401 protein-coding genes and 8 tRNA genes (2 of these 409 only partly in view) are annotated in these 461,373 nt (G+C 48.2%); 239 read left to right on the forward strand and 170 right to left on the reverse strand.

Annotated elements, in window-relative coordinates:
* The 4 genes in view from E2I14_RS04925 to E2I14_RS04940 are tightly spaced (at most 59 nt apart) and all read left to right on the forward strand, a layout consistent with a single transcriptional unit that may run on beyond the window.
* Nucleotides 1-80, forward strand: partial view of an ABC transporter permease gene (locus tag E2I14_RS04925; RefSeq protein ID WP_206105582.1) — the end only. The gene continues 1,057 nt to the left of window position 1, outside the view; 80 of the gene's 1,137 nt are visible here — the last part of the coding sequence; the start codon falls outside the window, past its left edge; it ends in the stop codon at nucleotides 78-80.
* 1 nt (nucleotide 81) lies between these two features.
* Nucleotides 82-891, forward strand: coding sequence for an ABC transporter ATP-binding protein (locus E2I14_RS04930; protein ID WP_206105583.1), 810 nt, complete (start codon nucleotides 82-84; stop codon nucleotides 889-891).
* A 59-nt stretch (nucleotides 892-950) separates the two neighbouring features.
* Nucleotides 951-1,895, forward strand: coding sequence for an MlaD family protein (locus tag E2I14_RS04935; RefSeq protein WP_206105584.1), 945 nt, complete (start codon nucleotides 951-953; stop codon nucleotides 1,893-1,895).
* Nucleotides 1,892-2,554, forward strand: coding sequence for an ABC-type transport auxiliary lipoprotein family protein (locus E2I14_RS04940; protein WP_133326041.1), 663 nt, complete (start codon nucleotides 1,892-1,894; stop codon nucleotides 2,552-2,554). Before E2I14_RS04935 ends, E2I14_RS04940 begins: the two co-directional genes overlap by 4 nt.
* A 26-nt stretch (nucleotides 2,555-2,580) precedes the next feature.
* On the opposite strand, the gene E2I14_RS04945 is transcribed toward E2I14_RS04940, so the two are convergent.
* Together E2I14_RS04945 and E2I14_RS04950 are read right to left on the reverse strand one after the other, a co-directional pair.
* Nucleotides 2,581-3,192, reverse strand: a complete 612-nt coding sequence (locus E2I14_RS04945) for a 3'-5' exonuclease (protein ID WP_133326043.1) — start codon at nucleotides 3,190-3,192, stop codon at nucleotides 2,581-2,583.
* Nucleotides 3,192-5,003, reverse strand: coding sequence for a DUF294 nucleotidyltransferase-like domain-containing protein (locus E2I14_RS04950; RefSeq protein ID WP_133326045.1), 1,812 nt, complete (start codon nucleotides 5,001-5,003; stop codon nucleotides 3,192-3,194). Before E2I14_RS04950 ends, E2I14_RS04945 begins: the two co-directional genes overlap by 1 nt.
* Before the next feature lie 325 nt (nucleotides 5,004-5,328).
* On the opposite strand from E2I14_RS04950, the gene E2I14_RS04955 reads away from it, so the two are divergent.
* Both E2I14_RS04955 and E2I14_RS04960 read left to right on the forward strand, forming a co-directional pair.
* Complete coding sequence (locus tag E2I14_RS04955) at nucleotides 5,329-5,892, forward strand: lipid-binding SYLF domain-containing protein (protein WP_133326047.1); 564 nt, start codon at nucleotides 5,329-5,331, stop codon at nucleotides 5,890-5,892.
* A gap of 129 nt (nucleotides 5,893-6,021) precedes the next feature.
* A complete protein-coding gene (locus E2I14_RS04960; RefSeq protein ID WP_133326049.1) occupies nucleotides 6,022-6,813 on the forward strand; it encodes a PRC-barrel domain-containing protein in 792 nt (263 codons plus the stop codon).
* A gap of 59 nt (nucleotides 6,814-6,872) precedes the next feature.
* Here E2I14_RS04960 and E2I14_RS04965 read toward each other — a convergent pair whose 3' ends face one another.
* Nucleotides 6,873-7,589, reverse strand: a complete 717-nt coding sequence (locus tag E2I14_RS04965; RefSeq protein ID WP_227544598.1) for an HAD family hydrolase — start codon at nucleotides 7,587-7,589, stop codon at nucleotides 6,873-6,875.
* Nucleotides 7,573-8,622, reverse strand: coding sequence for a phosphogluconate dehydrogenase (NAD(+)-dependent, decarboxylating) (gnd, locus tag E2I14_RS04970; protein WP_133326051.1), 1,050 nt, complete (start codon nucleotides 8,620-8,622; stop codon nucleotides 7,573-7,575). Before gnd ends, E2I14_RS04965 begins: the two co-directional genes overlap by 17 nt.
* 212 nt (nucleotides 8,623-8,834) lie before the next feature.
* On the opposite strand from gnd, the gene tal reads away from it, so the two are divergent.
* The 3 genes from tal to E2I14_RS04985 are packed head-to-tail and all read left to right on the forward strand — an operon-like array spanning nucleotide 8,835 to nucleotide 13,232.
* Nucleotides 8,835-9,929: a transaldolase gene (gene tal, locus E2I14_RS04975; protein WP_133326053.1), complete on the forward strand. Its 1,095-nt coding sequence runs from the start codon at nucleotides 8,835-8,837 to the stop codon at nucleotides 9,927-9,929.
* The gene (gene pgi / locus E2I14_RS04980) at nucleotides 9,926-11,596 is read left to right on the forward strand and encodes a glucose-6-phosphate isomerase (RefSeq protein WP_227544599.1); all 1,671 of its coding nucleotides are present in this window, start codon (nucleotides 9,926-9,928) and stop codon (nucleotides 11,594-11,596) included. Before tal ends, pgi begins: the two co-directional genes overlap by 4 nt.
* Nucleotides 11,586-13,232, forward strand: coding sequence for a phosphohexomutase domain-containing protein (locus E2I14_RS04985; protein ID WP_133326055.1), 1,647 nt, complete (start codon nucleotides 11,586-11,588; stop codon nucleotides 13,230-13,232). Before pgi ends, E2I14_RS04985 begins: the two co-directional genes overlap by 11 nt.
* 45 nt (nucleotides 13,233-13,277) lie before the next feature.
* Here E2I14_RS04985 and E2I14_RS04990 read toward each other — a convergent pair whose 3' ends face one another.
* The 3 genes from E2I14_RS04990 to E2I14_RS05000 are packed head-to-tail and all read right to left on the reverse strand — an operon-like array spanning nucleotide 13,278 to nucleotide 17,229.
* Nucleotides 13,278-13,835 carry an acyloxyacyl hydrolase gene (locus E2I14_RS04990; protein ID WP_133326057.1) on the reverse strand — a complete coding sequence of 186 codons (558 nt, stop codon included), beginning with the start codon at nucleotides 13,833-13,835 and terminating at the stop codon, nucleotides 13,278-13,280.
* Nucleotides 13,832-14,863 carry a class I fructose-bisphosphate aldolase gene (locus E2I14_RS04995; RefSeq protein WP_133326059.1) on the reverse strand — a complete coding sequence of 344 codons (1,032 nt, stop codon included), beginning with the start codon at nucleotides 14,861-14,863 and terminating at the stop codon, nucleotides 13,832-13,834. Before E2I14_RS04995 ends, E2I14_RS04990 begins: the two co-directional genes overlap by 4 nt.
* Nucleotides 14,860-17,229 carry a phosphoketolase family protein gene (locus E2I14_RS05000; RefSeq protein ID WP_133326061.1) on the reverse strand — a complete coding sequence of 790 codons (2,370 nt, stop codon included), beginning with the start codon at nucleotides 17,227-17,229 and terminating at the stop codon, nucleotides 14,860-14,862. The genes E2I14_RS04995 and E2I14_RS05000 overlap by 4 nt, the downstream gene beginning before the upstream one ends.
* 228 nt (nucleotides 17,230-17,457) lie before the next feature.
* Between E2I14_RS05000 and E2I14_RS19265 the strand changes: the two genes are divergently transcribed.
* On the forward strand, nucleotides 17,458-17,625 hold the full coding sequence (locus tag E2I14_RS19265; protein ID WP_165967756.1) for a hypothetical protein: 168 nt from the start codon (nucleotides 17,458-17,460) through the stop codon (nucleotides 17,623-17,625).
* 176 nt (nucleotides 17,626-17,801) lie between these two features.
* Here the strand turns inward: E2I14_RS19265 and E2I14_RS05005 are convergent, their stop codons facing one another.
* From E2I14_RS05005 to E2I14_RS05015, 3 genes are read right to left on the reverse strand one after another with little or no spacing between them, the layout of a single operon-like run.
* Nucleotides 17,802-18,209: a hypothetical protein gene (locus E2I14_RS05005; protein ID WP_133326063.1), complete on the reverse strand. Its 408-nt coding sequence runs from the start codon at nucleotides 18,207-18,209 to the stop codon at nucleotides 17,802-17,804.
* Nucleotides 18,206-18,772 (reverse strand): lysozyme family protein, encoded by a 567-nt coding sequence (locus tag E2I14_RS05010; protein WP_133326065.1) that lies wholly within the window; start codon nucleotides 18,770-18,772, stop codon nucleotides 18,206-18,208. The genes E2I14_RS05005 and E2I14_RS05010 overlap by 4 nt, the downstream gene beginning before the upstream one ends.
* Nucleotides 18,773-18,775: 3 nt before the next feature.
* On the reverse strand, nucleotides 18,776-19,330 hold the full coding sequence (locus E2I14_RS05015) for a PAAR domain-containing protein (RefSeq protein WP_133326067.1): 555 nt from the start codon (nucleotides 19,328-19,330) through the stop codon (nucleotides 18,776-18,778).
* 457 nt (nucleotides 19,331-19,787) lie between these two features.
* Here E2I14_RS05015 and E2I14_RS19870 point away from each other — a divergent pair, with 457 nt between their 5' ends.
* Together E2I14_RS19870 and E2I14_RS05020 are read left to right on the forward strand one after the other, a co-directional pair.
* Nucleotides 19,788-19,937 (forward strand): heme-binding protein, encoded by a 150-nt coding sequence (locus E2I14_RS19870; protein WP_206105585.1) that lies wholly within the window; start codon nucleotides 19,788-19,790, stop codon nucleotides 19,935-19,937.
* Between the two features lie 9 nt (nucleotides 19,938-19,946).
* Nucleotides 19,947-20,357, forward strand: coding sequence for an SOUL family heme-binding protein (locus E2I14_RS05020; protein ID WP_319945922.1), 411 nt, complete (start codon nucleotides 19,947-19,949; stop codon nucleotides 20,355-20,357).
* A gap of 76 nt (nucleotides 20,358-20,433) precedes the next feature.
* Here E2I14_RS05020 and E2I14_RS05025 read toward each other — a convergent pair whose 3' ends face one another.
* The 3 genes from E2I14_RS05025 to E2I14_RS05035 form a co-directional block, all read right to left on the reverse strand.
* Nucleotides 20,434-21,009, reverse strand: a complete 576-nt coding sequence (locus tag E2I14_RS05025; protein WP_133326069.1) for an elongation factor P — start codon at nucleotides 21,007-21,009, stop codon at nucleotides 20,434-20,436.
* Nucleotides 21,010-21,145: 136 nt separating this feature from the next.
* Nucleotides 21,146-22,315 carry an elongation factor P maturation arginine rhamnosyltransferase EarP gene (gene earP / locus E2I14_RS05030; RefSeq protein WP_133327103.1) on the reverse strand — a complete coding sequence of 390 codons (1,170 nt, stop codon included), beginning with the start codon at nucleotides 22,313-22,315 and terminating at the stop codon, nucleotides 21,146-21,148.
* 7 nt (nucleotides 22,316-22,322) lie between these two features.
* Nucleotides 22,323-23,228 (reverse strand): 5'-nucleotidase, encoded by a 906-nt coding sequence (locus E2I14_RS05035; protein WP_133326071.1) that lies wholly within the window; start codon nucleotides 23,226-23,228, stop codon nucleotides 22,323-22,325.
* A gap of 282 nt (nucleotides 23,229-23,510) precedes the next feature.
* Between E2I14_RS05035 and E2I14_RS05040 the strand changes: the two genes are divergently transcribed.
* Nucleotides 23,511-23,861 carry a DUF3147 family protein gene (locus tag E2I14_RS05040; protein ID WP_133326073.1) on the forward strand — a complete coding sequence of 117 codons (351 nt, stop codon included), beginning with the start codon at nucleotides 23,511-23,513 and terminating at the stop codon, nucleotides 23,859-23,861.
* A gap of 32 nt (nucleotides 23,862-23,893) precedes the next feature.
* Here the strand turns inward: E2I14_RS05040 and E2I14_RS05045 are convergent, their stop codons facing one another.
* The gene (locus tag E2I14_RS05045) at nucleotides 23,894-25,165 is read right to left on the reverse strand and encodes an HD-GYP domain-containing protein (protein ID WP_165967757.1); all 1,272 of its coding nucleotides are present in this window, start codon (nucleotides 25,163-25,165) and stop codon (nucleotides 23,894-23,896) included.
* A gap of 445 nt (nucleotides 25,166-25,610) precedes the next feature.
* Between E2I14_RS05045 and E2I14_RS05050 the strand changes: the two genes are divergently transcribed.
* Complete coding sequence (locus E2I14_RS05050; protein ID WP_133326077.1) at nucleotides 25,611-25,811, forward strand: hypothetical protein; 201 nt, start codon at nucleotides 25,611-25,613, stop codon at nucleotides 25,809-25,811.
* A 195-nt stretch (nucleotides 25,812-26,006) separates the two neighbouring features.
* On the opposite strand, the gene E2I14_RS05055 is transcribed toward E2I14_RS05050, so the two are convergent.
* The 5 genes from E2I14_RS05055 to E2I14_RS05075 all read right to left on the reverse strand — a co-directional run bounded on the left by E2I14_RS05055 (nucleotide 26,007) and on the right by E2I14_RS05075 (nucleotide 30,619).
* Nucleotides 26,007-26,846 (reverse strand): PhzF family phenazine biosynthesis protein, encoded by an 840-nt coding sequence (locus E2I14_RS05055; RefSeq protein ID WP_133326079.1) that lies wholly within the window; start codon nucleotides 26,844-26,846, stop codon nucleotides 26,007-26,009.
* A 251-nt stretch (nucleotides 26,847-27,097) separates the two neighbouring features.
* Nucleotides 27,098-27,469: a nuclear transport factor 2 family protein gene (locus tag E2I14_RS05060; protein WP_133326081.1), complete on the reverse strand. Its 372-nt coding sequence runs from the start codon at nucleotides 27,467-27,469 to the stop codon at nucleotides 27,098-27,100.
* A 72-nt stretch (nucleotides 27,470-27,541) separates the two neighbouring features.
* The gene (locus E2I14_RS05065) at nucleotides 27,542-28,267 is read right to left on the reverse strand and encodes a hypothetical protein (protein ID WP_133326083.1); all 726 of its coding nucleotides are present in this window, start codon (nucleotides 28,265-28,267) and stop codon (nucleotides 27,542-27,544) included.
* A gap of 238 nt (nucleotides 28,268-28,505) precedes the next feature.
* A complete protein-coding gene (locus E2I14_RS05070; protein ID WP_133326085.1) occupies nucleotides 28,506-28,982 on the reverse strand; it encodes a DUF695 domain-containing protein in 477 nt (158 codons plus the stop codon).
* A gap of 338 nt (nucleotides 28,983-29,320) precedes the next feature.
* Nucleotides 29,321-30,619 carry an acetyl-CoA hydrolase/transferase family protein gene (locus E2I14_RS05075; protein ID WP_133326087.1) on the reverse strand — a complete coding sequence of 433 codons (1,299 nt, stop codon included), beginning with the start codon at nucleotides 30,617-30,619 and terminating at the stop codon, nucleotides 29,321-29,323.
* A 393-nt stretch (nucleotides 30,620-31,012) separates the two neighbouring features.
* Here E2I14_RS05075 and wecB point away from each other — a divergent pair, with 393 nt between their 5' ends.
* The 6 genes from wecB to E2I14_RS19875 all read left to right on the forward strand — a co-directional run bounded on the left by wecB (nucleotide 31,013) and on the right by E2I14_RS19875 (nucleotide 40,354).
* Nucleotides 31,013-32,209 (forward strand): non-hydrolyzing UDP-N-acetylglucosamine 2-epimerase, encoded by a 1,197-nt coding sequence (gene wecB / locus E2I14_RS05080; protein WP_165967758.1) that lies wholly within the window; start codon nucleotides 31,013-31,015, stop codon nucleotides 32,207-32,209.
* Nucleotides 32,206-33,663, forward strand: a complete 1,458-nt coding sequence (locus E2I14_RS05085) for a glycosyl transferase family protein (protein WP_133326089.1) — start codon at nucleotides 32,206-32,208, stop codon at nucleotides 33,661-33,663. Before wecB ends, E2I14_RS05085 begins: the two co-directional genes overlap by 4 nt.
* Entirely contained in the window at nucleotides 33,664-36,159 is a 2,496-nt protein-coding gene (locus tag E2I14_RS05090) for an NfrA family protein (RefSeq protein WP_133326091.1), read from the forward strand.
* 11 nt (nucleotides 36,160-36,170) lie between these two features.
* Complete coding sequence (locus E2I14_RS05095) at nucleotides 36,171-37,157, forward strand: DUF4434 domain-containing protein (RefSeq protein ID WP_165967759.1); 987 nt, start codon at nucleotides 36,171-36,173, stop codon at nucleotides 37,155-37,157.
* Between the two features lie 208 nt (nucleotides 37,158-37,365).
* Nucleotides 37,366-38,358: a beta-propeller fold lactonase family protein gene (locus E2I14_RS05100; protein ID WP_133326095.1), complete on the forward strand. Its 993-nt coding sequence runs from the start codon at nucleotides 37,366-37,368 to the stop codon at nucleotides 38,356-38,358.
* A 352-nt stretch (nucleotides 38,359-38,710) separates the two neighbouring features.
* Complete coding sequence (locus E2I14_RS19875; protein ID WP_133326097.1) at nucleotides 38,711-40,354, forward strand: methyl-accepting chemotaxis protein; 1,644 nt, start codon at nucleotides 38,711-38,713, stop codon at nucleotides 40,352-40,354.
* A 1-nt stretch (nucleotide 40,355) separates the two neighbouring features.
* On the opposite strand, the gene E2I14_RS05110 is transcribed toward E2I14_RS19875, so the two are convergent.
* The gene (locus tag E2I14_RS05110; RefSeq protein ID WP_133326099.1) at nucleotides 40,356-41,453 is read right to left on the reverse strand and encodes a threonine aldolase family protein; all 1,098 of its coding nucleotides are present in this window, start codon (nucleotides 41,451-41,453) and stop codon (nucleotides 40,356-40,358) included.
* Between the two features lie 173 nt (nucleotides 41,454-41,626).
* On the opposite strand from E2I14_RS05110, the gene E2I14_RS05115 reads away from it, so the two are divergent.
* Entirely contained in the window at nucleotides 41,627-42,925 is a 1,299-nt protein-coding gene (locus E2I14_RS05115) for an MFS transporter (RefSeq protein ID WP_133326101.1), read from the forward strand.
* A 16-nt stretch (nucleotides 42,926-42,941) separates the two neighbouring features.
* On the opposite strand, the gene E2I14_RS05120 is transcribed toward E2I14_RS05115, so the two are convergent.
* The 7 genes from E2I14_RS05120 to E2I14_RS19815 all read right to left on the reverse strand — a co-directional run bounded on the left by E2I14_RS05120 (nucleotide 42,942) and on the right by E2I14_RS19815 (nucleotide 53,898).
* Nucleotides 42,942-44,156 (reverse strand): sensor histidine kinase, encoded by a 1,215-nt coding sequence (locus E2I14_RS05120; protein ID WP_133326103.1) that lies wholly within the window; start codon nucleotides 44,154-44,156, stop codon nucleotides 42,942-42,944.
* Nucleotides 44,149-45,852 (reverse strand): chemotaxis protein CheB, encoded by a 1,704-nt coding sequence (locus tag E2I14_RS05125; RefSeq protein WP_133326105.1) that lies wholly within the window; start codon nucleotides 45,850-45,852, stop codon nucleotides 44,149-44,151. The genes E2I14_RS05120 and E2I14_RS05125 overlap by 8 nt, the downstream gene beginning before the upstream one ends.
* 3 nt (nucleotides 45,853-45,855) lie before the next feature.
* Nucleotides 45,856-49,605: a response regulator gene (locus E2I14_RS05130; RefSeq protein ID WP_133326107.1), complete on the reverse strand. Its 3,750-nt coding sequence runs from the start codon at nucleotides 49,603-49,605 to the stop codon at nucleotides 45,856-45,858.
* Nucleotides 49,606-49,922: 317 nt separating this feature from the next.
* The gene (locus E2I14_RS05135) at nucleotides 49,923-51,230 is read right to left on the reverse strand and encodes a Xaa-Pro dipeptidase (protein ID WP_133326109.1); all 1,308 of its coding nucleotides are present in this window, start codon (nucleotides 51,228-51,230) and stop codon (nucleotides 49,923-49,925) included.
* A gap of 93 nt (nucleotides 51,231-51,323) precedes the next feature.
* Entirely contained in the window at nucleotides 51,324-53,186 is a 1,863-nt protein-coding gene (locus E2I14_RS05140; RefSeq protein ID WP_133326111.1) for a DUF885 domain-containing protein, read from the reverse strand.
* A gap of 146 nt (nucleotides 53,187-53,332) precedes the next feature.
* On the reverse strand, nucleotides 53,333-53,746 hold the full coding sequence (locus tag E2I14_RS05145; protein ID WP_165967760.1) for a GFA family protein: 414 nt from the start codon (nucleotides 53,744-53,746) through the stop codon (nucleotides 53,333-53,335).
* Nucleotides 53,747-53,763: 17 nt separating this feature from the next.
* On the reverse strand, nucleotides 53,764-53,898 hold the full coding sequence (locus tag E2I14_RS19815) for a hypothetical protein (protein ID WP_264757053.1): 135 nt from the start codon (nucleotides 53,896-53,898) through the stop codon (nucleotides 53,764-53,766).
* Nucleotides 53,899-54,334: 436 nt separating this feature from the next.
* Between E2I14_RS19815 and E2I14_RS05150 the strand changes: the two genes are divergently transcribed.
* Complete coding sequence (locus E2I14_RS05150) at nucleotides 54,335-54,724, forward strand: CidA/LrgA family protein (RefSeq protein WP_133326116.1); 390 nt, start codon at nucleotides 54,335-54,337, stop codon at nucleotides 54,722-54,724.
* Nucleotides 54,721-55,461 (forward strand): LrgB family protein, encoded by a 741-nt coding sequence (locus tag E2I14_RS05155; protein WP_133326118.1) that lies wholly within the window; start codon nucleotides 54,721-54,723, stop codon nucleotides 55,459-55,461. The genes E2I14_RS05150 and E2I14_RS05155 overlap by 4 nt, the downstream gene beginning before the upstream one ends.
* Nucleotides 55,462-55,525: 64 nt before the next feature.
* Here the strand turns inward: E2I14_RS05155 and E2I14_RS05160 are convergent, their stop codons facing one another.
* The 6 genes from E2I14_RS05160 to E2I14_RS05185 all read right to left on the reverse strand — a co-directional run bounded on the left by E2I14_RS05160 (nucleotide 55,526) and on the right by E2I14_RS05185 (nucleotide 63,578).
* Nucleotides 55,526-56,035 carry a GNAT family N-acetyltransferase gene (locus E2I14_RS05160; RefSeq protein WP_133326120.1) on the reverse strand — a complete coding sequence of 170 codons (510 nt, stop codon included), beginning with the start codon at nucleotides 56,033-56,035 and terminating at the stop codon, nucleotides 55,526-55,528.
* 8 nt (nucleotides 56,036-56,043) lie between these two features.
* Entirely contained in the window at nucleotides 56,044-58,089 is a 2,046-nt protein-coding gene (locus tag E2I14_RS05165; protein WP_133326122.1) for an NADPH-dependent 2,4-dienoyl-CoA reductase, read from the reverse strand.
* Nucleotides 58,090-58,929: 840 nt separating this feature from the next.
* On the reverse strand, nucleotides 58,930-59,772 hold the full coding sequence (locus E2I14_RS05170) for a symmetrical bis(5'-nucleosyl)-tetraphosphatase (protein ID WP_133326124.1): 843 nt from the start codon (nucleotides 59,770-59,772) through the stop codon (nucleotides 58,930-58,932).
* 6 nt (nucleotides 59,773-59,778) lie between these two features.
* Nucleotides 59,779-60,876, reverse strand: coding sequence for a ferrochelatase (gene hemH / locus E2I14_RS05175; protein WP_133326126.1), 1,098 nt, complete (start codon nucleotides 60,874-60,876; stop codon nucleotides 59,779-59,781).
* Nucleotides 60,877-60,886: 10 nt separating this feature from the next.
* Nucleotides 60,887-62,533 carry a DNA repair protein RecN gene (recN, locus tag E2I14_RS05180; protein ID WP_133326128.1) on the reverse strand — a complete coding sequence of 549 codons (1,647 nt, stop codon included), beginning with the start codon at nucleotides 62,531-62,533 and terminating at the stop codon, nucleotides 60,887-60,889.
* A 142-nt stretch (nucleotides 62,534-62,675) separates the two neighbouring features.
* Nucleotides 62,676-63,578, reverse strand: coding sequence for an NAD kinase (locus tag E2I14_RS05185; protein WP_133326130.1), 903 nt, complete (start codon nucleotides 63,576-63,578; stop codon nucleotides 62,676-62,678).
* A 177-nt stretch (nucleotides 63,579-63,755) separates the two neighbouring features.
* Between E2I14_RS05185 and E2I14_RS05190 the strand changes: the two genes are divergently transcribed.
* The 4 genes from E2I14_RS05190 to sbcB all read left to right on the forward strand — a co-directional run bounded on the left by E2I14_RS05190 (nucleotide 63,756) and on the right by sbcB (nucleotide 67,977).
* Nucleotides 63,756-64,481, forward strand: a complete 726-nt coding sequence (locus tag E2I14_RS05190) for an HAD family hydrolase (protein WP_227544600.1) — start codon at nucleotides 63,756-63,758, stop codon at nucleotides 64,479-64,481.
* A 194-nt stretch (nucleotides 64,482-64,675) separates the two neighbouring features.
* Nucleotides 64,676-65,431 (forward strand): lysoplasmalogenase family protein, encoded by a 756-nt coding sequence (locus tag E2I14_RS05195; protein WP_133326132.1) that lies wholly within the window; start codon nucleotides 64,676-64,678, stop codon nucleotides 65,429-65,431.
* A gap of 34 nt (nucleotides 65,432-65,465) precedes the next feature.
* On the forward strand, nucleotides 65,466-66,485 hold the full coding sequence (hrcA, locus tag E2I14_RS05200; RefSeq protein ID WP_133326134.1) for a heat-inducible transcriptional repressor HrcA: 1,020 nt from the start codon (nucleotides 65,466-65,468) through the stop codon (nucleotides 66,483-66,485).
* Nucleotides 66,486-66,546: 61 nt separating this feature from the next.
* Nucleotides 66,547-67,977, forward strand: coding sequence for an exodeoxyribonuclease I (sbcB, locus tag E2I14_RS05205; protein ID WP_133326136.1), 1,431 nt, complete (start codon nucleotides 66,547-66,549; stop codon nucleotides 67,975-67,977).
* A gap of 79 nt (nucleotides 67,978-68,056) precedes the next feature.
* Here the strand turns inward: sbcB and fur are convergent, their stop codons facing one another.
* On the reverse strand, nucleotides 68,057-68,482 hold the full coding sequence (fur, locus tag E2I14_RS05210) for a ferric iron uptake transcriptional regulator (protein WP_133326138.1): 426 nt from the start codon (nucleotides 68,480-68,482) through the stop codon (nucleotides 68,057-68,059).
* An 82-nt stretch (nucleotides 68,483-68,564) separates the two neighbouring features.
* Here fur and E2I14_RS05215 point away from each other — a divergent pair, with 82 nt between their 5' ends.
* The 13 genes from E2I14_RS05215 (at nucleotide 68,565) to E2I14_RS05275 (ending at nucleotide 83,679) form a co-directional block, all read left to right on the forward strand.
* Nucleotides 68,565-69,176 carry an outer membrane protein assembly factor BamE gene (locus tag E2I14_RS05215; protein WP_133326140.1) on the forward strand — a complete coding sequence of 204 codons (612 nt, stop codon included), beginning with the start codon at nucleotides 68,565-68,567 and terminating at the stop codon, nucleotides 69,174-69,176.
* On the forward strand, nucleotides 69,169-69,996 hold the full coding sequence (gene dapB / locus E2I14_RS05220) for a 4-hydroxy-tetrahydrodipicolinate reductase (protein WP_133326141.1): 828 nt from the start codon (nucleotides 69,169-69,171) through the stop codon (nucleotides 69,994-69,996). The genes E2I14_RS05215 and dapB overlap by 8 nt, the downstream gene beginning before the upstream one ends.
* A 111-nt stretch (nucleotides 69,997-70,107) precedes the next feature.
* A complete protein-coding gene (gene leuS, locus E2I14_RS05225; RefSeq protein WP_133326143.1) occupies nucleotides 70,108-72,744 on the forward strand; it encodes a leucine--tRNA ligase in 2,637 nt (878 codons plus the stop codon).
* Between the two features lie 47 nt (nucleotides 72,745-72,791).
* A complete protein-coding gene (locus E2I14_RS05230) occupies nucleotides 72,792-73,310 on the forward strand; it encodes an LPS-assembly lipoprotein LptE (RefSeq protein ID WP_227544601.1) in 519 nt (172 codons plus the stop codon).
* A 2-nt stretch (nucleotides 73,311-73,312) separates the two neighbouring features.
* On the forward strand, nucleotides 73,313-74,347 hold the full coding sequence (holA, locus tag E2I14_RS05235; RefSeq protein ID WP_133326145.1) for a DNA polymerase III subunit delta: 1,035 nt from the start codon (nucleotides 73,313-73,315) through the stop codon (nucleotides 74,345-74,347).
* A gap of 48 nt (nucleotides 74,348-74,395) precedes the next feature.
* On the forward strand, nucleotides 74,396-75,661 hold the full coding sequence (locus E2I14_RS05240; RefSeq protein ID WP_133326147.1) for a glutamate-5-semialdehyde dehydrogenase: 1,266 nt from the start codon (nucleotides 74,396-74,398) through the stop codon (nucleotides 75,659-75,661).
* Nucleotides 75,662-75,717: 56 nt separating this feature from the next.
* On the forward strand, nucleotides 75,718-76,140 hold the full coding sequence (locus tag E2I14_RS05245) for a CopD family protein (RefSeq protein WP_133326149.1): 423 nt from the start codon (nucleotides 75,718-75,720) through the stop codon (nucleotides 76,138-76,140).
* 8 nt (nucleotides 76,141-76,148) lie between these two features.
* Nucleotides 76,149-76,778, forward strand: a complete 630-nt coding sequence (locus E2I14_RS05250) for a 2-hydroxychromene-2-carboxylate isomerase (protein ID WP_133326151.1) — start codon at nucleotides 76,149-76,151, stop codon at nucleotides 76,776-76,778.
* 109 nt (nucleotides 76,779-76,887) lie between these two features.
* A complete protein-coding gene (locus E2I14_RS05255; RefSeq protein ID WP_133326153.1) occupies nucleotides 76,888-78,105 on the forward strand; it encodes a THUMP domain-containing class I SAM-dependent RNA methyltransferase in 1,218 nt (405 codons plus the stop codon).
* 163 nt (nucleotides 78,106-78,268) lie between these two features.
* Nucleotides 78,269-79,741: an NAD-dependent succinate-semialdehyde dehydrogenase gene (locus tag E2I14_RS05260; RefSeq protein ID WP_133326155.1), complete on the forward strand. Its 1,473-nt coding sequence runs from the start codon at nucleotides 78,269-78,271 to the stop codon at nucleotides 79,739-79,741.
* A gap of 98 nt (nucleotides 79,742-79,839) precedes the next feature.
* The gene (locus E2I14_RS05265) at nucleotides 79,840-81,042 is read left to right on the forward strand and encodes a multidrug effflux MFS transporter (RefSeq protein WP_133326157.1); all 1,203 of its coding nucleotides are present in this window, start codon (nucleotides 79,840-79,842) and stop codon (nucleotides 81,040-81,042) included.
* A gap of 212 nt (nucleotides 81,043-81,254) precedes the next feature.
* Nucleotides 81,255-82,310: a porin gene (locus E2I14_RS05270; RefSeq protein WP_133326159.1), complete on the forward strand. Its 1,056-nt coding sequence runs from the start codon at nucleotides 81,255-81,257 to the stop codon at nucleotides 82,308-82,310.
* A gap of 352 nt (nucleotides 82,311-82,662) precedes the next feature.
* On the forward strand, nucleotides 82,663-83,679 hold the full coding sequence (locus E2I14_RS05275) for a porin (RefSeq protein ID WP_133326161.1): 1,017 nt from the start codon (nucleotides 82,663-82,665) through the stop codon (nucleotides 83,677-83,679).
* A gap of 163 nt (nucleotides 83,680-83,842) precedes the next feature.
* On the opposite strand, the gene E2I14_RS05280 is transcribed toward E2I14_RS05275, so the two are convergent.
* From E2I14_RS05280 to thiD, 6 genes are all read right to left on the reverse strand, one after another.
* Nucleotides 83,843-84,451, reverse strand: a complete 609-nt coding sequence (locus tag E2I14_RS05280) for a flavin reductase family protein (protein ID WP_133326163.1) — start codon at nucleotides 84,449-84,451, stop codon at nucleotides 83,843-83,845.
* A gap of 163 nt (nucleotides 84,452-84,614) precedes the next feature.
* On the reverse strand, nucleotides 84,615-85,988 hold the full coding sequence (locus E2I14_RS05285; RefSeq protein ID WP_133326165.1) for a kelch repeat-containing protein: 1,374 nt from the start codon (nucleotides 85,986-85,988) through the stop codon (nucleotides 84,615-84,617).
* A 313-nt stretch (nucleotides 85,989-86,301) separates the two neighbouring features.
* Nucleotides 86,302-89,055, reverse strand: coding sequence for a magnesium-translocating P-type ATPase (mgtA, locus tag E2I14_RS05290; RefSeq protein WP_133326167.1), 2,754 nt, complete (start codon nucleotides 89,053-89,055; stop codon nucleotides 86,302-86,304).
* 362 nt (nucleotides 89,056-89,417) lie between these two features.
* Nucleotides 89,418-90,119: an MgtC/SapB family protein gene (locus tag E2I14_RS05295; RefSeq protein ID WP_206105597.1), complete on the reverse strand. Its 702-nt coding sequence runs from the start codon at nucleotides 90,117-90,119 to the stop codon at nucleotides 89,418-89,420.
* A 476-nt stretch (nucleotides 90,120-90,595) separates the two neighbouring features.
* Nucleotides 90,596-91,873 carry a glutamate-1-semialdehyde 2,1-aminomutase gene (gene hemL, locus E2I14_RS05300; protein WP_133326171.1) on the reverse strand — a complete coding sequence of 426 codons (1,278 nt, stop codon included), beginning with the start codon at nucleotides 91,871-91,873 and terminating at the stop codon, nucleotides 90,596-90,598.
* A gap of 60 nt (nucleotides 91,874-91,933) precedes the next feature.
* Nucleotides 91,934-92,773: a bifunctional hydroxymethylpyrimidine kinase/phosphomethylpyrimidine kinase gene (gene thiD / locus E2I14_RS05305; protein ID WP_133326173.1), complete on the reverse strand. Its 840-nt coding sequence runs from the start codon at nucleotides 92,771-92,773 to the stop codon at nucleotides 91,934-91,936.
* A gap of 122 nt (nucleotides 92,774-92,895) precedes the next feature.
* Between thiD and E2I14_RS05310 the strand changes: the two genes are divergently transcribed.
* The 7 genes from E2I14_RS05310 to E2I14_RS05340 all read left to right on the forward strand — a co-directional run bounded on the left by E2I14_RS05310 (nucleotide 92,896) and on the right by E2I14_RS05340 (nucleotide 105,043).
* Nucleotides 92,896-93,048 carry a rubredoxin gene (locus E2I14_RS05310; protein ID WP_227544644.1) on the forward strand — a complete coding sequence of 51 codons (153 nt, stop codon included), beginning with the start codon at nucleotides 92,896-92,898 and terminating at the stop codon, nucleotides 93,046-93,048.
* 187 nt (nucleotides 93,049-93,235) lie between these two features.
* Nucleotides 93,236-93,622, forward strand: a complete 387-nt coding sequence (locus tag E2I14_RS05315; RefSeq protein WP_133326177.1) for a response regulator — start codon at nucleotides 93,236-93,238, stop codon at nucleotides 93,620-93,622.
* A gap of 106 nt (nucleotides 93,623-93,728) precedes the next feature.
* Entirely contained in the window at nucleotides 93,729-94,094 is a 366-nt protein-coding gene (locus E2I14_RS05320) for a response regulator transcription factor (RefSeq protein ID WP_105529971.1), read from the forward strand.
* Between the two features lie 49 nt (nucleotides 94,095-94,143).
* Nucleotides 94,144-94,710: a chemotaxis protein CheW gene (locus E2I14_RS05325; protein WP_227544602.1), complete on the forward strand. Its 567-nt coding sequence runs from the start codon at nucleotides 94,144-94,146 to the stop codon at nucleotides 94,708-94,710.
* Between the two features lie 138 nt (nucleotides 94,711-94,848).
* Nucleotides 94,849-97,161, forward strand: a complete 2,313-nt coding sequence (locus tag E2I14_RS05330; RefSeq protein WP_133326179.1) for a methyl-accepting chemotaxis protein — start codon at nucleotides 94,849-94,851, stop codon at nucleotides 97,159-97,161.
* Between the two features lie 113 nt (nucleotides 97,162-97,274).
* Nucleotides 97,275-103,655: an Hpt domain-containing protein gene (locus E2I14_RS19595; RefSeq protein WP_227544603.1), complete on the forward strand. Its 6,381-nt coding sequence runs from the start codon at nucleotides 97,275-97,277 to the stop codon at nucleotides 103,653-103,655.
* Nucleotides 103,656-103,849: 194 nt separating this feature from the next.
* A complete protein-coding gene (locus E2I14_RS05340) occupies nucleotides 103,850-105,043 on the forward strand; it encodes an amino acid aminotransferase (protein WP_133326183.1) in 1,194 nt (397 codons plus the stop codon).
* A 79-nt stretch (nucleotides 105,044-105,122) separates the two neighbouring features.
* Here the strand turns inward: E2I14_RS05340 and E2I14_RS05345 are convergent, their stop codons facing one another.
* The 5 genes from E2I14_RS05345 to E2I14_RS05365 form a co-directional block, all read right to left on the reverse strand.
* Nucleotides 105,123-105,674: a hypothetical protein gene (locus E2I14_RS05345; RefSeq protein WP_133326185.1), complete on the reverse strand. Its 552-nt coding sequence runs from the start codon at nucleotides 105,672-105,674 to the stop codon at nucleotides 105,123-105,125.
* A 260-nt stretch (nucleotides 105,675-105,934) separates the two neighbouring features.
* A complete protein-coding gene (locus E2I14_RS05350) occupies nucleotides 105,935-106,687 on the reverse strand; it encodes a LytR/AlgR family response regulator transcription factor (protein WP_133326187.1) in 753 nt (250 codons plus the stop codon).
* Complete coding sequence (locus tag E2I14_RS05355; RefSeq protein WP_165967761.1) at nucleotides 106,684-107,676, reverse strand: sensor histidine kinase; 993 nt, start codon at nucleotides 107,674-107,676, stop codon at nucleotides 106,684-106,686. Before E2I14_RS05355 ends, E2I14_RS05350 begins: the two co-directional genes overlap by 4 nt.
* A gap of 128 nt (nucleotides 107,677-107,804) precedes the next feature.
* A complete protein-coding gene (locus tag E2I14_RS05360) occupies nucleotides 107,805-108,554 on the reverse strand; it encodes a LiaI-LiaF-like domain-containing protein (protein WP_133326191.1) in 750 nt (249 codons plus the stop codon).
* The gene (locus tag E2I14_RS05365; protein ID WP_133326193.1) at nucleotides 108,551-108,955 is read right to left on the reverse strand and encodes a LiaI-LiaF-like domain-containing protein; all 405 of its coding nucleotides are present in this window, start codon (nucleotides 108,953-108,955) and stop codon (nucleotides 108,551-108,553) included. The genes E2I14_RS05360 and E2I14_RS05365 overlap by 4 nt, the downstream gene beginning before the upstream one ends.
* A gap of 229 nt (nucleotides 108,956-109,184) precedes the next feature.
* Here E2I14_RS05365 and E2I14_RS05370 point away from each other — a divergent pair, with 229 nt between their 5' ends.
* Both E2I14_RS05370 and E2I14_RS05375 read left to right on the forward strand, forming a co-directional pair.
* Nucleotides 109,185-111,254, forward strand: coding sequence for an energy transducer TonB (locus E2I14_RS05370; protein ID WP_133326202.1), 2,070 nt, complete (start codon nucleotides 109,185-109,187; stop codon nucleotides 111,252-111,254).
* Between the two features lie 183 nt (nucleotides 111,255-111,437).
* Nucleotides 111,438-113,090, forward strand: coding sequence for a S41 family peptidase (locus tag E2I14_RS05375; RefSeq protein WP_133326204.1), 1,653 nt, complete (start codon nucleotides 111,438-111,440; stop codon nucleotides 113,088-113,090).
* Nucleotides 113,091-113,183: 93 nt separating this feature from the next.
* On the opposite strand, the gene E2I14_RS05380 is transcribed toward E2I14_RS05375, so the two are convergent.
* Nucleotides 113,184-113,810 carry a glutathione S-transferase family protein gene (locus E2I14_RS05380; RefSeq protein ID WP_133326206.1) on the reverse strand — a complete coding sequence of 209 codons (627 nt, stop codon included), beginning with the start codon at nucleotides 113,808-113,810 and terminating at the stop codon, nucleotides 113,184-113,186.
* Between the two features lie 134 nt (nucleotides 113,811-113,944).
* Nucleotides 113,945-114,988, reverse strand: coding sequence for a M29 family metallopeptidase (locus tag E2I14_RS05385; RefSeq protein WP_133326208.1), 1,044 nt, complete (start codon nucleotides 114,986-114,988; stop codon nucleotides 113,945-113,947).
* 257 nt (nucleotides 114,989-115,245) lie between these two features.
* Between E2I14_RS05385 and E2I14_RS05390 the strand changes: the two genes are divergently transcribed.
* On the forward strand, nucleotides 115,246-115,581 hold the full coding sequence (locus E2I14_RS05390) for a hypothetical protein (RefSeq protein WP_133326210.1): 336 nt from the start codon (nucleotides 115,246-115,248) through the stop codon (nucleotides 115,579-115,581).
* A 148-nt stretch (nucleotides 115,582-115,729) separates the two neighbouring features.
* On the opposite strand, the gene E2I14_RS05395 is transcribed toward E2I14_RS05390, so the two are convergent.
* Together E2I14_RS05395 and E2I14_RS05400 are read right to left on the reverse strand one after the other, a co-directional pair.
* On the reverse strand, nucleotides 115,730-117,463 hold the full coding sequence (locus E2I14_RS05395) for a glutamine--tRNA ligase/YqeY domain fusion protein (RefSeq protein WP_133326212.1): 1,734 nt from the start codon (nucleotides 117,461-117,463) through the stop codon (nucleotides 115,730-115,732).
* A gap of 135 nt (nucleotides 117,464-117,598) precedes the next feature.
* On the reverse strand, nucleotides 117,599-118,507 hold the full coding sequence (locus tag E2I14_RS05400; protein WP_133326214.1) for a LysR family transcriptional regulator: 909 nt from the start codon (nucleotides 118,505-118,507) through the stop codon (nucleotides 117,599-117,601).
* 95 nt (nucleotides 118,508-118,602) lie between these two features.
* On the opposite strand from E2I14_RS05400, the gene E2I14_RS05405 reads away from it, so the two are divergent.
* The 5 genes from E2I14_RS05405 (at nucleotide 118,603) to E2I14_RS05425 (ending at nucleotide 122,951) form a co-directional block, all read left to right on the forward strand.
* A complete protein-coding gene (locus tag E2I14_RS05405; RefSeq protein ID WP_133326216.1) occupies nucleotides 118,603-119,838 on the forward strand; it encodes an acyl-CoA dehydrogenase family protein in 1,236 nt (411 codons plus the stop codon).
* Between the two features lie 74 nt (nucleotides 119,839-119,912).
* Nucleotides 119,913-120,986, forward strand: coding sequence for a phosphotransferase family protein (locus tag E2I14_RS05410; protein WP_133326218.1), 1,074 nt, complete (start codon nucleotides 119,913-119,915; stop codon nucleotides 120,984-120,986).
* 1 nt (nucleotide 120,987) lies between these two features.
* Complete coding sequence (locus E2I14_RS05415; RefSeq protein WP_133326220.1) at nucleotides 120,988-121,353, forward strand: DUF1304 domain-containing protein; 366 nt, start codon at nucleotides 120,988-120,990, stop codon at nucleotides 121,351-121,353.
* Entirely contained in the window at nucleotides 121,353-122,072 is a 720-nt protein-coding gene (locus E2I14_RS05420; RefSeq protein ID WP_133326222.1) for a histidine phosphatase family protein, read from the forward strand. The genes E2I14_RS05415 and E2I14_RS05420 overlap by 1 nt, the downstream gene beginning before the upstream one ends.
* Nucleotides 122,073-122,108: 36 nt before the next feature.
* A complete protein-coding gene (locus E2I14_RS05425) occupies nucleotides 122,109-122,951 on the forward strand; it encodes an SDR family NAD(P)-dependent oxidoreductase (protein WP_133326224.1) in 843 nt (280 codons plus the stop codon).
* A gap of 48 nt (nucleotides 122,952-122,999) precedes the next feature.
* On the opposite strand, the gene E2I14_RS05430 is transcribed toward E2I14_RS05425, so the two are convergent.
* The 3 genes from E2I14_RS05430 to E2I14_RS05440 all read right to left on the reverse strand — a co-directional run bounded on the left by E2I14_RS05430 (nucleotide 123,000) and on the right by E2I14_RS05440 (nucleotide 124,234).
* Nucleotides 123,000-123,302, reverse strand: a complete 303-nt coding sequence (locus E2I14_RS05430) for a hypothetical protein (RefSeq protein ID WP_133326226.1) — start codon at nucleotides 123,300-123,302, stop codon at nucleotides 123,000-123,002.
* A complete protein-coding gene (locus E2I14_RS05435) occupies nucleotides 123,302-123,622 on the reverse strand; it encodes a YbjQ family protein (RefSeq protein ID WP_133326228.1) in 321 nt (106 codons plus the stop codon). The genes E2I14_RS05430 and E2I14_RS05435 overlap by 1 nt, the downstream gene beginning before the upstream one ends.
* A gap of 84 nt (nucleotides 123,623-123,706) precedes the next feature.
* Nucleotides 123,707-124,234 carry a hypothetical protein gene (locus tag E2I14_RS05440; protein ID WP_133326230.1) on the reverse strand — a complete coding sequence of 176 codons (528 nt, stop codon included), beginning with the start codon at nucleotides 124,232-124,234 and terminating at the stop codon, nucleotides 123,707-123,709.
* Between the two features lie 369 nt (nucleotides 124,235-124,603).
* On the opposite strand from E2I14_RS05440, the gene E2I14_RS05445 reads away from it, so the two are divergent.
* Entirely contained in the window at nucleotides 124,604-126,421 is a 1,818-nt protein-coding gene (locus E2I14_RS05445) for a M2 family metallopeptidase (protein WP_133326232.1), read from the forward strand.
* Between the two features lie 91 nt (nucleotides 126,422-126,512).
* Here E2I14_RS05445 and E2I14_RS05450 read toward each other — a convergent pair whose 3' ends face one another.
* Both E2I14_RS05450 and E2I14_RS05455 read right to left on the reverse strand, forming a co-directional pair.
* Nucleotides 126,513-127,568, reverse strand: coding sequence for a zinc ribbon domain-containing protein (locus tag E2I14_RS05450; protein ID WP_133326234.1), 1,056 nt, complete (start codon nucleotides 127,566-127,568; stop codon nucleotides 126,513-126,515).
* Between the two features lie 66 nt (nucleotides 127,569-127,634).
* Entirely contained in the window at nucleotides 127,635-128,873 is a 1,239-nt protein-coding gene (locus tag E2I14_RS05455; RefSeq protein WP_133326236.1) for a CaiB/BaiF CoA transferase family protein, read from the reverse strand.
* A gap of 319 nt (nucleotides 128,874-129,192) precedes the next feature.
* On the opposite strand from E2I14_RS05455, the gene ugpQ reads away from it, so the two are divergent.
* The 6 genes from ugpQ (at nucleotide 129,193) to E2I14_RS05485 (ending at nucleotide 137,089) form a co-directional block, all read left to right on the forward strand.
* Entirely contained in the window at nucleotides 129,193-129,930 is a 738-nt protein-coding gene (ugpQ, locus tag E2I14_RS05460) for a glycerophosphodiester phosphodiesterase (protein WP_133326238.1), read from the forward strand.
* Nucleotides 129,931-130,086: 156 nt separating this feature from the next.
* On the forward strand, nucleotides 130,087-132,696 hold the full coding sequence (alaS, locus tag E2I14_RS05465) for an alanine--tRNA ligase (RefSeq protein WP_133326240.1): 2,610 nt from the start codon (nucleotides 130,087-130,089) through the stop codon (nucleotides 132,694-132,696).
* Nucleotides 132,697-133,032: 336 nt separating this feature from the next.
* Entirely contained in the window at nucleotides 133,033-133,260 is a 228-nt protein-coding gene (locus E2I14_RS05470) for a sulfurtransferase TusA family protein (protein WP_133326242.1), read from the forward strand.
* A gap of 263 nt (nucleotides 133,261-133,523) precedes the next feature.
* Nucleotides 133,524-134,273, forward strand: coding sequence for an electron transfer flavoprotein subunit beta/FixA family protein (locus E2I14_RS05475; RefSeq protein WP_133326244.1), 750 nt, complete (start codon nucleotides 133,524-133,526; stop codon nucleotides 134,271-134,273).
* The gene (locus tag E2I14_RS05480) at nucleotides 134,274-135,203 is read left to right on the forward strand and encodes an electron transfer flavoprotein subunit alpha/FixB family protein (RefSeq protein WP_133326246.1); all 930 of its coding nucleotides are present in this window, start codon (nucleotides 134,274-134,276) and stop codon (nucleotides 135,201-135,203) included.
* Between the two features lie 95 nt (nucleotides 135,204-135,298).
* Nucleotides 135,299-137,089: an acyl-CoA dehydrogenase gene (locus tag E2I14_RS05485; RefSeq protein ID WP_133326248.1), complete on the forward strand. Its 1,791-nt coding sequence runs from the start codon at nucleotides 135,299-135,301 to the stop codon at nucleotides 137,087-137,089.
* Nucleotides 137,090-137,192: 103 nt separating this feature from the next.
* Here E2I14_RS05485 and E2I14_RS05490 read toward each other — a convergent pair whose 3' ends face one another.
* Entirely contained in the window at nucleotides 137,193-137,621 is a 429-nt protein-coding gene (locus E2I14_RS05490) for a TM2 domain-containing protein (RefSeq protein WP_133326250.1), read from the reverse strand.
* Nucleotides 137,622-137,716: 95 nt separating this feature from the next.
* Nucleotides 137,717-138,460, reverse strand: coding sequence for an LssY C-terminal domain-containing protein (locus E2I14_RS05495; RefSeq protein ID WP_206105586.1), 744 nt, complete (start codon nucleotides 138,458-138,460; stop codon nucleotides 137,717-137,719).
* Nucleotides 138,461-138,869: 409 nt separating this feature from the next.
* Between E2I14_RS05495 and E2I14_RS05500 the strand changes: the two genes are divergently transcribed.
* From E2I14_RS05500 to E2I14_RS05520, 5 genes are all read left to right on the forward strand, one after another.
* Nucleotides 138,870-140,186: an ABC transporter substrate-binding protein gene (locus E2I14_RS05500; protein WP_227544604.1), complete on the forward strand. Its 1,317-nt coding sequence runs from the start codon at nucleotides 138,870-138,872 to the stop codon at nucleotides 140,184-140,186.
* A 30-nt stretch (nucleotides 140,187-140,216) separates the two neighbouring features.
* Nucleotides 140,217-140,933 carry a response regulator gene (locus E2I14_RS05505; protein WP_133326254.1) on the forward strand — a complete coding sequence of 239 codons (717 nt, stop codon included), beginning with the start codon at nucleotides 140,217-140,219 and terminating at the stop codon, nucleotides 140,931-140,933.
* Nucleotides 140,934-140,991: 58 nt separating this feature from the next.
* Nucleotides 140,992-142,380 (forward strand): ATP-binding protein, encoded by a 1,389-nt coding sequence (locus tag E2I14_RS05510; RefSeq protein WP_133327115.1) that lies wholly within the window; start codon nucleotides 140,992-140,994, stop codon nucleotides 142,378-142,380.
* Nucleotides 142,381-143,147: 767 nt separating this feature from the next.
* On the forward strand, nucleotides 143,148-145,835 hold the full coding sequence (locus E2I14_RS05515) for a TonB-dependent receptor (protein ID WP_133326256.1): 2,688 nt from the start codon (nucleotides 143,148-143,150) through the stop codon (nucleotides 145,833-145,835).
* A gap of 138 nt (nucleotides 145,836-145,973) precedes the next feature.
* Nucleotides 145,974-147,299 carry a sugar MFS transporter gene (locus E2I14_RS05520; protein ID WP_133326258.1) on the forward strand — a complete coding sequence of 442 codons (1,326 nt, stop codon included), beginning with the start codon at nucleotides 145,974-145,976 and terminating at the stop codon, nucleotides 147,297-147,299.
* Nucleotides 147,300-147,450: 151 nt separating this feature from the next.
* Here E2I14_RS05520 and E2I14_RS05525 read toward each other — a convergent pair whose 3' ends face one another.
* Together E2I14_RS05525 and E2I14_RS05530 are read right to left on the reverse strand one after the other, a co-directional pair.
* A complete protein-coding gene (locus E2I14_RS05525; RefSeq protein WP_133326260.1) occupies nucleotides 147,451-148,140 on the reverse strand; it encodes a gluzincin family metallopeptidase in 690 nt (229 codons plus the stop codon).
* A 259-nt stretch (nucleotides 148,141-148,399) separates the two neighbouring features.
* On the reverse strand, nucleotides 148,400-148,747 hold the full coding sequence (locus tag E2I14_RS05530) for a DUF1294 domain-containing protein (RefSeq protein ID WP_227544608.1): 348 nt from the start codon (nucleotides 148,745-148,747) through the stop codon (nucleotides 148,400-148,402).
* Between the two features lie 384 nt (nucleotides 148,748-149,131).
* Between E2I14_RS05530 and E2I14_RS05535 the strand changes: the two genes are divergently transcribed.
* On the forward strand, nucleotides 149,132-149,896 hold the full coding sequence (locus E2I14_RS05535) for an energy transducer TonB (RefSeq protein ID WP_133326264.1): 765 nt from the start codon (nucleotides 149,132-149,134) through the stop codon (nucleotides 149,894-149,896).
* Nucleotides 149,897-149,937: 41 nt separating this feature from the next.
* On the opposite strand, the gene E2I14_RS05540 is transcribed toward E2I14_RS05535, so the two are convergent.
* The 4 genes from E2I14_RS05540 to E2I14_RS05555 all read right to left on the reverse strand — a co-directional run bounded on the left by E2I14_RS05540 (nucleotide 149,938) and on the right by E2I14_RS05555 (nucleotide 153,384).
* Nucleotides 149,938-150,612, reverse strand: a complete 675-nt coding sequence (locus E2I14_RS05540; protein WP_133326266.1) for a sensor domain-containing diguanylate cyclase — start codon at nucleotides 150,610-150,612, stop codon at nucleotides 149,938-149,940.
* Between the two features lie 6 nt (nucleotides 150,613-150,618).
* Nucleotides 150,619-151,989 (reverse strand): GAF domain-containing protein, encoded by a 1,371-nt coding sequence (locus tag E2I14_RS05545; RefSeq protein WP_133326268.1) that lies wholly within the window; start codon nucleotides 151,987-151,989, stop codon nucleotides 150,619-150,621.
* A gap of 20 nt (nucleotides 151,990-152,009) precedes the next feature.
* Complete coding sequence (locus tag E2I14_RS05550) at nucleotides 152,010-152,645, reverse strand: biliverdin-producing heme oxygenase (RefSeq protein WP_133326270.1); 636 nt, start codon at nucleotides 152,643-152,645, stop codon at nucleotides 152,010-152,012.
* Between the two features lie 400 nt (nucleotides 152,646-153,045).
* Complete coding sequence (locus tag E2I14_RS05555; protein WP_133326272.1) at nucleotides 153,046-153,384, reverse strand: zinc ribbon domain-containing protein YjdM; 339 nt, start codon at nucleotides 153,382-153,384, stop codon at nucleotides 153,046-153,048.
* 363 nt (nucleotides 153,385-153,747) lie between these two features.
* Between E2I14_RS05555 and E2I14_RS05560 the strand changes: the two genes are divergently transcribed.
* The 3 genes from E2I14_RS05560 to E2I14_RS05570 all read left to right on the forward strand — a co-directional run bounded on the left by E2I14_RS05560 (nucleotide 153,748) and on the right by E2I14_RS05570 (nucleotide 156,599).
* Nucleotides 153,748-154,653, forward strand: a complete 906-nt coding sequence (locus tag E2I14_RS05560; protein ID WP_133326274.1) for a methylglyoxal synthase — start codon at nucleotides 153,748-153,750, stop codon at nucleotides 154,651-154,653.
* A 243-nt stretch (nucleotides 154,654-154,896) separates the two neighbouring features.
* On the forward strand, nucleotides 154,897-155,685 hold the full coding sequence (locus E2I14_RS05565; RefSeq protein WP_133326276.1) for a substrate-binding periplasmic protein: 789 nt from the start codon (nucleotides 154,897-154,899) through the stop codon (nucleotides 155,683-155,685).
* 245 nt (nucleotides 155,686-155,930) lie between these two features.
* Nucleotides 155,931-156,599, forward strand: a complete 669-nt coding sequence (locus tag E2I14_RS05570) for a substrate-binding periplasmic protein (protein WP_227544648.1) — start codon at nucleotides 155,931-155,933, stop codon at nucleotides 156,597-156,599.
* A gap of 15 nt (nucleotides 156,600-156,614) precedes the next feature.
* Here E2I14_RS05570 and E2I14_RS05575 read toward each other — a convergent pair whose 3' ends face one another.
* Nucleotides 156,615-157,397, reverse strand: a complete 783-nt coding sequence (locus E2I14_RS05575) for a hypothetical protein (RefSeq protein ID WP_133326280.1) — start codon at nucleotides 157,395-157,397, stop codon at nucleotides 156,615-156,617.
* 102 nt (nucleotides 157,398-157,499) lie between these two features.
* Nucleotides 157,500-160,205: a M1 family metallopeptidase gene (locus E2I14_RS05580; protein WP_133326282.1), complete on the reverse strand. Its 2,706-nt coding sequence runs from the start codon at nucleotides 160,203-160,205 to the stop codon at nucleotides 157,500-157,502.
* Nucleotides 160,206-160,521: 316 nt separating this feature from the next.
* Here E2I14_RS05580 and E2I14_RS05585 point away from each other — a divergent pair, with 316 nt between their 5' ends.
* Entirely contained in the window at nucleotides 160,522-161,910 is a 1,389-nt protein-coding gene (locus E2I14_RS05585; RefSeq protein ID WP_133327117.1) for an HD-GYP domain-containing protein, read from the forward strand.
* A gap of 76 nt (nucleotides 161,911-161,986) precedes the next feature.
* On the opposite strand, the gene E2I14_RS05590 is transcribed toward E2I14_RS05585, so the two are convergent.
* Nucleotides 161,987-165,190: an efflux RND transporter permease subunit gene (locus E2I14_RS05590; RefSeq protein WP_133326284.1), complete on the reverse strand. Its 3,204-nt coding sequence runs from the start codon at nucleotides 165,188-165,190 to the stop codon at nucleotides 161,987-161,989.
* A 5-nt stretch (nucleotides 165,191-165,195) separates the two neighbouring features.
* Entirely contained in the window at nucleotides 165,196-166,368 is a 1,173-nt protein-coding gene (locus E2I14_RS05595) for an efflux RND transporter periplasmic adaptor subunit (RefSeq protein ID WP_133326286.1), read from the reverse strand.
* 403 nt (nucleotides 166,369-166,771) lie between these two features.
* Between E2I14_RS05595 and E2I14_RS05600 the strand changes: the two genes are divergently transcribed.
* From E2I14_RS05600 to E2I14_RS05660, 13 genes are all read left to right on the forward strand, one after another.
* A complete protein-coding gene (locus E2I14_RS05600) occupies nucleotides 166,772-167,311 on the forward strand; it encodes a DUF3016 domain-containing protein (protein ID WP_133326288.1) in 540 nt (179 codons plus the stop codon).
* Nucleotides 167,312-167,533: 222 nt separating this feature from the next.
* Entirely contained in the window at nucleotides 167,534-168,139 is a 606-nt protein-coding gene (locus tag E2I14_RS05605; RefSeq protein WP_133326290.1) for a lysophospholipid acyltransferase family protein, read from the forward strand.
* Between the two features lie 252 nt (nucleotides 168,140-168,391).
* Nucleotides 168,392-170,284 (forward strand): putative bifunctional diguanylate cyclase/phosphodiesterase, encoded by a 1,893-nt coding sequence (locus E2I14_RS05610; RefSeq protein ID WP_133326292.1) that lies wholly within the window; start codon nucleotides 168,392-168,394, stop codon nucleotides 170,282-170,284.
* Nucleotides 170,285-170,433: 149 nt separating this feature from the next.
* Nucleotides 170,434-171,507, forward strand: coding sequence for a CDF family Co(II)/Ni(II) efflux transporter DmeF (gene dmeF / locus E2I14_RS05615; RefSeq protein ID WP_133326294.1), 1,074 nt, complete (start codon nucleotides 170,434-170,436; stop codon nucleotides 171,505-171,507).
* A gap of 516 nt (nucleotides 171,508-172,023) precedes the next feature.
* The gene (locus E2I14_RS05620) at nucleotides 172,024-174,765 is read left to right on the forward strand and encodes a TonB-dependent receptor (protein ID WP_133326296.1); all 2,742 of its coding nucleotides are present in this window, start codon (nucleotides 172,024-172,026) and stop codon (nucleotides 174,763-174,765) included.
* Nucleotides 174,766-174,905: 140 nt separating this feature from the next.
* Nucleotides 174,906-175,748, forward strand: coding sequence for an ROK family protein (locus E2I14_RS05625; RefSeq protein WP_165967763.1), 843 nt, complete (start codon nucleotides 174,906-174,908; stop codon nucleotides 175,746-175,748).
* 67 nt (nucleotides 175,749-175,815) lie between these two features.
* Complete coding sequence (locus E2I14_RS05630; RefSeq protein WP_133326300.1) at nucleotides 175,816-178,116, forward strand: PAS domain-containing sensor histidine kinase; 2,301 nt, start codon at nucleotides 175,816-175,818, stop codon at nucleotides 178,114-178,116.
* A gap of 30 nt (nucleotides 178,117-178,146) precedes the next feature.
* The gene (locus E2I14_RS05635; protein WP_206105587.1) at nucleotides 178,147-178,824 is read left to right on the forward strand and encodes a response regulator transcription factor; all 678 of its coding nucleotides are present in this window, start codon (nucleotides 178,147-178,149) and stop codon (nucleotides 178,822-178,824) included.
* A gap of 178 nt (nucleotides 178,825-179,002) precedes the next feature.
* Entirely contained in the window at nucleotides 179,003-180,334 is a 1,332-nt protein-coding gene (locus E2I14_RS05640) for a sugar ABC transporter substrate-binding protein (RefSeq protein ID WP_133326302.1), read from the forward strand.
* 68 nt (nucleotides 180,335-180,402) lie between these two features.
* Nucleotides 180,403-181,326: a carbohydrate ABC transporter permease gene (locus tag E2I14_RS05645; protein WP_206105588.1), complete on the forward strand. Its 924-nt coding sequence runs from the start codon at nucleotides 180,403-180,405 to the stop codon at nucleotides 181,324-181,326.
* Nucleotides 181,319-182,167, forward strand: coding sequence for a carbohydrate ABC transporter permease (locus E2I14_RS05650; protein ID WP_133326304.1), 849 nt, complete (start codon nucleotides 181,319-181,321; stop codon nucleotides 182,165-182,167). Before E2I14_RS05645 ends, E2I14_RS05650 begins: the two co-directional genes overlap by 8 nt.
* 96 nt (nucleotides 182,168-182,263) lie before the next feature.
* Nucleotides 182,264-183,382, forward strand: coding sequence for an ABC transporter ATP-binding protein (locus tag E2I14_RS05655; RefSeq protein ID WP_133326306.1), 1,119 nt, complete (start codon nucleotides 182,264-182,266; stop codon nucleotides 183,380-183,382).
* Between the two features lie 6 nt (nucleotides 183,383-183,388).
* The gene (locus E2I14_RS05660; protein ID WP_133326308.1) at nucleotides 183,389-185,110 is read left to right on the forward strand and encodes a glycoside hydrolase family 9 protein; all 1,722 of its coding nucleotides are present in this window, start codon (nucleotides 183,389-183,391) and stop codon (nucleotides 185,108-185,110) included.
* An 82-nt stretch (nucleotides 185,111-185,192) separates the two neighbouring features.
* Here E2I14_RS05660 and E2I14_RS05665 read toward each other — a convergent pair whose 3' ends face one another.
* Nucleotides 185,193-186,605 (reverse strand): DUF945 family protein, encoded by a 1,413-nt coding sequence (locus E2I14_RS05665; protein ID WP_133326310.1) that lies wholly within the window; start codon nucleotides 186,603-186,605, stop codon nucleotides 185,193-185,195.
* 414 nt (nucleotides 186,606-187,019) lie between these two features.
* Between E2I14_RS05665 and E2I14_RS05670 the strand changes: the two genes are divergently transcribed.
* Nucleotides 187,020-188,051: a Glu/Leu/Phe/Val family dehydrogenase gene (locus tag E2I14_RS05670; protein ID WP_133326312.1), complete on the forward strand. Its 1,032-nt coding sequence runs from the start codon at nucleotides 187,020-187,022 to the stop codon at nucleotides 188,049-188,051.
* A 152-nt stretch (nucleotides 188,052-188,203) separates the two neighbouring features.
* Here E2I14_RS05670 and E2I14_RS05675 read toward each other — a convergent pair whose 3' ends face one another.
* Nucleotides 188,204-188,470, reverse strand: a complete 267-nt coding sequence (locus tag E2I14_RS05675; RefSeq protein WP_133326314.1) for a hypothetical protein — start codon at nucleotides 188,468-188,470, stop codon at nucleotides 188,204-188,206.
* A gap of 442 nt (nucleotides 188,471-188,912) precedes the next feature.
* On the opposite strand from E2I14_RS05675, the gene E2I14_RS05680 reads away from it, so the two are divergent.
* Nucleotides 188,913-189,845 carry a hypothetical protein gene (locus E2I14_RS05680; protein WP_165967764.1) on the forward strand — a complete coding sequence of 311 codons (933 nt, stop codon included), beginning with the start codon at nucleotides 188,913-188,915 and terminating at the stop codon, nucleotides 189,843-189,845.
* 24 nt (nucleotides 189,846-189,869) lie between these two features.
* Nucleotides 189,870-190,322 carry a DUF4440 domain-containing protein gene (locus E2I14_RS05685; protein WP_133326318.1) on the forward strand — a complete coding sequence of 151 codons (453 nt, stop codon included), beginning with the start codon at nucleotides 189,870-189,872 and terminating at the stop codon, nucleotides 190,320-190,322.
* A gap of 136 nt (nucleotides 190,323-190,458) precedes the next feature.
* On the opposite strand, the gene efeB is transcribed toward E2I14_RS05685, so the two are convergent.
* The 4 genes from efeB to E2I14_RS05705 form a co-directional block, all read right to left on the reverse strand.
* Nucleotides 190,459-191,745: an iron uptake transporter deferrochelatase/peroxidase subunit gene (efeB, locus tag E2I14_RS05690; RefSeq protein WP_133326320.1), complete on the reverse strand. Its 1,287-nt coding sequence runs from the start codon at nucleotides 191,743-191,745 to the stop codon at nucleotides 190,459-190,461.
* Nucleotides 191,742-192,896 (reverse strand): YncE family protein, encoded by a 1,155-nt coding sequence (locus E2I14_RS05695; protein WP_227544610.1) that lies wholly within the window; start codon nucleotides 192,894-192,896, stop codon nucleotides 191,742-191,744. Before E2I14_RS05695 ends, efeB begins: the two co-directional genes overlap by 4 nt.
* 17 nt (nucleotides 192,897-192,913) lie before the next feature.
* Entirely contained in the window at nucleotides 192,914-194,395 is a 1,482-nt protein-coding gene (locus E2I14_RS05700; protein WP_133326324.1) for a carbohydrate porin, read from the reverse strand.
* A gap of 317 nt (nucleotides 194,396-194,712) precedes the next feature.
* A complete protein-coding gene (locus tag E2I14_RS05705) occupies nucleotides 194,713-195,972 on the reverse strand; it encodes an MFS transporter (RefSeq protein WP_133326326.1) in 1,260 nt (419 codons plus the stop codon).
* Nucleotides 195,973-196,333: 361 nt separating this feature from the next.
* On the opposite strand from E2I14_RS05705, the gene E2I14_RS05710 reads away from it, so the two are divergent.
* On the forward strand, nucleotides 196,334-197,350 hold the full coding sequence (locus tag E2I14_RS05710) for an aromatic ring-hydroxylating oxygenase subunit alpha (protein WP_165967765.1): 1,017 nt from the start codon (nucleotides 196,334-196,336) through the stop codon (nucleotides 197,348-197,350).
* A 9-nt stretch (nucleotides 197,351-197,359) separates the two neighbouring features.
* Here E2I14_RS05710 and waaC read toward each other — a convergent pair whose 3' ends face one another.
* Together waaC and E2I14_RS05720 are read right to left on the reverse strand one after the other, a co-directional pair.
* Complete coding sequence (waaC, locus tag E2I14_RS05715) at nucleotides 197,360-198,346, reverse strand: lipopolysaccharide heptosyltransferase I (RefSeq protein WP_133326330.1); 987 nt, start codon at nucleotides 198,344-198,346, stop codon at nucleotides 197,360-197,362.
* Nucleotides 198,347-198,361: 15 nt separating this feature from the next.
* Nucleotides 198,362-199,756, reverse strand: coding sequence for a phosphomannomutase/phosphoglucomutase (locus E2I14_RS05720; RefSeq protein ID WP_133326332.1), 1,395 nt, complete (start codon nucleotides 199,754-199,756; stop codon nucleotides 198,362-198,364).
* A gap of 393 nt (nucleotides 199,757-200,149) precedes the next feature.
* Between E2I14_RS05720 and grpE the strand changes: the two genes are divergently transcribed.
* The 4 genes from grpE to E2I14_RS05740 all read left to right on the forward strand — a co-directional run bounded on the left by grpE (nucleotide 200,150) and on the right by E2I14_RS05740 (nucleotide 204,764).
* A complete protein-coding gene (gene grpE / locus E2I14_RS05725) occupies nucleotides 200,150-200,704 on the forward strand; it encodes a nucleotide exchange factor GrpE (RefSeq protein ID WP_133326334.1) in 555 nt (184 codons plus the stop codon).
* 127 nt (nucleotides 200,705-200,831) lie between these two features.
* Nucleotides 200,832-202,763, forward strand: a complete 1,932-nt coding sequence (gene dnaK, locus E2I14_RS05730) for a molecular chaperone DnaK (RefSeq protein WP_133326336.1) — start codon at nucleotides 200,832-200,834, stop codon at nucleotides 202,761-202,763.
* Between the two features lie 182 nt (nucleotides 202,764-202,945).
* Nucleotides 202,946-204,073 (forward strand): molecular chaperone DnaJ, encoded by a 1,128-nt coding sequence (gene dnaJ, locus E2I14_RS05735; RefSeq protein WP_133326338.1) that lies wholly within the window; start codon nucleotides 202,946-202,948, stop codon nucleotides 204,071-204,073.
* Between the two features lie 112 nt (nucleotides 204,074-204,185).
* Nucleotides 204,186-204,764, forward strand: a complete 579-nt coding sequence (locus E2I14_RS05740; RefSeq protein WP_133326340.1) for a chalcone isomerase family protein — start codon at nucleotides 204,186-204,188, stop codon at nucleotides 204,762-204,764.
* Nucleotides 204,765-204,896: 132 nt separating this feature from the next.
* On the opposite strand, the gene sodB is transcribed toward E2I14_RS05740, so the two are convergent.
* Together sodB and xseA are read right to left on the reverse strand one after the other, a co-directional pair.
* On the reverse strand, nucleotides 204,897-205,475 hold the full coding sequence (gene sodB / locus E2I14_RS05745; protein WP_133326342.1) for a superoxide dismutase [Fe]: 579 nt from the start codon (nucleotides 205,473-205,475) through the stop codon (nucleotides 204,897-204,899).
* 205 nt (nucleotides 205,476-205,680) lie between these two features.
* Nucleotides 205,681-207,030: an exodeoxyribonuclease VII large subunit gene (xseA, locus tag E2I14_RS05750; RefSeq protein ID WP_133326344.1), complete on the reverse strand. Its 1,350-nt coding sequence runs from the start codon at nucleotides 207,028-207,030 to the stop codon at nucleotides 205,681-205,683.
* A 769-nt stretch (nucleotides 207,031-207,799) separates the two neighbouring features.
* Between xseA and E2I14_RS05755 the strand changes: the two genes are divergently transcribed.
* From E2I14_RS05755 to E2I14_RS05785, 7 genes are all read left to right on the forward strand, one after another.
* Nucleotides 207,800-208,405 (forward strand): MotA/TolQ/ExbB proton channel family protein, encoded by a 606-nt coding sequence (locus E2I14_RS05755; RefSeq protein WP_133326346.1) that lies wholly within the window; start codon nucleotides 207,800-207,802, stop codon nucleotides 208,403-208,405.
* A gap of 46 nt (nucleotides 208,406-208,451) precedes the next feature.
* A complete protein-coding gene (locus E2I14_RS05760; RefSeq protein ID WP_133326348.1) occupies nucleotides 208,452-208,898 on the forward strand; it encodes an ExbD/TolR family protein in 447 nt (148 codons plus the stop codon).
* Between the two features lie 70 nt (nucleotides 208,899-208,968).
* Nucleotides 208,969-209,991 (forward strand): tetraacyldisaccharide 4'-kinase, encoded by a 1,023-nt coding sequence (gene lpxK, locus E2I14_RS05765; protein ID WP_133326350.1) that lies wholly within the window; start codon nucleotides 208,969-208,971, stop codon nucleotides 209,989-209,991.
* Between the two features lie 12 nt (nucleotides 209,992-210,003).
* Complete coding sequence (locus E2I14_RS05770) at nucleotides 210,004-210,207, forward strand: Trm112 family protein (RefSeq protein ID WP_133326352.1); 204 nt, start codon at nucleotides 210,004-210,006, stop codon at nucleotides 210,205-210,207.
* Between the two features lie 11 nt (nucleotides 210,208-210,218).
* Entirely contained in the window at nucleotides 210,219-211,019 is an 801-nt protein-coding gene (gene kdsB / locus E2I14_RS05775) for a 3-deoxy-manno-octulosonate cytidylyltransferase (RefSeq protein ID WP_133326354.1), read from the forward strand.
* A 220-nt stretch (nucleotides 211,020-211,239) separates the two neighbouring features.
* The gene (gene adk / locus E2I14_RS05780; protein WP_133326356.1) at nucleotides 211,240-211,896 is read left to right on the forward strand and encodes an adenylate kinase; all 657 of its coding nucleotides are present in this window, start codon (nucleotides 211,240-211,242) and stop codon (nucleotides 211,894-211,896) included.
* Nucleotides 211,897-212,100: 204 nt separating this feature from the next.
* Nucleotides 212,101-214,332: a sodium-translocating pyrophosphatase gene (locus E2I14_RS05785; RefSeq protein WP_133326358.1), complete on the forward strand. Its 2,232-nt coding sequence runs from the start codon at nucleotides 212,101-212,103 to the stop codon at nucleotides 214,330-214,332.
* A 56-nt stretch (nucleotides 214,333-214,388) separates the two neighbouring features.
* On the opposite strand, the gene E2I14_RS05790 is transcribed toward E2I14_RS05785, so the two are convergent.
* Nucleotides 214,389-215,261, reverse strand: coding sequence for a mechanosensitive ion channel family protein (locus tag E2I14_RS05790; protein WP_133326360.1), 873 nt, complete (start codon nucleotides 215,259-215,261; stop codon nucleotides 214,389-214,391).
* A 258-nt stretch (nucleotides 215,262-215,519) separates the two neighbouring features.
* Here E2I14_RS05790 and E2I14_RS05795 point away from each other — a divergent pair.
* Nucleotides 215,520-215,594, forward strand: a tRNA-Arg gene (locus tag E2I14_RS05795).
* Between the two features lie 177 nt (nucleotides 215,595-215,771).
* Entirely contained in the window at nucleotides 215,772-217,676 is a 1,905-nt protein-coding gene (locus tag E2I14_RS05800) for an ATP-binding cassette domain-containing protein (protein ID WP_133326362.1), read from the forward strand.
* 9 nt (nucleotides 217,677-217,685) lie between these two features.
* Here the strand turns inward: E2I14_RS05800 and E2I14_RS05805 are convergent, their stop codons facing one another.
* Both E2I14_RS05805 and E2I14_RS19880 read right to left on the reverse strand, forming a co-directional pair.
* A complete protein-coding gene (locus E2I14_RS05805; protein ID WP_133326364.1) occupies nucleotides 217,686-218,444 on the reverse strand; it encodes a substrate-binding periplasmic protein in 759 nt (252 codons plus the stop codon).
* Nucleotides 218,445-218,653: 209 nt separating this feature from the next.
* Nucleotides 218,654-220,627 (reverse strand): methyl-accepting chemotaxis protein, encoded by a 1,974-nt coding sequence (locus E2I14_RS19880; protein ID WP_133326366.1) that lies wholly within the window; start codon nucleotides 220,625-220,627, stop codon nucleotides 218,654-218,656.
* A gap of 144 nt (nucleotides 220,628-220,771) precedes the next feature.
* Between E2I14_RS19880 and E2I14_RS05815 the strand changes: the two genes are divergently transcribed.
* Both E2I14_RS05815 and E2I14_RS05820 read left to right on the forward strand, forming a co-directional pair.
* Entirely contained in the window at nucleotides 220,772-221,269 is a 498-nt protein-coding gene (locus tag E2I14_RS05815; RefSeq protein ID WP_133326368.1) for a GNAT family N-acetyltransferase, read from the forward strand.
* A gap of 236 nt (nucleotides 221,270-221,505) precedes the next feature.
* Nucleotides 221,506-222,903, forward strand: coding sequence for an amino acid permease (locus tag E2I14_RS05820; RefSeq protein WP_133326370.1), 1,398 nt, complete (start codon nucleotides 221,506-221,508; stop codon nucleotides 222,901-222,903).
* A gap of 29 nt (nucleotides 222,904-222,932) precedes the next feature.
* Here the strand turns inward: E2I14_RS05820 and E2I14_RS05825 are convergent, their stop codons facing one another.
* Both E2I14_RS05825 and murJ read right to left on the reverse strand, forming a co-directional pair.
* Nucleotides 222,933-223,565 (reverse strand): LysE family translocator, encoded by a 633-nt coding sequence (locus E2I14_RS05825; RefSeq protein ID WP_133326373.1) that lies wholly within the window; start codon nucleotides 223,563-223,565, stop codon nucleotides 222,933-222,935.
* Nucleotides 223,566-223,594: 29 nt separating this feature from the next.
* Entirely contained in the window at nucleotides 223,595-225,145 is a 1,551-nt protein-coding gene (gene murJ / locus E2I14_RS05830) for a murein biosynthesis integral membrane protein MurJ (RefSeq protein WP_133326375.1), read from the reverse strand.
* 183 nt (nucleotides 225,146-225,328) lie between these two features.
* On the opposite strand from murJ, the gene rpsT reads away from it, so the two are divergent.
* Nucleotides 225,329-225,592 (forward strand): 30S ribosomal protein S20, encoded by a 264-nt coding sequence (rpsT, locus tag E2I14_RS05835; RefSeq protein WP_133326377.1) that lies wholly within the window; start codon nucleotides 225,329-225,331, stop codon nucleotides 225,590-225,592.
* Between the two features lie 234 nt (nucleotides 225,593-225,826).
* Here rpsT and E2I14_RS05840 read toward each other — a convergent pair whose 3' ends face one another.
* Nucleotides 225,827-226,372, reverse strand: a complete 546-nt coding sequence (locus E2I14_RS05840; RefSeq protein ID WP_133326379.1) for a pseudouridine synthase — start codon at nucleotides 226,370-226,372, stop codon at nucleotides 225,827-225,829.
* Nucleotides 226,373-226,584: 212 nt separating this feature from the next.
* Here E2I14_RS05840 and icd point away from each other — a divergent pair, with 212 nt between their 5' ends.
* On the forward strand, nucleotides 226,585-227,838 hold the full coding sequence (gene icd, locus E2I14_RS05845) for an NADP-dependent isocitrate dehydrogenase (RefSeq protein ID WP_133326381.1): 1,254 nt from the start codon (nucleotides 226,585-226,587) through the stop codon (nucleotides 227,836-227,838).
* Nucleotides 227,839-227,965: 127 nt separating this feature from the next.
* Here the strand turns inward: icd and cspE are convergent, their stop codons facing one another.
* Entirely contained in the window at nucleotides 227,966-228,169 is a 204-nt protein-coding gene (gene cspE, locus E2I14_RS05850) for a transcription antiterminator/RNA stability regulator CspE (RefSeq protein ID WP_009665919.1), read from the reverse strand.
* Between the two features lie 420 nt (nucleotides 228,170-228,589).
* On the opposite strand from cspE, the gene clpS reads away from it, so the two are divergent.
* Nucleotides 228,590-228,898: an ATP-dependent Clp protease adapter ClpS gene (gene clpS, locus E2I14_RS05855; RefSeq protein WP_133326383.1), complete on the forward strand. Its 309-nt coding sequence runs from the start codon at nucleotides 228,590-228,592 to the stop codon at nucleotides 228,896-228,898.
* Nucleotides 228,895-231,192: an ATP-dependent Clp protease ATP-binding subunit ClpA gene (clpA, locus tag E2I14_RS05860; protein WP_133326385.1), complete on the forward strand. Its 2,298-nt coding sequence runs from the start codon at nucleotides 228,895-228,897 to the stop codon at nucleotides 231,190-231,192. Before clpS ends, clpA begins: the two co-directional genes overlap by 4 nt.
* 162 nt (nucleotides 231,193-231,354) lie before the next feature.
* Here clpA and E2I14_RS05865 read toward each other — a convergent pair whose 3' ends face one another.
* Genes E2I14_RS05865 through E2I14_RS05875 form a run of 3 tightly spaced genes read right to left on the reverse strand, consistent with a single transcriptional unit; the run spans nucleotide 231,355 to nucleotide 234,576 of the window.
* Nucleotides 231,355-232,935: a methyl-accepting chemotaxis protein gene (locus E2I14_RS05865; RefSeq protein WP_133326387.1), complete on the reverse strand. Its 1,581-nt coding sequence runs from the start codon at nucleotides 232,933-232,935 to the stop codon at nucleotides 231,355-231,357.
* A 34-nt stretch (nucleotides 232,936-232,969) separates the two neighbouring features.
* A complete protein-coding gene (locus E2I14_RS05870) occupies nucleotides 232,970-233,401 on the reverse strand; it encodes a phosphate ABC transporter substrate-binding protein (RefSeq protein ID WP_133326389.1) in 432 nt (143 codons plus the stop codon).
* An 8-nt stretch (nucleotides 233,402-233,409) separates the two neighbouring features.
* Complete coding sequence (locus E2I14_RS05875) at nucleotides 233,410-234,576, reverse strand: porin family protein (protein WP_133326391.1); 1,167 nt, start codon at nucleotides 234,574-234,576, stop codon at nucleotides 233,410-233,412.
* 621 nt (nucleotides 234,577-235,197) lie between these two features.
* On the opposite strand from E2I14_RS05875, the gene E2I14_RS05880 reads away from it, so the two are divergent.
* Both E2I14_RS05880 and E2I14_RS05885 read left to right on the forward strand, forming a co-directional pair.
* Nucleotides 235,198-235,704, forward strand: a complete 507-nt coding sequence (locus E2I14_RS05880) for a DNA-deoxyinosine glycosylase (protein ID WP_133326393.1) — start codon at nucleotides 235,198-235,200, stop codon at nucleotides 235,702-235,704.
* A 155-nt stretch (nucleotides 235,705-235,859) separates the two neighbouring features.
* On the forward strand, nucleotides 235,860-236,111 hold the full coding sequence (locus tag E2I14_RS05885; RefSeq protein ID WP_133326395.1) for a hypothetical protein: 252 nt from the start codon (nucleotides 235,860-235,862) through the stop codon (nucleotides 236,109-236,111).
* 89 nt (nucleotides 236,112-236,200) lie between these two features.
* Here the strand turns inward: E2I14_RS05885 and dut are convergent, their stop codons facing one another.
* The 11 genes from dut to kynB all read right to left on the reverse strand — a co-directional run bounded on the left by dut (nucleotide 236,201) and on the right by kynB (nucleotide 249,859).
* Nucleotides 236,201-236,650, reverse strand: a complete 450-nt coding sequence (gene dut / locus E2I14_RS05890) for a dUTP diphosphatase (protein WP_133326397.1) — start codon at nucleotides 236,648-236,650, stop codon at nucleotides 236,201-236,203.
* Between the two features lie 22 nt (nucleotides 236,651-236,672).
* A complete protein-coding gene (gene coaBC, locus E2I14_RS05895) occupies nucleotides 236,673-237,881 on the reverse strand; it encodes a bifunctional phosphopantothenoylcysteine decarboxylase/phosphopantothenate--cysteine ligase CoaBC (protein WP_133326399.1) in 1,209 nt (402 codons plus the stop codon).
* Between the two features lie 37 nt (nucleotides 237,882-237,918).
* Nucleotides 237,919-238,431 (reverse strand): signal peptidase II, encoded by a 513-nt coding sequence (lspA, locus tag E2I14_RS05900; protein ID WP_133326401.1) that lies wholly within the window; start codon nucleotides 238,429-238,431, stop codon nucleotides 237,919-237,921.
* A 75-nt stretch (nucleotides 238,432-238,506) separates the two neighbouring features.
* A complete protein-coding gene (gene ileS, locus E2I14_RS05905) occupies nucleotides 238,507-241,371 on the reverse strand; it encodes an isoleucine--tRNA ligase (protein WP_133326403.1) in 2,865 nt (954 codons plus the stop codon).
* Nucleotides 241,372-241,458: 87 nt separating this feature from the next.
* Nucleotides 241,459-242,451, reverse strand: coding sequence for a bifunctional riboflavin kinase/FAD synthetase (locus E2I14_RS05910; RefSeq protein WP_133326405.1), 993 nt, complete (start codon nucleotides 242,449-242,451; stop codon nucleotides 241,459-241,461).
* 267 nt (nucleotides 242,452-242,718) lie between these two features.
* On the reverse strand, nucleotides 242,719-243,150 hold the full coding sequence (locus E2I14_RS05915) for a YidB family protein (protein WP_133326407.1): 432 nt from the start codon (nucleotides 243,148-243,150) through the stop codon (nucleotides 242,719-242,721).
* Nucleotides 243,151-243,283: 133 nt separating this feature from the next.
* On the reverse strand, nucleotides 243,284-244,006 hold the full coding sequence (locus E2I14_RS05920; RefSeq protein ID WP_133326409.1) for a 16S rRNA (uracil(1498)-N(3))-methyltransferase: 723 nt from the start codon (nucleotides 244,004-244,006) through the stop codon (nucleotides 243,284-243,286).
* Between the two features lie 299 nt (nucleotides 244,007-244,305).
* Nucleotides 244,306-246,366, reverse strand: coding sequence for a M13 family metallopeptidase (locus tag E2I14_RS05925; protein ID WP_133326411.1), 2,061 nt, complete (start codon nucleotides 246,364-246,366; stop codon nucleotides 244,306-244,308).
* A 723-nt stretch (nucleotides 246,367-247,089) separates the two neighbouring features.
* Nucleotides 247,090-247,929 carry a tryptophan 2,3-dioxygenase gene (kynA, locus tag E2I14_RS05930; protein WP_133326413.1) on the reverse strand — a complete coding sequence of 280 codons (840 nt, stop codon included), beginning with the start codon at nucleotides 247,927-247,929 and terminating at the stop codon, nucleotides 247,090-247,092.
* A 28-nt stretch (nucleotides 247,930-247,957) separates the two neighbouring features.
* Nucleotides 247,958-249,202, reverse strand: coding sequence for a kynureninase (kynU, locus tag E2I14_RS05935; protein ID WP_133326415.1), 1,245 nt, complete (start codon nucleotides 249,200-249,202; stop codon nucleotides 247,958-247,960).
* Between the two features lie 30 nt (nucleotides 249,203-249,232).
* Nucleotides 249,233-249,859: an arylformamidase gene (gene kynB, locus E2I14_RS05940; protein WP_133326417.1), complete on the reverse strand. Its 627-nt coding sequence runs from the start codon at nucleotides 249,857-249,859 to the stop codon at nucleotides 249,233-249,235.
* Nucleotides 249,860-250,020: 161 nt separating this feature from the next.
* Between kynB and E2I14_RS05945 the strand changes: the two genes are divergently transcribed.
* On the forward strand, nucleotides 250,021-250,500 hold the full coding sequence (locus tag E2I14_RS05945; protein WP_133326419.1) for an Lrp/AsnC family transcriptional regulator: 480 nt from the start codon (nucleotides 250,021-250,023) through the stop codon (nucleotides 250,498-250,500).
* A gap of 118 nt (nucleotides 250,501-250,618) precedes the next feature.
* Here the strand turns inward: E2I14_RS05945 and E2I14_RS05950 are convergent, their stop codons facing one another.
* Entirely contained in the window at nucleotides 250,619-252,499 is a 1,881-nt protein-coding gene (locus tag E2I14_RS05950; protein WP_133326421.1) for a S53 family peptidase, read from the reverse strand.
* Between the two features lie 235 nt (nucleotides 252,500-252,734).
* A complete protein-coding gene (locus E2I14_RS05955) occupies nucleotides 252,735-253,460 on the reverse strand; it encodes an RNA pseudouridine synthase (protein WP_133326423.1) in 726 nt (241 codons plus the stop codon).
* Between the two features lie 152 nt (nucleotides 253,461-253,612).
* On the opposite strand from E2I14_RS05955, the gene E2I14_RS05960 reads away from it, so the two are divergent.
* The 6 genes from E2I14_RS05960 to hutI all read left to right on the forward strand — a co-directional run bounded on the left by E2I14_RS05960 (nucleotide 253,613) and on the right by hutI (nucleotide 261,912).
* Nucleotides 253,613-255,046, forward strand: coding sequence for a metallophosphoesterase family protein (locus E2I14_RS05960; RefSeq protein ID WP_133326425.1), 1,434 nt, complete (start codon nucleotides 253,613-253,615; stop codon nucleotides 255,044-255,046).
* 159 nt (nucleotides 255,047-255,205) lie between these two features.
* Nucleotides 255,206-255,625: a GNAT family N-acetyltransferase gene (locus E2I14_RS05965; protein WP_133326427.1), complete on the forward strand. Its 420-nt coding sequence runs from the start codon at nucleotides 255,206-255,208 to the stop codon at nucleotides 255,623-255,625.
* A gap of 995 nt (nucleotides 255,626-256,620) precedes the next feature.
* Complete coding sequence (gene hutU / locus E2I14_RS05970; RefSeq protein ID WP_133326429.1) at nucleotides 256,621-258,321, forward strand: urocanate hydratase; 1,701 nt, start codon at nucleotides 256,621-256,623, stop codon at nucleotides 258,319-258,321.
* Nucleotides 258,322-258,538: 217 nt separating this feature from the next.
* On the forward strand, nucleotides 258,539-260,077 hold the full coding sequence (gene hutH, locus E2I14_RS05975) for a histidine ammonia-lyase (RefSeq protein WP_133326431.1): 1,539 nt from the start codon (nucleotides 258,539-258,541) through the stop codon (nucleotides 260,075-260,077).
* A gap of 12 nt (nucleotides 260,078-260,089) precedes the next feature.
* On the forward strand, nucleotides 260,090-260,671 hold the full coding sequence (locus tag E2I14_RS05980) for a HutD/Ves family protein (RefSeq protein WP_133326433.1): 582 nt from the start codon (nucleotides 260,090-260,092) through the stop codon (nucleotides 260,669-260,671).
* Between the two features lie 2 nt (nucleotides 260,672-260,673).
* A complete protein-coding gene (gene hutI, locus E2I14_RS05985) occupies nucleotides 260,674-261,912 on the forward strand; it encodes an imidazolonepropionase (RefSeq protein WP_133326435.1) in 1,239 nt (412 codons plus the stop codon).
* 111 nt (nucleotides 261,913-262,023) lie between these two features.
* On the opposite strand, the gene parC is transcribed toward hutI, so the two are convergent.
* Both parC and E2I14_RS05995 read right to left on the reverse strand, forming a co-directional pair.
* Nucleotides 262,024-264,381 carry a DNA topoisomerase IV subunit A gene (gene parC / locus E2I14_RS05990; RefSeq protein ID WP_133326437.1) on the reverse strand — a complete coding sequence of 786 codons (2,358 nt, stop codon included), beginning with the start codon at nucleotides 264,379-264,381 and terminating at the stop codon, nucleotides 262,024-262,026.
* Between the two features lie 68 nt (nucleotides 264,382-264,449).
* A complete protein-coding gene (locus E2I14_RS05995) occupies nucleotides 264,450-266,420 on the reverse strand; it encodes a DNA topoisomerase IV subunit B (RefSeq protein ID WP_133326439.1) in 1,971 nt (656 codons plus the stop codon).
* A 494-nt stretch (nucleotides 266,421-266,914) separates the two neighbouring features.
* Between E2I14_RS05995 and E2I14_RS06000 the strand changes: the two genes are divergently transcribed.
* From E2I14_RS06000 to E2I14_RS06015, 4 genes are all read left to right on the forward strand, one after another.
* Complete coding sequence (locus tag E2I14_RS06000; RefSeq protein ID WP_133326441.1) at nucleotides 266,915-268,336, forward strand: glycoside-pentoside-hexuronide (GPH):cation symporter; 1,422 nt, start codon at nucleotides 266,915-266,917, stop codon at nucleotides 268,334-268,336.
* Nucleotides 268,337-268,410: 74 nt separating this feature from the next.
* On the forward strand, nucleotides 268,411-270,048 hold the full coding sequence (locus E2I14_RS06005) for a glycoside hydrolase family 3 protein (RefSeq protein ID WP_133326443.1): 1,638 nt from the start codon (nucleotides 268,411-268,413) through the stop codon (nucleotides 270,046-270,048).
* Between the two features lie 56 nt (nucleotides 270,049-270,104).
* The gene (locus E2I14_RS06010; RefSeq protein ID WP_133326445.1) at nucleotides 270,105-271,442 is read left to right on the forward strand and encodes a carbohydrate porin; all 1,338 of its coding nucleotides are present in this window, start codon (nucleotides 270,105-270,107) and stop codon (nucleotides 271,440-271,442) included.
* A gap of 220 nt (nucleotides 271,443-271,662) precedes the next feature.
* The gene (locus E2I14_RS06015) at nucleotides 271,663-273,015 is read left to right on the forward strand and encodes a carbohydrate porin (protein WP_133326447.1); all 1,353 of its coding nucleotides are present in this window, start codon (nucleotides 271,663-271,665) and stop codon (nucleotides 273,013-273,015) included.
* A gap of 82 nt (nucleotides 273,016-273,097) precedes the next feature.
* Here the strand turns inward: E2I14_RS06015 and E2I14_RS06020 are convergent, their stop codons facing one another.
* Together E2I14_RS06020 and E2I14_RS06025 are read right to left on the reverse strand one after the other, a co-directional pair.
* Entirely contained in the window at nucleotides 273,098-274,219 is a 1,122-nt protein-coding gene (locus E2I14_RS06020) for a beta-ketoacyl-ACP synthase III (protein ID WP_133326449.1), read from the reverse strand.
* Nucleotides 274,220-274,428: 209 nt separating this feature from the next.
* Entirely contained in the window at nucleotides 274,429-275,718 is a 1,290-nt protein-coding gene (locus E2I14_RS06025; protein WP_133326451.1) for an MFS transporter, read from the reverse strand.
* Between the two features lie 239 nt (nucleotides 275,719-275,957).
* On the opposite strand from E2I14_RS06025, the gene E2I14_RS06030 reads away from it, so the two are divergent.
* Both E2I14_RS06030 and E2I14_RS06035 read left to right on the forward strand, forming a co-directional pair.
* Nucleotides 275,958-277,241 (forward strand): sensor histidine kinase, encoded by a 1,284-nt coding sequence (locus tag E2I14_RS06030; protein ID WP_133326453.1) that lies wholly within the window; start codon nucleotides 275,958-275,960, stop codon nucleotides 277,239-277,241.
* Between the two features lie 11 nt (nucleotides 277,242-277,252).
* On the forward strand, nucleotides 277,253-278,011 hold the full coding sequence (locus tag E2I14_RS06035) for a LytR/AlgR family response regulator transcription factor (RefSeq protein ID WP_133326455.1): 759 nt from the start codon (nucleotides 277,253-277,255) through the stop codon (nucleotides 278,009-278,011).
* 77 nt (nucleotides 278,012-278,088) lie between these two features.
* Here the strand turns inward: E2I14_RS06035 and E2I14_RS06040 are convergent, their stop codons facing one another.
* The 5 genes from E2I14_RS06040 to E2I14_RS06060 form a co-directional block, all read right to left on the reverse strand.
* A complete protein-coding gene (locus E2I14_RS06040; protein WP_406675699.1) occupies nucleotides 278,089-279,498 on the reverse strand; it encodes a purine-cytosine permease family protein in 1,410 nt (469 codons plus the stop codon).
* Between the two features lie 187 nt (nucleotides 279,499-279,685).
* Complete coding sequence (locus tag E2I14_RS06045; protein WP_133326459.1) at nucleotides 279,686-280,174, reverse strand: flagellar basal body-associated FliL family protein; 489 nt, start codon at nucleotides 280,172-280,174, stop codon at nucleotides 279,686-279,688.
* Between the two features lie 299 nt (nucleotides 280,175-280,473).
* Nucleotides 280,474-281,643: a vWA domain-containing protein gene (locus tag E2I14_RS06050; RefSeq protein ID WP_133326461.1), complete on the reverse strand. Its 1,170-nt coding sequence runs from the start codon at nucleotides 281,641-281,643 to the stop codon at nucleotides 280,474-280,476.
* Complete coding sequence (locus E2I14_RS06055; protein ID WP_133326463.1) at nucleotides 281,643-282,230, reverse strand: GNAT family N-acetyltransferase; 588 nt, start codon at nucleotides 282,228-282,230, stop codon at nucleotides 281,643-281,645. The genes E2I14_RS06050 and E2I14_RS06055 overlap by 1 nt, the downstream gene beginning before the upstream one ends.
* 26 nt (nucleotides 282,231-282,256) lie before the next feature.
* Nucleotides 282,257-283,114 carry an AAA family ATPase gene (locus E2I14_RS06060; RefSeq protein WP_133326465.1) on the reverse strand — a complete coding sequence of 286 codons (858 nt, stop codon included), beginning with the start codon at nucleotides 283,112-283,114 and terminating at the stop codon, nucleotides 282,257-282,259.
* Nucleotides 283,115-283,529: 415 nt separating this feature from the next.
* On the opposite strand from E2I14_RS06060, the gene E2I14_RS06065 reads away from it, so the two are divergent.
* Nucleotides 283,530-283,859, forward strand: a complete 330-nt coding sequence (locus tag E2I14_RS06065; RefSeq protein WP_133326467.1) for a c-type cytochrome — start codon at nucleotides 283,530-283,532, stop codon at nucleotides 283,857-283,859.
* Nucleotides 283,860-283,877: 18 nt separating this feature from the next.
* Nucleotides 283,878-284,231: a c-type cytochrome gene (locus tag E2I14_RS06070; protein WP_133326469.1), complete on the forward strand. Its 354-nt coding sequence runs from the start codon at nucleotides 283,878-283,880 to the stop codon at nucleotides 284,229-284,231.
* Between the two features lie 99 nt (nucleotides 284,232-284,330).
* Here E2I14_RS06070 and E2I14_RS06075 read toward each other — a convergent pair whose 3' ends face one another.
* Nucleotides 284,331-284,759 carry a DUF1841 family protein gene (locus tag E2I14_RS06075; protein ID WP_133326471.1) on the reverse strand — a complete coding sequence of 143 codons (429 nt, stop codon included), beginning with the start codon at nucleotides 284,757-284,759 and terminating at the stop codon, nucleotides 284,331-284,333.
* 145 nt (nucleotides 284,760-284,904) lie between these two features.
* Here E2I14_RS06075 and E2I14_RS06080 point away from each other — a divergent pair, with 145 nt between their 5' ends.
* Nucleotides 284,905-285,486, forward strand: coding sequence for a malonic semialdehyde reductase (locus E2I14_RS06080; protein WP_133326473.1), 582 nt, complete (start codon nucleotides 284,905-284,907; stop codon nucleotides 285,484-285,486).
* A gap of 32 nt (nucleotides 285,487-285,518) precedes the next feature.
* On the opposite strand, the gene nth is transcribed toward E2I14_RS06080, so the two are convergent.
* From nth to fdxA, 5 genes are all read right to left on the reverse strand, one after another.
* On the reverse strand, nucleotides 285,519-286,169 hold the full coding sequence (gene nth / locus E2I14_RS06085; protein ID WP_133326475.1) for an endonuclease III: 651 nt from the start codon (nucleotides 286,167-286,169) through the stop codon (nucleotides 285,519-285,521).
* The gene (gene rsxB / locus E2I14_RS06090) at nucleotides 286,166-286,858 is read right to left on the reverse strand and encodes an electron transport complex subunit RsxB (protein WP_133326477.1); all 693 of its coding nucleotides are present in this window, start codon (nucleotides 286,856-286,858) and stop codon (nucleotides 286,166-286,168) included. The genes nth and rsxB overlap by 4 nt, the downstream gene beginning before the upstream one ends.
* Before the next feature lie 104 nt (nucleotides 286,859-286,962).
* On the reverse strand, nucleotides 286,963-288,198 hold the full coding sequence (locus tag E2I14_RS06095; protein ID WP_133326479.1) for a polyhydroxyalkanoate depolymerase: 1,236 nt from the start codon (nucleotides 288,196-288,198) through the stop codon (nucleotides 286,963-286,965).
* 452 nt (nucleotides 288,199-288,650) lie between these two features.
* Entirely contained in the window at nucleotides 288,651-289,721 is a 1,071-nt protein-coding gene (locus E2I14_RS06100; RefSeq protein ID WP_133326481.1) for an NAD(P)/FAD-dependent oxidoreductase, read from the reverse strand.
* An 88-nt stretch (nucleotides 289,722-289,809) separates the two neighbouring features.
* Entirely contained in the window at nucleotides 289,810-290,133 is a 324-nt protein-coding gene (gene fdxA / locus E2I14_RS06105) for a ferredoxin FdxA (protein ID WP_133326483.1), read from the reverse strand.
* 316 nt (nucleotides 290,134-290,449) lie between these two features.
* Between fdxA and E2I14_RS06110 the strand changes: the two genes are divergently transcribed.
* Together E2I14_RS06110 and E2I14_RS06115 are read left to right on the forward strand one after the other, a co-directional pair.
* Nucleotides 290,450-291,433 (forward strand): 2-hydroxyacid dehydrogenase, encoded by a 984-nt coding sequence (locus tag E2I14_RS06110; RefSeq protein ID WP_133326485.1) that lies wholly within the window; start codon nucleotides 290,450-290,452, stop codon nucleotides 291,431-291,433.
* A gap of 105 nt (nucleotides 291,434-291,538) precedes the next feature.
* Complete coding sequence (locus E2I14_RS06115) at nucleotides 291,539-292,111, forward strand: phasin family protein (RefSeq protein ID WP_133326487.1); 573 nt, start codon at nucleotides 291,539-291,541, stop codon at nucleotides 292,109-292,111.
* A gap of 82 nt (nucleotides 292,112-292,193) precedes the next feature.
* Here the strand turns inward: E2I14_RS06115 and E2I14_RS06120 are convergent, their stop codons facing one another.
* On the reverse strand, nucleotides 292,194-292,445 hold the full coding sequence (locus E2I14_RS06120) for an acyl-CoA-binding protein (RefSeq protein WP_133326489.1): 252 nt from the start codon (nucleotides 292,443-292,445) through the stop codon (nucleotides 292,194-292,196).
* A gap of 243 nt (nucleotides 292,446-292,688) precedes the next feature.
* Between E2I14_RS06120 and E2I14_RS06125 the strand changes: the two genes are divergently transcribed.
* Nucleotides 292,689-293,117, forward strand: coding sequence for a nucleoside triphosphate pyrophosphohydrolase family protein (locus tag E2I14_RS06125; protein ID WP_133326490.1), 429 nt, complete (start codon nucleotides 292,689-292,691; stop codon nucleotides 293,115-293,117).
* 90 nt (nucleotides 293,118-293,207) lie between these two features.
* Here E2I14_RS06125 and E2I14_RS06130 read toward each other — a convergent pair whose 3' ends face one another.
* Nucleotides 293,208-293,564, reverse strand: coding sequence for an FKBP-type peptidyl-prolyl cis-trans isomerase (locus tag E2I14_RS06130; protein WP_133326492.1), 357 nt, complete (start codon nucleotides 293,562-293,564; stop codon nucleotides 293,208-293,210).
* A gap of 249 nt (nucleotides 293,565-293,813) precedes the next feature.
* Here E2I14_RS06130 and E2I14_RS06135 point away from each other — a divergent pair, with 249 nt between their 5' ends.
* On the forward strand, nucleotides 293,814-294,647 hold the full coding sequence (locus tag E2I14_RS06135; RefSeq protein ID WP_133326494.1) for an EI24 domain-containing protein: 834 nt from the start codon (nucleotides 293,814-293,816) through the stop codon (nucleotides 294,645-294,647).
* Between the two features lie 23 nt (nucleotides 294,648-294,670).
* Nucleotides 294,671-295,456: a competence/damage-inducible protein A gene (locus tag E2I14_RS06140; RefSeq protein ID WP_133326496.1), complete on the forward strand. Its 786-nt coding sequence runs from the start codon at nucleotides 294,671-294,673 to the stop codon at nucleotides 295,454-295,456.
* 55 nt (nucleotides 295,457-295,511) lie between these two features.
* Here E2I14_RS06140 and E2I14_RS06145 read toward each other — a convergent pair whose 3' ends face one another.
* The gene (locus tag E2I14_RS06145; RefSeq protein WP_133326498.1) at nucleotides 295,512-295,961 is read right to left on the reverse strand and encodes a rhodanese-like domain-containing protein; all 450 of its coding nucleotides are present in this window, start codon (nucleotides 295,959-295,961) and stop codon (nucleotides 295,512-295,514) included.
* Between the two features lie 477 nt (nucleotides 295,962-296,438).
* Here E2I14_RS06145 and glnA point away from each other — a divergent pair, with 477 nt between their 5' ends.
* The 28 genes from glnA to E2I14_RS06285 all read left to right on the forward strand — a co-directional run bounded on the left by glnA (nucleotide 296,439) and on the right by E2I14_RS06285 (nucleotide 325,189).
* Nucleotides 296,439-297,854, forward strand: a complete 1,416-nt coding sequence (glnA, locus tag E2I14_RS06150; RefSeq protein ID WP_133326500.1) for a type I glutamate--ammonia ligase — start codon at nucleotides 296,439-296,441, stop codon at nucleotides 297,852-297,854.
* A gap of 221 nt (nucleotides 297,855-298,075) precedes the next feature.
* Nucleotides 298,076-298,531 (forward strand): DUF4124 domain-containing protein, encoded by a 456-nt coding sequence (locus tag E2I14_RS06155; protein WP_133326502.1) that lies wholly within the window; start codon nucleotides 298,076-298,078, stop codon nucleotides 298,529-298,531.
* A 120-nt stretch (nucleotides 298,532-298,651) separates the two neighbouring features.
* Nucleotides 298,652-299,728: a nitrogen regulation protein NR(II) gene (glnL, locus tag E2I14_RS06160; protein ID WP_133326504.1), complete on the forward strand. Its 1,077-nt coding sequence runs from the start codon at nucleotides 298,652-298,654 to the stop codon at nucleotides 299,726-299,728.
* A gap of 26 nt (nucleotides 299,729-299,754) precedes the next feature.
* Complete coding sequence (gene ntrC / locus E2I14_RS06165; RefSeq protein ID WP_133326506.1) at nucleotides 299,755-301,281, forward strand: nitrogen regulation protein NR(I); 1,527 nt, start codon at nucleotides 299,755-299,757, stop codon at nucleotides 301,279-301,281.
* A gap of 452 nt (nucleotides 301,282-301,733) precedes the next feature.
* A complete protein-coding gene (locus tag E2I14_RS06170) occupies nucleotides 301,734-302,561 on the forward strand; it encodes an HDOD domain-containing protein (protein WP_133326508.1) in 828 nt (275 codons plus the stop codon).
* Nucleotides 302,562-302,786: 225 nt separating this feature from the next.
* Nucleotides 302,787-304,922, forward strand: a complete 2,136-nt coding sequence (locus E2I14_RS06175; RefSeq protein WP_133326510.1) for a DNA polymerase III subunit gamma/tau — start codon at nucleotides 302,787-302,789, stop codon at nucleotides 304,920-304,922.
* Nucleotides 304,923-305,004: 82 nt separating this feature from the next.
* The gene (locus E2I14_RS06180) at nucleotides 305,005-305,331 is read left to right on the forward strand and encodes a YbaB/EbfC family nucleoid-associated protein (protein WP_133326512.1); all 327 of its coding nucleotides are present in this window, start codon (nucleotides 305,005-305,007) and stop codon (nucleotides 305,329-305,331) included.
* A complete protein-coding gene (gene recR / locus E2I14_RS06185; RefSeq protein ID WP_133326514.1) occupies nucleotides 305,331-305,927 on the forward strand; it encodes a recombination mediator RecR in 597 nt (198 codons plus the stop codon). Before E2I14_RS06180 ends, recR begins: the two co-directional genes overlap by 1 nt.
* 10 nt (nucleotides 305,928-305,937) lie before the next feature.
* Nucleotides 305,938-307,191, forward strand: coding sequence for a CaiB/BaiF CoA transferase family protein (locus E2I14_RS06190; protein ID WP_133326516.1), 1,254 nt, complete (start codon nucleotides 305,938-305,940; stop codon nucleotides 307,189-307,191).
* A gap of 41 nt (nucleotides 307,192-307,232) precedes the next feature.
* Complete coding sequence (gene dnaQ, locus E2I14_RS06195; RefSeq protein WP_133326518.1) at nucleotides 307,233-307,928, forward strand: DNA polymerase III subunit epsilon; 696 nt, start codon at nucleotides 307,233-307,235, stop codon at nucleotides 307,926-307,928.
* A gap of 545 nt (nucleotides 307,929-308,473) precedes the next feature.
* Nucleotides 308,474-308,791: a flagellar transcriptional regulator FlhD gene (gene flhD / locus E2I14_RS06200; RefSeq protein WP_133326520.1), complete on the forward strand. Its 318-nt coding sequence runs from the start codon at nucleotides 308,474-308,476 to the stop codon at nucleotides 308,789-308,791.
* A gap of 63 nt (nucleotides 308,792-308,854) precedes the next feature.
* The gene (gene flhC, locus E2I14_RS06205; RefSeq protein WP_133326522.1) at nucleotides 308,855-309,412 is read left to right on the forward strand and encodes a flagellar transcriptional regulator FlhC; all 558 of its coding nucleotides are present in this window, start codon (nucleotides 308,855-308,857) and stop codon (nucleotides 309,410-309,412) included.
* Between the two features lie 118 nt (nucleotides 309,413-309,530).
* A complete protein-coding gene (locus tag E2I14_RS06210) occupies nucleotides 309,531-310,331 on the forward strand; it encodes a class I SAM-dependent methyltransferase (RefSeq protein WP_206105589.1) in 801 nt (266 codons plus the stop codon).
* A gap of 433 nt (nucleotides 310,332-310,764) precedes the next feature.
* Complete coding sequence (motA, locus tag E2I14_RS06215) at nucleotides 310,765-311,625, forward strand: flagellar motor stator protein MotA (protein ID WP_133326524.1); 861 nt, start codon at nucleotides 310,765-310,767, stop codon at nucleotides 311,623-311,625.
* Between the two features lie 49 nt (nucleotides 311,626-311,674).
* The gene (gene motB, locus E2I14_RS06220) at nucleotides 311,675-312,595 is read left to right on the forward strand and encodes a flagellar motor protein MotB (protein WP_133326526.1); all 921 of its coding nucleotides are present in this window, start codon (nucleotides 311,675-311,677) and stop codon (nucleotides 312,593-312,595) included.
* Between the two features lie 58 nt (nucleotides 312,596-312,653).
* Nucleotides 312,654-313,202: a chemotaxis protein gene (locus E2I14_RS06225; RefSeq protein WP_133326528.1), complete on the forward strand. Its 549-nt coding sequence runs from the start codon at nucleotides 312,654-312,656 to the stop codon at nucleotides 313,200-313,202.
* A 61-nt stretch (nucleotides 313,203-313,263) separates the two neighbouring features.
* Complete coding sequence (locus E2I14_RS06230) at nucleotides 313,264-313,629, forward strand: response regulator (protein WP_133326530.1); 366 nt, start codon at nucleotides 313,264-313,266, stop codon at nucleotides 313,627-313,629.
* Between the two features lie 78 nt (nucleotides 313,630-313,707).
* Nucleotides 313,708-315,798, forward strand: coding sequence for a chemotaxis protein CheA (gene cheA / locus E2I14_RS06235; protein ID WP_133326532.1), 2,091 nt, complete (start codon nucleotides 313,708-313,710; stop codon nucleotides 315,796-315,798).
* Nucleotides 315,799-315,823: 25 nt separating this feature from the next.
* On the forward strand, nucleotides 315,824-316,336 hold the full coding sequence (locus tag E2I14_RS06240; RefSeq protein ID WP_133326534.1) for a chemotaxis protein CheW: 513 nt from the start codon (nucleotides 315,824-315,826) through the stop codon (nucleotides 316,334-316,336).
* A 35-nt stretch (nucleotides 316,337-316,371) separates the two neighbouring features.
* On the forward strand, nucleotides 316,372-317,196 hold the full coding sequence (locus tag E2I14_RS06245) for a CheR family methyltransferase (RefSeq protein ID WP_227544612.1): 825 nt from the start codon (nucleotides 316,372-316,374) through the stop codon (nucleotides 317,194-317,196).
* 63 nt (nucleotides 317,197-317,259) lie between these two features.
* Nucleotides 317,260-317,871, forward strand: a complete 612-nt coding sequence (gene cheD / locus E2I14_RS06250) for a chemoreceptor glutamine deamidase CheD (protein WP_133326538.1) — start codon at nucleotides 317,260-317,262, stop codon at nucleotides 317,869-317,871.
* 54 nt (nucleotides 317,872-317,925) lie between these two features.
* A complete protein-coding gene (locus tag E2I14_RS06255; RefSeq protein ID WP_133326540.1) occupies nucleotides 317,926-318,999 on the forward strand; it encodes a protein-glutamate methylesterase/protein-glutamine glutaminase in 1,074 nt (357 codons plus the stop codon).
* A gap of 130 nt (nucleotides 319,000-319,129) precedes the next feature.
* Complete coding sequence (gene cheY, locus E2I14_RS06260; RefSeq protein WP_133326542.1) at nucleotides 319,130-319,519, forward strand: chemotaxis response regulator CheY; 390 nt, start codon at nucleotides 319,130-319,132, stop codon at nucleotides 319,517-319,519.
* Nucleotides 319,520-319,528: 9 nt separating this feature from the next.
* A complete protein-coding gene (gene cheZ / locus E2I14_RS06265; RefSeq protein WP_133326544.1) occupies nucleotides 319,529-320,188 on the forward strand; it encodes a protein phosphatase CheZ in 660 nt (219 codons plus the stop codon).
* Nucleotides 320,189-320,238: 50 nt separating this feature from the next.
* Complete coding sequence (locus tag E2I14_RS06270; protein WP_133326546.1) at nucleotides 320,239-321,465, forward strand: EAL and HDOD domain-containing protein; 1,227 nt, start codon at nucleotides 320,239-320,241, stop codon at nucleotides 321,463-321,465.
* 382 nt (nucleotides 321,466-321,847) lie between these two features.
* Nucleotides 321,848-322,261, forward strand: coding sequence for a response regulator (locus E2I14_RS06275; protein WP_133326548.1), 414 nt, complete (start codon nucleotides 321,848-321,850; stop codon nucleotides 322,259-322,261).
* A 220-nt stretch (nucleotides 322,262-322,481) separates the two neighbouring features.
* Nucleotides 322,482-323,768, forward strand: a complete 1,287-nt coding sequence (locus tag E2I14_RS06280) for an NAD(P)/FAD-dependent oxidoreductase (RefSeq protein WP_133326550.1) — start codon at nucleotides 322,482-322,484, stop codon at nucleotides 323,766-323,768.
* An 83-nt stretch (nucleotides 323,769-323,851) separates the two neighbouring features.
* Entirely contained in the window at nucleotides 323,852-325,189 is a 1,338-nt protein-coding gene (locus E2I14_RS06285) for a glutamine synthetase family protein (RefSeq protein ID WP_133326552.1), read from the forward strand.
* 233 nt (nucleotides 325,190-325,422) lie between these two features.
* Here the strand turns inward: E2I14_RS06285 and E2I14_RS06290 are convergent, their stop codons facing one another.
* The 3 genes from E2I14_RS06290 to E2I14_RS06300 all read right to left on the reverse strand — a co-directional run bounded on the left by E2I14_RS06290 (nucleotide 325,423) and on the right by E2I14_RS06300 (nucleotide 327,811).
* On the reverse strand, nucleotides 325,423-326,001 hold the full coding sequence (locus tag E2I14_RS06290) for a PEP-CTERM sorting domain-containing protein (protein ID WP_133326554.1): 579 nt from the start codon (nucleotides 325,999-326,001) through the stop codon (nucleotides 325,423-325,425).
* Between the two features lie 347 nt (nucleotides 326,002-326,348).
* Nucleotides 326,349-327,236 (reverse strand): alpha/beta hydrolase family protein, encoded by an 888-nt coding sequence (locus E2I14_RS06295; RefSeq protein WP_133326556.1) that lies wholly within the window; start codon nucleotides 327,234-327,236, stop codon nucleotides 326,349-326,351.
* Nucleotides 327,237-327,316: 80 nt separating this feature from the next.
* Nucleotides 327,317-327,811, reverse strand: a complete 495-nt coding sequence (locus tag E2I14_RS06300) for a VOC family protein (protein WP_165967766.1) — start codon at nucleotides 327,809-327,811, stop codon at nucleotides 327,317-327,319.
* A 498-nt stretch (nucleotides 327,812-328,309) separates the two neighbouring features.
* Here E2I14_RS06300 and E2I14_RS06305 point away from each other — a divergent pair, with 498 nt between their 5' ends.
* The 16 genes from E2I14_RS06305 (at nucleotide 328,310) to E2I14_RS06380 (ending at nucleotide 345,487) form a co-directional block, all read left to right on the forward strand.
* A complete protein-coding gene (locus tag E2I14_RS06305; protein ID WP_133326558.1) occupies nucleotides 328,310-329,311 on the forward strand; it encodes an FAD:protein FMN transferase in 1,002 nt (333 codons plus the stop codon).
* A 64-nt stretch (nucleotides 329,312-329,375) separates the two neighbouring features.
* Nucleotides 329,376-332,399: an HzsA-related protein gene (locus E2I14_RS06310; RefSeq protein WP_165967767.1), complete on the forward strand. Its 3,024-nt coding sequence runs from the start codon at nucleotides 329,376-329,378 to the stop codon at nucleotides 332,397-332,399.
* Complete coding sequence (locus E2I14_RS06315; protein ID WP_133326560.1) at nucleotides 332,396-333,022, forward strand: hypothetical protein; 627 nt, start codon at nucleotides 332,396-332,398, stop codon at nucleotides 333,020-333,022. The genes E2I14_RS06310 and E2I14_RS06315 overlap by 4 nt, the downstream gene beginning before the upstream one ends.
* 14 nt (nucleotides 333,023-333,036) lie before the next feature.
* Nucleotides 333,037-333,900, forward strand: a complete 864-nt coding sequence (locus tag E2I14_RS06320) for an SH3 domain-containing protein (RefSeq protein ID WP_133326562.1) — start codon at nucleotides 333,037-333,039, stop codon at nucleotides 333,898-333,900.
* 44 nt (nucleotides 333,901-333,944) lie between these two features.
* Nucleotides 333,945-334,604: an outer membrane beta-barrel domain-containing protein gene (locus E2I14_RS06325; protein ID WP_133326564.1), complete on the forward strand. Its 660-nt coding sequence runs from the start codon at nucleotides 333,945-333,947 to the stop codon at nucleotides 334,602-334,604.
* A gap of 14 nt (nucleotides 334,605-334,618) precedes the next feature.
* Nucleotides 334,619-335,116: a peroxiredoxin family protein gene (locus E2I14_RS06330; RefSeq protein ID WP_133326566.1), complete on the forward strand. Its 498-nt coding sequence runs from the start codon at nucleotides 334,619-334,621 to the stop codon at nucleotides 335,114-335,116.
* Nucleotides 335,113-335,340, forward strand: a complete 228-nt coding sequence (locus E2I14_RS06335; protein WP_133326568.1) for a DUF4266 domain-containing protein — start codon at nucleotides 335,113-335,115, stop codon at nucleotides 335,338-335,340. Before E2I14_RS06330 ends, E2I14_RS06335 begins: the two co-directional genes overlap by 4 nt.
* Complete coding sequence (locus E2I14_RS06340) at nucleotides 335,327-336,499, forward strand: DUF3570 domain-containing protein (RefSeq protein ID WP_227544614.1); 1,173 nt, start codon at nucleotides 335,327-335,329, stop codon at nucleotides 336,497-336,499. The genes E2I14_RS06335 and E2I14_RS06340 overlap by 14 nt, the downstream gene beginning before the upstream one ends.
* Nucleotides 336,500-336,510: 11 nt before the next feature.
* A complete protein-coding gene (locus tag E2I14_RS06345) occupies nucleotides 336,511-337,095 on the forward strand; it encodes an AraC family transcriptional regulator (protein ID WP_133326570.1) in 585 nt (194 codons plus the stop codon).
* 6 nt (nucleotides 337,096-337,101) lie between these two features.
* A complete protein-coding gene (locus tag E2I14_RS06350; protein ID WP_133326572.1) occupies nucleotides 337,102-339,072 on the forward strand; it encodes a tetratricopeptide repeat protein in 1,971 nt (656 codons plus the stop codon).
* Entirely contained in the window at nucleotides 339,056-342,160 is a 3,105-nt protein-coding gene (locus tag E2I14_RS06355; RefSeq protein WP_165967768.1) for a tetratricopeptide repeat protein, read from the forward strand. Before E2I14_RS06350 ends, E2I14_RS06355 begins: the two co-directional genes overlap by 17 nt.
* Nucleotides 342,157-342,540: a hypothetical protein gene (locus tag E2I14_RS19275; RefSeq protein WP_227544616.1), complete on the forward strand. Its 384-nt coding sequence runs from the start codon at nucleotides 342,157-342,159 to the stop codon at nucleotides 342,538-342,540. The genes E2I14_RS06355 and E2I14_RS19275 overlap by 4 nt, the downstream gene beginning before the upstream one ends.
* Nucleotides 342,541-342,644: 104 nt before the next feature.
* Nucleotides 342,645-343,313, forward strand: coding sequence for a MotA/TolQ/ExbB proton channel family protein (locus E2I14_RS06365; protein WP_133326574.1), 669 nt, complete (start codon nucleotides 342,645-342,647; stop codon nucleotides 343,311-343,313).
* Between the two features lie 98 nt (nucleotides 343,314-343,411).
* Nucleotides 343,412-343,906, forward strand: coding sequence for an ExbD/TolR family protein (locus tag E2I14_RS06370; protein WP_133326576.1), 495 nt, complete (start codon nucleotides 343,412-343,414; stop codon nucleotides 343,904-343,906).
* A 10-nt stretch (nucleotides 343,907-343,916) separates the two neighbouring features.
* The gene (locus E2I14_RS06375) at nucleotides 343,917-344,414 is read left to right on the forward strand and encodes an ExbD/TolR family protein (RefSeq protein ID WP_133326578.1); all 498 of its coding nucleotides are present in this window, start codon (nucleotides 343,917-343,919) and stop codon (nucleotides 344,412-344,414) included.
* Nucleotides 344,411-345,487: a TonB family protein gene (locus tag E2I14_RS06380; RefSeq protein WP_133326580.1), complete on the forward strand. Its 1,077-nt coding sequence runs from the start codon at nucleotides 344,411-344,413 to the stop codon at nucleotides 345,485-345,487. The genes E2I14_RS06375 and E2I14_RS06380 overlap by 4 nt, the downstream gene beginning before the upstream one ends.
* A gap of 272 nt (nucleotides 345,488-345,759) precedes the next feature.
* Here the strand turns inward: E2I14_RS06380 and E2I14_RS06385 are convergent, their stop codons facing one another.
* Nucleotides 345,760-345,933, reverse strand: a complete 174-nt coding sequence (locus E2I14_RS06385) for a hypothetical protein (RefSeq protein ID WP_165967769.1) — start codon at nucleotides 345,931-345,933, stop codon at nucleotides 345,760-345,762.
* Nucleotides 345,934-345,962: 29 nt separating this feature from the next.
* Here E2I14_RS06385 and ccmA point away from each other — a divergent pair, with 29 nt between their 5' ends.
* Genes ccmA through E2I14_RS06415 form a run of 6 tightly spaced genes read left to right on the forward strand, consistent with a single transcriptional unit; the run spans nucleotide 345,963 to nucleotide 349,249 of the window.
* The gene (ccmA, locus tag E2I14_RS06390; protein ID WP_133326584.1) at nucleotides 345,963-346,601 is read left to right on the forward strand and encodes a cytochrome c biogenesis heme-transporting ATPase CcmA; all 639 of its coding nucleotides are present in this window, start codon (nucleotides 345,963-345,965) and stop codon (nucleotides 346,599-346,601) included.
* Entirely contained in the window at nucleotides 346,592-347,260 is a 669-nt protein-coding gene (ccmB, locus tag E2I14_RS06395) for a heme exporter protein CcmB (protein ID WP_133326586.1), read from the forward strand. The genes ccmA and ccmB overlap by 10 nt, the downstream gene beginning before the upstream one ends.
* A gap of 35 nt (nucleotides 347,261-347,295) precedes the next feature.
* Nucleotides 347,296-348,084 carry a heme ABC transporter permease CcmC gene (gene ccmC / locus E2I14_RS06400; RefSeq protein ID WP_133326588.1) on the forward strand — a complete coding sequence of 263 codons (789 nt, stop codon included), beginning with the start codon at nucleotides 347,296-347,298 and terminating at the stop codon, nucleotides 348,082-348,084.
* Nucleotides 348,081-348,272, forward strand: a complete 192-nt coding sequence (gene ccmD / locus E2I14_RS06405; protein WP_133326590.1) for a heme exporter protein CcmD — start codon at nucleotides 348,081-348,083, stop codon at nucleotides 348,270-348,272. Before ccmC ends, ccmD begins: the two co-directional genes overlap by 4 nt.
* The gene (gene ccmE, locus E2I14_RS06410; RefSeq protein ID WP_133326592.1) at nucleotides 348,272-348,724 is read left to right on the forward strand and encodes a cytochrome c maturation protein CcmE; all 453 of its coding nucleotides are present in this window, start codon (nucleotides 348,272-348,274) and stop codon (nucleotides 348,722-348,724) included. Before ccmD ends, ccmE begins: the two co-directional genes overlap by 1 nt.
* A gap of 12 nt (nucleotides 348,725-348,736) precedes the next feature.
* Complete coding sequence (locus tag E2I14_RS06415; protein ID WP_133326594.1) at nucleotides 348,737-349,249, forward strand: GNAT family N-acetyltransferase; 513 nt, start codon at nucleotides 348,737-348,739, stop codon at nucleotides 349,247-349,249.
* Nucleotides 349,250-349,293: 44 nt separating this feature from the next.
* Here E2I14_RS06415 and E2I14_RS06420 read toward each other — a convergent pair whose 3' ends face one another.
* From E2I14_RS06420 to yjgA, 9 genes are all read right to left on the reverse strand, one after another.
* Entirely contained in the window at nucleotides 349,294-350,616 is a 1,323-nt protein-coding gene (locus E2I14_RS06420) for a TAXI family TRAP transporter solute-binding subunit (RefSeq protein ID WP_133326596.1), read from the reverse strand.
* A gap of 210 nt (nucleotides 350,617-350,826) precedes the next feature.
* Nucleotides 350,827-351,375, reverse strand: coding sequence for a hypothetical protein (locus E2I14_RS06425; protein ID WP_133326597.1), 549 nt, complete (start codon nucleotides 351,373-351,375; stop codon nucleotides 350,827-350,829).
* Between the two features lie 194 nt (nucleotides 351,376-351,569).
* On the reverse strand, nucleotides 351,570-351,857 hold the full coding sequence (locus E2I14_RS06430) for a hypothetical protein (protein WP_133326599.1): 288 nt from the start codon (nucleotides 351,855-351,857) through the stop codon (nucleotides 351,570-351,572).
* A gap of 9 nt (nucleotides 351,858-351,866) precedes the next feature.
* On the reverse strand, nucleotides 351,867-352,646 hold the full coding sequence (locus E2I14_RS06435) for an HvfC/BufC N-terminal domain-containing protein (protein ID WP_133326601.1): 780 nt from the start codon (nucleotides 352,644-352,646) through the stop codon (nucleotides 351,867-351,869).
* Nucleotides 352,643-353,479 carry an MNIO family bufferin maturase gene (gene bufB / locus E2I14_RS06440; RefSeq protein WP_133326603.1) on the reverse strand — a complete coding sequence of 279 codons (837 nt, stop codon included), beginning with the start codon at nucleotides 353,477-353,479 and terminating at the stop codon, nucleotides 352,643-352,645. The genes E2I14_RS06435 and bufB overlap by 4 nt, the downstream gene beginning before the upstream one ends.
* A 62-nt stretch (nucleotides 353,480-353,541) precedes the next feature.
* Complete coding sequence (bufA2, locus tag E2I14_RS06445; RefSeq protein WP_133326605.1) at nucleotides 353,542-353,802, reverse strand: BufA2 family periplasmic bufferin-type metallophore; 261 nt, start codon at nucleotides 353,800-353,802, stop codon at nucleotides 353,542-353,544.
* Between the two features lie 248 nt (nucleotides 353,803-354,050).
* Complete coding sequence (locus tag E2I14_RS06450) at nucleotides 354,051-354,716, reverse strand: alpha/beta hydrolase (RefSeq protein ID WP_133326607.1); 666 nt, start codon at nucleotides 354,714-354,716, stop codon at nucleotides 354,051-354,053.
* 13 nt (nucleotides 354,717-354,729) lie between these two features.
* The gene (mog, locus tag E2I14_RS06455; protein ID WP_133326609.1) at nucleotides 354,730-355,371 is read right to left on the reverse strand and encodes a molybdopterin adenylyltransferase; all 642 of its coding nucleotides are present in this window, start codon (nucleotides 355,369-355,371) and stop codon (nucleotides 354,730-354,732) included.
* Nucleotides 355,352-355,963 carry a ribosome biogenesis factor YjgA gene (gene yjgA / locus E2I14_RS06460; protein ID WP_133326611.1) on the reverse strand — a complete coding sequence of 204 codons (612 nt, stop codon included), beginning with the start codon at nucleotides 355,961-355,963 and terminating at the stop codon, nucleotides 355,352-355,354. The genes mog and yjgA overlap by 20 nt, the downstream gene beginning before the upstream one ends.
* A 112-nt stretch (nucleotides 355,964-356,075) precedes the next feature.
* Between yjgA and pmbA the strand changes: the two genes are divergently transcribed.
* The 3 genes from pmbA (at nucleotide 356,076) to pcp (ending at nucleotide 358,864) form a co-directional block, all read left to right on the forward strand.
* Nucleotides 356,076-357,422, forward strand: a complete 1,347-nt coding sequence (pmbA, locus tag E2I14_RS06465) for a metalloprotease PmbA (protein WP_133326613.1) — start codon at nucleotides 356,076-356,078, stop codon at nucleotides 357,420-357,422.
* Nucleotides 357,423-357,464: 42 nt separating this feature from the next.
* On the forward strand, nucleotides 357,465-358,103 hold the full coding sequence (locus tag E2I14_RS06470) for a glutathione S-transferase family protein (RefSeq protein WP_133326615.1): 639 nt from the start codon (nucleotides 357,465-357,467) through the stop codon (nucleotides 358,101-358,103).
* A 104-nt stretch (nucleotides 358,104-358,207) separates the two neighbouring features.
* Nucleotides 358,208-358,864 carry a pyroglutamyl-peptidase I gene (gene pcp, locus E2I14_RS06475; RefSeq protein WP_133326617.1) on the forward strand — a complete coding sequence of 219 codons (657 nt, stop codon included), beginning with the start codon at nucleotides 358,208-358,210 and terminating at the stop codon, nucleotides 358,862-358,864.
* Here pcp and E2I14_RS06480 read toward each other — a convergent pair.
* The 5 genes from E2I14_RS06480 to mfd all read right to left on the reverse strand — a co-directional run bounded on the left by E2I14_RS06480 (nucleotide 358,861) and on the right by mfd (nucleotide 366,124).
* On the reverse strand, nucleotides 358,861-360,000 hold the full coding sequence (locus E2I14_RS06480) for an acyl-CoA dehydrogenase family protein (protein WP_133326619.1): 1,140 nt from the start codon (nucleotides 359,998-360,000) through the stop codon (nucleotides 358,861-358,863). The genes pcp and E2I14_RS06480 overlap by 4 nt on opposite strands.
* A gap of 17 nt (nucleotides 360,001-360,017) precedes the next feature.
* Nucleotides 360,018-361,214: an acyl-CoA dehydrogenase family protein gene (locus E2I14_RS06485; protein ID WP_133326621.1), complete on the reverse strand. Its 1,197-nt coding sequence runs from the start codon at nucleotides 361,212-361,214 to the stop codon at nucleotides 360,018-360,020.
* 193 nt (nucleotides 361,215-361,407) lie between these two features.
* Nucleotides 361,408-361,803, reverse strand: a complete 396-nt coding sequence (locus E2I14_RS06490; RefSeq protein ID WP_133326622.1) for a DUF4870 family protein — start codon at nucleotides 361,801-361,803, stop codon at nucleotides 361,408-361,410.
* Nucleotides 361,804-361,811: 8 nt separating this feature from the next.
* The gene (gene serB / locus E2I14_RS06495) at nucleotides 361,812-362,678 is read right to left on the reverse strand and encodes a phosphoserine phosphatase SerB (protein WP_133326624.1); all 867 of its coding nucleotides are present in this window, start codon (nucleotides 362,676-362,678) and stop codon (nucleotides 361,812-361,814) included.
* A gap of 14 nt (nucleotides 362,679-362,692) precedes the next feature.
* On the reverse strand, nucleotides 362,693-366,124 hold the full coding sequence (mfd, locus tag E2I14_RS06500) for a transcription-repair coupling factor (RefSeq protein WP_133326626.1): 3,432 nt from the start codon (nucleotides 366,122-366,124) through the stop codon (nucleotides 362,693-362,695).
* A gap of 189 nt (nucleotides 366,125-366,313) precedes the next feature.
* Between mfd and ispD the strand changes: the two genes are divergently transcribed.
* The 30 genes from ispD to E2I14_RS06650 all read left to right on the forward strand — a co-directional run bounded on the left by ispD (nucleotide 366,314) and on the right by E2I14_RS06650 (nucleotide 393,424).
* Nucleotides 366,314-367,027, forward strand: a complete 714-nt coding sequence (gene ispD / locus E2I14_RS06505) for a 2-C-methyl-D-erythritol 4-phosphate cytidylyltransferase (protein WP_133326628.1) — start codon at nucleotides 366,314-366,316, stop codon at nucleotides 367,025-367,027.
* A gap of 41 nt (nucleotides 367,028-367,068) precedes the next feature.
* Entirely contained in the window at nucleotides 367,069-367,563 is a 495-nt protein-coding gene (ispF, locus tag E2I14_RS06510; protein ID WP_133326630.1) for a 2-C-methyl-D-erythritol 2,4-cyclodiphosphate synthase, read from the forward strand.
* 68 nt (nucleotides 367,564-367,631) lie between these two features.
* Nucleotides 367,632-367,901 (forward strand): DUF4404 family protein, encoded by a 270-nt coding sequence (locus E2I14_RS06515; RefSeq protein ID WP_133326632.1) that lies wholly within the window; start codon nucleotides 367,632-367,634, stop codon nucleotides 367,899-367,901.
* A gap of 452 nt (nucleotides 367,902-368,353) precedes the next feature.
* Nucleotides 368,354-369,649, forward strand: a complete 1,296-nt coding sequence (gene aceA / locus E2I14_RS06520; protein WP_133326634.1) for an isocitrate lyase — start codon at nucleotides 368,354-368,356, stop codon at nucleotides 369,647-369,649.
* 423 nt (nucleotides 369,650-370,072) lie between these two features.
* Nucleotides 370,073-371,866, forward strand: a complete 1,794-nt coding sequence (gene lepA / locus E2I14_RS06525; protein WP_133326636.1) for a translation elongation factor 4 — start codon at nucleotides 370,073-370,075, stop codon at nucleotides 371,864-371,866.
* Nucleotides 371,863-372,798: a signal peptidase I gene (gene lepB, locus E2I14_RS06530; RefSeq protein ID WP_133326638.1), complete on the forward strand. Its 936-nt coding sequence runs from the start codon at nucleotides 371,863-371,865 to the stop codon at nucleotides 372,796-372,798. The genes lepA and lepB (E2I14_RS06530) overlap by 4 nt, the downstream gene beginning before the upstream one ends.
* Before the next feature lie 21 nt (nucleotides 372,799-372,819).
* Complete coding sequence (locus E2I14_RS06535) at nucleotides 372,820-373,188, forward strand: DUF4845 domain-containing protein (protein WP_133326640.1); 369 nt, start codon at nucleotides 372,820-372,822, stop codon at nucleotides 373,186-373,188.
* A gap of 72 nt (nucleotides 373,189-373,260) precedes the next feature.
* Entirely contained in the window at nucleotides 373,261-374,136 is an 876-nt protein-coding gene (rnc, locus tag E2I14_RS06540; RefSeq protein ID WP_133327129.1) for a ribonuclease III, read from the forward strand.
* Nucleotides 374,133-375,047, forward strand: a complete 915-nt coding sequence (gene era / locus E2I14_RS06545) for a GTPase Era (protein ID WP_133326642.1) — start codon at nucleotides 374,133-374,135, stop codon at nucleotides 375,045-375,047. The genes rnc and era overlap by 4 nt, the downstream gene beginning before the upstream one ends.
* Nucleotides 375,048-375,064: 17 nt before the next feature.
* Nucleotides 375,065-375,937, forward strand: a complete 873-nt coding sequence (gene recO / locus E2I14_RS06550) for a DNA repair protein RecO (RefSeq protein WP_133326644.1) — start codon at nucleotides 375,065-375,067, stop codon at nucleotides 375,935-375,937.
* The gene (gene pdxJ, locus E2I14_RS06555) at nucleotides 375,934-376,713 is read left to right on the forward strand and encodes a pyridoxine 5'-phosphate synthase (RefSeq protein ID WP_133326645.1); all 780 of its coding nucleotides are present in this window, start codon (nucleotides 375,934-375,936) and stop codon (nucleotides 376,711-376,713) included. Before recO ends, pdxJ begins: the two co-directional genes overlap by 4 nt.
* Nucleotide 376,714: 1 nt before the next feature.
* Nucleotides 376,715-377,110 (forward strand): holo-ACP synthase, encoded by a 396-nt coding sequence (acpS, locus tag E2I14_RS06560; RefSeq protein WP_133326647.1) that lies wholly within the window; start codon nucleotides 376,715-376,717, stop codon nucleotides 377,108-377,110.
* A 100-nt stretch (nucleotides 377,111-377,210) separates the two neighbouring features.
* A complete protein-coding gene (uvrC, locus tag E2I14_RS06565) occupies nucleotides 377,211-379,055 on the forward strand; it encodes an excinuclease ABC subunit UvrC (protein ID WP_133326649.1) in 1,845 nt (614 codons plus the stop codon).
* A gap of 14 nt (nucleotides 379,056-379,069) precedes the next feature.
* The gene (gene pgsA / locus E2I14_RS06570) at nucleotides 379,070-379,654 is read left to right on the forward strand and encodes a CDP-diacylglycerol--glycerol-3-phosphate 3-phosphatidyltransferase (protein ID WP_133326651.1); all 585 of its coding nucleotides are present in this window, start codon (nucleotides 379,070-379,072) and stop codon (nucleotides 379,652-379,654) included.
* A gap of 133 nt (nucleotides 379,655-379,787) precedes the next feature.
* Nucleotides 379,788-379,863, forward strand: a tRNA-Gly gene (locus tag E2I14_RS06575).
* A gap of 129 nt (nucleotides 379,864-379,992) precedes the next feature.
* Nucleotides 379,993-380,068: transfer RNA gene (locus tag E2I14_RS06580), tRNA-Gly, on the forward strand.
* A 52-nt stretch (nucleotides 380,069-380,120) separates the two neighbouring features.
* Nucleotides 380,121-380,196: transfer RNA gene (locus E2I14_RS06585), tRNA-Gly, on the forward strand.
* Between the two features lie 90 nt (nucleotides 380,197-380,286).
* Nucleotides 380,287-380,360 (forward strand) — tRNA-Cys (locus E2I14_RS06590).
* Between the two features lie 55 nt (nucleotides 380,361-380,415).
* Nucleotides 380,416-380,508 (forward strand) — tRNA-Leu (locus E2I14_RS06595).
* Nucleotides 380,509-380,934: 426 nt separating this feature from the next.
* Nucleotides 380,935-383,220, forward strand: a complete 2,286-nt coding sequence (locus tag E2I14_RS06600; RefSeq protein WP_165967770.1) for a M1 family metallopeptidase — start codon at nucleotides 380,935-380,937, stop codon at nucleotides 383,218-383,220.
* Nucleotides 383,217-384,089 (forward strand): hypothetical protein, encoded by an 873-nt coding sequence (locus tag E2I14_RS06605; protein WP_133326653.1) that lies wholly within the window; start codon nucleotides 383,217-383,219, stop codon nucleotides 384,087-384,089. Before E2I14_RS06600 ends, E2I14_RS06605 begins: the two co-directional genes overlap by 4 nt.
* A gap of 106 nt (nucleotides 384,090-384,195) precedes the next feature.
* Nucleotides 384,196-385,665: a M20/M25/M40 family metallo-hydrolase gene (locus E2I14_RS06610; protein ID WP_133326655.1), complete on the forward strand. Its 1,470-nt coding sequence runs from the start codon at nucleotides 384,196-384,198 to the stop codon at nucleotides 385,663-385,665.
* A 32-nt stretch (nucleotides 385,666-385,697) separates the two neighbouring features.
* Nucleotides 385,698-386,636, forward strand: coding sequence for an alpha/beta fold hydrolase (locus tag E2I14_RS06615; protein ID WP_227544618.1), 939 nt, complete (start codon nucleotides 385,698-385,700; stop codon nucleotides 386,634-386,636).
* A gap of 335 nt (nucleotides 386,637-386,971) precedes the next feature.
* Nucleotides 386,972-387,439, forward strand: a complete 468-nt coding sequence (locus tag E2I14_RS06620; RefSeq protein WP_133326657.1) for a (2Fe-2S)-binding protein — start codon at nucleotides 386,972-386,974, stop codon at nucleotides 387,437-387,439.
* Between the two features lie 10 nt (nucleotides 387,440-387,449).
* Nucleotides 387,450-389,585 carry a xanthine dehydrogenase family protein molybdopterin-binding subunit gene (locus E2I14_RS06625; protein ID WP_133326659.1) on the forward strand — a complete coding sequence of 712 codons (2,136 nt, stop codon included), beginning with the start codon at nucleotides 387,450-387,452 and terminating at the stop codon, nucleotides 389,583-389,585.
* Nucleotides 389,586-389,770: 185 nt separating this feature from the next.
* Nucleotides 389,771-390,187 (forward strand): putative quinol monooxygenase, encoded by a 417-nt coding sequence (locus tag E2I14_RS06630; protein WP_227544620.1) that lies wholly within the window; start codon nucleotides 389,771-389,773, stop codon nucleotides 390,185-390,187.
* Between the two features lie 61 nt (nucleotides 390,188-390,248).
* Nucleotides 390,249-390,881: a dihydrofolate reductase family protein gene (locus E2I14_RS06635; RefSeq protein ID WP_133326661.1), complete on the forward strand. Its 633-nt coding sequence runs from the start codon at nucleotides 390,249-390,251 to the stop codon at nucleotides 390,879-390,881.
* A gap of 234 nt (nucleotides 390,882-391,115) precedes the next feature.
* Entirely contained in the window at nucleotides 391,116-391,427 is a 312-nt protein-coding gene (locus tag E2I14_RS06640) for a hypothetical protein (protein ID WP_133326663.1), read from the forward strand.
* A gap of 19 nt (nucleotides 391,428-391,446) precedes the next feature.
* On the forward strand, nucleotides 391,447-392,043 hold the full coding sequence (locus E2I14_RS06645) for a hypothetical protein (protein WP_165967771.1): 597 nt from the start codon (nucleotides 391,447-391,449) through the stop codon (nucleotides 392,041-392,043).
* 265 nt (nucleotides 392,044-392,308) lie between these two features.
* Nucleotides 392,309-393,424: an acyltransferase family protein gene (locus E2I14_RS06650; RefSeq protein ID WP_133326667.1), complete on the forward strand. Its 1,116-nt coding sequence runs from the start codon at nucleotides 392,309-392,311 to the stop codon at nucleotides 393,422-393,424.
* 178 nt (nucleotides 393,425-393,602) lie between these two features.
* Here E2I14_RS06650 and E2I14_RS06655 read toward each other — a convergent pair whose 3' ends face one another.
* From E2I14_RS06655 to E2I14_RS06685, 7 genes are all read right to left on the reverse strand, one after another.
* Nucleotides 393,603-394,142, reverse strand: a complete 540-nt coding sequence (locus E2I14_RS06655; RefSeq protein WP_165967772.1) for a Spy/CpxP family protein refolding chaperone — start codon at nucleotides 394,140-394,142, stop codon at nucleotides 393,603-393,605.
* 204 nt (nucleotides 394,143-394,346) lie between these two features.
* The gene (locus E2I14_RS06660) at nucleotides 394,347-395,576 is read right to left on the reverse strand and encodes an argininosuccinate synthase (protein ID WP_133326671.1); all 1,230 of its coding nucleotides are present in this window, start codon (nucleotides 395,574-395,576) and stop codon (nucleotides 394,347-394,349) included.
* 63 nt (nucleotides 395,577-395,639) lie between these two features.
* Nucleotides 395,640-396,554, reverse strand: coding sequence for an ornithine carbamoyltransferase (argF, locus tag E2I14_RS06665; protein WP_133326673.1), 915 nt, complete (start codon nucleotides 396,552-396,554; stop codon nucleotides 395,640-395,642).
* Nucleotides 396,555-396,921: 367 nt separating this feature from the next.
* Nucleotides 396,922-397,545, reverse strand: coding sequence for a YitT family protein (locus E2I14_RS06670; RefSeq protein ID WP_133326675.1), 624 nt, complete (start codon nucleotides 397,543-397,545; stop codon nucleotides 396,922-396,924).
* 171 nt (nucleotides 397,546-397,716) lie between these two features.
* Nucleotides 397,717-398,613, reverse strand: coding sequence for a ribosome small subunit-dependent GTPase A (gene rsgA, locus E2I14_RS06675; protein ID WP_133326677.1), 897 nt, complete (start codon nucleotides 398,611-398,613; stop codon nucleotides 397,717-397,719).
* On the reverse strand, nucleotides 398,613-398,963 hold the full coding sequence (locus tag E2I14_RS06680; protein WP_133326679.1) for a 4a-hydroxytetrahydrobiopterin dehydratase: 351 nt from the start codon (nucleotides 398,961-398,963) through the stop codon (nucleotides 398,613-398,615). Before E2I14_RS06680 ends, rsgA begins: the two co-directional genes overlap by 1 nt.
* Entirely contained in the window at nucleotides 398,956-400,260 is a 1,305-nt protein-coding gene (locus E2I14_RS06685) for a M48 family metallopeptidase (RefSeq protein WP_133326681.1), read from the reverse strand. The genes E2I14_RS06680 and E2I14_RS06685 overlap by 8 nt, the downstream gene beginning before the upstream one ends.
* Before the next feature lie 187 nt (nucleotides 400,261-400,447).
* On the opposite strand from E2I14_RS06685, the gene orn reads away from it, so the two are divergent.
* Nucleotides 400,448-401,029, forward strand: a complete 582-nt coding sequence (gene orn / locus E2I14_RS06690) for an oligoribonuclease (RefSeq protein WP_133326683.1) — start codon at nucleotides 400,448-400,450, stop codon at nucleotides 401,027-401,029.
* An 85-nt stretch (nucleotides 401,030-401,114) separates the two neighbouring features.
* On the opposite strand, the gene E2I14_RS06695 is transcribed toward orn, so the two are convergent.
* Entirely contained in the window at nucleotides 401,115-401,813 is a 699-nt protein-coding gene (locus tag E2I14_RS06695) for a UPF0149 family protein (protein ID WP_133326685.1), read from the reverse strand.
* 141 nt (nucleotides 401,814-401,954) lie between these two features.
* Between E2I14_RS06695 and rpiA the strand changes: the two genes are divergently transcribed.
* The gene (gene rpiA / locus E2I14_RS06700) at nucleotides 401,955-402,626 is read left to right on the forward strand and encodes a ribose-5-phosphate isomerase RpiA (protein WP_133326687.1); all 672 of its coding nucleotides are present in this window, start codon (nucleotides 401,955-401,957) and stop codon (nucleotides 402,624-402,626) included.
* Between the two features lie 89 nt (nucleotides 402,627-402,715).
* Here rpiA and E2I14_RS06705 read toward each other — a convergent pair whose 3' ends face one another.
* Nucleotides 402,716-402,988: an oxidative damage protection protein gene (locus tag E2I14_RS06705; RefSeq protein ID WP_133326689.1), complete on the reverse strand. Its 273-nt coding sequence runs from the start codon at nucleotides 402,986-402,988 to the stop codon at nucleotides 402,716-402,718.
* 11 nt (nucleotides 402,989-402,999) lie between these two features.
* On the reverse strand, nucleotides 403,000-404,310 hold the full coding sequence (gene argA / locus E2I14_RS06710; protein WP_133326691.1) for an amino-acid N-acetyltransferase: 1,311 nt from the start codon (nucleotides 404,308-404,310) through the stop codon (nucleotides 403,000-403,002).
* 82 nt (nucleotides 404,311-404,392) lie between these two features.
* Between argA and hrpA the strand changes: the two genes are divergently transcribed.
* Nucleotides 404,393-408,328 (forward strand): ATP-dependent RNA helicase HrpA, encoded by a 3,936-nt coding sequence (gene hrpA, locus E2I14_RS06715; protein WP_133326693.1) that lies wholly within the window; start codon nucleotides 404,393-404,395, stop codon nucleotides 408,326-408,328.
* Nucleotides 408,329-408,441: 113 nt separating this feature from the next.
* On the opposite strand, the gene E2I14_RS06720 is transcribed toward hrpA, so the two are convergent.
* Nucleotides 408,442-410,493: a M13 family metallopeptidase gene (locus E2I14_RS06720; protein WP_165967773.1), complete on the reverse strand. Its 2,052-nt coding sequence runs from the start codon at nucleotides 410,491-410,493 to the stop codon at nucleotides 408,442-408,444.
* A gap of 279 nt (nucleotides 410,494-410,772) precedes the next feature.
* Between E2I14_RS06720 and E2I14_RS06725 the strand changes: the two genes are divergently transcribed.
* The 7 genes from E2I14_RS06725 (at nucleotide 410,773) to nagZ (ending at nucleotide 417,177) form a co-directional block, all read left to right on the forward strand.
* A tRNA-Pro gene (locus tag E2I14_RS06725) sits at nucleotides 410,773-410,849 on the forward strand.
* Between the two features lie 202 nt (nucleotides 410,850-411,051).
* Complete coding sequence (locus tag E2I14_RS06730; protein WP_133326697.1) at nucleotides 411,052-412,257, forward strand: 3-oxoadipyl-CoA thiolase; 1,206 nt, start codon at nucleotides 411,052-411,054, stop codon at nucleotides 412,255-412,257.
* Nucleotides 412,258-412,376: 119 nt separating this feature from the next.
* A tRNA-Pro gene (locus E2I14_RS06735) sits at nucleotides 412,377-412,453 on the forward strand.
* 452 nt (nucleotides 412,454-412,905) lie between these two features.
* Nucleotides 412,906-414,333 (forward strand): hypothetical protein, encoded by a 1,428-nt coding sequence (locus tag E2I14_RS06740; protein WP_133326699.1) that lies wholly within the window; start codon nucleotides 412,906-412,908, stop codon nucleotides 414,331-414,333.
* Nucleotides 414,334-414,344: 11 nt separating this feature from the next.
* Entirely contained in the window at nucleotides 414,345-414,755 is a 411-nt protein-coding gene (locus tag E2I14_RS06745) for a phosphate ABC transporter substrate-binding protein (protein WP_133326701.1), read from the forward strand.
* Between the two features lie 24 nt (nucleotides 414,756-414,779).
* Nucleotides 414,780-415,340, forward strand: coding sequence for an SCO family protein (locus tag E2I14_RS06750; protein WP_165967774.1), 561 nt, complete (start codon nucleotides 414,780-414,782; stop codon nucleotides 415,338-415,340).
* Between the two features lie 274 nt (nucleotides 415,341-415,614).
* Nucleotides 415,615-417,177 carry a beta-N-acetylhexosaminidase gene (gene nagZ, locus E2I14_RS06755; RefSeq protein ID WP_133326705.1) on the forward strand — a complete coding sequence of 521 codons (1,563 nt, stop codon included), beginning with the start codon at nucleotides 415,615-415,617 and terminating at the stop codon, nucleotides 417,175-417,177.
* Nucleotides 417,178-417,179: 2 nt separating this feature from the next.
* Here nagZ and E2I14_RS06760 read toward each other — a convergent pair whose 3' ends face one another.
* The 4 genes from E2I14_RS06760 to E2I14_RS06775 all read right to left on the reverse strand — a co-directional run bounded on the left by E2I14_RS06760 (nucleotide 417,180) and on the right by E2I14_RS06775 (nucleotide 421,118).
* Nucleotides 417,180-418,163 carry a hypothetical protein gene (locus tag E2I14_RS06760; protein WP_133326707.1) on the reverse strand — a complete coding sequence of 328 codons (984 nt, stop codon included), beginning with the start codon at nucleotides 418,161-418,163 and terminating at the stop codon, nucleotides 417,180-417,182.
* Between the two features lie 61 nt (nucleotides 418,164-418,224).
* Nucleotides 418,225-419,178, reverse strand: coding sequence for a KpsF/GutQ family sugar-phosphate isomerase (locus E2I14_RS06765; protein WP_133326709.1), 954 nt, complete (start codon nucleotides 419,176-419,178; stop codon nucleotides 418,225-418,227).
* Nucleotides 419,179-419,202: 24 nt separating this feature from the next.
* The gene (locus tag E2I14_RS06770; protein ID WP_133326711.1) at nucleotides 419,203-419,580 is read right to left on the reverse strand and encodes an HAD family hydrolase; all 378 of its coding nucleotides are present in this window, start codon (nucleotides 419,578-419,580) and stop codon (nucleotides 419,203-419,205) included.
* On the reverse strand, nucleotides 419,580-421,118 hold the full coding sequence (locus E2I14_RS06775) for an NTP transferase domain-containing protein (RefSeq protein ID WP_133326713.1): 1,539 nt from the start codon (nucleotides 421,116-421,118) through the stop codon (nucleotides 419,580-419,582). Before E2I14_RS06775 ends, E2I14_RS06770 begins: the two co-directional genes overlap by 1 nt.
* 355 nt (nucleotides 421,119-421,473) lie before the next feature.
* On the opposite strand from E2I14_RS06775, the gene E2I14_RS06780 reads away from it, so the two are divergent.
* The 5 genes from E2I14_RS06780 (at nucleotide 421,474) to E2I14_RS06800 (ending at nucleotide 427,498) form a co-directional block, all read left to right on the forward strand.
* Nucleotides 421,474-422,895 (forward strand): cation:dicarboxylate symporter family transporter, encoded by a 1,422-nt coding sequence (locus tag E2I14_RS06780; RefSeq protein ID WP_133326715.1) that lies wholly within the window; start codon nucleotides 421,474-421,476, stop codon nucleotides 422,893-422,895.
* 27 nt (nucleotides 422,896-422,922) lie between these two features.
* Nucleotides 422,923-424,257, forward strand: coding sequence for a CoA-disulfide reductase (locus tag E2I14_RS06785; RefSeq protein WP_133326717.1), 1,335 nt, complete (start codon nucleotides 422,923-422,925; stop codon nucleotides 424,255-424,257).
* Nucleotides 424,258-424,361: 104 nt separating this feature from the next.
* Nucleotides 424,362-426,455: a M13 family metallopeptidase gene (locus E2I14_RS06790; protein ID WP_133326719.1), complete on the forward strand. Its 2,094-nt coding sequence runs from the start codon at nucleotides 424,362-424,364 to the stop codon at nucleotides 426,453-426,455.
* Nucleotides 426,456-426,663: 208 nt separating this feature from the next.
* Nucleotides 426,664-426,879, forward strand: a complete 216-nt coding sequence (locus E2I14_RS19610; RefSeq protein ID WP_227544650.1) for an ArsR/SmtB family transcription factor — start codon at nucleotides 426,664-426,666, stop codon at nucleotides 426,877-426,879.
* A gap of 118 nt (nucleotides 426,880-426,997) precedes the next feature.
* Nucleotides 426,998-427,498: an SRPBCC family protein gene (locus tag E2I14_RS06800; protein WP_133326721.1), complete on the forward strand. Its 501-nt coding sequence runs from the start codon at nucleotides 426,998-427,000 to the stop codon at nucleotides 427,496-427,498.
* Between the two features lie 195 nt (nucleotides 427,499-427,693).
* Here the strand turns inward: E2I14_RS06800 and E2I14_RS06805 are convergent, their stop codons facing one another.
* From E2I14_RS06805 to E2I14_RS06835, 7 genes are all read right to left on the reverse strand, one after another.
* Complete coding sequence (locus E2I14_RS06805) at nucleotides 427,694-428,716, reverse strand: L-threonylcarbamoyladenylate synthase (protein WP_133326723.1); 1,023 nt, start codon at nucleotides 428,714-428,716, stop codon at nucleotides 427,694-427,696.
* Between the two features lie 328 nt (nucleotides 428,717-429,044).
* The gene (locus E2I14_RS06810; RefSeq protein WP_133326725.1) at nucleotides 429,045-429,926 is read right to left on the reverse strand and encodes a phosphoribosylaminoimidazolesuccinocarboxamide synthase; all 882 of its coding nucleotides are present in this window, start codon (nucleotides 429,924-429,926) and stop codon (nucleotides 429,045-429,047) included.
* Between the two features lie 225 nt (nucleotides 429,927-430,151).
* Nucleotides 430,152-431,216 carry a class II fructose-bisphosphate aldolase gene (gene fba, locus E2I14_RS06815; protein WP_133326727.1) on the reverse strand — a complete coding sequence of 355 codons (1,065 nt, stop codon included), beginning with the start codon at nucleotides 431,214-431,216 and terminating at the stop codon, nucleotides 430,152-430,154.
* A 149-nt stretch (nucleotides 431,217-431,365) separates the two neighbouring features.
* Nucleotides 431,366-432,796, reverse strand: a complete 1,431-nt coding sequence (gene pyk, locus E2I14_RS06820) for a pyruvate kinase (protein WP_133326729.1) — start codon at nucleotides 432,794-432,796, stop codon at nucleotides 431,366-431,368.
* Between the two features lie 137 nt (nucleotides 432,797-432,933).
* Nucleotides 432,934-434,127, reverse strand: coding sequence for a phosphoglycerate kinase (locus tag E2I14_RS06825; protein ID WP_133326731.1), 1,194 nt, complete (start codon nucleotides 434,125-434,127; stop codon nucleotides 432,934-432,936).
* Between the two features lie 399 nt (nucleotides 434,128-434,526).
* Nucleotides 434,527-434,853, reverse strand: coding sequence for an AzlD domain-containing protein (locus E2I14_RS06830; protein WP_133326733.1), 327 nt, complete (start codon nucleotides 434,851-434,853; stop codon nucleotides 434,527-434,529).
* Nucleotides 434,850-435,665, reverse strand: coding sequence for an AzlC family ABC transporter permease (locus tag E2I14_RS06835; RefSeq protein WP_133326735.1), 816 nt, complete (start codon nucleotides 435,663-435,665; stop codon nucleotides 434,850-434,852). The genes E2I14_RS06830 and E2I14_RS06835 overlap by 4 nt, the downstream gene beginning before the upstream one ends.
* A 196-nt stretch (nucleotides 435,666-435,861) precedes the next feature.
* On the opposite strand from E2I14_RS06835, the gene E2I14_RS06840 reads away from it, so the two are divergent.
* From E2I14_RS06840 to E2I14_RS06855, 4 genes are all read left to right on the forward strand, one after another.
* A complete protein-coding gene (locus E2I14_RS06840) occupies nucleotides 435,862-436,050 on the forward strand; it encodes a zinc-finger domain-containing protein (RefSeq protein WP_133326737.1) in 189 nt (62 codons plus the stop codon).
* An 89-nt stretch (nucleotides 436,051-436,139) separates the two neighbouring features.
* The gene (locus tag E2I14_RS06845) at nucleotides 436,140-436,565 is read left to right on the forward strand and encodes a YybH family protein (protein WP_133326739.1); all 426 of its coding nucleotides are present in this window, start codon (nucleotides 436,140-436,142) and stop codon (nucleotides 436,563-436,565) included.
* A gap of 57 nt (nucleotides 436,566-436,622) precedes the next feature.
* A complete protein-coding gene (locus tag E2I14_RS06850; RefSeq protein ID WP_133326740.1) occupies nucleotides 436,623-437,579 on the forward strand; it encodes a YheT family hydrolase in 957 nt (318 codons plus the stop codon).
* A 20-nt stretch (nucleotides 437,580-437,599) separates the two neighbouring features.
* The gene (locus E2I14_RS06855) at nucleotides 437,600-438,190 is read left to right on the forward strand and encodes a DUF2946 family protein (protein WP_133326742.1); all 591 of its coding nucleotides are present in this window, start codon (nucleotides 437,600-437,602) and stop codon (nucleotides 438,188-438,190) included.
* Here the strand turns inward: E2I14_RS06855 and E2I14_RS06860 are convergent, their stop codons facing one another.
* Both E2I14_RS06860 and E2I14_RS06865 read right to left on the reverse strand, forming a co-directional pair.
* Complete coding sequence (locus tag E2I14_RS06860; protein ID WP_227544622.1) at nucleotides 438,191-439,744, reverse strand: M48 family metalloprotease; 1,554 nt, start codon at nucleotides 439,742-439,744, stop codon at nucleotides 438,191-438,193.
* 8 nt (nucleotides 439,745-439,752) lie between these two features.
* Complete coding sequence (locus E2I14_RS06865) at nucleotides 439,753-440,913, reverse strand: AAA family ATPase (RefSeq protein ID WP_133326744.1); 1,161 nt, start codon at nucleotides 440,911-440,913, stop codon at nucleotides 439,753-439,755.
* 189 nt (nucleotides 440,914-441,102) lie between these two features.
* Here E2I14_RS06865 and moaC point away from each other — a divergent pair, with 189 nt between their 5' ends.
* On the forward strand, nucleotides 441,103-441,621 hold the full coding sequence (gene moaC / locus E2I14_RS06870; protein ID WP_133326746.1) for a cyclic pyranopterin monophosphate synthase MoaC: 519 nt from the start codon (nucleotides 441,103-441,105) through the stop codon (nucleotides 441,619-441,621).
* A 314-nt stretch (nucleotides 441,622-441,935) separates the two neighbouring features.
* Here the strand turns inward: moaC and E2I14_RS06875 are convergent, their stop codons facing one another.
* The 8 genes from E2I14_RS06875 to E2I14_RS06910 form a co-directional block, all read right to left on the reverse strand.
* Nucleotides 441,936-442,550: a hypothetical protein gene (locus tag E2I14_RS06875; RefSeq protein WP_133326748.1), complete on the reverse strand. Its 615-nt coding sequence runs from the start codon at nucleotides 442,548-442,550 to the stop codon at nucleotides 441,936-441,938.
* 48 nt (nucleotides 442,551-442,598) lie between these two features.
* The gene (locus tag E2I14_RS06880; RefSeq protein ID WP_133326750.1) at nucleotides 442,599-447,593 is read right to left on the reverse strand and encodes a DEAD/DEAH box helicase; all 4,995 of its coding nucleotides are present in this window, start codon (nucleotides 447,591-447,593) and stop codon (nucleotides 442,599-442,601) included.
* A gap of 113 nt (nucleotides 447,594-447,706) precedes the next feature.
* A complete protein-coding gene (locus E2I14_RS06885; protein WP_133326752.1) occupies nucleotides 447,707-448,015 on the reverse strand; it encodes a hypothetical protein in 309 nt (102 codons plus the stop codon).
* Nucleotides 448,016-448,169: 154 nt separating this feature from the next.
* A complete protein-coding gene (locus tag E2I14_RS06890; RefSeq protein WP_133326754.1) occupies nucleotides 448,170-449,507 on the reverse strand; it encodes a relaxase family protein in 1,338 nt (445 codons plus the stop codon).
* Nucleotides 449,504-449,893 carry a plasmid mobilization protein gene (locus E2I14_RS06895; protein ID WP_133326756.1) on the reverse strand — a complete coding sequence of 130 codons (390 nt, stop codon included), beginning with the start codon at nucleotides 449,891-449,893 and terminating at the stop codon, nucleotides 449,504-449,506. Before E2I14_RS06895 ends, E2I14_RS06890 begins: the two co-directional genes overlap by 4 nt.
* A 162-nt stretch (nucleotides 449,894-450,055) precedes the next feature.
* Nucleotides 450,056-450,364: a hypothetical protein gene (locus E2I14_RS06900; RefSeq protein WP_133326758.1), complete on the reverse strand. Its 309-nt coding sequence runs from the start codon at nucleotides 450,362-450,364 to the stop codon at nucleotides 450,056-450,058.
* A gap of 337 nt (nucleotides 450,365-450,701) precedes the next feature.
* Nucleotides 450,702-451,697, reverse strand: coding sequence for a replication initiation protein (locus E2I14_RS06905; RefSeq protein ID WP_133326760.1), 996 nt, complete (start codon nucleotides 451,695-451,697; stop codon nucleotides 450,702-450,704).
* Nucleotides 451,698-451,893: 196 nt separating this feature from the next.
* Nucleotides 451,894-453,249, reverse strand: a complete 1,356-nt coding sequence (locus E2I14_RS06910) for a site-specific integrase (protein ID WP_133326762.1) — start codon at nucleotides 453,247-453,249, stop codon at nucleotides 451,894-451,896.
* A gap of 98 nt (nucleotides 453,250-453,347) precedes the next feature.
* Here E2I14_RS06910 and msrA point away from each other — a divergent pair, with 98 nt between their 5' ends.
* Nucleotides 453,348-453,908, forward strand: coding sequence for a peptide-methionine (S)-S-oxide reductase MsrA (msrA, locus tag E2I14_RS06915; protein WP_133326764.1), 561 nt, complete (start codon nucleotides 453,348-453,350; stop codon nucleotides 453,906-453,908).
* 14 nt (nucleotides 453,909-453,922) lie between these two features.
* On the opposite strand, the gene E2I14_RS06920 is transcribed toward msrA, so the two are convergent.
* Nucleotides 453,923-454,186 carry a hypothetical protein gene (locus E2I14_RS06920; protein ID WP_133326766.1) on the reverse strand — a complete coding sequence of 88 codons (264 nt, stop codon included), beginning with the start codon at nucleotides 454,184-454,186 and terminating at the stop codon, nucleotides 453,923-453,925.
* Between the two features lie 94 nt (nucleotides 454,187-454,280).
* Nucleotides 454,281-454,742, reverse strand: coding sequence for a GNAT family N-acetyltransferase (locus E2I14_RS06925; protein WP_133326768.1), 462 nt, complete (start codon nucleotides 454,740-454,742; stop codon nucleotides 454,281-454,283).
* Nucleotides 454,743-455,149: 407 nt separating this feature from the next.
* Between E2I14_RS06925 and aroG the strand changes: the two genes are divergently transcribed.
* Entirely contained in the window at nucleotides 455,150-456,211 is a 1,062-nt protein-coding gene (gene aroG, locus E2I14_RS06930; protein ID WP_319945921.1) for a 3-deoxy-7-phosphoheptulonate synthase AroG, read from the forward strand.
* Nucleotides 456,212-456,313: 102 nt separating this feature from the next.
* On the opposite strand, the gene E2I14_RS06935 is transcribed toward aroG, so the two are convergent.
* Nucleotides 456,314-457,144 (reverse strand): YbaY family lipoprotein, encoded by an 831-nt coding sequence (locus E2I14_RS06935; RefSeq protein WP_165967775.1) that lies wholly within the window; start codon nucleotides 457,142-457,144, stop codon nucleotides 456,314-456,316.
* A 401-nt stretch (nucleotides 457,145-457,545) separates the two neighbouring features.
* Between E2I14_RS06935 and tkt the strand changes: the two genes are divergently transcribed.
* The 3 genes from tkt to lepB (E2I14_RS06950) all read left to right on the forward strand — a co-directional run.
* Nucleotides 457,546-459,543: a transketolase gene (tkt, locus tag E2I14_RS06940; protein WP_133326773.1), complete on the forward strand. Its 1,998-nt coding sequence runs from the start codon at nucleotides 457,546-457,548 to the stop codon at nucleotides 459,541-459,543.
* 47 nt (nucleotides 459,544-459,590) lie between these two features.
* Nucleotides 459,591-460,604, forward strand: a complete 1,014-nt coding sequence (gap, locus tag E2I14_RS06945; protein ID WP_133326775.1) for a type I glyceraldehyde-3-phosphate dehydrogenase — start codon at nucleotides 459,591-459,593, stop codon at nucleotides 460,602-460,604.
* A gap of 164 nt (nucleotides 460,605-460,768) precedes the next feature.
* A protein-coding gene (lepB, locus tag E2I14_RS06950; RefSeq protein ID WP_133326777.1) for a signal peptidase I crosses the window boundary here: on the forward strand, nucleotides 460,769-461,373 show its 5' portion. 67 nt of this gene lie beyond the right edge of the window; only the first 605 of its 672 coding nucleotides appear in the window; its start codon is at nucleotides 460,769-460,771; its stop codon lies beyond the right edge, outside the window.

Genomic DNA, 461,373 nt, shown 5'->3' on the forward strand with positions numbered 1-461,373 from the left:
GTAGCGTGGTGCAATCAATTTTTATTGTGATTTCGCTCGATGCGGTATTTTCGGTGGTGTTTAGTTTGTTGGGAATGTGAGGTGGATAGCGTTCCCTTATCCCCTTCAGACGTGATCGAGATGCAGAAAATCTGCACCAGCTTTGGCAAGCATCAGGTTCACGCCAATTTAGACTTGAGCGTAAAACGTGGTGAAATCTTTGCCTTGATTGGCGATAGCGGTTCCGGCAAATCAACCTTGTTGCGCGAAATGATGCTGTTGCATAAGCCAGATTCGGGCTCGATTCGGGTATTGGATATTGATTTGAATTCTGCAACCGAGCAGCAAATAAAAGAGCTGCATCAACGTTGGGGCGTGATGTTTCAATATGGCGGCTTATTCGGCACCCTGACTATTCGCGCTAATGTCGGTTTGCCATTGCGTGAACATACCAACTTAGTCGATGAATTAATTAATCAAATCGCTGATTGGAAAATCAAGATCAGCGGTTTGCAGGAGGACGCCGCTTTGCAGTTTCCAGACCAATTAAGCGGTGGAATGCTTAAACGTGCTTCGATGGCGCGGGCGTTGGCGATGGATCCGATTTTATTATTTTTAGATGAGCCAACAGCGGGCCTTGATCCGAGTGGCGCGGATGGTATCGATAAATTGATTAAAGACGTGCAAGCGATGTATCAAGCCACTATTGTGATGGTAACGCATGATTTGGATTTACTTTGGCAAATCGCAGACCGTGTCGCGGTCTTGGGCGAAGGTAAGGTGGTTGGGGTTGGAACGATGTTGGAATTATCCACGATGACGCACCCGATTATTCGTAGCTACTTTGACGGCGCGCGCGGTCGATCGGCGCAACAGCTGGCCTTGATACAACGTCAAAAACTCATCGCGTGAGATGATCTAGGCCACGGTTAAGCGCTATTCGATTCACCCATTCTAAAAATAACGAGAGCATGCCCGTGGAATCCAAAGTGAACTATGCCTTAGTTGGTGCTTTCGTTTTAGTCTTGAGCGCAATACTGATTTGCGTGGTGTTATGGCTGGCGGTGGGTATTCGCATTAAGAAGCATGAACAATTGTATGGCGCGGTGATACAAGAATCGGTTGCGGGTTTGGATGTCGATGCGCCGGTTAAATATTTGGGCGTGGATGTTGGTAAGGTAAAGAAAATCTTTATCGATCCGCATAGCCCGCAACAGGTGCAGTTGGTCTTTGCTATCGAGCACGGCACTTTAATTAAACAAGACACGGTTGCCGTTTTAAAGTCGCAAGGTTTAACCGGTATCGCCTATGTCGAACTTAGCGGCGGTACAGCCAATTCTCCGGTTCTGACAGTTCACGCCAATCAGCCTTATCCAATGATAGTCATTAAGCCTTCATTGAGTGCGCGTTTAGAAAATGTCTTGAGCAATGTGTTAGCCAATTTAGATCAAACCTCAGCCACCGTGAATGCCATGTTTGACCAAGATAATCGCATGGAAGTAAAGCGCATCCTCAATAGCACATCGGTGATCCTAGCGACAATTGCGGCACAAAAAGAGCAAATACATCGTTTTATTGTCGATGCTGCGGCTACCGCTAATGGCACGGCTAAGGCGATTCCCAAACTGAGTCAAGCGATTGATCAAGTCGGTCGGGGAGCTGGGGCCTTTGAAAAAATGTCTGTCCAATTATCCAAAACCAGCACAAACGCTGACCAAGCTTTAAGCAAGGTTGATCAAGCCGCCAACAACATTACCCAACAAACTTTACCTAAATTTGATTTGCTGCTGAGCGACTTGGCCGATCTATCCAAGTCCTTAAAGCGGCTTAGCGATCAAACCGAGGGCAATCCCAATAGCTTAATTTTAGGAACCGATCCGGTCCCGTTTGGCCCTGGAGAATCGAGCAAACCATGATAATTACTATCCCCACCTATTTGCTTCAAATCCTCATGGGCGTGCTCATCGTGTGCGTGTTGTTTGGATGCTCGATGCTGGTCGGTGACCGCGGGCCTGCAACGGTGCATTACTCGTTTGATGCAGTATTGAGCGCGCTGCCACGGGCATCGGACAGTGCTTTATTAGCATCAGGCTTGCTAAATCAGCCCACGATTTATGTCGCTCCGATTAAATCGGCGGCGGGATTTGATAGCAATAAAATCGTTTATATTCGCCAGCAATTTCAGCCTAATTATTACCGACTCGGACAATGGGTTGATGCCCCAGCGGTGATGTTAGAGCCAATAGTGATTAGCGCGTTGCAGCAGGTTGGCTTGAATGCGTCGAATCATTTATCGACCGCTAAGTCGGAGCAGTTTCAACTCAATATCGACATCCTGCGCTTACAGCAAGAATTCTTCAGTCAGCCAAGTAAAGTGCATTTTACGATTCGCATGCGCTTAATAGATCAATCCAGCGGCGCACTGTTAGTAGATAGGGAGTTCAATAAACTGATTCCGTCGGCGACAGAAGACACCTACGGCGGAGTGGTGGCGGCCAATGCGGCGGTGCGCGCAGTGCTGGATGAATTGGCGACTTTGTGTCGCAGTGAATTAGCCTTGCGCCATGCTCAATAATTTTCTGAGCTAAAAATTTGAAGCAATTATCGTTTATCAGCCCGCGCTTGCAGCATCAAATACATGAGCGCGACGTTAATCGCATCATTGAGCGCATCGTGGCGCGGTAAATCGGGTAGCTGTAATGTTTCAATAATGGACGCCATGCGCAAGTCAACGTAGCCGTCGCGCTTGGTTTTGATTTCTTGATCGTAGTAGATGCCAGAAACTTCAATTGCTTTATTTGGCAAGCCTATGCCTATCATGGGCTTCAAAAATTTATTGATCACCTTAATATCGTATTCCAAGTAATAACCCACCAAGGGGCGCGCGCCGATAAAGTCCAAAAGTTGCTTAATCGCCTCCGCTACGGGAATTCCATTCGAGACATCTTTCGGACGCAAGCCGTGGATTTTGACATTGCTTGCTTCCATGATGCCTTCGGGCTTGACGATGACATAAAACGATTCGCTCGTCAGAATACGATTGTTGCGAATTTTGACCGCGCCTATCGATAAAATCTCCGCCTTCTTAACATTTAAACTGGTGGTCTCGCAATCAAAGCTGACTAGCTCGTCGGACTCTTGGTCAAATAAAAAGGCGTAGCTCGGGTCCGACAATTGACGGCGCAGCCACGCTCGGCGTAGGGCGGTCAACATTAAAAAATTCCTAGATGAAAATGTTGATGGATTTTTTGTTTAAAGCGCTTCACTACCTGCAAAGCGACTTTTAATAAATCGCGCTCCAAGGTGGTCAGCGATTGCATATCGATTTGATTGTGGTTACTGCCAAACGACTGCGACAGTTGATCGGATAAGCCAGCGTCTAGCCGTAAATCCATCATCAAGCTGAGTGATTCAACCAAATCCTGCGCCAAGCTTTGGTCCAAAATACCTAGATGTGCAAGGCGATTGATACGCTCAAAGGAATTGGTTTCGACTAATCGTGCTTGCAGACTAAGCGCCCGCACACCATGCACAATAGGGAAAATCCCCATCTTTTTAATGTCCATGTGGCTGGTGTTTTCGCGGTGGATTAATTGCGAAAAAAAGCCCTGATTAACCGAATCAAACAAAGTAATAGGACGAGAGAATTGACCAAATCGACCTTCGTCGTCGCTTAATAAGCGATTCAGATAATCGTCCACTTCTTTCAGAATAGATTCGTCGCCCGCGACCACCTTAGCATCGACAAATATCGCTAACTGCATCATCGAATCAGCATCTGGCGCGTTACACCATTGGTACACCGTTTGTTTGAAATCGGTGATCTTTTTGCGCCATGCTGGATTATTCACCATGATTTTGCCGTTGCAAGGCGGATAGCCTAAGCGCGTCAGCGAGCGTGAAAATTCAACGCAGGCTTGTTCAGCTAGGGCCAAATCAACGCCGTCGCGCATGATTAAGGCATTGTCTTGATCGGTCTTGAGAATCTGCTCGCCGCGTCCTTCCGAACCCATTACCAACAAGCAGCTATGTTCAATTAACTCTGGCGGAGCAATGATGCTCCATGCTTTTTCAAACAAGCTGGTGTTGAGAACCTGAGTCAATTGCGCCAACTGCTGCGCCCGCATGCCGTTGCCGCGCAAAATCTTAATCGACTTGGTCATCTGTTCGGCAATATCGACTAGCGTGTCGATAGTAGTAGCGCGCTCGAGCCGCTGGGCGATTAAATGGGTGTGATTAGAAAAGTACGCCAAGATGTCGATTTGCTCTAACGCTCCGATCGGTTGGCCGTGTTCGGTTACGATCACTCGTTGAATCTTAAATTGCGTCATGCGCAGCAGCGCGTTAAAAACGTAGTCATCCAAATCGCAGCACACCAAGTCAAACTGCGTCCACGCTAGGATAGGTTGGTCGGAGGTAGCGCCAGCGATAACGATGTCGCGCATGGCAGATTCGGTCAGTAAGCCGATGCGATCTTCGTGCTTGACCAAAATCGATTTAATTTTATTGTGCTTTAAGCTTTGGGCGGCCTCCAAGATCGTGCTCGCACCGTCTAGCCAAGTGGCTTTATGGCGAAACGCGTCACGCACTTTGGCGGTAATCATGCTTTCGACTTCTTTGACCCGCCCGGTGTAGGCCATGTTGGCGAGCTTATCCGCCACGCTGGTGTAAAAATACGCGCCGAACTGGGCGTTGGTATTGATTAATTCTTTGACCGTGGCTTTGGGGATGGTGAATAGCAAAGCCTGTTCTTGTACTACAAAGCGATTAGGGCTAGTGCCTTCAATCAGCGCTCGCGCCTCAAAGGTATCGCGCGCCCGGTAAACGCCCACGACTTCATTAGCCAGATTAACTTCGCGCACCAAGCCTTTGATCACGACATAGAGCGACTCAATCGCTTGATTCGCCTCAATAATCACGGCCTCATCGTCATAAAAAACCATATCGACCGACGCTTGTAGCACCGAGCGTTCAGCGCTGGTGAGGATTTCGTACGGAGAAAAACTAAAGTCAAATCGGTCCATAAGCTCACTTTTTTCTGTAGTCGCTAGGCGGTTTGTCGCTCGGGCAGGCATAGAGCACAACTCAAAAATAGTAAGTCAAATAGTGACCGATTGCAATAAAGTGCTCAAACAACACTATGTGCGTTGCCGAACTGTGCCACCTGCCGTCCTTCGCCATACTGAGTTTGTCACTGGCCTAACTGTTGATTGAGTTCATTTGACGCTGTTGTTTGGCAACTGTATTAACTGCAACCAACAGCAATCCACCGCAATCCACCGCAATTTAGCGCCGACATTACCCCGCAATGTGTATGCACAACGTAATAACAACTTTTAAGGATTGACCATGTTCTCCATTCGACAATTAATGAGTAAATATGTATTGCTCGCTGTAACCGCCGTAACGCTGTCTGCGACGACTGGGGTTGCATTGGCCGCCTCCCAGGAAGAACTATCCAAGACTTCGAACATCGCGCTGGAATCGCTATACAAAACGAATCCAACCGCGGCAGTAATTGGTAAGAGTGCTCGCGCTATCGTGATTTTCCCTAGCATTGTGCGCGCCGGCTTTGTGTTTGGTGGTAGTTATGGTGAAGGAATTATGACCAAGGGCAATCAATTTGCGGGTTATTACAACTCGGTTTCGGCGTCTTGGGGTTGGCAGATCGGTGCGGAATCGTATGGTTACGTCGTGTTTTTGATGAATGAAAAAGCGGTGCAGTATTTAGAAAATTCGCACGGTTGGGAAATCGGCGTTGGCCCGACGGTCGTGGTGGTAAATGAAGGTGTAGCGAAAAATCTTTCATCAACCACGTTAAAAGACGATGCCTACGCATTCATCTTTGATCAAAAAGGTTTGATGGTCAGTTTGAGCTTAGAAGGCACAAAGATTTCTCGCATCAAAAAATAACAGTTTAGTTTCATCGTGTGTGGACTGCCTTTTTCCTGCTTACGTGTTGTGACTTTATTGTTGTGACAGTAAGCAGGAATTTTTTTTAGCCGAATTTATTCAATGCTGCACTAACCGAATGGGAACACTATGTTAAAAAATATAAGCGATTTAAAAAACTATGCGATTAGCGCAAGCGATGGTGAGATCGGCCATTTAAAAGATTTTTATTTTGATGATAAGTCGTGGGTAGTGCGCTATTTGGTGGTGGAAACCGGTAGTTGGCTGTTTAGTCGCAAAGTGTTGATTTCGCCGATTGCCATTAACCACATTAATTGGGACGACAAACTGCTCTCAATTCATCAATCCAAAGAGCAGATTAAAAATAGCCCCGATATCGATACCGACAAGCCGGTTTCGCGCCAGCATGAAATTATCTACAACGGCTATTACAACTATCCGTTGTACTGGGGCGGTGGTGGATTATGGGGGGTGGAAGATTACCCAACGTCGTTGTTGCCCAATCAAGTCACTGGCAACGCCAACTTCCCGCGCAATGTTGGTTCGCTTACCGCTGATGAAATTAAAGACACCGAAAAATTCGATCCGCATCTGCGCAGCTTCGACGAAATTTCACGTTATAAAATTCAAACTCCCGAGGGCGAAATCGGCCATGTAAAAGGCTTCTTGGTCAATGAAGCGAATTGGTTAGTGCGTTATTTAGTGGTTGATACCAATAACTGGTGGCCATCACACGGCGTGTTGGTTGAAATTGGCCGCATCGCTGAGGTGCGTTGGGCCGATAAAACTATCGTTGTTAATTTAAGCCGTGAATCGATTAAGGATGCGCCGTCTTATGATTCTTCCCGTGAATTGACCTACGAAGACGAACTGGCATTGCAGCGTCATTATGATCAACTTGGGTATGGCTTAACTGTTTAGCGTTGCGCTGCAAACGTGTCGCGGTGCAGCGCCGGACACGTTTTGGCGGTTTATACGTTCTAGATGCAGATGTCCGCCGGAGCTAATTCCCCGATGGAATTAATCGTGATATTGATGCTAGAGGTATCTTTGCTATTGCGCGGATCAAAAGCGAAATGCCCTTGGCGCACAAAGATGGTGGTGAGCTTTTTCTGCAAATCGTCTTTCATGGCTTTGAGAATACGTGGCTTATCATCGACCATCATAAAAAAATCAGCCGGATATTTGCGCTGAATATCTTCCAATTCCTTCTCTTTATGCACGTAGATTAAAACCCGTCCATCCACTTCATCCCAAATGCCGGACGCTTTGATTTTGTGCGGCTGAAAGACAATATCGCCATCCGAAACAATCACCGTTGTCCCAAGCGTATTGAGGTAATGAAGAACTTTGATCGCATCGGGATAGACGTGGTTCTTAAATGGATAATCCAGTACATAAGACGCTAAATCCAATAAATTATCCTCGTTAAAGGTCAGAAATCGGTAGCGCTGGATCGCACCCAGATAATCGGCATAGCCTAATTCTTGGCGTAGATTTTCAAAAATAGCCCAATATAATTCGCGGTAACTTTGCCCGATCGCTTCATCCAAATAATTCTTAAAATCGGCTTCAAAACTATCGTTATTAAATAGCGTGTTATCAAAGTCTAGTAAGAACACCCAATGCGTTTGTTTGGTGTTAGCCCTAGATGAAATTGCATAGTAGTCGGAAAGGTAATTAATTGGATATTCCATCGTCGGCTGCTTTCTCGTGGGTTGCTTCGGTATGCCCGCCGAACTGTTGGCGCATGGCGGAGAGTATTTTTTGTGCAAAATTGGCGTTGCCACGTGAGCTAAATCGGTCATATAAAGCGGCACTCAAAATCGGGGCTGGTACGGCTTCATCAAGCGCGGTATTAATCGTCCAGCGACCTTCGCCCGAGTCAGCCACATAGCCAGAATATGTATCTAAGTTGGGATCATCGAGCAGCGCGTGGGCGGTCAAATCCAGCAGTAAAGAACTAATAATGCTGCTGTGACGCCAGAGTTCGGTGATCTGCGCCAAGTCTAAGTCAAACTGGTAATAGTCGGAGTTACGCAGCGGCGTTGCAGCCACGTCGCCGTCATTTTGCTGCTTGCCGATATTGGCATTGCGTAAAATATTTAGCCCTTCCGCATACGCGCCCATGATGCCGTATTCAATTCCGTTATGAATCATTTTGACAAAATGCCCAGCACCGTGCGAGCCACAATACAGATAGCCACATTTGGCCGTGCCTTCTAAGTTGCGTGCGGTACTGGCGGCGGAAACTTTGCAATGTTCTTTATCAGGGGATAGCGCAATTAGTATTGGTTCTATGTATTGCACGATGTCTTTCTCGCCACCGACCATCAAGCAGTATCCGCCTTCTAAACCCAGAATCCCGCCGCTGGTTCCCACGTCGACAAAATGAATATGGAACGATTTGAGTATATGGTTGCGTTGAATATCGTCTTGGTAATACGAATTGCCGCCATCAATCAAAATATCGCCGGCACTTAATAAGGTGGCCAACATCCGCACATTTTCATTCACGCGCGCGGACGGAATCATTAACCAAATCACGCGCGGCAAACTGAGTTTGCTTACTAAATCGGCGGCCGATGTGCTGCCTTGTGCGCCATGCGCTGTGAGTGCATCGATAGCGCTTGATTTTGAATCAAAGACGACACAGTCATGTCCGGCAGTTAATAGGCGCAATGCCATATTGCTGCCCATCTTACCCAGCCCAATAATACCGATCTGCATAGTTAATTACTTTCATGTGTTGGTTTATCTCAGACTTGGTCGGAGCCACATAGCAGAAAATAAACTAATCCCATTCAGGCTTCTGTGCGCTGCGGAACGCAGGCTATTTTGTGCAAAGCACGCTATCGATGGTGGTGTGTGATACCACACGGATTAGCAGCGTCGATGTTTATATAGTGAAGCTCAGTATCTCCACTTAATAGGACTCGATAATGAATCCCGCATACGCCTTACAACAACTTGGTCAAAGCATTTGGCTCGACAATATTTCACGTCAAATTTTGCTCGATGGGACCTTGCAGCATTACATTGACGACAGCGCGATTACTGGCTTAACTTCTAATCCCACGATTTTTGAAAAAGGGATAAGCAGTTCTTCGTTATACGATCAGCAAATTCACCAATTGGGTGAAGTGATGAAATCAGCCGAACAGATTTTCTTCGAATTAGCGTTAGACGATTTAAGGCAGGCGGCCAATTTATTTGCGCCGCGCCATAAAGCAACAAACGGGGTCGATGGTTGGGTTTCGCTAGAAGTTTCTCCCTTGTATGCCAATTCCGCTGCCCAAACCATTCATCAAGCTAAGCAACTCCATATCAGCGCGAATAAGAAGAATCTATTCATTAAAATCCCGGGCACGCCGCAAGGTTTGATTGCGATTAAGGAATCGATTTTTTCCGATATCTCAATTAACGTCACCTTGTTATTTTCACGTGAACACTATCTAGCTGCGGCTGATGCCTACATGAGCGGGTTGGAAGCACGGATAGCAGCGGGAATGGAAGTGAATAAAGTGAGTTCGGTTGCGTCGATCTTCGTGAGTCGTTGGGACGTAGCTGCCGACAAAAGTGCGCCACAAGAAATGCATAATCAGCTAGGAATTGCGGTTGCTCAGCAAATATATTGTGCCTATCGTCAGATGTTAATCTCTCCGCGCTGGCGCAAATTGGCAGAGGCGGGCGCGCAGCATCAACGTTTGTTATGGGCCAGTACGGGGACCAAAGACCCTGCCGCACCAGACACTTTGTACATCCAGGCGTTGGCTGCTCCAGATACGATTAACACCATGCCAGAGAAAACTTTACTCGCCTTTTCTAACCACGGATTTGTGAATGGCAGCATGCCGGTCGATGATGGCGAAGCCAACAAAATTATTGCCGCATTTTTAAAAATTGGCATTGATGATCAATTACTCGCAATCCAATTACAAAAACAAGGTGTTAGTGCCTTCTCGCAATCGTGGGCGGAACTCATGACGGTGATTAGACAGAAATCGGCAAGCTATAGCGCGACGTTGGCTTCATGAAAATGACGCAACTCGCCAGAGAAGTTGAACGTGATTGCGCCCCAGCGTGGCAAGCGCTGCTGGAACATCAAGCGGCGAGCAAGGATAGTAAGTTAGCCGAACTATTCGCTAACGATGCGCAGCGCGGCGATCGGTTCACCGTGTTGGCTGGCGATGTGTACTTGGACTATTCTAAAAATCGGATTAACGCGCAAACCGTCAACCTGCTCTTGGACTTAGCCACCCAATGCCACCTGACGCAACATATCGATGCGCTGTTTTCTGGCGCTAAGATTAATTTTAGCGAAGCGCGAACGGCCAGCCATATTGCGTTGCGAGCTAGTTCCGCCGATGTGCTTAACGTGAACGGCGTTAACGTGGTGCCGATGGTGCATGAAGTATTAGAGCAGATGGCGATCTTTAGCGACCGGATTCGCAGCGGCAGTTGGTTGGGTGCTAGTGGCAAAGTGATTCGCAACGTGATTAATGTGGGAATCGGCGGCTCTGATCTTGGCCCGAAAATGGCCTACGAAGCGCTAAAGTATTACAGCCAACGCGATATCACTGTGCGCTTTATCGCCAATGTGGACGAATCCGAATTTGAAGAAGCCACCCGCGATTTAAATCCCGAAGAAACCTTGTTCATCGTCTGCTCTAAATCATTTACCACTTTTGAAACCCTCACCAATGCCTATCTGGCGCGTGCTTGGTTGTTGAGCGCGTTAAACAATGATGTTGCCAGTGTATTGAAATCGCACTTTGTTGCCGTTTCAAGCAATGTTGCAGCGGTCGAAAAATTTGGCATTTCGATGTCCAATTTGTTCGTCATTTGGGATTGGGTCGGTGGACGGTATTCGATGTGTTCGGCGGTGGGTTTATCCACCATGATTGCTATTGGGCCGGTCAATTTTAGAGCGATGTTAGACGGTTTTCGGTTGATCGATATGCACGTGAAAACCACGCCGATGAATCGTAATCTGCCAGTTATCTTGGGATTAATAGCGGTATGGAACGCCAATTTTTTAGACTCCAAGATAGTTGCAGTTTTACCCTATGAGCATTACCTAGCGCACTTTCCGGCCTATTTGCAGCAACTCACGATGGAAAGTAACGGCAAGCATGTAAACCAAGCAGGCGAGTCGATTACTGTCTCAAGCAGCCCAGTGTACTGGGGCGAACCAGGTACGAACTGCCAGCATTCCTTTGGCCAATTGCTGCATCAAGGTACGCAAATCGTGCCGTGCGATTTCATTGGCTTTGCACAGGCTTTATTCCCCAAAGGCCACGGACACGATATTTTGTTAGCGAACTTATTCGCCCAGGCTCGCGCACTGGCGTTTGGTAGGAGTAAAGAACAATTAATCGCGCAAGGTTGCTCTCCCGCGTTAGCACCGCAAAAAGTCTGTGAAGGAAATCGACCCAGTAATACGTTATTGGTCGATCAATTAACACCCAGTTCACTCGGTCAATTGGTCGCTGTGTATGAACACAGTGTGTTTGTGCAGGGCGTCATCTGGAAGATCGATTCGTTTGATCAATGGGGCGTCGAATTAGGCAAGGACTTAGCACCGCCTATCTTGGCTGATTTGATCGCCAAGGGCAAACCAAAGCTCGATCAGGATAGTTCGACGAACGGCTTAATTCATCGCATGCGACGCTTATTAGGGCGGGCTATGTATGATAATTAGCCCGCTGGCAGGCAAGCTGCCACCCGATGTCTTGTTGGTGGATATTCCAAAGCTCATTACCGCTTATTACAATCAAATCCCGAATGCCAATATCTCAGAACAGCGCGTCGTGTTCGGTACGTCCGGTCATCGTGGTTGTTCCTTGTTCACGAGTTTTAATGAATATCATGTGCTCGCGATTACCCAGGCGATTTGCGAATACCGGGCGATTCAGGGTTCTAGCGGCCCACTGTTTTTAGGCATAGATACGCACGCCTTATCGGTTCCTGCATTGTCGAGCGCGATGGAAGTGTTGGCGGCAAATGGTGTCGAAGTGATGTTGGCGATCAATGATGAATACACGCCAACACCCGCTGTATCCTTAGCCATCATCAAGCACAATCGCCATCTGCGTATGCGACTAGCAGACGGTATTATTTTGACGCCTTCGCATAATCCACCTTCTAATGGCGGCTATAAATACAATTTTCCCAACGGTGGTCCAGCCGATACTTTGGGCACGAATTGGATCGAAGCACGGGCTAATTACTTTTTAAAAAATAAAATGAATGGAGTTAAGCGGGTGTCCTTTAGTAAGGCAATTCACGCTTCGAGCACGCATCACTATGATTTTTTAAGCACCTATGTCAATGAGCTGGGATCGATTATTGATTTACCTGCGATCAGCCAAGCTCATCTGCATTTAGGGGTTGATCCACTGGGCGGCGCTGGGGTGCATTATTGGCCACGGATTGCCGAAGTGTATGAATTAAATCTGACTGTTATCAATGACAAAGTTGATCCAACATTTCGGTTTATGACCCTGGATTGGGATGGTTGCATTCGCATGGACCCTTCGTCGCCGTTTGCGATGGAACGCGTGATTCGGATGAAAGATCAGTTCGATATTTCCTTCGCTTGCGACACCGATCACGATAGACACGGAATCGTCTCTGTCAGCACAGGTTTGATGCAAGCCAATCACTATTTATCGGTTTCGATTGATTATTTATTTAAGCACCGTCCTTTGTGGAAGGACACCGTGAGCATTGGAAAAACGGTGGTTAGCACTCAATTGATTGATCGAATTGCACAACGTTTGGGGCGCTCCTTGTATGAAGTGCCGGTTGGGTTCAAATGGTTTTCTAGCGGTTTGTATGACGGTTCATTGGGCATTGCAGGCGAAGAAAGCGCGGGTGCTTCGTTTTTGCGTATGGATGGTTCGGTGTGGACTACCGATAAAGATGGGATTGTGCCAGCCTTATTGTCTGCCGAAATAATTGCCAAGACCGGATTCGATCCTGGCGAATTGTATGCCGGTTTAGCCGATGAATTTCATCATCCTGTGACCGATAGATTGGACGTTCATGCGTCGCCCGAGCAAAAAGCAAAGTTACTTAACTTCACGTCTGAACAATTCAAGCAAACTGAATTGGCAGGTAAGAAAATTCTCAAAGTGATTTCCAAAGCTGCTGGTAATAATGCGCCAATCGGTGGGCTCAAGGTGGAAATCGACGATGGTTGGTTTGCCGTGCGTCCGTCAGGAACGGAAGATATTTACAAGATTTATGCGGAAAGTTTTACAGGCGAAGAGCAACTGCACCTTATCTTGAACGAGGCGCAAATCATTGTAGATGGGATTTTGCATACCGCTTAATACATGAGCTCGCCTAACCGTAATGGGCTGAGGCGAACTCATGCATTAAAACGAATAAGCGAGCCGCACAATGCCGAAGTTGACGGCAGGATTGGGTTCTTTGATGCCCGCATTAGAGAAATGCTTAAACTTCAAACTAACACTAAGTTGCGGATTGAACTGATAGCCAACGCCCGCAAAGTCACCAAATTGAAATGGCGTGCCCATGATTTTTCCGGCGTTATCGTATTTGGGCGAAACGTAATTGGCACCAATGCCGATTTCACCAAACCAGCCTAGCGCAGAGTTACCCTGCCAACGCACGACGGGGGTGATTCCCATATCGTAGAGCGTATGGGAATGACCTGGTTGGTCTTGATATTTTCTGGCCTCAATGAGTGCAAAACTTGGTTCCCAATACACCCGTAATGAGGGTTGGTTGATTAATTGGGTGAGCGTGTCCGAGGAGAATTGCATTCCAATTTGGGCGATGGAGGATTGTGTGCCTCGGCCAGCCTCGACGGAAAATCCATCTGGTGCTGCGAAGCCCGAAGCGGCTGAGGTGAGAAGTGAAGCGAATATTAGAGTCTTTAAGATAGGGAATTTAGTCTTATTTTTGCTCATGATGTAATAGGTAGTTCCATTTGTGAATGATATTCACCATTCAGTGCAGCTTGATTGCATTTGACGCGATGGATCAAAATTTGCTGCGCCTGTGCATAATTTGCTGGCTTGCCTTTCCACATTGCCAGCACTGGCACTTGAATAGCTCTCGAGAACGAAAACGTGAGTTTCCACGGTAAGCTTGATTTGTATGTTAGGTGCATAGTATTCAAATGTGAAGTAGCTTTTTCAGGAGTTTGACCTCCTGATAAAAACGCAATGCCCGACACACTAGCAGGCACACTTCGCAAGAGGCATTGGACAGTAGCATCCGCAATAGTTTGATCGTTTTCTTGATCGTGCGAGGTCTTGCCTGGCAGCACCATATTGGGCTTAAGTATAATGCCTTCGAGAAATACTCGCTGACGGTACAATTGTTCAAAAACAGAATGTAAAACGCGCTCGGTAGCACTGTCACATTGCGCCAAATTGTGCTGACCATTCATCAATACTTCTGGCTCGACAATCGGCACTATGCCGACTTCTTGACACAGTGCAGCATACAGCGCGAGTTGTTGCGCGTTACTTTGTAGGCAGGCCGCACTGGGTTGATTTTCACCGACGCTAAAAACCGCGCGCCATTTGGCAAAGCGCGCTCCTTGTTCGGCGTAGCGCTGCAAACGGGGGCGCAATTGATCTAAGCCTTCGGTGATTTTTTCTCCGTTAAAACCAGCTAAGTCGGATGTGCCAGCATCGACTTTAATCCCAATAATAATGCCAAGCTTGGTCGCAATGTCGACAAAATTACGATGATCGCTAGTGTGCTGATTAATGGTTTCATCGCACAGAATCACACCGCTAATTGATTCACCCAAGCCCTTGGCCGCGATGAGCAATTCGCGATAATCGCGCCGCATTAGTTCAGTCTGTGGAATATCCAATTCGGCGAAACGCTTATTGCAGGTTGGAATGCTTTCATCCATTGCCAGCAATCCTTTGTTAGTACCAACGAGCTGCTTGACTGTTTTAACTAAGAGTTCTTGATTCATCTATGATCGCTCCATTTCCACTCTTGGACTTCCGGCAAATCTTGTCCGTGTTGATTGATGTATTGGGTGTGTTCGGTGAGTTTATCCTTCATGATTTGCTTGACGTTCGCGCCGCGCGTGCCAAGTTGCGGCAGCAAATCAATCGCGTCCTGAACTAAATGGAAACGGTCTAAACCGTTTTGTACCCGCATATCAAACGGCGTACTAATCGTGCCTTCTTCTTGATACCCGCGCACTAGCATGTTGTGATTGGTGCGCTGGAAAGTCAGGCTATATACCAATTGCACATAACCATGAAAGCCAAACAGAATTGGCTTATCTTGAGTGAATAATTCGTCGTACTCTGCGTTGGACAACGCTTGGTCAGAATCTAAGGGTGACGCGATTTTTAATAGGTCAATCACATTGATAACCCGAATCACCAAGTCACTAAAATAGTGACGCAGCAAGGTAACCGTTGCTACTATTTCTAAGGTTGGCGTGTCACCACAACACGCTAAAACAATATCCGGCTCCTTGTCTGCATCATTGCTCGCCCACTGCCAAATCCCTATGCCTTGCGCGCAATGCGCGACCGCTTGTTCCATCGTCAGCCATTGCGGGCCAGCATGTTTGCCAGCAATAATGACATTGACTAAATGCCGACTGCGTAAGCAATGATCAACCACAGGCAAAAGACAGTTGGCGTCCGGCGGTAAATAAGCACGCACCAGAGCCAATTTTTTATTTAACACATGATCGAGAAAGCCCGGGTCTTGGTGGGTGTAACCGTTGTGATCTTGTTGCCAAACGTGGGCGGTAAGTAGGAAATTGAGTGAGGAAATCTTTTTCCGCCAGCTTAATTCTTGCGTCACCTTTAGCCATTTGGCGTGCTGGCTAAACATGGAGTCAATGATGCGGATAAAAGCCTCATAACTATTCAACAGTCCGTGCCGCCCCGTCAGTAAATAGCCTTCCAACCAACCTTCGCATTGATGTTCGCTCAGCATTGAATCTTGCACCATACCGGACGGAGCGAGAAATTCATCGGCAGCAAATTCCTTATCGTCCCATTGGCGCTTGGTTACTTCAAATACTTTGCCGAGTAGATTAGATAAGGTTTCATCGGGACTAAAAATCCGAAAATTGCGCTTAGCCAAATTGAGCTTAAGTACATCGCGCAGATATTTACTGAGGATGAATACGTCCTCGGCTTTCTCGGCACCGGGGGCGAACACGGGAACGCCATAGTCACGGAAATCCGGTAAGTGCAAATCTTGCAGAAGTAGGCCGCCATTGCTGTGCACGTTAGCACTCATGCGCTGCTCACCTTTGGGTGCCAACTCGGCTAGCTCTGGAATCAGTTTGCCATTGGCATCGAAGAGTTCTTCGGCGTGATAACTCTTCATCCATTGCTCTAATAGCGTCAAATGGTCGGGATGTTGGGCATTGACTAATAGCGGCACTTGGTGAGAGCGGAACGTTCCTTCGATTTGCAATCCATCGACCATTTTGGGTCCGGTCCAACCTTTGGGTGAGCGCAAAATAATCATCGGCCAACGCTGACGTTGGTTGTCGTTGTTGTCGCGCGCGTTCGCTTGAATCGTGTGAATTTTTTCAATCGCCGTGGCTAACGCAGTCGCCATTTTGCCGTGCATGATCATAGGATCATCACCCTCGACAAAGATCGGAGTCCAACCACAACCAAAAAAGAATTGTTCTAACTCCTCATGTTCAATGCGGCTCAACACAGTCGGATTGCTGATTTTGAATCCGTTCAAATGCAAAATAGGTAAAACGCAACCATCAGTAATCGGATTGAGAAATTTATTCGACTGCCACGCGGTGGCCAGTGGCCCAGTCTCGGCTTCGCCATCACCGATTACGCAGGCGACAATTAAATCAGGATTGTCAAACGCCGCTCCAAAAGCATGGCTGAGCGAATAGCCTAATTCACCGCCTTCATGAATTGACCCCGGCGTGGTTGGCCCGACATGGCTGGATACGCCACCGGGAAACGAAAACTGTTTGAATAGCTTTTTTAATCCCGCATCGTCCTCGGTCACATCGGGATAGATTTCACTCCAACGGCCTTCTAAATAGACTTGTCCAATAATCGCCGGCCCGCCATGACCGGGGCCTGCGATATACAACATGTTCAGATCGTATTGCTTAATGATCTGATTCAAATGCACATAAATAAAATTCTGTCCCGGCGTCGTACCCCAATGCCCAACCACAATGGGCTTGATATGCGCGAGTTGCAGCGGTTCTCTGAGTAGCGGATTATCGAGCAGATAAATTTGCCCGACCGATAAATAATTAGCCGCGCGCCAGTAGCGGTCTATGTTGGATAACAGCTCTGGTGCAACGGTGACTTTTCCCATAGCTAGACGCCCTAAGTTTTAGGTTGATTAATACGAATCCAAATCCTAAGCAGCACGCCGCTCACCATCTGTGCGGCACAGCACTTTTGCGCGCGGCCCTCGGCCAGTCGCAACGCAAGCCGTTTTATAGGTTCGTTGACGCACAGATTTGTTTGGACGATTCCCTAAACTGCCTAGCAACTATCAGGAATGGTCTTGATTTAGTTACCCACTATTTTGGAGAACGTCATGGTGAAAAAGATGGAAAAAAAGTCCGAAAAGAAGTCGCAGCTCGCGGTGAAAGATCAGGCGATTGCTGTTCCAGAGATCAAGAATTTACGCCGCAAGACTGAAACCAAGGAAGTAGCGGGGCGGCATAAAAATGATGGGCAAATGGCGCATAAAGGCGCGCGTTGAGCTCAATGGATAAATAGTCAGAACTATTACGTTTCAATTTTAAGCAAAGCTACAGATAATTTTTAATTATATGTAGCTTTTCTAATGGGATATGCTTGCGCTGTAATACGGAGCCAAATTTGTTTTAGATGAAACTGCAGCAGTACTTTATGGTTTTCAGCCGTAGCTGATGACGCTCAATCGTGACCCATGAAATAAATGCTTGGAGATGGTTGTTGCTGACAATTTTTCTTAATATCAAGTTCAAGTAATTGAATATCGATCAGCTTGTACTTCTCTATATCTAACCGAACGCATTGATTATTTTTTTTAAAGAAAAATACACAGTAGGGCGTCCCATTTGAGCAATAAGCGTAGTCTTTTACAAACCTTTGGAATGTTTTGCTTTGTCTGAGCGACTCTGCTGTTTCGGGGTTTATTCGTGTATTTAGTTGAACGGCCACCCAGTTATCCTCAACCAATAGTTGTTTTGCCGTACTGATCTTCATTCCAACTTTTAAATAATTGAGGGGGCTTAGCTCTGCAGGTATGGAATAAATGCACACAAAAAATAAGGCAACTCCTAAAAGTCTATAGCGCGTCATTTTATTGATCCGCCTAGAGACTGATACATTTCCAAAACATCTTCGTAAGGTTTGTATGGTTGGCTTGTTATCCGATTTGTCAGACCTTTACCAAGCGGCAAAGCATTCCATCGTCTAGCGGCCTTTTTTAAACAACTGTCGAAATCACTATTTTTAATATCGTCGGCTGCTCCCGTAGTTCTTAGTAAATCAACTGTAATTAGATCCTGAGTTGCCGGGGTGAAGTCTGTTATGCCCATCGCATCAACGGCGCGCTCTTTCCATGTTTCTCTAGTAATTTGATATAAACCTGCTGCTGTAATTTTCCCACCATATCCTGCGCCGGGATGTGTGCTGGTGTCGGAAAATCTCCATGGATCGTTTCTTTTGTTGGCTACGGCGCCATATTTAAAGTCATATCCACCGCCTTCAGCCCAAGCGATTACACCTAAAAATGCTTTGACGTTTAGATCCTTTAGGTATTCTAGGTTTTCTTCTCTGCGAATTTTTTGTCTATCAATAAGAATCGTAAATGGTGTAGTGTCAGTTTTGTGGGTTAATTTTGCTTTATATTTAGTCGCCATTTTTTACTCTGATTCTTTTGTGTTTTGTGAGACTTCCAAAACAATAATTTCAATCTCGACTTCCGCCTGTTTATCCGCTGAAACTTTTTCTGTATTGCCTTTGGCGTCAGTCATACCAAAAAATATCTGATCGTTTATCTTCAGGGAATACAAGCAATATTTAATCGGCTCACCCGTAGCTTGATCACGAAGGCAAAAGAATTGGTTGAATTCGCCGTCAGCGTTTTGGTTTCGTGATTGTTGTTTTTCAGAATTTGCGAGAAATATCTCGGCCATTTTTTGTATTGCGGGAGCTGCTGGACTGCTAATCAGTTGAGCACCGCAACTAGTTAAATGACCTTGTAATGCTACTGGAACACCTCTGTCCGTATAGTTGTCCTTTCCTTCAACGATCTCAGAAATATGAGGCTTACACTTCGGACAAAAAACTTTATCGCCTAGCCTGGCAATTGGAATCCCATGAACGCTGCTGTGCGCGGAACCAGTCAGAATGACTCCGTTATGGGTCGTTTTATCGCCTTTAAGACATAACGCAACGTCGCCTACGAGTGTCCTCATGTGGATTCTCCTCATCAAAAATTATTTTCAAAAACATCATTCAGACGAGATATGTTGTTTCGGTATATGCTCCCGAAAGTTAGTAAATAAAGCTTTCTGAATTGTTGAATGGATTGAAAAGGAATTAATTAGTTCGCTCGATAAGAGTGTGCTTTTTTGCTAGTTATTCTGCTCTGTTGCATAACTAAATTTGTAAATTTAAATTTTGATTGCTCTGCAAGAGAATTAGTTTTCCTGTGCTTTTCCTCTTTTTTGTTGATTAGTGGTTAAGCGTACTTAGCTTGTTAGATATCTATGTTAGTTTTACTTATTATTTTGTTAGTCTCTCTTAAATAGGCACAGCATGACAATGAATCTAAGTTTTGTTAATCGCAACCCGATTAGGGAGTATGTAAGTCAGTATCAAATTCTTAATATAATTTTCACGGTGTTTCTCACTCTACTTTTAGCCTATCCCATGACCAGCCGCGCGACCGAAGAACCGGATTACAAAGTAGTAGAGAAACTCGGTGATGTTGAGATCCGTGATTATTCGTCTTATGTCGTGGCGGAAGTGTTGGTGTCAGGCGCTAGCGAAGACGCGGGCAATAAGGCATTCCCGATTTAGGCGGGCTATATCTTCGGCAAAAACAAAGGTAGTCGTAAGCTGGAAATGACTGCGCCGGTTACGCAGTCGCCGGAACCAGTAAAGCTAGCGATGACTGCGCCGGTTACTCAGAGTGCGCAGCAGGGCGGGTTTATGGTGCAGTTTGTGCTACCCAAAGACGTTACGTTGGCTACTGCGCCAGAGCCATTGGATGAGCGGGTCAAGTTGCGTGAGGTGCCGGTGCAGCGCGTGGCGGTGATTCAGTATTCGGGTTTTTGGTCGGATGCTAATTACGATAAGCATTTATTGGTGTTGCAAGCGGCCTTGAAAACGGCCAATTTAACGCCGCAGGGCGAGCCGATTTATGCCCGCTACAACGCGCCGTTTGTGCCATGGTTTATGCGTCGTAATGAAATTTGGCTGCATATTGCTAAGCCCTAAAGCCGAAGCGACGCAAGGTAAAGACGAAAAAAAACGCTGCTTTTAAAGGCAGCGTTTTTGTTTGAATCAGCACAGCTTAGTTACGAACAACTTTCTTGTATTCGTTAGTGCGTGTGTCGATTTCGATCATGTCGTCTTGGCTAACAAACAAAGGCACTTGAACGATGTGTTGCAAGCCTTCGATCGCGTTTTCGATCTTAGCTTCTTTCAATACGTTGCCTGATGTGTTGCCTTTGACCGCTGGCTCGGAGTACACCACTTTACGCACGATAGTTGTTGGCAACTCAACCGAGATTGCTTTTCCGTCGTAGAAAACCGCTTCGCATTCCATACCGTCTTTGAGGTAGTTCAATGCATCGCCTAAGTTTTCGCCTTCGATTTCATACTGTTCGTAGTCGGCGTCCATGAATACATACAATGGATCAGCGAAGTAGGAGTAGGTCACTTCTTTTTTGTCCAAAACAACGACGTCGAATTTGTCGTCGCCGCGGAATACGTTTTCTTGTGGGCTGTTAGTCAGAAGATTTTTCATCTTCCATTTGTAGGTGAAGCCCGTGCGGCTTGAACCGTTGACGTCAGAACGTAAAACGATCATTGGTTTGCTGTCAACCATGATGATATTGCCAACGCGGATTTCTTTTGCAGGTTTCATAGCGAATATAAATAAAAAGGTGGTTACTTGAAAATCATCGGTAGCCTAATGCTAAAAAGCCATGCAGAGCCACGCGTGATGAAACTTAAATTGGGTCAAAAAATAGCCCTATATGGTAACCTATTTTGGTGCACAACTACCGGACGGCGGCTGAAAATTTCAGCAAATTTGCGGCTAAATCGCCATTTTGGCGCATTTCTGCGACCCAATTTGTGGACATTTGATTAAGTTTTGGTAGGGCTAGTTTTAATTCTTTCCAGACTTCTGGCAGATCAAGCGGCGCGCTATTGGCCTCATTCCAATACAAAGAAAGCGCATTAATGCTGTTGCTGTTGGCGCTGTAGCGCTGCAAAAAGGCGTTTAATTTTTTGTGATGCAAGTTGTTATCTTGCGGGTAGATATGCCAAATAAACGGGCGCCCAGCCCATTGGGCGCGCACGAACGAATCTTCACCACGCACAAAATTGAAGTCGCACGCCCACAGTAATTTGTCGTACTCCTCTTGCGGAATAAAGGGCAGGACGCGCACCGTCAATGCGCCGCTGTTTGCGTAACTTCCTGCGCTACCAAGGTTGCCTTTGTTGGCACCAGCAGCCTGCATAAACGATTTGACCGAATCGCTCGCTACGCCTTCGGGCACGAAACAGGTAATGGGTGTGTCGCTGTTTTTCCATACCTCGAACAATTCACTGACTGGCGCATGCGGATAGCAGAATAGCGAAATCTTGAATGCGTTGAGCTCGGATGGCGTTGCTCCCAATTGACCTAAAAACTGCGCTTGCGCTGCTGTATTTTGTTGAAAATTATCGCGTCGCTCGATCAAATCAGATTCCAGCAATAAGCCACCAGTTTTCGCGCTGAAGCCCGGGAAGTAAAAATACTTGGTCAACGAAAAAGAAGGGTGTGGTGACGATAGTTGATGACAGCCTTCAACCCATTCTTCGGCGCTTAATCCTTCCAGATTGAGCCAGACTGGTTTGGGTGAGCAACCCAACATCGCTTGAATGTAATTAGGCGGAATATCGCAGGCGAAAAACTCAATCACGATATCGGCCACATCGTGCGGAGCAAAACTGCCGTCTTGATTGCGCCAGTGGCGCACCGTTACTTGGTTAATTTGCTGCTGGCCCAAATCAATGTCAACCGCTGGACAGATGCGTTTAAAACTAACCAAATCATCGACCCACAGCGTGACTTCAATGCCGTGTTCATGCGCCAGTTGCCGCGCTAAGCGCCAGCAAATGCCGATGTCGCCGAAGTTATCGACCACTTTACAAAATAGCGCCAAAGATGTGCAGGAGGTCAAGCTCACGTTAATCCTTTTTAAAGCCAGGGACGCGCCCAGTGGGAACCAAGGGCGCGGCTAGTTGGCAATGCACGATTTGGTCGTCAAAAAACATGTGCGGTTGGAATGCTTCTAAGATGGCCGATTTCTCTACGCCGCCCATAAAAAATGTTTCATCGATCACCACATTCCAAGCGCGTAAGGTGCGTATTACGCGCTCATGCGCGGGCGAGGCGCGGGCCGTGACGAGCGCAGTGCGGATCGGCGATTGGCCGTCGGCGGATTTGAAATGGGTTTGGATATAGGCCAAGGCTTTGAGCACTGGCGCAAAAGGGCCTGCTACTAACGGATTAAGCGCATTCTCGCGCTCATGTTGTTCGAACGCTTCCACGCCAAATTGCTGATAAATCCGTTCTGATTCATCCGAAAAAATCACCGCGTCGCCATCGAAGGCAATCCGAATTTGATCTAATTGCTGAACCTGCGCATCCGGCTTTTGATACAGCAAGGCCGCTGCCACGCCCGAATTGGCCGCGGCTTGCACGTCTTCTTCGTGCAGCGATAAAAACAAGCTGATGTTGAATGCTTTTAAATACGGCGCTAACACAGTGCCACCGCTCAGCGCTGCGCGGGTAATGTCGAGTTGGTAGTGATTGATCGAATTAAAAATTCGCAGCGACGTTTCGGACGAATTGCGCGACATGATCACGACTTCGACCAAGCGTTGCTCGGGATTTAGGGTATTTAATTTTAAAAGCGCCTGCACCAGCGCGAAGCCAGCCCCGGGCTTTAATAGCGTATTTTCATGCGCGATTTGATGTTCGCGGTAGCGCACCAGTCCTTCATTCTGATAAATCGCTTCTTCGGTTTCTAAATCAAATAGCGCGCGGGAAGAAATACCAATTACCAGCAGATTTTGGAGTGAAACGGGCATAGTTTGCTCTGTGTATATTCAATCAATAAGACGGTGATTATAAACAGTGCCGCGCTTTAATGCTGAGCTTTTCGGTCTGCTGCATTGTGCATTCTGGTGGATAAAAATTGGCCTTTTATGGCGATTACGAGCCCATGGAATTTGCGAGGTTAGCCTGACTAATCGGTATAATCTGGCTCATTTTTTGACACTTAGTGACATTTCATCGCGCTGTAATGAACATTAAATCATGGCGATGGCGCTCGCTAAGTGGAAATGCCGTTGCAATAATTGGAGAGAAACATGGCGTGGATTATCGTTAAATATTTAATCACTTCGGGCGTGGTGGTCTTGATTTCGGAATTGGCCAAGCGCAGCGACCGGCTCGGGGGATTCATCGCAGCCTTGCCTTTGGTGACCTTGCTCACCTTGATTTGGCTGTATGTGGAAAATCAACCGCAAGACAAAATCGCCAACCATGCGTGGTACACATTTTGGTATGTGGTGCCAACGTTGCCGATGTTTTTGGTGTTCCCTTATCTGTTGCCGCGCATCGGCTTTTGGTTGACCTTATTGAGCTGCGTGCTACTGACGGTGCTGTGTTTCGGCTTGTTTGCGTTATTGGTGCGTCGCTTTGGGATTCAATTATTGTAATTGACGCTGCTGGAATCAACGCAAAAGGCCAGCTAGCTACTCTTGCCTTGACCGCCAAAATAATAGCTCATACGCATGCGTGGGCTGAGGTAATCGTAAATCTCGGGACTAAGTTGCGAGGCCTTTAAACTGTCTTTAACGCTCACCTCGGTTTCTTGTCCCAAATCCAAAATAATGGCTTCTTCTTTCGGTACATCGGCATCGTAAATCAGCACCGAAGGGCGCAGCGGTTTATCTGGATTGACCGACACAACCATGCCGAATGTGTCATCCGATAATTTAACGATAGTCCCCGGTGGATACACGCCCATGCTGCGGATAAAGGTGGTCAACATAACTGGATCAAATAACTTCCGCTGATGCGCAAACATGTGCGCCAAGGCTTCGTAGGGCGTGAGCGAGTTGGCTGGATTAGGTTGATTGCAATGATTGTCGTAGGTGTTGATCAGGCACACGAGTTGGGCTAGTTTTGGCGTTCTGTCGCCAGTCAGTCGATCTGGATAACCGCTGCCATCAGCGTACTCATGGTGGTGTTGGATGATGTCAACAGCGGCCTTGGGTAGCCCAACTTTTTCCGCCATATTGACGCCATATTGGCAATGCATTTGCAGCAGATTTTGCTCGGCCTTGGTCAGTTCGGTTTTCTTGGTGGTGATCCGATCAGGGATATCAATTTTGCCCAAATCATGGAACAAACTCCCGATGCCGACCGCGCTGATTTCTTGTTCCGATAATCTCAAATCCTTGGCCAACACCATTGCCAGCACCGCGACATTGAGCGAGTGGTAATAGGTCTCTTCGCCCGCGATTTTATCGTTCATTAAATGAATGGCGATGTCTTTTTCGGCCAGCAGCGAACTGCACATTTCTCGCGTTAATTGGTCGGCTTCACGAAACGCCGCTTGCGGTTGCGAGAACAAATTGCGCGAAATATTTTTTACTGTACTAGCGGCTTTTTGGTATTCCTTTTCGCAGCGAGCGATGGCAACCCGCTCGGCAATGAGCTTATCAACCCGTGCTTTTTTGGCGCGGATCATCGCCAACTCGTCAGCACTGAGCTGTTCAATTTCAACCTCTGGCGCGGCAATTGATGTTGGTGGAGGCAAAGGTGGACAGGTGCTGCGCGCCGCTTCAAAGCGTATCGTTTTGATACCAAGTTGCCGAATTGAGGCAATTTGTTGTTTGTTTTTTAGTAAGAAACTATTGCGAGCAAACGCGTGATTCATCCAGCCAACATCGAGATGCACATACAAGCCTATGCATAACTGGTCGATGGAAATAGAGATCGTGACCGCACTGTTCATGGGCAAACTGCTTTGTTTTAACGATAACATCGGATTTGTTAATTTTATGTTTTAGTAATGCTTATCGGATAAGTCTTGGGGCGATTTGGCGCCGACTGTTATAACAATATTAGCAGTTGATTTTGAGAATTAAAGGGCGGCAAGCGTTTTTAATGTATTTATTGTTATGTGCGCCGCGGATTGGATGGTTCGTCCTTTGTCAGATACGAAGTTTGTAGTTGTTAAATATGTCTATTGCGTGCTTGGTAAATTGAAAAGTCAGCGAGATTGCGGCTTTATTGAAGCTGCCGATTGTGTGTGTGAGAGTTGAATTTGAGCCTATTGCAGCGCGTCTTTTACGGCTAAGGGAAAAGGCATTTAAGTACCTAATTTCGCATTCATTACGAGAACGCAAATGATCGGCAGGCCGAAGCCATACTCATTCCAACCACTAGGAAGGACTGCCATGCAACTCAATCAAACAGTACGCCACGACCAACGCACCGACAACGAAACCTCCAACGCCATCAACCGCGTTCTAGCGATCACTTTGTTAGACGGCAAACCGGCGGGCAAAAGGCAAATTAAACGGGAGCATATCCCCATTGGAATAAGCTCTCGTGTCATGGCGGATCAGGCTAAACGGCGGGCGTCGGATTGGAAATGAATGAAGAAGATTGATGCTGTTTTGAGTTGGCTTTGAGTTTCGGTTTTTGGTGGCGACTGGGGGTTTTGTTTTCTAAGCGGGCGGTGGAGGTTTTCCGACTTGAGATTCATTTCGCACAGGCTGGCTGGGAGGTAATTTCAGTATTAACGGTTAAAAAGGCCGAGATTACATCCTAACCTACCGCGCTGCTTAAATTTACCAATTCAGTTCACCATATCCAATCTCGATTACGCGGCCACCGACCTGAATTTCTCCATCTTTCACACTCAAACTTAGTACATTTGGACGATTAATAATCGTGCCTTGATGAACGTTTGCATTTAATGGCTTATCCCCCTCTGTTGATAGCCACCAACCTCCGAGGTTTGCACACGCCGAACCAGTTCCTGGATCTTCACTTATTGAATTTTCATCGGTCATCCAAAAATAGCGCGACTCAAATCCGTCAGGTGTTTTTGCAAACACATATGTTTTCGCCTGTCCGGCGAGATTTTTGCTGTATTTGGCTATTAACCGCAAATCCGGGCGGCATGCGTGAACGAAATCTGGGCTAACAAGAGGAATCATGGGCTGTTCTGTCCCGCAATTTACCCACAATGGATTGTCAGCTAGGGCGTTTTCAGGAAGATTGAGCATTGATGCCAATTCTGAACGTGATGCTAGCATCGGTCGATAAGTCGGTTTATTGGCAAATAAAGTCCACCGATCTTTTTGGGCAGAAACTGGAATTAAGCCCGCTTTCATTTCAATTTTGAATTCATCTCCCAATTCAAAAAGTTCTCTAATCACATGAGCAGACCCCAGTGTCGGATGGCCTGCAAAGTCCATTTCATAGGTCGGAGTGAAAATGCGAATTCGAGCCGCAGTATTGTGGGAAGGAAGAATGAACGTTGTCTCTGATAAATTAAATTGACGTGCGATCATTTGCATCTCAGTGTCAGTCAACCCATCACCGTCTTCAATGACTGCTAAGGGATTACCTCCAAATGTGGATTCAGCAAAAACGTTGAGTAACCTGTACCGAATTTTGGCCATTTGTTTTTATAGAAAATGAGTGAAAAATTAAAGCCTAGCGAAAATGGCAGCGACGTGCCGGCAGTTAATGTTCGCCGTGACTCCTTGACCGCCACTTGGCTTGCGCTTTGCAGAAATTAAAAATGAAGGACAGTGAATGAAAATACAGCAAAATCAATTCATTGTCTTCGCCGATTCCGAGCTATCGTTTATACATCCTGACTAGCTGTATTCTGCGCATGGCGGCAGGCCGTCCATTGGCGAATCTATTTTTATTTGTTTGCACCAAGTTTGGCTTGGCCGAAAGCGAAGGACGCTTTTTGAATGAGTCCATCGATGACCTCGTAAATACACAACATTTCAATTGTTCCAAGGCCATCTGGAAAATTACGAGTAACAATTTCTAAGTCAACAACGATATTGTTCATAACTGTTCGACTAAGCAACTTCGCATGAAGGTCTGGCTCCAAAAAGCGGGAAGTAATGCGAGAGCGTAATTCTGCATGCCCTTTTGCAAGGAGATCTCCGTGCAAGCAATACTGTTCAGCGTCAGTTGCATATGTTTCCAACCAGCGTTCAACATTTTTGGAATTGTAGGCATTGAGTTGTCGCTGTATAACATCAGCGGGCATTTCGTTAGACATAAATTGGTACTCCATTCATTTAGCTTAAATCAGTCCATCTTCTTACCGACCGGATTGCGCCGCGAAGTCCGCCTAATTTACTTTAAACAATTGCGGCACCATCTCGGCACAGCCGTTTTGAATTAGATTTAGCAGAATTACGTTGAGTCTCTCAGGCGTTTTAAATAGGTCATCACCTTCATTGAGCTGGTGTGCGCGGCTGCGTCGGAAAGTCCGCGTCGCTAGCAAGGTAGCCTGGTCTAGATCAATCAGGACAATACGCATGTTGGCGAATACAGCGACCCGTTCATCGAAGGTTTGCGCCCGGCCTCTTCTTACATCTTGTTTTAAATCGAGGTACACACCTAAACCTTTGACCATGGTCATTTCTTCACGGTTGATTAGTACTTTAGATCGCCACGGAAGGATAACCAACAATTTCGCGTGAGGTTCGTAGGAAAAATCTTTCAACATGGTCTGCAGCGCGAGCTTGAGGCTTTCACTGTTCTCAAAATCTACATCTTCGGTGAAGATCGACGGATTGGTCAGCCGGAATGGAATCACGTTCGAGGCCCCGTCATATTTTTTCAGTTCCGCGCTGATTACTTTAATGGCCTTATCATCAAATATTGCGCTGCCGGTATCAATTTGCTGATGTTTATCGGAGTTGGTCAACGTGCCGGGGGCCTTCTCATGGTCCACTCGGTTCAGCGTGTTGCCAACTACAGACGTCACATAATACGTGTCGGCATGTGCACATGGCACCGACAGTGCCAACAGGCTGGCAGCGATGAAAAAGATCTGATTAATTGAAATCATTGCGACTGTTTCTCCAAACGTAAGGGTGCTAAAGATTCATCCACCATAAATTCGTATTCCAAGGCATAAAGACGAACAGTTTTACCTTGATTTACGGGCTTGCCCGCGGCTTCAAGTGTTTCCTTGAGCAGGATATTGTGTTGCAGCGAAGATGGGGCGTATTAGAAATCCTAACTTGGTGCGACTTCTTCTGTGATCGAATGGCGCGAATCCGCCGCCGACTAGCGATATTTGGTATTCACGCCTGCAAATTCTTCAACGCTTTATTGATGTTTTCACGCACCGGTAAATAGGCCGCCCAGTCGGTGTCGAGCGTGACTTCATAGTCGAATTGGTCAACTTTGGAGGAGGGGGCAAGTTTATTGATCGCATCGAGTAAAACTAATGCGGTCTTGTCGCCAGATGTTGAGTAGATATTCCACTGGTAATAGCCGTCGCTGGCGATAGTAAATAAGAGAAAACCAAAATCCTGCGCCTTAAGCAATTCGGTCATGGCGCGCTCAATTGCATTGATCTTTAGCCACTCGGCAGCGTCTGGTAGCTGCGCTGAGCCTTCATCCGCATAGCCATATCCGATGAATATGTGGTGCGGATAGGTGGCTTTATCCACCTTGATATCTTCTGGGTAAAAACACCCGATAGCCGATGTTTCGCCATTTGCAATGTATTCGAAGCGACACCATTGGCTACTGGATTCTTGATTTGATTCGGTCATTTTTTTGTACTCTTGGTTAATGGGTCGCGCTAGCGTAGTGTGGGTGGCAAGCTTGCCAATGTCAGAATTCGGCAGCAATCAATTGGTGACTATCAGGCGCATCTTGCTGCGTGCTGGCGACTATTTCGGTTCTATTCAAAGCTTCGCAAAATGCACTATAACAAGTTGCATATTTGCAATTTAGCCACAGTCTAGCGCGTATTTCAGCGCTTAACAATGCCCTAAACAGGGCATTATTCCTGCCGATTTAGCCTTACCAATGCCTTGTTGAGACGAAAAAAAAGGGCGCTCATTATTGCGCCCATTTGTGATTTGAGTGAAAAAATAATTTACTAAATCTATTTCATTCGATTGGCCGCCGCCCGCAATTCATCGCGGAAGTTTGGATGTGCTATGGCGATTAATTCTTGGGCGCGTTGTTTGGCGGATTTGCCGCGCAGTTGCGCTACGCCGTATTCGGTCACGACGTAGTTCACATCATTTTTTGACGTTGATACGTGGGTGCCGCTGTTGAGCATCGGGACGATGCGCGAAATGGTGTCGTCTTTGGCGGTCGAGGGTAAGACGATAAAGGATTTGCCGCCTTTAGAAAGGTTGGCGGCCCTGACAAAATCGGATTGTCCGCCAGTCCCAGAATAGGGCAAATGGCCTATGCTTTCTGAGCCGCACTGACCTAGCAAATCAATTTGTAGGCTGGCGTTAATCGTCATTAGGTTATCGTTTTTACCGGCGACGACAGGATCGTTGGTGAAGTTGACCGGATGCATTTCCAGCATCGGGTTTTGGTGCATGAATTGGTATAGTTTTTTTGAACCTAGTGCGAAGGTGGCAACCATTTTGCCGGGCATAAAATTTTTGCGCCGATTGGTGACTGCGCCCGATTCCACCATGGTTAAAATTCCGTCGCCCACCATTTCGGTGTGGATGCCTAAATCTTTTTTATCGGATAACTGCATCACGACCGCATCAGGAATTGCGCCATAACCGATTTGTAAGGTCGCACCGTCGTCGATCATGTCCGCGACGTATTTACCAATCGCCGCTTGCACAGGGCCGATGGTTGGCAGGCCGACTTCAAAGATTGCATCGTTGCTTTCCACCAGCGCGGTGACTTGCGAGATATGCACATGGCAGTTGCCGTGGGTGGCGGGCACGTTGGGATTGACTTCTAAAATAATCGCGCGCGCTTTGGCGACGGCAGCCATGGTGTAATCAGTCCCTAAACTGAGCGCAAAAAAACCGTTTGCGTCCATCGGTGAGGCCATCGCAAAAACGACATCCGATGGCATCAAGCCACGCTCGATTAAGCCGGGAATTTCGCCAAAATAATTCGGTAAAAAATCCACCCAACCAGCTTGACCTCCGGCGCGTGAAGCAGGGCCGTAAAACAAGGCGACGTGGCGCACATGATGTGCGGTGGTCGGGTCGAAATAGGCGTATTTACGCAAGGCCAAAATCTGCGCGACTTTGACATCGTTAAATTGATGACGCTGCTCGGAAAGTGCGGTGAGCAACGCGGGCGGTTCGCCTACGCCAGTGGAAACAATAATGAAATCGCCATCGCGGACATGTTTTACCGCGTCGCTGGGGCTGGATAGTTTGCCTTGATACAGCGCGCTGAGGGTGGAGTTAGTCATAAGATTTGCTCGTTTGGTCTCGGGTTTTATCTGTTTTATGGTTCATTCCAATTGGCGTGGAATGAACTGGATTGCATAGTAACTGTGCAGCAATTTTTTTACTCTGCCAAGTGTCAGCCTGCGTCTGCAACGCGACTGTGTTGCTGTTGAGAACTAAGTGTAGATTAAGCGGCTTTGGACTTACACGCCACTTACGCAGTTGCTTTATCACAAACATTGTTCAAATGTTTGTGCCTAATATGCTTTTTCCCCCTAATTTTGTTACATTTAACTAAATTCAGCGCTTTCGTACACAATGTAGTTAATAGGCAACATTTTTACGTCAATCATCAATAAGTCGGCATCAACAAGTGCGCATCAACATCTGTGCACTGAGCTTTTGGGGAGAAGCCTGTGGTAGAGCGAAAAACGCACCAAGCGCAGCAAGCCAAGCAAGCATTCAAAACAATACTCTGCATCTTTGGCACGCGACCCGAAGCAATCAAGATGGCGCCGGTCGTGCATGCTTTGCGCGCCAATCCTCATTTTCGTTGTTTAGTTTGCGTCACCGCGCAACATCGCGAGATGCTCGACCAAGTGATGCAATTGTTTGCGCTGAAGGCCGATTACGACTTAGATTTAATGCAGCCCGGTCAAAATTTGAACGGGTTAACCTCGCGTGCACTCACTGGTCTGCAAAAGGTGTTGGAAGATTGCCAGCCGGATTTGGTGCTGGTGCATGGCGACACGACTACCACGCTGGCCGCTGGGATGGCCGCGTTTTATCAACGTATCGATGTCGGGCATGTTGAAGCTGGTCTGCGCACTGGTGATATCCACGCCCCGTGGCCAGAAGAATTCAATCGCTCGGTCGTTGGGCTATTCGCCAAGCATCATTTTTCACCAACCCAGCAAACGGCCAACAATCTTATTACCGAAGGCCGCGACCCCAAAACTATCTACGTCACGGGCAACACCGTGCTCGATGCCTTATTGGAAGTGAGCCACCGAATTGATAACGATGCCGCCTTAGCGCAGCGCTTAAGCGAGCAATTCTCCTACATCAATCCGACTAAAAAATTGATTCTGGTCACCGGACATCGACGCGAAAATTTTGGCGATGGTTTCATCCAAATTTGTCAGGCGATATTGTCCTTAGCAGCGCGTCCAGATACGCAAATCATTTATCCGGTGCACCTCAATCCCAACGTGCAAAAGCCGGTCAACGATTTGCTGCACGGCTTGGAGGATGTGCATTTGATCGAGCCGCAAGATTATTTACCGTTTGTTTATTTATTGAAACGGGCTCACATCGTCTTGACCGATAGCGGTGGCATCCAAGAAGAAGCGCCCACCTTGGGCAAGCCGGTTTTGGTGATGCGCGAGACGACCGAGCGCCCAGAAGCGGTGGCGGCAGGCACGGCAAAATTAGTCGGCACAGACACGCAAAAAATCATTTTTGAAGTGAGCAAGTTGCTCGACGATGAACACCATTACCAAGCCATGGCACGCGCCAGCAATCCTTATGGCGATGGCAAGGCGGCACAAAAAATTGTTCAAATTTTAGAAAGCTACTATCAACTTGCAACCCAAACCGGAGCGCAGCAATGAGTTGGATCGATGTCTTGGCAACCTATTGGTTTGTAGTGGCGGTGTTATTGCGGATCGGGATTATTACGATTTTTATTAGCTCGGTGGACGATTGTTTAATTGATGTGCGTTATTGGTTTTGGCGCTGGTTGCAAGCCAAAGACTGGCGCCGTGACCCACATTTGCCGCGCTATGCGGACGAGTTATATCAAGAGCCGCAGCAATTCATTGCGATCATGATTCCCGCGTGGCAGGAAGCGCCGGTGATTGCACGCATGGCCGACTACGCGGCGCGCACCTTTGATTACAGCAATTACCATATCTTTGTCGGCACCTATCCCAACGATCCAGATACCCAACGCGAAGTCGATAAGGTCGCGCTGAAATACCACAACGTGCACAAAGTCGTTACCCGTGATCCGGGACCTACCACCAAAGCGGACTGCTTAAACAATATTATTTCCTTCATCACAGCGATGGAAGCCGAGCAGGATATTCACTTCAGTTGCTTGGCCTATCACGACGCCGAAGACATTATTCATCCCTTGGAATTGCGTGTCTTTAATCATTTAGTGCCTAACTTTGATCTAGTCCAATTGCCAGTCATGCCGCTGGTGCGCAGCGCAGTTAATGTCGTCGGTAATCATTATGTGGATGAGTTTGCCGAATGGCATGGCAAAGATATTTTGGTGCGCCAACTCATCACCGGACAAGTGCCAAGCGCGGGCGTTGGAACCGCATTTAGCCGCAAAGCGATTGGTTTGCTCGAAAAAATTAACGGCGGCGTGGTGTTTGATGTGGGTACGCTGACCGAAGATTACGAAATCGGTTTTCGGCTACACGAAGTCGGCGCGCGAGAAATGATGTTGCACTATCAGGTGCAGTTTAGCGATACGCAAAAAACGCCAGCGTGGTTTGGTCGCAAAGGCGTGCATCCGATGTTATGTGTGCAAGAATATTTCCCCAATCAATTTTGGCCAGCAGCGCGGCAAAAATCGCGTTGGATAGTGGGAATTGTGTTTCAAGGCTGGCGCAATTTGGGCTGGCGTGGCGGCGTGTTGATGAAATACATGCTCATGCGCGACCGTAAAAGTGTGGTTGCTTTCCCCGCTTTGTTGATGGGTTATTTCATCGTTTTATCGGTAATTTTAAATTGGCTGCACCACACGATTTTTCCGCAGGCGTGGGAATTTCCGGATTTGATTCCCGAGGGCAGTTGGCTGTGGACGATGGTTGGCATTAATTTTTTCTTTCTTTGTAATCGCGTCGTGCAGCGGTTCATTTTTACCCGACGTTACTTTGGATTTTGGCAAGGCGTGCAATCCGTTCCGCGGATTTTGGTCGGTAATTTGATCAATATCACCGCGTTCTTTCGTGCGGCCACCCAGGTGCGTAATAGCGCAAGAACTGGACGCGCCGTGGTATGGGATAAAACCAGCCATGATTTTCCTGACTTGCACGCGGGGGAGGAATAAATGAAGTTGCCGCATAATCTAAGTTTAGCTTTGCTCTTGGCAGCGGGCTTACCCATTCCAGCGCACGCAGGTTGGTTCGACAATGAATGGCGTAATTTCCGCACCTATCCGCGCTTACAAAAAGCTTATACCGCATTTCAGCATAAGGACTATCCCACCGTATTAAAGCTAGTTGGTGAAGTCGAAGCGATTAATCCAGATCAACCTGATGCGGCGATTTTGCGCGCCCAAGTGTGCGAGCAAACCAAAGACTACGCTTGCTTACAACGTATCGGAGAGCGCTGGCGCACCCGCTTCCCTGACGATGCGCTTGGTTATTACGTGCTAGGAATTTTGGGAGTGGTGACCCAAAGCGATAATGAAATTATTGATCAATTTCGTTTAGCGGTGGAGCGTAAAGGCGTCAACAGTGGACATCACATCGCAGCGGCGACTAATTGGGTGGATGCGTTACTTCGCCAAGAGCGCAAAGAAGAAGCGCGTGAAGTCATTGATTGGCTTAAATATAAAAAAATCGCCATTCCTAGCAATCAATTGGCGACCTGGGCTGCACAGCTTGCGCCAGTGCCGAACCTAGCGCCGCTTTCGCAAGAAGCTAGTGCTACTAATGCTGCGCGTAAATCGGCGCCCGTGAAGTCGGCTAACAGGCAAAAGGCCGAAACTGCTAAAACATCGAGCGTCGCTGCGGTAACTGTGAAACCAGCGCCGCATTTCCCGTATGCGGAAGAAGCGCCGGAGTTACGCCAGACGATGATTAAAGACGCGATCTACCGCTTGGCACTAAACGGTAATACCGCCTTGCTAAAAGCACGCGTTCAGATTTTGCGCGACACTAAGTTGTATTCACCAGCGATTGAAGAGGCGCTAGCGATCAATCTGCAAGCCAGTCATTGTGACTTGCTATTGGAAGAAATTGCTGTCAATAGTGATCCACTACAAACGACCGAAGCTACCCAACTAGCTGCGGGATATTGTGCTGAAAAAGTGTCTCAACCTGAATCAGCAGCGCGTTATTTTAATGCGGCGAATCAGCTTCGTATCAACACAGGCTTAACCCCAATACCCGCCACATATAATGCCGAATCGAATAATTGGTTTGCATTGCAGCGCTTTGAATTAGCGCTGCGGACGTGGGATACGAGTTTGACTTTGCAGGCCGATACGTCATTGGCTAAACACGCAGCGGAAGTCGCGTTGGAACATCAAGAGATTGCTTATAGTGAGGTTATGCTACAAAAATACGGACAATTTTTAGCTGCCGGAAAACTCGATTATGTCCGCGCACAGCAAGCACAATCCAACGACGATTTGAGCGCGGCAGCGGCTTTTTATCTGGCGTCCGCACGGGCCAATCCGTCTCCAACCGCATGGCATGAATTAGCCTATGTGTATGCCAAGTTAGGTGATACCACCGCACAGGCGCAGGCGCTGCAAGAAGTGCTCAAACTTGACGAGAGTAATTCTGCCGCGCACGCTGAATACGCCTTTGTGCTTAAACATAGCCAACCGCCGCAAAATACCCAAGCGCTAGGACAATTTAAACGCGCTTATCAATTGGATGCGACCCGCAGTGATTATTTGGTCGAGATCGCAGGGTTGGAATTAAAAACCGGTAACCCGCAATCGGCAGTGAACAATTACCGCGCCAGCATCGATCGAGGAAGTCAAATTCAAACTTTATTAAAAAGCACAGATGAACAGGCCGCGCAGCAGGTATTCGATTGGCAGCGCATCGTGCAGCAAACCGAAGACCGCTGGGGCGTTGAGATCGGAGGGCAGGTGCGCTTAAATAAAGCGCCATCCGTCGCGTTGGATGAATTGGTCGGGCCAGACCAATATGCGCAATACGGCAGCGTCGCTGCGATCAATGTCCAGTATCGACTTGATCCGCTTTGGTTTACCGATAATCCGAGTTGGATCTTTGTGCGTGCAACGCAAGGTTTAGACGATCAATCATTGAGTCCAACTTCTGGCAATGCGCTCAATGGTATCGGATTTAAACAGCGTTTAATGACCGATCATAATTTGATCGGTTCGGTGGAATGGTTTCATCGCAATGATGGCGTCACCTCTGACGACATCATGTTGCGCTTATCCGGTTCGCATTCTCATGGCTTGGATTGGAAGCCAAGTTCGGATTCGTGGCTGACTTTTAATATGTTTGGTGACGCGGCTTACTTGGTACGTAACAAAGCCTATTACTCGACACTAGAAGGCCAATTGGGTCAGCAATACAAGGTGACTATTTTTGGGAGTAAATCGACCTTAAAGCCTTGGATAGGCGGCAGCGCATCGGCCAATAACGATAATCTGTCCAATCAATCTGTGACCCGTGTAGACGCCATCGTTGGACTCGATTTACAAACTTGGTTTGGTGGCGATGCGTGGCGAGCGCCCGAATATCGCCAGCAATTGTCGCTCGAATTGCATCGCAAGTTGGCCGGTAACAGCATGGATCAAAATATCTTTTTATTGAAGTGGACTTTGTTCCATTAAAGGAAAACGCTGTGCGCCGAATTGTGCTGCTGTGTTTATTTTTCGTGTGCTTCAATACTCGCGCCATCACCTGTGAGCATCAGCCGAATTCGGTCTTTTTCCAACCTTGGAATACGCCTAATTTAACGCAGGAACAACGTCAACAATTGTTTGCCCATCAGCTTGCTTATGCCACCCGCAACGGCTATCAAGAAATCATTCTGCAGTGGACTAAATATGGGGAGGTCAATTTTTTCTCCGACGATCAAGTCAGTTGGCTTTATTCCTCGATTGCTAAAACGCAGACATTAAAAGTTGTTTACGGCTTGTATATGTCGCCCGATTTTTTTGCCGATCTGAATAAATCCGATCAACTTTTAGCTAGCTCGCTAGCCACGATCAGAAGCCATCATCACCAACAGGCAAAACAACTATTAAGGAACGCGCCGAGCGCCATTGATGCGTGGTATTTGCCGGAAGAAATCGACGATTTAAATTGGCACACGCCACAGCGGCAAACGCTGTTAAAGCGGCATTTGACGCAAGTGGTGGATGATTTACATCAGCTCAATGCGCGTATTCCGGTTTATGTTTCAGCATTTTTTGGTGGGAAGGGTGACCCAGAACAATTTGCCCAATTACTCAACGAGCTGCATCAAAGTACAGGCGTAACCTGGTTGATTCAAGATGGCTTAGGCGTGCACCGGACTGATGCAATCGACACCAAAAAATATCTAGCCGCGATTGCTCAAACTATTCCGGCTCAAAGTTGGCGCGGCGTGCTTGAAATTTTTAGCGAGAAAAAAATCCTGACTGCGAGCGGTGCAGAAACTGAGTATTGTCCGGCATCGAAGGCAAGTATCAAAAAGCGCGCCATCGTGTGGTGTCACGCGACCGGACTAAGCCCAACTATTGTGTTTTCGCTAAATCAGTTAGCGCCCGAGTTTGAGGGTGCCGCGCCGACTAAACAAGAACGATGTGCGCTGAGTTCGACCCTGTTGCTAAATCCTGATGAGTGATGGGCAGAATTGACCTGCTTAGAGTCGGGACAAGCGCTTACTAACAAGTTGTTTCGTATTGTTATTAACGCCAATCTGTTAAGTTTCTTCTGGCGTAGAATCTGGCTTCTCGGTTACTGCGCCGCAGTAGTAAGTAGGCGACTTACCGATTACCAGATGTTGAATTGTTGAACTTAGATAATCCACAATAAATTGAAAAGGTCGAACAATGAACTATAACTTCTCCATCGCAGCAATCATGTTGGCACTGAGCGGTTCCGTCATGGCCGCAGCACCAGACTACAAGATCGTGGACACCATCACTATAGGCGGTGCGCCGCGCTGGGATTATTTGTATGCCGATAGTCAGGCGCATCGCTTGTACGTTTCGCACGCAACCCAGACCGAAGTCATCGATACTCAAACTAACAAAGTCATTGGCACGATCGCAGATACCTCTGGTGTGCATGGAATTGCGATTGCCAATGATTTGGGTGTTGGCTTCACTAGCGACGGTAAAACCAATGTGGTCAGCGTGGTTGATTTGGCGACGTTGAAAGTGAAATCGACCGTCAACGTGGGCACCAATCCCGATGCGATTATTTATTCGCCAGAATTTCAGCGCGTGGTGACCTTTAATGGTCGCTCCAAGGACGCGACGATTGTCGATGCTAAAACACTAAAAGTTATCGCCACCGTGCCGGTTGGTGGTAAGCCCGAGTTTGCCGCGGTGGGCGCAGACGGTTTGGTGTATTTTAATGTGGAAGATACGTCTGAGTTGCTAATCCTGAACTTAAAAACTAACAAGATTGCTTCACGCCATTCGTTAAAACCCTGCGAGGAACCAACCGGTTTGGCGATTGACGCTAAACAGCGCTTGTATTCGGTATGCGGCAACAATGTGATGGCGATTAGTGATGCCAGCGGCAAGTTGATTGGTACCGCAGCAATTGGTAATGGTCCTGATGGCGTAGCGGTGATCGATGGTTATGCGTTTAGCTCCAATGGCGCGGATGGGACGATTACCGCTGTTGGTGAAGTCGCAGGCAAGTTCCAAGCGCTGGGAACGATTCCTAGCCAAGTTGGTGCGCGCACCATTGCGGCGGATCCGACCACACATCGCTTGTATTTGCCGACCGCTGATTTCAAACCTGCGACCGGCACAGAGCGCCGGCAAGGGATTGACGGGACATTCCGCGTCATCGTGTTGCAGCAGCAATAAGCTACTTTAGAAGGCTTATGGGTTCACCTTGGTGTGTTTAATTTCTTATTAACGTTTTCTTCAAACGCAGTTTGCGATTCCATTATTCATAGCAAATTAGCTTGCCTTTTATGGCGCTATTTTTGTGTATGTTGCAAAGCGATAAATCAGTCCTTTTATTTCCCAATAAATACGCTATCTTTACATTGTGAGACAGCATATTTAACCTTATTTCTCCCAAAAATTTCATTGTTTTGTCATTGATCTGACACATAGATCTCCTATGCTGAGTCCAACAGTTAAAGTTGCCGCATGGAATCTCTAATCGCACCTTTTTTAATTAATACAATGTTACGTTGGATGAAATAAGTAAATGAAAACTACCCTCAAAGCACAATTAAGTATCGTCATCGGCATTATTGCCTTACTCGCCGTGAGCATCGGTATGCTTGGTCTGTATGGATTGAGCAAAGCCGACGAAGGCTTAAAAAATGTGTACGAAAATCGCACCGTAGCGTTAGAACAAGTCTCGCGCATTGATCGTTTGTTGGTGCAAAGTCAATTAGCCTTAGTTGAAGCAATTCAAGATTCCATGGTTGCGACCATTAATATCAAAAGCGCCATCATTGAAAAAAACATCGCTGAGATGAACCAAACTTGGGATCAATATTACAAGTCAGCGATAACTCCCGAAGATCGCAAGCTAGCCGATGTGTTTAACGCTGATCGGCAAAAATTAATTAACGAAGGTTTATTAAAAACTATCGCCGCGCTGCGCGACGGTAATTTGGCTGAAGCAGGTGAATTGCAAGACAAGGTGCAATTGCTAGCGGTGCCGCTGCGTAAGAGCGTTGAGGCGTTACGAAAGAATCAAGTCGATCAAGCCAAGCATGAATATGAGCTAGCTAGCTCGCGCCACGAAACACTGCGTAACCTCGTTATCGCGGTGATTATTATTGGCGCAGTGGTTGCTGGGGTACTAGGGCAATTATTAATTCGCAGCGTGTATGGTGAATTGGGCGGCGAACCGAGCTATGCGTCGGGTATCGTGCATCGCATTGCGGCGGGAGATTTAACGGTCGCGATTAACACTGGTGCCAAAGATCAGCGCAGCTTGTTGTTTGCAATGAAAGCGATGCAGCACAAATTGTCGCAAACTGTTGGGGATATTCGAACGGCAACCGAGACCGTCGCCTCGGCTTCGCGCGAGATTGCGGGTGAGAATTTAGATCTGTCGTCGCGTACCGAAATGCTGGCAAGCTCGTTAGAGCAAACGTCGGCATCGTTAGCTGAGCTAACCGATACGGTCACCAAAAATGCCCAAAACGCGCAGCAAGCCAATCAGTTCGCTAAGTCCGCATCCGATGTCGCAGAGAAGGGCAGTACTGATGTGCTCAAAATTGTCGATACGATGGGTTCAATTAATGCGTCTGCTAAAAAAATCACCGACATTATTTCGGTGATTGATGGCATCGCGTTTCAAACCAATATTTTGGCGTTAAATGCGGCCGTTGAAGCAGCGCGTGCAGGTGAACAAGGACGGGGTTTTGCGGTTGTGGCCAGCGAAGTACGTAATCTGGCACAGCGCTCGGCAGCGGCTGCTAAAGAAATAAAAACCTTAATCACGCATTCAGTCGCTGAAGTCGATAGCGGCAGCAAAATCGTTGCCGAGGCTGGCGCGACCATGGATGAAATTGTCGATAGCGTCAAACGCGTAAGCGTCATTATTGGCGAAATCAGTAGCGCCAATTCAGCTCAGCGCGACAGCATTTATCAAGTTAATCAAGCCATCGTTGAAATGGACGGGGTAACTCAACAAAATGCCGCGCTGGTCGAAGAGGCTGCTGCAGCGGCTGAATCGCTCAAAGATCAGGCGGTGATTTTGGCGCAATTAGTCGATACTTTTACATTGCATGAAGCATCCGTTTCTGCATCATCAAGCTCAGCACAAACAACCTCGCGTAGCCCATCGAAGCCACGGTTGATGGGACACGCTCCACGTCGCTTACCAGCGTAATTTATTGACCATCTACAGCAGCGTTGAGCAAGGCTAACGCTGCTGTAATGTCTTCATTTCTTAATGCCAGCGCTTGGTCGCCTATCATCCATTCAATATAGGACTGATCGGGCAGCGCCGCGTGTGAAGCGCGGTTAAATAACCAAACGCCCGATTCTTGCGCAACTTGATTGCGGATTTCCATCGCTCGTTCGCGGCTCACTGGCAAATACAGATGAAACATATTGCAGTGCGCGCTGCTTGGATTGATTTTTAATGCAGGAAATTGTCGGAGGATTTCCAGCACTTCTTTAGTTTTCGCAAAACAAGCAGGGATAGCGGCCAAACGCCGATCAAATTGCATCGCTGCCGAAACCACATAAGGCAATCGGCGGAACACGCTTCCGCCTTGACGATGCATCCAAACCTTGGCTTTGGCGACAAAATCCTTGTTACCCAATAACATCGCACCGGCCATGCCGCCTATGCCTTTGTAGAATGAAACATAGACCGAATCAAAACCTTGGGTGATTTCTGCGAACGGCACGCCATAACCCGCTTGCGCTTCCCACAAGCGTGCGCCGTCCATGTGCAGATGAATATTATTTTCGTGGCAGTGCTGTTTGATCTTATTGAGTTCGTCCAAGCTAATCAATTGCCCACCGATTTCACGCATTGGTAATTCAACTAAGGCCGCGGCTAATTTATCTTTGACCGCGCTTAAATCGGCAGCATTCCATACGCGAAATGGATCACCGATATTTTGCACCTCAAAATGATCGAGCACTTGGTAGTTGCTATTTTCGTGTTTCAAAATATGTGCTGTGGGATGCAAGACAACCAAAGAGCTACCGCGTTCGCCGCAGGCTAGGCGCAAGGCTAAAGTTTGCGTCATCGTGCCGGTGATACAAAACACCCCTGCTTCAAAGCCTAATAGATCGGCGATTTTTTGCTCAAACTGTTGGACGAATTCGCCTTCGCCGTAGGTATCGAATTCAATGTGATGCTGTTTGCAAAAGTCCGCCATCGCGGCAAATTCTTCTGCAGGACTGACGGATTTGTGACCCGCTAAAACGGTGTGACATTGCGCGCGGAGTTGGTTTAATTCGAGTTCGGTCATGGCAGTTTTTGTCCAGAATGAGGGTTAAAAGGGCGCTGCACTTAGTTTTTAATTTGCGGGTATTATCGCGGTTCTCATGGTTTTTTGCAGAAATTAAGCTTGTCAAATACGCCGCCAAAGGGCATCAAATCTACTGTTAATAATTCACTATTTAATTCCTTATTTTTAAACCAATGATCACGACTATTAGCCTCTCTATTCAGAAACGAATTCGATTCAGTTACGCCTGGATTGTTGTCGGGATTATCTTTTTGGTCTTGTTAGCCGCCGCTGCGATTCGCGCGACGCCTTCGATCATGTTGCTGCCGCTGGAGCACGAGTTTGGTTGGAATCGTCCAACCATCTCGTTTGTGATCGCGGTCAACATCGCTTTGTATGGATTGGTTGGGCCTTTTTCGGCTGCCGCGATGCAACGTTATGGAATTCGTCCGATGGTGTTAGGCGCGCTGGCGTTGTTGTCGCTTGGGACGTTTCTGAGCACATGGATGACGCTGCCGTGGCACATGGTGTTGGCGTGGGGTGTGATTGTTGGTGTGGGCAGTGGCGTGGCGGCGAATACCTTAGCCGCAACCATTGTGAGCCGTTGGTTTGAAGCGCGGCGTGGTTTGGCAATGGGATTGCTCACGGCCAGCACCGCCACTGGGCAAATGTTATTTTTGCCATTGATGGCGTACATGATCGATCACACCGGTTGGCGTTCGGTGGCGCTGTTGGTGTCGGCGGTGTCGGCAATCGGGATTCCGCTAGTGCTGTTCTTTTTGCCTGAGCGTCCACAAGACTTAGGGTTAAAACGTTACGGCGTTATTGCGGATGAAGCGGAACCAGTGGCTAGTACTGCCAATGCGTTTGCAATTGCGATTAAGGCGTTGACCAGCTCGTTCAAAAATCGGGATTTTTGGTTATTGTTTTTTAGCTTCTTTGTCTGCGGCATGAGCACCAACGGCTACATCGGCTCGCACTTTATTGCGATGTGCAGCGACTACGGCATTTTAGCGGTCAATGGCGCAAGTATTTTGGCCTCGATGGCAGTGTTGGATTTGGTCGGCACGACTTTATCCGGCTGGTTATCAGATCGCTACAATCCGCGCATTTTGTTGTGCTGGTATTACGGATTCCGTGGGCTGGCTTTATTGTTTTTGCCGCACGCTTTTGGACTGAGCTATTTTGGTTTGCCGATTTTTGCGATTATTTACGGTTTAGATTGGATTGCCACCGTGCCGCCAACAGTGCGCTTAGCCAACGATGTATTTGGTCGCTTGGCCGCGCCGATCGTGTTTGGTTGGATCGTCGCAGGACATCAATTGGGTGCTGCGAGCGCAACCTTGTTAGCGGGCTTTATGCGTAATAGTTTGGGCAGCTACACGATGTCGTCCATGTTAATGGGAGTCGCTTGCTTAATCACTGCTTACATGGTGTTGCGCATTAAAGGGCAGGGGCAGAGTAGCTCTGGTGTACTGCCAGCAGCCGCCTAATAGATTTCTAAATGGTTTAAATGACGGTGCCAACTTTGGTTGGTATCGTCAAAACGAACCGCGTCCATTCCCCTTGTTTTGATTCCACTCGAATTGTGCCGCCTAATAATGAAGTGGCGATGCGGTGAGTGATATTTAAACCAATCCCCGAACCGCCGCGACCAAGTTGCGTAGTAAAAAATGGGTCGAATACGCGGCTGAGATTTTCTGGCGTAATTCCCACACCGTCATCGGTAAATTCAATCACCACGTGTTGGTTTTTCGTCGCCGGATCGTCGTTTTCTAATTTGGCGCTGATGGTGATACTGCCGTGATTTCGCCCTTCAAAGCCGTGGCGAATGCTGTTCTGAATCAGATTAATCACAATCTGCTCTAACGGCCCGGGAAAGCTATCCATCGCAATACCATCCGGAATATCAATGATGAATTTCCACGGTTCGTATTTGTAGCTCGGCTTTAAGGTGGTGATCGTCTCATTGACCACTGTCGCTAAGTCAAAATGGCGGCGCTGTTCCGACGTTTGATCGATGGCGACTTGTTTAAAGTTGGTCACCAAATTTAAGGCCCGCTCAATCGAGCGATTGGCCAGCACAACGATGTCCATGCTTTCTTTGAGAAAGCCTTCAATCGTGCTGCGCTTCATCGTGCCACCGAGGTAGTTTTTGTTCAGGTCACTAAGTCGGTCATACAGCGTTGAAACCGCGAGCTTTGAATTGCCTAACGGCGTGTTGAGTTCATGCGATACACCGGCCACCATGGCACCTAAGGCCGATAGTTTTTCGGATTGCAGCAGATTTTCTTGCATCGATTGCATATCGGTGAGCGCGACCATCAAGCGGTTTTCGCGGTCTTGTAAGTGCTGGTAATGACGCACCCGATTTAAGAAAATATTGTCGTCCAGCGGTTTGGTTAAATAATCGACCGCACCCAAGGCATAACCGCGCTTGATAAATTCTTCGGATTTAAAAACGGCGGTTAAGAAAATAATCGGAATGTCGCGCGTGCGTGCTGTCATCTGTAACAAGCGCGCAGTCTCGTAGCCGTCCATATTTGGCATCTGCACATCGAGCAAAATTAGTTGAAAGTCGTATTCAACCGTGCGCAATAACGCCTCCTCGCCGCTGGCCGCTTCGATCACGCCTACGTCGGGCAAGCGCGACAGCAGTTCGTTGAGTAGGAAGCGGTTCCCTTGGTTGTCATCCACCGCCAATATCATGAAACGCTCAGCCATTTAATCCTCCGTGACTCAATCGATAGATATGCCCACCTTTGATATAGGGCACAAATCCGGTTTCGGTTGCTATGTGGTGCAGGCCGTCTTGGGGACCCAACACCAAAAATCCATCGCGATGCAAGGAGCGTGCAAAGCGCTCCAATATTTTCTTTTGCAATTCGGGTTTGAAGTAAATCATTACATTGCGGCACATGATTAATTGGAATTCATTGAACACGCCTTCGTCCACCAACGAGTGGCGATGAAATAAAGTGCTGGCCGAAATGTCTTCCCGAATACTGAGAAACTGTTGATTAAACTGAATAAAACTAGTGAAGCTACCGACGCCACCACTTTTCTCGTAATTGTGCTGGCTGGACTCCAATAATTTCCCCGGAAAGATGCCGGTCTTGGCCACTTCAATTAAGTAAGCATTGAAATCGGTAGCAAATAAACGCGCCCGTTTTAGTAGACCCAATTCTTCTAATAAGATCGCCAACGAGTAAGGCTCTTCGCCAGTGGCGCAACCCGCCGACCATAATTTAATCACGGGGAAACTAGCTAAATAGGGAAAAATCTGTTCACGCAAAATTCGAAACTGATCGGGATGCCGAAAGAACGCGCTCACGCCAACGGATACTTCGGCAATCATGCGATTAAATATGCTCTGATCCGAAAAAATCGCTCGCTGAAAATCAATAAAATGCGGCAAACCAAATTGCACCATCAAGTTATTAATTCTGCGCTTAAAACTGTCCATTTGATAGCCACGAAAATCGTAACCATATTGCTCATAAATGGCGGTGATAAACAACCCGAAATGCTCGTTGGTCATGCCAAACTCATCCGTACAGATCGCCGCGGCGGCCACGCTTGTCATGGTCGGCAAGGTAAAAATGTGGTCAAATTTTCCTGCTTCGATGGCAGCGTCCGGTAGCACACAAGCTTCGGCGCATTCTTCGCTGTTTTCGATGATGACGCAGGCACCGGCTTTTTTTAGCATCGCGCAACCGTCCACGCCATCGCGCCCAAAACCACACAGCAACATGGCGATTATTTTGTCGCCGTATTCGCTGGCTAATGATTCAAACAGCGCGTCGATCGAAGGCCGCGCAAACTGCACGGGTCGGTCGCGGGTGAGATACACCATGCCATTTGCGACCTTCATATGATGACCTTGCGGCGCAACGTAAATCGTCTCTGGCGTAATCTCTTGCAGGTTTCGCGGCATGACCACGCGGTAATTGGTGCGAACCCGCAACAGTTGATCCATCAAATTGAGTTGATCTTCTTTGACGTGCTGCACCACAAAAATCGTGGCTTTAGAAAGCGGTAGCGCTTCAATAATATGCAGGATTTTATCCAAGCTATTGGCTGAACCGGCCAGCACTAATACTTCGTATGACGTCGATGGCGAATGGGTCGATTTAACGCTGACTTGATGCACGTGAAAACCCAGGCGCATCAGGCTGTGCGTCAACAAATAATGGTAAGTATTAATTTTTAAATTGATGGAATGGTCGAGGCAGGCTTTTAGGGCGTGCACGATTTCGCCGGGTAATAAATCGGCATCAAAAAAATCAATTTGCACTAAATCCAGAGGACTTGCATGCGCTAATATTTTTTTAACCTTGGTTCTATCGGTCGCGCTGTCTAAGCAACCCAGCACGCTCACACGGTGGGTTTTGTCGCTCGATTGAATGGTCACGTTCATGGTTTAACCGTGCCGCGTGGCGCACCAGAAGGCCGCCATGTTAGTGAGCACATCGTAGTCCACCGGCTTGGACAGATAATCGTCGGCGCCAATTTCGAGTATGTTTTTACGGTCTTGTGGCATGGCTTTAGCGGTTAACGCCACGACCGAAACGTGGGCAATATTTGGATTGGCGCGAATGGCTGCAATGGTTTGGTAACCGTCCATTTCCGGCATCATGATGTCGGTGATGATTAAATCGACCGTGATTTTTTCTAGCATATCTAAAGCGCGGCGGCCATTTAACGCATTCCATACGCGCGCACCTTGCTGTTCAAGCGCTGCAGTGATGACGAATAGATTGCGCGGGTCGTCGTCAATCACGAGCACACTGCGGTCTTTTAGTTTTTTCTCGGCGGGATTGGCTTTGCTGCTGGCAACCGCCGGTTGAATAATTTTGGGCACGGTGCGTAAAAACCGTTCGATATTTTCTTGCAGACGCAAACCAGCTTGTGGCGCGTTGATGATGATGCTGTCCGAATAACTGAGGAGCTTGGCTTCGTCTTCGTCGGATAAGTGCGGCACACCAAAAAATAATACTGCTGTGGTCGGACTGTGCGTTTGGATTATTTGCGCGGCATCTAAGCCTTGCGCGATGCTGAGCTCGGCTAGATCGATAATCACGACGCCCCAATCGTGCGCATGCAGTGCATCCGAGAGCGACGAATCGGGCGTCACTTGGCGTACTTCAACCTTGCCCAAGCGCTGGTGGGTGGTAATTAAATCAACTAAATCTTGCGACTCTTTATCTTCGGATGTGACGATCAATACGCCGTTAAACGAAACCTGCGCAATCGCGTTAAGTAGGGCCGCTTCGGCTTCGGCAATTTGGCTGCTGATGACGGGCTTTTGCAGGTAGCCTACGATATCCTTTCTGCTCAAGGCACTGTCGTGGTCACGGCCCGAAATAATATAGACCGGAATGGCGGCAAGCTCTTGATCGGATTTGATGTCACGCAAAATATCGGTGCCGTCCCGATCCGGCAAACCTAAGTCCAATAAAATGCCGCTTGGTCGATATTGTTTAGCTAGTCCCAATCCTTCTTGGCCGTTTTGGGCGACGATGGTTTTGTATCCCAATCGATGATTAATTTCGATTACCGCCGCGGCAAAATTAACATCGTCATCAATTAACAGAATTACTTTGTCGCTCGAGTTAAGTATGCTGCGGTCATCAAAAATAGGTTCGATGGGCGGCCTGATTTCTACTGGCGCGCTCGGTGTTGATGAGGTGGCCGCATTGACTGTGGATTCGGTAGTCGCTTCAATCGGTCGGTCGGGCAAATGTAGGCAAAATTCGCTGCCTTTGCCTTCGGTGCTATTGAGTGAAATTGTGCCGCCCAATAATTGCGCGAAGCGTAAGCTAATCGTTAAGCCCAAACCGGTACCGCCGTATTCGCGCGAGGTCGAACCATCGACTTGGCGGAACGCGTCAAATACCATCTTGGTTTTGTTTTTGGGAATGCCAATCCCGGTGTCACGCACTTTAATCCGAATCGGCAGCGCTTCTTGATCGTCACGTTCAATGGTTAGCGTCACGCTGCCTTGCTTGGTGAATTTGAATGCATTGGACAGCAGGTTGCGCATGATTTGGCTAATTTTTCCAGAGTCGCTAATGAAGCGATTTTGTAGCTTGTCTTGGACGATGAACTCCAATTGACTTTGCTCGGCGACCGATTCAAATAAATCATGCAACTCTGCGCTAATGGCCGAACTTGAGACTTCGGTGAAATTCATTTCCATCCGACCGGCATCGACTTTGGATAAATCCAATACGTCGCTAATGAGCCGCAATAAATCATTGCCCGAGCGGTGAATGACTTCGGCGCGTTTGATTTCGCTAGCGCTTAAATTGCCATCGGGATTTTCCAACATCATTTTAGAGAGCAAAATGATGGCGTTTAGCGGTGTTCGTAGCTCGTGCGACATATTGGCTAGGAACTCGGATTTGTAGTGATTTGAGAGTTCGAGTTGCTTGGCTTTCTCGTCGATATCGTTTTGTGATTCGCGCAGATAAGTGTTGTTGCGCTCTAATAATTGCTGCTGTTCTTTGAGTTGTGCATTGGTTTGCTGGAGTTCTTCGGCTTGTTGCTGCAACTGCTGTTGTTGCTCTTCCATTTGCGCGTTGGATTGTTGCAGCTCTTCGGATTGCTGTTGCAACTGTTGTTGCTGCTCTTCCATGCGCGAATTTACGTCTTGCAGATAGTCGTTATGCTTTCTGACTTCGCGCTCAGCTTGTTCGGCCACTTGCAACAGCGAGCGAATTTGTCCGCGCTGTTCAGCCACATAAATAAACGAGCTAAGCATCTCGATGGCCGCCATCAAGTAATCCAGCTTGAGTTCATCCAAGGGCGTAAAGCTGCTGATTTCAAGCACCCCAAGTAGATCGTTTTCTTTCAATACCGGATAGGTATAAATATAGTTAGGGGCGCAATTGCTGGTGCCGGTGATGATCGGGGCCACGCTGGAAGGTTGGTTGGAGTTGGGCGCGGCGACGGTTAGGTAAATCGGTGCTTTCTCGATTGCTACTTGACCAATGGCGCCTTCGCCCAGTTTAAAACTGCTTTGCGGTTGGCTGGATTCGGAAAACATATAGCTGCCGATTAAATCCAATACCGGCTCATCGGAGCGCAAGGTGTACAGCACGCCGCGTCCGATTTGTAAGTAATGACCGATTTCACTTAAGGTAATTTTGGCGATTTGCTGCGGTGAAAAGTCTCCGGTCAGCGCTTGCGACAATCGGTTGGTTCCGCTGGAAAGCCAATTGCGCTTATCGTCCACAATGCGTGCGCTACGCAGTGCGACCACCATGTGGTTGATCGCTTTCCCAAGCCGATCTTGTTCGGACAGCACGACCACTTCGTCCGATAAATTACCGCGCCCCACCGCATCGGCCCGATCCGCTACCCGTTCCATGCTTAGCACGAGTTGGTGCAGCTTAGCCATCAGGCTATCTTTGTCGTTGGGCTGGAGATTGATTTTTTGCGATAAATCGCCCAGCGCGAGCTGCGCGGCAACTTTCGCGGCGTCCTCTGGCTCACCGCCGAGTTGACGCACGATAGAGCGCACCGCCATATAGCCCATGCTGCCGATAGCGATCAGAGTCAGTAGGGCAATTGTTAATAACCACCCCGAGGTTTGATCTTTGCTCTCTGCGGCCAAGGTTGCTTGTTTTTTGCTGAGTTCTTTGCTGTAGTCGACGTGCAATTCAAATAACGCTAACAGGTCTTGGAAAATAGGCGCGCTGTTGGCGGTCAATTTATAGGCTTCTTCCACGCCGGCTGGGCCTTGGCGCGACTTGAGCATAATCTGGTGAATCAATAGATTGTATTGGGATAGCGCTTTCTTTTCTTTTTGAAAAAACTCGCTGATTTTAGCGTCCGCAATACAGCTTGAACCCGAGCAGCCGTTGGTGGCAAATTCGATAAATGATTCGTCGATTTTGTGCTCGTAGTCGACGATTCGGCTTTCTAATAAATCGCTGTCGGTGGAATTGGGCGTGAAGATATAGCGGTAAGTGACAACCCGCGACATCAAGGCGTTTTTACGAATTTGTTCGAGAATTAATAGGCTAGGGATGATGCTGACGTTGGCGTAGTCGGTGGCGGTGTAGATTCTGTCGGTGCTGTATTTACTCAAGCTGGCCATGAGCGACACGCCCACGATGGCCGTCGCTACGACTGGAATTAATCTCTTTGCGATAGTTAATTTCATGCCCAAGTTCGCTTTCCGCGGCCAGTGTGAAAATTATCTGCTTGATGTTTTTATCTATTTAACGCTCTATAAATCGAATTTAATTCTAAAAAATTAGCAATTATTGCTATAAAAAATACCGGATTGAAAACTGCTTCCCTACCAGCACACTGGCTGACTGTTTCATATTAGTTGATTTATTGAAACATGATAGTTTTTTGAATTCTTGACCCGGAACTTGATGTGGTCGCGCTGCTAGCGTGCTGCGGCAACTGTGCTGTTTTCTGGCAGCGACCAATTTTGGGACATCGGTTCAAAATTGGTCGCCGCTAGGATTGTTATTTAGTTTCTTTAACGATCTCGCCGCCCTTCATGACAAAGTCTAGCGATTGTAATAAGGTGACATTGCTCAACGGATCGCCCTTGACCGCCACCAAATCACCATAGCGACCGACTTCAATTGCCCCGACATCTGCCGTGCGTCCGAGTGCTTGCGCGGCGTTCAGTGTGGCGGCTTGGATAGCCTGGACCGGTGTCATGCCCCAATCGACCATGGTTTTAAATTGCTTGGCATTGTCGCCATGCGGATAAATTCCCGCATCGGTGCCGAACACCATTTTTACCCCGGCTTTTAAGGCGGCTTTAAAATTTTGGCGTTGCTTGAGACCGATCATGCGTTCTTTTTCCAACGATTCGGCGAAGGTGCCGTTCTTGGCACCTTCGGCAAGGATGTAGTCGTCGTCATAAATATCCATTGAAAACCACGTGCCATGTTGCTTGGCTAGAGTGATCGCTTCGTCATCGGCTAAACTTGCGTGTTCGATCGTGTCGGCTCCTGCGCGGATAGCGTCTTTAATCCCGTCCGCGCCGTGGGCGTGCACTGCCACGCGCAGTCCCAACATATGCGATTCATCGACCAAGGCTTTCATCTCAATCAAGGAATATTGCTGTCCGCTGACAGAATCGGTTTTAGAAAACACGCCACCAGTGGCACAGAATTTAATCACTTCCGCGCCGTATTTACGCAGCTTACGCACCGTGGCGCGGATTTCTTCTGGGCCATTTGCTACCGCAGGTGTAGGCACGCTAATCGATGGAGGGAACTCGGTCGCGTCGCAATGCCCGCCGGTGGCTCCGATGGCGTAGGTGGCAGGAACGATGCGCGGGCCGGGAATTTGATGCTCTTCGATCCCTTGTTTGAGCGCGACATCGTCGTAGTTGGACGAACCCACGTTGCGCACAGTGGTAAATCCGGCTTCTAGCGTTTTCTTCGCGTTGGCTACGCCCACCACCGTCCAAAAATTGTCCGTAAATTCTAAACCGCGATAGCCCCCATAATGCGGGTCGCCGGTCAGGTGCACGTGCATATCAATAAAACCGGGCATGAGCGTCATACCGGCCAAATCAATTTTTATAGCGCCAGCGGGGATAGCCGCGCCGACGCGCTCAACGGCGGTGATGCGACCATTGCGGATGGTGATTTGCGGATGGTCGATCAACGTACCTTTGGTGACGTCGAGCATTTTGTCGGCGGTGACCACCGTAATTGATTCTTCGGCTGCTGCCGCCGCGATAGTTATTAGGGAAGTTCCTAATAACAGGGACGCGATTTGAATAAAGCGTCGTGATAATGTGAAGTTCAACATGACAAAGTCCTGATTCAGTTTGGTTTCATGGTGGGTAGCAAACGCTGCAAACGTTCAGCTACCCTGAATAACTAGATAGCAATTAGATAGCAACTAGATGCGCTTAGCGTTGGCAATATAGTTATCGATCACTGTTGGCAACACAGTAAGCGGAACGCCGCCGGTGCTAACTAGTGCATCGTTAAACGCAGCTAAATCAAATTTGTTACCTAGCGCCGCCTTAGCTCGCTCGCGTTGACTCAGAATTTCGTTATGCCCCATTTTGTAGCCACAAGCTTGTCCCGGTGAGACGCAATAGCGGTGGACTTCACTTGTCATTGCGCCGACACCGCGACCGGTGTTTTCGACCAAAAAGCGTATGGCTTGCTCGGCGCTCCATTTCATTGCATGGATGCCGGTATCAACCACCAAACGGCAGGCGCGGAATTGTTGGGCTTGCAGGTATCCAATTTGGCTGAACGGGTCATTGGCATACAGGCCGAATTCGTCCACCAATTGTTCGGCATATAAGGCCCAACCTTCCACGAACGCATTGAAGCCGATCATGGAAGAAATCAGCGGCACCTCAGCATGATGTTCAGCCAGATATGCGCCTTGCCAAGCGTGGCCGGGAATCCCTTCGTGCGCGGTCAATGTGGCTAGCTGATCGCGTGGCCACAACGTGGTCGATTTCAGGTTGATGTAATAAATAGCCGGACGCGAACCGTCGAGTGCGGCGAAGTTCATGTAACCCAGCGGCGCACCCGCTTCGATGTCTTGCGGCACCCGTTTGATGACTAGCGGCGCTTGCATTCCGAGGTGTGAAATCTTTGGCATGAGCGCGCGAGCGGCAGCGACTTTTTCATTGCAGAACGCGATAATTTGGTCGCGGCCTTGATCGTTGTCAGCAAAAAAACGCTTCGGGTCTTTGGATAACGCTAACAAGCGTTCACCCACCGTTCCGTTCTTAATACCCTGCGCTTTGAGGATAGTATCAATGCGCGCTTTGAGCTGTTTGTTTTGTTCCAGTCCAATCGCATGGATTTCACGGGCACTGCGGGTGGTCGAGGTGCCGAGTTTTAATGCCCATTCATAATAGGCTTCGCCATCGGGCAAATGATAGACGCCCGCGATGTTGCTCGATTTAGCGGTTGCTTTGCTGTAGGCCGCGATTTGGCGATCAACCGCTGGGTAGATTTTGCTGTTGACGAGTTCCGTAGCGCGTGCTTCCCAATCGCCGTCGATGCCGAGTTTCTTTGTGCGGGTGCTGATCGACTTGACCAAGGTTTGCTCGGCCACTGCCGTTTTGCGATAGCCGCTTAATTGGCCGAGCGCCGTGCGGGCGATAAAGTCTGGCGGCGCAATGCCTTGGCTGGCTTGTTGAGTGATGCGTGCCGTTTCTTGGTCTAGCACTTTGGCTAATGCCTCGACCCGCGCTAGATAACTTTCTGCATCGTCGCGGTTGGCGATTTGATGTTGCGAATCGAGGAATTCGGGAGTGCGCCACAATGCGCCGTCTTGTTGTGTCAGCGGGTAGGGCGATGTGCCACCAAATAAACCACTACCTGCACCACCGAAGGGAAACCGGATTCCTTCCAAGCCCGCGTTGGTGGCGTAAGTAACTTTGTCATAAATGGTTTGGTTGGATGGGGCGAGCTTGGCGCGGTCTGTAATCGTTAATCTAGCCGACATCGATTTGACTTGCCGCATCCACTTTTCGTCGCCTTCAAACGACGCATCGTCAAGTTGCGATTTGAGCGCGCTGCGTTCGCCCGAATCGAGCCCTAAACCGGTAGCTGAGGTTGGCGATAAGCGCAAAATTTCTTCAGCAAAATCGGCTAACAGTTGCGTGAATTGTGCATCCGAGGTGGTGGCGCTTTGTGCCGCTGCCATGCGCGGTAACGTCGATATCGCCGCAGCGCTAAACGCCATTTTGAGCGCGTCGCGCCGCGACGTTGTGAATGCTGTGCTGTTCATAGTGTCCTTTGTTATTGTTGGTGAGTTGGTGAATTGCTGCTAGGTCTAACTACAAAATTTACTGTGCTTCGTGCTAAAAATTCTTACTCGGTTGTTGCGAATTAGTTGTAAGAGAAATGCGCTATTGCTGGCACGCTATGTCGCGGCTATCCGTCTTCACGTGCGTTTAAATAACTTGGTTGGTCGTCATGCAAATGCACCCACTTTAACTTCGTACTTACATGAATGTGGCTTTCTGGCGCGAAGTGTTCAGGGTCGTCAAGGCTGCAAATAGTGATATCAATTAACTCAGGATCGTTGCCATGATTAAACGTGATCTGAGTTCCACAAGTAGAGCAAAAACTGCGCCGTCCGTCGGGCGTTGAATGATAAAAAGTTGGCACACCTTGGGTAAATACAAAGCGTTCGACCGGCACCGAAAACCACCCCACAAAGGGCGCACCGGTTGTGCGGCGGCATATCGTACAGTGGCAGTTGGTGATATGACTGGCGACACCATCGGTTTGATAGCGAACCGCTCCGCAATAGCAACCGCCGCGCAACAAATTTGCTGGTGTCATGGCTGTTGGCGCGGACATTATTTAAGACTGTTTTTATAAATTTTGCCGTCCTTCATAATCACGGTGAAGTTTTTTGCAGGATCAGCAATTAAATCAATGTGAGCAATCGGGTCGCCATCGACTAGCAGCAAGTTACGAGGGATAAATTTCATTAAAAACTCCGCTTGTTAGGCAAAAACTTGGTTGGTCTTTGTGCTGCTTTTCGTGGTCAGACGAGTGAAAATTTTCCTCGCTGTGACATCCGGATAATCGGGAAGCGCCTAGCTAGAAAACAATAACACATAATTGGTATTTGGCAACATTGTTAAGTGAAATGTTGTGCTGATTTGAAATTTGGTTTTGGCTTAGAAAGTGGTGGTTCAAGGTTGATTGTTAAATGTTTATGAACTCCTGTTAGCGGCGTTCTGAGAACTGCTGGTGAACGTTAATTCCCCTAACCTGAATTGGCTACTATTGAGCATTAATTTTGTCAAAATCCATCTTATCTATGCATTTAAAGCACAAATAATTTGCGCCCAAGGTGCTTGTTTGCCCAAGTAATTACTCTAAACTTCGCTCATCGTTTGGAACATTCCTTGGAGCAATAACATGTTGATTACATTTGCAGTGTTGCTGATTTTTCAGTGCATAGGAGAAGGCGCATCGTTTCTGTTGCAGTTGCCGATTCCCGGGCCGGTTGTTGGGATGTTGTTGTTATTTTTTGCATTGTTGCTGTCAACCGCATTATTGGAACAAATGGAAGCGACCGCGACTGAGTTGCTGCGCCATTTGTCCCTGTTATTTGTACCCGCGGGCGTGGGAATTATCGTGTCTGCCTCCAGCGTGCAGGGGCATTGGTGGGGCGTTGTTGTGGCGGTGGTATCGAGCACCGTTATTACCTTGGCAGCCACCGCGGCGGTGATGCGGATTTTTATTCCTAATCGAGCGACTTCGGTAAGTAGCCAAGGCTCAACGAGCAAATTGGATAACGAATCATGAATGACCTTAATCACATTGGACGTATCTGGGTGTACTTGGCTGGCTCGCCCTTGTTTGGTTTGACCTTGACCTTGTGCGCCTATGTCGTGGCCTTCCTGATTTATACCCGCTGCCGTTTCTCTCCATTAGCCAATCCGGTGGCGATCTCGATTGCGCTCATTACCTTGGCGCTCAACGTCACGGGAATGAATTACCGCGATTATTTTTCTGGTGCGCAGTTTATTCATTTCTTATTGGGGCCGGCAACGGTCGCTTTGGCAGTGCCGATGGCGCGTCAGTTGCCCAAGGTGCGGCGTTTTTTTGTGCCATTGCTGGTTGCGCTCTTTTCAGGTTGCGCGGTGGCGATTGTCTCAGCGGTAACGGTCATCGTGTTAATGGGAGGTTCGTACCAATTGGCGATGTCGATCGGGCCAAAATCCGCTACCACGCCGATTGCGATGGGCATTGCCGAAAAGCTCGGCGGCTTACCTGCATTAACGGCGGTGTTGGTGATTAGCACTGGCATCGTCGGCGCGGTGTTAGCGCGCTTTATTTTTAACTGGATGCGCATAGAGTCGCATGCCGTGCGTGGGTTTGCGTTGGGTTTAACGTCGGGCGGAATCGGAACGGCTAGGGCGTTTCAGGTCAGCCCGGAGATGGGCGCGTTTTCTGGATTAGGAATGGGGTTGAATGGCGTGCTAACCGCGTTTGTCGCGCCGTGGTTAGTTCCGATTGCGGTTAATTTAATGACGAGTTAATTTCCAAATCGTTGTTGGATGAAAAAAGACCGCTTGCTGGCGGTCTTTTTTTGCGTATTCTTAATTAAGCCCGATACCAAGCCATAGGAATATCCGCTTCCACTTGGCCATTGCTATTCTTAATACGATTGACCATTTTGCCTTCAATCACAAATCCAAGTTTTTGGTAAAAGCCAATAGCGCGCTGATTGCTTTCGCGCGCGATTAGCTCAACCCGAGAAATGTGCGGTAGCTTTGTCGTTACTTCCGCCAGTAATTGTGTGAATAAGACTTTCCCAACTCCGCTGCCTTGGAAGTCGGGATGCACAGCAATCGTCAGATCGGATAAAACATGCGCGAACACTCTGGGCGCTGGGCTGTAGCAGTGTATTTCGCCCGCGATTTTGCCATCAATGCGCGCAATTAACGATAAACCGCGTGCTTGGCTCATGACTAAATTGTGTCGCACATAATCGTCGCTGATCTCATCTTGCGCGCGTGCCAAACCACCCTCGATTGCCGCCACAGCACGATACAGCGCGGTGATGTCGTTGAGATCCTCTAAGCCAGGGTGGCTGATTTTAATCGTGTTCATAGGTCTCCTTATAAGCTGGCGGCTAATTCTGCGCCTTCTTTTATCGCTCGCTTAGCATCCAATTCAGCGGCCAATTTTGCACCGCCAATGCGATGGAAACGCGGTGTGGTTTGATCGTTTGTAGCGCTTGATTCTGGCATCAACTCGGTGAGTGAATCCTGTCCGGCACACAGAATTACATTATCAACGGCGAGAATTTGCGCCTCGCCACCGACCGTGATGTGCAAACCTGAATCATCGATTTTGTTGTATTCCACGCCAGCGAGCATTTTGACCCCACCGCGAATCAGTGCAGCGCGATGCACCCAACCGGAAGTTTTGCCCAATCCGGCACCGACTTTGCTCGCTTTACGCTGCAATAAATACAGTTCGCGGAATGGATGCGCGGGGAGTTGTTCAGCCGCCAGACCGCCATTAACGGTAGCTTTCAAATCCACGCCCCAATCGTCGCACCAATGTTGCACGCTGATTGGCAAGCTGATGTTTGGATCGTGAATGAGATATTCGGCCACGTCAAAACCAATTCCGCCTGCGCCGATGATGGCGACTTTTTTACCAACCAGTTTTTTATGCAGCAATACATCGAGGTAGGACAAGACTTTGGGATGATCGACCCCTTTAATCGGCGGCGTGCGTGGCACGATGCCGGTGGCGATGATGATGTCGTCAAAACCTTGTGCGAGTAATTCTTCGCGCGTGACGCGGTGATTCAATTGCAACGTGACGCCGGTGACTTCCAAGCGACGCGCAAAGTAGCGCAGTGTCTCTTTAAATTCTTCCTTCCCAGGCACTTGCATTGCGATTTTAAATTGCCCGCCGATGCTGTCGCTACTATCAAACAAAGTCACTTCATGGCCACATTCGGCGGCCACTGTCGCTGCCGATAAGCCTGCTGGTCCGCTGCCAACGACGGCAACTTTTTTGGCTTTGGCTTTTTTGCTATAAACCAGCTCGGTTTCATGCGCCGCACGCGGATTGACCAAGCAGCTAGCGCGTTGATTAGAAAACGTGTGATCCAAGCAAGCCTGATTGCACGCGATGCAGGTATTGATTTCATCAGTGCGATTTTGTGCGACTTTGTTGACGAAATCTGGGTCGGCCAAAAACGGCCGCGCCATCGATACCATGTCCGCGTCGCCGCTGGCGATAATGTCCTCGGCAATATCGGGCGTGTTAATGCGATTCGAGGCGATCACGGGAATCGACACCGCAGCTTTTAAACGCGCAGCCACAGAACGGAATGCCGCCCGCGGCACCGAAGTCACGATAGTCGGCACCCGCGCCTCGTGCCAGCCTATGCCGGTATTGAATAAGGTCACCCCGGCTTGCTCTAGCGCCTGCGCTACTTGCACGACTTCTTCCCAGCTATTGCCGCCCTCGACTAAATCCAAAATCGAATGGCGATACATGATGATGAAATTTTTACCCACCGCAGCGCGCACTTGTTGAACAATCTCAACTGGTAACCGCATCCGATTTTCAATCGAGCCGCCCCAGCGGTCTTGGCGCAAATTAGTACGAGCGCATAAAAACTGATTGAGTAAATATCCTTCGCTACCCATGATTTCCACGCCGTCATAACCCGCTTTTTGCGCCAATTTAGCGCATCGAACATAGGCGCGTATCGTGTTTTGAATCCCGCCCTCGGTCAACGCACGCGGTTTAAACATGGAGATAGGCGATTTTTTATCCGAAGCGGATACCACCAACGGCTGATAACCATAGCGCCCTGAATGCAAAATCTGCATCACGATTTTGCCGCCTTCTTGATGCACCGCGCGGGTGACTTTGCGGTGGTTAAAAATATCGAGATAGTGATTCATCGTTCCGCCAAACGGCAACAACCAACCGCTGCGATTTGGCGAAATCCCCCCAGTCACCATCAACCCAACACCACCTTTGGCCCGTTCAGCAAAGTAAGCCGCGAGTTTGGAATAGTTATAAAACCTATCCTCTAAACCCGTATGCATCGAACCCATCATGACGCGGTTCTTTAGCGTTGTGAAACCTAAATCGAGCGGTGCCAGCAAATGCGGATGATTGGAAGTTGTCATGGTTTTATTAGTTTTAGGGGTAAAGGGGATAGGATACCTAGGGGAAACTTATTGCGCTACTGTTTCGGGTAGGGGGTGGGTTCTAACTGAGGGAGATGTTGCCATTCTTGGTGGCTCACTGGGCAAAGTTGGATCTTAAGATTGGCTCCTTAGAAAAGCCCGAATTGGTAATTGGGGGTTAGTTTATATTCGGTCAAAACCGTAAATGCCGTCATTATTGGGTTGAATTACCAGCTAATTTATTTGGTATTACGGGCCGGGGGTAGCCCGGCGGCTAGTCACCTTTTTTGTCTCGCCAAAAAAGGTAACCCAAAAAAGGCGACCACGGCATTTCGGAAACCCCGATTATTTTTCCAAAAAATGGGAAAGTAGCGAAACTCGGCTGCGCCTCAAACAACGCTACTTCCTAATCCATTTTTTGGAAAAATAATCGGCCGAAATACAGTGGGTTCACGTCAAAACATACCTGTGATGACAGGCTTTTGGGTTGGTTAAATTAGATGATTTTGACTTTCTATCTTTTGTGTTTTGGCAGCGGGTAAGGGCAAAAGTAGTTAGCACTGACGTGGGTCATTTGGATTTTGATTTACCTTCTATCTGTCGCTCCCGACTTTTCAGTGCCAAAAAAGATCAGAAAGTGGCGTTGTTTAAGGTGCGGCGCGGGTTTCGATTGGTAAGCCAATTGCGCGTGGAACGGCGTTCGCATTCAGGCGGACACTCCTTCCCTATGGGGACACAGGGGATACCCTCAGCCTGCAGAACTAGACAAAATTAGATCGGCATTTAAGGACTAGCACCTAATCTGTCATGCTTTAGTACTGCACGTGCATCTTCAATACATCAAGAAACAACCACCTTCTGATGCTCAGGACAATCCACCTGAAATAAGGCATGGTCCGACAAACGCATGGCGGACAATTTCTCGCCCCAAACACAGCCCGTATCCAACCCAATTAAGTTGGATTGAACCTGTAGCCCAAGTGCCGACCAGTGGCCGAAAACTAGCGTGCTGGATTCCGTCTGGCGCGGATGGGTGAACCACGGTGCAAAGCCGGGTGGGGTTTTATTTAAGCCTTCTTTACTATCGAATTCCATCACGTCATCAGCAGTGCAAAAGCGCAATCTGGTCAACACGTTCACGATGCAGCGTAAGCGGTCGATGCCAGTTAAATCGGTGCGCCACTTGCTTGGCTCGTTGCCGTACATGTGCTTTAAGAAGTCTGCAAAATTTGGGCCGCGCAAAATCAGTTCAACTTCGTGCGCGTATTCCAAGGTTTTTTCTACCGTCCAGCTCGGCAACACGCCAGCGTGTACGATTAAATGATTTTCGATTAGCGCGGCCAAGGGGCGATGACGCAGCCAGCCTAATAATTCCTCGCGGTCCGGCGCATCGATGATAGGACGCAGATAGGAATCTTTGTGCGGACGGTGCGTGCCGTAGGCGATAGCTAACAGGTTTAAATCATGGTTGCCCAACACGCTGTTGGCGCGCTCGCCCATGGCGACTAATTTGCGTAATGTGGATAAGGACTTTGGGCCGCGATTGACTAAATCACCAGCGATAAATAAACAAGCTTGCGCGTCTTGTTGCAAGATCAGCGCGTGCAGTTCATCGAGTTGATCGCAGCAACCTTGGATATCGCCGACGACATAAATATGGTCGGTGCTGGTGGTTGGATTCATGGTGCCTTAGTTGGGTGCGCCGAATAATTTAGCGCGGGCGACTGATACCGCGGCTTGTTCTTGCTGTTGGCGCAATGCCTCGGCACTAGTTGGCCAGCCAGACAAATGGGATTCGGTGATTTGTGCTAACCCGCGTATCCACTCAGGATCTTCGTTTAAGCAGGGGATGTAATAGTATTCCTTGCCGCCAGCCAGCAAGAAGGCTTCGCGTACTTCCATATTGATTTCTTCTAAGGTTTCCAGGCAGTCGCTGGTAAAGCCGGGGCAAATCACATCGACGCGGCTGGTGCCGTTTTTACCCATCGCTTCGATCGTTGGTTGGGTGTAAGGCTGCAACCATTCGGCTTTGCCGAAGCGCGACTGAAACGTGACCGTGTATTCGTTGTCTTTTAGGCCCAAGCTTTCTGCGACTAAGCGTGCGGTCTTGTAGCATTCGCAATGGTATTGGTCACCTAACAGCAAGGTCCGTTTTGGCACGCCATGAAAACTCATGACCAAATGACCGGCGCGCTGATGTTGTTCCCAATGTTTTAGGATAGATTTTTTCAGCGCCAAAATGTAGCCGTCGTGGTCGTGGTAATTCTTCACCAGCCGCAATTCAGGAATGTTGCGTTCCTTTTTATAAAAATCAAATACCGCATCAAATACCGATGCAGTCGTCGTGCCGGAATATTGCGGGTAGGCGGGCAAAATCAAGATACGTTTGGTGCCGTTTTGTTGGAGCTGTTCTAACACATCGGTGAGTGCTGGATTACCGTAACTCATGGCGGGAATCACATCAACTTGATGACCGCGCTCGCCCAAATAACCGCGCAACAACGTCGCTTGATTGACGGTGTGGACTTTGAGCGGCGAGCCTTCATTGGTCCAAATTGAGGCATATTTGGCGGCCGATTTCTTGGCGCGAAACGGGATGATGATGCCGTTCAAGATAAACCACCACACGAACCTTGGAATTTCTACCACGCGGGTATCGGATAAAAATTGCTTTAAATATGGTCGCAACGCTTGTGCCGTTGGTGCGTCCGGCGTGCCGAGATTGACCAAGACAACTGCCGCTTTAGTGCTATTGCCGTGTTTGAAGTTGAGTGCTTTTTTTGACATGTTATTCGCTTTAATTAGTCAGTAGTTCGCGCGCGTGTTTGCGCGTGGTGGCGGTGATTTCTAAGCCGCCTATCATGCGGGCAATTTCTTCTACCCGCGCTTTATGGTCGAGCAATTCGATCTGAGAAACCGTGCCTTCGGCATGGCTAGTTTTGCTGACTTGGAAATGCTGATCCGCTTGGCTAGCGACTTGGGCTAAGTGAGTAACGCACAAGACTTGATAGCGCTGGCCTAGGCGCTTTAATAAGCGTCCGACGACTTCGGCCACGCCGCCACCGATACCACTATCGACTTCATCAAAAATTAAGGTTGGTGTGGCGGTGGAGGACGATGCAATGACTGAAATCGCTAATGCAATCCGCGCCAGTTCGCCACCCGAGGCAACCTTGGCTAACGGGCGGGCCGCCACGCCGGCGTGACCGGCGACTAAAAATTCAATATGTTCCATGCCGTGCGCGCTTGGCTCGATCGGCGTCAACGCAATATCAAAACTGCCGCCTGCCATGCTTAAATCTTGCATCGCGTTGGTGACTGCAGCGCTGAGATTTTTGGCCGCAGCGATGCGGGCTTGACTGAGTTCACTAGCCAGCGCTTTGTATTGTTTGAGCGCAGCTTGTTCCATTTTCAGCATGGAATCCAAATCGGTCGCTTCGCCCAGGGCGGCCAACTCATTCGATAAGCTCACCAACAGGGCTGGTAACTCTTCTGGCGCGACATGGAATTTGCGTGCGCATGAATGCAAGGCTTCTACCCGATCTTCCACGGTGCGCAGACGCTCTGGATCGAGTTCCACACGGCTTAAATAATCGTTTAACGCGGACGTGGCTTCTTGTAAATGAATGCGCGCGGGTTCTAGATTGTCGACAATCGCTTGCAAGTCTTCGTCAAATTCGGTCAGCTTGGCAAGCTTTTGGTTGATGACCGCGATTTGTTTCAGGATAGGATTTTCGGATTCGGAAATCGCGTTCAGTGCGAACTGCGCGCCTTCGATCAAACTGGCAGCATGTGCTAAGCGGCTATGTTCGTTGGTGATTTCTTGCCATTCCTCTGGCTGAATACGGAGTTTATCGAGCTCAGAAACCTGCCATTCCAAGCGTTCGCGTTCCAGCAAAACTTGCTTGGCGTTGGTCTCAAATTGGGTGCGTTGCTGACGTAAAGCAAACCAGTGCTTATAACTCGCGCCCACTTCTTGCGCCTTGGGTCCGAGCTGCGCGTTGTTATCTAATAAGTGGCGTTGGGTATCGGAGTGCAATAAAGACTGATGCGCGTGTTGGCCGTGAATATCGACGAGCAACGTGCCGAGTTCGCGCAATTGTGCTGCGGTGGCGGACACGCCGTTGATATAAGCTTTGGAACGACCTGCGTTATCAATCACGCGGCGCAATAAAATCATGCTTTCTTCGGCGTCGAGTTCTTGTTCGGCTAACCAAGCATCGCAGGTCGGCGTGGAGGAAAATTCAGCGCAGATGTCGGCCCTGGCCGCGCCTTCACGTACCATGCTGGCGTCGCCACGTCCGCCTAAGGTGAGGCTGAGCGCATCGATCAAAATAGATTTACCCGCGCCAGTTTCGCCCGTTAAAACAGAAAATCCGGCAGAAAATTCCAGCTCAATATGGTCAACAATAACAAAATCACGAATAGACAGAGTGCGTAGCATGGTGGGTGTTGTTGGTGAAGTTAGGTAAAAGTAAGGGACTCAATTCAGCCGATCAATTTTAGCTGAACTGGGTCGAAAACTGGATTATAAATGCGGTGCAAATGACAGGCGGATGACGTTGGATGCTAACTTGCGACAGCGATTAATTGAGATGACCGCTTACGGTTGGGTATTCATTCCAATGCATTTTTTCGCGCAGCGTGTGGTAGTAGTTCCAGTCTTTGGGATGCAGGAAATCGATTGTGTGGCTAGAGCGTTGAATGTGAATTTGATCGCCGACCATTAAATGCGCAAACGACTGCATATCAAAATTGACACTGGCTTCACGCACCGCCGAAATCTCAATAATAATTTTGCTACGGTCCGAGACAACAATCGGGCGATTCGATAACGCATGCGGAGCAATCGGCACAAACACGATGCCGGCTAAGCTCGGATGCAACAGCGGCCCGCCAGCTGACAGAGCGTAGGCGGTGGACCCAGTCGGAGTCGAAACGATAAATCCATCCGAGCGCTGGTTATACATAAAATGGTTATCGACGGTGACTTTTAATTCAACCATCCCAGAGCCAGCGCCGCGCGCCACGACGATGTCGTTAAAAGCCAAACCATTAAAGATTTCTTGCCCGTCCCGCACCACACAACCTTCTAATAAAGTGCGCTGTTCGGACTGATGATTACCCGCCAAAATTTCAGACAGGACGGTGTACATTTGCTCAGAAGGGATGTCAGTGATGAAGCCAAGGCGGCCTTGATTGATCCCAATGAGCGGCACTTTATAAGGCGCCAATTGGCGCGCGATACCGAGCATGGTGCCATCGCCACCCAATACAATGGCGACGTTAGCATGTTGACCAATTTGCACTGGATTCATCGTCGCGAATTCGGTGATCGTTAAATTGGTGGCGGTTTCTTCTTCCAACACGACGTTGTGTCCGGCATCAACCAAAAAACGCGCCAAACTGAGCAAATCTTGCCCTATGCCCGCGGCAGAATATTTACCGACTAAGGCGATCGTTTTGGCAGTCAATGGCGTTGTGGTCATAGTGTGCGGCTGCCTCATTGTGAAAAATGTGAGTGTTTTATTCAGTTGGGCTAAATTAAATCATAGTTCAGGCCAAAAATGATGCATTAACGCATTTATTGCGCTTTTAACCGTAAGATAATAGTGACGCTGCGCATCGCCGCGACAGTGAGCTAAAACCAGATAAACGAGGATTACGTGGAAACGCAGTTTCAAACAACAATAAAACAGGCCCAATTACCGATAAAAGCCGTTATCTTCGATCTAGACGATACGTTGTGGCCGCAAATGCCACTCATTACCGGTGCTGAACAAGCCATGTTTGCCTGGTTAGCCGTGCACGCGCCCAAAATTACCGAGCACCATAATCTCCAAACGATGCGCGCCATTCGGGCCGAATTGTTACCGACTAATCCGCGTTTTAGTTTCGATTTATGGGCCTTGCGCTCCGCCATTCTGACCAAGATGTTCACCGAGCATGGTGAAGATGTGTCCAAAGTGGAGCATGCCATGCAGGTGTTCGCCAAAGCGCGCAATCAAGTCCAAATGTACGACGATGTGATGCCGGTTTTGAACACATTGGGCAAGCATTTTCGCTTAGGTAGTATTTCTAACGGGTTTGCCGATTTATCGGAAATTGGTTTGGCCGACCACTTTAAAGTCTCGTTAGCGGCGCATCAATTTGGCTGCGCCAAGCCGGACCCGCGGATTTTTTTAGCCGCGTGCGAGCAATTAAACGTAGCGCCAGCGCAGGCGGTGTATGTTGGGGACGATGTTTTGCTCGACGTGCAAGGTGCGCAGCAGGCCGGTTTGAAAGGCGTTTGGGTGAATCGAGCAGGGAAAAACGGGTTGGCTGGAATTGCAGCGGATTTTGAATGCACGGATTTATTGAGTTTGTTGGGTTGGTTGCAGGTGGCCGATTAGGAGTTGTTGTGTTTGCATTCCTGGGTCAATATGTTGAGTTCGGCCCCGTAGGGGCAACCCTTGTGCTTGCCCTGTTTGCCACGAGGTGCAATCGTGCTTAATTAACCAAGGCGCGCACAAGGGATGCCCCTACGCCGACATCAAGATTCTTAGTATTTTTCTAAAAATAATTCTTAAAACAAAAATTAAAGTCCATGACAACCACAAACACTACCCATTTTTTAAACTCACGCCTCCTAGGATTTAACGCTGCATTCCTAATCGCCGCCGCATGGCAAATCCATGCCTTGCTCAATGATTTATCAAACCAAGCGTTCATTAGTAAATTTTTACTGTGTTTTATCTTGTTCTTTTTACTGATCGACCAACTGGGGAAATCCGCTCCACTCAACATTGTAATCAGCGTCTTATTTTGTTTGATCGGCGATGTGTTATTGCAGCCGCTCGATATGGATTACACCGATTTGGCGGATGCCAGACAGTTTCATTTCATCCTCGGCGTGCTTTCTTTTTGTATTGCTTATGGTAGTTTGGCGCGTTATCTGATGAGACTGAATCCAAGCTGGCGTGCTGCCATCAAAGCGCAACCGGCGACCTTAATCCTCAATAGTGTGGCCTCCTTGGCCGTTCTAGTTTGGATTGCACTGAACAATCAGGCCGCCCCGTATTTGTTGCTAGTTTTACTAATTTACAGCCCGATCGTCGTCGGATTGGCGACGATGGCGTTTTATGTTCGTGCTCGCATAACGTCGCCGCCCTATATTGCGTTATTAATTGGTTGTAATAGCATTGTGTTTTCTGACACCTTGATTGGCTTAACTGCTTTTGCTAAGTTAACCTTCCCGCTCGCGCCCAATCCGGTTTGGATTCTTAGCACTTATATAGTGGGAATTTTCTTGGTCTTTAATGCCGTTATTTTTATTGAAAAACAAAGTCGTAACGTAAAGTGATCAATCCGCCATGTGTTTGCATTAAAATACTCCTATGCAACTAGATAACCGAGCTCAAACCTTACTCAAAGCCTTAGTCGAGCGCTATATCGCTGACGGACAACCCGTCGGCTCGCGCGCGCTGTCAAAAATCTCCGGATTGGATTTATCCCCAGCCACGATCCGTAACGTGATGGCCGATTTGGAGGAAATGGGCTTTGTCTCGAGTCCTCATACGTCAGCCGGACGCATTCCCACGCCGCGTGGCTACCGCGTATTTGTCGATACCTTGTTGACGGTACAGCACGGTGAGATCGCTTCGTTAGAATCCAAAATGCAATCGTTAGCGGGCAATAACCCGCAACAAAAAATCATCACTAATGCCGCGCAAATGTTGTCGTCCTTATCGCACTTTGCCGGTGTTGTCATGACGCCGCGCACGGAGAGTGTTTTCCAGCAAATTGAATTTTTACGCTTATCTGAGAAACGTATTTTATTGGTTATTGTTGCGCCCAACGGCGACGTGCAGAACCGCTTATTGCTGACCGAAGTTGATTACACCCCAGCCCAATTGGTGCAAGCCGGTAACTACATCAATCATCACTTTTCTGGCATGGCGTTGACCGAAGTGCGCCAACGTTTGCAAGGCGAAATCAGCCAATTGCAAAGCGAATTAAGTAAGTTGATGCAAGCGGCAGTCCAAGCGGGAAGTGATGCTATGGCCGAAGCAGGCGATGAAGTAGTGATTTCTGGCGAGCGCAATTTGCTTAAGGTCAACGAGCTGTCCTCTAACATGACTTCATTGCGCCAATTATTTGATTTGTTTGAGCAAAAAACCGGCTTAATTAATTTGCTCGACATGTCCAGTCGCGCCAGCGGTGTACAGATTTTTATTGGCGGCGAATCGCAATTGGTTCCGATGGACGATATGTCGGTGGTCACCTCAAGCTACCAAGTCAATGGCAAAGTCGTCGGTACGCTCGGCGTGATCGGCCCAACTCGTATGGCGTACGAGCGCGTCATTCCCATTGTCGACATCACTGCCAAATTGTTATCTAATGCGCTCAGTTATTAGTGCTAAGCGCCCATCGCTGTGATGCGGCGCGGCTACCTCCCACCCGCTCAACAGGTTTTGCATGCAACAACATACTTTTCTTTGGCACGACTACGAAACCTTTGGCGCCAATACCCGCCGTGACCGCCCGGCGCAGTTTGCCGCGATTCGCACCGATGCGGAGCTCAACATTATTGGCGAACCGATGATGTGGTATTGCCAACCAGCGCCAGACTTTTTGCCCGAACCGCAAGCCTGTTTAATTACCGGGATTACACCGCAAGAATGTTTGGAGCGCGGCATTCCGGAATACCAATTCGCCCAACAAATTAACCGTGAATTTTCTCAACCCGGCACAGTTGGCGTGGGCTACAACACGATTCGCTTTGACGATGAAATCACCCGCTTTATGCTGTGGCGTAATTTGATCGATCCATACGCGCGCGAATGGCAAAACCAATGCGGACGATGGGATATTTTGGATATGCTGCGCACTACCCATGCTTTGCGTCCCGATGGCATTGTTTGGCCGCTTAATGAACAAGGTAAAGTCAGTTTTAAGCTAGAACATTTATGCGCCGCAAACGGGATCGAGCACGAATCCGCGCACGATGCTTTATCGGATGTGCGCGCAACAATCGCCTTGGCAAAACTGGTACGCCAGGTTCAACCTAAGCTATTTGATTTCTGCTTTTCATTACACAAAAAAGATAAAGTTGCTGCCGAAATTGGTCTGCCAGAACAGCGCCCGTTTATCCATATCACCGGCATGATTCCGGTGGAACATGGTTGCACTTGCATCGCGTGGCCATTGGCTATGCATCCAACGAATAAAAATGAAGTGATTGTTTGGAATCTACAGCACGACCCGCGCGAATTATTGGGACTCAATGCCGATAGCATCCGTTTGCGCATGTTCTCCAAAGCCGATGCGCTACCGGAAGGTGTGACGCGCTTGCCGATTAAAACCATCCATTTAAACAAATCACCGATTGTGATTCGCAGCCTAAAAACCTTGTTGCCAGAAAAAGCCGCGCAATGGGGTATTTCGCTTGAAACAGCGCAGCAATATGCTGAATTCGCCGCCCAGTTGCCAAATATGGACGCGATCTGGCGGCAGGTATTTACCCGCGAAGAAGCCGCAGTCAATGATGTTGATCAAGATTTGTATAACGGCTTTATCGGCAATGCAGATCGGCGTGTCTTGCAGGATTTGGTTAATTACTCGGGCGATAAATTAGCGCGCACCGTGACCGAATTCCAAGACCCACGTTTAGGTGAATTGCTATTCCGCTACCGCGCCCGTAACTTCCCCGACAGCTTGAGCGAATCGGAAGTGCAGCGCTGGGATACTTTACGCGCCAGCCGCTTCTTTGATGGCAGCGCCAACGCATTAACGGTGGATGACTATTTTGCGGAAATTGATCGCTTGTCCGAAGACGCGAGCGAGCGCGACGAAGAAATTTTGGCGGCTTTGTACGACTACGCGGAGCAGGTTGTTCCGGTTCGATAAGCTGTGGAAATAAGCGCTAAAGATAAAAAGCCCAACTAAATGGCATAACTGCTGTTTGGTTGGGCTTTAGTTTTGAGTGTTAGGTCAAATTTGGGCAATTAACCTTGGTGCAATTGCCGTAAATCGCTAAGGAGTGTTCCGCAATCGTAAAGCCACGTTGCGTGGCAATTAATTGTTGGCGCGATTCAATTTCAGCGTCGTAAAATTCTTCGACCTTGCCACAATTGAGGCAAACCAAATGATCGTGATGTGAACCTTGGTTGAGTTCAAACACGGCTTTGCCAGTTTCAAAATGATTGCGATGCAGGATTTCCGCTTGCTCAAACTGCGTTAAAACGCGATATACAGTCGCAAGACCGACATCGATGTTGTCGTTTAATAAAATTTTATAAACGTCTTCAGCGGAAAGGTGGCGAACCTCGCTATTTTGGAAAATTTCCAAAATTTTTAAGCGCGGAAGGGTGGCTTTTAAGCCGCTGGATTTTAGATTGGGTGGATTAGGCATTTTTTTTCTTAAATCTTGGATATCTGCTTTATCATATAATGTTTTCGTCCTGTTGCTCAATGAATTAAGGCTATTTATGCGAATGTTGCAAAAAAGTAATACGAAATACTATCTCATATCGTGCGTGTTGGCAGTGCTTGCAGGCTGTGCTAGCCAAAATCCGCCAATTCAAGTGGCTGCACCGGCGACTACCAACACGGCAACGAGCGCTCCAAGCGCCACCAATTCAGTAGCAACACCAGATCAATCGACCGGCACAGCGACCAGCGCACCCGCTGAAGATTTAAGCACCAAAACCGTTGTTCCAGTTGGCTTCGAAAAATTCTTGGGTATCTTTACCCCGTATCGCATCACCATTCAGCAAGGTAACTTCGTGTCCAATGAAATGGTGGCGCAAGTCAAGCTGGGAATGACGCGTGAACAAGTCCGCTTCCTATTAGGTACTGCATTGTTGACCGATATGTTTCATGCCGATCGTTGGGATTATATTTTCCGTCTGCTTAAACCAAGCGGTGAATTGACTACATCACGGGTAACAGTATTCTTTGAAAAAAGCTTGGTTGCCAAGATTGAACGCGGTGATTTGCCCAACGAGCAAGAATATTTAACGCGTATCACCAACGCGGCGATTGTGGACGCCATCGAACACACAGAGCGTAAATCCGACAAACCAAAACCGAAAAAAGATGAGTAACGTGAGTTCGACCTCAACACCATTAAAAATAGCGATTGCTGGCGCATCTGGTCGTATGGGGCAGATGCTGATTGAAGCGGTGAATGCAGCTTCGGATACGCAGTTGGTTGGCGCACTCGATGTGCCAACGAGTCCAGCAGTTGGACAAGACGCCTCCGCATTTTCAGGTAAATTATCCAATGTCCTAATTAGCTCGGATTTAACGACCGCCTTAGCCGACGCCGACTCTTTGATCGATTTCACGCGCCCAGAAGGTACGTTAAAACATCTGGCCTTTTGCGTCGAGCACGGCATCAACATGATTATCGGGACCACAGGATTTGATGAGGCCGGTAAAGCCGCCATCGCTGAGGCTTCCAAACGAATTGGCATTGTGTTTGCGCCCAACATGAGTGTTGGTGTGACCGTGACCATGAAACTGTTAGAGATGGCAGCCAAGAGCTTCTCCGAAGGCTACGACATTGAAATCATCGAAGCCCACCATCGCCATAAAGTCGATGCCCCATCAGGAACTGCACTAAAAATGGGCGAAGTCATCGCCAACGCAATTGGTCGCGATTTAAACGATGTGGCAGTGTATGCGCGTGAAGGTGTAACCGGCGAGCGCGACCCATCGTCCATCGGATTTGCAACCATACGCGGCGGTGATATTGTCGGCGATCACACGGTGCTATTCGCTGGCATCGGCGAACGAGTGGAGATTTCACATAAATCCTCTTCGCGCGTGACTTATGCTAACGGCAGTTTGCGCGCAGCGCGTTTTTTACAGCATAAATCCAGCGGCTTATTTGATATGAATGATGTGCTGGGATTGAATTGAAATGTCTTCAATGTCAGCCTAATTGTTTTGCCGTTTGCTACTTTTGTTTGACCAAATTCAGCATTTCCAGCGTTCCACTTTTTAGATATTCACAAAGTTAAGAAATACCCCATGCAAGAAAAATACAGCCCATCCGATGTTGAGCAACAAGCTCAAGCCCATTGGCAAAAAATCGACGCTTATCGCACTACCGAAAACGACGCTCGTTTTCCAAAAGGTAAATACTACGCATGCTCCATGCTGCCATATCCCTCCGGCAAACTACACATGGGTCACGTGCGTAATTACACCATCAACGATATGCTCGCGCGTCAATTACGCATGAAGGGCTACAACGTCTTAATGCCTATGGGTTGGGATGCGTTTGGTCTGCCAGCGGAGAACGCGGCGATCGCCTACAAAAAATCACCCGCCGAATGGACTTACGCCAACATCGCCGACATGAAATCGCAAATGCAACCGCTAGGTTTGGCATTTGACTGGACGCGCGAAGTAGCAACCTGCGACCCCGATTATTACCGCTGGAATCAATGGTTTTTCTTGAAGCTGTTAGAAAAAGGCATCGCTTACAAAAAAACCCAAGTCGTGAACTGGGACCCGATTGATCAAACCGTGTTGGCCAATGAACAGGTGGTCGATGGTCGCGGTTGGCGCTCCGGCGCGTTGGTGGAAAAACGTGAAATCCCCGGCTACTACTTCGGTATCACCCAATACGCCGACGAATTGTTAAACAGTATCGACGACTTAACCGGTTGGCCCGATCAAGTTCGTACCATGCAGCGCAACTGGATAGGTAAGAGCGAAGGCGTGCGCTTTGCGTTCTCGCATCAAATCAAAGACGAACAAGGCGCATTAATCCAAGACGGTCAATTATTCGTCTTTACCACACGTGCCGATACGATCATGGGCGTGACCTTTTGCGCGGTGGCGGCCGAACATCCGCTGGCGACTTTGGCGGCCAAGACAAATCCTAAGCTGGCTGAATTCATCGAGGTTTGCAAAACCGGCGGCACCACGGAAGCCGAAATGGCGACCAAAGAAAAAGAAGGTTTGCCGACCGGTTTATTCGTCACACATCCGTTAACTGGCGAGCAGATTGAAGTCTGGGTTGGTAATTATGTATTGATGACCTACGGCGACGGCGCGGTAATGGGCGTTCCAGCTCATGATGAGCGCGACTTTGCTTTCGCGAAAAAATACCACATCGCGATTAAACAAGTAATCGCTGCCGACGGGGAGACTTTTAGTTTAGACGCTTGGCAAGAATGGTACGGCGACAAACAACGCGGCGTGACAATTAATTCCGGCAAATATGACGGTCTGACCACTCAAGCAGCAATCAATGCAGTGGCATCCGAGTTAGTGACAAAGGGTGTGGGCGAAAAGAAAACCACTTGGCGCCTGCGTGATTGGGGTATCAGTCGTCAACGTTATTGGGGTACTCCGATCCCCATTATTCATTGCCAATCTTGCGGCTCAGTTCCTGTGCCAGAAAAAGATTTGCCCGTGATTTTGCCAACCGACTGTATTCCAGATGGTTCCGGCAATCCATTAAAACAGCGGGCTGATTTCTTAAACGTGCCTTGTCCAAAATGCGGCGCAGCAGCGCAGCGCGAAACCGACACGATGGATACCTTCGTCGATTCGAGTTGGTATTACATGCGTTACACCTGTCCTGATGCTGCCACGATGGTTGATAGCCGCAATGATTATTGGATGGCGATGGACCAGTACATTGGCGGTGTCGAGCACGCGGTCATGCATTTGTTGTATGCGCGTTTTTGGACCAAAGCGATGCGCGATATTGGCTTGGTAAAGTTTGATGAACCGTTCAAAAACTTATTCACGCAAGGCATGTTGTTGAACGAATCGTTCTTCCGCGAAGACGCTTCTGGCAAAAAAACGTGGTATTACCCGAACGAAGTGGAAGTGGCTTTTGACGATAAAGGTCGGCCAGTTTCAGCCAGTTTGAAGAGCGATGGACAAGCGGTGCAAATGGGCGGCATTGAGAAAATGTCCAAGTCCAAAAATAACGTCGTTGAGCCGAAAGATATTATTAGTCGCTTTGGCGCCGATACTGCGCGCTTATTCACCATGTTTGCGGGTCCTCCAGACCAAAGCGCCGCGTGGAGCGACTCCGGTGTTGAAGGTGCAGCGCGTTACCTGCGTCGCTTGTGGGCCAATGGCTTAAAGCACGTTGAAACGATACGCAGCGCCGGCACAATCGGTTCAACTGACGACTACGCAGAATCGGTGAAAGCCTTGCGCCGCGAAGTTCATTTGACTTTGAAGCAAATTGACTACGATTACGAAAAGCTGCAATACAACACGGTGGTATCCGGTGCGATGAAGTTATTGAATGCTATTGAAGCATTTAAAGCCGAAGGCGCAGGACATGCCGAAGCGTTAAGAGAAGCATTCAGTATTTTGTTGCGTTCCTTGTACCCAGTTTGCCCGCATATTTGTCATTCACTGTGGCAGGAATTAGGCTTGGGCGGTACTGAACATGCTGAGATCATTAACGCACCTTGGCCAGTGTTGGACGAAGCTGCTTTGGTGCAAAACGAGATCGAATACATGGTGCAAGTCAACGGTAAATTACGCGGCTCCGTTAAAGTGGCGCGTGATGCAGATAAAGCGACTATTGAAGCATTGGCCTTGCAACACGAGCACGTGCAAAAATTCTTAACTGGCGCACCGAAAAAGATCATCATTGTGCCAGCGAAGTTAATCAACATTGTGGTGTAACGCGCGGCCCAACATAGACATTTATTTTTAACAAATTCGAGATAAACATGATGCAAGTGCGTTCAATGTTGAACAAGAAATGGTTGATCTGGAGCGCCTTGCTGGCCCTTGCTTGTTTGCTGTCAGCCTGTGGTTTTCATCTGCGCGGCGCAAGTGAGTTTCCGTTTAAAACGATTGCTGTGGTGGGGTCTGAAACGACGCCGATGGGCGCGGCGATTCGGCGTAACCTGCGCGGCCAGGCAAATACTCAATTGCTCGACAATGAAAATGAAGCCGACGTTGTATTGCAAATTTTGAGCGAGCGTCCAGAGAAAGTCATTCTGTCATTAACCGTTCAAGGCTTGGTGCGTGAATACACGTTGAATAGTTATTTAACCTTCCAAGTGCGTAATAGTTACGGCAAGATTTATCTCCCGCCCACAACGATTGTTTTGCATCGCACGATTAGTTATAACGAAAACGTCGTGTTGTCTAAAGCATCCGAAGAAGCGATGTTATATAAAGATATGCAGGGCGATATAGTGCAACAGGTGGTGCGTCGTTTATCTGTATTGAAGATGGATTAATCGTGCAACTTCGCTTTGACGCACTCGACGCACAACTCGCCAAGGGCCTCGCGCCTTTATACGTTGTCAGTAGCGACGAGCATTTATTGGCGCAGCAAGCGCTCGATAAAATCCGCGCCAAAGCTCGCGCCGAAGGCTTCGTTGAGCGTGAAATTTTAACCGTTGAGCGCAGTTTTAAATGGGGCGCTTTATTAGCAGCCAATCAAAGCCTGTCTCTATTCGGTGACAAAAAAATCATCGATCTGCGTATTCCAACCGGCAAGCCGGGCAAAGATGGCGGACAAGCGTTACAAGACTACGTCGCGCAATTAAAAAGCAATCCCAATCCAGATACAGTAACAATTATTAGCCTACCCAAATTAGATTGGGCGAGTCAAAAATCAGTTTGGGTCACGCGCTTGCAAGAAGCGGCAGTTTATCTCGATATTCCTTTAGTCGAGCGCGCCCAATTATCGGGCTGGATTGCGCGGGGACTCAAAGACCAAGGCCAAACGGCCGAGCGCGAAGCGATTGAATTTATCGCTGATCGGGTCGAAGGTAATTTACTCGCAGCTCATCAAGAAATCCAAAAGCTTGGTTTGCTTTATCCAACGGGCGCTTTGTCGGGCGAACAAATTCAGGAAGCGGTGCTCAATGTCGCGCGCTACGATGTGTTCAAATTAAGCGAAGCCGTGTTGCAAGGCGATGTGACGCGTTTGGTGCGGATGTTGGACGGTTTGAAAGGCGAGGGCGAAGCGTTGCCGCTGGTGTTGTGGGCCTTAGCCGAAGAGTGCCGCACTTTGTTGAAACTAAAGATCGGCCAACAAGAAGGCCGACCGTTATCCGTACTCTTTAAAGAACATCGTATTTGGGGCGGCAAAGAACGCTTAATGGAACCAGCCTTGCGGCGCTTAAGTTTAAGCGCGTTGCAAACCGCCTTGCAAAATGTGGCGCAACTCGACAAGTTGGTTAAAGGTTTGCGCGTCAAAAAAATGTCCGGTGATGCCTGGGATGCGGTGCTGCAGTTATCGCTCTCGTTAGCGCAGCCAGCACGCTGATTCCCCCAGCCTAAGCGCTATTGTTTTTATTTTTTACTAATGATGACTATGGATATCTCTCACTACATGCAGCAAGTCGGACGCCAAGCCAAAAGCGCAAGTCGCTTGATGGCGCGCGCGTCGAGTGAGCAAAAAAATCAAGCGTTGCGTTTAATCTCCGCGGCAATTTTGCGAGATGCCGCTGAACTACGTGCGGCCAACCAGCGCGATTTAGATGCAGCCCAAGCGCAAGGCTTAGCTCCAGCCTTGTTAGACCGATTAAGTTTGTCGGACAAAGCCATTACCACCATGGCCGAAGGCTTATTACAAATTGCGTCCTTGCCTGATCCGATTGGTGAGATCAGCGATTTAAAATTCCGCCCGACTGGGATTCAAGTTGGCCAGATGCGCGTTCCATTGGGCGTGATCGGCATTATTTACGAAGCGCGTCCTAACGTGACCGTGGATGCGGCGGGTTTGTGTATCAAGAGCGGTAACGCGACGATTTTGCGTGGCGGCTCGGAAGCAATTCATTGCAATCAAGCGTTGGCTAAATTGGTTCAAGAAGGTTTGGTCGGTGCTGGCTTACCAGTGCAGGCCGTGCAAGTGATCGAAACCACCGATCGCGCTGCGGTCGGTCAATTAATTACCATGCCAGAATTTGTCGATGTGATCGTTCCGCGCGGCGGCAAAGGTTTGATCGAACGTTTGATCAAAGAAGGCACGGTTCCGATGATTAAACATCTGGACGGAATCTGCCACGTTTATATCGATGACAAAGCCGATTTAAGCAAAGCTGCCGATATCGCCTTTAACGCTAAATGCCATCGTTACGGCACCTGCAATACGATGGAAACATTGTTGGTCGCACGTTCGGTTGCAGAGCAAATTTTGCCGACTTTGGCGACGCTATACGCTGATAAACAAGTTGAATTGCGTTGTGACCCAGAAGCATTGGCGATACTCAATGGCTACCCGCATTTGGCAGCAGCCCAAGAGCTTGATTGGAGCACCGAATATTTAGCACCAATTTTGGCGATCAAAGTCGTCGCGGATTTGGATGAAGCGATTGAGCACATCAACACCTATTCGTCGCAGCACACCGATACGGTCGTTACGGAAGATTATTCCCGTGCGCTGCGCTTTATGCGCGAGGTGGATTCTGCATCGGTAATGGTCAACGCCTCAACCCGCTTTGCGGATGGTTTTGAATTTGGTTTAGGAGCAGAAATTGGTATTTCAACCGACAAGCTGCATGCGCGCGGTCCGGTCGGCTTGAATGGCTTAACGTCAGTAAAATATATCGTTTTTGGACATGGAGAAGTACGCAGTTAATTAAGTGTGGGTTTGATTAAACAAAAAACGTCGGCATTAAAACTAAAGGATTAATCATGTTGTGGATTAAAGCATTGCACATTGTTTTCGTTGCGTCTTGGTTTGCGGGTTTGTTTTATTTGCCACGGATTTTTGTCAATCTGGCCGAAGAAGGTCCCGGCGCTGCGACTGAGCGCCTATTAAAAATGGCGCGCAAGTTATACCGCTTCACAGGAATACTAAGCGTGGTTGCGATTATTCTCGGCGGTATTTTGTACCTGTATTACGGCATCGGTTTGGGTCCCGGCAATGCGTGGATGCACGCTAAATTGGGCTTGGTAATTTTAGTTGTCGGCTACCAGCATGCGTGCGGTAGTTTGCTGAAAAAATTTGAGCATGGCAAAAATCAACGTAGCCATGTTTGGTACCGCTACTTTAATGAAGTCCCGGTTGTTTTGTTACTCGCCATCGTTTGTTTAGTCGTCGTTAAACCTTTCTAGGATTATCCATGGGCGCTAAAACTGTACGAGTGTGTGAGTATTATTTCTCGCCAATTTCGCCGTGGTCGTATTTGGGCCACGAACGACTGTTGAAATTGGCACAGCAATACAACATCAAAATCGATATGAAGCCGGTCGATATTGGTCAGGTCTTCGGCGCATCTGGCGGTGTTCCATTGGCTAAGCGTGCGCCGCAGCGGCAAGCGTACCGATTGCAAGAATTGCAGCGTTGGAGCGAGTTTTTAGCGATTCCGATGAATATTCAACCGGCTTTTTTTCCGGTGTCCGGCGATTTGGCGTCTAAACTATTGATCGCAACGCAATTGACGCACGGCACGGAAGTCGCCTTGAATTTGTGCACGGAAATCATGCGCGCAATTTGGGCTGAGCAAAAGAATATTTCTGACGGTGGCACCTTGATCGAGTTGGCCGAGCAGATCGAATTAGACGGCCCAGCTTTACTCAAATCAGCCGATACCGCCAGCGTGGCAGCCGAATACCAACGTCACACGCAACAAGCCATCGCGGCCAATGTGTTTGGTATGCCTTGGTATGTATTTGAAGATCAGCCGTATTGGGGCCAAGACCGCTTAGATTTCTTGGAGCGCGCTTTCGCGTCAAATCCAGCTTTAAAGTAATGAAGTAGCAAATTAGTAAAACGTAGTGAGTTTCAAAGCAAGCAGGTAGCGCATTTTCAGAAAGTGTCCTACCTTGATATAAGCAATTAACGGATAAAGGGTATCCAACATGACACAACGACATTCCTATTTTTGTCCTTGCCCGCGCGGCATGGAACAAGCCTTAGCTGACGAGCTGATCGAAATCAAAACACAGCACAGCGCGTCCATCCATGTACACAATCAAGTTCCTGGCGGCGTGCATTTTTCGGGCGAAATGCTCGATGCTTACCATGTCAATTTGCATTCACGCATTGCATCGCGCGTGTTGCTGCGCATGGCGCACAAAAGCTACAACAACGAAAACGATATTTACGATTTGACCATGGAGCAAGCGTGGGAAGACTGGTTCAGTATTCACCACACGATCCGCGTGGACGTTACCGCTATCAAATCGCCATTACGTAGTTTGGAATTTACCACCTTAAAAATTAAAGACGCGGTCTGTGATCGCTTCCGCGATTTATGCAACGCCCGGCCTTCGGTGGATACCCAAACGCCGGATATACGCTTAGTCGGTTTTCTCGATGCGCGTAATTTCACGTTGTACATTGATACGTCCGGTGAGCCATTATTTAAACGCGGCTGGCGCTTAGAAACGGGCGACGCGCCGTTGCGCGAAAATTTAGCCGCTGGACTGCTGCGCGTAGCAGGTTGGAAGCCGGGCATGACGCTGTTTGATCCGATGTGCGGCTCCGGCACAATCTTGGCGGAAGCAGCACAAATGCTAGCCGGTATTCCACCGGGCTTGCACCGTGAATTTGCATTTGAAAAATTTGGCAATTACGACGAACAAAGTTGGAAAGCGATTAAAGCGGCAATCAAGATCAAAGAAGTAACCGGCGCACCGACGATTTTTGGTAGCGATATCTCCGGCGATATGGTCGTCATGACACGCAATAATTTAAATAAAGCCGGCATTAAATTTGAAGTCCCATTAAAACAAATCGAAGCCCAGCAGATTCAAGCACCTCCGTCGGAAATCGCCGGCATCATGTTGACCAATCCGCCGTATGGCGAGCGGATCGGGGTGCGCGGTGACAGCACACTTGAAACCGATGAGTTGGCAAATTCCTTCTTTAGCTCGTTCGGCACCACGTTAAAGCAGCGCTTTGCTGGATGGCAGGTATTTCTATTCACCGCTGATTTAACCTTGCCGAAAATGCTGCGTTTGAAAGAAGCGCGTAAAACACCATTTTTTAACGGTGCGCTGGAATGCCGCTTGTTCCGCTTTGATATGGTGGCCGGATTTAATCGGCGCGAGGCTGCCAAGCCGAAAGAGTCCTAATTTATAAATTGAACAACTGGTCTTGCCGTATCGCTAAGTTGGTGGAACCCAATTGAAGTTCGTCATTGATGGCTTCCACCAACGCCAAATTCCCTCGTTATTCTGCGAAAAACACCTGATTCGGGTATTCTTTGCGGTTTCTTAAATTGTTGGAGCTTTTCATATGTCGACTGCTACTGGACTTACTCTTAACGATCCGACGCTGTTTAAAAATCAAATTTTCATCAACGATGATTGGCACAACGCCGCGCAACAATTTGAAGTACGCAACCCAGCTAACGGTAATTTATTAGCCCAAGTCGCCAACGCAACGGTTGAACAAGCCCAAACCGCCATCGATGTAGCGCAAGCAGCTTTTCCCGAATGGGCGGCCAAAACTGGCAAACAACGCGCCGAAGTATTGCGTAAATGGTTTGATTTGATTTTGCAGCACACCGAAGACTTGGCCCACATTCTCACCGCCGAACAAGGCAAACCAATTACTGAAGCGCGCGGTGAAGTGGTTTATGCCGCTAGTTTTGTTGAATGGTTTGCCGAGGAAGCCAAGCGTGTTTCTGGTGAAGTGATGTCATCGACCTGGACCGACAAACGCATGGTGGTCATCAAGCAGCCGATTGGCGTGTGCGCGGCGATCACTCCGTGGAATTTCCCGCTCGGAATGATTACCCGTAAAGTCGCCCCAGCTATCGCCGCTGGTTGCAGCATCGTGATTAAACCCGCCGAACAAACACCGCTGTCTGCCTTAGCCTTGGTCGAATTAGCCAAACGCGCGGGCTTACCCGCTGGCGTGCTCAGTGTTATCACCGCTGATAGCCACAATTCCATTGAAATAGGTAAATTGCTGTGTGCAAGCAAAACAGTGCGTCACATTTCATTTACTGGTTCAACCCCAGTGGGCCGCATCTTGATGCAGCAATCCGCACCAACCGTTAAAAAATTGGCGTTGGAATTAGGCGGTCACGCTCCGTTTATCGTTTTTGGCGATGCGGATTTGGATGCGGCGGTCGAAGGAGCGGTGGCCTCCAAATACCGCAACGCGGGTCAAACCTGCGTTTGCACCAACCGCTTTTATGTGCACAGTTCTTTGTACGATGCGTTTGTCAGTAAGTTGGCGGACAAAGTGAAAACCATTCAAGTCGGTAACGGTATGACCGAGGGCGTTTTACAAGGCCCATTGATTGATGGTCAGGCAGTAGAAAAAGTCAGTCAACATGTGCAAGACGCGGTCAGCAAAGGCGCAACGTTAGTCGCGGGCGGTAAAGCCCATGCATTAGGCGGATATTTCTACGAACCAACATTACTGGCAAACGTCAGCAACGATATGCAAATTATGTCGGAAGAAACTTTTGGCCCAGTTGCCGCCGTGATGAAGTTTGAAACCGAAGCCGAAGTCATCAAAGCCGCTAACGACACCGATTTTGGATTGGCCTCTTATTTCTATTCGCGCGACATTGGTCGAATCTGGCGCGTCGCCGAAAAACTGGATTACGGCATGGTGGGAATTAATACCGGCCTAATTTCGAATGAAGTTGCTCCATTTGGCGGCGTGAAGCAATCCGGTCTAGGGCGTGAAGGTTCACGTTTTGGCATGGATGAATATTTAGAAATGAAGTACCTGTGCATGGGCGGTATTTAATTCCAAACCGCTAGGTAATTAATTTATTGTTGTTCCATGGACGAGAAGCGGCTCAGTGAGCTGCTTTAAGTCCATTTTTTGTGAATGAGTAATTTGTTATGTTTTCAAGTATTGCCCGTCGAAAAAGTACCGGCTTAGCCTTATTGCTGGCCGCGCTCGCGATGTTGGGCCCTTTTTCGGTCGATACCTATTTACCCGCTTTCCCAGCGATTCAATCTTCTCTGCGCGTCAGTCCAATCGAAGTGCAGCAGACATTGACAGCATATATGTTGTCTTTTTCTTTCATGATGCTGTGGCACGGCGCGATCTCGGATGCTTTGGGCCGAAGAAACATCATTCTTGTGTCATTGGTTGTTTTTACCTTTGCCTCATTGGGCTGCGCGATGGCAACGAGCATCCACGCGTTGTGGCTTTGCCGCATTCTGCAAGGATTTTCCGCCGGCGCAGGCATGGTTGTAGGGCGCGCCATTATTCGTGATTTGTATTCGGGGCCCGCCGCACAACGTTTATTGTCCTTAGTCACCATGATTTTTTCGATAGCGCCAGCGATTGCCCCGATCTTGGGTGGCTGGGTTGTGACGATCTTGGATTGGCGAGCGATATTCTTCTTTCTATTCGGCTACACAATTTTGCTGGTGTTGGCTTGTTATTACTATTTACCCGAATCTTTGCCTGCGAAACAACGTCAGCCATTTAGCTTTCCTGTCTTAGTGGAAAGCTATAAAGCTATATTTATATGCCCATCATTTCATCTCCAATCAGGAACTGTTGCATTTAACTTCGCCGGATTGTTCCTCTACGTAGCATCCGCACCTGTCTTTTTGACGCAACATTTAGGCCTCTCCGCGCATCAATTTGGGTGGCAATTCGTGCCGATGGTGGGTGGAATTTTTCTTGGCGCTTTGGGTGCTAACCGCTTGGCCGGCCGAATTTCGTTATTCAAACAGGTTCGCATTGGCTACTTTTTCTTGACCGGCGCGGCGGTTTGCAACGTCATTTTTCATGCTATTTTTGCACCGGCAATTCCTTGGTCGGTGGCTCCATTATTCTTTTACGCCATCGGCATGTCCCTGGTTGCACCCGGCGTCACGCTTATGACACTGGACCTTTTCCCCAGTACACGCGGCATTGTCGCTTCATGCCAATCCTGCGCCGTTACCTTTTTAGGTGCGATCGTTGCCGGAGTAATCGCGCCCTTATTAGAGGACTCCCCAATCTGGTTAGCCCTAGGTCAATTAGGCTTCGCCCTTTGTGCGATGACGTGTTGGCACTTGTCAAAAAAAGCCCACAGCAGTATCTGACCTGAAAGTCAATTAATTTTTTCATCCCATTTGTTATCGTCCAACACTAAGTATTTTCACTAATTGAGGCATCAAGTAGCTAAAGATAAAGTTCGCTCAGCCTAAAGGTGTGCGTTGCAGCAACAAAGCAAAGTAGCTGCACAAGGTGAACTTCACAGTTTTAGTTACAGCTAGTCGGAAGTCTCATTACTTTTTATTGGGGAAATACAATTATGAAAAAATCATTATTAGCAGTTGCATTATTGGGTGCATTTGGTGTTGCTTCAGCGCAATCATCAGTAACCGTGTACGGTACATTGGATGCAGGTTTGAACTATTCAAAAGTTGAGTCCGGTAACTCCGTAACAGCATTGGAAAGCGGCCAACAATCGTACTCACGTTTAGGCTTCAAAGGTACTGAAGATCTGGGCGACGGTTTGAAAGCATTGTTCGTATTAGAACAAGCAGTTTCGATCGACACTGGTAACACAACGGATGTATCTGCTCCTGGCTCAACTAACGGTAAAGGTTTGTTCAGTAGCCAAGCTTACGTTGGTTTGTCGAGCAACAACCTCGGTACATTGAAATTGGGTCGCCAATTTACTCCAATGTACGAAGCTCATGAGCAAATCGATCCATTTAAAGTCGGTTTCGCTGCAAACATCAACAACTTCTTCGGTGAAGGTCAAGCAGAGCGTATGAGCAATGCGGTAACTTACACCACAGCAGACAACCTGAATGGTTTTAAAGCTTCGGTTGCCTACGGTTTTGGTGAAGTTGCGGGTAACACTTCGGCATTGAGCCAAGCTGGTGCTTCTTTAGCTTACGCTAACGGCCCGTTGTTAGTAACCTACGCTTACCATCAAATGAAGAGCGATGTAGCTACTCCAACAACACCGGAGTACACAGCAAAAAGCAATTTCTTGGGTGCTACTTATGACTTCGGCGTAGCGAAAGCACACGTAGCGTTTGATCAAAACGAATTGAACAACAACTCGTTCAAAACTCAAGACTACTTGGTTGGTGTAACTGTTCCATTCGGCGCGCACGCTGTCTTCGCTGATTACACACACAAGAAAGACAAAGTGAATAACAACGCTGATTCTGATCAGTTCGCAGTTGGTTACACATACAGCTTGTCTAAGCGCACAAACTTGTACACAGCATACACTTATGTGAAAAATGATGACAACTCTGCAATGACTACTGCAAGCTTGCCATCAACCCTGGTTGGTGTTGACGGTAAGAGCGTAAGCACATTCCAAGTTGGTGTTCGTCACTCGTTCTAATGGTCCGGTCTTAACGGATGCGTTAATCGCATTTAACTAAGATAAAAAAAGGCAGCTTAGGCTGCCTTTTTTATTGCCTGTCAATTTATGGTGGTTGTTACATCAACTTTATTTTCAATCAGAAAAAATTAACCTTTAGTTGTAAATAAAGCACATTATTTAAATATTGATTAAATTTCACTAAATTGCATTTTGAATAACCAAGATGCTCATAGTAAGATCATTTTCAGATCTTGTTTATTTTTCTAGTTAAATAAATAAAATAGTGTCTGTCTTCGATGAGCGCTAATGAAGAAATCCATTGTTAGCAAATTTTAGGTTGTTTGAATTGAAATTAAATTGGAGTTTAAATATGAAAAAATCATTATTGGCCTTGAGCTTACTAAGTGCGTTTGGTATTGCATCAGCTCAATCCAGTGTGACGATGTATGGGATAGTGGATGCCGGTATCACCTACGATAATGGTTCTTCGGCTGGTACCGTGACCAAATTAGAAAGTGGAATTGAATCTGGATCGCGCCTTGGTTTTAGAGGTACGGAAGACTTGGGCAGCGGGTTGAAAGCACTGTTTGTTTTGGAGCAGGGCTTTGATATTGATACCGGTAAATCTGGACAAGGCGGGCGCTTATTTGGACGTCAAGCGTGGGTTGGTTTGAATAGCGAATACGGGCAGGTTAGCGCTGGTCGCCAATACACACCAATTTTCAATGCCTATGGTGTCGTTGATCCTTTCGGAAAAGGGACCTCGGGTGATATCTATACATTGTTTGGAAGAGCTTCAGATTTTCTCTCGGAATATAAACGGATGGATAACTCCGTGGTGTATACAACCCCTTCAAGCTTAGGTGGATTTAACGCGGCGGTTGCGTACAGTTTCGGTGAGGTCGCTGGCGACGAGAAGAAACAAGCGCAAGCGGGTCTGTCCTTGGGATATAACAATGGACCGCTTAGCGTGGTGTATGCCTACCACAAAGCAAATAATGCCCTAGCGAAACCACCAGCAAGTACCGAGACTTACCAAGCGCATTTAGTCGGCGGAACCTATGATTTTAAGGTTGTGAAACTTCACGTCGCGGCTGAACAAGTTAAACATGGCGACAACCATAAAACAGAAAGCTATTTGTTAGGTGCTACAGTTCCAGTTGGTCAGCATTCCTTATTTGCCGACTACACCTACCGCAACGACAAAATGAACGACGATTCCAACAGTGATCAATTCGCGATTGGCTACAATCACAACCTATCTAAGCGCACCAATTTATACACAATTTTGGCCTACACGACTAACGATCCTAAGGCAAAAATTAATGTTGATGTCTACGGTAAATCCTACAAGAGTGTTCAACTGGGTATTCGCCACGCCTTCTGACGAGCGTCTAGCCTGAGTAAATTAAATAATAGAAAAAGCAGCTTAGGCTGCTTTTTTCGTATGGGGCATTGGAACCAAGGTTAGAACTTAAACTCGAGTTTATATGGAGTTGGCTTCAGGCTAACAGCGCTATTTTTTTGGGGGGGATGTTGCCCTGAGTGGTTTATAGAACAGGGCGTGACAATTTCAGTCTATCTCGCGTCGTTGCATAGTTATCGCCGCCGAGCTTACCCAAAGTATCCAATAATTCGGGTGCAATTAGTTGCTCGCCGTTAAGTTCATCGCTCACGAAAATATTAACGACATTCAATAGCATCATCGTTCCTCCAGTTGGTAACTCTGAAATTGGAATGATTTCCCTTAACTGGCATTCAAATCTAACCAAAGATGCTTTTACTCCAGCGGGTTTGACTTTTAAACTCTCGATGCGCTCGATGCCCACTGCTTCAAATTCGCTCACGTCTGGAGGATAGTCGGCGCAACTAGCGTTCATTATTTCTAAACAGTTGGTGCTGACGATGTTAATCACGCATTCTTTGGTTGCCTGTAAATTGGTGAGCGTATCTTTGTTGCGCCGATTACGCGGATTGACTTGAGTGACCAGCAAAACTGGCGGATTGCAGCTGGCAACGGTGAAGAATGAATAGGGCGCTAGATTCAAAGTTCCTGTTTCCGATAGGCTACTTATCCACGCAATAGGTCGTGGAGTTACGCTGTTTGCCATTAATTGATAGCAAAGCTGAGGGTTGAGAGTGAGTGGGTCAAAGTCCATAAATTATCGATCAAATTCTCGCTAGTAAAATCATACAAAAATTAAACATCGATTATTTCACATTAAACGAAGGCATAAAAAAACGACTCGATTTTTTAAGGATCGAGTCGTTTTTCAGACGGTAATTTAAGTCAACTAAACTACCAATATGTAGCGGAGTCAATTACGGTAAGAATTTCCACATATCCGAGAGTCTGCCGTTAGAGCCGGCCGCATCGTACCCAGCTCCGCCAAACAACCAGAAGTTACCCGATCCGTCATTCCAGCCGTTAGCACCTAAACGACTGCCTGGCATATTCGAAGACGAGAGAACGCTGATCGTGCCATAGTAGCCGCCTACGTTGCCGTTATACGATCCGTTGATCCAGACCCATTGGCCCGAGCTTACTTGGAATTTCCATAAATCATTGAGATAGGTTAATGTACCCGATGCGTTGATTCCAGTGCCGCCGAATAACCACAAATTGCCCAAAGAATCAGTCCAGCCGATTCCGCCTGAGCGAGCGCCGGGTTGATTGGTTGATGCGGCTACGTTGTTGGTGCCGTAATTGCCGAGCGCATTAATCGTGTTGGAACCCGTTACCCAAGTCCATTGTTTGGTTGTTGGGTTAAATTTCCATAAATCGTTGAGCTGTCCGTTTGCGCCAGCGCTATCAAGCCCAGTTCCACCTAACATCCAAAAAGTGCCGGTTGAGTCTGTCCAAGTTACAGGTTGTTGACGCGCGCCAGGTTGGTTGCTAGCCGCTGTGGTTCCGGCTGTGCCGTAAGTTCCTTGGGCGTTGAGTGCGGTGGAGCCACCGATCATGGTCCATTGGTTTGTCGTTGGTGAGTATTGCCATAAGTCGTTTTGGACGCCGACTGTGCCACCTAAATACACTTGACCGCCGAACAGATAAAAGTTGCCTGAGGCATCTTTCCATGTGGCAGCCGAGTTACGTGGATTTGGGAAACCGGCCACTGCAGCACCTGAGCCGCCGTTTTTCGAGCCGCCAACCCAAGTCCATTGATTAGTGGCGGGGCTGTATGACCATAAATCATTCAGGTATCCGATTAAGCCGCTTGAATCTGTACCGTAACCGCCCAATAGCCAGAAATTGCCTGCGGTATCTGACCAAGCTGCGCCGTTGGTGCGTGCGCCTGGCATGTTTGTGGCGGCTGCCGTGCCTTGAGTGCCGTAAATTCCCGGCGCAGAGGTATTAACGTTTGCACCCGCTTTCCAAATCCAGCCTAGATTAGTTGTGTTAAAAACCCACATGTCGCTAAATCCACCCGCGCCGCTGAATACCCAGAATTGTCCTTGGCTGTCTTTCCAGCTCATTGCGCCACTGCGACCGCTTGGTTGATTGGTTGTGGCGGCGACCCCGATCGTGCCGAAGTTACCGGCGCTGCCAGCGACGTTGGTACCAGCTTCCCATGTCCAGTTGGTCAGCGATGCAGGAATTGATGTACCCGATGAGCTCTTGCCCTTGCATCCGACCAGTAAAAAACCCGCTATTGCAGCGGCCAACAAAACACGGTTAACTTTTATTGCAGACATAATAATTTCTTTTCAGGAATAGGACAGGCATTATCTGGCGGAAAATTAGGTAAAGTCAATACGAAAATTGTAGTTTTATATAATGCCTTCATAGGAGAAATTACATAAAAACGGCAAAAGCGCGCAATTGGGTTTCCCCAGCTAAAAATTGGCCCAGTTCGGCGTCATTTCTTCGCAGCCTTTGCCAAACAAGGGCTTAAATCAACGATCCACCAATGCTAAAAGTACATGGGTGCTTTGGGACTCTGAATGCTGCAAGTTTTCATCGACAGCATTGCGAGCCGATTCGGTGATTCAAGCCCGTGCTGGCAGCTTATTGCCAACCGTAATGACGCACGTAGATTCCTTTCATCCATTGCACCAAACCGGCGTAGCCCAACAAAATAGCGGCTAACCAAGGGAAGTAGGTCATCGGTAGCGCTTCCAATTTGAAATAACTTGCCAACGGGCTCATCGGTAAGGAAATACCGATAATCATGATGCACAGCGTCATTAGCAACAAAGGCCAGGCAGCGCGACTTTGGAAGAAGGGTACTTTTGGTGTGCGAATCATATGCACGATTAGCGTTTGCGTGAGCAAGCCCACCACAAACCAGCCCGATTGAAACAAGGTTTGACTAGCTGCCGTGTTGGCATGAAATACATTCCACATTAACGCGAAAGTGCAAATATCAAAGATCGAGCTGAGCGGCCCAAAAAACAACATAAAGCGACCGATGTCGGAGGGATTCCAATTGAGTGGCTTTTTAATTGATTCTTCATCCACGTTGTCAAACGAGATCGCAATTTGGGAAATATCGTAGAGCAAATTTTGGACTAGCAATTGCAGTGGCAGCATCGGCAAGAACGGCAGGAACGCGCTAGCTACTAAGACGGAAAATACATTGCCAAAATTTGAGCTAGCCGTCATGCGAATGTATTTGAGCATGTTGCAAAAAGTTTTGCGGCCTTCCAAGACACCTTCTTCGAGCACCATCAAACTTTTTTCGAGCAAAATAATATCGGCCGCTTCTTTGGCGATATCCACCGCGCTATCAACCGAAATGCCAATGTCAGCAGCGCGCAGGGCTGGCGCGTCGTTAATTCCATCGCCCATAAAGCCGACGATGTGACCGTTGCCGCGCAGGGCGTTGACCAGACTTTCTTTGTGTAACGGGTTTAGTTTGGCAAACACGTTATTTGCTTCGACTAGGCGGCCCAATTCATCGTCGCTCAGCCCATCAATCTGTGACCCGAGAATCACGCCATTTATTGCTAAGCCCACTTCATGGCAAATTTTGCTAGTGACCAGTTCATTATCACCAGTTAGGACTTTGACGGCGACGCCATGTTCAGCGAGCGCTTTTAGCGCGGGCGCGGTCGATTCTTTGGGCGGATCTAAAAACGCGATATAGCCGATTAATGTGAGTTCGGCTTCATCGTCAGTGCAATACGCCTGTTTATTAGGTGGAACCTCTTTCACAGCCACGGCAACCACGCGTAATCCTTCTTGATTCAGGCTTTGAGTCACGAGCAGTAGGCGCTCAAGAATGGTGCTGTCCAAGGCGACGGTGTTTTCACCTTCTCTGACGTGGGTGCAGACCGCTAAGATTTCTTCCACCGCGCCTTTGCAAATTAATTCGTGATGATCTTGGCGTTCTGATACCACGACCGACATACGACGCCGTCCAAAGTCGAATGGGATTTCATCGATCTTTTGGTAATCCTGCGCCAGCTTTAATTCGGTCTGCAATTCCACGTGATCTAGCACCGCGCGGTCGAGCAGATTCTTGAGTCCGGTTTGGTAATAGCTGTTGAGGTAAGCAAACTTGAGGACGTCAGAAGATTCATTTCCCAGCACATCGATGTGACGCGCTAGGAAAATTTTATCTTGCGTGAGCGTGCCGGTTTTATCGGTACACAGCACATCCATTGCGCCAAAGTTTTGAATCGCATCCAAGCGCTTAACGATGACCTTTTTGCGGGACAAAATTACCGCACCTTTTGCCAAGGTCGAGGTGACAATCATCGGCAACATTTCAGGCGTTAAACCGACGGCGACGGACAAGGCAAACAAAAACGCTTCCATCCAATCGCCTTTAGTAAAGCCGTTGATTAACAACACAATTGGCACCATGATTAAAGCAAAACGAATCAGCAGCCAGCTCACTTTATTGACGCCGATTTGAAACGATGTCGGCGCGCGATCAGCGGAAGTCACGCGCGTAGCAATCGTTCCAAAATAAGTTTGATTACCGGTATTGAGCACGATCGCAAGCGCCGATCCCGATACTACGTTGGTACCCATAAATAAAATAGTATCCAGTTCCAAAATTGTGTTGCCGTCGGTTTTGGAAGCGTCAGCAAATTTTTCTACCGGAAGCGATTCGCCCGTCATCGCCGCTTGGCTGACGAATAAATCTTTGGTTGACAGAATGCGGCAATCAGCCGGAATCATGTCGCCGGCAGACAGCATGATGATGTCGCCGGGGACCAATTGTCGAATTGGTAGTTCACGCTGATTCGAGGGACGCAAAGTTTGATCTGCGGCTGAATTGTCGGTAAAAGAGTGGGCCGAAATTGCACCGCGCCGAAGCACAGTCGCGGTATTGGTGACTAACGCGATTAGCTGTTCCGCTGCGCGATTCGATTTTCCTTCTTGAATGAATCGAATCAGGGTCGATAAGCCGACCATTGTGCCAATGACGATGGTCGCTTTGAGATCATCGGTGCAGTACGAAATGATCGCTAATACCGTCAACAATAAATTGAACGGATTTTTGTAGCACAGCCATAGGTGCTGCCAAGCGGGCAGTGGCTTTTCGTGTTCGACTTCGTTCGGGCCGACTGTTTCGCGGATGATTGCGGCTTCCTCGTCGTTGAGCCTGTCGAGGCGTGAATGCAGGCGCTGGATTAACGCATTCTGTGGCATATGCGACGCATCAATGAGCTGACGCGTTAGATGCTCTGGAGCGGCGGGCGATTGCGTGGTTGGCGCGCCAGAACCGATTATTTTGGAACGTTGAAAGTAATGTTGGGACCGCCGACTTTTCAGAAAGCGCGCGAAGCGTGTGGTGAAGAAATTCATCTGTTTTCCTTTTTTTAGCAATACTTGAGCTGTTTGTAAGCCCGTGCAAAGTGGGTATTGCTCCCAATTGACTTGTGCGCGACGAGCCTAAACCCACTCAACGAAAAGTCGGAGTGAAACGCGGTGCGGTGCTAACAGAGGTCGATCGATTGGAGCGCGTAACATTGCGCCAAAGTAGGAAGGGGATGTGGTGTTGCGGTCTTAATTAAACTGACATGGTCTTGCTAAGTGTTGATTCGCTTTGGGAGCGGGGGCCTGCCAGTCGTCAATGATCTGCTTATCCAAAATCCGCCATTACTTTGGCGCATCGTAGATTCGGGGTCTGGTTCCATTTGCTTCTCCTAATGTGAGGTGGCGATGAGTTAGTCTAGCGTGCTGTTTAAGTTGGCCCATCGGACTAATGAGACACTTTTTTCCATGCTGACTCGGCTGACTATTTGTTCCAATAAATTGTGGTGGCCGGGCACAGCTAGCACATCAGCACGGACTTCAATTTTGCCGCCTTGTGGCACATCTTCGCTGTGCAGCGATTGCAGTACTAGCGGTGCCATGCCTTGAATAGTGTGCAACAACAAGGTGCGAACATGGACTTCTTCAGTCGAACAGCACACCACATTGATGCGATACACCTGTTCGATTTCAATGCCGGCCGCGACACTTTGACGGTTCATGCGTTGTGCAACATCACGCAAAACAAAGTTAGCGCCAAGAATAAAAAAAGTGCCAATAGCAGCTTCTGCTGAATGACCCAAGCCAGACAGGATGCCGACCGCAGCCGAGCACCACAGCGTGGCTGCGGTATTCAAGCCACGCACGTTTAAACCTTCGCGCATGATGACGCCTGCGCCCAAAAAGCCTATCCCTGAAACGACCTGCGCAGAAATTCGCATCCCTTCAATCGGAAAAGCAGACAGCGAAGCGGTTGAGACGAACAAGGCCGAGCCAGCGGCGACCAAAGCGTTGGTGCGTAATCCGGCCATACGTTGGCGCAATTGGCGTTCGGTTCCGATGATGGAACCTAAAAATAGCGCGAGTAAAACGCGCAGAGTGAATTCATACCAGATCATGATAACTCCCTGTGATCAGGCGCAATGGGAGTGCCTCGTTTTGCTGCGTTCGCGTAAATGCGTCAGACCAGATCAGCGTGAAAATGTCGTCGACAAATTCATGCCAAATCTAGAGAGCTAGAATGCATATTGCGAATTGAAAAAATAGTTTTGAATTAGTGTTGGTCAGAGATTTGACCGAGACGCCGCGCCAAGTTAGGCACAGCAAAAGGAAGAATTGCAGGGCCCGAATTATGCGGTGGTGTTTAACAGTAATCGACAACTATCACCAGAACAAGTACTCACAGAGCGCCCTTTTTGTTTGTAATAGCGCGATTGTAATGACGCGCTGCAGCATTGTCAATTAGGAATCGAAGAATTTAAGGAGGAACTAAATCTGCCGACTTGCTATGCTCAATTTCATTGATGTAACTAGGTACGAAATTGAGGACCAATAAGCCGGCAGAAGGTGGCAGCGCACAGTGCGCTTAGACTTAGTTGAGCTGCGCGAAAGCGTGGCGAGCAACTTCCAACGTTGCGTTAATAATCGCGTCATCGTGCTGTGCCGAAACAAAGCCCGCCTCAAATGCCGAAGGAGCTAAATACACGCCACCGTCCAACATCAAATGGAACAGCCGATTAAATTGCTCTTTATTCGATTGCATAACGGCGGTGTAGCTGGTTGGCACTTCTTTTGAGAAATACAAACCGAACATGCCGCCTATGGAATCTGCGCAGAAATCCATATTGGCTTGCTGTGCGATTGCCGTTAAGCCTTGCGCTAATTTCGCTGTTTGTGCAGTCAGATTGTCATAGAAGCCCGCCGATTGAATCAGCTTTAGCGTCGTTAATCCCGCCGCAACAGCAACCGGGTTGCCCGACAGAGTTCCTGCTTGATACACGCCGCCTAACGGAGCCATGTGCGCCATTAGATCTGCTCGTCCACCAAATGCGGCGACTGGTAATCCGCCGCCGATCACTTTGCCCAAAGCAGTCAAATCTGGTTTGATGTTGTAGAGCGATTGCGCGCCGCCAAGCGCAACCCGGAAGCCGCACATCACTTCGTCAAAAATCAACACAGCGCCGTGTTCAGTGCAAAGGCGACGCATCGTTTGCAAAAACTCGGGCGTAGCTTTTATCAAGTTCATGTTGCCAGCCACTGGTTCCACAATGACGCAAGCGATTTGATCGCCCATGGCTTTGAAGGTGTCTTCCAACTGCTGGGTATTGTTGTAATCCAATACCAAAGTGTGTTTGGTAAAGTCAGCCGGAACTCCTGACGAGCTTGGGTTGCCTAGTGTTAGCAAACCGGACCCAGCTTTGACTAACAATGCGTCGGCATGACCGTGATAACACCCTTCAAACTTGATAATTTTGTCGCGTCCGGTCGCGCCCCGTGCCAAACGTAAGGCGCTCATGGTGGCTTCTGTGCCAGATGACACCAAGCGAACTTGTTCGATTGATGGGACGAGTTTGCAGATTTCTTCTGCCATTAAGATTTCGCCTTCAGTCGGCGCACCAAAACTCAAACCTAATGCAGCCGCTGCTTGCACCGCTTTAACGACGTCGGGATGGGCATGTCCAACAATGGCTGGGCCCCATGAGCCGATGTAATCGATGTAGCGCTTTTGTTCTGCGTCCCAAAAATAAGGACCTTCAGCACGGGTTATAAAACGTGGAGTGCCGCCGACCGAGCGAAATGCTCGCACGGGTGAATTGACGCCGCCTGGCGTAGTAATTTGTGCACGTTCAAAGAGTTCGGTATTACGCATAGTTATTGGTTTTTAAAAGTAAGTAAGAAAGAGTTGTCGATCAATGGCGCTGCTGATTAATTACTGCTGATCTAAATCCTGCATTTCAGCCGGTTCGCGCGCCCAGAAATAACGGTCGGGAACTAATTTACCCATGCCAAAGCGTTGTGCATGAGCCAAGGCTGCGTTGGTAAATTCTTGGGCTTCCAAGACCGCTTCGGGAATATCAATGCCATTGGCAACCAAGCCAGCAATCGCCGCTGACAGCGTCGACCCAGCTCCCAGGAACGAGCCACTCAGACGCGGCCAACTGTCGTGGCGAATAATGCCGGATTGATCAAATAGGCAGTTGGCGATTTCGGTATTGGTAATGGTTGTGCCGGTAACGAACACATATTCGCAGCCCGATTCGATCAGTCGTTGCACGTCTTGGGCCAAATTATCCTCAGTCGACGGTTCGCGCCACGTTTCCGCCAAGCGGGAGATTTCAACGGCCGAGGCGATCAGCACGGTGGTTTGAGGAATCAGCAATTCACTCGCGGCGACGAAAATATCTTCGCTGTCTTGCCCTTGATCGGGAATGAGTGTTGCAAACGGATCGAAAATTAAAGGCACTTCAGGATAGTCGGACACGATTTCGGCAATGGCGCTGACGTTTTCGATGCTGCCGATAGTGCCTAATTTAAAGGCGGCGACCGGCACATCTTCTAAAATCGTGCGCGCTTGTTCGACTAAGATTTCTGCGTCTATTGGTTCAATATCGGTGATTTGGGTTGTATCGCCGACCAAAATTGCCGTTATTACCGTTAAACCGTGACAACCCATGGCAGCAAAACTACCTAGGTCAGCCTGAATGCCGATAGCGCCGAGCGGATCGGAGCTACCGAAGCTTAAAACGAGAGGAGAAATTTGGTTTTGCACGTCGGGTAGATTAAGATGTGAGACTTTGTATTTTACTAGATAGAAGGATGAAAACCGTGAGTAATACTAATGGAAACGAAAATTCTGGAAATTCGGCTCAAAATGATGAATTTAAGACATGGATGTGTTTAATCTGTGGCTGGATGTACGATGAAGCGGCTGGATTACCCGATGAAGGCATTGCGCCAGGCACTCGTTGGAAAGACGTTCCAATGAATTGGACTTGCCCAGAATGCGGCGCGCGCAAAGAAGATTTCGAAATGATTGCGGTCTAGAATTAAGTTAATTTATTAGCATCAAGTGAAATAATGTTAAATAAATGAAACATTTCCTTGAGGTATTCTTCAAATACCTCAGATTTATTTGAATTTTTTAGTAATCTTGAGGTAATTTAGCGGAGATGCCTGTAATATTGAAATAAGGCAACATTATGATGTCGCAACTGTTAATTCGAGATGAGTCATGACTATAGTGTCAGAAAAACAGAATTTGAAAATTATGGTGATCGACGATAGCAGCACTATTCGTCGCTCTGCCGAAATTTTCTTAGGGCAAGTTGGATATCAGGTCATATTGGCTGAGGATGGATTTGATGCCTTGGCGAAAATTAATGATTACCATCCAGATTTGATCTTTTGCGACATTTTGATGCCGCGCTTGGACGGATATCAAACGTGCGCGCTAATTAAGAAGAGCGCCAAGTTTCGCGATACGCCGGTCATCATGTTGTCATCGAAAGATGGTTTGTTTGATCGTGCGCGAGGTTCCATTGTGGGCTCGAATGAGTATCTGACCAAACCATTTACTAAAGATAGCTTATTAAAAACAGTGCGCAACTACACGGATTAGCGGCTTAATGAGGCAGCAATCCGCAGAGTTGAAGGTGCAAAAGTTCCGTAGCCGCTAGTTAGTAATTAGCGGCTAACTGTAATTTAGGATAATCAAAGGAAGAAACATGGCAATTCAAAAAATTCTGGTGGTTGATGATTCTCCTACCGAGCGTTATTTTCTCACCGATATTTTGGCTAAAAATGGCTTCTCCGTTTCTACCGCAGAAAATGGCGAAGAAGCATTATTAAAGATTAAGGCTGACAAACCGCATTTGATCTTGATGGACGTGGTCATGCCGGGTCAAAACGGATTCCAAATTACCCGCGCCATTGCGCGTGATGCGGAGACGCAAGACGTACCAGTCATTATTTGCACCAGCAAAAATCAAGAAACCGATCGTATTTGGGGATTGCGCCAAGGTGCGCGTGATTACTTGGTTAAACCAATTGATCCGCAAGAGCTATTAGCAAAAATCGCCAGCTTAAGTTGATTCAAACGAAGCCCATTTTTGAGCTATGGCTACCATTAACGGAACCGACATGAATCAAGTCACTACCGCAAAACTAGATAAATCCAGCGAGGAAAAGCGCGGAGATCGACGTGAGCGTTTGCGCGAGTTTCAATCGCAATTGTTGGAACGGATGCAGGCGGCGCGCTCTAGTGAGGCTGCCAGCGCTAATCAATTAGGTGTGATGATTGGTCAGACGCGCTATTTATTAAATCTGCGTGAAGCCGGTGAGATTGTCTCGGTTGGTCATATCACGCCGGTTCCGCTGACGCGCGACTGGTACTTGGGCTTACTCAATATTCGCGGTAATTTGATTGGCGTGATTGATATTCAACGATTTCAGGGGCACCCACTCGTTGAAATCAATTCCGATTGTCGCGTGATTGCGTTTTCGACCGGTTTGGCCTTTAACGCAGGTTTATTAGTCACTAAAGTGCTGGGTTTGCGTAACGTCGCCGAAATGACGGCACAGCAAATTGGCACTGACGAAAATGGCTGGATGCAACAAAGTTATGTCGATGGTAATGCACAAACTTGGTTTGAATTAAATCTGTCGAACTTAATTCAAGACGGTAGTTTTTTGCACATAGGTTTATAGAATCACTTACTGATCTGATGTGGCATCACTAACTGGTTTACAAGAATAAATAGTTAAAGCAATTAAACATAGCTCGCCGCGCAGCGGCTTAAAACAGATTTACCGATTAGTATTCAATTGGAATTAGGAGATTTTGTAATGGCATTAAATTCACCGTTGCCTTCCGAAGTAGAGACAACCCCAGAGTTTGAAGGGGAAAAATTATCTCAAGACGTCAATCCCGTTACCTTGGTCGATATCGATGCGACCCAGACCGGATTTATGCCTTCACCTAATTCGCTCAAAAACGCGAATAAAAAAGACGATCACGACGCGAATCTGACCTTTATCGGTGACGTGTTAGAAAAAGGCCGCGACATTAAGTTACCGTTGATCGGTCATTTATCGCTGCAACGTCAGGTGCGTTTCCTGTTTGCAGGGATGGCGATTGCGTTGATTTTTGGTGCTATTTTCGTTTTTATTAATTCCAGCCAAAAAACGCTCGCATCTAACCAAGCTCAGATCGCGGGTGACGCGCTGATGCACTCGCAGCGGATTGGTAAAGCGGCACCGAATGCGATTCAAGGTACGCCAGCAGCGTTTAAACAGTTGGAAGAAAGTCGCGCTGAGTTGAACAACGACTTAACGATTCTGACCAAAGGTGGTAGCTACAAAGGTGCAAACATTAGCGCTGCCAAATCAGGCGATTTAGCCGTTTTAGCTGAGAGCCAAAAAATCTGGGCTAATACTGATAAAGCCGCTGAAACGATTTTGAAATTGAAAAAAGAATTGACCGGTTTTGGTCAAACCTTAGAAAAGCTCAATGAAATTTCTCCAGTATTGTTGGAATTGACCGAGCAAATTTCCGCACAAAAAGTGCAGGGCGGTGGCTCAGCGCGGGAAGTTTCTGCGTCCGGTCAGTTAGTCATGTTGACCCAACGTTTGGGCCGCAGCGCGAGTGAATTCTTGACCGCAGAGGGTGTTAATCCTGAAACGGCTTTCCTGTTGGGTAAAGATACCAATACCTTCCGTGATTTGGTCGATGGTTTTTTAAACGGTAGCGACGTATTGAAATTAACACCAACTAAAGATGCTGACACACGCGAAAAATTGACCGAATTGAAAAAGACGTTCGGCGACTACCAACAATCTGTTTCGAACATTTTGGGTAATCTGCAAAACTTTATTGCAGCGAAACAAGCTGAACAATTAGTGTTTACGGATAACGAAGACTTGCGTTTGCGTCTCATCGACGTACAAAAAACCTACCGCGATCATTTGGATTCAAACGGTTTTAGTTTTTACATGATGTTCGTGTCGTTTGCGATTGCGTTGTTGGCAGCCGCCGGTGTTGCAGCGGTTCTGTTGCAAGACAGTCGTAACCGCGCCAAAGAAGCGAATGCGCGCCGTGTTGACGCCGATATTCAGATGATGCAAGCGATCAAACAAGAAAACGAAGCGAAATTAGCTAACGATCAAAACCAAGCAGCGATTTTGCGATTAATGAATGAATTGCAAGAAGTGGCGGATGGAGATTTGACCGTGCAAGCAACGGTTTCGGAAGATATTACTGGTGCGATTGCCGACTCGGTTAACTACACGGTGGAAGAGTTGCGCGGACTGGTTGGCCGGGTTACGACCACGGCAGAACAAGTTACCTCAGCGTCTAACCAAGCGGAAGGCGTGTCCGTTGCTTTGTTGAACGCATCTCAACAACAATCGCGTGAGATTAAAGACGCCGGTGAAGCGATGTTGACCATGGCCAACGATATTACCGAAGTTTCTAAATCGGCGAATGAATCGGCTGACGTTGCGCGTAACTCGGTTGCTGCGGCGGAGCAGGGCGCGCAGGCGGTACAAAATGCGATTAAAGGTATGGATGAAATTCGCGAGCAAATTCAAGAAACATCCAAACGTATTAAACGACTCGGTGAATCGTCCCAAGAGATTGGTGAAATTACCGAACTGATTTCAGACATTACTGAACAGACCAACGTGTTGGCGTTGAACGCGGCGATTCAGGCGGCGTCTGCCGGTGAAGCGGGTCGAGGCTTCTCGGTGGTTGCGGAAGAGGTTCAGCGATTGGCGGAACGTTCAGCCGAAGCGACCAAGCAGATTGGTGCCTTGGTTAAAACGATTCAAACCGATACTCACGATGCGGTATCCGCGATGGAAAAATCCACGCAGGGTGTGGTTGAGGGAGCAAAACTATCTGATGCGGCGGGTACAGCGTTGGCCGAGATTCGCCGGATTTCGAACCAGTTAGCGGACCTGATTCAAGGTATTTCGCACTCCACCGAACAGCAAGCAACATCGGCTAACGGCGTGGCACAAAACATTCAACACATTTTGGAAATTACCGAGCAAACGCAAAGCGGTACGCAGCAAACGGCGCAGTCGATTCGTGACTTGTCCGCGTTAGCGCAAGAGTTGAAAAACTCCGTGTCGCGGTTCCGTGTTAGCGTAAATTAAGCTCGCTAAGATAGCGGAAATGGACGATAAACTGCACACGCGGAATATCGTCTTTTTTAAATGAGCGCCTTATTTAATAGGTTTTCATGATCTCTTCTGGTGCAACGCAAAACATGCAAACTAAATTTGATACCGGCCCGTTGTCGTGGGTGATGGCTGAAACGCGCGAAGCATTAATGAATGCCAAACGCGCTTTACGTGATGCAGTAGAGCAAAGCGCCGAATCGCAATCGACTTTATTAAAACACGCCAAAATATATTTGCACCAAGCGCATGGCGCCCTGCAAATGGTGGATGTCGATGGCGTTGCGTTATTGTCAGAGAACATCGAAATTTTGTTGGACAGAATGGCCGATGGCGAGCTGGCGATTACACCAGTGACTAGCGGCGCAATTGAGCAAGCGCTCGATGCGATTCAAGAATACCTCGATGAGTTGTTAGTCAATGGCGTTCAACAGCCAGTCCGCCTCTACCCGTGCTACCGTAATCTGTTGGCCATCAAAGGCATAGACCGAGTTAGTCCGACCGATTTGTTTTTTCCTAATTTGTCGGCCAATACAACCTTAACGTTGCTGTCCAGTTCGGGTGCGGCGGTAGATCAAAAGCCTAAAAAAGCCAGTTACGCCAATATTCGCCAACGGTTTGAAAAAGCCTTGTTGCCCTTCTTAAAGCAATCCGATCCGCAATTGCTCAGCACGAGCGCCAAGCAAATGCAGGGCTTGATTGCCGAAGTCTGGCATGCGCAAACTAATTCACAAGCGCGTTCGTTTTGGGCGGTCATGCACGGTTTTGCTGAGTTGGTCGCAGAACATCAAGTGTTCCATGAACAAAACGTAAAGCAGTTATTTGGTCGCATTAATTTACAAATTCGTCGCTTGCACGAAGGCGCGTTAAGTATTCCTGAAAGTTTATTGCGCGATGCATTGTTCTTTATCGCGCGTGGCCGAAATTTGCCGCCCAACGCCGACAATGTGCGTCGGGCGTATGAGTTGGATGGCCAAGTTCCGAGCAATTTTGAAACGCAAAGTTTTGGTTCGATTGAACCGGGCGCTTTGTCGATTAGCAAAGAACGCCTGACCCAGATCAAGAATCTGTGGAGCAAAATCGCCAATGGCGAACATGGTTTGTTCGAGAAATTTGAACAAAAAATGAAAGACTTGGCTGAGGTCGGTCTCAAGCTCCGCTCGCCTCCACTATCGAAGTTGTTGCGCGAATTAACAGGCTTAACTCGCCATGTTTTGCAAGGCAAACCGAGTGACGCCTTTGCGCTGGAAATGGCGACTAGCTTGCTCTTCATCGAGAGCGCTTTAGATCAAATCACGCATTTGCCGTCCGATTTTGCTGAGCGCGCTGATATTTTGGCGGCACGTTTATTGTCGTTGGTCAGCGGCGAATCGCCCGACCAATCTGCACCTTGGTTGGACGATATGTCGCGCCAAGCACAGCAACGTCAAACAATGGCTGCTCTGGTAGGCGAGATGCAATCGAGTTTGCGTATCGTTGAAAAAACCTTGGACGAATATTTTAGATCGCCAACCGAAGTCAATGACTTAGTCCAAATCGACCCAATTATGCATCAGATCGCTGGTGCGTTAGCGATTTTGGATCAGGATGAGGCCAACCTTGCGCTGTCCCATACGCAAGAGTTAATCCGTGAAATGGCTGGCAGCGAGCAACCGACTGACCCCGCGATCCACGCCAAAGTTGCGCAAAATATTGGCGCATTAAGTTTCTTGATTGAAGCGCTGCAAACTCAACCAGAAACAGCAAAAAATAAATTCAGCTTTGACAAAGAAACCGGTATTTTCAAATCCCATTTCTTGGATAAGCCAGCAGCACCAGAAGCAGCGCCAGCGGATGAGTTGCAAAGTCACTCACCAGCGGCTGAGATCAAACCAGTTTCGACCGAACAAGAATTAGCGGATCAGCAAAAACAGTCGGCTAACTTGGCATCATCCCTAGTTGAACAGCCGCACAACGCGGCGATTCAAGCGCAGTTGTTGGCCAGTTTAGAGCAAGAGCGTTCGGTAGCGCGCTTGTTAGACGATCCAAACGCCAGTGAGCGCGCCTCGCAAGCCATTGAAGCGTTAACGCAAACCGATTTCAAAGTCGCCGAGCCGCAAATGAATAACATCATTAGCGCGGTGGTGGCTGAACAGGCGGCAGTAGCGCCCCCAGCGTTGCCAACTCATGCGCCGATGCCAGTGGGCGACGACGCGATTGACGCCGAATTGTTAGAAGTCTTCTTGATGGAAGCCGAGGAGGTACTCGCTAGTGTTAATGAGACCATCCCGCTGTCCAAGGCCGATCCAAGCAATCAAGATCATTTGATCACGTTGCGCCGCTCGTTCCATACCCTCAAAGGCAGTAGCCGTATGGTGGGTTTGGGCGCGTTCGGTAATGCGGCCTGGAGCGTAGAGCAAGTCATGAACGGTTGGTTGTCCGATGCGCGGCACGGCACCGACGATTTGTACGCGCTGTTAGAAAAAGCGTCCGAAGTATTGGCCGCTTGGGTGGCTGATTTCAACGCAATGGGCACCTCCGATATTACCGGTAAAGCATTGATCGATGCGGCAGATCGCCTCAAAAACGGCGGCGCGTATTCCTACGATGCGCAACTCGAACATCCACCGACGCCAGTGCATAGCGCGCCAACCCAAGCGATTGCAGAAGTCGCTATCGAGACGCCAGCCGCGAATGAGCCAACTCATGCTGAGTCGAGTGTGGCGGTGGATTCAGCGTCAGTGGAAGCCCATGCAGAAACATTAGCAGCAACGCCAGCAGAACTTCCAGCAACGCCGCCACAAGCTGAAACGGAATCGACGCCAACTGCCGCTGATCATGCCGCGACAGCCGAAGACGTGTTGGCGGCTTATGCGGCGGTCGATGTTGTTGTTCCAAGTACACCTGCCGCCAGTGCTGACCATGGCGCTGCGGCGGAGCTCGATTTGCATGCTCCCGAAATCAATTTTGCCCAAGAGTTGACCGAGTCAAGCAATGTGCTTCATTTCCCTGAATCGCATGCGGTGGTCGAATCGGCTGAAGAGTTAGCTAATGAAGTGACAGAATCGTTGTTGCCAGATATTGACTTCGGCAGTCCCGCTGAAGCTATCGAGGCAGTTGAACCGGCGCCTGCGTTGATTCCGGAATTAGTTCACATTGAGTCCGATGAGATTGCGGTTGCACCTACAGCTGAACAGGATGTTATCGAACTCACAGAATTAGAAATCGAGCCAACCGAAGTTGTGGAAGAAGAGGCGACTGCGGTACAGGCCGAAGCGATTGAGGATGCACCGTCCGCTCCAGCTGCGCCAGTGCAAGAAGCGCAAATTATTGAGTTCCCATCGAGTTTTACGACCTACGAAGACAACGTCAAGAAAATCGGCAACATCGAAATTGGCGTGCCTTTATACAATATCTACCTGGCAGAAACCGATGAAATCGTGCGCTTTTTGTCGCAAGATTTTTCCGAATGGCGTCATGAAGCGCATCGCCCAGTGACCACTCATTCGGTGCACGCGGCGCATTCCTTAGCGGGCAGTTCAGCTACCGTCGGATTTACCGCGTTGCAAGAAGTGGCGCATGCCTTGGAAATGGTATTGCAGCGCGTGGAACGCTACCCCGTGACACTGCTGCCGGGCGAATTCGATACGCTTGATAATTGCGTTGGCTGTGTAAAAGAAATGCTGCACCGCTTTGCTTTGGCTGAAATGCCACCGCACAAGCCAGAACAAATTTTGGTGCTTGAACAGTTATTGGGAATGTTGACCGATCGCGCTCAACCGCCAGAAATTGATGCCGCCGCTTTGGATAAAGCCAAAGACGAGTTTAACGGTCTGTTCAATGAAACCGAAGAAGACCAATTGGTGCTTGCTAGCGCATTGCCAGTTATTGAAGAACCGCTCGTCGCTGCGCCTGAAATCATTGCAGCCGAGCCGGTGATCGCTGAACCGCTGATAGTTGAGCCTGCAGTAATCGAACCAGAAATCGTGGTGCAGGCCGCAGCTCCATCGGTTGAAGTTGCACCAATTTTAAGTCTGGATGAAACTCGTTTAACCGACGTTGCCGCGTTACCTAAAGATGATTTGGATGCCGATTTATTGCCGGTATTCTTGGAAGAAGGTAGCGATTTGTTCCCGCAGATCGGCCAAACTTTGCGCGCATGGCAAGACGCTCCAAACGATCAAGAACATGTGCAAGCTTTGCTGCGCTTGCTGCACACTGTTAAAGGTAGTGCGCGTATGGCTGGTGCGATGGCGCTTGGTCAGCACACCCATGATATGGAAAGCCAGATCGAGCACTTGATGCATGCCGGTGCTCCATCGGCGGCCGCGTTAGATCATTTGTTGGCGCATCATGACGTCGCGTCAACCATGTTTGAACAATTGCGTAACCCGCAAGCGGTGGTTGCCCCTGCCGTTCAAGCCGATGACGCCGCTGCGCTCAATGACGAATTACTGCCATCGACTTCCGATAGCCCAGCTCGAACAGGCTTGGTTGAATTGGCGCAGTTAGTGCCGTTAAATGCCCCATCGACCGGCGCGGCATCGGCAAATCTACCTGCCAATAAGGCAGCCGCTCCACTAGCCAATGCACTGACCAATCAAGCGTTGGTGCGGGTGCGAGCCGATATTTTAGATCGCTTAGTCAATCAGGCCGGTGAGGTATCGATCTCGCGTTCACGTTTAGAGAACGAAGTCACCACCTTGCGTTCGTCGTTGCAAGAGTTGACCGAAAACGTGGGTCGTTTGCGCGACCAGTTACGTGAAGTGGAAATTCAAGCAGAAACGCAAATTTCTTCACGTATGGCGTTGTCCGGTGAACGTGAATTTGATCCGCTCGAATTCGACCGATTTACACGTTTGCAAGAATTAACGCGGATGATGGCCGAGAGCGTCAACGACGTTTCAACCGTTCAAACCAACATCAGCAAAACCGTCGAAGGCGCAACCAATGATTTGGTCTCGCAAGCGCGCTTAACGCGTGAATTGCAACAAGATTTGATGCGCGTTCGTATGGTGCCGTTTGCTAGTATTTCCGAGCGTCTGTATCGCATTACCCGCCAGGCATCCAAAGAATTGGATAAGCGCGTCAACTTGGATATACGCGGTACTTCGGTGGAAATTGACCGTAGCGTTCTGGAGCGCATGGCCGGTCCGTTTGAACATTTATTGCGTAATGCGATTGTGCATGGAATCGAATCACGTCAGCAGCGCCAAGAATTAGGTAAAAACGAAATCGGTGAAATCTTGGTGCAGATCCGCCAAGAAGGTAACGAAGTCGTGATTAACTTTAATGACGATGGTCGCGGCTTAGATTTGAATCGTATCCGCGAGAAAGCGCGCGATTCCGGCTTGTTAGCGATTGGCGATGAAGTGACTGATTCCGAAGCGGTGAATTTGATTTTTGAATCAGGTTTCTCGACTGCCAGCGAAGTGACCGAATTAGCGGGTCGCGGCGTCGGTATGGACGTCGTGCGCTCAGAAGCGACCGCGTTGGGTGGCCGTGTATCAGTCGATAGCACGCCTAATGTTGGTTCTAAATTCACGATTCACTTGCCATTAACTTTGGCGGTAACGCAGGTTGTATTGGTACGCAGCGGTGGAAAAATCTTCGCTGTGCCTTCCGTTTTAGTGGAACAAGTTCAACAGTTGAAGGCGCAAATGCTCGCGGCAGCCTACAACGACGGCGCGATTATGTGGCAAGGTCAGCGCGTGGCGATGCACTATTTATCGACCGTGCTGGGTGATTACACCGCGCTGCCGGATGCACAGCAATACACGCCGATTATCGTTATGCGCAGCGGTAACGACCGCGTTGCTCTGCACGTTGATCAAGTTATCGGTAACCGCGAGGTGGTTGTTAAAAACATCGGACCGCAATTGGCGCGTATGGTTGGTATTTCTGGCGCGACCGTGCTGGGTTCGGGCGACATCGTCTTGATCCTGAACCCATTGCCATTGGCGCAAAAGATGGAGCACGACATGTTACGTGCGCCGCGCCTGTTGCAAGAGAATAGCGAAACTCCGCAAGTCACCGCGGCCGACGAGGCCTTGGGCGCCGTGGCGGAAAATGCTCCGACAACGCAACAACCTGTGCAAGGTTTGCGTCGCCACCACATTGTGATGGTGGTGGACGATTCGTTGACGGTGCGTAAAGTGTCACAACGTTTGTTAGTGCGCGAAGGTTACCAAGTGATTTTGGCCAAAGACGGTGTTGACGCCTTGCAGCAGTTGCAAGCGGTAAAACCAGACGTGATGCTGGTTGATATTGAAATGCCGCGCATGGATGGTTTCGATTTGACTCGTAACGTGCGTAATGACGAACGGTTAAAAGATGTACCGATCATCATGATCACTTCGCGAACCGCGGATAAACACCGTAACTACGCACAGGAATTAGGCGTCAATGCGTATTTCGGTAAGCCGTTCCAAGAAGATGTGTTGTTAGAGGCGATTTCGAGCTATTTGCCGCAATTAAATAGCGTCGAATAAGACGACATGCTCTTAACAAGAAGGCGCTCCTTGTGGGCGCCTTTTTTATTGGGCGAAAATCATATCTAAAAATTATGTTTTTCAGTCCGCCAAGTCATTCTCATGCACCAAAAGCAAAATTCCCCGCTCAATCTTTGGGCAATAAATCATTGTGGTGTAACATGCTGCCTTGGCTTTTTGAACTGGAGATTGTTATGTTTCACCATGTAGAACCGTATGCTGGCGACCCGATTTTGTCCTTGAATGAAGCGTTTGGCAAAGATCCACGCACCGATAAAATCAACTTATCTATCGGTATTTATTTTGACGACGACGCCAAAATCCCGATGCTGCCTTCAGTACGTGCCGCAGAATTAAAAGTCGTCGCCGAAGCGGGCGCGCGCCCTTATTTACCGATGGAAGGCGCAGCCAATTTTCGTACCGCTGTCCAGCATTTATTGTTCGGCGCCGAACACGCCGCGCTTAAAGCCGGTCGCGTAGTAACGATTCAAACTGTCGGTTCAAGTGGTGGTTTAAAGGTTGGCGCTGATTTTATAAAGCGTTATTTTCCGAATACAACCATTTTGGTCAGCGACCCAACTTGGGACAATCATCGTGCTGTATTCGAAGGTTCTGGCTTAACCGTACAAACCTATCCTTACTACGATGCAGCCACCGGCGGCTTGCGTTTTGACGCAATGTTGCAAGCCTTGTCTAAGGCCGAAAAACACAGTGTCGTTCTGTTGCATGCTTGCTGTCACAATCCAACTGGCGTTGATTTGACCGACGCGCAATGGCAGCAACTGCTACCGGTTTTGCAAGAACGTGAATTAATTCCTTTCCTCGATTTGGCCTACCAAGGTTATGGTGCAAGCATTGCCGAAGATGCGTTTGCGGTGCGCCTGTTTGCGGATTCGGGCATCAGCTTCTTGGTCGCTAATTCGTTTTCCAAGAGCATGAGTTTATACGGCGAGCGCTGCGGTGCTTTGACTATTGTGTGTCCTGACGCAGGGCAAGCAGTCAATGTGTTGGGTCAATTAAAAGCCAATGTGCGTCGTAACTATTCCAACCCGCCTATGCATGGTGGACAGTTGGTTGCGCGCGTATTGACCGATCCAGAATTGCGCGCCATGTGGGAAGCGGAAGTGGTAGCGATGCGCGATCGGATTCAATTAATGCGTAAAAAATTGTTTGATGTATTAAGCGCTAAATTGCCAGGTCGCGATGTCAGTTACTTCTTAACCCAACGCGGTATGTTTAGCTACACAGGCTTAAGCCCTGAGCAATGCGATCGTTTGAAGGAAGAATTTGGCGTGTATATTTTGCGTTCGGGGCGCATGTGCGTCGCTGGTTTGAACAGCCGCAACGTCGAAGCAACAGCCAATGCGATGGCGGCGGTATTAGCCTAAATCGGCTGATTTGCTTGCATTAAAAAAGGGTGACATTGAACTTCAATGCCACCCTTTTTTTTATTCAGATTAATTCTACTTAGTGATCAAAACACAGCTTGATCGCTTCGGCAAAAGCATCCTCAGCCGACATACCTTTTTCCATCATGCGAGTAATTTCTTCCGAATGTTCACGGATGTCGGACGGCAATGTGGCGCGGTGAGTTTTGTAGTATTCGTACTTTTGAATCGCGATTGCTTCTTTGGCTTTTGCTAGAGCAGAACCACCACGCGGCGTGGAGGTGCTGCCCACGGTGCCAGCAGCGCGACGTGCGCGGGTTGCCGCGACTTTGACGACGGGTGAGTTGATCTTGGCTAATAAATCTTGCACTTGCTCGAGCGAATAAATTGGCGAAAAAGTCGTGCCGAGGAATTCGTTATCATCTGGTTGAATCAGCAAGTTGCTGCTGTCGAACGCCATTTTTTTACCGGACTCATTAATGACTTGGTAATTGGGTCCTTCAACAGTGCCATTTTTAGAGAATTGGGCGCTTGCGCCGTAAGCCTGCATTTTTTCGATTACGTTTTTTAGGTAATCAGCAGTGAGGTTTTTTACATCGCCATTCCAGCGCTTGGATCGTTTGGTATTCAAAATGCGTTACTTCCAAAAAAAGTGAAAAAATTAGCGCTAACTTATGGTTGGCGCAGTCATTCTTAATTCAGCCCTCTATTATCCTATGGGGACTCTTGATTCGGTGGGATGGGTTCAAAATATATTTGCGGGGGGCGGCGGTTTTGGGTAATAAGATGTTTTGCCTGCAACTTAGTTGTTTTACTGATCAGTGAAACGTGGCAAAACGGAACAAACTAGGATGAAATTTTGCGCCCAAGTAATGGTTTTATTAACGTCTGTTAATGCGCAGTCGAATTATTAAATAAGGGTTTCAGCCGTTCATAACCAGAACGGCTGATCGGCAATTGTTTGCCGCCATTTAAAATTGCCAGCACGCTATCTTTCGTTACCCGTTCAATCCGATTTAATTGCGCCAAATTGATGACATAGGAGCGATGAATGCGGATGAATTTTTGCGGATCTAATTGGGTTTCAATATCGCTCAACGCTTGCGTTTTCAAGATCGATTTGCCTTCGCTATGAATCATGATGTAATCGTCTTGCGCTTCGATGTAATCAATTTTGTCGATCGCAATAAAATGCATTTGGCCGCGATCACGAATCGCAATTCTATCGATTTGTTGATGCCGAATCAGCTGGTCGATGTTGCTGCTTTGCGCGCTGGTTGGTTGCTGCCCCAAGCTTAGCAAGTGACGCGCTTGGTTTAACGCCGCATCGAAACGCTCTTGCGAAAACGGTTTGAGCAAATAATCGACCGCGTGTAATTCAAAGGCTTTTAAGGCGTATTCGTCGTAGGCGGTGGTAAAGATCACACCGCTCTTGCGACCCGTCACATCCAACACTTCTAGCCCTGACATTTTGGGCATGTGAATATCCAAGAAAATTAAATCTGGGTTGAGCTCAGCAATGGCAGTCACGGCTTGCAGGCCATTTTCGCATTCGCCAATGATGTTGATGTCGGCATGATGGGATAAGTATTCGCGCGTTAAGCGACGTGCCAACAATTCATCGTCAATTATGATGACGTTCATGATGTAGCCTCAAGAGGTTGCGCTTCATAGTGCAAGGGAAGCGTGATTTCGACGACGAAATCACTACTTGTTTTATCCCAGCGTATGCGCGCCTGGTTAGCGTAAATATTGATTAAGCGTTGCTTGATGTTAGTCAGGCCCAAACCATTACCGATGGCATTGCTCGGGGTGTGTTCACAGGGATTGCGAATGGCGATGTGCAGCCATTTATCGCGCGTAAAGACATCGACTTTAATCACGCCACCATCGGATAGATCGCGAATTCCATGCTTTATGGCGTTTTCAATTAATGGTTGTAACAGCATGGGCGGAATCAGTGCAGTTTGCGCTATTTCCTCAATAGAAAACTCGTGCTGTAACTTACTGCCAAAGCGTGTTTTTTCCACTTCTAAAAAGCTCGTGCATAACGCGACTTCCTGATTCAGTGGAATAGTTTCTTGGGTCGATAAGGCTAAGCTTTGACGAAAGAACTGCGCGAGAGAAATCGTCATCGCACGCGCCGCCGCGCCATCAATAGTCGTTAATGCGCTGATCGAATTAAGGCTATTAAATAGAAAATGCGGATTGATTTGTGCGCGTAGCATCTGCAACTCCGCTTCGCGAGCCACAATGCTCGATATGGCGGCGTTAAGTTCAGCCTTACGCACGTTATCGCCCGCAATTAACACGTCATGCAACAGAAGCGAAATTAAGTAACAGCAAAATCCCGCTGAAAACAATAATGTATTGGTGTGCTCAGAGAGCTGAATCGACCACCAACCCATGGTTGAGGCCAGACTGCTCCAGCCCAAACACAGCGCTAACCAAATACCGCCGGCAAAAACAGAGGCAAGGATAAACACAATGATGGTGGGAATCACGCGCCGCTTATTGATCGGTAACGCTCTGCAAACATAAAACGCCGAACACGCGATAAATCCAAAAACCACCACCACAGGTAAGGAAAACTGCAGGGCAGTTTCCCAGACCGCCAAATTTGCGAGCACCATAAATTTTGCAGTTAACACTCCAAGCAACAGCCAGACGAGAATGGTGCTTGCTAGTTTTCTTTTATCCGAAATCAGTGGGTGCATGGGTTAGCGCAGTCAGTGAACTAGATCGATTAGTGAAAGGGAGCTTAGTTTTTAATTTCTACGCTACCCATAATTGCTGCACCGGTCACCACTAAACGCTTAGTCGAGTTTAGTGGCGGCACGCTTTCGTCTTGCATTCCCCCCATGATGGGAACCCCGTTGATGACAACGAACCAATCATTAGGAATCAAAATTTCAATCGAGCCAAAAACTGTCGTAGCGTTAATTACCACTTCGTTTTCAAATGAGGCTGTGCGTAAATCGAGTTCGATACTGCCCATGATGGCGGTGAGTTCACCGCCTTGAAAACGAACAGAAGAGTGACTTGATTTCGTTGAGCTCATCAACGCCGTAATATCCACGAAATCCGACGTGCTCGTTGCCGCGTTGCTATTACCTAACACATCGTTGGCGTAGTTTGGACTGTTGTTATCGATAACGGCATTTTGATTGATGCCCTTAAAAATATAAGCAACTCCTGCGCCAATGAGAAATACTGGCCACCATTCGCGCCAGTGGAAGACGATCAATCCCATATTTTGTAAGGTCAGTAGAGAACCTACGGTGAGGAAAACACTACCAACAAAGAAACCCGATCCATGGCGCGACTGAGTAATTTTTAGTATCCCAAGACAGATGAAAATGACGGGCCAAAACGTCAAAATTTGGCCGGTGTCAAATAAACCTAAATTCTGAATTAGGGACAATACGCCCACGATGACGATAAACGCACCGATGATGAGTCGGTTTTGCGGGCCGTTGTTGCAGTTATTGAATCGACGATTTTTTCTCATGATGCACTTCCCTTGGTATCGCTGTCCTTAATTAATGCAGAACTAATTTTGCACAAGCCAAAAATGATCAAAATAATCGGCCAACTAACTTGAAATGTCCAGCCCCAGAGATGTTCCAAGCAAGCGAAAACCCAAAAGCTAGCAGCTATTTCGAACAGCCCATTGAGTTTGCGATAGTTTGATTCCGAAAAAACGATTTTTTCGAAGCCAAATAGCGCAAATACCAAAGGCCAATAATGCGCCATCGCTTGGGATTCGATATAGCCCAAGCGCTCAAATAAAAAAACCAATCCTACGCCGGTTAGGGCAATCCCAATGGTGATGCGTTGGCGGGATTTGGTCAGTGGTGATTCATCGGAACACAGCATGGAAGACTTAGACAGTTGAGTTTCGGTATTCATGTTTTACTCCTATCAGTGAAAGTGAGATCACAATATCTGCGCCGAAATAGCTTGTCATGCCAAATTCGGCCAATGACGGTGCTAAGTCGGTAAATGACGAATCCATGACAAAAGATAAAAAAATTTCAGTCAGCAACAACGTCGCACACACTTCGGGCTGAGCGCCTATGCGATAATTCCCGACTCCTTCTCGTCCCTATCGAGGTAAATTGATTGTGTTGGTCCAACAATGACTAGCTGGATTTCATCGTTACAACAATGGTGGCGTCATTCTGATAACGCGACCGCAAGATTGACGCTTGCGGTTGTGCTGTCCGTGGTGTTTCACCTGTTGATTTTGATGGTGAAATTAGGTGAGTACGGTGAAGGTTTGCCGGGCTTTGATTTATCGCTCGGAGATCGTCGCGCCAAGCTGCCAGAACTGCATCTCAAGTTACAAAATCCAGTCATATATCCTGCCCCCAGTAACGCGCCAATTCCAATTCCGCCACCTGCAATGGCGCTCGCAACTTCGCCCACAACTTCGCCCACTCCAGAACCAACACCAGCAAATCTGCCTTCCGCAATTAAACCAGCGACTGAATTAGCCAAAGCAGAATTTGATTTGGTTGACTTGCCTGCACCGGTTCCGGCAGAAGTTCCGGCTCCTGTTGCGCGTCCCAAGCAACATAAAAGCAAACCAAAATTAATCACCGCCGTAACAAAAAAGGAGCCGGATTTTAAAGTGACTAGCGCCGAGCAAGCAGAACTTGGCACCTTGATCGCTGAGGAAAAAACGGACGAACCGAAAGCGATGGCCGATCTTGCGCCTGAAAGCAAAGTGGATGAAGTTGCGCCTGCTATTGCTGATCTAGAAAAATTAGCCCAAGAAAAAGCCGAGCAAGATCGATTGGCATTTGAAAAATTGGCCTTGGCAAAAGCGGAACAAGCGAAGTCCGAGCAAATGCAAGCTGAGGCAAAATTAAAGGAGCAACTCACCAAACAACACGAGCAAGAAATGTTGCAAGCGCAGCGTCAAGCGGAGGCGCTAGCAGCGCAGCAAAAGCAGCAGGAAAAGCAACAGCAAGAAAAACAGCAACAAGAACTGCGCGCTCGGCAGCACGCTGAACTGGAGCAGCAACGTTTAGCACAACTCGTGGCCCAACGCGCAGCTGATGAATTGGCTGAAAAACTTAAACAAGAAGAACTGGTCAAGCAACGTGCAAAAGATGCCGCCCAAAAATTAAAACAAGAGCAGCTGGCGCAAATAGAAAAGGAAAAGCTACAGGAGCAAGAGAAACAAAAGGCCCGTGAAAAAGAGCAACAAGCCTTGGCAATCCGCGCTGCTCAAGAAGCGGAGCAGCGCAGATTGGCTGAAACCGCGCGGATAGAAAAAGAGCGTGCGGATCAATTGCAGTTGGAAAAATTAAAAGCGGAACAGCAGAAAGAGCAACTGCAAAAAGAACAGCAACAACGAGAGCTGCAACAAAGAGAGCAGCAGCGTCAGCAACAAATCGCCGAGCAATTAAAGAGAGAGCAATTGGAGCGCGAGTTAGTGGAGAAAAATCTAGCGGAAAAAAATTTAGCAGAGAAAAATCGACTAGAGCAAGAACAGCGAATCCGCCAAGCGCAATTAGCTGAGCAATTAGCGGCGCAAGCCAAAGCTCAGCGCGAGAGTGAATTGCGCCAGGCCGCGCAACGAGCCGCTGAGCAAGCACAAGCCGATGAACGAGCGAGAGCACAAGTACAAGCCCAAGCTAACGCCAGACAACAAGGCAATGGAATCGACGATTTAATGGGCGCGGGCAGCGCTTCGCAAGGCGCTAATTTCGGTAATGCCAAGCCTGATATGGATAAATTATTATCCGGTCGCAGCTTTGATTTTGATAAAAATGGTGAGTCATTAAAATCGGCTTCCAGCGCCAATTTACCGACGCCTAAAGCCCCGTCAGCCAACAGTGCTAGGCGTTCAATTTTTGGCAGTAAAAATATCGACGTAGGCTTGAATTTATACATCCAAAGTTGGCGTCAAAAAGTCGAACGCAATGGTCCGCTGAATTATTCGCAATCGGCCAAAGATCACATGTACACCGATCCGATTGTGACGGTCTCAGTACGCAGCGATGGCAGCGTAGAAAGCGTGACAATTTTGCGCTCCAGCGGGCGACCCGAAATGGATGAAGCGGTACGACGAATTGCACTGGTCAACGCGCCTTACAGCGCCTTTCCGCCGAGCTTGGCGCGTAAATATGACGTGATCGATATTCGGCAGATTTGGGTATTTGATGATGCCTTGCACATCGTCGATGAAATGCGCTGAAGCGCGCCTCGGTACCCGACAATTCCTCTGTAGCGCCTGAACCACATAGTTGTGTAATGCCCTAAATAGGGCATAGCCAAGCATCGAATCTTTCATTATTATTGCTGTTCGGCAATAATAAGTTAATAGAAATCGATAGGCCGAATTGTTAAATCTCTGTGGTTGATATTTAAAGGAAAGAAATTGAAAAAACTAACCTCATTTTTAGTGCTCGCCATGTTGGCCGCTTGCGGAGGCGGAGGCGGCGGTGGATCGAGTAGTTCTGTTTCGCTGGTAACTCCGCCCTCGACCACACCGGTTGCGACGAGTGCGCCAGAACATTGTGCTGCACCGCGTGCGAGTGGCACGATTAATCCCGATACGAATAAACCGTATGGCGATGTTCAAGGCACTTTGTTTGATGAAATGGCCTGGATTGCGGCCTTTGTGAATCAAAGTTATTTGTGGTACTCAGAAGTGCCGGTAGTAAGCTCAGCGCCTTATACGATAGGCGCAACTGTGCCCTACATTAATCCATCGAATAATTCACACACGACTAAAACTTTGGCGACCAATTATGACGTCGATGAAGCCTACTTTAATAGTCAACGCACGAGCGCCTTTACTGCGTCCGGCAAGCCGAAAGATCAATTTCACTTCACCTACAAGACGACCGAGTGGCAAGCCTTATCAAGCGCTGGCAATCAAGGCGGATTCGGATTTGATGTGACGTTATTGGCTTCGTCACCACCGCGTAAAGCTGTGATTGCATACACGTCTCCTAACACCGTAGCGGCTCAAAACAATTTGGGACGCGGCGCGCAATTTTTGACCGTCAATGGCGTTGATGTGGTGAACGGTTCTGATGTTGCGACCTTAAATGAGGGTTTATTTAGTCCGGTTGCGGGCAAATCCTATACCTTTTCGGTTTTAGATCAAGGCAGCACAACGCCGCGCACAGTCACGATGACGGCGGGTACTGTTACCCTGACCCCAGTCCAAAACGTTGCAACGTTGCCAGCTCCGAATTCTAACGTTGGCTATATTTTGTTTAACGATCACATCGCCACCGCTGAGAGCGAATTGATCGCGGCGGTTAACCAACTCAAAGCAGCCAATAACGGCGCAGGTATTACCGACTTAGTGCTCGATATTCGCTACAACGGTGGCGGTTATTTAAGTATCGCCAGCGAACTGGCCTATATGATTGCTGGCCCGACTAATACCGCCGGTAAAATTTTTGAGCAAGATACCTTTAACGATAAAAATCCGTTTAGCTTAACTACCGCTCAAACCATCGTTCCTTTCTTGAGCACGACCCAAGGATTGTCTACAACGTCGGGACAACCATTGCCGCAGTTAGGTTTATCCACGGTGTATGTCTTAACTGGCTCGGGCACCTGTTCGGCGAGTGAAGCTGTGATGAATGGTTTGATTGGCGCTGGTGTAAAAGTGGTGCAAATTGGATCAACGACTTGCGGCAAACCGTATGGCTTCTATCCGCAGGACAATTGCAGCACGACCTATTTTACGATTCAGTTCAAAGGCGTCAATCATGCTGGTTTCGGTGATTATGCGGATGGATTTATTCCAGCAGGCACTGGAACGGCAGCAAATAATTTACCAGGTTGCGCTGTGGCCGATGACTTTACTAAGCAGTTAGGCGATCCAACCGAAGCGCGATTAGCGGCGGCTCTGCAATACCGCGCAAATGGAACTTGTCCGGCAACGACCACGCCGCAACGCGCTAAGAAATCCTTGCAAGCGATCGAATCGGGTTTGACCTTGCATCGTCCTGCTGCGCGTGACAATCGTATTGTGACAAGACCCTCACAATTGTCGTGGTTGAATCAATGATGCACTGATGCTGATGCAGCAGAAATAGCGGAGTTGGTTGATGTAAAAGTCAACCAACTCTTTTTTTGGCAGTGCTTTTGGAGTGAACTTTAACTACGCGCCTAATTTATATTCCCCACCTTTTTCTAATGCGCGCTGGTAGGCTGGTCGCGCTTGCAAAGTTTGCGCATAACGCGCGACGTTGGGATAGTTGCCGAGCAAGCCGCGTGCTTGTGCAATCTCTGCGACAAAACTATTTTGCACATCAGCCGCTGTTAACTGGTCACCGAGTAAAAAGTTTTTACCCTCCAAGGCATTATCTAAATAGCTCAAGAAATTAGTGATTTCGCTGCTAATACGTGGTTGCAGCGGCGCGGCGGCTTCGCCCAAACGACTGGTGTAGAGCGCCAATAAAAACGGCAACATCGCTGAGCCCTCGGCAAAATGCAGCCATTCCAAATAACGGAAATACGCTTGGGTCGCGGGCGGTGGCGTGAGTTGTCCTTGGCCGTAAGTTTGGACCAGATATTCAATAATGGCGGCTGATTCGGCGATCACAAAATCGCCATCGCTAATGACGGGCGACTTTCCGAGAGGATGAATTGCTTTTAATTCTGGCGGTGCAAGCCGTGTTACCGGATCGCGCTGGTAGCGCACAATTTGATAATCCAATTCCAACTCTTCTAACAGCCAAAGTATGCGTTGCGAGCGGGAATTATTGAGATGATGAACGGTGATCATGGCGGCCTTGTTTGAAAATACAGCGACAATAAAATGTGACGCTAAGCAGCGTGCTTGGTCACAACAATGTCGCATTGTAGCGAGGGTTTAGCTTTGCCGCTGAAAGTCGCTTTTACAAAAAATTACAGCGCGAATTAACATTCCACCTGCCAAGCGCCATCGCGATAAATGACTTCATTATCGAGGCTGACCGTTTCAGTCGCAGCAAATACATCAACGTGGTATCGGGCTTCAGCGCGGCGGATCTGTGGTTTGGTGTATACGCCATGTTTTGCGCCGAGCGACAGATGAATTCCGCACATGCGTTCATATGTGCCAATGTCGTTGACGGTCCGATCAACGCTAAAGGCGCGGTTCATGCCGAAACCTAATTCGCGCAGCCAGACTTCGCCTTCGTCAGCGCGTATTTTTTGCAATACCAAATCAAACTCAGGCGTGGAGTTTTCAACATCAACGACACGGCCTTTTTCGACGATGAGCGTAATCGCTTGCTCGGGTTTGTTGACGGTGAAGCTGGTGTCGCCAAAGATAAAAATCCGCACTTTGCCATGCACCGCTTCTAAGTCTTGCGCTTCGGTGAACACTTCACCAATTGGAAATTGCCCGCCCACATTAGTCATGTCGCTGTAGTCGCCGATGTTGAGTTTGGCCGATTCAAATGGACTGGCAAAATGCAATTTAGCGCCATGTCCGGTATCGACTTCGCCGCACTGTGCCTGATCGATGCGGGCTTTTAATGCGCGACCAACGGTGCGGAAGTAATTCGGATCGTAGGCCAATGCGTCGATGTAAAAGGAGATTTGTTCGTCGCTCATGCGGGCTAAATGCGGATGCTCGATAACTTTGACATGTTGTTTGAATAATTCAACCCGAATGCGATAGGCGTCCAAGCGGAAGTTGGTTGATTGGATGAGCACCACTAAATCGGACGGTTGCAATTGCGCGAACTCAGCTAACACGGCGTCGGGCGTAACTTGATCAAAATCGATAAATCGCGCATCAGGTAGGCAGTGTTGATAGGCGGCGGCAAGAATCACGGCTAACTCGCAACGTTGATCAAACACCACAATCGCGCGCTGCTTTGCGTCGTGTTGGAGTGCGATTGTTAGCGTATCGCTAATGTGTTGATTGGCGCGCTGCGTTAAATCGGTGGAATTGGTCGGTGTGGTATCGCGCATACGGAGCTTTATGTCTTGTCTTAAAAATATTTTTGGTTAAATAACTGCTATTTGAGTTGTCGGGATTGTATGAATTTTGTTTTGTTTATATCTAAAACGCCGACTTTTATAAAAAAAATCTAAAAATAATCCAAAAATTTATCAAAAGTCTGTCAACTCAATATTGATTTGCTGCGTTTCTAGTCGTACCCACATCAACCAAAGAATCCTTGCCAGGAAGTTGCTAGTAAAGAGATTCCTAAATAGAGATAAATATCATGATTTACGAAATTTTAGTACGTAGCAATAATGGTAAAGCACCGACATCGGATAACTTAATCTGGATCGAAAGCAATTTACCAACTCGTTCGTTCGAAAAATGGTTAGTAGAACGTAACTTGTTAAATCATTCAGGCAATGCGCCGGTAGCTCGTTGGAGCATCGTTCAGACTCAGCGTCCAGCTCACTTTGTGTTGAGCACGCAAGAGAAAGCGTTAGAAAAGCGTATCGCTTCTTTAATGAATCCTCCGAAAGCAGTCAAAAAACCAGTGCGCGCAACACAACCGCACGTTTTGCCAAATTTTGCAATCAACGCATTTTCAATGGCGGCTTGATATTGGGATAAGTCTTACTTGCCAGCGGAGTTCGCAAACTAACTGGCAACGAGGTTTATAAGCTGTTATTGAGTGAAAAGGGCATCGATTAAGATGCCCTTTTTGCGCTTTAAGTGGTGTTGTAAAACTTACCTCAACTTACCGCCGCTTACTTGCCCCAACTGTCTTTAAGCGTCGTCACGCGATTAAATACAGGCTTGCCGGGCAAGGAATCCACGCGATCCGCGACAAAATAGCCGTGACGCTCAAACTGGAATTTATCGTCCGGTTGCGCGGTTTCAATCCCTGCTTCTAAATACGCGGTTACCACTTCCAATGCGTTCGGATTGAGTAAGGTCATAAAGTCCTTGCCACCCGCATCTGGATTAGCATCGGTAAACAAGCGATCGTATAAGCGTACTTCCGTCGGAATGGCATGCGCTGCGCTAACCCAGTGAATATTGCCCTTCACTTTGTAATTGGCGCTGCCTTCTGTGCCGCTCTTACTGTCTGGGAAGTAGTTGCAATGCACCGCGATCACATTGCCATTTTCGTCTTTATCGCAACCAGTGCATTCCACCACAAACCCATAGCGCAGACGCACTTTATTGCCGGGGAATAGACGGAAGTAACCTTTGGTCGGCACTTCCATAAAGTCGTCGGCTTCAATCCATAATTCACGGCTGATTTTGAACTCACGATTGCCGCGTTCAGGATGATGTGGATGAACTGGCGCGGTGCAGTCGATGCTTTCGTTTTCGGCGAAGTTGTCAATGATGAGTTTTAATGGGCGCAATACCGCAACCGTGCGTGGCGCTTTTGGATCTAAATCTTCGCGCAAGCAACCTTCTAAGGTGCTGTAATCAATCCATCCGTCCGAGCGTGTGACGCCGATGCGTTCGCAGAATAATTGGATGGACTCGGGCGTATAACCGCGCCGACGAATACCAACGATGGTTGGCAAACGCGGATCATCCCAGCCAGTGACGGTGCCGTTTTCCACCAATTGGCGCAGTTTGCGTTTGCTGGTGACCACATAAGTCAGATTTAAACGGGCGAATTCAAATTGATGCGGAACCGGTTGTTGAAAGAAGCCACCTTCAGCGCAGCGTTCAACCACCCAGTCGTAAAACGGACGGTGATCTTGGAATTCCAAGGTACAAATTGAATGGGTGATTTGTTCAATCGCATCCGATAGTGGATGGGTGTAATCGTACATTGGGTAGATGCACCAAGCGTCGCCAGTGCGATGATGATGCGCGTGACGGATGCGATAAATCGCTGGGTCGCGCATATTCATGTTGGGGGACGACATCGCATCTTCGCTGATTTTGGCGCGCAAAATATGCACGCCGTCGGCGAATTCACCGGCTTTCATGCGGCGGAATAAGTCTAACGATTCTTCGATCGGGCGATTGCGGAAAGGCGAATTTTTGCCGGGTTCGCCGAAGTTACCGCGATTGGCGGCCATTTCTTCAGCACTTTGGCTATCCACGTAGGCGTAACCAGCTTGGATTAAATATTCCGCCATGGCGTATAACTGATCAAAATAATCGCTGGCGTAATGTAAATGCTCGACATTGCTGTCGCCTTGGCTCACCGCCCAATCAAAACCCAACCAACGCACCGAATCCATAATGGTATCGACGTATTCTTGATCTTCTTTTTCTGGATTGGTGTCGTCAAAGCGCAGGTGGCAGCGGCCAGCGTAATCGCGTGCTAAGCCAAAGTTGAGGCAGATCGACTTGGCGTGGCCAATGTGTAAATATCCGTTAGGCTCAGGCGGAAAACGGGTAATAACGCTAGGTAAGCCGGGGCGGGTATGCGTACCTGCAGCCAAATCGGCTTCAATAATGGCGCGTAAAAAGTTGGAACTTGGTGCTGAACTGATTTCGTTGCTCATGTTGTAGGCAATCTAGACAAAACGTCCAAAATTAAAATGAATTGGTGATTTTACCTTAGGCGATGCGATATGTAAGCGCTGTGATGAGTATTGTCGGTTCGAAAAGCCGCTCGCCAGTAATAAAATATAAATTAGTTAATTGATTTCGTTAAAACACTGCATCAGCAACTCGCGCAGCCAGCAATTGGCTGGATCGTTTTCTGCATTCTCATGCCAGTACAAATAAATATCAAAAGGCGGCATTTTGATCGGTAAGGGCAAAATCTGATTATCTAAATGGCGATTGGCGACTTGGGCATAGTGGCCGGGCATGGTGAGAAGTAAGTCGGATTCGGAAACAACCAAGCTGGCGGCAAAATAATGTTGGCAGCGCAAACCAATATGGCGCTGATGTCCTTGGCGGGCTAATTCCAAATCTTCGAGCCCCGGGCCACTGCGTCGGGAAGAAACCAGCACGTGATTTTGTTTTAGGTAATTAGCCAGCGTAAGCTTTTTGTTGATGCCGGGATGGCCCTTGCGTGCAACGACCACCATGCTATCGCGCGCAATTAAGCGCCGTCGGATGCTGGTCGGAAAAGGTAGTAACACATCGACTGCCAGATCAATCGAGCCAGACATTAATTCCGCTTCCAATTCACGCCGCTCGGCTTGTACGCTGGCGAGTTGAATATCGGGCGCGCAGGCGTGCAACGTGTTGAGTAATTTAGGCAGCGTTGTACTTTCCAATACATCCCGAAATCCCAGCGTAAATTGGCGCGTGTTTAGCGTCGGATCAAAGCGCCGGCTGTTGTTGACGCTGATGTCCAAGGTTTGCAATGCGGTTCGTATTTGGCCAATTAAGCTATGCGCCAACGGCGTGGGCACCATTTGGCTGCCCATACGTTGAAAGAGCGGATCATTAAATAGCTCGCGCAAGCGCCCCAGCGCGTGGCTGAGTGCGGGTTGGCTGAGATTCATGGCTTTGGCGGCGCGAGTAATATTGCCCTCGCTGTAAATCGCGTCGAACACCACAAATAGGTTTAAATCAATTCGGCTAATATGCATGAAATGAATTATATAGGATTCATACTATGCATTGGATTGATTTTTAGATGCTCGCTAGAATAGGCGCTTATTTGTTTCATCTTCAGGAGTTCACCATGCATTTCGCCTTCTCTGATACCGCCCAATCCTATATTCATCGCTTGCAGCAATTTATGGACGAACACGTCATTCCGGCTGAAAGTATTTATTTCAGCCAGCTCAAACGTGGCGAGCGCCCGTGGACAGTGCCGCCGATCATGGTCGCGTTAAAAGCCAAAGCGCGTGCTGAAGGTTTATGGAATTTATTTCTAGCCAAAGGCGATCATGGCGCTGAATTTGGTCAAGGTTTAAGCAATGCCGATTACGCGCCGCTGGCCGAAATCATGGGCCGCTCCTTTATCGCGCCCGAAGTATTCAACTGCAACGCGCCCGATACCGGCAATATGGAAGTGTTAATTAAATACGGCTCAGCCGAGCAAAAACAGCGCTGGTTGCAACCCTTATTGAATGCCGAAATTCGCTCCGCATTTTGCATGACCGAACCGGATGTCGCATCGTCCGACGCGACCAATATGCAAGCCACCGCATTGGTTGAAGGCGATGAAGTCGTGCTCAACGGCGTGAAATGGTGGAGCACCGGCATCGGGCACCCTGATTGCCGCGTGGTGATCTTTATGGGTTTGTCCGACATCAGTCCAACCGCGCCTAAACACCTGCGCCATTCCATGGTTCTGGTTCCGATGGACACACCAGGCGTTAAGATCGAACGCATGTTGTCGGTCTTTGGTGACCAAGATGAACCATATGGTCACGGCGAAGTGAGCTTTACCAATGTGCGCCTGCCAATCAGTAGCATTATTGCGGGTGCAGGACGCGGGTTTGAAATTGCCCAAGGCCGCTTGGGGCCAGGACGAATTCATCATTGCATGCGCGCGATCGGTGCGGCAGAACGCGCTTTGGAATTAATGTGCCAACGTGCACTCAGTCGGGTCGCTTTCGGCAAGCCCATCGCCGAATTGGGCGGCAATCCCGACATCATCGCCAATGCGCGCATCGCCATTGAACAAGCGCGTTTATTGACGTTAAAAGCGGCATGGATGATTGACACAGTCGGCGTGAAAGCCGCCATGAGCGAGATCGCACAAATCAAAGTTGTTGCACCCAATGTGGCCCAAACCGTCATCGATCAAGCGATACAAATGCACGGTGGCGCTGGGGTGGGTGCCGATACGCCGTTGGCCTCCATGTTTGCCAATGCGCGTATTTTGCGTTTAGCCGACGGGCCGGACGAAGTGCATCGCGCCATGATTGCGAAGTTGGAATTGAAACAGTATAAAAAGTCGGCGCATTGATGCACTGGTTTGCCGTCCATATTCAACTAATCGGTGTCATCACGCGCACCGCTCATAAACAGTAGGAGACAACAATGGATTTACTCGATCAAGCGCGTGCTGTGCGCCCGGGCGAAGAATTACCGCTAGACCGAATCAGCGCTTTTTTAACCGACGCTGGAATTCCGCTTTCTGGCACACCCGAATTAACCCAATTCCCCGATGGCGCATCCAATCTGACTTACCTGTTGAAATACCCTGACGGTGAGTTAATTCTGCGCCGCCCGCCATTCGGACACAAAGCGAAATCCGCTCACGACATGGTGCGCGAGGCCAAATTGATGCAAGCGCTGCATCCGGTGTATCAGTACGTTCCGAAGGTGCTGGCGATTTGCGAAGACAGCAACGTGGCCGATTGTGATTTCTATGTAATGGAGCGCATCCACGGCATTATTCCACGCAAGAATTTGCCCAAAGGTTTAACCCTGAGCGAAGAACAAACGCGCACCTTATGCCTGAACGTGATCGACAAATTAATCGAGCTGCATCAGATTGATTACCAAGCTGCTGGATTACAAAATCTCGGCAAGGGCGCGGGTTACGTGCAACGCCAAGTGAGCGGTTGGGCTGAACGTTCGGCGCAAGCTAAAACCGATAACTCGGCCGATTTTTCCGAAGTCGTCGCGTGGTTGCAGCAACATCAACCAGCCCAAGACGCCGCCACCTGCCTAATCCACAACGACTTCCGCTTTGATAACGTGGTGCTCAACCCCGATAATCCGCTGGAAGTTATCGGTGTATTGGATTGGGAAATGGCGACCTTGGGTGATCCGCTCATGGATTTAGGAAATACCTTGGCATATTGGGCGCAAAGCGACGATGATCCGATTTTCTTGTCCATGCGCCGCCAGCCTACGCATTTGCCTGGCATGTTGTCGCGCACCGAAGTCATGGCCTATTACACCGAGAAAATGGGTTTTGAAATAAGCAATAGCGATTTTTATGTGATCTTTGGTTTATTCCGTTTAGCAATCATCATTCAACAAATCTATTACCGTTATCATCATGGTCAAACCAAGAATCCGCAGTTCGCTGGTTTCGTCACGATCACCAACTATTTGCAACAACGCTGTTTAGCGCTAATTAATAATCACTCCCAAGGGAAATAAGATGAACTTAGCAATTGCCGTTTTGGTCGGACTGGTGGCGTTAGAACACAGCTATTTTCTAGTGCTAGAAATGTTTTTGTGGACGACACCCAAAGGCAGAAAAACCTTTGGTCTAAGCGAACAATTTGCACAAGACTCCAAAGCGCTGGCTGCCAATCAAGGCTTATACAATGGCTTTTTGGCGGCCGGTTTGTTGTGGAGTTTGATTCATCCTGATCCGCATTTTGCGCTGCAATTACAGTATTTCTTTTTGGGTTGCGTTTTGGTCGCAGCGGCTTTCGGTGGCGCGACGGTAAAACGCACGATTTTATTTGTGCAAGGCATTCCAGCTTTGATAGCACTACTCGTTATTTTGATAGGAAAATAATGGCATTAATACATTTAGTTCGGCACGGGCAAGCTAGTTTTGGGTCCGCCAACTACGATCAACTCTCGGACTTAGGCATGCGCCAATGTTATTTGTTAGGTCAATGGATGCACCAAACGCAGCAACCGGTCGAACGCATTATTTTGGGTGGCATGCATAGACATCGCCAAAGCGCACAAGCCTTCGTCGAAGGCTTTGGTTCGCCCGATTATTTAAATGCGAATCACTGGGAGTTGGACGCAAATTTAAATGAGTTCGATCACGAACAAGTGTTAAAAGTAAGTCGTCCTGACTTGGCGGCGCCGGGCAAATTAATGGAATTTTTAGCCACCCAAGCGCGCCCGCGTGCCGTGTTTGAGCAAATGTTTGCCGAGGCCTTTGCCCGCTGGATGAGCGGTGCGCACGATGCCGATTACGCCGAGAGTTGGGCTAGTTTCAAGCATCGAATTGGGAATGCAATTAGCTTATTTCAATCACCTGAATTTCATTCGGAACCACGCAAAAATACCATCGTATTTACCTCGGCTGGACCAATCACGGTGCTGTGTCAACAAATAATGGCTGTGCCGGATTCGCATATCATGGGTTTGTTGAGTGTGATGCTCAATAGCAGTGTCAGTAAGCTGATTCATACCGATGGCGACTTGCGCGTGGCTGCGATAAATGCCGTGCCGCATCTAGAAATTAAAGCCGACAAATCTCTGATTAGTTACCGCTAATCGTTGTTCAACATAGACTTACTTAGGATAATAAAAATGGATAATTTAACGAATAAAGTTGCGGTCATTACTGGTGGGGCCGAAGGCATAGGTAAGGCATTAGCCGCTGCGCTGGCGGCACAAGGCATGAAGTTAGTTTTAGCCGATATTAACGAGGGCAAGTTAGCCGAAACGGTAGCTGAACTGGCTGCCAGCGGTGTGGAAGTGATTGGCGTAAAAACGGATGTGGCGCAATCGGCGCAAGTTGAGACTCTAGCCGATGCGGCTTTTGCTAAATTCGGCAAGGTTAATTTGCTGATTAATAATGCTGGCGTTGCGGTTGGCAAAAGCGCGTGGGAAGCGACCGAGAAAGACTGGGAATGGGTCATGGGAATTAATTTGTATGGCGTAACCCATGCTTTACGCGCATTTATCCCGCGCATGTTAGCCAGCGGCGAAGAAGGCCACATCGTCAATACCGCGTCGATTGCGGGTTTAATTTCTGTGCCTTCGTTATCGACCTATAACGTCACCAAATTTGGTGTAGTGACTTTATCCGAAGGATTGCACCACGATTTAACGCTGCGTGGGGCAAACATTGGTGTATCTGTTCTCTGTCCGGGTTGGGTCAATACGCGGATCGCTGAGTCCGAGCGCAATCGTGCTTCCCAAGATCGCACCGACATGACTAAGCTCGATAAAGTCAGTGTAAAAACCAATATGGCGGTGATGAAAGCGGTGCAATCTGGCATTAGCCCCGAGGAAGTCGCGCGTGCGACAGTGGATGCAGTGAAGAACAAGCAGTTTTATATTTTGACCCATCCGCATACCTTAAAAGGCGTTGAAGTCCGCATGCAAGACATTCTGCAAAATCGCGCGCCGACATTATTACCAGTTTGAGTTAGATGCTTGATGCAAAAATGGGCTGATTAGAATCAGCCCATTTTTTTATGTTGAGTGCGTCGATTTTTCGTCGCTATCCACATAGCGCCGCTCGCCCGTATTTTCTTGGTATAAAACTTGTTTTAATTTTCCCGTTTCTGGATCAATAAAACGTTCCTCGGTTTTATCCCAGTTACCCACATTTGCGCCGCCAGATTGCTCATAGCGCCAACGCTCGAACAAGACCGCGATCAGCAGCAATGCGCCCCAAATGGCGGTCGGCAGTAATTGGCTGTAGCCGATCAGGACACAAATAAAACCAATCTTGGTCATCAAGATGGCAATGATTAAAACAGCGTTGCGTAGCATTAGATTTTTTCGATCACGACGGCGGTGCCGTAGGCCACAATTTCACTCATGGTTTGGCCGATTTCGGATGAATCAAAGCGCATCATCACGATGGCATTGCCGCCCATGACGTGGGTGTTTTTCACCATGCGATCTACTGCGTGGCGGCGTGCTTGTTCCAGCAGGGAGGTGTACTCGGTAATTTCGCCACCGAAAAGGGAGCGCAAGCCTGCCATGATATTGCCGGCTAAGCCGCGGCTGCGCACGACAACGCCAAAGACTTGGCCTTTGACTTCGGTGACGCGGTAGCCTGGAATGTTTTCCGTGGTGGTAATAAGCATGACTGTCCTGTGGAAGGGAAAAGGGCACGGAAAATCCGCTACGGTTACTCAGTAGCGGAGTATAAATCGGGGCGAATAAACCTGCTAATTTTTATTGAAAATATCGATGAAGTAGCTGTCTTCGACAAATTTTCCGTCGAAATTGGTGCGCAAGAATTCGTTTAATTCGGCGGTAGAAAAGACGTACATTTCAGGCAGCCAAAAGCTAAATTGACCGTTAATATGGCTGATGATGAGTTGCCGACCAGAGTGAAAAAAGCTCGCTTTGGTGAGTAGAGTTACGGTTTTTATCTCTTTGACGCTCAGGCTATTTTTAGCGAACGGCCAATAGCCAAAGTAGGTTAAGTGGGTCCAATTGACTTCGACTAAGGGGTGGCGATATTGATATACCCCGATGATGAGGATGGCGACAAAAATGAAGCTGAGTAAGCCGTACACCCACAGTGGCTTGTTATTATAAAAATGCACCGCCACGCTCAATAACAACAATTGGGTTGCCACCAGCGGGATTAATTTATTTTCGCGCGGGACAATAGATTTGGGCGCGAAGGTGGACTTCGCTTCCTCTAGTAGTTGTTGAGAAATCAAATCAGCCTGCTCTCTGGTGAACACAATAACCTCCAATTGATCGGACGCTCCTTATCAAAGCATATCGAGCTCGATTGCGCTTGGCTATGCCCTAAATAGGGCATTTTGCGAACTATTTAGTGACTTTAATTGTGTTTTTAATACTCTTAATTCGCAGTTTTTTGGTTAGTGGTGTGTAATTCATCACAAAATCAAAAAAACATCACTCGACCAAGTAATATTTTTTGCACGCACACTTTGGATGAATAGAATCACTCATCGATAGAGTTTTGCAAAATTAATCATGGTCTTTGAATTACTCGCGTAATTGCCCTGAAAAGCAGGATGGGGATTTGCTAAACTTGCTCGGTTTTCAAAAATAAATAAACCTTATTTCAACAAGGAGATCACCACATGAAATTAAAGCCTCTCGTACTCGCTTGCAGCGTGCTATTCGCACCAGTAAGCTGGGCCCAAACTGCTGCACCAACAGCACCTGCACCAACCACCGCCGAAGCCGAGCAATTTGTCCACGATGCCGAAGCTAAATTAGAACAAGCCGGTATCCGTGCCCAGCGCGCTGAGTGGGTCTATGAAAACTTCATCACCGACGACACCGAATCCATCACCGCTGAACAAGCCGAACAAATGCTGACCATTTCCGGTGATTTAGCGTTGCAAGCCCGGCGCTTTAATGGCGTGCCAGTGAGCGAGGCCAGTGCGCGCAAACTGCAGCAAATGCAGTTGACCTTGATGTTGGTCGATCCAACTGAGCGTGCGGCCTATGCGCGTATCGCGGCGTCGATGTCGGGCAGCTACGGCAAAGCAAAATACTGCTTTAAAAAGGACGATCCAAAGAGCTGCTTGCCATTAGGTGAATTAGAAAAAATCATGGCAACGTCGCGTGACCCCGCCAAGTTAAAAGAAACTTGGTTAGGCTGGCATAGCCAATCACCGGCTTACAAAGACGATTACGCTAAGTACGTCGAGCTGTCCAATAAAGGTGCGGTGCAAATGGGCTTTGCCGACACCGGCGCATTGTGGCGTTCAAATTATGAAATGACGCCAGAGCAATTTGAAGCCGAAACAGAACGTCTCTGGCAACAAGTTAAACCGCTCTACGATTCGCTCTATACCTACACGCGCCATCAATTGCAAAAAACCTACGGCGACAAAGTAGTGCCCTCCACCGGCCCAATTCCGGCGCATTTATTCGGCAATATGTGGAGTCAAACTTGGAATAATTTGTATCCGATTTTAAAACCAGCCGGACTATCGTCGTCCTACGATTTGAGCAAAGTGTTAGAGCAACGCAAAGTCACGCCTGAGCAAATGACCGGCTATGCGGAACGTTTTTATACTTCCCTTGGCATGGAAAAATTACCCGCTACGTTCTGGCAGCGTTCATTGCTGACTAAACCCAAAGACCGCGAAGTGGTGTGTCATGCATCTGCTTGGGACATCGATACTCAAACTGACGTGCGGATCAAAATGTGTATCACGCCAACTGCCGAAGACTTCACCACGATTCATCACGAATTAGGTCACGTCTATTACTTCATGGCCTACCGCGATAAGGATGCCATGTTCCGCAACGGTGCTAACGACGGTTTCCACGAAGCCATTGGTGACACGGTCGCGTTGTCGGTAACGCCGGAGTATTTGAAAAAAGTCGGCCTGCGCGACACCTTGCCAACCAAAGAGCAAGAAATCGGCACGCTGTTGAATAAAGCGTTGGAAAAAGTCGCCTTCTTGCCGTTCGGTTATCTAGTCGATAAATGGCGCTGGGAAGTCTATTCTGGCAAAGTAAAGCCGGCTGATTACGATAAAGCATGGTGGGAATTGCGTCAGCAGTATCAAGGTATTAGCCGCCCAGCACCGATGGAAGCCAATGGGTTTGACGCAGGGGCCAAATTCCACGTCGCGTCCGATACGCCGTATGCCCGTTATTTCTTAGCCGATATTTTGCAATTCCAATTCCATCGCGCCTTGTGTAAAGAAGCTGGCTATACCGGCCCGCTGAATCGCTGCTCGATTTTTGAAAACAAAAAAGCGGGCGAGAAATTCCAAGCGATGCTGAAAATGGGTTCCAGCAAACCTTGGACGGAAGCGTTAAAAACAATTACTGGCGAAGATAAGATGGATGCGACGGCGATTTTGGATTATTTCGCGCCGTTGAAAGTCTGGTTGGATGAGCAAAACGCGCAGTTTGAAAAAACAGCGAAGAAGTAATTCAACCGTTTAAGTTGTCAGTGAAAAAGGGCGTTCATTGTTGAACGCCCTTTTTTTGTGCTCGCAAATTTGGCATAAGCGCGAACGATTTTCAGGTTGGCTTGACCAGCGCCGAATGCGAACTTGTTCCGCAAGAATGGCAGAATTTAGTAAAGGCATTTTTACGTGTGGAACATTTGCCGCAACGATCAAATAAACAGATGCCGCAGTGTTCGCAATAATCGTTGGCCGGATTTTTTAAATCTAAAGCGCGCTCGCAACCCGGACAGACGCTCTTGGCTAAGCGCGATAACGCCACGTCGTAGCTTAGCTCCTCGCGTCGTTGTTCGTTGGGCAGTTGCTCGACCAATTTCTGACGCTCCAAATACGCGTTGAGCGCCACAATCGCATAGCGCCCGATCAATACCGTGATGATGATCCCAACCGTGTAGCGCACGTAGCCGCCATAACTCGGCAAGTACGGGACCAATTCAACAAAGAATGTGAAGGCAGCAAATAGCACAAAGCCACACACGAATGGCCAATAGGTACTGTGACGCTTTTTAGCAAGCAACCACCCAGCCAAAACCAATAACGGCAAGGTCAACGCTAATCGGTAGCCAAAGACGCGTAATTCTTGCAGATGTTGTTCGGCCGATAAAGCTTGGCGGGCCGCTTGCTCAAGTTGGCTTATGTGGCCTTGTACCTGTTGGATTTGTGCGGACAGATTGCGCTGTTGTTCGCCCAATTTCTCCACTTCAGACAGGCTCATGCGCTCGGTAACTTTTAACTTATCGAGCTGCTGATTGCGGGTGATTAAATCCTTGTCCTGGGAAGCCAATTCAGTCGCGTGACGAGTGGCGATCCATGTATTAAACGATTCAGGCGCGGTGGCCGAATCGGCTTGCGCGGATTGATATTTACGTTGCGCTTGATCGAGATTGTCATTGAGTTCGCGTTCTTGCTGACGCAAATGATTGAGCGTGTCGTGCGCTTGCGCCGCGGCCGGCTTATCAATAAAATCGTTCATTTGATAGCGGTGCTCAACTAGCGGCAAATTCTGGACAATGTTGCTGCCCAAGCCAATTAAGAACGACGCGAATACTAGCGCGACTATCCACAAGCCAAAGCGAAACCATTTTTCAGATAATCGTAAAGCTTTACTCATACTTGTTTTCTCCCAAGGACGTGATGCGAACTGGCTGATTAATCGGGGTGCACTTGACGCTTAAATTTAGATAACTTTTTTCTCGCGCAATTGCGCTAGTTGGTCGGCAGAATAACCCAACAATTCATGCAAAATTTGATCGGTATGTTGCCCCAGCAAGGGCGGAGCGACGTCGTAACGCGGCGGAGTTTCTGACATGCGAATCGGGCTGGCAACCAATTTGACATTGCCTGCTGTGGGATGCGGTAATTTGATTTCGCATTCACGCGCTTGGACTTGCGGATCAGCGAACACTTCATCTAATCGGTTGATCGGGCCGCAAGGCACGCCCGCGTCTTCAAGCAGTGCTAGCCATTCGGCCTTGGATTTCTTCTTTACCATTTCAGCCAGCAACGGCACCAAGGTGTCGCGCAATTCTACGCGCTGTGGATTGGTTAAAAAGCGCTCATCGGTTGCTAATTCAGGACAACCACCGGCGAGCACAAACTGGCGGTATTGGCCATCATTGCCCGCGGCCACAATGATATGTCCGTCCGAGGTGGCGAAGGTTTGATAAGGCACGATATTGGCGTGCGCGTTGCCCCAGCGATTCGGTGTTTTACCGCTGCTTAAATAATTGCTGCCGACGTTAGCCAGCATCGCCACTTGCACATCCAATAAAGCCAAATCGATGTATTGCCCAACGCCAGTGCGTTCTTTGTGGGTAAGAGCGGCCAAGATCGCAATCGTGGCGTACATACCAGTCATTAAATCGGTAATCGCCACACCAGCCTTTTGTGGCCCGCCACCGGGCAATTCATCGCGCTCACCGGTAATCGACATTAAGCCGCCCATGCCTTGAATAATAAAATCGTAGCCGGAGCGCGAGGCATAAGGTCCGGTTTGACCAAAGCCAGTAATCGAGCAATAAACCAAGTCTGGTTTTAATGCGGACAAGGACGCGTAATCTAAACCGTATTTTTTGAGTTGATCGACCTTGTAGTTTTCAATCACCACATCCGATTGCATCACTAAATGGCGGATCACTTGCTGGCCTTCGGGCGTGGCAATGTCCAAGGTAATTGAGCGCTTACCGCGATTGGCGGTCAGGTAATAAGCTGCCTCGCTGCTGTTTTTGCCCTCGGCATCAGGCGCGTATGGTGGGCCCCAACTGCGAGTATCATCTCCCACGCCGGGACGCTCGACTTTGATCACGTCAGCGCCCAAGTCGGCTAAGTTTTGCGTGCACCAAGGGCCGGCCAGCACGCGGGTTAAATCGAGTACGCGAATATGTTGCAGAGAAGTTGGTTGGGTGTTGTTTGTCATTCTAGGGCGTGTTGACATATGATTTAGGAGTGCGAAAGCGGCAGAATAGGTGCAGGGCAAGGCGCAGACTGCGACGCAGTGCGAGCACTGTCAGCAGGATGCAACGTAGCCATGCGCCTATTCTGTCCCTTTCCCTACGGGTTCAACCCAAAACGCACGCTGGACTGCGTTGAATCTCTTGTTGGGGCACTAGCCCCAACTGCGAGCTCCGCCTTGTCAGCCCGCGTTTTGGGTCGAACGCATCTCTCAAATCATATGTCAACACGCCCTGGAATGTCTCAAATTATTTTCTAACGTAAGTACTTTAGCGGGAACAATCATGTGGCCTTATCCCAAAATAATTGCGCATCGCGGAGGCGGTAGCTTAGCACCAGAAAACACCTTGGCGGCGTTTGAATGTGGATTTAATCACGGTTTTCGGGCCGTGGAGTTTGACGTAATGCTAACAAAAGACCTGATTCCGGTCGTGGTGCACGACGAAGAGTTGGGGCGCACGATCGCTGGGGAAGGGTTAATTTGCGATACGCTGGCAGCCGATCTTGTGCAAATGGACGCGGGCAGTTGGTTTGGTGCTAAATTCGCCCATTGCCGTGTTCCGCTGTATCAAGAAGTGTTGGATTTTTGCTCGCAGCGCGGGATTTGGATGAATGTGGAGATCAAGCCAGCGACTGGTTTTGAGCAAATAACCGGGCAAATTGTCGCGCAATTTACTTCCGATTTTTATCAACACAAGAGCGCGCAATTACCGTTATTTTCGTCCTTCTCGTTAACCGCAATTGCGGCCGCTAGAGCAACGGCGGCCCATATTCCACGCGGGGTTTTATTCGACCAAATTCCCATCAATTGGCTGGCGCATTTGCGTGAGTTGGAGGCGATCACCTTGCACACCAATCAACGGCATTTAAGCCAACTCGTCGCCGAACAAATTCAACGCGCCGGTTATGGCTTGAGTTGCTACACCGTGAATGAAATTAGCCGCGCGCAAGAATTGCTTGCGTGGGGCGTGGATGCGTTATTTACCGATCGATTGACCTTAATCGGACCGGATTTTGCCTAAATGCTGCGTTTTTAGCGGATTTTCTGACTAAATAAGCGAAAAGCGCGGCTTTTTGGCGGCTTTATGGCAATTGTTTGCTGTAGAAAAAGCCCTTAGATCACGTATAATCACCCACCAACTTTGCAGTTTCCCCCATTTTTTATAGCCAATCCGAACATGAAATCGTCAGAAATCCGCGAAAAATTCCTTAAATTCTTTGAATCCAAGGGCCACAGCATCGTGCGCTCTTCTAGCCTGATCCCCGGCAACGATCCAACCTTGTTGTTCACCAATTCAGGCATGGTGCAGTTTAAAGACGTGTTTTTAGGTCAGGATCAACGCGCATACACCCGCGCCACAACCGCGCAACGCTGCGTGCGTGCGGGCGGTAAGCATAACGATTTAGAAAACGTCGGCTATACCGCGCGTCACCATACATTCTTTGAAATGCTGGGTAATTTTTCGTTTGGCGATTATTTCAAACGCGATGCGATTCACTATGCGTGGGAATTGCTGACCAAAGTCTACGGCCTGCCAAAAGATAAACTGACCGTGACTGTGTACCAGTCTGACGATGAAGCCTACGCGATTTGGTTAAACGAAATCGGTGTACCCGCTGAGCGCATTATTCGCATTGGCGACAATAAAGGCGCGCCTTACGCATCGGACAATTTCTGGCAAATGGCCGACACCGGACCTTGCGGCCCATGTACCGAGATTTTCTACGATCACGGCGCAGAAATCTGGGGTGGCCCTCCGGGTTCAGCCGAAGAAGATGGCGACCGTTTTATCGAAATCTGGAACTTGGTGTTCATGCAATACAACAAGGATGAGCAAGGCGTATTGCATCCATTGCCAAAACCTTGTGTCGATACGGGTATGGGTTTGGAACGTTTGGCCGCGGTATTGCAGCATGTGCATTCCAACTATGAAATCGACGCTTTCCAACAATTAATTAAAGCCGCCGCACGCGAAACAGCCTGTACCGATTTAAATCACAACTCGTTAAAAGTCATCGCGGACCACATTCGTTGTGCTGCATTTTTGATCGTCGATGGCATTATCCCCGGCAACGAAGGCCGTGGTTATGTATTGCGCCGCATTACTCGCCGCGCTTTGCGTCATGGTCACAAACTAGGCCAAACTAAGCCATTCTTTTATAAATTAGTCGCAGATTTAGTGTTGGAAATGGGCTCAGCCTATCCAGAATTAGCGCAAAACGCGGACCGCGTAGCGCAAGTGTTGCAGCAAGAAGAAGAACGTTTTGGCGAAACGCTGGAACATGGCATGAAGATTTTAGAAGCAGCGTTAGCGAAAGACGACAAGCGTCTAGATGGCCGCACTGCATTCACTTTGTATGACACCTACGGCTTCCCATTAGATTTAACCGCTGATATTTGCCGCGAACGTAATGTGGAATTGGATCAAGCCGGTTTCGACGCAGCGATGGAACACCAAAAGCAAACCGCGCGCGCAGCCGGTAAGTTCAAAATGAACGCTGGTATCGAATACAGCGGCGCGAAAACCAATTTCGTCGGTTACGACAAATTAGCGCAAGAAGGCAAAGTCATTGCTTTGTACGTTGAAGGCAGTCCAGTGCAGCAAATCAGCGCCGGCCAACCTGCCTTGGTCGTTTTGGATACCACACCGTTTTACGCTGAATCAGGCGGACAGTGCGGCGACCGTGGTGCCTTGTCCGCTGCTGGCGTCACTTTCCAAGTAACCGACACGACTAAAGTGCAGCCCGATGTGTTCGGTCACCATGGCGAATTAGTGCACGGTACTCTGACAATCGGTCAAACCTTAGAAGCACACGTGGACGAGCAAGTGCGCGCCCAAACCATGCGTAATCATTCAGCCACGCACTTGATGCACAAAGCATTACGTGAAGTTCTCGGTTCACATGTTTCGCAAAAAGGGTCGTTAGTTGACGCCGAAAAAACCCGTTTCGACTTCAGCCACAACGCCGGCATGACCGCTGAAGAAATTCGTCAAGTCGAAGATATCGTCAACCGCGAAATCCTCGCCAATAACGCGACTCAAGCACAAGTTATGGCGTTTGACGATGCGGTTAAGCACGGCGCGATGGCGCTGTTTGGTGAAAAATACGGCGACGAAGTGCGCGTCTTGGATATCGGTAGCTCGCGCGAATTATGTGGCGGTACGCATGTAAAACGTACCGGTGATATCGGCTTGTTTAAGATTGTCTCCGAAGGCGGTATCGCAGCAGGTATTCGTCGTGTCGAAGCGGTGACCGGTGAAGTCGCTGTGCAGTTAGTGCAAAACTTAACGGCCCGCATTGCCGAGGCATCGAGCTTATTAAAAACCCAGCCGGACGATTTATTACAGCGCATTATGTTGGTCCAAGACCAAGTTAAGTCGCTGGAAAAAGAAATGAACCAATTGAAGTCAAAATTGGCTGCCAATCAAGGTAACGAGCTGGCTTCGCAAGCGATCGAGATCAATGGCGTTAAAGTGTTAGCCGCCGTTTTGGATGGCGCTGACTCCACCGCGTTGCGTGAAGTCACCGAGAAACTCAAGGAATCCTTAAAATCTGCCGTTATCCTGTTAGCTGCAGTGCAGGACGGCAAAGTCAGCTTGGTTGCGGGTGTGACTTCTAATGTCACTAGCAAAGTAAAAGCCGGTGAATTAGTCAATTTCGTCGCGCAGCAAGTTGGCGGCAAAGGCGGTGGTCGCCCTGACATCGCTCAAGCGGGTGGAGCGAATCCCGATGGTTTGGCGGCTGCTTTGGCCAGTGTGACGGCGTGGGTTACTGAGCGCGTTTAATTCTGTTGTTCTTTCTATTTGCAGAAATAAAACCTAACCTAGCTTAACGGTGTTTAAGCTAGGTTTTTTTGAGTAATTTGGCCGTAAGAATTAGGGGCTACCCTCAAGAAACGCTGCACTGCATCCCAAAATAGGGCAATTTTGATGTGCGGGAATAGCATAAATAGGGTGTTTTTAGTTGGAATCTGCATTAATTCATCAATTTGATGCAAAAATTCCGTTAAAAATGGTTAAATTGTGTTGCTTTGAGACAGTTCTTTGTTGCGACGCACCATGATGGTATATTTGCGGTAAAATTAGCTTATTGTTTGTCCCAATTAATACTGGATGGAAATTATGCAATTCAATAAAGAACTGGACGCTCGCGGTTTAAATTGTCCTCTTCCAATTCTCAAAGCCAAAAAAGCCCTCGCTGACATGATTAGCGGAGAAATTCTGCATGTGATCTCGACCGACCCTGGTTCGATACGCGATTTCCAAGCTTTCTCCAAGCAAACTGGGAACGAGCTAATTGCTCATGAAGAACATTTGCAAGAATTTGAATACTATATAAAACGTAAATAAGTATGTTTTAGCTGCTAATAACGTCATTTAGAAAGCCCGCCATTATTTGCGGGCTTTTTTATTGCAATCAGGCATTCCAGCAATTAATCTGAAACCAGCGCAAATTGTGAGTCACATTGTTGTATTTAGGAGTTTTGCTCTAGTAGTGGGATGGAATAAATAGTACGGTCGTGCTAAATTACGGCCGGTAGATTAGAACCGCTACACAGTTTATAATCTTCGCTTTACGTGAACGTCAATTGAACTTTGCACAGGCAAAAAATATGAAAATTCTAGTACCAGTCAAACGCGTGGTTGACTATAACGTCAAGGTACGCGTCAAATCCGACCATTCAGGTATGGATATCGCCAACGTTAAGATGTCGATGAATCCCTTCGATGAAATTGCGATTGAAGAAGCGGTTCGTTTGAAAGAAGCTGGCGTTGCGGCCGAAATTATTGCCGTGTCTTGCGGCGTTGCACAATGTCAAGAAACCCTGCGTACCGCCATGGCAATTGGCGCCGATCGCGGCATTTTGGTGGAAACCGATGCTGATTTGCAGCCATTGGCGGTAGCCAAATTACTCAAAGCGTTGGCTGACAAAGAACAACCCTCTTTAATCATTTTGGGCAAACAAGCGATCGATGACGATAGCAACCAAACTGGTCAAATGTTGGCTGCGTTGTTGGGCTGGCCCCAAGCTACTTTTGCCTCCAAAGTTGTTGTCGCTGACGGTAAAGTTAGCGTGACGCGCGAAGTTGACGGCGGTTTAGAAACCTTGTCCCTCACTTTGCCAGCGATTGTTACTACCGACTTGCGCTTGAATGAGCCGCGTTATGTGACATTGCCTAACATCATGAAGGCCAAGAAAAAACAATTGGATAACGTTAAACCTGCTGACTTAAGCGTTGACGTTACTCCGCGTGTAACAACCTTAAAAGTGGTCGAGCCAGCGCAACGCAGCGCCGGAATTATCGTTCCAGACGTGGCTACTTTAGTCGCCAAACTTAAAAATGAAGCCAAGGTGATATAAATGACGACACTTGTTATTGCTGAACACGACAACCTCAGTTTAAAAGGCAGCACAGCCAATACAGTGACCGCCGCAGTGCAATGCGGTGGCGATGTTCACGTATTAGTTGCTGGTCACAATGCGTCCGCTGCAGCCCAAGCCGCGGCTCAATTAGCGGGTGTGAGCAAGGTAATCGTCGCTGATGCGCCGTATTTTGCCGATGGTTTGGCGGAAAACTGTGCCGCGCAAGTCATCGCCATCGCTGCTGGTTATAGCCATATTTTGGCGCCAGCAACCGCTTACGGTAAAAACATTCTGCCACGCGTTGCAGCGTTATTAGACGTTGCCCAAGTTTCTGAAATTACAAAAGTGATTTCACCGGATACGTTTGAGCGCCCAATCTACGCAGGTAATGCGATTGCAACGGTGCAGTCCAAAGACGCAGTGAAAGTCATTACCGTACGTACCACTGGTTTTGATGCAGCGGCAACTGGCGGATCTGCCACGATTGAAAATATCGCTGCGGTGGCTGATTCTGGCAAGTCCAGTTTCGTCTCACGTGAAGTCGCAAAATCAGATCGTCCAGAATTGACAGCGGCCAAGATCATTGTTTCAGGTGGTCGCGGTATGGGCTCGGGCGATAACTTCAAATTATTGGAACCGTTGGCCGATAAATTGGGCGCAGCAATGGGTGCTTCCCGCGCTGCGGTGGATGCGGGCTATGTGCCGAATGACTGGCAAGTTGGTCAAACCGGTAAGATCGTAGCTCCTACGTTGTATATTGCTGTCGGTATTTCTGGCGCGATCCAACATTTGGCTGGGATGAAAGATTCCAAAACCATCGTTGCGATCAACAAAGATCCAGAAGCGCCGATTTTCTCAGTCGCTGATTACGGTATCGTCGGTGATTTATTTGAAGTTGTGCCACAACTGATCGCTGAGCTCGGTTAATTAACAGACGTTACGTTAAGTCCGTATTCTGTATTGCAATCAAAGACAGGTGGTAAGTTTTCAAACTTCCACCTGTTTATTTTTTGGAGTAATCAATGAGCTATAACGCCCCTTTAAAAGACATGCTGTTCGTATTGAACGAATTAGCTGGATTAAAACAAATTAACGCGCTGCCAAATTGCGAAGATGCTACCCCTGATACGGTGGAAGCGATTCTGGAAGAAAACGCCAAGTTCGCCGGTGAAGTGATTGCTCCATTAAATTGGCCTAGCGACCAAGCGCCAAGTTCATGGAAAGACGGCCAAGTCACTACGACCAAAGGTTTTAAAGAAGCCTTTAAACAATTTGCCGAAGCTGGTTGGCAAGGCGTGCAGCACCCGACCGAGTTTGGTGGTCAGGGTTTGCCAAAGCTGGTGGCAACGCCGTGTCTAGAAATGCTAAATTCCGCATCGATTTCCTTTGCTCTGTGCCCGTTATTGTCCGATGGCGCAATCGAAGCCTTGTTGACGGCTGGTAGCGATGAACTCAAAGCGATTTATTTGGAAAAGCTCGTCAGCGGTCAATGGACCGGCACGATGAATCTGACCGAGCCACAAGCCGGTTCGGATTTGGCGATGGTACGTAGCCGCGCTGTGCCGCGTGACGATGGCACGTTTGCTGTATTCGGCACCAAGATTTACATCACTTACGGTGAACACGATATGGCAGAAAATATCGTGCATCTGGTCTTGGCTCGCACGCCCAACGCACCAGAAGGCGTAAAAGGCATTTCACTGTTTTTAGTGCCTAAATTCTTGGTGAATGCCGACGGTAGTTTAGGTGCGCGTAACGATGTGCATTGTGTATCGATTGAACACAAATTAGGTATCAAAGCTAGCCCAACAGCGGTACTGCAATTTGGCGATAACGGCGGCGCAATTGGTACCTTGATCGGCGAAGAAAATCGCGGCTTGGAATACATGTTCATCATGATGAACGCGGCGCGGTTTGGCGTGGGTATGCAAGGTATTGGTATTGCTGAACGTGCTTACCAAAAAGCGGTGTCCTACGCCAAAGATCGTATTCAATCGCGTGATTTAGCGGGTTCCGCTGGTCCGGTGGCGATCATTCATCACCCAGACGTTAAACGTATGTTGATGACCATGCGCGCGCAAACCGAAGCGGCGCGTGCCTTGGCTTATGTGGCTGCGGCTAAGTTAGATATTGCGCACAATCACACGGACGCAGACGTGCGCAAACAGAATCAAGCAGTCTATGAATACTTGGTGCCGATTGTAAAAGGCTGGTCCACTGAGATGTCGTTGGATGTCACTTCAACTGGTGTGCAAGTGCACGGCGGTATGGGCTTTATCGAAGAAACCGGCGCAGCGCAACATTACCGCGATTCGCGTATTTTGACGATTTACGAAGGCACAACTGCGATTCAAGCGAACGATTTAGTGGGTCGTAAAACGGTACGCGATGCAGGTGCAACCGCTAAATCCTTGTTGGCCGAAGCACGCGCGACGGCAGAGCAATTAAAGGCTAGCAAGCACGCTGATTTAGTCGCGATTGAAGCGCAACTCTCTAGCGCGATTACGGCGTTGGAAGAAGTTGTGATTTACGTGGCTGGCAATATGAAGTCCGATATCAAAGCCGTGTTTGCAGGCAGCGTGCCTTATTTGAAATTAGCTGGAATCGTTTTGGGCGGATGGCAAATGGCACGTGCGGCGTTAGTGTCGGTTGACAAGTTGAATCAAGGCGCAGCCGATGCATCGTTCTACCAAGCAAAAGTAGGTACCGCACGTTTCTTCGCTGAGCATTATTTAGTGCAAGCCCAAGGCTTAAAAACAAGCATTGTGTTGGGCAGCGTCGGTACGTTAGCGTTAGCTGCAGAACAGTTCTAAGCTAAATCTAGCTAAGCTAAATCAGGTTTAGTTATGGCAGCAATAAAAAACGGCCAGTGATTGTTCACTGGCCGTTTTTTTTATTCGCTGTCGTGGCTAACGATTAACCGTATAGACCACCCGTAAAAAATAAATCAAAGCTTCTGGCAATCACAGCAATCATTGAACCAGCACTAATTCCCAAGGTGAGCACCAAGATTAATGCAATCGGCCAGCCGGTATCGGATTTAGTCGTGCTGTTCGCATTAAATATCGCATCCCATTTTTCGTCCGACATCGTGCCAATAATTAAGCACGCTAAAAAGCCAATTAAGCCCGAAAGAATTAAAGGCATCGCAGTAAAAAACGGTTGCACTTGCCCGTGGCTGAGCAGATAAAAAATGATCGACGCCGGCAGGCTAGCTAAATGCAGCCACGCCCATTTGTCGCGGCTGCCGCCCAAATAAAAACGATATAAACCAAGACTGCCACCGAGCGACGCGAGTAGGGCGGCGATGGACTTATTTTTGAAGGAAGTTGGTGTGCTTGTCATAGTGTTCTAACAGGAATGAAGGCCACATTGTACAGAACAATTGCGGCGTGTCAGTGCTAGGTTAGGATCGCAATTGGATTAAGTGCCGACGTGATTTATTTCACCATAAAAACGGCTAATCTTCCGTCCGTGATGAATTTATCGCCGCCGCCGTTTTTGCCTTCTAATTGCTGTTGGAAGGGCGCGATCCATTGCAGCACTAGGTCGTTGTCGCGCTGTAAATCGGCGATTAACTTATCGCGCTCTTGGTCGACTTGGGCGGCAATGTGATGAGTAATTTGTCCAGTCGTGTGTGAGACCCCAACGCCCGCATCATAAGTTGCTGCACCGACCCACAAAGGGCGATCAATTGCATCCAAGCGGTCGGCGCGCCAAAAGCGTACGTGATGACGTTTAGAAGGATTGCCGCCATCGGCTTGTTCAAAAGCGTAATTTTGTTTATGACCTTTAACGTATAAATCGCTCACCGGCGCATCGGGATAGGGCTTGTGAAACACGCTATCTTTGGCGATGCGTAATGAACTAGTGAGCGTAATTGGATCGGCTGGAAACCAACCCGCGGCCAACATTTTCTTGTGCAAATCGTCTTCGCTACCAACAAATGCCACATTAAACGGATCGCCCGGAATACCGACGGAGGTGTAGGAGCGGGTTCCCACATCGTCCAAGGCTGGATGACGGTGCTCGACGAATTTCCAGGCCATCGGAACAAATTCATAGGCCAAGCAAAAATAACTTAATGCGCTCGCCAGCACAATAAACACAGCAATAATGGCGACCCGCAGTCCGTGATTTTTGGGAGTCGATTCTGGTACTGGTATTGTCGAGTCATCGCTCACAATGGTGCTTCCTTAAAAATTCCATGCCGCGAAGTGCAGCACGGTTGTGGCGGAAATGTTTCCTGATTCTAATAGCAAATGCTGCGCCTGACTATGCTTGCGGGAAACATTTATGGATGGGAACGTGATGCTATTTTATGTTCCTCATGGACGCAAAGTGGTCCTACATATCACACAATTCAATTGCTCAATTGCAGCACAATCATTGCCGAACGGATAATTAATAATGCCTATTGGAAATCGTTGCTTTTTGGTATTATCGGGTCAAATTATTAAAAGTACTAAAAAAATAACGCCCCATTAATCCGAGACTCATAGGCAGAATCGAGCGCGTTTTATTTCAATCAGCAGAGCTTATTTGATTGCGATAGAACCCTCGCAGGTATGCCCGTAGCGATAGAAAATCCACGTGACTTCGTTCATCAATAACGGTACATCGGTAAGTTTAATTCGGTTGTGTTTATACGCCGTGGCTGCTGCTTTGCTGTTGTCAGATGCGCGACTTAACGCCTACAGCGCGCCGCTACAAACCGATTCAAGTTTACAAGTTTTGCACTGGTGGACTTCCGATAGCGAGCGTAAAGCGGCGACGCTGTTGGCCAATCGGCTCGGCGACGAAGGTATTGCTTGGCGTGATGCAGGGATTCCAGGTGGCGCGGGAATCGGCGCTGGCAAGGTGCTCAAAAGCCGCGTTCTGGCCGGTAACGCGCCCGAAGTCACCCAGATCATCGGCATCTCGATCCGCGAATGGGACGATTTAGGGTTCTTGCTTGATCTTGATAAAGTCTCGCTCGCTAACAAATGGAATGCCAGCTTTTTCCCGACTGTTCAAAATCTAATTCAACCGCGCAAACATGTGGTGGCAACCCCGTTGGGAATTCACCGCATTAACACCTTGTTTTACAACCGTAAGATTTTTGCCGCGCTCAAACTCAACCCGCCCGAAAACTGGGATGAATTAGTCGCCACTGCCGCCAAACTCAAAGCAGCCGGCATTACGCCCTTAGCGCAAAGTAGCGAACCTTGGCAAGTCACGGCCCTATTTGAAAACCTCATCTTGGCCGAAAGCGGGCCCGAGTATCAGCGCGAATTATTTGTTAAGCAAAGTGTGCCTGCCGCCTTGGATCACCGCTTAATCGATGCGCTCGAACGATTGCGTGTGATGAAAACGTGGATGAGTAATCCAGTCGAAGAGCGCCCTTGGCCGGAAGTCGTGCGTCAATTTTCTAAGCACGAAGCTGCGATGTTAATCATGGGCGATTGGGCTAAAGGCGAATTAAACGGTATGGGTTTTGCGACCGATGATGAGTTCTCGTGCGCTGCCATGCCGGGCACAGGCAAATACCATTTGTACAGCGTGGATACGTTCTCCATGTTTGCTAACGATTTGACCCGCGTGTCCGCCCAAGAAAAATTAGCTCGCTTGATCGCCACACCGGCGGTGCAAACCGATTACAACGCGATCAAGGGCTCGGTCTCGGTGCGCCGAGATGCCGATCCAAGCAAAATGGATAGCTGCGCTCGCGCTTCGTGGACCACATTCGCCCAAGGCGCAACGGTGCAAGCCCCGAGCTTGGTACACCGCATGGCAACCGACGAATCAACCCGTGACGCCATCATTGTTTTGATTCACCGCTACTTTACCGATGACACGGTAACTGCCGCCCAAACACAAAAACGTCTGGCTGCTATTTTTCATACGTTTAATATCAATAACCACAGATAGCCGCAAGCCAAGCCTAGTTCAGGAAAAAACATGACCCGTAAAATTCTCATCGTGGATGACGACCAAAAAACTCGCTTGCTGCTCAAAACTTATCTGGAAAAAAATCAGTACGAAGTCAAACTGTCGCACAACGGGGAAAGTTTTCTCAACGAGTTTTCTAGCCAAGTCGACCAATTATCGTTAGTGATTTTGGATGTGATGTTGCCTGATACCGATGGCTTTGCCTTGTGTAAAATTGTGCGTCAGCGTTCCAACGTGCCCATCATTATGTTGACCGCCAGTTCGGATGAAACCGATCGTATCGTCGGCCTGGAATTAGGTGCCGATGATTACATGGCTAAGCCGTACAGCCCGCGGGAGTTGTTAGCGCGAATTAAAGCGATTTTGCGCCGCTATGCCGCGGAAGCGCCGGCGGTGGCGAATCGTTATTACCGCTTCGTTGGCTTTACGATGGATTTGGTGGAGCGCAAAGTCGTTGATAACAATGGCGTGCAAGTAGCGCTCACCGGTTTGGATTACGAACTGCTGAAATATTTTGTTGAGCATCCGGGCGAAGTGTTAGACCGCAATGTCTTAAGCGAGCAAACACGCGGGCGCGATGTGGGGCCGCTTGATCGGACCTTGGATGTGCAGATTAGTCGTTTGCGTTTGCTGCTGAAAGACGATAGCAAACAATTCGCATTGATCAAAACAGTACGCGGCGCTGGCTATGTATTCTCTGCTGATGTGAGCGTGGCCAGTGTCTAGCCAGCGGATTGCATGGCGCTGGTTGCCGCAGTCATTGCTTGGGCGACTATCGTTGGTGATGGTGTTCGGTGTGCTCATTACGCAATTAGTAGGCAGCGTCATCTGGGCCACTCAGCAACGAGCCAAGGCAGAAATTGAAGCCAAGATGGCGGCGCAATATTTAGCCCATAGCGCATCAAGCTCAATTCGATTTTTTAGTAGCTTGCCGCCCAATTACCGCACGGTGCTGATTCAGCAATTTCGCGAAATGGGCGGTACACGATTCTTTGTGCAAGCCAATAATGCGCTCGTGCCGATTACCGAAATCGAGCCACAAAAGTTAGCCCAAACCGTTAAGGACAAAATCGGCGCAACGCTCAAGCAGGATTTGCCGAACAGCCCTGAATTTCACTTGGCCTTTGCATGGCCCGATCAATTAACGACCACCGCTGACGGCATGCGGATAGGCGATTTGCCTGAGAGTTGGGTGCAACACATTCTGTTGATTAAGCCCGATCCTGCGCCAATCTTGGTGATTCAAACTGAGCTGGAACCGGGCAATTGGCTGTACCTGGCGACCTTAATGCCCAATCCGTATTTTTTGAATGGCAACGACCCATTGTCGTTCGATCGGCTGGCGCTAGAAGGTTTGTCGCTGGCTGCCGTGTTGCTGCTGTCGTTTATGGTGGTGCGTTGGATTACCCGTCCGTTGGCGGCCTTGTCGGATGCAGCCGAAGCGTTTGGTAACGGCGAACACATGCCGGAATTGCCCGAAACCGGTAGCCGCGAGTTCATCAATACTGCGCGCGCATTCAGTGCCATGCGCCAGCGCATCCAGCGGTATCTAGAAGACCGTGAACGTTTGTTTATTTCGATCTCACACGATTTGCGTACCCCGATTACGCGCTTAAAACTACGCTCAGAATTGCTCGACGACGATGTGCTGCGCGGCGAGTTTGAAGAAGATTTAGACGACTTGGACATGATGGTCAAAGGCGCTTTGCAGTTTGTAAAAGACAGCGATATCCACGAAAACCCAGCCGAAGTGCGGCTCGATCCGCTTATTCGTCGTTTGGTTCGAAGTGCGCACTTAGCTAAGCATCAGGTTGACTTTATCGAATCGGGTCTGACTGTGCGTGGTAAGCCGTTAGCGCTAAAGCGAGCGATTGGTAATTTGCTCGATAACGCTTTGTTCTACGGTGAGCGCGCCGAAATCAGCGTCTATCGCACGGATGACGATTTCGTCGCGATTCAAATTCGCGATCATGGTCCCGGTGTGCCCGACGATGCGTTTTCCAGTTTGTTTGACCCTTATGTGCGGCTGGTGCATGGACGGGAACAAAACGAGGGTGGCTTGGGGTTGGGCCTAGGCATTGCGCGCAGCGTCATTGAGTCGCATGGCGGGCAACTTATCTTAGAGAATCATCCACAGGGCGGATTGGTCGCCACAATTAAACTTCCGCATTAGTTTCCGCCCGCCGCGATTGTCAAAAGCCTCGGTGTTATTTCAAAAATGCCGCGGCTTTTTTTGTGTGCGTCCAACACTCCAAGATGAGTTTTGTTAAGTTTTGTAAGGATAGTTTAAGTTTTATTTTTAACTGTCTTTCTTTGTCTTACGCTCATCTTCGTGCAGCACTGGTATTACCTAGCGAATTTCATTTTTGATGTTTAGCTCAGGTAAGGAAATGTAAGGCTAAGTGCCTAATATTTCTTTAAATTCCATTTAAATCAATGACTTAATTTGCTTGCGTGGATTTTATTGCAAATGCTTCCATTACAATTCTTGCGCTGTTAGCATCAGTTCCGTTGCTTAACTATCCATTTAGAAGTAGTCGCATGCTTAATGCGGCGACCGGTTTTGCAAGCATTGAAAGGATTTTTAACGTGGTGCAAACCACGCTACCGTTAGCCATGCCACCCCCCAGTTGTATGGTTATTTGGACGCCCAATGCGGCGTCATTTTTTTGCTACAAAACCTAACTTGACCGATAGAAGTTTCCTCAAAAAGGAGGTGCAATAACCTGAACGGGCTGGGCTTACCTGAGCACCACAGGACCAGCAAGTTGCCGCGTTATCGGTTAGGAAAATTGCTTAGTTCAACACAGGGGATATTAAGAATCGCTTTATTTTTGCTGGATTGGTTGATTGGTCTACTCGAGCAAAAAACGATGTTGTAGTTCATGTTTTGCATGTCATAAAAAAGTAATTAACTATTAAAACACTAGGAGATTTTGTATGACTCAGCCGTTATTTAAGAAAAAAATTCTACCCAGCTTAATCGCCATGATGGTGGGTAGCGTTGCATTCCAAGTTGCCTTGGCCGATGAACCGCAAAGCGCAGCGCCCGCAGCCACTGCGCCAGACGGTGCGCCGCAGGTAATTGAAGTGGTCGGTATCCGCGAAACATTGAACAAAAACTTGGCAACCAAGCGCGATTCACAGAACGTGATGGACTCGGTATCTGCCGAGGACGTCGGTAAATTCCCAGATAAAAACATTGGCGACGCTTTGCAGCGCGTGCCAGGTGTGACTGTCGAAAATAAATTAGGCGTGAATCGCGACGTTTTTATTCGCGGTACGAACAAAGATTTGAACTTGGCGCAGTTGAATGGTCAAGACGTTGCTTCCGCCTACTGGTGGGCTAACGATCAACAATCTCGCGGCTTTAGTTTTGATATTTTGCCGTCCGAAATCATCTCCAGCATGGACATTTATAAGAGCCCATCCGCCGATCAAAACGAAGGCAGTATTGGTGGCTTGATCAACGTTAAAACACGTAAGCCGTTCCAATTCAAAGAGCAATTGACGGCCCAATTCGCGGTGGAAGAAGTCTATAGCACATTGCCCAAGAAATACGATCCGCAATTGTCTGGAATGGTGAATTGGAAAAATGAGCAAAACACGTTCGGTGTGTTATTTGCCTTGAACGATCAAAAGCAAACGTTGCAACGTAACGGTTTAGAAAACTTCACCGACGGCGGTTCGCAATACAACGTGGTCAATTCGCAAACCGGCGCAGTGACCCAAAACGTGATGGCAGCGTGGGGCGGTGGTACACCGATATTCCAACAAGACCGCAAACGCACTACTGAGAATTTAGTGTTGGAATTCCGTCCAAATCGCCAGACCGATATTTCGGTCAGCTTCTTGAACACCAACATGAATTTGGATAACAGCAACCAAAACTATTTGTGGTTGTGGGGCGGTGTCGCAACACCAGCAGCAGCGGGTGCAACAACAGGTAAGAGCGGCACATTGACGATCACGAATCCCGTCATCATCAACACACCAACTGGCCCAGCCTTGGTGGGCGGCACTGCCAACACCGCCGGCACGGGCCAAAACGTGAATGGTTACCCAATTGGCGGTAACTTAGCGTTTGAGCCTATCTTCCGTAAAGCCTATGTCGATTCACAAGTGTTTGATGTCGATGGCACTTACAAAGGCGAAGGTTGGTTGTTCCACGGTCAAGCAGGCGCAACCAATGCCAAAGGTGGAAGTAAGCATGATTACGATATGTGGTTCGGTGCTCCATCGTCGATCACAACCAACACCAATGGTAACGACACGTTTGGCGTAGCGTATAACTCCATCAATCCAACTAATCCGAATGTATTGTCGCTGTTGAGCGCGCACGATAATCCACGTGAGATGAAATCGACCGAAAATTATGCGCAGGGCGATTTGTCGATTGATGTTAACAGCTCGTTTATCCGTGATGTGAAGTTCGGCGTAAAAATTAGCGACGCGACCAATAAGAATACCCAACAAAGTGCTACCGATGGCCCAGGTCAACCAGGCTGGCAGTCATTGTCTTTGGCTTCGGTATCGACTGGCTCAACACCAGTACTCAATAGTGCGGCGGGTGCCTTAAGTCAGTTTGCGATGGTTAATAACGGCGCTTTCTGGAATACCGTTGTGCCTATGTATAACCAAGGTATGGTGTACAGCAATAACTGGGCGGCCGATTACAGCATTAAAGAGCAAATTACCGCTGCTTACGGTAAAGCCGATTTTGAAGTGGATAAATTGCGCGGCGATTTTGGTTTGCGTTTAGTAAAAACTGCTGACAGCTCAACCGGCTATGAAAAGCTGCAAGGCGCGACAAACTATTCGTCCGTCACAGTGGATCATTCTTACACCGATGCGTTACCAAGTTTAAACGTGGTGTACGACTTGCGTAAAGACTTGATCTTGCGCGGTGCCGTATCACGCGGCATGGCACGTCCAGACTGGTCGCAATTAAGCCCGGCCTTGACACCAGACGGCACGATTACGAATAAGTATTCAGGTGGTAATCCGACCTTGAAGCCTTACCACGCTAATCAAATCGAAGCCGGCTTTGAATGGTACTTTGCCGATGCTTCCATGTTGTCGGCGACCGCATTTGCCAAACGCTTGGATACGTTCATCTACACTAGTTCGGATTTCGAAACGGTCAACGGCGTCGCCTCGCAAGTGGTACATTCAGTCAATGCGAATTCTGGCGCGTCGATTAATGGTCTGGAACTGCAATGGCAACAACCGCTTGGCGCGGGTTTCGGTATGGTCACTAACTTGACATTGACGAATGCAAAATCCAACGCCACAGCAGAAGGTCAACCAGCGGAAGTCGTGGGTAACTCGAAATCGTATTTCAACTATTCGGCGTACTACGAGAAAAACGGTTTCAGTGCACGTTTGTCGTATAACTACCGTTCGAAAACCTACGGTGGCTTCGATGAAGGCGGTCAAGACATCACTAGCGCCTACGGTCAATTTGATGCCAACGCAAGTTACGATCTGACGCCTAATCTGAGCTTGTTCGCTACCGGCGTGAACTTGAATAACGAAAAAGTGCACATGAATACTACCGCTGGAATTCCGGTTGGTACGTATGAAAACGGTTCCCGTTACAGCTTGGGCTTGCGTGGTAAGTTCTAATCAGCCTGTGATCATTGAAGGATGAATTTTTAATGATCGGTTGGTAAAAAGCCTCCCAATCTTGGGGGGCTTTTTTTCCGGTTCTACACATTCCAAGTTTGGTGATGTTTAACGTATTTTAATAATGTGGAATTTGTTATGGCAAAAAATGAACAACCGGTAGGATCAACAAAAGACGTGGTAGTGGCGATGTTTTTTATCAGCCTATTATTTTTTATCTTAGGCTTTGCAACGTGGTTGAATGGTTCACTCATTCCTTTTTTAAAGATTGTTTGCGACCTTAATAATTTTCAAGCCTTGTGGGTGACGTTTGCGTTTTATATTGCGTACACCGTGATGGCCTTACCGTCGGCAGCAGTGCTGAGTCGGATCGGTTATAAAAACGGGATGACGATGGGTTTGGGAATAATGGCAGTTGGCGCATTGCTGTTTATTCCGGCGGCGAAATCGAGTTACTACGGTTTATTTTTATTTGCCTTATTTACGCTTGCAACCGGCATGACTTTGATGCAAACCGCGATTAATCCTTACATCGTTTGTATTGGCTCGCGTGAGAGCGCGGCGATGCGGATTAGTATTTTGGGCTTATTTAATAAAGGTGCCGGAATCGTTGTGCCTTTAGTTTTTTCGGCGCTGATCTTGTCGGGTGTGAGCAACTATTCCGATAAAGCAGTGGCGGCGCTGGATGCGGCTGGTCGGGAATTGTTGCGTAATGAGTTGGCGGCGCGGTTGATTTTTCCGTATGCGATTATGGCCTTGGCTTTATTTGTAGTGATGCTGGTCGTGCATTTTTCTTCGTTGCCAGAATTGGCGCTTAAGCAGGAGGAGAATGAAGAAGCCTTGCCGCGTTTCGGCGTGTTGCAGTTTCCGCAGTTAGTCTTAGGCGCGCTAGCCTTGTTCGCCTATGTTGGGGTTGAAGTCATCGCCGGTGACACGATAGGTTTATATGGTCGCCATCTAAACGTCGCTAATTTTGCGGTACTCACTTCCTACACCATGGGCTTTATGGTGCTCGGTTATGTGTTGGGTGCGACAACCATACCTAAATTTTTAAACCAAAAAAATGCGCTGCTGTTGTCCGCTGTGAGCGGCATTGTCTTTACTTTTGGCGTGGCGTTGAGCTCATCCACCGACACGGGAATTTGCCAAATTATTCTGGCTTGGGCGGGTGTGCCGTTAGTGCCTAACACCGTCATATTTTTAGCCATGCTGGGATTTGCTAATGCCTTGGTTTGGCCTTCGATTTGGCCGCTGGCCTTGGAAGGTTTGGGTAAGTACACGGCGAGCGGCTCGGCTCTGTTAATTATGGGGATTGCGGGCGGTGCGTTGCTGCCGATGTTGTATGGCCGAATTTCGGACGCCGCGAATTCTCAGTTGGCGTATTGGGTAATGCTGCCTTGTTATGGCTTGATTTTGCTCTATGCCATTAAGGGGCACACAATGCGTCAGTGGCGCTGGGGCTAAGTTTCGCTTGGTAGATTTGATTTTTGTGCGTGGTTAGGGTGGGCAGCGCAGCTTGTCCACCCCTTTTTTTTGGGGACTGATCTCGGAAGGGACGGGCAGAATTGCATCGATCTTGCCGCTTTTGCACTCCCAACTCAGAGCTCAACCCGACCTAGTTTTTCGCAGTCATATTGATTGAGTTTTGCATCAAACTACCGCCAGAGAATTCGAGCGCGTTATTGGCGAAGTCAGCGCTCGATTTGTACGCGATAGTGGTGAATTCACCGTGCACTTCTTTGTGATCAATCGGCAAGCTGGCCCACGCGGCCCAGTCCGAAGGCACGGTAATGCTTAATTGAACCGGCGCTGGGAAAGTTGCCTGATCAAAGCCGGGGAAGACTTTTTGCGTATCGCTTCCTTCAAAGGTTGCGGTTAAATATTCGCCCTTCACGCTGTTCCGTTTCGCATACGGTTGGACAAACATGCCGTGCATATCATGCGTAATGGTGCCAACAAAGGCGAACGATAAATGGTGTTTGCCCAGCTTAGCTGGTGCGTGAAGTTTGATCGTTGCCAAATGGGTGGCTGGATCAAGCGTGATTGTCTGCACAGGCTCGCCATCAAAGCGTACACGGCAGATTTTTTGATTGGTGTAATTAAATTGAATTTGATCGCTAGCCTTGCTGGCGTTGAGTTCAATCGTTTCGGTACCTGCAATGCGCATCGTGTCGATATCCGGTGTGATGGCAACGATGTAGTTAGTGGGTGTTATTGCGCTGCTGGGAGTAACGCTGTCGGCTACAGCGCCACCAGAAAATAATGTTGCGGCGATGGCAGAACACATGATGAGTTTGGTAAGCATGATAAATCTCCTGAAGGTTGACGTTCACATTAATGTCGGTGCCCACGTGGATAAAATCACTGCGCGTTTTGTGCCCAACATTGGTAAAAAATGAATCAGTGAGGTCACTATATTGAAAAGATTTTGAGCTTTATAGGCGGATGCGATGAACCGCACAAACGGCGGGATGAACTGCAAATTTTGCTGGTTTAGTTTGGTTTTTGGATGGAAATCGGTGCGCTGTGAATGAGCGCCTGTGGGATTAAGGTGCCAGTAGCATTTACGCTAATAAGGTGAATAATGTTTGCCGCAGCGTGGGCGAGCTGAAGATCAAAAAGCCAGCAATATTGGCAAATGCACTTAACCAGAACACGAGTTGGAATGGCGTCTTGATTGTCTTGTGACGTAATAGCTGCTGAGCCAGTAAAGCGCCCGGCCAGCCGCCGAATAGCGCCAAGAGATGCAAGCTTGATTCTGGAATCCGGGCAGTGCCATTGATGGCCGCGCGTTTATCCATCCAATAACAAAACAATGTGACGCAACTTACAACAGCATAAATTTGCAGCGCAATAAACTGTTCCTCAATCAGTGCGTAGCTGGCAAAGATAATGACGACGAGTACTGCCAAGAATCTATTCATAGAGATGGATTGAGCCAGATTGTGCAGCAGGTGCGTGCGGATGAGCGCGGATTCTATCGCAAATCATTGCTTAATGACGAGCAAATTGATGTAAGTTTTAGTCCTACACAAAGCGCAGCATAATGCTGACATGTTCATTTCGACTGTTGCGTAATATGCTGCATTGCAGCGGTGGTTAATTCGGGAGTTTTCCCTTTATATCTGAATTAAATTTGAATTAATTCTAAATTTTTTATGTTAAATTTTGTTTTGTGTTGATTTACAGATACAGTTGCCATATTTTATTTTGCGCTGTGTTAATATTTTCGTGCGGAAACATTTTGTCATTACCTGTTACAACATTCTGAACTGCTTACTTTGCCTAGGAAAACCATGAATACGCTACCCACTGTGAATGCCAAAAGATGGTCGGTTCTTGCATTCAACCTAGCCTTCGTACTGCTGCTGTGCGCAGCTTGCGGTAAAGACGAGGCTCCCGACGCCGCTGCCACTGCAGCCAAATCCACAGCGCCCGCTGCATCTCAAGCAACTGGATTAGTTAAAAAGACAGTCAAGCTGGGAGACACCGCTGATGCAATGAAATGGATGGACATGGCGTCCACCAAAACACCAGCGCAGATAGCTAAAGAAGAAAAGCAGGCCAAAGAAGCTAAAGATGCCAAGTTAGCGGCTGAAGCGAAAGAAGCCAAACAAATTGCGGATGCGAAAGCCGCCGCCGATGCTAAGGCCGCAGCCGATGCGAAGTTGATCGCGGACGCCAACGCTAAAGCATTAGCTGCGAAAGTTGCTGCCGCAGCGAAAGAGAAAGAAGCCGCTAAGGTTGTTGCCGCCGCGCCAGCACCAACCCCAGCACCGGCGGTAGCGCAAACGCCGACGCTGAGCGTGATTGCCAAAGAGCAGCCTAAGTATCCCAAGACAGCGGCGCAGGATGGCGTAACATCCGGCCTAGTGACCGCGCAAGTGTCGATTGAAACCGATGGCCGCGTTTCTAAAGTCGAAATCATCAAAGCAACGCCACGTAAATATTTCGACAAAGCAGTAATTGCTGCAGCGATGCAGTGGAAATACGCGCCAATCTCAAAACCAATGACAACCACCTTGGAATTCAATTTTAAATTGGACGGCGAAGGTTCTTGATCTGATTCGCCAGCAGCGCGCTGGCAGTGCTAAGAAAAAAATTACGTTTTGGGGAAAATCAAGGGCGCATGCACTTGATTGCGCCCCATTTTCTTGGCGCAGTACATGGCCTTATCGGCCCGATTCAACAGCGTTTCAAAATCCGCATCCAGTTCTTGCCGCATCACCACCCCGATACTAATGGTCGGGGTAATTGTGCCCCATTCGCCCTTAATCGGATGCTGCGGGACGGCGTGACAAAGCCGATTGGCAAAGGTTTTAGCCGCCTCCAGATCGGTGTTGGGTAACACGATCGCAAACTCTTCCCCACCGATTCGACCAAGCAAATCGGAATCACGGATGGCGCTTTGGCTGTCTTTGGCGACGGCTTGTAAAACAATATCGCCGATTTGGTGGCCGTGTTGGTCGTTGACGCGTTTGAAATGGTCGATATCAAACACCATGACCGACATCGGAAGTTGATAACGTTGCGCTTGATGGAATTGGCGTCGCGCCTGTTTAAAGAATTGACGCCGATTGTTCAGTCCAGTGAGCGGATCACTCAAGGCATCGTGTTGTGCCTGTGTCATAAGCTGCTGAACGATCGAAAAAGAAAACAGCTTAACCGCATCGACATTGGTATTGGGCCACGGCTCCGAAAAGCCGTGCGCGGTCTCTAGCCAAGTATTAAATGAACGGTGCGGGTCGATGAGCGGCCCTTGCTCATCGCGAATCACTCGGTTTTAGGGCGACCCTGCCCAAGGAATATTTCGTATTGTTTCTGATCTGAACCACAAAATGTAGGTGGTAAATAGATGATCGAGCGCGATTAGCATTAAGCCAGAGGCGATGTCAGCATACGCTTGGGCCGGAGCAAATAATTTGCCTAAACTGTCGGTGATGAAGACACCGTCGGCCAAGGGCTGAGTTTTTAGCCATTGGATTAGCTCGTTTAATTGCGCTCTCTGTGGTATTTCCCCAATAGAATATTCGTTCTCGTCAATTACAATAAAGCTGCCCGATGCTTCCGCCAAACTGAGATATTCCGCTTGGAATTCGGCGAGTACCGAGCTGAGTTCGCGGCTGCGGATGAGCTGAGCAAGTTTCTGTTGTTTGATCCGCCCAGCCTCCATCGCCTTGGCTTGGATGAGGGACTCGAGCGCCTCAATTTTTAGCGAAAAAGTACTGGCGATAACTTCAATCGTTTCGCGCAAACTGACCGGAATGTAGATGGGCTGGGTATTGTGGCAAGTCATTAAGCCCCACAGCTTTTCATTCTGAATCAGCGGCAGCGTCACTGTGGAGCGCACACCCATAATGCCTAGGTAATTGATGTGGACTGGTGAGACCGAGCGCAACACGGACAAGCTCAGATCGAGCGGCTTGTCAGTGCTTGGGTTGATTTTAGGAATAATCATTACCGGCTCAGCTTCGGTATCGACCAAATTGCGCATCATCCTTTTTTCATACAGCGCCCGAGCTTGAGGGGGAATATCGGAAGCCGGAAAATGATGATTCAGTAAGGAAGGTAGCGCGTCGTTGCGACTCTCTGCAATCACGGTGCCGTTCCACTGACTGTCGAAACGATAGATTTTTACTCGATCAAAGTTGGTTAGGCGGCGAATTTCATCGGTGATAAATCCGCAGTAACTGGCCACATCGTCGAACTGTTGAATTTGCTTAGTATGCCGAACGATCGCCGATAACAGTTCGCACGGAGTGCGCGTGCTTTCTGATGGTTCTAGGCTAATTTCAAGCACCACCAATTGATCGGCGCGATGAACGGTTGCCCCCAATTTTCCGTCTTGGGCTGAATTAACGGCGGGTAACCTAAACGGATAAAGATGCCAATTGCCGGGCCGTGTGATGAGTTCGCGGATTTGCGCTACTAAGTCCGCGCCGATTAGGTTCGCAACGGGGTGTCCAATTGATTCTAAAACCGACTGCTTAAAAAACATCTTCAAATTGTTACTGCACATCCGCACAATCTCGTGTTCGTCGTAGGCCAGCAGCACGCCATGATTTTGTATTGCTCCGACGTACTGAATTTGCTCCGAAGCGCAGCGCTTAAGTGCTTCGGCCAGCAGTTTGTCGTTATTTTTTGACGTGTCCATGTGCGCTTTGAGGTTGATTTTCAGATGGGATGCAGTAATGTGGTCTCGCGCTGCGCCCAAGCCTCATCCAGGCCTGCGATGAGACACTCGAACAGCGCCACCGCGGTGTCAGTAGCATGGGGATAGTGCGCAGGTTCGCATAATGTAGTGGCAAAGTCCCAGTATTTGCGCCAATGCTCTAAGGTTACTTCGCCAAAACCATGGAAAAAACGTGCGCACCAAGTAGCGTGGAATCCAAGTGAGCGGCGCACTTGTTGAGCAATCACTTGGGCACCCAAAGTAGATCCTTCGATGACGTACAACGCGCCAATGACGGCCGAACTGCTGTTTAGCGCGGGTAGGGAAAACGTCGTCGCCTGAGGCGAGTTACAGCCAAGTTGGCGCAAGTCAGCAAGGTCTTGGTTGAGCCAAGGAAGTCGATTGGTGAGTTCGTAATGCACCGGAATATGGCTTAATTCGCGCCCTAAAATTGGCTGGATTTGGGAGTAAAAATCGTGAAAACAGCGCAGCACAAGGCTGTATTGGGCTGGATTGAGTTTGGCGTCAAACAGCGGTTTTAGCACAGGATGTGCATCGAGCTTGCGATGTACTGGTGCCGTTGCCTCGCGCAACATCACCCTGAGCTCATGAACATCTACTTCACCGTTGATCCGCATAATTAAGTTGAAATCCTTAATTGAAAAAGCTGGATTACCCTGGACATTGATGGTTTAGTTTAGAAATCAAATTTCGATACACAATGTTAAATATGTAACTTCAACTCAAAAATTTTAATAAATTAATGGGAAAAACAGAGTAAAACCAGTGCAAACGATTGCACAGGAAGCAAAAGTCCGCTTGCTCTTCGTTGATGCCACATTATCTAAATTGATCGCAACGAATGTTTGGGTGATTAGCGTCGGTAGCGACTCGTTTGCGCACAGCGTCAGGTGCGCGGGAGTTGGGAGTTGGGTGGGCGCGCAGGGCGGGGTCGGCGGGGGGCAGGGCGAACAGCGCATCCAAATTGCTGCCCCAATCGGGGGCGGCCGTGATTTGGATGCGTGCGATGGAAAGTGTTTAGACCTTTTTCACAAATTCGGTTTTCAAGCTCATCGCGCCAAAACCGTCGATTTTGCAATCAATATCGTGGTCGCTATCGACTAAACGAATATTTTTCACTTTAGTGCCCATTTTGATCGTGCCGCCAGAGCCTTTGAGTTTTAGGTCTTTAATCACGGTCACGGTATCGCCATCGTGTAATTCATTACCGGCTGAATCGCGGTAGATTTTCTTTTCATCGGCAGCGGCTGCTGTCTCTGCCTTCCATTCGTGGCCGCATTCCGGACAGACAAATTGCTCGCCGTCTTCATACGTAAAGACAGAGTCGCAGACAGGGCATGGAGGTAAGGAACTCATGGTGGGGCTTTCTAATGGGGAAAAATAAAGGCCACATTATACAAGGGGTTATTCAAATCGAATATTTTTGTTGGCTTGATGGTAACTTTCTTAGCTGGACCGCTGCCTTCAGCCTAAATGGAACATCTCGGTTGCCCAAACTCGTCACGCTCGCCCACGCGACAATTGAGGAATGAATATGAACGGCGTTTTTCGGGGCAAAGTTGCATTATCGTTTTGATGTTGACGCGCAAGAATGCAGGCAGGTGGTTCCATTTTCAATCCGCGCTTAAATATCCAATCAAAGCATAGTAAATAGCGCAGCGTTCCGATATTATTTTGCATCGTCTCTATTTCCCTGAATCACTACAATAAAAATTTCACATGCCAGCACAACCACCTGCCATGCGCATCGGTCTCGCCGCCAATCGCGCCCACCAAGATGATGGACAATCGGGATTAGTAAAACTGTTAAGCGGTGCTGACGCCGCCATTACAACGCACATCAAGCCGCATTTAATTATTGTTGGTCGCACCTTGGATGCCATCCGCAGCCACGGATTGCTTCCCGGGTATGAGGCGATTGAGCGCTTTCCTTATGGACGTGAAGGCGGCTTAATGATGTTGGTGTCGCGGGTAGTTGATCCTGATCCGGCGCGGGCGCTCGATGCGGTGATTTATTTGATCGATCCAGTCGATCCTTCCTCGACTTTCCCTGAAGCGCTGGCCTTAAAGCGGCAATGCATCATCCACAGCAAGCCCTTTTTATGTACCCAAATTGGGGCGCGTGAATGGTTTGAATTGGAAGCGATTGATCGTGGCGCGCCGCCCGATGCGAGCTTGGACTATTTGTTCGATTTCAGCCAAGAGAGCATCGCGCTGGTTGCCCACGATGCACTCAAAACCAATATGTTGGAATTAGCCGAAAAACATTTCGCCGTATTAGATCAATTCAAAATGCGCTGCGCCACGGGCACTACCGGCGGCTTACTCAATAAGCTGGCGCAAAAAATCAAAGGCGAACAAGCAGGGCGCAATTGGGTAACACCGTTTCGCAGCGGACCTTTAGGGGGTGACGCGCAAATCGCCGAGTTGATTTTAAATCGCCAATGCCGCCGAATTTTATTCCTAGAAGATCCGCACGTCGCGCGTCAGCATGAAGCCGATATTCAACTACTCGACCGTGCTGCTAGAACCGTGACTGACTACGCCATTTGCCGCAGCGATGTGGGTGGCGGCGATCGGTGGTTGGGGCTTATGGGGGCGCGGGCTAGGATGATCAACGCTTAATCTTGGTTGCCTTGCACCTGCGTGAGTAAAACGTGTTGCCTCACGAGCTAGTACTAGGTAAGCCCAGTATTGCCGCGATTTTATTAAACCTTGCGCTCAACCGCTGGATTGTGGATGGTGCCGAAAATAACATATACATGCACTGTGACGTCCGTGCGCATCAAAGACTACACTGAAACTGATTCACTATTTGAAGAAAAAAATCTAATCCAACTCTGTATATAACCGAAGGACAGGGAAAACATGATGCGACTCGTGACAAAAATGTTAGCAGTCTGTTTGTTATTGGTATTACGTGTAAGTCATGCACAAGCGGTGGATCCGATTCGGGTTTGTGGCGATCCAAATCCTGTTGATTGGATGACGCCAGAACAGAGAAAAGATCACTACCAAACCTATCGGATTAGCGGCATTTCGATAGAAATCGTGAAAGCAACTTTTAAGGTGATGGGTCGCAGTGGCACCTTTATTGGTAGTCTCCCTTGGAATCGCTGTTTGAGCGAAGTTGAAAACGGGAATGTTGAATTCGCGATGGGCGCTTATTTTAATGAGGCACGATCTGAGATTTTTGATTATTCAATCCATTACAACACGCTCACCCCGCAAATTTTCTATTTGAAATCGAAGCCGGTAATTGCTGCTGATTTAAGCGAATTACGCCATTATCGTGGTTGCGGATTGATCGGGTCGAGTTATTCGCACTACGGTTTGAAGGAGGATGAACTCGATTTGGCGACTGGCTACGATTCTTTACTCAGGCGACTGCGTGCTGGGCGCTGCGACTACTTTTTGGAGGAGCTTGAAGTTATTTCCAATTTTAAAAAGATCGGGAAAAATATTTTAGCCGAGCCCGACATCGACCACATCAATGCTCCGTGGGCCAGCGCACCATCAAGATATCTAATTACGGGTAAGGGTAGAAATAGTAAATTATTGGAACAAGTAAACCACGCTTTGGAAGCCGTCATCAAGTCAGGGACGGCGAAAAAAATCTGGGATGTGCAAATCCAAAATGTGCCTTACAAACCTTGAGCATGGAGTTAAGCGAATCTAACCGAGAACTTGGCTGGCGTAACTATTTTGTCGTTGATCCTCGCTTGCAAAACGCGCTCCATTTCCGGCGGTTGAACATAGTGCCAGTTAGTCTACGAAATGATGGAATCATGAAATCGATGTGGTTTATTTTGGGGTGCGTAGTGGCGTTCAATTGTTTCTTTGTGCAATTCGCCCGCGCTGAGTCGCCCAAACCATTGACGATGTGCCTCGACCCCGGAGGGATGGATTCTGAAAATAGAAATGTGTCCACCAAGTCGATTTTTTCTGGGCCCCGAATAGACATCGTTCTGGAGGTTTTTCGACAGGCTTCAATCGAGGTGAAATTGATCAATGACGGGCCATGGAAACGTTGTCTGCATGACGTTTCACTGGGTTATGTCGACTTTGCCATGGGTGCTTATTTTGATGAAGAACGTGCCAAAGTGTTTGATTTTTCTGATCACTACAACACATTGACGCCGTCGGTATTTTTCTTGGCGTCCAAAAAATTAAACATCACTAAGGTGGAAGATTTAGAAAAATTGCACGGCTGTGGAATATCTGGTTATAGCTATTCGCACTACAAAATTCAACCCGAAAAGCTGGATTGGACGCCGGATTACGGCTCCGTGTACCGCAAGTTAATTTCTGGTCGTTGTGATTTCTTATTGGAAGAATTGGAGTCCGTCGTGGACGGCGAAAATACCAAGCAATTTCTTCACAATCCATTGATCCAGCATATTCCGGCTAATTGGGCTAGCGCACCATCGAGCTACATCATCACCCAAAAAAACGGCAAAAGCTCGGCTGCTCTTAAGGACTTTAATCGCTCTTTAAAAATAGTCATTAAAAGCGGCCGAGCGGCCAAACTTTGGAAAGAGGGAATGGGTGACTTGGTCTATATTCCCTAAATGCAGCGCTAATTATCAGCCTTGAATCTGTAGGGTCTTCACCGAACTGCTTTCCATTTTTTCACCCATTCCTGAACCGCTGCTTTTATTCTCTTTGCGACTCGTCACCAAACGATCACCGACCAATGAATAGACTTCGGTTTCTTCGTTAGTGCTGGCAAAACTAATCACAATCATCGCGCTACCTGAGACATTGATGCGGCTGCGGCTGGCTAATGGAATCCCTTCCGGTGAAATCCAAATATCAAATGTGCCGTCGAATTTTTTAACATACTTGCGATCTTTTTCTGAAATTTTGTCTTGCGAATAATCGAAGCTCAAAACGCGGGCTGGTTTGCCGTTCCATTGTTCGGCGCGCTCTGCTTTTAGCGTGGCTTTTTCTAATTTGTGCAGAATATATGCCGCGGCGTTGGTCATGTGATTGATTTCTTTGGAACTCAATTCACCGGCAGCGGCGATGGTCGGAGTTTTAGTTTTTGGGTCGCGTTCTTGAGCGCGTTCTTCGGTCGATAATTTGGCCAGCAAGTCGTGATTGAATTGCAGTTGTAGGCCACGTGGGTTTTCTTCGATTTGGATGGCAGCGTTGCCGTTGATTTCTTCCAGTTCTTTACCTTCGCCGGTTTTGCTCCAGGTTTTGACATCGACGGTGGCTTTGATGGGCGTGGCGCTCTGGGCGCGCGTCAAGGCGGCTTTTAAATCGCTTAGACCATCTGCGAACGAGATGGCGGGAAAACAGGTTGCTAAGGACAGACTAAAAATACAAAATTGTTTTACATACGCGGGGCGGATCACGTTCATATAGTTCCTTGATACGAAATGGTGGTGACAAAGAATAGTTAAAAAAATGGATGCCGTAAAGCATCCATTTTTCGTTCTGCAATGGCTAAATAAGTCCTGCCATTATTGTGCTGTGCTGACCTTTTTGGTCAGGTAAGCATCGGTTGCGGTGGTGAGTACATTTTTTTCAGCCAAATTGATTTGCGCCGCTTCCATGCCGCGTGCCACAAAGGGCGCTAATTCAGCCGGCGTATGCGCTTTGAGCCACGATTCAATTTGATCCAACGGCACCGAATTCCAGAAAATTTCTGGAATAAACTGCGGCAACATCGAGGTACCTTCCGGCTGCAACGGTGCCATCAAGACGTCAACATTGTTGGTAAAGGTACTCCACGATAAGGTTGGGTTACTTTCACTTAAGGTCAGCGCTAAATTAATCCGCAATCCGGCTGCTTGCTTAGGAATATCCTGCGAGAACACAATTTCGGCTGCCTTAGCTGACAATGCTGGGTCTTTGACCAACATTAACGCGGGATAGTAAGTACGCATTTGGGTTTCGTTTTTGGCCGATTTGGCAATTGCGTGCAATTGCTCAAATTCTGCTGGTGTCGCGTTTAAACCAACAATATTGAGAATAAAACTTTGGCTATCGACCGGAATTGCTGTGCGATCAGCGACGAACTTAGTAAAGCGCACGCGCGCTTGGGCAATCACATCGGCATCTCCCCAAGCGCCCAAGTTACGCAACACCGTGCGGCGTAAGCGTTGCACACCCGGTGTTTCGCCAGCCTTTGGATCCCAGCCTAATTGGTTGGCGAGGGGTTTGATAATCGAGCGTGCATAAGCGGTGAAAGCAGGGTAGCCAGCAGTGCCGCGTTCGGCGTGTTCGATTTCGCCTAAAGCTTGATTAATGATTTGCCACGAGCGCAGATTTTGGTTGGAACCCATGGCCGAAGCGATGGCAAAGAAGCCGGATAAATCTTGTTTTCCCGCTTTGACTAAGGCCCATTGATCGTCCAATAACGCAATCCGATCACCGTCGCTGATGGTGGCGAAATGCTGGCTGTTGGCTTGTTGAATTGCGCTGTCATAGGCCACGCGATAGTAGCCTACGGTGTCGGCATTGAGACTTAAGGCGTCATCGCATTTGCCTGCTGCTTCGACTTGACCGTCTTTGGTCAGCAACACTGATTTGGTGTTGCTCGATGTTCCGACGCGAATTTGCAATGGAACGCTCCAATGCGGATTACTGGCGTCGTTACCTTTGGCTAAAAAACGTTGTTGGCTCAAGCTAATCGAGCGATTGCCGTTTGCGTCGCAACTGGATGCAACGGATACCAGCGGGAAGCCAGCTTGCGTGGTCCATGCACCGACGACTTTGCTGACATCTTTGCCGCTAGCTTGGCTCAATGCCGCCCACAAATCGGCGCTAGTGGTGTTGGAGTACGCATGTTTTTTCATATAACTACGTATCCCTTCGCGGAATACATCGGGGCCGAGATAGGCTTCGACCATACGTAACACGGCCTGCCCTTTGTTGTAGGTGATGCTTGGGTCGAAGGCGCTGGTGGCTTCTAACTCGTTGGTCACGTGCTGCAAAATAGGATGTGAATTGACGTTGGCATCGGTGTTCATCGCATCTTCTTTGCTGCCGTCTTGGTCTTGCCACCAATGCCAATCTGGGTGGCGGATATCCGTTTCTTTAGCCGCGCGCCATGAGGCGAAGCTTTCGTTCAACCACAATTCATCCCACCAGCCCATCGTCACTAAATCGCCAAACCATTGATGCGCCATTTCGTGCGCTTGGATGGAATAGACCATTTGGTGATTGCCCATGGTGCTCGATGAGGTCAGCAATAACGCTTGATCGTTATAAGTAATCGCGCCCCAGTTTTCCATCCCGCCTTGAAAGCCGCCCGGAACGGCGATGGAATCGAGTTTAGGTAAGGGGAATTTGACGCCAAAATAATCGTTGTAATCGGCCAAAATTTGTTTGGCGTTGACCAGCGCTTCAGCACCGTCTTGCTCTTGGCCTTTGGCGGCCACGATGTTTAATTTAGTGCCAACCGCTTCACCGCTGAGCACACCAAAATTACCGGCGGAGACATGCACTAAGTAGGTTGGCATTTTAGGTGAGCGCACAAAACTAGTCGTTGCTAATTCTCCGTTCACGGCGCGTTTGGCGACTGGCATATTCGCCACGGCAACCCATTTAGCAGGGGCAGTTAAATTCAATTGATACGTGGCGCGGAAAGCCGGTTCATCCCAGCAAGGGAACATGCGGCGTGCATCGGTCGCTTCAAATTTGCTCGACAACATGACTTCTTTACTGCCGCCTGTGCCGGAATATTCTTGCACAAACAAACCGTGCGGTTCAGTTTCTAAGACACCGTTAAAGCCAAAGCTTAGCGTGTGCTTACCAGTGCCTGCTTTGCTCGCTAGCGTGATGGTGGTCAGTTGATCTTTATCGCTTGAAACAACATTTTTAACTGGCTTGTTATCCAATAAAACGTTACTCAGTTTTTGGTTCAATGAGTTCAGCTGAATCGTATCGGTCGCTTCGGTAAAGTGCAGCGTGATCGATTCGGTACCGGCTAATTGGTGTTTTTCGATGTCGGGAGTGAGCGAAATAATGTAATCGCTTGGGATCACATTTTTCGGCAAACGGCCTGGCGTTGTAGCAAATGAGTAGGGCGTTAAAGCGGTTGCCGCTGCATTAGTTTCGGCGGCCTGTACAGCGTGGATCGGTAAGGTCGCAGCAACGGCTGAGCAGAGCAATAAGCGGGTAAAGCTGCGCTGTGTTAGGGACAAATTTTGGATAGATAACATGAAATTTTTCCTAAAGTTGGAAACGTTTAAGTTCAAAGTATTCTCCGCTCCTCTCACTTCTAGAGCTGCGGACAGTGTAATGATTCGGCATCAATTTGAATCTGAAATGCGATAAACGGCGTAAATTGAGGGATGAACTGCAAAAAATGCTGAGTTATTTTTGAGACAAAAGCGCGGGTCAAATCCGTTAGCCAATGACCATCAATTTATTCCCTTCGTGCAATTTTTTTTACTTGGACTAAACTGGTAGAAAACATCGAGGCACTGCCGCATGACGACATCATCTTTACCTGAAACGACTGATTTGCCCCCGCTAATGAAAATCGCGGAAGGCATTACCTTATCCGAATTAATAGGCGCGCTCAGTTATGCGCTTGATATTACCGAAGGCCAGCCCGCTGGGCATTGTGTGCGCTGTTGTTGGATTGGCATGCACGTCGGACGTGAGCTCGGTTTGCCCGAAGATCAGTTGTGGAATTTGTATTACACCTTGCTATTGAAAGACCTCGGATGCAGCAGTAACGCAGCGCGGATTTGCGAATTGTATTTGACCGACGATTTGCACTTTAAACATGATTTCAAGTTTGTCGGCGAAAGTCTGCCGCAAGTGTTGCGTTTTGTGTTTCAGCACACCGGCATCAAAGCCGGTTTAGCCGATCGCTTCCGTAGTGTCTTGACGATTTTGCGGGACGGCCCACAGATTGCTCATGAACTGATCGCCACCCGCTGCCAACGTGGTGCTGACATTGCGCGCTTGCTGCGCTTTTCGGAAACGGTAGCCAGTGGCATTTATAGTTTGGACGAGCATTACAATGGACAAGGTAAGCCAGAAGGTTTGGCGGGTAATGACATTCCCTTGTTTTCGCGTATCGCCTTGATGTCGCAAGTGATCGACGTGTTTTATACCGCCAACGGTCAAGACGCTGCGCTGCAAGAAGTGCGTTCGCGCTCGGGACAATGGTTTGATCCTGAATTGGTGCAGGTATTTGAGCGCGTGGCACAAGATAAGCAGTTTTGGGCGGCGCTGAAATCAACGGATTTCGAAACCAAATTGCAAGCCTTGGAGCCAGCCAGTTATGAAGTCCCGGTGGATGACGATTATTTAGACGATATTGCCGCCGCCTTTGGTCAAGTGGTCGATTCCAAAAGTCCCTACACCAGCGGCCATAGTGCGCGCGTGGCGTTGTATACCGATTTGATTGCGGAAGAATTAGGTTTGTCGTTCGAGCGCCGCCGCTGGCTAAAGCGCGCTGCGTTATTACACGATGTTGGCAAGCTAGGCGTGAGCAATAGCGTGCTCGATAAAGCCGGTAAATTGGATATTGAGGAGTGGGACGCGGTCAAGCTGCACGCAACCTATACCGAAGTAATTTTGTCGCGGATTGGTGCGTTTGCCGATTTGGCCAAGGTCGCTGGAGCGCATCACGAAAAGCTCGATGGAACCGGATACCCACGCGGCACCAGCGCCGATCAAATTCCGCTGGAAACGCGCATCATCACTACCGCGGATATTTTTGACGCCATCACCGCCACGCGCCCTTATCGCGGTGCCATTCCGATTCCGCGCACTTTAGAAATGATGGCGGAAAATCTGGACACAGCGATAGATAAACACTGTTTTGCAGCGTTGAAATCGTCCTTAGTTAAACTCAATGAAATAAGCGCAGACGAAGCATTGAAGACCGGCCAATTTGCTAATCCATAAATCGAAGTGATCGAATCAGAAACGACAAAGGCACGTTGATTCGTGCCTTTGTCGTTTTTACTGAATGCGCGCTAAGTTAAGCCGAACGTATTGCGCGTTGACCGCGTAAGAATTGCGACAACTTCACTATCATGCGGAACGCCCAGCGCACCAACAACAGCGTCAACACCGCTTCTATCGCTGTAAGAATTGCTGCGACTAAGCTATTCATGCGAGTTGAGCGTTGTTGTAGCTTGGCGAAGAAGCGGTCTTTAGAAATCTCAATACTGTCGTAGAAAGTTGGCACCACCAGCAAGGTCAACAAGGTTGAAGTGATGGTTCCACCAATGATCGCCACAGCCAACGGACGGTAGAATTCGCCACCTTCGCCCAAGCCAATTGCCACTGGCAACATACCGGCGATCAGCGCAAACGTCGTCATCAAGATGGGGCGTAAGCGCATACGGCCAGCGTACATTAAGGATTCTTCCCGATCATGGCCCAAGGCTTCGTGCTTACGAGCGCAATCAAGCAACAGAATCGCGTTTTTCGCCACCAAGCCCATCAACATAATGATGCCGATAAAGCTCATTAAGTTGAGCGTGCCGCCAGTGAGCAATAAGGCCAACACCACACCAATCAAACTCAAGGGCAAGGACAACATCACAGCAATCGGCGCAGTGAAGGAACCAAATTGCATCACCAGAATGAAGTACATCAAACCAATTCCCATGACCAAGGCGGTAAACATTTCAGTGAACAGATCTTTTTGTTCTTTCGCCATACCGTCTAATTCAATCCCGTATCCGGCTGGGAAATCAATTTCTTTTGCAATTGCCAAGGCATCGGCAGTGACTTCGCCAGGTGAACGACCTTCCGCATTGGCGGATACATTGATGATGCGCTTAGCGTTTTTATGGTTGATTTCGGATGGGCTCTTACCCATGGCGAAATTGGCGATTTGGTTGAGCGGCACCATCGAATTACCGCCATTGACTGCAATCGGCAAATGCTCGATATTTTCAGTGCTGAGTCGGTCATTGGCTTGCAAACGCACCGCCACATCGCGTGCCTCACCGGTTGGATCGATCCAGTCGCCAACTTCAATACCGGCGAAGGCAACACGCAATGCTTGGGCTGCGTCAGAGACTGAAATGCCCAAGGCATTGGCTAAACCGCGATTGAGATTGATTTGCAGTTCATCGCGTGGTGGTTGCTCAGACAAACCAACGTCAACCGCACCGCGCACTTTACGCAATTTCTCCATAAAGTCGTTGGTCAACACAGTCAGTTGGCGTGAATCTGTGCCATAAAACTGAATTTGCACTGGCTTATCACCACCGTTATTCAAGTCGTCTTGCACCACATATTCAGCACCAACCAAGCTCTTTAACACCGCGCGCAAATCGACCGCGATTTGAGTCGCAGTGCGCTTGCGTTTGGTACTTTTACCAATTTCGACATTGACGCGGCCACCCGATGCGGTGACGTTGCTATCGGTTGAAATTGTCTCTGGCAGGGTGCGTGCGAGTTCGGCTGCTTTTTCAACTTTTAAACGGTTGAAGTCAATGCTGGAACTCGATGGAGTGCGCACATCAATCGCGATTTTTGAACCATCGGTTTTTGGTAAGAAGCTCGATCCACCAAAGGCCGAATGTAAGGCTAAGGCGCCGACCAAGCTCAGTGCCGCAATCGCTGCCATAGAACGACGGTGGTGCAACGCCCAAGCAATCACGCCGCTGTAACGGTTGGCTTGGTGATCGAACCAGTCGTTAAATTTAGCTAGGTACAAGCTGATACCGGTTTTAACTTGGGTGTGATGACCGATTGGGTCACCCCAGTAAGCCGATAACATCGGATCGAGCGTGAACGAGATAAATAAGCTCACCAACACCGAGATCGCAACGGTTAATGCAAAGGGTCTAAACCATTCACCCGCGCCACCTTGCATGAACGCGACAGGAATAAAGACCGCGATAATCGAGAACGTGGTGGAAGCAACGGCTAAACCAATTTCGCGTGTGCCTTCCGAGGCTGCAGTGCGTCGATCTTTGCCCATTTCCATGTGGCGCACAATGTTTTCTCGCACCACAATCGCATCATCAATTAACACCCCGATGGCGAGTGATAAACCGAGTAAGGTCATAAAGTTCAAGGTGAATCCGCACAGCCAAACGGCGATGAAGGCCGCAATGGCAGAGGTCGGTAAGCTCAACGCGGTAATCAAGGTAGAACGCCACGAATTCAAGAAAATATAAACCACAAAAATCGTCAACACCGCGCCAAACATGAGCGAATCGATCACATTGTTTAAGCTGTTTTGGGCATTTTTACCGCCGTCCCAGCTAATGATTAATTGTGTACCGCTCGGCAGGGTTTTGTTGATGCCATCCATGACTTCGCGCACTTTATTGGCTACGGCGATGGTGCTGGAGCTATTCGCCCGCACGATAGAAATGCTGACGTTAGGATGGGCGTTGCGGATGCTGTAGCCGCTGACTTCGGCAAAGCCATCTTTGATGGTCGCGACTTGGGCTAAGCGCACTAATTGATCGCCATTGCGTTTGATCACGATTTGTTCAAAATCGGCTGGAGATTCAATCCGACCCACCAAGCGTATGCTTTGCTCAGTCAAATCGCCCCGAACCTTGCCGGCTGGCGCATTGGTGTTTTGAATGCGTAATGCGTTGGTGACGTCGCTGACTGAGACGTTAAATTCGCGCAGCTTTTCAGCCTTTAATAAAACGCTTAATTCACGGTGTAACGCACCGTTTACATTGACCACAGCGACGCCATCAATTGCGCGGAATTTTTCGGCTAAACGATCTTCGGCTAAGCGTGAAATTTCCGCGTGACTTTGCGAACTGGACGATAAGGCCAATTCCATAATCGGTTGCGATGAAGGATCAATTCGCTCTAAAACTGGTTCGCGGATTTCGACCGGCAATTTGTAGCGGATCGTGCCAATCGCATTACGGATTTCATCCGATGCTTCCACCATGTTTTTGCCGAACTTAAAGAAGATCAAAAACTGAGCATTGCCTTCGTAAGCGGTGGATTCGGTGTGATCAACGCCGGTAATGCTTTGCAGTGATTTTTCTACTCGGTTGAGAACTTCTTTTTCTACCGTATCGGGCGATGCGCCAGGGTAGGGGATGCTGACCACGATAAGGGGAAAAGCCACGTCGGGATTTTGATTGACGCGCAATTTATTCAAGGCCAATAGCCCCAAGCACATCAACATCATAATGATGACGACCGTGGCAATCGGGCGTTTAATACTAAAGTCGGATAAGAACATGGCGATTATCCTTTAGTGGCAGATGCAGCTGGCGCTGCAGGTACCGGTTTGGCAGGCGCAACGGGTTTGTTCGATGTATCTACCTCTTGCCCATCTTTGAGCGTAGTGCTTGGATTACGGATCAAAATGTCGCCATCGCTTAAGCCCGATTTCACCACAAAATCACCACGACGCTGATCGCGTGCGCCCAGAGCGATGTCGATTTTATGGATTTTTTTGTCTTGCACTTTCCATGCGCTGACTTTGTCGCCGCTGCGCATAATGGCTAATTCTGGAATCATCAAGGTCGATACGCTGGCTGCTTCGATTTGACCTTCAGCGTACAGGCCTGAGACTTGCGGTAACTTTTTGTCGGCAAAGCTGACCAGCACTTCGACTTGGCGCGTCACGGTGTTGGCTTCTGGATTAATCCGCTTAATTACGCCATCGAACGTTTGACCGGTATAACCGTTGATGCGGAAATTGACCTTTTGGCCGACTTGGATTTGGCTGACTGCATCGGCAGAAACCAAGCCTTCAAAACGCACGCTGCTTGGGTCAATCACTTTGACCAAGGCTTTACCGATTTGCGCGGTGTCGCCGTTGGACACTTTACGCTCGCTCACGATGCCATCAAACGGAGCGCGGATTTCGGTGCGTTGTAATTGTTGGCGTGCTTGCACGGTGCGGGTTTTGGCAGCCGATAAATCGCTTTGGCTGTTGTTGCGTTTGATTTCCGCGTCTTCTAACGATTGAGCGGAGGCCATGCCGGAAGCGCGCAGAGTTTTTAAGCGCTCATATTGGCGTTGCGCTTGATCGAGCGTTTGGGACGCTGCGCGTTCTGATTCTTGGGCGGAATTTAAGCTGTCGCGGATCGATGTGTCGTCGAGGCGGACAATTAAATCGCCTTTTTTAACTTTTTCGCCGTTCTCTTTATAGACTTGCAACACCACTGATGAGACTTCAGCCTGCAAATCGGCGCGCTTTTCTGGCTGGATGGAGCCAGTAATCGACGGGCCGGAGGCGAAGGCGTTGTTATGAATAGTGACCAAATCCTCTGGTGCGACCAGCAAAACGCTCGCTGCGGCAGCGGTTTTATCGGTCTTAGAACTGGCATTACCGCAGCCAGTCAGGGCAATCGCCATGGCGGCCGCTAGGGTGCCAAGCAAGAAAGTGGTACGAATAGAATGCTGCAACATAGGATTCTCCAGCCAAGTTAATTTAGTTGCCGCGAGTATAGTTAAAAATTACCGCTTAGCAATTAAAAAGTGTAAAAAGCTTATTAATATTGTTTTAAATAGGGACGTAAGCAACGCTTACTTTAACGCTGACCGAAGTATAAGGATTTACTCAGTGCAAGTTTAGAGAATGCGACAAACGGTAAAAACTGAGGTATGAACCGATTTTTTTCAGGATGAGCTGCACAAATTTACGCTCAATCGCGTTATCGTGAAACAATATTTTCAGGTCATGCGAGCAGTTTGAATGAACCGCTGAGCAACTTGTATCTGGAACAACACAGTCGATACCTAATGAAACACGGGCGCGCAATGATTTTGTTACAGTGGCCAATTATTTTGGTGAAACCAGAGAGGGATTCTTATGAATAAATTAATTAATCGCACAATACAAACCTTGGCCGCCTCGGCATTCATCACGCTAGTGGCAATCGGCGCAACAGTGGCTAACGCGGGCGAAGTCACGGTCACTTGGCAAGAGCCAGCGAAATACACCGATATTCGCGCTGGAGAGCAAAATAGAGAGCAGTTTGAGGCGGCTTTATTCAAAAATTTTGATGGGATTTTTGCCGAACTGGCCAAGAAATTACCCGATGGCGTGCATTGGCAAGTTACCGTAACCGATTTGGATTTGGCCGGTGACGTAATGCCAGTGGGCACCACAGGCCGCGAAATGCGCATCGTCAAGCAAAATGACCGGCCGGCGATTAGCTTCACGTCCAAGTTGCTGGACGCAGACAATAAAGTCATTAATGAAGCGCAGGTGGAGTTAAAAGACCCGAACTTTTTCTCTCGATCTGCTGCAATCATAGGCAAAGACCGAAAAACCTACCCGTATGAAGAATTTATGATTAACCAGTGGTTTGAGCGGCAACAAAATAGCTTGGTGTTTCCAAAAAAATAAACCTGCCCCTAAAGTTTGCGCTGCATTTTTGCAGGGCGGCGCGAAGAGTTTTTATGACGTGAATCAGCAAACACGCTGATTCACGTTTTATTTTGCCCATTCGATTATAAAACTGCATTTTTTACCCATTTATATTTTCCCTAGGGATACACCGTTTACCTATAATGCAGGCCTGTTTGGGCCTAGAGCCTGATTTATTGGTCTTTTAATACGGCGATCCTTATGCATCACACCATTTTTGATACACCCATTATCAACACCATCATGCGCTGGATTTCTGTGCTGATTTTGCGGTTGCTGGGTTGGCGGGTCGAGGGCCAAACGCCGACCGAACCTAAATATGTGTTGATCGCCGCGCCGCACACCAGCAATTGGGATTTTCCGTTCACCTTAATGGTGTGTTTTGCGCTGCGCTTGCGGGTGTATTGGATGGGTAAAGCCAGTTTGTTTCCGCCAGTTGTGGGCGGCATGATGCGTTGGCTGGGTGGTATTGCGGTGGATAGACAGAAATCGGCCAATTTGGTGCAGGGCACGATCGACGCTTTCAATCGAAATGAACGCCTGTGCGTTATCGTGCCGCCCGAAGGCACGCGCGACAAAGTCAGTCATTGGAAAACTGGCTTTTATTACATCGCCTTGGGCGCGCAAGTGCCGATTTTGTTGGGATTTATGGATTTCAAAAAGAAGATCGGCGGCGTGGCACATTTCTTTCATCCGACTGGCGACATCGACGCGGACATGGCAGAAATTAAACAGTTTTATCGCGGTTATACCGGTAAAAATCCGCAGCAGTTTGACGATGAAACAATACAAGTAAAAGAAAAATAACCTCCCACTCTAGCTTGCTCGCCGGCCCACCTTGCCCCGGCGCGCCAAGCAACCCGCCCCTGAGAGTTAGCTCAGTTTGTCCGCTCATGTGATCAGACTTATCCCATTTTCATCACCTTTATCTTGGGTCGCATTTAAAACAAATATACATATGGAATAAAACATCGGCAATGAGTTGAATTTATGCTTTTCGTTGACTAATCTGAATTACATCGGAGCACTGTAATTTTTCTAGCCAAAAGCACATTAACCATGCCTTCTGATTTCCCATCGACAAAAAGCGTTAGTACAGCTGGCATGGTGCTGCAGCGCAATCGGCTTATCCAAATTATTCTCGCCATTTTGTGCGCCGTCGGTTGCGTGATTCTGATTAATTTTGTCAATCAAAATTGGCCGACCGTCTGGATGTTATTGGTGTTGAGCGCGTGCATGCTGGTTGCATTGATTTTGGCGCGCGCCAATCGAATTACACTCGCGGCGATGTTTACCGTCATTACCCTTACTATCGTTATGGGTTTAATGAGTTTTGCGTTTGACGGAATTTATGACGCTACCATTAGTGCATTCCCCGCTATTTTGGTGTTTGCGGCAATGTTTGCCACGTTGCGTTTATTCGTTGGCTTGCTGACTTTTATTATCCTAATTCTGTCGACCGTAGTCTGGGTCAATATTACCGGTGTCCACGTCAACGTAGTCGCTCCTGTGAGCATCATGTCGCTGGTGAATGTGGTTGCCATTTTGATGGCGACGGCGTTTTTTGTTTGGAAATTAGCCAGCGATTTACGGATTGCGGTTGCTCGCTTAGAAACAGAAAATGAGCGCATACGCGACGCCCTAACCCACATCGATACCTTGGCGCATAACGATGCGTTGACCGGTTTGCCAAACCGATTATTGGCGCGGGCGCGCTTTGAGCAAGCGGTGGAATTGGCCAAACGCGGTAACGATAAAATCGCCTTGTTGTATCTCGATTTGGATAATTTTAAAACCATCAATGATTCGCTCGGGCACATCGCGGGCGATCAGTTGTTGTGCGAAGTCGCCACGCGGCTCAAGCAAACCATTCGCGCCAGTGATACCGCAAGTCGTCAAGGCGGCGACGAATTTTTGGTCATCGTTGCTGGTCAAGCCGAGCAAGAATCGGTCGCTACTGTAGCGGTCAAAATCATCGATCTCTTATCAGAATATTTTTCCGTCAATGGCATGGAAATATCGGTCACCTGCTCGCTGGGAATCAGTATGTACCCAGATGATGGGCAGGATTTTGATGCGTTGCTCAAGCACGCTGATATCGCGATGTACCAAGCCAAAGAGCGCGGGCGCAATGGTTTTCAGTTTTATGATCCGCAGATGAACACCAATGTTGTGGAGCATCTTCATCTGATTTCCGGTATCCGCACGGCCTTGCAAAAAGACGAATTCAAACTCTACTACCAGCCGCAGTTCGATTTAAAGAGTGAGCGCATTATTGGTGCAGAAGCGCTGATCCGTTGGAAGAATCCAGAATTGGGCATGATTCCGCCCAATAAATTTATTCCGGTCGCAGAGCGCTCGGGCCAGATTCATGAAATTGGCGCATGGGTGATTGATGAAGCCTGCCGACAGGCGCGCGAATGGATGGATGCGGGTTTGCCGCCGATTGTTGTCGGAGTCAATTTGTCTCCGATTCAGTTCCGGCGCGATAACGTGGAACGCGATGTGATGAATGCATTGGAACATTACAATTTGCCGCCCTCGGCAATTGAATTGGAATTGACCGAATCATTATTAATCGTGGAGTCCGATCAAATCAGTCCGCTATTAAAGCGGTTGCGCAATCTTGGTGTGCATTTGTCGATTGATGATTTTGGAACCGGCTATTCCAACCTAGGCTACCTCAGCCGATTTGAAGTAGAGCGCTTAAAAATCGACCAGTCCTTTATCCGCCGCATGTTAGAAAATAAAAATGACGAAGGCATCGTCCGTGCCATTATCGAGATGGCGCACAGTTTGGGCTTGGAAGTAGTCGCCGAAGGTGTGGAAACCGCCGAAATGCTGGTGCATCTAAAAGGACTGGGCTGCGAATTTGGTCAAGGCTATCTCTGGTCGCCAGCCTTGCCAGCGGCAGAATTCGTTGAATTTATCCGCACCTATCAGCCCAAATAATTATTCACTTTCACTGGATAACTCCCCGATTTTTGAACCTATTTTTGTGAGCAGTATTGCTGAATCGGTAAGCTAATTTTTGTCATCAATAGCGCTGGTAAAACAGGTAAAATCACAGTCAATTTTTACTCCACATTAGAGTTATCCCAATGACGCCAAGCCACGATCATCACGATCACCACGATCACGATCACCACGAACATTCGCACCAGCACAACGAGTTTGCACATCCAGTAAACCATGACCACGTTTTTTTAGGAGCTGGGCACGATGAAAACGGGCGTAAAACCTGGTCGGTGATTGTTCTGTGTGGCGTGATGATGTTGATTGAAATTATCGGCGGCAGTTTATTCGGCTCGCTCGCCTTGGTCGCTGATGGCATGCATATGTCCACCCATGCGGGCGCGATGTTAATTGCCGCGCTCGCGTATTCCTATGCCCGCAAACACGCCAACGATCCGCGCTTTGTATTCGGTACAGGCAAGTTAGGCGACTTGGCTGGCTTTACCAGTGCAATTATTTTGGCGATGATTGCGTTATTCATTGGTTACGAAGCGATTAGCCGATTATTCGATCCAGTGGAAATTCATTTTACCGAAGCCATTCCCATCGCCGTTCTCGGCTTGGCGGTCAATATCGTCAGCGCGTGGTTACTGAGTGGTGGTGATCATGGACATAGCCACGGCCACAGCCACGGACATCATCATGGACACGATGAACATCACGAGCACGAGCACCACGACCACCACGGACATGAGCACCACGATCATCACGACCACGATGAGATCGATGCGCGTGACCACAATATGCGTGCGGCTTATATTCACGTTATTGCAGATGCTGCGGTCTCGGTGTTAGCGATTATTGGTTTGTTGTTGGCGCGGCAATTTGGTTGGCTGTGGATGGACCCAGTTGCTGGGATTATCGGCGCCTTGGTGATCTTTAGCTGGTCGTACACCTTGATTAAAGATACCGGCGCGATTTTGTTGGACATGAATCCAAGCGCAGCGCTGAGTAATAAAGTCAAATCCTTGGTGCTGGATGCGGGCGATCAATTACACGATTTGCACATCTGGCGTTTAGGCCCCGGTCATTTTGGCGCAGTCGTGTCGGTCAAAACACAACAGACGCAGCGCGACGTGGCTTTTTATCACGCGCTTCTTAAGCAGCAAAAAGGTTTGTCGCACATTACCGTTGAAGTTAATATCACGCCGTTGCCGTAACCAGTATTCATTAACGATCCGGCGCGTGACTTAGCGCATTGACCGGATCGATCTCCTCGCCGTTGCCGATATTGGTCATTGCTCTTGCTCGTCTCGCTCCCTACCTTTCTCTCTTTTCTCGATCAGCCTTCAAGCAACTGCGCAACTTCGTGCGTCGCGGATACAACAGTCCACTGAGCGGCTGATATTTTTTTGCTACGAGTTTGGTTAGCTTTGCTGTTCCTCGCGGGCGGCTGCTCCTCGGTAAAGCGCCGGTCTTTTAGCGTCATATAGGTACATTTACTTAGTTATTAGGGTATATCTCAGTATTGATGTGCAAAAATGGATATATCACTATGCTCACACGCCCGACTTGCCCTGACGAATAAATAGATCACGTAGCGACTCAGAATTCGTCGTTAAGCTGACCACAACGGAATGCAGATTTGGCGCATTAGCGGTATCCGAGCAAATAATTAAAGCAATAAATCCGAGAATTCAATCAAAGAAAATTAACCGAGGTTAAAGGGGAGATTTATGAAGGTACAACGCACGCGCATCGCTTTAGCGGTGTCGATGGCATTAGCAAGCGCAATGCTGCAAGCGCAAGCGCAACAAGCGGATGCGCCGGCATCTGCGCCGGTCCAAAACGCCGCACCTGCTGTCGCGGACGATGGCACGAGTCAAGTAGTGGTAACGGGGATTCGCGCTTCACGCCAACAGTCGCTCAAAGCCAAGCGCGATGCGGATTCCGTCATGGATGTGGTCAGTTCTGAGGACATCGGCAAGCTACCGGATAAAAACGTGGCTGACGCGGTGCAGCGTGTGCCGGGCGTCAATATTAGTTCCGGCTCAGGTGGACAAGGCGGCTTTTCCGAAAACGATCGCGTCACCATCCGTGGTACCAATCCTAGCTTGACTCAAACTTTGGTCAATGGGCATTCCATCTCAACCGGCGACTGGTACATTGGTGATCAACAAGGCACGGTTGGCCGCAGCGTGAGTTTTACTTTGCTGCCGTCTGAAATCGTTGGTTCGGTTGAAGTGCAAAAAAGCTCGCAAGCCGATTTCACCGAAGGGGGAACAGTCGGTAACGTCAATATCGTCACGCGCTTACCGCTCGAGTTCAAAAAGCAGCTCACCGTAGAAATGACGGCGCAAGATATGTACGCTGATCTGCCGAAAAAATCTTCGCCGCAGTTTAACGCATTGGTGAACTGGAAAAACGATGAAAATACCTTGGGCGTATTAATCCAAGGTTTTTCAGAATCACGCGCTGAGCGTCGTGATGGACAAGAACTCTACACCTTGGGCGCATCAACGATTTCTGACCCGAGCGTGATTGCTGCACATCCTGATTTGGCCGGCGTGAATATCCCCGCGCAAATTGGTTCCGCCGCGTTCACGCAAACCAGCAAACGTCAGGGCGGTTTGTTTGACGTGCAGTTTAAGCCGAATAAAGATTTGACCTTGGATGTGAACGGTTTGTATTCGCGCTTTACTACGCAAACATTCGATACCAATTTCATGGCCAACGTTTCGAGCATGTTTAATGGCAGCGGCAATGCCGATGGCACTTATCCCGGCGTTTCTCCGACCAGTTATGTGGTGAAAAATGGTTCGATTGTTTCAGCCACTTTCCCGATGACGACTTATGACCCTGCTGCGGGTGGCGGTCAGGCCTTGCCCGGCGTGCGTGATTCAATTTATCGACCTAACTCGGGTTCTTCCGCCGCTTACATCGACTTTGATAGTAAATTCCGCGCTAGTGACACGGTCACCTTTACCAGCAAAGTCGGCTATACCCGCGGCACGGGCGAGACGCCGCATGACTATGGTTATGAAGCCTATTTGATTAATTCACCGCTGTCGTTTCAGATGAACGGCACCCATGGTCCGGCCAATGTTTCTTTCCCGGGCGTCGACACCACTAATTTTAATAACCCGACTAATGTGGTCAATGGCGGCAGTTGGGCGCAATCGGCTAAGGTGACTGATAGTGAAACGTATGCGCAGGGCGACATGATTTTGTCCTTGGATCAAGGGCATGTGGAAAGCGCTAAATTTGGTATTCGGTTCTCCAATCATCAGCGTAAAGCGTTCGATGAAGGGTACTCATGTACTTCCAATCCTTTGGCGAGCTGCGATTTTTCCTCGACCCCACCACCGGCGTGGAATGGCACACGTTCGCCATCCAATTTTGGTTCAGGTATTGGCGCGGGCCCCGGTTTCTTGTCTAACTTCTGGGTATTGGATACCGGCGCATTAGCGGCGTGGGAGCAAAAATATAACAATGTCGATACGGGCCCTGCGTACCAAAATAATTTTTCGATTAACGAAAAAGATTACGCAGCCTATGGAATGGCCAATTTAGTTGGCGACCATTGGCGCGGCAACGTTGGTGTGCGTTTGGTCGAAACCCAGCAAATAGGGAATGCCTATGACTATTCAAGCGACGGAACAAATTTTTTCGTCACCCCGATTACCTCTAAGCATAATTATCTCGATGTTTTGCCAAGCGCGAACCTTAAGTTGGACGTAAACAAAGATCTCGTGGCGCGCTTCGCTGCCTCAGAAACAATGTCGCGTTTGGATTATTCCGCCTTGTCGCCTGCGGTGGTATTGAATAATTTAGATCACTCAGGTTCAAGTGGTAATTCAAGCTTGAAGTCGATCAAGTCGAACAATGTTGATGCCGCGTTAGAGTGGTACTACGCGCCGCAAGCGATTTTATCGGCAGGTGTGTTCTACATGGATATGCCTTCGTATATCGGTTACACCAACGTGGTGAGCACGTATTTTGATAGCACCAATCACGTAATGGCACCGTATAACATCACCACGCCATACAATATTTCCGCTAAAAATCACGGCATAGAATTATCGTGGCAGCAAACTTTTTCTAGTGGATTTGGCGGCTTGTTGAATTACACCTACGCTAACGGACATGATTCTAATGGCAGTGTATTGGTTGGATCGTCGAAGAATACGGCTAATACCGAAGCGTTTTATGAGAATGATCGCTTTAGCGCACGTTTGGCTTACACCTATCGCTCTGCATTCTTGGTCGGCTTAGCCAATACCACCACCGAATATGCGGCGGGCTTTGGCACGTTGGCGGCGTCGATTAACTACAAGGTCAACGACAATATCAAGATCACTTTTGATGCGCTTAATTTGAATAATCCGGTACTCAAGTATTACTCCAATCCTGAGCAACCAGAATCGTTTTATTCCAATGGTCGTCAATTCTTCCTCGGGGTGCGCGTATCGTTGTAATGTGATTCGTTATTGATGCGTGGAACAACACGTTTCCATCCATGGTGGCTTGAAATTAGGCTGCTATCTTCGGCAAACTGGGGAATAACCCAGTTTGCCTTTTTTGCTATGTGATGAATCTAACCGTTAAGGAGTCTGTTTTGCACAGCGTTATTGCCTTTGATATTGGTGGCTCGCAAAGCCGAATCGCTTTGTTCGAACAGGGACAACTAATTTGGCGCAATCAAGCACCGACCCCCAGCCAACTTGGGCCAGATGCGATGGTAGAGACAATAGTCAAACTGTATCGCCCGTTTGCCCAGAAATCGTTACCAGTTGGCGTCGCCATCACCGGACAACTTACCCAAGGTTGCGTGACCGGGCATAACGTTGATGTGATGCCGGGGTGGCAAAGCTATCCGCTGCAAGCCGTATTAACCGAGCGCTTGCAACAGCCAGTTCAGATTTACAACGACGCTCGTGCGGCGGCGTGGGGAGAATATCAATTTGGAACGGGAGCGCAGTGTAGCGAGTTCTTGTTCCTGACCGTGTCAACTGGTATCGGCGCAGGCTTGGTGCTCAACGGACGCTTGCATATCGCTGCTAACGGCTTCGATGCTGAAATCGGCGAGATGCTGTTAGCCGATGGGGTAACGTTAGAAAATTACGCCTCCGGTACTGCACTCGGCCATCTGGCGCAGCGCAATGGATTTGATAGTGCTAAACACTTGTGCGATGCCGCCGACGCGGGTGACGTTAAAGCCAACGAGTTGTATCAATCGGGCATTGCCGAAGTTGCTAAGAAGCTGACTGATTTGGCCGTGATGTTGGGCATTCAACGGGCGGCGGTGGGCGGTAGCGTCGGGTTGCGATCGGGCTACCTAGAACGGCTGCGCTCCGAGATGCAGCGGTACCCTGCCATGTACCAGTTCGAACTGGTGCCCGCCGCTTTAGGTGCAGACGCCGGCTTGTTTGGTGTGGCTGCCTTGGCGAGCGCGGAATAATGCGTTAAAGTTGCCTTGGATAAATTAAGTACCTAAATCGAATTGATAACAACCAAGCTCAATCACCTTGTCAACTGCCTCCCAAAAATTAATTCAAAGTCGCTGGCCTTGGTTAGCGGCTTCATTGATTTTGACAATCAGCCTATTTGTGTCAACGATTTTGGGCTGGCTTTGGTATTCCGATCAGCGTGCCGCTTCCGCGCGCGAATTGTCGCTTGATCTGATTTGGTTGGAGCAAAACGTCACCCAAACCTTAGTTGATAATCAGCGCATTCTAGAAAACTGGTCGCACGACTTACAATCCAACTCGGTTCGTGCCAATAACGATTTCTTGGTGTTAGCGGCTGGATTCGTCAAGGACAATCCAGCGGTAATCGCGATCGATTATTTGGACAAAAATAATCAGCGTGTTTTGGGTGTGCCGACCTACGTTGAACGTCCAGAAAAACTTCCTCCTATCACCGATCCCCTCATTACCGAAGCCATCCATCGCAGCAATAGCGTGAAAAGACCGGTGTACAGCAAAGTGATCGAACAATACGCGCCGCTGTGGGTGCTAGTGATTCCGATCTCAGAAGAAACCAGCAATGCCGGTACAGTACTGGTGACTTACGATCTTGACCAACTGCTGACTTCGCAAGTGCCGTGGTGGTTTGTGCAACGCTACGATTTGAGTTTGGTGAACCGCGAGAATAAGCAGTTATCTCCGCGTGAGGTGAGTGCCATCGCGCCCGATGCCGATGTGCATAAATTAAATTTTGGCCCAGATAATAGCGGCTTATCGCTGCGCGCCAGTTTGCACAGCGGCGCACATTCAGAACGCTTGCTGTTAATGTTGGCGGTAGCAGTCGGTGCGTTTGGCCTGCTCATTATTTGGTTATTGCGTTTATTGCAGCGCTGGTTGCGCGAGCGCCAGGCGGCCCAATTGGCGTTGTCGCAAGAGCTACGATTTAGAGAAGCGATGGAGCAATCCTTGGTCACTGGTTTGCTCGCGTTTGATACGCTTGGTCGGATTATTTATGTCAATCCCGCATTGTGTACGATGCTGGGTTTGGCTCGGGAAGATCTCATCGGAACTAGCGCGCCGTTTTCGTTTTGGGCTTTAGATAATATTGACGAATGCCAAGCGGCGCATGACGCTATGTTAGCCGGTGATAACCCCGATCAAGGCCGCCGTTTAGCGGTAATCGGTGCTAATGGCGAAACCCTGTCCGTGCGCTTATTTGCTTCACCCTTGGTCAACAACGACAGCAGTCCCAGTGGTTGGATGGCGTCCCTGTATGACATCACTGAATTACAAAAAGAGCGCGAATCGTTAGCCCTGTCGAGGGAGCAACTGTATGCCGTTTTATCTGGTTTGGATGCGGCGGTGTATGTCAGCGCCATTGACGACGGTCGTTTGCTATTTCGCAATCGGCATCATGCCGATTTATTTCAGTTTGACGAAGACGGGCCGTGCTGCTTAATGTATTGGCCAGAATTGATCCAAGACGCACAGTTCAAATCCATCGAGTTCCGTGATCGCCAAACAGAACGCTGGTACCACCTAGAACGGCGCACGATTTTGTGGGTAGATGGCTTACCCGTTAATTTGGATATCGCCACCGACATTAGCGCTGAGCGCGCCGCCGCTGATACCGCGCGTGAACGCGACGAGCTATTGCAGCACACCGCGCGCTTAGCCAATTTGGCCGAATTTGCTTCTGGGATTGCGCATGAACTTAACCAACCATTGGCGGCAATTGCCAACTATTCGGCTGCGGCGGATGCGTTTTTAGAAGTCGCTCCGTTGCAAACCAATAAGGTGCAAGAAGCGGTGCGTCGCATGGGCGAGGAGTCACGCCGCGCGGGTAAGATTATTCATAGCATGCGCAGCTTTATTCAAAAGCGGGCGAGCAAACATGACGTGCATAATTTAGTCCAGTTATTGTCCGAGCCGTTAGCACTCGTCGCCCCCTTAGCCCAGCGCTGGCAATTAGAAATCGTGGTCGAAGCCGAGCAGCGCGACGTATTGATTGAGTGCGATGCCGTGATGATTGAGCAAGTCGTCTTTAATCTGATTCGTAATGCATTAGAAGCGATGATCGAACAAGAACAAACGGCCTTGGCCGCCGCTGTGGTAGTTAAAATTGAACGCGATCAAGATACCGTAACGGTCAGCATTACTGATCGCGGCCCGGGATTAAAAGATCCTGAAAAATTATTCCAACCGTTTTACTCGACCAAACAAGACGGCATGGGCTTAGGCTTAGCAATTTGCCGCACGGTGATTGAAAGTCACGGTGGTCGTTTGTGGAGCGAACCCAATCCGCTCGGTGGAACCTGTTTTAGCTTCCGCTTGCCTTGTGTGCAGGCAGAAGCTGCCTAGCTATAACTTAATAATTGGATGGTGACCGATATGAGCGAACAAATTCCCCTCACTACAATTCCGCAAATCGCCATTATTGACGACGACGCCGGAGTGCGCGGTTCCTTAGGCATGTTATTAGAAACGCGCAATTGGGCGGTTACTGAATTTGAGCGCGCTGGCGATTTTTTAAACGGCCCACGCGCGCGCGACTTTAACTGCTTAATTATTGATATTCGCATTCCCGATATGAGCGGATTGGAGTTGTACGAAGAACTTAACCGCCGAACCAAAGCACGGCATACCTATTTGCCACCGGCGCTGTTTTTGAGCGGCCACGGTGATATTCCTATGGTTGTTAAAGCGCTCAAACAAGGCGCGTCGGATTTTTTAGAAAAGCCGGTTGACCATCGCACGTTGCTGGATGCGGTCAGCAAAGCCTTGACTGCCGACCAAGCCGCGCGCAGCAGCTTTGATACTCAAGCTCAGTTGATTCAAGAAATCTCAGAATTAACTTCACGCGAGCGCGAAGTACTGTCCGAAATCGTGCGTGGCTATTTAGGCAAGCAAATCGCCGAACATCTCAACATCAGCGCCAAAACAGTCGAAGCTCATCGCCTACGTATTTGCCAGAAATTTAATATCCGCACCAGCATGGAATTAGCCGCCAAATTACGCGACGTATCGCCGAGCTTGTGGGAAAAAAAAGAGGACGATGATTCTCTTTAGGAGCAGCCCTTGTGCTGCCTAGTTGAAGGTGGCGCATAGGTAAATCTACCTATAACAAGAGGTACATTTCAGGATTGTTGGCTATTAGCGCTAGGTTCTACAATCCGTGCATCAATCAAACATGCAGTAGTTTTGGCAAAGCGTACTAAATTAGCAAGAGCATTCACGTGGAACCGCAATGAATACATTAAAACTAAAGCCACTCCGTAATCTGTTAGCCAGCGCCGCGCTACTTCTGTCGTTTGCCGCCGCCAACGCGACCGAATTAAATATTTGGGTTATGTCCACCACCGCGCAACAGCAGCAAGACATGAAAGAATTATTGCGTCCGTATTTAGCCAAAAATCCTAATTTACGGGTCAACGTGACGGTGCTGAATTGGGAATCAGCATGGAGCAAAATCACCGCCGCCGCTATTTCTGGACAAGGCCCTGATCTATTAGAGTTGGGCACGACCTGGGTTGGTGCGATTTCATCGATGGGCGCCCTCGAGCCGCTGAGCTTGGCGCAGCAAAAAGAAGTCGGCACCGCCAGCGTGTTTTATCCCGCTGTTTGGGGTACAACGCATCGCTTTGATGATCCTAAAATTTATGCCTTGCCTTGGTATGTCGATGCGCGTGTGGCGTATTACCGTAAAGACGTGTTTAAAAAAGCAGGCGTGAACCCCAAAGATGCGTTCACCAATTGGAGCAGCTTTAAACAAGCGATGCAAAAGATTAACGGCCAAGTCATTGATGGTAAAAAAATTGCCGCACTTGGCTATCCCGGCAAAAACGATTGGAATTTGGTACACAATTTAGCGCCGTGGATTTGGAATGCCGGTGGCGATTTATTCACGCCGGACAAAAAACATTCCGCCATCAATTCGCCCGAAGCATTGCAAGCGATCACGTATTACACCAGCTTCGCGGCCGAAGGTTTAGTGCCTTCCTCGTCGTTAGAAAAGAATTCCGAGCAAATTGAATCCGGATTTTTTAACGGACAATACGCTGTGATTTTTGGCGGGCCGGATGTACTCAAGCGCGTTAATACTCCCAAGGCCAAAGGTGGACAAATGGAAACCGTGGCCGCGCATAATTTGGGGATTGAGTCGTATCCAGCCGGATTAAAGGGTAGTCAGACATTATTCTCCGGTTCCAATTTGTCGATCATGAAATCGTCCAAAAATAAGGACGAATCGTGGAAGCTACTGGCCTATTTAGCGTCGCGCGACAGCGAAATCACTTACAGTAAAATGTCGGGCATGTTGCCTGCGCGGATTGATGCGGCGACGGATCCGTCATTGATGGCCGACCCAAATTATGCCGATTTTATCGGTCGCATTAAGAACGGTCGTCATTACGCCTCAATCGCAAGCTGGGCGCCGTTGGAATCGGTTTATCTTAAAAACCTCGGCAATATGTTTGACATTGTTGCTGGTGTCAAAGGCAAGTACTCACCGCAAGCCATTAAACAAGCGCTCGATGTAACGGCTAACGAAGCCAATGATGTGCTGGATTCGGCTAACTGACGACAGTCCAGTACAGCCCTGCGCTGACTAACTAAATCCACTCGCTGAACTCCGTAAAAGGAAAAATTGTGCGCGCCAAGAAGTTTGATGTGTTTCCCTATCTGTTGCTGCTACCCGCGATTCTGATGATGTTGGCGGTCAATTTGACGCCTATCGCGCAGGGATTCTATATGTCCTTGCTCAAATTAAATCAGTTCACGCTAGGGCAATATTTAGATGCGCCGTTTGTCGGATTAGAAAACTACCGCCGCGTTTTATTTGAAGATCACAGCCCCATCCGCGCGGGTTTAGGCTTAGCGTTGCGCAACACCGCACTCTATACCTTGTGCGTTTCCGTGTTGTCGGTGGCGATTGGTTTGGGTGTGGCGGTGTTATCGAATCGCGACTTTGCTGGTAAAGGCATTGCGCGTACCTTGCTGCTGCTACCATGGATTGTGCCGTCCTACGTTGTCGGAACGCTGTGGGGTTTTATGTGGCAACGCGATGTGGGGATTATTAATGTGGTGTTAGTCGATTGGCTGCATTTGCTGGACGAAAAGCCGTTTTGGTTGTTAGGCTCAAATAGTTTTTTCGCCATCGTGATTCCCACCGTGTGGCGCGCTTGGCCGGTGATGATGTTGATATTTTTAGCCGCATTGCAAGCCATTCCGGAAGATCAATACGAAGCGGCGACTTTGGATGGCGTGAGTAAATGGAAGCAGTTTTTTCATATTACCGTTCCCTTGCTTAAGCCCGTGATCGTGATTCAGTTCATGTTCCAAGTGATCGACAACGTCTATTCCTACAATATTGTTTCGATGATGTTTGGTAACGGCGCAGGTCATCCCGGTGATTGGGCCGATTTGTTAATGCCGATGCTCACGCGCCAATCGTTTAGCTACTGGTTGTTCGGGCAGGGCGCCGCGGTGTCGTTCATCATGATGGTGCTGATGTTGATCTTTGTGGCGGTCTGGATGAAATCGTTTAAACGGAGCATGACCGCTGATGAATAAGCGCAAAACCCAAACTCTGTGGATGAATACCTTAACCTGGGCGGTGGTGCTGTTATCGCTGCTGCCAATTTTCTGGATGGTGCTGTCGTCCTTGCACAACTACAGCGATGTCGCGTCGGGCGATTTACTGGACGCCAATTCACCGTTGCAATGGCAAAACTACCGCGACATGTGGGTCAATGTAGACTTTTTTAATTATTTTAAAAACAGCCTGATCGTGTGCAGTATTACCACCGTGTTAGCGACCATATCCGCAACCTTCGCAGCCTATGCCTTGGCACGTTTTCGTTTTCGCGGCTCCAACGCAGTCAGCGTGGGCATTACCGCCACGCAGGTGATTCCGGGCATGTTGTTCTTTTTGCCGATGTATATGCTGTATCGAAAAATGGGCGAGTCATGGAATATCCCCATGTTGGACACCTATCACGGCTTAATTTTTCTCTACGTTGCGCTGTACACCCCGGCCAGTATTTGGATTATGCGCGGCTTCTTTATTTCGATTCCCCGCGAATTAGAAGACGCCGCGATCATTGATGGCTGCTCGCGCTTCGGTGCCTTCGTCCGGATTGTGTTGCCAATCAGTGCGCCAGGAATTATTGCGACAGCGACGTTTATTTTTTTACTGGCATGGGATGAATTATTTTTTGCCTGGACGCTAACGACGTCGGCTGATGTACAGACGATTCCGGTCGGAATACGTTTATTTATCGGGCAGTATCAGCATCGCTATGATTTGATGATGGCAGCGGCGACCGTTTCAACCATTCCGGTATTGGTGGCGTTTTTTGCTTGTCAGAGGTTTTTTGTTAAGGGATTGGCGGCGGGAGCAGTCAAGGGGTGAGTATGTTGTTTTGCGTTGAATTCCTTAATATCTAAAAAAATAGTTAAACCAATTAAAACAACCACAAAAAATCAAGCCCATTAGAAGGAACCCAGCATGGCCTCAGTAAGCTTCAACAACGTCTCTAAGTTCTACAACAAAGACGAAGCCGTCATTAACGGTGTCAACTTCGCCATTGAAGACGGTGAATTCGTCGTCTTTGTTGGCCCATCTGGCTGCGGCAAATCGACCTTATTACGCATGGTTGCCGGGCTCGAGGACGTCACGCATGGTGAGATTTCGATTGGTAATGTGGTCGCCAATGAGTTACACGCTTCGCAGCGCGGCGTGGCGATGGTGTTTCAATCCTATGCGCTGTATCCCCACATGAGCGTGCAGCAAAATATGGGGTTTGCGTTAAAAATGGCCGGAACTCCTAAGTCCGAAATTCAACAGCGTGTCAACAAGGCCGCTGAGATTTTACAGATTACCCATTTGCTCGATCGTAAGCCCAAAGCCTTGTCCGGCGGGCAGCGTCAACGGGTTGCGATTGGACGGGCGATTGTGCGCGAGCCTAAAGTGTTTTTGTTTGATGAACCCTTATCCAATCTCGATGCTTCGCTGCGCCAAAATATGCGGGTTGAATTATCCAAGCTGCATCATGAGCTTGGCACCACCATGATTTATGTCACGCACGATCAGGTCGAGGCGATGACTTTAGCGGATCGGATCGTGGTGTTTAACGGTGGATTTGTGCAGCAAGTTGGTAGCCCCTTAGAGCTTTACGACAATCCAGCCAATTTGTTTGTGGCGGGTTTTTTAGGGTCGCCTAAGATTAATTTGATCGCTGGCAAATTGATTGCGATGGATGTCGATCACGCTCAACTCGCCTTAGCCAATGGAGCGCGAATTTACGCAGCTGTGAACGCCGAGCAGGGTGCGCTCAACGAAGTCGCTACACTGGGGATACGGGCGGAACATGTGCAGTTGGCTGAGCAAAATGAGGCGGGTGCAATTGCGGCCAAAATTGTGTTGGTTGAACATTTGGGCGATCAAATTTTGGCTTACATCAAACTCGCTGGGGTTGAGCAAGAGTTGTGCATGAAGTTGCCTGGACACCGCAGCAAACTCACATACGGCGACCATATCCATGTGAAATTCCCAGCGCAACATTGCTTAATGTTTGATCAGTCCGGTAAAGCATTCCCACGAATTAAACACACCGATAACCAATAAGTCGTTATGAAGATTCTACATAATCATCTGGGATATCCAACCCAAGGGCGTAAAGTCGCCTTGATTCAAAGTGCGGAGGATGTAGAAGGACGCACGTTTACTATTTATGACGCTGTGCAAAGATCAGCAGTATTTTCTGGTGTTTTGGGTGCGCGGCAAACCATTGGCGAATGGCATACTGGCCCGGTTTATCAAGCCGATTTTAGTGCGCTGCAAGAGCAGGGGAGTTACGTGTTGACGGTTGATTTGGGCTTGCCGCATGCTTCATTGCCGTTAGTCTCGCAGCCTTTTTCGATAGCGCCGATTATTTATGGTGGTCAGCTTATCTCCGACTTAATCCATTATTTAAAGTCGCAACGTAGTTCGGGTATTTTCGACTTGGCGGATCGCACTTGCCCTAAGTTTGTTAGCGAAGAAAAAGTTGCTGGACGAGTGGTTGAGCGCGTGGATGTGCACGGTGGTTGGCATGACGCCTCGGGCGATGCATCAAAATATTTATCGCATATGTCGTACACCAACTTCATGAACCCGCAGCAAATTCCGCAAGTGGTGTGGAATTTAATTGATGGACGCGATCGCCTTCCAGCACAATCGATTTGGCTCGATGATCGCATCGTCGATGAAGCCTTGCACGGTGCGGATTTTTTGATTCGTATGCTCGACCCGCAAGGTTATTTCTACATGACCGTGTTTGATCGCTGGAGTAAGGACGTTGAGCAGCGCGAAATCTGCAGCTACACCACGCAAAAAGGACATAAGTTCGACACCTATCAAGCTGGCTTCAGGCAGGGTGGCGGCAGCGCCATCGCCGCATTAGCGCGGGCTAGTCGATTGCCGCGTGATGGTGAATTTAGCCGGATCGATTATTTAACCGCGGCAGAGAAAGCCTTCGCGCATCTGCAGCAACATAATTTGCAGTATCTCGATAACGGGCAAGAAAACATCATCGACGATTATTGCGCCTTGCTAGCAGCAATTGAATTATTCGCCACCACCAGCAACCCAAGCTATGAGCAAGCCGCTGAGCAGCGCGCACGCAAGTTAATTCAGCGTCAAAGTCAGGCGGGTTGGTTCTGGGCCGACGATCAACAAACCCGCAGTTATTTTCATGCTGCCGAAGCAGGTTTGCCGTCTATTGCGCTGCTGCGTTTTATCGACGTTGCCCCGAATTCTTCATTAGTACAAGATTGTCGTGACTGTGTGCAAAAGGCATGGGAGTACGAGCTAAGCATTTCCGTCGATGCGCGTACTAATCCATTCAACTACCCGCGCCAATATATCCAAATGCCGAATAAAGCTGGCCGAATCCAATTCTTTATTCCGCATGAAAACGAAAGCGGTTATTGGTGGCAAGGTGAAAACGCGCGGCTAGCATCGTTAGCCTCGGCGGCGCAATTGGTGGCGACCCAGTTTGAAACAGACGCACAATTTGCACAGACCTTACGCGCCTATGCACAATCCAACTTGAATTGGATTTTTGGACTCAATCCATTCGACGCGTGCATGATGCAGGGACATGGACACAATAATCCGCGCTACGAAAACGGCTATTGGAATGCGCCCGGTGGAGTGTGCAACGGAATTACGTCGGGCTTAGAAAACGAAGAGGATATCGATTTCAAAAGCGCATCTCAAACAACGCCGTTTCATTCGTGGCGCTGGGGCGAACAGTGGATTCCCCACGGGGCGTGGTTGTTTCATGCGCTAAGTCAGCAAGCGATGGAATAGGTACTTGCATAAATCGTGTCAACCTCGGGCGGGAATTAAACCCCGCCCGTTTTTTTTTCAGTACCCGAAAAGCTTTGGCGGATTACATAATCTGCTTCCCATTGACCATCAATCCCTGCGCGGAGTAAGTTGATTCTAGCGACAAATCGGTTCCGTTATCCTTGACGTAACCTTGTTGAACCCAAGCTTTGAGCATGCCTTCTTTCATTTGGCGCTGTTGATTTAGGTCGCCTGCCTTGTCCTCAAAACCTTGAATAAATACGTTGCGGCCCACGTTGAGTGACGCTTTGGCGCTGATTCTTGATTTGAGTAAGTCGCCGATATTGGTGATGGAGATTTCTTGAGCGTTAAAATTTTTTCCATCGACATTGAATTCCGCCTTGCCAGAAATATTACCTTCCGCCGTTTTCATACTGAACTGATCGAGCCGTATGCTCGGTGAGCTGCGAATTAAGTCGCCCGATTTTTGCAGCAGTTGATTGGCCTGCGCCAATTGTTGTTGCTGATTTTGGAGCGGATCAAGCGCGGCTTGCGCTGCGCTATTGGCTGCATCCGCGTTACCCGCATTTCGCAGCGATTCCTTATTCAGCTCTTGGATTGCTTTTTTCAAGTTCAGAAGCGCTTCTTTATTCAAATTCACGTAAGAAAAATCCACCTTAATGTCTTGCGCAGCAAAGGCGGGTGCGCCAGCAGTTGCTTGTTTGGGATTGCCAATCGATGTGCTGGCGATCTTGGTTTTATAGATCACATCGATCGTTTTATCGTTATCGTTGAGATCGGCGTTCAGGTCGATGTTATGCATGGAAAAAACATCGGCCCCATTTTGGCTGGCGTCTATCGCTTCTAGCGCAAAGTGGGCATGTTGTTCCCAACGCGCAGTAGGACTTTGATCGGCGCTGTTGTGACCGCTGGTGCTCAAGTTGGTCAGATTAAATTTGAACATATCGCTTGCGGTCGTTACCGAGAGCGAAGGGATTGAGGCTTCGTAGTCGATTGGATGATCGATACTGCCGACTAATTTCAAGGACAAATTGCTACCCATAACTCCGATGCCATCGGCATTTTCCCAATGAATTGTCGGCGCGGAGATCAGAGTTGAGTAGCCGCCGAAAAAAAGTCGATCACTGCTAGCAATGACGTTAAAGGGCAAGGTCGATTCTTTGCCATCGTCGCTGACGACATTAATTGTGTGAGAAATTTTTGCCCAGCGATAAAACGGAATCGCGATTTGGTTGATGTGATGTTCGACCATGAAATGCATGGGAATAGTGCCTAGCATGACCACATAATCGGTTTTGGCTTCCGACGAGAACCAACCGCGTTGAAACGAAATAAGCTCAGTTTTGATTGGTAATGAACCTTGCTCGCTGCTGTTTTGCGCGATTTTTTTCATTTCCTCTTCGGCACGCATGCCAACGATGCCAGGAACGACTGCCAGCCATCCGGCTGCGACTAGGGCGAGGATTGCGGCGCTGATTTTGGTTGGTTTATGCATGTTTTTAGTTGAGCTTAAATGGTTAAAAAGTAATCTAACAAGGTTGCGAGGGTAAAGAATAATTGTTGTCTTGGCTATGCCCTAAATAGGGTATTTTGTGCGGCCTTGAGTTAATGATTAACGGCGGCTTTTTGGGCCAATTCAGCTTGATCGCACTGCTTATCTGGTGCATAGCGCGTCAATTTTTATCAAAAAATAGTAAAAAAATATCGGAAATTGAGTTTCCCCTCTAAACCTTTTATACTCGCGCCGCACTCGACACAATCGGCTGCGTCGGTTGTTTTGGCTTCAACAAAGCCCAAACGGCCTTTGCTGTACCACTTAGTGAATTTCATTTTAAAACCCAATCATCGCGTTTTTGCTGCGCCAGTTCTTATCGGAATTGGATAAGCAATAATGCACGGAGCCATCAGCATGACTGCATTTGTATTTAACGAACCCAATTTTGACGACCACGAGCAAGTCGTGTTCGTATCCGAGCCTAAGTCAGGCCTCAAAGCGATCCTCGCCGTTCACAACACCAACTTAGGCCCTGCAATGGGCGGTTGCCGTATGTGGAATTACGTCAACGAAGCCGCTGCCATTAACGACGTATTGCGTCTGTCGCGCGGCATGACCTACAAAAACGCGGTAGCGGGTCTACCCATTGGCGGCGGTAAAAGCGTCATTATTGGCAATCCAAAAACCGACAAAACACCAGCCTTGTTTGAAGCCCTAGGTGAAGCGCTAGAGCGTTTGGGTGGTCGGTATGTGACTGCTGAGGACATCGGCACCAGCCCAGAAGATATGGCCAACGTAGCGCATAAAACTAAATTTGTAGCTGGTTTGGGTGCTAGCGGCGATCCTTCTCCTTTTACTGCACTGGGTTGCTTTGTCGGCGCACAAGCAGCGGTTAAATTCCATTTGAAGCGCGACAGCATGGAAGGCTTGACTGTCGCCGTGCAAGGCTTAGGTCACGTAGGTTACGATTACGCGCGTCGTTTGCATGCAGCGGGTGCAAAATTGATTGTGGCTGATATCGATGAAGCCGCGATCGAACGCGCACGCGCCGAATTTGGTGCGCAAGTTGTCTCCGTCGACGCGATCTACGACGTAGCGGCCGATATCTATGCGCCGTGCGCCTTGGGTGCAACATTGAATCCATTAACTTTGCCACGGATCAAAGCGAGCATCATTGCTGGTGCGGCGAACAACCAATTAGCCACTGCGGAAGTCGGCGATTTGTTGCGCGACAAAGGCGTGCTGTACGTGCCTGATTTCGTCATCAATGCGGGCGGCATCATCAAAGTGTGCTACGAATATTTGAACAAGCCAGAGGCTGATGTCGAAGCACATGTGCGTCAAATCGGTGCCACATTGACCGAAGTCTTTGAGCGCGCAGCGCATGAAGGTTTATCGACTAGCGTGGTGGCCGATCGCGTGGCTCAAGCGCGTTTTAAACGTTGATTTAACACTCAATTGCTCGATTTAGTTTGACCCTGCTAAGAGCGCGACGAAAGTGCTCTTAGCGGTCCGAAGATGTCGCCTTAAGCTCTAACTTGAGCGCCGCCTTAATTCCGGCCTTAATTCCCGCCTTAATTCTTGACTTAAGCACTTCCTTAGTTCAACTTCCATCCCACATACAACGCTACAAAAGTTGGTACCGTAAAGTTAATCAACAAAAACGGTAATTCGTCGGCCAAGCTGTATCCCGCCTTGGATATGCCCATCCACAAATTGAATACGCACACAACAAACCACAACGGAATAAAGCACAGTGACGCCGTCACCAAGCTAGTGCTGCTGTTGTCGCTAACAACGTAAGCGCCTAGCAGCATGGTTCCTAGTAAGCCTAGTCCTGCGATGATTACAAAAAGTGTGTGCATTTGCCGTATCTAAAAATCATGAATAAGGCGTGATTTTGATAGCGAACTGGACTGGCGTGGGCGCTTAACCGGCGAGTTAACAGAATTTAACCTGGTTGTTGTTGAAATCTAACGGCAACTTTAGGCTTAAAGTAGATGAAGGGGGAAAGAGCGTTTATTGGCTGAATTTGAATGAAGTTGCGCTATTTTTGTGCTGAAAAGCAACTGTTTTAAAAAAGTTCCGTCGAAATTGTAATATTTTGTGATTATTTATCAGTCTACCATCATTTTTGTGAAATCAATCCCTATAATTTTTTTACCTTAATAGCGCTGTTAAGGTGGTGTGATTGTAGTTTGTTTTCTTTTCCAAAAGCATGAGATGAATGAATTCATCTTGAATAATAAACCTAGCCACTCAGCGATCCTGGGTGGCCATGAACATAATTTAATGGAGAGTTTACTGATGAAAGCAACAAAATTAAAGTGTATCGCGCTTAGTTTAGCCATCGCCTCGTCTTTCGCACACGCTGCGCAAATCAAAGTCGATGAAGACACCGTGTTTAAGCCAACCGGTAAAGGTTTCGGCGCAGTCGATAACGACGCAACCGAACGCGCAAAACGATCCGCCGCCAAAGCAGCACGCGTATCTAGAACTCAAATTGTTTATCACGGCGGCCCTGTGATGACCAACCCAACTAAGCTGTATTACATTTGGTACGGCAATTGGTCGTCCTACACTAAAGCGCAACAAATTTTAGTCGCTTTCGGTAGCGGTATCGGCGGTACTCCTGCGTTTAACGTTAATACTAGCTACACCAGCGCGGCTGGCGCGAAAGTGGTCAACAACGTGCAATTAGCAGGACAATATTCCGATAACTACAGCAAAGGCAAAGCGCTGAGTGATCAAAATATTTTGGATGTCGTTACTGCGGCAATTAGCAGCAACAGTTTGCCGAATGACCCTAATGCACTTTATTTTGTGTTGACTTCACCGGACGTGACCGAGACTTCGGGTTTTGGCTCCCAATATTGCGGATGGCACGCCAACGCAACGATTGGTGCTAACGATGTGAAATACTCGTTCGTCGGTAATCCAATCACCATTGCCCCAGCCGGGTGCGGCGTCAACAGTCCATCCCCTAATGGCGATGGCGGCGCGGATGCGATGGCTAGCGTGATGTACCACGAGTTATCTGAGACCGTATCTGACCCAGATGGCAACGCTTGGTACGATGGCAGCGGTAATGAAAACGGCGATAAATGTGCTTGGAACTTTGGCACCACATTTAAAGCCACCAACGGCGCGTCAGCGAACCAAACGTTCGCCTCCCGTCAATGGCTGCTGCAGCAAATGTGGCTCAACGTTGGCGCAGGTTCTTGCGTTCAGAAGTATTGATTAATTGATTAATTGAGGTAGCGAGTGAAGAAATTTGCGTTATTACTAGCCGCTTGGCTGTTGATGTCAGTCCCATTGACCTCATCAGCCCAAGGTCCCATCCATGGGACAGGAGTGCTCACGCAAACCCGTTATGTGAAACTATTCGGAGACTTAGAAAACGAATTATTGAGCGTGATGGAAAAGCGTGATGGAGCGCGTTTGGAACAGCTATTAGCTTCTACTTTTGAAGTCCGTAAAGCCAATGGTGACGTTATTCCGCGCGCAGATTGGATGAGTAAAATCAGTACCAATCCACATCCTGAGTTGCACCGAGCAATCTCGCACTTAGTCGTGTATGAAATTGGCAGTCATGCGGTCGCCAATTTCAACATCACTTCAGCCGATAACAAGGCAGCGAAGTTTGTTGTCGACGTGTGGGCGCCAGAAAACGGGCAGTGGGTATTGCGAGCGCGAATTGAATCGGACGTGCCTTAGTTGATTCAAATAGTGGTAAAAAAACCGACCTGTTTTTGGGGTCGGTTTTTTTATGCAACGACGCTGTGATAGTTTGCATCAAGGCGGCAAGGTAAAAATGATTTGCCACCTTGATTTTGCTGCGATCATTACCGCCTTAACTAAACAATTTTTGCCCAATAAATTCGCCCGGTTGCGCGCCTGGCGGGCAAGCAAATAAGCCGCTACCAATGTGTGTGGTGAATTGATTGAGCATGTCAAATTTCGCCATTTTTTCAAACATTTTGGTAAAGCCGGTTCTTGGATCACGCTGGTAACATTGGAACAGCAAACCAGCGTCAAACGTGACCGATTGGTGCCAAGGCGGCCAACGCTCGGCGATCTGCGCAACCCCGTTGTCGAAGTTAAACGCTCGGCGCAAAATTTGCGCGCCGTCGTTACTTTCTGGCGCCGATAATCGCACATGGGAATTTTCTGGAATCAGGTAGTTGCCGTCTTTGTCGGTCGCTTCCAAGTCCAATTTGTCGAATTCATGGTGCTTGCCGAGAGGCGCGCCGGATAACTTGTGGCGACCAACCGTTTGCTCTTGAAACGCGAGTTTCATTTTGTCCCAATGTTCGAGCGCAATCCGAATCGGACGAATCACCATATAACTGCCATCGCGCATCCAGTCCGGACCTTCGTTGCCGGCCCAAACAAACTGATGCATAGCGGCCGGGTCTTTAGTCGGCACGTTGATGGTGCCATCTTTAAAGCCCATTTGATTGCGCGGTGTTTCGTTCGGTTTATACCCAGCAGTAAATCCAGTTTGCGCCCAACGAATTTGTGCTGCGCCATTCATTAAGCTCACCATGCGACGCAGCGCGTACTCAACGACTTGGGCATCGTCGGCGCAGGCCTGAATCGAGATGTCGCCGCCGGTACGTTCAGGGATTAACTGGTCGCCATTAAAACGCGGCAAATCGGCTAACGCAGCCGGGCGCTTGCTGGCTAGGCCGAAGCGATCTTGCCCGTCTTTTTCAAACAAGGTCGGACCAAAACCAAAGGTAATCGTCAGGCGTGAATTCGGTAAGCCTAGCGTGGCGCCCATTTCTTTTGGAGCTTGTTCGGGATCGGCGTTTTTGTCCATGTGCGCTGGCCCTTGGGTCATTTCTGCCGCCGCATCCGTCCACGCTTTGAGCAGCGCAATCAGTTCAGCTCGTTCTGTGGTGATCACATCGAACGCCATGAAATAAGTGTTGCGCTGAATCGGTGTAGCGATACCGGCTTGATGCTTGCCGTAAAACGGTTCGATCGCTTTGCTCGCGGTGTCCGGTGAATTAATTGGCCGCGCTAAGGCGTTGCTAGTTAAAGGTGCGGTCGCCGCGATACCGCCCGCCACCAAGGTGCGGGTCAAGAAGCTGCGTCGATTGCGATTGGCTAATTTGTCATCTGAATTGTTCATGGGGCACCTAACACTAAGGTATTCATATCATCTTCAACGTAATAAATTCCCTTGCCGTCTGGGGTCAGCGCCAAGCCGAATAAATCTCCATTGCCGGGCGGCGATTGGGCTTGGTTGGAATCGAGCCAATGTGCATAAATTTGTTTGCCAGTGATTGGATTGATTTCAACGGCTTGACCGTTTTTGCCGTTGGCCACGATCAAATGTCCAGCTGGCGTCATCACCATGGCTAACGGCCAACCCAGCAAACCATCTTTGGTGACTAAGCGACCGGTCTGCGCGCTGTCAGTGCGTGTGCTGGCGTTAGGTATGGCGGTGATTTCGTTGGCGATTCCATTGGTCACATACAGCGTATCGTCCGCGCCCAGTGCTAAGCCAGTTGGCCCAAACAAAAAATTATCGCGGTCCGGTCGCTGGGCAAAGCCATCGCCAATCACGGTTTGGCTCTGTAATACCGGCGCTTGGCCTTCGGGGATTGTTAGTTCGAGACGTAATACGGTGGCCTGATGCGTAATAATTGGGTAGCGCGTGGCTGGATCAACGACTTCTGGCCCTTGCAGGCCAAAACCGGCCATGCTAATGAACAGGACTGCACTGTCGCCGCGATCAATGGTGGCCATATTGCCCCACGGTGCATTGATGGTTGGGCCCGCCCAAGTCGCAACGTGTTGGCCGTTGGAGTTAAAGACCAATAAACAACCGTCGCCTTTGGTTTTGGTTGTGCCGTCTTTACTTGGCGTGCTGCCGACAATAACCCAGCCGCTTTTCAACATCGTCATTGCAGTGCTTAAGCCGACGCCACCCGGACAATCTTTTAAGTTTTGCGCTACTTTGGCAAACAACTTGGTCTCTTTAGTGCTGGGGCGGTAGTACACAATCGTCGTCCCAGTGCCTTGTAGGTTAGAGATATTGTTAAAGTTATCGACCAATACATCACCTTGTTCGATCACACCGGATGAGACTGGTGCAACCACTACCGCGTAGGGGTTGAGATCGCCATTATCGGGTGAGGTGGACGCAAGCGTTTTGTGCTTATGAATTGTTTCCAACATACCTTGCGGCTCGGCAGCCTGCGCAGAAAACATGAGTAAGGTCAATGCAGCAGCAAGCAAACGCTTGATTGACTTAGCTAGAGATAATCGTGATGTCATGATGTGTCAGCCTTAAATTAAAAAGCAATATTGGTGCGTAAGCCAAGCACTAATTCGTTTTTGATGCGATGGCCAATGTCATTTGGATTGGCTAGCCCACCGCCCGGATTGATGACATATTGAATGTCTGGTTGCAGCTGCAACCAAGGCTTAACTTGGTATTGATAAGTCAGCTCAACCAATTTCTCGCTAGTACGCGCCGGGTTGTAAGTGGCGTTGTATTGCGCGGTGTCGCGGTCCAAACCAGACGCCCGATTACTGACGTGAGCGTAGCTAAACGCCAGACCAATTGAATCGGTCGTGCGGTAGGCAAATGGGCAGTGCAGTACCAAGCCCACATTAAGGCTGGCATCAATTAAATTTCGGTCGGCCAGTGGTGTTGCCATCGCGCGCGCAAATACTGCCAGGGTGCGGTTGAGTTCCTGTGCATCACGCCAAACCAACTGATCAGCAACGGCGTAATACGAAAAATTGCCATGATGTTGCAAAGCGTTTTGATCGTTGTTCGGATTTGCTAAGGGCAGCCCCGCTTGGTTAAAACGCTGATCGGCAAATTGCTGACTGTTATACCAAGCACCAATCCGATAAGTTCGACCTAGCGGAGCATCTTCATCGGCTTGCACCATGCTACCCAGAGCAGGATAAGAGAATTGCAATTCCACCATCGTTAAGGTGCCGTCACCCAAAGGAAAACTGACGCCGTGCTTATTAATTTGCTGCGGATCGCCGTCGGTCGATTTACCGGTTGGGCTGCCGTTAAAGACGCCCGCCAGCACAGTCATGCCGTCGATTGGGCGCGCACTGAGACGAATTCCTAGCGCCGACAGCGGGTAAGCAGGGCCTCCACCGGGCATGTTGGCTGAAGGCAGCATCGGCCAACCAAACATCGTATTGACAAACATTAAGGAGTTGCTGCTGACGATAAATTCTTGGTCAACGCTTTGCTGACCGACTTTGAGGTCGAGTCGGTCCTCATCGAGAAATTTTTGGTCATACCATAATTCCCATAACCGGAAACCGCGGTCAGCTTCAATTCCTGAAGCGGTCTGCAAACTTTGCAGATTATTGCTACTTAAATTTTTGCCGTGAATTTGCAAGGCGCTGACATTGAACAAGCCGCCATGCCAACCGAAAGCGCGCTGGGTATTTAATTGCAATACGGCTTGGGTCAGCCCATCGTACTCAAAGCCTTTTTGGGTTCCGCCGGTAACATTGCCCAGCGATTCGCTTGTTTCCTGCAGCGAAAAAGTCATGCCGTATTTACTCAATTCAGAGCGTGCACCCCACATGTCGCCGAGCAAATTATTGCTGCGGTCAATGCCATCGACAAAGCCAAATAAGCTATTCGACGACACCGCATTGTTGTCGCCCGCGCCCGCTGCAATTGAAATCGGTGGCGGAGCGGCGTAGGTTGAATTCGCCAACACAATGGCAGCAATCATCGTACTCAAGACGGTGACGTTGGCAAGTTTGGAGGTGGTTTTATTGTTGTTTGGCATGAGATTGGAAATGGCTCGTTTCTTTGGCACAGCGATGAAAAATAAATCTTTATAGAAACACGAATGAGAACGATTATCGTTTGTAAATTTTCCTGAGTCAATAAATTTATTGCTTCATTGAAATAAATACAAGATTGTTAGCTGTGCTGACCTGTGCGTTGTAGAACGCCAAAACGTGGAGATGGAACGGTTAAAAAGTAAAGATACGCGCGGCCTGCGCTAGGGGAAATGCCGAGTCAGTTCCGGATTTGCTGCAGTGTGACTAATCCGGAACTGCGCTGGAAAGTGAGTGGCAAGAACAATTTAACAGAAATAGGCTAGAGATTTGACGCAATGGATGCGGGTTTTGTGCGTCCTAAATACAACAATCCAGCGGTAACAACACAGAACACGGCGGTCGCGCCAAATAAGGAAAAGTGAATGCCAATTCGGCTTCCGATAAGGCCGACGAAAATCCCACTAAACAGTCGCAACCCAGCAGACGACATGCCGAATAACCCGAGTACCTTGCCGCGAATCGCGTCCGGCGCATTCATCTGCACAATGGTCTGATTCATGCTGCTAAACGACAATTCACAAAAGCCCGCGGCGAATAAGCAAACCAAGGCGGCAGGGTAGTTGCGGGTCAGAGCAAAACAACCTAGCGCAACCGCCCAACCGAGCGCAAAGCTCATTGATGCAGTCGGCGTGACGCGGGTAAAGCGCAGTCCTGCTTCCAGCGTAAATCCAGCAAACAACGCGCCCGCCGCATCGGCCGCTAACAACATCGAATAGGCAAAGCCCGGCTCGATTCCGCCCAGATCATTTGCGAAGCCTGGCATTTGCGCTTGATAACTATTTCCGACGAAAAATGACGCCGCTCCAGACAGCAAAATCATGACGCTTAGCGCGGGGATTTTCTTCACCGCTTGAATCGATTGCCAAATGTCGCGCAAGCCATTTACCCGCCGAGTGCTCGATTGTTCCAAGCGTTTGGCGCGATGTGGACGCGGTGCATTAATGAGCCAGATTAATAGCGGAAGGTACAGCGCCGCATTCAGAAAAATACCCTTGGCTGGTCCGAGCGTGGACATGATCAAACTACCCACGCCCGGGCCAACCAAGACACCAAAATAACGCGCCGTAGCGTTGAGTCGCACGGCGCTGGCGAGCTTCTCGACGCCAACAATATCGTACAAAAGCACTTGGCTAGACGTCATCCAAAATACGCCCGCAAGGCCGTGTAATACCAGCAGCGTCATGGCAAATGGGATGGTGAGCGTATCGGTGACAAAGAAATAGCCCCAACCAATTGAGACGATGGCAAACAATGCGCCACCGATTTGGATTAAACGGCGCGAATCGAAGCGGTCATTTAACGCTCCGACGCCGACAGAGAATAACAAGAATGGCAACCAATGTGAGATCACCGCAAAGCCACCCAAAGTCGGCGATTTAAATTTTTCAAATGCCACCCAATAGCTGATCACATGCTCAACGTTGTCGGCCATCATGGTTAGTACAAAAGTGAAAACGAAGATCGGAAAGCTAGGAATTTTTAAGGCTTCGAAAGCCTGGTGTTTAGTTTTTTCGGTCATTTGAAAGCATCTCGAGCGGGGCAAAATTGAATCGAATTGGTTTGAGTGAACGCAGGTATTGCTGGTCGTTTTTATGGATTTAAAAAATAGGCGGCAAAGGCAGCAAAGGCAGCAAAGGCAGCAAGATAGCAGATTATTCGATCTTGGTTGCGCGAGTGAAAGCGTTGAACGGCATTCCTAACACTCTAAAGTACTGAATTTCTTCGACAAAGGGTCGCATTGCATAGGCGTCCACGCGACTAAGTTGCTGCCTTATCGTTGCAATCGATCGCCATATTTAAGGAACTCCGTGCATTTTCACCGCAATCCCCGATGTGTTGCTGTTGCCATGCGGCACTTCCTACTTGATAATAATGCCACCATGAAAATACCCTACAACCTTTGGCATCCGGTTCTGCTAAGCAAAGAATTGCGCGCTAAGCCCAGCAAATTTCGACGCTTTGGCCTTGATTTCGTCTTTTGGCGCGATGCCCAAGGTCAGCCGCATGCTTTCCCAGATCGCTGTCCACATTTGGGCGCATCGCTCAGCCAAGGCTCGGTAGTGGACGGCAAACTGGTTTGCCCATTTCATGGCTTTGAATTTGATTCATCGGGTCAATGCGCGCACATTCCGGCCAATGGCGTGAGTGGGAAAATTCCGGCAGGAATGGAATGCGACCATTACGATTGTGTGGAGCAATATGGCTTTATCTGGCTATGGATGGGAGACGCGCCCGCGACTGGCAGCCCAGCCTATTTTGCTGAAATAGCGGCCGGATTTCAGACCTACGATTCTGTGGTTGAAGCGCCGGTCAATTATTCCAGAGCCATCGAAAATCAACTCGACTGCGCGCATTTACCCTTTGTACATAAAACCACGATAGGCGCGGGCGGCAGATCGTTTGTCGATGGTCCCTATGTAGAAGAATTCGAGAACGGGATTAATACGTGGGTGTTTAACCGCATCGATTCCGGCGACGCGCAACTGTCGCAATCCGAATTACGCGCTCGCGCTGCGGCGATTGTGCCGAGTTTGCAATTGCTTTTTCCGAGCCTATGGCTGCTCAATATTTCGGAAAATTTTAAAAATTTCATTGCCTTTGTGCCAGTCGATGAACGCACCACACGCTTTTACATACGAGCTTGTCACAAAGTATCCGTGCCACTCATTCGCCAGTTGTACGAACTTGTTTTAGGCTTGTCCAATAAATTTATTCTCGGTCAGGATTTGCGCATCATCGCCAATATTACGCCGCAATTTTCTTTGGATAGCACATCGGATCGTCTAATTGGCGCAGACCGCGCCATCGTTGCTTATCGACGTTGGTTGGCGAAACACGCGCTGGAAATCGGCAGCGTTGGTAAGAAAATTATTCCGATCGAATTAAGCGAGAAATGACAACTTGGCTTAAGCAAGTAATTGATCGACGGCGTTAATGACTTCTTGCGCGCTTGGCGGCGCGCCTTTGTCGCCTAAGTTGATAATTGATTCGGACCAATTTCCCTCAGTTTTCCATTTAGGTGAAGCGCAGTAAATTTCAACTGTCGGGCGATAATAAGCGGCCGCGATATGCGTTAAGCCGGTATCCAAGCCAACCACCAAAGTAGCCCGTTGCGCTAACAAAATCGCTTCCATCATGCTCAGTTTAGGTAAGACTTGTGCGTTGGGAATATGGGCTGCTAATTGTTCCGCCTCAACTTGCTCGTCCCTATTTCCCCACGCTAGCAACACCGGATAATTGAGTTGATTGACGTGCTTACCGACGGTAATCCAATCGTGCGCAGGCCATTTTTTAGCAGCACCAGCGGTGCCGTGAAAGAAAACGGCATACGGTTTGGCTAACCATTCCGGCGTGCCTGATGTTGCTGGTAACGTCGGTTCAGTCAAACCAAAATCAGGCGCAATCTCAGTTAATGTATCGACGTAGCCCAAGGCGCGTGCTGCCACTATTCGGCCACGCAAAACCGCATGGGTACGCACATCAACGGGTACGCTTAAGGTGTGAAAAATGCGCGAAATTGCTTCGTAGCCTGAACCCTCGGTGCCGTTTGCCAAACCGACTTTGGCACCGCCATTGGCGAGTCCCATAATCACACCGGTTTTTAGCAAGCCTTGCGTATCAAGGATTACATCGTAAGTTTGCGCTTGCAGTGATTTTTTGAATGCAGCGATTTCGGCCCGCACCGGCGCCGAAAAAAGCGCCTTACGCCAACGCCGCAACGCAAATGGAATCACCTTGCGCACGTTGGGATTGAGTTTGACTAATTCGACGTAGCCTTCTTCGACCACCCAATCAATTTTGGCATGAGGAAAATGCCGCAAAATATCCGCCACAATCGGCATGTTGTGCAGCACATCCCCTAGGGAAGAAACGCGAATTAACAGTATGTTCATTGGATTGAAAATGCGTCAGAACGGCAAAATAGCGTCAGCTTTAACAGCCGTAATTGCGCGCTTAAACGCTGCTTGAATACGTGCCAACGCGGCCTCATTTTCCGCTTCAAAACGCATTACGATCACTGGCGTGGTGTTGGACGAGCGGGCTAAACCAAAGCCATCAACGTATTCAACGCGCAAACCATCAATGCTAATAATCTGCTCGGCATCGGAAAAATGTTGCTGGGTTTGCTCGGCTGTTTGCATCTTGGCGATCAGGGTAAAGTTTTCGCCTTCGTTCAATGTCAATTGCAATTCAGGCGTCGAGTTGGATTGCGGCAGGGAGTTCAATACAGCCGACGTATCGACTACGCGCGACAGCAATTCTAATAAGCGTGCGCCGGCATACAACCCATCGTCAAAACCATACCAGCGATCTTTAAAGAAAATATGCCCGCTCATTTCCCCTCCAAGTGGAGCACCAGTTTCGCGCATTTTGGCTTTGACTAATGAGTGACCGGTTTTCCACATGAGTGGAACCCCGCCGCGGGCTTTTACCCAAGCGGAGATATGGCGTGTGCATTTGACGTCATACAAAATCTGCGCGCCCGGATTGCGGGTCAACACATCTTCAGCAAACAGCATCAGTTGGCGATCTGGGTAAATAATGTTGCCGTCTTTAGTCACGACGCCCAAACGGTCGCCATCACCATCGAATGCTAAACCGAGTTCCGCGTCAGTTTCTTTAACGTGTTTGATTAAATCTTGTAGATTTTCTGGATGCGCAGGATCAGGGTGGTGATTCGGGAAAGTACCATCTACTTCACAGAATAATTCATCGACCTCGCAGCCAAGACCGCGGTACAAATCGCCCGCAAATGCGCCTGCCACACCATTGCCACAATCAACCGCGATCTTCATCGGACGCGCTAATTTAATGTCGGAAATAATTCGTTCCAAGTAGGCCGCACGAATATCATGTTGCTCATAGTTGCCAGCGCCGTGGGTAAATTCTTGCTTAACAATGGCGTGATACAAGGCTTGAATAGTTTCGCCATAAATCGCTTCGCTAGCTAACACCATTTTGAAACCGTTGTAATCCGGGGGATTATGGCTACCGGTGACCATGATGCCGGATTTTGCATCTAATAAGTGCGTTCCTAAATAAACTAGCGGCGTTGCAACTACGCCTAAATCAATCACATTCACACCACTGGCTTGCAAACCTTTAGCCAAAGCCGCACTTAATTCTGGGCCCGATAAGCGGCCATCGCGGCCAATAACTACCGTGCGCTCTTTTTTCGCCAACACGGCTGTACCAAAAGCTTGTCCAAGTTGAAACGCTACATGGGTGTCTAACGTTTTGCCAACAATGCCGCGAATGTCATAGGCTTTGAAAATCGAAGGGGAAATAGTGGATGTAGTCATGGAGTGATAGCGCCGCTAAATGGTGAAAAGATTGAAAATAAAATAGCCGCTAGTGTAGCGCCGTTTTTTAGGCACAGGCATAAAGTGGGTAAAAGAATAATGGCAATTCAATGACAAACAACTGTTAATTGGTCGGCGCTTATCGCTTTATCTTGTTTGTCGCCAAACGATGTTCTAGATTTGTTGCTAAGAATTTGCATTTCTGATTATTTTCTTCGTTATAAGAATTGCCTCTTTTTTATTAAAACCAGAGTTTTCCCGTGTTTTTTGCTCCGAAAACGCTGTTTTTAACCCTTTTTTATCCTAAATCACACTTAACGCCTTGAAAAACTAAGTGATAACCCCACTTCCGCTACACTATTTTTGAATGCCATCGATTATTGGAGGTAAGGAATGCAAGACCAAGCAAAACCAGAAGTGCAAAACGATCAAGTAGAGCAAGCGCCAGCGACGCCCGAAGTGGAAGAGCCGGTCGTCGTGGCAGTTGATTCCGACTTTGAAGAAAAATTACTTCAAACCGAAGCGAAATTAGCTGAACTGCAAGACGCCTACTTACGCGCTAAAGCCGATGGTGAAAATATTCGACGTCGCGCACAAGATGACATTAGCAAGGCGCATAAATTCGCGGTAGAAAGCTTTGCCGAATCAATGATTCCAGTCAAAGACAGCCTAGAAATGGCCCTCAAAATTGAGAACGTCACCGTGGAATCGCTCAAAGAAGGTACTGAAGTGACCTTGCGCCAGTTGGTTAATGCGTTTGAAAAAAACCGTTTGTTAGAAATTAATCCAGTACGTGGCGAGAAGTTAGACCCAGCCAAACACCAAGCGGTATCAATGGTGCCAGCCGATCAAGACGCTAATACGGTGGTGGAAGTTTTGCAAAAGGGTTACACCATTGCTGATCGTCTGTTAAGACCGGCACTCGTAACGGTGGCTCAAGCCAAATAGTTCCAAAAACTAGCGAAAATGGCGCAAAAAGCTCAAAAAATCGCTTGAAAATCGCTTTTTTCGCCTTATATACCATTCATAGCAGCAACAATATTAACCAAATAACCAAATCAAAAAAGGAAAAATCATGGGCAGAATCATCGGTATTGACTTAGGTACAACCAATTCATGCGTATCCGTCGTTGAAAACGGCATTCCAAAAGTTATCGAAAACGCCGAAGGCGCACGTACTACGCCTTCCATCATTGCGTATCAAGAAGACGGCGAAATTTTAGTTGGCGCATCCGCAAAACGTCAGGCTGTGACCAATCCAAAAAACACGCTATACGCCGTTAAGCGTTTGATTGGTCGCAAATTCGACGAAAAAGAAGTTCAAAAAGACATCGGCTTGATGCCTTACTCCATCGTTAAAGCCGACAACGGCGACGCATGGGTCAGTGTGCGCGACAAAAAAATGGCGCCACCACAAATCTCCGCAGAAGTCTTGCGCAAAATGAAAAAAACCGCCGAAGACTACCTCGGTGAAGAAGTAACGGAAGCCGTTATTACTGTTCCAGCCTACTTCAATGATGCGCAGCGTCAAGCAACTAAAGACGCTGGTCGTATCGCTGGCTTGGAAGTTAAACGTATCATCAACGAACCGACTGCTGCGGCATTGGCGTTCGGTTTGGATAAATCCGAACGTGGCGATCGTAAAATCGCTGTATACGATTTGGGCGGTGGTACGTTCGACGTATCGATTATTGAAATCGCAGACGTCGATGGTGAAATGCAATTCGAAGTCTTGTCGACTAACGGCGATACGTTCTTGGGCGGTGAAGATTTCGACCAACGCATCATCGATTACATCATCGACGAATTCAAAAAAATCAACGGCTTGGATTTATCCAAAGATGCAATCGCTTTACAGCGTATTAAAGCCTCAGCTGAACGCGCCAAGATCGAATTGTCGAGCTCGCAGCAAACTGAAATTAACGAACCATACATCGCGATGGCAAATGGCGCACCGGTGCATTTGAACTTAAAAATGACACGCGCTAAGTTGGAATCGTTGGTCGAAGAATTGGTTAATAAAACATTGGAACCATGCCGTTTAGCGATCAAAGACGCTGGCGTAAAAACATCGGATATCGACGATATTATTTTGGTCGGTGGTATGACGCGTATGCCGAAAGTGCAAGAATTGGTGAAAGAATTCTTCGGCAAAGAACCACGGAAAGACGTTAATCCAGATGAGGCAGTTGCCGCTGGTGCTGCGATTCAAGGTTCGGTATTGTCGGGCGACCGCAAAGATTTGTTGTTGTTAGACGTGACGCCATTGTCCTTAGGTATTGAAACTTTGGGCGGTGTGATGACTAAGATGATTCAGAAAAACACCACTATTCCAACCAAGTTTAGCCAAGTGTTTTCCACTGCGGACGACAATCAACCAGCCGTGACGATTAAGGTTTATCAAGGTGAGCGCGAAATCGCTGCCGGTAACAAAGGCTTGGGCGAATTCAATTTAGAAGGTATTCCACCAGCAGCACGTGGCACACCGCAAATCGAAGTGACTTTTGATATCGATGCTAACGGTATTTTGCATGTTGGCGCAAAAGACAAAGCCACTGGCAAAGAAAACAAAATCACCATTAAGGCAAACTCCGGTTTGACTGAAGAAGAAATTCAAAAAATGGTGAAAGATGCTGAATTGAATGCGGAAGAAGACAAAAAAGTGAAGGAATTAGCTGAGTCCCGCAATCAAGGCGACGCGCTGGTGCATTCCACACGCAAAGCATTGGCTGAACATGGCGATAAATTAGACGCTGGTGAAAAAGACAAAATCGAAGCATCGATCAAGGACTTGGAAGAGTCGTTGAAGAGCGGTGACAAAGCATCGATCGATGCCAAAATCGCAGCGCTGTCAACAGCTTCGCAAAAGTTAGGCGAAAAAATGTATGCTGAAACACAAGCTCAACAAGCTGGCGGCGACGCTGGTGCGGCGGGCCACGCTGGATCAGAAGCCAAGCATGAAGACGATGTTGTCGATGCTGACTTTAAAGAAGTGAAAGACAAGTAATAGTGGTTTGGCGAGGTAATTACTCGCTTTAGCTCGCCGAGAAGGGGTGTCGTTTTTTACGACTAACCTGCTCGGCTTTTTCACATAAAATTCGAAACTTTCCTTAAACACTGGTAGTGTAGATGTTGCGCTAGAGCACTAGTGTTTTTTAGTCTGAATATATTAAGAAGGTGCCAAACAAGATGGCGAAGCGTGATTTTTATGAAATATTAGGCGTTGCTAAAAATGCCTCTGAGGACGAAATTAAAAAAGCGTACCGCAAATTAGCAATGAAACATCATCCGGATCGTAATCCAGACAGTAAGCAAGCCGAAGAAAAATTCAAAGAAGCCAAAGAAGCTTACGAGATGTTGTCGGACGCCAAAAAGCGCGAAGCATATGATCGCTACGGTCATGCTGGCGTCGATCCGAACATGGGTGGCGGCGGTGGTGCCGGTGCTGGCGGTTTTGCCGATGCGTTCGGCGATATCTTTGGCGATATTTTTGGTGGCGGCCGCGGCGGTGGACGTAGTTCTGGACCACAAGTGTATCGCGGTGCCGATTTGCGCTACAACTTGGAAATCACGTTAGAGCAAGCGGCCAACGGCTTTGATACAACGATTCGCGTACCGTCTTGGGATGAATGCGAACCTTGTCATGGCACCGGCGCAAAACCCGGCACATCGGCAGTCACTTGTACCACCTGCGGCGGACACGGCCAAGTTCGTATGCAGCAAGGTTTATTTAGCATTCAGCAGACCTGTCCAAAATGCCATGGTACCGGCAAAATTATTCCGGAACCTTGCACTAGCTGCTCAGGCGTTGGCCGCATCAAGCGCAATAAAACATTAGAAGTGAAAATCCCCGCCGGTATTGATGACGGTATGCGGATTCGCTCGTCGGGCAATGGTGAGCCGGGCGTTAATGGCGGTCCACCGGGCGATTTGTATGTCGAAATTCATATCAAACCGCATTCGGTATTCCAACGCGAAGGCGATGATCTGCATTGCGAAATGCCGATTTCGTTCGTGAAAGCGACTTTGGGCGGTGAGATTGAAGTGCCAACCTTAAGTGGCAAGGCAAGTTTCACGATTCCAGAAGGCACTCAAACTGGCAAAACTTTCCGCTTGCGCAGCAAAGGCATCAAGGGTGTGCGCTCGGGATTCCCCGGTGATTTGTTCTGTCATGTAGTGATTGAGACGCCGGTGAAACTGACCGACAAGCAAAAAGATTTATTACGCGACTTTGAAAAACTAACGACCGAAGGTGGATCAAAACATAGTCCGCAAAGTAAGTCTTGGATGGACAAAGTGAAGAAGTTTTTTGAGTAAGTAAGCAGGAAATAGCGCATAAGATTAAAATCGAGTGCGCTATTTTTACATAAACAGTGCGAGAAAAATGCCCCTTTTTCTACGTGCTGAATTCTAATAATGAAGGTGAGAGATGAAACGTACATTCCAACAAGTATTACTTTGCGCAGCCATCGCTTTTGCGGGAACTGCCCATGCGATTGATGTTGCCGGTGTTAAAGTTGATGACACCATTACTGCGGCCAACACAACCTTAAAGCTCAACGGCGCTGGTATTCGCACCAAAGTGTTTTTTAAAGTTTATGTGGCTTCGCTATATACAACTGATCCCAAAACGACGACCGAAGCTATTTTAGCGGTACCAGGTCCAAAACAAGTTAATCTCACCATGTTACGCGACGTGAGCAGTGACGATTTAGGTAGCGCTTTTATGGCTGGCGTGAGAAAAAATACCGATAAGGCCGACTTGGCAAAGTTGACTAATCAGTTGATTAATTTCGGCCAATTGTTTTCGACTGTTCCTGAATTGAAAAAGGGTGACGTCATTTCGATTGAATGGGTTCCTGCTGACGGCTCGATTATGATGATTAACGGGAAAAAAATCGGAAGTACTTTCCCTGACCAAGCTTTCTTTAATGCGATTTTAAAAATCTGGATTGGCGAAAATCCCGTTGATGGCGCGCTTAAAACTAAGCTACTGGGCGGTAAGTAATTGAAGAACTATCGATCGCGCTGTTAATAAAATTAGGTCGAAAAAAATGCCCTTTTTAAAAGGGCATTTTTATTTTCTAGCGCGCTAACTAAACAGTCCATCGCGCTAGATCTACACAATAACTAAACAAACTTACGCAAAATTAGCCGCTGCGAAATTCCAATTAGCCAATGCAAAGAATGTCTCAATGTATTTAGGACGTGCATTGCGGTAGTCGATGTAATAAGCATGTTCCCACAGATCGCAAGTGATCAATGCTTTGTCAGCAGTAGTTAATGGTGTTGCTGCATTGGATGTATTGACGATGTCTAATGAACCGTCGGCTTTTTTCACCAACCAAGTCCAGCTTGAACCAAAGTTGCCGATAGCAGATTTAGTGAACGCTTCTTTGAATGCATCGAACGAACCCCATTTTGCGTCGATTGCTGCCGCCAACGCGCCAGTAGGAGCACCGCTACCGCCTGGAGTTAAGCTGTTCCAGTAGAAAGTGTGGTTCCAAACTTGGGCCGAATTGTTAAACACACCAGCAGATGATTTTTTAACGATTTCTTCTAATGTTGCATTTTCAAACTCAGTGCCTTTGATCAAATTATTTAAGTTGGTCACATAAGTTTGATGATGTTTACCGTAGTGGTATTCCAATGTTTCTTTTGAGATGTGTGGAGCCAAAGCATCTAAAGCGTATGGCAAAGCTGGCAAAGTGTGTTCCATGTTGTTTCCTTTGTTTTAAGAAAAATCAGACAAAACGAGTAATAAAACGGTAAATAAATCGCTAAAAACGACGGCAGGTTGCGCTTATTAGAATAGTGTTTGTGGTTCTCCAGCACAAAACCGTTCAAGCGCGATTCAAACAAGCCCGTATTGTAATGGCGTTGTGAATTGTTTGCATGCGCAAAAAACGCACATGCTTATTCGTTTAACCCAAATTGCTTTGTACGCTGGCAATTCCCAAATCGACTTCGCCTTCGGCCAGTTTGACCCGAATGGAACTTGGCGCTTTTAACTGCGATGGCTTGCGCAAAATCGCACCGCTTTTATCCCAAATAATGGCGTAGCCGCGCTCCAAGGTGCGCTGTGGATTGAGTAATTCTAATTGCACGTTGAGGCTAGTTAATTGTTGTTGCTTGTGGGCGTATTGCTGTCCGACGCTAGATTTGAGCAGCTTACTTAGATGCTCAAGCTGACGTTTATGTGGCACAACATCGGGCTTTTGTTGCGTTAATCGCTGCTTTAGCTGGCTAAAAGCAAAAAATGCGCTTTGCTGAGATCGTTCCGATGCATGCTTGACACGCCGTTGCAAACCAAGCAATTTGAGTCGTTCACTCTGAATATAAGCAATCGGACTAATTAAGCGGCGCGAAAAATGATCCAAGCTTTGCGCATCTTGCTCGACCTTGCGCCGCACGGCGCGCCGTAACGCATAGCCGTAATCGTTGAGTTGCTGAACCAAATCGGCACGCGCAACCACAGCCAATTCGGCGGCGGCGGTCGGAGTCGGCGCTCGCAAGTCAGCCACAAAATCAGCGATAGTGAAATCAGTTTCATGCCCGATTCCTGCGATGACGGGAATGCGGCAATTTACCAGGGCATAAGCGACTTGCTCATCGTTAAACGACCATAAATCTTCAATGCTGCCACCGCCGCGTGCGACTAACAGCACGTCGCATTCATTGCGGGTTGAGGCGGTATTAATTGCCTGAGTAATTTTCTCCGCCGCGCCGTTGCCTTGTACTGGTGTCGGATAAATGATGACGCGCACATGCGGAGCGCGGCGTCTGAGGGTAATTAAAATATCGCGCAGGGCGGCTGCTTGCGGGCTAGTCACGATGCCAATTGATTTGGGAAACGCTGGCAAGCTCCGTTTGCGCTCTGGATTAAATAGGCCAGCGTTGTTGAGTTTTTGTTTGAGTTGCAAGAACGCTTCGTACAAATTGCCCATGCCAGCGCGGCGTATGCCTTCGACACTTAATTGATAATCACCACGCGGCGCATACAAGGTTACCGTTGCGCGTACTTCGATTTTTTCGCCTTCACGCGGAATAAAATCCACGCTCATGGCGCGACTTTTAAACATTACTGCTCGGACTTGAGCTTGCGCATCTTTGAGTGTGAAATACCAATGCCCGGAGGCCGCGCGGGTAAAGTTCGACACTTCGCCACTAATCCAACACAGCGGAATATTTTTTTCCAGTAAACGCGCCACGGTTTGATTTAAGGCGCTAACGCTGATGACTTGTGGCCCAGAGGAAATGATGTCGGTCTGCATGAATTTGATTGTTTTGCGTAAAGTTATTAGATTCTGCTTAAATTTTGAGCAGTTAGAAAAAGCAGCGTTAAATCATGGTGTTAGAACACGTTCAGCACGCTTGCACACAAAGTTACCCACATTTTATGTGCACGGTCGGTGGATAGCGTAGCCCGATTATATCCTGATCGCGAAGCGCAAAATTAGCTTGGGTGAACTGCTTGAATTCTAAGCACGATTAATTAAATTAGTAAAATCAAGTACTTATGAAGCGCTCCCACTATTACGCACAACGTTATCAACAGATTGTGTGCAAAACTAGCTGGCTAAGCTTCAACAAAACATCAACAAAAAAGCGGCTGCTCAGTTTCTGGGCAGGCTAACTATTCATAATTAGAATCAAACACTTAGCCATGATTGTCATGGTTTGCACACAAAGTTACCCACATTTCGTGTGTAAAACTTTATTTAGAGTTATTTCCGCAAGGCATTAAATAGTAAAATACAACGGCGTACAAATTGAGCAGAACTTGGATTGCTATACAAATCAGTGGCTTGCAGCTTTAATGACGCAATGCACACAGACTTATCCACATTTTCTGTGCAAAACTATTTTTGCTTTTTAATCGGACTGCTCAGAATTGCCGTGATGCGGTTTAATCACGCGGAAATCTTTACCAGTTATTCTCAAGTACTTGCTCAGTGTTGCGCAACACGATACATTGCGCACTTGTGTTTTTCATTAACGATGAGAACGGTTTGATCGCCGTTTCTTGCTAGGGAGTTTGCATTGTTCGACATATTACAATCGGCTGGATGGCCAATTTACTTTTTATTGATTGCTTCCATCGTGGCGTTGGCATTGATTATTGAGCGTAGCTTATCCTTGCGTGCCAAACGTATTTTGCCGCGCACCTTGCTAGAAGAAGTCATTCGCGTCTATCACAGCGGTAAAGTCAATAAAGACGTCGTAGAAAAATTAGAACAAAACTCGCCTTTGGGCCGCGTGTTGGCGGCCGGCCTGCGTAATGTCGATGCGCCGCGTGAAGTCATGAAAGAAGCGATTGAAGAGGCTGGTCGCGCTGCAGCGCATGAGTTAGGACGCTTCTTAACTACCTTGGGTACGATTGCTTCGCTCGCGACTTTGATGGGCTTGTTTGGAACTGTGGTCGGGATGATTGAAATTTTCGGCGCGCAAAATGCGACCGGCGCCAATCCGGCGCAACTGGCGCACGGTATTTCGGTAGCGCTCTACAACACCGCATTTGGTATTTTGATCGCCATGCCAACGATATTCTTTTATCGTCATTTCAGCGGTTTGGTCGATGGCTTCATTATTGAGATGGAACAGCAGGCGGTGAAATTTGTGGACACTGTCCACAACCACCGCAAATGAGGTCGACAGCAGTGATCCATCCACGAATTAACCAGCAAGGACAGCAATGAATTTTCGTAAAGGCAGCAAATTTCGTAGTGAGCCAGAAATTAACTTAATCCCGTTCATCGATGTGCTATTGGTGATCCTGATCTTTTTAATGGTGACCACGACTTATAGTCGCTTTACGGAATTGCAAATTAATTTGCCTACCGCGGACGCTTCAGCGTCGCAACAACGTCCGAATGAAATCCAAATCGGCGTGGATAGCCGCGGTAATTACAAAATCAATCAAAAGCCAGTGGCGCGCATTGACGTAGCTGATTTGGCGGAGAATTTAAAAGCGGCTGCTGGCGCGTTTGCCTCGTCTTCCAATCCCAATTCACCGGAGCCGATTGTGATTATCAACGCTGATGGCGCAGCTAGCCACCAATCGGTGATTGATATTTTGGAAGCAGCGCGTTTGGCTGGATTATCTAAAATCACCTTCGCAGCGCAAAGTCATCCTAAATAATGGGTTCAGTTTTACCCGCATTAGTGGTTTCTTCCCTCGTTAGCGGCATTACTTGCTTTGATTTTTCTACATGGCTGAAAACAATTTAGCGGCAGCCATCCTGCGTGCGTGGATGCACCGTGGATGGTTTGCGTGTTTAGCTTGGCCAATTTCGTTGATATTTGGCGCGCTGCTGCGCGTGCGTGGTTTGCTCTACCGATTCGGGATTCTCAAGCAAGAATCGTTGCCAGTGCCGGTCATTGTGGTGGGTAATATTTTTGTCGGTGGCACGGGTAAAACTCCGTTTACGCTATGGTTGTTGGCGCAGTTAAAACAGGCCGGTTTTAAGCCGGGTGTGATTTCGCGGGGGTACGGCGCAGAGCGCACTGAACCAGAAATCGTTCGGCCAAATTCCTTGGCGCAGCAGGTCGGCGATGAGCCGATTCTCATCGCGCAGCAAAGTGCTTGTCCGGTGGTGGTAAGTCGCAATCGCGCCGCCGCAGGTCGCGCTTTGTTAGCCGCGTTCCCAGACGTGAACATCATTATCGCCGACGATGGCTTGCAGCATTTAGCGTTGGCGCGCGATGTAGAAATCACGCTGTTCGATTCGCGGGGAGTGGGAAATGGCTGGCTATTTCCAGCTGGCCCATTGCGTGAACCCGCTAGCAGACGGCGTGATTTGACCGTGGCAAATTTAAATCCGGGTGAGTTAATCAGCGCCGATTTACCAAGTGACACGGTGCGCATGCAATTAAATGGCAGCCGCGCTTATCAATTAATCGATCCTAAACAAGTGCGTGAATTGGCGCAATTGCATCCCACATTGCTGGTCACCGCGGCGGCGGGAATCGGAAACCCAGAGCGATTTTTTGCCATGTTGCGCCAATATGGTTTAACAATCACCGCATTGCCGCTGCCCGATCATTTTGATTACGCCATCAATCCCTTTGCCAACATAACCGCCGACATGATCCTAATAACCGAAAAGGATGCAGTAAAATGTCGTCAATTGCACGACCTCAGCAGTGACCCGCGCCTTTGGGTGGTGGCCGCGGAAGCCCAGATAGACCCGGCTGCATTTGACCGAATACTGAAGAAATTAACGGAAAGATAATTGGAGAACAGAATGGATACTCGCCTGCTCGATATATTGGTATGCCCTTTATGCAAAGGCCCGCTGGTCTACAACAAGGCCGCACAAGAATTAATCTGCAAAGGCGACAAACTAGCCTACCCAATTCGGGACGATATTCCGATTATGTGGGCCGATCAGGCGCGTGAATTAAACTCCGCGGACATGGCGGCTAATACTAACGGCCCCAGCGCCTAAGGCGACTAACGATGACAGTGCTGACCACCACCACATTCAATGGACATAATAATTTCACCGTTATTATTCCAGCCCGTTTAGCTTCGACTCGACTACCTAATAAACCCTTAGCCGATTTAGCTGGAAAACCGATGATTGTGCGCGTGGCAGAACAAGCAAAATTATCGGGCGCCGAGTTGGTTGTGGTGGCTTGTGACGACTTCAGCATTATGGAAGCCTGCCAAAAGCACGGAATCACCGCCTATCTGACCAGCCCCGATCACCAATCCGGTACCGATAGAATTGCCGAAGTCGCGGCAAAATTAGGCTTGCCGGATGACGCAGTAATCGTCAATGTGCAAGGCGACGAACCATTAATCGAGCCTGCCTTAATCACCGCCACTGCTGCACAAATTAAGCGCGGCGTGCCTATGTCCACCGCGGCGCATCCGATTACTAGCGCCGAAGAGGCCTTTAATCCCAATGTCGTCAAAGTCGTTTTGGATAAATCTGGCCGAGCGTTGTATTTCTCGCGCGCGACGATTCCGTGGAACCGAGATGGCTTCGCGGTGAGTAAAGACGTGCTGCCGCCGGATTATCAAGTTTTTAGGCATATTGGCATTTACGCTTACACGCAGGCGTTTTTACAAAAATATTCCACTTTGGAAGTTGCGCCTTTGGAGCAAAGCGAGGTGTTAGAGCAATTGCGCGTGCTGTGGAATGGCTACCCAATTGCGGTGCATGTTACGCCCGAAACGCCAATGGCTGGAGTTGATACTCCGGCTGACTTGCTGCGAGTGCAGCAATATTATCGAGATAACCAAGTCGCTTAAAATTTAGGCAGGTCGAGCGATTTCAAAACAATAACTTTCACCCGAATTAGCCTAAGCTTGCTCGAATAAAATATAAAGTTGCGATATTTTATGGTAAGTTTCGTGCAATGATCTGGTGCTAAAATTCAAAAAATATGTCAGATCAATGACATGACAACACAATTTATAAAAAAATATAGACAACGTTCACCCAATTTAAAACTCTGTTAGGAAGAAAAATATGCGTTTAATTTTGCTAGGAGCCCCTGGAGCGGGCAAGGGCACGCAAGCCAATTACATCAAAGAAAAATACGGTATTCCTCAAATTTCCACTGGCGACATGTTACGCGCCGCCGTCAAAGCCGGCACTGAAATGGGCCTAGCAGCCAAAAAGGTTATGGATGCAGGCGGTTTGGTGTCCGATGAAATTATTATTGGATTGGTAAAAGATCGTCTGAAAGAAAGCGATTGCGCCAACGGTTATTTATTCGATGGTTTCCCACGCACCACACCACAAGCTGATGCCATGAAAGAAGCCGGTGTCGCGATTGATTATGTATTAGAAATTGACGTGCCAGACAGCGCGATTGTTGAGCGCATGAGCGGTCGCCGCGTGCATCCAGCTTCGGGCCGCACGTATCACGTCAAATTTAACCCCCCAAAAGTCGAGGGTAAAGACGACGTAACTGGTGAGGATTTAATCCAACGCGATGACGATAAAGAAGAAACCGTCGCCAAGCGTTTAGCGGTATATCACAATCAAACCGAAGTGCTGGTCAGCTATTACGGCGAATGGGCCAAATCAGGCAAGCCCGGCGCTCCGAAATACCGCAAGATCGCCGGCGTTGGTGCCGTCGAAGCCATCCGAGACAAAGCCTTTGCGGCGTTAGAAGAATAAAAAAAGGCGGACATCAGTGTCCGCCTTTTTTTTATCCATTTTTGTTAAATCGAATCAGGGTTGTTGCTTATCAAAGGAGGTCGTTTTTTGTAGTGGTGTAATGAAGTATCGATGTTTTTGCAGATTCAGAACAGCTTTATAAATTGCGTTTGTTAGTTGGTTGGGAAATCGTCGTTTTTTCTATAATAAAAAAGGAGATTTACAATGGTGACAGGCTTGTGGTTTGTAGTTGGGTGTGGATTGATAGCAGTGCTGTATGGCTTAATCTCACGTGCTTGGATTTTAAAACAAGATGCTGGCAATGCACGAATGCAAGAAATTGCCGCAGCGATTCAACAAGGAGCAGCGGCTTATCTAGCCCGCCAATATCGCACTATTGCGATCGTCGGAGCGATTTTATTTATCGTCATTGCTGTGTTACCTGGATTAGGAATGCCAACTGCGGTTGGCTTTTTAATTGGCGCTGTGTTGTCGGGCGCCTGTGGATTCATTGGGATGAACGTCTCGGTGCGCGCCAATGTGCGAACTGCTCAGGCAGCGACCAATGGCATTAATCCCGCGTTGGATGTGGCGTTTAAAGGCGGCGCAATTACCGGGATGTTAGTGGTTGGTTTGGGTTTGTTGGGTGTGAGTTTGTTCTACTGGTTCTTGTCCACCCAAGGGCATGACGGCGCAACACTGACCCAGCACGATATGCTCAAGCCGATGATTGGTTTAGCCTTTGGCGCTTCGTTGATCTCTATTTTCGCTCGTTTGGGTGGCGGCATTTTTACCAAAGGCGCTGACGTTGGTGCGGATTTGGTTGGTAAAGTCGAAGCTGGAATTCCCGAAGACGATCCCCGTAACCCTGCCGTGATCGCCGATAACGTCGGTGACAACGTTGGTGATTGCGCTGGTATGGCGGCTGACTTGTTTGAAACTTATGTAGTCACGTTAATCGCCACCATGTTGCTCGGCTCCTTATTGATGCCAGACATGGGCGCGCAAGCCGCTTTGTATCCATTATTATTGGGCGGTGTGTCTATCTTGGCCTCGATTGTTGGCTGCTCGTTTGTCAAAGCTAAGCCCGGTAAAAAAATTATGTCAGCCTTATACACTGGTTTATGGTGGGCGGCAGGTTTATCGCTGATCGGTTTTGCGGCGGTGACTAAATATGTGGTGCCTGAAGCGCAATTTGTGCCGATGCTAGGCTCCACCGTGGTTGGTATCGTGTTGACTGGTTTGATGGTCTACATCACTGAGTACTACACCGGTACCGATTTCCATCCAGTGCGCCATATTGCTGAAGCGTCCACAACCGGTCACGGCACGAACATTATTGCGGGCCTGGGCGTGTCGATGAAATCAACCGCCTATCCGGTGTTGGCTGTTTGCGTGGCGATTTTGGTGTCCTACCATTTAGCCGGTTTGTACGGGATTGCGATTGCCGCCACGTCGATGTTGTCGATGGCCGGTATTGTGGTCGCCTTAGATGCGTATGGGCCAATTACTGATAATGCTGGCGGTATCGCCGAAATGTCGGAAATGCCAGAATCCGTGCGGGCTGTGACAGATCCCTTGGATGCGGTTGGTAATACGACTAAAGCGGTAACCAAAGGCTACGCGATTGGCTCAGCCGGTTTGGCATCTTTGGTGCTGTTTGCCGATTACACCCACGCGCTGGAATCCGTTGGTAAAAGCGTGACCTTTGATTTATCCAATCCCAATGTGATCGTTGGCTTATTTATCGGTGGCTTGATTCCTTATCTGTTCGGCGCATTAGCGATGGAAGCAGTTGGTCGCGCCGCCGGTGCCGTGGTGGTAGAAGTGCGGCGTCAATTTAAAGAAATCAAAGGCATCATGGATGGTTCTGGTAAGCCAGAATACGACAAAGCGGTCGATATGCTGACCAGCTCTGCGATTAAAGAAATGATCCTGCCATCGTTATTGCCAGTGGTTGTGCCGGTCATCGTCGGTTTGTTGCTCGGACCGGCAGCATTGGGCGGCTTGTTAATGGGAACAATCGTGACAGGTTTATTCGTTGCGATCTCGATGACGACTGGTGGCGGTGCGTGGGATAACGCCAAAAAGTATATTGAAGATGGTCACTTTGGAGGTAAAGGTTCTGAAGCGCATAAAGCAGCGGTGACCGGTGATACGGTCGGTGATCCGTATAAAGATACGGCGGGTCCAGCGATTAATCCGCTCATCAAAATCATCAATATCGTTGCTCTGCTGTTAGTGCCTTTGTTGCCGATGGAAGCGAGCGTTCCGGCGCATGTGCAGTTCGTGCCGGCGGCGAGCCATGCGACCGAAGTCAATGCATCGGAAAGTGCGGCTCCGGTTGCGGCAAGCGCTGCGGCTGCACCAAGCACAGCTTCTGGCGCAGTTGTAGAGCCAGCGCCGTCAGATAAAGCGCCCGTAGCCGAGCCAGCTAAGGAAGGCGCGGCAAAATAGCGATAGTCACCTCTGACGTAGCACACAAAAAAACCAGCCGCGGCTGGTTTTTTTGTTTAGGTGCTGGATTTATTGTTGACCGATCGCACGCTACTTGTTTGCGGCATTTTTCGTAAGAACTCGCGCAAGATGCGTTGCTCGATCTGGGCAGATTTTCCGAAAGGACAGGGCATCTGTAACAGCAGGCTAACATGGTCAACATCATTGAGTAGCAGTCGCACATGCGCATGTTGTAGCGGAGCTTCTAAGGCATAAATATGCGTCACTTTATGGGCATTGCGCGCCAATTTATCGGCATATTCGCTAATAATTTGATTGCCCGATTCAAGCAATATTTGCTCGGCCAATTCCCAATTGTCATCGCGTTGCAATTGAATATGAACGGTTTGCGTCACAAAATTACCCAAGCGGCTTTCATTGAATACCGGCTGGCTAAAGAACATCGAGTTTGGAATCGTAATAGCACGCCCCACGTTGCCTTTCTCGACGCAGGCTTGATTTGACTCCACCAAGCTAGTTGAAAATAAATTCATATCAATGATTTGTCCCTTAATCCCATCAATTTCAATCCAATCACCGATGCGACACAAATCGTTGGTGGTGCGATACACCGAGCCAAGAACGCATAGCAACATCTCACGAGTAGCCAAAACAAACGCCGCCGCGACCGCCACCAAGGACACCGCGAAACTCTCGATTTCGTGGCCCCAAATCATGGTGATACCGAGCGCAAAAATCAACAGCGCCACATTACGCACGCTACCCAACCAACGGCGCTTGGTTTCTGGCTCCAAGGAATTACGTTGCAAAATCGCTTTTCGCACCATGGTGCGCAATAGGATTAGCGTGAAAACAAACAGCAAAGTGATAATGATGTCACGCAATAAGGCGCGATCAATTTCGCTTAAAAAACGATGAATTTCTGACATACGACTTCCCTTTTGATAAAACCCATGCCATTTCCTAATTAGGCGTTTTAAACAATGAAGTTAAAAATGGCGGCAACAATGCTTGCTATTATAGTAAATAGTTGTTCCAAAACGATGACGGCCCGCTGTGTTTTTGTGAAGGAGTGTTACCGCAAAACGAATCAATTAGTGCCTTTTCGTTAGCAACTTAAGCATGTAGAATGGCGCTCTCCGAAGTAAGCGCTGAAATGAACCAGATTTGGCCTTGCTTTGTCGTGTGTGACCATAGATCAACGGATAGATCAAGTTCCTCCTAAGAATTAGATACAGGTTCGATTCCTGTTGGTCACACCAATCCTCCCATCGCTTAAGTCACATGTTAATGCGCCACCAAAGCCTTATTAAAATCTTAATTCGGCAGGTAATTTCCGCGATAAATACCGAATTGAAGCAATCGACGAGCTAACTTATCGGTACAATGCTGCCTTTATACTTGGATGGGGCGTGCCTTTTGGGCCGTCAATGAATGTTATGGCAGTTATTTCTCTCTCAAACGCGCAACTCGCTTTTGGTCACGTCGCACTTCTCGATCACACAGAATTCTCTATTGAAACCGGCGAACGCGTCGGTTTGATTGGCCGCAACGGCACCGGTAAGTCTTCCTTATTGAAGGTGATCGCTGGCACATCCAAATTGGATGATGGCTTATTGGTGATGCAGCAAAATTTGCGCATCGCCTATGTCGAGCAAGAGCCGCTATTTGACCCGACCCAGAATGTATATGATGCGGTTGCTGCCGGCTTGGGCGAGTTGCCCGCTTTGCTCAAAGAATACGAAGACATCAGCGGCCAATTTGGTGGCGATAATGACGACGCGCTGATGGAGCGTATGCACGACATTCAATTGAAGCTCGATGCGGCCGACGCGTGGGGTTTATCGAGCAAAGTCGAGGCGACACTTGATCGCCTAAATTTGCAAAAAGATGCCTTGATCGGCAGCCTGTCAGGCGGTATGAAAAAGCGCGTGGCATTAGCCGTCGCCTTAGTCAGCGCACCGGACGTTTTACTGCTCGATGAGCCAACTAACCATTTGGATTATTCCTCGATTTTGTGGTTAGAAGGATTGCTGCGCGACTTTAAAGGTAGCGTCCTGCTGATTACCCATGATCGTAGTTTCTTGGACAATGTGTGCACCCGTATTATTGAGTTGGATCGCGGTCGTATTTTATCTTTCCCAGGTAACTTCACCACTTACCAAACACGTAAAGCCGAATTGCTAGAAAACGAATTGGTTGAGAATGCCAAGTTTGATAAATTTCTAGCGCAGGAAGAAGTTTGGATACGCAAAGGCGTGCAAGCGCGTCGTACCCGCGATGAAGGCCGTGTGCGCCGCTTGGAAGATTTGCGGCGCCAACGCACGGCGCGTCGTGATCAACAAGGCCAAGTGAAATTGGATGTGTCTGCGGGCGAGCGTTCTGGCAAGATCGTGGCTGAGTTAGAAAATGTCTGCAAGAGCTACGGCAGCAAAGTCATCGTGGATAACTTTAGCGCTACGATTTTGCGCGGCGATAAAGTTGGTTTGATCGGCGCAAACGGCGCGGGTAAAACGACGTTGCTAAAAATGATTTTGGGCGAAGAACAAGCCGATTCTGGCACGATCAAACAAGGCAGCAAATTACAAGTCGCGTACTTTGACCAAATGCGCGCGCAGCTCAATGAAGATGCTAGCTTGGCTGAGACGATTGCACCGGGTTCGGATTGGGTGGAAATCAATGGCCAGAAAAAGCATGTCATGACCTATCTCAACGATTTCCTATTCGCTGCTGAACGCGCTAGATCGCCAGTCAAATCACTCTCCGGTGGTGAGCGAAATCGCTTGCTGTTGGCGCGTTTATTTGCTAAGCCAGCCAACGCCTTGGTGCTCGATGAACCGACCAACGATCTCGATATCGACACCTTGGAATTACTGGAAGAATTATTAGAAAACTATACCGGCACGGTATTTTTAGTCAGCCATGATCGCGCCTTCTTAGATAACGTGGTCACCCAGGTGATTGTGTCCGAAGGCCAAGGTCAGTGGAATGAATATATCGGCGGGTTTAGCGATTGGGAACGGTACGCCAACAGCGTAAAAGAAAGCGCGAAATCGGCATCAAAGACAGCGGCTAAAGTGGCGGTGAAGCTAGAAGTTAAAAGCGAACCCAAAGCCAAAAAGCTGAGCTACAAAGAGCAGCGCGAGTTGGAAGAATTACCCAAGCTAATCGCTAAATTAGAAGCCGAACAACAAACTATTACTGAGCGTCTGCAAGACAATAATCTGTACAAAACGCAACCAGAAGAAGTCAATAAGCTCAATCTGCGTTACGCCGAAATCGATGATTTATTGTTGACCAGCTTAGAACAATGGGAAGCGATTGAAGCGCGCAGCAAAGAGTAGGGCGCGCTATTAAAAGGCGGGAACTCCAGCGTCTTGAAATTCCTGATCGGGAAAATACTTTTTGAAAATCGCCTTCAGAGTTCCGTCTTTTTTTATGGACTCCAAAGCGTTGTTCCAACTGCTGACCACTTTTGGGTTGGTGTCTTTTGAGGCGGCGATATAGACCGGCGATTTGAGGAAAACATAGAGCAGCTTGACGTCTTGCATGCTGTAACCGGTGCGTTTGGTTTCATCCTTAATTCCAAAAGCCGAGCTAGCAATTACGGCGGTTCGTCCTGCCATCAATTTTTTAAAGTTCGATAAATTATTGTCGGCTCGATCTAAGTTGGTGAAGCCTTCCTTGGTCAAAAACTGATCGCGGATATCATTTCGGTAGACGCCAATCGACGCCACTTTTTTGGCATCATCCAGATTGTTTATCGTAATGGTTGAATCGGCTTTTGCGTAAAAGCCGTAAGAGCTTTCAGAAATCGGGCCTATCCATTGGTAGCGATTATTGCGTTCTTTGGTGCGCGCCAATGAAAACAGAATGGTATTGGCTTGAGTATCCAGATACTTTATTCCGCGTGTGAGCGGGACTAATTCGATTCGATCGGTGTTGCCAACGCGTTTTTGAAGCTCCGACAAAATATCAAAATCTAAGCCGGCAAACTTGCCATCCACGTTTTTGGTTTGCGCGTTATCTTCGGTGTAAATACTAAGCGACTGCGCCATACAGGTCGATGCGAACATCAGACAGAGTGCGGCGACAAATAATAACTTTTTCATAGGGCGTGCCGTTGTGCTGGGCTGTACTAAAATGCCTCAGGAAGGGCGGCATGGTTTGTTTTACCAGCCGCTATTCTATCTTATGTAGAAAAGTAGTAACGAGCTGCTTGATCTAACGCTTTTCATTTTTAGTCATCTCAAAACTAGGTTCGAACCCGGATGGCCGAGTTTGGTTGAGGATTGACGATCAATCGCGCGCAGCTCGCTGACTATGACAGTTTAAATACGCTCACCGCTTTCATGAGCTGGTTCGCTTGCTCGTGCATGCTTTCGGTCGTGGCGGCCGCTTCTTCAACCAAGGCGGCATTTTGCTGCGTCATATCATCCATGGCCGTGACGGCGTGATTAACCTGCTCAATGCCATCGCGTTGCTCTTGGCTAGCCCGATTAATCTCCGACATGATTTCCGTGACCTGATTGATGGATTCTAAAATTTCACTCATGGTCATGCCGGTTTGCTCGGCTAAGAAGTTGCCGGATTCGACTTTCGTGACGGAGTCGTTAATTAATGCCGAAATTTCTTTGGCAGCACTGGCCGAGCGTTGCGCTAAATTACGCACCTCGGTGGCCACGACGGCGAATCCACGTCCTTGTTCACCAGCCCGCGCCGCTTCGACCGCAGCATTTAGCGCCAAGATGTTGGTCTGGAATGCGATTCCATCGATCACGCTAATAATGTCAACAATCTTCTTGGAGCTATCTTTAATCGATGACATGGTTTCAATCACTTGATCCATCGCTTGCCCACCTTTGCTGGCAATTACGGAAGCAGATGCGACTAAGCTATCGGCTTGTTTGGCGCTGTCGGAATTCTGTTTGACAGTGGTGGTAAGCTGATTCATTGATGCGGCAGTTTGTTCCAGTGAGCTGGCTTGCGATTCAGTGCGCTCGGAGAGATTCAAGTTACCTTGCGAAATTTCTTCGGATGATCCCACAATCAATTCGGTGCTCTCGCGCACTTGATTGACCATTTCAGTTAATCCTTGACCGATGCCGTTGATCGATGTCATGAGTTGACCGATTTCATCAGCTCGATCAACTACGAGCGTGGTACGTAGATCGCCATTGGCAAGATTGCGTGCTGCTTGAATTACGCTTTGAAGTGGAGCGCTCACATGGGTGCGCATCATCTGGTACAAAATCGTTCCAAGCACCGCAATTAAGATCAAGCTGGCTAGTTGATAAATCCGTGTTTGCCTACTTGATTCTTTGGTGTATTCATCGGCATAAATTCCCCCAACAACAATCCAATTCCAATTTTTCATGGGATAAAAAGCCACTAATTTTTCTCGCGCTTGGGTTTCGCCTAATTCTTGGTTAATCCAAGGGTAGCGCAGTGTTCCTTCTTTTTTCTGAATAATATCTTTGATGAATTCATGTCCATCGTTATCCTTTGAGTCGATAACATTGCTGCCTTCTTTGGAGGGATGGATGAGTAAATTACCTTGGGTTTTACCCTCGGTCGCGTCTAGCGCGTAGAAATAACCAGATTCTCCGAGCTTCATGTCGCGAATCTTGGCTTTGATTGGGGCAAATGCCTCATTAAAATTGAGACCAGTAAAAAAGATCCCGATGACTTTGCCCGAGCCATCTTTGATCGGATCGTATTGCGTCATGTACTTGATGTGAAATAGCTCAGCAAAGCCGAGGTAGCTTTTGCCATCCATAATTTGCTGATAGGCGGGATTGGTATGGTCAAGTTTAGTGCCGACTGCACGTTCACCATTTTCTTTTTTTAGTGATGTGCTAATTCGAATAAAGTCGTCGCCGCTTCGGACAAAAATGGTTGCCACTACGCCTGATTGGGTAGAGATTTTGTCAATTAGCGCAAAATTACCGTTGATATCTTGATTATTCGATAACAGTGCTGGCGTGCTTAAGCCGTTAATGTCTATTGCGCGACTGGCATCAAGCGCGAGGCCAGCCGCGAAGTTATCTTTAACCATGGCGGCAGAATCAGCCAGCCGTTTGCGTAAGTTGGTATCCACGATATCGAGCATATCGACCACCATTTTCGTTTTGCTGGTAGTGTCTGATATCGATTGGCGTTCCGCTTGTTGTTTGATGTTGTAGTCAATGAGGGCAGTGAATGCGATCAAAATCGCGCCAATAATGGTCACTAAAATTAGGGTTAGTCGACTGCCAATTGTCCATTCGTTAAAATGGCGTAAATGTTTGAACATAGATTCTCCGAGCGATTTGAGTTTTACGAGAGTTGCGATGCATTGTTGTTAAAATTTAATTTAGCAGATTAAAAAAATATTTCATCCTTTATTCGACCTATCCCACGTTAATTAAATAGCTCTAATTTGTTAATCAAAAATAGTATGCAAATTCGTCCCGCCAATGTTAAAGATGCGTCCGCTATCAGTGACCTAATTAAACGTCTTTCGCCCTTTTTTATCGCCCATCCTGACGGTGCCGGAACAGAGCCGTTCTTTGCCAAGATGAGTGCTGAAAAAACAGCACAACTTATTTCGTCGTCTAACTGTTCGTATTGGGTGGCTGAGGTGGATGGTCAATTTGTAGGCGTGGTTGCTATGCGCGATCACACGCACTTGTTCCATTTATTTGTTGATGAGCGCTTTCATCGAATGGGCATTGCGACCCAATTGTGGAATGTGGCGAAAGCCTATGCGCAGAAGGCCGGCAATGAGCAAGGATTTACGGTGAATTCGTCGCCTTATGCGCTGCAGCTTTACGAGCGATTGGGCTTTAAAGCGGTGGGAGAGCGAAGCGAGAAAGATGGCATTCTGTTTATACCAATGTATTTGTCGTTGCCAGCACAGGAAGTCAGCCAGCGCGATGAGCCCGCGGGTGATTAATCGGTTCTGCTTGCCGCTTCGTGAAAATCATTGAACTTACGGCTTTTTCTCGCTACCATCCTTGCGGTTCACCTAAGTCCCACATCATTACAATTAATGGGCTTGGCGGAATTGAACCACAAACCCCACTAGCTAGTTTGCTAGAGTAAGAATGTTTAATAACGCGTACCAAATGACCCCGTGCCTAGCGTGGGCATTTTTGAATTCAACTCTGCATTCATCTTAGAAAGCATTTAATGAATACACCGAATGACGCCACACAGCAGCATTTTGGCGAGATTGCCCAGCGTGAAAAAGGTTTAAAACATGCCTTAAGCAGTGGGCAAATGGGCATGATCGCGCTGGGCGGCGCGATTGGCACCGGTTTGTTTTTAGGCAGCGGCTTTGCGATTGGTTTCGCTGGTCCGAGCGTGATGATTAGTTTTGCCATCGGCGCGTTGATCACCGTGTTGCTCATCGGTTGCTTGGCGGAGATGACGGTCGCTCAGCCGACTTCAGGTTCCTTCGGTACTTATGCTGATTACTACATCAATCCGTGGGCTGGCTTTTTAGTCCGTTACGGTTACTGGACTTCCTACGTATTAGCGGTGGGGATGGAAGCGACTGCGGTTGCCATCTACATGAAGTATTGGTTTCCTGACTCTCAATCGTGGGTTTGGATTACTATTTTTTCGATTGCGTTAATCACGATTAATACCGTGAGCGTTAAAGTTTTTGGTGTTATTGAATATTGGTTTTCAATGATCAAAGTAATCGCCATCGTCATTTTTATTTTGTTGGGTTCCTACATGATCTATGGCGCACCGAATGATGCGTCGAGCACGATAGGTTTTAAAAATTACGTGGAATACGGCGGCTTTTTTCCTAAAGGAATTTGGGGCACATGGATAGCCGTGATCGTCGCGCTGTTTAGTTATTTTGGGATTGAAGTCATCGCGATTGCGGCCGGCGAAGCGCAAAAGCCCGAGGTCGCGGTGGTGCGCGCGTTTAAAACATCCATTGTTCGCTTGGTGGTTTTTTACTTGTTGACCTTGGGATTAATGCTGGCAATTATGCCTTGGACCGAAGCGGGGCACGGCAAGAGTCCTTTTGTACAAGCCATGGAAGCGATACACATTCCTGGTGCGGCAAGCCTGATTAATTTTGTCGTGTTGGTCGCGGCCTTATCGGCCATGAATGGCCAGTTGTACGCGACATCGCGCATGATGTTTAGTCTGTCGCGCGCCAATCAAGCGCCGAAAGTTTTTGGTCGATTAAATCGCCATCAAATACCGATGAATGCGTTGCTTTTGTCTTGTTCTGGCGTCGCTGTGGCTGCTGTGTTTAGCGTTTTATTTGGTGAAACATCGATCACACTAATGATGTCGATTGCGATGTTTGGCACCATGTTCGCGTGGGCGATGATCTTTGTTACCCATTTATTTTTCCGTCGTCGCTGGACGCAAGAAGGCAGCCCATTGCTGTTCAAAATGTGGGGCTTTCCGTATTTGACGATCTTGGGAGCGGTGCTGATGTTCTCGGTGATGTTTAGCACTTTGTTGACCAACGAATTTCACTACACCGTGATCTTTGGTGCGCCATTCTTTGTGCTAGTAAGCGCGATGTACTTTGCTTTTTATCGGGCAAAAAAGTAGTTCGGGATGATAAAAGTTTTCCGCTACTTTTAACGCGCTAAAACTAAACGTAATCCTAAAGCGATGAAAATGCTGCCAGCAATTCTGTCTAGCCATAATCCCGCTTTAGGGCGCTTGTTGAGCCACTGTCCCACTGCGCCCGAAAAATAACCCAGCAAGCCGAACAGCACTACCGCCTGTGCCGTAAAAGTAATCCCAAGTTGCGCGGTTTGCAGTCCAATATGCCCGTTTTGTTGGATAACAAATTGCGGCAGGAACGAGAGAAAAAACAGCACGACTTTTGGATTAATGCTGTTGGCGATTAAGCCCTTGAAAAACAATTTTAGCAAACTGTCTTGCGGATAGTTTTGAGCGCCGATTTGATGTCCTATCCCGCGGCTGCGCAGCGCCTGGCTACCCAAATAAATTAAATATAAACCGCCAGCGATTTTTAAACTGGTGAAGGCAATTGGTGATGCCGAAATCAGCGCGCTAATACCCAACGCCGCCAAGATCGTGTGCGACAAACAGCCTAAAGCGCAACCCAAACCAAACGCGACACCTTGCTTGCGCCCACGCGAAACACCCATGCTCAACACCATCAAATTATCTGGGCCGGGGGATGCAGTAATTAATAACGCGGCGGTTAAGAATCCAAAAAATTGTTCCGGTGTGAGCAGCATAATGTTTTAGTGGTGGTCGTTTGAGAGGATCAATTTTCAATCCGTTTAAAATCGCGGAACCGGAATCCCATCGCAAAAAGACTGGCGAAGTAGGTCACCATGCAAGCGATGAGAACTCCCGCCAAAGCAAGAATCCGATAAAACTGGTGGGCCTGCATCGTCACCCAGTTGAATTGCGCGCTTAAGTACAATGCGACGCCCGCCATTAAAACCAGCGCAACTGCTTGCTTGGCAAAAAATAACATCCAACCCGGCTTAGGCTGGTAAATTTTATGGCGTCGTAACGCCGCATATAAGAACCCAGCGTTAAAGCATGCGCCGACGCCGACTGCTAAAGCTAATCCAACGTGGGCGAGATAAGGAATGAAAATTTGGTTCATGATTTGGGTCGCTAGCAAAACGCCTAAGGCAATTTTTACTGGCGTTTTAATATTTTGTTTGGCGTAAAAGCCCGGCGCTAAAATTTTTACCACGATCAGTCCGATCAAACCAACGCCATACGCAATCAATGCGTGGCTGGTTTCGATCAATGCGATTTCATCAAATTTGCCGCTATGAAAAAGCACGGCAGTCAGCGGAATAGATAAGGTAGCCAAGCCAACCGCGGCAGGAAGTGCTAATAAGAATGTAAGGCGTAAGCCCCAATCCAGCAGCGAAGAATACTCTTCTTGATTACCCTGTGTATGCGCGCGCGACAAGCTCGGTAACAGAATCGTTCCCAATGCTACGCCAAGCAGGGCGGTAGGGAATTCCATCAAGCGATCGGCGTATCCCAGCCAAGACACACTTCCGGTTGGTAAGTGTGAAGCTAAGTTGGAATTAATTAGAATGCTTAACTGCGCCGCCGATACCGCAAAAATTGCCGGCCCCATATTACGTAGCACACGTTTGACGCCAGGATCATTCAAGGCTTCCATTGGATGAAACGAAATGCGCGGCAGCATCCCAATTTTGATCAGATAAGGGAATTGAATTCCGAGTTGCAAAACACCACCCAAAATCACCGCAACGGCTAAACCATAAATCGGTGGGTTAAAGAAATACACCAAGACAACCGAGCCGAAAATCGACGCTAAATTGAATAACACCGGCGTAAAGGCGGGAATCTTGAATTCCCGCCAAGTATTCAAAATCCCACCTGCCAAAGCGACTAATGAAATTAACGCAATATAGGGAAACATAATGCGCGTCATGACAACGGTGTTGGAATACTTTTCAGGATCTTTGATGAATCCGCTAGCCAACCCATAAACCAGCAATGGCGCGCCAATGACGCCGATAATGCTAGTAATGACCAAGGCCCAGGTCAGGAGCGTACCGACGGCATCGACCAAGGATTTGGTGGCTTGGGGACCTTTTTGGTCGTGGTATTCGCTCAAAATTGGCACAAATGCTTGCGAAAAAGCACCTTCTGCGAACACCCGCCTTAATAAATTTGGTATCCGAAATGCAATATTGTAGGCATCTGAATAAGCCGAAGCGCCAAAGGCGTGGGCAATTAAGATTTCGCGGACCAAACCAGTGATGCGCGACAGCATGGTCATGCCACTAATAGTAGCGAGTGTTTTGAGCAGGTTCATGGAGGCGCATTATAGCGAGAACCACTATTGATTTGTTTGAATGCAACTAGCGAAACGTCTTTTTGCAGGGAAAGTAGCGAGCGTATTGTAAGTTGAAATAAATTCGATTATAATAGCGAGCTGTACAGAATTCACGGCCATCGCAAATTTGTGACGGCACATTGACATAGTTTAGGAAATTTCATGGCAAATACCGCACAAGCGCGCAAACGTGCTCGTCAAGCAGTTAAACAAAACGCTCACAACTCGAGCCAACGTTCCACATTGCGTACTGCAATCAAAGCAGTTCGTAAGGCAATCTTGGCTGGTGATAAAGCAGTGGCAACTTCAATTTTCCAAGCTTCGGTTTCGACAATTGATAGCATTGCGGATAAAAAAATTATCCACAAAAACAAAGCTGCCCGTCACAAGAGCCGTTTGGCTGCTGCTTTAAAAGCACTGGCTTAATATCAGCGGCTACGTGTTAGCCCTTGATTCGAGACTGCTTACTTAAATTGCTTTGAATTCGCTTAGCGCGAATTGACTGCCAGATTAAGTAAAACAAAAAACCACATGAATTTATTTGTGTGGTTTTTTGTCGTTTTTTGCTTTGTTTTTTGCTTTGGGTGTTTTGTGATTTAACTAGTTATGTTTTGGTTAATGCACATTGCAGTAGCCCCAAAATAGCATTGGCAACCACTCCTACGTACTTAATTCGACCCATTCCCCCGGTAAAAGCGGATGACTAGCCAGCGAATAGGGACCGATTGCCGAGCGGATCAAGCGCAATGTCGGCAAGCCAACTGCCGCGGTCATTCGTCGGACTTGACGGTTTTTTCCTTCTTTTAGCGTAATTGCCAACCAGGCCGCCGGAATATCGGCGCGCTCACGAATCGGTGGATTGCGCGGCCACAACCAGTCGGGCGCGTAAATGTGCTTAACTTCGCAAGGTTGGGTCACAAAGTCACCCAAATTGAGTGGTTCGGACAATCTTTGTAACTGATCGGCGCTAGGTTTTCCTTCAACTTGTACTAAATAGGTTTTCGCTTCCTTGTGATCGGGATGGCTAATTTTGTGCTGCAGTTGCCCGTCATCAGTTAGTAGCATTAAGCCTTCACTATCTGCATCAAGCCGCCCTGCGGGATAAATCCCGGGAATCGCGAGGTGATCCGCCAAGGTTGGTCGGGTTTCATGGGCCGAAAATTGGCTCATCACTTGGAATGGTTTGTTAAATAAAATCAGTTTCATAGTTACAGTGTCGCAAATTTATGGCATCTAGTAAAATACTAGTGCATAATGTGAAATTACTGTCTTATGTCTTATATAAGAGCTGGCGAAGATTAACACGGATAAAATACGAAAAACGTGAAATTTGTCTTTCAGTGACTACAATAAGATAGGCTACTATTACGGGCGCTACCTACCCCTAGCGCTATTTTCGCCTCACTTCGGAGATTACAATGTATCAACACATCAAAGTACCTGCCGACGGTCAAAAAATCACCGTCAATGCTGATTATTCAATCAATGTCCCAAACAACCCGATTATTCCTTATATCGAAGGTGACGGAACTGGCGTGGATATTAGCCCAGTGATGATTAAAGTAATCGATGCAGCAGTGGCAAAAGCTTACGGCGGCGCACGCAAAATTAGCTGGATGGAAATCTATGCGGGCGAAAAATCAACTCAAGTATACGGCCCAGATGTATGGTTGCCAGAAGAAACACTGAAAGTGTTGAAAGACTACGTCGTCTCCATTAAAGGCCCACTGACCACACCAGTAGGCGGCGGTATTCGCTCATTGAACGTAGCATTGCGCCAAGAATTAGATCTGTACGTTTGCTTGCGCCCCGTGCGTTATTTTACTGGCGTTCCTTCGCCAGTACGTGAGCCGGAAAAAACTGACATGGTTATTTTCCGTGAAAATTCAGAAGATATTTACGCTGGCGTTGAATTTCAAGAAGGCTCCGACCAAGTTAAGAAATTGATCGCATTCTTGGTCAACGAAATGGGCGTGAAAAAAATCCGCTTCCCAGAAACATCCGGTATCGGTATCAAGCCAGTATCCCGCGAAGGTACAGAGCGTTTAGTCCGTAAAGCAATTCAATACGCGATCGACAACGATAAGCCATCCGTGACTATCGTTCATAAAGGCAACATCATGAAATACACCGAAGGTGGATTCCGTGATTGGGCTTATGCATTAGCGCAAAAAGAATTCGGCGCAGAATTGATCGATGGCGGCCCATGGTGCAAATTCAAGAATCCAAAAACGGGTAAAGAAATTATCGTTAAGGATTCCATCGCTGATGCATTCTTGCAGCAAATCTTGTTGCGCCCAGCTGAATACAGCGTTATCGCTACCTTGAATTTGAACGGCGACTATATTTCTGACGCGCTCGCGGCACAAGTTGGTGGTATCGGTATTGCACCAGGCGCTAACTTATCGGATTCCATCGCAATGTTCGAAGCAACCCACGGCACCGCGCCTAAATATGCTGGTAAAGATTATGTGAACCCAGGTTCTTTGATTTTGTCGGCAGAAATGATGCTGCGCCACATGGGTTGGTTGGAAGCAGCAGATTTGATTATTGAATCAATGAGCAAATCGATCGCCCAGAAGAAAGTAACCTATGACTTCGCACGTTTGATGGAAGGCGCAACACAATTGTCTTGCTCCGGATTCGGCGACGTGATGATTGAAAATATGTAATTAATGCAGTGCTAGAAACATAGCAAATTAAAAAAGGCCGATTCATATCGGCCTTTTTTTATGGACATAAATAATTGACCCATAAAAAAAGCTCCGCAAGCGGAGCTTTTAAGAGCTATCCTTAAAATTAAGGAGCTTGAATATTTGATGCTTGTTTACCCTTAGGACCTTGAGTCACTTCGAATTGTACTTTTTGGCCTTCTTTGAGCGTTTTGAATCCGTTCATTTGGATTGCTGAGAAGTGGGCGAACAAATCTTCACCGCCGTCGTCTGGAGTGATAAAGCCAAAGCCTTTTGAATCATTAAACCATTTAACTGTACCTGTTGCCATAATACATCTTTCAGAAAATATCAAAAAACACGAGCCGCCAGAAATTCAGCAAAATGCTAAATCGACCGAAACTTGCCCTCTCAGTGTTAACGAGAAGCAAATATCTCATTAACAATTTCATTTTTGGGTTAATGAATAAGAATGTCAAGAATTTTCACTGAAGCATTATGTGTAATAGGCAATATTTCATTAAAAATAGTTTTTTTACGGTAATTTGCAGGATTTTTGGTGGGAATTTACAACACTAGCAGTGTGATAAGGTTTTGGTGTTAGGAAAGAAAATTGTGTTGCCCACGGTTTATACCTATTGATCTTGGGCAAATTAGCTCCATCTCTGAGCATCCAAAGCGAACTACAAAAAATTAAATTACACTGCGTAATTAAAGCTTTGAATTTAGATGGAATCTGTTAAATTTACTTATGGCAAATAAGCACGAAAATAGTACAGTGATAGAGCGGCAGGCACAAAAGTTGAAGCCGCCATCTATGTACAAAGTGGTTTTGTTGAATGACGACTACACACCAATGGAATTTGTGGTGGCGGTTATTCAAGAGTACTTTAATAAAGACCGAGAAACGGCGATGCAAATTATGCTTAAAGTTCATCGGGACGGTAAAGGCGTATGCGGGATTTTTCCTAAAGATATTGCTGCTACAAAAGTTGATTTAGTAATGGCATATGCCAGGCAAGCAGGGCATCCCCTGCAATGTGTGATGGAGGAAGTATGATTGCGCAAGAATTAGAAGTAAGTTTGCATATGGCGTTTGTTGAAGCAAGACAGGCCAGATATGAATTCATTACAGTCGAGCATTTATTGCTAGCTCTGCTGGATAATCCTTCTGCTGCCGAAGTTATGCGCGCATGTGCGGTCAATATTGAAGATTTGCGCAAAACGTTAAGCAATTTTGTGAGCGACAATACGCCAACCGTGGCTGGGAATGGCGAAGTAGATACCCAGCCAACATTGGGCTTCCAACGCGTGATTCAGCGCGCAATTATGCATGTCCAATCGGCTTCCAACGGCAAGAAAGAAGTGACAGGCGCGAATGTGCTGGTCGCAATTTTTGGCGAAAAGGACTCACACGCTGTCTATTACTTACATCAGCAAGGCGTAACTCGACTGGACGTAGTCAACTTTATCTCGCACGGCGTGCGTAAAGATCATCCTGCTGACGCACCTAAATCGGTCGAAGGTGCAGAAGAAGCGCATGGCGAAGCACAAGCGAAAGAAAGCGCGTTAGATCAATTCACGCTCAACTTAAATAAAGCCGCTGCCGATGGCAAAATCGATCCATTGGTCGGACGCGATAGCGAAGTCGAACGCGTGGTGCAAATTCTATGCCGTCGTCGCAAAAATAATCCATTATTGGTCGGTGAAGCTGGTGTTGGCAAGACTGCGATTGCCGAAGGCTTAGCGCTGCGTATCACCATGGGCGATGTGCCAGATATTTTGCAAAACGCTGTGGTGTATTCCTTAGATATGGGCGCTCTGCTAGCCGGAACAAAATACCGCGGCGATTTCGAATTGCGCTTGAAGGCGGTATTAAAACAACTGAAAGACGCGCCACACGGTATTTTGTTTATCGATGAAATTCATACTATTATTGGCGCGGGTTCTGCCTCAGGTGGTACGTTAGACGCGTCGAATTTGTTGAAGCCAGCTTTATCCTCTGGTCAATTGAAATGCATAGGTGCTACGACATACACCGAATATCGCGGTGTGTTTGAAAAAGATCATGCATTGTCACGTCGCTTCCAAAAAATCGATGTGGTTGAGCCAACTGTTGAGCAAACTGTGCAGATTTTGCGTGGCCTGAAATCACGTTTTGAAGAACACCATAACGTTAAGTATTCAGCCTCGGCATTAACTTCGGCAGCCGAGTTGTCGGCACGCTTTATTAACGATAGACATTTGCCTGACAAGGCGATCGATGTGATCGACGAAGCCGGTGCCGCGCAACGTGTTTTGCCGAAATCGAAGCAAAAGAAAACGATAGGCAAATTAGAGATCGAAGAAATCATCTCGAAGATTGCGCGTATCCCACCACAAACAGTTAATCAAGACGATCGCAGTAAGCTGCAAACCATTGAACGTGATTTGAAAAACGTCGTGTTCGGTCAAGATGCCGCAATTGATGCTTTGTCGTCAGCGATTAAGATGGCGCGTGCTGGTTTGGGTAAATTGGATAAACCAATTGGTTCGTTCTTATTCTCTGGTCCGACTGGTGTCGGTAAAACAGAAATGGCTAAGCAATTGGCCTTTACCTTGGGCATCGAATTAATTCGTTTTGATATGTCGGAATACATGGAGCGTCATGCAGTAAGCCGTTTGATTGGTGCGCCTCCAGGTTATGTTGGCTTTGATCAAGGTGGATTGTTGACTGAGGCGATCACTAAAAAACCGCACACGGTGTTGTTATTAGATGAGATTGAAAAAGCTCATCCTGATGTGTTCAATATCCTGTTGCAAGTCATGGATCATGGCACGTTGACGGACAATAACGGACGCAAGGCGGACTTTAGAAATGTCATCATTATTATGACGACTAATGCGGGTGCTGAGAGTCTGCAAAAACGTTCGATCGGCTTTACCGATAACAAAGAAGCTGGCGATGAAATGGCCGATATTAAGCGCATGTTCACGCCGGAATTCCGTAATCGTTTGGATGCCATCATTAGTTTTGGCGCGTTGGATGAAGCGATTATCTTGCGCGTGGTCGATAAGTTCTTGATGCAGTTAGAAGAGCAATTGCATGAGAAAAAAGTCGATGCGATCTTCTCTGAAGGCTTACGTAAATTCTTGGGTAAAAAAGGCTTTGATCCATTGATGGGCGCGCGTCCGATGGCGCGTTTGATTCAAGATATGATCCGTAAAGCCTTGGCCGATGAGCTGTTGTTTGGCAAGTTGGTGTCGGGCGGCAAAGTCTTGGTTGATTTGGATGAAAACGACAAAATCAAATTGAGCTTTTCGGAAGGCGATGCAAAATCTTCCGCGGCACAAGAAGTCGTTGAAACGGAATGATGACGTTATTTTGAGCCAGAATTAAAGCATCGATCAGGCAATAAAAAACCGGCGCATTGTACGATGCGCCGGTTTTTTTATGCGTTGGCTTAAACTATTTACGCGACCGATCAAGTGGTTTGATTCTGTTCTTGATCAGTGTCCAAGTAGAAAAACGATAGGCTATTCGTTCTCTAATTGCAGCATGGGCTTGCTCGAAAATCCGCCGCGCGAGTTGGAACTCACCGTGTTGGATAACTTAAATACCGCTAAGGATTCGGTGAGACGTTCTGCCTCGGTATTCATTGACGCGGCAGCCGCAGCGGCTTCTTCTACCATCGCGGAGTTTTGCTGCGTCATTTCATCCATGTGTTCAATCGCTTTTCCGATTTCTTGGATGCCGGTATTTTGATCTTGGCTAGCGGCTGAAATTTCTTTCATGATGTCGCTGACGCGTTTAACCGAGTCAACGATTTCACCCATGGTTTGTCCGGCTTGGTCGACCAATTGCGAGCCTTGGGTTACTTTGTCAACCGAATCACTAATCAGAGTTTTAATTTCTTTCGCCGCAGCGGCACTGCGTTGCGCTAGATTTCGCACCTCGGACGCAACCACCGCAAAGCCGCGTCCTTGCTCGCCAGCGCGCGCTGCTTCAACTGCTGCATTCAAGGCCAAAATATTGGTTTGGAATGCGATGCCATCGATGACGGTGATAATGTCGACGATTTTTTTCGAGGAACCATTAATCTCTGACATCGTGCCGATAACTTGATTAACTACCGCGCCGCCTTTTACCGCCACGTCGGTTGCGATATCGACCAGATGATTAGCTTGTTTCGCGTTTTCGGCATTCTGACGGACGGTGTCACTTAATGAGGCCATCGAGCTTGATGTTTCTTGCAAACTGTTGGCTTGCGATTCGGTTCGTGACGACAAGTCGCTGTTGCCGGAAGCGATTTCTGAGCTAGCGACTTTGATCGTTTCGGCGGACACTTTGATGCCAGAAACCATGACCTCCAGTTTCTCACGCATTTCTTTTAACGCGACCAATAAGCTGCTGTTGTCGTTGGCGTCGGTCTCGATTGACATCGATAAGTCGCCGCCCGCAACTGCTGCGGCAATGTCACGGGTGTATTCGGGTTCACCGCCGAGTTGCTGCCAGATGCCGCGTACCACCACAAACGAAACGCCACCCAAAGTTAAGATCACAATTGCCGCAACAATAATGGTCGTATACAACACATTATTAACGCTGTTACCGCTGCGCTGCACGCCAGCTTTAAACTGTTTTTTTGCGTTCTCTTGGACTTTTGTGAGATCTGTTTGTAACGTATTTAAGGTGGTTTGCATTTGCCCGATTAACGGCATCGGGTCACCTTGATCGAGTTCCATCATCACACGTGCAACGCTTAAAGCGGGGGAATAATAGCCTTCAAATTCCTTGGTTAAGCGCTCGGAAATCTCCAACTCGCCAGGAATTTTCCCCATCGTTTTGATATTGTCGCGAATATTTTTGGCCGATTGCTCGATGGCTTCTAATCGCTTTTTGTCACCTTCGCTCACTGCTTCTTGTAACGCTTTAACTAAACCATTGACGTCGGTAATTAACGATTTGGTTTGATCCAGCATTGGATAGTCAATGCTCTCAGTAGTACTAATCGACGATATCGCTATCGTCGAAAAATACACACTGACAGCCAGACCGATACCAAAGATAACAGTAGCGGTCGCCGGTAATGCCCAGATGCGGCGTTTGATACTCATTTCTCGTCCTTTCGACGCAAAAGCAGACTTCAATTTATTCGATCGTGTACAGCACTTTCACAGAGCCGTCGACCGCGCTCTTTTCAATATAGCCTATATCCGATAAATTAGAAGAGACTTGTTTCTTGACGTCTGCTGAATTAGACACCTCCTTGGGAGGTGTTCCTTTTCCTGAAAAAGTTAAGCGTGACCAGGTCGATTTGATCTGGGACGCCGACTTATCCGTGATTTTGCTGTAGAACTGTTTGCGCACATCTGCACCATCCGGCTGATCTAATAAACCTACACTTGCGCCGTTAGGTAATACAAACGAACTACCGACATAAAGCGACGCGACTTGGTCTTTGGTCAGCGTTGGAATGGTACTTTTGGCACCTGCAACAACGACTTGCGCGGAGCATGTCTGGATCAAAAGAGCATTAACTCCAACGAGAAATACACGTTTTAAAGTAATGGAATTCATCATGTTTTCACTTAAAAAATACGATCGTAACTAACCCGTACAACATTTACGTTTCCGCTGGTGTTCGAAGTCGTATCGAGATGATGATCAACTTGGGTCTTGATATCGCTATTTGAGTCGATGTCATAGCGCAGCGTGAGGGAAGTACGTTTGAATTTCGAAGGCGTTGTTGGGAACAGAGTTGGGTTATCTGCGCTTTCTGAGTAGGTCGCGTAATTGATAAAAGGCGTCCATTTCTCTAAGCGCAGACCAGCGCCAATAGTTGCTGCTGGCGCTTTATAGCTGTACACAGTTGGACCGTAATCACGAGTGAGTTGTGTTAATTCTGACAGAACAAACCAGCTATCAAAATCCAGATTGACCGCAACTCCGTAGGCTTTGAGCTTGGACGATATGTCGAGGCTCAGCGCGGGATTAGTTGTGGTGGTGTTGGATTGCAGATAGACGGCACGCACAGTAAGCGGGCCACGGTTTAATTCTACGTCCGCGCCGATAATTTCGGACCAACTGATGTCAGTGTGACCGGCGTACAGAATCTTGTAGTATCCCGATTCAGCAATTTTTTCTTGGCCACCAAACACGCTGGCAGTGACGTTGTTGTCACCAAAACTATTGGTATAGCGCAGACTTGCACCGTTGTAATTGGTCGCATCCCAGCCATACAACTCTGGCGGTGGACTTACCCAAGGATAGGCAAAGCCAACGTCTTGGAAAGGTGAATAGTAATACAGCGGAATACGCTGACGACCGGCGTGTACTTCCCAATGGTCATCTAACTTGTAGTTGAAATACGCCCAGCTCACGTTAGGTGTCGTGTCTTCGCCGCGAATAACTACTTGGCCAACGAAATTCAATTTCGGGCTAAAGTTATATTGCACTTGCACGCCAGCATGTGATTCTGGTTTGAGTGAAAAATTGTCACGATATACGCCGCCATTAGCCCAATCGGCAATGTAGCAAGGACAAGTCACCCCATTGATTTGACTTGGGCCAAAGTAATTGCCTGGCAGGCTGCCATTAAACACTTGTCCGCCAATGACCGATAAAAATCCGGTTACGTGAAAGTTGGACGGTGTCTCTGCTGGTGCCGAAGCAGTCGGGGCTGCTGGAGCTTCATCGGCTAGATTTGGATCAGCGTGCACTAACGATGTGCTGGCCAACGCCGAGATAAGTAACATCAGGTGACTCAATCGTGGTAGTGGTGTTTTAGTAAGGCTCATCATCATTTTTGTCCAGTAAAAAGCGGCACACTTGAATGGAAAAGTACTTAAACGAAAACGCCTATTTAAGTGTTAAGTGGCACAGGTTGTTCTATAAAAAGCAATTAACAAACGAAGTAAATAATGTAAATAACTCAACAAAATCAAGTCAAAACAGCAAGTTCTTAAAATTCATTATAGTTAACGGTGAGAAAATGCAAATTAAAAACGCACAATTTTTTCAAATTTGCGATTTAATTTTGTTTTAATGTCGATACGCCAATAATCGATGAAATGGCTGAATAGCCGTTTGACGGAGCGCTTAAAAAGAATTATTTGGATTGAGCGCAATGCGGGATGAGGAGAAAAATACCGCCAAGTTTGTCCGATCCGGCGGTGTAGCTTCAATCACTAGCAAGTTACAGTTTTCACGTCGTGATAGGGAGCCAACAAACTCGTCCAGTGAATTGGGTCAATCGACAAAAGCGGGCATCGGCGATTGCCAGCGCCATGTTGTCAGTTTTAATAATGTTCGAGAAGCGCCCCAATTTGACCTAAGCTTGCGCGGTTTTTACAACTCACCTTTTCAACTCCTTAGTCATGTTTAAAAAGCAAAGCTTTGCCCCGGTCGTCAATCACAACACCAAATTATTGGTCTTGGGTAGTTTGCCCGGCGAAAAATCGTTGGCGCAAAATCAGTACTATGGCAACAGCCAAAATCGTTTTTGGTTGTTAATGTCCGAAGTACTTGGAGTGGAATTAGTCGCACTGACTTATCCGATGCGTTTGCAGACTCTGCTGAATAACGGAGTTGGACTGTGGGATGTTGTGGCTCAAGCGCATCGCGAGGGCAGTTTGGATAGCAATATTCGCGACCAAACCAATAACGATTTAATTAGCCTGATCACTACGCTGCCACAACTCACCACTATTGCTTTTAATGGCGGCACGGCAGCGCGCATTGGGATGAAAGTCTTGGGCCAATACGCCGAGCGCTATCGCGTTATTCAACTTCCTTCTAGCAGCCCAGCCTATACGCTGACGTATGATAAAAAATTAGCCGCTTGGTGTGTCTTGCGGGATCAACTTAATACCACTTCCAGATAAAAGTTCACTCTATCGCTCACGCATATTCGGCGACATTTTTTGATTCGAGTAGAACATTTCTTCATCCTCGTTATCTATGCAGCGCTAAAGAATCCGCCTTGTTGTTCGCAGAAGAGAGACGTTGTGTTGATGGTTGACGAGAAAGGGAGAATGCAGTGAATTCGTTTTTATTTAATGTTTTGACGGTGCTGGTTCCGGCCGTGGTGATACCGCACATCATCAACAATTATCGGCGCTCGCCATACTATCGGTGGTCGTTTCCATTGGTGATCATTTATTTCTCATTCGTGATGTTTTTTGTTCCGCATGGGGGGCATATATTTCACCCTGTTTGGGATGGAACCATTGTCGGGATTTTGTATGCCGTGGTGATGGGTTTGGTGATTCGCTACAAATCATCGGTATGAGAATTTGTGAACTGACGTATTCTTGGGTGGGTACTCGATCGGCATGCGCTGTGAGATCAACCGATCGAGGTAGAGAAGACGTGATTGACTTAGTGTTTTCCGGTGCTACCAAAACCGCCTTCACCGCGCGCACTGTCACCAAATTCTTCGACGACTTCAAAACCAACTTGCACGACCGGTACGATGATTAATTGTGCCAAGCGCTCCATCGGCTGTAGGGTAAATTCTTTGTTGCCACGGTTCCAGGTCGAGACCATTAATTGGCCTTGGTAATCGGAATCGATCAAGCCAACCAAATTACCCAAGACGATGCCGTTTTTATGTCCCATGCCACTGCGCGGCAAAATCATGGCGGCGTAATTTGGATCGGCTAGATGAATTGCTAAACCAGTTGGAATTAACACGGTTTGTCCAGCTTGAATAGTGATTGGCTCATCAATGCAAGCCCGCAAATCTAAACCCGCGCTGCCCGGTGTGGCGTAAGCAGGGAGTTGATCTTTCATGCGTGGGTCGAGGATTTTGACGGCGATGTTTTTCATGTTCTTTGGCTAAAAATAGTGATTAAAGGCGGGCTGCGATTTCGGTAATGAGCTGGCGCGCTAAGCTGGTTTTATCTGACGGTGCTAGGGCGGTGTGGCCTTGGGCGTCGAATAACAACAACTCGTTTTGATCTTGTCCTAGCGTGTTTTGCGCGATGTTACCAACCAACAGTGGAACGTTTTTCTTAAGGCGCTTTTGTGCGCCGTATTCGATCAAATTTTCGGATTCAGCGGCAAAGCCCACGCAGAATGGAGCATGTTTTGAGGCAGCCACTTCGGCCAAAATATCGGGATTTTGGGCGAAGCTCAGTTGCGGTAAATCACCCGCATGATTCTTTTTTAGCTTTTGATCGCTGGCGTTACTTACATGCCAATCAGCTACCGCCGCCACCGCTATAAAAATATCCTGATTAGTGAGATGAGCGAACACCGCATCGTGCATTTGCTGCGCTGTTTGTACTTGATAGCGTTGACAGCCGTAAGGCGTATCGAGCGCGGTTGGGCCAGAAATTAGTTCAACCGTTGCGCCCGCTTCAAAGGCCGCTTGCGCAATGGCGTAACCCATTTTGCCAGACGATAAATTGGTAATGCCGCGCACTGGGTCGATCGGTTCAAATGTAGGGCCAGCGGTGATTAATACACGCTTGCCTTGCAACGTTTTGGGCGTAAAGGCTGCGAGTAATTCCGAGATCAGTTGTTCTGGTTCGAGCATGCGACCCATGCCCACTTCGCCACAGGCTTGTTCGCCCGGAGCAGGGCCGAAAATGCCTAAACCATCCTCGCGCAATGTCGCCACATTACGCTGTGTCGCGGGCTTTTGCCACATCTCGACATTCATGGCGGGCGCGATAAATAAAGGAACCGAAGCAGGGCGTGCGACGCACAAGGTTGATAACAAATCGTCGCAAAAACCTTGGGCCAACTTGGCGATGAAATTGGTGGAGCAGGGCGCAATTAATATCGCATCGGCAGCGCGACTGAGTTCAATGTGCGCCATGTTGTTGTGTATCCGCGCATCCCATTGATCGGTGTAGACCGTGTTGCCCGACAGTGCTTGCATGGTCACCGGTGTGATGAATTGCGTGGCCGAGTTCGTCATGACCACTTGCACTGTCGCGCCGTGTTTGATCAAGCTGCGACACAGTTCGGCCGACTTGTAACACGCTACGCCGCCCGTTAAACCGAGCAAGATATGTTTGCCTTGGAGTGGATTAACGGTGGAATTGGCCATGATGTATTGTCCGTGTATGAATGACAGAGGGTGACGACTACGACTTATTTTTAACCCGACGTAATTCGTCGAGAATAAATAAAGCCGCGCCCAGGCAAATCGCACTATCGGCTAAATTGAAGGCTGGGAAGTGGCTGGTGCCGTAGAAAAAATCCAAGAAATCGACCACATGTCCGTACATCACGCGGTCAATCACGTTGCCAATCGCGCCACCCAAAATCAAGGACAAGGCCCAGCAAAACATGCGCTGGCTGCTGTGATTTTTGATCAGGTAAATAATGTACAAGGCCGCGCCGATGCCGATAACGGTAAATAAATGCCGCTGCCAGCCCGATTCGTGCGCTAAAAAGCTAAACGCGGCACCGGGGTTATAGGCTAGTACAAGATTGAAAAAACTGGTGATTGGCATTGATTCACCGGTGACGAATAATTTGGTGATCGTGATTTTAGATAGTTGATCCAACAAAATCACAATCGCCGCAATGCCCAGCCAAGGTGTGAGTGAGCCGCCGCTTTTATTGCTAATCATTGGTTTTTTCTTTGTAGCCATGTGTGTGCAAGAAGATACTTTGTCGTTAATCAAATCTGCGATGGATTACCAAGCGCAGATTATTTCCATTCATGCTTAAGCAAATTGACGTGCTTCGCCTTGTCCAAATAAATTATCGTCGCAGCGCTTGCATAAACCCGGATGCGCCGGATTGATGCCAACGTCCGCACGATAATGCCAGCAGCGTTCGCATTTCTTCTCAGTGGATGCGGTGACGGCGACGCCTTCTTCTTCGGTCGAATTCACCAGCGCCACTTTCGCGCTCGAAGTGATGAAGATGAATTTTAAATCATCGCCCAAGCTGGTCAGCAAGGTGTATTTCGGCTGCGATGCGCGCAAGGTTAAGTCGGCTTGCAAAGACGCGCCGATTGCACCCGAGACACGCACTTCTTCGAGCTGTTTGGTGACGTCTGTGCGAATCGTGCGCAACTCGCTGTACTTGGCCAGCAACGATTCGGCGTCGGCTACTTCTGGTAGGACGTAAAACAATTGCGTGAAGATCGTTTCATCGCTGGCTTTGAATTCGTCGCCACTGGCAAAGAACTTCCACGCTTCTTCGGCGGTGAAGGATAAGGTCGGTGCCATCAAACGCAACAAGGATTGGGTGATGTACCACAATGCGCTTTGCGCCGAGCGACGGGCGTGCGAATTGGTGCCGCTGGTGTACAAGCGATCTTTCAGAATATCCAAATAGAAGCCGCCCAAATCTTCTGAGCAGAAGCTTTGTAATTTAGCGATCACGGGATGGAATTCAAATTGCTCGAAATGCGCTAAAACATCGCTTTGCAATGCTTGCATATTGGCCACGGCGTAGCGATCAATTTCCAACATATCGGCCACGGCAACCATGTCTTTATTGGCGTCAAAATCAGAGGTGTTGGCTAACAAGAAGCGCAAGGTGTTGCGAATGCGGCGATACGATTCGGTTACGCGTTTTAAGATTTCGTCCGAGATCGTGATTTCGCTGGTGTAGTCCGACGAGGCCACCCACAAGCGCAAAATGTCCGCGCCCAAGGTATTAAAAATCGTTTGCGGTTCGACGCCATTGCCCAACGATTTTGACATCTTGCGACCTTCGCCATCGACCACAAAACCGTGTGTGAGCAAGGCTTTGTAAGGTGCGCGACCATTTAACATGCTTGAAGTGAGCAGCGAAGAATGGAACCAACCGCGATGCTGATCGGAGCCTTCTAAATACAAATCGGCAGGGAAGCTCGCTGGGTGCGAACCGCGCAATACTGTTTGATGGGTACAACCAGAATCGAACCACACGTCGAGCGTGTCGCGGTTCTTGACATACATATCCGCTTCGTCGCCCAATAGATCGGCTGGCTCGATACTTTGCCACGCTTCGATACCTTCTTTTTCAACGCGCTGAGCGATTAATTCTAATAATTCGCTAGTACGTGGATGCAATTGGCCGGTTTCTTTGTGCAAGAAAAACGCCATCGGCACGCCCCATTGACGTTGACGCGACAAGGTCCAGTCCGGACGATTTGCGATCATGCCTTCTAAGCGCGCTTTACCCCAGCTTGGGAAAAACTGAGTCGCTTCAACGCCAGCCAATGCGGTTTCGCGCAACGTTGGGCCACCGTCCTTGGGCGTGACATCCATACGCGCAAACCATTGCGACGTGGCGCGATAGACGATTGGTGTTTTGTGACGCCAGCAGTGCATGTAGCTGTGCTCAAACATGACCAATTTAAATAAGGTTCCCGCTTCTTTAAGTTTGTCGCAAATCGGCTTGGACGCTTCCCAAATTGTCATGCCACCAAAAAACGGCAACCACGACGCGTATTTACCATCGCCCATTACCGGGCTGATGATGTCGTCGTCCTTCATGCCATGCGCTTTGCAGGAGTTGTAATCTTCGATACCGTAAGCAGGGGCGGAGTGCACCACACCGGTTCCGCTATCGATGGTGACGTATTCACCTAGATACACTGGCGAGACGCGATCGTAGCCCGGATCCAAGGCGGCTAAAGGATGTTTGAATTCGATCAACGATAAAGCGCTACCCAAGCAAGTCGCTAAAATTTCGCCCTCTAAGCCGTAATTTTTCAGGCACGTTTCCACCAAATCATTCGCCAAAATTAACAAGGTCGGCACGCCATCGCGTACCGTTTGGACTAAGGCATAGGTGATTTCGGGGTGCATGTTTAACGCTTGGTTGGACGGGATAGTCCAAGGCGTCGTAGTCCAGATGACGCAGTAGCCGTGCTGTAAAGGTAGTTTGTCTAGACCGAATGCGGCGGCGATTTTATCGTGCTGTAAAAACGGGAAACCAACGTCGATCGATGGATCGCGCTTGTCTTGGTATTCGACTTCCGCTTCCGCTAACGCGGAGCCACAATCAAAACACCAGTTGACCGGTTTCAAACCGCGGTACACATAGCCTTTATCGAGAATGGTACCCAAGGCGCGGATTTCATCGGCCTCGTTACCAAACGCCATGGTTTTGTAGGGATTATCCCACTCGCCTAAAACACCTAAGCGTTTGAAGTCGATTTTTTGTTTTTCGATTTGCGAATCCGCGTAAGTACGCGCTTTGCTTTGTACTTCGGCGACGGGCAAATGTTTGCCAAACATTTTTTCGATCTGGATTTCAATCGGCATGCCGTGGCAATCCCAGCCAGGTACATAGGGCGCATCAAAGCCGGCCAATGTGCGCGCTTTGACGATCATGTCTTTGAGAATTTTGTTAACCGCGTGGCCCAAGTGAATTTCACCGTTGGCGTACGGAGGACCATCATGCAGAACGAAGCTCGGGCGGCCTTTAGCGGCTTTGCGAATGCGTTGATAAATTTGTTTTTCTTGCCATTCTTTAACCCATTGCGGTTCGCGCTTGGCTAAGTCACCGCGCATGGGAAATGGGGTTTCCGTCATGTTGACCGGATAGGCTGATTTTGGCGCTTTATCTTTAGACTTTTCGTTAGACATAGGATTCTCTGGAGCTTTTTTAAATAGGGTGAAATTCAAACAGGTTGCGCCAATCGAAGCGCTGTTTATGATGCTTTAGTTTGAGTTTCAAATTCGGTCGGTCGCTGAATTGGTGCGCAGCGGAGTTGCCGAGATTTGGCGTTCATGAAAATAGTTACGCGCCTGTGCCGCATCGTTATCAATCGCATTGGTCATGCTGATTAAATCGGGGAATTTTTGTTCGCCACGAATTTTTTGTAAAAACTCGATTTGCACTAATTTGCCGTAGCACTGCTGGTTGTAATCAAAAATATGCGTCTCTAATAACACGCGCCCCGCATCTTCCACGGTGGGGCGATTACCGATAGAAGCCACCGCTGGCAATGGATGTTTTTCAAGGCCATGTACTTGCACCACAAACACGCCATGCACCGCTGGGTGTTGATGCGCCACGCGCACATTTAATGTTGGGTAGCCTATCGTGCGGCCTAATTTTTGCCCATGTACCACGCGTCCGGTGATCGAGTACGAGTGACCGAGCAACGCTTGCGCTTGCTGGAAATCACCGTCTGCTAGCGCTTGGCGCACCGCCGAGGACGAAATGCGCAGTCCTTCGTGATTCACAGTCGGCAGGGTTTCAACGCTAAAACCGTATTGTTGGCCAGCTTGTTTTAACAAGGCGATATTGCCTGCGCGTTTAGCGCCAAAACAAAAATCCTCGCCAACCATGAGCCATTTAACATGCAAGCCATCGACGAGAATTTTTTTGATGAAATCGTCAGGCGATTGATTGGCAAACGTGTCGTTAAAGTGCTCAACGATCACATGATCAATGCCAGCGTCGTTCATCGCGTTCATGTTGTCGCGCAAATTGGCAATACGGCTTGGTGCTTTGCTTGGGTCGCCAGCGCGATGGGCAAAAAATTCGCGTGGATGTGGCTCAAATGTCATCACGGATGCCGTTAGATTTAAGCGGTCTGCGGCATGGCGCACCTCAGCCAGCAGGGCTTGATGACCAAGATGAACGCCGTCAAAGTTGCCGATGGTGAGCGCACATGGGCTAGCTGGGATAGCGTGGGAGATTCCGCGAAATACCTTCATTCGAGCTTAATAGGAAATGATGCAAAGTGGTCGATTATAAAGGTTTTCGGACTAATTCTTATTGGAGATTAGGGCTTGCTCAGTGGTTTTTATCGAGAACGGGACACGAAATCACATGAAATCGTCGCTTTTTGAAGAATTTGGCCGAATTTTGACTATTTTTTGCTGATTTTAAGGGCTAGCGTGGGCGATTGTGTTGAGCTGGCTTGGTTCAATCCAAGCATCAACCAGTCAACCACGCTGCTATTGGCTAGCCCTTATGGGAATTTACGCCTTGTTTTGGCCCATAAATTGACCGAGCATTCCCGCCAAGCCGCTTAGACCACCAGCGGAACCGCCATTTTGACTAAACTTTTCTATGATTCCAGGCAACATTTCAGCCAAATGTCCAGCCACTTGATCGTGCGGTAAACCGGCTGTTTCGGCCAATTGTTGCAAAATCCCGTTGCTGCCCAAAGCAGCTTGAATTTGTTCGCCCGTGACCGGCAAGTTTTCGCCGTTTCCCGCCCATGAAGCAACATGGTCAGCTAAGCCAGAACTTTGTAATGTGCTAATCAAGGTTTGCATGCCGCCCGCAACGCCACCTTCGTGGTTAGTCATCATTGCAATCGCGGCTTGCATGACGGCCGTTTTTGGATCGGCGCTTGGATCAGCATTATTGCCGCTTAACATGCTCAGTGCAGAATCGAGGAGTCCCATGGTGTTTCCTTTTGCTAGGTTGGGTAGAAAAATCAGGAAGTGAACGTTAAAGCTAAAACGCCAAAACTGTAAATCAAAATCACCCTGAAATTACGCCATGTAACAATAATTTAATATTGCGACCAGCGGTCGGCTATCCGCCCCACAAGGCAGTAATCGAAGCGAGTGCCGCCAAGCCAGCGGTTTCGGTGCGCAGCACGCGGCTTCCCATTGATAACGGAATCGCGCCGTGCTGCAATGCAAGTTGCTCTTCTTGCTCGCTAAAGCCGCCTTCCGGCCCGATCATAATGGTCAGCGCCTGCGCAGGGTGATGCTTGACCCAATCGGCTAAAGAATGCTCGGCTCGTGGGCTTAAAAATAAGCGCTTATGCATGTCTTGTTGTGCTATCCACTGTTTAAAGTCGCTGACTTCGCCCAATTGTGCCAAACGATTGCGCCCGCATTGTTCGCTCGCGGACTCGATCACGCCTTGCCAATGCAGACGGCGCTTTTCTGCTCGCTCGCCGGATAAGCGCATCACGCAGCGCTGGGCGGCTAAGGGTTGAATCCCTGCCGCACCGAGTTCAATGGCTTTTTCGATAATCCAATCCATTTTGCTCGATTCTGGCAAGGCTTGGGCCAGCGTGATGGCGTAGGGAAGTTCAACCTCGGAAGAATCAAATGTTTTGACCTCGGCGGCGGCGCGTTTTTTGTCAATCGACGTCAAGCTAGCCACATACGAGCCGCCGGTGCCGTTAAACAGCACTATCGTGTCGCCGGGATTAAGGCGCAGCACGTGGCAATGGTGGGCGACGGTATCGGGCAAAGTGACTTGCTCACCGATGGCGAGTGGTAGTGGGTAGAAAAAGCGCGGCATTGGGGAAATTGGTTGGGCGGATGAAGTGGTTATGCTAAACCAAGTGGGGGAGGGAAGATAGGGGATTTGATGTTGTTGGGGCTTTGGGTATCTTGGTTTTATTTGGTTGGTCAATGGTGGCGCTTGATTAACCGGTGGATTTGCTTGGTCGTGCTGTTGGCTTGATGATAGTGATTACTTTTAGTGCGTGTTAGGTTTAGGGGCTGAGTAGCCCTTGTGTCCTGATTGGAACACAAGGGCTAACCCGATCTACTAAGCGACAAAAGTCTTACAGCAGGCAACGAATATGAGATGAATAATTACCAAACACGTACTCGTGCATTCGGTGCTAAATACAATTTCTCTCCTGCCTGCACATCAAACGCGCCATACCAAGCGTCTAAATTACGCACCGTGTAAATACGGAATGCATCCGGCGCGTGTTCGTTGGTGGTGATTTGGCGGCGTAAGGCTTCCTCACGCTCGACGCCGCGCCAGCTCTCGGCATAGGCCAAGAAAAACTCTTGGTCCAAACGCTTGTCGGTCGCCGCGTCCTGTTTGCCAGCCGCTTTGTGGAAGGCGTCGTAAGCGACATTTAAACCGGCTAAGTCGGCAATATTTTCGCCCAAGGTTTGTTGCCCGTTGATTGCTAAATCAGGGAAAGGGCGATAGGCGGAATACTGCGCCACTAAGGCTTTAGCGGATTTTTTGAAATGGCTGAAATCGGATTTTTGCCACCAGTTGCGCAACTCACCTTTGGAATCAAACTGCGCGCCGGAATCGTCGAAGCTGTGGCTGATTTCATGGCCAATCGTCGCGCCAATCGAGCCATAATTGGCCGCGTCTGACGCGTTAATGTCAAAGTATGGCGCTTGCAAAATCGCTGCTGGGAAATTGATCGCGTTTTGCATTGGCATATTCACCGCGTTAATTTCTTGCGCCACCATGCACCATTGCGCGACATCGACTGGCTTGCCTAATTTTGCCAACGCTTGTTGATAGGTATAGATTTGCGCCCGATCCACATTGCCAAAAGCATCGTCCGCTTTAATCTCCAAACCGGAAAAATCACGCCATTTATCGGGATAACCAACGCCCACATACATCGTTTTGAGTTTGGCTTGTGCTTCGGCCTTGGTGCTTGGTGCCATCCAATCAAGCGTGGCAATGCGCGCGCTAAATGCATCCAATAAGTTCGTCACCAAAGCGCGTACCTTAGCTTTGGCTTCGGGTGAAAAATGTTTGGCGACATACATTTTTCCCAGCGCATCACCGAGCGCGGCGTTCACCATTTGAATCGCGCGACGATTGCGCGGCTCTTGTTCTGGCGTGCCGGATAACGTCGTGCCGTAGAAGGCAAACTTTTGATCCGAGAACGCCTTTGGTAACACCGAAGCGCGGGTGTTAATGGCGTGGAAGCGCAGATAATCTTGCCAGTCGGCCAGCGGTACGGAGGCAACTAAAGCCGCTTCGCCTTTGACCGCGGTTGGGTGCCAAATGATGAACGATTCTTGGTTGGATAATCCAGCAGCGGCAAAGTAATTGGCCCAATCCAAGCCAGCAGCTTTCTTGCTGAAATCGGCTTGGGTCCAGCTATTGTCGGCTTTTAACACGTTAGAAGTATCTTCACGCGGCGCGTGGGTTTGGGCGATTTTGTGCTCTAGCTTGATGACTCGCCTGGCAGCGTTGTCGGCATCGGGCACGTCCGCTAATTTGAGCATTGCAGCGACATGCGCGTGATACTTAGCACGCAGCTCGACCATTTTGGGATTTTTGGATAAGTAGTATTCCCGATCCGGCAAACCGATACCGCCTTGCATAAAGTAAGCGGTGTACTTGCTATTGTCGTGGAAGCCTTGCGCTATCCACATACCGAATAAATTTTCAGTCCACACATTGGTCGCATTGATCGGATCAACGTCGGCGCGTAAGTTGGCCCCTAAGTAGGTCGATAAATCCGCTTTGGTTTTGAGCGCTGCAATGCTGTCCATGCGCGCTTTGAGCGGCGCAGTACCAGCTTTCTCAATGGCTGCTTGGTCCATGTAGGCGGTGTAATAATCCCCAACTTTGCGTTCCTCACTGCCCGGCGCTGCTTGGGTGGCAGTTTGGATTAAGGCGTCCAATTGCTTATTGGTGCGCTCGTTAATTTCACCAAAAATTCCCCAGCCACTTTGGTCCGCCGGTATCACGGCTTTTTTCTGCCAGCCGCCGTTGGCGTAGGCGTTGAAGTCATTACCCGGCTTGACGCTGGTGTCCATCCCGTCAATTTGGAAGCTGTTAGTTGTGCTGGTGTTTGATGCTGTTTGCTGTGCTTGGGTGGGCAGCGCTATGAGCGACGCAGCGGCGAGCAGGGCACATAGGGCTAGGGGTTTTAGGTTCAATTTTGTCTCCTTGGGTTGCGGATTTGGATTTGGGGGTTTCTTTTGGAAAATTGGAATTGAGGGGGATTTTGAGGTTGTTGGGGGGAAAGTGCAAATTATTCTTTCGGGGCAGCGGGGCGGAGATTGTTTGTTGATTTTTAAATAAATTACTTGCTTGGTTGTTTTTGTACTTGGGGTCGGGGGTAGCCCGACGGCTACTCACTTTTTTGTCTCGCCAAAAAAGGTAACCCAAAAAAGGCGACCACGGTATTTCGGAAACCCTGAAAAATTAGGTTCAAAAATGGGAAAGGAGTGAAACTCGCTGCGCTCAATCAGCACTCCTTTCTGATCCATTTTTAAGCCTAATTTTCCAGCCGAAATACAGTGGATTAAGGTCAACAAACATCATTGATTCAAGGATTTCGCTTGGTTACATTGGGTGTCTTTGACTTTGTGTTTTGATGCGTATAAAGAATGCAAGAATTTGGTGCTGAAAAAGTCGGAGTTTCAGCGACGGCTGGGTCGCCTTTTTTTGCTTATTTTTTGGCGAGACAAAAAAAGTGAGCTGTCGGTGATGCGTGGGTTTCGATTGGCATGCCAATCGCGCGCGCAACGCTGTTCGCATGCGGGTGAATACTCCCTCCCTATTGGGACACAGGGTCTACCCGTGACCTGCAAACTCAAATAATTAGCAAAGGTAAATAAACATCACTGCAACAAGAAATATCCAAACAGCTAAAAACCTCACAACTCTGTTCGTAAAGCGAACAACTCAGGAAACAAAACCACATCCAACATTTTCCTCAAATAACTAACCCCAGCCGTTCCCCCAGTGCCTGTTTTAAATCCAATAATCCGCTCCACCGTAGTCACATGCCGGAAGCGCCAAATTCGGAACGCTGTTTCCAAATCCACTAACTTCTCCGCCAATTCATACAAAACCCAATGCTGTTCGGGCGCTTGATAAACCTGCGTCCAAGCGGCTTGAACCGAAGCGTTGGCTTCGACTGGTAGGCGCCAATCGCGTTGCAAACGCGCTGCATCGATGGCTAAACCTTCTCGTGCCATTAACAAAATCGCCTCGTCATAAATCGACGGTGAACTTAATGCCGCCGCGAGTTTGGCGTGGTTTTCTGGTTCGGTTTCATGCACCTTCATCAGGGTTGCGTTTTTATTGCCTAATAAGAATTCCAACTCCCGATATTGGTACGATTGAAAGCCAGAGGATTGTCCTAAATAAGGGCGAATTGCGGTGTATTCGGACGGCGTCATGGTGGCCAGCACGTCCCACGCATGCACTAACTGATCCATGATTCTGGCTACGCGCGAGAGCATTTTAAAGGCGGGTGGTAAATCGCCCGATTGGAGTTGCGTGCGCACGGCGCGCAATTCGTGCAGCATTAATTTAATCCACAATTCGCTCGTTTGATGCTGCACGATGAAGAGCATTTCGTTGTGGTTTGGTGAGCGCGGATGTTGGGCGGTGAGTATTTGCCCTAGGCCTAAATAATCGCCGTAGCTCATATCTTTGCTGAAATCTAATTTGGCATCATGCCAAGTGCTGGGTTTGGTTTGGTCAGTCATGGTGGTGGCTTAGTTGGATGGATTCAAATTAGGTCACTGCGTTGCGCGGTGCGTGAATCTCATAATCGTTGTTATCCAAAATATGTTTGAGTGCTTGCACCGCATTCCACACGTCCATGTAGCTGGTGTAGAGCGGCGTAAATCCAAATCGGGCGACTTGCGGTTCGCGGTAGTCGCCGATGACGCCGCGTTTGATTAAGGCTTGAATAATTGGGTAGGCATGGGGATGCATGTAACTAACGTGACTGCCGCGTTTGGCGTGCTCGGTTGGTGTGACTAAGCTCAAGCCATGGGTACCGCATTCTTGCGCTACCAAAGCGATGAATAGGTCAGTAAGTGCTAACGATTTGCCGCGTACTGCGTTGATATTGGTTTGTTCGAAGGTCGATAAACCGACTTCCACCAAGGCTAAGGAAACAATCGGTTGCGTGCCGCACAGAGCGCGTCGGATTGTCTTGGTGGGAGTGAATTCGGCTTGCATGGCAAACGGTGCATTGTGTCCCCACCAGCCTGATAGTGGATGGGTGAAGGCGGTTTGATGGCGTTCTGCGATCCAAATAAATGCTGGTGCGCCGGGGCCGCCGTTTAAGTATTTGTAGGTGCAACCAACGGCGAAATCGGCGTTGCATCCATTTAAATCAATCGGCACCGCGCCAGCGGAATGGCATAAATCCCAGATGGTTAGCACATCGTGTTTATGCGCATGCGCGGTGAGTGCTTGCATGTCTAGCAGCTCGCCGGTACGGTAGTTGACTTGGGTCAGCAACACCAAGGCGGTGTCGTCGTTGATGGCCGTGTAGAGTTCTTCCGTGGTGTCAATCAATTGCAACTGATAGCCTTGGTTTAGCCACTCGGTGATCCCTTGGATCATGTACAAATCGGTGGGGAAATTAATCCGCTCGGTGACGATGACTTTGCGCTGCGGATGTTTTTCTGCTTGGATTTTTAATCCTGCGGCTAAGGTTTTGAACAGATTGATTGAGGTGCTATCGGTCAATACCACTTCGGACGATTTCGCGCCGATTAAGGGTGCCAATAAATCGCCTAAACGCGATGGCAGATCAAACCAGCCAGCGCTGTTCCAACTGCCAATTAATTTGTCGCCCCATTCTTGCTCAATCACTTGCTGCGCCCGCTGGATGGCGGCTTTGGGCTGCGCGCCTAGTGAATTGCCATCTAAATAAATTACATTCGGCGGCAGATTAAATTGCTCTCGGATGGGGGCGAGCGGATCTTGTTGATCCAGTTGCTGGCAAGTGGCTTGGGTAATCATGGGGATTCCGATAAAAAGTAACTAACAATATTAAGCAAGGCTGCGCAGAATCGCGCGCACTGGGCTGGCGTCCAAGCCGGCTAATTTGAGCGGCAGGGCGATTAACTCGTAATCTCCCGCTGGCACGTTATCTAAGACGATTCCTTCCAAAATTGCCATGCCGTGTGATTCCACTGCATGGTGCGCGTCCAAGGTCTTTGATTCTTGTGGATCAAGCGAAGGGCTATCAATTCCAATCAGTTTAACGCCCGCTTGTGCTAACAAATGTATGGCGTCCGCCGCGATGCAGGGGAAATTGCTGTCCCATTGCATTGGCGTTTGGCTGTAGGTGCGGATTAAGACCCGCGCTGGGACATTGGCTAGGTGCGGCTTGAGCTGTTCAGCTTGGATTAAGCGGGTGCCTTGCAAATCAATCACTCGGCAAGGGCCGATATACGTATTCAATTCAACTTCATCGATGGCTTTGCCGTTAACCCCGTAATGCGAAGGGGCATCGCAATGGGCGCCGGTGTGGGTGGACATGGTGATTTTGCTGACCTTCACTGGGCAGCCATCGGCGATTTCCCACGTAGTGTCGGACTGAAAAGGCGTGTCACCCGGCCAGACGGGCAGTGCGGCATGAACTAAGGGGCTGATGTCCCAGATTATTGTGCTCATCGGTAGCGCTCGAAATAAGGTCAAAAGTTAAGCTGCGGATGCATAAATAGCAAACTAATTTTATTCTAATTTAGCTAAATTTTCCTTGCATATTGACGTAATGTTTGCCATAACTATAGAACAAGCTGTCAATTTAACAGGGATATTTGGAGAAATGTGTCATGGAGCTAGATAAAACCGATTTCGCGATTTTGCGCTACTTACAAGAAGATGGTCGCATCAACAACTCTGATTTAGCCGATAAGATTTTTCTATCGGCGTCCTCCTGTTTGCGCCGCGTCCGTGCCTTGGAAGAGGCCGGCATCATCGCTGGCTACCGCGCTGTTTTGGACGGCAATGCAGTTGGGCTAGAAGTCGATGCCTTTGTGCAGGTGACTATGCGCCGCGATGTGGAACAGTGGCATGAGAACTTTAGTAAAGAAGTGCAGCAATGGCCAGAAGTAGTTGGCTGTTTCATCATTACTGGGGAAGCTAATTATCTGTTACGGGTGCGGGCGCGAAATCTTAAGCACTATTCTGCATTTATTATGGATCGCTTGTACAAGACCTTAGGCGTGTTGGATATTCGCTCGAACATTGTTTTGCAAATGTTAAAAGATACCCACGTGATTGATTCGGCATTGATGAAAAATCACGATTAAAGAAGTAATCCAAACCGACAATACTTGTTAGTAAAATAAATTTAGGGCCAACAGCACGCAAATGCTGTTGGCCCTAATCACTTTATGACCAAATAATAACGTTTAAGTTGGCTTAACCTTAATCGTCATCACCCCAATCATCGTCGCTAATGCCAAACGAACGCGCCAAATTGTTGACGTTCAACGCGCCAATTCCTGAGGCTGGGTTGTAGCCTTGGGTTGCTTGCCAATACAGATTGTCTCCAGAAGTAATCGCCGTAAATGGAGAATTTTTAGCATAGCCGTATTGTAAGAAACGAGCATACAACTGCGGATTCAAGTGGCCTAAACGTGAATGGCTGTGCTGTGAGACCAACGCAGCAATACCATTTAATTGCGGCGCGACGAAGCTAGTTCCGCCGTAACCTTGCAGCCAGCCACCACTGACATAAACCAAATAGCCCGTATCTGGATCAGCGTTGAGCGACACATCCGGTACGTTACGACCTGCGTAACCGGCTGGGGCATCGAATAAATCAGAAGGTGTGTAGGCTGAGCAAACTAAGGATTGACCTGCTGCGCTGACTTGGGTGCCGGGAACATTTTTCTGATACTTTGGAAGATCAAAGTTCAAGCTAACGCCACCGCCACCGCCAACGGGGAACAGGTAGGTGTAATAAACACTTGGGGAAAAATAGTTTTGCAAATAATCCCAACCCCAAGGGCGGTCTTTAGGGATAGTCAACGTCGTGCCGTTTTGGAATTGCAATACCGACGCCAAGGTCAAACCACCTGCTGCGACCACATACGGATCGCTTGCAGGCGAATCCACGGTCAGAAGTTGACTGCATCCCGGATAAGCAAACGGACCTTGGTTATTGTTAATGTCGTAAGCACCTTCATCACCAGAAGCCGCAAACACGCTGATACCTTGTGCTGCTAACTCCAAGAAAGCTTGATGCTGACCAGCCATGACTTCTGGTGTTTGGGCGATTTCAGGCGAGCCCCAGCTTACTGACAAGGTATCGACTTTGTTGTCCGCCGCGGCTTTAAAGAATACGTCCATAAAGCCCGAATCCGTATTGGGCGCGTCATACACAATCACTTTTGCCGCCGGAGCTAAGCCACCAGATTGTTCTACGTCTAGCGTGGTTTCGTCCGCGCCATTTGTGCCCGCGCCTCCGTCGATGTGAATTTGTTTGATTCTATTTGGTTTGACTTTTAAACCAATGCTGCTCCAGTAAGTATAGGCATCGTTCGGATCAAAGGTCGCTAAGGTGGCAATCCCAATTGTTCTGCCTTGACCGTAGAAATGATGTTTATACAAAGGAGTGACGTTGTACAAGCTCGCCACGTCTTGCACAGTAAATAAACCAGGTGCATTGGTGGTGCCGGATTGGTTGATTAACTTGGCATTGACAATCGCTGCTTGGGATGATTTCGCCGCAGCGGCTGGCAATTGGCGGGACCTTGGATGGGCGTGTTCTCTGCCGTTGAGCCCAGTCACTGCGAGCACCACGTCGGAAATTTCACCCGGAACAGTCACAGGAACACTGGGTTTGCTGTAGATCGTATTTTTTTCGCTGTAGTTGTGCAGTTGTGTATTAAAAAATTGATTGAACTGCGCGGTCGTGCCAGTGGCGCGAATGACCATGTGGTTTTTATACACTTCATTGACCGTAATGCCGAGCGCACTGAGCGATTTCTTTACACGTCGAATATCGGCGTGGCTTGGCGCATAGCGTTCGGTAAATTCTTCAACCGACAAAAACTGACGATACTCGTCGCTGTTTGGGTTGACTGTGCGTGCGATAAATCTCTCTAGTTTATCGACATCGTGCAATTGCAAAACGATCGAAACTGTTTGTGGCGCATCGACGGCGGTTGCACCTAAATCTTGAACGGCTGCTGTGGCCGCAAAAGCGGCTGACGAACTTAAAGCACCTGCAAATAAAACGGACACTAATGTCGCCATTGGTTTCATCGTTAGCTTAGCGACGGATTTAGTTCTAAATATCATTTGAAGCTCTCCCCGGATTGGATTTTTGTCGAGTCAATTGTTAGCAATGGATAATTGCGAAATTGATCTTATGGGAGAAAAAAACAGAAATCTAATGATATTTTGGAAGGTGTTGGATTTTGTTAAAAAAGATAATTTTTAACATTTACAAAAAGCTATCTATGATTACTCTGACTAGTAAAAATCGGTTAAAAACCCCTCAAAATACGCTAATACGCTTTAAGATTAAATGATCTTAGAACCGTTCATAGCCCAATAAATAGCGCCATTGACCCAGCGGCAAGCTCGATAACGGAATTCGTCCGACCCGCAAACGTTTCAAATTAACGATCGTCAAACCAACGCGTTGGCACAGTAAATTAATTTGCTCAAGCTGTATGCCTTTACCCGCAAAACGCAGTCGGGTTTCGTTTTGCCAGCTCACTTTTAATGCTGGCGCAAGCTTGCCGTTTAGCGTGATGGATTGGTTGAGTTGGGACATTAATTCGGCTGGATTAAGTGAGCAATTTTCACGATTGATTTCAGCCAAATATTCTTGCTCAATTTTGCTCGCGTCGTCGATTAATTTACGTTTGATTTTGAAATCCTGGCTAAAGATGACCAAGCCGCTGGCACTGGTTTCCAAGTTATTGGTCAACGCTAAACCCGATGTATGGCGCTTTAAAAATCGTAAGCCAGAGCGATTACCCGCAGCCATTGTCTCGGCAGTCAAGTTGTGCGCCAACCAATCGGCTTCGATGCCGGCCGGCTTGTGCCACAAAATAGTCACGTCCGTTAGTGGAGCTAAATTTGCCTTGGGCAGCAGCGCGATTTGGTGCGACTCATCAACCCGAAAACCGGGTTCTTCGACCACTTGCCCATCCACAGTGACCCAACCGCCCGCGATGTATTGTTCGGCTTCTTGGCGTGAACAAGGAACTTGCTCGGCAAGACGTTTAGCGAGTCGGATTGAATTTGACATGAAAAATAGGAGAGCGTGAGAAGAGCGCTATTGTAGCCGCCTAGTCTGGCAGTTGGCGAATAATGCCTGCATCAACACGTCAATTAGGTGGTAATTTCACCAGAGTGTCATATAAGACGAGTAAGATTTTGTGATAACTTTTTTTGGGGAATATGTTGAAAAAGCACTCTTTGCTATGTTGTCTCATCGCAGCCGTTGTCGCGCTAAGCGCCTGCCGTACCGCTCCATCGAATCCATCAGCAACCTCCAGCGCCGCTGTCGATGCAAACGCGGCTAATCAAATTCAAGCGGCCTTTGTCGTACTTGGTGAACAAGGTCAAGCGCAAGCGCGTGTCATTACTAGCGCATCTGCCTGCCCCGCGTTGACGCAAGACGGTGTAACAAGTGCCATGTCGATTCGCGCACTGCCAGCCACGATTGCACAACGCAAAACGCTAAGCAGTCCGACCGATTCGAAGCCGTCCGACTTCCCCGTGTTGACATGTGAGGCAACACTAAAAACAGGCGTTAAAGTCGCCAGCGTTGCTGGAAAAACGCTAGCCGTGCCTAAAGCGGTTCCGTTAAAAATTTTGGTGGTCGGTGATACCGGTTGTCGCATGAAATTGGCCGATAACTATTTTCAGTCTTGCTACGATTCCGATAAATGGGCCTTTGGCACGGTGGCTAAATCCGCCGCAACGTTTGCGCCCGATTTAGTCATTCATGTGGGCGATTATCAATACCGCGAAAACCCCTGTCCGGCTGGCAATGCCGCTTGTGCCGACAGCCCGTGGGGCTTTGGTTGGGACACTTGGAAAGCCGATTTCTTTGATCCTGCAGCACCCTTGTTGTCGGCTGCTCCTTGGGTATTAGCGCGCGGTAATCACGAATCCTGTGCGCGCGCTGGTCAAGGCTGGTGGCGCTTTATGGATCCACGTAGCCTACAAACGGGGCGCGATTGCAATGTTGAAGCCAATGATATGACCGGCGACTACAGCGATCCTTACGCGGTTCCGCTAGGTGCAGGTGCGCAGTTGATCGTGTTTGATTCAGCCAAAACAGCATCGAAACCCGTCGCCAAAACCGACCCTGTTTATGCGATTTATGCAGCGCAGTTCAAACAAGTTGACCGTTTAGCGGAGCAAGCGCCGTTTTCGATTTTCTTAGAGCACCATCCAATTTTGGGCTTCGCTCCAGAGAAAGCCAAAAACAGTAATGTTGAAGTAAAGTCCGGTAACGCCGCTCTGCAAAGCATTTTGCAAGACAGCCATCCACAACGTTTATTTGCACCAAATGTGCAGCTTTTGTTGGCGGGACATGTGCACTTGTTTGAAGCGATCACATTTGAAACCGACCACCCAATGCAAATCGTCAGCGGCAACGGCGGATCGTCGCCGGACGTTGATTTACCAACGCAGTTGTCACCACAAGCCACGCCGTTTAGCGGTGCGAAGGTTGCCCATTTCAACAGCACTAGCGAGAGCGGATTTATGACGATGGAACGCGCTTCGGTGACGGCGACCGATTGGGTAATGAAATCGTATGATCGGAATGGTAAGTTGATGACGACTTGTACTATTAGCCGCGGGAAGCAAGCGTGTAATTGATGGATTGAGTGGTTCTTGATGTATGGCGCTAACCGAGATTATTGGGTTAGCGCCATTTTTATTTGTGTTGGTGAGTTGGAACTCAGGTAAATTTTGTGATCTATAGAAGCGTTTTATTTTATGCGGATATTTGATTAATTTTATCTTTGAGTGTTGACGATGTTGATTAGAAAAATATTTCCTCAGGAGCTTGATTGGGCGAATGCCCAATATTCGACAATTAAGTTCAAATTATCGAGTGATGCTGATTTTGTAGCGCTTGCTGAATTGGATGGAATTAGGGTGGGGCTTGGGCGATTAACATTTGTTGACAGCACCATTGGCGAATTAGGCGGGATGTTTGTGTTGCCTGAATATCGAGGGCGAAAAATCGCTGAGAACATTGTTAGCTTCTTGTTGGAAAACTCTTCTTTTTCGTGTTTGTACTGTATTCCCTTTGCGCATCTTGAGCGCTTTTATGAGCAATTTGGATTCGTGAGGGTTTGCGAACCTGTGGTTGCTCCTGAGTCGGTGGTGGATAAGTTTTCTTGGTGTGCGGAGGCTTATGAATCTCCTGTTGTTCTTATGAAAAGGGGGTGAGGTTTGCTTTGGTTTTTTTTTGGGGGGGGAGGTTAGGTGTAGCAATGGGCCCCTGTATGGATTCAGTATTCGCCAGCATGCTAACGCCGTTAAGCAAGAGATAAGCATGGTTATCGAAACCCTTGCTGGAATTTAGATCACTGTATTTTTTAGTTCATCCTAGGATTAAAAAGTCGTTAGCAGCAGGGGGGTAAGTCAAAACCGAAATAACCGTTGTCAGCGCCAAATACTTTTATTCTTCTTGGACCATTAAAAAATCAGGTCTAAATCATCCGAGTTAGACAACGTAAGGTTTCCAATCAATGGTTTGTTTTGACGTTAATCCACTGTATTTCGGCCGGTTATTTTTTGAAAAAATGGATCAGGAAGTAGCGTTGTCTGAGCGAAGCGAGTTTCGCTACTTTCCCATTTTTTCAAAAAATAATCGGGGTTTCCGAAATACCGTGGTCGCCTTTTTTGGGTTCCCTTTTTTGGCGAGACAAAAAAGGGAACTAGCCGCCGGGCTACCCCCGGCCAGCAAAACTGCAAAAAATCGAATTGGTATTTTGGGATGGGCACCTAATTCATTATGTTTTTCAACTGCGCAAATGCAATCCCAATATTCGTGAGATAAAAAAGATAACTAACCGTCAGGCTAGCGCCCTACCAACCTCAACAAAAAATCAAAGTCACTACCTATTTCGGGATCGAACCAGATGGCGCCTACAACCGCAGCGCCGAAGTCGCCGATCAAAGCCTCGTGTTGCGCCGAAAAGAAACGAAATCTACAACTCAACAAACACAAATATCATCCCATTTTCTACCCACAGCGCGAATTCATATTTCTATTTACACAAGTAAAAACACACCATTCGCCTTCCTTATCTCTTTGATTTGCTTGAGTATTCCTACCCCTGGCGTATAGTAAATCCGGGATTACAAAAAAACCTTGCGCAAGTTGTATATACAAATTAAAATCTGAAAAAATCCCAACCACTTCCCATCAAAGGAATGCCATGAACAGCTTAAAAGATGATCCACGCTACGACGCAACTCGTGTAATTCGTGCTCCGCGCGGGGCTGAGAAGACCTGTAAGACGTGGGTTGCTGAGGCGGCCTATCGGATGATTCAGAATAATTTGGATGCCGAAGTGGCAGAAAATCCTAAGCATTTGGTGGTGTACGGCGGTATCGGTCGTGCGGCGCGTGATTGGGCTTGTTTTGATCAGATTTTGGCTAGCTTAAAAGAGTTGGGCGAAGAGGAGACTTTGTTAATTCAATCGGGTAAGCCAGTTGGCGTGTTTAAAACCCATTCCGATGCGCCGCGAGTGTTGATTGCAAACTCCAACTTGGTCCCGAAGTGGGCTAATTGGGAACACTTCAATGAACTCGACCGCAAAGGCTTGTTCATGTACGGTCAGATGACTGCGGGTAGCTGGATTTATATTGGTACACAAGGCATTGTTCAAGGCACGTTTGAAACCTTTGCCGAAGCGGGTCGCCAGCATTTTAACGGTGACTGGGCGGGTCGTTGGATTTTGACCGCCGGTTTAGGTGGTATGGGTGGCGCGCAACCATTGGCCGCGACGTTTGCGGGTGCGGTGTCGTTGAATATTGAATGCCAACAATCAAGTATCGATTTCCGTTTGCGCACACGTTATGTCGATAAACAAGCGCGTGACTTGGATCATGCGTTGGAATTGGTGAAAGAACATTGCGCTAAAAAAGAAGCAGTGTCGATTGCTCTCTTAGGCAACGCAGCAGAGCTTTTGCCAGAGTTGGTTAAGCGCGCTAAAGCGGGCGGAATTCGCCCAGATATGGTGACCGATCAAACCTCGGCCCACGATTTGATTAACGGTTATTTGCCGATCGGCTGGAGCGTTGAGCAATGGAAAGCCGCGCAACACGATGCGTCGCAGCACGCTAAGTTGACCGCTGACGCCGCCGCAGGTTGTGTGGCGCATGTGCAAGCAATGCTGGATTTCCATCAAATGGGAATTCCTACCGTTGATTACGGCAACAATATTCGCCAAGTCGCGTTTGATCATGGTTTGAAGAATGCCTTCGATTTCCCTGGGTTTGTGCCAGCCTACATTCGCCCGCTGTTCTGCGATGGCAAAGGCCCATTCCGTTGGGTGGCTTTGTCGGGCGATCCAGAAGATATTTACAAAACTGACGCGAAGATTAAAGAGCTGTTCCCAGAAAACAAAGGCGTGCATCGCTGGTTGGACATGGCGCGTGAACGTATTTCCTTCCAAGGTTTGCCGGCGCGCATTTGCTGGTTAGGTTTGGGTGAACGTCACATCGCTGGATTGGCATTTAATGAAATGGTCAAAAACGGCGAATTGAAAGCACCGGTTGTCATTGGCCGCGATCATTTGGACACCGGCTCGGTATCAAGTCCTAACCGCGAAACGGAAAGCATGAAAGACGGCACCGACGCGGTGTCCGACTGGCCGTTGCTCAATGCGTTATTGAATACAGCGGGCGGCGCTTCATGGGTCTCCTTGCATCATGGCGGCGGTGTTGGGATGGGCTATTCACAGCACTCCGGTATGGTGATTGTGGCCGATGGTACTGAGGCAGCGGCCAAGCGTTTGGCCCGTGTGTTGGTCAATGATTGTGGATCTGGAGTGATGCGACATGCGGATGCGGGGTATGAGGAGGCTGTGGCTTGTGCTAAGCGTAATAAACTTAATTTGCCGATGATTAAGTAAGGGCCTTTAATTTGCTGGTGGTTGATTGGCGCTAGCCACGGCCTGCAGACCTAAAAACATCAACAAAGATAATTGAAAGTCCACGCATCATTAGCAGCATAAGTAAGCGCTTCAAACCAAATTATTTGTAAGGCGGCCACATTCGCTTGTGTCCGCCTTTTATTAAAAAATAGCAGTCATCTAAATCCAGAAATTTAAGAAAACAAAGGAATTCATCATGGCGACATTCACCATCAAACCAGGCCAATTTACGTTAGCCGATTTACGTTCCGCTTGGCAGGCCAAGTCAACATTGGCGCTCGATCCAACGGCTTATGACGCCATTGACGCATCATCAGCAGCGATTGCGCGCATTGTCGCTAAAGGTGATGCGGCTTACGGGATCAACACGGGGTTCGGGAAACTAGCCAAGACTCGCATTCCTGATGATCAGTTGGAACTGTTGCAGCGTAATCTGATTTTGTCGCACTCGGTTGGCACTGGTGATTTGATCGCTGAAAATATCGTGCGTCTGATTTTGTTGATGAAGATCGGTAGTTTGTCGCGTGGCTTTTCGGGAATTCGTCGCTCGGTGATTGACGCCATGATTGCGGTGTATAACGCTGGCATTACGCCTTGCATTCCGGTCAAAGGTTCGGTTGGCGCATCGGGTGATTTATCGCCGTTGTCGCACATGACTTTAGCATTGTTGGGCGAGGGCGATGTGCTGGTTGGCGGTAAATTGGTCGCGGCTAAACAGGCATTAAACGATGCGGGCATTACGCCCGTTGTGTTGGCCGCAAAAGAAGGTTTGGCCTTGATTAACGGCACCCAGGTTTCCACTGCATTGGCCTTGAATGGCTTGTTTTTGGCAGAGCGTTTATTAGAAGCTGGCACCGTTTCTGGCGCGATGTCGGTTGATGCAGCTAAGGGTTCGGATGCGCCGTTTGATGCGCGGATACATGCCGTGCGCGGTCAGCCTGGACAGATCGCTACCGCTAATTTGTATCGCACATTATTGAGCGGCAGCGTGATTCGTCAATCGCATTTAGTCGATGATGAGCGTGTGCAAGATCCGTACTGCTTGCGTTGCCAACCGCAAGTTATGGGCGCTTGCTTAGATTTGATCAATAGCGCAGCGCGCACTTTGTTGATCGAAGCAAACGCGGTGACAGATAATCCATTGGTATTTATCGAAACCAATGAAGTGATCTCAGGCGGTAATTTCCACGCTGAGCCGGTCGCCTTTGCAGCCGATACGTTGGCCTTGGCGATTGCTGAAATTGGTTCGATTTCCGAGCGTCGCATCGCTTTATTGATCGATGCATCGAATTCTGGTTTGCCACCCTTCTTGGTGCCTTCATCGGGTTTAAATTCAGGCTTTATGATCGCGCATGTGACTGCGGCGGCCTTGGCGTCGGAAAACAAATCCTTGGCCCATCCGGCCTCAGTGGATAGCTTACCGACTTCGGCTAACCAAGAAGATCACGTCAGTATGGCGACCTTCGCTGGACGACGTTTGCATGACATGGCGCACAACACGGCGGTGATCGTTGGTATTGAATTGCTGGCAGCGGCGCAAGGTATCGACTTCCACGCACCATTAGTAACCTCGCCAAAATTGGCCGAATTACATCAACGTTTGCGTCAGCAAGTCAGCTTCTACGGCGAAGATCGTTTGTTTGCACCCGATATCGAAGCGGCGAAACAAATGGTGTTAAAGGGCGAATTAAGCAGCAACTGCCAAGACGTATTTAACGGTTTGTATTTAGCATAATCAGTCGCCGCGATGAAAAAGCTCACCCCCGACAACTACCGCAGCATGCCGTGGAAAAACGGCGCTGGTACGACGATTGAGATTGCTGCTTTTCCTGAAGGCGCAACGATTTCAGATTTCACTTGGCGCGTAAGCCGAGCGCAAGTTGTGGCGGACGGAAGCTTTTCGCATTTTGATGGAATTGATCGTTCCTTGGCTTTGTTGGACGGAAACGGTATGCGCTTGCTGGTTAATGGCCAAGCGCTGCTAGTCGATCAGTATCACAATATTGCCATTTTTGCGGGGGACGCGGAAACGTCGGCGCAGTTGTTGGATGGCCCGATTAGCGATTTCAATTTAATGACGCGGCGCTCGCTGTGCTCCCACAAATTGACGCACTGGGTTGGTCAAGCTGAACATAAATTACCCACCAATTCGGTGCTGTTGTATTGCGCCAAAGGTGCGGGAATGATCATCGGTAAAAGCGCGCACCATGAATTAATTGCCGACGAAGCGGTACAGTTTGTTTCCAATCAAGAGGGCGCGGAATTTACGCTGCACAGCAGGGCGGACAGTGTTTTTTATTGCGTACAAATCACCATGAATGAGCATTAACAATGCAAACAACTCAGTGGGATAGTCTTTGGATTAACGTGCATTTAGCCACCATGGCGCAACAGGGCGGTTATGGCGAATGCACAAACGGCGCTATCGCTATTAAGGATGGCGTAATTGCTTGGCTCGGTAAGCAAGCCGACCTACCTGAGCGCAGCGTTGATGCGGCCAATGTGTTTGACGGGCAAGGCGCTTGGTTGACGCCGGGCTTGATCGATTGCCATAGCCACATTGTGTATGGCGGTAACCGTAGCAATGAATTTGAAGATCGCCTAAACGGCGTGTCGTATGAGGAAATCGCCAAGCGCGGTGGCGGGATTGTTTCCACTGTCACGGCAACCCGTGCGGCCAGCGAAGCGCAATTGTTAGCCCAAAGCAGTGTGCGGGTTAAGCGCCTGTTGCAAGAAGGCGTAACCACTTTGGAATGCAAATCGGGCTACGGCTTAAATCTGGATACGGAAGCCAAGATTTTGCGCGTGGCGCGCCAGTTAGGAGAACATTTTCCGGTACGCATTAGCACCACGTTTTTAGGCGCCCATGCTTTGCCGCCTGAATACGCAGGTCAAGCAGACGCGTATATTGAGTTGGTCTGTGAGGTGATGTTGCCGGCTTTGGTTGAGCAAGGCTTGGTTGATGCGGTCGATGCGTTTTGCGAAAAAATAGGCTTTAGTGCCGCGCAAACGGAACGGGTTTTTCAAGCCGCTAAGCGTCATGGGTTGCCCGTAAAACTGCATGCCGAGCAATTATCCGATCAAGGTGGAGCTGCTTTAACAGCGCGCTACCAAGGTTTATCGGCGGATCATTTGGAATATTTATCCGATGACGGTATCGCAGCGATGGCTGAAGCGGGAACCGTAGCGGTGTTATTGCCGGGCGCGTATTACTTTTTGCGCGAAACCAAATTGCCGCCCTTAGCCGGACTGCGCGCAGCGGGAGTGCCGATTGCGATTTCTACGGACTGTAATCCGGGTACCTCGCCCATGACGTCGATTTTATTGGCGATGAATATGGCTTGCACGTTATTCAAAATGACGCCACTCGAAGCCTTGCAAGGCACGACCTGCAAGGCTGCAAAAGCATTAGGCTTGTCGCATTCGGTGGGGCAGTTAGCGCTCGGAATGCAAGCAGATTTCGCGCTTTGGCAAGTTGATCGACCCGCGGATTTATCCTACGCAATTGGAGCGAATCCTTGTTCTGGCGTGGTGTTTGGTGGGAAGCTAGTTGCATCAAACCGTTATTGATTTTGCTGATGGATTGACCAATCTGTAGGGCGCTCGATAAAGCGCCGCGGCAAAGAAAAAGGAGCTTGATTCCAAATCAAGCTCCTTTAATTTTTACTGCTCTTGCTTCGATCAATTGGCGCGCAAACTGACCGGTTTCAATTTAGATTCCAACGCCTTACCTTTACGCGCACGTTTGTTGATATGCGGCGCAAGATTGCTTGCTGATAAGCTGACTTCCTGCGGCTTGGCGGCGCGTCCTATACCGGACACTGTTACGCCTTTTTGTGAAATTGCTTGCACAGCGATTAATTTTTCGCCTTTTTCCAATTCCATCAAAATCACGCCTTTACCGCCGCTGGCTAAATGTTTGCATTCGGTCAAACCAAATACCAGCAATCGACCTTTTTCCGACAAACAAGCAACCGCGCTGCTATCCGGAGCGACTTTACTTGGCGCGATTAATTCATCGCCTTCATCAAAGTTGATAAACGATTTGCCGGCTTTCATGCGACCAACCATATCACCCACGGCGGCAGTGAAGCCCATGCCGTTTTGGCTGGCTAATAACAGGACCGTTGCAGCGTCGCCAGCAAAGTAATGCAGAATTCGGCTACCGCTGGCGAGGTCAATCAAACTGGTAATCGGTGCGCCGTCGCCACGCGCGCCGGGCAGGGAGGCAACTGGTACGGAGTACACGCGCCCGTTGGAGCCGAAGGCCAATAAATTATCGACGCTGCGGCATTCAAACGTGCCATGCATCGCGTCACCGGCTTTGAAGGCAAACTGCGCTGGATCGTGGCCGTGACCAGTTCGGGCGCGTAACCAGCCTTTTTGCGAAATGACGACAGTGATTGGTTCGTCGATGACTTTTTGCTCGATCGCAGCGCGCTCAGCGACTTCGATTAAAGTGCGGCGCGCATCGCCAAATTGCTTTTGATCGGCTTCGATTTCTTTGATGATTTTGCGTTTCATCGAGGAAGGGTTTTCGAGCAAATCTTTTAAGCCAGCCTGCTCGGTGCGCAATGCCGCCAATTCTTGCTCAATCTTGATCGCTTCTAAACGAGCTAATTGGCGCAAACGGATTTCTAAAATATCTTCAGCCTGACGATCCGATAAGCTAAACGCTTCAATCAGCGCAGGTTTCGGTTCGTCCGATTCGCGGATGATGCGGATGACTTCATCAATATTCAACAAGACCGCAATCCGACCTTCCAGAATATGAATCCGATCTTCGACTTTTTTGAGCTTGAACTCGGAGCGGCGAGTGACGGTAGTAAAGCGGAAGCTAATCCATTCAGAAAGAATCTCGATCAAGCCTTTTTGGCGCGGGCGACCATCGCCACCGATCATCACCAAGTTCATCGACGCATTGGTTTCCAGCGAAGTATGCGAGAGCAAAATCTGCATTAACTCGGCGCTGCTTTGATTTTTTGATTTGGGTTCAAACACCAAGCGCACCGGCGCATCTTTGCCCGATTCATCGCGGATGGTATCGAGCACACCCAACATCAATTGCTTGAGATTTTGCTGTTCTGGCGTGAGCGTTTTCTTACCTAATTTGATTTTAGGATTGGTGCATTCTTCGATTTCTTCCAGAATTTTTTGGCTTGATGTTCCGGGTGGCAACTCGGTAATGATCACTTGCCACTGGCCGCGCGCTAACTCTTCAATCTTCCAACGCGCGCGCACTTTTAAGCTGCCGCGTCCCGTTTGGTAAATCTCTGAAATAGTCGATGCTGGACTAATAATTTGCCCACCGCCCGGGAAGTCTGGGCCTGGAACGATCTCCATGACTTCTGCATGGGATAACGAAGGATTCTTGATTAACGCAATCGCCGCTTGCGCGATTTCGGTCAAATTATGGGAAGGAATTTCGGTCGCTAAACCAACCGCAATACCGGACGCGCCATTCAATAACACCATAGGCAAACGGGCTGGCAGCAAGCGCGGTTCATCGCTGGAACCATCGTAGTTAGGTTGGAAATCAACCGTACCCAGATCAATTTCATCCATCAACAAGCCGGCAATCGGCGTCAACCGCGCTTCGGTATACCGCATCGCTGCCGCGCCGTCGCCATCGCGTGAGCCGAAGTTACCTTGGCCGTCGATTAATGGGTAGCGCAGCGAGAAATCTTGCGTCATACGCACCAGCGCGTCGTAGACCGATTGATCGCCGTGCGGGTGCAATTTACCGAGCACTTCACCGACGACTAACGCGGATTTGCGCGGCTTGGCTGTGGCGGTCAAGCCTAATTCATTCATCGCGTACAAAATGCGGCGCTGCACTGGTTTTTGACCATCGCACACATCGGGCAAGGCGCGGCCTTTGACCACAGAAATGGCGTAATCCAAGTAAGCGCGTTCAGCAAAACTAGCGAGCGTAATCGTTTCGCCGTCAGAAGGCGGTACCGGTGGAGCGGCAACCGCAACGGGTGGTGTTGGAGGTTTGCCGCCGTCGTCGCTAAATAAATCGGTTTGTACTGGCATGGTTTCTAATAAATTTATAAGGTTGACTAATGAGTGATGATCAAATCGAGATACCTAACCAGAGGCGGTTAAATATCGGCCTCAACTTCATTACCGTGTTCTTCAATCCACGAGCGCCGTGCTGCAGCCTCGCCTTTGCCCATGAGCATGGTGAATCGTTCTTCGGAGCCGAGTTGATCGACTTCGCCGAGCGCTACTGGCAACAAGCGGCGGGTATCGGGATTCATCGTGGTTTCCCATAACTGCTCTGCATTCATTTCACCCAGACCCTTGAATCGGGCAATGCTCCAGCTTCCGTCTTTGGCACCTTCTTTGCGCAGCTTGTCTTCAATCGCGGTCAATTCACCGGCATCTAAGGCATAGATTTTTTGCGCTAATTTTTTGCCGCGCGGCGGAGCATCTACACGGAACAGCGGAGGACGGGCGATGCAGATGTGACCGGTTTCGATCAGTTTGGGGAAATGCTTGAAGAACAAAGTCAGCAGCAAAACTTGAATGTGCGAGCCATCCACGTCCGCATCTGACAAGATGCAAATTTTGCCGTAGCGCAGTCCAGATAAATCGGGCGAATCGTTTAAGCTGTGCGGATCAACGCCGATTGCTACAGCGATATCGTGAATTTCATTATTGGCAAATAAACGATCACGGTCGGTTTCCCACGTGTTGAGGACTTTACCGCGCAGGGGCAGAATCGCTTGGAATTCTTTATCGCGCCCCATTTTAGCTGAGCCGCCGGCAGAATCACCTTCGACCAAAAACAGCTCATTGCGGCTGATATCGTTCGATTCGCAATCGGTTAATTTGCCGGGTAACACCGCCACGCCGGAGGATTTTTTCTTCTCAACTTTTTGGGCTGAACGCAAACGCGATTGCGCTTGTTTGATGACCAATTCCGCCAGTTTTTTGCCGTAATCAACGTGTTGATTGAGCCATAATTCCAACGGCGATTTGCTTAAAGTGGAGACCAAACGCACCGCATCGCGTGAATTTAGCCGTTCTTTAATTTGACCCTGGAATTGCGGATCTAGCACTTTGGCTGACAACACAAACGAAGCGCGGGCGAACACGTCTTCAGGTAATAATTTGACGCCTTTTGGTAGCAGCGCGTGCAGTTCGACAAAGTTTTTGATTGCGCCAAACAAGCCATCGCGCAAACCGGATTCGTGCGTTCCGCCAGCAGGAGTAGGAATCAGATTGACATACGATTCGCGCACCACATTACCTTCTTCGCACCACGCTACCACCCACGCTGCGCCTTCACCTTCGGCGAAGCCATCGGATTCCGCGCTGGCGTATTGCGCGCCTTCAAATAAAGGAATGAGTGTTTCGCTAGTGAGTGATTCGGTTAAATAGCCGCGCAAACCTTGGTCGTATTGCCATTCCAAGGTTTCTTTAGGTGCGTGCAGTGTGACTTTAACGCCGGGCAGTAGCACCGCTTTGGAGCGCAGCAAACGTTGCAATTCGCTTTGCGCCAGATTCGGTGAATCGAAATATTTCGGGTTAGGCCAAATGGTGACGCGGGTACCGGATTTTTTGTCGCCACGCGCTTGCGGTTGCGATACCAGTGGAACAACCACATCGCCGTCGGCAAATGTTAATGTGTGAATTCCACCATCGCGCCACACGGTGATTTCTAATTTGCTCGATAACGCATTGGTTACCGACACGCCCACGCCATGCAAACCGCCGGAAAAGGAATACGCGCCGCCTGAGCCTTTATCAAATTTACCGCCCGCATGTAGGCGGGTGAAGACGATTTCCACGGTCGGCACTTGTTCTTCTGGATGCAAGCCCACGGGAATCCCGCGACCATCGTCTTCCACCGTGACGCTGCCGTCAGGATTTTGCGTGACGATGATGTGTTTGCAATAGCCGCCCAAGGCTTCATCGGAAGCATTGTCGATAACCTCTTGAATGATGTGCAGTGGGTTTTCGGTGCGGGTGTACATCCCCGGTCGTTGTTTGACTGGTTCCAATCCTTTTAATACGCGTATGGATGATTCGCTATAAGTGGCAGGTGCAGGTTTTTTAGTCGACATGCGGAGGTGATGGAATATTGGAAAAAAGCAAGTTAATGGGAATTTAGAGGCGCTAGTATAGCAGGGCACAACTGAAATGCACTGTGTTTTTATACAGCTTGTTGCGTTCAATCAGCATAGGCAATTCAGTTTGCGCCGCTAGTTGTTTGGTTGAATACCATTTTTACTTCTGTTTTAGTTAAGAATCGCTTGATCTAGAAAATTTTATTAATTTTTAAGCATTAATTTCATTAGATTTTTATTGCTTTCAATAATCATATCTGAAGCTTACTGCGAAATTGTGACGGATTTGGTTTATTAAATAGCGAATTTAATTTTTTGTAGGCAACAAATTAGTCAGTTTTTGTTAACTTTGTTGAGATTACTAATTTACTTTTTGTAAATTTTATGTTGAGGAAATAAAAAAACGCCAGTATGATCGGTCTCAAATGATATTTAAATGACATGTAAATTTATTACATTTCTTCAACTAACTCACTTGAGACGAGACAACGATGGCACTTTCATTACGCGAAAAAATTTGCTACGGACTGGGCGACGCGGGTTGTAACTTGGTGTTTACAACCATTTTGAGCTTCATGATGTTCTTCTACACCGATATTTTTAAGATTCCAGCAGCTCAAGTCGGGCTGCTTTTTTTATTTTCGCGTGTGTTGGATGGTTTTTTTGATTTCTCCATGGGGGCGATTGCCGATCGGACGCGCAGCCGCTTTGGTAGTTTTCGGCCGTATATTTTATGGATGGCGCTGCCGTTCACGATTTTTTTCATCTTAGCGTTCTCAACGCCCGACCTCAGTGAGCGCGGACGAATCATTTATGCCTGGATCACCTATAACGCCTTAATGATTGCTTATACCGCGATCAATATTCCGTACTCGGCCTTGTCGGGCGTGATGACCGATGATCCGAAGGAGCGCAACGATTTAGCGTCGTTCCGGATCGCCTTATCCCAAGTCGGTGCCTTAATTATTAATGGCTGCACTTTGCCGCTGGTGAATTTTTTCGCCAATGGCGACTTGGCGCAGGGTTATCAAATGGCGGTCATTATTTTTGCTACCTTGGCCTTCGTGATGTTCATGGTCACGTTCTTAAACACCCGGGAGCGTATCGCACCTTTACCGCAGCAAAAATCCACCATCGTGCAAGACGTCTTATTGTTGTTTAAAAGCGGGCCGTGGTGCGTGATGACGTTCGCGTCGATTTTTATGTTCGTGGCCTTGATTCTTCGCATCGGTTCGGTTTTGTACTATTTCAAATATGTCGTCACACCAGATGCTATTCAAAATAATTCTATCCTGGCCGCGTTGGGCTGGTCTGGATGGGACGGTAATGGATTGGCGACCTTGTTTATGGCGGGTGGCAGCATTGCCGGCATTTTGGGCGGTGCTTCGGCATCTTTTTTTGCGCAACATGTTGGCAAATTAAATAGCTTTATTTTCAGCCTGCTATTGAGTTGCGTTGTGATGGTCTTGTTTTACTTCACGCCAGTTACCCGTTTGGAACTGCTATTCCTTGAACACCTCGTTGTGACGGGAATTACCTTCGTCGCTGCCGCCTTGTATTTCTCGATGTTGGCGGACGTGGCTGATTATGGTGAATGGAAGTTTGAAGTACGCATGACCGGTTTGATCTTCGCCAGCGGTACATGCTCGGCCAAAATCGGCATGGGAATTGGTGGCGCTCTCTCGGGTTGGTTGCTCGGCTATTTCGGCTACGTGGCCAACCAAGTGCAAACGGCCCAAGCGGCTCACGGTATTACGATGATGCTAAGCATTTTCCCTGCGTTGATTCTGCTTTGCATTGCTGCCTTATTGTTTTTTACCTACAAACTCGACGCTGCGATGCTGGCCCAAATTAAGCAAGGTTTGCAGCAACGTCGCCAAGCGTCTTCTTCTGAAGTTTCGCACACAGTTTGATCTTCGTACTTTGTTTTTCCCTCGTGGTTATTCCCTTTGTTTGTACCTCACATATTTCAATTTAAAGGAACCTTATGAACAATTCCGCACTGATTAAGTCGTTTGCGCTAGCCCCATTCAATTTAAATGAACAGCGTTTGCAATGGGTGCAAAGCACGTTTGATACGCTCAATAATGACGAAAAAATCGGCCAAACTTTGCTGCCGCTGGTTTTGGATTTAGATCAAGATGACTTGGACGCAGCATTAAAAATTCCGGTCGGTGGTGTATTTCGAATCCACAACGGACCGCTCGATTCATTGCAACGCTCAGCCCAGTATTTGCAGTCGCACAGTAAATTGCCGTTGTTGATGGCAGGCGATTTGGAGTACGTGGAAAACGGTGCCATCGGACATGGCACGATGTTGACTAATCAGTTGACGATCGCAGCGACTGGAAGTACTCAAGCCGCTGCCGATGCGGCTCGTATTGCAGCAATTGAAGGTCGCAATGCGGGATATAACTGGTCGTACAGTCCCATCGTTGATATCAGTATTAATCCACGCAATCCCATCGTCTGCACACGCTCGTTCGGTAGCTACCCAGAGCAAATCGCTGACCTGGGCGCAGCCTATATTCAAGCGATGCAAGAAAACGGCATGGCCGCTTGCGCAAAGCATTGGCCGGGTGATGGCATGGACGACAAAGACCAGCACTTATCCTTGAGTGAAAACTCACTCTCGTTCGAGCGCTGGAAACAAACCTACGGCATGATTTACCAGCGCATGATTGATGCCGGCGTACAAACAATTATGAGCGCCCACATTAATCTGCCAAGCTACGATGCCAGCGGCGCGCCTGCGAGTTTATCGGCGCGATTAAATCTTGATTTGCTGCGCGATCAACTTGGGTTCGCTGGGTTAATCGTCTCTGACGCATCCATGATGGCGGGCATGACCTCGCAAGCTGATCGTGCTCAATTGGTGGCCGATTGTATTGAAAACGGATGCGACATTTTATTGTTCCCCGAAGACATCGAAGGCGATTTTAATCATTTAAAAAATGCCTTAAACAGCGGGCGCTTAAGTCAACAGCGTTTAGATGAATCGGTGTTGCGTATTCTTGCCTTGAAGGCGTCGTTAGGTTTAGCTGAAGCACGCTTCCAACCCGTACCGTTTGATGCGCAAGCGCATGCAAAAACTGCGCGGGATATTGCACAAAGCTGCGTTACTTTGTTGCGTGATAACGCACAACTTCTGCCCATTTCTCCCGCTAAACATCAGCGCGTTTTGTTAATCGAACCGCAAAAGCGCGAGTCGATTTTAGGCACTAAAGAAAAACTTCAATTTGAAGAACTACTGCAAGCGCAAGGTTTTTCAGTCACCACATTAACTGCCGGTTTAGCGATTAATTCGGATCTCTTTGATTTGGTCGTTATCGTTACCGCCGATGAAGCGGCGTTCTGTAAAGGGTTTATCGGGATTAATTGGCAAAACTTGCAGCCCGGTTTATTCCACGTAATGCAGCGCTTCTGGCATCTCATCCCGACAGTGTTTGTGTCGCTCGGCAATCCTTATCAAGTCCACGAAATCGAGCAATGTCAGACGGTTATTTTTGGCTACTGCCCAAGTTTGCCAATTCAAGAAGCGGTGGTGCAAGCGATGGTCGGTAAAACACCATTCTTGGGCCAAAACCCCGTGCGCCTCGACATTAAACCCAGAATTGATTTCTGAGATTCCCATAACAAGAAACAGCCTTGAAGCTGTTCATTTCGATTCGGAGACAAAGCATGAAAAAGGGTGTATTTGGCGTTGGCACAATCGCGAGCGCGTTGATGTTTAGTGCAAGCGGTTACGCCTTCGCTGGAATTTTGCCAGACGAAAAATCGCTATTCCAAGAGGCAGCCGATTGGCGCCACAGCATGAGCGATAAAGGGTATCAAATGGAGGCTGGTTATGTGAACCAAGCCGCCCATTTGGTGGATGGTGGTTATAGCGGCGAGCATCCTACCAAATTCATTGATCAGTTTCATTTCAAATTTAATGTTGATTTAGCCAAGATAGCCGGCATTGAAGATGCGGTTTTTGAGGCTTTATTCGTCAATCGTAATCACGACGAAAACTTAAGTAATAGCGACATTTATGACCCGGGCGCACCGCGCCTGAATTCAACCCAAGAAAGTCACGGACGCGGATCGATTTGGCGATTAGGTTTGTTTTCTTACCGCCAGTCTTTCCTCGATAAAAAACTAAAAATTCGCGCTGGATTAATTAATAAAGTCTGGGACTTTGATAACGCAACGCCGTGCGATTTTCAAAGCTCATTGCTATGCGCAGGTAAGTCCGGCAGATCGGCGATTTGGTACAACTGGAATGTGGCGCAGTGGGGCGTCAGTGCGCAGTATCAGCTCTCACCCCAATGGATTATTAAAACTGGTCTGTACGATCAAAACCCCAGTCGGCAAGAGCGCAGCCAAGCATTTTCCTTCTCTACTTCTGGTAGCCAAGGAATTATCGTACCGCTAGAGCTGGAATATCGACCAACCTTTGCCAATGGCAAGCTGCATGGCATTTATGAGATCGGCACGACTTACAGCAACGCCGATAGCAAAGATGTGTATTTAGCCTCCAACGATCAACCACACGCTTTGTTCCCGCAGTTGGATTACAAGATTCATCACGATCAGCAATATATCTATTGGAACTTCACCCAGCAGATTAGTCAGAAAGGCGCGAGCGCCAACGACGGAATGCATCTATTTTTTACCGGTGGCATAGGCGGACGGACTAAGCACGTCAAAGCAAACATGTCGGCTGGATTGCGCTATCCAGGGATTCTCTCGCAACGTCCTAAGGACTCATTTGGTATTGGCGTTTCCTATTCTCGGCTCAATAAAGACTATGTCAGTAATGCCCATTTAATGAATCAAGTGAACGCTGGCATTGAAGGATTTTCGCCTTTGCCGATACGCGATTCGGTCGAGATGGTGAGCGAAGTTTATTACAACGTGCAGGTAACGCCAGCGATCAGCATTCAACCGGGATTGCAATATTGGCGCAAGCCAGCTGGCCTTGCGGAGACACCGAATGCGGTGGTGCTCGGACTAAAAATGATGGCGCTGTTTTAAAAGGAAATTTTAATTTAAAGCAGATTCTACGAAACAGTTCCTTAAAGGTTGAAGCTGGAAAGGATACAGCGTCACATCCATCGCGATGTTAAAGGCGGTATCGCGTCGCAAACCGAAGTAATAGAGAGCAGTGGTTGAGATAAGCATTAGTAGCAGCAGTAGCAACATTAGTAGAAGTAGTAACAGTAGCAGGTGATTCACAATTTACAGGAGACAAGGTATGAAAAAAAGTACAGTTAGCGCGGGTCTTAATGCGATTAGCGCATTGGGTGCAATGGTTTTATTCGTCGCAAGCGCCAATGCTTTTGCTGAAGGTTCGTCAGAACAAAAGTCGGTATTAGATAACGTCTCTGACTGGCGTCAAAGTATGCAAGACAAAGGATATAAATTGGATTTTGGCTATGTCAGCCAAACCGCCTACCTCGCCAAAGGCGGCTATACCGACGATCGCGCCACAAAATACATTGATCAATTCCATTTCAAATTTAATTTTGATCTCAATAAAATCGCCGGTATTCAGGATGCAGAAATTGATGCCCTAATCGTCAATCGCAATCACGACGATAACTTGACCTACTCCGATCTGTACGACCCGCAAGCGCCGTTTGTCAATTCGACCCAAGAAAGCCACGGGCGCGGCTCAATTTGGCGTTTAGGTTTATTGTCTTACCGTCAGGCGTTTTTTGATCAAAAATTAAAAATTCGGGCTGGCTTGATCAATAAAGTTTGGGACTTCGACAACGCGACGCCGTGCGATTTTCAAACCTTGATGCTGTGCGGTGGGAAATCGGCCAACAACGGTATTTGGTATAACTGGAACGTTGGACAGTGGGGCGTGAGCGCTCAATACAAGTTCGCACCCGAATGGACTGTTAAGACTGGTTTGTACGATCAAAACCCACGACGCGAAGATCGTAATCAGGCTTTCTCATTATTTACCTCAGGCAGCAAAGGAACAGTTATTCCGTTGGAATTGGAATATCGCCCGGTTTTCGGCAATGGCAAATTACCTGGGATTTACCAACTCGGCGCAACCTACAGCAATGCCGATTACAACGATTTGTATTTGGCGTCCAATAATCAACCGCAAGCCTTATTTCCCCATTTAGCGCCTAAGGTTCATAGTGATCAGGAATTTTTATACTGGAATTTCACCCAGCAAATCACCCAGCAAGGCGCAGCCAGCACCGATGGCATGCATTTGTTCTTTACCGGCGGGATCGGAGACCGCAGCAAGATTGTGAAGTACAACTATTCAGCAGGGATTCGGTATCCCGGGATTTTTTCTCAACGCCCTAAGGATTCATTTGGTATCGGCGTGTCGTACGCAAAATTGAATAACGACTACATTAATAACGCGCGATTAAGCAATCAACTAGGCGCGGGCGTTGCTGGATTCAATCCCGTATTAATTCGCGATTCAGCCGAAGTGGTGGGTGAGGTGTACTACAACTTCCAAGTTACTCCAGCCATTAGCATTCAACCTGGTTTGCAATACTGGACCAATCCTGCTGGCGTGTCGCAGACAGAGGATGCCTATGTTGTGGGTTTGAAGTTGATGGCTAATTTTTAATTAGCTAATTGAATCGGCAAATTTGACTGCCAAGTGATTTGCTGTTGCGCCCTTCTCGGAGGACGCAACAGTTTTAAAACGATTACAGCTTTTTAACTACCACGCAGCCTATTGAATAACCCGCGCCAAACGAGCAAATCACGCCGTGCGCGCCAGCAGCTAAGTCATCTTGGTGTTTGTGGAAGGCAATGATCGAACCAGCCGAGGACGTATTGGCGTAGGTATCGAGAATCGTTGGGGATTCTTCCGGTGTCGCGTCGCGTCCCAAAATCATGCGGATAATCAGCAAATTCATATTTAAATTCGCTTGATGCAGCCAGAAACGGTTGATGTTAGTGATCGACAGTTGCGCATGTTGCACAGTGTCGGCAATCATGGCCGCGGCCATCGGGCAGACTTCTTTAAATACCTTGCGGCCTTGTTGGCGGAATAATTTGTCGGGCTTACCAACGCCGGATTCATCGGCGCGGTTTAAGAAACCAAAGTTGTTGCGGATGTTGTTGGAGAACTGGGTCTTGAGTTTGACATCAACTACCGCGAACTGATGCTTGGATGTGGCCAAGTCTGCGCGCTCTAACAAAATCGCAGTACATGCATCACCAAAAATAAAATGGCTGTCGCGATCACGCCAATTTAAGTGGCCGCTAGTGATTTCAGGATTGAGCACTAACACCGCGCGGGCTTGACCACTTTGAATTGCGCTGACCGCTGCCTGAATGCCGAAAGTCGCTGATGAGCAAGCGACGTTCATATCAAAGCCGTAACCTTCGATTCCCAACGCAGTTTGTACTTCAACAGCAATGGCTGGATAAGCGCGTTGCATGTTGCTGCATGCGACGATGACCGCATCGACATCGTGGGCGGTTTTGCCGGCACGTTCCAAGGCTTGGTGCGCCGCATTGACTGCCATTTCGCACATGATCGAGGGTGCGTCGTCGGAGCGTTCTGGGATATGCGGAACCATGCGGGTTGGATCGAGTACGCCGGATTTTTCGACCACATAGCGCGCTTTGATGCCCGAGGCTTTTTCGATAAAGCCAACACTGGATTCTTCGAGTGCGGTGACTTCACCAGCTGCAATCGCGGCGGCATTGTCGCTATTAAATTGTTGAACGTAGCTATTAAAACAAGTAATTAATTCTTCGTTGGAGATGGAAAACGGCGGCGTATATAGCCCTGTACCGCTAATGACGACTTGATTCATGCATAACTTTCTTAAAGTATCGAGCAGAACGCTCATTTTAAGCGGCAGATTCTACCGCTTTGCCTTGGGGACTAAGGAAAGAAAATAGCTGAATTGGAATGATAACTCTAAACTTATTTTAGGACAATTTTGTGACAAATTAAGGTTATTTGGTTAAAAAATAACCTTATTTGGAGTGGGCGTAAGTTAAATCAGGATGATTTCAATCTTTAGCGCATCTTCAGGCGGTAGCGCGCTGCCAACGTGGCGCCAACACTGACAAGCGCCGCCGCAATCACGTAGAAGGCAATCGCTAACTTGTTCTGCGTGACGGCGATAAGCCAAGTAATGATCATCCCGGCGAAGCCGCCAAAAATCATCACGCCGATGTTGTAGCTCAGTGACATTCCCGTTCCGCGTGTTTGTACTGGAAAGATGTCGGACAACAAAGCGGGCATCGAAGCGAAATACATCGTCATTAATAGTCCCAGCACTCCTTGAATTAATAGCAGGTTGGCGAAGCTGGGATTGTTGGTTAGGTATTGATAGAGCGGGTAGGTAAGGAAGGCAAATAACACACTGCTGACCAACATAAACGGCGTGCGGCCGATCTTGTCGCTGAAATGACCAACGATGGGTGAGCACGTCATCATAATGAGGCCCGCCAAGATCATGGTAGAAAACGCATCAGTCGAGCTCATGCCAAGCTGCTTCACCGCAAAGGTGGGCATGTACATGATGGTGTACACCGAGACGGTCGCCATGACTACGCAGCCCGATCCAATTAATAGGCGTTCTTTTTGTTCGGCAAAAATGTCTTTCAATGGTGATGCGGTGGAACCGACTTCAGAAAATTCTGGCGATTCATCGAGATGTTGGCGGATGTAATAACCGGCTGGGCCAATTAATAAGCCAAAGATAAACGGCAAACGCCAGCCCCAGCTTTCTAACTGTTCAACGGTCAGCTGCGAAGACAAAACTGCGCCAAAAACGGCGGCCAACCACATTGCGATGCCTTGACTGGCGACTTGCCAACTTGAAAAAAAGCCACGTCGATGCGGGGCATGTTCGACTAAAAAAGCGGTAGAGCTTCCGAATTCACCGCCCGCTGAAAAGCCTTGAATCAAGCGCGCCAACACAATCGCAGCGGGCGCCCATAAGCCTATCGATTTGTAAGTTGGCATGATGGCGATGATTAGGGTTCCTATCATCATTAACAGAATCGACAAGGTCAACGCCGCTTTACGTCCGACTTTGTCGGAGTAGGAGCCGAGTAGGACCGCGCCCAATGGACGCATAAAAAACGATACGCCGAAAGTAGCGAAGGTAATGAGCAATGAGATCGCTGGATCGTCGGTAGGAAAAAATAGTTTAGAAATCGTGACCGCAAAAGCGCCATAGATTAGGATGTCGAACCATTCCAAGGCATTACCAATCGAGGACGAAATCACGGCGCGCCAAGTTTGTGGATGCGGGTGTTGATTGGGCTGAATGTGCTGAGCTTTTTTCGGTGCAGACATCGTGGTCCTTAGATTGAAAACAAGGGAAAGAATAATAAATCAAAACGCATATTAATTGTAAATTTTGCATTTAAATGCGCCAAATTCCACCTTTACCGACGGGCAGAATACGATCGGCTATTGCGCAAAAAGCCAAGTTCATCGCCAAATCTAAGTCGTTCGCCACATTATTACTTGCGCGTGAGAAAAATAAGTAGAATTTGAAAATAAACAGACCACCGAATCAAGAAACGCAAAGCATGAAAAAATTAGCCTCAGCAAAACCTCTCGTTGAAGTCGAACCAGCGATCGATTCAGAATTGCCCGCTCCTTTCTGGACGCGCTACGGCGGATGGGGCGCGCGTGCACAGAAGTATCCGATTTTTAGCCAAACTTGGTTTAAATATCGGGTGCGTTCATTTGTGCTGCCCGTGGCAACGTTTTTGTTATTAATGTCGGTTAGTGTCTTTGTCATGCCACCGGGCATGCAGTGCTATATGCTGGCCAATTTCCTGTATCTCTGCGTCTGTATTGTGTATTCATTGCTGATCGGACGCTGGCTGGCTGTATTGGTTTGCAAGCGAAAGCTGACTGAAAAAATAAAACTCGTCGCCTTAATTGCTGTGCTGGTCTTTGGTGTCGCTAGCTCGTTTGGAATTAAACGAATTGGTGACCGCATGGAAAAGGAATGGTGGGTCGAGCATTTGCACGAAATGGATCAAGACAGTATTAAGTATTTTGAAGCGACTCAACGAGGCATGAATAATTCTGCGGTAACAGGAATCAATCTTCTTTTTTCTATCGCGTTATTTACTTGGCTCGGTGGTGCGTTAGATTTTGTCGCTTATTTCCGCCAGCAGCGCCACATGAAAGAAGAATTGGTCGCTAAAAAAGTCGCTCGCTATAAACAGGAGCGCAATGAAGCCGAATTACGCTTATCGGTATTAGCTAGCCAAATTGAACCCCACTTTTTATTCAATACTTTAGCTGGCGTGCGCTCGGCAATTTCTAGCGACCCGCAAATGGGCGTGGCGTTGATCGACAATTTAGTTGAGTACTTGCGTGCCACGATTCCACAGATTCGTGAAGATGGCACCTGTTCGCAAGTGAAATTAACCTCGCAACTGCAAGCGATTCAAGCGTATTTGGGCGTCATTAAATTCCGCATTCCACGTATGAGTTTTCGCGTGGAATGCGATCCGGCCTTGCGTGAGCAATTCATTCCACCGTTAATGTTGATTTCACTGGTCGAGAATGCCGTGAAACACGGCATCGAGCTAAAAAAAGGGCCTGTACATATCGATGTTATTGCCGAACAAAAAGAGATAGACGCTGAACCAAAATTAGTCCTCTCGGTGATTGATAACGGACTCGGTTTGGCCGGCGTCACAACGGGCACTGGCATTGGTTTAGCCAACATACGCGAGCGTCTCATGCAACTCTATGGTGACCAAGCTGCGCTAAGTTTAGTCGAGCGCGACGAAGGCGGTGTTTGCGCCAGTATTGTGATGCCGCTTTCCGATCAATCTACACTTTCACTCTAACAAGGCCAGCGATGCCAACTGCAATTATTGCCGATGACGAGTATTTACAGCGCGAAGAATTACGCCGCATGCTGCAGCAGGCGTGGCCGGAGCTAACGATTTTGGCCGAGTGCGAAGACGGCTGCGACGCGCTTGATGCAATTGTGGCGCATCAGCCGGACGTAGCGTTTTTGGATATTCGTATGCCTGGTTTAAGTGGCTTGGACGTGGCGCGCGTGTCGAACGGAAAATGCAATGTCGTCTTTGTTACCGCCTACGATGCGTATGCGATTGATGCCTTTAATTTGGCGGCTTGCGATTATTTGCTAAAACCAATTCAGAACGAACGATTAGCTCAATCGGTGGAGCGCGTGCAAGCACGACTGAGTCGCGGCAGCAAATCGGAAGAATTACTGCAAATGATGGATTTGGTGGAAAAGCGATTGAGCGAGCAATCCAACAAAGAACGTTTGCGTTGGATTAGCGCCAGTTCGGGCAAGTCCATTCAAATTTTCCCAATTGATGAGATTCTATTTTTTGAATCCGATACGCGTTATACCCGCGTCGTCAGCGCTTCCGATGAAGGCTTAATTCGGACCGCAATTAAGGATTTGCAGAAAGGGTTAGATCCTGAGCAGTTCTGGCAAATCAATCGCGGGATACTCGTCAATATGAACGCCATTGCGCGGGCGCATCGGGATGAATTGGGTGGAATCAAAGTTGAAATTAAAGGCAGCAAAGAACAATTAAAAGTCAGCCAAACGTATGCTTGGCGTTTTAAGGGTAACTAAGCTTTGCCGTTAGATGTAATTGGGGCCCAAAAAAACGCGCCAAATCGACTGCATTTGGCGCGTTTTTCTTAGTAAAGCTAACTCGGTAACATCAATTTGTCGGGAATCGACTTGGGCCAAATTTTGCAAGCGAAGTAATACATCACTCCGGGAACCAGCAATCCAATAATCCAAGAAATATCGGTTCCGCCTAGTTTTTCGACTAACGGCCCGGTATAAAAACTAGTCGCCAAAAATGGCATCTGCACCGTGACACCGACGACGTAAGTACTAATCCCCGCGATGTTCCATCGACCGTAACGACCATTCGGATCGGAGAGAGCCACCAAATCATAGCGACCTTTGGTCACAAAATAATAATCGACCAAATTGATTGCGCTCCATGGTGTGAAAAAGGCGAGCAAGAATAGGATGAAGGATTTAAATAGTTTTAAGAATGCCCCTTGTCCAGTCAGTGCCACCGCTGCCGCTACGCCAACAATCAAGACGATGTAAATAAAACGTGCGACGGGAGAGAAACGTTGCTGGCGTTTAAATCCACTTAATATCGTTGCGATCGACATAAAGCTGCCGTAGGTGTTAAGTGTGGTTGCCATCACTTTGCCGAGAATAATACTCAAATATAAAAAGCTAGCGATGATACCGGTTCCGCCCAAGCCGACAATAAAATTGACTTCATGTCCGACGAATTGATCTCCCGCCAAGGCGGCAGCAAAGACGCCCAAGCTCATCGAAATTTGCGAGCCAATGGCGGAGCCGCCACCGACGGCTAAAAACGTTTTCAAGGGCGAAATAGCGCTAGGTAGGTAACGCGAATAATCAGCGACATAAGGTCCATAGGCGATTTGCCACGAAGCGCCCAACGATATCGCTAATAGGAAGTTCGGCAAAGTGAAATGGCGATTAGCTTCAAGCAAGGCGGCTAAATCGTATTTAAACACCAGCGAAGTGTATAAATAAATGAAGGCGATAATCCCGATTAAGCTAGCAAATCGACCGAGCACGTGGATCACGCGGTAACCAAAAATCGTCACGCCAATAATGAACAAACTAAAGACAACAATACCCACGGTGCTGCTGGTATTGAGTAAGCTGCCCAGAGATTGACCTGCCAGCACGATGCCGGTCGCTGAGAATCCCAAGTACAAAATACAAACCAGCACAATCGGGATCACCGCGCCAAACACACCAAATTGCACTCGGCTCGAAATCATTTGCGGCAAGCCCAGTTGCGGCCCTTGCGCGGCGTGCAATGCCATGACAGTACCGCCGAAAATTTGACCTACAAATAATCCAATTAATGACCAAAAAACATCGCCGCCTAAAATCACGGCGAGCGCGCCAGTAACGATAGACGTGATTTGCAAATTAGTGCCAAACCAGAGCGTAAATTGGCTCCACAGTCGTCCGTGCCGCTCTGCTTCGGGGATGTAATCGATGGAACGTGTTTCAATGAATTTACTGCTTGATTGCGAGTTTGAATCCAGCGGACTGTGCGCCGAGTTTTGTGCCATATTGCCTCCGTAGTTGTAGTTATTTCAGCGGGCAATACTATAGTAATTTTGGTAAATGAAGTTTAGATATTTGTTCTCGTATTTCAGAGCAAAAATGAGAATCAATGTTGGAAGGCACGCTGTCAGCAATGGGGGAGGGGCAGGTTATTTGATAACGGCTTTATTTGTACTGCATCAATAAGTCTTGGTACAAAATACCTTGAATTTTATCGATCTTCAGTTGCTTATTGAGTTGGTCTTTGAGCTGGGTTTGAATCGCTTGGCAACCGTCATGATTGCGAAAATCATCGGTATCGACTTCTTGAACCGCTTCTTTAAAAACTTGATTGATTTTTGATTTATTGGTTTGTACCCAATCACCGTCTTTGCCGTCGACTTCGATGGCGACCTTGAGCCGGACAACTTGGGTGTCGGAGTCGATCACCATTTCGGGCAAAGTTAGATAACTATCAGACACTGGTTTTTTATTGGCGTTATGCCAGTAAAAATAAATGGAAATCGCTACGCCAATTAATGTGACGAAAGCAAACGCAACCAAGAAGGGAACAAATTTATCGCGTTGACTAACCACGGCTCTGGCTTTAGCTGGAGCGGCCTTGACGGGCGCGGCCTTTGCAGGCACAGGCTTTTTCGCAGGAGTTGGCTTCATTGCTGTTAAGACGTTACTCGTTAGATGTGGATTTGCGCTTAGTGGTGCTGAGTACCGGACGGATGCACTGCCAAGATTCTAAGACAAGATAATAGCGAGCTTGAGTCTAGGATAGTTGACGAACTTTTCAAGCGTTGAATTGAATTTAGTGCGAAATGAAATTAATTGTTTTGATTAGCAAAAAAGGCATATGAAATTGAATTTTTCAGATGGCATTAAGCATTAATTAAAAACCATGTTACTCGTCGCTGTCATTTGTCTGCTGCGCTTTTGTCAGGGAAGCGGACGTGGTTGGCTCGTTATTTGCTGAGCAAGCGCATGCCGCGTTCTAATCCCTCAATCGTGACAGGGAACATGCGGTTATTTATTAATTGCCGAATCACGGCAATCGACTGACGGTATTCCCATAAACCTTCTGGTTCGGGATTGAGCCAGATGGATTTTGGGAACGCGGTCGTGAAACGCTGCAGCCATGTAGCCCCGGCTTCCTCGTTGTTGTACTCAACTGAGCCGCCCGGTTGTAATACTTCATATGGACTCATGGTCGCGTCGCCAACGAAAATTAATTTGGTATCGGGTGGATATTTGCGTAATACATCCCAGGTTGGCATTTTCTCGGAATGGCGACGTTGATTGTTTTTCCACAAATAGTCGTACACGCAATTATGAAAATAAAAGAACTCCATATTTTTAAATTCAGTTTTTGCGGCAGAAAATAATTCTTCGGTTTGCGCGATGTGGTCATCCATCGTGCCGCCAACGTCGAGCAACATCAACACCTTGATATTGTTCTTGCGCTCAGGTTGCATCTTGATGTCGAGATAACCGGCATTGGTGGCCGTGGCCTTGATCGTGGCATCTAACGCCAATTCTTCTTCGGCTCCTTGACGGGCAAATTTGCGTAAGCGGCGCAGTGCAACTTTGATATTGCGCGTGCCGAGTTCACGCTCAGAGTCGTAATCGCGGTAAGCGCGGGCCTCCCAAACTTTGACAGCGGTGCGATTGCCGCCTTTGCCGCCAATGCGGATACCTTCAGGATTGCTGCCGCCATTCCCAAAGGGGGAGGTTCCGCCAGTGCCTATCCATTTGCTGCCGCCTTCGTGGCGCTCTTTTTGTTCTTTGAGCAGTTCGGCTAAACGATCCATTAATTTGTCGTAGCCAAACTTTTCGATTGCCGCTTTTTGCTCGTCGGTTAGCTCGCGTTCTAGCCGCTTTTTTAACCAATCCAGCGGAATATCTGGATGCTTCTCAAAAATAGCGTCAACGCCTTTGAAATACATTCCAAAGGCTTTGTCGAATTTATCGAAATGGGCTTCGTCCTTCACCATAATGAGACGCGACAAAAAATAAAAATCATCCAGCGTAGTGGAGGCAATATTTTTTTGTAGTGCTTCAAGTAGCACCAAAAATTCCTTAATCGAGACAGGAATTTTGGCATCTTTTAAGGTGAAGAAAAATCCAATTAACATTATTCAGTCGGTCTTTCGAGCTTGAAGGTTAAGTTCTGTCGCACGCCATTCCATTCGCTATCGAGAATGCTATAGACGACCGTATCGCGCACGCGGCCATTTGGCAAAATGGTGTGGTTGCGTAATACGCCATCGCGCTTTGCGCCCAAACGCTCAATGGCGCGTTGCGAAGGTTGATTGAACCAATCGGTGCGGAATTCGACAGCGTTGCAATGCAGATCCTCAAACGCATGCCGCAAAAGCATTAATTTGCACTCGGTGTTAATTGCAGTGCGTTGCACTCGTTTTGCGTACCAAGTGTAGCCAATTTCTAGTCGCTTGTTGGCGGCATCGACATTGCAGTAACGGGTCGATCCGACGATGTTGCCAGAGAAGTTTTCTCGAATCACAAAGGGCAATGCTTTGCCTTCTTTTTGTAATCCGATAGCGATATCAAACCAAGTTTGAATATTGTCGGGATTGGGGACGGTAGTAAAAAATAAAGTCCATAATTTGCCGTCCGAGGCCGCTTCAATTAAGCCGGGTAAATGATGCTGTTCTAACGGTTCTAAGGTCGCAAAGCGACCGGATAAGGTAATAGGTTGCATAGATATCAAATGGTTGAAAAACGAGGTTAGCGGTTATGGCGCGACATCATGACGATGCGCTCAAACAAATGCACGTCTTGTTCGTTCTTGAGCAACGCGCCATGCAATGGAGGGACAATTGCTTTTTGATCCTTGCTACGCAAGGCTTCGGCAGGAATGTCTTCCGCTAGTAGGAGTTTTAACCAATCGAGTAGTTCGGACGTGGATGGCTTTTTCTTAATGCCAGCGACTTCGCGCACTTCATAAAAACTCGTTAATGCTTGAGTCAGTAAATCATTTTTCAGATGAGGGAAATGCACGCGCACGATCTCTTGCATCGTTTGCGCATCGGGGAATTTGATGTAGTGAAAAAAGCAGCGACGCAGGAACGCATCGGGTAATTCTTTTTCGTTATTCGAGGTAATGATCACCAAAGGTCGATGAACGGCGCGCACCATTTCGCGCGTTTCATAGACGTAAAATTCCATGCGATCTAATTCGCGCAGCAAGTCATTGGGGAATTCGATATCGGCTTTATCAATTTCGTCGATCAGCAATACCACTGGCTTGTCGGCGGTAAATGCTTGCCACAACACGCCTTTGACGATGTAGTTGTGAATGTCTTTGACGCGCTCATCGCCGAGCTGTGAATCGCGCAAACGTGAGACCGCATCGTATTCGTATAAGCCTTGCTGAGCCTTGGTGGTGGACTTGATATGCCATTGCATCAACGGCATGCCGAGCGCGGCAGCAACCTCTTCGGCCAACATGGTTTTACCAGTGCCGGGTTCGCCTTTAATCAACAAAGGACGCTGTAACGTTAATGCTGCATTGACTGCAAGTTTTAGGTCAGCGGTTGCAACGTAGCTGTCGGAACCTTCGAAACGGGTAGGAGATGTTTGCATAGTCGGATAGGAGGTCAGCGAGAAAGAAAATGGGGTCAAGTATAAACGCTTGTTTTAACTAGCGTGAAGTCGAATGACTGCAAGCTTGCTTGCGAAATTGACGTACTATTTTTGTCCCAATTCTGAGTTTGTTAGATGGTAATGTTATCGAGATTGACTACACTGAGGTTGTGTCGTTTGAGCAGTTGCGTTATAAAGGGTTAAATTATTTGTAATGTGGTGTGAGAAATTACCTATATGCCACAGATTTAATTGTCTATATTGATTCATATCATCAGTAATAGACTGAAACATTGTCTTCGGGTAAAATTAATCGTTTCTTGGGCGCAAGCTTAGGCTGAAAGTGTCACTAAAAGTCGCTATCTTCCTGATTGCATTCAACTTTTGCACAATTATCGCCAACTTATCTCTTATCATGAAAAAAATTATTGCACTCGCTGCGTTGACAGCACTTGTAAGCATGGTTGATGTCGCTGCGGCGGCGGACGTCGTTGGTAACCCTAAAGCGGCGGAAAATAAAATTGCAATGTGCATCGGTTGCCATGGCATTCCAGGTTACAAAGCCACTTTCCCTGAAGTTTATGCCGTACCAATGTTGGGCGGACAAAACGCTAAATATTTGGAAAACGCCTTAAATGCGTACAAAAAAGGTGATCGTAAGCATCCAACTATGCACGGTATCGCTGCAAGTTTGACGGATCAAGACATTGCTGATTTGGCCGCTTACTATTCCCAACAAAAATAACGCATTCGAAAGATTCCAATGAAAAAATTATTCTTATTAGCTGGAGCAGCGTTGTCGTTATCAGTGGCTGCTAATTCTTGGGCGGGTGGCGATATTAATGCAGGAAAAGCGGCGGTAGAAAAATACGGCTGCGTTGCTTGCCACGGTGCGGATTTAAATTCCCCAATCGATCCAACCTATCCACGTTTAGCGGGTCAACCAGAAACGTATTTAAAACATGCGTTAGTTTCATATCAACGCGGTGCTGACGTCGCTAACGGTCGCGTTAATGCGATCATGAATGGTCAAGCCAAGGCTTTGTCGGCGAAAGATATCGAAAACATCGCCGCTTATGCGCACAGCCTGCCAAGTAGCTTAGTGCTGAAAAAATAAGCCATTTGCAGCGTAGTTAATGAAAAAGCCATGTTAAACATGGCTTTTTTGTTTTTAACTGACAAGTTAATTCAGTTCTCGTGGCCGGGAAAACTGCGCCTAGCGAACCTTCTGCCGAATCGCTTCAACATAACCTTCGGTATCAAACGGAATCCCATTGCGTTGCGAATCCCAAATCATCGCTCCTAAACAATCCATCATCACATGATGCGCTTCATGCTCGGATTGCAGCCGTTGTGCCAAAGCGGTGTAGGCGGGCGCAATCCCGATTGGCTGATTAATCGAGATTTGCTCGGCGATCGATAAGTGCATGGACAAATGTAGGAACGGATTGGTTTTGCCTTGCTCGACCGAATAGTGTGCGTCTAAAGCGGCATTGACATCGCGCAGATCAGCCTCGTATTCGGGATGCTGCATGATCCAATCGGCGGCGATGGATTCGAGTGGCGTTAAAATTTCACGCGCTAATGTTTTGCGGTAGGTCTCGCAAAAAAAGCGCCGTACATCGTGCTGCGTAGGATTAAACATGGGTGGCGGGTTAGTGTTTTTGTGAGCCGCTATTTTACTTGGATTTGCTGCTATTGATGGACTGTTGGTATGCAGCGAGAATGAATTTGCTCTGCTATCATCCCAATTTCTCAGGCTGTCATTTCATTAATTAATAGGAGCACATATGTTAGACCAATCCGCCCTCGATACTTTATTCAATAACGCTCGCACCCATAACGCTTGGCAAGACAAGCCAGTGAGCGATGAGTTACTGCATCAAATTTATGATTTGACCAAATGGGCTCCTACCTCGGCCAACACATCACCTGCTCGGATTGTGTTTGTCAAAAGCGCCGCTGAAAAAGAAAAGCTAGTCGCCTGCATGGCGCCCGGTAATCAGGAAAAAACCAAAACGGCACCAGTTACCGCGATTATTGCGATGGATTTCGAATTTTACGAGCAGTTGCCAAAGTTATTTCCGCACGCCGATGCAAAATCGTGGTTTGTCGGCAATCAAGCCAACATTGATGCAACCGCGTTCCGCAACGGCTCTTTGCAAGGCGGTTATTTCATTCTAGCGGCGCGTGCCTTAGGCTTGGATTGCGGCCCGATGTCGGGTTTTGATGCCGATAAAGTCAACGCGACTTTTTTTGCGGGCACTAACGTGAAAGTAAACTTTATCTGTAACTTGGGTTATGGCGATGTGGCTCACTTATACCCACGTTCACCACGTTTAACGTTTGACGAGGCTTGCAAGATTGTTTGATTAATTCACCAGCAAGCTAGTTAGTGCAGTGACTAAACCCCTTTGTCTGGCAAAGGGGTTTTTTCTTTGAAGGCGCACAAATCGGCTTCGATACAATTCCAGCACTGTGGTTGGCGTGCTTTGCAAATATAGCGGCCGTGCAAAATTAGCCAGTGATGGGCGTTGAGTTTAAATTGATCGGGGACGTTTTTGATGAGCAGTTGTTCGACCTTTTCAACTGTATTTCCCACTGCCAAACCAGTACGATTGGATACGCGAAAAATATGGGTATCGACGGCAATTGTTGGTTCCCCGAAAGCGCTGTTCAAGACCACGTTAGCGGTTTTTCGTCCCACTCCCGGCAAGGCTTCTAGTGCTTCCCGCGCGCGCGGCACTTGGCCGTGATGCTGCTCCAACAGTATTTTGCAGGTCGCAATCACGTGCTTGGCCTTGGTTTTATATAAGCCGATGCTGGAGATATAGGGGATCAGTTTCTCTTCGCCCAAGGCTAGAATTTGCGCCGGTGTATTGGCCACCAAATATAGGCGGCGGGTGGCTAAATTGACCGACACATCCGTGGCCTGCGCCGACAATAATACCGCGATCAACAATTCAAACGGTGTGGTGTATTCCAATTCGGTTGCAGGATGCGGATTGGCTTTTTGTAAGCGCTCGAAGAACGTGACACGGTCGGCTAGTTTCATGGCGTTGGTTTCGGTTTGTTGGCCATTGCACGCGCGATGGCGGCGCTGATAATCGCTTTTTTGCGGGCTTGTTCGGTGTATTCGTCCGCGGAGGCGGCAATTTCTTGCTGAATCACGGTCAGCTTTTCTTGCGCTTTGGCTAGCAGGCGTTCTTCATTCTCACGCTTTTCGCGCTCCAAGCGTTGGATTCTAAAATCGTGTTGAACGCGCGCTGCATCGGCTTGTTGCTGACTCCATGCGTCCCAACCAGTTGCTGTGCCGCTGACATTTTCCATCGTGATACAGTCAATTGGACAGGGTGGAATGCATAAATCGCAGCCGGTACACAGCTCGGTAATGACGCTATGCATCTGTTTAGGCGCGCCGACTATCGCGTCGACGGGGCAAGCTTGTATGCACAGCGTGCAGCCGATACAAACGGACTCATCAATTAGCGCGACTGCACGCGGATGTTCGCTGCCATTTTGGGGATTTAACGCAAGAATTGGGTGTTGCAGAAGTTGCGCTAGTCGCTCAATGCCCTGCGCGCCGCCGGGTGGGCATTGATTGTACAGCGCAGCGCCTTCAGCGATCGCTTGGGCGTACTGGCGACATGCGGGGTAGCCGCATTTGGTGCATTGGGTTTGCGGCAGTATTTGGTCGATTCGGTCGGCCAAGCTTGGAATGGATGGAGCGGAGCAGTTTGACACGGCGAGTTGGAAAAAAGCAAAACCGTATTATCGCTTGAATAGACAACGCCGATGTAATTCTCTTAGGAAAAATTACATCGGCGTTGGAAGGTGGCTAACTAGGATTAACCGTTTTTCTGGATAAATTCGGCAATCTTAGGGCAAATAATTTCACGCCAGCGACGACCCGAGAAAATCCCGTAGTGGCCGCATTTAGGGGCAACGAAATCTTGTTTTTTGCTCGCTGGAATGCCAGAACAAATATCGTGCGCAGCCTGAGTTTGACCGGGGCCAGAAATATCATCGAGCTCGCCTTCCACGGTAAATAACGCCACCGTTTTAATGTCTTGCGGACGCACTAATTTGCCTTCAACTTCCCAAGTTCCCATCGGCAGTCTAAATTCTTGGAACACTGTTTTGATGGTTTCGAGGTAGTAATCAGCGGGCATATCTAAAACCGCATTGTATTCATCGTAAAACTGACGATGCGCTTCGGCTGGATCGTCATCGCCTTTGATTAAATGCTGGTAGAAATCCCAATGACTTTGTGCGTGACGGCGCGGATTCATGGCCACAAAACCGGTATGTTGTAAAAAGCCCGGATACACCTTGCGCCCAACGCCTGGGAAGTTAGGCGGCACGCTGTAGATCACGTTATTTTCAAACCAAGAAAATGGCTTTTCGACCGCGAGATTATTGACTTGGGTTGGCGACTTGCGCGGATCAATTGGCCCGCCCATCATGGTCATGGTTTTCGGCAGCTTCGGATCTTTGTCGGTCGCCATCAGGGCGATCGCCGCCAACACCGGCACAGTCGGCTGGCAGACCGAAATAACATGCAGATTGGGGGCTAAATGGCGGATGAAATCTTGCACGTAATAGATGTAATCGTGCAGATGAAATGCGCCTTCGGATTCGGGCACCATGCGCGCATCAATCCAGTCGGTGATATAGACGTCATGTTGCGAGAGCAGGGCGCGCACTGTGTCGCGCAATAAAGTTGAGTGATGGCCGGAAAGGGGCGCCACCAACAACACTTTCGGTTGATCGAGTTGCTTGATCTCTCTAGCGCTCAGATCTTTTTTGAAGTGAATTAGGCGGCAAAAGCTTTTTAACACTTCAGTTTCTTCGACGATGCCAACTTCTACATCGTTGACTGGGACGGACGTGATGCCAAATTCAGGCTTTTCGTAATTCTTTCCCAGTCGAAACATTAATTCGTAACCAGCGGCAATACGTTGCGAAAATGGTGTGTGCGCTAACGGTGAAATCGGGTTACTGAAAATTTTGGAGGAGGCTTCGGCCCAGTTGGTCAACGGGGTCATCAAAGCACGATTCATCTCATGTAGGTGGTAAAGCATAATTTTCTTTCAAATGAGTTACTGCTGGAATTACGTTTAAGCTTATTACACGACATTATCAGCTAATTTCATTTTTGCTGCACTGCGTCATTTACTTTATGCTTTTTCGAACCCAAAGCCAAGGTAAAAGCGCTCAATGAGAGTAAAAAAACAATAAATTAACAATCTTTATCAATCGCAAGTAGCAGTTTCGATGACAAGAACGTTAGAACAACTTCATAAAGCAAATAAATTACGAAAACCTTACTGACCTAATTTTAGTGTAGTTTAAATCCAAAAAAGTTGCTGTAAATAACTAAATGCAAAATTAAGGTATAAATTTAGCGCAATTGGATGACCTTGCTAAGATGGCTAATGTGAAATTGCATGGTGAGATTGATTGAAAACAAAAATAGCGCTGAATCGGTATGATTGAGCGCTATTTTTATTGTTTTACTACAAATTAACTAGATTTAATCAAATACAGGTGTTTCCACGCCAAGAATTTTGTGTAACTTCGGCGACGTTGTGGTGTATTGCATATGAATTTTCTTTTCAGGGAAAATATACGGTGCCGCACCAAATGCTGCCAACGCTGCTTCGTGGAAGCCAGACAAAATCAGTTTCTTTTTGCCTGGATAAGTATTGATATCGCCCACGGCAAAAATGCCCGGAACGTTGGTTTCAAACTTCTCGGTATCAACGACTTTCAATTGCTTACGCTCAATATCCAAGCCCCAATCTGCGATGGGACCTAACTTAGGTGACAAACCGTAGAACACCAAAATATCATCCAGCGGCAAGCGGCGGGTTACGCCATCGGGGCCAGTGACTTTGATTTCGGATAACAAATCATCCTTGGTTTCAATGCCGGTCACCTGGCCGATCAACAATTGCATTTCGTATTGTTCGCACAATTCACGCATTTTTGCCACAGACGCAGGAGCGGCGCGGAAATCATCGCGGCGATGCAGCAGCACTACGGATTCTGCTTTGCCAACCAAATTCAAGGCCCAATCCAAGGCCGAGTCACCGCCACCGCAAATTACGATGTTTTTGCCGTAGAAGCGGGAAGGATCTTTGACTCGGTAGAACAATTGTTTGCCTTCAAAGGCTTCGATGCCTTCGACTTTTAAGGTGCGCGGTTGGAACGAACCAACGCCCGCAGCGATGAAAATCGTTTTGGTAATAAAACGTGTTCCCGTGGACGTTTCCAAATCAAAGCGACCGTCTTCGCGACGTGCAACCAAAGTCACTTCTTGACCCAAATGGAAAGTTGGAGAGAATGGTTCGATTTGTTTGAGTAAGTTGTCGGTCAATTCCTGGCCGGTGCAGACTGGCACAGCAGGGATATCGTAAATCGGTTTGTCTGGATACAGTTCCACGCATTGACCGCCAACGACGGCGAGCGAATCGATTACGTGTGCTTTAATTTCTAACAGACCTAATTCAAATACCTGAAACAGTCCAACAGGACCGGCGCCAACGATAACGGCGTCAGCGATGATAGGGGCCGATGAATCAGCGGCGAGATTGGTTTCCATACTAGGGATTATTTCCTATAAAAAGAGATGCTTCGGTCAGAGCACGCGAAGCATCTTTTGAGGCGTAATGCGTGACGATTCTGGCTCATTAGCGCTGCAAATATTGCAGCTTGTCTTTCACATCTTTCCATTCATCGGCATCCGGTAACGGGGCGATAGTTTTAGTAATGGAAGGCCAGCTACGTGATAAATCGGCGTTGAGCTTGGTATAGCTTTGTTGATCGGCCGGAACATCTTCTTCCGCGTAAATCGCATTGACTGGGCACTCGGCGACGCAGACTGCGCAGTCGATGCATTCATCTGGGTCGATCGCCAAAAAATTTGGTCCAACGCGGAAACAATCTACCGGACAGACATCAACGCAATCTGTGTAGCGGCAGCGGATGCAGGATTCGGTGACAACGTGGGTCATAACTTGCCTATCTGAAAAAATCGAAATGTGGGCGTGTTTGCGCGATCGGAAATGGGCAGGACTAACTATTAAACCGCGACGCAAATCACAAAGCACTGTATTTTAAGGTAATTTCGAGCTTCCTACAAATCAACCTTATATAAAATAGGTATAAGCAAATTCGTATTTTGACCCGCGAAATTGGCCGCTTGGGCAAAATTATTCGATTGCTGTTAGGCTAATTTCCTTGGTCAAGCTCGCTTGCCGTGCTTTTCATTGTTAAATATTTATCGTGTCGGCGGGCGGTTGCCCCGCCAATTTTTTACCGAAAGTTATTATGTCATCGTCCGCTAAACCTGCCATTTTGGTGACCTGTCCTACTTTTCCCGCTATTTTTGAACAGCTAACTACCCATTTTGAAATAGAAGATAACCAGCAAGACCAGATTTTTTCGGAAGACGAATTGATCGCCCATTTACAGGGCAAAGATGCGGCTTTCACCTCAGGTAATACGCGCTTTACCGCCAAAGTGATTGAAAATTGTCCTCAGCTAAAGTTGATTTGCGCCATGAGTGTGGGCTACGACAACATCGATATTAACGCTTGCGCCCAACGCGGGATCGTCGTCACCAATGCGCCGGATGTATTGAATCAAACCACGGCGGATTTTGCGTGGGCTTTGTTGTTAGCGACCGCGCGGCGCGTCACTGAGTCTGAACATTGGCTGCGCGCAGGACATTGGAATCGCTGGGAATTGCGCGGATTTTTAGGTGCCGACGTGCACGGCAAAACGCTCGGGATTTTGGGAATGGGGCGCATAGGTCAAGCGATTGCGCGTCGTTCGATGGGCTTCGATATGAAGGTGATTTATCACAATCGTTCGCGCCTAGGCCCAGACCAAGAAGCACACGCCAACAATGCTAAGTTGGTTTCGAAACAAGAATTACTCGCGCAATCCGATCACTTGATTTTGATGCTGCCTTATTCGGCGCAAACGCGGCATTGTATGGGAGCGCCTGAGTTTGCTCAGATGCGTAAAACGGCAACGTTAATTAACGTGGCGCGCGGCGGGGTGGTGGATGATGCGGCATTAATAACGGCGCTGAAAACCAAGCAAATTGCCGCAGCAGGATTGGACGTGTTTGAAAACGAGCCGCGCTTAAATCCTGAGTTTTTAACCTTGCCCAATGTTGTGCTGACTCCGCACATTGCGAGTGCTTCGGAAGCTACGCGCCAAGCGATGCAGCAATGTGCTTTTGATAATTTGCGCTCGTATTTTGAGCGCGGCATCGTGCTGACGCCTGTGGCGATGAATAAATGATGCGCGAAGTTGGCGCCAAGCCTATAGTTGAGCTGTATCAATGGATGAATACTTGGTCGCGCTATAGTTGGTTCATGTAGGCGGCTAGTTCGGTAGCAAAAATGTATGTCCACCCCAAAGGAGAACGATATGTCGGAATCTGCTCAAGAAAAAATGGCCCAAGCATTACAAGAACAGCAAGCGCAATGGACGGCAATCGGTTCAAAGCTGCTGGAAAGCTCGATGAAGCTAATGGAATTGAATGTGCGTGTGGTGAAGCAATCGATCGAAGAATCTACTCAGTCGGCGCAACATTTATTAGCCTCTAAATCACCCGAAGCGATGTTCTCGGTGGATCAAGCTAAATTGCAAGAAAAATTAAATCAGGCATTGGCTTATGCCAATGAAATTAACGCGATTACTTCTGAGCTGACCTCCGAATTCACCCACTCGACTCAAGAGAAATTATCCGAGGCGGTATCGAAGGCCAATCAATTTGTCGCCGGTATCCAACCAAGTGCGCCAGCGTTTTCTAATAAACCGTTGGAACAAATTTTCTCGCAATTTAGTAACCCGCAATTCGGTTATGAACAGTGGGTAGAGGCGAGTAAAAAGTTTGCTGATTCGATGGGCGTGAAGTTGCCTTCAATGCCGGAAGCGGCGCCAGAAAAGAAACGCACGACAAAATCGACGCGTTAAGTTGTTGAGTGGTTGAATGCAAAAAAGGAGCAAAACAGATAGCTTGTTTTGCTCCTTTTTTATCGCCTTGAAGAGTCGGGATTTATTTCAATTCTTCGATCAAATCAATATATTGTTGCTGCGCTTGTTCTTGGGTCGTGCCTGCTAGTGCGTGCCACGCATCCCATTTGGCGCGACCGATCATGTCGGTAAAGCCCGGACGCTCGCCAGTCGCATCGCCGCTGCTGGCTTGTTTAAACAAGGCGTAAATCTTCAGCAAGGTCATATTATCTGGACGTTCCGATAAGTTTTTGGAATCTAATTGTGCTTGGGCGAACTGGTCAGCTAAACTCATGATTTTTCCTCGTTGATAAGATGGGGTAAATAAATAATGTAACAGTTGAGTGGGCGTTAAATTACCACGGAACGAACCTGATAGAGCCAATATTGCTTAGAGTTATTGTTCGATTCGCGCTATTTTTAGCCAAACTCAATGGCTGCTGGAAAATTGCTTCCGAACCAGCTATGGTGTGGTCCTCTTTCTCGCAGCATTTTTTCAAACCAACTTCTACCCAACACTTCATTAGATTGGAACCGCATGAGCACTTTTGCTAACGATATTGAAAAATTTAATTCGATCTACAAGCTGCCAGTAAATAAAGTCCCGACCACCAATGTCGGTGTGCCGATGGCCGAGCGACTCAAGGCATTCAAAGATATTTTGTTGGAAGAAGTATCTGAAATCGACGAGATTATTAGCGCTGCTGAAGGTGGCTCCGATGAGTTGGCAACCTTGACTATGCTGGCTGATTTACTGGGTGATTTGCAAGTCTATTGCGCTTCTGAAATGGCTAAATTTGGCTTGCCGTTGGACGGTGTTTTAGAAGTGATTATGCAATCGAATTTTTCAAAACTGGGCGCTGATGGAAAACCCATTTACGACGAGCGCGGCAAGGTTATGAAGGGCCCGAATTACTGGAAGCCTGAGCCAAAAATTAGCGAGTTATTGCAATCGTTGAAGAAGTGAGCTGACTAAGCGGCACAATACAAAAAGCCTGCTGCAACATCGATTGCAACAGGCTTTTTTAACGTCGTAGCGTTTAACTGTTTAGCCGAATTACACGCCTAACAATTCCACTTCAAAAATCAATGTCGCGTTAGGAGGAATCACACCACCCGCGCCGCGTGGACCGTAGCCTAGGGACGATGGAATGATGAGCGTGCGTGCGCCGCCAACTTTCATGCCTTGAACGCCTTCGTCCCAGCCCTTTATCACGTGACCAGCAGCTAATGGAAACGAAAACGCTTCATTACGATCTTTGCTCGAATCGAATTTGCTGCCTTTGCTGCCGTCTGGGTTTTGCAACCAGCCGGTGTAGTGCACGCTCACGTGTTGACCCGCTTCGGCCGTTGCGCCTTCGCCGATGATGGTGTCTTCGTATTGCAAACCGCTTGCTGTCATGGTTGTTGTCATTTCAATCTCTCAAAATAAAAAATAGTGGCGAGATTGTAGACTAAATTGCGATTGAATTTTAAATTTTGATCTGGCTTGCGGGCTCAATTTAGTGTTAATCGCTACTGGCTAGGCGATCGGTGCAGGTGCTTTGGGTTATCATGCGGGCACAGATTTTTGCGCAATTATTGTCATTAAATTAGCAAAACAGAGTTTGCCTGCCGAGCGAGTCCGTTTAATGCCGCAGCAGGCGTATTTTCCGGAGAGTAAATGAAGATTGTTTTAAAGTCGTACGGGCGTGCATTTTTGATGCAATTTAATATCGGTATGCTGTTGTTGTCACTGCTGCCGAGCTTGTTCGCGCTCGGCTTGTGGGCGGTGGTGTTGTATTACAGTTTGCAGCCATTGATTGATTTTTTGCAGCAGCTTTTTTTGGAAAATAACGGCTTTCAACTCGCTGGTGATGTGCTCAACTTTTTAGGATTGATCGCCTTAAAAGCGGTGATTGTGCCATTGATTGCGATGTGGTTGTTGCTGCCGTTTATGCTGCTTACAGCCTTGCTGTTTGTCGCTTTTATTGCGATGCCGCTGATAAATCGCAAGGTGAGCAAACGTTACTACCCGGATTTAGAAAAATTAAAAGGCGGTGGTTGGTTGAGCAGTATTTGGTTCGCGCTATTGTGTTTGGTGATTTTTATTTTGCTGTGGTTAATCAGTTTGCCGCTGACCTTATTTATGCATTTAGGTCTTGTCATTCAGCCGCTGTTGCTCGGTTGGATTACCTATCGAATTATGGCTTATGACGCGCTAGCACATCATGCGAGTGCGGACGAGCGCCACCAGATTTTGCGTCAACATCGCTGGCAATTGTGGAGCGTCGGCGTTGTGACTGGCTTACTCGGTGCATTGCCCGGCATGATGTGGATGGGCGGTGTTTTATCGATCGTGTTTTTACCGGTATTGGCGGCAATAGCGATTTGGTTGTACGTATTAGTTTTTATGTTTTCAGGATTGTGGTTTCAGTTTTTTTGCCTCGATGCATTACAACAATTGCGCCAACAGTCGGTGCTTGTGAATGCGCCGCTGGTTGCTGATCCAATCTAATTTTGTAGAGAAAGTGGAACATCATGGCGATAGGTTTAATTATTATTGGTGATGAAATTTTATCGGGCAAGCGTAGCGATAAACATTTTTCAAAAGTCGTTGAATTGTTGACTGCGCGCGGCTTACAGCTCGATTGGGCGGAAATTATTGGCGATGATCCAGCACGCATTACCGCGACCTTGAGCCGCACGATGGCGAGCAAAGACATTGTGTTTTGCTGTGGTGGAATCGGCGCAACGCCCGACGACCATACGCGCCAATGCGCTGCGGCAGCGATGAATGTGGATTTGGAATTGCACCCAGAAGCGAAAGTATTAATCCAGCGTCGCATCACCCAAACGGCCGAGGCTGCGGGGCAAGAAGTGGATTTAAATACGGCCGATAATTTGCATCGCTTAAAAATGGGCGAGTTCCCCAAAGGTGCGCAAATTATTCCGAACTCGTTTAATTTGATTCCGGGTTTTTCGGTTTTTAATCACTACTTCGTGCCAGGTTTTCCGGTGATGGCCGAACCGATGATTACTTGGGTACTGGATACGCATTACTCGCATTTATTCCACCAGCATGAGCGCGCAGAAAAATCGGTTTTAGTGTTTGAAATTGCCGAATCATTGCTCACACCGATGATGGAACAATTGGAAGCGGATTTCCCATTAATTAAAGTATTCAGTTTGCCCAGCGTAGGCAATCATCAAATTCGACGTCACATCGAACTCGGCGTCAAAGGCGATCCTGCTCAAGTTGAGCAAGCCTTTGCCGTGCTGGAGCAAGGATTGCAGAAATTTAATGCCGAGTATGTTGCGGCTTAATGGATGTTTGAAGCAGGTCACGTGATTGCCAGCGCGACCTGCTGATGTTGACGATTTACGCGCCGCGCCAAGGTAGGCCAGCGTGGCACCAACCACCCACCGTTTTGCGATGACCATTTTGGTCTTTATCGCCCTCAAATCCCTCCAAAATATCGTAGCACTGGCTGTAGCCATGTTCGGTGGCGAGTGTCGCTGCTGAGCGTGAACGCACGCCGGAACGGCATAAAAATAGCAGAACCGAATCTTTGCTCGCCACTTGCGCTAATTGCGCTAAAAAATCGGGATTGGATTTGGTGGGATATAAATTCCATTGCACGGCAAAGGATTGCGCCGGATTGATCTCGACCTTGCCGACCCAATCGCGTTCTGCATCGGTGCGTACATCGATTAACAAGATGGCGGGATTTGCTTGCAATAATTCAAACGCCTCTTGTGGGGTTACGGCACCTGCATACGGTAGGCCAGCGGAGCGCTGCTGAATTTGTTCAAAAATAGCTTTGGTCATGGGAAGTCTCGGTAAGGTTGGCCGCCGTTGGAAATGGTTTGGCTTGGCCGGTTTTTAATTGCTGAAAGGATTAAATAGTATTTTTCCTGTGCAAGTCAATAAACCACTAACTCTGTTGGTCGCACTCGTATAAAATCAGCGAAGTTTTCCCGAATGCAAAAATAGACCTGATCGGTTACCGCAAAATGGATGCGCTCCATTTTGATGCGCGTTTGGTGTTCGAAAACAGTTTTGCACCAATTTGGCAATTCCGTCAGTTTATTTGCACTATTTTGGTGCTTAGTTGGCTGGCTTACTGAATATGTTCACTTCGGCTTGGTGTGAAATGTGACAGTTTTGCTTAAAAAAGTAGCGGTTGGTAATGTGGCATGAAATATGCTTATTTTTGGTGCGCGACGGAACGAGTCTGGCTTTCTTGGTAGTAAGTACAGCCTTGGTTCTCAACAATTCTAGTTGTTTTTTTTAAAGGAGTTTGGCATGGCAAGGACAGCGGCAGAAGTATTGAAAATGGCAACAGACAACGAAGTGAAATTCGTTGATTTCCGTTTTACTGACACACGCGGCAAAGAACAGCACGTAACTGTGCCTGTGTCGCAATTCAGTATTGATAAATTTGAATCCGGCCACGCCTTTGACGGTTCTTCTATTGCAGGTTGGAAGGGTATCGAAGCATCAGACATGTTGTTGATCCCAGATCCAGATACAGCCAATATCGATCCATTTATGGAAGAAACCACATTGTTTATGCAATGTGACGTTATCGAGCCATCCGATGGAAAAGGTTACGACCGCGATCCACGTTCGATCGCTAAGCGCGCTGAAGCGTATTTGAAATCATCCGGTTTGGGTGACACCGCTTACTTTGGTCCAGAACCAGAATTCTTCATTTTTGACGGCGTACGTTGGAAAATCGACATGTCTGGCTGCTTCGTGAAGATTGATTCTGATGAAGCGTCATGGTCAACCGATGCAAAAACCGAAGGCGGCAATTCAGGCCACCGTCCAACAGTTAAAGGCGGCTACTTCCCAGTACCACCAGTCGACAGCTTCCAAGATATGCGTTCCGAAATGTCCTTGATTTTGGAAAGCTTGGGCATCCCAGTTGAAGTGCATCACCATGAAGTTGCTGGTGCTGGCCAAAACGAAATCGGTACTAAATTCTCTACTTTGGTGGAACGTGCTGACTGGACTCAAAACTTGAAATACGTGGTTTGGAACGTTGCGCACACCTATGGCAAAACAGCGACATTTATGCCAAAACCTATCGTTGGCGACAACGGTTCCGGTATGCACGTGCATCAATCCGTTTGGAAAGATGGCAAAAACTTGTTCGCTGGCGACGGCTATGCAGGTTTGTCTGAATTCGCGTTGTACTACATCGGCGGTATCATCAAGCACGCACGTGCCTTGAATGCGATTACTAACCCAGGTACTAACTCGTACAAACGTTTGGTTCCAGGTTTTGAAGCCCCAGTTAAATTGGCTTACTCAGCACGTAACCGTTCTGCTTCGATCCGTATTCCTTACGTTGCGAATCCAAAAGGTCGCCGTGTTGAAGCGCGCTTCCCAGATCCACTGGCTAACCCATACTTGTGCTTCGCTGCCTTGTTGATGGCTGGTTTGGATGGCGTGCAAAACAAGATTCATCCGGGTGAAGCAGCATCGAAAGATCTGTACCATTTGCCACCAGAAGAAGATGCATTGATCCCAACAGTATGCGAATCGTTGGAACAAGCATTGGATTATTTGGATAAAGACCGTGAATTCTTGACACGCGGTGGTGTATTTAGCGACACCATGATCGATGCGTACATTGAATTGAAGAAGAAAGAAGTTGAGCGTTTGAACATGACAACTCACCCAGTTGAGTTTGACATGTACTACTCTTTGTAATGTTGTTAATGTAGCTTGAGTTAAGCTGACGCGATTCCAGTTGGTCGAAGTAAAGCTGGCTGGAATCGGTAAAGTTGATTTAATTTGGTTACATTTGACTTACAAAAAATGTTAAAAAAAGCGAGCTTAGTCTCGCTTTTTTTATGTTTTCTCTTGGTAATGTTGTCGTTCTTGTTTTAAACTAACAATCCGATTTGATGATTTGAAATCAGAACCAATCTATGAAACAACTCTTGATCCCGGCATTGATGTTAATCAGCGTTGGCTTGGCACATGCCGATTCGGACATCTATGTCTGTACCGATGCGAACGGCGTCAAAACCTACGGAAATGTTGGTGATGCCAAAGGTTGTAAGAAAGTAGATTTGCCCGGTTTGACCACTTTCCCAGCACCGGCAGCCAAGAAAGTCACCAAAGCTCCTGGCGATTTTCCGAAAGTAGACGATTACACCCAAAAGAAACGCGAAGCCGATCGTAAGCAAATTTTGACCGATGAATTAAAAGCCGAGCAAAAGAAATACGACGAATTAAGCGCTGAATACAAAAATGGCGAACCAGATCGCCAAGGTGGCGAACGTAATTACGCCAAGTACCAAGAACGCACCCAAGAATTGAAAGAAAGCTTAAACCGCTCACAGCAAAACATTGATGCGTTACAACGCGAGTTAGGTAATTAGAATAAATACCGGCTAACCAACATCATGCGTGTACACTGAATCGCGATCTTCAATGTCGGCATACAACTAACTTAGTTAATGAAGTGCGGCTGCCTTGGCAGCCTTTTTTTATGGTGAAGTATGGACAATACTGCGATTGGTTCTTTTGATGGATTAGACTTGCTGGCCTCCAGCGTGCTGGTATTTGATGGGCAAGGTTGCATCCGCTATGCCAACGCAGCGGCAGAGGATTTATTTAAGACTTCGCTAAAGTCTCTCATCAACCAAAAGCTGACCGATTTATTTATCAACGGTGAGGAGCTACAGAATTTATTTGAGCAAGCCTTGCAATATCAGTTTTCGGATAAGCGCCAAGATTTTGTTCTAGAGCGCGTCGGCTTTGAGCCCCTGCAAGTGCACACCACCTTTACGGTGCTGGACAATCCGATTACTCCGGTTTTGATCGAAATGCGGGAAAACGTCAAACAAATCAAGCAAGATCGGGAAGATCGCATGCTCGATCACAGTCAGGCCAATAAAGAATTAATCCGCAACCTAGCCCATGAAATCAAAAATCCGTTGGGTGGCATCCGCGGCGCAGCCCAATTGTTGGAGCTGGAATTGCCCGAGCGTGACGCCAAAGAGTTGCGTGAATATACGCAAGTCATTATCAAAGAGGCGGATCGCCTGCAAACTCTGGTGGATCGGTTATTAGCGCCACACCGTTATCCGCATATTGTCAGTGACGTCAACATCCACGAAGTCTGTGAGCGTGTGCGTAGCCTAATCATGGCTGAATTTCCGCGTGGATTAACGATACAGCGCGACTACGATTTGTCTATTCCAGACTTCCGTGGTGACTTGGAACAGTTGATTCAAAGCGTGTTAAATATTGCGCATAACGCCGCACAAGCTTTGTCCGAGCGGATAGAGCAGGGTGATGCCGAGTTAATATTTAAGACCAGAATTCTGCGCCAAGTCACCGTTGCCAAGGTGCGCTACAGGCTGGCATTAGACTTGCATATCATTGACAATGGACCGGGTATCCCGTCCGATATTGTTGATCGTATTTTTTTTCCTTTAGTGTCTGGGCGTGATGGCGGTAGTGGTTTAGGTTTAACCTTAGCGCAAACCTTTGTGCAGCAACATCTAGGCGTAATTGAATGCGAAAGTCGGCCGGGTTATACGGATTTTAGAGTGTTAATTCCGCTTCCTTAACATGGAACAAGGACGAGAAAATAAATATGAAGCCTATCTGGTTAGTTGATGATGATGAATCAATCCGCTGGGTACTGGAAAAAGCGTTAGCCCGACAAAATTTGGTGACACGTAGTTTTAGCAATGCGCGTGATGCGCTTGCCGCTTTGGAGTCCGAAACTCCACAAGTGCTGGTATCTGATATTCGCATGCACGGCATTTCCGGTTTAACCTTGCTGCAAAAAGTAAAAGAATTGCATCCGGGCCTGCCCGTGATTGTCATGACGGCGTTCTCGGATTTGGATTCCGCGGTTGCCGCGTTCCAAGGTGGTGCATTTGATTACTTGGCTAAGCCTTTTGATCTCGATAAGGCAGTGGAATTAATCCGCCGTGCACTAGAAGAGAGCTTGCGCGAGATCAATGTGGAGCAAGTCTCGTCGGAGACGCCCGAAATTCTCGGTCAAGCCGCCGCCATGCAAGATGTTTTCCGCGCCATTGGCCGTTTGGCACAATCTAATGTCACCGTGCTCATTACTGGTGAATCAGGAACAGGTAAAGAACTAGTCGCAAGAGCATTGCACAAACACAGCCCGCGTTCGGCCCAGCCGATGATTTCTCTCAACACAGCGGCAATTCCCAAAGATTTATTGGAGTCTGAATTATTCGGGCACGAACGTGGTGCCTTTACCGGTGCACAAACCGCGCGCCGTGGACGCTTTGAGCAAGCCGAAGGCGGCACCTTATTTTTAGATGAAATCGGCGACATGCCGTTTGATTTGCAAACACGCTTGTTGCGCGTTCTGTCCGACGGTCATTTTTACCGCGTCGGTGGGCACCAGCCGATTAAATCTAACGTGCGCGTGATTGCAGCCACTCATCAAAATTTAGAAAGCCGCGTGCAGCAAGGTTTGTTTCGCGAAGACTTGTATCACCGTTTAAACGTCATTCGCTTGCGTATTCCGAGTCTGCGCGAACGGCGCGACGACATCCCGATTTTGACGCGCCACTTTTTGATGCAAAGCGCCCAGCAATTGGGTGTTGAGAGCAAGCGCATGAGCGAATCGGCCATGCAGTTCTTAAGCCAACTAAATTTGCCCGGCAATGTTCGTCAGCTAGAAAATCTGTGTAACTGGATTGTCGTCATGGCACCCGGGCAAACGGTCGAAATCAAAGATTTACCGCCCGAATTATTAGAGTCTGCCGATGCCAGCGCCATGATCTTAAGTGCCCAAACTGTGGCCAATAATGACAGCGTTGCAGCGCCGGTCGATCTAAAAAATGGCCTAACTCCGCTGTCTTCGATGGTCGAATCGCATGAGCCAAATGTGACGTCTGCGATAGGAGCTGGCGCTGCCAGTTGGGTGGAATTATTGGAGCAAGAAGCATCGAGTCTGCTGGAAGCGAATCGGCCAGAAATTATGGACGACTTGAGCAAACAATTTGAAACGATATTGATAAAAACGGCGTTAAAGTTCACTCACGGACGAAAAAACGATGCCGCGATTCGTTTAGGTATCGGGCGAAATACCATTACCCGAAAGTTGGCGGAACTGGGAATCGATAGCAAGGAATAATTAAATTACATCGAATTGTGTTTTGGCGATGAAAAAAGGCGTGCTGAACTTCAGTGCGCCTTTTTTTATGCTTCGCGCCGAATAGAATTTTATTGTGCCGACAGTTCGATGCGTGAAAATTCATTGCAGCGCAATAGCAGTTTTTATTGCTTTATTGAAGCGCTTATCCTAAAACTGAATCGTGAGGAATTGCTTTGCAGTGCGGCTTAAACTTTGTCCTGACTGGATTTTTAAGCCACTTCGCGCGCAACTGAGCGTACAACTAAGCCCACCAACAAGCGGGCAACTAAGTGGGCGATTCAGTGCGCCACTAAATTTTTAAACGTAAAGAATAAAATTGAAAATTGGTATTTTTTGACATATTTTGGATAGACAGAGTGATCAATTGCGGCGCGGTTCCTGCCCGCCCGAGCGAGAACGCTTAACAACGAATTCTAATAAAGGGGAAAGTGATGAACTTCGACGCATTATTTTTACAACAACACGCATTACCTACAATCCCTAAAGTGGTTCAGGAAGTGATTGAAAGTTTTAATAATGATCACGTTTCGGTCGAAGAGATTTCTAAGAAGTTGGCTGCCGACCAAGTGTTGAGCGCCAAAATTCTGCGCTTAGCTAATTCATCTTATTACCACGTCTCGCGCAGTATTGGCACGGTGGACGATGCCGTGTTGATGCTCGGTTTTATGACGGTTCGCACTTTGGTCGTGAGCACCGGTTTGACCAATGGCTTTAAAAATGTGCCAGGTTTTGATTTGAAGAAGTTTTGGCGGTACAGCATGCACACTGCGGTGGTGTCGAAATGGTTGGCCAAACATAAAAAAACCAATTCGGATTTTGCCTTTACCGTCGGAATGATGCATGGCATCGGTCAATTGGTGATGCATGCCGCGATGCCAGAAGAAATGTTAGAAGTCGATAAAATTGCCGGCCCCTTGGATGCGCGCCGTTTTGATGTGGAGAGCAATTCGTTTGGTTATAACTTCGCTAACGTGGGCGCGGAATTGGCGACTCGTTGGAAATTTCCGGTCGATTTTGCGACGACGATACGCGCGTTTCCCCACCCTTTAGAGCATGACAAATTTGACCAAATGGCCGCCATCATCCACATCGGTGCATGGCGCGCGCGGGCGTTTGAGCATGAACTGTCAGTGGACGAATTACGCGCGACTTTCCCAATCGATCTGGCAGCCAAACTTGGCATCTCGGCTGACACAATCTTGACGGAAATGCCGCCGTTATCGGAATTGACGGAAGGTCTAGAAAGCTTAATTAGTTGACTATTTTTAGGCGTAGTTAAAGTCAGCGGCCTTAAAGCAACATGACGCAAGAATAGGCAATATTGAAATTTATTATTCATTTTGCATTAGTCTGTGCTGGTGAATTTTTTAAATTAGCCAACTTAAATGGTCGAATTTAAAAAAATCGCTAGCGGCAGACTAATTTCACTTTAACCCCTCTGTTTTGCCGCGGTTAAACCTGGTTTTTAGGTTAGAATCACGGCCATGTCATATCAAGTCCTCGCCCGCAAATACCGCCCCAAAAGTTTCCAAACTTTAGTTGGCCAAGAACACGTGGTACGTGCCTTAACGCATGCCCTTGAGCAGCAGCGGCTGCATCACGCCTATTTATTTACCGGAACGCGCGGTGTCGGTAAAACCACCTTATCGCGTATCTTGGCGAAGTCGCTCAATTGCGAGACCGGAATTACCGCAACGCCATGCGGTGTCTGCGAAGCTTGCGTGGCCATCGATGCAGGGCGTTTTGTTGACTACATCGAGATGGATGCGGCGTCGAATCGCGGTGTGGATGAGATGGCGCAGTTGTTGGAGCAAGCGGTTTATGCCCCGAGTAATGCGCGTTTTAAAGTCTATATGATTGATGAGGTGCACATGCTCACCAATCATGCGTTTAATTCGATGTTAAAAACGCTGGAAGAGCCGCCACCGCATGTCAAATTTATTTTGGCGACCACCGATCCACAAAAAATTCCCGTCACCGTGTTATCGCGTTGCTTGCAGTTTAATCTCAAGCAAATGCCAATGACCTCCATCATCGGGCATCTCGAAAACATCCTCGGCCAAGAACAAATCAATTTTGAATTGCCCGCGCTGCGTTTGTTAGCGCAAGGTGCGCAAGGCTCCATGCGCGACGCGTTGTCGTTGACCGATCAAGCGATTGCCTACGCCGCGGGCACAGTCAGTTTAGAAGCCGTGCAGGGCATGTTGGGTGCCTTGGATCAAACCTATTTAATCCAAATTTGCGATGCCTTGGCTGCTCAAGATGGCGCTGCTTTATTGGCGGTAGCTGATCAAATGGCGACCCGCAGTTTGTCGTACAAAGCGGCGCTGCAAGATTTAGCGACCTTGTTGCATCAATTAACGATTGCTCAATTAGTCCCCGCAGCGATTGCCGATGATTTGCCAGAACGCGCTGAAATTCTGCGTTTGGCGGGTTTGTTTGATGCCGAACAAATTCAACTGTTTTATCAAATTGCTGTTCACGGTCGCAATGAGCTGGGTTTAGCACCGGACGAATACGCTGGTTTTAGCATGACATTGTTGCGCATGTTGGCGTTTAGACCAGTAACGGGCGAATCGACTGGATTGCTCAATGCTCCGGCCACCAATTCTGGGCCGAGCGCGCGATCTGCAACGCCAGCGGCAAGGCCTTCGGCTGCTGCAGCAATGGCAGCGGTAACCAAGCCAACCGCTCCGGTGCGCTCCGCTCCAGCGGCGATTGCTGAGGCGCCTCCAGTCAACGCGGCTGTGCCTGTGCCGCCAGTGCAGATCAATGTCGCGGCGGAATGGAGTGCGGATGGAACCACAAACGCAAACGCGAACTCCGCTCCTAACTCAGCTAGCCCAACCAAGCTCAGCCCTGCGATGGCGGCTTTGCAAGCCTTAAATGGTAAGCGGGGAATGCCGCGTAATACGGAAACAACTCCCGCGCCGACGGCATCAGTTGCAGCACCAATAAGCTCCGCTCCTGCGCCAAGTTCTGCATCGACACCGCCTTGGGAAGAATTAGATCTAGCGACCGATCAAGAATTTTCGGCTGAAAAAAAAACTGAATTAATTCCGCAAGCGCTGCCAGAAGATGCTTTTCCGCCCGCATCGACTGAGTCATCATCGAGCCAGTCAACGCAAGAAAATAAAGCAGCCACAAGTCCGGCGGCGAGTGCGCCAGCCAAACCAGCTCCCGTTGTAATCCCGCCGCCTGACGTCACCGGTGCGCTGCTTAGCAATGGTCAGCAGTGGGATGGCGATTGGCCTATTTTGTCTGCCAGTTTGCCATTGCGCGGCGTCGCCCAACAATTGGCGCAGCAAAGCGAATTAGTATCGTGCGAAGTCACGCCTAACGTTATTACGCTGGGAATGCGCGTTCCGCTGGAAACGCTGTTGGCTTCGGGAAGCGCCGACAAACTGGCCGTTGCGTTGACAGACTTATTTAGCGTTCCTGTTAAGGTCACCACCGACATCGGCAACGTTCAACGCACAGCGCATGCCGCCGCAATTGTGGAGCGCGCCGCACGCTTGGATGCCGCAGAAATTGCCATTAAAGATGATTTGTTGGTGCAAGGTCTGATGCGTCAATTTGGCGCAACGATAGTGCCCGGTTCGATTAAACCGCTGCACTAAGTTCGCGTGAACTAAGCACCCAAGAGCAGCGTATTTTGTACAGTTTTAGTTAATCCATCAGTGTGAAATCAGGAGAAATAAAATGATGAAGGGTCAATTAGCAGGTTTGATGAAGCAAGCGCAAGCCATGCAAGACAACATGAAAAAAGCGCAGGATCAACTCGCCTTGATCGAAGTAGAAGGCCAGTCCGGCGCGGGTTTGGTCAAGGTTGTAATGACCTGCAAACACGACGTAAAACGTGTCACGATCGATCCGTCTTTATTCGGTGACGATAAAGATATGCTGGAAGATTTAGTAGCCGCCGCAATCAACGATGCGGTACGCAAAGCCGAAGCAACCTCGCAAGAAAAAATGGCTGGTTTGACTGCCGGCATGCCATTGCCACCTGGTTTTAAACTTCCGTTTTAATGAAAAAACAGGCCAGTTTAGAAGTCTTAGTTGAAGCATTGCGCCGCTTGCCGGGAGTAGGCCCTAAGTCGGCGCAGCGCATGGCCTATCATCTTTTGCAGCATGACCGCGATGGCTTAGCTGCCTTGGGTCACGCATGCAGTAATGCTGACGCACAAATCCATCATTGCGAGCTGTGCAATAACTTCACCGAATCGACTGTGTGCGAAACCTGTGTCAACAGCGACCGCGATGGCGAGTTATTGTGCATAGTTGAAACCCCCGCCGATTTGTTGATGATCGAGCAAACCATGACGTTTAAGGGTTTGTACTTTGTTTTGATGGGGCGACTCTCGCCACTCGATGGCGTTGGCCCGCAAGATATTCACTTAAGCAAACTCGTGCAACGTGCCACTAACGGTGTGGTGCGCGAAGTGATATTAGCCACTAATTTCACTAACGAAGGCGAAGCGACTGCGCATTATTTAGGTGAGACATTAAAAGCCCAAGGCCTCGCCGTTACACGCTTAGCGCGTGGTGTGCCGCTTGGTGGTGAATTGGAATATGTTGATCCGGGTACGATTGCCCGCGCCATGTTAGATCGTCGTTCAACTTAATTTTGTTGCTATGAGTTCCTCGGAAAATACCACCGGATTCGGTCCGCTCAATGGCATTAAAGTGCTGGAATTAGGCACCTTAATCGCCGGTCCTTTTTGTTCCCGCATGTTGGCTGAATTTGGTGCGTCGGTAATTAAAATCGAAGCGCCCGAGCAGGGCGATCCGCTGCGTCAATGGCGGGTATTAAAAGACGGAACATCGCTGTGGTGGAGCGTGCAGGCGCGCAATAAGCAAAGCCTCACGCTCAATATGAAAGACCCGCAGGCGCAAGAAATTGCGCGTCAGTTGGCGCTCGATGCCGACATTATTATTGAAAATTATCGCCCCGGTGTTTTAGAAAAATGGCAGCTCGGATTCGAGCAATTGCAGGCTATTAATCCAGCCTTGATTATGGTGCGTTTATCGGGTTACGGACAAACCGGCCCGCTAAGCGGCTTACCCGGTTTCGGTGCGATAGGCGAATCCATGGGCGGATTGCGTTATGTGTCTGGTCATCCCGATCGACCTCCAGTGCGCGTCGGTATTTCTATCGGTGATTCGTTAGCGGCCTTGCACGGTGTGATCGGTGCGATGATGGCGCTGCGCCATCGTGATGTAACCGGTGGTCGTTGGAACGGAAAGGCCGGTGCTGAATGTGTTGCGGGCGTTGGGCAAATGGTGGACGTGGCGTTGTACGAATCGGTCTTTAATGTGATGGAATCGTTAGTGCCAGAATACGACTATGCCGGTGTTAAGCGCGAACGCACAGGCGGCGCCTTACCCGGCATCGTGCCATCCAACACCTACACTTGCGCGGACAATGAAAACATTGTGATTGCTGGGAATGGCGACGCAATTTTTAAACGCTTGATGCAGGCAATTGAACGCGACGATTTAGCTAACGATCCAGCGCTGGCGAAGAACGATGGGCGTGTGCCCCGCACCGCTGAAATCGACGCGGCGATCCAAGATTGGTGTTCGACCAAAAACATTAGCGAAGCATTAGCAATACTCAATCAAGCCGATGTGCCGGTCGGCAAAATTTATTCGGTGGCCGACATGCTAAGCGATCCGCATTTCTTGGCGCGTCGTATGTTTGAGCAGCACCATTTTAACGATGGCACGCCGGTGAAACTTCCCGCGATCTCGCCCAAGATGTCGGTAACGCCGGGCAAAACAAATTGGTTGGGCCCTGAGTTAGGCCAACATAATCACGCGATTTTGCGCGGTTTGGGTTACACCGAAGAACAGATCGCCGAGTTGCGCGCACATAAAATTATTTAACTTGGTTCGACCTAATTACCTCTCAATTAAAGACTAACATCATGCGACAAATCGTTTTAGATACCGAAACCACAGGACTGAATCCGCGCAATGGCGATCGGGTAATTGAAATCGGTTGCGTGGAATTAATCGATCGCAAATTGACCGGCAATAATTTTCACGAATACATTAATCCCGAGCGTGATTCCGATCCGCGCGCCTTGGAAGTTCACGGATTAACGACGGAATTTTTGTCCGACAAACCTAAGTTTGCCGAGGTGGCGGGGCGCTTGAGTGAGTATTTGCAAGGCGCAGAATTGATCATTCATAACGCCTCATTTGATATGGGTTTTTTGGATGCAGAATACGAAAAATTAAATCTGCCGACCTTAACCAGCCAAGTCAGCAATGTGATTGACACCTTGGCGACGGCCAAAGAAATTCATCCGGGTAAACGTAATTCGCTCGACGCCTTATGTGACCGCTACGGTATCTCCAATTCACACCGCGTTTTGCACGGCGCGTTACTCGATTCGGAACTATTGGCTGACGTGTATTTAGCCATGTCGCGCGGTCAGAACAGTTTTTTGATTGAGGAAGAAGAAAGTTCAAACTCCTCCGCAGCTAGCACCAATATCGACCAGCCGATTGCGTCAGTAATCGTATTGAGCGCCACAGAGCAAGAACTTGATGCTCATGGGCAATTGTTGTCCGGGTTGGATAAAGCTGTTCGCGGCACTTGCATCTGGAACAGCTAGCCCCACATCCTTTTGGTTCGCTCAAATTTCTCTGCGGTAATTGTAATGTGTAAGTAAATGTTTCATTTGCGTGACAATTAAAGTCGCGCATTTTGATGCCGTTAATAAACTATCGGCAGGAAATCAGCGCTGATATTAGTTGCTGAAATTGAACTTAGCGCGGACTTCGGGCTAGGGACAAAGAAATTTAGGATTATTTTTAAATTTCGCTAAAGTCAGCGGTTTGAATGCCGATAACAACAGGAGATCAGGGGAAAAAGCACATATTTATTTGGCTTTTTACCGATTTTTTGTAGGTTTATTTTGTCAGTCTCAGACAAATAAATAGTTAAAATTTTGTTTTTATTGCTGCCTTGCGTTAATTTCTTAATGCATTTCAGGAACCGTTTGCCGGATGTAGGATAATCTCCTATGTGCGGCTATGCGTCGTCTCCTACGCCAAATACCTCCTAGAGCCTATTCTCAGTATTTTTACAAAGTCTCACAATGTTTCTCACTGGCTACAAATTCGTTGTGGCGAGGACAAACTTTCTGGGAGAACTAACATGACACCGAACGACATGATGGCGGAAATTCGTGATTCCAATCTAAGTTATTTGATGTTGGCGCAACAAATGATCCGTTCCGACAAAGTTACTGCAATTTTCCGTCTCGGCATTGGAAAAGAAATTGCTGACTTAATCGAAGGCTTAAACAATGCTCAAATTTTAAAACTGGCTGGTTCCAACATGATGTTGGCGCGCTTCCGTTTTGATGACAGCTCCATCCTTTGCATGCTCACTAACTACAACAAAGACCGCGCTTTAGCTCAATCGCACGCAGCGATTTTGATGGCTGGCCAAGCGGTTGAAGAAATTCATTAATCAATTTGTGTAAAAGATACGTGATTTTAATTGTGATAAAAATGGTGCATAACGGAGCTAATCATGGGTAAGAAGAGTGTTATTACAGAAGCGCATGAAATCCAATTAGCAATTGAGTTAGTCAACCTTGGTGCGCGGTTGCAATTATTAGAATCAGAAACTTCCTTATCGAGGGAGCGTTTGCTCAAACTCTACAAAGAGTTAAAAGGGGTATCCCCACCAAAAGGCATGTTGCCGTTTTCAACCGACTGGTTTTTAACCTGGCAGCCCAATATCCATGCCTCTTTGTTCATGAACATCCATAAATACCTCGTCGATCACGCAGGTGTTAAGGGCATCGAAGCCACAGTCAAAGCCTATAAATTGTATTTGGAACAGGTGCCCAATAATCCGAACCAAGAGAGCGTGTTGTCGCTCACCCGCGCGTGGACTTTGGTGCGTTTTTTTGAGAGCAAAATGTTGTCGTTGGCCTGTTGCAGCAAATGTGGCGGTCATTTTGTGTCGTACAAATACGATCTGCATAAGAACTATGCTTGCGGTCTGTGCCACATGCCATCGCGTGCTGGGAAGCTCAAGAAAGCCAAAGAATCGGATAAATCCGATTATGAATTAGTCGCTTGAGTAGCTAGTTAATTGAGTAAGTTGTAGTGGGGTTAAAAGTCCGATCGAGTTGGATCGACGTTAGAAGTAAATCCGTGTTGTACGATAGTTTGAGCAAATTCTTGAATTCAGGTGCCTATTGTCTGACACACCAAATCACTGGTCGCGTAAATTAAACGATGCCCCACCGGCAGTGATTGCTTTGCTGATTCAACTTCTTGCTGTGGCGGTGGTTGCGACGGCGCTCACGATTTTGTGGCGTGCACACAATGTACGCTTGAGTTTGCCGACGACATTGGTCGTGCAAGCGGCGTTGGTGTTGGCGCTCACGCGCTGGTGCAATCTGGCATGGTGGTGGTTGCTTATTCAAGCGGTATTCCCTTTGGCGATTGTGGCGACACTGATGTTGCCGATTCCGTCGCTAGCCTATTTCGGCATTTTTGCCTTCCTATTTTTCTTTTACTGGTCAACTTTTCGGACCCAAGTTCCCTATTTTCCTTCCACCAAAAAGGTGTGGAAAACGGTTGAGCGTTATTTGCCCGCCGAGCGCTCGATCTCGTTCATCGATATCGGTAGTGGATTGGGCGGATTGTCGCTTTACTTAGGCCAGCGCCGTCCTGAGAGTCAGTTTATTGGCGTCGAGATTGCCCCGTTACCTTGGGTGTTGAGTCACTTGCGCACCGTATTCACTTCGACCCAGGTGCGTTTTTTACGACGCAATTATCACAGCTTAGATTTTGCTGAATTTGATGTGGTGTTTGCGTACTTATCGCCCGCCGCGATGCCCGATTTATGGGAAAAAGCGTCGCGCGAAATGCGACCTGGCTCCATGTTAATTAGCTATGAATTTCCGATTGTCGGTAGCGAGCCTGATCTAATCGTCTGTCCTGACGATGTAGCCAACCACGGTCCCCAGTTATATTTCTGGTATCTGAAATAACGCTCGCTATGTTTTCCCTTCGTCTTGATTAAATGAACTGCGACGCTTGAGCGCTGCGCTTGGATTGTTGCAAGGCGTATGGCGATTTCAACAAGGTGTCTGACTCCCAATGTTGGTCTTTGCATCCTAAGCCGCGGTTCAACCCACTTGCGATGAACCATCAAGCGTCATGAAATCGGCTCATCGTGACAAAGCTATTGCTAATTGTTTACGACTATTCATTCGAACCGATTCTGCGGTGCGATCACAATTTGCACGATACGTGCAAAAACACTAATTGAACGCGCAATAATTTCACGAACTTGCCAAAAATTTAGGCAATAAGTCTTTCTGTAATGGAATATTTAAATTAAATAGAATTTTTTTATGGAAACACGGCGATTTTTAGACTAACTTAAAGTTGGTGATATATAACGTTTAAGGGAGCGCACTTGTGCTAGTCATTGTTGGTTACGTCATTGTAGTGGGTGCTGTGTTTGGCGGGTTCGCCATGGCCGGTGGCCACTTGGCCGCACTTTTCCAACCACTCGAGTTATTGATGATCGGCGGCGCAGCGCTAGGTGCTTCGTTTGTTGGTAATAATGCAAAAACGTTAAAAGCCTCGATCAAGGCTTTGCCCGGCGCATTAAAAGGCTCCAAATACAGCAAGGCCATGTACATGCAATTAATGACCATGCTGTTTGATGTGCTCTCCAAAGTACGTAAAGAAGGCTTGATGTCGATTGAGGGTGACATTGAGAAGCCTGACGAGAGTCCGCTATTTAGCAAATACGACCTCGTTGTACACGACCATCATCTGATGGAATTCATTTGCGATTATTTGCGCTTGATGGTGTCCGGCAATATGGACGCGATGCAGATCGAAAATTTGATGGACAACGAGATTGAAACTCATCACGTCGAAGCACACGCGCCGGTGCATTTCGTGGCCAAACTCGGTGACGGTTTGCCGGCTTTCGGGATTGTGGCGGCGGTGATGGGCGTGGTGCATACCATGGAATCTGTCGGTATTCCACCGAATGAATTAGGCGAATTGATCGCCCACGCGTTGGTGGGAACCTTCCTCGGTATTTTGCTGGCTTACGGTTTCGTCGGCCCAATTTCCAGTTTGCTCGAACAGCAGTTGGACGAATCGTCTAAAACGTTCCAATGCGTCAAAGTCACATTGCTCGCCAGCTTAAACGGCTTCGCCCCAGCTTTGGCGGTGGAATTTGGCCGCAAAGTGCTGTACTCGACCGAGCGTCCGACCTTTAGCGAGTTGGAAGACCACATTAAGCAAAGTAAATCAAAATAATTTCGAACTACCTGTTTGCCTAACCTCAAGCGATATTGACTAGAACATCATGGCTAACGAAGAAGTAAGACCGATAATTGTAAAGCGCATCAAAAAGGTGGCCGGTGGCCATCATGGCGGCGCGTGGAAAATTGCGTACGCCGACTTTGTGACAGCGATGATGGCGTTTTTCTTGTTGATGTGGTTGCTCGGCTCCACCACCAAAGGAACCTTGCAAGGGATTGCCGAATATTTTCAGACACCGTTAAAAGTCGCTTTGGCTGGCGGTGAAGGCTCAGGCGATAGTTCGTCGGTCATCAAAGGCGGCGGTAAAGATTTAACTATGTCCGAAGGGCAGGTTAAAAAAAGTGACGCCGAAAAAAATAAAAAGAATTACAGCTTAAAAGACGCCGAAGCCGCCTTAGCGTTAGCCGATTCTGCACGCTTAAAAGCGTTAAAAGAAAAGATCGAAGCGGTGATCGACTCCAATCCGACATTGAAACAATACAAAAAACAGCTATTACTAGATATGACCACCGATGGTTTGCGAATTCAAATTGTGGATGAGCAAAATCGTCCCATGTTTGCTTCCGCCAAAGCCGACTTGCAACCCTATACCAAAGAAATTTTGCACGAAATTGGATTGTCCTTAAACGAGGTCCCTAACCACATTAGTCTGTCGGGTCACACCGATGCCGCGCCCTACTCAAGCGGGGATCGCGGCTACAGCAATTGGGAATTGTCGTCCGATCGCGCCAATGCGTCGCGCCGCGAATTGATTCTTGGTGGTATGGACGAAGGCAAAGTGTTACGTGTGGTTGGCTTGTCTTCCGCGGTGTTGTTTAACAAAGACGATCCGTATGACCCCATCAATCGACGCATCAGCATTATCGTGATGAACAAGGCGGCCGAAATATCAGCCTCGCAAGACGGCGGATCGATAGATGTGGGCGAATCGAATGTACAAGCAGAAGAACCTGCGAGTAAATAAACATTGGCAATAATCAGCTTAGTAGATGAAACATTAAAGAGACTAAGACAGGGTAATCATGACTAGTAAACAAGAGTTAGGGTCTCAAGTTAAGCGCCTGCTGTCGGGTGTGTCAGATCATGGCAAACAACATTTAATCGAAGTTGAAACTGATCTGGTGCAAACCGCATTTTTGCTGGGCGAAGCGATTGAAAAATTAGGCGCCAGTTTTTTTGCATTACATGGCGCGGTCATCGCACAACAAAATGAGGTCGATTTATTGTTGACCGATTTGGATGGCGACGATCCAAAAATGCAGCGCCTGCGCATGATTCAAGAAGAAATCGTGCAACACACGAACAGCGCAGTGACCGGTTTGCAATTTCAGGATTTAACCAGCCAGTTGTTGGCCAGAACGGTACAACGCATTATTGGCCTGCGTAACGTATTGAGCTCGCTGGCCGCTGATGGAGTGGATTTGCCTAACGACGGTGAAGAAGACGAAATTGTGTTGAAGTTGAATTCGATCAATAAACATCTTGAAGCACAAAGTAGTGAATTAAAAGATTTGTTGCGTAAAGCCGTGCATCAAAAAGACATGGATAGCGGCGACATCGAAGTGTTTTAACGGTTTAAAAGCGTTGTCGGTTAACTGGGTAAAACCCATAAATATGAATGTTGGAGTAATGATGGCAAAGACGATACTAGCAGTTGATGATTCAGGTTCCTTACGACAAATGTTGGCATTTAGTTTGAAGGCAGCTGGATATCAGGTTATTGAAGCCGTGGATGGACAAGACGGCTTGGATAAAGCTAAAGCGCAGGTAGTCGATTTGGTATTGACGGATCAAAACATGCCGCGCATGGATGGCTTAACGTTGATCAAAGCGTTGCGCGATTTACCGAGTTATCAAAAGATTCCGATCTTGATGCTGACCACCGAATCGGGCGACGAAATGAAATCCAAAGGCAGAGCCGCTGGCGCTAACGGCTGGCTGGTAAAACCTTTTGATCCACAAAAACTGACTGAAGTAGTAAAAAAAGTGATTGGTTAATCAATCAAGTTGTGCGCAGCGCAACGTAACACGAATGCATAGACATTCTAAGGATTAATCCAATCAGGGAGCCGGGTAATGACGATTGATATGAGTCAGTTCTATCAAGTATTTTTTGATGAGGCTGAAGAACTGTTAGCTGAAATGGAGAAACTGCTTTTAGCGGTCAATATCTCCGATCCAGACAGTGAAGACTTAAACGCGATTTTTAGAACTGCTCATTCAATTAAGGGCGGTGCGTCGACGTTTGGCATTTCCGATATGGCCGACGTGACCCATTTCTTAGAATCGTTACTCGACAATATTCGTAAAGGGGAAATGGCGCTCACCGCAGAGCACGTCGATGCATTTTTGGTCGCTAAAGACATTTTAAAAATGCAGTTGAACGGACATCGTACCGGAGCAGAAGTCGATCAAGAAGCGGTTGCTGATGTGCGTATGATGTTGCAATCGTTGGCGCAACATTCCACTACCCAAATTGCCCCTCCACCCAAGGTTGAGAGTTACGCACAAAAGGAAAATACCGAACAATACAAACGCTGCTTCCGGGTTGAATTTCCTAAAGTATCCGATATCGATTTAGAAGCAATTGGCGAAGAGCTGGGTTTGCTGGGCGATAACCAAAAAGAAAAATTAGACGACAACCGTTTTGCCTTTGTCCTCAACACCAATGCTACGCCCGACGACATCATCGCGATTTGCTCCTTTATTCTGAATCCAGAAGATTTATTTATCACCGAAATCCCGATTCATGCCATTCCAGAGCGTGAAAATAACGAAGACGAATTAGGCTACGGATTCTTTGACCCGATCGATAAACCCGATGAAGCCAAGCTCGGCTATGGGTTTTTTGAGCCACTCAATGCAGCGCATGCGCTAGATCGCACGCCAGAAGAATTAATGAAAGGCGTTCCCGCCAAATCGGATAAGGCTGCCGCAGCGCAGGCTGTTCAGGCCGAAGTGAAAGCGGCTGCTAAAAAAGATCCAGACAAAACACACGCCAATCAAGAATCCACCACGATACGCGTCGGTATTGAAAAGGTCGATCAACTCATTAATTTGATCGGCGAATTAGTCATTACCCAAGCGATGTTGGAGCAACGCACCAATGATCTTGACCCGCTCGAACACGAACGTCTGTTGAGCAGCGTTGGCCAATTAACGCGCAATACCCGCGATCTGCAAGAAGCGGTGATGTCGATTCGTATGATGCCGATGGATTATGTGTTCTCGCGCTTCCCGCGTATGGTGCGCGACTTGGCGTCCAAGCTGGGTAAAAAGGTGGAATTCGTCACTTATGGCGCGTCTACCGAATTGGATAAAGGTTTGATCGAACGTATCGTCGATCCGCTGACCCACTTGGTGCGTAACAGTATCGATCACGGTATCGAAATGCCACAAGTGCGTAAGGATGAAGGCAAATACGAAGCTGGCCGTTTGTCCTTATCCGCGGCGCACCAAGGCGGCAATATCGTCATTGAAGTCAGTGACGATGGCGGTGGTTTAAATCGTGAAAAAATCCTCGCTAAAGCCAAAGAAAACGGTTTGGCCGTGGCCGACAATATGTCCGATGCCGATGTTTGGCAACTGATTTTCGCGCCCGGTTTTTCGACGGCAGAAATCGTCACCGACGTCAGTGGTCGCGGTGTCGGGATGGATGTGGTGAAACGGAATATCACTAACATGGGCGGCGTGGTTGATATTCGCTCTGCGCGTGGATTTGGCACCACGATTGTGATTTCCTTGCCGTTGACCTTGGCCATTTTGGACGGTATGTCGATTCGGGTAGGCGAAGAAGTGTATATCTTGCCGCTCAGTTGCGTGGTCGAATCGCTGCAACCAGAACCAGAAGACATTAAAGACATTAGCGGCAAAGGCACGGTCGTCAAAGTGCGCGAAGAATATCTGCCGTTGATTGCGTTGCACAACGTTTTTGGAATTACGCCGCGCTTTAGTAATCCGTGTGAAGGCATCTTGGTGATCTTGGAAGTGGAAGGCAAACGCGCTGCCTTGTTTATCGATGAACTAGTCGGTCAGCAACAAGTTGTCGTAAAAAATATTGAATCGAATTATAAAAAAGTGCCTGGCGTGTCAGGCGCAACAATTCTTGGCGATGGTTGTGTCGCATTGATTTTGGATGTTGCCGCGTTGTTGCGGACGACTCGGTAATTTTTTTGTTTTAGGAGCACGAACCATGTTGCAAAGTACTCAGAGTGAATACACCGGCACTCACACCAAACCAGGTAGTGAAATCGCTGGTAGTGAATTTTTAGCCTTTACCTTGGGTAAAGAAGAATACGGCATCGATATTTTAAAAGTGCAAGAAATCCGTGGTTACGAAGCTGTCACTCGGATTGCCAATGCACCCGTGTTCGTTAAAGGCGTGATTAATCTGCGCGGCATTATTGTGCCGGTGGTTGATATGCGGATTAAGTTTAATCTCGGAACGCCCACTTACGATCAATTTACGGTGGTCATTATTCTCAATATCAATTCGCGCATCGTCGGCATGGTGGTCGATAGCGTCTCGGATGTGACGACGCTGATTCCAGACCAAATTAAACCGCCGCCGGAAATGGATACTACGTTCAATTCGGACTATCTAATTGGTTTGGGAACAATCGATGAGCGCATGTTAATTTTGGTCGATATCGATAAATTGATGTCCAGCCCCGACATGGGTTTGGTTGATCATCAAGTCAATTAGGAAGAACGCTGACTATGGCTAACGGAGCGGAATTTGTGAAATCAGAGTCTTCAAAAGAATTTGATTTCACGCCCAAAGATTTTGAACGTGTGCGTGGATTGATTTATCAGCGCGCCGGTATTTCGCTCACCGCTAGCAAACAAGAAATGGTGTACAGCCGTTTGGCGCGTCGGTTACGCGCCACGCAGATCACCAGTTTTCAACAATATTTAGATGAGTTGGAGCGCAATCAAGACCCAGAAGAGTGGGAAGCATTCACCAATGCGCTGACCACCAATTTGACGTCGTTTTTTAGAGAAGAACATCACTTCCCAGTCTTAGCCGAATTTGCCCAGCACCTAAGAGATCCGATCACCGTGTGGTGCTCGGCTAGCTCCACCGGCGAAGAACCGTATTCGATTGCGATGACCTTGTGCGAAGCCTATGGAACATTGACGCCGCCAGTCAAAATCATCGCCACCGATATTGATACCAATGTGTTGAATACCGCTGAGCGCGGTGTATATAGCTTAGATCGAATTGAAAAATTATCGACCGAACGGGCCAAAAAATTCTTCTTACGCGGTAAAGGCCAAAACGATGGCCAAGTGCGGGTGCGTAATGAATTGCGTAATTTAATCGAATTTAAACAGCTTAATTTGTTGGCCGATAGCTGGCCGATTAGCGGGACGTTTGATGTGATTTTTTGCCGCAATGTGATGATTTATTTTGATAAGCCAACTCAGAAAAAAATCCTACATCGCTTCGCTCCCATGTTGAAACCGCATGGTTTGTTATTTGTAGGTCACTCAGAGAATTTTTCGTATCTAACCGAGTTATTTCATTTAAAAGGGAAAACGGTGTATGAGTTATCCCGTTAATTTTTTGGCGATGATGTCGCTAGTTGTGGGCACGTTTGCTGCGCTGACGCAAAAGGGTAAGCCATGAGTCAAATGAGCGTAGAGCATTTAGCCAGCAACCTGTATTTTGACCGCACCTTTGATTGCGAAGCGGCCAAGATTTTGCCGGGCGAATATTATTATTCCAATAAAGATATGGTGATTGTCACGGTGCTGGGATCGTGCGTTTCAGCCTGTATTCGAGATCGCGTCTCTGGCGTGGGTGGAATGAATCATTTTATGTTGCCCGACGGTGGCGACGCGGATAGTCCGGTTTCTGCCTCCATGCGCTACGGCACGTATGCGATGGAAATTTTGATTAATGAATTACTGAAAGCTGGTGCAAAGCGCGAAAACTTTGAAGCTAAAGTGTTCGGCGGCGGTAACGTGCTGCGCGGTTTTACCGCGATTAATGTCGGCGAGCGTAACGCCAAATTTGTCAAAGATTATTTGAAGACAGAACATATTCGGATCACGGCGGAAGACTTGATCGATATTCATCCGCGCAAGGTATATTTTTTCCCGCGTACCGGAAAAGTATTAGTTAAAAAATTAAAAGTAGTTCACAACGAGACCTTAACGCAACGCGAAATTGATTACGCCAACAAACTCAAAAGCGAAAGCGCTGGCGGTGGTGGTGAAATTGATTTGTTTTGATGTGTTGGTTGATAAAAATAATGAGACGAGCTACTTAGGATTGGGGGATTGGTCGTGAAAATCAAAGTCTTTATTGTGGATGATTCTGCGTTAATTCGTAGCATCTTGACTGAGATCATTTCTAGCCAACCCGATATGGAAGTCGTCGGCGTTGCGCCCGATCCGCTGGTGGCGCGCGAACTGATTAAAAAAACCAATCCCGACGTCTTAACGCTTGACGTTGAGATGCCCAAAATGGACGGGCTGGAGTTTTTAGAAAAACTCATGCGCTTGCGTCCGATGCCGGTGTTGATGATTTCTTCCTTAACGGAGCGCGGTTCTGAGATCACCATGCGCGCTTTGGAATTGGGCGCGGTCGATTTTGTGACTAAACCAAAAATCTCGATTCAAAGCGGGATGATGGAATACGAAGAACTCATTACCGACAAGCTGCGCATCGTAGCGCGGGCGCGGGTGCGGACTAGGGCGCAGGTGCTGGCTGACGCTAGCAAAAAAGGCGGGCCATTGCCGTCAATGCGTAGTCCGTTAATTAGTAGTGAAAAATTAATTATTGTCGGCGCGTCGACGGGTGGAACAGAAGCGATTAAAACCTTTTTGATGAAAATGCCAGCCGATTGTCCGGGCATCTTGATTACTCAGCATATGCCTGAAGGGTTCACCAAATCGTTTGCTAAACGCTTGGATAGTTTGTGCCAGATTTCGGTGAGTGAAGCCGAAGGTGGTGAGCGCATTTTGCCCGGCCACGCCTATATCGCGCCAGGGCATTCGCATTTGCTATTAACCCGCAGCGGTGCCAACTACGTCACTGAATTGAGCAAAGCCGAACCGGTAAATCGTCATCGCCCATCGGTGGATGTGCTGTTTCGTTCGGCGGCGCAATATGCCGGTAAGAATGCGGTGGGCGTAATTTTGACCGGCATGGGCAAGGATGGTGCAGCGGGGATGCTAGCCATGCGCGACGCCGGTTCGTACAACTTTGCCCAAGATGAGGCGAGCTGTGTGGTCTTTGGTATGCCGCGTGAAGCCATCGCGATAGGCGCAACCAATGAAGTGGCGTCGATCAATGATTTATCTGAATTGGTTCTGAATTATTTGGCAACACAAGGTGGTCGTGCGTTACGCGTTTAACAGCCAATTACAAAAAAAATGAAAAAAACATGAGAAAAAGTTAGCAAATAGTGCAATTAAGAACTAAATTAAATTCAAGCAGTGTTCCAACCACATTTTTTTACAGCAGTTAAGACAACACGGAGTAATCATGGCTGATCCAAATATGAAGTTTCTGGTAGTGGACGATTTTTCCACTATGCGTCGTATCGTTAGGAATTTATTAAAAGAATTGGGTTACACCAATGTGGATGAAGCTGAGGATGGCGCAATGGGTTTATCTAAGTTGCGTAGCGCGCAATTTGATTTTGTGATTTCTGACTGGAATATGCCCAACATGGATGGCTTGACCATGTTGCAGCAAATTCGTGCTGATCCAGCATTGGCTAAATTGCCAGTATTAATGGTGACCGCCGAAGCGAAGAAAGAAAACATCATCGCCGCCGCCCAAGCTGGTGCGAACGGCTATGTGGTTAAACCATTTACCGCCGCAACTCTGGACGAAAAGCTAGGGAAAATCTTTGAGAAGTTAGGTAAATAGGAGTATTAAATGAGCAGCTTATCTGATCAAACCGGGGGAGCTAAAAAAGGTGAGCCTGCTTTAGTCCATGACGAGGTATTAAATCGTATCGGGCAGATGACGCGCACGCTGCATGACAGCTTACGCGGATTGGGATTAGATAAGTTACTAATGACAGCTGCTGAAGACATTCCTAATGCGCGGGATCGTCTGGATTATGTGGCGAAGAAATCGGAAGAAGCAGCGCAAAAAGTATTAAACGCAACCGACGCAGCCATTCCTTTGCAAGAAAAGATCGACGAGGGCGCAAAGGGGTTAGGCATTCAATGGACGGCCACGTTGCAAGGTCAATTTGATGAAGCGGCTTATCGCAGTTTGGCGCAGCAAACCTTGGCTTACCTAGCGGCCACCGGACAAGATACGTCGAGTACCAAAAGCCATTTGATGGACATCATGATGGCGCAGGATTTTCAAGATTTGACTGGTCAAGTGATTAAAAAAATCACCGAATTAGCGCAAAACATTGAGCAGCAATTGATTCAGATTTTGATCGATTACTCGCCCAATGAAGTCAAACGCAGCACTGGTGATGGATTGATGAACGGCCCGCAAATTAATCCGCACAACAAAATTGATGTGGTCGCAGGACAAGAACAGGTGGATGATTTACTAGATAGTCTGGGCTTTTAAATAAAACTGCTGTTTCGCTTATTAACACTAACAACAAAATCGGTATAGCCATGACGCACGACGCTCATTTCATTTTAAGAGAACCCTTACTCAATCCTAAGCAGCAAGTGATTGGTTATGAATTAAGCTGGCAACAAAAAAATGCCGATGCCTTGAGCGACGACGAGTTGAACTCGTTGCTCGAATTTGTCGCGGCACAATTCAATAACGAAGACACCGGTTGGCAATTGGCCGACAGCCTGATTTTTTTGGAAACAGCACCGGCATTATTCAAAGCACCCGCATTAAAGTTACTCCCACCTGAGCACATTGTGCTGACGATTCGTCGGTCTTATTTGGCAGACGAATCGACCTTAGAAGCGGTCAAAGAATTACGTGCTCAAGGTTACGGAATTTGCCTGCGCGGCGCTGACATTAATCGCTTAGATAAAACAATTTTAGGGTTAATTTCGCACATCGAAGTACGTCTCAGCGCCAGCGATTTTGCGTCGCAAGCCAAGATGTACGCCGTATTTAAACAATCCTCAATTCGCATGGTGGCGCGCCAAGTCACGACTTGGCAGGATTTTGATGCTTGCGCTGCATTGGGATTGGATGCCTTCGTAGGCAAACTGCATTTAACGCCGCGACCAGAACAAGCAAATCAACCCAAAGGTATTAATGCCGCGCAAACGGTGATTTTGCAATTGATGGAATTGGTGAGAAAGAATGCCGATTTATCGGCCCTAGAAGCAGTGCTGCGCCGCGATGCGGGCTTGTCGTATAAATTGCTGCAATATATTAATTCCGCCGGATTTGGTCTGCGTACCCCAATTCAGTCACTCAAACATGCGGTGCAATTGTTGGGCTACAGCCCGCTGTATCGATGGTTGTCGGTGTTGTTGGCAACAGCTAGTAGCAGTGGCTATTCGCCAGTTTTAATGGAAACCGCCATTGTGCGTGGTCGTTTCGCTGAATTATTGGGAATCGACAGTTTGCCAAAAGGCGAAGCCGAAAACTTATTCGTTGCCGGTATGTTTTCCCTGCTAGATCGGCTGTTAAACGTGCCAATGGAGCGGGTCTTGGCGACGGTGCAATTACCCGAACAAGTTACCCAAGCGTTGTTGGGACGCGAAGGTTTGTACGGTCCTTATCTGTCGCTGGCAGAAGCGTGTGAGCTCAACAGCGCGCTGGCTGGCTCGTTAGCCGAATCACTGCACATTTCTACGGCAGACGTCAATCAAGCCCATTTAAGTGCCTTAGTGTGGGCCAAAAATGTGGCGGCTTCTACCAAGTAAATCTGAGCTAATTCGCGTTTTGGATTGCGCCCACGTCCTTCGTGACGGCAGGGCGCAATTTGCTTGTTGCCACCACGACGAGCAATCCAGAGCAAGCCCCTCATCGGCCTTGCTATCGTCAGAAATCCATCTAATATAAATAGATAGCTGTTGCATCATTAGGTAGCCGATCCGCACTCAGGTCTGCCCGCGTTGCGGCAACCATTTATCGTCCACCTAGCTGGTAATTATTAAAACTACATGTTGTCTAATCTAAACTGTGCACTCACGAGCTGTATAGCTACCTTGCCAATGAGCGCATTATTTCTAAGTTCATTCTTGCTTAGTCTGCTTGAACGACCTCTAAAAATCCGTGGGAACATGGTGTCCTCGTGGATTGCCCATGTTGATTGAAATGAGCGGCGATGAGCAACGCTTATCCGAACCGGTACTGAATGTGCTGGTGGTGGATGATGACGAGCTTATGCAGCACACGTTGAGCGTCTATCTTTCTAGTTTGGGGCATTCCGACGTGATTGCCAGCAACGGTCAGCAAGCGCTCGATTGTCTGCGCGATGAACATTTCGATGTCATCCTGTTGGACATCAACATGCCCGTGATGAACGGCTCAGAAGTCTTGGCCGCCATCCGCAAGCAAGAACAGCAAACCGGCATTCACCAGATCATCATTATGGTGACGGGTTATGCCGAAACCGATGACCTGCGTAAATTAACCGAAGCGGGCGCCGATGGTTATGTTGTTAAACCGGTTGACCCAATCAAGCTTGAATTTGAATTGATTCGACTCACTCGTTAGCACACCAATTCGCCAGTTCACTTACGCGGCAAACAATCAAAACTCCCGTTGCGCTGCTAAAACGTCTATCTTAGTTCTCATCATGTCATCGAAGAATGTGCTTGTCTTCAACGTCGCAGCGCGTCGTTAAGGCGTTGCAACCAGCTCCTGACAATAAAATGCAAGTGAACTTGCATTTTTTGGAAATTATTGTCTGCAAGAACCAAAGTTAAAATGCAGCATGACTACCAGAACCCCCTCCTACTATACCGCCACCATTGGCGAAGAATCGGCCTATCCCACTTTGCAAGGTACGCATAGTGTTGATGTGGTGATTATTGGCGCCGGATTTACCGGTATTGCGACCGCTGTGGAGCTTGCCGAGCGCGGCCTAAAGGTGGCTGTGGTGGAAGCCAATAAAGTTGGCTGGGGCGCTTCCGGGCGTAATGGTGGGCAGATTACCGGCAGCCTGTCGGGCGACGCTGCCATGCGCAAACAACTGCAAAAGCGGGTGGGTGCCGAGGCCGAGGATTTTATTTGGCACTTGCGTTGGCGCGGCCATGAAATCATTAAAAACCGTGTTGCTAAATACGGTATTCAATGCGATTTAAAACACGGCCATTTGCATGCTGCTTTCCAGCCATCGCATCTGAACGAATTACGTTCCACCTATGAGGAAGCCGTTGCCCGTGGCATGGGCGACGATGTGAGCTTGTTAGACCAGCAGCAAGTGCATGCCATGCTCGATACGCCGCTGTATTTTGGTGCGTTGCACAATAAACGCAATATGCACGTGCATCCGCTCAATTTATGCTTAGGCGAAGCGCGTGCGGCGGCATCGTTGGGCGCATTGATTTTTGAAAATTCTCACGTTACCGAAATTATCCACGGTGCCAAACCTTCCGTGATTACCGCCGAAGGACGCATCAACGCGGCAACGGTGTTGTTGGCTGGCGACGCTTATCACAAGCTGGAGCAAAAACAATTAGGCGGCAAATTATTTCCCGCCACCGGTGGCATCGTCACGACCGCCGAATTACCTGACCATATTGTGCAAAAAATTAATCCGCACGATGTCGCGGTGTACGACACCCGTTTTGTGTTGGATTACTACCGCCTGACTGCCGACAAACGTTTGCTATTCGGCGGCGGTGCAAATTACTCCGGCAAAGAATCACGCGACATTGCCGCTGAATTACGCCCAGCAATTGAACGTACTTTCCCCTGCTTAAAAGATGTGCCGATCGAGTTTAAGTGGAGCTGCATCATGGGCATCGTGGTCAACCGTATCCCGCAATTGGGCAAGCTGTCGGACAACGTTTATTATTGCCAAGGCTATTCTGGCCATGGCGTTGCAACCACGCATATCATGGGCGAAATCATGGCCAATGCCATTACCGGCGTGATGCAAAAATTCGACACCTTCGCCAAGTTCAAACACATCCGCGTGCCTGCTGGCGACCTGCTGGGCAATCCTTTGTTAGCGGTTGGCATGTGGTACTACCAACTGTTAGAAAAATTACGCTGAAATTACTACGTCGCATCTCAGGCTGGTTGAATGTAACGTTGACCAGCCCAAGCAACCCAACCCTATCGAGAATTTAAACCACTATGTTTACGCCCGAGATCTTAGCTAACGAACCCTTCGCACGTTTTGCCGTCACCGACATCGATGGCGTTTGCCGCGGCAAACATCTCTCTGGCGCTAAGGTCGCCAGCATGCTCGAAGGCGGCGGCACAATCGCTTCGGCCATGTTTGGTTGGGATATCGCCGATGAGTTGTACGACAACGTTAGTTTTACGGGTTTTCATACTGGCTATCCGGATGTCGGCTTAGCGTTAGATGCCAGCACCGCGCGCCAACTGCCGTGGGACGATAATCGCTTTTTGATTTTGGGCGAACTGACCAAAACCGACGGTAGCCCGCTGCCGATTTGCCCGCGCCAAGTGCTGAAAAAAGTATTACGTAAAGCCGATAGCTTGGGCTTGTCGGCACAAGTTGGTATGGAGTTTGAATGGTTTGTGCTCAAAGAAACCGAATTATCGGTGCGCGAAAAAAACTACCGCAATTTAGAAACCGCGACCCAAGGATTGACCAACTATTCACCGTTCCGCATCGACGGACAGCACGATTTTGTGCGCGACCTGTTCAATTATTTACCCGCCATTGATGTGCCGCTCGAAGCGCTGCATACCGAAGCGGGGCCGGGTAATTTTGAAGCGGCAATTCGCTATGGTGATGCGCTGCAAGCGGCGGATCGTGCTGTCATTTTTAAGCAAGCCGTACGTGAAATTGGTCGCCGTCATGGTTTGCTCAACACGTTTATGGCGAAGTTTTCCATGGACTACGCCGGCTGCGGCGGACACATGCACCAAAGCTTGTGGAAAGATGGTAAAAACGTTTTCCACGATGACAGCAAACCGCACGGCATTAGCGATACGATGCGTCATTTTATTGCCGGCCAATTGCATTGCTTGCCGCAATTATTCCCCTTGTACGCGCCATTCATTAATAGCTATAAACGATTAGTCGATGGCAATCTCGCGCCAGTAAAACCAACTTGGGCGATCGACAATCGCAATTCATCCTTGCGCGTCATTCCTGGCTCAGCCAGCGCCACTCGCTTAGAGACTCGCACCCCAGGCGCAGACGCCAATCCTTACCTGGCAATTGCAGCGGCTTTAGCTTCTGGTTTATACGGTATTGAGCACAAATTAGAACTCGACCAAGCACCGGTTGAAGGAGCCAACGTCGGCGCAGAAAATGTCGCCCGTTTGCCGCGTACTTTAGCCGAAGCCACCGAAGCGCTAGATCGTTCAAGCTTGGCGCGTGACTTATTGGGCGATGAATTTGTGACCCATTTTGTGCAAACACGCCAATGGGAAGTGCGACGCTTTAATCAGTCCGTCACAGATTGGGAATTGCGCCGTTATCTGGAATTGGTGTAAGACACGCATCGATAACCTATTCACAGGGCGTAATGCTGAACGCCTAAAAATAGCGTGCTGGACCTGAATAATTTAACGGCGTTTTTGTTGGTGCTAACTGGGGTTGTTGATAGTTCGCGCCAGAATTGGCCAAACAATTTGGTTGAATGCCGTTGCCAGCAGAGTCATTTAAAAAGCATAAAAAAAGAGCCGCACCAGCGGCTCTTTTTTTTCACTGTTGCGCCGAAACTAAATCAAGCGCGGCGACGAAGTCCAGCAAAAGCGAGCAATCCAAGACCAAGCAACGCCAACGTTGCTGGTTCTGGAACGTCACTGTACGTAATTGTATCGACGCCAAAATCCCCGTTCCCTGAAATGGTGGCGCTAAACACTCCAGAGTCCAGCAAGGAGAAGCGCTCTACGGATCCTGCTGTTGTGTATCGATTGAGGAACATCGTTTCGGAGTCGATCAGGTTATGGCTATTATCGTATTCAGACAATGTAAATGAAGCCGCATTGGTGCCGTTGATAACATCCAATGAGAGACCAGAAATCGGCTGATTGAAGTTCAGGGTGATTAGTCCATCCAACGTGCCGAAAAGATTCTTGCCCGACGTTTGCATATTGGACCATCCAGTGTTATCCATGATCGTGCCGCTATTACCGCCCGTGATCGTAACGGTAGGATAGATAACTGGAACTCCCTGAGTTGGGTTTCCGTAGCAACAATTGACAGGCGGAGTGGTGAATTCATCAAAGTTGATTGAAACCGTTGATGCCTGAACCGCGACGGCGGTCAGCATTGCAATAAGTCCTGCGAGTGCTTTGAACATTTCTGTACTCCTTGGTTATGTGATTGAATTTGAGATTTCATTTGTTGTTTCATACAAAGCAATACGCATGCCAATCAAGTAGTTCATTGATTTTAAAAGGATTTTGTGAAATACCGCTCATTTTGGTGGACGGTTTGTAAGATTTTTCGACGCCGCAATAAAGGAGGGCTATTTAGGAGCGCATCGCAAGGGTCGACAGTAAGGGCGGGAGAATTATTGAGGTGGCACTTGCTGAGCCGAAACCATCTGATCTGTGGGAAGAATTAAATGCGTGTTGCTGGCTGCAAGTCCTATTTGGTCATTGCTGCGCTTGGGCATTAGGCTCAAGCGCCGTCGTCGGTATTTCCTTATGTCGTTGCATTAATCGCGCCTGCAATAGTCGGCCAAACAGCTTGATTTGCAGAGCGGAACCAGTCTAAGTGACCAATACTTTTCAAGCCTATCTTTGCGGGTTCAATTTTAATCTTCGTCTTGATAGCGTTTGGAAATGTTCTGGCGAGGTCTTCAACCGTAATACCGTTAGCGATGTCATCGTCGGTCGCATAAAAAAATGTCATTGGAATGTGAATAGCCGAATGGAAGTCGTCTTCCGGACGCGCGAATTTTGCATTGGTCGCATAGCCACCAGCATTGCACCACTGTCCCCATTGCAAGGCAACTTGAGAGGGTAAATTCTCACCTAAGCCTAACAACGAAGTCGGCGCGTAGCCCATGAATCGGATTGCCAATGGGACGAAATAGAGTAGGGCAAAGCGGGCTTTAAGTTGGAACGATGTACGCATTCCAGAAAACCAGCCAGTGGAAGACGCAATCCCGACCAATCTGGCGACGCGGCGATGATTGGGCAGTAAGCCCAGCATTTGCGCTCCGGCGCTGTTACCAACCAAGACGATGTTGTCGCAACCAGTTCGTTGTACCAGCCATTCAATCGCAGCGACTTGATCTTGTTGACCCCATTGGGCCAGCGTTGCTTGGCAGTCTTTTAATTGTCCATGCAAGGACAATCCAATTCCGCGGTAATCAAATACTAAAACGCTGTTCCCGTTCTGAGCCAGCCACTGAGCAAACCTAAAATAAAACTGCTGCTTCACGCCCGTCGCTGGTGAGAGCAGCACGGGCAATTGGTCAGCGCTTCCTGTGCCGGCAAAAAAGTGTCCACATAAGCGCACGCCATCGGCGCAGACTATCTCAACGTGCTCGGGTGTTAGTGCTACAGAATCGGCATTGGAATTCATCGTTCTAAAAATTCACTCAAGGTTAAATAACACGGCATCAATTTGTGTCATCGACGTTTAAAAAAGACTCAGTACCATTGTCATGGGTTTGCAGCGCGCTTTGGCTCCCACAGTTCTATCTTGTTGCCTTCGGGGTCAACAATCCATGCAAAGCGACCGTTGGAATCATCGTCGCTGCGCTTGATCGGCGCAACACCTTTTGCACTCAGGCGGGCGAGGAAAGCCTCTAAATTATCAACGGCGTAGTTGATCATGAAGCCGCTGTTGGATGGGGCGAAATACTTGGTCGATTCTGGGAATGCGCTCCAGATTATTGCTTTGGGATGGTTGGGTTCATCGTAGCTCAACATCGCTCCGCCCCAACCTTGGATAGGCAGACCTAAGACATCGCGGTACCACGCGGCCAGCGCTTTGGGGTCTTTGGCTTTGAAAAATATACCGCCAACGCCGGTGATATGGCCGACCGTGTCGTTTGGCGCGGCGGTATCAGCGTAGGACCAAGCGGCTGGCGAATAGCTAACGAGTAGGGTTAAAAATAAGGCGCTCAATAGCGCTGGTGCGGTAAAGGTATTCATAGACGGCTCCTGTTGGCGTGTGAGTTAGCACTGCGGTTTTTAGCAGCTTTGATAGCAAATTACGAGCTTGAAACGGTGACGTAAGCTTTGACGTTGTTGCATTTTGAACGGTGGTATTGGAATCGAGGATGCGGCAAAACCTTAGCATAAAATTGTTAAATGGCAATATTTTGGACGAAAAATTCTATTTGGTGATTGCCGATTTTTGCACACTAAAAGGGCAGTTATATAGGGAAAAACCTAGCTAAATCCAGTTTGTTGTGCGGTGTTCTAGCTATATTAAAAACAAATTTGTAGCCGCCGTGAGTTGGTTATCTCCAAATGTAATTGTCTGTAAATCAGTGTGTCGATAACTTGTTCTGTGGCAAGAATTATGGAACACTCCGCAACAATAGTTGACAATGTTGCGTTGCATTAAATTGGATTGCCACTGTTTGTTGTAGCTGCCTCACCTTATTTCCCGTTTTTAAAAACCGTACACCGACCAAGTTGAGAATTATGTTTGGCTTTTCTCGTAACGCTGCCGCGCGTCAAACGGCGTCCCAAACGGTGTCCCCAAAGGCGGCGCAGTCGGGTGGCAATGATGGTTGGTATAAGCGCGAAGAAGCGATTATGGGTACCGCGATTTCGGTCGAATTGTGGAGCGACAATCGGCTAGAAGCTGAAGCGGCGATGGAAGCGGTGATGCAGGAAATGCACCGGATTAATCGATTGATGAGTCCGCATAAACCGGAATCCGAGCTGTCGCAAATTAATTCGGGTGCGGCAGCCGCACCGGTGGCGGTTTGCGCTGAGATGTTTAATTTGCTAATACGGGCGCAGTATTTTTCAGAGTTATCGGGCGGGGCGTTTGATATTACTTTTGCCGCCGTTGGGCGCTTGTTTGATTATCGACAAGGCATAAAACCGACGGCGGAGCAGTTACAGCAAGCGCGCTTGGCGGTGGGCTATCAGTTCATGGAATTGGATGCGCGGGCTCAAACGGTACGCTTTGTAAAGCCGAATATGTGCATCGATCTAGGCGGTTTTGCTAAAGGCCATGCGGTTGATAACGCGGCGCGGATTTTGCGGGAGTTGGGCATCAAGCATGCCAATGTAAGCGCGGGCGGTGATAGTCGGGTGATAGGCGATAAGCGCGGACGGCCTTGGATGATAGGGGTGCGTGATCCGCGCACTGATGATGGAATTATCGCCGTGCTGCCGCTAGAAAATACCTCGATTTCTACTTCGGGCGATTACGAGCGATTTTTTATGGCGGAAGGCACGCGCTTTCACCATTTGATTAATCCTTTTACCGGTCAATCACCCGATAGCGTGCGCAGCGTGACGGTGCTGGCCGAAGATGGATTAACCACCGAGGCGTTTTCAAAGATTGTGTTTGTGTTGGGAATTGATCAGGGTTTGCGCTTAGTTGATGCGCATCCTGAGGTAGATGCGATTGTGGTTGATAAGGCTGGTCAACTGCATTATTCATCGGGGTTGCTTCAGCCTAGTGTTTAAACCATAACGACATTCTTCAGTTAAATAATGCAAAGCTGGACTGGATTCCAGAGGGAAGTTGAAGATGAAAAAATTATTAAATTCCAATGATCAATCCACATTGATCCGCGCATGGATGCCCATGCTGTTGCTGTCATTGTTAGTGACTGCCTGCAGTTCCGGCACCGGCAAGAGTGATTCCGCTTCGGTCATCGTCTCGGGCGGTGTACCGATTGCTTATGCCAAGCGAGTCAACACCATCGTACTCAATCCAACTAACGGAGCACCGACTGCGCCGGGTGGTGATTTGATTATTCGGGAAGATGCTTCGCCGAGCGGAATCGAACACAATATTACCGCCCAAATTACCCAAGGCAATGGCGACGTTTCAACGCCAGATGTGTCTTACGACGGTAAAAAAATCATCTTCTCGCTCAATTGCCCGACCAGCAATACGTCCACTATCGCCGGTGCGCCGGCATGTACCGGTCGTTGGAATTTGTGGCAATACGATATGACCAAAGGCGGTTTGACCGGCGGTACATTAAGCCGCCTGACCAGCTCAAACAGTTCGGATGATGTTGAGGCGACTTTCCTGCCAGGCGGCACTGGTTTTGTGTTCACTTCCAACCGTCAAACCTCGTCGAGCAAAGCGCAAGCGTTAGGACAGTCTTATTTTGCCTTGGATGAGTACGAGCGTGAGCGCGTGTTTAACTTGCACACGATGGCCGCGGATGGCAGCAATATTCAACAGATTTCCTTCAACCAAAGCCATGATCGCAATCCAGTTGTGCGTCCAAATGGCGTGATCATGTTTTCGCGTTGGGATCATCAAGGTGGTCGCAACCACTTTAAAGTGTTTACCGTTAATCCTGACGGTACCAATTTGTTCGTGCTTTACGGCCCGCACAGCGACGGGAATAGTTTCTTGCATCCGCGCGACATGGACCCAGCAGGTAAGCATGCAGGTTCGATCACGTCGGATTTGATGCCTTTGTCGCGTACCGTTGAAGGTGGGGCGTTAATGATGATCGATGTGGCGAATTATTCCGATCAAAATTCACCGATCAGTCCGTCGGTTCCGGCCACTGGCGGTCAGCAGCAATTGACCCAGCAAACGTTGAACTACGAGCGCGGTTTGTCACAATATGGTCGCGTTACGACTCCGTATCCGCTGTGGGATGGCACTGACCGCATCTTAGCCTCGTATGCACCGTGTGAAGTACATAACCAAGGCTTAGTCGTCTCCTGCGCCACATTGACCGCCGACCAAATTGCGCGCTTATCGAACACCAATCGCTTGAACACCGATATTCAAGCTGACCCGCTCCAAGCAGATGTGCCACCTTCGTATGCCATCTATATGCTGGACCCAACTCAGCAGACTTTCCTGCCAGTGGCAACGCCACCTGCGGGTTATATGTACACCCATCCTGTTGCCTTGATGGCGCGTACCCAACCCAATGTGACGTCGCCAACTAGCCCAGATGCCGCGTTAGCGCAGCAAGGCTTGGGTTTGTTGGATGTGCGTAGTGTCTACGACACCGATGAATTAGGCCGCATGGGAACTCCGGTTCTTACTGGCGTCGATTTAAATCCAGGATGCACCACGGCGATTGCTCAAACTACACCTGCCGATAAGTTGGATACACGTTCATCGGTGGCAGATTTGTTGAATATTAAAGACCCAGCGAAGCAAGCCTATGGCTGCGCGCCAGCCTTATTCATCCGAGCTGTGCGAGCAGTAGCGCCGCCGACCAATGTCACCGGCATGCGCACCGCTATCGGTGAGACAGAATTTGAGATGCAGCAGATTTTAGGTTACGCGCCGATTGAATCCGACGGTTCGTTCAAATTAACCGTACCGGCTGATACGCCGATCGGTTTGGCGGTGGTTGATGCGCAGGGCCGCGCTTTCCAAACGCATACCAACTGGATTCAAGTGCGTCCGGGTGAGCACCGCACGTGCGACGGTTGCCACAGCCCGCGTCGCGGCGGCGCGATTAATTCTGGCTCCGTGGTCAACAGTGTTCCAAGTGCATGGTTGCCGAAAATGCAGACAGCGCATCAGTCTGGCGAAACCATGGCCGATACCCGCGCACGGATGGATCCAACTGCCTTAGTCTTGGGTAGCGATCCGGTTTATCAAGATATTTGGGCTGACACCAGCAAATCTGGCGTGGTGGCGCGTCCATCGGTGGCGGTTAAATATGTTGGTAATACGCCAGCAACCAATGATTTGGCGACGCTGCCGCCAGCCAATGGGATCATTAACTATCCTGACCACATTCAACCTTTGTGGTCCTTGCCACGCGGAGTCAATGGCGTCAATACCTGTACCAACTGCCACACCAATACTAGCAAGATCGACCTCGGTGCAACCATCGGTGGTAGCGGACGTTTAGCTTCCTATGACCAATTGATGATCGGCGTTCCACTATTAAATGCTGCCGGTCAGCCGCAAACGAAGATCGAGGAAGGCGTGTTGGTCATTGCTCGCGCTGATGCCTTAGTCGATACAGCAGCCAGCGAAGGTGAAGCGCTTGGTTTGGCGCGTAAGAGTCGCCTGATTGAAATCATGTCCGGTCAAAGCCTGATGTCGAGCGCTGCTGCACAATTGGCGTGGCCTAATCCACCTGCCACCGCGCCAGACCACTCAACCTTATTGAACGCGGCCGAAAAACGCTTGATCGCTGAATGGATTGATACCGGTAGCAAGTACTACAACAATCCATTCGCCGCCGGTAGCACCATCCGCACGGTCAATGGTTTGGACCAAGCCTCGTTTGTCGCTCAGGTGTATCCGATCATTAAATCGACCTGCGCGTCGGCCTGTCATCAAGCAATTGGCAGCACCGCCACGGGTGTGGCGCCGGGAACCTCGTTCCGCAGCAACCGCTTCGTGCTCACTGGCGATCCAATGGGTGACTACAACGTAACGCTGACGATGATTACCAATACCTGCGTTCCAGCGTCCAATTATTTATTGAGCAAACCATCGACGATTCCTCATCCGCCGGGTGCAGTTGGTGTTACGACCGCAGTCTTGCCAGTGGGTAGCGCTAACTACAACACGATTGCTAACTGGATTGCCGGAGGATGTAAATGAAGTGGTTGAATTCTGTACGGGTTGAATTTGTTGGACTTGCTGCATTGCTAGCGCTGGGTGCTGGTTCGTTGTCGGGTTGTGGCGGTGGTTCGAGTGCGTTGGGCAATCCGCCGACTGTGGTCAACAGCGGCGTGACCTCGACCCAAAAACTATCGTTCGCCTATTTTCAGCGTTGTATTAATCCGATCTTCTTAGAACAAATTCAAAGCGTCCAAGGCGGCAGTTCTATCAATAGCTGCGCCGCATCGGGCTGCCATGCCGATGCCACTGGCGCGGGCGGCGCTTTTAGGATTGTCCCTGCTGCGGCCACGATTAATCTGGCCGATGCTAGCAATACGCCAGCGTCGATTCGATTAACCGATATGTATAAAAATTTCTATTCGGCGCAAGGCGAAGTGGTTCTTGGCACGCCATTGCAAAGCCGTTTATTGAATAAGCCTTTATTGCGTGGCATTTTGCACGGTGGCGGATTAATTTTTGCTAACGACACGGATCCGCACATTGTATTAATGACCTATTGGATTAATAATCCTGTTCCTATTGGGCAAGATGAATTTAGTACTGCGGCGTACAACATGTTCACGCCAGCTGACCCAATGCAGGGAACGTGCAACACACAATAATGGCCAGCACAACAATGACAAAAGACACCTTGATTTTTCGCGTTCTACTTTCTCGCATCTTGCTCAGCGCTGCAGTGATGCTTACCATCGCACTGCCTGCGCGCCACGCACTGGCCGATGAGCCGGCCAACGAGGCTGCGGTCAACGCCGTAGCCGCTGAGCCAAGTACCACCGACGATCTAGAAGCGCCCAAAGTTAAGTTAAATGTCGCGGATCGCTTGCAAGTCACCGACCCTTACATCGAATTGCACACCGGCCCGGGACGCGGCTTTCCAATATTTTTTGTCGTGCCACGCGGACAGGGCGTTTGGATTGAATTGCGCCATACCGACTGGTTTAAGGTACGCACCGAAGAAGGTAAGGAAGGCTGGGTAACGCGCGCTCAATTAGAAACAACGCTGCTTGCGTCGGGCGAGAAAACGCCATTCCGTGATGTGTTATTGAATGACTTTTTAAACCGCAAAGTACAACTCGGCGCGGCCTATGGTGAGTTCAAAAAAGAACCGATGCTCAAAATCTGGACTAGCTACCGTTTTGCTGAAACGCTCAGCGTGGAAGCCACGGCAGGCCAAGTTCAGGGCGTGTTTTCCGGCACGGAGTTTTGGCACGTTAATCTGATTTCTGAACCTTGGTCCGATCAGCGGATTTCACCGTTTTTTGGCATAGGCTTAGGCAAGTTCAAAAACTTCCCCAATCAAAGCCTAGTAGGTGCGATAGCGACCAATTCCAAATTGGCTGATGCGACCTTTGGCGTGCGTTATTACATCACCGACCGCTTTGTGTTGCGCGCCGACTATTCGATTTATACCGCGTTCGTGGCCGATAACCGCTCGTTGGAATACCGCGCGGCGACGGCTGGCTTGTCGTTTTTCTTCTAACGTATTTTGCAGACCCTCAATTACCTTAATTTGATCGCCCAACCATGAACTTTAAACATCTACGTCACGTTTTGCTCATTTCGGCACAGTTATCCGCGCTCTTGGCGCCTTGCCTCGGTTGGGCGGCAGAAGACCCAAAACCGGCGGCTAACGATCAAATCGTGGTGCCAGAAGTAGCGCGCCGCGACGTGCAATTGCCGCAGTTTCCGTCTAATGATTTTGATTTCGGCTTGTTTGCTGGAACATATTCAACCCAGAACTTTGGGGCAAAAGCCGTAGCGGGCGTGCGCGCTGGTTACAACATTACCGAAGATTTTTTTGTGCAAGCAGTATTAGCCGAAACCAAAGTCAGCGATCAAGCATTCCGCCAAATTTTACCGGGCGGGATTTTTCCGAAAACCTCCGAAAAACTGCGCTACTACGATTTGGACTTGGGCTACAACGTGTTGCCGGGTGAAATTTTCATCGGCAAAAACCGCGCCTTCCCATTCACGTTTTATGTTATCGGCGGCGTCGGTAGCACCTCCTTAAATGACCAAAAGCACTCAACCGTTAATTTCGGCTCTGGCATGCGTTTGTTCTTCAATGATTATTTCTCGGTGCATGTGGATGCGCGTGACCATATGTTCTCCACTGATTTGCTCGGTCAGCGTCAACGCACGCAAAATTTAGAGTTGACCGTTGGTTTGCTCGTGTCCTTTTAAGTGGTGGCTATTGAATGAAATCCCGTCTCTCTTTGTTATGCCTGTTTTTGGCTGCATTAAGTTTTAATCACGCTGCGCTAGCGGCAGTGGCCCCCAATACGTCAGCGCCTGATTTCACCCTGCGCACGGTAGGTGGTCCGAATCTGCGCTTGCAAGAACAACGCGGTCAAGTCGTGTTGATTAATTTCTGGGCAACCTGGTGCGGCCCTTGCCAGCAAGAGATGCCGAAATTGAACGCGCTGTACGAAAAATATCACGCTGCTGGTTTTGTACTCTTGGGCGTGAACGTGGATGACGACGCCAAAAAAGCCGCTTCGGTCGCGCAAAAGTTGGGCATTAAATTCCCTGTGCTGTTGGACACCGATAAAGCAATTAGCCATTTGTACGATTTATCGACCATGCCATCGACCGTCATCATCGATCGCGATGGTCGCGTGCATTATGTGCACAAAGGTTATTTGGCGGGCTACGAAGACACTTACGATAAACAAATTCGGGAACTACTCAAATGACAAAGCGCTGCGCTGTGCTTGCTAGTCTGTTGTGTGTCTTGTGCTTACAAGGTTGCACGATTACCCCGTGGGTCAAACCGTATGAACGCGAAAGCTTGGCGGACCCCATCATGCAATTTTCTCGCGACCCTTTATCGAGCAAGCATTTTGAGCATGTACACGATGTGCGCGAAGCTGCCCGTGGCGCAACTGGCGTAGAAGGAGGCGGCTGTGGCTGTAATTAATCTGCAACGTCAATCCAAGCAAACCAGCGCTGCTAAGTTCGATCAGACGCAGGCCAGCGAGCGCCCCACAGCATGGCGTTTGTTATGGCGCTTGGCGACATTGTTAGGCGGTGTGTTTGCGTTCGAACATGCGCAAGCCACCGATGTGCCAGAAGATTCTGCCGAAGCGATGTACCACTATTACGACGGCGGCGGTGTAATCGCCTCCGGCCCCGCATTATTAGTGCGTAAAAAAGTGAACGACACGCTGTCTTTGTCTGCCGGTTATTACGTCGATTCGGTCAGTAATGCTTCCATCGACGTGGTGACCACTGCCAGTAAATTTAAGGAAGTGCGGCAAGAATATAGTTTCGGCACCGATTACGTGTACCGCGATTCCAAGCTGTCTTTTTCCGCCGCGACCAGCCGCGAGCCAGATTACACGGCCAATAGTTTTGGCTTAGACATCGCGCAGGAAACCTTTGGCGGGATGACTACTGTTAATGTCGGTTTCACACGCGGTGAAGATAAAGTGCTTAAGCATAAAGACCCGACGTTCTCCGATTATGCCCAGCATTGGATGTACCGCTTTGGCGTGGCGCAGATTTTGACGCCGCATTGGATTATGAGCGTCAATGGCGAAATCGTGGCCGATGATGGATACCTCAGCAGCCCCTATCGTGTTGCCCGCGTGTTTGGCGCAGCGGTACCCGAAAACGATCCACGCACGCGTTCATCGCGCGCGGTTGATTTCAAAGTCATCGGTGACTTGGGTTCGCGCGACGCTGTGCATGCCGAATACCGCTACTTCTGGGATAACTGGGCAATCAAGGCCAACACCATGGAGTTTGGCTACAGCCGCTATTTTGGCGAAAACTGGTTAGCCGATACCTCGGTGCGTTATTACCGTCAAACCAAAGCGTTGTTCTACAGCGATAACGCCCAATCCGACACGTTGTACATTTCGCGCAATCGTCAGTTAAGTCAATTTCATGACGCCGATCTGGGCGGTCGAGTGACATATTCGCTGGGCAAAGTGAGTGGCGATTTTGATGTGAAGTTAAACGCCTCGGTGCACTACACCAAGTTTAATTTCGACGACTTTACCGATATCCGCACTGGCAAGCTGTACACCTACGGCGCTAGTTCAGTTCAACTTTATGCTTCAGCCACTTTTTAACGAGTCAAACCATGATGATTAATTTCCGTTCCTTGACAATTGGCCTGATGCTGGGCGGTTTAGTGGCAATCAATTGCGCGGCGCAAGAAGCGCCTGCGGCCTCCGTCCCTGCTGCTCCTGAGAGCGCACCCGCCGCTGAACCCGCTACGCCGCAAGCGTTAGATTCTCGCGTCCAAGGCATCAAAAGCGATGTGATCAAACTTAACCGTGATTTATTGGTGTTGGAAGAAGAATTACTATTCCCAGCGAATACTCAAGTCGCCGTATTTGTGTCGATGGATGTGGGCAAAATGTTTGACTTGGATTCAGTCCAAATCAAAATCGACGATAAATTAATTTCAAACTATTTGTACACGCCATCCGAAGTTAATGCCTTGCATCGTGGCGGTGTGCAGCGTTTGTACTTAGGTAATTTGCGTGCTGGCGAACATGAAATCGTCGCGTTTTTTACTGGCGGTGGCCCACATAATCGCGATTACAAACGCGGCACCACGGTTAAATTCACCAAAGATACGCAAGCAAAATATATCGAGCTGCGTATCCTCGATTCCTCGGCCAAGCTGCAACCTGAATTCGACGTAAAAATCTGGGAGTGATAGGCAATGTCTCTGTCACTTAATTGCCAGTTTCGAGCGCGCCGTAAGTGGGTAGCGATTGCTGCGGCGTTGTGCTGTGCAGCCTCGATCTCGACATCGTCCTGCATCGCTGCGCCGTTAGCTGTCGAGCCATCCACAGCAGATCAACAGCATCCTAATCACGATATTAAAGACCCGCATTACGGCGACGTGTTGTTCCAGTTTTTTCAGGATCATTACTTTGGCTCGTTGACTAGCCTAATGGTCTCGCAGCATTTTGAGCGCGTCTCGCATCATTCCGAAGAAGCTGAAATCCTGCGTGGCGGCATCATGTTGTCCTACGGTTTATTGGACGAAGCCGCCGATATTTTTACCCGCTTAATCGACATGGGCGCAACGCCAGCAACGCGGGATCGTGCTTGGTTTTATTTGGCCAAGATACGCTATCAACGCGGCTATTTTGTGGAAGCAGAACGTGCGATCGCTCAGATTGGCAATGCGCTTCCGCCCGAATTAATCGAAGAGCGTGGCCTGCTGCAAGCCAATCTGCTGATGGCACGCAAAGATTATTCCGATGCAGTCAAAGTGCTAAACGCGCTGAATTTAAACAAATCCGACGATTTAAACGATCGCTACGGTTTATATAACTTAGGCATCGCCTTAATTAAATCGGGCCAAATCAAACAAGGTAGTGACATCCTCGATAAATTTGGTGTGCTACCCGCGCCGGACGAGGAATACCGCGCTCTGCGCGATAAAGCCAATTTGGCCTTGGGGTTTGCTGCGATCAGCGATAAAAAGCCGGTGGAAGCGCGTAACTATTTCGAGCGCATACGCCTAAAAAGTCCAGAAGCCAATAAAGCCCTGCTCGGTTTAGGTTGGTCAGCGATTGCGCAAAAAAATCCAACATTAGCGCTCGTGCCTTGGACTGAACTGACTAAACGCAATCTCAACGATATCGCTGTGCTGGAAGCTAAAATCGCCGTGCCTTACGCCTACGCTGAACTCGGCGCATATGGACAATCGACGGAGTTATATAACCAAGCGATTGCCGATTTCAATACCGAAGATCACGATTTAAACGAATCGATCTCGGCCATTAACAGCGGCAAATTAGTCGAAGCCTTAATCAGCACCAATCCAGGCGAAGAAATCGGCTGGTTCTGGACGATACGCAAGATTCCTAGTATTCCTGCCATGCCGCACGCCGCGCATTTGGATTACGTCTTGGCGCAACATGAGTTTCAAGAAGCGTTTAAAAACTACCGCGACTTGCGTTATCTGAGCCTTAACTTGCAAGAATGGCGCGAGAAGTTGGCGGTATTTGACGATATGCTCGCCAATCGCCGTAAAGCGTTTAGTGAGCGTTTGCCCAAGGTGATGGAGCAATCGAACGAACTGGGCTTAACAGCCTTGCGCGCCAAGATTGAGCAAGAGCAAACTAACATTAATAACGGTGAAAAAGCCGCTAACGGCATCGCTTTCGCTGACAGCAAACAACAAGATTTATTAATGCGTCTAAACCGAGTGCAAAGTATTTTGCAAGCCTACCCCGACGAGCCCGAATTTGCCGCAGCGCGCGAACGGGTGCGTTTGGCCCAAGGTAGCTTGATCTGGCAACTCAACGACGGTTATGCAACCCGCGTTTGGGAAGCGAAAAAAGACATCGCCGTACTGCAAGAACAACTCAAGCAAGCCCAAGCAGTGCAAGACGCTTTACTACAAGCCCAGCACGACGAACCGGCACGCTTTGACGCGTTGGAGGCGCGGATTAAACAGAACGCCCAAACCTTGGATAGCATGATTCCACGCATCGCTGCTCTGACCAAACAACAGCAGTCAATGGTGCAACAGATCGCCACCGATGCGCTCAAACATCAACAACAGCGTTTAGCTCAGTACGCCACGCAAGCGCGTTTTGCGGTAGCGCAGTTATATGACCGAGGAACAGAAAATAATAAATCGAAAGCGGAGGCAGACCATGCGACCACTCCGTAACATATCGCTCTTAACACTGTGTTTGCTCAGCGCTTGCAGCACCAAGCTTCGCCCCGGTCAAACACCCGATACCGAACCAACAATTAAAACGCTGGCTAGTCGTACCATCGTGGTCAACAAAGACCAAGGTGTAGTGACTAGCGAAGCGCAAGCGATTAAAGCCTATCGTAGTTTCTTAGACACCGCTCCCCAAGCACCGCAACGCGCCGAAGCCATGCGCCGCATCGGAGATTTGGAAATGGATAGATTGGAGAGCGCTCAAACGCAAGGCGACCCAGATTTTAGCGCCGCGATTACGAGCTATAAGGAATTTTTAGCGGCTTATCCTAACGACCCGACCAACGACCGCGTGCTGTATCAATTAGCCCGCGCGCAAGAACAAAGCGGTGATGTGGATGCAGCGTTAGCGACTTTAAATCGTTTGGTTGCGAACTACCCCAAAACGACGTACAGCGACGAAGCGCAATTCCGTTTAGGCGAAATGTTGTTCGCTACTCGAAATTACCCAAAGGCCGAAAAAGCCTACAGCATCGTATTGGCGTCCGGTAAATCAGGCCGTTATTACGACCGCGCGTTATACATGCGCGGTTGGTCGCAGTTTAAGCAAGGCCAATTGGACGAAGCGGTGCAATCGTTTTTCGGTGTGCTTGACATTAAAGTCGCTGGTCGCAAAGGCGATGGCGCGCTGGATAGCATCGAAGGCTTAACCCGCGCTGATCGTGAATTGGTGGAAGATACTTTCCGCGTGATTAGCTTAAGCCTGTCAAACATGCAGGGCGCAGAATCGATTGCCACCTACATCAATTCGCCAGAGCGCCAAAGCTACGAATGGCGCGTGTACGAACAATTGGGCGAGCTGTACTTGAAACAAGAACGGGTAAAAGACGCCGCCGATACGTTTAGCCTATTCGTGCGCCAAAAGCCGCTCGATGCGCAAGCTCCGATTTTGCAAGCGCGCGTGATTGAAATGTATGAACGCAATGGCTTTGCCAATTTAGGTTTGCAAGCCAAGAAACAATATGTGGTCAATTACGGCCGCGCCAGCGAATTCCGCGCCGCCAATTCCGAAGGCTGGGAAAAAGCGCAACCGCTAGTCAAAACCAACGTCGCCGATCTCGCCACGTTCTACCACGCTAGCGCGCAAAAGAGTAAAAGTCCTGCCGACTACCAAGAAGCGATTCATTGGTATCGCGATTATTTGGAATCCTTCCCAACCGATGCGGCAGCGTCGAAGAATAACTTCTTGCTAGCCGAATTATTGTTCGAGACCGAGCAGTACGAGCAAGCCAGCAAAGAATACGAAAAAACCGCCTACGGTTACGACACCTTCGCCCAAAGCGCGGATGCTGGTTACGCCGCCTTGCTGAGTTACGCCAACCAGCAAAAGAAAGCACCAGAAGCCGATGTCCCAGCATTGCAGCGTAAAACGGTAGAGAGCGAATTACGCTTTGCGAAAAACTTCGACAACGATTCACGCGCGATGCCAGTATTAGCCGACGCCGCCGATAAGTTGTACACCTTAAAAGATGCAGCGCAAGCGACTGCGGTGGCGCAAATGATTTTAGATCATCAGCCCGCTGCACCCAATGAGCAACGGCGCGTGGCATGGACGATTTTGGCTTACACCGAATTTGAACAAGGCGACTTTGCCCATTCAGAAAAAGCGTTTGGCGAAGTATTAGCCTTAACCGCCGCCAGCAAAGAAAACACCGCGACGCGTTCTGAGTTAACCGAGCGTCAAGCGGCCGCCATTTATAAGCAAGGTGAGCAAGCGCGCAAAGAAGATCATCTGGCCGAGGCGATTAAAGCGTTTGAGCGCGTCATCGACGTCGCGCCGAATTCATCGGTGCGTCCAACAGCGCAGTACGATGCGGCTGCCGGGATGATCGCGTTAAAGCAATGGGATAGCGCTGCGGCGAGTTTGGAAGATTTCAGAAAGCGTTTCCCAACGAATCCCTTGCAAGCGGATGTGGGTAACAAGCTCGCCGCGGTTTATTTAGAAAAAGGGCAATTGGATAGCGCAGCAGCCGAGTTAGAAAAAATTGCTGCCACCAGCAAAGACAACAAAACCGCCAGTGACGCTTATTGGCAAGCAGCGGGTTTGTATGAGAAAGCCGGAGCACGCGCGCCAGCCGAAAAAGCCTACGAACGTTTCTTAAATCTGAACCGCTCCGACTTGCTTTTATCCTTGGAAGCCCGGGCCAAGTTAGCCAATTTAGCCAAGCAGGATAACAACACCAACCGCTACTTAGCGCAGATGCGCGAAATCTATCAAACCGATCAACTCGGCGGTGCAGCGCGTACCGATCGCACTCGTTATTTAGGCGCGGTGGCGGCCTTAGCCTTGGCCGAACCAGTGGCCGATGCATTCCGCAAAATTCCCTTGGTCGAGCCGCTCAAAAAACAGCTCAAGCTGAAAAAGGCCAAGATGGAAGAAGCCTTAAAAGCGTATTCTGTTGCGACCGATTTTGGCGTGGCAGAAATTAGTACCGAGGCTACTTTCCAGATTGCGACGATTTATCGCGATTTTGGTAAATCCTTGTTGGATTCTGAGCGTCCGGCGAAATTATCCAAGCTAGAGCGCGAGCAATACAACGTGCTGCTGGAGGAACAGGCTTTCCCGTTTGAAGAAAAAGCGATTGAAATCCATACCGTCAATGCCGAGCGCAGCGCCGCAGGAATTTACGATCAGTGGGTGAAGAAAAGCTTTGACGCCTTGCGCGGCTTGCAGCCGATTCGTTACGGCAAAACCGAACGTAGCGACGTGAACGCGGAGGCGGTTAAAACGCCCGCCAGCGATCAAGCGGCGGCGCTCAATGTGCAAGGCATCGCGTATCGTCAAACAGGCGACTTTAAACAAGCTGCCAAAGCCTATGAAGATGCCTTAGCGTTGGATGCCAACTGCGCCAATGCCTTGGTCAATCAAGGGATTTTATTGGATATGTATATGGGCGAGCCGCAACGTGCGTTGGATTCCTACAATCGCTACGTGGCCTTAAAGCCTGATGCCGAGGTGGCGAAATGGATTAAAGAATTGCAGAACCGGATCAGTAAATCTGCCGCCGCCAAGCAGGAGAAAAAATCATGATGTTGCGTGGAACTAGCTTAGTGTTAGCCTTGAGTTTATCGGCCTTGGGCTTCGTGCCGATGGCGACTTTGGCGCAAACCAAAGCCGCACCAGCCAAAGCGGCAAAAGCCGATGCAGAACCAGCCGACGTGGATAAAGCCGACATTGATCGTTCGCAAATTATTGGTAACCGCGAATTGCCTAAAGTGCTGTACATCGTGCCGTGGAAAAAGCCCATGCCGGCTGATTTATCGGGCCGCCCCTTAGAGAGCGTGTTGGATGAAGCCTTGGCGCCCGTTGATCGCGATGTGTTTCGCCGGCAGGTAAATTATCAAGAGCAAAGTAAAGCAAATAGCAAAACTCAAGACGCAGCAAAGACAGAAGCACCAAGCGGTAAATAAGCCAAGAGCCAAAAAACTCGACGCAGCACCAACATAGCAATCAATAAACCAAGCAGCAAATAAAACATTTTTCTAATCACCATCGTTCAACGGAGTTTTAAGTTATGGATACCATCAGCCTTGCAATTAAGTTTTTCCGTGATTGCGGATTGTTCATTTACCCAAGTCTGATCATCATGGCGCTGGGAGTCACAATCGCAGTAGAGCGCTTCATCTTTTTGACTAAAGCACGTAGCCAAAATCGCCAATTGTGGGCCCAAGTGCAACCGATGTTGCAACGTGGTCAATTCAAAGAAGTGCTCAAACTCACCGATGAATCTGACGCCGCCGTGGGCAAAATCATTAACTACGGTTTAATCCGCATGCAAAGCCCTGGTCGCCGCGAAGACTACGACACCGCGATGGAAGAAGGCATGATGGAAATCGTTCCTCGTTTAGAAAAACGCACTCACTACATCGCTACATTCGCCAACGTCATTACCTTGGTTGGTTTGCTGGGAACGATTATCGGTTTGATCAAAGGCTTTACCGCGGTAGCCCAAGTTAATCCAGCAGAAAAAGCTGAAATGCTCTCCGGTAGTATTTCGATTGCGATGAATAACACCGCGTTTGCGTTGATGGTGGCGATTCCGTTCTTGCTGATTCATGCATTTTTGCAAGCCAAAACCGGTGAAATCGTGGATGGTTTGGAATCGGCCAAAATGAGCTTTTTGAATTTGGTGCAACGGATTCGTGCAGAGCAAGCGGCCGCAGCAGAAAAAGCACCGCGCTAATATTTTGGCCTTAGGACGCACGAGATTTTGTTCGCAGGTCGTGTAGCGTGAACAAGGATTCGTGAGTTCTGATTCTGTAGAACAAATGACTGGCTATTATGAAAATTAGACGTCTACGCAAAGATGTAGCCCATCTTGAAATTACCGCTTTCATTAATTTGATCGTGGTGCTGGTGCCGTTCTTGCTGTCCACTGCTGTATTCACCCGTTTGGCAGTGATCGACTTGACGCTGCCACCAAAAAACAGCGGCGGCTTTGAGCAAATCAAACCGGATAATCTGCAATTAGAAATCGTGGTACGTAAAGAAGCGTTGGAAGTCGGCGACCGCATTGGTGGCTTGATTCAACGGATTCCAGCGACCGAAACGGGTCCCGATTTAAAAGCCTTATCCGAATTGGCGCAGCAAATTAAAACCCGCTTCCCAACCAAGACCGAAGCAACCGTGTTGGCGGAGCCCGATACGTCCTATGACACGATAGTGAAAGTCATGGATGCGCTGCGTTCTGGTCATATGGCGCAGGGCGATAAGTTAGTGCGCTCGGAATTGTTCCCCAATATTTCTATCGGTGATGCGCCGATAAAATCACGTTAAAGGACGCTTTATGAGACTCACAGCGCGTCAACGACGAGAAGAACGCCGCAACCGCAATTCCAACGCGGTGGACATGAACTTGGTGTCCCTGATCGACGTATTTACCATTTTGATTTTTTTCTTGTTATCCAATTCGGTCGGCGTCGAATCGTTGCCTAGTCCAAAGGCCGTGATGTTGCCGGAATCGATATCCGAAATCAGCCCGCGCGATACGGTAGTGGTGATCGTTAGCGCCGCCGATATTTTGGTCGAAGGGCGCAAGGTCGCCGATGTCAACGATGTGCTCGCCAAAGACGGTGACGTCATCGCTTCCTTGCAAGCGGAATTAGAACAGGTTCAAGCCGATCGTAAAGTCGTTCGCAAAGAAAACGAAGAGTTAAGCCACCGTCTGACGATTATGGGCGATAAAGAAATTCCGTATCGCTTGCTACGCAAAATCATGGTGACCAGCGCACGCGCTAATTTTAGTGACGTGTCGTTTGCGGTGCGCCAAAGGAGTGATTCATGAGCGCATTAGCAGTCTCTTTCCGCTCACAAATAGCGCCGTGGGCCGGCTCGCAGGAAGACGACGAACGCTTTAATCGCGTGCTGCGTTATGTGTTCATCCTGTGTGCGCTGTTAATTTTGGCCGAATTGCTGCTGCCCTTGGTTATGCCAGAACCGACCAAATCGGCGGAGCAGCGTGAGCAAATCACGGCGATGATTATTGATAACGTCAAACAAGCACCGCCACCACCGGTAGTGGAAGAACAGACCAAGCCAGATTTAACTAAGCCCGAAAACAAAGCGTCGGACACCAAAACCCAAGAAACGGTACAAAAGGCCAAACCAGCTCCCGATGCGCGGGTTCCAAAACCAAACGCGCCTCCGGGTGAACTCGATGCGGCGCGCCGCAAAGCGTCAGGCGTTGGTTTGTTGGCGATGTCGAATGACTTAGCCGAAATGCACGGTGCACCGATGGCAGTGCAATTGGCTCCGGTCAAACCGGGTGCAGGTGTAGGAACGGGAACTGGCGTTGGCGTGGGCGCAGGCAATGAAGAAGGTTTGCCAGATCGCTCGATGATTACCTCGAATGCCAGCGGCGGCAGCGGCGGGATTAATACGGCAGGCTTTAGCCGTAATTCTGGCGGCGGCGGTTTGGCTGGACGCTCAACTACCTTGGTCGCGGGTGCGGTAGCAGGCGGCGGTGGCGGTGCGGGGCACGACTCAGTTGGAACCGGCAACGGCACAGGCAGCGGCGCGGCAGGCGCGGGCAAGGGCGGTAACGTACAGCGTGGTAACGGCGGCAAGGCGTCGCGCTCGTTGGAGGACATTAAGTTGGTCTTTGAAAAGAATAAGGGTGCTATTTATGCCATTTATAACCGGGCTTTGCGTGAAGAGCCGGGTTTGCAGGGCAAAGTGGTGCTGAAGCTCAAGATTGCACCGGGCGGCAACGTAATTGATTGCCGTATAGAATCAAGTGAACTAAAATCGCCTGATTTGGAAGCGAAGTTGTTGGCGCGGATACGGCAGTTTGATTTTGGGGCTAAGGATGTGAATGTAATGGATGTGAGTTGGCCGGTGGACTTTTTGCCTTCGTAATGTTGCTTGTCGGTGCTTTGTTAGATTAATTGCCTTTAATCGTTAACGTGGCACTTGGGGCAGGGTAGCACCCGCCTCCCTATAGTGCGGAAGTGTTCGCTTGGATGCGAACACTGTTTCGCAAGCGTTGGGTGGCAACCGAAACCCACGCTGCACTGACGGCTTGCAGCTTTTTGCTTCGCACAAAAGGTAATCCAAAAAAGGTCACTACGCTATTTCGGACCCCGCTATTATTGTTCGAAAAAATGGGACAGAAGCGAAACTCGCTGCGCTCAAACAGCGTTCCTTTCTGAACCATTTTTTTCGAAAAATAGTCGGTCGAAATAGAGTGGTATCAGTTCACGAGCCACTTCAACAGCCATTGTACTATTCAGTTCAAACGCCACTGCGACTGCATCAACAACTTCTCTGGCAACATCACTTGCCACTTCCCCAGTAATTTCCATTTTTATTTCTACCTTCACAAAGGACTCGGATGACATTGCAAGCCTTTCAGCTGGCCTGCTTGCGCGGCGATCGGGAGTTGTTTTCTCAACTGGATGTGACCGTGCATCCGGGTGAAGCCTTGCATGTTGTTGGGAATAATGGGACCGGAAAAACAAGTTTGCTGCGGATTTTGGCGGGGCTAGCTTTGCCGTCCGAGGGTGAAGTGCGTTGGGCTGGCGAAGATATTCGGAATGCGCCTATGGCGTTTCGCAGTCAGCTTAATTATTTTGGGCATTTGAATGCGCTCAAAGATGATTTGCTGGCTTGGGAGAGTGTGGTGATCTCGTCGGCTATTTTGGGTAAAACTATTCGCCCTGATGAAGCCTATTCGGCGCTGGATTTGCTGGGCGTGCAGCATATTGCTGAGTTGCCGGTGCATGCTTTATCGCAGGGGCAAAAGAAGCGGGTAGCGTTGGCGCGTTTGCCGTTTTGTTCGCATACGCCGCTGTGGTTGTTGGATGAACCATTTGCGGCATTGGATGAATTGGCGATTTCGCATGTGGCGGGATTGATAGGGCGGCATTTGGATAATAACGGCTTGGTGGTGTACACCACACATCAGGAGGTGGCGCTGCCATCGGGTAATCGGCGGGTGCTGGATTTGAATGCGGTGGCAGCATGTGGCTGACTTTTAGCGCTGTGGTACGGCGCGATTTATTGCTGTCGTTTCGGCGTCGGGCCGATGTGTTGGCCTCGTTTTTCTTCTTTGTGTTGGTGGTGATGTTGTTCCCGCTTAGCGTCGGACCAGAATCGGCATTATTGAAGACGATTGCACCGGGGATAGTTTGGGTCGCGGCGTTGTTAGCCTCGACCTTGGCATTGAGCCGTTTATTTGCTGCTGACTTTGCGGATGGCACCTTAGAACAAATGCTGCTCTCACCCGAACCGCTTTCGGTGATCGTTCTGGCAAAAATTACTAGTCATTGGCTGGTGTCGGGTTTGCCGCTGGTGCTGTTGTCGCCGCTGATCGGATTGCAATTTGGTTTAGCGGGCGACGCGTTGGTGGCCTTGTTTTATAGCTTGTTGATCGGCACACCAGTGTTAAGCCTGATTGGTGCGATTGGCGCAGCGTTGACCTTGGGGGCGCGTAATGGCGGGGTGTTAGTATCGTTATTGGTGCTGCCGCTGTGTATTCCAGTACTGATTTTTGGCGCGGATGCGGTAGCCACACAAATCACGGGCAATGGCGGCTCAGCGCAATTGATGCTGTTAGGCGCAATGCTTGCTAGTGCGGTGGCGCTCGCGCCGTGGGCTACCGCCGCAGCGTTGCGGGTATCAGTCGAATAATGGTGCAATCGGTTTAAAAAAGTGGACAACTAGATATGGTTACAGAGACTTCTCCCAGCCCTAAATTAGCCCCAACCGTGGGCAGCAGAAATCGTTGGTTTGCTTATGCATCGCCGGCGGTTTTTTATCCGCTGGCTGGCAAGCTGATTCCTTGGTTTTTCGCGCTTGCGGCTTTGTTGACTTGCGTAGGTTTGTATATCGGTTTCTTCATTGCGCCGACCGATTTTCAGCAGGGTGACTCGTATCGGATTATCTTTTTACACGTGCCGGCGGCGTGGATGTCGATGGTGATTTATTTGGCGATGGCGTTTTGGGCGGTGATCGGATTAGTGTTTAATACGCGGCTCTCGTCGATGATGGCGAGCGCTTTGGCACCGACTGGCACGATGTTTACCTTTTTGGCCTTATGGACGGGTTCGCTCTGGGGCAAGCCAACTTGGGGAACGTGGTGGGTGTGGGATGCGCGCTTGACCTCGTATTTGATTTTATTATTTTTGTATATTGGCTTTATCAGCCTGCAAGCCGCGCTGGACGATGCGCGTCGCGCGGATAAAGCGGGCGCGGTGTTGGCTTTGGTGGGCGTGGTGAATATCCCGATCATTTATTTTTCGGTTCAATGGTGGAATACCTTGCACCAAGGTTCATCGATTAGCTTCACCGCTGCACCAACGATGGTGGCGACGATGTTATGGGGCATGTTGATTATGGCGCTGGCGTTTTGGGCCTATAGCATTGCCGCAGCATTGACGCGGGTGCGTTGTATTATTTTGGAACGAGAAAAGCGCTCGGACTGGGTGCGCGAACTGGTGGAGAAACAATCATGATTTGGGCAAGCTGGGCAGATTTTTTTGCGATGGGCGGTTACGCATTTTATGTTTGGGGTTCCGTTCTAATGGTGACTCTCTGCGTCGTGCTTGAACTGGTCGCGCTGCGCTTACGCAGTAAAAATGCGCTGCGTCTAGCCAAAGCAGTAAATAAATCATCCAAACCTAATCAATCGGAATCGAGCTAATGAAACCTAGACATAAACGCTTATTGTTGATCTTGGCCGGACTAGCCGCGCTAGGTGTGGCTGCAGCCCTGGTGTTATCCGCCTTCAAACAAAATCTAGTGTTCTTCTACACGCCGACGCAAGTATTAGCAGGCGAGGCACCGCATGGGCGCAGTTTTCGATTAGGTGGAATGGTGGTCGCTGGAAGTCTAGTGCGCCAAGCGGATGGCGTGACGGTCCATTTTTTGGTAACTGATTTATCAAAAACGATTCCCGTGAATTATCGTGGGATTTTGCCTGACTTGTTTAAAGAAGGAAAAGGCGTAGTCGCTCAAGGTAAATTGGATGGCGCGTCCAACTTCACCGCGGACGAAGTCTTAGCCAAGCACGATGAAAACTACATGCCACCGGAAGCTGCTTACGCGCTGAAAAAGGGCCAAGAAGCCAATAAGCTCAATAACGCGCCGAAATAAATTGATTTCAATATGCGTTTAATTCGACCAGCCGTCCTCGCTGACGCCAAGCAACTCGCGCAACTTCAAGAGCGCACTTTCCGTGACATGTTTGAGGCCACGAATACCGCCGAAGACATGACCGAGCATTGTGCTAAATCGTATGGCGAAGCGCTTCAGCAGCGCGAAATTCTCAATCCCTTAGTAACGACCTTGATTTGTTTCGAGGGCGAGGCGCAGATCGGATTTGTCCAACTGCGTCAAGGCGAAATTCCAAGCTGCGTTCCAGCAAAACGCGCCCTAGAAATCCAACGTTTGTACGTCGATAAAGCATGGCATGGGAAAGGCGTGGCGCAAGAATTAATGCAGCAAGCCATTGAGTTGGCTCAGCAATCGAAGGCCGAGCAACTCTGGTTAGGCGTTTGGGAACACAACCCGCGCGCGATCAGTTTTTATGCCAAGTTTGGTTTTGTTGAAGTGGGCGAACATATTTTTATGGTCGGCTCTGATGCGCAGCGGGATTTGATCGTTTCGCGTCCTGTATAAAAAAATGCCAAGGCGCAGTGCTCAGCATTTTCTCAACGTCCTGCTTAATTAGTATGTGGTTTTTGTATCCGCCGCCGCACAAAATCAATATGCTCCTTTAGTACATACGTGTGTTCTGAAAACGTCAGTGGCAATTTCGCCTGCTGTACTTTTTCTTCGATGTGATCGAGTTGTTTAATCATCGTCGGGATTTCAGAATCGGTCGGTTTTTCACGCAAGCGCGTTTCTAAAAAACTTAACTCGCCATACCAACGATAGATGCGCCGACGTATCCGCCAGTTATAAATCTGCGGAATAGCGCGCACCAATGGCACCAGCACCGCCAGCAAAGGAATAAGAACCAACGCAGCGCGATCAATTAAGGTAGCGAGCCAAAACGGCAGATAGCGCTGCAGCAGCGGTGGCCCCGATTTGTAGTAATGCTCGGCATCTTTGCTGAGTTCTAAATCGACGTCTTTGCTGGACGGGAATTCATTGGCCGAATGCAGCAAGCCGGCTTCCGAATGGGTTTCGTGCATGGCTTTCATCAGAAGTGAAACCAAGGCAGGGTGCACTGAATCGCGCACAGCTAAAGTAGTGGTGGTCGCCAGCAAGGTGATGTCTTGTGCCGGCAAATTGTGCGCGATATTGATTAAACCGTGCGGCACATGTAATTCATGCAGATACGGAAAGTGCCTAACGATGGCGCCCGCTTGATCAAGATTAAGTATCCGCACTTGGGCATCGGCGGCTAATTGCTGCACGATCGGTGAATCCGGTTCACCAATAAAAAATACAGCATCGATTTTGCCCGCCAACAGTTGCGCCGCCGCCTCATCCCGACCAACCGCCTGTAGCTTGCTGTTCTCGCCGTTGACGCCACTAGCTTCTAATAATCGCAGCGCCAACAATTTCGTCCCCGAACCTTCGCGTCCAATGGCGATACGTTTACCGCTGAGTTCAGAGAACTTGGTTACCGCTTGCTTTGCGCGATAAAACACCCAAAGCGGCTCATACGATACGCTGCCCAAGGACAGTGGTTCAACTTCGGTATCGCTGCTCGGCTCATTCAAGCCGTCTTGTAAGAATCCCAAATCAACGTCCGAATTCGGGTCGCGCAAACTTTGGTGGTTATCTAGCGCGCCATTCGATTGGCGAATCACCAGCTCAATCCCATCCTCGGCCAAAATTTCTTTATAGCTTTTAGCAAAATCTTGATAAGAGCTGTCTTCCACGCCGGTCATGATGACTAAACGATGCGGCGGCGCAGGATCAATAAAATGATAGGCAGCCCAAACAGCACAGAGCGCTAACAGAAAGAGTGGCACGAGCGACCAAACGGCATCTTTGAACATGCTGCGGCCGAAGCGGAAGGGTGGTTTTTGCATGGTTTCCCTGAGGTGGAATTAGTTATTCTTTGAATATTGGCGCAGTCGATCGATTTCGCGCAGACTCGTGTGAGCGAATCGGGGGGATTTCTCCCTTGATGAATGAGCAATGTTGATCGCTGAATTATACCGAGGGAGGTTGGGATTTAATGCTTTTAAGTAATATTTTTTGTGAAATTGCCGACAATTTAGCGCTTTGAATTGAGCCCTTTATACGCCTGGCTTGCCCTTACTAGACCAAACCACCGACAAAATTTTCCAGTTGCCTTCACCAACCTTCATCAACTGCCAAACTTCCACGCCGTGATTCAGCACCACGCCACCTTCGATAAATTCAAAATCCGACATCACCCAAGCGAGGTTGTCGTCTTGGGTAACTTTGACGTTATAAAACTTTTCTTCCAGCGTTGATTTTTCATTTTTAATTAAGTCTGCAAATCTCTCATAGCCGCCCGATGTGACGCCGTCAAAAGTCGTATCGGTTTGTGCTTGCTTGATTTTGATGTCTTCCTCGGGCCAAGGCGAGACGAAGAGAATTTTGGAATTTAACACCAAGGTGGAAAGTAGCTTAGGATTTTTTGTTTTGATCGCAACACCAAAGTTTTCAACCAACTTGTTGATCGCCGCCACATCTTCGGGCGTGGTTTTGTGCTGGTCCAAATAGGCGGGAGTTGCAGCTTGGGCGGCTGCGGTAAGACAGGCGCTGCTGATTAATAAGGTGGTCAACAGTTTGTTGAGTTGCGCGCGGAACTGGGTCATTGAGTTCTCCAAATAGGATTGGGATTGGTGCGTCTAAGCGTGAATAAGATCGAATTCATTCATCGCGCATTAAAGCGGGCTGATCGTCGAATCGAGTTTGCAAACTATGCTTTTGTGCAACATTATTTGCAAGCGATTTTTGTGGCTTCATCGCAATCAGCTTGAAGCACGGTAAAGCGGAGCAGGGATTGGAATTAACGGTGATGTGCGGCGCGTTCGACCAAAGCGTGTTCGCACAGTTTGAAACCGAGGTAGGCCAAGACGGCGAATAGAGCGTTGAACAATAAGCCTATCAGTTGCAGCAAACCGCCATCCCAGAGCGCCATCACGCCATATTCCAGCAAATAGTTGGCGTTAGCGGAGAAGTATTTGACTAAATCCAGTGATAGCACGCCGAATACGATGAATAGCGTAACCATCAAAAAATAAGTGGCGATAAAGTGCCGAACTAGCCAATCAAATAAATCGGTGCGGGAGCTCATCGCTATTCCTTAGTGGTCGGAGTTCATGCCCGCGACCAGCCCGGCTTCAACCCAAATGCGCAGGTAAGAAGCGACTTCGTTCGCTCCGGTATCGGCTTGAGCCGCGACATCGCACAATTCGGTAAAGCTCGCCCCAGCAATCGTGGCACCGAGGAGTTGCGCTTCTATGTCAGCGACCGAGCGCCAGTGATTGGTTTCTTGATCGCGCCAGATCAGTAAGTGATGGGTGAGTTGTTCGGGTGCGGCGGTTTCGTTGTTTGCGTCCGCGCTCAGTGCAGTCCAAATTGGTTCGACATTCCATTCCATGGCCAGCAAACGCAAACTGGGATGCAATGTTAATGTCAAGGTCGCCCAATCTTGTGGGGTTAATTGCATGAAATCGCTGACTTGCAGTGTGGCTGCATCCTCGGCATCAAACGCGGTGCTAAGCGCCCATTCCATGCGGATTAAATCGTGTAAAGCCGGATGGGGAACTGAGCTTGGTTCATCACGCACGAATTGAGCTAGATTCTCTCCAAACCAGCGAATTGAGGCTTTCTTTGACGGATATCGACGCAGAAAATTCGCCGCAAGTTGCGCAAAACCCTCGTCACCCAACACGCTGGCAAGCACGGGATAATTTTCCTTTAAGGCTTCGCCCAAGCGGATTTGGTAAGCATTGCTATACACCTGAAAACGAGCAGATTGACCTTGCGGCGTGGCGCGCAACAATCCGGCGGGCGCTTCAAACGAGTAGGCTCGGATGGCGTCGGCAAATTGCTGCTGTTGTTGCGCTAGTAGGCTGCTCATGATGCTTTTCTGGTGAGATGCAAAGCGGTGTCGGCGTGGTATTTCACGGTGTCTAATTCGGTCAATAATTCGGCCAGCGGCGGGATATTGTCGTCGCGCTCAATCATGGTCGGAATCCAGCCGTGGCGCTGCAAGGTGTATTGGTATAGCTCGAAAACAGGCGCGCCGACAGGATGATCGTGCGTGTCAATAATGTAGTCGCCATGATCTTCGTGACCGGCTAAATGAATTTGTTTGATGCGGTTGGATGGAATTGCATCGATGTACGCACGTGCATCGAAGCCATGATTGACCGCGCTGACGTACACATTGTTGACGTCTAATAGCAAGCCGCAATCGGTGCGCTTAATCAGCTGCGCGACGAATTCGGCTTCACTCATTTCATCGGCATGAAAGGCGACATAGGTGGAGGCATTTTCAAGAACGATTTGCTGACCTAAGAAATCTTGCACTTGCGTCACCCGCTCGACCAAATGCGCCAATGCCGCTTCGGTGTAAGGCATGGGCAATAAGTCATGCAGATTGGCATGATCGACACCGGTCCAGCAAATATGGTCCGAAACCCAGCCAGGTTGTACGCGCTGGATGAGTGCTTTCAGCTCGCGCAAATAATCTCTATTCAACGGATCGCAGCCACCAATCGACAACGAGACACCATGCATCACCATCGGGTAATCGCGTCGGATCGAATCTAGAAACTGCAGCGCACGGCCACCGGGAACTAGGTAGTTTTCAGAAATGATTTCCAGCCAATCAACCGGAGGTTTTTGTTCAAGAAAATCATGGTAATGCGCAGGGCGTAAGCCCAGACCGAAGCCGTCAATTTTTGTCATGATAGAGAGAGGTAAAGTTGGTGCCAGATCAGCATCCGGCACCCAGTCCACAAACACTTACATTACATAACGATCTTGCCACCAGCAGCTTTGCAGGCGCTTTCTGACGATTGGCTAACCCAACCTTGTCCTTTACAGGCATTTTGACCTTTGCATGCATTGGTCGCTGATTTGCATTCTGACGTGCCTTTGCAGCTATTGATGCCTGCACAATGCACAGCAGCAGGCGCGTCAGCAGCTTGAGCGACGGACACGTTAGCGCCAAAAGCGAAGAATGCAGCGGCGGCGGATGCGATAGCGATGCTTGATTTAATTGTGCTCATTTGTGACTCCTAAGAAGTGGTAAGGGATTACTGACATGACCAGTTACTTTCAATAAGTGAACTTGGTAAGCAGTAGTCGGCCCAGCGAATTAATCCTTACAAACTTTTTTTAAAAAAATTTAGGAGGGTTGAAATGAGCGGTTTTTGAGGGAAGTTAATTAAATAATTAACATCGGAAATCAGGGGATGTAAAGGCGAGAGTGGCGCGATAACGTCACGGTTTATCGCGCCTTGTGGGGGGGCTGAAACTATGCGAGAACCGCTCTAAACCACTTACCAATATCAGCGATTTCTTCCAAATTAACGGAATGCTGCATTGCGTATTCATGCCATTCGATGTTGTAACCTAGGCTAGCGAGCCAATCGCGCGATTGTTCGGCGCGTTGAATTTGCACTACCGGATCTTGGCGGCCGTGCGCCATGAAGATTGGGACGTTTTGGTTAGCTGGATTGCGTTCTTCGGCAGTTTTGGCGGCTAGCGGCAGGTAGCCGGACAAACATAATAATCCAGCTAGCGGCGTGCTTTGGCGCAAACCGGTTTGCAGCGTCATGGCGCAGCCTTGAGAGAAACCGGCCAGAATAATTTTTTGCGCGCCACGGTTTTGTTCAATCTTAATTAACTCTTCAATCGCTGCTTGCGACGAGCGCAAACCTACTTCGTCTTCGCGATTGAGCAAATCTGCACTGCGAATATCGTACCAAGCTGGCATCACGTAGCCGCCATTGACGGTGACGGGAATATGCGGCGCGTTCGGGAAGACAAAGCGGATTGCTGGGCAGCCGCGCAAATCCAGTTCGTTCACGATAGGGACAAAATCGTTGCCGTCGGCACCCAGTCCGTGCATCCAAATGACGGATGCTGTTGGATTTGGTGAGGTTTCAATTTGTATTGTGGTGAGCTTGGAAGTGGTCATGGCGAATGCGAAGTTAGGTTGTTTTTTTAAGCGCCGATTTAGGTCGGAATGCTTTGCAGATGCTTGGGTCGGTTTCGATATATGGGCCGCCGATCAGATCGATGCAATAGGGAATTGCCGCGAAAATACCGGGCACCACGCTATTGCCGGCCTCGTCGCGCAATCCTTCTAAAGTCTCTTTAATCGATTTTGGCTGACCGGGCAAATTTAAAATCAACGCTGCGTGATCGGTCGTTTCACGAATCACCGCGACTTGGCGTGAGAGAATCGCGGTTGGCACAAAGCGCAAACTGATTTGACGCATTTGCTCGCCAAAACCTGGCATTTCTTTGGTGGCGACAGCAAGGGTTGCTTCGGGTGTGACATCGCGCCGCGAGGGGCCCGTGCCGCCGGTGGTCAGCACCAAATGGCAATGCAAGTTATCGACTAAATTAATGAGCGTTTGCTCGATTTGCATGCGCTCATCGGGAATCAAACGGGTAATGATTTCGTGCGGGCTTTGCAGGCAATCGCTTAGCCATTCGTTTAACGCGGGGATGCCTAAATCTTGATAAGTGCCCGAAGAAGCGCGGTCAGAGATGGAAACCAAACCGATGCGCAAGGTGTGCGCTTGTTCGGCGCGCAATTGAGTTGGATCAGTAATCGTCTGACTCATCCTCGCCCTCGTACTCTTCGTCGTCATCGGCTGCATTGGCTGCTTTTCTGCTATCGGCGTGCAGTTGCTTGAGAATTTGGAAAATCTCGCGATATGCTTTCGGCGGTTTGTTTTCTGCTTGCTCTTTACGTGCGTTGCGAATCAAAGTGCGTAAATGCTGGGCGTCGAGTTCGGGATACTGCTCTAATAATTCGGTCAAGGCTTTATCGTCGGCAAGCAGCTTATCGCGTTTTTTCTCGAACGAATGCATGGTGGCCGTTTCGGCCTTAGACGCGCCGCGCCAGCTATCAATTGTGCGTTGAATGGTGGCGACTTCTTCGGGTTCTAACGAACGCATTTTTTTACCAACATATTGCAATTGGCGGCGACGGCCTTCGTGGTCTTTAATCAATTGGCATTCTAAAATCGCATCGCGAACATCGTCCGGCATCGGCACACGTTTGACGCGGTCGCGCGGTTGGTCGATTAGTTCTTGTCCCAGTTTTTGCAGCGCGGTCATTTCGCGCTTTAGTTGCGATTTGGATGGGCGTTCGTATTCTTGCTCGAATTCAGTGGACTGGAATCCACAAGAGCCTCGGTTTGGATTTGGCATAGTTTTAGTGACTTTTAGGCGGAACAGGCTGCCTATATGGGTGTGAATCAAAACGAATCTTGAAACTAGAAGGCTGCTATCATACTCTTTTTAACCTCGTCCCTAAAGACCTATGAGCGCATTTACCTACAGTCAAGACCAATTAAAGCAATTAGCACAAGATGTTTTACGATTCGCTCGTGACAAAGGTGCAACAGATGCGGCGGTTGAGATTAGTGAGGGCGCAGGATTATCCGTTGGTGTCCGCCGTGGCAAAATTGAAACTATTGAGCAAAACAAGGATAAAGGCATCGGCGTTACTGTATTTATAGGACAGCAGCGCGGTAATGCAAGTACCTCTGATTTTTCCGCCGACGCACTCAAAGCGACCGTCGATGCCGCCTACAACATTGCCCGCTTCACCGCTGCCGACGACTGCGCTGGTTTGCCCGACGCCGATATGTTGAAAAAAAATCCACAAGAATTAAAGCTGTTCCACCCCTGGAAAATCAATACCGAAGAAGCGATCCATCTTGCAAAACGCGCGGAAGCGGCTGCCTTTGAAGTCGATCCGCGCATCAAAAACAGCGAAGGCGCGGGCGTGTACGCGAATCAATCGCAATTCGTCGCCGCGAACTCGATTGGATTTATGGGCGGTTATGCTTTTTCTCGCCACACGATTTCAGTCGCGCCGATTGCAGGCAGCGGTAAAAACATGCAGCGCGATTACTGGTATTCATCTTCCCGCAATCCGAAAAAATTAGCCCAGCCGGAAGCCATCGGCCATTACGCTGCAGAACGCGCTTTATCGCGTATGCATGCGCGTAAATTGGATACTCGCAAATGCCCAGTTTTGTTCGAAGCGCCGTTAGCGGTTGGCTTGGTCGGCGCGTTGGTGCAAGCCGTCTCGGGCGGCGCGTTGTACCGTAAATCGACCTTTATGCTCGACAGCTTAGGCAAATCGATTTTCCCTGCACATATTCAATTGATCGAAGATCCGCATATTTTGGGCGCTGCCGGTTCGTCACCGTTTGATGGCGAAGGCGTGAAAACCCAAAAACGTGCTGTCGTCAAAGACGGTGTGTTGCAAGGTTATTTTTTATCAACCTATTCGGCCCGCAAACTGGGGATGCAAACGACCGGTAATTCGGGCGGCTCACACAATTTGCAGTTCACATCCGACCTCACCAAAGCGCGCGACAACTTTGCGGCGATGCTCAAAAAAATGGGTACCGGTTTGTTAGTCACTGAATTAATGGGGCAGGGCGTCAATTACATGACCGGCGACTACTCGCGCGGCGCTTCGGGCTTTTGGGTAGAAAACGGCGTGATTCAATACCCAGTTGAAGAAATCACCATCGCCGGAAATTTAGCCGACATGTTCCAGCAAATCGTGGCAGTTGGTGCCGACACGATGACACGCGGCACCAAGCAAACCGGTTCGATTTTGATTGAAAGCATGACCGTCGCTGGGAATTAAGCGCTGTACTAAAACATATAGAAAAATCGGAGATTGCAGTCGATGTACTCACTTTATTATTGCCCCGCCACTGCCAGCATGGTGGTGCATCAAGCACTATTAGAAATCGGCGCGCCGCATGAATTGAAATTGGTCGATTTTGACAGCGACGTGCAACATAGCGCCGAGTATTTAAAACTCAATCCGCAAGGCGTGGTGCCTACTTTAATCATTGATGGCAAGCCGATGCGCGAATCGGCGGCGATTTTGATGGCACTGGCCGATCGTCATCCCGAAGCAGGTTTAGCGCCTGCCATCGGTTCGCCCGAGCGCGATTCCTGGTATCAGTGGATAGTATTTCTGAGTAATTCGCTGGCCGCGACTTACCGCTTCTGGTTTTATCCGTCCGACTTAGGGTTGACCGAACACACGCCAGAATCGCGTGCGCCGTTGCAAAAGAAAATCGAAGGGATTTGGACAATACTCGACACCCATCTCGCCGCGCACGGCCCGTATCTCTTGGGTGAACAATTCAGCGCCGCAGATTTGCTACTCATCATGCACATGCGCTGGTCACGCAATATGCCGCGCACCGCGTTGGAATGGCCCGCGTTGAGCAGGTTCGCTGACTTAATGCGCGCCCGCCCTAGCTGGAAAGAAGTCTATCAACGCGAAGGTATTACCGATTGGACTGGTTGGTAGTGCTTGTCGGTTAAGATAATGAGGATTGACCTATTGCTAGCTATTGAAGGTACTGGCAAAAGAATGTCTTCAACTAGATTTTCGGCGGTAAAAATCAAATTTTTATGAAAAAAATATTACTCACCGGTTTCGAGCCGTTCAATCAAGATTCGATTAATCCATCCTGGGAAGCCGTTAAATTGCTCGATGGATTAAACACGCATTTATTCCATGTACGCAGTATCGAATTGCCCTGTGTGTTTGGGCAGTCGGTGCAACAACTTAGCAAAGCAATTGCGTTGACTCAGCCTGATATTGTGATCGCGGTGGGATTGGCGGCGGGGCGCAGTGAGATTTCGGTTGAACGAGTGGCGATCAATATTGATGATGCGCGGATTCCGGATAATGCGAACAATCAACCGATAGATATTCCGGTCGTGGCCGACGCACCGGCAGCCTATTTTTCAACGTTGCCGATCAAGGCAATCGTGCAAAAAATCCGTCAAGAAGGAATCCCGGCTGGAGTTTCTCAATCGGCTGGCAGTTTTGTGTGTAATCATGTGTTTTACGGCTTGATGCATCATGTTGCGCAGCATTCACCTAATTTGCGGGCAGGCTTTATTCATGTGCCCGCAATCCCGCAGCAAGTGGCCAAAGGCGGTAGTAACGCCAATCAGCCTAGCATGTCCCTAACCGATATCGTGCGCGGCTTGCGCATTGCCTTGGCAGTTTGCTGCACGCAGCAGCACGATATTGTGGTCGCTGGAGGCCAGACTTCTTAAGCGGCTTTGGCAAAGTCTGGTAAGGCAATAAACCGCGCCAAATGGTGATCGACATCGCCCAGCGTTAAATCAATGGTGGTTAAACGTTTGAAATAATGCGCCGCTGCCAGTTCGTTGGTCACGCCCATCCCACCGTGCAATTGCACCGCTTGTTGCCCGATAAATTTACCGGCTTGTCCAACCTTAACCTTGGCTGCTGAGACTGCTTTGCGTCGCTCTTGTGCGTCGCTTGCGTGTGCTTTGGAAGCGGCTAAGGTGGTCAGCGATTTGGCTTGCTCTAGCTCGATCAACATATCGGCCATGCGATGTTGCAGGACTTGGAACTTGCCAATTGGCGTGCCGAATTGTTGCCGCGTTTTGAGGTATTCCAGCGTAGCTGCGATTAAGGCTTCCATGCAGCCCACTGCCTCGGCACACAATAACGTCACACCGTAGTCAGAGACTGCGTCTAATAGCTCCCACGCCGTTCCCATTTCACCAATGATGCTGCCGGTGCTTAATTGAACGTTTTTAAATTCAATATCAGAAGCTTGCAGACCATCTAAGGTGCGGTAGTTTTTGATCGTTACACCAGCCAAGCTTGGATCGACTAATAGCAAACTAATACCATCCGCAGCGCGGCTTGCCGCATTGCTGCGCGCGGAGACGATGAGTAATTGCGCTTGAGCGCCATGCAGTACCGTTGTCTTGTTGCCGTTTAAAACAAAACCGCTAGCGTTCGCGGTCACGCTGGTGGTGATGTTGTTTAACTCGTAGCGGGATTGTTTTTCATTCAGTGCGCAAGCGAGTTTAATTTCTCCGCTGGCGACTTGTTCCAATACGTCTGCATGGCTGTGCGATGCTGCCAAAAACTCTGCGCCAAACATAGTGGCGAAATACGGCTCGACGCATAAACTGCGTCCAATTTCTTGCATCACGCCCATCATATCGACTGCGCTTCCCGCGAAGCCGCCTTGTTCTTCGGGAACCGGCAGGGCAGTCATGCCGAGCTCGGCCATCGCATTCCACGCTTTGTTGGAAACGCCGGTGTCGGAATAAATAATCTGTTTACGCGATTCGAAATCGTAGTTGCTCTCTGCCCAGCGGCGTATCGAATCGGTAAATTGTTGCTGCTCTTGGCTGTATTCAAAGTCCATCGTCATCTCCGTAATTTTTATAAACCCAACATCATTTGCGCGATGATGTTTTTTTGAATCTCATTGGAACCGCCGTAAATCGAAGTTTTACGGAAATTAAAATAAGTCCCTGCTAACGGTGCCGCATCGTCGCCCGCGGAAATACTGTGCGCCTGTTTTCCGCTTAAATAAGCTGGATCAAATGGCAAGCCCGCGGGGCCGGCGGCTTCTAACATTAACTCAGTTAATTTTTGTTGGATTTCGGTGCCTTTGATTTTTAATATCGACGCTTCCGGTCCGGGACCTTTTTGTTTGCCTTCGGTGGAGACAACTTTTAATAGTGTCACTTCCAACGCCATCAAATCAATTTCTAGGTTGGCGACCTTGGCGGCGAAGTGCGGATCGGCCAAGATAGGTGCGTCATTTTTTTGTTGAGCTAAGGCGAATTTTTTTAAAAAATTCAATTCACGCTTGCTGCTGCCGATGTCCGCAATGCCGGTGCGTTCATGTCCCAGTAAATATTTGGCGTAGGTCCAACCCATGTTTTCTTCGCCAATTAAATTGGCGACGGGGACTTTGACGTTATCGAAAAACACTTCATTGACTTCGTGTTCTTCGTCCAACATGATGATGGGGCGCACGGTAATACCGGGCGTTTTCATATCGATCAGCAAAAATGAAATCCCGGCTTGCTTACGCGCCGTTGGGTCGGTGCGTACCAAGCAAAAAATCGTGTCGGCATGTTGCGCTAAAGTGGTCCAGGTCTTTTGGCCATTGACTACATAGTAGTCACCGTCGCGTTCGGCGCGGGTTTTTAATGAAGCCAAATCGGAACCCGAACCAGGCTCGGAATAACCTTGGCACCACCAATCTTCGCCGCTCAAAATACGCGGCAAATAATAATCTTGTTGCGCTTTATTGCCGAACTTCATAATCACTGGCGCGACCATAGAAACGCCAAACGGCAAGATGCGCGGTGATCCTGCCAAGCCAGATTCTTCGTTCCAAATATGCCGTTGCACCGGCGTCCAACCGGTTCCGCCAAATTCCACCGGCCATGCATTACCGACCCAGCCTTGTTTGGCCAAAATTTTGTGCCAGCGCAGGTGATCGTCTTTTTCTAACCTCAAATGATTGAGGACTTTGTGTTGAATATCGGCGGGTAAATTTTGCGTAAGAAATTGCCGCACTTCGGCGCGGAATTGTTCGTCTTGCGGGCTGTAGTTGAGGTCCATGTTGTCTCCGTGGGGGATTTAAGCCAGTATGAAATTAGATAAAAGCACGACCGTGCGAATTTTTTCGATTATTGTACTAGGAATTTGCAACCAACAATACGCACGCCGTTGGGATGCGCTAAAAAACAAAAAACGTCATTCCAAATTGGCAATGACGTTTTTAATTAAGCGGTTGATGTGCGCGCTAAGTGAGTTAATTAATTCCGTTGAAAGGATTATCGCCGATTGGACGATTTTCATTGAGCGCCATAATGCCGGTGATTAAGCGATAGGCTTTCCACAGCCATGCGCCGCCCCAAACGATAAACGCTAGCGGAATTCCGACAATGGTGATGATTAGCACCCAGCCCACAAATACGCAGGCCAGATAAATCCAGAATGAATTGATTTGCCAATTGTGATGGCTATAAACGAAAGTCCCGGCTGCCTCGCCGCGTTTGGCGTAACTCAAAATGACTGGAATAAAAGACAGCGCGCCCAAGGTAAATAACATGCTCACGGCATGGAAAATATAAAACCACCATGCGTAATTTTTGATTGATTCCAGTTGCGCATCAAACACCAATTCTTGCGAGTTATTGACTGACATGTTGTCTCCTAAAGTAAGTTTAATACTCCGTCTAATCCAACAAAATTAAGTGCGACATCGGCTTTGGCCCGCACAACCGGTTTAGCGCGGAAAGCGACTGATAATCCCGCAATTTCCATCATCGCCAAATCATTCGCGCCGTCGCCCATGACGATGGCTTGTTGTGTTGTGATTCCCAGTTGCGCGCAGACGCGTTCTACGGTGCGGCGTTTTTCTTGCGCATCGACGATGCCTTTGATAACGTTGCCGGTTAATTTGCCGTTAACGATTTCTAGTTCATTGGCATGGGTGAAGTCGAGGTTTAAGCGCGCTTTCATCCTATCGGTAAAGAAGGTAAAGCCACCAGAAACTAGCAAGGTTTTGATGCCCGCTGCTTGAATCGCTTTGAGCAAAGGCTCGGCGCCAAGCGAGAGTTGCAAGCGTTCGTCGTACACTTTTTGCAAAGCTTCGGCAGGTAAGCCCTTAAGTAAAGCTACGCGACGTGCCAAGCTCTCAGGGAAAGCAATTTCACCGCGCATTGCCGCTTCCGTAATGGCGGAGACTTGCGGCTTTAAACCTTGCATATCGGCGATTTCATCGATGCATTCAATCGTGATTAAGGTGGAATCCATGTCCATTGCCAGAAAACGAAAGTCGCTGAGCTGTTTGGGTGATGTGCTCCAATAGGCGTCGATTTTGGCCGCAAAAGCCAGATCGCTAATTTGGCTTTTTAAGGCGTCGCTGCGCTCGCTTGCCGCAATGCCGGTGCAGCGTATGGCGTGCTGGGAAAGTTCCGTAATCTGCGTTGGTGCGGCGGATTGGGCTAATTCTTTTAGTGCCTTTAGGTCCGCCGTTAGGCTTTGCAAAATCAGTGTTTGAGTAGTTGCGTTCGTCATGTTAGTTGTAAGGTTTATTTCAAGGCGCGGATAGCCGTTTTGATTTGCCCAACTCGTGCAGCCAAATCAGGCATGTTGGCGCTGATGCGTAGCTTATCCTGACCGTGCAATTTAATGTGCTTATTTTTTTGGATTAATTCAATAATCCGAATCGGATCAATCGGCGGCTTTTCGATGAATTGCATCACCGCGGCATCCGAATGAGCGTCAATTTTAAAAATACCCACGGTTTTTGCCAGTACGCGCAGTCGATGCGTTTCCACCAAGGCGGTAACTGGCTCTGGCAGTTTGCCAAAACGATCGATTAATTCCTCTTGTAAGGTATCGATGGCGTCAAAACTCTTGGCGCTGGATAAGCGTTTGTAGAGCGATAAACGTTCGTGCACGTCGCCGCAGAAGTCGCTTGGGAGCAGGGCTGGCGTGTGCAAATTGATTTCGGTGGTGGTCGCTAACGGCGCAGCCAGATCGGGCTCTTTGCCTTCTTTTAAGCTACGCACGGCTTCATTCAACATTTCGGAATACAGTTGGAAACCAATTTCCACCATGTCGCCCGATTGATTGTCGCCTAACACTTCACCCGCACCGCGAATCTCTAAATCGTGCATGGCTAAATAAAAGCCACTGCCGAGTTCTTCCATCTGCACAATTGCATCGAGTCGGCGCTGCGCCAATTTGGTTAGTCCTTTGACGTCGTGCACCAGCAAATAGGCGTAGGCTTGGTGATGCGACCGACCGACGCGGCCACGCAATTGGTGCAACTGCGCCAAACCGAATTTGTCGGCGCGATGCATGATGATTGTGTTGGCGGTTGGGACGTCAATGCCGGTCTCAATAATGGTCGTGCAGAGCAAAATGTTATAGCGCTGCGCCACGAAATCGCGCATAACTTTTTCCAAATCGCGTTCGTGCATTTGGCCGTGCGCGACTGCAATACGCGCTTCGGGCAACAATTCTTCCAGCATTGCTTTGCGGTTTTGGATAGTCTCGACTTCGTTGTGCAAGAAATAGACTTGGCCGCCGCGTTTTAACTCGCGCAAACAGGCTTCGCGCAAGACTGAATTATCTTCACTGCGGACAAAAGTTTTAATTGCTAACCGTTTTTGTGGCGCGGTGGCGATGATGGAGAAATCGCGCAAACCCTCCAATGCCATGCCCAAGGTGCGCGGGATCGGTGTGGCGGTTAAGGTCAATACATCGACTTCGGCACGCAAGGCTTTTAAGGTTTCTTTTTGGCGCACGCCAAATCGGTGCTCTTCGTCGATGATGACTAAACCTAGACGGCTAAATTTAACGTCGTCGGATAATAATTTATGGGTGCCGATGACGATATCGACTGTGCCATCGTTCATGCCTTTAATCGCGGCGGTGATCTCTTTGCCGCTTCTAAAGCGCGATAATTCCGCGATTTTTACTGGCCAATCGGCGAAGCGATCAGCGAACGTTTGAGCATGTTGTTCGGCTAGCAGCGTGGTTGGCGCCAAAATCGCAACTTGTTTGCCGCCCATGACCGCGACGAAGGCGGCACGCAGGGCTACTTCGGTTTTACCAAAACCTACGTCGCCGCAAATCAGTCTGTCCATCGGTTTGCCGGACGTCATATCGCTGACGACCGCATTAATCGCAGCCGCTTGATCGGCAGTTTCTTCAAAGCCAAAACTCTCGGCAAAAGCTTGGTAGTCGTGCGCGGAATATTCAAATGCATGGCCATGACGCAGGGCGCGGCGGGCGTATAAGTTAAGCAATTCAGCGGCAGTATCGCGGCATTGTTGCGCGGCTTTACGCTTAGCTTTTTCCCACGAACCGGAGCCTAAGGTATGCAGCGGCGCTTCTTCTTGCGATGCGCCGGAATAGCGTGAAATAACGTGCAATTGCGCCACGGGCACGTAGAGCTTGGTTTCTTTGGCGTATTCCAGATGCAAAAATTCAGTTTCGCCTTCGCCCAAATCCATGGCGACTAAACCTTGATATCGCCCAATACCGTAATGTTCATGCACCACTGGATCGCCGATTTTGAGTTCAGACAAATCGCGCACCATGGATTCAACTTGCGTCGCGCCTTCTTGCTTTTTGCGCGCGGAAGAGCGGCGGGTGACGTTGGCGTATAACTCGGTTTCGGTGATAAAGCTAATGCCGCTTTCCAGATTGAAGCCAGCAAATAACGGCGCAACGCCTAGCATCAAGGGCGCAGTGCCGGTCACGAAATCGGTCAAGCTATCGCAAATTACGGGATGCAAATCGTATTCGGCAAAATACTGCTGCAATGTTTCGCGCCTGCCGTTGGATTCGGCGCAAATTAAGATGCGCTGTTTGGTTTGCAGTAAGAACGAGCGCAGATTGGCAAGCGGATCATCTAAGCGGCGATTGACCGCGATATCAGGAAGTGCGGTGGAGATTTTTATTTGGTCTTCGGCATTGGACTTAATTAAATACCGCCCAAACGGTTTGGTCAGCGTAAAAAAATCCTCATCGCGCAAGAACAGCGCTTCGGGCGCTAATACTGGCCGTTCACGGTCGGACTTTAAAAACGCATAACGCGATTGCGTATCGGTCCAAAAGCGTTGAATCGCCGCATCAATTTCACCGACCATGCACAGGCAAGTCGATTCTGGCAAATAGTCGAACAAGGTGGCAGTTTGTTCAAAAAACAGTGGCAGATAATATTCAATTCCCGCCGAAGCAATACCGTTGCCGATGTCTTTATAGATGCGGGTACGTGATGGATCGCCTTCAAACACCTCGCGCCATTTTTTGCGGAAAGCGGTGCGCGCTGGTTCATCCATGGGGAACTCGCGGCCTGGCAACAGGCGAACTTCCTTGACCGGATAAATCGTGCGCTGCGTATCGGCGTCAAAGGTGCGGATGGTTTCTATGGTTTCGCCGAACAAATCTAGGCGATACGGCAAGGGCGAACCCATCGGGAATAAGTCAATCAAGCCGCCGCGCACGGCATATTCGCCCGGCGACATCACTTGCGACACGTGGCTGTAACCCGCCAAGGTCAGTTGAGTTTTAAGCTGCGCTTCGTTGAGTGTTGCGCCTTGTTTGAAAAAGAATGTATAAGCCGCTAAAAATGAGGGAGGTGCCATGCGCAGGAGCGCGGTGGACACCGGCACAATTAACACATCCGATTGACCGTGACCCACTTCATACAGTGTTGCCAAGCGCTCGGACACTAAATCCTGATGCGGCGAGAACGCGTCGTAGGGCAATGTTTCCCAGTCCGGCAATACATGACAGCGCAACTGTGCTTCGCTGCCAAACCAACTAATTTCGGTTTGCAAACGCTGAGCATCGGTCGCATCGGCCACGAATACCGTCAACATGCGCTGCGCAGCTTTGAGCGCCGTAGCTGTCTGACTTAAGGCGTACGAATCGGCCGAACCGTGCAGAGTGGGTAAATGAATCCGATAACCTGGTTTGGGTAGCGAGTGCAGATCAAATGACATTGGCAGAATTAGGTTGGAGGGCAAAAGCTGACGGTATAGTCGAATCGTTGGTGAATTGTGGTCGAATTATTGCTTGGCTTGCTTGGAGTTGCAGTCCATTTGACTTTACAATGGAGCACGTATTATAAACTACCGCCGGGAAACTGTTCCCGCCCTTCAACTCTTGATTTTTATTCGTTTGATAACACGTTGAGCCTCTCAAATTCCCCGCGATATTTTGCCTTAATTCCAGCCGCCGGCGTCGGTGCGCGCATGCAAGCGGATTGCCCGAAACAATATTTGCACATTGGCGGCAAAAGTATTTTGCAACATAGCGTTAATGCGTTTTTGCGGCACGCCGCGATTCAGCATGTGTTTGTGGTGGTGAGCCCGCACGATGCTTATGTTGCGCAGGAATTACTGAAGGATGAGCGGCTAACGGTGTTGTTTTGTGGCGGCGAAACCCGCGCTGATTCCGTGACTAACGGCTTGGATGCAATGGCCGGGCAAGTTGATGCGCTAGATTGGATTCTGGTGCATGATGCGGCCAGACCCGGTTTAACGCCCGATTTAATCAGTCGCTTAATCGATCAAGTCGGTACTGATGAGGTAGGTGGACTGCTGGCTTTGCCTGTCGTGGACACCGTTAAACTACAAAATTTAAGCGCTTCACAGCATCAGGTAAAAACCATTCCACGGGCCGGTTTATGGCTAGCCCAAACACCGCAAATGTTTCGCCATCGCGTATTAAGCGATTGCTTAGCAAGCGCAAAAGCAGCGTCATTTGATATCACCGATGAAGCGAGCGCCATTGAGGCCAGCCGTTTGATACCTCAACTGGTCGAAGGTCATTGGTGCAATACTAAAATTACCCGTCCTGACGATTTGGTATTGATCGACTCTTATTTAGCAAAACTTATTTAGCAAAACTTATTTAGCATTACATACCTCGCAACCATAAATCCATGAAAAACTCCCCTCCAAATTTCCGCGTAGGCCAAGGCTACGATTGCCACGCCTTGGTTGAAGGCCGCAAATTGATTATTGGCGGTGTGACCATTCCACACAAAACCGGTTTGCTCGGTCACTCCGATGCCGACGTGTTGCTGCATGCGATTACCGATGCGTTATTTGGCGCGGCGGGTTTGGGCGACATTGGCCGACATTTTCCAGACACCGCGCAAGAATTTGCGGGCGCAGATTCCCGTGTGCTGCTGCGCGAAGCCGTCAAGCGCGTGGCCGCGGCTGGCTTTGCCGTAGGCAATTTAGACGCAACCATTATTGCGCAAGCGCCGAAAATGGCGCCGCATATTCCGACGATGGTTAGTCATATTGCCCAGGATTTAAATGTTGAGAATAACCGCGTGAACATCAAAGCGAAGACCAATGAAAAGTTGGGCTATTTAGGACGCGAAGAAGGTATTGCTGCTGAAGCGGTAGTATTGATTTACAGCATATAATTTTGGCGTGATTTAGCGCATACTGCAGCACTGATTTCTGATTCATCCTCTTTTGCAAAGGCATCACCATGAGCACCGAACAACTGAAAGACTCGTTAAAAAAACTGCACGAAAGTTTGAATAGCACCGATCAAGTCGATGCGGAATTGTCCGACTTGTTAAAAACGCTCTCCGAAGATATTCATAATCTGCTGCACAAAGAGCACACGGATGAAGATTCCTTGAGCCATTTGGGTGATCGCACCTTGGCGTTGTCGGCTAAATTCGCAGCGCAAAATCCGCACCTTGAATCTGGCTTGCGCGAGCTAGGCGATATTTTGGCGCGCATGGGAATTTAATTGTGTGACGTGAAGCCGGAATTTACGCGATTGATGTAATTCGCTAGATCAACTAATCTGGTCGTTCAGTTTTTTTTAAAATAGCTCCTCAATTGGAGCTATTTTTTTTACCTATTTTTGCGAGCCTGTGTTGATTGCGCCACAAAATCGCTTCGCACTGCGCCCTGATTTGGGGCAAATTTGTTTAAATTTCACGATATGAAATCAACGTTTCGTATTATAAAATCTCGTCCCCGCTACGCACCAATTTTCTATTTCATTTTAAGATATGTTATTTCACATCGCAAAAAATAAAACGTAAGTAATTGGTTTTTAACGATTAAAAATAACTTATATGTCTTATATAAGACCTTGTTGCTCCGCAAAATAAGGCATATAGTTATTCCTAGCGAATTCGATTTAAAGCAGTTTTCACCCACTTTTACTTTGTTTTATTTGATAGGAGAAACACCATGTTGACTCGTGAACAGCAAATCGCCGCAATACAAAAAGATTGGGACACTAATCCACGTTGGATTGGTATCAAACGTAACTACACCGCAGAAGACGTTGTACGTTTGCGCGGCTCGATCCAAGTTGAGCACACCTTAGCAAAAAACGGCGCGGTCAAATTATGGAATCTGGTTAACAACGAACCATTCGTTAATGCCTTAGGCGCGTTGACTGGTAACCAAGCAATGCAACAAGTTAAAGCAGGCTTGAAAGCAATTTACTTGTCCGGCTGGCAAGTGGCTGGCGACGCAAACGTTGCTGGTGAAATGTACCCAGATCAATCGTTGTACCCAGCGAACTCAGTACCGTTAGTAGTTAAGCGAATCAACAACACATTAACTCGCGCTGACCAAATTCAATGGTCCGAAGGTAGCGACGAGATTGATTACTTTGCTCCTATCGTAGCTGACGCTGAAGCCGGCTTTGGTGGCGTGTTGAATGCCTATGAACTGATGAAATCCATGATCGACGCTGGCGCGGCTGGTGTGCATTTTGAAGATCAATTGGCTTCCGTTAAAAAATGCGGTCACATGGGCGGTAAAGTATTGGTTCCAACCCGCGAAGCGGTTGAAAAACTCAACGCAGCACGTTTGGCAGCAGACGTAATGGGCGTTCCAACGGTGTTGTTGGCACGTACTGACGCGGAAGCGGCTGATTTGTTGACCTCCGATGTTGATGCTAACGACAAGCCGTTCTTGACCGGTGAGCGCACAGTGGAAGGCTTCTACAAAACTAAACCAGGTTTGGAACAAGCAATCTCACGCGGCTTAGCTTATGCCGAATACGCTGACATGATTTGGTGTGAAACTGGTAAGCCAGATTTGGAATTTGCTCGTAAATTTGCCGAAGCGATTCACGCTAAATTCCCAGGTAAATTGTTGTCTTACAACTGCTCACCATCGTTTAACTGGAAGAAAAATCTGGATGACGCAACGATTGCTAAATTCCAAAAAGAATTGGGCGCAATGGGTTACAAATTCCAATTCATCACCTTGGCCGGTTTCCATGCATTGAACTACGGCATGTTCAACTTGGCACACGGTTATGCACGTCGTCAAATGTCGGCATTCGTTGAATTGCAAGAAGCTGAATTTGCAGCAGCAGAAAAAGGCTTTACTGCGGTAAAACATCAACGTGAAGTTGGTACTGGCTATTTTGATGCGGTAACGCAAGTTATTCAGCAAGGTCAATCGTCAACGACGGCGTTGCACGGTTCGACCGAAGATGAACAATTTTTTGACAAAAAAGTCGCTTAATTGCTCGAGAAGTTGAGTAAATAGAAGTTTATTTATGTTTTTAAGAGAAATTGAGCGTAAGTTCATTAAACTTTCTCTTGGGAAATAAATCAAAACCGCATCTTCATGGTGCGGTTTTTTGTTTTTGGATCGATTGAAGCGGCGATATATGTGTTTTTTTACAGGTTTATCGCAGCCAACTGTGGGTTAACTGCGAGTTGTTCGGGTTTTCTAGGCCGAAATCCAGTAAAATGCTGGAATTATTTTATCCACAATTTCTGGTCGGAAACACTTACAGCGCGTTGCCATTATTTCTATGGGGTAATTTAAACGGGCTAGTAATAAGCAAGTTTGCGCGAACGTATCGCGTTTCTTTCTGACCTAGGTGACGCTCAGAGCGGTTTATTTGGCGCGCCGAACATATCAACTATTTCAATTGGCTTAATGAATAACATTCGTAATTTTTCGATTATTGCCCATATCGACCACGGTAAATCCACCTTGGCCGATCGTATTATCCAGCTTTGCGGCGGCTTGTCTGACCGCGAAATGGAAGCGCAAGTGCTTGATTCCATGGATATTGAGCGCGAGCGCGGCATTACTATTAAAGCGCAAACCGCGGCCTTGACCTATAAAGCGCGCGACGGCCAGATTTATAATCTCAATTTGATTGATACGCCCGGTCACGTCGATTTCAGCTACGAAGTGAGCCGCTCCTTGTCGGCCTGTGAAGGCGCGTTGCTGGTAGTGGACGCCTCGCAAGGGGTAGAAGCGCAAACGGTGGCTAACTGTTACACCGCAATTGAATTAGGCGTGGAAGTTGTGCCTGTTCTTAATAAGATCGATCTTCCATCCGCCGATCCAGAAAATGCCTCCAGCGAAATCGAAGAAGTTATCGGTATTGACGCGACCGACGCGGTGCATTGTTCGGCCAAAACTGGCTTAGGCGTAGTTGACGTTATCGAGTCGTTAATTAGTAAAGTACCGCCGCCAAAAGGCGACCCAGACGCGCCCCTGCAAGCCTTAATCGTTGATTCTTGGTTTGATAACTACGTTGGCGTTGTTATGTTAGTGCGCGTTGTTAATGGCACCTTAAAGCCCAAAGATAAAATCGTGTTAATGGCCAATGGCTCCAATCATTTGGTCGAAAGTGTCGGCGTATTTACTCCTAAATCATTGACTCGCGCCGCATTAAGCGCTGGCCAAGTAGGTTTTATTATTGCCGGTATTAAAGAATTAAAAGCCGCCAAAGTGGGCGACACCGTAACTTTGCAATCCCGTCCCGCCGCTGAGCCATTGCCCGGATTTAAAGAAGTCCAGCCGCAAGTGTTTGCCGGTTTATTCCCGGTCGAAGCCAATCAATACGACGCGTTGCGTGACTCGTTAGAAAAGCTCAAGCTCAATGACGCTGCTTTGCAATACGAACCAGAAGTCTCGCAAGCCTTGGGTTTCGGCTTCCGTTGTGGCTTCTTGGGCCTGTTGCATATGGAAATCGTGCAAGAACGTTTAGAGCGCGAATTCGACATGGATTTGATCACTACCGCACCGACTGTTATTTACGAAGTGGTGCAGGGCGATGGATCGATTTTGATGGTGGATAATCCCTCCAAAATGCCGGACCCATCGCGCATTGAAGAAGTGCGCGAACCGATCGTTACCGTGAATTTGTACATGCCGCAAGAATATGTGGGCGCGGTGATTACCCTGTGTACTAGCAAACGCGGTGTGCAGCTCGATATGAGTTATCACGGTCGCCAAGTGAAATTGACCTACGAAATCCCGATGGCTGAAATCGTGTTGGATTTCTTTGATCGTTTGAAATCCACTTCACGCGGCTACGCATCGATGGATTATGAATTCAAAGAATATCGCGCCGCCGACGTGGTCAAAGTTGACATGCTAATTAACAGCGAAAAAGTCGATGCATTGGCAATTATCGTGCACCGCGCAAACAGCCAATATCGCGGTCGCGCGGTAGCCGCCAAAATGCGTGAATTGATTCCGCGTCAAATGTTCGATGTGGCGATTCAAGCAGCCATCGGAGCCAATATTATTTCGCGCGAAAACGTCAAAGCGTTGCGTAAAAACGTGTTAGCCAAGTGTTATGGCGGTGATATTAGCCGTAAGCGTAAATTGCTGGAAAAACAAAAAGCCGGTAAAAAGCGCATGAAACAAGTCGGCTCGGTAGAGATCCCGCAAGAAGCATTTTTAGCAATTTTACAAGTGGAAGATAAATGAACCTGCAATCAATCTTAGGCAATTTCGCCTTAATTTTGTTTATTTTGACGATTTTAACGGGCGTTATTTGGTTTTTAGATGTATTTGTCTTTGCAAAACAAAGGAAGTTAGTTGCTGATGCAGCATTGGCGGAATACGATGCGCGACGTGAGAAATTAAGTGCCGAAGGTTTGAAGCTTGAAACCAGCAATCGTGAGGAATTAAAAGCCAATTTAATGCGTCAACCGGCTTGGATCGAATACACCGGCAGCTTCTTTCCAGTGATTTTATTGGTATTTTGCTTACGTTCGTTCTTGTACGAACCGTTCAAAATCCCATCGAGTTCCATGTTGCCAACTTTATTAGTCGGCGATTTGATCTTGGTGAATAAATTTACTTACGGTATTCGTTTGCCAATAATTAACAAAAAAGTCATTGAAATTAACCAGCCACAACGTGGCGACGTCATGGTGTTTAAATACCCCAAAGACATGACCTTGGATTATATTAAGCGGGTGATTGGCGTGCCCGGTGATAAAATCGTCTACAAAGACAAGCGGTTAACCGTCAACGGCCAAGAAGTTAGCTACAAAGAATTGCCCGATTTTTTGGATGAAGAGCGGTTAACTTACGCTAAACATTACGAAGAAAATCTGCTCGGCGTGCACCACGAAATCTTAAACGACGAACGCGCACCAACCTATGTACCCGGCGTGCACGAGTTTCCGCACAGCGAATTGTGTACTTATGATTTAGACGGTTTTGCTTGCACCGTACCAGCAGGAAATTATTTCATGATGGGCGACAATCGCGACAACAGTGCTGATAGTCGCTACTGGGGATTTGTCCCAGATGAAAATATTGTTGGTAAGGCGTTTGGTATTTGGATGAATCAAAATGTGATTACCAATCTCGAATTCAAAAAGTTAAAACGTATCGGCAGTTTTCAATAATTTCACGTCACGGAGAAAAACATGAAAGGTTGTCCTAATTTACAAAAACAACGCGGCCTGTCTTTAGGTGGTTTGATTTTGGCATTGGTTTTAGTGGGCTTGGCTGCGGTGCTGGGGATGCAAATCGTGCCCGCCGTAGTGGAATTTCAAAGCATTAAAAAGGCGGTTAATGATGCGCGCAATACGGGTACCAATGCTCAAGAAATCGAATTTAGCTACAACAAAATTGCTCAAGCCGGCTATATCACTTCCGTTACTGGTAAGGATTTAACGATCGTAAAAGAAGATGGCGCATACGTTGTTAGTTTCGCCTACGAGAAAAAGCTGCCGCTTTTTGGTCCAGCCAGTTTGTTGTTGGAATTTAATGCCACAACCGACAAAAAGCATTGATCGCAGTTTGGTAATAGCAACGAGCACGGTTTTAAATATTAGGTATCCCTTTATGAGTAAGTCAGCAGCATGATAAACGACACGTTATTGCAGAATAGATTAGGTCATGTATTCAATGACCCTAATCTATTGCAGCAGGCTTTAACTCATCGCAGCCATAGTGTTTTGCACAATGAGCGCTTGGAATTCTTGGGCGATTCAGTTTTAAACTGTGTAGTTGCTTCACTGTTATTTCAAAAATTTCATACGATAGACGAAGGCGATTTATCACGCTTGCGGGCAAATTTGGTTAAACAGCAATCGCTCTACGAAATCGCCTTGCGCTTGGATTTAGCGCAATTTTTGCGTTTAGGCGAGGGCGAATTAAAGTCTGGCGGGTTTCGCCGCCCATCGATTTTGGCGGATACGCTAGAAGCCTTGTTTGGCGCGATTTATCAGGATGCTGGTTTTAACGCTGCGCGTGATGTGATTTGTGGTTTGTATATTCCGATTTTAGAAACTGTTGACCCGGCAACTTTGGGCAAAGATGCCAAGACACTATTGCAAGAATATTTGCAAAGCAAAAAAATAGCTCTGCCGGTATATACCGTAGCCGCGACCCACGGCGCAGCGCACAATCAAGAATTTGAAGTGGAATGCGCCATTCCTAAATTAGAAATCCAAGTGTTCGGAACCGGTGGAAGTCGCCGTGCTGGCGAACAAGCTGCGGCCAAAATGGCGCTCGAAGCAGCTACTGCCATTTTGTCCAAATCACCTGCGCCAAAACGTAAGGCCAAACCGCGCACGACACAATTGAAATTAGCGGGCATAGCAACGGTTCAATCCGATGAAGTTGCAATGGTTCCGCCCACCACGCCACCAGTTACCAGCGCTAAGCCGGAAACAGCCACCGACAAGAAAAAAAGCGCAGCTCCAACCACCGACACCAACCAGACGACGATAGCATGACCGACCAAGAGCACACAGAAGCACCTGCAGACGATTTCCGTTGCGGTTATATCGCCATCGTTGGTCGTCCAAACGTGGGTAAATCAACCTTGATGAACGCCTTAATCGGCGCCAAAATCAGTATCACTTCGCGCAAGGCGCAAACCACCCGTCATCGCATCACTGGTATTCAAACCAAAGGCCAAGCGCAGTTTGTTTATGTCGATACGCCGGGTTTCCAGACCAAGCATTCCAATGCGTTAAATCGGACGTTAAATCGCACCGTGACTACTACCTTAACCGCGGTCGATGTGGTGCTTTACGTCGTGGAAGCCGGCATGTTTTCGCAAGCCGATATTTCGGTGTTGGAATTGCTACCTAAAAATATCCCCTGTATTTTGGTTATCAACAAAGCCGATCACATCAAAGATAAAGCCGTGTTAATGCCGTTCGCCGCGCAAGTTGCTAGCCGATTTAATTTTGCTGCAATTGTGCCTGTTTCAGCGCGTCAAGGCTTTCAATTAGACAGCCTTGAAGCCGAGGTCAAAAAACATTTGCCTATCAATGCGCCGATGTTTGCCGAAGACGATATTACCGATAAGAGTGAAAAATTTTTAGCAGCAGAAATCGTGCGCGAAAAAGTATTCCGTTTTGTCGGCGACGAATTGCCCTACACCAGCACGGTTTTGGTTGAAAAGTTTGAGGTCGAAGGCAATCTGCGCCGCGTATTTATCGCGATTTTGGTGGATCGCGACGGCCACAAAGCTATGCTGATAGGTAAAAAAGGCGAACGCCTCAAAGAAATCTCCACCCAATCGCGCCAAGACATGGAAAAGCTATTCGGTGGCCCAGTTTATTTGGAAATCTGGGTCAAAATTAAATCAGGCTGGGCCGATAATGAAGCTGGTTTGCGCGCCTACGGTTACGAATAAACCATTTTGAACCTCTCATGACAGAGTTTGCGGATACGCAGTCGCCCGATTCGCTGGATTCCTTGGAATCCATTTTAAATTTGGGCGCTCCACAAACTCCTGTGCCACCAGAATCACTCCTTATCCCCGCATCTAAACCCAATGCAGCGCGGTACCGTAATTCGGCTATACCAACACGTCCGCTGCGAGTATTGGCGCAACCCGGTTTTGTGCTGCACAGCTATCCCTACAAAGAAACCAGCTTAATCGTTGACGTATTTACTCGGCAGTATGGTCGAATCGCATTGCTGGCCAAAGGCGCTAAGCGTCCGCATTCCCAATTACGCGGAGCGCTGCAAACGTTTCAACCGCTTACCCTTTCTTGGACGGGCAAATCCGATTTACAAACATTAACCGCGGCCGAATGGGTTGGCGGAATGCTGCCCTTAGAGAAAAGCGCACTGCTGTGTGGTTTCTACCTGAATGAAATCATCGTCAAACTATTGCAACGCGATGATCCGCAACCTTTATTGTTTGATGCCTATGTCGCTACCATCAATCAATTGGCGCACGGCGAACCAGCGACGATTGTGTTGCGTAAATTTGAGTTGAATTTGCTCAAATCCGCGGGCGTCGTCGGCGATCTTACTTTTTGTACCCAACAACGAACCAAAGTTGATGCAGACGTAATATATGTGGTTGACCCAGATATCGGCGCTCGTCCTAGCCTAGAAACGGAACAAGGGGTTAAAGTACACGGTAAAACGTTATTGGATATGCATTCGGCGGATTATTCAGATACGCGAACCCAATCTCAAAGTAAATTATTAATGCGATTTTTATTGGCGCATCACCTGCACGGCGCAACAATCAATACTCGACAAATCTTAATGGACTTGCAAAAACTATGACTATGAATCAACGTATTCACGCGCTCGAACTAGGGATCAACATCGACCACGTTGCGACCTTGCGCAACGCGCGCGGCACAAGCTATCCAGATCCAATCAAAGCGGCCTTGCTGGCAGAACACGCCGGTGCTGATTTAATCACCTTGCATCTGCGCGAAGATCGCCGCCACATCAAAGATGCCGACGTGCGCGCTATTCGTCCGCAACTTATCACGCGCATGAATCTAGAAGCGGCAGTTACCGCGGAAATGTTGGACTTTGCCTGCGAAATCAAACCGCATGATGTGTGCTTAGTGCCTGAGCATCGGGCCGAAGTCACCACCGAGGGCGGCTTGGATGTGGTGAAAAATTTTGCCCAAGTGCAGGCCGCAGTGAAGCAATTGCAAGCTGAAGGCATACGCGTGAGTCTATTCATTGATTCTGACGAAGCGCAAATCCAAGCCGCAACCGAAGCCGGCGCCACCGTGATTGAAATCCACACCGGTCGTTATGCGGACGCGGTGGATGCGCAAGCGCGTCAATTTGAATTAGAGCGCGTTCAGCAAGGCGTGATATTCGGCATCCAGCGCGGCTTGCGTGTCAATGCTGGACACGGTTTGCATTACACCAACGCGCAAGCGATTGCCGCGATTGCTGACATTAGCGAACTCAATATTGGCCACGCGATTGTCGCGCAAGCCGTTTTTGTCGGCTGGGAAAATGCCGTGCGCGATATGAAAGCGATCATGACATTGGCGCGAGTCAATCGCAATGAATTAGGCTTCTCAGGAGCCTAAGGTGATTTTTGGTATTGGCACCGACATCGTCCAAATCGAGCGTATCGCTGCGATCCTGACCCGCACTGAAGATCGGTTTGCCGAAAAGATTTTGGGGTCGGATGAATTAGTAGAATTCGCTCAACGCCGCGAAAAAAGTGCGGAGCGCGCAGTACATTATTTGTGCAATCGCTTCGCCGCTAAAGAAGCGTTTTCCAAAGCTTTAGGCCTCGGAATGCGCGCCCCAATGACGTGGCACGATATCCAAATACTAAACGACGAGCAGGGCGCCCCAAGAGTTGTCACTACCGGTGAATTGGGTAGTTATATGGTGACCAAAAAATTAGTTTCGCGTGTTTCTCTAAGCGATGAAAAAGACTACTCGGTAGCCTTTGTTGTCATCGAGCACGCCGCTTAAAGATAGTCAGATTTAGATAGCAACCCTTAGATAGCCAGATTCGATTTAGCCAGCGCGTTTACCGCGATCTACTAAACCTATTTTTCAATTCAATTCATTCATGTCCGAAGTCTCGCCCGAACGTCAAGAGCTCATCGCCACCGTGGCGAAATTGCCCAACCTTCCCGGGGTATATCGCTACTTTGATAGCAGCGATAAATTGCTCTATGTCGGTAAAGCGCGTGATTTAAAAAAGCGCGTTAGCAGTTATTTTCAAAAAAACCTTTCCAGTCCACGCATTGCTTTAATGGTCGATCGTATCGTGCGCATGGAAACGACCGTGACGCGCAGCGAGGCGGAAGCCTTGATTTTGGAAAACAACTTAATCAAAGCGCTGCAACCGCGTTTTAATATTTTGTTTCGCGACGACAAATCCTATCCCTATTTAAAAATAACCGGCCAAGATACCCCGCGCATGATGTATTACCGCGGCGCGATTGATAAAAAGAATCAATTTTTTGGGCCGTTCCCGAGTGCATGGGCGGTGAAAGAATCGATCCAAATCCTGCAAAAAGTTTTTCAATTGCGCAGTTGTGAAGACAGCGTATTCACCAATCGAACACGGCCTTGTTTATTGCACCAAATCCAGCGTTGCAGCGCGCCGTGCGTCAATATTATTAGCGCTGAGGAATACGCCCAAGACGTCAATAATGCCGCCCAGTTTTTGCGCGGGCGCCAAAGCGAAGTCATGCAAGCGCTTGAGAAAAAAATGCTGGGTTTTGCCGAGCAACTGGCGTTTGAAAAAGCGGCCGTCGTGCGCAATCAAATGTCGGCCTTATCCAAAGTGTTGCATCAGCAAGGCATGGAAAGTACCAACGACGTTGATCTCGATATTATTGCCGTGTATCTAAAAGGCGGGCGCGCCTGCGTCAATCTGGCGATGGTACGTGGCGGACGGCATTTAGGTGATCGGGCATATTTCCCAACGCAAGTGGAAGAAGCGATTACCGAAAATGTGCTGGAAGCGGAAGTCTTGCAGGCTTTTTTGGCGCAGCACTATTTGGATCAATACATTCCGTCAATTTTAGTGACCAATTGTGTTTTGGACGCGCCAGAATTGATGTTGGCATTGATGGATCAATGCGGTCATAAAATTCACTTAATTACGCAGCCGCAGGAGCAGCGCCGCCATTGGCTAGAAATGGCTCAAAAAGGCGCTGAGCTTGCCTTAGCGCGTTTGTTGACCGAGCAAGGTTCTCAGCAAGCACGCACGCGCGCCTTGGTTGAGGCGTTAAGCTTAGATGTCACCGATTTGGACACGGTGCGGGTTGAGTGCTTTGATATTAGCCACACCCAAGGCGAGGCGACGCAAGCATCTTGTGTCGTGTTCCATCATCACGAAATGCAAAATGGCGAATACCGCCGTTACAACATCAATGACATCACGCCAGGCGACGATTATGCGGCGATGCGTCAGGTTTTACATCGACGTTATGAGAAGGTGGCGAGCAACAATGGCGTCATGCCAGACGTTGTGTTGATCGACGGCGGTAAAGGCCAAGTCGAAATGGCGCGCCAAGTGTTTGTTGAATTGGGGCTCGATATTGGTTTAATCGTCGGTGTGTCCAAGGGAGAAGGGCGCAAAGTCGGTTTGGAAACCTTGGTATTTGTCGATGGTCGCCCAGAACAAGAATTAGGCAAACAGTCCGCCGCGTTAATGTTAATCGCCCAAATCCGCGATGAGGCACATCGTTTTGCGATAACTGGCATGCGGGCTAAGCGCGCAAAGGCACGGCAAACCTCGCGTTTGGAAGAGATCGAAGGAATTGGCGCAAAGCGTCGGCAAAAATTATTGGCTCGATTTGGTGGTCTAAAAGGGGTTGCAGATGCTAGCATTGAGGACTTGGCCTCTGTTGAGGGTATTTCTCGGCAGTTAGCAGAACAAATTTACAAGCAATTACACTGAGACAAACACGAACTATGCCCTTTAATTTTCCGATCTTATTGACTTGGTTGCGCGTTGCTTTAATCCCGCTGGTGGTCGGCGTTTTTTATCTGCCGCCCACTTGGCTATCCCCATTTCACCAAGGCTTGGCCTCGACCATTATCTTTATCGTGGCCGCAATCACCGATTGGTTTGATGGTTTTTTAGCGCGCCGCTGGAATCAGACGTCGGCCTTCGGTGCGTTTTTGGATCCAGTGGCCGATAAGCTAATGGTCGCTGGCGCGTTGTTGGTGCTGGTGCAGTTTGATCGCGTTAATGCAGTGATCGCGTTCGTCATAATTGGGCGCGAAATTGCGATTTCTGCCCTACGTGAATGGATGGCGCAAATTGGCGCGTCGAAATCGGTGGCGGTCAGCTCGATCGGTAAGATCAAAACGGCCGCGCAAATGACGGCGATTCCGATGTTGTTGTTTCATGAGCCGCTCTTTGGTTTTTTCGATACCGCCTACTGGGGCCAATGGTTTATGTTGATTGCCGCGGTGCTTACCGTGTGGTCGATGTTTTATTATTTAAAACTTGCGTGGCCGCTCATCAAAGACCATTCCGGAAAACTTCCTTAAAACAAGATTTTTAGCCGAATTATTCTTGACAGGAAAAGGCGCATCTATATAATGTGCGCCTGCTCTCGGTGATGTAATAATTTAGAAATAATTACCCGACCGAGCTCGGCAAAATTTGTCAGTCGAAACATATGCGGGAGTAGCTCAGTTGGTAGAGCGCAACCTTGCCAAGGTTGAGGTCGAGAGTTCGAGACTCTTCTCCCGCTCCATAAAAAGTACTAGACAGAAAACACAAATGTCGTTAGAATCTCGGTCTCGCTGATTGGTTGAAGTTAAACGAATTAAGCAGCGATAGCTAAGATTTATCGGTGTTAGCTAGAAGTAAAAAGTAACGCAATGCGGGAGTAGCTCAGTTGGTAGAGCGCAACCTTGCCAAGGTTGAGGTCGAGAGTTCGAGACTCTTCTCCCGCTCCAGAATTGGTAATAACTAGAATGATAAGCTAGTTATTTAGTAGCAAAAGATCATGCGGGAGTAGCTCAGTTGGTAGAGCGCAACCTTGCCAAGGTTGAGGTCGAGAGTTCGAGACTCTTCTCCCGCTCCAAGTTAAAACAAGGAAGCATGTTTAGCTTCCTTTTTTGTTGGATAGTGTTAAAAGTTAAGAAGTTGGTTTTGAGTTAGAATGCCAACCTTCGGCGGGGTAGCAAAGAGGTTATGCAGCGGCCTGCAAAGCCGTTTAGAGCGGTTCGATTCCGCTCCCCGCCTCCAAAACAACAAGATGTCGATTCATCTTAAAAGTCTATGCAGCAATGCGTGGAAAAGTGCCCGAGTGGTGAAATTGGTAGACACATCGGACTTAAAATCCGCCGCTTTCCGTAAAAGGGGCGTGCCGGTTCAATTCCGGCCTCGGGCACCAGTTGTTAATTAAATGTAGAAAATGACTAGAACTTACCTAGCTTGGTTAAGTGATAGTTAATAAATCAAGGAGCTGCTGAGCTCCTTTTTTATTGGTCAAAAATCCCCGCATCTAGGGTGCGCTAAGCTAAATCGCACTAAACATCGCCGCATTTTTGCGTTGTTAAAGAGCAACTAATTATCCCTCCGTATTCTGTCTTAAATTAGAGACAATCCCCCTCTCGATAACTTACTCCCAATCGATAATTTTTGTTAATTATCATGCTAATATGCAACGTTATTGCTGCTAGGCATTTGGTCAATCGTGAATTTTTATAACTGACAATTTACCGTCAAAGTAAAAATTCTGTGACATGCACTTAATTGCGAGCGGTTAATAAACAATTCATTGTTGGATTACATAACAATATCAAAGGAGTACGCATTCATGTCTTTCCTATCCGGAAGTTTGAAGGGGATAAGTATCGCCTCTTTGTTGCTAGTGGGCGTATCGCTACAAGCGACCAATTTACTTGATCCCAAACTCAGTACCAGTTTGACGGTCGCACCGACTCAAAATCCAACAGCACCAACGGCCGCCGCCACTGCTGCCGCACCTTCTGCCACACCAGTGAATGGCAGTTTGGATGGAATTCCAATGGCCTCGCCACATGCAGCATTCGTGCGTCAGCCTAGTTCGCCCGATGCGTGGGGCGGCGCTCGCACTGGTAAGGAAGCAACTTTGTCAGATCGCGTCGTGAACTACGATATTTCCGCCAGTTTGGATCCGGTGCATCACACCGTTGATGGGCAAGAAAAATTAACTTGGCGCAATCGTAGCAACCGTGAAGTGCGCTCGATTTATTTACACATGTATTTGAATGCGTTCGAAGGTTCTTACAGCACGTTTTACAGTGAAAAAATTAACAAGGGCTTTGATTTCCGTACCGATGTAGCGACTAAAAACGGGGAATGGGGCCATATTGAATTAGGCAAAGTTGTTCAAGGTGGCGCTGCTGTACCTTGGACGTTTGTGCAACCCGATGAGGGGCCAAAGACCGATCACACGGTCGTGCGCTTTGACTTGCCGACGCCAGTTCCAGCGGGAGGAACTACCACCTTGGATATCGGCTTTCATGACCAGTTACCGCGTGTGGTGGCCCGCACTGGCTATTTTGGTAGCTTCCATTTAGTTGGTCAGTGGTTTCCGAAAATTGGTGTATTGGAGCTGCCTGGCGAGCGCGGTGCGACTGAGCCGCGTTGGAATGTGCATGAATTTCATTTGCACAGCGAGTTTTATGCCGACTACGGAAATTTCGACGTTAAATTGACCGTGCCAAAAGATTACATCGTCGGGGCAACCGGCGAAGAGCAGGGCGCGCCGGTTGAGAAAGACGGCAAAGTAACGCATCGTTTTGTGCAAGGCGATGTGCACGATTTTGCTTGGACTGCGGATAATCGCACGGCTAAACCATTAGAAGGCGTTTATAAAGGCGAAGGCAGCCCAGAAGTGAAGGTGCGCGTTTTGTATCCACCAGAATATGTGGCGAGCGCACAGCCAGCGTTAAAAGCGACGATTGATTCGTTGGCTTATTTTTCAAAAACCTTGGGCGCCTATCCGTACAAAACGGTCACGGCGGTTATTCCTCCCTATAACGCGACCGAAGCTGGTGGGATGGAATATCCAACCTTCTTTACCGCTGAAGGGATGGCCAATGTGACGCCCGGAACCATGAGCGAATTCCTGCTCGATTTTGTGACGATTCACGAATTTGGTCATGGTTATTTTTACGGTATTTTGGGTTCCAACGAATTTGAAGAACCGATGCTTGATGAAGGTCTAAACGACTACTGGGATTACCGCATGGTGCGCGAACGCGGTCAGGTGATTCATGCAACCACACCGCTGTTACGCCGCTTTGGCTTTGATCAAACGATTGAGCCGTTTGAAGCCGAGCGTTTAGGTGCGAGCAACTTTGATCCGATCGACGCAACCGGCGCTAATTCATGGGATCGTTATTCCAGCGGCAGTTACGGTACGGTCTATGCACGTACCGCCACGATGATGCACGATTTGGAAGAGCAGATCGGTAAAGACGTGTTGGAGCGCGCGTTTAAACAATATTACGCAACGTGGAAATTCCGCCACCCTGATATCGCCGATTTGCAAGCCACGCTTTCCGAAGTTTCTGGCAAGCCAGCTTTGGTGGCGAAAGCGTTTGAACAACAAGCTTTCAGCGCGCAAAAAGTGGATGACCGCGTCGCTAAAATCACTAGCGAAGAAGTGTTACCTGAGCAGCAAACATCCTTGGTCAATGACAAGTGGGTAGAAGTCACTGACGAGCAAATTGAAAAGCAAGTGAAGGATTTGCGCGACGCTTGGAAGAAGAAAAATCCCGATGCCAAAGAAGATACTGGGCCTTTCCCTTATCGCACAACGGTGTTGTTACGTCGTTACGGCGCAGCGGTGCCGCAAACCTTGGTGGTTAAATTTGCCGATGGTAGTTCTGAAAAAGTGCTGTGGAATGACGATCAGCGTTGGGCGCGGTATAGCTGGGTAAAACCGGTGAAAGCGGTATCGGCCGAGATTGATTCCAAAGAGATGCACTATTTGGACGTGAATAAACTCGATGACAGTCGCACGATTAAAGCAGACAGCAAAGCCTCACGCCGCTGGACTTCCGAAATCGCCGCCTTATTCCAACTCATCTTCTCATTGATTGCGACAATATGAACTCGAACCCAACTTCTTTCTTAGCGATTGTCCGCAGCTCTGGTCGCGCCGCATTGCAATGGCGTTTGCTGCTTCTTTGGTTAATTACGCTGTTAATTCCAACGGCATTATTGACGCTTCCGTTTGCAAAAGTATTTGCTGCGCAAATGGATTATTCGATTCATTCGAGCGAATTGGCGCAGCATCTGTCGGCCAATGCAATTAACGATTTGATCGGCTCTGTCATGATTAGTGGACCAGTGGTGCAACAGACTGGCGCGCTTGCATTTTTGCTGGCGTTGTTGCTGTCGCCGTTCTTGAGTGGCACAGCGATCACCGCTGCTAGAGCGCAAGCGCCCTTAGCCATCGGCAAGCTTGTTCATGGCGGCATATCCGAATACTGGCGTTTATTGCGTTTGATGATCGTCGCGATTATTCCGCTAGGCATTGCAATGGGGATTAGCGCAGGCTTAGGCCAATGGTCAAGCGGCGTTGCCGAAAAAGCGATTTTAGAATCGGACGCTGATTTTGCTAGCCACATTGTGTTGGCGGTGACCATTATCGTGTTATTGATTGCTGATGCAACCTTGGATGCTGGTCGTGCTCAGTTCGCGCATAGCACAGGCAAACGTTCCGCCCTCAAAGCGTGGTGGCGCGGTACGAAGTTAGTGTTTAAACGTCCGCTAGTGTCGCTAGGTTTGTTTATCGTAATCACCCTAATCGGCGTAGTGTTGGCGGCGCTGTTCGGTGAAATTCGGATGAATATTGCGCATGTCAACACTGGCGGATTTGTAATCGCATTTATCTTGGCACAGTTAATGGTGGCCTCGATTGTGTGGTTGAAGCTGGCACGATTATTCGCTTTTACCGCGCTGAGTAAGCCAAACTAATTTGAGTTTGCTTAGCCAAAATGTCGGGCTGGTTAATGATGTTCATTACCAGCTCGAATAGTATTAGCGTTGAGATTTGAATTATTTCCCCTTTAGAAAAATATCCATGAACTTCAATAAAAAACATAAGTTAAGCGCACTATTGGCCTGCGCGTTCAGCGCCTTTGCCGTCAATGCAGCCTTAGCTGACAATAGCACCGCCGCGGCGGCGCGTCCTGTGGATGTAGCAACCTTAGCCCGCATTCGCGATGCGGCACTTACTTCAAATTTTGCATTCGACCGATTAGAAGAATTGACTGACCAAGTTGGTCCACGTTTAACCGGTTCTATTGGTGCCGAAGCAGCGGTGGAATTAATTGCCAACGACATGCGCAATATCGGCATGCAAGTGTCGCTGCAACCAGTCAAAGTCCCGCATTGGGTGCGCGGCGCGGAGACGGCTGAGCTGGTTGACTATCCGCATCGTCCTGCTGGCATTTCGCAAAAAGTGGTATTGACCGCCTTAGGTGGCTCCAGCGCGACACCAGCCCAAGGGTTGACGCTGCCAGTCGTCGCTGTGCACAGCATGGAAGAGTTGCACGCGCGCGCAGCAGAAGTTAAAGGTCGCATCGTGTTATTTGACGTGGCCTACGACCAACATTTAGCCGACAACGGTCACGCTGGCGATGCGTATGGTGAAGCCGGTATGTACCGCTTTATCGGCCCAGCAATGGCGTCCAAATTGGGGGCTGCCGCTGCCTTGGTGCGCTCAGTCGGTGGCGCTGATTACCGCATTCCGCACACTGGCATGACGGGTTGGGGCAACGACGTTAAACCGATTCCAGCCGCTGCGGTGACCGCAGAAGATGCCATGCTGATGACACGCTTATCAGCCAAAGGCGAGATCAAATTGCACCTGACCTTAACGCCACAAACCTTGCCAGATGCCGATAGCCATAACGTTATCGCCGATTTGCCCGGCTCGGATAAAGCCGACGAGATCGTGATTGTGTCAGGTCATTTGGATTCGTGGGATTTAGCCCAAGGTGCTATTGATGACGGCGCTGGCGTTGCGGTGGCAATGGGTGTGGCTGACGTATTTAAAAAGCTCGGTTTGCACCCACGTCGCACCGTGCGTGTGATCGGCTGGATGAATGAAGAAAACGGCGGGCGCGGCGGTAGTGCGTATTTTGATGCCAATAAAGCGAAATTAAAGCAACACTTTGCCAGCATTGAAAGTGATAGCGGTGCAGGGCGTCCGTTGGGAATTATTTTCAGCACGACGCAGGACGACGAGAAATTATTAGCTCCGTTAAAACCATTATTCCGCACCATCGGCACTCCGCTGTATGAGCGACGCGAATACGCAGGCGGCGCTGACGTCAGCAAATTAACGACCAGCGGCGTGCCTTCGTTTGAGCCGTTGTTGGATAACCGCAGCTACTTTAGCTACCACCACACGCCAGCCGATACCTTGGATAAAGTCGAGCCAGAAAATCTAAGAAGACAAGTTGCGATGTTAGCGATGTTGACTTGGTATCTAGCCGACATGCCAGACCAATTGACGCATCTGCCATCGGTCAAGGACGAAGAATAATTCACGGACTAATGAAATAGTTGGAGTAAAAAATGCGGGTAATTAAATGGTTAATCATCATTCTCTTTGCACTTGTTTTGGGGGCGTATTACTTTGTCTATGTGATGTCACCCAAGGCCACCAACTATTTTGTAAATTCTGAGCGCAACGCAGCCAAATTAGTGCGTAAAGAAGTGACTCTGCCAGATGGTAATCATTACGTTTATCTAGAAGGCGGACACGGCGATCCGCTGATTTTGTTGCATGGATTTGGCGCAGATAAAGACAACTTTACCCGCGTCGCTAAATTTTTAACGCCGCATTATCACGTCATCATTCCCGATCTTTTAGGCTTTGGTGAATCGTCGCATCCCAACGATGCGGATTACACCGCCAAGCCCCAAGCCGAGCGTATCCGCGCCTTGGTCAAATCGTTGGGCTTACAGGCCGTGCATTTGGGCGGTAATTCGATGGGGGGGCAAATCGCCTTGGCCTACGCCGCCGCACATCCCAGCGAGGTGGAAAGTTTATGGCTACTCGACCCCGCCGGAATCTGGAGCGCCCCGCAAAGTGAGTTGGCTAAAATCGTCGAGCGTCATAATCGTAATCCGCTCATCATTCGTAACGAAGACGATTACAACCATGCGTTCGAATTCGCCATGAGCAAACCACCGTTTGTGCCCCGTCCTATCCTTAACGTACTGGCGCAAAATTCGATTAAGAACGCCAAGCTCTCAGAGCGCATTTTTAACCAAATCGTCAATGACTCAGTAGAGCAACGCATCACCGGCTTAAAAACGCCCGCCCTCATCGTTTGGGGCGACGAAGATCGCGTGATTCATCCACTTACCGCTGAGGTTCTCTATAACCTACTACCCAAATCCAAAGTCAATATCATGAAGGGCATTGGGCATTTACCGATGATCGAAAGCGCAGAAGAATGTGCTGAGGATTACATGTTTTTCCGCTTCCGGATTCAGGCGAAGGATTGATCTTATTTTGCTGTTTGTAATGCGTAAATGATGTCGGTTTGCGCCGCTAAATTGCCGCTTAATTAACCCGCCAAGCGGCCAAAGCTTGATCAAATAATTTGCTCTGCACGAATTAATTAGAACGAATATACTGGGCAAAAATTTTCTAACAATTACAAAATAAGAGACAAAAAGCAGTCACTCCAAACTAGCTCGACCGGGAACGAGTTTTCAGCAGTCAATTCCAACGTTGTGCTACCTAGAGCAATTGTCCGTTGCATCGAAGTCAAGCGAATTTCCGCACTGCGGCAAATCGATATTTCATTAAAAAATGAACAAACTTGGAGGAGCACACCATGGCAATCAGTTTTACGTTGAACGGCAAAAAGGTAGCAGTCGAGGTTGAACCGGATACCCCTCTTTTGTGGGTTATCCGCGACACGATCGGCCTGACTGGGACTAAGTTTGGTTGCGGTGCAGCATTGTGCGGCGCTTGCACAGTTCATCTCGACGGTGCGCCAATTCGCTCCTGTCAGACGCCGATTTCGGCGGTCGCCGGAACGCAGGTAGCAACCGTTGAATCGCTCTCCAAGGACAATACCCATGCGTTGCAAAAGGCATGGATTGCCCACGATGTGCCTCAATGCGGGTATTGCCAATCCGGACAATTAATGAGCGCCGCGGCGCTATTGGCTTCCAATAAAAATCCTAGCGATGCCGACATCGATCAAGCCATGAGCGGCAATATTTGTCGTTGTGGAACTTATAACCGCATTCGCGCTGCAATCAAGACTGCCGCCGCTGAGATGCGCAATCACGGTTAAGGAGAGTGCCATGACCCTTTCACGTAGAGAATTTATTAAGACCTCGGTCGCCGCAGGCAGCGGCTTGATGCTAGGCGTATTTGTGCCAGGCTCGGTGGTTGAAGCGCAGGCAGCTGCTGCAGCCGCAACCACCTATTCACCGAACGCGTGGGTGCGTATCGGCGACGACAATACCATCACCTTGATTTGCGCCCGTTCCGAAATGGGGCAAGGCGTCTACACCTCAATACCGATGTTGATTGCCGAAGAACTGCATGTTGACCTGAAAAAAATCAAAGTAGAAATCGCACCGCCCAACGCGGTCTACGTCAACGCGCTGCTCGGTGCACAAATCACCGGCGGATCGACTTCAGTGCGCGACGGTTGGGAAAAACTTCGGATTGGCGGAGCGCAAGTGCGGATGATGTTGATTTCGGCAGCCGCCGCTAAGTGGGGCGTCGATGCGGACAAATGCCGCGCCGAACACGGTGTGGTTATTGGGCCGAGCGGCAAGAAAGCCACCTACGGTCAACTGGCCGAGGCCGCTTCCAAGTTGCCCGTACCCAAAGAGGTCGTTCTAAAGGATCAGAAAGCCTTTACCATCGTCGGCAAAGCAACCAAACGACTCGATACGCCGAGCAAAGTTAATGGTAAGGCGGAGTACGGCATCGACGTAAAGCTGCCCGGAATGGTGTACGCATCACTGGAGCAGTGTCCCGTCATCGGTGGCACGGTAAAGAGTTTCGATGCAAGCAAAGCCAAAGCGATGCCAGGTGTCATCGATGTGGTACAAATTAGCGATGGCGTAGCCGTCGTGGCCGACAGTTATTGGCGTGCTAAAAAGGCGCGTGAAGTACTGACCGTCGAATGGGATGAAGGCAGTGTTGCCATGCTCGACAATGCGGTCATGATGGAAGGCATTCGCAATGCGGCAGCAACCGAAAAAACCATCAACATCAAAAAAACCGGCGACGCAGCCGCGGCATTGGGAACTGCCGCCAAGGCGCTCAAGGCCGAATACGAATTGCCCTTGCTCGCCCATGCGACCTTGGAGCCGATGAATTTCACCGCGGACTACAAGAACGGCAAGTGTTTATTAATCGGCCCAACCCAATTCCAGCAAGGTGCTCAAGGTGTGGTCGCAGCAGCACTCGGCATCAAGCCCGAGGACATCACACTCAAAACGACTTTTTTGGGTGGCGGCTTTGGACGTCGGTTAGAGCTAGACTTTATTTCGCAAGCCGCGCAGATTTCGAAAGCGGTTGGCAAGCCAGTTAAATTGCTGTGGAGCCGTGAAGACGATATGACGCACGACTTTTATCGTCCGATGGCGCTCACTCGCATGTCGGGAGGTTTGGAAGCGGGCGGCAAGCCCGTTGCGCTGACCTTTCAGATGACATCGCAATCGGTTACCCAGCGCGCATTTGGACTGCCGAAGGACACTCTTGATCCCTTTATGGCCGAAGCCGCCGTGGTGCCATACGCTATTCCGAACATGACCCAAGACATGGTGATTCATGATGCCGGATTGCGGGTAGGTTATTGGCGCTCAGTTAGCCATGCATTAAATGCGTTCCCGAACGAATCGTTCATCGACGAGATGGCGGCAGCGGCAGGAAAAGATCCGTATGAATTCCGCCTGAGTATGCTGGACAAGCAACCGCGCTTCGTCAATGTGTTGAAGCTAGCAGCGGAAAAAGCCGGCTGGGGCAAGCCCGCGCCAAATGGACATACCCGAGGAATCGCTTTGATGGAAGGCTACGACACCTACATGGCGCAAGTGGCAGAGATTTCCGTTAAAGACGGTCACATCACCGTGCACCGCGTCGTGGTGGCGGTGGATCCGGGGCAGATGATTAATCCGGACACGGTCGAAGCGCAAATTCAGTCCAGCGTTGTATTCGGATTGTCGGCTGCTCTGACTGGCAATATCACGTTGACCAAGGGCCGCGTTCAGCAAACCAATTTCAATAACTACCCAGTTCTGCGGATGTATGAAATTCCTAAGATCGACGTGGTATTGGTCACCAGCACCGAAAAACCGGGCGGTATCGGCGAACCCGCAACCGCGTTAATCGGCCCAGCGGTCGCCAATGCCTTGTTCGCAGCAACCGGCAAGCGCGTGCGCAAGTTACCGCTTTCGGCAGACAATATCCGCAACGCTTAACGCTGTATTGAATCCCGTTTTTTGCCAGATCATTCGGCAAGAAACGGGAATCGATTTTGTCATCTCACCAAGCAGTTTCGCGCACCTCATGCGACCGAGATGGCACTAGCCCCAAATTCTCCCGCACATTTCCAACGCAGTCATCTTCAAGCGAAATTGTGCGATCAATCGATAAGCAAAAAACGATGAAAATCACTCGCCGCGAATTTGTTGCAATGACTGGAGCCTCAATGCTAGGCGCGGCCTGCCCAGCGTATTCGTCTAGCGAAGAAGCGGTAATTACTCCAACCAAGGAAACAACTGCGATGTACGGATTAATCGGAAAAATCAAAACGCTACCCGGTCAACGTGACGCCCTAATTTCAATCTTGATTGCTGGCGTAAGCGGCATGCCCGGTTGCCTGAGCTACGTGGTCGCGCAAGATTCAACGGACGCCAACGCAATTTGGATAACCGAAGTCTGGGAAAGCAAAGAAAGTCATAAAGCTTCCCTAACATTACCCTCGGTTCAACAAGCGATTTCAAAAGGCCGCCCGCTGATGGCAGGCTTTGGCGAGCGATTTGAAACTATTCCCGTGGGCGGGCAGGGAATTCACGTTTAGCAATTGCCGTTGTATCGAATTCGATTAGCCGATATTGAGTGTCACCTACAAGGATAAAATCATGAGTAAAGTATTCGTCAATATTGGCCTTAGTCTAGATGGCTTTATGGCCCCAGATGGCATGACGATGAATAATCCCGCGTATAAAAACTGGGGTGCAAAGTGGGGCGCGATGATGTCATGGCTGTTCAAACAACAATACTTCCGCGAGAACGTCCTCAAGCTCGGTCAAGGTGGAGAAACCGGTCCGGTCAACGACTTAGTGCGAAGCACAGTAGAACGTATCGGTGCCAACATCATGGGTAAGCGAATGTTCGACCAAGGTGAGGCTGTTTGGCCAGAAGATGCGCCGTTTCACACGCCAGTATATGTGCTAACCAATGTCAAACGTGAACCTTGGGTGCGCCCAGGAGGAACGACTTTTTACTTCATCAATGAAGGCCCAGAGCGCGCATTGGAATTAGCGCGGGAATCCGCCGGTAGCCGAGATATTCGCATCGCGGGCGGCGCAGACGTCATTCAGCAGTACCTCAATCTTGGGGCGGTCGATGAATTGGAGATCGCCTTAGCACCAGTGCTGCTAGGCAGTGGTCGCCGACTGTTTGAGAATCTGCGGGAACCAAGTCCCCAGTTTCGAATAGACAAAGTCCTAGAAGGCGCAAACGCCACCCATTTGCGCTATGTCCGTCAGTAAGAGAGACTGAATTTTCATACCCAATCGGCTCAACGCAGCAATGGCTCGTTGCGGCGAGGTTTCGTCAATTCTCTAGATCACAACGGTATATTCAAAATGCCCTAAATAGGGCATTGCTAATTTTGATGTAGGTCGGTAGGCTGCGATGCAATGTTCGCAGTTTGGTGATTTGTGTTTGTCTTAAAGCGGCACAATGCAGTCATACTATTGCTACCCCAATTTAATGGTAATTGAATGAATATTGAATACGTTTCGGCATTTGAAATTGGAGAAGACAATAGCCTCTGGATTATCATGAAAGACGTGGGTAGGTCAGAATTTCAATATGTTTACCGCGTTGGTGAAGGTGTTTATTGGCACTCACAAAAAAATGGCTTTCATTATGATCCAAAGGGTGATGTGAACTTAGCGAAATGGTTCAAACACATGATAGAGATGATTCAATCTGAATTTGGTTTAGTGATGCGATCGAGCGAGAGTTTGGACTGGAAGAATGTTCCTCTGGATATGCAACCTGAAGTACTCAAAAAATTAAACGACAAGTGACGGCAGACATATGCTAAAAATGAAAAAAAATTTAGCTCAATATTTGCCGCTCTTTAATTTAAATTGGCTTTGTGTCTGTGGCCTACAATTACTAATAATTTTTTCATTAGCTGGATGTTTGCCGAACAAGACTACATCATGGCGTGAAGAGGTCAAATTATCTAATGACCAAATTATTACCGCTGAATGCTCAATTGAGTCTGAGCATGTCTATAACGGAAATAACATCGGTTGGCTTTTTTTGCGGGAGCGGATTAAAGCGGTATTGCCGCCTTCGGGCAGAGTCGTCATGTGGGAGGGAAGTCTTGCCCCGCTGGCGATCGATGTAGCCAAAGATGGTGGTATCTATTTAGTTGCTACAGCTCAGTCGGTTCGAGGACAGTTAGAATATTCAACAGACTTTTATGTTGCATTCAAATATAACAAAGACGGTTTTTGGGCGCGAATACCGATAGACACGGTTCCTCTGGAAATCAAACCAAATATGCTCCTTGCGCTTCCGGATGATTTTTCTAAAAATGATTCAAAACTACAGGTAATTAATTTGAAAACAAAAGAAGAACTGAATTCCGACCCAAGGCTCGCTCAAGCCTATAAAGGTTGGGCGCATAAATAGTTCGCCTAATCTTGTTAGTGAATGGCAGGAATGTAGAGCCTCGACTGTCTCCAAAGGGCACAAAGCAAGCACTAACAGATTTAGATAAAAACAAACTACAAATTCAACCCGCACCGATCAGCCAATAAAAATACAAATACAAGCCAGATACAAAGCAGCCAGATTCCTAGCCTTAATGATTGCGCCTTTTAATCAAACTACGCAGTAAGCAGTTTTGGCAGCAAAGAATGTTCCCTAAACCGCAGCAAAAAATGGACTCATTATTATGACGAGCACGTTGACTAATCGTACCGATTTCCTTGACCGCATTCGTGTAGTTCTGACTGCTTTGGTTATCCTGCATCATACGGCAATTATGTTTGGTGGGTCGGGTGGGTGGTATTTTCGGATGGAGACGGATTCTAAGCTTGAGCGCATTTTGTTCACTTTATTCGCCTCGGTAAATCAAGCCTTTTTTATGGGTTTTTTCTTTTTGTTGGCGGGCTATTTCAGCGCTATGTCCTATGACAAAAAAGGTTCGATGCGCTTTATTTGGGATCGACTTCTGCGCCTTGGTTTGCCGATTTTGTTTTATGGATTTGTCTTGGGGCCATTTACACTTGCCTTGGCCAGAATCCACGACCATAAGCCTTTTTTTGATACATGGGCATCGCTGATTATCCTCCAGACTTTTCAAATCGGACCGCTTTGGTTTGCCGCCGCTTTGCTGTTCTTTAGCATGGTCTATTTACTCGTTCGCTTGGCGCTCGGCACGAGAAAGTTGACAGCCAATTTGGTGCCTACTCATCTTGTGCTATTGCTGGCGGCATTGATCACTGGCGCGGGCGCGTTTGCTTTGCGTTTATGGGTGCCTGTTGGACAAGAGCTGTGGCTGATGCAAATTGGCTATTTTTCTTCCTACATTGTTTTATTCGCTGGCGGCTGCGTCTTTGCGCGCTCTCGTTGGCTGGAACATATCGACGGCACTATGGCTAAGCGCTGGCTGCTGGTTTCCTTGCTGACGATTCCCTCATTGTTTATCTACGCAATACTGGCTGGCGCGTTCCAAGGTGCGCCGTTCGAAACGAATGGTGGATGGAGCTTGCCTACCTTGGCTTATGCATTTTGGGAGCCGTTTGTCGCTTGGGGAATAATTCTGAGCATGCTTTGGCGCTTCCGCGTTGCGCAAAACCCATCACCGCGCTGGCGCAATTGGGCACCGCGCGCTTTCGCCGCCTATATTATTCATCCGCCGGTTGTTGTGACGTTGGGATTGTTGTTGAGTGATTGGCCGATTCCGCATAGCGTGAAATTTTTAGTGGCTGGTAGTGCGGCGGTGGTGTTGAGCTTTGCGATTGCATGGCCAATTTTAGCGATACCTGGAATGCGGAGGATTTTGTAGGTGAAGCGTGCTTGAACTTGTGAAGTTAAGCGACCAATTGCTAGTTAAAAAGTAGCGGGCAAAATTGGCGGCGCTAAAATTGTTTCGACTTTAGCCAATAAAAAAACCGGAGCAATTGCTGCCCCGGTTTTTGTTTTTCAGCAGCTAATCAACTACGATTTGCTGCGTCATATCAGGACTATTTCGCTGGTGGTGGCGGAGCTTGATCCGATTTGTCACCCCAATGACCGCCGTGTCCCCAAGGGCCTTTGCCACCTTGACGGTGCTGTTCCATGCGAGCGACTTCTTTGTTCATGGTGGTTTGCTGTTCTGGTGTCAACACAGCATAAAACGTTTTTAATGCAGCTAAGCGGGCTTGTGCATGCTCAAGATGCTTTTGCTGCATCGCTATGTGTTTTTCCATGCGTTCAGGCGCGGATAATTTTTCGTAGTCAGCGCGGGATAATTTTTCTGGCGGTGCGGTTGGTGCTGGTGGGCGCATGCTGTCGGTGAAGGTTTTCCATGCGGGCTCTTGTGCTGCGGTGATTTTTAACGCGTCGTGCAATTTGGCTTCATGCTTGGCTTGGAATTCCGCCATTTTAGATTGACGACAATCTTGTTCGTTAGCTTGTCCTTTGCAGTTTTTCACTGAACGCTCTTGCGCTCCTGCGAGCAAGGTGGCGGATGCTAATGCAAGTGCCGCGCAGCCGATTAAAACGCGCTTTTTGATCATGTTCATAATTCCTCCAAGTGATGATGATTTCCAATTAACAGAGCAGGTCTGGCTCGTGCTAATGAGCATACTAGAGGGCTGATGTGTCAACAAAGTTTCGTCGCCGTTGGCTTTTGTATCGACGTGTATCGTTACCAAATTTAGCGCTGGAGTATAAAAAAGCCGCCCATGTCGATGACAGGAGCGGCTTTGGGTTGCAAGCAGCGTGGATTACTTGCGGCGTGCTTTGGCGTTGGCGGCGATACGCATACGCAATGCGTTGAGCTTGATGAAGCCGCCAGCGTCGGCTTGGTTATAGGCGCCGCCGTCTTCGTCAAAGGTGGCGATGTTCATGTCAAATAACGAATCTGTTTTGGAGTCGCGTGACATGGTGGTGACGTTGCCTTTGTATAGTTTCAAACGCACCCAGCCGTTGACGTTGAGTTGCGTGTGATCGATCAACGTTTGCAGCGCTAAACGCTCTGGCGCCCACCAGTAGCCGTTATAAATTAAGCTGGCGTAACGCGGCATTAAATCGTCTTTTAAATGCGCTACTTCGCGATCTAAAGTGATCGATTCAATCGCTCGGTGCGCACGTAACATGATGGTGCCGCCTGGCGTTTCGTAGCAGCCGCGGGACTTCATTCCAACGTAGCGGTTTTCGACTAAATCCAAACGACCAATACCGTGTTTGCCGCCCAGACGATTTAACTCGGTCAAGACGGTTGCTGGTGACATGCGCACACCATTCAATGCGACGATATCGCCTTTTTCAAATTCGACGTCTAAGAATTCTGGCTGGTCTGGTGCCGCCTCGGGGCTAACTGTCCAACGCCACATCGATTCTTCGGCTTCCGCGCTTGGGTTTTCTAAATGGCGACCTTCAAAGCTGATGTGCAATAAGTTGGCGTCCATCGAATACGGTGCGCCGCCATTTTTGTGTTTCATGTCAATTTCGATGCCAGCGTCTTGGGCGTATTGCAGTAATTTTTCACGCGACAATAAATCCCATTCGCGCCAAGGTGCGATGACTTTCACATTTGGCATTAAGGCATACGCGCCCAATTCAAAACGCACCTGGTCGTTACCTTTGCCGGTTGCGCCGTGCGAAATCGTATCCGCGCCGGTCGCTTTGGCGATATCGATTAAACGCTTGGCGATGAGAGGACGGGCGATTGACGTGCCGAGTAAATATTCACCTTCGTACACGGTATTGGCGCGGAACATCGGGAACACAAAGTCACGCACGAATTCTTCGCGCAAGTCGTCGATATAAATATTTTCTGGTTTGATGCCGAACTTGAGCGCCTTTTGACGCGCTGGCTCTAACTCTTCACCTTGGCCTAAATCGGCGGTGAATGTCACGATTTCGCATTGGTAATTGTCTTGCAGCCATTTCAAAATAACGGAAGTATCAAGACCGCCGGAATACGCTAAAACTACTTTTTTAATATCGCTCATAGGTTTCTCACTAAAGGGAAAATGTTGGTTGTTCTGTCGTTCGATAAAAAGAAAAGGGGCGGCTTACGCCACGCGTCCAATGACTAAATATTCGAGTAAGGCTTTTTGAATGTGCAAACGGTTTTCGGCTTCGTCCCACACGACCGATTGCGGGCCGTCGATGACTTCAGCGGAGACTTCTTCGCCGCGATGTGCTGGCAAACAGTGCATGAATAAGGCGTCGGGTAGGGCGCGTGACATTTTGGCTTGATCGACTATCCAACCGTCAAATGCTTTTAAGCGCGCTTGATTTTCGGCCTCATAACCCATGCTAGTCCACACGTCGGTATTGACCAATGAAACGCCTTCGCACGCATCGCTTGGATTATCAAACAGCGTGTAATTGGTTTGTTCTTTGGGGACGCGCGACAGATCAACTTCATAGCCTTTGGGCGTTGAAATATTGAGATGGAAATCAAAAATTTGTGCGGCTTGCAACCACGAATACAGCATATTGTTGGCGTCGCCGACCCAAGCGACTTTCTTGCCTGCGATAGAGCCGCGATGTTCAATGTAGGTAAATACATCGGCAAATACTTGGCAAGGATGATGTTCGTTGGTCAGCCCGTTAATGACCGGTACGCGCGAATGCGCGGCAAAGCGTTCAATAATGTCTTGGCCAAAGGTACGAATCATAATGATGTCGCACATGCGCGACATCACTTGTCCTGCATCCTCAACCGGTTCGCCGCGGCCTAGTTGGCTATCGCGTGTGTTGAGGTAAATCGCCGCGCCGCCGAGTTGGTGCATGCCGGCTTCAAACGACAAGCGAGTGCGAGTGGAATTTTTTTCAAACACCATGACTAAGGTTCGGTCTAATAACGGATGGTAGATTTGGTACTCTTTGAATTTGCGTTTAATAATGCGCGCACGTTCCATCACGTAATTAAATTCGTCTAAGGTAAAGTCAGCTAACTGCAGGAAGTGTTTGATTGCCATAATTGAATAAGCACCGCTAGGCGATATTTCCCATTAGGTAAAACAATGTGTTTGCTAGTTCGCCGAAATGAATTGCGATTGAGCTGAGCTGGCAGCTAAATTATCCGAGGCGAAGTGACAGATCAGTATTGAATTGACTAGGAATTGATGCAGCCGAGTTGTGCTGTGTAGTTGTCAGAATCGGCATTGATTATAGGGGATTATTGGAGCTCACGCCCTAACTTGACGGTGAAAATTTCGCATTCATCGGAAATTTTCTGCTAATTTCAAATTAAATTTTGGTAAAAATTACTATTTCTTGATAAAAGTCGGTTTGCTTTATTCGCTGCGCAGAATTCGTTAAATCCAATTTGGATGAAATAATGTATTAAATGGCAATGTAACGTTCGGGGTGATGATTAATTGCGAGCGTCATATTCAACGCCACCGCCCCAAGAATCGATAACGCGAGCGAGGTTGCAGACAGCAGAGGAATCGAAAGCAACAAAATCAATCCATCAATTCCCAATTGCACCAGGCCGGCCCGAACGCCAAAACGTTCTTGCAGAAATAGCACCAAAATATTGATTCCGCCTAAGCTCGATTTGTGGCGGAATAAAATCAGCAATCCAACTCCCATCAAGAGCCCACCAATCACCGCCGCATACAATGGATTTAATCCATCGAGTCGTAACACCAACGGCATCATTTCTGACCAGCCCGCCAGCAGCAACACTGCGCAGAACGTTTTGAGGGTAAATTTCCAGCCCATTTTTTTGATGGAAAGCGCATAGAACGGCAAATTCAAGACAAAAAATAACCGACCAAAACTAATCCCGCTGGCGTAATGCAGCAAGAACGACAATCCAACTGTGCCGCCTGTTACCAAGCCCGCCTTGCCATAAATGGCGACACCTAAGGCAACGATGAGCGTGCCAGTAACTATGGCGAGCGCGTCTTCGAATAGGCTGTGGCGCGCGATTGGTGGTGCAAGTAGTTGAGAGTTATTCATCTGGCGGAGCGATTAAAACTGCTGGCGAATCGATACGGAAATGCCAGAGCAAATTGGTTTGGGTAAGTTTGGCGCAAGAATACACCTGACGAACTCATTCGAAAATGAGCTACATCAAGCTCAGTGTGAAATAGGTGAGAGTGGCGCGATTGAGAAGATCGCGCTGGTGATTTATTTATAACCCAAGGTCTGTGCCGCTTCGTGTACCAGTTGCTCGTACATTTCATGCCGCATTTTGGTAATGTCACCGGATGCTACCGCCGCCAAAACCGCGCAGCCTGGCTCGGTGTGATGGTGGCAGTTATAGAATTTGCAGTGGCCCAAATGCGGGCGGAATTCGGGGAAAGCGCGTTCCAACATCCCCTCGGTCAAATGATGCAAGCCAAATTCTTGGAAGCCGGGCGAATCAATAATGATGCTGTTGGCATTGAGATGATACGAGCGCACAAAGGTGGTGGTGTGCTTGCCGGTATCCAGCGCGGCGGAAATCTCACGGGTGGCGATTTCGGCGTCAGGAATGAGCAAATTGATGAGCGACGATTTTCCCATGCCCGATTGGCCGATCAAAATCGTCGATTGACCTTCTAGCAGCGGCATTAAGGTTGCTAGCGTTTGTTCTGGATTGGTTTTAGCCGACACCAAATGGACTGGATAACCCATTGCTTGGTAAGTCTCTAAGCGGCGTTTGGCATGCGGCAGCAAATCGAGCACGTCAATTTTATTGAGCACCAAATGCGGCTTGATGCCGCCAGCTTCGGCGGCGACCAAGGCGCGTGAGATTAAATCGTCCGAAAACCCGGGTTCGGTTGCGACAACAATAAACAATTGGGTGAGATTAGCGGCCAATAATTTAGAGCGATATTGATCGGAACGGTACAACAAGGTTTTGCGTTCGGTAATCGCTTCAATCACGCCTTGGTTTTTTGACGTCAGTTTGTATTCCACCACGTCGCCGACTGCCACATCACTTTTTTTGCCGCGCGTGACGCAATTGAATAATACCGAATCCGCTTCGACTAAATAATGGCGCCCATGGGCTGCCATGACGGTGCCAAATAATTTAGTCATCAAGAAAACGACTGCTGATAAATAGCATCGACTTTGGCCGCGCAAATAAAGTCGTTGACCGATAAGCCACCTTTGCCGCCATTGACACTGTGCGTGTCGAATTTAATCAGGCATTGGTTGTAGGTCAGTGTGATTTCAGGATGATGATCGTCAGCGTGGATGACGTAGGCAATCGCATTCATGAAGGCTAACGTTTCGTAATAATTTTTGAACTGGTATTTTTTGACGATGCGCGGGCCAGCCAATTCCCAACCCGGGACAGCAGCTAAATAAGCGTTTAATTCGGAATCGGCTAGAGCGGTTTCAGTGTGCTGGCATTTGCGAGCCAATAAATCTGCGGTACTAGGCATGTTGTTGTGTTCCAGAGTTAATTGAAAGTGATAACTGTTGTTTTAAATGTGCGATCCGCACGGACGCCGAGGGATGGCTGTCATAAAACGTTGAGTGCAACGGATCAGGCGTTAAGGTTGAGGCGTTGTCGTCGTACATTTTTACCAGCGCCGAAACGAGGTCGTTGGCGTTGGTGTGATGCGCGGCAAATTCGTCGGCTTCAAACTCGTGTTTGCGCGAACTGATGGCGCTAATCGGTGAGAAGAAAAAAGTAAACAACGGCAACGTCAGCATAAATAATAACAAGGCCATGGCGTCGTTACTGCTGCCATTGCCGATGATGATTGGCTCAACGCCCAAGCCGGTGTAGAACCAAATTTGCTGTTTGAGATAGCCGAGCAAGGCTAAAAAACCGAGCGACAAAATAAAGATTAAAGCGATGCGTTTGATGATGTGCTTTTTCTTAAAGTGACCTAATTCATGCGCTAGCACGGCTTCGATTTCTTGCGGCGCTAAACGCTCGATGAGCGTATCAAAAAACACGATGCGTTTTGATGCGCCAAAGCCGGAGAAATAAGCATTGCCGTGCGCGCTGCGTTTGGAGCCATCCATGATGAACAAGCCTTTGGATGCAAAGCCAGTGCGCTGCATCAAGCCTTCGATTCGGTTTTTTAAACTATCGTCTTCGAGCGGTTTAAATTTGTTAAATAGTGGCGCGATAAAAGTCGGGTAAAGTACCATCATCAATAATTGAAATCCGCTCCAGACCAACCACGCATACAGCCACCATAAATCGCCCGCACTGCCCATCAACTTTAGGACGATCCAGCATAACGGCAAACCGATTACGGCACCGATAAGAGTGTTTTTAATCATGTCAGTAAAATACAGTCGCACCGACATTTTGTTAAAGCCGAATTTTTCTTCCAGCACAAACTGGCGGTAATAATCGAGCGGCAAATCGATGAGACTAGTAATTACAGTGAAGCTCACTAATAAGCCGATTTGATAGCTCATTCCGACTCCCAAAAGTGGGATTAGATGCGCGGAGAGCCATTGCAAGCCGCCGAATAAGGTCAGCGCCAGTAAAACGGCTGCGCCCATGAACAGATCGATCAAACCTAATTTGGCTTTGGCAACGGTGTAATCGGCCGCTTTTTGATGCGATTCAAGCGTGATTTTTTCAGCGAATTGGGGTGGAACAGCGTTGCGGTGTTGTTGTACGTGACGAATTTGGCGCGAGGCTAACCAGAAGCGGCAACCTAAGCTCAAACTCAAGAAAACGATAAACAATACTGAAAATGCAAATGAATCCATGCTGCTCCTGTGAGAAAATAGCGGACTATTAATTGAATTGAACCCATACCGAAATCAACTCCATCGACTAAACTAGTTAAATTCGATGGGAACCTGAGTGGCTAAGATCATAGCGATCCTTAACTCGGCTCGGTATCAATGAATACTTTATAAAATTGAAATTGCGCCAGCGCGCCAAGGAATAATTATGTCACAAGAGAGTATTTTACCCGCAACTCCTCCAGCCAAGCCGAATGAATTTAATCTGGTTTGGGTCGATATGGAAATGACCGGACTTGATCCCGATAACGATCGCATCATCGAAGTTGCCGTGTTAGTGACCGATATGGAACTCAATATTTTGGCTGAAGGCCCAGTGTTTGCCATTCACCAAAGCGATGAAACCTTGGACAAAATGGATAACTGGAACAAAGGTACGCATGGCCGCTCTGGTTTAATTGACCGTGTCAAAGCCTCAACAGTGACCGAAGCCGAAGCAGAAAAGCAGTTGATCGCCTTCCTCAAACAATACGTCCCAGCCGGTAAATCGCCCATGTGCGGCAATTCCATCTGCCAAGACCGCCGCTTTATGGTGCGCGGCATGCCTAAGCTGGAGGAGTTTTTCCACTATCGCAATCTGGATGTATCGACCTTAAAAGAATTGTGCCGCCGCTGGAAACCCGATTTGATTAAAGGCTTTAAAAAGCATCAAAAACATACCGCAATGGCCGATATCATTGAATCGGTAGAAGAATTGCGCTACTACCGCGAACATTTCATCGTGCCTTAATTCCGATAAAGTCCAAACAAAAAGCCGCCACATTGTTGAGATGTGGCGGCTTTTTTGTGAACTCTAAATGCGCTTTGGGGCGCTATTAATGCACTGTTGGACCGGCTCCGCAGCAGTTTTTGTATTTCTTGCCGCTGCCGCAATTGCAAATGTCGTTGCGGCCTTGCTTCGGCGCGTCGCGTTTGACGGTGCCAACGCCAGAAGTACGCAGTGGTAACCAGTATTGGTGAATATGTGGAATTGCCGCTTCGACTTCGATTGATAACTTATGGCATTTGCTTGGTTCATCGACTAATTTTGTCTCTTCTTCGGTGATTTCATCCGCACCGAGTAAATAGATTGGGCGCAATAAAGGCTCAAGTGAAGTGGATTTAATCGCTTCCCACGCATCGGCGCGCAATTGCATGCCTTCCCAAAAGCCCCAAGCCCACGCTTCGCCATCGATGATTTCTTTGCCGTCCAAGTCATAAACGCAGAACAGCGGTTCAAATTCTTTCGGTGCGACTTCAAAGGTAATCATTACTTCGTTAGAAAAGCGTGCGATCAGATTAATGATGCGTTCGGCTTGTTTGTCCGAGGTGAACTTAGGCTGCTCGTCGTCTTCAAGTCCCCACACATTCGGTAGCCATTCTGACAAAGGAATGAACTCAGGCCCGATGGCAATGGCGGTTAAATAGCCGTGCAACGCGTCCATCGTCATGCCTTCGTCACCGACGGCATCGGACATTAAAAAGTTATCAAGTTCGTCAAATTCTTTATCTGAGAGCGGCTGGTCTAAATGCATAAGGCACCTTATAGGAAGAAGTTGGCGGAAAATACGGCAGTGTATCGCTTAAGCGTTATTTTGTCTGGATCAATTTGTGTAGATCAACCCGCGCGCAACCAGTAAAATAGCGCCATTATTGAACTGCAACAGGATACTGCAATGACCCAAGATGAATTGAAACAAGCCGTCGCTCGCGCCGCAATTGAATATGTCGTACCTGGACAAATCGTCGGCGTAGGCACCGGCTCCACCGCCAATTTTTTCATCGATGAGCTGGCGAAAATCAAGGACACCATTACCGGCACAGTAGCCTCATCCGAAGCCACCGCAGCGCGCTTACGTTCGCATGGAATTAAAGTATTTGATTTAAATGATGTGATTTCGATGCCGGTATATATTGATGGCGCGGATGAAATTGACGCCAACGGTGCGATGATTAAAGGCGGCGGCGCAGCCTTAACGCGCGAGAAAATCGTGGCATCGGTAGCAGAGAAATTCGTCTGCATCGCTGACGGCTCCAAACTGGTCAAAGTATTGGGCAAATTCCCGTTGCCAGTCGAAGTCATCCCGATGGCGCAAGCAGCCGTTGCACGTCAATTGAATCTATTAGGCGGCGAAGCTAAATTGCGCTTAAAGGACGGTCATCCTTTAATTACTGATAACGGCAACATGATTTTGGATGTGCACGGCATGCAAATCGCCAATCCGGTGGCGATGGAAGCGTTGATGAACAATATTGTCGGTGTAGTGACAGTTGGCTTATTTGCTAAGCAGGGCGCCAATGTTTGTCTGTTGGGGATGGAAGATGGAGTAAAGACGTTGACGTTTTAAACGTGCTAAACCCAGCTAAATTTTGCTGAATAAAAAAACCGCTCATCGTTAAAGATAGAGCGGTTTTTTTATTGAGTGTAGCTAACTACTTATTCAGTCGGCGGTACATAACCGGTGGCGGCATCCGCGCCATCGCCGAAGAAATGTTTTTCCATTTGCGTGGCTAAATATTTGCGGGCGCGCACGTCAGCGAGATTTAAGCGATTTTCGTTGACCAACATGGTTTGGTGTTTTAACCACGCTGCCCATGCTTCTTTGCTCACGGTTTCATAAATCTTTTTGCCCAATTCACCCGGGTAAGGTGGAAAGTCTAAGCCTTCGGCTTCTTTGTTTAATTTAATACATTGAATCATGCGACTCATGGTGACTCCAGTTACAGTTGTTTAATGAGGACGATGGACTTACGCTGCCAGTTATACATGCGTTGTCTATCTTTGGGTAAATCATCTACCGTTGCCATGACGAAGCCGCGTTTTAGGAACCAATGCGCGGTGCGGGTAGTTAATACAAATAATTTGGAGAATCCGGCGCGGCGGGCGCGTTTTTCCATGTGTTTCAAAATACGCTCGCCATCGCCTTGGCTTTGTACGTCCGGATTGACCGTTAAGCAAGCCATCTCAGCCATGCCTTCGGCGGGGAAGGGATACAGCGCCGCGCAACCGAAAATAACATTGTCATGCTCAATGACCGAGAAGTAATTGATCTCGCGCTCGATCAATTCGCGGCCCCGTTTGACTAATGTTCCATCGGCTTCGAGCGGCTCAATCAATTCAATAATACCGCCGATATCATCAATCGTTGCTTCACGCAGGCTTTCCAGATTTTCGTAGGTAATCATCGTGCCTACGCCATCGTGGGTAAATAATTCTAGCAGCGCCGAACCATCCAATTTAAACGGCACGATGTGCACCCGCGGAACGCCAGCGTTGGTGGCTTTGATGCCGTGCTCTAAATAATAGGCGCCGTCGGCGGGCAAATAATTGGCGGCGATTTCGGCCTTGGCTTGTTGCGATGAAAGCTCGCGCATCTCATCGCCATCTTTATCGCACAACATCGGCGTTTCGGTAATGAAGATCAGTTTGTCAGCATTGAGCGCCGTGGCTGCTGAGACTGCGACATCTTCCATCGTGACGTTAAATGCTTCGCCAGTTGGTGAGAATCCGAGCGGCGACAGCAGCACCAAGTTACCAGTATCTAAAATGCGATGGATGGTTTCGGAAGCGATTTTACGGGTCATACCGGTCAGACCGTAATCGATACCGTTCACAATCCCGATCGGCCGGGCGGTGACGAAATTGCCTGAAATAATGCGGATTTCAGAATGCGCCATTGGCGTATTTGGCAGACCTTGGCTAAATGCCGCTTCAATGTCCAAGCGCAATTCACCGGCGGCTTCTTTTGAGCATTCAAGCGCTGCGGTATCGGTAATGCGGATGCCATTATGGAAACGGCCTTCGACGTTACGCAAGGCGAGTTGCTCAGCAACCTGCGGGCGCGACCCGTGCACGATCACGATTTTGATACCGAGCGCGTGCAGCAACGATAAATCTTCCGCTAAAAAAGGTAAAACGCCAGCAACGACGAGCTCACCCGGGAAAGCGACCACGAAGGTTTTTCCGCGAAAGGCATGAATATAGGGTGCGACCGAGCGCAGCCATTGTACGAATTGTTCGGCATTTTCCATGTGCCGAATTATAAGTAGAATTTATCTATGCTGCATAGCGGAACTTAATACTGAGGCCAAAACAATTTATAATCCTGTCCCTATGACGACACCAGCTAAACCCGCGCATTCTGCCGCACCGCACAGTGCAGGCAAGCCCAAACATCCCGCCCAGCGAGCACGACACCAGCAAAATTCCAAACCGGAAGCCAAGCCTGTGCCTTTCCGTAACCCTTTGCCAACGATTACCTTTCCCGAGGAATTGCCCGTTTCTGGCAAAAGGGAAGAGATCGCCAACGCGATTCGTGATCATCAAGTCATCATTTTGTGCGGCGAAACGGGTTCAGGAAAAACCACGCAGTTGCCGAAAATTTGCTTGGAGCTCGGACGCGGCACCGCTGGTTTAATCGGTCACACTCAACCGCGCCGCATCGCCGCATCGTCTACCGCGAAACGCTTGGCGCAAGAACTGGGTTCAGACTTGGGTGTGCATGTCGGTTTTAAAGTGCGATTCACCGATACATTGTCCAAAGGCGCGTCGATCAAATTGATGACGGACGGGATTCTGCTGGCCGAAACTCAGGGCGATCCCTTATTAAAACAATACGACACCATCATCATCGATGAGGCGCATGAGCGCAGCTTAAATATTGATTTCTTGCTCGGTTACCTAAAACAGTTATTACCGAAGCGCCCTGATTTAAAAGTCATCATCACATCCGCCACGATCGACGCGAACCGATTCGCGCAACATTTTGGCACGCCAGACAAGCCAGCGCCGGTACTAGAAGTATCGGGCCGACTTTATCCGGTCGAAGTGCGCTATCGCCCAGTGCAAGAAGGCGAAAAGGATAAAGAGCGCGATCTGATGACTGCCATTACCGATGCGGTCGATGAACTGTGTCGCTTGGGTTCGGGCGATGTGTTGGTGTTTTTACCGGGCGAGCGAGAAATCCGCGACGCGGCGGAAGCCCTGCGCAAGCACCATCCCGCGCACGTCGAAATATTACCTTTGTTCGCACGACTGTCCGCACAGGAACAAGACCGCGTATTCCGCAGCACCAACGCGCGACGCATTGTTTTGGCGACCAACGTGGCCGAAACGTCGTTGACTGTTCCGGGTATCCGGTTTGTCGTCGATACCGGCTTAGCGCGGGTCAAGCGCTACAGCTACCGCAATAAAGTCGAGCAATTGCAAGTTGAAGCGATTGCGCAATCGGCGGCCAATCAACGTGCTGGTCGATGCGGTCGGGTTGCCGCAGGCGTGTGCATTCGTTTATACGAAGAACACGACTTCAAAGCGCGCCTACCTTTCACTGAACCAGAGATTTTGCGCTCGTCCTTGGCCGCCGTTATTTTACGCATGCGTTCGCTGCATTTAACCGATGTAGAGCGTTTCCCCTTTATCGAAGCGCCACAAGGTCGTGCCATTGCCGATGGCTATCAATTGCTGCAAGAACTCGGTGCGTTGGATGAAGAAAATAAACTCACGCCGCTGGGGATTAAATTAGCTAAGCTGCCGCTAGACCCGCGCATTGGGCGCATGATTTTGGCGGCATCTGAGCAGCAAAGTTTGTCAGAAGTGTTAATTATCGCGGCGGCTCTATCGGTGCAAGACCCGCGCGATCGTCCGATGGAAGCGCAAGCGGCAGCGGATTTGGCGCATAAAAAATTCGCGGACGACAAATCCGAATTTGTCAGTTATTTAAAAATATGGACATGGTTTGAAGAAGCGATTTTGCATAAAAAATCCAATCGCTTGTTACAGCAAAATTGCCGCGATAATTTTCTGTCCCAGATGCGCTTACGCGAATGGCGTGAAGTCCATTCCCAGCTATTAACAATCGTTAAGGAGCAAGGTTGGCGTCTCAACGAAGCGCCAGCGACTTATGAACAATTGCATACCGCGCTGCTAACCGGCTTGTTGGGTAATTTAGGCTTTAAAGGCGATGAATCGACGCAGTACCTCGGCGCGCGCGGCATTAAATTTAATATCTGGCCCGGTTCGCAATTAGTTAAAAAAGCGGGACGTTGGATTATGGCAGCGGAACTGGTCGATACCAGCCGTTTGTATGCGCGCTGCATCGCGCAAATTCAACCGGAATGGTTGGAGAAAATCGGCGCGCATTTACTGAAGAAAAATGTCAGTGAACCGCGTTGGGAAAAGCGTGCCAATCAAGTTTCCGCCTTTGAACGCGCCACACTGTATGGCTTGGTTGTGTATAGCCAACGTCGTATCCAATACGGATTAACTCATCCTACCGAAGCGCGTGAGATTTTTATTCGTGATGCCTTGGTGGCGGGCGAATTTGATACCCGCGCACCATTCTTCGCACACAACCAGCAACTGCTGCGCGAGATTGAAAATTTAGAGCATAAATCGCGTCGGGTCGATGTGTTGGTGGATGATAGTTTGATTTATGCGTTTTACGATCAGCACATTCCGCAAGGGATTTTTAATGGCATTACCTTCGAGAAGTGGCATAAAGAAGCGACTCAAAAAAATTCGAAATTATTGTATTTAAAGCGCGATGATTTAATGCGCCATGAAGCGGCGGGCGTGACCACCGACGTATTCCCGAAAAAAATTGCACAGGCCGGAACCGAGCTGCAGCTCAGCTACCATTTTGAGCCAGGTAGCCCGCGTGATGGCGTGACCATGACGGTGCCGCTGTTTGCATTAAACCAAATTTCTATTGAGCGCTGCGATTGGCTGGTTCCCGGTATGTTGAAGGAAAAGGTGCAATTGCTGCTCAAATCATTGCCCCAAAAAATCCGCCGTCATTGTGTGCCAATCCCTGATTACGCCGCTGGTTTTTGCGAACGTACCGAATTCGGCGTGGGGAATTTTTTAGATGTATTGATCGCTGATATACGCGAGCAAACTGGTATTCAAACCAAATCGTCGGATTTTAAATTTGAAACTATTCCCGCTCATTTGGTGATGAATTTTAAGATTGTGGATGAACATAATCGGCAGTTGGAAATGGGGCGCAATCTTGCCAGCTTGCGCGTTGAGTTGGGTGCTAGTGCGCGTGAGAGTTTTCAGAAGTTGGTGCAGGAAAAACAATCCGGCGCGGACTCGGTCAATAAGTTGGTCTCTAGCGGTTTGGTTGCCAATCAATCTGTTCCTAACAAGCAAAGCGCTCAAGCAGTTAAGTCTGTTTCTAACCAAAGCAGCAATCAAGGTGCAATTCAAAGCGAAAATATTACCGCGTGGACGTTCGGGGAATTGCCTGAACTGTTAGAAATCGCGCAAGGTAAGCAAACCTTAATTGGTTATCCAGCCTTGGTCGATAAAGGCAGTAGCTGCCAGATTCAAGTATTTGATGATCCTGATGTTGCGGCCAAAACGCATCGCACTGGCTTGATGCGTTTGTTTGCGTTGCAGCTAAAAGAACAGTCGAAATTTTTAGAAAAAAATATTCCCAATTTGCAGCAAATGGGAATGCAATTTATGAGTTTGGGTTCGCAAGAAGAATTGCGTAGCCAAATTATTGAATTGGCTTTTGATCGCGCATTTTTGCAGCAGCCTTTACCTAAAAATGCCGATGAATTTAATCAGCGCAAAGAGCAGGGCAGGCCAAGATTGAATTTATTGGCCAATGAGATTGCTCGTTTGGTTGGAATTATTTTGGCCGAGCATTTTAGTTTGCCGAAAAAATTACAAGGCAGCAAATCGCCCGCCACATCTGATATGCAAGCGCAATTGCAGGCTTTGTTGACTAAGCGCTTTATCTTGGAAACGCCCTACACGCAGTTGACTCATTTCCCGCGTTATCTGAAAGCGATTTCGGTACGTTTGGAAAAAATGCGCGGCGATCCGGCGCGTGATGCCAAGTTAATGCAGGAGTGGAATGAGGCGGCTTCTGGTTGGCAGCGCACGACCGCGCAGGCCAAGACCAGCGATCCTAAGTTGCAGGAATACCGTTGGATGTTGGAGGAATTGCGCGTGTCCTTGTTTGCTCAGGAACTGAAAACACCGATGCCGGTGTCGGCTAAGCGTTTGCAAAAAGTCTGGGATAGTATGCAGCGCTGATTTAGCTTGGCGTTAATTACTATTGAGGGTTCCCCAAGGCGGACGCTGCCATGAAATAAAAAAGGCGTATTTCTTTAGAAAATACGCCTTTTTCTTTACCAGCTAAAAATCAATTACCAAATCAAAACTCGCTTCTCGATGGGACGCAACGGCGAGGTCGATGCAGGGCAGCTAAATGCCGCCGTGAACTCTGGCATATTCGCAATCGGAGCCAACACGCGCGCATAGTCGGGCGCATGTGGATCGGTCGCTAATTGCAAGCGCAGTTGCTCTGGTCGGGCCAAGGAGCGGAAGCTTTGCGCGTTGGCGATAAAGAAGCGCTGTTCTTGCGTGAATCCGTCGATCAACTCGGGTTGCGGTTGCGCTTTTACGGCGGTTCTTAACGCTTGCAGTGCAATCTTCATGCCGCCCAAATCGGCGATGTTTTCACCGGCGGTGAGTTTGCCGTTGATGTGCAATTGGTCGATAGGGTTGAATTCATCGAATTGCTTTTCAATCGCGGCAGCGCGTTTGATGAAGTTCTTTTCATCGTCCTTAGTCCACCAGCTTTTCAGATTGCCGTCGGCATCAAATTGGCGACCTTCGTCGTCAAATGCGTGCGTCATTTCATGTCCGATGGTCGCGCCGGTGTTGCCGTAGTTGGCGGCTAAGTCAGCTTTTAAATGATAGAGCGGCGGTTGCAAAATCCCAGCCGGGAACACGATTTCGTTCATGGTGGGGTTGTAATAGGCGTTGACAGTTGGCGCAGTCATGCCCCATTCGTTGCGGTCGATGGGTTTGCCTAGCTTGGCGATCATGCGCTTAAATTCAAATTCATTGGCGCGCATATTGTTGTTGGCGTATGAAGTCGTATCAATGACCAAACTGCTGTAATCGCGCCAATGATCGGGGTAGCCAATTTTGACGTTGATGGCATCAAGCTTTTTGATTGCTTGCTGCTTGGTCGCGTCGCTCATCCAATCCAATTTGAGTATGCTGTCGTGCATCGCGACTTTGATGTTGTTGACCATATCGAGCACACCGGCTTTGGCTTCTGGGCTGAAGAATTTAGCGACATACAATTCGCCCATGGCATCGCCCACGCTGCGGTCAATATTACCCAACACGCGCTTCCAACGTGGACTAAGTTCTTTAGTGCCTTGCAGAGTGCGACCATAAAATTCAAAGTTGGCATTGACAAACGCCGACGATAAATCGCGCGCTGTTGCGTGGGCTAGATTCCAGCGCAAATAAGTTTGCCAGTCGGCTAGGCTGACGGTGGATAGCATGCGTCCAGCTTCAGCGAAGAATTTGGGTTGAGCGACGTTGATGTCGCCAGGCTGTGCTAAGCCGAGTTGATTGAAGTAATTAGCCCAATCGGTGTGCGGATCGATTTTGCCCAAGCCTTTGAGATCCATTAAGTGGTATGAGGCTTGCGGATCGCGTAGCTCAATTTTGCTCATCGAAGCGCGGGCTAAGCGCGTTTCGATTTTTAAAACGGTGGCCGCGTTATGTTTGGCAACATCCGGTGCGTCGCCTAATAGGCCGAAAATAGTTTCTAAATGGGTGACGTATTTAGCGCGAATTTCTCGTGTTTTGGCATCGCTCTTTAAATAGTAATCGCGGTCCGGCAAACCTAATCCGCCTTGCGTGAGTTGAGTGATATAGCGCAGCGTGTTTTTGGCATCTTGATCAATATAGAAGCCGAACAGCGGGCCAGCTCCGGTTTTGTGTTGTTGGGCGATGACGCTGATCAGATCGGAGCGCTGCTTGATGGCGGCGATTTGCTCTAAGCCTTGGGCTAAAGGTTTTATGCCAGCGGCTTCAATACCGGCTTCGTCCATGCCGCTTAAAAAATAAGCGCCGACTATTTTTTCAGCCGGCGAGCTCGTTGGATTACGGTTGGCGACGTTTTTCGCTGCTTCTTCCGCGATGGCTTTTAGTGCTGTTAAATTGCGTTCAGTCACTTCATCGTAAGCGCTGTAACGTGAGCGATCTGCTGGAATAGGATTGTCCTTAATCCACTGACCGTTTGAGAATTCAAAAAAATCGCTACACGCATCGACCGAGCGATTCATCGTTTGTGGCTCGATCACAAAGCCGTTGGTGATTGTTGCGGCAGCGCTGTCTGCGTGCGAGCTGGATGCAGCAAAGCACATGAGGACGGCGACAAGTCCGCGTCTCATTGGATTTTTTTTTAACATGGTGGTCTCTTTATAAGATGAAGGTAGTGCTTATTTTTTAGGCGATTGGATAGGCTGCTGGTCAGCGGTGCGTTAAAAAAACTTGTCACTAAACGTTTGGTTTTAGAAATATATCGTACCGGCAACGATTTTAGGTTCGTGTTTGTTTTGTTGTCAATGCGCTTTATTGGGACAGCTTTTATATAAGTGATCGCGATTTCTCGCAAAATACCTAGAAACTGATTGACGCTTGCCGCATGGAAAAGTATAATCTTGCTTCTTCGGAGTGTAGCGCAGCCCGGTAGCGCACCTGGTTTGGGACCAGGGGGTCCAAGGTTCGAATCCTTGTACTCCGACCAGCATTAGATTAAAAAGACTGTCTTGAAAATAGACGGTCTTTTTTTTCGTCTCGTCGTTTTTCAGCGCATTATTGTGTCCTGTAAAGCAAATCAAGTTCACATTCAGTGCGCCGCGCATTGTGGATGTCGGCTATTATTTTTCATTATCTTTTTTGGTCGCTCAAGCCACAATAGCGCTTCAAAACCTAACCGAGAAATCAAGATGAAACAGGCTTACCTCTACGATGGATTGCGTACTCCGTTTGGACGTTATGGCGGAACGCTGTCTAGTGTTCGACCGGATGATCTGGTTGCTGGCCTCGCGCAAACGTTGCTGGCGCGCGCGGGGTTGGACGGCAGCCAAATCGACGATTTGATTTTAGGTTGCGCCAATCAATCTGGCGAAGATTCGCGCAATGTGGCGCGCCATGTTGTGTTAGCCGCGGGATTGCCGGTCTCGGTTGCTGGGCAAACGGTGAACCGTTTGTGCGGCAGTGGATTAGCGGCGGTGATTGACGCAGCGCGCGCGATTAAGCTCAACGAAGGTAATTTGTTGTTAGCCGGTGGTGTGGAGAGCATGAGTCGCGCTCCGTTTGTGATGGCGAAGGCGACACAAGCGTTTGGGCGCGACGCGCAAATGTTTGATAGCACTATCGGTTCACGCTTTCCCAATCCTGCTATCGTGGCGCGCTTTGGCGATCCTACGATGGCGCAAACGGCTGATAATTTGGCGCAGGATTTCGCAATCTCGCGCGACCAATCCGATCATTTTGCCGCAACGTCGCAAGCGAAATATAACGCCGCATTGAAAGCCGATTTTTTTGCCGATGAAATTTCAGCGGTAACGATTTCTGCCAAAAGCGTCCATAAAAATAATGAGCAAGTGAGCCAAGACGAGCATCCACGTCCGGACAGCAATTTGGCTTCGCTTGCCAGATTAAAAGCGTTGAATACCAATGGCGTGGTTACTGCTGGAAATGCATCGGGCATTAATGATGGTGCTGCGTTGTTATTGCTCGGTGATGAGCAAAGCGCGTTATCGTTGCAACGTGCTCCATTAGCGCGGATATTATTGGCTGCGGTAGTCGGTGTTTTGCCGCGGGTAATGGGAATTGGTCCTGCGCTTGCAATTCCTAAAGCGTTGGAGCGAGCAGGTTTAGCGTTGTCGCAGATGGATGTGATTGAAATTAACGAAGCCTTCGCGCCGCAAGTCTTAGCGTGTTTAAAACAATTGAATTTGGCTGCGCACGATGAGCGGATTAATCCGAATGGTGGCGCCATCGCATTGGGTCATCCTTTGGGCGCATCGGGCGCACGTTTGGTGTTGACCGCCGCGCGCCAGTTGCAGCGGATTTCAGGTCGTTATGCGGTAGTGAGTTTGTGCATAGGAGTGGGGCAGGGGATCGCGTTGGTGATTGAGCGGGTTTAATTTGTCTAGGCGAAGTTATGTGCAAATAGCAACGTAATTACTGGTTTGTGGCTCAATAGTTGGGCTTTTGGTAGATAGTTATTGACGGAAATCGGGTTGGAATCTATAATTGCTGTCTTCGGAGTGTAGCGCAGCCCGGTAGCGCACCTGGTTTGGGACCAGGGGGTCCAAGGTTCGAATCCTTGTACTCCGACCAAATTTAAAAAAGATCGTCTTAATCAGACGGTCTTTTTTTTCGTCCATATTCCTCCGATTCTGCTGTTTTTTTGGCCCGAAAAGCAGCGCGAGTTTGCTTTGTGCAAAGTTCTATTTTTATCGTATTTAAAACCGACTGGTTTCAAATTTAACTAGCTTGGCCAGCAAACAGCCAATTTTTGAATTTGCCTCGAGATTCACTTTTATCATTTTGACGCTTAATTTTTGGCACAGGAGAAACTTTTCCTGCCTTATCGATTTTTCTTTCCATAAATTGAGCAAAATTGCTCGATCGCGGCTTGAGTAATCGTAAAACGCGCCCTAACCTAAATTTCATACTTCAAGCGTTCAGTGCCGCATATCACGCCATGCCGGTGCTGCGCCTGTTAAGTTTTTGAACATGAAATGGAAAATTTTGCTAACCGCGCGTGGCAAATTAATTAGGGGATATTTATGTGCAAAAAATCACCAGATTTTTCCTTTCGACTCAGTGTGATTGCTTTCGCAATGACGCAACTCTTTTCTGTTTCTGCCTTAGCGGCCGATCCCGGACAGGATCGAACAGCTGAGTTGGAAAAGAAACTAGAGCAAAGTTTGCAGCAAATCCAAGCCCTCTCAGCTCGCATTACGCAATTAGAAAACGCTTCCAAAACAACCTCGCCTGGTCAAGCCAATCCTACAGCGAATGTCACTCCAACCGCGGTACAAGAAAAACTAAGCGCCCAAGAACAGCGATTAGAAAAATTAGAGAAGTCGGTCGAGCAAGTCGCGAGCAGCGCAGCAGATCAGTCTTCTAACGACAGCAATATATTGGGAGTGCCGGTGCACGGTTTTATCGCACTCGGCTATGGTCATTTGCCCAATCCTCCTAATTTGCCCAATACCGTTAATTCCAAAAGCGGCTTCCAAATGGCCAACGTTGATTTCTATTTCGCGCCAAATTTTGGCGATCAGCTCAAAGCCATTATGGAGTTGAATTTGGAGTACACCGAACAGGGTGTGTTGACCTATGACCTAGAGCGCTTTGAGATTGGCTACACCTTTAATGACTTAGTCAATATTTGGGCCGGCCGCTTTCATACGCCTTATGGCGAATGGAATACGGCGTTTCACCACGGCCACTTTATTCAAACTTCGATTGATCGTCCACGTTTTGTGGCGTTTGAAGATCAGGGCGGTGTGATGCCTTCGCACACCATCGGTGTGATGGAATCGGGAACGGCGCGGGTCAATGGCGGTGATCGCGTTTCCTACGACTTTTTTGTTGGTAACGGTAGCCGAATTATTCCGGCTTCAGACGGTAATAACCTCGGTATCGCGCTCGGAAACCAATTGGAATTTAATCCGGTAGGCGACGACAACGGCAATACGGCATACGGCGGCAGAGTGAGCTACCAATTCAATAATACCTTCACGCTCGGTGCACACGGATTGTCCGAAGTGGTCGATACCTATGACGGTAACAACGTGCGGCTCAATAGCACTAAGTTAAACATGCTCGGTGCTTTCTATCTGTTGGAATGGAACGATTGGGAGTCCATCGGTGAATACTATCGCTTTAAGAACGACGATAAATTCGGCGCAAATGGAACCAACGGCACGCACAATAGTTGGGCTGCGTTTGCACAAGTGAGCTACACCTTTGGCAATATCTGGACGCCATATGCGCGGATCGAAAAAGCCGAACTGGATCAAACCGATAATTATTTCGCCAGCCTAGCGAGTGGTCGAACCTACACGCGCCAAGTGCTTGGTCTGCGCTGGGATTTCAACAAGGCTGCCGCACTTAAATTTGAAACGGATCGCACGCACGAACTAGAAATAGCAGCGCCGGACGAAAAATATAACCGTACTCGCGTTCAACTCGATGTGAAATTTTAAGGAGTAGCACGATGAACTCATTACGTTTAATTAGAGTAGTTGGGCTTGCGACAAGCCTGTTTATTTTCTGTTGGTCAGCAGCCTTTGCGGTGGATATTTATGTTGTGACTAGTTCCGGTTTAACCATTGGAGCCGAAGAGGTCAAAGATATTTTTGTTGGTGATAAACAGGTCGAAGGCGGAGTAAAGCTCACTCCAATTGATAACGCAAGCTTAAAGACTGAATTTTTAGATAAGGCGCTGCACCTAACGCCAGAAAAATACACGCAATTGTGGGGACGCAAAGTATTTCGTGATGGCTTAATTCCCCCAATGACCAAGGCCAATGATCTTGAAATTATCGCCCTAATAAAATCCAAACCCGGCACAGTCGGTTATGTGTCCGCAGTTAGTGGCGATGTGCGGGTGATCACTAAATATTGAGTTTAGATGTTTAGGGAAGGCAGTATGCAAACTGAACTTAGATTCCGCTTCGTGCAGTTATTGGTGTGCACTCTTTGGCTGCTCGCCATGTTCGCGCACAGCGCCAAGGCAGGAAATCTGCCTTCGAGTATCTACACCCAAACATCGTCATGGACTGAAGATACGGGCCAAACCGTGCAACTGAGTAAGTGGCAAGGTCAGCCGCTCATCATTGCAATGGCTTATACCGAATGTACGCGGGTTTGCAATGCGACCTTGCATAAGCTGGAGGAAGCCCAAGCCCTGGCCGATCAACAAAAAACGCCGGTACAGTTCATTATCGTCAGCTTTGATCCCTCGATTGATAATCCGAATTCTTGGTCTTATTACCGCCGACAGCATCATTTCACCGAGCGCAGCAATTGGCATTTTTTGACCGGAACAACCAGCGCCACCAAACGCTTAGCGCAGTCGCTAGGAATTAAGTTTTGGATAGACGAAGACCATGTCATGCACGATTTGCGGATTTTATTCATTAATCCGGATGGGCAAATTAAGACCTTTTTGGATTGGGATCATCAAGAAGTGGCTAATTTGTTTAAATAGCATTGCGCACTTAATCTTGCGCTAATCGCTACCTTGGAAAAATCAACAGATACCAGTTGGTCGTTTCCGCCTTGTTCTCTGACCTAAACTTCCCTTTATTCGTCCCAAAAACAGCGCTCGTCGCAGCGCACTCAACTTATTTTAAGATACCACTTAAATACCTGTTGACGCTTGATTTTAACAAACCTATGATGGCTGCACTTTTCGGAAATTGAATCAATTTCCCTTGTCATTCGTATCAATACATTCAGCAAAGAATCAGGAAAACAGACATATGGATCAGGCGTTGCGACAAAAAATCGGTCAATTATTTATGGTGGGATTTGATGCCTTAGAGGTCAATGAGCACATTACTCGCCTGATCCAAGAGCGTCATGTTGGCGGCGTTATTCTATTTCGCCGCAATGTCCACACACCGCAGCAAGTCGCCGCGCTCTGTCGGCGCTTGCAAGAGATCAATGCTGAAGTGAGTGATATTCCTTTGCTGATTTCACTCGATCAAGAAGGCGGCATGGTGATGCGAGTTGAGCAGGGCGTCACGCCCATTCCGGCAGCCATGGCGTTTCAACAAGCTGGCTCGGTCGCTGATTGCGAGCAGCTCTCACGCATTAGCGGCGACGAGATGCGCCAGCTCGGTATCAACATGATTTTGGCGCCGGTGTTGGACGTCAATAATAATCCCCTTAATCCGGTAATCGGCGTGCGCGCCTTTGGTGAAGATCCGGATACCGTTATCAACTATGGCATGGCAGCGATGCGCGGTTTGAATGCCGCTGGCGTGATTACCACCGCTAAACATTTCCCCGGACATGGCGACACCTCAACCGATTCGCATTATTCGATGTCGATCGTGCCGCACGATAAAGCCCGTTTGGATGCGATGGAATTGCCACCATTTAAAGCCGCGATCGCCCAAGGCGTACACGCGATTATGACGGCGCATGTGGTTTTCCCAGCGATTGAATCGGAACCGGATTTGCCAGCTACTTTATCCAAATCAGTGTTGACTGATTTGCTGCGCGGTGAACTCGGATTTAAGGGCGTAATTATTTCCGATTGCTTAGAAATGTTAGCTATTGCCGATGGCGTGGGCGTGACTAACGGCGCAATTCAGACCTTGAAAGCTGGCGCTGATATTGCCCTGATCTCGCACCAACAAGAGCGCCAGCAGGCTGCTATTGATGGCGTGATCGCAGCGGTGGAGCGCGGTGAGATTTCGCTCGATCAAATCAACCAAGCCCATGAACGCGTGCAGCAACTCAAGCAAATCAGTGCAGTAAAAACTTGGCGAGATGCGCCGATTATTCCGCAAGGCTTGATGCAGCCAGCAGCATTAGCGTTGGCGGAAAAAGTCCAACGCGCTGCGCTACGTGTGGCGGGTGCATTCCGCCCATTAAACACTGCGCTGCCAGTGACGTTGATCACGGTCGAAGTTCGTTTGCGTAGCGAAGTCGATGAAGCCGTTATTGCGCGTAACAATGAAGCGCGCAGTTCCATGTTGCCCGCATTATTGGCTGCCGGAATTGACGTGCGCGAATATGCCTTGTCCTCCGAGGCCAACGATGCCGAAGTCGCCGCCGCCATCGCCTTTGCCCAAGGCGCGCAGCAAATCGTTTTGCAAACCTATAACGCGATGTTGGTGAAGGGCCAGCAAACCTTGGTCGCGGCATTACCGCAAGATAAATTGTGGTTGGTTGCTGGACGTTTGCCTTACGATTTGGATTTGGCGCCGAACGCCCAAGGCCGCTTAGCTAGTTACGGATGCCGCCCAGCGGCGTTAGCGCCAGTGGTAGAGAAGTTGCTGGGCGTGGCTCAATCAATTTGCGTGCTTTGCTAGACTTATCTGCTAAACGCTAGCTGGCTGACTTTCCGTACTTCTTGGTTGATGAGTTGTTCTGGATTATCGGACATGATTTCTATGTCCGAAATCTTGTCCGTGCTAAAGCAGCGTGCCAAGTTTAAGCCGGTTTGTGCTACCCCAGCACTGTGATGAAATTCCTTTTGGGTGCGATTGAATTTACTGGTGATGTGATACAGCGTAATCATGCGCATCGGCGCATCACCAATGCTCGCGCCAATCAAATCCGCCATGCCGCTGCGTAGTGCAACGACCAAGTTCACGGACTTTGCAAATCGAACTAATTCTGGAACGGTCTTTTGTAAATAGTGAACCGGGATTTCTGGATCCAATAAAACATCTTCTTGCGCGATTTTGTCGATAAAAATCGTATATCCCTTGTTGTGAAATTCTTGTGCTAAGACGTTCCAAAAGCTGGCCGGAATACGTCCATAGGTTTTGGCGTGTTGAACGAATAAAACGGTCTTGTCGGCGTTATGCGCTGGAACGTTTTGAATTTGCGGTGCCAAGATTGGTACAGAAAGGTCCAAGCCGAGCGCGTAGGAATAGGCCTCTTTTAGCGTGAGCCGATTGTTCTTTAAGACCAAATCACTGCCGAAGCGCCCGTCGGCAAACAAGTCAGCCCAGCATAAGAAAAACCATCCCGGCGAGCGGAATGAAATCTGCTCTAAGAAGAACAACGTATCGTATTCTTCTTGCGTCAAATAGATGACGAAATCCGCTGCCTGCGGCCAAAATTCCAGTAAAAAATTACGATCATTGCGTAACAATAAACAGACCTTGGCTTGCTGCCTCAAATGCTGGGTTTGCGATAGCGTAAAGACCAACTCACCATACGCATTGACTGGCATGATGTAGTAATAATCTTCCGGGCAATGGCCGGTTTTATTGAAGATCGACCGCTTGATAATTGATAATAAATCGAGCGCCAGATCAAATGAAGTTTGGTGAAATTTCTTGGCCATGCGATCTACCTTAGCGTCAGGATGTGATTGGTTGGAGCTTGCTGATTGGCGTTAGTTAAGCTCATAGAATTCCGCGTGCCAGCAAATCATGCAGATGAATAATTCCCACCACGTCGTCATTTTCGACGACAAAAATTGATGGGATGCGTTTGGCTTCCATTATCTGGGTAGCCTCGGCGACCAAGGTGTCGGGCGCAATTGTGGCTGGTTGGCGTGACATATATAGGCTGATCGGTTGCTCTACAATTTCAGCCGATAAATTACGCCGCAAGTCGCCATCGGTAAAAATCCCGATCAATTTCTCTTGCTCGTCCAACAGTCCAACGCAACCCAATCGCGCACGTGACATTTCAATCACGGCTTGCCGCACCGTGACATTGGCGGCAATTAAAGGTAGCTCGGAGCGCACATGCATCACGTCTTTAACCAGCAATAATTTTTTGCCTAATTTGCCGCCTGGATGAAATTCCCTAAAGGCAGCGGCTTTAAATTCTTTACCTTCAATACAAGCCACCGCTAAGGCGTCGCCTAACGCTAAGGTCATCGTGGTCGAGGTGGTGGGAGCCAAGCCCAAAGGGCAGACTTCCGCCATCGCCGGTAACAGTAAAACGATATCGACCGCGCGCCCTAATGTACTCGCAGCTTCGGCGGTAATGGCAATCAATGGAATAGAGAAGCGGCGCGAATACGATAAGATGTCGGCCAACTCAGGAGACTCGCCAGAGCGTGAAATAGCGATCACGATATCGCGCTTTTCTATCATCCCTAAGTCGCCGTGACTGGCTTCGGAAGGGTGTAAATAAATAGCCGGAGTGCCCGTTGAGGCGAAGGTGGAGGCGATCTTGCGGGCGATTTGGCCCGATTTGCCCAAGCCAGATAAAACCACTTTACCTTGGCAATTCAGGATTAATTCGACTACTTGGGAAAAACGTTGATCGAGCTTTTCGGCCAACACAACCAAGGCATCGGCTTCGGCCAAAATGCTTTTCTTTCCGATGTCGGTCCAATCTGCCATGGTGACTTTCGTTAGTGATTTTCGTTATTTATCAACTATTTTGAGCGCCGCGCTAATCTGACCTAAACCTGCATCGCGCGCCACGTTGATAGCGTAGGCGGTTTGCAGACCCGACGGTTTGGTGTCGTTAATTAAGATGCGCTCGCCCAGTGGCATATCGAATAAAACGCTGTCATAGCGAATGCCGTGGTGAGTTAAGGCCGCTAGCGTGCTGTCTTTAAATTGTTGGCGGCGCGCGGTGAGCAAAATAATTTTGTCGGTACTGGGCAGGTCATTAAAAAATTCCGCTACGCCGGGCAGCAACTGATCCGCGCCGTTTAAATAGCCGTTATGTTGGAAAATCGTGCCATCAATATCAATGAGCCACGCTTTGGATAATGGGCTGAGTTCTATCGTTTGCATCAGGCTTCCAGCGCAGAATGCAGGTAATACAAACCGTTGAAATACGCCGCCAAGATCGAATCGTAATCGTCATCGACCCAACCTGATAAACCTAACCAAATAAAACTATGCAGCACTTGGATGGTGCTTATTTTTGAGTTGAAGCGCTCTGCAATCACTTCGCGCAAATGCGACCAACCAGCATCGCGGATTTCAATATCCGCGCTTTGTGCATCCAAGCTGAGGATAAATTGGCGTCGATTAAAATTATCGTAATTACCCACCACCGAGTAGTACACCTTGGCCCAATCGTATGCCGGGTCGCCAAAAATACCGGGTTCGGCAAAACGACCACGCGGATCAAAAAACCAAGGCTTTCCCTTGTCGTCGATTAAGGTATTGCTAAACGTCGGGTCGCCATGGATGACGGTAAATGCATCGCAACAAGTCATCTCAAACGCATCGGTGAGGCGATGCTGTTCTTTCTCGTGCAAGATATTCGGCACCCAAACGCCGTTGACTTTGATGGATCGGTGTTTTTGCAAATCGGGTAATAAACGGCCCACTTTGGCGATACGCTGCTGAGTTTTTTCTAAATAGACTGAGCGCAGTGCGGCGTTATCGACCGGTGCTTTGCCGAGCGCGTGCAACTCAGTGAGCGAATCCATGATTCCTTCTAACACTTGACGCCGCCCTTTGGTACCCCAGCGGAACTGATAAGGGTGCGTTCCGTCGATGCGCGACATAGTCATCGGTTTGGATTCAAATAGGGTAGGGATGTGCTTAAAGCCTAGCGCGCCGACTTCTTTGTACCAAGCCAGTTCTAGATCTATCATCGGAGCATATTCTGGTACCACGGCTTGTTTGATGACTTTATCGCCGCGATAAGTAATTTTGTTAAAAAAACGTGTTCCCGCTTCGTCATCCCAGTGATTTTGTAGCGCGTTTAGCGTACCTAATTCGACCGCATCGTCGCAATAGGCGGTACTAAATTGATTGGCGTTCTCGGAAATCCAACGCACGAATTCGCCGCTATCGGGCAGGTTCTTTAAATGGCTTTTGTTAGGAAACCAAAATAAGCCCATCACGCCGGCGGTATCGCTTTTTTTCTCGACTAAATTCTGTTTGCCGGCTTCATCGACTTCCACCGACCAGCGACAGGGGAAATTGCGCGATAGGTAAATCACCGGTTGATCGGACTCCGGCATTTTTAAATGTTCATGGAACAGCAAATCACTCCAAACGATCCAGAATGGCTCATTGTCGGCGACTAGTTCTAACGACTGGGCGATGCCACTAACCGTGCCAGTGCCAACAGGAGCTACGATGGAGACGGGCGCAGAACCCGGAAAGACCGATAAATAGCGCTGTAATACGTCGGCTTTGTATTCGGCAATGACGGCAATTGTGGATTGGGTATCGTGTTTAGAAGCGAAGCAATCTAGCAAATGAAACAGCAGCGGCTTGCCATCAACCGGCACCAGACATTTGGGTTTATTCCAACAATAATGCTCCAGCCGACTGCCCTTGCCGCCAGCTTGAATGATTAAAGTAGTCATAGAAAAACGCTTTCAAAATGAGCATTTTCCTAATGTAATGTAACGCCTTGAATGGTCATGGCTTAAATAGCTATGTATTCCGGCTCTAATTGTTGATTTAGCTTTACTGGCGGCACTGAATCAACGTTAGTCAGTTTTTTGAGTTGAGAATTGTTATTTAATCGCTATTTATTTACACTGCCCAGCCTGTGGTTTTTGCCGCCTTCGGAAATCTGCCTGATTTAATTTGGTATTTCGTCTATTAAAGCGCGGATTCCTTCTTTAGGGTGGACAAGTTTTTCCTGTAGCATATTCACCAATTTTCGATTAATTCATTTCCTACTTTCTCAGTTCGTACCCTACCCGGAGCATCTCGATGAATGACATGCAGTCATCTGCCTTATTTCATGGCGTTTTTTTTGAACGTTTTTTAGCCATTACCCAATATCAAACCTTGCTTGCGATCGCACTTTTCTTGCTGTGCTGCTTTGGCTTGAAGCGATTGCAGGATAACAAGGTCGATTTTTCGATCCGGATGTTGGTCGGTTTGGTGCTCGGCGCTGTGCTTGGTTTGGGTGTCCAAGCCGCGGCGGGTTTCCCGGCCGACGCGTCGGTGTGGATGAAAGAAACAGCGATTTGGTATGGCTTGGTTGGTCGGGCTTTTATCGCATTTATTCGGATGTTAGTGATTCCGTTAATTTTTGTCTCGATTGTGAAAGTGATTTTGGATTTTGCGGGTAAAAAAGATCTGCCTAAGATTGCCGTGCGCGGGATTTTTTGGCTGTTATTCACCACCGCAATCGCCTCCGTATTGGGGATTGTTTTGGGCAATCTGTTTGGTTTGGGCTTTGGAGTTAAAACCGGCGAAGTGGCTAAAATTAACGATTACACCAATTTGGTGGATACCTTTATTCGCCTCATTCCTAACAATATCGTCGGCGCGATGAGTGGTGAGAATATCGTCGGTTTGGTGATTTTTTCGGCCTTGGTCGGCATGGCGGCCAACCGCATGGAAAAAAACAATCCCGAAACGATAGGCGTGTTTAAAAAATTAATGCAGGGTTTGTACAAAATCGTGATGTCGATTGCCATGACGATTATTAAATACATGCCGTATGCCGTCATTGCTTTGTTATCTCGCACGATTATTTCCAACGGGGTTCCCGCAATTATCGAAGTATCGAGCTTTGTTGGCGCGATTTATGTCGCTACCGCCATCATGCTGGTGGTGCATTTAGTGATCATCGGCGCGCACGGTGTGGCACCAACCACTTATGTCAAGAAAGCCTTGGGAACGTGGCTGCTAGCGTTCACCAGTCGCTCGTCGGTCGGCACGTTGCCCATGACGATTTCCACTTTGACCAAGCGCATGGGCGTCAACGATGGCACAGCCAACTTGGTCGGTTCCTTGGGTAGCACGATTGGGATGAATGGTTGCGCTGGCTTCTTCCCCGCCATGATCGTGGTGATGGTGGCGCACATGATAGGGATTCAGATTGATATTCAGTTTTACATCATGTTGGTCATCGTGGTCACAATTGGCTCGATTGGGATTGCGGGCATCCCTGGCACGGCGACGGTGGCTGCGACAATCGCCTTATCGGGTATGGGCATGGGCGACTATTTTGGTTTGATTGGAATGGTGTTAGCGATTGATCCGATTATTGATATGGCGCGCACCTTAACCAATGTTTCTGGCACGATGACCGCGGCGGTCGCTACTGATAGGGAAATGGGTACGATGGATATGGCAGTATTTAATGATCCGTATGCCACGCTAGAAAACGACGAAGCTTGATTGCATAACGTTTAGAAAACAAAGACCATGAACTATCTTATTTTGGGCGCGAATGCGGCAGGTTTATCGGCGGCGGTTCGTATCGTAAAGCTTGACCCGAGCGCAACAATTACCGTGCTTGAGAAAACTGACGTCGTGTCGTTCGGTGGTTGCGGCATTCCTTATTACGTGGGTGGCGAGTTCGATGAAATTGAACGCATGACCGCAAGACCGTTGCATGAATTTAGCAAGCTCGGTATTGATATTCGCGTGTTTCACACTGCCGTTGGACTTGATGTTGCGAGTAAAAAAGTCACGGCTCTTGATAGCCAAACTGGTCAAAGCGTGAGCTTAGCCTACGACAAATTATTGATTACGGTAGGTGCTTCACCTGCGATTCCACCTATTCCAGGATTAGGCGTTAAGAACGTGCATACGATGCACTCCAAAGCGGATGCGATTACTTTGCTCAATTTGCTGCCTAGTATTGAACGAGTGGTCATTATTGGTGCTGGATTTATTGGCTTGGAAGCGGCCGAAGCATTTAAGCATCAAGGCAAGCAAGTTACGCTAATTGAATACGCCGACCGCGTTTTAGCGCGCACCTTTGATGAAGAAACGACGCGCTTATTGGAACAAGAACTGCGTCGCAATGATGTGCAATTGCAATTGAGCGAGCAGGTAATTGCTCTCCAAAGTCGGGATGGCACGGTGACGTCGGTGGAAACCAACAAGGGCAATTATCCCGCCGATTTAGTGCTGGTCGCGGCAGGGTTCAAACCAAACACGGCATTCTTGCGTGAGACCGGCTTGAATCTATCGAAGGAGGGCGCAATCGTGATTGACGATCAATGTCGCACCAATTTGCCCGATATTTACGCCGCAGGTGATTGCGCAACGGTGCCGCATAAAGTGAGTGGCGACGTGTATATTCCTTTAGCGACCTCGGCCAATAAATTAGGTCGCATCGCTGGTGAAGTCATGGGAGGTAAAGCTAGCCGTTTTATTGGCACATTAGGTTCCAGCGGAATTCGCGTATTCGATTTAGAAGCAGGGCGCACCGGCATTACCGAAGCCGAAGCAGTGCAGCGTTCCCTTGATTATTCGACCGTCGTGATTAAAGATAAAAACCGCACCGACTATTTGCCTAATCAATCTGAAATGTGGGTCAAGCTGATTTATGACAAACAGTCGCGCAAACTATTGGGCGGTCAGCTTTGCGGGCGTTATTTAGGCGGCGCGGTGCACCGCGTGGACGCTTTAGCTGTCGCCATTTACTCTGGCTTAACGGTCGATGAACTGGGCTTTATGGATTTTGTCTATGCCCCGCCATTTGCCCGCACGTGGGATGTGTTAAATATTGCCGGTAATGTGGCAAAGTAGTTTTTTGAAGCAGATTCAAACCAATCGGTGGAGTCGCTGATTTTTTTAATAATAGTTACAGCGGCTTTGCTATTTTTTTGTACCACTTAGCTAAGGATAAATTAATGCAACGTACATTACTTTCTATCGCCATTCTCGGTTTGGTTTCAATCGCACAGTCCACTTCGGCGCAGGCACAAACGGCAACAGCCCCCAGTGCGGCCCCAACTGGCATAGCTGCGCCAAGTCGCGTCACGAATTTGATTTCAGGCATCGATTTGCAATGGATTGATAGCAGCATTCGCCCGCAAGATGACTTCTTTAAATTCACCTCGGGCAAATGGCTAAACACCGTTGAGATTCCCGCCGACAAAGCGCGCTTCGGTTCGTTTGATCAATTGCGGGATTTATCCGAGCAGCGCTCGCGCGACATCATCACTAGCTTGGTTGAAAATAAAAAATTAGTCGCTGGCAGTAATGAGAAAAAGATCGCCGATTTATACAGCAGCTTCCTGAACGAAGCCCAAGCCGATAAGCTCGATATCCAGCCTTTGCGCCATACTTTTGTGCAAATCGAACGCGTAACGAAAAAAGAGCAGTTGCCGACCTTGATTGCACAATTATCGAAGTTGGGCTTGTCTTTACCGATTCAATCCGGCATCAATCAAGATGCGCGTGATGCGACCAAATACGCGGTGTATGTCAGTCAAGGCGGCTTGGGTTTGCCAGATCGTGATTACTATTTAAAAGACGACGACGCCAAACTCAAAGGTTTCCGTGACGCCTATGTGAAGCACGTGGAGAAAATGCTGGATATGAGCGGTCAGCTACATGCCGAGCACGCTGCCAAAGATATTTTGGCGCTAGAAACGGAGCTGGCTAAAATCCAATGGACCAAAGTAGAAAACCGTAACCCAGTCAAAACCTATAACAAAGTCGAGATCGCCAAATTAAAAGACTTACTGCCCGACTACAACTGGACCGCCTATTTCGCCGGAACGGGCGTCGGCAATAAAGTGGATTACGTCATCGTGCGCCAACCGAGTTTTATTTCGGGCTTAGCGAAAATCATCAACGACACGCCATTACCAGTGTGGAAAACGTACCTGAAATGGAAAGTGCTGGATTCCTATGCTCCGCTGCTTTCGAAACGTTTTGTTGATCAAGATTTCGCCTTCTCTAGCGTCACTTTGCGCGGCATCCCAGAGAATCAACCGCGTTGGAAGCGCGGCGTTGGGCGGGTGGAGGAAGCATTGCCTGAAGCCTTAGGTAAGTTATATGTAGAAAAATACTTCCCGCCTGAGAGCAAAGCGCGCATGGAGCAATTGGTTGCCAATCTCATCGCGGCCTATAAGCAAAGCATAGAAACCATGACTTGGATGAGTCCAGAAACCAAGGCCGAAGCGCTGACCAAATTATCCAAATTCACGCCCAAAATCGGCTACCCAGATCAATGGCGCGATTACAGCAAATTGGACATCAAGAGTAATGAGCTAGTCGGCAATATCATGCGTTCGCGCGCTTTGGAAAATCAACGTCAATTGGATAAGCTCGGCAAACCAATCGACCGCAAAGAGTGGGGCATGAGCCCGCAAACTGTGAACGCGTATTACAACTCGCGCCAAAACGAGATCGTGTTCCCAGCCGCGATTTTGCAACCGCCATTCTTTAACGCCGCTGCTGACGACGCAGTTAATTACGGCGGCATCGGCGCGGTCATCGGCCATGAAATTAGCCACGGCTTTGATGACTCAGGCAGCCAATCCGATGGCGACGGTAATTTGCGTGATTGGTGGACCAAAGAAGATAAAGCCAACTTTAATAAATTAACCAGCGCCTTGGTCGCCCAATACGATGCATTTAGCCCAATCCCGAATTATCACGTCAATGGCGCCTTAACCTTGGGCGAAAACATCGCCGACAACTCAGGCTTAGCAATTGCTTACAAAGCCTATCAAATTTCCCTAGGCGGAAAACCGGCTCCAGTGATTGACGGCTACACAGGCGACCAACGCTTATATCTAGGCTGGGCGCAAGTCTGGCGCGGCAAAGCACGTGACGCGGAAACTATCCGATTGCTCAACACCGATCCTCATTCCCCCGCAGCGGCGCGCGGCAATGTTCCGCTGACTAATCAACCGGGTTTCTACTCGGCCTTTGATGTCAAAGAAGGAGATCAAATGTTTGTGGCGCCGGATAAGCGGATCATTATTTGGTAAGTTGATTTGATCGGTTGAAGTAATAAATCCCTCGTTCGCGGACTGTGAACGAGGGATTTTTATTGCACGTTGTTGAACTCTGATAGATAAGTTGCAAAACGTTGAAATGCAGTAGTGTTTGAACCATGGTCGGCCTGATTAACGACGGGCAAAACGACGTAAGGAAAATAGTTTGCCAAATGGTGAACTGTTAGATACGGTTTGCCATATGGAAAACTTTACGATTCCTTTAAATGTTGTATCTCACGCGTTGGCTGACCCAACTAGGCGTTCCGTGATTGATCGACTCGGCAGCGGGTCTGCGTCCATCAAAGAACTAGCCGAACCATTTGGTTTGGGCTTGCCCTCGTTCTTGAAGCATATGAAAGTTCTCGAAAGTAGTGGCCTAATCAAAAGAGAAGAGGTCGGCCGAGTTCGAACCTGAACGCTGAACCGCCAAAACCTAGCGGTTGCTGAAAAATGGTTTAGCGAGCAACGTGTTGTTTGGCACGACAGGTATGAAAATTTAAATGCTTTATTGCTTACCCTTAAAGGCGAGGAAGATGAAAACTGACGTGAAATTTGAATTTATTGCTGATCTGCAGAACAGCCGTGTTACGGTGAAACGAGTGTTTGCGGCGAATCGACAGGTTGTTTGGGATTGCTATACCAAATGTGAATTGCTGGATCGGTGGTTTGCGCCTAAACCGTTAGTCACGCAAACCAAGCATATGGATTTTCGCGCAGGTGGATTTTGGCATTTTGCAATGGTTGACCCGACCGGGCAGCACTATTGGAGCCGCCAAGATTATCTATCCATCGATCCGATCAACAGCTATACCGCCTTAGACGGCTTTTGCGATGCCACTGGCGCATTGAACCCTGATTTGCCGCGATCAACAATGATCGTCAATTTCACTGAGGTAGCGACATCTACTTTGGTAGAAACAGTCGTATCCTATCCTTCCCCGGAAGCGGTTCAACAAGTTATTGATATGGGAATGAAGGAAGGAATCGCCTCGACCTTGGATCGATTAGATGAACTTCTAGTGATTCTGAGTTAAACCCAGAAAGCTGGGGGAGTCAGTGTCCATCTGCTCACTTAGGGACGCCCCGAGTGGGCGCCTTAGCCGATAAATCGGAAGCTAGCCGCGCTGAAAATCGGACTATTGTTTTCAATCACTGGCAATTGAAAGGCACGCCGCGATTGATGCGCGAACGGCATTCGCAAGGGATGCCGCACAGGGTAGTGCAGCGCTTTAAACTAGCTTACTCAAAATACCTAACGAATCATGCGCAGCGCGGCGCAGCCTGTCTCTAACGCCTTCCCATTCAATTGAATTCGGTAGCGTTTGCACGAGGATGACATCAGCCTTGGCGTGGTCTAATTCGCGCAGGCTGGCATACAATTCATGGGCAAATTTTGCGGGATGATTAGGTAGTTGAATTTGTGCGCTTAGGCCTTCGAGAGCTTGATCCAGATAATGCAAAACAGCGACATTTTTGTGCGCGACATGCAGTTGCTGGAGTGTTGAATTGAGCTCTTCTTTATCCACCAGAACTACAGGCGTTTGCGGCGCGTAATGCGCTTCTAATGTTCCTGACGCACGCGGTGCGCTGTTGTCTTGTTGCGGCGTTGCTGGCGTAACGCCCAACACGGCAGTCAATTGATCAAGCGAAACATGTCCGGGCCGCAGGAGCACTGGCCCGTGGGTTTGCAAGCGGGTCAAATCCAAAATAGTTGATTCAATGCCGACTTCGCTTTGTTCGCCTTCCAACACCATCTGAACCAAACCACCGGCGCGCAATTCTTCGTCAAACTCCTCGCGCACGTGCTCCGCCGTTGTTGGACTGACTCGACCAAACTTATTCGCTGAAGGCGCAGCAATACCACCTTGCCCGCCCTTAAAGGCTCGCAATAGCGCTTGCGCGACCGGATGCGAAGGGCAGCGCACGCCAATGCTGTCTTGGCCGCCAGATACTGCATCGGGGATGTGATCAGCCCGTTTCAAAATTAAGGTAAGTGGCCCAGGCCAAAACGCGCCAATCAGTTTTTGTGCCTCAACAGGAATATCCTTCACCCAATAACCTAAGTCTGCTTCTGGTGCCAAATGCACGATCACCGGATGGTTAGCTGGCCGCCCCTTGGCAGCGTAAATAGCCGCCACCGCGGCCGGATTTTCGGCATCGGCCCCCAAGCCATAAACGGTCTCAGTCGGGAAAGCGACTAAGCCACCAGAGGCAAGAATTTCAGCAGCGCGGAGGATGTTGGTGGAGGGCATAGAAAGAAATTTAATTCGAAACGATGATGTGGAATTTGGGGCGGGAAATTCAAACCAAGTACTCAATCAATCGGAAAGTACCAAATAAAATCGAGCACTTCGATAAAGCCCGCGCGATCAAATGAGCTTGTTGTTGGCTCGTTGCTCTCTATCGCTGCTGCTATACGAGGTGAAAAAATGAATCACAAGGAGCACTGTTCGAGAGGTAGCGATGGACGTAATCCAGCGGGTAAAAAATTGTCACCAACAAGCCAAGACGATAAGAATTTTTTATAGAAAAAATCGGGCTTATCAATATTTCGCCCGATTTAATCATCACTCAAAAAACTCACTCTACCGTCAATAACCTCAACGCCTCAGCATACTTATCCGCTGTAACTTGAGCGATCTCAGCCGGTAAACGCGGCGCTGGCGCCTTTTTATCCCAAGGCTGCGACTCCAACCAATCGCGCACAAACTGCTTGTCAAACGATGGTGGTGACATGCCAACTTGGTAGCTTGCCGCTGGCCAGAAACGCGATGAATCGGGCGTTAAAATCTCATCGATCAAATACACATTGTTCTGTGCATCCAAACCGAATTCGAATTTGGTGTCGGCAATAATGATGCCTTTGGTCGCCGCAAATTGCGCCGCTTGGGTGTACAACTGAATCGTTAAATCACGCACTTTGGTGGCGATCTCAGCGCCAACGATGGCTTGCGCTTGTTCGAACGAAATGTTTTCGTCGTGCTGTCCCATCGGAGCTTTGGTCGATGGTGTGAACAAGACCTCTGGCAATTTTTCGCCTTCTTTTAAACCAACGGGCAACGTGTGACCGCAGACCTTGCCGGTCTTTTGGTAATCCTTCCAACCGGAGCCGATGATGTAACCACGCACAATCGCTTCGATTCCGAGCGGTTTGAATTTTTTTACGACGATTGAGCGGCCTTCAACTTGTGGGCGTTCGGCTTCGGTCACGAGCGACAACGGATCGATATCGGTCATGTGATTAGGCATTAAATGACCAAATTTTTTGAACCAAAAATTGGACATGGTGGTGAGCACTTTGCCCTTGTTTGGAATTGGATCATCCAAAATAACGTCAAACGCGGACAAGCGATCGGTTTGAATGACCAATAAATGATCTTCACCCACAGCATAAATATCGCGCACTTTGCCGCGATGTAAAAACGGCAGCGACGTTAAATTTGTTTCTAATACACCTGACATAACTTTTCCTTTATTTATTTCAGCCAGTAACTTTGCATCTTGTTCGCCGTTGCTTGGCAAACTGGACTACTTGGTATTCCCTGTTTTCTTCGACTGGTTAGCGATGGAGAGTTGCTAATCAATGGTGACACTCAATCGCGATAATCATGCTGATAAGCAAGCTTGCTACTTCCATCGCATACCAGTTTGGTGGAATTGGCCGCGATTCCACCGTCGATAAGACTATTAATTAACGATCTGAGCTAATTCGCCTTTTTGGTATTTCTCAGCGATTTTGTCCAACGAAATTGGCTTGATCTTGTCGGCTTGACCTTCGCAACCGAACGCCAAGAAGCGGGCTTTGCATACCAGCATAGCTGCTTCGCGCGCTGGTTTCAAATAGTCGCGTGGGTCAAATTTCGTTGGGTTTTCGATCAAATAACGACGCACAGCGCCAGTCATTGCTAAACGAATATCGGTGTCGATGTTGATTTTACGCACGCCGTGCTTAATACCTTCTTGAATTTCTTCGACTGGGACGCCGTAGGTTTCTTTCATGTCGCCGCCGAATTGGCGGATTTCAGCCAATAATTCTTGCGGAACGGAAGAAGAACCGTGCATGACCAAATGAGTATTTGGAATGCGGGCGTGAATTTCTTTGATGCGGTCAATCGCCAGGATGTCGCCCGTTGGCTTGCGTGAGAATTTATACGCGCCGTGAGAAGTACCAATTGCAATCGCTAATGCGTCGCATTGGGTTTGCTTTACGAAATCAGCGGCTTGCGTCACGTCGGTCAATAACTGCTCGCGTGTCATTTTGCCATCAGCGCCGTGACCGTCTTCCTTGTCGCCCATTAATGTTTCTAACGAACCGAGCACGCCTAATTCAGCTTCTACTGTCACGCCAATCGCGTGGGAGAATTCCACCACTTTGCGCGATACTTCGACGTTGTACTCATAGCTCGCCACGCTTTTACCGTCTGCCATTAAGGAGCCGTCCATCATCACGGAAGTAAAACCGGATTTGATCGCTGCCATACAAACCGCTGGCGATTGACCATGATCTTGGTGCATCACGACTGGAATGTGCGGATACGCTTCCACCGCTGCCGAGATCAAATGACGTAAAAATGCCTCGCCAGCATATTTACGCGCGCCAGCCGAAGCTTGCATGATCACTGGTGAACCAACTTGATCGGCTGCTTGCATGATCGCGCTGACTTGTTCCAGATTGTTGACGTTAAAGGCGGGCAAGCCGTAGCCATATTCCGCTGCGTGGTCAAGTAATTGACGCATAGAAACGAGTGCCATGTTTTCTCCAAAAAGTAAAAATAAATTCTGTATTAATCGTTATTTTTGAAATTAGCTGCGAATTTCTTGGAAATTGGCAGCTAATTACTGGTTTGCAGGACTGTTGCAAAATGCCAGCGACGCAGCGCTAGCGCGATTTTGCGTACTGGTTATTCGCCCACACGCACGATTTTTAATGCATTGGTTCCGCCGACTTGGCCCATAGGTTCACCCCACGTAACGACGATGGTGTCGCCTTTTTGAACCACTTTGTTATCAATTAAGATCGCTTCCGCGTTCGCTAACATGGTGTCGCGGTCAGCGTGGTACGGTAATTCGTAGGTGCGTACATTGCGATAAAGCGCGATTTTACGTTGGGTTGTGCGGCTTGGGGTTAACGCGATTAAAGGAATATCGATATTGTGGCGGCTCATCCACAGTGTGGTTGAACCTGATTCAGTTAAGGCAACAATTGCTTTCACACGCAAGTGGTATGCCGTGAACAACGCGCCGTAGGCGATCGATTGGTCAATGCGGGTAAATTGCACGTTGAGGAAATCGGCGTCGAGTTCGCATTTATGCGATTTTTCGGCTTCCAAGCACACGGCGGCCATCATTTCTACCGTTTCAACGGGATATTTACCGGAAGCGGTTTCGGCCGATGTCATTACCGCATCTGTTCCGTCCAACACCGCATTGGCGACGTCAGATACTTCGGCGCGGGTTGGTACGGCGTTGACGATCATTGATTCCATCATCTGGGTCGCGGTGATCGCTAATTTGTTGGAAGCGCGCGCCATTTTGATCATGCGCTTTTGCAAAGCCGGAACGGCTGCGTTGCCGACTTCTACTGCCAAGTCACCACGGGCGACCATGATTCCGTCCGATGCATCCAAAATTTCTTGCAAAAGTGGAATCGCTTCAGCGCGTTCGATCTTCGCGATCATCATTGGCTTATGACCGTAAGGTTCACCGGCGATGTTCGATAATTGGCGCGCCATTTCCATGTCGGTGGCATTTTTTGGGAAAGAGACCGCGATGTAGTCCGCTTGAAAACTCATCGCGGTTTTGATGTCTTCCATGTCTTTGGACGTCAGCGCCGGGGCAGTTAAGCCACCGCCTTGGCGATTGATCCCTTTGTTATTGGATAACTCGCCGCCGATTTTGACGGTGGTGTGGATTTCGGAACCGATGATGCGATCAACGACCAAGACGATTAAACCATCGTTTAGCAGCAGAAAATCGTTCGGTTTTACGTCGCGCGGCAAGGCTTTGTAATCCAAACCTACACGCTCTTGATTGCCCATGGTGCAGTCGGCGTCGAGAATGAATTTATCGCCATTGCTCAATTCAATCCGACCTTGTTCAAATTTGCCAATGCGGATTTTTGGACCTTGCAAGTCCGCCATAATCGCGACTTCACGACCACAGCTCAACGCCGCTTCGCGCACCATTGCGGCGCGGTCGATGTGATCTTGGGCCTTGCCGTGCGAAAAATTCAAACGCACCACATTCACCCCCGCGACAAACATGCGAGTCAAGATTTCTGGCGTATTAGAAGCTGGGCCGATGGTAGCGACGATTTTTGTTCCGCGTGGCATTAGTATCTCCAAGATGAGGGGGGGTGATAAACGACGTTCCTACAAACAACTTTGTACAGCAAATCAGTTCGGTATTTTTGAGCTGAAGCTGCCTTATAAATAATTTGACCCACCGAAGTGAGTCAAATAAATCGCAATTAGTGCGCAGCGCGTTGCAGTAAAACTTCAACTGCTGGCAGGGTTTTACCTTCCAAGAATTCCAAGAAAGCGCCGCCGCCGGTTGAGATATAACCGACTTTATCGGCAATATTGTATTTAGCGATGGCAGCCAATGTGTCGCCGCCGCCAGCAACCGAGAATCCGCTGCCGTTAGCGATGGCGAGTGCCAATGTTTTAGTGCCTTCGCCAAATTGATCGAATTCAAATACGCCAACTGGGCCGTTCCAAACAATGGTGCCAGCGGTGCTGATTTGGGCCGCTAATTTGGCGGCGGTTTGTGGGCCGATGTCCAAAATCATGTCGTCGTCGGCTACATCGGCAACCGGTTTAACGGTGGCCACGGCAGTTGGTGAGAATTCTTTGGCGCACACCACGTCGGTGGGAATAGGCACGGTCGCGCCGCGCTTGGTCATGATATCCATGATCGCGCGGGCTTCTTCGACTAAATCGGGTTCGGCTAATGATTTACCGATTTTTAATCCTGCTGCCAACATAAAGGTATTGGCGATTCCGCCGCCCACGATCAGGTTATCGACCTTGTCGGCCAAGGATTTCAAGATGGTGAGTTTGGACGATACTTTGGAGCCGGCAACGATGGCCACTAGTGGGCGCGCTGGTTGGCCTAAGGCGCGGCCGAGTGCATCGAGTTCAGCGGTCAATAATGGGCCAGCGCAAGCGATAGGGGCAAATTGCGCGATGCCGTGGGTGGTGGCTTCGGCGCGGTGCGCTGTGCCGAAAGCGTCATTGACATAGACGTCGCACAAAGCAGCCATTTTCTTGGCTAACTCAGGATTGTTTTTCTTTTCGCCGACATTGACGCGGCAGTTTTCCAGTAAGACCACTTCGCCCGGATTGACTTGCACGCCGTCCAACCAATTTTGTTGCAAACGTACAGGCTGACCAAGTAATTCTGACAAACGTTTTGCAACCGGTGCCAAGCTATCTTCCGCGCGTAATTCACCTTCGGTTGGGCGACCTAGATGCGAAGTCACCATCACCGCCGCGCCAGCTTTGACCGCTGCTTGAATCGCTGGGACAGAAGCGCGGATGCGAGTATCTTCGGTAATGTTGCCGTGATCGTCTTGTGGGACATTTAAATCAGCACGGATAAAAACGCGTTTGCCAGCCAAAGTGCCTTGGGCGATGAGATCGCTGAATCGAGTAAATTGCATGTCAGTTGATGGAGTTGGTTAGATGATTGAAATAGTAAAGCGCAATGGTTAAAACAGGAAATTGCGCGAAATTTAAGATTAATCAGCGGCGCTTTATTAACTGAATCTGAGCAATACCACTAATTAGGGATTAGCGAAAAACCGATATTTTACCGTACTGCGGCTCTGGGAAGTAGTCAGAAAAGCTTTACTTAACGTAATTCAGCAATTAAAACCGGCAACGCAAGGATGAATAGTTTGATGAATTGACTCGTCTTTTTGTGGGTTGATGCAATTTGCCGCATTAACGTGCAATTTTTAGTGAAAATGAGCGGAGTTGGCTGCATTAATTAATTTATTGAAAACCAAAGTTGAAATCAAATAACGGCCAAATTAACGATTAATTGCTAATCCTTGTAACTATCCCCACAAACGCACGACCGTAAACACCGCCATCCCAAACGCAATCGTTGCGAGCATATTGCGTTTAATTAGGAAGAAAAAAACCGAAGCCAAAATACCGGCGACCAATTGCGGATTGTGCCAACTCACCTGAATATGTCCGTGATTGGTTAAAAAATCGGGAATCAAAATCGCCGCCAACGCACACGCTGGTGCAAAGCGCAACGCTTCCGTGACACGTTTGGGTAAATTGACGTGATGCCCAACTAGCCAAAACGTGCTGCGCGCTAACACGGTACTTAAGGTCAGCAAGCCAATTACCAGCCATATATCGAGATCACTCATTGTTTTTCCTTGTTCTGTAACGTTACTGCCGAATTGCCGTTGAGACGTTCTTGCCATTCTTCCCAAGCCATCGAACTTATCATGCCGACCAAAACGGCTAATAACATTCCCAATTTATAAGGCCAAGTCAGTGTCGCCAAAGCGATTCCGCCCGCCACCAACACGCCAACCAAGATTGCGCGATTCATCACCATCGGCAGCAAAATACATAAAATTGCTAAGCTGCCGGCAAAGCCGACACCCCAATCTTCAGGAATTTGGCTGCCCAGAAAAATGCCGGAAATCGACCCAATTTGCCATGCAATCCAGTTCGGAATAAACAGGCCTTTCATAAAATCAAATTTGCCTGCTTGCGGTTCTTCGCTTGGATAGCGGGCCACAAAAAAGGCCATCGAAACATCGCCCGTCATATAGCCCCAAAAGGCTTTTTGTTTGAAATTTAGGTGAGAAAAATGTGGCGCCAGCATCACCGAAAAAATCACAAAGCGCAAATTCACCGCCAAAGCCGTGACAAATATTACCCACAGCGGCGCACCCAAAGCGATCAAGGGCAGGGCGGCTAATTGCGCCGAGCCAGCGAACACAAACAACGTCATGCCCAAGGCTTGCACAATCGTAAAGTGGGTTTTGATCATCGCAATGCCAACCACCAAGCCCCACGCGGCGATGCCAATTAAGGTCGGTGAGCAAGCTTTGACGCCTGCGCGGAAAGCACTTTGTTGAATTTGTTCGAGTTCTTGCGGTGCAAGATTGTCGGGGTTATCGGGCGAAAAAGTGGCGGGGTAGGATTGGGCGGAGCTTACGTCGGACATGGTTGGGGCACTTATTGGAGTGGCTGAATAATCCGATTAGTCAATTTTGAGGTCGGATAAGTTTTCAAGCGCGCGCGAATCTTGTTAAAACCAGCATTTTACCGACTAAATATTTTATTCACACCTTGAATCCGTTAAAATTCAGGGCGCGTAGCTATTTATTTCCGCTAAGCATCAAATTTAAAGGACACGAACTATGAAAACCAAAAGCGTCGTTGAGTTAGATTTATCCGATTTGCCTGCCCATTGCCCAAATCCGGCCATGCCTTTATGGTCATCGCACCCAAAAGTATTTTTAGATTTATCGCACAACGGTCATGCCACTTGCCCGTATTGCAGCACTGAATATCAATTGAAAGCTGGAGTCGTCTTAAAAGCTCATTGATTTAAGGTGCGCTGATTGAAGGTGCTCTGTAAAGGCGCACTAAGTTTTATTTAGTAGCTTATTTTTATGTCACACCTTTCAGGAAAACTATGCGTGCAACATTATTAAGTTCGGCAGATGAAACTGAAGCAGCGTTTTACGACGCGCTCAGCCGCGCTGATATTGAAGCATTGATGTCGCTGTGGGCCGAGGACGAAGAAATCGTGTGCATTCATCCCGGCGCGTCGCGCTTAGTCGGTCATGCCACAATTCGCGCTTCATTTGAGGCGATCTTTGAACGCGGATCGGTCAACATTCAACCGGTCCAACTGCACGTTAGCCGCAATATGATGACCGCGGTGCATAACATCATTGAAGAAGTTCAGCGCACGCCAGAGATGACGCAAGACATTCACATCCTTTGCACTAACGTTTATATCAAAACACCGTTGGGCTGGCGCATCACCTTGCATCATGCATCGGTTGCGCCGGGTCGCGCACCGAGCGAGCTGTTCCGCGCTAGTATGCTGCATTGATGTAGTCCCTTTGCACCGCCACGGTAGCAGCTTCTTTGAATAATTAGGTCTCCAACGATGCAAACTCAGTATGTTTCCCCAGCTTGGCTCACCAACGGCCACGCGCAAACGATAATTCCTGCCAAATTATTAAAAATCCCGGCGGTTTTGTATCGACGCGAACGCTGGACTTCGCCAGATAATGATTTCATCGATTTGGATTTCGTCGATGCCGATCTGAACCCGTCAGCGCCCTTGGTGGTGCTGTTTCATGGACTAGAAGGCAATTCCGATAGCCATTACGCGCGTGCCTTAATGGCTGAAGTAAAGCGCAAAGCTTGGGCTGGCGTGGTGGTGCACTTTCGCGGTTGTTCGGGCGAGTTAAACCAAGCGCCGCGCTTTTATCATTCGGGCGATTCAGCGGAAATTAATTGGGTCTTGCGGCGCTTGCATCAATTGGCCGCGGGACGAACAATGTTTGCTTGCGGTGTTTCGCTCGGTGGCAATGCGTTGTTACGTTGGTTGGGAGAGCAGCAACAACAAGCTAATTTTATTCAAGCAGCCTGTGCTGTTTCGGCGCCGTTGGATTTAGCCCAAGGCGGTGCGGTATTGGGGCGTGGATTTAATAAGATTTACACTTCGGTTTTTCTGCGCACCTTGAAGCCCAAATGCTTAAAAAAGCTCGAGCAATTCCCCGGTTTATTTGATCGCACAAAAATGCTGGCGGCAAAAAATCTCTATGAGTTTGATAACGTCGTCACCGCGCCTTTACACGGTTATCAAAGCACAGAAGACTACTGGGATCGCGCCAGCGCAAAACATATCTTGGGCGATATTACCTTGCCGACCTTGGTGTTGAATGCGCAAAACGATCCTTTCTTGCCCGGTCAATTTTTGCCGAGAAACGCTTCAAAAAAAGTCACCTTGGATTACCCCTTGCACGGCGGTCATGTTGGTTTTGCAGGTGCGGGCTTCCCGTCCAATAATGCCTGGCTTCCTAAGCGCGTGTTGCATTTCTTTGAGCAAAATAATTAGTCACTCTTATCGAGGTCGCCATGGATAAACAAGTCGAACTTGCCTTAGCTAAATGGCCGAATGTCCCGCATTGTTATGGCTGGCTTGGACTTGATGCGCGCGGCGTCTGGCGTATGCGCGATCAGCGGGCGCAAGAACTTGGCTTGTTGGGCGACAAAATTACCAATGTCGCTTTGTGCGGCTTTATCAATCGAAATTACCAATTCGATCAAGACGGCAATTATTATTTCCAAAACGGCCCGCAACGGGTGTACGTCGATTTGCAAAGTACGCCCTATATTGCTCACCTCGATCCGGCGCGCGGTTGGGTTCTGCACAATGATGCCGTGCTGCCGAGGTGCGATGCGGTTTGGATGCTGGAGGATGGTAATTTAGTGCTACACGGAGCAGATGTTCTCGCTCAAATCGATGATAGAGATATGACCGCGGCATTGACAGAGTTGCGCTTTAACGATCAACCTATTTCTGACGAGTTTTTATTAAATTGGTTAGAAAACCCGCAAGTTGGCTTAACGTTTTTATTTAATCAACGGCCAGTGCCAGTTCAATTAACCAACCTAGCTGAGTTGGCGCGGCAATATCGGTTTATCTCTAAGCCTATTCAACTATAGTTACTCGCCTTTTTTCTTGGCCACCTCCAACTCGTCTTTAAAACGTTCTTTTAAATCGCGCTCGCGGGCATCAATGATGGCGTGATCGTAAAAAGTACCATCCGGTGAACGCCGGGCAATGCTTAGTTGATCAATGGCGGGCGAAATCGCGCCACTAAGAGCCAATGATTCAGCCAACGCTAAATGTTGTAATGCTTCTTTGCCTGCTGCTGCGTAGGCTTTCGCTAATTGCGCCTGCAATAAAAAGTCTTTACGGTATAACAGCGTTTGATCGCGCAAATAGGTAATCGCCGCGTCCACTTGGTTGTTGGCGATCAGCGCGTCGCTGTATTGGCGCCCAATGCCACGCGAAGTGGGAAAGGCTTGTAAGGCTTTTTCAGCCGCCGCCAATGCGGCTTCATTTTGCTTGCTGGTGAGCAGAATATCTAATTGTAAACTGGTAAAAAATACGCTCGAAGGATGGTCGCCTGAGTCCTTTATCGCCAGGTCTAAATACTGTTGAGCTAATTGAAAATCGCGCTGTTTATAGGCGATAAAAGCTAATCCGTATTCGGCATTTACATCGACCGTCTTAGTTGCTTTGGCTTGCGCCATCTGATCGTTGAAGTAACTTTTCGCCTCAATCAAACCTTGGGTAGTTTCGTCTTGCAAAACCCGAATCCGAGCGCGGAATAATTGGTAATCGGGATTATCAATATGTTTGGAAAAGGTCTCCGACTGTATGCGTGATTGAATATCCGCGATGCGTTCCGATGTCAATGGATGCGTGCGCAAAAATGCGGGTACGTTGTCGGAATAGCCGCGAGCCGAATTTTGCATGCGCGAAAAAAATGCCACCATCCCAGTGGGATCAAAGTGACCGTCGCGCAAAATTTGCAACCCAACTCGATCGGCTTCGCGCTCTGCATTTTGGCTAAAATCCAGTTGGCGTTGAATCGCTAATCCTTCTCCCCCCATCGCCACCGCAATCGCCGCATCTGGGCTGGCGCGAATAAGTAATGCCGCCAAAATCATGCTGGCAATGGGAATGAGCGCGTCTTGTTTTTGGTTGCCGATCATGCGCGCAATATGGCGTTGCGAGACATGTCCAATCTCATGGGCTAACACTGAGGCTAATTCTGATTCGCTGTGCGCCGCTAGAATCAAGGCCGAATGCACCCCAATAAACCCGCCGGGGAGCGCGAAGGCGTTGAGCATCGTGTCGCGCACAGTGAAAAAATAGAAATCATAATTGGCGTCGCCACGCGCTTCTTGATGCGCTTCGAGTAATTTAGCGCCGAAGTCATTTAAAAACTCCGATGCTGGTTCGTCATCGATATAGTCTTTATCTTGACGTATGCCCAGCATAATTTCTTCGCCCAGTTTGCGCTCCATTACGGGCGACAAATCTTCCCGACCTGTGTCGCCTAGCATTGGCAAATTTTGCGCGTGTAATGTTGGTTCGATAAAACAACCGGCGAACAAGGCGGCGATTAAGGTTAAGCGCGGCAGGGTGGTTTTTAGTAGGGAATTTTTCATCAAGTTTTTGGTTGAGCTTTGCATCAAAGTAATCATGTGGTTTCTCATGACGTTGACTTCGCCAAAGTCCGATTTTTGTACCACAATGCCATGCTTTCATCTTCTAATGAATAGTCGCCGTAAGCCGCTTGCCAGATTAAGTTTTTGTGTCTTAAAGCATTGAGCGCGCCTTGTGCATCGGTGACGTTGACTTTTTCGCCGGATAATTTTGCATAGGCTTTTAAGGACGCTTCGCTAAAAGGAGAGAAATTGCCCTCTTGCTGCAAGATATGTTCAAGCACGGCGCGCTGAATCGGTGGAAGCTCAGCGAATTCGCTTTCCATTGCGCCCCAAATACGATCTCGGAACGCGACGGCACCGGTTTTTAATTGCTTAGCCAACGTGCCAGCGCCGCCATCTAATGCGATATCGGCAATGATGTTACGCAGCATTTCGGGACGATGGCCAGCTAATTTAAATGCTTCAAATACATCGTCTTTAGAGAATTGATTGTTGGCTGCTAATTTGGAATTAATGTGCTCGGTTAATTTGTCGGAAAACCGCTTGTCGAGCAAAGGGAATTTGGTAATGCGGCAGCCGAAAAATGGTTGGTCTTTTTTAACCACTAAGCGCGACAATTTATCTTGGTTGGAGCCAGTAAACACCAAGAACAATTTTTGCTCCGAATTGCCTTGATTAAGATTGTCACGCGCCGCTTTTAAGGCAAACATAGCGTCCATCCCAGCTTGGGTCGAAATCGCATGTTGGGCTTCGTCAATCACGATCACCACCGGCTGTTTTGAGGCGATAACGAGCGCCTCAAGGGCATCGGCTAAAGTAACGTTTTCGGGTAAATCAAGCGACGATAAATTCACGCTAAGCGCACCGAATACGTTAACTTTGACATCCACTTTTTCTAATCCGGTGGATTTGGCGAGTTTAGTGATAACGTTAGCGAACTTGGCGAGCGTGTTTTTGACTGCATTAGCAATTAAGATTGCCGGGTCAATAGCTTTATTGGTCCATAGATCGACGTACACTGTGGTCCAGTTTAATTTAGCTAGTTCGGGTAACAAGTCTTCACGCAAAAACGTACTTTTACCCGTGCGGCGCGGCGCGGCAAGAAATAAACCCGAGCGCGCATCCAAAATCCCGCTACCTGCGAGTGCTTCGCAATAGGAAGCAGCGAGTTCAGGGCGTTGAAATTTAAAGGGCTGTTTCGTCATACATTCCCGAGTTATGTTCGTTTATTTTTTTAATTATAAGTTATAAGATAAAAAATAAGTTGCTATAATTACCGAAATCCGCGCTAATCGCAAGCAACGTTCAACTAGACTAAGCAGTACACTATCGCACTAAGCCGCTCAGCGCCAATACCGAAGTGCTGCGGCGCATTATTTACGCTTTTACTAACTATGTCTAATTCAATCAACAATCCAGCCACTATTGCACCACCAGTCGAAAGCGCATCATTAACCCATTTTGACGCCAGCGGCCAAGCACACATGGTCGATGTGGGACATAAGTCGAGCACCCACCGCATCGCACGGGCGAGTGGAACGATTTCTATGCAGCCCGCCACCTTTGAGTTGATTGCAACCGGCACGGCCAAAAAAGGCGATGTATTAGGTGTCGCAAAAATCGCCGCCATCATGGCCGCCAAGCGCACCAGCGATTTGATCCCCTTATGTCACCCGCTAGCCATCACCCGTGTGACAGTCGATTTTGAGTTGGGCCATAACTGCGTGCATTGCATCGCGCAAGTCGAAACAGTAGGGCAAACCGGGGTGGAAATGGAAGCGCTGACTTCAGTTCAAGTCGGTTTGCTAACCATTTACGACATGTGCAAAGCGGTCGATCGAGGAATGGTGATGAGCGATATTAAAGTGTTGGAAAAACACGGCGGTAAATCGGGTAGCTGGGCTGTGGCTTAGGAAATAGTCGCTTAGTCCGATGTTTATTAACCAGACAGTTTTTGTATGAAGTGAGGCAATGATGGCAACCGAGATCGCGACAATTGGTGGGGGATGTTTTTGGTGTACAAAAATATCCTATTGATTATTTGTGTATATAAATCAATGACTTAGTTTGTTGTATTTTGATATTGGGTGAATTTTTGGGTGAATTTTTAGCTCACAAAGTCACTGTTCCAAGCCCAATTCACCCATCCCGCAGCGGCAAAAGTAGAGTGGTCTGTGAGCGAAGTTTTACACTCAGACCGTCACATTCCTTCTGCAATCCAAACTCATTAGATGGAAAGCAACGACTCTTTCAAAGCAAGATTAAATGCTGATTTTGGCTTTGAAAAATTGAGATATTTTGATGGACTATGTTCAGGACCATAGTGCTTGTCCAGCAAATCCATCATGGTGTCGTGGATTGCAAACATCAAGTCATCAACTTGATTTTCGTGGTCGGTTTTGTTTTCTTTTTTTACCGCTTTCAATCGGAGATAAGGATTATGGTATTGAATTTTGTGGAGTATGTTTTCAATAATGTTTCCAAGAAAAAAATCGTCACCAAATTCCCAATAAACTTCGTATGCATAGCCAATCAAGTGAATTAGCGATGTTTTTTGCTTACTTTCAAAAACAGAAGAAATGAATTGAGTTCTGAAATCAGGTTTTGTTAGATAATCGCTGATGGTTGAGATTGCAAGTTGTAGATAAATAATTTGCTCCCAGCATTCAGGCTCTTCTTCTATCAATTTTTTGTATTTTGAAGAGCTTGATGAACCCATCCTATTGATGATGTTCAGCAATTCATCATGCAATTTTTGCTTGCTCTGAAATTGAAATGCAAATTCCGAATTGAGATTGTAGGCAATGAAAATCTCAGTAAGATTTGGGTGTATCAAAGTCACTCTCGCTTTCAAGTGTTAGTTAATAATGGTTTTCTTGATGCTGCATCGTTAAATGCGGGGCAGTGAACGAACGATTTCCATCGTTTTCAGGCTGACCGTTATTACCCTTTGAAATAGCTTCAACGGGTAGCTGGCATCCTTCATCGTTTCGGTTGCCCACAAGTTAGCATCGTTGATGATGCCGCTATCCTTGTGCTCACTAACACCTTGTCGTTCCATTACCCACTCAAGAGCTGGTTTTCCGTTCACGACATAGTCATAGGCTTCTATCGGTATGCCGGACATGGTTATCTTGTGGTTATAAATCACACGAGTTTTGTCGTGCTTATCCCCATTTTTACCTTTAGCAAATTTCATCTGTTCAACTTTGAAATCTTGTGGGGTAAACCCACTCAAAAGCAGAGCACCGCCTTCAAATTGCACTGGATAAGGGTCTACTTCGTCAAATTCAGTGTGCAAGCTTGCTAAAGCTCTGCCTGCCTTTGCAAAAGCCCAAAATTCGGCTGCCGTCGCTACTCGTGGAATACGAGGTAGCTCCTTGGTTAAATTGTCCGCATAACGGTTCTTGTAATCTTCCGAATGCAGCAATCCATATACATAATAAAAAAGGTCTTCCTTGATAATTTTTTGGTCGGGGTAAGCATCTTGGAAGTGCTTCAACCCAGCATCGGAAATGCCATCCCGAACTTCAAACTTGCCTTGAGATTGGACTAATTGTTCATCAAATAAACCTGGCTTATCGGAGTTTGTTTCATGTGGTCCACTAAATGCATAGAGTTTTAGTGGGAAACATTGAGAATCGCCGTTACTGTGTAAATCAGGTATAGATGATGCCATTAGTGCGATTTGACCCTGCTTACTGAATTTTGCATTAATAGTTATCGCTAAATTCTTACATTCAGATTCGGGGAAAATCTGTGGTATTTGTAAAAGCATTTCAACAAATAGTGAGTCAAAATAAATCCATTGCTTTGAGAAAGGACGGTAAAGTGCCTGTCGTTGAAATTTTGACGAGTATTCGGAAGTTTTACCCCTTGAAATTGATTTTTTTAGACCTCGTGACCAGCTAATCTCAGACGGATTATTCTCAACAAAATCATCAACATTTGGATAATTTTGCTTAGTTAAACCGATGCAGGCTTCTTTATATCGTTCAATCTCTTTGTTGAAAAATTCAATTGTTTTTGAGAGGTTTACTTTCAATGATTTCTGTGAAAAATTGTAGCTCCAAGCATCACGGTTTGTAGCTACTCCCATAGAGTAATTTTCAAAAATGGTTGGATTTGTTTTATCCTTTTTATTGCCAAGACAAATATGTTCTTCAAAGCTGTTATCTCTTTGGTTTATCCAATCATTATGTTCGTCTGGGGTGATTGGAATCCACCCATTAGAATCCGAAATGCCATTAATACTTTTAAATGATTCAATCTTTTCTAGTTTATCTTTTTGGCTTAAATAGTCACCTATATCGTGAAATAGAATTTTGCCGTGTTCAACTGACTTTGGATTTTTAATGAGAATGGTTATAGCAATAGGAGCACGGCTTCCAGCACCAAATATTTTCCCGCCTTCTTTTCTAGAAAGCTCACCAGAGGTTCGTTGATTTCCCCGTAAATGGAACACATAGATACTGCTGAATTCATCCACCAAACATTTTCGGAGTCCATCCATATTGCTACCATCTACGAAGCTTGCATTGCTTACAAAGCCTATGACTCCGCTGCTTCCTATGCGGTCACTTGCCCAGCGAATTGCACGAACATAACTGTCATAAAGATTTCGCTGTAAAGTTGCCTTTGAATTTTTTGCATAAGTCTTTGCGATACTATCATCCAATGATTTGTATTCAATGTTTGCATTGTTATCATCGGCACTTGATTGACCAACTGAGTAAGGTGGATTGCCGAAAATAACACGGATGTCTAGTTTCTTTTGTTTTTTTCTACGGCTGCTATTGTCAGTCAGAACAGCATCAACCAAGTCCTCTTTCTCATAAAGAGCAAAGGTATCTGTTAGGCAAATTCCATTAAAGGGAACATATTCACCGCCGGTAATGTCGTGGTAAACCTGTTCAATATTGATTGCTGCAATGTAGTATGCAAGCAAGACAATTTCATTAGCATGAATTTCGTTCTGGTATTTATAAACTAGTTGCTCTTTACTGATGAGTCCGCTTTGCAGTAGGCGAGTAATGAATGTGCCGGTCCCGGTGAATGGGTCAATAATGTGCACATTTCTATCGCCCAGTGTTTGTCCAAACTCCGTTTGCAAGGCATCATTGATGCTGTGAATAATAAAATCAACCACTTCAACAGGGGTATAAACAATCCCGAGCTTTTCAACCAAACGAGGAAAGGCATTTCTGAAAAATTTATCGTATAGTTCAACGATAATTTTTTGCTTTGCTCGGACATCTTTAATACCCGAAGCTCGCATTTTTACACTCTCATAGAACTTAGAGAGGGTGTCAGATTCTTTATCAAGGTTATGTTCATCTAGCACATCTAAGACACCCTGCATGGCAATTGATACAGGGTTATTGCTGGTGAAGCTGTAGCCTTCAAATAAGGCATCAAACACCGGCTTTGTAATGATGTGCTGTGCCAGCATTTCAATAGCTTCAGACTTGGTAATACTGTCGTTTAGGTCATCTTGCAGCTCTGACAAAAATTCATCAAAAGCGGCAATTTCCTTGTTGTTATCTGGTGTGCTGAGAATTGCAGTAATGCGGCTAATGTGAGTTTGAGCAATGCGAGCAATATCACTTGCCCATTCATCCCAGTAAAGACGATTACCAACTTTCTGAACGACTTTGGCAACGATGGCTCGTTCAATTTCTCCGAATTCCATTGCAATTTTTAGCTGAGCATCATCCTGCTCGTTGGTACTTTTACCTTTTTTGGAAGAGCCATTGTTTTTCTTACCCAAGGTGTCAGTTTTTTTACCTGTTTTGTCACCGCCTTCGGATTTCTTGGCTTTCTTTGTTACTGAGTCAGTAATGGCAATGACTTCCATTTTTAAACGGTCTTGACCAGTCAAATCCAGTTTATTAATCATGGAATCAAAACGGTCATCATGTGACCGCAAAGCTTGCAAAACTTCCCAAACGACCTTGTAGGTTTTGTTATCGCTTAAGGCTTCTTCTGGTGTTACACCTGCGGGAATGACGACAGGCAAAATCACATAACCAAGCTTCTTTTTACCATCTGGAGTCTTCCGCATAACTCGCCCCACAGATTGGACAACATCCACCTGTGAATTCCTGGGAGTCAAAAATAGCACTGCATCCAAAGCAGGAACATCAACACCTTCTGAAAGACATCGCACATTAGATAATATGCGGCATGTATCATCTGGAGTCTCTGCTTTTAACCAGTCTAACCGTTTGTTTTTTTCACCTGCACCCATGCCACCATCCACATGGTCTGCTTCACAAATTAATTGGCTGATTGCTTCTGGGTGTTCAGGATTTTCTTTTAATAATTCTTCGCGGTAGGAATCCACCACTTTTTTGAACATGCCAGCAATGTGCTTTGAACTCACTTTGTGGGTTCTTGCTCCCTTATTCAATTCAATAACCTGAGCAAAAGCAACAGCTCTTCGCATTGGATTTGGGTCATAGCTTAGGTCGTCTTGCGAATCCATTTTGGATAGTGCTCGCCAGCACCCAACAATTTTTGCTGCATCATCCACTCGTAAGCTATTATCTTCATCGGCTAAAAGCTTTTGAAGGCTCTTGCTGATATGGTCTTCACTGACTGTCAGGACAATTACTTTGTAGTCACAAAGCACTTGAAGATTGTGAACAGCTTCAGAGAATGTAATCGTGTGCAGGTTTTCCCCAAAATATTCGGGCTTATCCATTGAGTAGAGTTCAATGCTTTCATTCTCTGCTTTTGCTCTTGCCTGAACACCATAAACCCGCGGTGTGGCAGTCATGTAGACCCGCTTATTTCCTTTAATAAAATCGGAATTATGGATTTTTACAAAGTTGGATTCCTCATCACCTTCAAAGGTTGCACCAGTAGTGCGGTGAGCTTCGTCACAAACAATCAAATCAAAATCGGGCAAGCCATACAATTTCTGAGCTTCAGAAATCGTTTCAATAGAATGGTAGGTAGAAAACACGACACTCATGTGTTGCTTGTCTTCCCGTTCTTTAAATGCCTTCGCTAACTGTTTGGCATTTGTTGTTGCTGGATATTGCAATTCGTGGGCAAGCAATTCAAAATCGTCTTCGCTTTTACCCCGCTTTTTCCCAATTTCACTATCGGAACATACGGCATAGCAATGCAATGGAAGGCTGGATTCTTGAGTCCATTCAGTCAGGGTTTGTGAAAGCAAATTCAACGATGGAACTAAAAATAATATGCGACCATTTTTGCCACCATCACCAGATATTTGCTCTGACAAACGGAGTGCAGTAAAGGTTTTGCCAGTGCCGCAAGCCATAATGAGCTTGCCACGGTCAGCATCAGCAAGCCCTTTAATCACATTTGTGATGGCAGTCGTTTGATAATGGCGAAGGTCTTTCTTCTTCTTGAAAACAGGAGCTGCTTCTGGTTTATGAAGTGTCTTTTCCCAATCCAGCTTGCTGTTTTCAAGGTCTGTCAACGAAATGGTGGTAACTGGGGGAGTTTGTTCAACCAGTGCATCCTTGAAGTTATCACTTATTTTGTCAGTTGAAAAAACGATGACACGATAGTTGAATGGTTTCTTGCCAGATGCAGTAAAGAACGAATCAACATCTTTCTTGTATAGGGTTCTGTCTTCATCCCAAAATTTTGCTTGGATTGCATGGTGTTCACCCAAGTGGGTTACCGCCACCAAATCAATTCCAGTGTCTTTGCCAGGGTCTTGATGACCTTGCTTCACCCATTCAGCTCTCCATTGCTCCCATAGCCATACCGTCTTGTAAAGGTCTTGATATCTCGGTTCGTTACGGAAGTAAATCTGCACCAAGTTTTCAAAGTAGGTGCCTTTTTCCCGTTCAGTCTTTGCAGTGGCTCGGAATGTGTTGAGAAGGGTGGTCAATGCTGTCATGGGCTCTTGTCGTTGTCGTTGTTGACTGGGCTCAAAGCTTGATTGTGCACCAGCAAAAAGCACCTAGGAGTTTGCTCGTAGGTGCTTGGTTTGTTCATTCAATGTTGCTTGGCTTAATTTAAGCCGACTACATATTTCGCAATGTATCTGCATTCGTCTGGGTCTTTGATTAAATCAACCCATGTCCATAAAGCTCGCCTGCGGTCACTGGCATCCATAGCCATTAACTCTTCAGCGGTGCCACTTGTGTTGCCCACTAAGTATTGCGACAACATGCGGACTACTTCTTCGTTAAACTCAATCTTTGGCAACTCTGCCAATTTTTCTTCATCAATAAGTTCTTGTAGTTGCTCAGGGTTGAAATTAATTAAGTGAACCCCGTGTTTCATAAGCCACTCAAAATCGTTTCCAAATTTATTCATATTATCTCCTTGTATTAATTTATTTGGTAGTTCTCCTATATTCGGTATTTCGTTATAGAGATGTCATTATATTTCAAAACTGCAATATTGTCAATATAATTATTGACAAAATTTGAAATTTGTGTTTTTGAGTGTTATTTCTGAGATGGCAGGATTAGATTTTTGGTCGTTTCCCTGCTTGCTGTGATTGAGCATTATCTTTTGCATTCAGTTTTTCCTTTTCAATTTGAAGGTTAATGGCTGACATCTGTGCTTCAATATTTGCAATCTCCTTTCTGAGCTTTTGGAGTAGCAGTCCTTGAGCACTCTTCGCAACAACAACGAGTTTTGAAAGTCTCATAGCTAACATGCCAAGCTGAATTTCAAAGCCAGCTATCGGACTGCCAATCTCTGGAGTATCGTTTGCGAAATTATTTTCATCCTGCTTGGCAGGTGTGGCTCCTGCACCAGTTATTTTTATTTGCTGTTTAGGCTGATGCATGCTCATAGCCAATTGTGTAAATGCATTGATATGAATTTTGGATTGTGCTGAAGGAAGGGGGATTTTTTCTTCAACTGAATTTGTTTTATTCCCAGTGTTGGAAATTTTCTTGGGTCTAAAGTAAATTTTGTTTTGCAGATATTTTTTTGAAAAATAATCTGCTCGGTTCTGAGTCATCTCATTAAGTTTATTTATTAATAGACTAGCCTGACCAACTGATAATGGTCTTGGATTTTTACTCAACCAATGTTGGCTAATTATTTCTTTGTAGTCAGCTCCTTTTGAAAATAGCGGACCTTTTAATCGTTTTGCCTTGGCTGTGCCTGGAAATTTAAACGATATGTAATTATCTCCAACTCTAGTCACTTCCCCATAGTTTTCATTTAGTTGAGAAACTAATTCATCACGATTTGAAATTTGACCACTGATAATTTTATTTTTAATTTCGTTGGAAAGAATATGCTTGGCTCTGCGAGCCTTTTTTCCATTTGGAGATTTTGTCTCAAATTCAGACATAACTATTTTTAATGGGTCTGGGTAGACTTGGGAATATCCAAGCTGGTAGTTCATGACTTGTGTAAAAAGTTTGTAGTGTTCCAAATTCACTTTTCCAGGCGGGTGAATATTCAATTGTTTATTGCTAAAAATCTCTGTTGCAGCAAATACGAAATGCAATTCTAGATTTCCCTTATCTCTGTGTTCAATCCACATGTCAGAATAGTTTTCTCCGCTGGCAAGACCTGGTAAAAATGTTGCTTTAAATGCGGCAATAATCTGCTTAATTTGTTTTTCATCAGGTTGCTCATTATCTCTAAATGCGATTGCACCTGATGTATATTTGTGCTTTCTCTCTATGCAATCTGTGACCAAACTAAATAAGGAAGGAGAGCCATGAACAAGTGCTGGTGCAACTTCTCGGATTTTTCCTGTATGGTCTTTGTCGCCCATCAAATATTTGATGGCTGCTTTTGCTGAACCCGTTCCTGAATTAAATACTCTAACTATCATCATGCACCTCTCTTCATATTAATTTTGAGCGGTAAGTTTGTTAGTTCGCTTTCAATCCTGCATAACTCTTCAAGCATTTCTATTGAAGGCTCAATATCGCAGTTTAATGCTCGTGCTATCTGATTGAGATTGTTCCCAATTCTGGCTAGTTCCAAAAGAACTGCCTTTTGCTCTTTTCGTTCTGTCTTGTATTCGCTTGCGGCGATGAATCCAGAATAAAGTAGCTGATTGCGAGCAAACTGAGCTAATGAATTCTCACCAGACTGTATGGCTTTTTCCATTAGATTTGAATGCTCGGTTTTTGATAGGCGAATTTCAAATCTGTATTTTCTTACTTCCTGATTAATTTCAATGCCTGATTGTCCAGGTCTTTTTTTTATGCCTTCCATGTTAATCCTCTTTAGTTATTATTATTTTTCTCCGCAATTCAAACTGCTGTTAGGGGACTGGGGAAAATCCCCAGAATATTCAAAAGCAAAGGTAGATTTCTACCGTGCTATTGATTGACCTTGCTGTATATGTTTTTTGAGCATTGCAGTCCTTACTTTTGTCTATATTTTTGGTTTGGTTTTCATGCTGCTATTGCCTGAATCAGAATTGGTCGTAAATTTTTTTCGTATGTCTCCAATCAAAGTTTCTGTTTTTTCTTTTGGTATGATTCTGACCCCGTGCTTATACCAATATCCACTATCATCATCTGGGTTATAAATTGCTGGAGCTCCATCGTTGTGCAACTGCCCCTCATAAAAATACAACTTTCCTTCACCTGGTAGAAATATTGCTGGTCCTCCTTCGCGGTGCAATTTCCCATTCTTCAAATATATTATTGTTCCGTCTGAAAATTCCAAGATTTCTTGCATGATGATTTCTCCTGTTTTAAATACATTATTGGAATAATTTTTAAAAGCAAGAGCGGAATGAAATTTTTTTGATTGCGAAGCAATCACACGGCGGAATGAATTTTATGAAGGATTTTGAATTAGGCGGCACTCATTTTTTGTTTCGCCAAATTTTATTCACTATTGTGAATTCCCTGCTTCGCAGCTTCAATTTGTATTGAAAAATGCCCTAACGGGTCTGGACTGCAAACTTTATGTCCTTCGGAATCCCAATGTTGACACCCCAAATACGGGGGTAAGTATCTGATAACACTATAAGCAACCTTAGTTGATTTTTTCATTTAAGTGCATAGGGATTTTATACAGCATGAATATAGAGCCCAAATTTTTTGTCCACCGCACCCCAGTTTCTTTTCACCGTATCTAGTGAATATTTTGAGTGAGTTGCGACTGCTTTTTGAGTAACCGCTTTTCCTTGCGATTTAAGAGCCAATGCAGCAGCTAAGATATGCTCAAGACTATTTTTCTTTCGTTGATGATGTGTATGACTTGCAGCGGCGATTTGCTTCTCTCGTATTGTCATTTCTTTTGGAAGCTGCATGACTCCACGAAATTTCATCTGGTCTATTGAATGTCTATGCTTCCAACAATATTTGGATACGGAATGAGCAATCCCCATTACTTCTTTTGCTGCCAAGCATGCTTTTGAATTGACTGCAAATTCTGCATTTAATTCAAAAGCCTGCTTCTCCATTTCTCCATAAAATATCTCAAAGTTGGTAAATGATTTCACCACTGGATAAGCGATAAATCTTAGCTTGTGGAATATGGTTGAGTTTCTTCCGTATCCGCTGCAATCAAGATGTGATGCTTTCTTTTTGACGGATGCAAGTTCTAAATGCCATTCTTGGAAGTCCTCCAATTCATATTGAACGGGATGGGTTATTACAAGATGATTTGAATAAAGTGGATTTCTCGTGAATTTGCCAATATAGTTCAAATCTGCTTCTAATGCATGTGTAAGTGCAAGGTCTACAGCTTCGTAGTATTTTTGTGGTGCTCTTCTGCCGTTGTGTGTATAGATAACTGGGGTCTTCAATTCATACAGATAATGGCAGGTCGCTTTTTCTGGATTGATGGTTATGATGGTTGGCGGTGGTAATCCCTTTTCTTCCCAAAGAAATGCCGCTCCAGGTCTATCTATATCAAGCACAATATATTTTTTATAGAGCTGATTCAATTCAATGTATTTGCATTGAAGTGCTCGGTCCTTTTTTCTGAACTTTGTTCCGTCTTGGAAGTCATTCGTGCAGCAGACCTTTTCTTGTAATGATTGAATAAAATTTTCCAGCATATATTTTCTCCTTGTGGCGGAGATTTAATTAACTGGTCATTTTTCCTTTCAGGCTATTTTGAAAAGGCATGAAACTTTGTTTTTATTCTCCGCTGTCATGAGATGATTTTTTTTAGCCATCTCATTGACTTGAATATAAATAGCAGAAAAAATTTGCATGTCAAGTTGGTGGGTTGGGGGTCTAAAATAAATTGGCTCATGACTCGGACATGCGAATCAATAATTCTAGTAAATCCTTTTCTTCATCTGTTGTTATGGTTTTCTGAATTTTCTTTGACTTCAGTTCGGCAATTTTTTCTTTCGTTTTTAAATCAAAATTGAAGTAATGCTTTCTCGTTATATCTGGTGATGCATGTCCAAAATTATTTAAAAAACCTCTTTGGTCTGTCGGTTCAACTGCCTGAGCATCAATATGTAATTCTTCCAATTTTTTAACACTTGAGAATCCCAAAAATTCAGCAACAAATATGGAATTTTCTGCTCCAATTTGGCTTAGTGTTCTTGATATTTTCATTCTTCGTAGGTCGTGAAAATGGATGTGCCCCAGTCCATTTTTTTCAAGCAGTGCCCTAAACACTCTATCAAAACCTGCGATTGTATATTTGAAGAATTTATCTTTCGTGTGGGGTGTTAGATTTTTAATGAATTCTTTCGCAGTTTCATCAAGATAAACCTTCCGTGGCTTCCCGCTTTTTGTAGTGGTCAATTGGATGTAATTTTCTTTGACCATCATTGGTTTTAGAGTAATACACTCACTTCTTCTAAGTGCTGTGAGAAGTGATAGCCTGCAAATATTTTGCATTTCCTTATTTTGATAATTGCTTAAAACTTCAAAAAGTTTTTTCTCATCATCTGGTGTTATTGAGAATTCTCGCTTCTGGATTGTGTTTCTCAATAGGTCTTTGTCGTAGGTGCTGACTGGGTTTTTTACCTCAGTCAAAGTTTCATTGAAATAGGTAATTTTATTGAATACATTAGACAGCATTGTCAGCTCTCGTTGCACCGAGATTGGTTTAACTGATTTCAGTCGTTCTTTGATGTAGTAATTGATGTCAATCGCTCTGATTTGTCTCACATCAAATGCTTCCATAAAGCGATAGGTTGGTTGGTTATCTTGAATTCCCATTTCCTCCTTTTCACTGAAGGTCATGAACCTGTCCACAATGCTGGTTTTTCTGATGGTTTTGTAAAAGCTCAGCTTGTTATTGCGATTTCTGATTTGTAACTCAGTTTCTGCTGGTTTTGTTAATATGTAGTCGTTTAGGTAGCAGTCAATGAAATAGCCAAGTGAAAAGTTGTTCTTTCCTGATTCCCGTTTTTCTTCGGCTCTTTTTAATCGCTGCTCTTCTGTGATGCTGTATAGCAGCTCCTTGCCTTTGGGTTGTTTGCTGAGAGCAAGGTAGGACACCGCTTCTTTAAGGTCGTCAAAGTATTGTGGTTGCTTGTCTTTGAAGTCCTTGCGAGTAATCCTTACCCTAAACTTGGTAGTGGTAGTCCCGTCCTTTTTTTTCCATGTAGTGGACTGGATGCCTCTGGGTAGTTTTGCTGCCATGCTAAGCTCACTTTTTTTGGGTGATTTGATGGGTGAATTCTACCCTGATTTGCCCAAATTAGGTGAATTATTATGTGGATGTTTCTAGTGGGGTTTATGTGAAAAACACTAATGAAAACAATGAGTTACAAACTTCAAAAAAATTTGAAACAGTAACTTTAGGTGGTGGGTGTTTCTGGTGTACTGAGGCCGTATATCAAGAATTAAAAGGCGTAACAGAAATTGTTTCTGGCTACGCTGGCGGAGCAGTACTTAATCCGACTTACGAGCAAGTTTGCTCGGGTCGCACAGGACACGCGGAAGTGGTGCAGCTTACTTTTGACACAGCGCAAACCAGTTACCGCAAAATATTGGAAGTATTTTTTACCATCCATGATCCGACCACGTTAAATCGCCAAGGTAACGATGTCGGAACGCAATATCGCTCCGTGATTTATTACCATTCGCCCGAACAGCAAGCGACGGCAAAGTTGGTGATGGCCGAAATGGCCAGCGTTTGGGATGCGCCATTGGTGACGGAATTGTCGCCGCTGCCTACTTTTTATCCAGCCGAAGCCTATCATCAAAACTACTACCGCCAACATCCAGACCAAGGCTACTGCGCTTTTGTGGTCGCGCCGAAAGTGGCTAAGTTTCGGAAGATATTTTTGACGGCTTAACTTGCGGCGCGGAGTTAGTTTTCAACGTGCTTTTCTTTGGGCGCGTTGATTTCTTTAAACTCGGTGCAGTAGCCATTGCTGCAGGTCGAGACAAACATTTTGTGATCGCGCTCGATGGTGCGGGTGGTCAGGTTTTGTGAACCGTCCTCAAAGGAGCAAATGCGGCTGCCGTCAGTCTTATTTTCCGTGCAAGGATTGTTGATGATATTCATCACTCCGCATGCGCTTAATAAGTTCGATGTTATGACGATGCAGGCGATTAAAAGCAGGCGTTTCATAGGAGGTTCCGGCTAGTTTGTTGGACGTGACTATGTCGTTTTAGGCGAAATTGTGCCGAACCTCAATCATTAAATTTCAAATGATTAACAATTTTTATTTCGCGGGTCTGAGCATCTCCGTGTGAGGAATGCCGTCTTCAAGATATTCGTCGGAGACTTCCTCAAAGCCAAACGAACGGTAAAAGTCTTTCAAATAGCTTTGTGCGCTAATTCTCACTGCTTGATTCGGGTAGGTCGCTTCCAGTTGGGTTAATCCTCGTTGAACGAGTTGGCGACCTATGCCGGTTCCTCGGTGTTTTGCTGTACTTAAAACACGCCCTAACGATGGTTCTGGGTACGTTGTAGCGGGGCCATGAATGCGCAGATAGGCGGCGACGTCGTTATCAGAATCCCAAGCGATGAGATGCAAACAGGCTAAATCTTTCCCGTCCACATCGTTATAAATGCACTGTTGTTCAGAGATGAAGACTTCACAACGAGCTTTGAGAATGGCGTATAGCTGGCCACTAGAGAGTTCATTTAAGGTGGCACATTGCCAAGTAATTGGAGAAGTCATTGATATTTTAGGTTTAAATATGTTTGTTTAATTGAACTTCGAGGGCGGAGTCTTGAAGTCGTTTTGCGATTCTAAGTTTAAGCGACGATTTATGCAGTTTAAATTTATTGCGCCAAAAACTTGCCAAGCCTATTGAATTAATGCATTATTGCTCCATCCAATTTTTATTTTGCAGCGCACAAATGAACCACTCCTTCTTTTACTTTACCTTTTTCTATTCCTGCCCAAAGGCGGTGGAACAGAGGTAAGCGCGCGAAATGCCCAACCAAAATTCTAAAACCGCCAGATTAGGCGGTTTTTTTTTACTCATTACTTTATTCCTTATTTGACTGATCATTTATCCCTGATTAATTGCTTCAACGCCTCAAATTAATCGCACCGAAATTTTAAAGAAAGCTGGAGAAATTATGTTACGCACCGATGATTTACGCATCCGAGAAATGAAAGAATTGGTTCCACCATCGCACCTAATTCGTGAATTTCCATGCGCCGATGTGGCTTCCGATACCGTTGCCAATTCCCGCACCGCCTTGCACCGTATTTTGCATGGGCAAGATGATCGAGTGATGGTCGTGATTGGCCCTTGTTCTATTCACGACACCAAGGCTGCCTTGGAATACGCACAGCGTTTGGCCAAAGAGCGCGTGCGCTTTGCGGGCGAGTTAGAAATCATCATGCGGGTGTACTTTGAAAAACCACGTACCACCGTCGGTTGGAAAGGGCTGATTAACGATCCGTACATGGACAATAGCTTTCGTATCAACGACGGTTTGCGGATTGCACGCGAATTGTTATTGAACATTAATGAAATGGGTTTGCCAGCTGGTACGGAGTACTTAGACGTCATCAGTCCTCAGTACATTGCCGACTTAATTAGCTGGGGCGCGATTGGTGCACGTACGACTGAATCACAAGTGCACCGTGAACTAGCATCTGGTTTGTCTTGCCCAGTCGGCTTTAAAAACGGTACGGACGGCAATATCAAAATTGCGATTGATGCGATGAAAGCCGCATCCCAACCGCATCACTTTTTATCGGTCACCAAAGGCGGTCATTCGGCGATCGTGTCCACTAACGGCAACGAAGATTGCCATGTGATTCTGCGTGGCGGTAAAACCCCTAACTACGACGCGGTAAGCGTTGAAGCGGCCTGCAAAGAGATCGCTGCAAGCGGCGTAGCGTCACGCTTGATGATTGATGCCTCGCACGCCAACAGTTCTAAAAATCCGCAAAATCAAATCCCGGTTTGCGAAGATATTGCGCGCCAAGTTGCGGCAGGTGATCGTCGCATCGTCGGTGTGATGATTGAATCGCACTTGGTCGCTGGTCGCCAGGATTTAGTCGCTGGTCGTGAATTGGTGTACGGTCAGTCGATTACCGATGGCTGCATCGATTGGGATAGCAGTGTGCAGGCACTGGAAACCTTGGCCAATGCGGTCAAACAGCGTCGTTTAAAGGACGATGAATAAGCGATGCTTGTTGTTTGATTGAATCGGTCAGGTAAAAAAAGGGAGTCAGATTATGCTGACTCCCTTTTTTATTTGCCATTATGTGACCGTAAAACGGGACGATTATTTTAAATACAGCGCTGAAAATCGGGCGATCACGGTTTGATTGCTAAACAAAGTCAACTGTTCACCGCTGATGCGATAGCTAGTTGTGTGTGCCAAGGTTTTAACGAATTCGCTTTCGTTTTCCATCATTGGTGAAACGCACGCCATCATGGTTCCGGCTAGTTGGCTAAATTTAAGATGATCGCCATCCAATTCGTAGCCGCCTATCATGCGATTGCAGCCGCTAAAGCCCGAAACGCTAGGTTTATCGGATGCCAGTGTGATGTGAATTTCTTCGCGCTGATTGGGTGCCATGGAGACCGGTTTGCCATTGAGTTCGGTCAATTTCCAGCGCGTGTTGGTTAGCGTGGATGGCGGTTTTTCTGCCGAGTCGGGCGCCGCGGCGACCATTTGGAGTAACAAATCAACTTGGTTGGATGCGCCTGGTGTCAAAACCGGATAATGCTGCGTGGTGGTGAAGCGTAATTTGTCCGCCACGCTAATAGTGGCGCGGATAGTGTAGCTGTGTTTTGGATCGACCAAAGCGCTATCGATGTTGATTGAATAGGCGAGCGGCACTTGACGTGCGTTGAATGGAATTTGCTGCTTAGCCAATACAATCGCCGGCGCATCGGCCCGTGATACATCCTCAACTTGCACGGTCAAAACCGCTTCTGGTGGCATGGCAATGCGTTGCAAATAGCTCGCGTTTCCGCTGAGAGTAATTGTGTTTGATGGACTGGATGCCGGTGTTGACGTCGGCGCAGTGCTGCAAGCGAACAACATCGAGCAACTTAATAGAGCAAGCCATTTGCCAGCAGCGGGTAGGGTGAAGTTGAACTTGTTCATCGGCATGTCCTTGGGCGTTGTTAAAAACGAATGTTAGAGATGATAACGTTTTATTCACAGAATTTGATGCGCGGGGAGTTAAAGATTGTGAAGTAATGGTGGTTTGATTTCAAGTAAATTTAGTAATTTGATAAAATTGCTGGCTTAGTGGTTGGTGTGGATGCGGTGAAGATTTAGGCCGATTGGTTAAATTTTAGGCGTTTTAACTAGCTTTAATCAGCAATATTTGTTCATAATCATCAATTCCAAATTCAGTCGGCTGACCTGCTCTGGTAGAATACGGGGTTTCGCGGTGCGGCGCAGCGACTAGACGAAATAGCAAGTGAGTAGCACCTGATTTAAGAAATGTCCGCCCACCAGCCAGTGCAGTTCTCCCTCTTTCTACTACTTTGATGACTACTATGCTCCCAACATTACCTGTTACCACCAAAATGGCCAACGCGATCCGTTTCCTAGCAATGGATGCTGTTCAACAAGCGAATTCAGGACATCCTGGTATGCCGATGGGAATGGCTGACATCGCTGTCGCGTTGTGGTCGCAGCATTACAGCCACAATCCAGCCAATCCGCATTGGATGAATCGCGATCGCTTCGTGATTTCCAATGGTCACGGTTCGATGTTGCATTACGCTTTGTTGCATTTGACTGGCTACGATCTGCCGATGTCTGAAATTAAAAATTTCCGCCAAATGCACTCCAAAACTCCCGGTCATCCAGAAGTGCACATCACTCCCGGCGTAGAAACCACCACCGGCCCATTGGGGCAGGGGATTACTAACGCTGTTGGTATGGCATTGGCTGAGAAGTTATTAGCGGCTGAATTTAACCAAGATGGTTTGCCAGTAGTTGATCATTACACTTACGTATTCTTGGGCGACGGCTGTTTGATGGAAGGCATCTCGCACGAGGCTTGCTCCTTGGCTGGCACCTTGGGGTTGAATAAATTAATTTGCTTGTACGACGACAACGGTATTTCAATTGACGGTCATGTTGAAGGCTGGTTTGCCGACGATACGCCGAAACGTTTTGAAGCTTATGGTTGGAACGTCATTCCTGCGGTGAATGGTCATGATCCACAAGCGGTTTCTGACGCCATCGCTGCCGCTAAAAAATCCAACAAGCCAACCATGATTTGCTGCAAAACCGTGATTGGTCAAGGCTCGCCTAACATGGCGGGCACACACAATGTGCACGGCGCAGCATTGGGCGACAAAGAAATCGCGGCCGCGCGCGCTGCCGCTGATTGGAATTACGGCCCATTTGAAATTCCAGTAGATGTGTACAGCGCTTGGGACGCCAAAGTTATTGGCGCAAAACGCGAAGCAGAATGGAATGAGTTGTTCGCTAAATACAGCGCCGCCCAGCCACAAAAAGCCGCTGAATTAGTCCGTCGTATGGCTGGCGAATTGCCCGGTAACTTCGCCGAAGTGGCAGACGCTTACATCAAACAATGCGCTGAAAAACAAGAAACCATTGCAACCCGTAAAGCGAGCCAAAACGCAATTCAAGCTTTTGCTCCAGCCTTGCCAGAATTCTTGGGCGGCTCGGCCGATTTGACTGGCTCCAATTTGACCAACTGGAAAGAATGCGTCGCGGTGCGTCACAATCAAGCGGGTAACCACGTCAATTATGGTGTGCGTGAATTCGGCATGAGCGCGATCATGAACGGCGTTACATTGCATGGTGGCTATTTGCCGTTCGGTGCGACTTTCTTGACGTTCTCCGACTACAGCCGCAATGCCATACGCATGGCTGCTTTGATGCAAATTCGGACCCTATTTGTGTTCACTCACGATTCCATCGGTTTGGGCGAAGATGGTCCAACGCACCAATCGGTTGAGCATATTTCTAGCATGCGTTTAATCCCTAATTTGGATAACTGGCGTCCATGCGACACAGTCGAATCTGCCGTGGCATGGAAGGCCGCAGTGCAGCGCAAAAATGGTCCATCAACCTTGATTTTCTCGCGTCAAAATTTACCTTTCCAAGCACGTACCGATGCACAAATTGCAGACATCGCGCGCGGTGGATATGTGTTGCAAGACGTTGCTGACGCCAAGGTTGTGCTGATCGCAACGGGTTCAGAAATCGAACTAGCCGTGAAATCGGCTGCTGAATTGGCCACCAAAGGCATTCCAGCGCGCGTTGTTTCCATGCCATCAACCGATGTCTTTGATCGTCAAGATGCAGCGTATAAAGCCAGCGTATTGCCAAAAGGCTTGCCGCGCGTGGCCATTGAAGCTGGTGTGACGGACTTCTGGTACAAATATGTGGGTTTAGAAGGTGCGGTCGTCGGTATCGACACGTTTGGTGAATCCGCGCCAGCAGGTGTGTTGTTTAAGCATTTCGGCTTTACAGTTGACAATGTTGTCGCAAAAGTGAATTCTGTGTTGGCATAAAAACGAGTTTTTAGTTTGGTTATTTTTTCTTTCTTTGGAGTTTAAGTATGACTATTCGCGTTGCAATTAACGGCTATGGCCGTATCGGCCGTAACATTTTGCGTGCTCATTATGAAGGCGGCAAAAAACATGACATTCAAATCGTTGCGATCAATGATTTAGGTGCACCAGCTTCTAATGCACATTTGACTCAGTACGACACCGCGCACGGCAAATTCCCAGGTACTGTGACGTCCGAAGGCGATTACATGATCGTTAATGGCGACAAAATTCGCGTATTTGCGGAACGCAATCCAGCCAATTTGCCTTGGGGCGAAATCGGCGTTGATGTGGTGTTGGAATGCACCGGTTTCTTTACGACCAAAGAAAAAGCGTCGGCCCATTTGGTTGGTGGCGCAAAGAAAGTCATCATCTCCGCACCAGGCGGCAAAGATGTTGACGCCACTGTTGTGTATGGCGTGAACCACGACGTGTTGAAAGCTTCCGACACCGTTATTTCTAATGCATCTTGCACCACTAACTGCTTAGCTCCATTAGCAAAATCATTGAACGATTCAGTAGGGATCGAAACCGGTTTGATGACCACCATCCATGCGTACACCAATGATCAAGTGTTGACTGACGTGATGCACGAAGATTTACGTCGCGCACGTTCTGCAACCCAGTCGATGATTCCAGCCAAAACTGGTGCAGCAGCAGCGGTTGGTTTGGTCTTGCCAGAATTGAACGGCAAATTGGATGGCTATGCGATTCGCGTTCCAACCATTAACGTTTCTATCGTTGATTTGACGTTTACCGCCAAACGCGCAACGACAGTCGATGAAATTAACGCGATCATGAAAGCAGCATCGGAAAGCGCCGCGTTGAAAGGTATTTTGAACTACAACACAGCACCGTTAGTGTCGGTCGATTTCAACCACAACCCAGCATCGTCCACATTCGATGCAACGTTGACGAAAGTGTCGGGCAACTTGGTAAAAGTATCGTCTTGGTATGACAACGAGTGGGGTTTCTCGAACCGCATGTTGGATACCACTGTGGCATTGATGAATGCGAAATAATTTATCGCATTGAGTTGTTTAAGTAGCTCCATCGGATCGGCAGCCTTTTTTGCGAAAGGCTGCCGATTTGTTTTTGTGTCCATGTGGAACTAAATTCGCGAAAAAGTAATCCTAGCGGTTCCTTTTTTTCGTTTCAACCTTGGGCTAACCTATTAGGAAAAATCATGTTGCAAGTTAAAAAACTGTTTTTGGCAAATAAAGGTTTTATCGCTTTTATGTTCGGCATGTTTTTGTTTCGTAGCGCGGTGGCCGACTGGTACATTGTGCCGTCTAGCTCCATGTATCCGACCTTGTTGATTGGCGATCATGTGTTGGCGAATCGCTTGGCCTATGACGTGAAATTACCCTTTACCGACGTGATCGTTAAACACAATGCCGACCCTAAGCGCGGCGACATTGTGACCTTTTCGTCACCTGCTGACGGCAAGCGTTTAGTGAAAAGACTCGTTGCTGTGCCGGGTGACGTAGTTGAAATGCGCGACGAGAAGCTGGTCATTAACGGTCAGCCTTTGAACTATACAGAATTAACTTCGGCCGTAAATTTAACGCCAGAATACTACGGCAAACAGATCGCGATGAATGAGAATTTACTAGGTAAAACGCATGCGATTATCGAAATGCCTGAGCGCAGTGCGATTCGCAACTTTGGCCCCGTGACTGTCCCAGAAGGGCAGTATTTAATGTTGGGCGACAACCGAGATAACAGCGCCGATTCGCGCTATATCGGCTTTGTGAAGCGTGAATTAATTACCGCCCAAGTTACGCGCGT

The organism is Sapientia aquatica, assembly GCF_004358105.1.
GTDB classification, from domain to species: domain Bacteria; phylum Pseudomonadota; class Gammaproteobacteria; order Burkholderiales; family Burkholderiaceae_D; genus Solimicrobium; species Solimicrobium aquaticum.

What these genes read in the sequence shown, in the direction of transcription:
- E2I14_RS06860 (WP_227544622.1), bottom strand. Translation starts at nt 439,744, where the DNA reads ATGATTACTTTGATGCAAAGCTCAACCAAAAACTTGATGAAAAATTCC.
- E2I14_RS19265 (WP_165967756.1), top strand. Translation starts at nt 17,458, where the DNA reads ATGGTGAAAAAGATGGAAAAAAAGTCCGAAAAGAAGTCGCAGCTCGCG.
- E2I14_RS05330 (WP_133326179.1), top strand. Translation starts at nt 94,849, where the DNA reads ATGGCATTAAATTCACCGTTGCCTTCCGAAGTAGAGACAACCCCAGAG.
- pyk (WP_133326729.1), bottom strand. Translation starts at nt 432,796, where the DNA reads ATGCCACGCGGAACAAAAATCGTCGCTACCATCGGCCCAGCTTCTAAT.
- E2I14_RS05085 (WP_133326089.1), top strand. Translation starts at nt 32,206, where the DNA reads ATGAGTTGGATCGATGTCTTGGCAACCTATTGGTTTGTAGTGGCGGTG.
- E2I14_RS06920 (WP_133326766.1), bottom strand. Translation starts at nt 454,186, where the DNA reads ATGAAACGCCTGCTTTTAATCGCCTGCATCGTCATAACATCGAACTTA.
- gnd (WP_133326051.1), bottom strand. Translation starts at nt 8,622, where the DNA reads ATGCAGATCGGTATTATTGGGCTGGGTAAGATGGGCAGCAATATGGCA.
- glnA (WP_133326500.1), top strand. Translation starts at nt 296,439, where the DNA reads ATGGCAAGGACAGCGGCAGAAGTATTGAAAATGGCAACAGACAACGAA.
- hutI (WP_133326435.1), top strand. Translation starts at nt 260,674, where the DNA reads ATGCAAACAACTCAGTGGGATAGTCTTTGGATTAACGTGCATTTAGCC.
- E2I14_RS05280 (WP_133326163.1), bottom strand. Translation starts at nt 84,451, where the DNA reads ATGGACTTTGACCCACTCACTCTCAACCCTCAGCTTTGCTATCAATTA.
- E2I14_RS05955 (WP_133326423.1), bottom strand. Translation starts at nt 253,460, where the DNA reads ATGTCAAATTCAATCCGACTCGCTAAACGTCTTGCCGAGCAAGTTCCT.
- E2I14_RS06075 (WP_133326471.1), bottom strand. Translation starts at nt 284,759, where the DNA reads ATGTTTAATCCTACGCAGCACGATGTACGGCGCTTTTTTTGCGAGACC.
- E2I14_RS06380 (WP_133326580.1), top strand. Translation starts at nt 344,411, where the DNA reads ATGAGCGCATTAGCAGTCTCTTTCCGCTCACAAATAGCGCCGTGGGCC.
- E2I14_RS06660 (WP_133326671.1), bottom strand. Translation starts at nt 395,576, where the DNA reads ATGAGCGATATTAAAAAAGTAGTTTTAGCGTATTCCGGCGGTCTTGAT.
- ileS (WP_133326403.1), bottom strand. Translation starts at nt 241,371, where the DNA reads ATGTCTAACGAAAAGTCTAAAGATAAAGCGCCAAAATCAGCCTATCCG.
- E2I14_RS05640 (WP_133326302.1), top strand. Translation starts at nt 179,003, where the DNA reads ATGAATACATTAAAACTAAAGCCACTCCGTAATCTGTTAGCCAGCGCC.
- E2I14_RS06275 (WP_133326548.1), top strand. Translation starts at nt 321,848, where the DNA reads ATGTTGATTGAAATGAGCGGCGATGAGCAACGCTTATCCGAACCGGTA.
- E2I14_RS06060 (WP_133326465.1), bottom strand. Translation starts at nt 283,114, where the DNA reads ATGCAAACATCTCCTACCCGTTTCGAAGGTTCCGACAGCTACGTTGCA.
- E2I14_RS06935 (WP_165967775.1), bottom strand. Translation starts at nt 457,144, where the DNA reads ATGAACAAGTTCAACTTCACCCTACCCGCTGCTGGCAAATGGCTTGCT.
- E2I14_RS05135 (WP_133326109.1), bottom strand. Translation starts at nt 51,230, where the DNA reads ATGTTGAACTTCACATTATCACGACGCTTTATTCAAATCGCGTCCCTG.
- E2I14_RS05720 (WP_133326332.1), bottom strand. Translation starts at nt 199,756, where the DNA reads ATGACTACATCCACTATTTCCCCTTCGATTTTCAAAGCCTATGACATT.
- E2I14_RS05150 (WP_133326116.1), top strand. Translation starts at nt 54,335, where the DNA reads ATGTTGATTACATTTGCAGTGTTGCTGATTTTTCAGTGCATAGGAGAA.
- E2I14_RS06605 (WP_133326653.1), top strand. Translation starts at nt 383,217, where the DNA reads ATGAACTCGAACCCAACTTCTTTCTTAGCGATTGTCCGCAGCTCTGGT.
- E2I14_RS05565 (WP_133326276.1), top strand. Translation starts at nt 154,897, where the DNA reads ATGATGCGACTCGTGACAAAAATGTTAGCAGTCTGTTTGTTATTGGTA.
- pdxJ (WP_133326645.1), top strand. Translation starts at nt 375,934, where the DNA reads ATGACTATGAATCAACGTATTCACGCGCTCGAACTAGGGATCAACATC.
- E2I14_RS05520 (WP_133326258.1), top strand. Translation starts at nt 145,974, where the DNA reads ATGGCAAAAAATGAACAACCGGTAGGATCAACAAAAGACGTGGTAGTG.
- fdxA (WP_133326483.1), bottom strand. Translation starts at nt 290,133, where the DNA reads ATGACCCACGTTGTCACCGAATCCTGCATCCGCTGCCGCTACACAGAT.
- nth (WP_133326475.1), bottom strand. Translation starts at nt 286,169, where the DNA reads ATGAAACTAGCCGACCGTGTCACGTTCTTCGAGCGCTTACAAAAAGCC.
- E2I14_RS06895 (WP_133326756.1), bottom strand. Translation starts at nt 449,893, where the DNA reads ATGGAAGGCATAAAAAAAAGACCTGGACAATCAGGCATTGAAATTAAT.
- E2I14_RS05785 (WP_133326358.1), top strand. Translation starts at nt 212,101, where the DNA reads ATGGTGACAGGCTTGTGGTTTGTAGTTGGGTGTGGATTGATAGCAGTG.
- E2I14_RS06810 (WP_133326725.1), bottom strand. Translation starts at nt 429,926, where the DNA reads ATGTCAGGTGTATTAGAAACAAATTTAACGTCGCTGCCGTTTTTACAT.
- clpA (WP_133326385.1), top strand. Translation starts at nt 228,895, where the DNA reads ATGATTGCGCAAGAATTAGAAGTAAGTTTGCATATGGCGTTTGTTGAA.
- E2I14_RS06030 (WP_133326453.1), top strand. Translation starts at nt 275,958, where the DNA reads ATGAAAAAATTAGCCTCAGCAAAACCTCTCGTTGAAGTCGAACCAGCG.
- E2I14_RS05310 (WP_227544644.1), top strand. Translation starts at nt 92,896, where the DNA reads ATGTGTTTAATCTGTGGCTGGATGTACGATGAAGCGGCTGGATTACCC.
- E2I14_RS04965 (WP_227544598.1), bottom strand. Translation starts at nt 7,589, where the DNA reads ATGGAATATCCAATTAATTACCTTTCCGACTACTATGCAATTTCATCT.
- E2I14_RS05450 (WP_133326234.1), bottom strand. Translation starts at nt 127,568, where the DNA reads ATGAGTAAAGCTTTACGATTATCTGAAAAATGGTTTCGCTTTGGCTTG.
- E2I14_RS05415 (WP_133326220.1), top strand. Translation starts at nt 120,988, where the DNA reads ATGAACTTAGCAATTGCCGTTTTGGTCGGACTGGTGGCGTTAGAACAC.
- E2I14_RS05875 (WP_133326391.1), bottom strand. Translation starts at nt 234,576, where the DNA reads ATGTTACTTATCTCGGCGTTGGCCAGCACATCGTTAGTGCACGCTGAT.
- E2I14_RS05025 (WP_133326069.1), bottom strand. Translation starts at nt 21,009, where the DNA reads ATGAAACCTGCAAAAGAAATCCGCGTTGGCAATATCATCATGGTTGAC.
- E2I14_RS06770 (WP_133326711.1), bottom strand. Translation starts at nt 419,580, where the DNA reads ATGCAAACGATAGAACTCAGCCCATTATCCAAAGCGTGGCTCATTGAT.
- E2I14_RS06055 (WP_133326463.1), bottom strand. Translation starts at nt 282,230, where the DNA reads ATGCAACCTATTACCTTATCCGGTCGCTTTGCGACCTTAGAACCGTTA.
- waaC (WP_133326330.1), bottom strand. Translation starts at nt 198,346, where the DNA reads ATGAACATACTGTTAATTCGCGTTTCTTCCCTAGGGGATGTGCTGCAC.
- E2I14_RS05600 (WP_133326288.1), top strand. Translation starts at nt 166,772, where the DNA reads ATGAATAAATTAATTAATCGCACAATACAAACCTTGGCCGCCTCGGCA.
- E2I14_RS05660 (WP_133326308.1), top strand. Translation starts at nt 183,389, where the DNA reads ATGAAGATTCTACATAATCATCTGGGATATCCAACCCAAGGGCGTAAA.
- E2I14_RS05445 (WP_133326232.1), top strand. Translation starts at nt 124,604, where the DNA reads ATGAAATTAAAGCCTCTCGTACTCGCTTGCAGCGTGCTATTCGCACCA.
- E2I14_RS05635 (WP_206105587.1), top strand. Translation starts at nt 178,147, where the DNA reads ATGAGCGAACAAATTCCCCTCACTACAATTCCGCAAATCGCCATTATT.
- E2I14_RS05370 (WP_133326202.1), top strand. Translation starts at nt 109,185, where the DNA reads ATGACTAGCTGGATTTCATCGTTACAACAATGGTGGCGTCATTCTGAT.
- E2I14_RS05275 (WP_133326161.1), top strand. Translation starts at nt 82,663, where the DNA reads ATGAAAAAATCATTATTGGCCTTGAGCTTACTAAGTGCGTTTGGTATT.
- E2I14_RS05005 (WP_133326063.1), bottom strand. Translation starts at nt 18,209, where the DNA reads ATGACGCGCTATAGACTTTTAGGAGTTGCCTTATTTTTTGTGTGCATT.
- hemL (WP_133326171.1), bottom strand. Translation starts at nt 91,873, where the DNA reads ATGCGTAATACCGAACTCTTTGAACGTGCACAAATTACTACGCCAGGC.
- E2I14_RS06695 (WP_133326685.1), bottom strand. Translation starts at nt 401,813, where the DNA reads ATGCATTTAGACCAGCCGCTCTCAGATAAAGAATTTGACGAACTTGAT.
- E2I14_RS05130 (WP_133326107.1), bottom strand. Translation starts at nt 49,605, where the DNA reads ATGAAATTAACTATCGCAAAGAGATTAATTCCAGTCGTAGCGACGGCC.
- kynA (WP_133326413.1), bottom strand. Translation starts at nt 247,929, where the DNA reads ATGACTGACCAAACCAAACCCAGCACTTGGCATGATGCCAAATTAGAT.
- pgi (WP_227544599.1), top strand. Translation starts at nt 9,926, where the DNA reads ATGAAAATGACGCAACTCGCCAGAGAAGTTGAACGTGATTGCGCCCCA.
- pgsA (WP_133326651.1), top strand. Translation starts at nt 379,070, where the DNA reads ATGCCCTTTAATTTTCCGATCTTATTGACTTGGTTGCGCGTTGCTTTA.
- orn (WP_133326683.1), top strand. Translation starts at nt 400,448, where the DNA reads ATGTCACAAGAGAGTATTTTACCCGCAACTCCTCCAGCCAAGCCGAAT.
- E2I14_RS06515 (WP_133326632.1), top strand. Translation starts at nt 367,632, where the DNA reads ATGAGCACCGAACAACTGAAAGACTCGTTAAAAAAACTGCACGAAAGT.
- bufB (WP_133326603.1), bottom strand. Translation starts at nt 353,479, where the DNA reads ATGACAAAAATTGACGGCTTCGGTCTGGGCTTACGCCCTGCGCATTAC.
- E2I14_RS06145 (WP_133326498.1), bottom strand. Translation starts at nt 295,961, where the DNA reads ATGACCAAAGCTATTTTTGAACAAATTCAGCAGCGCTCCGCTGGCCTA.
- E2I14_RS05405 (WP_133326216.1), top strand. Translation starts at nt 118,603, where the DNA reads ATGCATTTCGCCTTCTCTGATACCGCCCAATCCTATATTCATCGCTTG.
- E2I14_RS04950 (WP_133326045.1), bottom strand. Translation starts at nt 5,003, where the DNA reads ATGGACCGATTTGACTTTAGTTTTTCTCCGTACGAAATCCTCACCAGC.
- E2I14_RS05075 (WP_133326087.1), bottom strand. Translation starts at nt 30,619, where the DNA reads ATGACTAACTCCACCCTCAGCGCGCTGTATCAAGGCAAACTATCCAGC.
- E2I14_RS06385 (WP_165967769.1), bottom strand. Translation starts at nt 345,933, where the DNA reads ATGGAAATTACTGGGGAAGTGGCAAGTGATGTTGCCAGAGAAGTTGTT.
- E2I14_RS05060 (WP_133326081.1), bottom strand. Translation starts at nt 27,469, where the DNA reads ATGTCTAACGAAATGCCCGCTGATGTTATACAGCGACAACTCAATGCC.
- rsgA (WP_133326677.1), bottom strand. Translation starts at nt 398,613, where the DNA reads ATGACTAAATTATTTGGCACCGTCATGGCAGCCCATGGGCGCCATTAT.
- flhC (WP_133326522.1), top strand. Translation starts at nt 308,855, where the DNA reads ATGGGTAAGAAGAGTGTTATTACAGAAGCGCATGAAATCCAATTAGCA.
- dapB (WP_133326141.1), top strand. Translation starts at nt 69,169, where the DNA reads ATGAGTAACGTGAGTTCGACCTCAACACCATTAAAAATAGCGATTGCT.
- E2I14_RS05195 (WP_133326132.1), top strand. Translation starts at nt 64,676, where the DNA reads ATGACAACCACAAACACTACCCATTTTTTAAACTCACGCCTCCTAGGA.
- E2I14_RS06745 (WP_133326701.1), top strand. Translation starts at nt 414,345, where the DNA reads ATGAACTCATTACGTTTAATTAGAGTAGTTGGGCTTGCGACAAGCCTG.
- E2I14_RS06880 (WP_133326750.1), bottom strand. Translation starts at nt 447,593, where the DNA reads ATGACAGCATTGACCACCCTTCTCAACACATTCCGAGCCACTGCAAAG.
- kynB (WP_133326417.1), bottom strand. Translation starts at nt 249,859, where the DNA reads ATGAGCACAATAATCTGGGACATCAGCCCCTTAGTTCATGCCGCACTG.
- glnL (WP_133326504.1), top strand. Translation starts at nt 298,652, where the DNA reads ATGGACAATACTGCGATTGGTTCTTTTGATGGATTAGACTTGCTGGCC.
- E2I14_RS05605 (WP_133326290.1), top strand. Translation starts at nt 167,534, where the DNA reads ATGCATCACACCATTTTTGATACACCCATTATCAACACCATCATGCGC.
- E2I14_RS06910 (WP_133326762.1), bottom strand. Translation starts at nt 453,249, where the DNA reads ATGGCAGCAAAACTACCCAGAGGCATCCAGTCCACTACATGGAAAAAA.
- rpiA (WP_133326687.1), top strand. Translation starts at nt 401,955, where the DNA reads ATGACCCAAGATGAATTGAAACAAGCCGTCGCTCGCGCCGCAATTGAA.
- E2I14_RS05000 (WP_133326061.1), bottom strand. Translation starts at nt 17,229, where the DNA reads ATGGGAAAAGTCACCGTTGCACCAGAGCTGTTATCCAACATAGACCGC.
- uvrC (WP_133326649.1), top strand. Translation starts at nt 377,211, where the DNA reads ATGTCCGAAGTCTCGCCCGAACGTCAAGAGCTCATCGCCACCGTGGCG.
- E2I14_RS06805 (WP_133326723.1), bottom strand. Translation starts at nt 428,716, where the DNA reads ATGCCCTCCACCAACATCCTCCGCGCTGCTGAAATTCTTGCCTCTGGT.
- E2I14_RS06415 (WP_133326594.1), top strand. Translation starts at nt 348,737, where the DNA reads ATGCGTTTAATTCGACCAGCCGTCCTCGCTGACGCCAAGCAACTCGCG.
- E2I14_RS05815 (WP_133326368.1), top strand. Translation starts at nt 220,772, where the DNA reads ATGCAAATTCGTCCCGCCAATGTTAAAGATGCGTCCGCTATCAGTGAC.
- rpsT (WP_133326377.1), top strand. Translation starts at nt 225,329, where the DNA reads ATGGCAAATACCGCACAAGCGCGCAAACGTGCTCGTCAAGCAGTTAAA.
- E2I14_RS05120 (WP_133326103.1), bottom strand. Translation starts at nt 44,156, where the DNA reads ATGGCTGAGCGTTTCATGATATTGGCGGTGGATGACAACCAAGGGAAC.
- E2I14_RS06070 (WP_133326469.1), top strand. Translation starts at nt 283,878, where the DNA reads ATGAAAAAATTATTCTTATTAGCTGGAGCAGCGTTGTCGTTATCAGTG.
- E2I14_RS05770 (WP_133326352.1), top strand. Translation starts at nt 210,004, where the DNA reads ATGGATACTCGCCTGCTCGATATATTGGTATGCCCTTTATGCAAAGGC.
- E2I14_RS06300 (WP_165967766.1), bottom strand. Translation starts at nt 327,811, where the DNA reads ATGAATACCTTTACCGCACCAGCGCTATTGAGCGCCTTATTTTTAACC.
- E2I14_RS05650 (WP_133326304.1), top strand. Translation starts at nt 181,319, where the DNA reads ATGAATAAGCGCAAAACCCAAACTCTGTGGATGAATACCTTAACCTGG.
- E2I14_RS06630 (WP_227544620.1), top strand. Translation starts at nt 389,771, where the DNA reads ATGAAAATCACTCGCCGCGAATTTGTTGCAATGACTGGAGCCTCAATG.
- E2I14_RS06135 (WP_133326494.1), top strand. Translation starts at nt 293,814, where the DNA reads ATGAAGATTGTTTTAAAGTCGTACGGGCGTGCATTTTTGATGCAATTT.
- E2I14_RS06140 (WP_133326496.1), top strand. Translation starts at nt 294,671, where the DNA reads ATGGCGATAGGTTTAATTATTATTGGTGATGAAATTTTATCGGGCAAG.
- E2I14_RS06125 (WP_133326490.1), top strand. Translation starts at nt 292,689, where the DNA reads ATGAGCACTTTTGCTAACGATATTGAAAAATTTAATTCGATCTACAAG.
- E2I14_RS06480 (WP_133326619.1), bottom strand. Translation starts at nt 360,000, where the DNA reads ATGGACTTTGAATACAGCCAAGAGCAGCAACAATTTACCGATTCGATA.
- E2I14_RS06130 (WP_133326492.1), bottom strand. Translation starts at nt 293,564, where the DNA reads ATGACAACAACCATGACAGCAAGCGGTTTGCAATACGAAGACACCATC.
- E2I14_RS06320 (WP_133326562.1), top strand. Translation starts at nt 333,037, where the DNA reads ATGACAAAAGACACCTTGATTTTTCGCGTTCTACTTTCTCGCATCTTG.
- E2I14_RS05035 (WP_133326071.1), bottom strand. Translation starts at nt 23,228, where the DNA reads ATGCCCGTTTCACTCCAAAATCTGCTGGTAATTGGTATTTCTTCCCGC.
- E2I14_RS06050 (WP_133326461.1), bottom strand. Translation starts at nt 281,643, where the DNA reads ATGTTAATTGGATTTTTCTTCACCTTAAAAGATGCCAAAATTCCTGTC.
- E2I14_RS06760 (WP_133326707.1), bottom strand. Translation starts at nt 418,163, where the DNA reads ATGGCCAAGAAATTTCACCAAACTTCATTTGATCTGGCGCTCGATTTA.
- E2I14_RS06020 (WP_133326449.1), bottom strand. Translation starts at nt 274,219, where the DNA reads ATGAATCAAGTCGTCATTAGCGGTACAGGGCTATATACGCCGCCGTTT.
- E2I14_RS06290 (WP_133326554.1), bottom strand. Translation starts at nt 326,001, where the DNA reads ATGTTCAAAGCACTCGCAGGACTTATTGCAATGCTGACCGCCGTCGCG.
- nagZ (WP_133326705.1), top strand. Translation starts at nt 415,615, where the DNA reads ATGGATCAGGCGTTGCGACAAAAAATCGGTCAATTATTTATGGTGGGA.
- E2I14_RS05710 (WP_165967765.1), top strand. Translation starts at nt 196,334, where the DNA reads ATGAAAATACCCTACAACCTTTGGCATCCGGTTCTGCTAAGCAAAGAA.
- E2I14_RS06065 (WP_133326467.1), top strand. Translation starts at nt 283,530, where the DNA reads ATGAAAAAAATTATTGCACTCGCTGCGTTGACAGCACTTGTAAGCATG.
- E2I14_RS05140 (WP_133326111.1), bottom strand. Translation starts at nt 53,186, where the DNA reads ATGAACAGCACAGCATTCACAACGTCGCGGCGCGACGCGCTCAAAATG.
- E2I14_RS05055 (WP_133326079.1), bottom strand. Translation starts at nt 26,846, where the DNA reads ATGGCCAAAATTCGGTACAGGTTACTCAACGTTTTTGCTGAATCCACA.
- tal (WP_133326053.1), top strand. Translation starts at nt 8,835, where the DNA reads ATGAATCCCGCATACGCCTTACAACAACTTGGTCAAAGCATTTGGCTC.
- E2I14_RS06625 (WP_133326659.1), top strand. Translation starts at nt 387,450, where the DNA reads ATGACCCTTTCACGTAGAGAATTTATTAAGACCTCGGTCGCCGCAGGC.
- E2I14_RS06680 (WP_133326679.1), bottom strand. Translation starts at nt 398,963, where the DNA reads ATGCCTAGTACCGCAGATTTATTGGCTCGCAAATGCCAGCACACTGAA.
- E2I14_RS05865 (WP_133326387.1), bottom strand. Translation starts at nt 232,935, where the DNA reads ATGAGTATCAAACGCCGCATCTGGGCATTACCGGCGACCGCTACTGTT.
- E2I14_RS05270 (WP_133326159.1), top strand. Translation starts at nt 81,255, where the DNA reads ATGAAAAAATCATTATTAGCAGTTGCATTATTGGGTGCATTTGGTGTT.
- E2I14_RS06010 (WP_133326445.1), top strand. Translation starts at nt 270,105, where the DNA reads ATGAAAAAGGGTGTATTTGGCGTTGGCACAATCGCGAGCGCGTTGATG.
- E2I14_RS05680 (WP_165967764.1), top strand. Translation starts at nt 188,913, where the DNA reads ATGAAAGCAACAAAATTAAAGTGTATCGCGCTTAGTTTAGCCATCGCC.
- E2I14_RS05525 (WP_133326260.1), bottom strand. Translation starts at nt 148,140, where the DNA reads ATGCTTACCAAACTCATCATGTGTTCTGCCATCGCCGCAACATTATTT.
- cspE (WP_009665919.1), bottom strand. Translation starts at nt 228,169, where the DNA reads ATGGCAACAGGTACAGTTAAATGGTTTAATGATTCAAAAGGCTTTGGC.
- adk (WP_133326356.1), top strand. Translation starts at nt 211,240, where the DNA reads ATGCGTTTAATTTTGCTAGGAGCCCCTGGAGCGGGCAAGGGCACGCAA.
- E2I14_RS04935 (WP_206105584.1), top strand. Translation starts at nt 951, where the DNA reads ATGCCCGTGGAATCCAAAGTGAACTATGCCTTAGTTGGTGCTTTCGTT.
- kynU (WP_133326415.1), bottom strand. Translation starts at nt 249,202, where the DNA reads ATGATTACCCAAGCCACTTGCCAGCAACTGGATCAACAAGATCCGCTC.
- E2I14_RS05240 (WP_133326147.1), top strand. Translation starts at nt 74,396, where the DNA reads ATGGATATCTCTCACTACATGCAGCAAGTCGGACGCCAAGCCAAAAGC.
- dnaJ (WP_133326338.1), top strand. Translation starts at nt 202,946, where the DNA reads ATGGCGAAGCGTGATTTTTATGAAATATTAGGCGTTGCTAAAAATGCC.
- E2I14_RS05490 (WP_133326250.1), bottom strand. Translation starts at nt 137,621, where the DNA reads ATGACAAGCACACCAACTTCCTTCAAAAATAAGTCCATCGCCGCCCTA.
- E2I14_RS05590 (WP_133326284.1), bottom strand. Translation starts at nt 165,190, where the DNA reads ATGTTCTTATCCGACTTTAGTATTAAACGCCCGATTGCCACGGTCGTC.
- E2I14_RS06015 (WP_133326447.1), top strand. Translation starts at nt 271,663, where the DNA reads ATGAAAAAAAGTACAGTTAGCGCGGGTCTTAATGCGATTAGCGCATTG.
- E2I14_RS05045 (WP_165967757.1), bottom strand. Translation starts at nt 25,165, where the DNA reads ATGAACAGTGCGGTCACGATCTCTATTTCCATCGACCAGTTATGCATA.
- E2I14_RS05965 (WP_133326427.1), top strand. Translation starts at nt 255,206, where the DNA reads ATGTTGATTAGAAAAATATTTCCTCAGGAGCTTGATTGGGCGAATGCC.
- E2I14_RS05880 (WP_133326393.1), top strand. Translation starts at nt 235,198, where the DNA reads ATGTTTAAAAAGCAAAGCTTTGCCCCGGTCGTCAATCACAACACCAAA.
- E2I14_RS05910 (WP_133326405.1), bottom strand. Translation starts at nt 242,451, where the DNA reads ATGAAGGTATTTCGCGGAATCTCCCACGCTATCCCAGCTAGCCCATGT.
- E2I14_RS06155 (WP_133326502.1), top strand. Translation starts at nt 298,076, where the DNA reads ATGAAACAACTCTTGATCCCGGCATTGATGTTAATCAGCGTTGGCTTG.
- E2I14_RS06325 (WP_133326564.1), top strand. Translation starts at nt 333,945, where the DNA reads ATGAACTTTAAACATCTACGTCACGTTTTGCTCATTTCGGCACAGTTA.
- E2I14_RS05390 (WP_133326210.1), top strand. Translation starts at nt 115,246, where the DNA reads ATGATTTACGAAATTTTAGTACGTAGCAATAATGGTAAAGCACCGACA.
- E2I14_RS05620 (WP_133326296.1), top strand. Translation starts at nt 172,024, where the DNA reads ATGAAGGTACAACGCACGCGCATCGCTTTAGCGGTGTCGATGGCATTA.
- E2I14_RS05945 (WP_133326419.1), top strand. Translation starts at nt 250,021, where the DNA reads ATGGAGCTAGATAAAACCGATTTCGCGATTTTGCGCTACTTACAAGAA.
- E2I14_RS04945 (WP_133326043.1), bottom strand. Translation starts at nt 3,192, where the DNA reads ATGTTGACCGCCCTACGCCGAGCGTGGCTGCGCCGTCAATTGTCGGAC.
- E2I14_RS06450 (WP_133326607.1), bottom strand. Translation starts at nt 354,716, where the DNA reads ATGACCACTTCCAAGCTCACCACAATACAAATTGAAACCTCACCAAAT.
- aroG (WP_319945921.1), top strand. Translation starts at nt 455,150, where the DNA reads ATGTTACGCACCGATGATTTACGCATCCGAGAAATGAAAGAATTGGTT.
- E2I14_RS06045 (WP_133326459.1), bottom strand. Translation starts at nt 280,174, where the DNA reads ATGAAGCCAACTCCTGCGAAAAAGCCTGTGCCTGCAAAGGCCGCGCCC.
- E2I14_RS05425 (WP_133326224.1), top strand. Translation starts at nt 122,109, where the DNA reads ATGGATAATTTAACGAATAAAGTTGCGGTCATTACTGGTGGGGCCGAA.
- E2I14_RS05545 (WP_133326268.1), bottom strand. Translation starts at nt 151,989, where the DNA reads ATGGACACGTCAAAAAATAACGACAAACTGCTGGCCGAAGCACTTAAG.
- E2I14_RS06785 (WP_133326717.1), top strand. Translation starts at nt 422,923, where the DNA reads ATGAACTATCTTATTTTGGGCGCGAATGCGGCAGGTTTATCGGCGGCG.
- cheZ (WP_133326544.1), top strand. Translation starts at nt 319,529, where the DNA reads ATGAGCAGCTTATCTGATCAAACCGGGGGAGCTAAAAAAGGTGAGCCT.
- E2I14_RS05125 (WP_133326105.1), bottom strand. Translation starts at nt 45,852, where the DNA reads ATGAACGTGACCATTCAATCGAGCGACAAAACCCACCGTGTGAGCGTG.
- E2I14_RS05145 (WP_165967760.1), bottom strand. Translation starts at nt 53,746, where the DNA reads ATGACACCAGCAAATTTGTTGCGCGGCGGTTGCTATTGCGGAGCGGTT.
- hrpA (WP_133326693.1), top strand. Translation starts at nt 404,393, where the DNA reads ATGACGACACCAGCTAAACCCGCGCATTCTGCCGCACCGCACAGTGCA.
- icd (WP_133326381.1), top strand. Translation starts at nt 226,585, where the DNA reads ATGTATCAACACATCAAAGTACCTGCCGACGGTCAAAAAATCACCGTC.
- moaC (WP_133326746.1), top strand. Translation starts at nt 441,103, where the DNA reads ATGTCTAATTCAATCAACAATCCAGCCACTATTGCACCACCAGTCGAA.
- E2I14_RS06335 (WP_133326568.1), top strand. Translation starts at nt 335,113, where the DNA reads ATGACAAAGCGCTGCGCTGTGCTTGCTAGTCTGTTGTGTGTCTTGTGC.
- dut (WP_133326397.1), bottom strand. Translation starts at nt 236,650, where the DNA reads ATGAAAAACATCGCCGTCAAAATCCTCGACCCACGCATGAAAGATCAA.
- E2I14_RS05575 (WP_133326280.1), bottom strand. Translation starts at nt 157,397, where the DNA reads ATGAACGTGATCCGCCCCGCGTATGTAAAACAATTTTGTATTTTTAGT.
- gap (WP_133326775.1), top strand. Translation starts at nt 459,591, where the DNA reads ATGACTATTCGCGTTGCAATTAACGGCTATGGCCGTATCGGCCGTAAC.
- E2I14_RS05250 (WP_133326151.1), top strand. Translation starts at nt 76,149, where the DNA reads ATGGGCGCTAAAACTGTACGAGTGTGTGAGTATTATTTCTCGCCAATT.
- dnaQ (WP_133326518.1), top strand. Translation starts at nt 307,233, where the DNA reads ATGCGACAAATCGTTTTAGATACCGAAACCACAGGACTGAATCCGCGC.
- E2I14_RS06825 (WP_133326731.1), bottom strand. Translation starts at nt 434,127, where the DNA reads ATGCAATTTACTCGATTCAGCGATCTCATCGCCCAAGGCACTTTGGCT.
- E2I14_RS06840 (WP_133326737.1), top strand. Translation starts at nt 435,862, where the DNA reads ATGAAAACCAAAAGCGTCGTTGAGTTAGATTTATCCGATTTGCCTGCC.
- lspA (WP_133326401.1), bottom strand. Translation starts at nt 238,431, where the DNA reads ATGGCTACAAAGAAAAAACCAATGATTAGCAATAAAAGCGGCGGCTCA.
- E2I14_RS05595 (WP_133326286.1), bottom strand. Translation starts at nt 166,368, where the DNA reads ATGTTGCAGCATTCTATTCGTACCACTTTCTTGCTTGGCACCCTAGCG.
- E2I14_RS05155 (WP_133326118.1), top strand. Translation starts at nt 54,721, where the DNA reads ATGAATGACCTTAATCACATTGGACGTATCTGGGTGTACTTGGCTGGC.
- E2I14_RS06035 (WP_133326455.1), top strand. Translation starts at nt 277,253, where the DNA reads ATGCCAACTGCAATTATTGCCGATGACGAGTATTTACAGCGCGAAGAA.
- E2I14_RS06315 (WP_133326560.1), top strand. Translation starts at nt 332,396, where the DNA reads ATGAAGTGGTTGAATTCTGTACGGGTTGAATTTGTTGGACTTGCTGCA.
- E2I14_RS06900 (WP_133326758.1), bottom strand. Translation starts at nt 450,364, where the DNA reads ATGCAAGAAATCTTGGAATTTTCAGACGGAACAATAATATATTTGAAG.
- era (WP_133326642.1), top strand. Translation starts at nt 374,133, where the DNA reads ATGACCGACCAAGAGCACACAGAAGCACCTGCAGACGATTTCCGTTGC.
- E2I14_RS05350 (WP_133326187.1), bottom strand. Translation starts at nt 106,687, where the DNA reads ATGAACGTCATCATAATTGACGATGAATTGTTGGCACGTCGCTTAACG.
- E2I14_RS05400 (WP_133326214.1), bottom strand. Translation starts at nt 118,507, where the DNA reads ATGCATATTAGCCGAATTGATTTAAACCTATTTGTGGTGTTCGACGCG.
- E2I14_RS05165 (WP_133326122.1), bottom strand. Translation starts at nt 58,089, where the DNA reads ATGACAACTTCCAATCATCCGCATTTGCTGGCACCGCTCGATTTAGGT.
- E2I14_RS05470 (WP_133326242.1), top strand. Translation starts at nt 133,033, where the DNA reads ATGCAATTCAATAAAGAACTGGACGCTCGCGGTTTAAATTGTCCTCTT.
- E2I14_RS05740 (WP_133326340.1), top strand. Translation starts at nt 204,186, where the DNA reads ATGAAACGTACATTCCAACAAGTATTACTTTGCGCAGCCATCGCTTTT.
- bufA2 (WP_133326605.1), bottom strand. Translation starts at nt 353,802, where the DNA reads ATGAGCACAATTAAATCAAGCATCGCTATCGCATCCGCCGCCGCTGCA.
- E2I14_RS06750 (WP_165967774.1), top strand. Translation starts at nt 414,780, where the DNA reads ATGCAAACTGAACTTAGATTCCGCTTCGTGCAGTTATTGGTGTGCACT.
- E2I14_RS06175 (WP_133326510.1), top strand. Translation starts at nt 302,787, where the DNA reads ATGTCATATCAAGTCCTCGCCCGCAAATACCGCCCCAAAAGTTTCCAA.
- ccmE (WP_133326592.1), top strand. Translation starts at nt 348,272, where the DNA reads ATGAAACCTAGACATAAACGCTTATTGTTGATCTTGGCCGGACTAGCC.
- cheA (WP_133326532.1), top strand. Translation starts at nt 313,708, where the DNA reads ATGACGATTGATATGAGTCAGTTCTATCAAGTATTTTTTGATGAGGCT.
- E2I14_RS06180 (WP_133326512.1), top strand. Translation starts at nt 305,005, where the DNA reads ATGATGAAGGGTCAATTAGCAGGTTTGATGAAGCAAGCGCAAGCCATG.
- E2I14_RS05260 (WP_133326155.1), top strand. Translation starts at nt 78,269, where the DNA reads ATGTCGACTGCTACTGGACTTACTCTTAACGATCCGACGCTGTTTAAA.
- E2I14_RS06600 (WP_165967770.1), top strand. Translation starts at nt 380,935, where the DNA reads ATGTCTTTCCTATCCGGAAGTTTGAAGGGGATAAGTATCGCCTCTTTG.
- E2I14_RS05430 (WP_133326226.1), bottom strand. Translation starts at nt 123,302, where the DNA reads ATGCTACGCAACGCTGTTTTAATCATTGCCATCTTGATGACCAAGATT.
- E2I14_RS06430 (WP_133326599.1), bottom strand. Translation starts at nt 351,857, where the DNA reads ATGAGCTCCCGCACCGATTTATTTGATTGGCTAGTTCGGCACTTTATC.
- E2I14_RS05185 (WP_133326130.1), bottom strand. Translation starts at nt 63,578, where the DNA reads ATGACCACAACGCCATTGACTGCCAAAACGATCGCCTTAGTCGGTAAA.
- E2I14_RS05265 (WP_133326157.1), top strand. Translation starts at nt 79,840, where the DNA reads ATGTTTTCAAGTATTGCCCGTCGAAAAAGTACCGGCTTAGCCTTATTG.
- E2I14_RS05560 (WP_133326274.1), top strand. Translation starts at nt 153,748, where the DNA reads ATGCCAGCACAACCACCTGCCATGCGCATCGGTCTCGCCGCCAATCGC.
- dnaK (WP_133326336.1), top strand. Translation starts at nt 200,832, where the DNA reads ATGGGCAGAATCATCGGTATTGACTTAGGTACAACCAATTCATGCGTA.
- hemH (WP_133326126.1), bottom strand. Translation starts at nt 60,876, where the DNA reads ATGTCAAAAAAAGCACTCAACTTCAAACACGGCAATAGCACTAAAGCG.
- efeB (WP_133326320.1), bottom strand. Translation starts at nt 191,745, where the DNA reads ATGAACAATTCAGATGACAAATTAGCCAATCGCAATCGACGCAGCTTC.
- E2I14_RS06100 (WP_133326481.1), bottom strand. Translation starts at nt 289,721, where the DNA reads ATGGAAACCAATCTCGCCGCTGATTCATCGGCCCCTATCATCGCTGAC.
- E2I14_RS19610 (WP_227544650.1), top strand. Translation starts at nt 426,664, where the DNA reads ATGGAAAACTTTACGATTCCTTTAAATGTTGTATCTCACGCGTTGGCT.
- E2I14_RS19880 (WP_133326366.1), bottom strand. Translation starts at nt 220,627, where the DNA reads ATGTTCAAACATTTACGCCATTTTAACGAATGGACAATTGGCAGTCGA.
- E2I14_RS19595 (WP_227544603.1), top strand. Translation starts at nt 97,275, where the DNA reads ATGCAAACTAAATTTGATACCGGCCCGTTGTCGTGGGTGATGGCTGAA.
- E2I14_RS05820 (WP_133326370.1), top strand. Translation starts at nt 221,506, where the DNA reads ATGAATACACCGAATGACGCCACACAGCAGCATTTTGGCGAGATTGCC.
- E2I14_RS05230 (WP_227544601.1), top strand. Translation starts at nt 72,792, where the DNA reads ATGATGCAAGTGCGTTCAATGTTGAACAAGAAATGGTTGATCTGGAGC.
- E2I14_RS06635 (WP_133326661.1), top strand. Translation starts at nt 390,249, where the DNA reads ATGAGTAAAGTATTCGTCAATATTGGCCTTAGTCTAGATGGCTTTATG.
- E2I14_RS05760 (WP_133326348.1), top strand. Translation starts at nt 208,452, where the DNA reads ATGAATTTTCGTAAAGGCAGCAAATTTCGTAGTGAGCCAGAAATTAAC.
- serB (WP_133326624.1), bottom strand. Translation starts at nt 362,678, where the DNA reads ATGACGAACGCAACTACTCAAACACTGATTTTGCAAAGCCTAACGGCG.
- E2I14_RS06905 (WP_133326760.1), bottom strand. Translation starts at nt 451,697, where the DNA reads ATGCTGGAAAATTTTATTCAATCATTACAAGAAAAGGTCTGCTGCACG.
- E2I14_RS06365 (WP_133326574.1), top strand. Translation starts at nt 342,645, where the DNA reads ATGGATACCATCAGCCTTGCAATTAAGTTTTTCCGTGATTGCGGATTG.
- E2I14_RS05315 (WP_133326177.1), top strand. Translation starts at nt 93,236, where the DNA reads ATGACTATAGTGTCAGAAAAACAGAATTTGAAAATTATGGTGATCGAC.
- E2I14_RS06330 (WP_133326566.1), top strand. Translation starts at nt 334,619, where the DNA reads ATGAAATCCCGTCTCTCTTTGTTATGCCTGTTTTTGGCTGCATTAAGT.
- E2I14_RS06435 (WP_133326601.1), bottom strand. Translation starts at nt 352,646, where the DNA reads ATGAGCAGCCTACTAGCGCAACAACAGCAGCAATTTGCCGACGCCATC.
- E2I14_RS04955 (WP_133326047.1), top strand. Translation starts at nt 5,329, where the DNA reads ATGTTCTCCATTCGACAATTAATGAGTAAATATGTATTGCTCGCTGTA.
- E2I14_RS06850 (WP_133326740.1), top strand. Translation starts at nt 436,623, where the DNA reads ATGCAAACTCAGTATGTTTCCCCAGCTTGGCTCACCAACGGCCACGCG.
- E2I14_RS04940 (WP_133326041.1), top strand. Translation starts at nt 1,892, where the DNA reads ATGATAATTACTATCCCCACCTATTTGCTTCAAATCCTCATGGGCGTG.
- E2I14_RS05435 (WP_133326228.1), bottom strand. Translation starts at nt 123,622, where the DNA reads ATGCTTATTACCACCACGGAAAACATTCCAGGCTACCGCGTCACCGAA.
- sodB (WP_133326342.1), bottom strand. Translation starts at nt 205,475, where the DNA reads ATGGAACACACTTTGCCAGCTTTGCCATACGCTTTAGATGCTTTGGCT.
- E2I14_RS06705 (WP_133326689.1), bottom strand. Translation starts at nt 402,988, where the DNA reads ATGAGTCGCATGATTCAATGTATTAAATTAAACAAAGAAGCCGAAGGC.
- E2I14_RS05670 (WP_133326312.1), top strand. Translation starts at nt 187,020, where the DNA reads ATGACTGCATTTGTATTTAACGAACCCAATTTTGACGACCACGAGCAA.
- E2I14_RS19870 (WP_206105585.1), top strand. Translation starts at nt 19,788, where the DNA reads ATGACCAGCCGCGCGACCGAAGAACCGGATTACAAAGTAGTAGAGAAA.
- E2I14_RS19275 (WP_227544616.1), top strand. Translation starts at nt 342,157, where the DNA reads ATGATGTTGCGTGGAACTAGCTTAGTGTTAGCCTTGAGTTTATCGGCC.
- E2I14_RS05325 (WP_227544602.1), top strand. Translation starts at nt 94,144, where the DNA reads ATGAATCAAGTCACTACCGCAAAACTAGATAAATCCAGCGAGGAAAAG.
- E2I14_RS06120 (WP_133326489.1), bottom strand. Translation starts at nt 292,445, where the DNA reads ATGAGTTTAGCTGACCAGTTCGCCCAAGCACAATTAGATTCCAAAAAC.
- E2I14_RS05110 (WP_133326099.1), bottom strand. Translation starts at nt 41,453, where the DNA reads ATGACCGAACTCGAATTAAACCAACTCCGCGCGCAATGTCACACCGTT.
- E2I14_RS06655 (WP_165967772.1), bottom strand. Translation starts at nt 394,142, where the DNA reads ATGAACATGATCAAAAAGCGCGTTTTAATCGGCTGCGCGGCACTTGCA.
- E2I14_RS05255 (WP_133326153.1), top strand. Translation starts at nt 76,888, where the DNA reads ATGACACAACGACATTCCTATTTTTGTCCTTGCCCGCGCGGCATGGAA.
- E2I14_RS06865 (WP_133326744.1), bottom strand. Translation starts at nt 440,913, where the DNA reads ATGACGAAACAGCCCTTTAAATTTCAACGCCCTGAACTCGCTGCTTCC.
- E2I14_RS05570 (WP_227544648.1), top strand. Translation starts at nt 155,931, where the DNA reads ATGGATTCTGAAAATAGAAATGTGTCCACCAAGTCGATTTTTTCTGGG.
- ccmA (WP_133326584.1), top strand. Translation starts at nt 345,963, where the DNA reads ATGACATTGCAAGCCTTTCAGCTGGCCTGCTTGCGCGGCGATCGGGAG.
- E2I14_RS05675 (WP_133326314.1), bottom strand. Translation starts at nt 188,470, where the DNA reads ATGCACACACTTTTTGTAATCATCGCAGGACTAGGCTTACTAGGAACC.
- E2I14_RS05695 (WP_227544610.1), bottom strand. Translation starts at nt 192,896, where the DNA reads ATGACATCACGATTATCTCTAGCTAAGTCAATCAAGCGTTTGCTTGCT.
- E2I14_RS05485 (WP_133326248.1), top strand. Translation starts at nt 135,299, where the DNA reads ATGAGCTATAACGCCCCTTTAAAAGACATGCTGTTCGTATTGAACGAA.
- E2I14_RS05245 (WP_133326149.1), top strand. Translation starts at nt 75,718, where the DNA reads ATGTTGTGGATTAAAGCATTGCACATTGTTTTCGTTGCGTCTTGGTTT.
- E2I14_RS05320 (WP_105529971.1), top strand. Translation starts at nt 93,729, where the DNA reads ATGGCAATTCAAAAAATTCTGGTGGTTGATGATTCTCCTACCGAGCGT.
- E2I14_RS05655 (WP_133326306.1), top strand. Translation starts at nt 182,264, where the DNA reads ATGGCCTCAGTAAGCTTCAACAACGTCTCTAAGTTCTACAACAAAGAC.
- E2I14_RS05475 (WP_133326244.1), top strand. Translation starts at nt 133,524, where the DNA reads ATGAAAATTCTAGTACCAGTCAAACGCGTGGTTGACTATAACGTCAAG.
- E2I14_RS05380 (WP_133326206.1), bottom strand. Translation starts at nt 113,810, where the DNA reads ATGATCACCGTTCATCATCTCAATAATTCCCGCTCGCAACGCATACTT.
- E2I14_RS05115 (WP_133326101.1), top strand. Translation starts at nt 41,627, where the DNA reads ATGATCACGACTATTAGCCTCTCTATTCAGAAACGAATTCGATTCAGT.
- fba (WP_133326727.1), bottom strand. Translation starts at nt 431,216, where the DNA reads ATGGCACTCGTTTCTATGCGTCAATTACTTGACCACGCAGCGGAATAT.
- E2I14_RS05355 (WP_165967761.1), bottom strand. Translation starts at nt 107,676, where the DNA reads ATGGTGCTCGCAAATTTGGCGGTCTGGGAAACTGCCCTGCAGTTTTCC.
- lepB (WP_133326638.1), top strand. Translation starts at nt 371,863, where the DNA reads ATGAACCTGCAATCAATCTTAGGCAATTTCGCCTTAATTTTGTTTATT.
- dmeF (WP_133326294.1), top strand. Translation starts at nt 170,434, where the DNA reads ATGACGCCAAGCCACGATCATCACGATCACCACGATCACGATCACCAC.
- E2I14_RS05825 (WP_133326373.1), bottom strand. Translation starts at nt 223,565, where the DNA reads ATGCTGCTCACACCGGAACAATTTTTTGGATTCTTAACCGCCGCGTTA.
- mfd (WP_133326626.1), bottom strand. Translation starts at nt 366,124, where the DNA reads ATGTCATTTGATCTGCACTCGCTACCCAAACCAGGTTATCGGATTCAT.
- coaBC (WP_133326399.1), bottom strand. Translation starts at nt 237,881, where the DNA reads ATGGCCAATTCCACCGTTAATCCACTCCAAGGCAAACATATCTTGCTC.
- cheY (WP_133326542.1), top strand. Translation starts at nt 319,130, where the DNA reads ATGGCTGATCCAAATATGAAGTTTCTGGTAGTGGACGATTTTTCCACT.
- E2I14_RS05340 (WP_133326183.1), top strand. Translation starts at nt 103,850, where the DNA reads ATGTTTCACCATGTAGAACCGTATGCTGGCGACCCGATTTTGTCCTTG.
- E2I14_RS05995 (WP_133326439.1), bottom strand. Translation starts at nt 266,420, where the DNA reads ATGTCGACTAAAAAACCTGCACCTGCCACTTATAGCGAATCATCCATA.
- alaS (WP_133326240.1), top strand. Translation starts at nt 130,087, where the DNA reads ATGAAATCGTCAGAAATCCGCGAAAAATTCCTTAAATTCTTTGAATCC.
- E2I14_RS05420 (WP_133326222.1), top strand. Translation starts at nt 121,353, where the DNA reads ATGGCATTAATACATTTAGTTCGGCACGGGCAAGCTAGTTTTGGGTCC.
- E2I14_RS06640 (WP_133326663.1), top strand. Translation starts at nt 391,116, where the DNA reads ATGAATATTGAATACGTTTCGGCATTTGAAATTGGAGAAGACAATAGC.
- E2I14_RS05010 (WP_133326065.1), bottom strand. Translation starts at nt 18,772, where the DNA reads ATGGCGACTAAATATAAAGCAAAATTAACCCACAAAACTGACACTACA.
- E2I14_RS06620 (WP_133326657.1), top strand. Translation starts at nt 386,972, where the DNA reads ATGGCAATCAGTTTTACGTTGAACGGCAAAAAGGTAGCAGTCGAGGTT.
- E2I14_RS05790 (WP_133326360.1), bottom strand. Translation starts at nt 215,261, where the DNA reads ATGTCAGAAATTCATCGTTTTTTAAGCGAAATTGATCGCGCCTTATTG.
- E2I14_RS05870 (WP_133326389.1), bottom strand. Translation starts at nt 233,401, where the DNA reads ATGATGAATTCCATTACTTTAAAACGTGTATTTCTCGTTGGAGTTAAT.
- fur (WP_133326138.1), bottom strand. Translation starts at nt 68,482, where the DNA reads ATGCCTAATCCACCCAATCTAAAATCCAGCGGCTTAAAAGCCACCCTT.
- E2I14_RS04990 (WP_133326057.1), bottom strand. Translation starts at nt 13,835, where the DNA reads ATGAGCAAAAATAAGACTAAATTCCCTATCTTAAAGACTCTAATATTC.
- E2I14_RS05535 (WP_133326264.1), top strand. Translation starts at nt 149,132, where the DNA reads ATGAATACGCTACCCACTGTGAATGCCAAAAGATGGTCGGTTCTTGCA.
- E2I14_RS05610 (WP_133326292.1), top strand. Translation starts at nt 168,392, where the DNA reads ATGCCTTCTGATTTCCCATCGACAAAAAGCGTTAGTACAGCTGGCATG.
- E2I14_RS06890 (WP_133326754.1), bottom strand. Translation starts at nt 449,507, where the DNA reads ATGATGATAGTTAGAGTATTTAATTCAGGAACGGGTTCAGCAAAAGCA.
- E2I14_RS06740 (WP_133326699.1), top strand. Translation starts at nt 412,906, where the DNA reads ATGTGCAAAAAATCACCAGATTTTTCCTTTCGACTCAGTGTGATTGCT.
- E2I14_RS06765 (WP_133326709.1), bottom strand. Translation starts at nt 419,178, where the DNA reads ATGGCAGATTGGACCGACATCGGAAAGAAAAGCATTTTGGCCGAAGCC.
- E2I14_RS06005 (WP_133326443.1), top strand. Translation starts at nt 268,411, where the DNA reads ATGAACAATTCCGCACTGATTAAGTCGTTTGCGCTAGCCCCATTCAAT.
- ccmB (WP_133326586.1), top strand. Translation starts at nt 346,592, where the DNA reads ATGTGGCTGACTTTTAGCGCTGTGGTACGGCGCGATTTATTGCTGTCG.
- mog (WP_133326609.1), bottom strand. Translation starts at nt 355,371, where the DNA reads ATGAGTCAGACGATTACTGATCCAACTCAATTGCGCGCCGAACAAGCG.
- E2I14_RS06645 (WP_165967771.1), top strand. Translation starts at nt 391,447, where the DNA reads ATGAAAAAAAATTTAGCTCAATATTTGCCGCTCTTTAATTTAAATTGG.
- E2I14_RS06790 (WP_133326719.1), top strand. Translation starts at nt 424,362, where the DNA reads ATGCAACGTACATTACTTTCTATCGCCATTCTCGGTTTGGTTTCAATC.
- E2I14_RS06110 (WP_133326485.1), top strand. Translation starts at nt 290,450, where the DNA reads ATGTCATCGTCCGCTAAACCTGCCATTTTGGTGACCTGTCCTACTTTT.
- hutH (WP_133326431.1), top strand. Translation starts at nt 258,539, where the DNA reads ATGGCGACATTCACCATCAAACCAGGCCAATTTACGTTAGCCGATTTA.
- E2I14_RS06685 (WP_133326681.1), bottom strand. Translation starts at nt 400,260, where the DNA reads ATGGATTCATTTGCATTTTCAGTATTGTTTATCGTTTTCTTGAGTTTG.
- E2I14_RS05805 (WP_133326364.1), bottom strand. Translation starts at nt 218,444, where the DNA reads ATGAAAAAGTTATTATTTGTCGCCGCACTCTGTCTGATGTTCGCATCG.
- E2I14_RS06080 (WP_133326473.1), top strand. Translation starts at nt 284,905, where the DNA reads ATGTTAGACCAATCCGCCCTCGATACTTTATTCAATAACGCTCGCACC.
- ccmC (WP_133326588.1), top strand. Translation starts at nt 347,296, where the DNA reads ATGGTTACAGAGACTTCTCCCAGCCCTAAATTAGCCCCAACCGTGGGC.
- E2I14_RS05585 (WP_133327117.1), top strand. Translation starts at nt 160,522, where the DNA reads ATGAAAATCGCGGAAGGCATTACCTTATCCGAATTAATAGGCGCGCTC.
- E2I14_RS04995 (WP_133326059.1), bottom strand. Translation starts at nt 14,863, where the DNA reads ATGAATCAAGAACTCTTAGTTAAAACAGTCAAGCAGCTCGTTGGTACT.
- E2I14_RS06025 (WP_133326451.1), bottom strand. Translation starts at nt 275,718, where the DNA reads ATGTCTGCACCGAAAAAAGCTCAGCACATTCAGCCCAATCAACACCCG.
- E2I14_RS05040 (WP_133326073.1), top strand. Translation starts at nt 23,511, where the DNA reads ATGGCGTGGATTATCGTTAAATATTTAATCACTTCGGGCGTGGTGGTC.
- aceA (WP_133326634.1), top strand. Translation starts at nt 368,354, where the DNA reads ATGTTGACTCGTGAACAGCAAATCGCCGCAATACAAAAAGATTGGGAC.
- E2I14_RS19875 (WP_133326097.1), top strand. Translation starts at nt 38,711, where the DNA reads ATGAAAACTACCCTCAAAGCACAATTAAGTATCGTCATCGGCATTATT.
- E2I14_RS06350 (WP_133326572.1), top strand. Translation starts at nt 337,102, where the DNA reads ATGTCTCTGTCACTTAATTGCCAGTTTCGAGCGCGCCGTAAGTGGGTA.
- E2I14_RS06190 (WP_133326516.1), top strand. Translation starts at nt 305,938, where the DNA reads ATGAGTTCCTCGGAAAATACCACCGGATTCGGTCCGCTCAATGGCATT.
- yjgA (WP_133326611.1), bottom strand. Translation starts at nt 355,963, where the DNA reads ATGCCAAATCCAAACCGAGGCTCTTGTGGATTCCAGTCCACTGAATTC.
- pmbA (WP_133326613.1), top strand. Translation starts at nt 356,076, where the DNA reads ATGAGCGCATTTACCTACAGTCAAGACCAATTAAAGCAATTAGCACAA.
- E2I14_RS06610 (WP_133326655.1), top strand. Translation starts at nt 384,196, where the DNA reads ATGAACTTCAATAAAAAACATAAGTTAAGCGCACTATTGGCCTGCGCG.
- E2I14_RS06230 (WP_133326530.1), top strand. Translation starts at nt 313,264, where the DNA reads ATGGCAAAGACGATACTAGCAGTTGATGATTCAGGTTCCTTACGACAA.
- E2I14_RS06345 (WP_133326570.1), top strand. Translation starts at nt 336,511, where the DNA reads ATGATGATTAATTTCCGTTCCTTGACAATTGGCCTGATGCTGGGCGGT.
- E2I14_RS05410 (WP_133326218.1), top strand. Translation starts at nt 119,913, where the DNA reads ATGGATTTACTCGATCAAGCGCGTGCTGTGCGCCCGGGCGAAGAATTA.
- E2I14_RS06885 (WP_133326752.1), bottom strand. Translation starts at nt 448,015, where the DNA reads ATGAATAAATTTGGAAACGATTTTGAGTGGCTTATGAAACACGGGGTT.
- E2I14_RS05215 (WP_133326140.1), top strand. Translation starts at nt 68,565, where the DNA reads ATGTTGCAAAAAAGTAATACGAAATACTATCTCATATCGTGCGTGTTG.
- E2I14_RS06280 (WP_133326550.1), top strand. Translation starts at nt 322,482, where the DNA reads ATGACTACCAGAACCCCCTCCTACTATACCGCCACCATTGGCGAAGAA.
- E2I14_RS06720 (WP_165967773.1), bottom strand. Translation starts at nt 410,493, where the DNA reads ATGAGACGCGGACTTGTCGCCGTCCTCATGTGCTTTGCTGCATCCAGC.
- E2I14_RS06925 (WP_133326768.1), bottom strand. Translation starts at nt 454,742, where the DNA reads ATGACTTCTCCAATTACTTGGCAATGTGCCACCTTAAATGAACTCTCT.
- hutU (WP_133326429.1), top strand. Translation starts at nt 256,621, where the DNA reads ATGAACAGCTTAAAAGATGATCCACGCTACGACGCAACTCGTGTAATT.
- E2I14_RS06800 (WP_133326721.1), top strand. Translation starts at nt 426,998, where the DNA reads ATGAAAACTGACGTGAAATTTGAATTTATTGCTGATCTGCAGAACAGC.
- E2I14_RS06225 (WP_133326528.1), top strand. Translation starts at nt 312,654, where the DNA reads ATGACTAGTAAACAAGAGTTAGGGTCTCAAGTTAAGCGCCTGCTGTCG.
- recR (WP_133326514.1), top strand. Translation starts at nt 305,331, where the DNA reads ATGAAAAAACAGGCCAGTTTAGAAGTCTTAGTTGAAGCATTGCGCCGC.
- cheD (WP_133326538.1), top strand. Translation starts at nt 317,260, where the DNA reads ATGAGTCAAATGAGCGTAGAGCATTTAGCCAGCAACCTGTATTTTGAC.
- E2I14_RS05915 (WP_133326407.1), bottom strand. Translation starts at nt 243,150, where the DNA reads ATGGGACTCCTCGATTCTGCACTGAGCATGTTAAGCGGCAATAATGCT.
- E2I14_RS06470 (WP_133326615.1), top strand. Translation starts at nt 357,465, where the DNA reads ATGTACTCACTTTATTATTGCCCCGCCACTGCCAGCATGGTGGTGCAT.
- E2I14_RS05100 (WP_133326095.1), top strand. Translation starts at nt 37,366, where the DNA reads ATGAACTATAACTTCTCCATCGCAGCAATCATGTTGGCACTGAGCGGT.
- E2I14_RS06355 (WP_165967768.1), top strand. Translation starts at nt 339,056, where the DNA reads ATGCGACCACTCCGTAACATATCGCTCTTAACACTGTGTTTGCTCAGC.
- E2I14_RS06535 (WP_133326640.1), top strand. Translation starts at nt 372,820, where the DNA reads ATGAAAGGTTGTCCTAATTTACAAAAACAACGCGGCCTGTCTTTAGGT.
- E2I14_RS06855 (WP_133326742.1), top strand. Translation starts at nt 437,600, where the DNA reads ATGGATAAACAAGTCGAACTTGCCTTAGCTAAATGGCCGAATGTCCCG.
- E2I14_RS05360 (WP_133326191.1), bottom strand. Translation starts at nt 108,554, where the DNA reads ATGAGAAAAAATCGTCGATTCAATAACTGCAACAACGGCCCGCAAAAC.
- ugpQ (WP_133326238.1), top strand. Translation starts at nt 129,193, where the DNA reads ATGTGGCCTTATCCCAAAATAATTGCGCATCGCGGAGGCGGTAGCTTA.
- E2I14_RS05090 (WP_133326091.1), top strand. Translation starts at nt 33,664, where the DNA reads ATGAAGTTGCCGCATAATCTAAGTTTAGCTTTGCTCTTGGCAGCGGGC.
- E2I14_RS05920 (WP_133326409.1), bottom strand. Translation starts at nt 244,006, where the DNA reads ATGCCGCGCTTTTTCTACCCACTACCACTCGCCATCGGTGAGCAAGTC.
- E2I14_RS05580 (WP_133326282.1), bottom strand. Translation starts at nt 160,205, where the DNA reads ATGTTATCTATCCAAAATTTGTCCCTAACACAGCGCAGCTTTACCCGC.
- E2I14_RS06420 (WP_133326596.1), bottom strand. Translation starts at nt 350,616, where the DNA reads ATGCAAAAACCACCCTTCCGCTTCGGCCGCAGCATGTTCAAAGATGCC.
- leuS (WP_133326143.1), top strand. Translation starts at nt 70,108, where the DNA reads ATGCAAGAAAAATACAGCCCATCCGATGTTGAGCAACAAGCTCAAGCC.
- E2I14_RS06485 (WP_133326621.1), bottom strand. Translation starts at nt 361,214, where the DNA reads ATGGACCTCAACTACAGCCCGCAAGACGAACAATTCCGCGCCGAAGTG.
- E2I14_RS05455 (WP_133326236.1), bottom strand. Translation starts at nt 128,873, where the DNA reads ATGACAAACAACACCCAACCAACTTCTCTGCAACATATTCGCGTACTC.
- E2I14_RS05980 (WP_133326433.1), top strand. Translation starts at nt 260,090, where the DNA reads ATGAAAAAGCTCACCCCCGACAACTACCGCAGCATGCCGTGGAAAAAC.
- E2I14_RS05515 (WP_133326256.1), top strand. Translation starts at nt 143,148, where the DNA reads ATGACTCAGCCGTTATTTAAGAAAAAAATTCTACCCAGCTTAATCGCC.
- E2I14_RS05665 (WP_133326310.1), bottom strand. Translation starts at nt 186,605, where the DNA reads ATGCATAAACCAACCAAAATCAGCGCCGCAATCCTCGCCCTAGTCGCA.
- E2I14_RS06305 (WP_133326558.1), top strand. Translation starts at nt 328,310, where the DNA reads ATGTTTGGCTTTTCTCGTAACGCTGCCGCGCGTCAAACGGCGTCCCAA.
- E2I14_RS05950 (WP_133326421.1), bottom strand. Translation starts at nt 252,499, where the DNA reads ATGATATTTAGAACTAAATCCGTCGCTAAGCTAACGATGAAACCAATG.
- lpxK (WP_133326350.1), top strand. Translation starts at nt 208,969, where the DNA reads ATGGCTGAAAACAATTTAGCGGCAGCCATCCTGCGTGCGTGGATGCAC.
- E2I14_RS05705 (WP_133326326.1), bottom strand. Translation starts at nt 195,972, where the DNA reads ATGACCGAAAAAACTAAACACCAGGCTTTCGAAGCCTTAAAAATTCCT.
- E2I14_RS06000 (WP_133326441.1), top strand. Translation starts at nt 266,915, where the DNA reads ATGGCACTTTCATTACGCGAAAAAATTTGCTACGGACTGGGCGACGCG.
- parC (WP_133326437.1), bottom strand. Translation starts at nt 264,381, where the DNA reads ATGCCAGTACAAACCGATTTATTTAGCGACGACGGCGGCAAACCTCCA.
- E2I14_RS06115 (WP_133326487.1), top strand. Translation starts at nt 291,539, where the DNA reads ATGTCCACCCCAAAGGAGAACGATATGTCGGAATCTGCTCAAGAAAAA.
- E2I14_RS05160 (WP_133326120.1), bottom strand. Translation starts at nt 56,035, where the DNA reads ATGAACACGATTAAAATCAGCCACCCTGGCTTAGAGGATCTCAACGAC.
- flhD (WP_133326520.1), top strand. Translation starts at nt 308,474, where the DNA reads ATGACACCGAACGACATGATGGCGGAAATTCGTGATTCCAATCTAAGT.
- E2I14_RS04985 (WP_133326055.1), top strand. Translation starts at nt 11,586, where the DNA reads ATGATAATTAGCCCGCTGGCAGGCAAGCTGCCACCCGATGTCTTGTTG.
- E2I14_RS05555 (WP_133326272.1), bottom strand. Translation starts at nt 153,384, where the DNA reads ATGAGTTCCTTACCTCCATGCCCTGTCTGCGACTCTGTCTTTACGTAT.
- E2I14_RS06490 (WP_133326622.1), bottom strand. Translation starts at nt 361,803, where the DNA reads ATGTCAGTCAATAACTCGCAAGAATTGGTGTTTGATGCGCAACTGGAA.
- ccmD (WP_133326590.1), top strand. Translation starts at nt 348,081, where the DNA reads ATGATTTGGGCAAGCTGGGCAGATTTTTTTGCGATGGGCGGTTACGCA.
- ntrC (WP_133326506.1), top strand. Translation starts at nt 299,755, where the DNA reads ATGAAGCCTATCTGGTTAGTTGATGATGATGAATCAATCCGCTGGGTA.
- E2I14_RS05285 (WP_133326165.1), bottom strand. Translation starts at nt 85,988, where the DNA reads ATGTCTGCAATAAAAGTTAACCGTGTTTTGTTGGCCGCTGCAATAGCG.
- ispF (WP_133326630.1), top strand. Translation starts at nt 367,069, where the DNA reads ATGAAAAACTCCCCTCCAAATTTCCGCGTAGGCCAAGGCTACGATTGC.
- E2I14_RS05505 (WP_133326254.1), top strand. Translation starts at nt 140,217, where the DNA reads ATGACCCGTAAAATTCTCATCGTGGATGACGACCAAAAAACTCGCTTG.
- E2I14_RS06670 (WP_133326675.1), bottom strand. Translation starts at nt 397,545, where the DNA reads ATGAATAACTCTCAACTACTTGCACCACCAATCGCGCGCCACAGCCTA.
- E2I14_RS06370 (WP_133326576.1), top strand. Translation starts at nt 343,412, where the DNA reads ATGAAAATTAGACGTCTACGCAAAGATGTAGCCCATCTTGAAATTACC.
- E2I14_RS05510 (WP_133327115.1), top strand. Translation starts at nt 140,992, where the DNA reads ATGGTGTTCGGTGTGCTCATTACGCAATTAGTAGGCAGCGTCATCTGG.
- argF (WP_133326673.1), bottom strand. Translation starts at nt 396,554, where the DNA reads ATGGCAATCAAACACTTCCTGCAGTTAGCTGACTTTACCTTAGACGAA.
- E2I14_RS06310 (WP_165967767.1), top strand. Translation starts at nt 329,376, where the DNA reads ATGAAAAAATTATTAAATTCCAATGATCAATCCACATTGATCCGCGCA.
- E2I14_RS05170 (WP_133326124.1), bottom strand. Translation starts at nt 59,772, where the DNA reads ATGAATCCAACCACCAGCACCGACCATATTTATGTCGTCGGCGATATC.
- kdsB (WP_133326354.1), top strand. Translation starts at nt 210,219, where the DNA reads ATGACAGTGCTGACCACCACCACATTCAATGGACATAATAATTTCACC.
- E2I14_RS05070 (WP_133326085.1), bottom strand. Translation starts at nt 28,982, where the DNA reads ATGACCGAATCAAATCAAGAATCCAGTAGCCAATGGTGTCGCTTCGAA.
- recN (WP_133326128.1), bottom strand. Translation starts at nt 62,533, where the DNA reads ATGCTACGCACTCTGTCTATTCGTGATTTTGTTATTGTTGACCATATT.
- tkt (WP_133326773.1), top strand. Translation starts at nt 457,546, where the DNA reads ATGCTCCCAACATTACCTGTTACCACCAAAATGGCCAACGCGATCCGT.
- E2I14_RS05840 (WP_133326379.1), bottom strand. Translation starts at nt 226,372, where the DNA reads ATGAAACTGATTTTATTTAACAAACCATTCCAAGTGATGAGCCAATTT.
- clpS (WP_133326383.1), top strand. Translation starts at nt 228,590, where the DNA reads ATGGCAAATAAGCACGAAAATAGTACAGTGATAGAGCGGCAGGCACAA.
- E2I14_RS06845 (WP_133326739.1), top strand. Translation starts at nt 436,140, where the DNA reads ATGCGTGCAACATTATTAAGTTCGGCAGATGAAACTGAAGCAGCGTTT.
- E2I14_RS05065 (WP_133326083.1), bottom strand. Translation starts at nt 28,267, where the DNA reads ATGATTTCAATTAATCAGATCTTTTTCATCGCTGCCAGCCTGTTGGCA.
- E2I14_RS19815 (WP_264757053.1), bottom strand. Translation starts at nt 53,898, where the DNA reads ATGAAATTTATCCCTCGTAACTTGCTGCTAGTCGATGGCGACCCGATT.
- recO (WP_133326644.1), top strand. Translation starts at nt 375,065, where the DNA reads ATGACAGAGTTTGCGGATACGCAGTCGCCCGATTCGCTGGATTCCTTG.
- mgtA (WP_133326167.1), bottom strand. Translation starts at nt 89,055, where the DNA reads ATGAATTTCTTCACCACACGCTTCGCGCGCTTTCTGAAAAGTCGGCGG.
- E2I14_RS05800 (WP_133326362.1), top strand. Translation starts at nt 215,772, where the DNA reads ATGGCAGTTATTTCTCTCTCAAACGCGCAACTCGCTTTTGGTCACGTC.
- hrcA (WP_133326134.1), top strand. Translation starts at nt 65,466, where the DNA reads ATGCAACTAGATAACCGAGCTCAAACCTTACTCAAAGCCTTAGTCGAG.
- E2I14_RS06830 (WP_133326733.1), bottom strand. Translation starts at nt 434,853, where the DNA reads ATGAGTGATCTCGATATATGGCTGGTAATTGGCTTGCTGACCTTAAGT.
- E2I14_RS06425 (WP_133326597.1), bottom strand. Translation starts at nt 351,375, where the DNA reads ATGACCCAGTTCCGCGCGCAACTCAACAAACTGTTGACCACCTTATTA.
- grpE (WP_133326334.1), top strand. Translation starts at nt 200,150, where the DNA reads ATGCAAGACCAAGCAAAACCAGAAGTGCAAAACGATCAAGTAGAGCAA.
- E2I14_RS05480 (WP_133326246.1), top strand. Translation starts at nt 134,274, where the DNA reads ATGACGACACTTGTTATTGCTGAACACGACAACCTCAGTTTAAAAGGC.
- E2I14_RS06240 (WP_133326534.1), top strand. Translation starts at nt 315,824, where the DNA reads ATGTTGCAAAGTACTCAGAGTGAATACACCGGCACTCACACCAAACCA.
- pcp (WP_133326617.1), top strand. Translation starts at nt 358,208, where the DNA reads ATGAAAAAAATATTACTCACCGGTTTCGAGCCGTTCAATCAAGATTCG.
- E2I14_RS06780 (WP_133326715.1), top strand. Translation starts at nt 421,474, where the DNA reads ATGAATGACATGCAGTCATCTGCCTTATTTCATGGCGTTTTTTTTGAA.
- E2I14_RS05385 (WP_133326208.1), bottom strand. Translation starts at nt 114,988, where the DNA reads ATGCGCGATACCACACCGACCAATTCCACCGATTTAACGCAGCGCGCC.
- E2I14_RS06295 (WP_133326556.1), bottom strand. Translation starts at nt 327,236, where the DNA reads ATGAATTCCAATGCCGATTCTGTAGCACTAACACCCGAGCACGTTGAG.
- E2I14_RS06170 (WP_133326508.1), top strand. Translation starts at nt 301,734, where the DNA reads ATGAACTTCGACGCATTATTTTTACAACAACACGCATTACCTACAATC.
- E2I14_RS06285 (WP_133326552.1), top strand. Translation starts at nt 323,852, where the DNA reads ATGTTTACGCCCGAGATCTTAGCTAACGAACCCTTCGCACGTTTTGCC.
- argA (WP_133326691.1), bottom strand. Translation starts at nt 404,310, where the DNA reads ATGGAAAATGCCGAACAATTCGTACAATGGCTGCGCTCGGTCGCACCC.
- E2I14_RS05050 (WP_133326077.1), top strand. Translation starts at nt 25,611, where the DNA reads ATGCAACTCAATCAAACAGTACGCCACGACCAACGCACCGACAACGAA.
- motB (WP_133326526.1), top strand. Translation starts at nt 311,675, where the DNA reads ATGGCTAACGAAGAAGTAAGACCGATAATTGTAAAGCGCATCAAAAAG.
- E2I14_RS06615 (WP_227544618.1), top strand. Translation starts at nt 385,698, where the DNA reads ATGCGGGTAATTAAATGGTTAATCATCATTCTCTTTGCACTTGTTTTG.
- E2I14_RS06270 (WP_133326546.1), top strand. Translation starts at nt 320,239, where the DNA reads ATGACGCACGACGCTCATTTCATTTTAAGAGAACCCTTACTCAATCCT.
- E2I14_RS04960 (WP_133326049.1), top strand. Translation starts at nt 6,022, where the DNA reads ATGTTAAAAAATATAAGCGATTTAAAAAACTATGCGATTAGCGCAAGC.
- E2I14_RS05550 (WP_133326270.1), bottom strand. Translation starts at nt 152,645, where the DNA reads ATGCGGATCAACGGTGAAGTAGATGTTCATGAGCTCAGGGTGATGTTG.
- E2I14_RS05960 (WP_133326425.1), top strand. Translation starts at nt 253,613, where the DNA reads ATGTTGAAAAAGCACTCTTTGCTATGTTGTCTCATCGCAGCCGTTGTC.
- E2I14_RS05365 (WP_133326193.1), bottom strand. Translation starts at nt 108,955, where the DNA reads ATGAATACCGAAACTCAACTGTCTAAGTCTTCCATGCTGTGTTCCGAT.
- murJ (WP_133326375.1), bottom strand. Translation starts at nt 225,145, where the DNA reads ATGAACCTGCTCAAAACACTCGCTACTATTAGTGGCATGACCATGCTG.
- E2I14_RS05395 (WP_133326212.1), bottom strand. Translation starts at nt 117,463, where the DNA reads ATGAGCAACGAAATCAGTTCAGCACCAAGTTCCAACTTTTTACGCGCC.
- E2I14_RS06650 (WP_133326667.1), top strand. Translation starts at nt 392,309, where the DNA reads ATGACGAGCACGTTGACTAATCGTACCGATTTCCTTGACCGCATTCGT.
- sbcB (WP_133326136.1), top strand. Translation starts at nt 66,547, where the DNA reads ATGCAACAACATACTTTTCTTTGGCACGACTACGAAACCTTTGGCGCC.
- E2I14_RS06095 (WP_133326479.1), bottom strand. Translation starts at nt 288,198, where the DNA reads ATGCTTTACCACCTACATGAGATGAATCGTGCTTTGATGACCCCGTTG.
- E2I14_RS06730 (WP_133326697.1), top strand. Translation starts at nt 411,052, where the DNA reads ATGAAACAGGCTTACCTCTACGATGGATTGCGTACTCCGTTTGGACGT.
- E2I14_RS05700 (WP_133326324.1), bottom strand. Translation starts at nt 194,395, where the DNA reads ATGCCAAACAACAATAAAACCACCTCCAAACTTGCCAACGTCACCGTC.
- lepA (WP_133326636.1), top strand. Translation starts at nt 370,073, where the DNA reads ATGAATAACATTCGTAATTTTTCGATTATTGCCCATATCGACCACGGT.
- xseA (WP_133326344.1), bottom strand. Translation starts at nt 207,030, where the DNA reads ATGCAGACCGACATCATTTCCTCTGGGCCACAAGTCATCAGCGTTAGC.
- E2I14_RS05015 (WP_133326067.1), bottom strand. Translation starts at nt 19,330, where the DNA reads ATGAGGACACTCGTAGGCGACGTTGCGTTATGTCTTAAAGGCGATAAA.
- E2I14_RS06835 (WP_133326735.1), bottom strand. Translation starts at nt 435,665, where the DNA reads ATGTCCGACGTAAGCTCCGCCCAATCCTACCCCGCCACTTTTTCGCCC.
- E2I14_RS06375 (WP_133326578.1), top strand. Translation starts at nt 343,917, where the DNA reads ATGAGACTCACAGCGCGTCAACGACGAGAAGAACGCCGCAACCGCAAT.
- E2I14_RS06775 (WP_133326713.1), bottom strand. Translation starts at nt 421,118, where the DNA reads ATGACTACTTTAATCATTCAAGCTGGCGGCAAGGGCAGTCGGCTGGAG.